General features: G+C 41.6%; 292 protein-coding genes, 6 tRNA genes, 1 pseudogene and 1 riboswitch. Of the genes and pseudogenes, 166 read left to right on the forward strand and 133 right to left on the reverse strand.

All coding sequences use genetic code 11. The features are described from left to right. Positions 1–94: 94 nt before the first annotated feature. Positions 95–889 carry a class I SAM-dependent methyltransferase gene (locus LN995_RS01730; protein WP_229957793.1) on the reverse strand — a complete coding sequence of 265 codons (795 nt, stop codon included), beginning with the start codon at positions 887–889 and terminating at the stop codon, positions 95–97. Positions 890–1,062: 173 nt separating this feature from the next. On the opposite strand from LN995_RS01730, the gene LN995_RS01735 reads away from it, so the two are divergent. The 6 genes from LN995_RS01735 to LN995_RS01760 all read left to right on the forward strand — a co-directional run bounded on the left by LN995_RS01735 (position 1,063) and on the right by LN995_RS01760 (position 7,990). Continuing rightward, positions 1,063–1,974, forward strand: coding sequence for a nucleotide-diphospho-sugar transferase (locus tag LN995_RS01735; protein WP_229957794.1), 912 nt, complete (start codon positions 1,063–1,065; stop codon positions 1,972–1,974). 135 nt (positions 1,975–2,109) lie between these two features. After that, positions 2,110–3,249 carry a glycosyltransferase family 4 protein gene (locus LN995_RS01740; protein ID WP_229957796.1) on the forward strand — a complete coding sequence of 380 codons (1,140 nt, stop codon included), beginning with the start codon at positions 2,110–2,112 and terminating at the stop codon, positions 3,247–3,249. 42 nt (positions 3,250–3,291) lie between these two features. Continuing rightward, entirely contained in the window at positions 3,292–4,368 is a 1,077-nt protein-coding gene (locus tag LN995_RS01745) for a glycosyltransferase family 4 protein (RefSeq protein WP_229957798.1), read from the forward strand. A 413-nt stretch (positions 4,369–4,781) separates the two neighbouring features. Then, positions 4,782–5,630: an O-antigen ligase family protein gene (locus LN995_RS01750; protein ID WP_229958307.1), complete on the forward strand. Its 849-nt coding sequence runs from the start codon at positions 4,782–4,784 to the stop codon at positions 5,628–5,630. Positions 5,631–5,642: 12 nt separating this feature from the next. Further along, complete coding sequence (locus tag LN995_RS01755; RefSeq protein ID WP_229957800.1) at positions 5,643–6,908, forward strand: O-antigen ligase family protein; 1,266 nt, start codon at positions 5,643–5,645, stop codon at positions 6,906–6,908. Between the two features lie 161 nt (positions 6,909–7,069). Then, positions 7,070–7,990, forward strand: coding sequence for a Wzz/FepE/Etk N-terminal domain-containing protein (locus LN995_RS01760; RefSeq protein WP_229957802.1), 921 nt, complete (start codon positions 7,070–7,072; stop codon positions 7,988–7,990). Positions 7,991–8,084: 94 nt separating this feature from the next. On the opposite strand, the gene LN995_RS01765 is transcribed toward LN995_RS01760, so the two are convergent. The 10 genes from LN995_RS01765 to LN995_RS21985 all read right to left on the reverse strand — a co-directional run bounded on the left by LN995_RS01765 (position 8,085) and on the right by LN995_RS21985 (position 21,921). Further along, positions 8,085–9,632 (reverse strand): bifunctional GNAT family N-acetyltransferase/carbon-nitrogen hydrolase family protein, encoded by a 1,548-nt coding sequence (locus tag LN995_RS01765; protein ID WP_229957804.1) that lies wholly within the window; start codon positions 9,630–9,632, stop codon positions 8,085–8,087. A gap of 161 nt (positions 9,633–9,793) precedes the next feature. Then, a complete protein-coding gene (locus LN995_RS01770; RefSeq protein ID WP_229957807.1) occupies positions 9,794–10,453 on the reverse strand; it encodes a 3-oxoacid CoA-transferase subunit B in 660 nt (219 codons plus the stop codon). A gap of 209 nt (positions 10,454–10,662) precedes the next feature. Then, positions 10,663–11,355, reverse strand: coding sequence for a CoA transferase subunit A (locus LN995_RS01775; RefSeq protein WP_229957809.1), 693 nt, complete (start codon positions 11,353–11,355; stop codon positions 10,663–10,665). 107 nt (positions 11,356–11,462) lie between these two features. After that, positions 11,463–13,349, reverse strand: a complete 1,887-nt coding sequence (locus LN995_RS01780) for a DUF389 domain-containing protein (protein ID WP_229957811.1) — start codon at positions 13,347–13,349, stop codon at positions 11,463–11,465. Between the two features lie 323 nt (positions 13,350–13,672). Beyond that, positions 13,673–14,602, reverse strand: a complete 930-nt coding sequence (locus LN995_RS01785) for a bifunctional riboflavin kinase/FAD synthetase (RefSeq protein WP_229957813.1) — start codon at positions 14,600–14,602, stop codon at positions 13,673–13,675. Further along, positions 14,586–15,281, reverse strand: a complete 696-nt coding sequence (truB, locus tag LN995_RS01790) for a tRNA pseudouridine(55) synthase TruB (protein ID WP_229957814.1) — start codon at positions 15,279–15,281, stop codon at positions 14,586–14,588. Before truB ends, LN995_RS01785 begins: the two co-directional genes overlap by 17 nt. Positions 15,282–15,284: 3 nt before the next feature. Then, positions 15,285–16,118, reverse strand: coding sequence for an undecaprenyl-diphosphate phosphatase (locus LN995_RS01795; protein ID WP_229957815.1), 834 nt, complete (start codon positions 16,116–16,118; stop codon positions 15,285–15,287). Further along, positions 16,118–16,336: a DUF3098 domain-containing protein gene (locus LN995_RS01800; protein WP_229957817.1), complete on the reverse strand. Its 219-nt coding sequence runs from the start codon at positions 16,334–16,336 to the stop codon at positions 16,118–16,120. The genes LN995_RS01795 and LN995_RS01800 overlap by 1 nt, the downstream gene beginning before the upstream one ends. 2 nt (positions 16,337–16,338) lie before the next feature. Continuing rightward, positions 16,339–17,238: a cell division protein FtsX gene (locus LN995_RS01805; protein WP_229957820.1), complete on the reverse strand. Its 900-nt coding sequence runs from the start codon at positions 17,236–17,238 to the stop codon at positions 16,339–16,341. Positions 17,239–17,352: 114 nt separating this feature from the next. After that, on the reverse strand, positions 17,353–21,921 hold the full coding sequence (locus LN995_RS21985) for a translocation/assembly module TamB domain-containing protein (RefSeq protein ID WP_449581077.1): 4,569 nt from the start codon (positions 21,919–21,921) through the stop codon (positions 17,353–17,355). Between the two features lie 3 nt (positions 21,922–21,924). Here LN995_RS21985 and tsaD point away from each other — a divergent pair, with 3 nt between their 5' ends. From tsaD to cphA, 9 genes are all read left to right on the forward strand, one after another. After that, entirely contained in the window at positions 21,925–22,944 is a 1,020-nt protein-coding gene (gene tsaD / locus LN995_RS01815) for a tRNA (adenosine(37)-N6)-threonylcarbamoyltransferase complex transferase subunit TsaD (RefSeq protein WP_229957824.1), read from the forward strand. 341 nt (positions 22,945–23,285) lie between these two features. Further along, on the forward strand, positions 23,286–23,753 hold the full coding sequence (smpB, locus tag LN995_RS01820; protein WP_229957826.1) for an SsrA-binding protein SmpB: 468 nt from the start codon (positions 23,286–23,288) through the stop codon (positions 23,751–23,753). 148 nt (positions 23,754–23,901) lie between these two features. After that, complete coding sequence (locus tag LN995_RS01825; RefSeq protein WP_229957828.1) at positions 23,902–24,675, forward strand: C40 family peptidase; 774 nt, start codon at positions 23,902–23,904, stop codon at positions 24,673–24,675. Positions 24,676–24,758: 83 nt separating this feature from the next. After that, a complete protein-coding gene (locus LN995_RS01830) occupies positions 24,759–25,262 on the forward strand; it encodes an HNH endonuclease (RefSeq protein WP_229957830.1) in 504 nt (167 codons plus the stop codon). Between the two features lie 426 nt (positions 25,263–25,688). Further along, positions 25,689–27,578, forward strand: coding sequence for a 30S ribosomal protein S1 (gene rpsA, locus LN995_RS01835; RefSeq protein ID WP_229957832.1), 1,890 nt, complete (start codon positions 25,689–25,691; stop codon positions 27,576–27,578). Positions 27,579–27,765: 187 nt separating this feature from the next. Further along, complete coding sequence (locus LN995_RS01840) at positions 27,766–28,740, forward strand: 2-hydroxyacid dehydrogenase (protein WP_229957834.1); 975 nt, start codon at positions 27,766–27,768, stop codon at positions 28,738–28,740. A 274-nt stretch (positions 28,741–29,014) separates the two neighbouring features. Next, on the forward strand, positions 29,015–29,815 hold the full coding sequence (locus tag LN995_RS01845; RefSeq protein WP_229957837.1) for a S1/P1 nuclease: 801 nt from the start codon (positions 29,015–29,017) through the stop codon (positions 29,813–29,815). Positions 29,816–29,970: 155 nt separating this feature from the next. After that, positions 29,971–30,041, forward strand: a tRNA-Cys gene (locus LN995_RS01850). Positions 30,042–30,444: 403 nt separating this feature from the next. Further along, positions 30,445–33,072, forward strand: coding sequence for a cyanophycin synthetase (gene cphA, locus LN995_RS01855; protein WP_229957839.1), 2,628 nt, complete (start codon positions 30,445–30,447; stop codon positions 33,070–33,072). A 232-nt stretch (positions 33,073–33,304) separates the two neighbouring features. Here the strand turns inward: cphA and LN995_RS01860 are convergent, their stop codons facing one another. After that, a complete protein-coding gene (locus LN995_RS01860; RefSeq protein WP_229957841.1) occupies positions 33,305–34,246 on the reverse strand; it encodes a hypothetical protein in 942 nt (313 codons plus the stop codon). Between the two features lie 557 nt (positions 34,247–34,803). Here LN995_RS01860 and kdsA point away from each other — a divergent pair. Together kdsA and LN995_RS21990 are read left to right on the forward strand one after the other, a co-directional pair. Beyond that, on the forward strand, positions 34,804–35,613 hold the full coding sequence (gene kdsA / locus LN995_RS01865) for a 3-deoxy-8-phosphooctulonate synthase (RefSeq protein WP_229957843.1): 810 nt from the start codon (positions 34,804–34,806) through the stop codon (positions 35,611–35,613). A 95-nt stretch (positions 35,614–35,708) separates the two neighbouring features. Continuing rightward, positions 35,709–36,482 carry a DUF695 domain-containing protein gene (locus LN995_RS21990; protein WP_229957845.1) on the forward strand — a complete coding sequence of 258 codons (774 nt, stop codon included), beginning with the start codon at positions 35,709–35,711 and terminating at the stop codon, positions 36,480–36,482. Positions 36,483–36,490: 8 nt separating this feature from the next. Here the strand turns inward: LN995_RS21990 and LN995_RS01875 are convergent, their stop codons facing one another. Both LN995_RS01875 and apaG read right to left on the reverse strand, forming a co-directional pair. Further along, entirely contained in the window at positions 36,491–37,276 is a 786-nt protein-coding gene (locus LN995_RS01875) for an O-methyltransferase (RefSeq protein WP_229957846.1), read from the reverse strand. 161 nt (positions 37,277–37,437) lie between these two features. Then, on the reverse strand, positions 37,438–37,824 hold the full coding sequence (gene apaG, locus LN995_RS01880; protein ID WP_229957848.1) for a Co2+/Mg2+ efflux protein ApaG: 387 nt from the start codon (positions 37,822–37,824) through the stop codon (positions 37,438–37,440). Positions 37,825–37,925: 101 nt separating this feature from the next. On the opposite strand from apaG, the gene ung reads away from it, so the two are divergent. Next, the gene (ung, locus tag LN995_RS01885) at positions 37,926–38,588 is read left to right on the forward strand and encodes a uracil-DNA glycosylase (RefSeq protein ID WP_229957850.1); all 663 of its coding nucleotides are present in this window, start codon (positions 37,926–37,928) and stop codon (positions 38,586–38,588) included. An 87-nt stretch (positions 38,589–38,675) separates the two neighbouring features. Here the strand turns inward: ung and LN995_RS01890 are convergent, their stop codons facing one another. Further along, positions 38,676–39,404 (reverse strand): SDR family NAD(P)-dependent oxidoreductase, encoded by a 729-nt coding sequence (locus LN995_RS01890; RefSeq protein WP_229957852.1) that lies wholly within the window; start codon positions 39,402–39,404, stop codon positions 38,676–38,678. An 84-nt stretch (positions 39,405–39,488) separates the two neighbouring features. After that, positions 39,489–41,033, reverse strand: a complete 1,545-nt coding sequence (locus tag LN995_RS01895) for a hypothetical protein (RefSeq protein WP_229957854.1) — start codon at positions 41,031–41,033, stop codon at positions 39,489–39,491. A 163-nt stretch (positions 41,034–41,196) separates the two neighbouring features. Between LN995_RS01895 and LN995_RS01900 the strand changes: the two genes are divergently transcribed. The 5 genes from LN995_RS01900 to LN995_RS01920 all read left to right on the forward strand — a co-directional run bounded on the left by LN995_RS01900 (position 41,197) and on the right by LN995_RS01920 (position 46,345). Next, positions 41,197–42,363 carry a 2-isopropylmalate synthase gene (locus tag LN995_RS01900; protein ID WP_229957856.1) on the forward strand — a complete coding sequence of 389 codons (1,167 nt, stop codon included), beginning with the start codon at positions 41,197–41,199 and terminating at the stop codon, positions 42,361–42,363. Between the two features lies 1 nt (position 42,364). Then, positions 42,365–43,759: a 3-isopropylmalate dehydratase large subunit gene (leuC, locus tag LN995_RS01905; protein ID WP_229957858.1), complete on the forward strand. Its 1,395-nt coding sequence runs from the start codon at positions 42,365–42,367 to the stop codon at positions 43,757–43,759. Then, positions 43,760–44,356, forward strand: a complete 597-nt coding sequence (leuD, locus tag LN995_RS01910; protein ID WP_229957860.1) for a 3-isopropylmalate dehydratase small subunit — start codon at positions 43,760–43,762, stop codon at positions 44,354–44,356. It abuts the gene before it with no gap. After that, complete coding sequence (leuB, locus tag LN995_RS01915; protein ID WP_229957862.1) at positions 44,344–45,462, forward strand: 3-isopropylmalate dehydrogenase; 1,119 nt, start codon at positions 44,344–44,346, stop codon at positions 45,460–45,462. Before leuD ends, leuB begins: the two co-directional genes overlap by 13 nt. A 202-nt stretch (positions 45,463–45,664) precedes the next feature. Further along, positions 45,665–46,345: a 3-keto-disaccharide hydrolase gene (locus LN995_RS01920; RefSeq protein ID WP_229957864.1), complete on the forward strand. Its 681-nt coding sequence runs from the start codon at positions 45,665–45,667 to the stop codon at positions 46,343–46,345. A gap of 37 nt (positions 46,346–46,382) precedes the next feature. Here the strand turns inward: LN995_RS01920 and LN995_RS01925 are convergent, their stop codons facing one another. The 11 genes from LN995_RS01925 to LN995_RS01975 all read right to left on the reverse strand — a co-directional run bounded on the left by LN995_RS01925 (position 46,383) and on the right by LN995_RS01975 (position 56,169). Next, on the reverse strand, positions 46,383–47,327 hold the full coding sequence (locus LN995_RS01925; RefSeq protein WP_229957866.1) for a gamma-glutamyl-gamma-aminobutyrate hydrolase family protein: 945 nt from the start codon (positions 47,325–47,327) through the stop codon (positions 46,383–46,385). After that, entirely contained in the window at positions 47,315–48,319 is a 1,005-nt protein-coding gene (locus LN995_RS01930; RefSeq protein ID WP_229957868.1) for an amidoligase family protein, read from the reverse strand. The genes LN995_RS01925 and LN995_RS01930 overlap by 13 nt, the downstream gene beginning before the upstream one ends. Positions 48,320–48,569: 250 nt before the next feature. Beyond that, entirely contained in the window at positions 48,570–48,863 is a 294-nt protein-coding gene (locus tag LN995_RS01935; protein ID WP_229957870.1) for a DUF1330 domain-containing protein, read from the reverse strand. Positions 48,864–49,028: 165 nt separating this feature from the next. Then, positions 49,029–50,330 (reverse strand): M20/M25/M40 family metallo-hydrolase, encoded by a 1,302-nt coding sequence (locus tag LN995_RS01940; RefSeq protein ID WP_229957872.1) that lies wholly within the window; start codon positions 50,328–50,330, stop codon positions 49,029–49,031. 154 nt (positions 50,331–50,484) lie between these two features. Next, complete coding sequence (locus LN995_RS01945) at positions 50,485–51,039, reverse strand: GNAT family N-acetyltransferase (protein ID WP_229957874.1); 555 nt, start codon at positions 51,037–51,039, stop codon at positions 50,485–50,487. Positions 51,040–51,285: 246 nt separating this feature from the next. Continuing rightward, the gene (gene lepB / locus LN995_RS01950; RefSeq protein WP_229957876.1) at positions 51,286–52,386 is read right to left on the reverse strand and encodes a signal peptidase I; all 1,101 of its coding nucleotides are present in this window, start codon (positions 52,384–52,386) and stop codon (positions 51,286–51,288) included. A gap of 15 nt (positions 52,387–52,401) precedes the next feature. After that, complete coding sequence (dapB, locus tag LN995_RS01955) at positions 52,402–53,115, reverse strand: 4-hydroxy-tetrahydrodipicolinate reductase (protein WP_229957878.1); 714 nt, start codon at positions 53,113–53,115, stop codon at positions 52,402–52,404. Between the two features lies 1 nt (position 53,116). Beyond that, a complete protein-coding gene (locus LN995_RS01960) occupies positions 53,117–53,761 on the reverse strand; it encodes a DUF5683 domain-containing protein (RefSeq protein WP_229957880.1) in 645 nt (214 codons plus the stop codon). Between the two features lie 6 nt (positions 53,762–53,767). Further along, positions 53,768–54,682: a ParB/RepB/Spo0J family partition protein gene (locus LN995_RS01965; RefSeq protein WP_229957882.1), complete on the reverse strand. Its 915-nt coding sequence runs from the start codon at positions 54,680–54,682 to the stop codon at positions 53,768–53,770. Between the two features lie 18 nt (positions 54,683–54,700). Next, positions 54,701–55,480: a ParA family protein gene (locus tag LN995_RS01970; RefSeq protein ID WP_229957884.1), complete on the reverse strand. Its 780-nt coding sequence runs from the start codon at positions 55,478–55,480 to the stop codon at positions 54,701–54,703. An 8-nt stretch (positions 55,481–55,488) separates the two neighbouring features. Further along, complete coding sequence (locus LN995_RS01975; protein ID WP_229957886.1) at positions 55,489–56,169, reverse strand: metal-dependent hydrolase; 681 nt, start codon at positions 56,167–56,169, stop codon at positions 55,489–55,491. A 488-nt stretch (positions 56,170–56,657) separates the two neighbouring features. Here LN995_RS01975 and LN995_RS01980 point away from each other — a divergent pair, with 488 nt between their 5' ends. From LN995_RS01980 to LN995_RS01990, 3 genes are all read left to right on the forward strand, one after another. Continuing rightward, positions 56,658–59,081: a TonB-dependent receptor domain-containing protein gene (locus tag LN995_RS01980; protein ID WP_229957888.1), complete on the forward strand. Its 2,424-nt coding sequence runs from the start codon at positions 56,658–56,660 to the stop codon at positions 59,079–59,081. A gap of 289 nt (positions 59,082–59,370) precedes the next feature. Further along, a complete protein-coding gene (locus LN995_RS01985) occupies positions 59,371–60,507 on the forward strand; it encodes a sensor histidine kinase (protein ID WP_229957890.1) in 1,137 nt (378 codons plus the stop codon). Then, positions 60,497–61,225: a LytR/AlgR family response regulator transcription factor gene (locus LN995_RS01990; RefSeq protein WP_229957892.1), complete on the forward strand. Its 729-nt coding sequence runs from the start codon at positions 60,497–60,499 to the stop codon at positions 61,223–61,225. Before LN995_RS01985 ends, LN995_RS01990 begins: the two co-directional genes overlap by 11 nt. 143 nt (positions 61,226–61,368) lie before the next feature. On the opposite strand, the gene purU is transcribed toward LN995_RS01990, so the two are convergent. Both purU and LN995_RS02000 read right to left on the reverse strand, forming a co-directional pair. Next, positions 61,369–62,205, reverse strand: coding sequence for a formyltetrahydrofolate deformylase (gene purU, locus LN995_RS01995; protein WP_229957894.1), 837 nt, complete (start codon positions 62,203–62,205; stop codon positions 61,369–61,371). A 498-nt stretch (positions 62,206–62,703) separates the two neighbouring features. Next, positions 62,704–65,652: an FAD-binding and (Fe-S)-binding domain-containing protein gene (locus LN995_RS02000; protein ID WP_229957895.1), complete on the reverse strand. Its 2,949-nt coding sequence runs from the start codon at positions 65,650–65,652 to the stop codon at positions 62,704–62,706. A gap of 532 nt (positions 65,653–66,184) precedes the next feature. Here LN995_RS02000 and LN995_RS02005 point away from each other — a divergent pair. After that, a complete protein-coding gene (locus LN995_RS02005) occupies positions 66,185–66,934 on the forward strand; it encodes a polysaccharide deacetylase family protein (protein WP_229957896.1) in 750 nt (249 codons plus the stop codon). A 617-nt stretch (positions 66,935–67,551) separates the two neighbouring features. Here LN995_RS02005 and LN995_RS02010 read toward each other — a convergent pair. Further along, positions 67,552–67,716 (reverse strand): hypothetical protein, encoded by a 165-nt coding sequence (locus LN995_RS02010; RefSeq protein WP_229957897.1) that lies wholly within the window; start codon positions 67,714–67,716, stop codon positions 67,552–67,554. A 456-nt stretch (positions 67,717–68,172) separates the two neighbouring features. Here LN995_RS02010 and LN995_RS02015 point away from each other — a divergent pair, with 456 nt between their 5' ends. Beyond that, positions 68,173–69,723 carry an FAD-dependent oxidoreductase gene (locus LN995_RS02015; protein ID WP_229957898.1) on the forward strand — a complete coding sequence of 517 codons (1,551 nt, stop codon included), beginning with the start codon at positions 68,173–68,175 and terminating at the stop codon, positions 69,721–69,723. 88 nt (positions 69,724–69,811) lie between these two features. Here the strand turns inward: LN995_RS02015 and LN995_RS02020 are convergent, their stop codons facing one another. From LN995_RS02020 to egtB, 5 genes are all read right to left on the reverse strand, one after another. Continuing rightward, complete coding sequence (locus LN995_RS02020) at positions 69,812–70,393, reverse strand: DUF922 domain-containing protein (protein ID WP_229957899.1); 582 nt, start codon at positions 70,391–70,393, stop codon at positions 69,812–69,814. A 94-nt stretch (positions 70,394–70,487) separates the two neighbouring features. Further along, positions 70,488–71,831, reverse strand: coding sequence for an MATE family efflux transporter (locus LN995_RS02025; RefSeq protein WP_229957900.1), 1,344 nt, complete (start codon positions 71,829–71,831; stop codon positions 70,488–70,490). A 79-nt stretch (positions 71,832–71,910) separates the two neighbouring features. Continuing rightward, entirely contained in the window at positions 71,911–73,020 is a 1,110-nt protein-coding gene (locus tag LN995_RS02030; RefSeq protein ID WP_229957902.1) for an aminotransferase class I/II-fold pyridoxal phosphate-dependent enzyme, read from the reverse strand. A gap of 127 nt (positions 73,021–73,147) precedes the next feature. After that, positions 73,148–74,155 (reverse strand): L-histidine N(alpha)-methyltransferase, encoded by a 1,008-nt coding sequence (gene egtD, locus LN995_RS02035; RefSeq protein WP_229957904.1) that lies wholly within the window; start codon positions 74,153–74,155, stop codon positions 73,148–73,150. 4 nt (positions 74,156–74,159) lie between these two features. Next, complete coding sequence (gene egtB, locus LN995_RS02040) at positions 74,160–75,431, reverse strand: ergothioneine biosynthesis protein EgtB (protein ID WP_229957906.1); 1,272 nt, start codon at positions 75,429–75,431, stop codon at positions 74,160–74,162. A gap of 174 nt (positions 75,432–75,605) precedes the next feature. Here egtB and LN995_RS02045 point away from each other — a divergent pair, with 174 nt between their 5' ends. After that, positions 75,606–76,688 (forward strand): o-succinylbenzoate synthase, encoded by a 1,083-nt coding sequence (locus LN995_RS02045; RefSeq protein WP_229957908.1) that lies wholly within the window; start codon positions 75,606–75,608, stop codon positions 76,686–76,688. Between the two features lie 78 nt (positions 76,689–76,766). Continuing rightward, positions 76,767–77,072: a ferritin family protein gene (locus LN995_RS02050; protein WP_229957909.1), complete on the forward strand. Its 306-nt coding sequence runs from the start codon at positions 76,767–76,769 to the stop codon at positions 77,070–77,072. A gap of 85 nt (positions 77,073–77,157) precedes the next feature. Here LN995_RS02050 and LN995_RS02055 read toward each other — a convergent pair whose 3' ends face one another. The 3 genes from LN995_RS02055 to topA all read right to left on the reverse strand — a co-directional run bounded on the left by LN995_RS02055 (position 77,158) and on the right by topA (position 80,955). Then, the gene (locus LN995_RS02055; protein WP_229957910.1) at positions 77,158–77,619 is read right to left on the reverse strand and encodes a DoxX family protein; all 462 of its coding nucleotides are present in this window, start codon (positions 77,617–77,619) and stop codon (positions 77,158–77,160) included. A 130-nt stretch (positions 77,620–77,749) separates the two neighbouring features. After that, a complete protein-coding gene (locus LN995_RS02060) occupies positions 77,750–78,448 on the reverse strand; it encodes an SIR2 family NAD-dependent protein deacylase (RefSeq protein WP_229957911.1) in 699 nt (232 codons plus the stop codon). Positions 78,449–78,531: 83 nt separating this feature from the next. Further along, complete coding sequence (gene topA, locus LN995_RS02065) at positions 78,532–80,955, reverse strand: type I DNA topoisomerase (protein ID WP_229957912.1); 2,424 nt, start codon at positions 80,953–80,955, stop codon at positions 78,532–78,534. A 169-nt stretch (positions 80,956–81,124) separates the two neighbouring features. On the opposite strand from topA, the gene LN995_RS02070 reads away from it, so the two are divergent. The 11 genes from LN995_RS02070 to LN995_RS02115 all read left to right on the forward strand — a co-directional run bounded on the left by LN995_RS02070 (position 81,125) and on the right by LN995_RS02115 (position 93,925). Continuing rightward, positions 81,125–81,607, forward strand: a complete 483-nt coding sequence (locus LN995_RS02070) for a SixA phosphatase family protein (RefSeq protein WP_229957913.1) — start codon at positions 81,125–81,127, stop codon at positions 81,605–81,607. A gap of 126 nt (positions 81,608–81,733) precedes the next feature. Continuing rightward, positions 81,734–82,480: a ParA family protein gene (locus LN995_RS02075; protein WP_229957914.1), complete on the forward strand. Its 747-nt coding sequence runs from the start codon at positions 81,734–81,736 to the stop codon at positions 82,478–82,480. 662 nt (positions 82,481–83,142) lie between these two features. Further along, a complete protein-coding gene (locus LN995_RS02080) occupies positions 83,143–85,449 on the forward strand; it encodes a HAMP domain-containing protein (protein WP_449581078.1) in 2,307 nt (768 codons plus the stop codon). Continuing rightward, positions 85,434–86,966 carry a methyl-accepting chemotaxis protein gene (locus LN995_RS21995; protein ID WP_317206919.1) on the forward strand — a complete coding sequence of 511 codons (1,533 nt, stop codon included), beginning with the start codon at positions 85,434–85,436 and terminating at the stop codon, positions 86,964–86,966. Before LN995_RS02080 ends, LN995_RS21995 begins: the two co-directional genes overlap by 16 nt. Before the next feature lie 23 nt (positions 86,967–86,989). Next, complete coding sequence (locus LN995_RS02085; protein ID WP_229957915.1) at positions 86,990–87,586, forward strand: chemotaxis protein CheW; 597 nt, start codon at positions 86,990–86,992, stop codon at positions 87,584–87,586. Positions 87,587–87,635: 49 nt separating this feature from the next. Further along, entirely contained in the window at positions 87,636–87,998 is a 363-nt protein-coding gene (locus LN995_RS02090; protein ID WP_229957917.1) for a response regulator, read from the forward strand. Between the two features lie 184 nt (positions 87,999–88,182). Then, positions 88,183–89,820, forward strand: a complete 1,638-nt coding sequence (locus tag LN995_RS02095) for a chemotaxis protein CheA (RefSeq protein ID WP_229957919.1) — start codon at positions 88,183–88,185, stop codon at positions 89,818–89,820. Between the two features lie 9 nt (positions 89,821–89,829). Then, positions 89,830–90,504: a chemotaxis protein CheC gene (locus tag LN995_RS02100; protein ID WP_229957920.1), complete on the forward strand. Its 675-nt coding sequence runs from the start codon at positions 89,830–89,832 to the stop codon at positions 90,502–90,504. 46 nt (positions 90,505–90,550) lie between these two features. Beyond that, a complete protein-coding gene (locus LN995_RS02105) occupies positions 90,551–91,366 on the forward strand; it encodes a putative phage abortive infection protein (protein WP_229957922.1) in 816 nt (271 codons plus the stop codon). Between the two features lie 174 nt (positions 91,367–91,540). Continuing rightward, positions 91,541–92,833 (forward strand): polyamine aminopropyltransferase, encoded by a 1,293-nt coding sequence (gene speE, locus LN995_RS02110; RefSeq protein WP_262910387.1) that lies wholly within the window; start codon positions 91,541–91,543, stop codon positions 92,831–92,833. 21 nt (positions 92,834–92,854) lie between these two features. Beyond that, positions 92,855–93,925, forward strand: coding sequence for an agmatinase family protein (locus LN995_RS02115; RefSeq protein ID WP_229957926.1), 1,071 nt, complete (start codon positions 92,855–92,857; stop codon positions 93,923–93,925). Between the two features lie 132 nt (positions 93,926–94,057). Here LN995_RS02115 and LN995_RS22245 read toward each other — a convergent pair. After that, positions 94,058–94,830: pseudogene (locus LN995_RS22245) on the reverse strand (transposase). On the opposite strand from LN995_RS22245, the gene LN995_RS02130 reads away from it, so the two are divergent. Then, complete coding sequence (locus LN995_RS02130; protein WP_229957933.1) at positions 94,738–94,929, forward strand: hypothetical protein; 192 nt, start codon at positions 94,738–94,740, stop codon at positions 94,927–94,929. The pseudogene LN995_RS22245 and the gene LN995_RS02130 sit on opposite strands and share 93 nt — an antisense overlap. A gap of 237 nt (positions 94,930–95,166) precedes the next feature. Beyond that, positions 95,167–95,505: a phage holin family protein gene (locus LN995_RS02135; protein ID WP_229957935.1), complete on the forward strand. Its 339-nt coding sequence runs from the start codon at positions 95,167–95,169 to the stop codon at positions 95,503–95,505. Positions 95,506–95,591: 86 nt separating this feature from the next. On the opposite strand, the gene LN995_RS02140 is transcribed toward LN995_RS02135, so the two are convergent. Then, the gene (locus tag LN995_RS02140) at positions 95,592–95,924 is read right to left on the reverse strand and encodes a four-helix bundle copper-binding protein (protein ID WP_229957936.1); all 333 of its coding nucleotides are present in this window, start codon (positions 95,922–95,924) and stop codon (positions 95,592–95,594) included. A gap of 174 nt (positions 95,925–96,098) precedes the next feature. Here LN995_RS02140 and recQ point away from each other — a divergent pair, with 174 nt between their 5' ends. The 3 genes from recQ (at position 96,099) to LN995_RS02155 (ending at position 100,172) form a co-directional block, all read left to right on the forward strand. Next, positions 96,099–98,225: a DNA helicase RecQ gene (gene recQ, locus LN995_RS02145; protein WP_229957938.1), complete on the forward strand. Its 2,127-nt coding sequence runs from the start codon at positions 96,099–96,101 to the stop codon at positions 98,223–98,225. Positions 98,226–98,492: 267 nt separating this feature from the next. Further along, a complete protein-coding gene (locus LN995_RS02150; RefSeq protein ID WP_229957940.1) occupies positions 98,493–99,272 on the forward strand; it encodes an XRE family transcriptional regulator in 780 nt (259 codons plus the stop codon). A 180-nt stretch (positions 99,273–99,452) separates the two neighbouring features. After that, a complete protein-coding gene (locus tag LN995_RS02155; protein WP_229957942.1) occupies positions 99,453–100,172 on the forward strand; it encodes a pirin family protein in 720 nt (239 codons plus the stop codon). 129 nt (positions 100,173–100,301) lie between these two features. On the opposite strand, the gene LN995_RS02160 is transcribed toward LN995_RS02155, so the two are convergent. Continuing rightward, positions 100,302–102,131: a M2 family metallopeptidase gene (locus LN995_RS02160; RefSeq protein WP_229957944.1), complete on the reverse strand. Its 1,830-nt coding sequence runs from the start codon at positions 102,129–102,131 to the stop codon at positions 100,302–100,304. 570 nt (positions 102,132–102,701) lie between these two features. Here LN995_RS02160 and LN995_RS02165 point away from each other — a divergent pair. From LN995_RS02165 to LN995_RS02210, 10 genes are all read left to right on the forward strand, one after another. After that, positions 102,702–104,381 (forward strand): GMC oxidoreductase, encoded by a 1,680-nt coding sequence (locus LN995_RS02165; RefSeq protein ID WP_229957946.1) that lies wholly within the window; start codon positions 102,702–102,704, stop codon positions 104,379–104,381. 44 nt (positions 104,382–104,425) lie between these two features. After that, positions 104,426–105,892: a Gfo/Idh/MocA family protein gene (locus LN995_RS02170; RefSeq protein ID WP_229957949.1), complete on the forward strand. Its 1,467-nt coding sequence runs from the start codon at positions 104,426–104,428 to the stop codon at positions 105,890–105,892. 98 nt (positions 105,893–105,990) lie between these two features. Then, positions 105,991–106,557, forward strand: a complete 567-nt coding sequence (locus LN995_RS02175; protein WP_229957951.1) for a gluconate 2-dehydrogenase subunit 3 family protein — start codon at positions 105,991–105,993, stop codon at positions 106,555–106,557. Positions 106,558–106,712: 155 nt separating this feature from the next. Next, positions 106,713–107,870 (forward strand): Gfo/Idh/MocA family protein, encoded by a 1,158-nt coding sequence (locus LN995_RS02180; RefSeq protein WP_229957952.1) that lies wholly within the window; start codon positions 106,713–106,715, stop codon positions 107,868–107,870. Between the two features lie 6 nt (positions 107,871–107,876). After that, positions 107,877–108,932: a sugar phosphate isomerase/epimerase family protein gene (locus LN995_RS02185; protein ID WP_229957954.1), complete on the forward strand. Its 1,056-nt coding sequence runs from the start codon at positions 107,877–107,879 to the stop codon at positions 108,930–108,932. Between the two features lie 28 nt (positions 108,933–108,960). After that, entirely contained in the window at positions 108,961–109,431 is a 471-nt protein-coding gene (locus tag LN995_RS02190; RefSeq protein ID WP_229957956.1) for a c-type cytochrome, read from the forward strand. Positions 109,432–109,435: 4 nt separating this feature from the next. Next, on the forward strand, positions 109,436–110,185 hold the full coding sequence (locus LN995_RS02195; protein ID WP_229957958.1) for a 3-keto-disaccharide hydrolase: 750 nt from the start codon (positions 109,436–109,438) through the stop codon (positions 110,183–110,185). Positions 110,186–110,208: 23 nt separating this feature from the next. Beyond that, positions 110,209–111,495 carry a nucleoside permease gene (locus LN995_RS02200; protein WP_229957960.1) on the forward strand — a complete coding sequence of 429 codons (1,287 nt, stop codon included), beginning with the start codon at positions 110,209–110,211 and terminating at the stop codon, positions 111,493–111,495. A gap of 26 nt (positions 111,496–111,521) precedes the next feature. After that, positions 111,522–112,409 carry a hydroxypyruvate isomerase family protein gene (locus LN995_RS02205; protein ID WP_229957962.1) on the forward strand — a complete coding sequence of 296 codons (888 nt, stop codon included), beginning with the start codon at positions 111,522–111,524 and terminating at the stop codon, positions 112,407–112,409. 48 nt (positions 112,410–112,457) lie between these two features. Continuing rightward, complete coding sequence (locus tag LN995_RS02210; RefSeq protein WP_229957964.1) at positions 112,458–113,423, forward strand: sugar phosphate isomerase/epimerase family protein; 966 nt, start codon at positions 112,458–112,460, stop codon at positions 113,421–113,423. 106 nt (positions 113,424–113,529) lie between these two features. Here the strand turns inward: LN995_RS02210 and LN995_RS02215 are convergent, their stop codons facing one another. From LN995_RS02215 to LN995_RS02255, 9 genes are all read right to left on the reverse strand, one after another. Continuing rightward, positions 113,530–114,147 carry a class I SAM-dependent methyltransferase gene (locus tag LN995_RS02215; RefSeq protein ID WP_229957966.1) on the reverse strand — a complete coding sequence of 206 codons (618 nt, stop codon included), beginning with the start codon at positions 114,145–114,147 and terminating at the stop codon, positions 113,530–113,532. A gap of 105 nt (positions 114,148–114,252) precedes the next feature. Next, positions 114,253–114,660: a T9SS type A sorting domain-containing protein gene (locus tag LN995_RS02220; RefSeq protein WP_229957968.1), complete on the reverse strand. Its 408-nt coding sequence runs from the start codon at positions 114,658–114,660 to the stop codon at positions 114,253–114,255. A 172-nt stretch (positions 114,661–114,832) separates the two neighbouring features. Next, on the reverse strand, positions 114,833–115,741 hold the full coding sequence (locus tag LN995_RS02225; protein ID WP_229957970.1) for an SMP-30/gluconolactonase/LRE family protein: 909 nt from the start codon (positions 115,739–115,741) through the stop codon (positions 114,833–114,835). A gap of 26 nt (positions 115,742–115,767) precedes the next feature. Then, positions 115,768–116,880 carry an AMP-binding protein gene (locus LN995_RS02230; protein ID WP_229957971.1) on the reverse strand — a complete coding sequence of 371 codons (1,113 nt, stop codon included), beginning with the start codon at positions 116,878–116,880 and terminating at the stop codon, positions 115,768–115,770. A 199-nt stretch (positions 116,881–117,079) separates the two neighbouring features. Next, positions 117,080–117,904, reverse strand: coding sequence for a 1,4-dihydroxy-2-naphthoyl-CoA synthase (gene menB, locus LN995_RS02235; RefSeq protein ID WP_229957973.1), 825 nt, complete (start codon positions 117,902–117,904; stop codon positions 117,080–117,082). A 620-nt stretch (positions 117,905–118,524) separates the two neighbouring features. Beyond that, positions 118,525–118,998: a DoxX family protein gene (locus tag LN995_RS02240; RefSeq protein WP_229957975.1), complete on the reverse strand. Its 474-nt coding sequence runs from the start codon at positions 118,996–118,998 to the stop codon at positions 118,525–118,527. Positions 118,999–119,234: 236 nt separating this feature from the next. Then, entirely contained in the window at positions 119,235–120,938 is a 1,704-nt protein-coding gene (gene menD / locus LN995_RS02245; RefSeq protein WP_229957977.1) for a 2-succinyl-5-enolpyruvyl-6-hydroxy-3-cyclohexene-1-carboxylic-acid synthase, read from the reverse strand. A gap of 148 nt (positions 120,939–121,086) precedes the next feature. Beyond that, positions 121,087–122,307 carry a chorismate-binding protein gene (locus LN995_RS02250; protein WP_229957979.1) on the reverse strand — a complete coding sequence of 407 codons (1,221 nt, stop codon included), beginning with the start codon at positions 122,305–122,307 and terminating at the stop codon, positions 121,087–121,089. A gap of 7 nt (positions 122,308–122,314) precedes the next feature. Continuing rightward, positions 122,315–122,731 (reverse strand): hotdog fold thioesterase, encoded by a 417-nt coding sequence (locus tag LN995_RS02255; RefSeq protein WP_229957981.1) that lies wholly within the window; start codon positions 122,729–122,731, stop codon positions 122,315–122,317. 59 nt (positions 122,732–122,790) lie between these two features. Here LN995_RS02255 and LN995_RS02260 point away from each other — a divergent pair, with 59 nt between their 5' ends. Both LN995_RS02260 and LN995_RS02265 read left to right on the forward strand, forming a co-directional pair. Continuing rightward, complete coding sequence (locus LN995_RS02260; protein ID WP_229957982.1) at positions 122,791–123,423, forward strand: histidine phosphatase family protein; 633 nt, start codon at positions 122,791–122,793, stop codon at positions 123,421–123,423. A gap of 103 nt (positions 123,424–123,526) precedes the next feature. Then, positions 123,527–125,224: a pyruvate dehydrogenase complex dihydrolipoamide acetyltransferase gene (locus tag LN995_RS02265; RefSeq protein WP_229957983.1), complete on the forward strand. Its 1,698-nt coding sequence runs from the start codon at positions 123,527–123,529 to the stop codon at positions 125,222–125,224. 124 nt (positions 125,225–125,348) lie between these two features. Here LN995_RS02265 and LN995_RS02270 read toward each other — a convergent pair whose 3' ends face one another. Together LN995_RS02270 and LN995_RS02275 are read right to left on the reverse strand one after the other, a co-directional pair. Beyond that, on the reverse strand, positions 125,349–126,311 hold the full coding sequence (locus LN995_RS02270; protein WP_229957984.1) for a glycoside hydrolase family 5 protein: 963 nt from the start codon (positions 126,309–126,311) through the stop codon (positions 125,349–125,351). Positions 126,312–126,473: 162 nt separating this feature from the next. Beyond that, a complete protein-coding gene (locus LN995_RS02275; RefSeq protein ID WP_229957985.1) occupies positions 126,474–127,079 on the reverse strand; it encodes a hypothetical protein in 606 nt (201 codons plus the stop codon). Between the two features lie 269 nt (positions 127,080–127,348). Here LN995_RS02275 and hslV point away from each other — a divergent pair, with 269 nt between their 5' ends. Together hslV and LN995_RS02285 are read left to right on the forward strand one after the other, a co-directional pair. Beyond that, a complete protein-coding gene (hslV, locus tag LN995_RS02280) occupies positions 127,349–127,891 on the forward strand; it encodes an ATP-dependent protease subunit HslV (protein WP_229957986.1) in 543 nt (180 codons plus the stop codon). A gap of 204 nt (positions 127,892–128,095) precedes the next feature. Beyond that, positions 128,096–129,067 carry a deoxyhypusine synthase family protein gene (locus LN995_RS02285; RefSeq protein WP_229957987.1) on the forward strand — a complete coding sequence of 324 codons (972 nt, stop codon included), beginning with the start codon at positions 128,096–128,098 and terminating at the stop codon, positions 129,065–129,067. 96 nt (positions 129,068–129,163) lie between these two features. Here LN995_RS02285 and LN995_RS02290 read toward each other — a convergent pair whose 3' ends face one another. The 3 genes from LN995_RS02290 to LN995_RS02300 form a co-directional block, all read right to left on the reverse strand. Then, positions 129,164–131,758 (reverse strand): M1 family metallopeptidase, encoded by a 2,595-nt coding sequence (locus LN995_RS02290; protein WP_229957989.1) that lies wholly within the window; start codon positions 131,756–131,758, stop codon positions 129,164–129,166. Between the two features lie 178 nt (positions 131,759–131,936). Beyond that, the gene (locus LN995_RS02295; RefSeq protein ID WP_229957991.1) at positions 131,937–134,144 is read right to left on the reverse strand and encodes a catalase; all 2,208 of its coding nucleotides are present in this window, start codon (positions 134,142–134,144) and stop codon (positions 131,937–131,939) included. Between the two features lie 484 nt (positions 134,145–134,628). Further along, entirely contained in the window at positions 134,629–135,180 is a 552-nt protein-coding gene (locus tag LN995_RS02300; protein WP_229957993.1) for a 2'-5' RNA ligase family protein, read from the reverse strand. A 327-nt stretch (positions 135,181–135,507) separates the two neighbouring features. Here LN995_RS02300 and abc-f point away from each other — a divergent pair, with 327 nt between their 5' ends. Beyond that, positions 135,508–137,439 carry a ribosomal protection-like ABC-F family protein gene (abc-f, locus tag LN995_RS02305; protein ID WP_229957994.1) on the forward strand — a complete coding sequence of 644 codons (1,932 nt, stop codon included), beginning with the start codon at positions 135,508–135,510 and terminating at the stop codon, positions 137,437–137,439. An 808-nt stretch (positions 137,440–138,247) separates the two neighbouring features. Further along, positions 138,248–139,189, forward strand: a complete 942-nt coding sequence (locus LN995_RS02310; protein ID WP_229957996.1) for a mechanosensitive ion channel family protein — start codon at positions 138,248–138,250, stop codon at positions 139,187–139,189. 58 nt (positions 139,190–139,247) lie between these two features. Here the strand turns inward: LN995_RS02310 and LN995_RS02315 are convergent, their stop codons facing one another. The 5 genes from LN995_RS02315 to gltB all read right to left on the reverse strand — a co-directional run bounded on the left by LN995_RS02315 (position 139,248) and on the right by gltB (position 148,782). Beyond that, positions 139,248–139,727 (reverse strand): DUF4126 family protein, encoded by a 480-nt coding sequence (locus tag LN995_RS02315; RefSeq protein ID WP_229957998.1) that lies wholly within the window; start codon positions 139,725–139,727, stop codon positions 139,248–139,250. A gap of 117 nt (positions 139,728–139,844) precedes the next feature. Next, positions 139,845–141,281, reverse strand: coding sequence for a sugar MFS transporter (locus LN995_RS02320; protein WP_229958000.1), 1,437 nt, complete (start codon positions 141,279–141,281; stop codon positions 139,845–139,847). Positions 141,282–141,590: 309 nt separating this feature from the next. Further along, positions 141,591–142,634: a ferredoxin--NADP reductase gene (locus tag LN995_RS02325; protein ID WP_229958002.1), complete on the reverse strand. Its 1,044-nt coding sequence runs from the start codon at positions 142,632–142,634 to the stop codon at positions 141,591–141,593. A gap of 182 nt (positions 142,635–142,816) precedes the next feature. Then, positions 142,817–144,277 (reverse strand): glutamate synthase subunit beta, encoded by a 1,461-nt coding sequence (locus tag LN995_RS02330; protein WP_229958004.1) that lies wholly within the window; start codon positions 144,275–144,277, stop codon positions 142,817–142,819. Next, a complete protein-coding gene (gene gltB, locus LN995_RS02335) occupies positions 144,277–148,782 on the reverse strand; it encodes a glutamate synthase large subunit (RefSeq protein ID WP_229958006.1) in 4,506 nt (1,501 codons plus the stop codon). Before gltB ends, LN995_RS02330 begins: the two co-directional genes overlap by 1 nt. Before the next feature lie 551 nt (positions 148,783–149,333). Between gltB and LN995_RS02340 the strand changes: the two genes are divergently transcribed. Then, positions 149,334–150,674 carry a phenylacetate--CoA ligase family protein gene (locus tag LN995_RS02340; RefSeq protein WP_229958009.1) on the forward strand — a complete coding sequence of 447 codons (1,341 nt, stop codon included), beginning with the start codon at positions 149,334–149,336 and terminating at the stop codon, positions 150,672–150,674. A gap of 45 nt (positions 150,675–150,719) precedes the next feature. On the opposite strand, the gene LN995_RS02345 is transcribed toward LN995_RS02340, so the two are convergent. Further along, positions 150,720–151,802 (reverse strand): FUSC family protein, encoded by a 1,083-nt coding sequence (locus tag LN995_RS02345; RefSeq protein ID WP_229958011.1) that lies wholly within the window; start codon positions 151,800–151,802, stop codon positions 150,720–150,722. A 618-nt stretch (positions 151,803–152,420) separates the two neighbouring features. Beyond that, complete coding sequence (locus LN995_RS02350) at positions 152,421–153,230, reverse strand: SDR family oxidoreductase (protein WP_229958014.1); 810 nt, start codon at positions 153,228–153,230, stop codon at positions 152,421–152,423. 379 nt (positions 153,231–153,609) lie between these two features. Between LN995_RS02350 and LN995_RS02355 the strand changes: the two genes are divergently transcribed. From LN995_RS02355 to ureG, 7 genes are all read left to right on the forward strand, one after another. After that, the gene (locus LN995_RS02355) at positions 153,610–154,596 is read left to right on the forward strand and encodes a M4 family metallopeptidase (protein WP_229958016.1); all 987 of its coding nucleotides are present in this window, start codon (positions 153,610–153,612) and stop codon (positions 154,594–154,596) included. Between the two features lie 32 nt (positions 154,597–154,628). Then, positions 154,629–154,949, forward strand: a complete 321-nt coding sequence (locus LN995_RS02360) for a protealysin inhibitor emfourin (protein WP_229958018.1) — start codon at positions 154,629–154,631, stop codon at positions 154,947–154,949. Positions 154,950–155,137: 188 nt separating this feature from the next. Then, positions 155,138–155,743 carry an urease accessory protein gene (locus LN995_RS02365; RefSeq protein WP_229958019.1) on the forward strand — a complete coding sequence of 202 codons (606 nt, stop codon included), beginning with the start codon at positions 155,138–155,140 and terminating at the stop codon, positions 155,741–155,743. Positions 155,744–155,922: 179 nt separating this feature from the next. Beyond that, on the forward strand, positions 155,923–156,678 hold the full coding sequence (locus tag LN995_RS02370) for an urease subunit beta (RefSeq protein WP_229958022.1): 756 nt from the start codon (positions 155,923–155,925) through the stop codon (positions 156,676–156,678). Positions 156,679–156,728: 50 nt separating this feature from the next. Beyond that, on the forward strand, positions 156,729–158,450 hold the full coding sequence (gene ureC / locus LN995_RS02375) for an urease subunit alpha (protein ID WP_229958024.1): 1,722 nt from the start codon (positions 156,729–156,731) through the stop codon (positions 158,448–158,450). A gap of 166 nt (positions 158,451–158,616) precedes the next feature. Next, positions 158,617–159,297, forward strand: coding sequence for an urease accessory protein UreF (locus tag LN995_RS02380; RefSeq protein ID WP_229958026.1), 681 nt, complete (start codon positions 158,617–158,619; stop codon positions 159,295–159,297). 90 nt (positions 159,298–159,387) lie between these two features. Then, a complete protein-coding gene (ureG, locus tag LN995_RS02385) occupies positions 159,388–160,140 on the forward strand; it encodes an urease accessory protein UreG (RefSeq protein WP_229958028.1) in 753 nt (250 codons plus the stop codon). 142 nt (positions 160,141–160,282) lie between these two features. Here the strand turns inward: ureG and LN995_RS02390 are convergent, their stop codons facing one another. From LN995_RS02390 to LN995_RS02400, 3 genes are all read right to left on the reverse strand, one after another. Beyond that, entirely contained in the window at positions 160,283–160,483 is a 201-nt protein-coding gene (locus tag LN995_RS02390) for a hypothetical protein (RefSeq protein WP_229958029.1), read from the reverse strand. 230 nt (positions 160,484–160,713) lie between these two features. Then, complete coding sequence (locus LN995_RS02395) at positions 160,714–162,069, reverse strand: DUF4932 domain-containing protein (RefSeq protein ID WP_229958031.1); 1,356 nt, start codon at positions 162,067–162,069, stop codon at positions 160,714–160,716. A 493-nt stretch (positions 162,070–162,562) separates the two neighbouring features. Then, positions 162,563–162,636 (reverse strand) — tRNA-Met (locus LN995_RS02400). Between the two features lie 155 nt (positions 162,637–162,791). Between LN995_RS02400 and LN995_RS02405 the strand changes: the two genes are divergently transcribed. The 8 genes from LN995_RS02405 (at position 162,792) to bshB1 (ending at position 171,452) form a co-directional block, all read left to right on the forward strand. Then, the gene (locus tag LN995_RS02405; RefSeq protein ID WP_229958033.1) at positions 162,792–163,196 is read left to right on the forward strand and encodes an START-like domain-containing protein; all 405 of its coding nucleotides are present in this window, start codon (positions 162,792–162,794) and stop codon (positions 163,194–163,196) included. 102 nt (positions 163,197–163,298) lie between these two features. Further along, positions 163,299–164,711, forward strand: coding sequence for an LptF/LptG family permease (locus LN995_RS02410; protein WP_229958035.1), 1,413 nt, complete (start codon positions 163,299–163,301; stop codon positions 164,709–164,711). A gap of 116 nt (positions 164,712–164,827) precedes the next feature. Continuing rightward, positions 164,828–165,103, forward strand: a complete 276-nt coding sequence (gene rpsO / locus LN995_RS02415; protein WP_229958037.1) for a 30S ribosomal protein S15 — start codon at positions 164,828–164,830, stop codon at positions 165,101–165,103. 134 nt (positions 165,104–165,237) lie between these two features. Next, entirely contained in the window at positions 165,238–167,379 is a 2,142-nt protein-coding gene (gene pnp, locus LN995_RS02420; protein ID WP_229958039.1) for a polyribonucleotide nucleotidyltransferase, read from the forward strand. A 181-nt stretch (positions 167,380–167,560) separates the two neighbouring features. Next, positions 167,561–168,424, forward strand: a complete 864-nt coding sequence (locus tag LN995_RS02425; RefSeq protein WP_068839777.1) for a sigma-70 family RNA polymerase sigma factor — start codon at positions 167,561–167,563, stop codon at positions 168,422–168,424. Positions 168,425–168,580: 156 nt separating this feature from the next. Further along, complete coding sequence (trxB, locus tag LN995_RS02430) at positions 168,581–169,519, forward strand: thioredoxin-disulfide reductase (RefSeq protein ID WP_229958041.1); 939 nt, start codon at positions 168,581–168,583, stop codon at positions 169,517–169,519. A gap of 141 nt (positions 169,520–169,660) precedes the next feature. Then, complete coding sequence (locus tag LN995_RS02435; protein ID WP_229958043.1) at positions 169,661–170,716, forward strand: M23 family metallopeptidase; 1,056 nt, start codon at positions 169,661–169,663, stop codon at positions 170,714–170,716. Positions 170,717–170,732: 16 nt separating this feature from the next. Then, on the forward strand, positions 170,733–171,452 hold the full coding sequence (gene bshB1, locus LN995_RS02440) for a bacillithiol biosynthesis deacetylase BshB1 (protein WP_229958046.1): 720 nt from the start codon (positions 170,733–170,735) through the stop codon (positions 171,450–171,452). A 67-nt stretch (positions 171,453–171,519) separates the two neighbouring features. Here bshB1 and accC read toward each other — a convergent pair whose 3' ends face one another. After that, the gene (gene accC / locus LN995_RS02445; protein ID WP_229958048.1) at positions 171,520–173,016 is read right to left on the reverse strand and encodes an acetyl-CoA carboxylase biotin carboxylase subunit; all 1,497 of its coding nucleotides are present in this window, start codon (positions 173,014–173,016) and stop codon (positions 171,520–171,522) included. 210 nt (positions 173,017–173,226) lie between these two features. On the opposite strand from accC, the gene LN995_RS02450 reads away from it, so the two are divergent. Then, on the forward strand, positions 173,227–174,465 hold the full coding sequence (locus tag LN995_RS02450; RefSeq protein WP_229958050.1) for an aminotransferase class I/II-fold pyridoxal phosphate-dependent enzyme: 1,239 nt from the start codon (positions 173,227–173,229) through the stop codon (positions 174,463–174,465). A 106-nt stretch (positions 174,466–174,571) separates the two neighbouring features. After that, positions 174,572–174,763, forward strand: coding sequence for a histone H1 (locus LN995_RS02455; RefSeq protein ID WP_229958052.1), 192 nt, complete (start codon positions 174,572–174,574; stop codon positions 174,761–174,763). A 73-nt stretch (positions 174,764–174,836) separates the two neighbouring features. Here the strand turns inward: LN995_RS02455 and tyrS are convergent, their stop codons facing one another. Beyond that, complete coding sequence (gene tyrS, locus LN995_RS02460; protein WP_229958054.1) at positions 174,837–176,144, reverse strand: tyrosine--tRNA ligase; 1,308 nt, start codon at positions 176,142–176,144, stop codon at positions 174,837–174,839. 366 nt (positions 176,145–176,510) lie between these two features. Here tyrS and LN995_RS02465 point away from each other — a divergent pair, with 366 nt between their 5' ends. From LN995_RS02465 to trmB, 11 genes are all read left to right on the forward strand, one after another. Then, positions 176,511–176,873 (forward strand): cupin domain-containing protein, encoded by a 363-nt coding sequence (locus LN995_RS02465; RefSeq protein WP_229958056.1) that lies wholly within the window; start codon positions 176,511–176,513, stop codon positions 176,871–176,873. A gap of 159 nt (positions 176,874–177,032) precedes the next feature. Then, positions 177,033–178,727: a GAF domain-containing sensor histidine kinase gene (locus tag LN995_RS02470; RefSeq protein WP_229958057.1), complete on the forward strand. Its 1,695-nt coding sequence runs from the start codon at positions 177,033–177,035 to the stop codon at positions 178,725–178,727. 312 nt (positions 178,728–179,039) lie between these two features. After that, positions 179,040–180,092, forward strand: coding sequence for a DNA polymerase III subunit delta (gene holA, locus LN995_RS02475; RefSeq protein ID WP_229958058.1), 1,053 nt, complete (start codon positions 179,040–179,042; stop codon positions 180,090–180,092). A 233-nt stretch (positions 180,093–180,325) separates the two neighbouring features. Continuing rightward, positions 180,326–183,490: a tetratricopeptide repeat protein gene (locus LN995_RS02480; RefSeq protein WP_229958059.1), complete on the forward strand. Its 3,165-nt coding sequence runs from the start codon at positions 180,326–180,328 to the stop codon at positions 183,488–183,490. A 46-nt stretch (positions 183,491–183,536) separates the two neighbouring features. After that, positions 183,537–185,225: a TonB-dependent receptor gene (locus LN995_RS02485; protein ID WP_229958060.1), complete on the forward strand. Its 1,689-nt coding sequence runs from the start codon at positions 183,537–183,539 to the stop codon at positions 185,223–185,225. A 5-nt stretch (positions 185,226–185,230) separates the two neighbouring features. Next, complete coding sequence (locus LN995_RS02490) at positions 185,231–186,382, forward strand: HU domain-containing protein (protein WP_229958061.1); 1,152 nt, start codon at positions 185,231–185,233, stop codon at positions 186,380–186,382. 1 nt (position 186,383) lies between these two features. Then, positions 186,384–187,094 carry a MotA/TolQ/ExbB proton channel family protein gene (locus tag LN995_RS02495; protein ID WP_229958062.1) on the forward strand — a complete coding sequence of 237 codons (711 nt, stop codon included), beginning with the start codon at positions 186,384–186,386 and terminating at the stop codon, positions 187,092–187,094. Positions 187,095–187,096: 2 nt separating this feature from the next. Then, positions 187,097–187,492 carry an ExbD/TolR family protein gene (locus tag LN995_RS02500; RefSeq protein ID WP_229958063.1) on the forward strand — a complete coding sequence of 132 codons (396 nt, stop codon included), beginning with the start codon at positions 187,097–187,099 and terminating at the stop codon, positions 187,490–187,492. A gap of 9 nt (positions 187,493–187,501) precedes the next feature. Then, positions 187,502–188,425: a hypothetical protein gene (locus LN995_RS02505; RefSeq protein WP_229958065.1), complete on the forward strand. Its 924-nt coding sequence runs from the start codon at positions 187,502–187,504 to the stop codon at positions 188,423–188,425. An 18-nt stretch (positions 188,426–188,443) separates the two neighbouring features. Next, positions 188,444–189,736: a bifunctional folylpolyglutamate synthase/dihydrofolate synthase gene (locus LN995_RS02510; protein WP_229958067.1), complete on the forward strand. Its 1,293-nt coding sequence runs from the start codon at positions 188,444–188,446 to the stop codon at positions 189,734–189,736. Positions 189,737–189,739: 3 nt separating this feature from the next. Next, positions 189,740–190,393 (forward strand): tRNA (guanosine(46)-N7)-methyltransferase TrmB, encoded by a 654-nt coding sequence (gene trmB, locus LN995_RS02515; protein WP_229958069.1) that lies wholly within the window; start codon positions 189,740–189,742, stop codon positions 190,391–190,393. 85 nt (positions 190,394–190,478) lie between these two features. On the opposite strand, the gene LN995_RS02520 is transcribed toward trmB, so the two are convergent. Then, a complete protein-coding gene (locus LN995_RS02520) occupies positions 190,479–191,351 on the reverse strand; it encodes an alpha/beta hydrolase (protein ID WP_229958071.1) in 873 nt (290 codons plus the stop codon). Between the two features lie 239 nt (positions 191,352–191,590). Continuing rightward, positions 191,591–192,211 carry a phosphoribosylanthranilate isomerase gene (gene trpF, locus LN995_RS02525; RefSeq protein ID WP_229958073.1) on the reverse strand — a complete coding sequence of 207 codons (621 nt, stop codon included), beginning with the start codon at positions 192,209–192,211 and terminating at the stop codon, positions 191,591–191,593. A gap of 236 nt (positions 192,212–192,447) precedes the next feature. Between trpF and mnmA the strand changes: the two genes are divergently transcribed. The 5 genes from mnmA to LN995_RS02550 all read left to right on the forward strand — a co-directional run bounded on the left by mnmA (position 192,448) and on the right by LN995_RS02550 (position 199,185). Continuing rightward, positions 192,448–193,575, forward strand: coding sequence for a tRNA 2-thiouridine(34) synthase MnmA (mnmA, locus tag LN995_RS02530; protein WP_229958075.1), 1,128 nt, complete (start codon positions 192,448–192,450; stop codon positions 193,573–193,575). Continuing rightward, on the forward strand, positions 193,576–194,292 hold the full coding sequence (locus LN995_RS02535; RefSeq protein ID WP_229958077.1) for a hypothetical protein: 717 nt from the start codon (positions 193,576–193,578) through the stop codon (positions 194,290–194,292). 4 nt (positions 194,293–194,296) lie between these two features. Then, positions 194,297–195,967 (forward strand): S8 family serine peptidase, encoded by a 1,671-nt coding sequence (locus LN995_RS02540; protein ID WP_229958079.1) that lies wholly within the window; start codon positions 194,297–194,299, stop codon positions 195,965–195,967. A gap of 104 nt (positions 195,968–196,071) precedes the next feature. Next, entirely contained in the window at positions 196,072–196,731 is a 660-nt protein-coding gene (rpe, locus tag LN995_RS02545; protein WP_229958081.1) for a ribulose-phosphate 3-epimerase, read from the forward strand. A gap of 18 nt (positions 196,732–196,749) precedes the next feature. Continuing rightward, positions 196,750–199,185 (forward strand): TonB-dependent receptor, encoded by a 2,436-nt coding sequence (locus LN995_RS02550; protein ID WP_229958083.1) that lies wholly within the window; start codon positions 196,750–196,752, stop codon positions 199,183–199,185. 61 nt (positions 199,186–199,246) lie between these two features. On the opposite strand, the gene LN995_RS02555 is transcribed toward LN995_RS02550, so the two are convergent. After that, on the reverse strand, positions 199,247–200,113 hold the full coding sequence (locus LN995_RS02555) for a DUF2911 domain-containing protein (RefSeq protein ID WP_229958085.1): 867 nt from the start codon (positions 200,111–200,113) through the stop codon (positions 199,247–199,249). 481 nt (positions 200,114–200,594) lie between these two features. On the opposite strand from LN995_RS02555, the gene hisG reads away from it, so the two are divergent. The 4 genes from hisG to hisB all read left to right on the forward strand — a co-directional run bounded on the left by hisG (position 200,595) and on the right by hisB (position 204,948). Beyond that, complete coding sequence (gene hisG / locus LN995_RS02560) at positions 200,595–201,446, forward strand: ATP phosphoribosyltransferase (protein WP_229958087.1); 852 nt, start codon at positions 200,595–200,597, stop codon at positions 201,444–201,446. Between the two features lie 2 nt (positions 201,447–201,448). Continuing rightward, on the forward strand, positions 201,449–202,738 hold the full coding sequence (gene hisD / locus LN995_RS02565) for a histidinol dehydrogenase (RefSeq protein WP_229958090.1): 1,290 nt from the start codon (positions 201,449–201,451) through the stop codon (positions 202,736–202,738). Then, complete coding sequence (gene hisC / locus LN995_RS02570; RefSeq protein ID WP_229958092.1) at positions 202,731–203,789, forward strand: histidinol-phosphate transaminase; 1,059 nt, start codon at positions 202,731–202,733, stop codon at positions 203,787–203,789. The genes hisD and hisC overlap by 8 nt, the downstream gene beginning before the upstream one ends. A gap of 61 nt (positions 203,790–203,850) precedes the next feature. Further along, entirely contained in the window at positions 203,851–204,948 is a 1,098-nt protein-coding gene (gene hisB, locus LN995_RS02575; RefSeq protein WP_229958094.1) for a bifunctional histidinol-phosphatase/imidazoleglycerol-phosphate dehydratase HisB, read from the forward strand. Positions 204,949–205,016: 68 nt separating this feature from the next. On the opposite strand, the gene LN995_RS02580 is transcribed toward hisB, so the two are convergent. Continuing rightward, positions 205,017–205,421 carry a hypothetical protein gene (locus LN995_RS02580; protein ID WP_229958095.1) on the reverse strand — a complete coding sequence of 135 codons (405 nt, stop codon included), beginning with the start codon at positions 205,419–205,421 and terminating at the stop codon, positions 205,017–205,019. Positions 205,422–206,042: 621 nt separating this feature from the next. Here LN995_RS02580 and LN995_RS02585 point away from each other — a divergent pair. The 15 genes from LN995_RS02585 (at position 206,043) to galU (ending at position 220,678) form a co-directional block, all read left to right on the forward strand. Further along, entirely contained in the window at positions 206,043–207,455 is a 1,413-nt protein-coding gene (locus tag LN995_RS02585; RefSeq protein ID WP_229958097.1) for an anthranilate synthase component I family protein, read from the forward strand. A 1-nt stretch (position 207,456) separates the two neighbouring features. Then, a complete protein-coding gene (locus LN995_RS02590; RefSeq protein WP_229958099.1) occupies positions 207,457–208,020 on the forward strand; it encodes an anthranilate synthase component II in 564 nt (187 codons plus the stop codon). Between the two features lie 103 nt (positions 208,021–208,123). After that, entirely contained in the window at positions 208,124–209,131 is a 1,008-nt protein-coding gene (trpD, locus tag LN995_RS02595) for an anthranilate phosphoribosyltransferase (protein ID WP_229958101.1), read from the forward strand. Positions 209,132–209,174: 43 nt separating this feature from the next. Further along, entirely contained in the window at positions 209,175–209,993 is an 819-nt protein-coding gene (trpC, locus tag LN995_RS02600; RefSeq protein ID WP_229958103.1) for an indole-3-glycerol phosphate synthase TrpC, read from the forward strand. Next, positions 209,990–210,619 carry a phosphoribosylanthranilate isomerase gene (locus tag LN995_RS02605; RefSeq protein WP_229958105.1) on the forward strand — a complete coding sequence of 210 codons (630 nt, stop codon included), beginning with the start codon at positions 209,990–209,992 and terminating at the stop codon, positions 210,617–210,619. Before trpC ends, LN995_RS02605 begins: the two co-directional genes overlap by 4 nt. After that, on the forward strand, positions 210,616–211,806 hold the full coding sequence (gene trpB / locus LN995_RS02610) for a tryptophan synthase subunit beta (RefSeq protein ID WP_229958108.1): 1,191 nt from the start codon (positions 210,616–210,618) through the stop codon (positions 211,804–211,806). Before LN995_RS02605 ends, trpB begins: the two co-directional genes overlap by 4 nt. Beyond that, positions 211,796–212,575: a tryptophan synthase subunit alpha gene (gene trpA / locus LN995_RS02615; RefSeq protein WP_229958110.1), complete on the forward strand. Its 780-nt coding sequence runs from the start codon at positions 211,796–211,798 to the stop codon at positions 212,573–212,575. The genes trpB and trpA overlap by 11 nt, the downstream gene beginning before the upstream one ends. Positions 212,576–212,578: 3 nt before the next feature. Continuing rightward, positions 212,579–213,589 (forward strand): 3-deoxy-7-phosphoheptulonate synthase, encoded by a 1,011-nt coding sequence (gene aroF, locus LN995_RS02620; RefSeq protein ID WP_229958112.1) that lies wholly within the window; start codon positions 212,579–212,581, stop codon positions 213,587–213,589. Between the two features lie 249 nt (positions 213,590–213,838). Next, positions 213,839–215,182, forward strand: a complete 1,344-nt coding sequence (gene mgtE, locus LN995_RS02625; RefSeq protein ID WP_229958114.1) for a magnesium transporter — start codon at positions 213,839–213,841, stop codon at positions 215,180–215,182. Between the two features lie 495 nt (positions 215,183–215,677). Continuing rightward, the gene (gene hisH / locus LN995_RS02630) at positions 215,678–216,259 is read left to right on the forward strand and encodes an imidazole glycerol phosphate synthase subunit HisH (protein ID WP_229958115.1); all 582 of its coding nucleotides are present in this window, start codon (positions 215,678–215,680) and stop codon (positions 216,257–216,259) included. Continuing rightward, a complete protein-coding gene (gene hisA / locus LN995_RS02635; RefSeq protein ID WP_229958117.1) occupies positions 216,256–216,978 on the forward strand; it encodes a 1-(5-phosphoribosyl)-5-[(5-phosphoribosylamino)methylideneamino]imidazole-4-carboxamide isomerase in 723 nt (240 codons plus the stop codon). Before hisH ends, hisA begins: the two co-directional genes overlap by 4 nt. Continuing rightward, positions 216,972–217,730 (forward strand): imidazole glycerol phosphate synthase subunit HisF, encoded by a 759-nt coding sequence (gene hisF / locus LN995_RS02640; RefSeq protein WP_229958119.1) that lies wholly within the window; start codon positions 216,972–216,974, stop codon positions 217,728–217,730. Before hisA ends, hisF begins: the two co-directional genes overlap by 7 nt. Before the next feature lie 47 nt (positions 217,731–217,777). Continuing rightward, positions 217,778–218,386 (forward strand): bifunctional phosphoribosyl-AMP cyclohydrolase/phosphoribosyl-ATP diphosphatase HisIE, encoded by a 609-nt coding sequence (hisIE, locus tag LN995_RS02645; protein ID WP_229958121.1) that lies wholly within the window; start codon positions 217,778–217,780, stop codon positions 218,384–218,386. 335 nt (positions 218,387–218,721) lie between these two features. Continuing rightward, entirely contained in the window at positions 218,722–219,717 is a 996-nt protein-coding gene (locus LN995_RS02650) for a mevalonate kinase family protein (protein WP_229958123.1), read from the forward strand. 82 nt (positions 219,718–219,799) lie between these two features. After that, positions 219,800–220,678 (forward strand): UTP--glucose-1-phosphate uridylyltransferase GalU, encoded by an 879-nt coding sequence (gene galU, locus LN995_RS02655; RefSeq protein ID WP_229958125.1) that lies wholly within the window; start codon positions 219,800–219,802, stop codon positions 220,676–220,678. A 93-nt stretch (positions 220,679–220,771) separates the two neighbouring features. On the opposite strand, the gene LN995_RS02660 is transcribed toward galU, so the two are convergent. Next, complete coding sequence (locus LN995_RS02660) at positions 220,772–221,635, reverse strand: alpha/beta fold hydrolase (protein WP_229958127.1); 864 nt, start codon at positions 221,633–221,635, stop codon at positions 220,772–220,774. Positions 221,636–221,817: 182 nt separating this feature from the next. Here LN995_RS02660 and LN995_RS02665 point away from each other — a divergent pair, with 182 nt between their 5' ends. After that, the gene (locus tag LN995_RS02665) at positions 221,818–223,488 is read left to right on the forward strand and encodes an AsmA family protein (RefSeq protein ID WP_229958129.1); all 1,671 of its coding nucleotides are present in this window, start codon (positions 221,818–221,820) and stop codon (positions 223,486–223,488) included. An 84-nt stretch (positions 223,489–223,572) separates the two neighbouring features. On the opposite strand, the gene LN995_RS02670 is transcribed toward LN995_RS02665, so the two are convergent. Continuing rightward, on the reverse strand, positions 223,573–225,351 hold the full coding sequence (locus LN995_RS02670) for a chloride channel protein (protein ID WP_229958130.1): 1,779 nt from the start codon (positions 225,349–225,351) through the stop codon (positions 223,573–223,575). A 203-nt stretch (positions 225,352–225,554) separates the two neighbouring features. On the opposite strand from LN995_RS02670, the gene LN995_RS02675 reads away from it, so the two are divergent. Beyond that, positions 225,555–226,379 carry a metallophosphoesterase gene (locus LN995_RS02675; RefSeq protein ID WP_229958131.1) on the forward strand — a complete coding sequence of 275 codons (825 nt, stop codon included), beginning with the start codon at positions 225,555–225,557 and terminating at the stop codon, positions 226,377–226,379. On the opposite strand, the gene mnhG is transcribed toward LN995_RS02675, so the two are convergent. The 7 genes from mnhG to mbhE all read right to left on the reverse strand — a co-directional run bounded on the left by mnhG (position 226,342) and on the right by mbhE (position 232,360). Next, the gene (gene mnhG / locus LN995_RS02680) at positions 226,342–226,779 is read right to left on the reverse strand and encodes a monovalent cation/H(+) antiporter subunit G (RefSeq protein WP_229958132.1); all 438 of its coding nucleotides are present in this window, start codon (positions 226,777–226,779) and stop codon (positions 226,342–226,344) included. The genes LN995_RS02675 and mnhG overlap by 38 nt on opposite strands. A gap of 3 nt (positions 226,780–226,782) precedes the next feature. After that, a complete protein-coding gene (locus tag LN995_RS02685) occupies positions 226,783–227,052 on the reverse strand; it encodes a monovalent cation/H+ antiporter complex subunit F (RefSeq protein WP_229958133.1) in 270 nt (89 codons plus the stop codon). Beyond that, positions 227,049–227,546, reverse strand: a complete 498-nt coding sequence (locus tag LN995_RS02690) for a Na+/H+ antiporter subunit E (RefSeq protein WP_229958134.1) — start codon at positions 227,544–227,546, stop codon at positions 227,049–227,051. The genes LN995_RS02685 and LN995_RS02690 overlap by 4 nt, the downstream gene beginning before the upstream one ends. Before the next feature lie 5 nt (positions 227,547–227,551). Then, a complete protein-coding gene (locus LN995_RS02695; protein WP_229958135.1) occupies positions 227,552–229,066 on the reverse strand; it encodes a proton-conducting transporter transmembrane domain-containing protein in 1,515 nt (504 codons plus the stop codon). A 79-nt stretch (positions 229,067–229,145) separates the two neighbouring features. After that, a complete protein-coding gene (locus tag LN995_RS02700) occupies positions 229,146–229,502 on the reverse strand; it encodes an NADH-quinone oxidoreductase subunit K (RefSeq protein ID WP_229958136.1) in 357 nt (118 codons plus the stop codon). A 3-nt stretch (positions 229,503–229,505) separates the two neighbouring features. Further along, positions 229,506–230,048, reverse strand: a complete 543-nt coding sequence (locus LN995_RS02705; RefSeq protein WP_229958138.1) for an MnhB domain-containing protein — start codon at positions 230,046–230,048, stop codon at positions 229,506–229,508. Next, complete coding sequence (mbhE, locus tag LN995_RS02710; protein ID WP_229958140.1) at positions 230,045–232,360, reverse strand: hydrogen gas-evolving membrane-bound hydrogenase subunit E; 2,316 nt, start codon at positions 232,358–232,360, stop codon at positions 230,045–230,047. Before mbhE ends, LN995_RS02705 begins: the two co-directional genes overlap by 4 nt. Before the next feature lie 152 nt (positions 232,361–232,512). Here mbhE and LN995_RS02715 point away from each other — a divergent pair, with 152 nt between their 5' ends. Then, entirely contained in the window at positions 232,513–233,433 is a 921-nt protein-coding gene (locus tag LN995_RS02715) for a universal stress protein (RefSeq protein WP_229958143.1), read from the forward strand. Between the two features lie 124 nt (positions 233,434–233,557). Here LN995_RS02715 and LN995_RS02720 read toward each other — a convergent pair whose 3' ends face one another. The 3 genes from LN995_RS02720 to LN995_RS02730 are packed head-to-tail and all read right to left on the reverse strand — an operon-like array spanning position 233,558 to position 236,773. Then, the gene (locus tag LN995_RS02720) at positions 233,558–234,634 is read right to left on the reverse strand and encodes an alanine racemase (RefSeq protein ID WP_229958145.1); all 1,077 of its coding nucleotides are present in this window, start codon (positions 234,632–234,634) and stop codon (positions 233,558–233,560) included. A 3-nt stretch (positions 234,635–234,637) separates the two neighbouring features. Then, a complete protein-coding gene (locus tag LN995_RS02725) occupies positions 234,638–235,090 on the reverse strand; it encodes a GNAT family N-acetyltransferase (RefSeq protein ID WP_229958147.1) in 453 nt (150 codons plus the stop codon). Positions 235,091–235,096: 6 nt separating this feature from the next. After that, positions 235,097–236,773: a sodium:solute symporter family protein gene (locus LN995_RS02730; RefSeq protein WP_229958149.1), complete on the reverse strand. Its 1,677-nt coding sequence runs from the start codon at positions 236,771–236,773 to the stop codon at positions 235,097–235,099. A 488-nt stretch (positions 236,774–237,261) separates the two neighbouring features. Further along, positions 237,262–237,336, forward strand: a riboswitch (Fluoride riboswitch). 48 nt (positions 237,337–237,384) lie between these two features. Between LN995_RS02730 and LN995_RS02735 the strand changes: the two genes are divergently transcribed. Together LN995_RS02735 and LN995_RS02740 are read left to right on the forward strand one after the other, a co-directional pair. Continuing rightward, the gene (locus tag LN995_RS02735; protein ID WP_229958151.1) at positions 237,385–238,725 is read left to right on the forward strand and encodes a voltage-gated chloride channel family protein; all 1,341 of its coding nucleotides are present in this window, start codon (positions 237,385–237,387) and stop codon (positions 238,723–238,725) included. 154 nt (positions 238,726–238,879) lie between these two features. Further along, entirely contained in the window at positions 238,880–240,127 is a 1,248-nt protein-coding gene (locus LN995_RS02740; RefSeq protein ID WP_229958153.1) for an aspartyl protease family protein, read from the forward strand. A 2-nt stretch (positions 240,128–240,129) separates the two neighbouring features. Here LN995_RS02740 and LN995_RS02745 read toward each other — a convergent pair whose 3' ends face one another. Then, complete coding sequence (locus LN995_RS02745; protein WP_229958155.1) at positions 240,130–240,423, reverse strand: hypothetical protein; 294 nt, start codon at positions 240,421–240,423, stop codon at positions 240,130–240,132. 562 nt (positions 240,424–240,985) lie between these two features. Here LN995_RS02745 and LN995_RS02750 point away from each other — a divergent pair. The 10 genes from LN995_RS02750 to LN995_RS22000 all read left to right on the forward strand — a co-directional run bounded on the left by LN995_RS02750 (position 240,986) and on the right by LN995_RS22000 (position 251,861). Further along, positions 240,986–241,648 carry a GNAT family N-acetyltransferase gene (locus LN995_RS02750; protein WP_229958157.1) on the forward strand — a complete coding sequence of 221 codons (663 nt, stop codon included), beginning with the start codon at positions 240,986–240,988 and terminating at the stop codon, positions 241,646–241,648. A gap of 14 nt (positions 241,649–241,662) precedes the next feature. Next, entirely contained in the window at positions 241,663–242,859 is a 1,197-nt protein-coding gene (argG, locus tag LN995_RS02755) for an argininosuccinate synthase (protein WP_229958159.1), read from the forward strand. After that, positions 242,859–243,857, forward strand: coding sequence for an N-acetyl-gamma-glutamyl-phosphate reductase (argC, locus tag LN995_RS02760; RefSeq protein ID WP_229958160.1), 999 nt, complete (start codon positions 242,859–242,861; stop codon positions 243,855–243,857). The genes argG and argC overlap by 1 nt, the downstream gene beginning before the upstream one ends. A gap of 110 nt (positions 243,858–243,967) precedes the next feature. Continuing rightward, a complete protein-coding gene (locus LN995_RS02765) occupies positions 243,968–245,113 on the forward strand; it encodes an aspartate aminotransferase family protein (protein ID WP_229958162.1) in 1,146 nt (381 codons plus the stop codon). A gap of 141 nt (positions 245,114–245,254) precedes the next feature. Continuing rightward, positions 245,255–246,205 carry a Rossmann-fold NAD(P)-binding domain-containing protein gene (locus LN995_RS02770; RefSeq protein ID WP_229958164.1) on the forward strand — a complete coding sequence of 317 codons (951 nt, stop codon included), beginning with the start codon at positions 245,255–245,257 and terminating at the stop codon, positions 246,203–246,205. Positions 246,206–246,328: 123 nt separating this feature from the next. Further along, positions 246,329–247,126 (forward strand): acetylglutamate kinase, encoded by a 798-nt coding sequence (gene argB / locus LN995_RS02775; RefSeq protein WP_229958166.1) that lies wholly within the window; start codon positions 246,329–246,331, stop codon positions 247,124–247,126. Between the two features lie 25 nt (positions 247,127–247,151). Further along, the gene (gene proC, locus LN995_RS02780; protein ID WP_229958168.1) at positions 247,152–247,973 is read left to right on the forward strand and encodes a pyrroline-5-carboxylate reductase; all 822 of its coding nucleotides are present in this window, start codon (positions 247,152–247,154) and stop codon (positions 247,971–247,973) included. A 58-nt stretch (positions 247,974–248,031) separates the two neighbouring features. Next, on the forward strand, positions 248,032–249,132 hold the full coding sequence (locus tag LN995_RS02785; protein WP_229958170.1) for a M20 family metallo-hydrolase: 1,101 nt from the start codon (positions 248,032–248,034) through the stop codon (positions 249,130–249,132). Between the two features lie 132 nt (positions 249,133–249,264). After that, positions 249,265–250,599, forward strand: coding sequence for an argininosuccinate lyase (gene argH, locus LN995_RS02790; protein ID WP_229958172.1), 1,335 nt, complete (start codon positions 249,265–249,267; stop codon positions 250,597–250,599). A 665-nt stretch (positions 250,600–251,264) separates the two neighbouring features. Further along, a complete protein-coding gene (locus tag LN995_RS22000) occupies positions 251,265–251,861 on the forward strand; it encodes a YqaE/Pmp3 family membrane protein (protein ID WP_317206920.1) in 597 nt (198 codons plus the stop codon). Between the two features lie 610 nt (positions 251,862–252,471). On the opposite strand, the gene LN995_RS02800 is transcribed toward LN995_RS22000, so the two are convergent. Next, positions 252,472–253,455, reverse strand: a complete 984-nt coding sequence (locus LN995_RS02800; protein ID WP_229958174.1) for an ABC transporter ATP-binding protein — start codon at positions 253,453–253,455, stop codon at positions 252,472–252,474. 966 nt (positions 253,456–254,421) lie between these two features. Between LN995_RS02800 and LN995_RS02805 the strand changes: the two genes are divergently transcribed. Further along, the gene (locus LN995_RS02805) at positions 254,422–255,357 is read left to right on the forward strand and encodes a DnaJ C-terminal domain-containing protein (RefSeq protein WP_229958175.1); all 936 of its coding nucleotides are present in this window, start codon (positions 254,422–254,424) and stop codon (positions 255,355–255,357) included. A 28-nt stretch (positions 255,358–255,385) separates the two neighbouring features. Further along, positions 255,386–255,748, forward strand: a complete 363-nt coding sequence (locus LN995_RS02810) for a hypothetical protein (RefSeq protein ID WP_229958177.1) — start codon at positions 255,386–255,388, stop codon at positions 255,746–255,748. 38 nt (positions 255,749–255,786) lie between these two features. Here LN995_RS02810 and LN995_RS02815 read toward each other — a convergent pair whose 3' ends face one another. From LN995_RS02815 to LN995_RS02825, 3 genes are all read right to left on the reverse strand, one after another. Next, positions 255,787–256,860 (reverse strand): aminotransferase class I/II-fold pyridoxal phosphate-dependent enzyme, encoded by a 1,074-nt coding sequence (locus tag LN995_RS02815; protein WP_229958179.1) that lies wholly within the window; start codon positions 256,858–256,860, stop codon positions 255,787–255,789. Beyond that, positions 256,854–257,876, reverse strand: a complete 1,023-nt coding sequence (locus tag LN995_RS02820; RefSeq protein WP_229958181.1) for a dipeptide epimerase — start codon at positions 257,874–257,876, stop codon at positions 256,854–256,856. Before LN995_RS02820 ends, LN995_RS02815 begins: the two co-directional genes overlap by 7 nt. A 120-nt stretch (positions 257,877–257,996) precedes the next feature. After that, the gene (locus LN995_RS02825) at positions 257,997–258,740 is read right to left on the reverse strand and encodes a pseudouridine synthase (protein WP_229958183.1); all 744 of its coding nucleotides are present in this window, start codon (positions 258,738–258,740) and stop codon (positions 257,997–257,999) included. Between the two features lie 266 nt (positions 258,741–259,006). Here LN995_RS02825 and LN995_RS02830 point away from each other — a divergent pair, with 266 nt between their 5' ends. The 6 genes from LN995_RS02830 to LN995_RS02855 all read left to right on the forward strand — a co-directional run bounded on the left by LN995_RS02830 (position 259,007) and on the right by LN995_RS02855 (position 264,426). Beyond that, positions 259,007–260,719, forward strand: coding sequence for a T9SS type A sorting domain-containing protein (locus LN995_RS02830; RefSeq protein WP_229958186.1), 1,713 nt, complete (start codon positions 259,007–259,009; stop codon positions 260,717–260,719). A gap of 116 nt (positions 260,720–260,835) precedes the next feature. Continuing rightward, positions 260,836–261,036, forward strand: coding sequence for a hypothetical protein (locus LN995_RS02835; RefSeq protein WP_229958187.1), 201 nt, complete (start codon positions 260,836–260,838; stop codon positions 261,034–261,036). A gap of 500 nt (positions 261,037–261,536) precedes the next feature. Continuing rightward, positions 261,537–261,836 (forward strand): GIY-YIG nuclease family protein, encoded by a 300-nt coding sequence (locus LN995_RS02840; protein WP_229958188.1) that lies wholly within the window; start codon positions 261,537–261,539, stop codon positions 261,834–261,836. 306 nt (positions 261,837–262,142) lie between these two features. After that, entirely contained in the window at positions 262,143–263,144 is a 1,002-nt protein-coding gene (locus LN995_RS02845; RefSeq protein WP_229958189.1) for a cation diffusion facilitator family transporter, read from the forward strand. Between the two features lie 110 nt (positions 263,145–263,254). Continuing rightward, entirely contained in the window at positions 263,255–263,941 is a 687-nt protein-coding gene (gene msrA / locus LN995_RS02850) for a peptide-methionine (S)-S-oxide reductase MsrA (RefSeq protein ID WP_229958190.1), read from the forward strand. An 83-nt stretch (positions 263,942–264,024) separates the two neighbouring features. After that, the gene (locus LN995_RS02855) at positions 264,025–264,426 is read left to right on the forward strand and encodes a phage holin family protein (RefSeq protein ID WP_229958191.1); all 402 of its coding nucleotides are present in this window, start codon (positions 264,025–264,027) and stop codon (positions 264,424–264,426) included. Positions 264,427–265,309: 883 nt separating this feature from the next. On the opposite strand, the gene LN995_RS02860 is transcribed toward LN995_RS02855, so the two are convergent. The 12 genes from LN995_RS02860 to LN995_RS02915 all read right to left on the reverse strand — a co-directional run bounded on the left by LN995_RS02860 (position 265,310) and on the right by LN995_RS02915 (position 284,461). Further along, positions 265,310–266,335, reverse strand: coding sequence for a UDP-glucose--hexose-1-phosphate uridylyltransferase (locus tag LN995_RS02860; RefSeq protein ID WP_229958192.1), 1,026 nt, complete (start codon positions 266,333–266,335; stop codon positions 265,310–265,312). Positions 266,336–266,401: 66 nt separating this feature from the next. Beyond that, positions 266,402–267,577: a galactokinase gene (locus tag LN995_RS02865; RefSeq protein ID WP_229958194.1), complete on the reverse strand. Its 1,176-nt coding sequence runs from the start codon at positions 267,575–267,577 to the stop codon at positions 266,402–266,404. 85 nt (positions 267,578–267,662) lie between these two features. After that, a complete protein-coding gene (locus tag LN995_RS02870; protein ID WP_229958196.1) occupies positions 267,663–269,282 on the reverse strand; it encodes a family 43 glycosylhydrolase in 1,620 nt (539 codons plus the stop codon). 206 nt (positions 269,283–269,488) lie between these two features. Further along, a complete protein-coding gene (locus LN995_RS02875; RefSeq protein ID WP_229958198.1) occupies positions 269,489–270,550 on the reverse strand; it encodes an aldose epimerase family protein in 1,062 nt (353 codons plus the stop codon). A gap of 180 nt (positions 270,551–270,730) precedes the next feature. Further along, positions 270,731–271,792 (reverse strand): glycoside hydrolase family 43 protein, encoded by a 1,062-nt coding sequence (locus LN995_RS02880; RefSeq protein ID WP_229958200.1) that lies wholly within the window; start codon positions 271,790–271,792, stop codon positions 270,731–270,733. A gap of 138 nt (positions 271,793–271,930) precedes the next feature. After that, complete coding sequence (locus LN995_RS02885; RefSeq protein ID WP_229958202.1) at positions 271,931–273,976, reverse strand: hypothetical protein; 2,046 nt, start codon at positions 273,974–273,976, stop codon at positions 271,931–271,933. Positions 273,977–274,228: 252 nt separating this feature from the next. Beyond that, entirely contained in the window at positions 274,229–275,761 is a 1,533-nt protein-coding gene (locus tag LN995_RS02890; protein ID WP_229958204.1) for a RagB/SusD family nutrient uptake outer membrane protein, read from the reverse strand. 35 nt (positions 275,762–275,796) lie between these two features. Then, on the reverse strand, positions 275,797–279,000 hold the full coding sequence (locus LN995_RS02895; protein WP_229958206.1) for a SusC/RagA family TonB-linked outer membrane protein: 3,204 nt from the start codon (positions 278,998–279,000) through the stop codon (positions 275,797–275,799). A gap of 443 nt (positions 279,001–279,443) precedes the next feature. Next, on the reverse strand, positions 279,444–280,577 hold the full coding sequence (locus LN995_RS02900; RefSeq protein WP_229958208.1) for a tetratricopeptide repeat protein: 1,134 nt from the start codon (positions 280,575–280,577) through the stop codon (positions 279,444–279,446). 88 nt (positions 280,578–280,665) lie between these two features. Further along, complete coding sequence (gene gyrA / locus LN995_RS02905) at positions 280,666–283,227, reverse strand: DNA gyrase subunit A (protein ID WP_229958210.1); 2,562 nt, start codon at positions 283,225–283,227, stop codon at positions 280,666–280,668. Between the two features lie 82 nt (positions 283,228–283,309). After that, on the reverse strand, positions 283,310–283,552 hold the full coding sequence (locus LN995_RS02910; protein WP_229958212.1) for a hypothetical protein: 243 nt from the start codon (positions 283,550–283,552) through the stop codon (positions 283,310–283,312). A 141-nt stretch (positions 283,553–283,693) separates the two neighbouring features. Further along, entirely contained in the window at positions 283,694–284,461 is a 768-nt protein-coding gene (locus LN995_RS02915) for an SDR family oxidoreductase (protein WP_229958213.1), read from the reverse strand. 319 nt (positions 284,462–284,780) lie between these two features. On the opposite strand from LN995_RS02915, the gene LN995_RS02920 reads away from it, so the two are divergent. After that, positions 284,781–285,287 (forward strand): hypothetical protein, encoded by a 507-nt coding sequence (locus LN995_RS02920; RefSeq protein ID WP_229958215.1) that lies wholly within the window; start codon positions 284,781–284,783, stop codon positions 285,285–285,287. 90 nt (positions 285,288–285,377) lie between these two features. Here the strand turns inward: LN995_RS02920 and LN995_RS02925 are convergent, their stop codons facing one another. Continuing rightward, positions 285,378–286,406, reverse strand: a complete 1,029-nt coding sequence (locus LN995_RS02925; RefSeq protein ID WP_229958217.1) for a metal-dependent hydrolase — start codon at positions 286,404–286,406, stop codon at positions 285,378–285,380. 143 nt (positions 286,407–286,549) lie between these two features. Between LN995_RS02925 and LN995_RS02930 the strand changes: the two genes are divergently transcribed. Beyond that, positions 286,550–287,587 (forward strand): hypothetical protein, encoded by a 1,038-nt coding sequence (locus LN995_RS02930; RefSeq protein ID WP_229958219.1) that lies wholly within the window; start codon positions 286,550–286,552, stop codon positions 287,585–287,587. Here LN995_RS02930 and LN995_RS02935 read toward each other — a convergent pair. The 7 genes from LN995_RS02935 to LN995_RS02965 all read right to left on the reverse strand — a co-directional run bounded on the left by LN995_RS02935 (position 287,577) and on the right by LN995_RS02965 (position 292,289). Continuing rightward, positions 287,577–288,743: a hypothetical protein gene (locus LN995_RS02935; protein ID WP_229958221.1), complete on the reverse strand. Its 1,167-nt coding sequence runs from the start codon at positions 288,741–288,743 to the stop codon at positions 287,577–287,579. The two genes, LN995_RS02930 and LN995_RS02935, sit on opposite strands and share 11 nt — an antisense overlap. A 159-nt stretch (positions 288,744–288,902) precedes the next feature. Continuing rightward, a tRNA-Thr gene (locus tag LN995_RS02940) sits at positions 288,903–288,975 on the reverse strand. A gap of 61 nt (positions 288,976–289,036) precedes the next feature. Continuing rightward, positions 289,037–289,109: transfer RNA gene (locus LN995_RS02945), tRNA-Thr, on the reverse strand. Positions 289,110–289,170: 61 nt separating this feature from the next. After that, positions 289,171–289,243: transfer RNA gene (locus tag LN995_RS02950), tRNA-Thr, on the reverse strand. A 61-nt stretch (positions 289,244–289,304) separates the two neighbouring features. Continuing rightward, positions 289,305–289,377, reverse strand: a tRNA-Thr gene (locus tag LN995_RS02955). Positions 289,378–289,508: 131 nt separating this feature from the next. Further along, entirely contained in the window at positions 289,509–291,686 is a 2,178-nt protein-coding gene (locus LN995_RS02960; protein ID WP_229958223.1) for a DUF349 domain-containing protein, read from the reverse strand. Positions 291,687–291,719: 33 nt separating this feature from the next. Beyond that, a complete protein-coding gene (locus LN995_RS02965; RefSeq protein WP_229958225.1) occupies positions 291,720–292,289 on the reverse strand; it encodes a YqgE/AlgH family protein in 570 nt (189 codons plus the stop codon). A 271-nt stretch (positions 292,290–292,560) separates the two neighbouring features. On the opposite strand from LN995_RS02965, the gene pdxH reads away from it, so the two are divergent. The 4 genes from pdxH to LN995_RS02985 all read left to right on the forward strand — a co-directional run bounded on the left by pdxH (position 292,561) and on the right by LN995_RS02985 (position 296,407). After that, complete coding sequence (gene pdxH, locus LN995_RS02970) at positions 292,561–293,214, forward strand: pyridoxamine 5'-phosphate oxidase (RefSeq protein ID WP_229958227.1); 654 nt, start codon at positions 292,561–292,563, stop codon at positions 293,212–293,214. Positions 293,215–293,253: 39 nt separating this feature from the next. Further along, complete coding sequence (locus tag LN995_RS02975) at positions 293,254–294,552, forward strand: DUF1015 domain-containing protein (protein ID WP_229958229.1); 1,299 nt, start codon at positions 293,254–293,256, stop codon at positions 294,550–294,552. After that, positions 294,518–295,099, forward strand: a complete 582-nt coding sequence (locus LN995_RS02980) for a Maf-like protein (RefSeq protein ID WP_229958231.1) — start codon at positions 294,518–294,520, stop codon at positions 295,097–295,099. Before LN995_RS02975 ends, LN995_RS02980 begins: the two co-directional genes overlap by 35 nt. 123 nt (positions 295,100–295,222) lie before the next feature. After that, the gene (locus LN995_RS02985) at positions 295,223–296,407 is read left to right on the forward strand and encodes a class I SAM-dependent rRNA methyltransferase (protein ID WP_229958233.1); all 1,185 of its coding nucleotides are present in this window, start codon (positions 295,223–295,225) and stop codon (positions 296,405–296,407) included. 86 nt (positions 296,408–296,493) lie between these two features. Here LN995_RS02985 and LN995_RS02990 read toward each other — a convergent pair whose 3' ends face one another. The 3 genes from LN995_RS02990 to LN995_RS03000 are packed head-to-tail and all read right to left on the reverse strand — an operon-like array spanning position 296,494 to position 299,406. Next, the gene (locus LN995_RS02990) at positions 296,494–297,891 is read right to left on the reverse strand and encodes a methyltransferase RsmF C-terminal domain-like protein (protein ID WP_229958235.1); all 1,398 of its coding nucleotides are present in this window, start codon (positions 297,889–297,891) and stop codon (positions 296,494–296,496) included. A 52-nt stretch (positions 297,892–297,943) separates the two neighbouring features. Continuing rightward, complete coding sequence (locus LN995_RS02995; protein ID WP_229958237.1) at positions 297,944–298,357, reverse strand: (deoxy)nucleoside triphosphate pyrophosphohydrolase; 414 nt, start codon at positions 298,355–298,357, stop codon at positions 297,944–297,946. Positions 298,358–298,398: 41 nt separating this feature from the next. Then, positions 298,399–299,406 (reverse strand): acyltransferase family protein, encoded by a 1,008-nt coding sequence (locus tag LN995_RS03000; protein WP_229958239.1) that lies wholly within the window; start codon positions 299,404–299,406, stop codon positions 298,399–298,401. Positions 299,407–299,544: 138 nt separating this feature from the next. Here LN995_RS03000 and LN995_RS03005 point away from each other — a divergent pair, with 138 nt between their 5' ends. Continuing rightward, entirely contained in the window at positions 299,545–300,048 is a 504-nt protein-coding gene (locus LN995_RS03005; protein WP_229958241.1) for a hypothetical protein, read from the forward strand. Between the two features lie 56 nt (positions 300,049–300,104). Here the strand turns inward: LN995_RS03005 and LN995_RS03010 are convergent, their stop codons facing one another. From LN995_RS03010 to sdaAB, 4 genes are read right to left on the reverse strand one after another with little or no spacing between them, the layout of a single operon-like run. After that, positions 300,105–301,094, reverse strand: coding sequence for an NAD(P)H-dependent glycerol-3-phosphate dehydrogenase (locus LN995_RS03010; RefSeq protein ID WP_229958242.1), 990 nt, complete (start codon positions 301,092–301,094; stop codon positions 300,105–300,107). Positions 301,095–301,126: 32 nt separating this feature from the next. Next, positions 301,127–302,506: an efflux RND transporter periplasmic adaptor subunit gene (locus tag LN995_RS03015; RefSeq protein ID WP_229958244.1), complete on the reverse strand. Its 1,380-nt coding sequence runs from the start codon at positions 302,504–302,506 to the stop codon at positions 301,127–301,129. A gap of 9 nt (positions 302,507–302,515) precedes the next feature. Beyond that, positions 302,516–303,988: a TolC family protein gene (locus tag LN995_RS03020; protein ID WP_229958246.1), complete on the reverse strand. Its 1,473-nt coding sequence runs from the start codon at positions 303,986–303,988 to the stop codon at positions 302,516–302,518. A 13-nt stretch (positions 303,989–304,001) separates the two neighbouring features. After that, a complete protein-coding gene (gene sdaAB, locus LN995_RS03025) occupies positions 304,002–304,679 on the reverse strand; it encodes an L-serine ammonia-lyase, iron-sulfur-dependent subunit beta (protein ID WP_229958248.1) in 678 nt (225 codons plus the stop codon). A gap of 315 nt (positions 304,680–304,994) precedes the next feature. Between sdaAB and LN995_RS03030 the strand changes: the two genes are divergently transcribed. From LN995_RS03030 to LN995_RS03040, 3 genes are all read left to right on the forward strand, one after another. Beyond that, complete coding sequence (locus LN995_RS03030; RefSeq protein ID WP_229958250.1) at positions 304,995–305,963, forward strand: tryptophan 2,3-dioxygenase family protein; 969 nt, start codon at positions 304,995–304,997, stop codon at positions 305,961–305,963. Between the two features lie 157 nt (positions 305,964–306,120). Continuing rightward, positions 306,121–307,704: an NAD(P)/FAD-dependent oxidoreductase gene (locus tag LN995_RS03035; protein ID WP_229958251.1), complete on the forward strand. Its 1,584-nt coding sequence runs from the start codon at positions 306,121–306,123 to the stop codon at positions 307,702–307,704. 113 nt (positions 307,705–307,817) lie between these two features. Then, positions 307,818–308,180, forward strand: a complete 363-nt coding sequence (locus LN995_RS03040; protein ID WP_229958252.1) for a CoA-binding protein — start codon at positions 307,818–307,820, stop codon at positions 308,178–308,180. A 151-nt stretch (positions 308,181–308,331) separates the two neighbouring features. On the opposite strand, the gene LN995_RS03045 is transcribed toward LN995_RS03040, so the two are convergent. The 4 genes from LN995_RS03045 to LN995_RS03060 form a co-directional block, all read right to left on the reverse strand. Beyond that, positions 308,332–309,156 (reverse strand): SDR family NAD(P)-dependent oxidoreductase, encoded by an 825-nt coding sequence (locus LN995_RS03045; protein ID WP_229958253.1) that lies wholly within the window; start codon positions 309,154–309,156, stop codon positions 308,332–308,334. Positions 309,157–309,218: 62 nt separating this feature from the next. Then, on the reverse strand, positions 309,219–310,022 hold the full coding sequence (locus LN995_RS03050; protein ID WP_229958254.1) for an SDR family NAD(P)-dependent oxidoreductase: 804 nt from the start codon (positions 310,020–310,022) through the stop codon (positions 309,219–309,221). Positions 310,023–310,259: 237 nt separating this feature from the next. Then, positions 310,260–312,836: an ABC transporter permease gene (locus LN995_RS03055; protein ID WP_317206921.1), complete on the reverse strand. Its 2,577-nt coding sequence runs from the start codon at positions 312,834–312,836 to the stop codon at positions 310,260–310,262. A gap of 49 nt (positions 312,837–312,885) precedes the next feature. Then, positions 312,886–313,578 carry an ABC transporter ATP-binding protein gene (locus tag LN995_RS03060; RefSeq protein ID WP_229958255.1) on the reverse strand — a complete coding sequence of 231 codons (693 nt, stop codon included), beginning with the start codon at positions 313,576–313,578 and terminating at the stop codon, positions 312,886–312,888. A 144-nt stretch (positions 313,579–313,722) separates the two neighbouring features. Here LN995_RS03060 and LN995_RS03065 point away from each other — a divergent pair, with 144 nt between their 5' ends. Beyond that, entirely contained in the window at positions 313,723–314,439 is a 717-nt protein-coding gene (locus LN995_RS03065) for an arylesterase (RefSeq protein WP_229958256.1), read from the forward strand. A 164-nt stretch (positions 314,440–314,603) separates the two neighbouring features. Here LN995_RS03065 and LN995_RS03070 read toward each other — a convergent pair whose 3' ends face one another. The 7 genes from LN995_RS03070 to LN995_RS03100 all read right to left on the reverse strand — a co-directional run bounded on the left by LN995_RS03070 (position 314,604) and on the right by LN995_RS03100 (position 328,629). Then, the gene (locus tag LN995_RS03070) at positions 314,604–315,782 is read right to left on the reverse strand and encodes an MFS transporter (RefSeq protein WP_229958257.1); all 1,179 of its coding nucleotides are present in this window, start codon (positions 315,780–315,782) and stop codon (positions 314,604–314,606) included. 464 nt (positions 315,783–316,246) lie between these two features. Beyond that, positions 316,247–317,635 (reverse strand): efflux transporter outer membrane subunit, encoded by a 1,389-nt coding sequence (locus LN995_RS03075; protein WP_229958258.1) that lies wholly within the window; start codon positions 317,633–317,635, stop codon positions 316,247–316,249. Positions 317,636–317,648: 13 nt separating this feature from the next. After that, a complete protein-coding gene (locus LN995_RS03080) occupies positions 317,649–318,740 on the reverse strand; it encodes an efflux RND transporter periplasmic adaptor subunit (protein WP_229958260.1) in 1,092 nt (363 codons plus the stop codon). Between the two features lie 41 nt (positions 318,741–318,781). Beyond that, a complete protein-coding gene (locus tag LN995_RS03085) occupies positions 318,782–321,946 on the reverse strand; it encodes an efflux RND transporter permease subunit (protein WP_229958262.1) in 3,165 nt (1,054 codons plus the stop codon). Between the two features lie 496 nt (positions 321,947–322,442). Continuing rightward, positions 322,443–323,591, reverse strand: a complete 1,149-nt coding sequence (locus tag LN995_RS03090) for an efflux RND transporter periplasmic adaptor subunit (RefSeq protein WP_229958263.1) — start codon at positions 323,589–323,591, stop codon at positions 322,443–322,445. A gap of 44 nt (positions 323,592–323,635) precedes the next feature. Next, positions 323,636–328,018, reverse strand: coding sequence for a CusA/CzcA family heavy metal efflux RND transporter (locus tag LN995_RS03095; protein ID WP_229958265.1), 4,383 nt, complete (start codon positions 328,016–328,018; stop codon positions 323,636–323,638). 284 nt (positions 328,019–328,302) lie between these two features. Next, the gene (locus LN995_RS03100; protein WP_229958267.1) at positions 328,303–328,629 is read right to left on the reverse strand and encodes a hypothetical protein; all 327 of its coding nucleotides are present in this window, start codon (positions 328,627–328,629) and stop codon (positions 328,303–328,305) included. A gap of 260 nt (positions 328,630–328,889) precedes the next feature. Here LN995_RS03100 and LN995_RS03105 point away from each other — a divergent pair, with 260 nt between their 5' ends. From LN995_RS03105 to LN995_RS03120, 4 genes are all read left to right on the forward strand, one after another. Further along, positions 328,890–329,423, forward strand: a complete 534-nt coding sequence (locus LN995_RS03105; RefSeq protein ID WP_229958269.1) for an RNA polymerase sigma factor — start codon at positions 328,890–328,892, stop codon at positions 329,421–329,423. A 21-nt stretch (positions 329,424–329,444) separates the two neighbouring features. Further along, the gene (locus LN995_RS03110; protein WP_229958271.1) at positions 329,445–330,323 is read left to right on the forward strand and encodes a hypothetical protein; all 879 of its coding nucleotides are present in this window, start codon (positions 329,445–329,447) and stop codon (positions 330,321–330,323) included. Between the two features lie 13 nt (positions 330,324–330,336). Beyond that, complete coding sequence (locus LN995_RS03115) at positions 330,337–331,479, forward strand: outer membrane beta-barrel protein (protein ID WP_229958272.1); 1,143 nt, start codon at positions 330,337–330,339, stop codon at positions 331,477–331,479. A gap of 339 nt (positions 331,480–331,818) precedes the next feature. Continuing rightward, positions 331,819–332,730: an outer membrane beta-barrel protein gene (locus tag LN995_RS03120; protein ID WP_229958273.1), complete on the forward strand. Its 912-nt coding sequence runs from the start codon at positions 331,819–331,821 to the stop codon at positions 332,728–332,730. A 57-nt stretch (positions 332,731–332,787) separates the two neighbouring features. Here LN995_RS03120 and LN995_RS03125 read toward each other — a convergent pair whose 3' ends face one another. Then, positions 332,788–333,531, reverse strand: a complete 744-nt coding sequence (locus tag LN995_RS03125) for a TrmH family RNA methyltransferase (RefSeq protein WP_229958274.1) — start codon at positions 333,529–333,531, stop codon at positions 332,788–332,790. 13 nt (positions 333,532–333,544) lie between these two features. On the opposite strand from LN995_RS03125, the gene tamL reads away from it, so the two are divergent. Continuing rightward, positions 333,545–335,980 carry a translocation and assembly module lipoprotein TamL gene (gene tamL, locus LN995_RS03130; RefSeq protein WP_229958275.1) on the forward strand — a complete coding sequence of 812 codons (2,436 nt, stop codon included), beginning with the start codon at positions 333,545–333,547 and terminating at the stop codon, positions 335,978–335,980. Positions 335,981–336,118: 138 nt separating this feature from the next. Here the strand turns inward: tamL and LN995_RS03135 are convergent, their stop codons facing one another. After that, positions 336,119–338,194 carry an alpha-ketoacid dehydrogenase subunit alpha/beta gene (locus LN995_RS03135; protein ID WP_229958276.1) on the reverse strand — a complete coding sequence of 692 codons (2,076 nt, stop codon included), beginning with the start codon at positions 338,192–338,194 and terminating at the stop codon, positions 336,119–336,121. Positions 338,195–338,322: 128 nt separating this feature from the next. Between LN995_RS03135 and hemF the strand changes: the two genes are divergently transcribed. The 6 genes from hemF to LN995_RS03165 all read left to right on the forward strand — a co-directional run bounded on the left by hemF (position 338,323) and on the right by LN995_RS03165 (position 346,345). Beyond that, positions 338,323–339,222 (forward strand): oxygen-dependent coproporphyrinogen oxidase, encoded by a 900-nt coding sequence (gene hemF, locus LN995_RS03140; RefSeq protein WP_229958277.1) that lies wholly within the window; start codon positions 338,323–338,325, stop codon positions 339,220–339,222. 3 nt (positions 339,223–339,225) lie between these two features. Beyond that, entirely contained in the window at positions 339,226–339,801 is a 576-nt protein-coding gene (locus LN995_RS03145; RefSeq protein ID WP_229958279.1) for a phosphatase PAP2 family protein, read from the forward strand. 395 nt (positions 339,802–340,196) lie between these two features. Beyond that, positions 340,197–340,844 (forward strand): (2Fe-2S)-binding protein, encoded by a 648-nt coding sequence (locus LN995_RS03150; protein ID WP_377469856.1) that lies wholly within the window; start codon positions 340,197–340,199, stop codon positions 340,842–340,844. Then, entirely contained in the window at positions 340,841–341,824 is a 984-nt protein-coding gene (locus LN995_RS03155) for an FAD binding domain-containing protein (protein ID WP_229958281.1), read from the forward strand. The genes LN995_RS03150 and LN995_RS03155 overlap by 4 nt, the downstream gene beginning before the upstream one ends. A 9-nt stretch (positions 341,825–341,833) precedes the next feature. Then, complete coding sequence (locus tag LN995_RS03160; protein WP_229958283.1) at positions 341,834–344,044, forward strand: xanthine dehydrogenase family protein molybdopterin-binding subunit; 2,211 nt, start codon at positions 341,834–341,836, stop codon at positions 344,042–344,044. 45 nt (positions 344,045–344,089) lie between these two features. Continuing rightward, positions 344,090–346,345: a xanthine dehydrogenase family protein molybdopterin-binding subunit gene (locus tag LN995_RS03165; RefSeq protein WP_229958285.1), complete on the forward strand. Its 2,256-nt coding sequence runs from the start codon at positions 344,090–344,092 to the stop codon at positions 346,343–346,345. 65 nt (positions 346,346–346,410) lie between these two features. Here the strand turns inward: LN995_RS03165 and LN995_RS03170 are convergent, their stop codons facing one another. Beyond that, the gene (locus LN995_RS03170; RefSeq protein ID WP_229958287.1) at positions 346,411–347,001 is read right to left on the reverse strand and encodes a riboflavin synthase; all 591 of its coding nucleotides are present in this window, start codon (positions 346,999–347,001) and stop codon (positions 346,411–346,413) included. A gap of 269 nt (positions 347,002–347,270) precedes the next feature. On the opposite strand from LN995_RS03170, the gene LN995_RS03175 reads away from it, so the two are divergent. The 3 genes from LN995_RS03175 (at position 347,271) to LN995_RS03185 (ending at position 349,282) form a co-directional block, all read left to right on the forward strand. Beyond that, positions 347,271–347,930 (forward strand): protein-L-isoaspartate(D-aspartate) O-methyltransferase, encoded by a 660-nt coding sequence (locus LN995_RS03175; RefSeq protein ID WP_229958289.1) that lies wholly within the window; start codon positions 347,271–347,273, stop codon positions 347,928–347,930. A 186-nt stretch (positions 347,931–348,116) separates the two neighbouring features. After that, positions 348,117–348,647: an acyl-CoA thioesterase gene (locus LN995_RS03180; protein WP_229958315.1), complete on the forward strand. Its 531-nt coding sequence runs from the start codon at positions 348,117–348,119 to the stop codon at positions 348,645–348,647. A 17-nt stretch (positions 348,648–348,664) separates the two neighbouring features. Next, the gene (locus LN995_RS03185) at positions 348,665–349,282 is read left to right on the forward strand and encodes a hypothetical protein (RefSeq protein ID WP_229958291.1); all 618 of its coding nucleotides are present in this window, start codon (positions 348,665–348,667) and stop codon (positions 349,280–349,282) included. An 82-nt stretch (positions 349,283–349,364) separates the two neighbouring features. Here the strand turns inward: LN995_RS03185 and LN995_RS03190 are convergent, their stop codons facing one another. The 3 genes from LN995_RS03190 to alaS all read right to left on the reverse strand — a co-directional run bounded on the left by LN995_RS03190 (position 349,365) and on the right by alaS (position 354,738). Continuing rightward, positions 349,365–350,477, reverse strand: a complete 1,113-nt coding sequence (locus tag LN995_RS03190) for a TlpA disulfide reductase family protein (RefSeq protein WP_229958293.1) — start codon at positions 350,475–350,477, stop codon at positions 349,365–349,367. Positions 350,478–350,628: 151 nt separating this feature from the next. Beyond that, on the reverse strand, positions 350,629–352,086 hold the full coding sequence (gatB, locus tag LN995_RS03195) for an Asp-tRNA(Asn)/Glu-tRNA(Gln) amidotransferase subunit GatB (RefSeq protein WP_229958295.1): 1,458 nt from the start codon (positions 352,084–352,086) through the stop codon (positions 350,629–350,631). Positions 352,087–352,101: 15 nt separating this feature from the next. Further along, entirely contained in the window at positions 352,102–354,738 is a 2,637-nt protein-coding gene (alaS, locus tag LN995_RS03200; RefSeq protein WP_229958297.1) for an alanine--tRNA ligase, read from the reverse strand. Between the two features lie 202 nt (positions 354,739–354,940). Between alaS and LN995_RS03205 the strand changes: the two genes are divergently transcribed. Genes LN995_RS03205 through LN995_RS03215 form a run of 3 tightly spaced genes read left to right on the forward strand, consistent with a single transcriptional unit; the run spans position 354,941 to position 357,293 of the window. Continuing rightward, complete coding sequence (locus tag LN995_RS03205) at positions 354,941–355,288, forward strand: MerR family transcriptional regulator (RefSeq protein WP_229958299.1); 348 nt, start codon at positions 354,941–354,943, stop codon at positions 355,286–355,288. 20 nt (positions 355,289–355,308) lie between these two features. Continuing rightward, complete coding sequence (gene dprA / locus LN995_RS03210) at positions 355,309–356,430, forward strand: DNA-processing protein DprA (RefSeq protein ID WP_229958301.1); 1,122 nt, start codon at positions 355,309–355,311, stop codon at positions 356,428–356,430. A gap of 47 nt (positions 356,431–356,477) precedes the next feature. Next, on the forward strand, positions 356,478–357,293 hold the full coding sequence (locus LN995_RS03215; RefSeq protein WP_229958303.1) for an aminotransferase class IV: 816 nt from the start codon (positions 356,478–356,480) through the stop codon (positions 357,291–357,293). Positions 357,294–357,496: 203 nt separating this feature from the next. Here LN995_RS03215 and LN995_RS03220 read toward each other — a convergent pair whose 3' ends face one another. Then, positions 357,497–357,757: a transposase gene (locus LN995_RS03220; protein ID WP_317206922.1), complete on the reverse strand. Its 261-nt coding sequence runs from the start codon at positions 357,755–357,757 to the stop codon at positions 357,497–357,499. Positions 357,758–357,782 lie beyond the last annotated feature (25 nt).

Genomic DNA, 357,782 nt, shown 5'->3' on the forward strand with positions numbered 1-357,782 from the left:
TTCTATTTACAGGGGAGCTGACATAGGTTTTTCGGGGGGAGAGGTTACTTGTATTAAGTTTTAAGTTTAACATGTTCCTATTTTAAAACATTAATCAAGTTATGGAAGCCTCATACTTACCTTCATACTTATGAAAGAATTTATTAATGAAATTTAATGCTTCTTGTGGTTGCATTTGTAGAAGTACATCTACATCCTTATTATAAGGAAATTTTTGTTGTCTGTCTGGTTTATTGACATAGCCTTTTAAGTAAGCCTCTTCAGGTCCTAAGCTAGGAAAAAATGTATTTTTTTCTTTAGGAATTAGAAAAGCATTGTTATAATAAAGCTCCACCAAATCGTAATTGTATTTTTTACATAGGGTATATAATTGGCTTATTGACTGCCCAAAAAAATGATTCACATCCCAAAGGTAATTCCTGTCATACTTAACAGTAAACTTAATTGGATAAGGGATTTTTTCATTTATTTCAGCACAAATAAGAGTGGGCCTGTACTTTTTTAGTAGTTCATGTAATACAAAATAGTCATAACCATCAATGTCAAAACTAAGGAACCCAAAATCATATTGTATTTCATAACCCTCTAGTAAGCTCACTACGTTTTCAGGATAAACATAAGCTTTACTTAGCATTACTTTATCAAAGTTTTTATAGGAGTTCGCTAAAGAGGCAAACTTTTTATTATCGCATTCCACAGCTAAACCGCTGTATCCAGCCTTGTAGAAATTAAATGTATTAGACATAAAGACTCCATCATGTGCTGCTATATCTACAGCGACTTCTTTATGTTCAATTTTTGAAAGATAATTTTTTATGAATTTTTCCTCCCCTAGGTTCGAAAATCCATTCTTATTACTCAAAAGTCTTTTAATTTTATCTCTGATCATAGGATTCAAGTCTTACTAAGTATAGTAAATTACCGTTGACAGACTGTCTTATTTTTTTCAATTAAATTTACTTTAAGAATTTTACAATATAATCAATTAAGGTTTATATAAGCAAATTGTCTTTTTTTATTTAGATTTGTGAATTGATTAAAGCAGGTATTCATAGTAGAACAATGGATCAAGATTTTCATACACCTATCCTGTTTCTGATTTTCAACAGGCCAGATACTACACAGCAGGTATTCAATGCGATTAGAAATATTAAACCTAAAGATCTTTATGTAGCTGCTGATGGGCCAAGAAGCAACAAACCAGGTGAAACAGAAGATTGCATAGCTACACGTTCTATTGTTGAGCAAGTTGATTGGGACTGCAAAGTTCATACTCTATTCCGTAATGAGAATTTGGGTTGTAGGGTTGCAGTTAGTTCTGCCATTGATTGGTTTTTCGAAAATGTGGAGGAGGGAATTATTCTAGAAGATGATTGTCTGCCTAACCAAAGCTTTTTCTGGTTTTGTCAAGAACTATTAGAAAAATACCGGAATGATGATAGGGTAATGCATATTAGTGGAAGTAACTATCAGTTTGGTAAAAAATGGGGAGAAGGTTCATATTATTTTTCAAGATTAGCTCATATATGGGGATGGGCAAGTTGGAGAAGAGCTTGGAAACATTATGATGTTCAAATGAAAAGTCTTCCCCAATTTATAAAGGAGAACAAGATAGCTTCTATATTTAGCAATAAAACTGTACAGAAAAATTGGATAAAGAACCTGGAAAAAATCTATAATGGTGCTAATACTTGGGATTACCAGTGGGCTTATACAAATTTAAATAACAATAGTTACTGTATTATTCCTAATGTTAATTTAATTTCAAATATTGGTTTTGGGAAAAAGTCCACACATACTTTTGATGAAGAAGATGTGCTTTCGAAGATGCCAACTGAGGAAATAAATGAAATCGTACATCCAAAATATTTAGAGTATAACGTTGAGGCAGATTATTTTACAAATACAAAAGTATTTCCACCGCTTTCCCTGTTGAAAAGAATAAGGATAAAGCTAAAGAAAGTTCTATTTTAGTTTTTTTCTGGAGTTGGCATTATTAATGTTTTTGATTTATAAATTGCTAATAGTCAAAGTATTTGCTGTTATTACAATAATGCTTAGAAGTTAAAATCTTATTCATTCATTTGCCCTTAAATATTAATGCTTTAAATGAAAGTTGCCATTGACTGCAGGAGTTTAAGAAAAACACCCTCTGGAATACCAAATTTTCTTGTTACAGCCATTAATGGGTTAGTTAAACAAAATCCGGAATGGATTTTTTACTTAATAACTAACGAATCATTTAATAAGGAACATGAAAGGAAATTATCAATAAGTAAAAATGTTAATATCATAATTAGACCTTTGCCTATATTGAAAAGTATATCGTTTTTGTGGTATATATTTAAATTGCCCTTTCTATTAAAAAAAATCCAACCTAATATTTTTTGGGCTCCAGCTTTTTTACTTCCACCATTTATACAAAACAAGATAACAACATTAGTAACAGTGCATGACATGGTTTTTAAAAAGCATAAGGAGACTATGTCATTCATAAATAGGTTGTTTTTTGAATTATTGCATGACAAATCTGTGAGACAAGCAGATTTGTTGTGGGTTAATTCTTCTTATACAAAAGAAGAGGTTGAGGAATTTTTTCCTGAGAGAAGCTGTAAAAATATATTCGTAGGTTTCTTCATAAATACAGACATTTATAAAAAAATAAAAGTTAGTGAACAGGAAAAAGAAAGTGTGCTGCATAAGTATTGTTTGTCTTCTAAATTCATACTTTTTGTCGGTACACTGGAACCAAGAAAAAATTTAGAGTTCCTTCTTTCTTTAATGCCTGACTTGGTAAACTTTGGTTATAGCTTATTAGTGATAGGGGCCAAAGGATGGGGAAATACCAATATAAAAGATATTATTGAACAGCAAAACTTTCCCACTGCTAGTATAAGATTTGCTGGGTTCGTTTCTACAGAAGAGCTGATTACAATATATAACATAGCTTCAGTTTATGTATCAACCTCTTATAATGAAGGATTTGGTATGCCTCAGTTAGAGGCCATGGCTTGCGGATGTCCTGTTGTTTCACCTCATAATTCCGCTATGATTGAAGTTGTGGAGGATGCGGGTGAAACTGTTAAAACCTGGGAAAATGATGATTGGATAAAAACAATCATCATGGTTGATGCAAATCGTGATGATTACATCAGGAAAGGATTTAAGAGGGTAGAAAGTTTTAACCGGGATTATGTTATTCAAAGCCTATCAAAGTATATTTTAAACTACCTTAGTTATAGTTCTTAAACACTTCTCTTTTCCTGTAAATTATTATCATTAAGTATCAAAATGCTTCATAGGGTAGAACTACCTGTAATAGTAAATGCAAGGTTCTTAACACAACCTGTTACAGGAGTACAACGATTTGCAATAGAAATAAGCCTCCATTTAAAGAGGCTCCTTCCGAACGTAGTTTTTGTCTCGCCACAAGAAGTACTAAATAAAGATATTGCAAAGATACTTGAGGTGGTTAAAATAGGAAAGGTAACAGGCCATGCCTGGGAACAAGCTGAACTGCCTCTTTATTTAAGAAAGCAAGGCAGTCCCTTATTAATCAATTTATGTAATACAGCTCCCTTACTTTATAAAAATAAAGTTGTATGTATCCATGATTTGGCTTTTCTTGTCAATCCACAGTGGTTCTCCAGAATGTTTTCTCAACTCTACAAAGTTCTGATTCCAAGAGTGGTAAAGAGTTCAAGAAAAATTCTTACAGTAAGTGAGTTTTCTAAAGGATCTATAAAGTCTATACTTCATGTCCCAGATTCAGATATTGAGGTAATCTATAATGCTGTTTCTGAAAATATATTCAATAGTTTAGAAAAGAAAATTAATAATTACGGAGACTATATTTTAGCTGTTGGGTCCTTGGACCCAAGGAAAAATTTAAAAAGGCTTATACTTGCTTTTAACTCCTGTAAATTGAAAGAAACAAAGCTAGTTATAGTTGGTGCAGCTTCAAAAGTATTTAAGGATGAAGAATTACAGCAGTTGGTGCAAGAAAACCGTTCAATTATATTAACTGGGTATCTGACAGATGAAGAACTTAAAAATGCATATCAACATGCAAAAATTTTTATTTATCCTTCGCTCTTTGAAGGGTTTGGCCTTCCGCCTTTAGAAGCTATGCATTGTGGGTGTGCTACAGTAGTATCGAACACTACCAGTTTACCAGAGGTTTGTGCAGATGCTAGCCTTTATGTTAATCCTAATAGTGTAGAGGAGCTAGCTAACAGGATGAGCTTATTAATTGAAAATGAAAGTCTAAGAAGTTCCTTAATCATGAAAGGCTTTGAAAGAAGTAAGCATTTCAGTTGGGAAAAGTCTTCTAAGAGGTTGGTGCAGGTTATAGAAAGTTTAAGGTAACAATGCTCAAAAAAATACTTATTACGGCTACTATTATTGGTTTATTTGGCACAATGACCAATTTTGTTTTCTTAAGCCCATTGCCTACTTTATTTGCTGCTTTACTTTTACCACTTGTTTACATAAATAAGAAGCACTTTCCTGCCATAACTTTCTGGCTTTTATTGTTTACCATGTTTACTATAGTAAGTACACTTCTTTATTACCCCAAATCGTTTCTTTCTTATGGGTTTTACAGGTACGATGGTAACTTTTTTGTTTCTTATCTGCCACTGTTAGTATTGCCTTTCTTTAGCTTAAAATTTAACATAGGAAAGCTTTTGAAATCATTTCTGGTATTTACTACTTGCGTTAATATTTTAGTTTATGGGTATAATGTTCTTCAACATAAGTTGGAGTTCTCAGGTTTATTTATGTCTACTAATGGAGCCGGAGGGTTTTATAGTATTGTAACTTCTCTGGCTTTTTTATTTTTCTTGAATAAAAAAACATATACAAATTTATTTTTAGTCATTTTCAATTCCTTCTTCCTTTACGCTACATATTCCAGAGGGTCTATTCTAGGGCTAGTATTGGGGCTTATGGCACTGTTGTTTATCAAAACAAGAAGAAGATACTTGCTTTATTGTATGTTTATTGGCTTGTCAGCCATACAGATCTACATACTTGCCTATACTTTCCCTGCTTATAAGAAGTATATCATGAACAGCCCTAAGGCCAACATTTACCAAAACTATAATGACTTTGCCATTAAAGAGTTTGGAGCACGTTCTACTAAACTAAATAATGTTTATATTAGAATGTATGAGACCTGGCCCAGAGGTTTAGATAGTTTCTTAGAATCTCCTTTAGTAGGAACGGGTTTTGGATCCGTAAATGATGTTCCTTTTCACTTCAAACAAGTTATCCCTGGCATTATTACTACAAACGAACAAAAGAATAAAGTTTTTAATGACTCACATGCACATCATTCATTTCTGCATTTACTAGGTGAGCAAGGACTGTTGGGTGTGGGGTTATTCCTGATTTTCTGGTTTTCTGTCTATAATTTTCTTCTCAAGAATAACCAACATGCTGTTACAAGAGACTTTCTTCTGGTATCTTTCTTTAACTTAACAATAATGAGCTTTACGGAACATCGGCTTACTACACCTTCCAATGCATTGCCGTTCGTTATTATACTTGGGCTTTATCATGTGTATGTTAACTACCTGAAGAAGCAAGATATGGCTGATAAAGTCTATACAAGAGGTATGGTATAGTAGTAAACATTTATGACAGAAATCAAAGAACTTATTAGTAGTAAAAACTACACGATCTGGTATAAGTTAAAACTACTTTGTTTAATGCTGGTTGCAGCAACTCTACCTTTTTCTATAGCCTTAAACAATATAGCATTAGGCGCCCTTATTCTGACATGGATTTTATCAGGAAATCATAAATACAAGTTTAGGCTTGCAATACAGAATAAGTTGCTGCTCCTCTTTTTAAGTGTGTTTGTTTTGCAGGTGGTGGGCTTGTTTTACACAAGTGAAATGGGTGAGGGACTAGGAAAGATAGAAAGGAAGGCGGCTCTTTTCGTGCTTCCGTTAGTTCTTGCTAGTTCAGAAAGGATCAAAAGAAAGCATATTTTATATGTGCTGACTGCCTTTATTTTAGCTTGTACAGTGCTTTGCTTTTATGCTTTATTTTCCATTCTTAATGTTTATGGCTCTTTAAATAACGTTGCTGCTTTAACAGAAACCATAGATGAAATAATTAATTTACATCATGCTTATAGTGGAATGTATGTAGTTTTTGCAGCAGCCCTTTCTCTATATATTGTTCTTTTTAAAGAGTTTGATATTAAAATAAGTTTTAAAATTGTTTATTTTTTTCTATCTGCCTTCTTATTTATCTTTTTGATCATTTTGGCAGCGCGAACATCTGTTATTATCTCTTTTATATTAATTGTTATTTTACTTCTTAGCAATCTAAAGTTAGCAACTCAAAAGAGATTTATAGTGTCAACTGTACTTGTGTTTTTGGCTGCAGCTATTGTTGTAATAACTTTTCCAAATACTAAGACTAAAATAGTACAGTTCTACGAGTTAAGAGGCATTCATAGCCCTTTAACACCTAGACTCATTCAATGGAAATGCTGTTTTAATATTTTACAAGAACAAGATGCTTGGATTTTTGGAGTTGGAACAGGTGATGTTCAAAAACATCTACAACAATGTTATATGAATGAAAAGTTTTGGGGAGAAAGATATGAGTACAATGCTCATAGCGAATTTTTAGAAGAAATGGTTAGGCATGGTCTGTTTGGTGTTAGTCTTCTTCTTGTCTCTGTTCTTTGTCCTTTAGCTCTAAGTATCAAGAGAAAAAAGCATTTATATATAATTTTTTTGATTGTTTTTATTATGTGTAGCATTACAGAATCAACTTTAAGTAGGCAAAAGGGTGTAGTCTTCTTTGCCCTATTCAATTCAATGTTAGCCTTTAGCTATCTTAATAAATCAAAAAGGCATGTTCAAACGACGGTGTCAGTACTGTAGTTGTTTTATGCTTTCATTATTTCTAAATAATACTAAAAATTTCAAAGTGCCATTTCAAGTATAGGTTATGTGCTACCTGAAACTTAACTTTAAGTTTTGTTTCTGCATGATGCAGATATAATAAGGTGTATGATTGAAATATTTTGTTAATCCTTTTAAAAATGAATACCAAAAAAGAAGAAAGATCAGATGTTGATTCGTATCGAGGAGCCTCTAATGATGAAATAGATGTATCTGCAGTTTTTAATTCAATAGGAAGAGGTTTTGAAGCGTTAGGTAAAAGATTAGCGTATCTTTTTGATTTACTAATCAGAAGGATTCTTCTTATTTCAATTTTTATCCTTATTGGTTTAGCTTTGGCTTTGGGAGTTTACTTCGTAACAGATCCTTATTATACTAGTTCAATGACTCTTGTTCTAGCTGATATTAGAAACGATTTTGTAGAGGATCAGCTAAATAACTTAAGTATAGTTGTAAGAGAAGATAACTTTGAAGCAGTATCAAATACATTAGATATTAGTATTGATGCTGCAAAGAAGATCAAAGAAATGAAGTTTTCTAATCTTGATGCGGAACGAGTAGATGAAGATAGTGTTTTAATAGGATCTCCATTTAAAATAGAGTTATCTTTATATGATAACAGGTTGTTTGATACTATGGAGCCTGCTTTAGCGAACTTTCTGGAGAACAACAGGTATTTCTCAAAGCAAAAGCGTATCAGACAAAGAGAGGTTGAAAGCTTGATTTCTAAATTAAAAAATGAAATAGGTTCTATTGATAGTTTGAAAGCAACTGTATCTTCTCCAAGAGGACCTGTCAATGGTTTTGTGTATGGTCAACCTGTTGATCCAACTAATTTGTACCGGGAAAGCACTAGAATGTATGAACAGCAGGTAGACTTAGAGTCAGAGCTAGATCAGCTTGATAATATTCAGATAGTTAATGGCTTTGCACCTCGCTTGCATCCTACCGGGCCTAATCTTTTAAAATTTCTTGCTATCGGAGGATTCATTGCTTTTATCATAGGGCTTATTGTGGCTTTAAATCTGGAAAAAAAGAAAAGGAGAAAGTTAGATTTATAAGTATTTTGTATAGCCATTGTTTGTTATAAAAGGAACAGCCGCTGCCAATTACTGGCAGCGGCTGTTCCTTTTATGGTATATAGGAAATAGATACCTATTCTTCCTTCCTCAACACCCAACTCAGATTATACAAATCCTTACGGCGGTCTTTCAGGTTACGAACACTACCAGCCGTATTCAGGTCTTTCAATAGGTCTAGGTCTAAGTCAGCAATCAATGTCATCTCCGTGTTTGGAGTGGCTTCGGCTACCACGGCATCGTGTGGGAAAGCGAAGTCAGAAGGGGAGAAGACGGCAGATTGAGAGTACTGAATATCCATGTTCTCTACTTTAGGCAGGTTACCTACACTACCTGTAATAGCCACATAACACTCGTTTTCGATAGCACGGGCCTGAGAACAGAGCCGGACACGCAGGTAAGCATTCTTCGTGTCTGTCCAGAAAGGTACAAATAGTATCTTCATGTCCATGTCAGAAAGCATACGTGCCAGTTCAGGGAACTCTACGTCATAGCAGATCAGGATACCAATTTTACCAATGTCTGTGTCAAATATCTTTAGTTTATGACCACCGCGCATACCCCAGTAGTGCGACTCATCTGGTGTTACATGTAGCTTATACTGCTTATCATAGGTACCATCGCGGCGACAGAGGTAAGACACGTTGTAAAGCTTATTATCATAATACTCAGGCATGCTGCCCGATATAATATTTATGTTGTAAGACAGAGCCAGGTGAATCATTCGTTCCCGAATCTCATCTGTATATTCGGCCATGTTTCGTATAGCCTCTGATGGAGTATCTTCGGTGCTTAAAGCCATGAGTGGCGCATTAAAGAACTCAGGGAACATCACAATATCAGATTTATATGAACTAACAGTATCAACAAAGAACTCTACTTGTTGCATAAAGTCGTCTAAGTCTTTAACTGCCCGCATTTGCCACTGCACAATACCAATGCGAACAACTGACTTACTGCCACCTATCAGCTTGTCTTTCTCCTCATAGTAAACGTTAATCCACTCCAGCAGAGTAGCATAAGCTTTTGACTCCTTGTCGTCGGGCATATAGCCTTTCAGTATCTTGCGAACGTGGAAGTCATTACTTAACTGGAACGATAGCACAGGGTCAGCCAGCTCCTTGTTCCTGACCATTTCGATGTATTTGGCCGGAGTCAGTTTATCGGCATAATCCTGGTAACCAGGTATTCGACCACCTGCAATAATGGCACGTAGGTTCAGTTTTTCGCATATCTCTTTACGAGCATCATACAAACGACGACCAAGACGAAGGTTACGGTACTCAGGATGTACGAATACATCAACACCATAAAGAGTGTCGCCTTCCGGGTCATGCGTCTTGAAAGTGCCTTTGGCAATAATCTGCTCATAGGTATGTTTATCGCCATATTCAGCATAATTAATAATTATACTCATGGCTACAGCTACAACCTTTCCATTATCTTCTATACAGATCTGGCCTTCGGGAAACTTCTTCAGCAGGTTAGAAAATTCTTTACGTGTCCAGGCGCCCATGTTGGAGTACACGACATCCATGATCTCCTTTACTTCTTTATAGTCTTTCAGCTCCAGCTGGCGCAGTACTAGTCTATGTTCAAAATTTGATTCGTTTTTCTCACTCATATATAAAGTTGGGGTATTGCTTTTAAATACCCTATACGTGTTTTAAATAAGTTTTTGATACAATTAAATTAATGATGGCTTGGCTTCTAATGCCATAACAAATTTACACAAAAAAGCATAGATGTTCCAGTGCGTTAATTCTACAGGTGAAACCATTTATATTAATCAGTTTGTACTTCAGGTATATTCCCCTCAGCATAAAGAGCTCCAGCTGTAGCTGCTTTTATATCTTCAACGCTAACACCCGGTGCTCGTTCTAGTAACTTAAAGCCTTTAGTGGTTACCTCCAGCACAGCCAGGTCAGTAACTATCTTTTTAACACATTGAAGACCTGTTACCGGGAGCGTGCATTCCTTCAGAAGTTTAGAAGAACCATCGCGGGACGTGTGCTGCATCGCTACAATAATGTTTTGTGCAGAAGCCACTAAATCCATCGCGCCGCCCATTCCTTTCACCATTTTTCCGGGTATTTTCCAGTTCGCAATGTCTCCTTGCTCAGAAACTTCCATGGCTCCTAGTATGGTCAGATCAATATGTTCTCCGCGAATCATGGCAAAACTTTCTGCTGAATCAAATAACGCAGAGCCAGGCAAAGTTGTGATTGTTTGTTTTCCAGCATTAATAAAGTCGGCATCAACCATCTCTTCAGCAGGAAAAGGGCCCATACCTAATAAGCCATTCTCTGACTGCAGTACCACCTCTAGGCCATCAGGAATATAATTGGCAACCAGCGTTGGTATTCCGATGCCTAAGTTTACATACATGCCATTTTTAACTTCTCTGGCTATGCGTTTTGCAATTCCTTGTTTATCAAGAGCCATGTTATTTACAAGTTAGTTAATGTATTAACTCTTTTTGATATGGTTTTGATCCTGGATAGAAGCTTCTAAAGTTTCAACAGCCTGGCAGCCATCTAGAAGTTATAAACGTAAATTTACTTCAATGCTGATGGATGTACCGCCCTAAAGCTATTATTTAGATCAATATAATAAACTATGCTTTGCGTGTTTTCAAATTAAGCAGGCTGTCTCTACCTCACAGTTCTTTTCTCGATCCGCTTTTCATAGTTGGTGCCCTGAAAAATCCTTTGCACATATATACCGGGCGTATGAATCATATTAGGGTCAAGTTCTCCGGCTGGTAATAACTCATCTACTTCTGCAATCGTTATTTTACCTGCAGTGGCCATGAGGGGATTAAAGTTGCGGGCTGTGCCTTTATAAATGAGATTTCCGGCATTATCGCCCTTCCAGGCTTTTACCAGTGCAAAGTCAGCTTTAAGCCAGTTTTCCATCAGGTACATTTTGCCGTCGAACTCCCGACTTTCTTTACCCTTACTTACTTCAGTGCCAAACCCGGCAGGAGTGAAGAAAGCAGGTACTCCTGCGCCACCTGCTCGTATCCGCTCTGCCAGTGTACCCTGCGGTATCAATTCAACTTCCAGTTCACCAGCGAGTAACTGGCGTTCAAATTCTGCGTTTTCTCCTACATAACTGGATATCATTTTCCTTACCTGGCGCCTCTTAAGCAGTAGTCCGATGCCAAAGTCATCTACTCCTGCATTATTAGAGATACAAGTCAGGTCTTTTATACCCAGGCGGAGTAACTCTTGTATAGTGTTTTCTGGAATGCCACATAAACCAAAGCCTCCTAACATTAATGTAGCACCATCTTTTATGTCGTGTAGTGCTTCTGTGGCATCCTTAACCGATTTATTTATCATTATTGATCAAGGGTTACAGCGTGGATTTGATATAAAAAGAGCCGTACTTGAGTATACGGCTCTTTTTATATCAGGTAGAAGATGTTAAGGCAGAACTATATGTACTTTTATCTCCGTAACCTCACCATCACCTCCAGCTGTACATCCTGACCTATTCGCGAAGCTATTGCTTTCTTTATTTTCTCAATATCATTATAATCTACGGGTTTATCAGAAACCAGCGTCACACTAAGGGTCATAGGGTTTCTCTCCCGAACAACTGCTACATGTTTTATGGTGATGTTGTCTATTTTAAGGTTATTTACTGATCTGGTAACATTATAATTTCTTACCATGGCCATAGAGCCATAGCCTAGCGGCAGACTCACAATAATTACAATAGCCAGAGAAACAAGCAGCCCTTTTTTTGCCAATATAAAAGGGCTAAAGCCTAATAACATGAATGTAACAGTGCCCGCCAATACAATACCTGCCAAGTTTGTCATAAAAAGCAACAAGGCTCCTGTAAATACTTCCCAGTCTGCCCAGCCAAGGCCAATGCCTGAAACAGCAAGTGGCGGAACAAGTGCTACAGCAATGGCTACTCCGGCAAGGGTTTTTGCTACTTCTTCGCGTGCATGGGCGTAAGCTCCGGCTATACCCGATACAATAGCTATCCCAAGGTCAAGCAGGTTAGGCCTGATACGGGCTGTAATCTCTTCGTTGATATCATGCAGGGGCATAAGAAGGGTAACAAATACAGCTGCCAAATAACTTACCAGTAATCCATAACCGATTGTTTTGGCACTTGTAAAAGCGAGGCTCTTTTCCTGCCGCAAAACACCCATAGATAATGAAATAATAGGAGCCATAAGAGGTGCCAATATCATAGCTCCGATAATAACGGGAGATGAGTTAGAAAACAGCCCTAAGGTTGCCAGTAATGTAGACAGCACCATTAGGGTCAGAAAAGAACCGGATACCTTGGCGTTCACTCTAAGTATGGAGAATAAACCTTTAAACTCTTCAGTTGAGGCATGGTAAATCAGAGACAGTGGCTGGGCGGTTAACTCCTGCAAATAAGCTTCTCCTTTGGGCAGTTTGTCAATTTTAAACTTGTCCTGTGGCTCTCCTGCCTGGTTATCTACTGCCAGGTAGCGCCCAGGAATTATGAGCAGTTTGTTTTCGCTGATACCCAGTTCAATTTCCTTAGCACTCATCAGGTTGTTATCCTGAGAAAAGTCCATGGGGGCCGGGCTACTTATTATGACAGACCTTGTTTTAATATGCCCGATAAAGGAGGGGAGCTTAAGGCTGTTATGATTCTTAAACAACGATACAAATGAAAAACGTATCAATTGCATCACACTTTTAGGTGCCAGGACAAGGGCATGTAAACGATTATCATTTATAAAGGAGCCTTTCAGCAATGTTCGGGAAAAGAGCGAACTTTTGCCATGCAAAACAGCGACAATACCCAGTGCAGCTGTTTTAACCGGAGGTTTGTTTTCCGCTGTAATGGTGAAAGCACGTGGCACAAGCGATTTAGACTGTGTCAGAGCGCTTCCTGACTTTTCCAGTTTTGAAAGCAGCGTATTTTTAGAAACACTCCCAGACATCATGCTCAGGCTATTCCCAATTACAACTTTATTAAACACTGGCCGCCCATTACAAAGCAGCAGGTCTGCTTTGGTGCCCTTATCAGTTAAAAGAACATCTTCAACAGCTTCAGCTAAGGTGCCAGAGACGCCATAACCTTCTCCTGCCTCTTTCATGTCAGGGTGAGGTAGAAAACCTAGTGTCCATTTCTTCTCAGAGGCAGTAGTAATTATTTCTGCTAACTGAGCATCGCTCAGGTATGTAACAACTAAACTTTCTGGCTCTATGTCGTCACAGTTGGGGTTGTGCTGTCGGAAAGGAACTGGTCTAACAATGGATTTATCAAACGCAGGTATAACCTTCTCCTTAACATTCGTCTCCTCTAACTGGTCGTAAATCAATGTTATTTGCTTCATTTATGTTTATATGAGCTAGTAAATTCTTGAGTTTTTTTGCAGGCCCCTCAAAGGAACGTTTGATGTCCTGCTTTGTGATAAAAGCCTATAACTTACTCTTCATTTGCGTTTACTGTTTCCTATGTTAGCAAGTATTTTTTCAAACTGATGATTTGAGTTTTTTCAAGAGCTACAGCAACTATGCACGTGCTATAAGTTTAAATAAGCTAGGGGAGAGGTAGTAAAAAAATTATAGGCTTGAACACCAAGAGATATACAGCAAAAACAGCAACCATAATAATTAGCTGCTGTTTGTAAATAATGTGTCGAAGAAATGGATTAGACTAACCTTTTAATAAACGACTTGTTTCATCTTTATCTAGTGCAAGCTGTGCTTTCAATGCATCTAAGCCATCAAATTTTTGCTCTTCGCGTAGGCGTTGTACGAATTCAATGGTTATGGTTTGTCCGTATATATCACGGTTAAAGTTAAGGATATTTACTTCTAAGGTTACTTGTTTTCCGCTTACAGTTGGGCGTGTTCCTATATTCATCATACCCTGGAACCGCTCGCTTTCTACCTGTACCCACACAGCATACACGCCATTGGCTGGAACAAGCTTATGTGCTTCAGGGTGTGCTAAGTTGGCTGTAGGAAACCCAATGGTGCGGCCTAATTTATTTCCTTCTACTACTGTGGATGTAATAGTATAGTGCCTGCCCAGGTATTTGCTAGCTGTACGGACCTTACCTGACTCCAGTGCTTTCCTTATTTTCGTAGAGCTGACACCAATATCATCTATATCTTGCCTGGGAATCTCTTCCACCTCAAAGCCGTACTGTTGCGAACGTAATTTAAGATGCTCAAAGCTGCCTTCGCGGTTTTTGCCGAAACGATGGTCGTAGCCAATGATCAGTACTTTTGTGTTTATGGCTCTAACCAAAACATCCGTAACAAAACTACGGGATGTCATGCGGGAAAATTCTTTTGTAAATGGAATAATGAGCAGGTAATCTACGCCGAATTTACGTAACTGCTCTATTCTCTCCTCAATAGTAGAAAGTAACTTCAGGTTATTATCTTCAGGGAATAGCACCAGGCGGGGGTGAGGCCAGAATGTTATAACTACGCTCTGACCATTGGACTGACGGGCACGCTCAAGCACGCGCTTCAGAATTTTCTGGTGCCCTACATGAACACCATCAAAAGTGCCGCTGGTAACAACGGGATAGCTAAGGTTTGGGAATTGGCTTATATCACGAATTACTTCCATCCGCTTCTATTTGTGCTCTTCTTATCTCCTGAATATCTTGAATGGTAAGGGCGTCTTCTAATTTGTATTCTCCAATACGCGTACGTATTAAAGAGGATAAGTGGGCACCGTAACCTAACTTTTGTCCGAGATCATGGGCAAGGCTGCGAATGTAAGTTCCTTTGGTGCAAACTACTTTAAATGCTACCTCTGCTCCATCTATAGAAACAATATCGAAAGATTTAACGGTGATGGAGCGGGGCTTTAGCTCAGCTGATTTACCCTTGCGGGCCAGGTCATAGGCTCTTTTACCATCTACCATTACGGCAGAATAAAGAGGCGGTACCTGTTCTATGGTGCCTACAAAGCTATGGGCTGCTTCGTAAATAGCTTTTGGTGTAATGGCGCTGATGTCGCAGGTTTCACTTACAGGAGTCTCTCTGTCGTAAGAGGGGGTTGTCTGGCCAATAGTTATTGTGCCTGTATACTCTTTCTCCTGATTCTGTATTTCTTCAATACGCTTCGTAAACTTGCCTGTGCAAAGTATGAGTAAGCCCGATGCCAGAGGGTCTAAAGTGCCGGCATGCCCGATTTTCTTTACACGCAGTGTATTGCGCACTTTTTTTACCACATCAAAAGATGTCCAGTCAAGTGGCTTGTCAATTAAAAGAATCTCGCCTGCGGCAAAATCATATGTCATAGTTTATACTCTTAAATCCACTCCCATCGCCATAAGCGCCAGAATGGTAATACCTACAGCTATTCTATAATAGCCAAAAAGCTTGAACCCGTACTTTGTTAAAAAGTTAATGAAGAAACGAATAGCAAACAAGGCTACTATAAAACCTACCACGTTTCCAATCAGCAACAGTTTTAAGTCTTCGGGTTTAATTATTTCAAAGCCATGTTGAATTTTAGGCCAGTCAAATTTTACAATGTCCGATACCTCCAGCTGCAGCAGATCTGTGATAAGTTTATAGACTCCGGCAGCCAGCATAGTTGGCACAGCCAGGAAGAAAGAAAACTCCGCGGCCGCTTTTCTGTTGATGCCCTGCGATAAGCCGCCTATAATAGAGGCTGCTGAGCGTGACACACCCGGTATCATGGCTATACATTGGAAAAACCCAATCACCAGCGCGTTTTTATAGCTTATAAAACTTTCATTGGCGTTGGAGAACCACTTATCTACATATATAAGAACGAACCCACCTATTATAAGCATGGTAGCCGTGATTGTAATGCTCTCAAGCATAGCATCTATGATGTCGTTCAAAGCAAAGCCTATAACAGCTGCTGGTACAAAGGCAAGAATCAGCTTTTTATAGAACTCAAAGCTCTGCACAAAACGCTTCCAGTACAGCACTACAACAGACAGTATGGTACCAAACTGGATGTTTACTTCGAAGATTTTGGTTATTGGCAACTCGTTTATCCCCATCAGGCTGGAGGCGATAATCATATGGCCTGTAGAGGAAACCGGTAAGAATTCTGTAAGTCCTTCAATAATGGCTAAGATAACAGCCTGCAAATAGCTCATTAATCCTCCTGCGTTTTATCTTTTACCATTATTGCAAAGAACTCGATGATGAAGCCGACCACCACCAGAATCGGGCCTAAGGTTATTCCTAAAAAGCCAAGACCATATTGTTCCTTGTCCAGGGTCATGATAAAGAACCCGATGGCCAGCACCGCTATGCCCATCAACATCAGGATATAATTTCTCTTGCCGAAAGCAAGCTTATTTTTGTTCTCCATTATTAATAAAGTTCGTCTAATGAAATACTAAGGTATTTTCTTATTGCACGGTACGAGCTTAAAAAACCGATAATACAACCTAAAATAATCAGCGCGCCCATTAGCATATAAGTCTGGTCCAGGTCCTGAAGCAGCTGTAGCTCCGTTATTTCATGATAAGCGTATTGCATTAGGGCAAAAAGTGCTACCGAAGCCAGTATCCCACTCATAATACCTTGCCACACAGCCCGGTTCAGAAAAGGGCGCTGAATAAAGAATGAAGTTGCGCCGACTAACTGCATGCTCCTGATCAGGAAACGTTGGGAAAAAAGCGCAAGCTTTATAGTGTTGTTTATTAATATGATAACTGATAGTACCAGGATAGTTGCAAAGCCAAGCAAAACAAAGCTGATTTTTTTGATATTGCTGTTAATAGATTCTATCAGGCTCTCTACGTATTGCACTTCATAAACACCGTCAACATCCTCCAGGTCCAATTTTATACTCTTCAACTCTGGCGAAGTGGAATGGTCTGCGTCTATGCGAAGCACATAAGCATCCCGGAGTGGGTTATCACCTAAGAACTCCATAAAATCTTCGCCTGTTTCGTCTAAAAATGCTTTGGCACCTTCTTCTTTAGATATAAAACGCACTTGGGCTGTGTCGCCTTTGTAAGCAACATACTCTTTGGCTGTAAATGTTTTCTGTAGACGGTCTAACTGTACTTCTGTCAGGCCTTTATCTAGGTAGACCTGCATTTCTATACTCTCCTTCACTATATTGGATAACCTGCCTGCATGTATTAGCAACAACCCGAACAGCCCGATAACAAAAAGGGCCAGCGAGATGCTGAACACAACCATTAAGTGTGGATAGCTCCCGAGCTTTTTCTTCTTTACAAGTTTTCTGTTAACCTTTGCCATACCTCATGCTTCCTCACAAAAATAGAAATATTATTTGTATATAGAATGTATTATTTAAAGTAGAGTAGCGGTAATATTACAAAAGCCTGCCATTTTACAGGCAGGCTTTCCGTTTTATTGCAGGTTACGGCGAGGGTCCGAATCCAGAATAATGCGTTCCCGCTCTTCTTCCTGCCTTCTGTACCTCCGAGAGTTTCTATTAGCCCCAAACAGCTCCCTCAGGGTATCAAACCGTTTAGTGTGCAGCAAACTGATACTTTGGCTACTGGTTACCCTGGTTCTGCTGGAGAACCCTTGTGGTATAGTATTGTATTCCAGACGTCCTCTGAGTTCACCGCTTCTAGTTATATAATATTCTAAAGACCAATCTCCCTGGTACCTGTTTCTGCCGGAATTTGTGCCGTCACTTGTAGTGCTACCAAAACCTGTCTCACTTGTTACCCGAAGCCTGCCCTGAAAGAACGTATAGCTTAACCTTACCTGTAAGGCTGACAAAGCATCCTGGTCAATGGCATCAAGGCCGATGTCTATTTCGAGGTTACTGTCTATGGTATTCAGGAAGCTGCTCAACTGCCCCGACAAAAGACTGCCTAAACTGCCTCCCACAGCACCTGCGGCTCCTTCGTTAAAGGCCACTGTTCCGACTGGGGATAGTCTACGCAGCACCAGCAAGCTAAATACCTGGCGGTTCAGCTCATTCTCATCGTTCTGGATAGCACTTTTTATAATGTCAACAACCTGTGGTTGCTGTTGTGCCTCATCAAAGCTAAGACCTAATTTAATTTGAGGTGTCAAAATTGGACCGGCGAGGTCTACGACTGCCGTAACAGGAATGCGGGCCGAAAAATCGCTGGACTGGTCGTCTAAGCCTAAGCCTCCGATAGATGCCATTTGCGTATAAGTGGCGGTTAAGTCCATAATGCCGGCTAAAGGGTCGCCGTTCCAGGTGATGGTACCACCAGGTTTTACTTTGAACTCCCGCGTCACCAGCCCTTCCAGCAGGTTAAGGTTGTAAGCTCCTTGTGTAATTTCGAAGTTGCCATACATGTGAAAATCTCCCCGGGTATCGATGGTCATCCTGATGTCGCCATTGCCTGAGCCTCTGATCATGTCACCTGTTGTCCGATCTATCAGTATTTCGAAATAGGCATCATCAGTTACAGCCAGTTCAAAATTCAGGTTTATGCCGGAGAGATCTACCTGCTGATTTACTTCTTCTGTGCCTGCCACGCCTGTTGTGTCATTTAAATTATGATTTACAAAGCGGATAAAATCTTTACGAGCTACGTTGGTTTGGTTGTCCAGCGGTAATACAATACGAGTGTTGGCATTACTACGGGCATCCACGTTTATCTGCAGGTTATCTGTAGGCCCCAATACGCTGGCTGTGCCAGAGGCAAAAGCAGTACCATAGAACAGCTCATTCTGGTTGGCTGTTGTGTTCAGCACCATAAAGTTTCTGTAGCGGGCACTTATATCTAACACCATATTGCTAAAACCATCATGGGCAATACCTCCTGTAACAGTGGCGGTATTGCCGTATATATCCTGCAGGCGGGCATTTCTGAAGCTTATGCTGTTGGCATCAAAATATATCCTGTCTGAGAAGCGGTAAGTGGTGTTCAGGTAATCGAAGGTAAACTGGCCGCTGTTTACCTGAACAGAGCCTTTTAGTACAGGATAGTCTAAGTTACCCAGCACTCTTATTCTGCCGTTCATGGTTCCTTCTAAGTTTGAGAAAATCGGGCGAAGGAAAGGCTCAGCCAATTTTAATTGTGAGTCATCCATTATTGCGAGCAGGTCTAGTTGGTCTTCCGGAGCCTGTGGGTTGTAATTTCCCGTAACAGAAAGAACTTTCTTATTATTCCTGTTAATACCTGCATCCACAGCCATTTGCTGGCGTTCATTGTTCCAGTCTGAGCGACCATTAATATTACCTATAAAGATATTATCCATCTGGAATGAATCCACCTGCATGGTAGAATTGATAACTGCTCTGTTGTAAAAGTCCTGCGCTACTACTTCAGCACTCAAAGAACCATTGAGCTTCATAGAAAGGAGAGGGTTCAGGTTACGCAGGTCGAAGTTGTTTATATTTAATCTTAAGGTACTATTAGGGTCTTCAGATAAAGCCCCCGAAATTTGAATTTCCTGATCCTGATTGGCAATAGAAAAGTTTTCGAAGACAATATGCTTGCCTCCCTGGCTTATGTACACGGTGTTGCCTGGGTTAAACACCCAGGGGGTTTCCAATAAAGTAACGTTTGATTTATCGAATACCAGTTGAACGTAGTTCTGCAGGAAATTAATGTCACCGGTAATAGTGGCACGGCTGTTCTGCTGAGGCTCCCTTAAACTGGTAGCAAAGTCGATGGTGCGTTCGTTCCAGATACCTTCTAAGTAAAAATCTTTTGTATGTGTGTCATTTGACAAAACCTGTTCTCTGGATGTAATAATCAGTGAAGCTAATACGTCTGAACTTTGTTGTAGCTTTGATGTATTTAACTCGATATTACTATTATAAAGGGTAAAGTTATTGTATTGTATAGTATCTAAATTACTATACATATCCAGAATAACCGTATTGCTATGCCTGAAGCTGCCTTCTACCTTGGTGTAATCAGAAATTGACAACTCAGGCAGGTAAAGATGAAGCAGTGGGTTTGCTTGTTTCAGATTGATTTCATAGGCTAAGTTATACTCATCTGTGCGTTGTGGCTTATTATTATAATAAGCCACAGTGGCTGCATCATTACTGTCAAAATTAAGCTTATACTCCTGTACCAGGTTCGATAAATCATCAATCAGGGTACTATAATTGAAATTTCCGCTAACCTGAAGGGTAAGCAGTTCCGAGTTAAGATTAAGGCTGCGTTGCCCTTCAGCTATAACAGACTCTATGGTTACGGAGTCAATGGCAAGATTTTCTCCATTGTACGCTATCTGGGCACTGTCCAGAATGGCCGTTCCTTCAAAAGTATCTAAGCTGAGCCCCTGAAAATTTAAGTTAGCGTTAGTACTAACCATCAAAGGGCTATCTGACAGCTTTAGGGCATGCAGATTTACATGCTCCAAATTAGCATGCATGTTAAATGCCTTGTTACCGGACGCAAGATTAATATCTCCATCAGCTGTAAAAATCAGGTTAGGGTCGTTAACTCCAACATGGCCGGAAAAAGTCTGACGGTTAAGGGTGCCATTTACCTTTATGTTTCGGTAATTGTAATCTATAAGTTGTAGTTGGTTAACAGTGGCATTAAGGTTTAAGTTGGCAGTTTCGAGCGTAAATCCGGAACCTTTTACTCGCCCCTCCATTGACACTGTTTTAATAAGATCAGTATTGTTAACCAACCTGCCCAGTTTAAAGTTGTTTGTTTTAAGATAACCTTCATATGAAGAAGAACGGGTGTCATCGTCAATCTTAAGGTTTATGTCTGATACCACTCTACCCAAGGCGGTGGCAAAGGTCGCATTGGCCACAAAGTCATTGTAGAAACCAAGAAAGCGCCCCTCCAGGTTTACTGTTCCTAAGCGGGCTGCAACGTCGTAGGTGTCTTTAGATAAGAACTGCTTAATATCCCCTGCATTAATAGAGGACGGTTGAAGCCGCACGTTAGCAAAAACCTCTTTAAAGTTAGGAAAACCATCGGCGCTTAAGCTGCCTACAATATGTGTGTGCTGCCCGTAAGCTACATCTATATTTTTGGCAGAAAAGTTATTTGCCTTCCCTGTAATCTCTATTGTATTTACCTGAATGTTTTCATCATATTCTCTTAAAGAAGAGACGAATATGGCTATGTCTTTAGAATATACTTTAGAGTTTTGCAGGTTGGCAGTAACAGTCACGCTATCTATAAACTGGGTAAAGTTTCCAAACCTGTTGTAGTCAAAACGAACAAAGTTCTGCAGATTGCTTTGGTTGATCTGCAGATTAAGATCTGCCCATTCCCAAAAAGTCGGGGCAAAGGTCATGTGGCAATCTAAGTTTTGCAGTTTTGTATCAGAGCGTGTTTCGAATGCGCTAAGGTCGGAGATGTTTACCTTTATGGTGTCACCTAAGTTAATGTCATCAAACTTGCCTGAAATTCTGTCCACTGTCATGTGAACATAATCAATTCCGAATGCATCTTCCGGCTTGTTGAAGTCATCGTAGGTGAAGCGACCATTCTGTACGACTAACTCGTCTAAAGAAAAATTAAATGGCTCTGAAGTTTTTTGCGTGGTGTCCTTGGTAAAAAGATTCCCCAGCGCATTAAAAAAACTGCTAAGGTTTAAAGTGTCTGAACCTTCATAAAAAATAAGGTTGGCTCTTGGCTCCTGAAGCTCCAGCGAAGCAATGGTTAAGGTGTTTGGGTGGAAAATGGAAAAAGTACTGATATTAGCTTCTGTACGGCCAACATAGAACATTTCTTGGTTACGGTAATCAAGTACCTTTACCTGCTCTAGTATTACGTTGCTAAATAATTCTATGTCTACCCGGCCAATGGTAACCTGATGCTTGATTTTATCGGAAAGGTAAGCAGCAGCCTCTTGTGCAACTTTAGTTTGCACAGCTGGTATGCGAATTGCTATAAAAACAACTGCAAATAAGAGCAAAAGGAACAGGATTAGCCCTAAAACTATTTTTAGAACAGCTTTTCCTATAACTTTGAAGTAATTTATTGACTGTTGTTCTTTTTCCAAAAGATGAGCGTACCTACAATTTTAGCTATTGAATCTTCCTGCGACGAAACCTCTGCTTCCGTTATCAGCGGTGGCAAGGTATTGTCGAATATAGTTGCCACCCAGGCCGTACATGAACAGTATGGCGGTGTGGTGCCTGAGCTAGCCTCCCGAGCACACCAGCAGAATTTGATTCCGGTGGTCTCGCAGGCCTTGCTTACGGCAAATGTAACAAAAAGTGAGCTAAAAGCCGTTGCTTTTACCCGAGGGCCTGGTCTGTTAGGCGCTTTGCTAGTAGGCTGTTCTTTTGCCAAGTCTTTTGCTTTGGGCATGAACATTCCTCTAATTGAAGTAAACCATATGCAGGCCCATATCCTAGCGCATTTTATAGACGATCCTAAACCTAGTTTCCCCTTTCTGTGCCTTACCGTTAGTGGCGGACACACACAAATTGTGCTGGTAAAAGATTATCTGGATATGGAGGTTATTGGCCTTACAACAGATGATGCCGTGGGGGAGGCATTTGATAAAACTGCCAAAATGCTTGGCTTGCCTTATCCCGGTGGGCCTATGCTGGATAAGACTGCAGCACTTGGTAACCCTGATGCCTTTGCCTTTCCGGTTGGCAATATGCCCGGTTATAATTATTCATTTAGTGGCATTAAAACTTCTGTTCTTTATTTTCTAAAAGACAAAACGAAAGACAACCCTGATTTCGTACCGGAGAACCTGCCGGATATTTGCGCCAGCGTGCAGAAGACACTTATAAAGACTTTGCTCAAGAAACTGGTTCAGGCATCTAAAGACCTAAATATAAATGAAATTGCTATAGCTGGTGGTGTTTCGGCTAATACAGGTTTACGGCAGACTTTGCAGGACTTTGCAAAAAAGTATAAGTGGAATGTGTATGTCCCGGCTTTTGAGTATTGCACCGATAATGCAGCTATGATTGCCATGGCAGCTCATTTTCAATACCTTAAAGATGATTTTGCTACGCAGTATGTAAGCCCGGAGCCGAAGCTGAAGATTCATTCAGCTTTGTAGCCGTAGAATGCCTTGTATAGCAGTGGCAATGAGATGAGCTGTCATATCATCTTAGGTTGTAGATAAATAAAAATGTGTGTTGGGAAAGAAAGAATTAACCTTGGATTTGTTGCTCTTTGTTACTGAATAATGTTGTCATTTTATGTTTAAACTGCTGCTCTTGTATTGAATAAAAAGTTTAATAATTGCGGGTATTTTATTGATTTTTAATGCTTTATGATTTTAAATATAGTTGTTCATGTAGTGTGCTTCATTTAAAAAGCAGAGCTGCTACTTGTAGTTTAACAAAGATTCTAATTGATTATAAATCAGCCGAGATTTTGGCTTCTAATATTATTTGAATGGCGAAAGAGAAAGAGAGGATAAAGAAGCACGTGAATATCGTTAACCGACGTGCCTCCTTTGAATATCAGTTCCTGGATAAATATACTGCAGGCATCATGCTGAAAGGTACCGAGATTAAGTCGATAAGAGAAGGGAAGGTAAACATGCAGGAGGGGTATTGTGTTTTCCTAAACGGGGAACTGTGGTTGCACAACATGCATATTTCAACCTACACAGAAGGAACCTACAATAACCACGAGCCAACACGTGCCCGCAAGCTTTTGCTTAGTAAAAAGGAACTTCGCAAGCTGGAAGTTAATGCACAGGAGCAGGGGGTAACTATTATTCCTGTCCGGGTATTTATTAGTGATAGAGGCTTTGCAAAGGTTGAAATTGCCTTGGCCCGTGGTAAAAAACTGTACGATAAACGTCAGGACATTAAAGAAAAGGATGTCAAACGGGAAATGGATAGAAGCGGTTATTAACGTTTTGGATTCAAAGTTATAAATGAAATTTAAGAAATGTTACTCGTTTATAACAGTATTAAAATATAGTTCTTTTTATAACTTGCCAACTTAGAGGGGACTATTGGAATTGCGCCCTTTCATAATTCTAATTCAAAATTAAAAAAGAGTGGACTACGGAATTTGTATGCTTAGCTTGGTGCCTATGCGTGCCGAAACCTCAGACAAAGCTGAAATTGTATCTCAAATGCTTTTCGGCGAGTGTTATGAAGTCATTTGCAAGCAGGATAACTGGTATAAGATTCAGTTGGCAACAGATGGGTACAGTGGATGGATTGACTTTAAGCAGCACACGCCGGTTTCAGTTCAGTATTATCAGGAGTGGATGACTGCAAAGCATCCGAGGGTAATGGACCTTGTTCAATTTGTGAATGGTAAAGACTATAGAATTCCAGTTGGTATTGGCTGTTACCTTCCCTTTTATAATGGAACTGAAATCAGGGTGAATGATAAGTTCTATAGTTATAGCGGAAAGTGTTCAACTATAGAATTGTATAATGATATAGATGAGCTTTTAAAGGTAGCAGCTAATTTCCTGAAGGCTCCTTATCTATGGGGGGGGAAATCAATATTCGGGATTGATTGCTCTGGTTTTGTACAACAGGTTTACGGCATTTGTGGCTACCAATTACCTCGTGATGCAAGTCAGCAGATAGCTCATGGTAAAGAGGTTTATTTCGTTAACCAGACTCAACCTGGAGATTTGGCTTATTTCTCTAATAGTGATGGACGCATTATTCATGTCGGGCTTTTGCTCGAAGATCAGAAGATTATGCATGCCAGCGGAGAGGTTCGCATTGATACTTTAGACCATAATGGTATTTACCGGACAGATTTCAAACGCTACTCTCATAACTTACGCAGCATTAAGCGTATCCTTTAGTCTTTTTTCTTATTTCTCAGGGTTTTACTATATACTATAGCTTATATTTTCGTAAAAGCTAAGCATACCTTTAGTGTTTAGCCATGAGAGATAAAGCCCTAATCCTCAACCAAGACTATAGTGCTATTGCTGTCTGTACTATTCAAAAAGCGTTTCTGCTTGTTTATCTTCAGAAGGCAGAGCTTGTTTCTAAAGCAGAAGGTGCTTTTTTGCACTCCATTAGCCATTCTTTTCCTGTTCCGTCTGTTATCCGTTTGCAGCGATATGTAAAGGTGCCGTACTATGGCATTTCCCTAAGCAGGCACAATATCATGCGGCGCGACAGTTATGTTTGCCAGTATTGTGGTTCTATGAAGAACCTTACGCTTGATCACCTGCTGCCACGCTCACGGGGAGGGGCGACTAACTGGTTAAATTTAGTAACTGCCTGTTCTCGCTGTAATACGCGAAAAGGCGATCGTACTCCGGAAGAGGCAGGTCTTAAACTACAGCAGAAGCCTGTCAAACCATCTCTTCAGTCTTTTCTGCAACTTCACCTGGATAACCATAACCACGACTGGCGCATTTATCTAGGAATAGAAAATTAATACTTACTGCTGTTGATTATTATAATTTAAAATTGTTAAATATATGATATAAAGATTGTTGATGTATACTTGTGTAAGTATTAGTTTAAGGGCTACTTTTTGAATTAGGATTTCAGAAATGCAGGATTTAAGTAATTAAAGTGTTAAAACATTGCTGTATCTGTTAATTAACTATTCAAAAACTACTAACACTTTTGAAAATCTTTGATAGAGCCTCAATTGGTGTCGGTTTTGTTTAGCTATACTTCTCAAAATCAGTTTACTAAATTTTATATGTCAACTAGTGTCACAGTTGGCTATTGTTACAAATTTTGTTACTTTTGCATTTCATTCGGGTGAATGATCCTGGTTTATCGGGAAATGTAAAATTAAACCAAACCGGTCTATTGCTCTAAACCGGTGGCTACATCAGAGCAAATTATTTATATGAGTAATTCTCCAGATAATTTTGATTGGGACAAGTTTGAGTCTCAAGGTTTCGGCGCTGGTTACAGCAAATCTGAGAAAGCCGAAATGGAACAAATGTACGACGACACCCTGACTACTGTACAGGAGCAGGAGGTTGTTACTGGAACTGTTGTTGGTATCACTGATCGTGACGTGATTCTTAACATCGGTTTCAAATCTGATGGCTTGGTGCCAGTTTCAGAATTCAGAGACCTTCCTGATCTGAAACCAGGTGATCAGGTTGAAGTATTTATTGAAGACCAGGAAGATCCAAACGGTCAGCTTATCTTGTCTCGCAAGAAAGCTAAAATCGTTTCTGCCTGGGCTAAAATTTACGATGCGCTTGAGAACGACAACGTTCTGGAGGGTGTTGTTAAGAGAAGAACTAAAGGTGGTCTTATCATGGACCTGTATGGCGTTGAAGCCTTCTTGCCTGGCTCTCAAATTGACGTGAAGCCAATTCGTGACTTCGACGTATTTGTTGGTAAGAAAATGGAAGTGAAAGTTGTGAAAATCAATGCCGCTTTCGACAACGTAGTTGTTTCTCACAAAGTACTGATCGAGAAAGATCTGGAGCAGCAGCGTGCCGCTATCCTGAACAACCTGGAAAAAGGTCAGGTATTGGAAGGCGTTATCAAGAACATGACAAACTTTGGTGTGTTCATCGACCTTGGTGGCGTAGATGGTCTGCTTCACATTACAGATATCTCTTGGGGACGTATTAACCACCCAGAAGAAGTATTGAACCTTGACCAGAAACTGAATGTGGTAGTTCTTGACTTCGACGAAGACAAGAAACGTATCTCTCTTGGTATGAAGCAGCTTACGCCGCACCCTTGGGATGCACTTCCTGCTGAGGTTGAGGTTGGTTCAAGAGTACAAGGTAAAATCGTTAACGTGGCTGATTACGGCGCATTCCTGGAATTAATGCCAGGAGTTGAAGGTCTGATCCACGTTTCTGAAATGTCATGGTCTCAGCACCTGCGTAACCCACAAGACTTCATCAAACAAGGCGATGAGGTTGAGGCAGTTGTGTTGACTCTTGATAGAGAAGAGCGTAAAATGTCTCTTGGTATTAAGCAGCTTACTGAAGATCCTTGGACTAAAGAAGATGTGTTAACGAAGTATGCAGTAGGCACGAAGCACACTGGCGTAGTTCGAAACCTGACTAACTTCGGTCTGTTCTTAGAATTGGAAGAAGGCGTAGACGGCCTTGTACACGTATCTGACTTGAGCTGGACTAAGAAAATTAAGCACCCATCTGAGTTCGTTAAAGTTGGTGATAACCTGGATGTGATTGTTCTTGAGCTGGATGTTCCTAACAGAAGACTTGCTTTAGGTCATAAACAACTGGAAGAGAACCCTTGGGATACTTTTGAAACTGTGTTCAACATTGGTTCTGTACACAAAGCTACTGTTCTTGAGAAATCTGACAGAGGTGCTGTACTGGAACTTCCTTATGGTATCGAAGGTTTTGCTTTCCCTAAAGGTTTAACTAAAGAAGACGGTTCTCAGGTTGAAGTTGGCGAAAGCATTGACTTCAAAGTAGCTGAATTCTCTAAAGAAGACCGCAAAATTATTCTTTCTCATACTGCTACTCACACTGAGAGCGCAGATGCTGCAAGAGTAGCAAAAGCTACTAAGAAAGCGACACCTGCTGCTGGTGAGACAAAAGCTCCTAAAGCTCCTAAAGTTCAAAAAGAGGCTGACCGTTCAACTCTTGGTGACCTGGATGCTCTATCTGCGTTGAAAGAGCAAATGATGGAGAATGAAAAAGAAGCTGGTGTTAAAAAGTTAGAGGCTGCTGCTGCTAAAAAAGCAAAAGACTCTAACGACGACGATGCTTCTGAAGAAGAAAACAATGCTTAGTTAGCTTAAGCTTGTTATATAATAGAAGAGGCCCTGGAGAAATCCAGGGCTTTTTTTGTACTTGCCAGCGTCGTGTTAGCTGTTACTTTACCTGTTTTATAATTTAAGTTATTACAAGCTTAAGCCTTCATAGTTTTTACATGTTTTATTAGAAACCATTAGAGCGGATCCGTAAATAACAAACATCATGAAAGTTTTTGTTACTAAACCAATACCTGATATAGGAATACATTTGATGCAGGATCAGGGAATTGATGTTACAATATGGGACCAGGATAGGCCACTAATGCAGCAGGAATTAATCGAGATCACAAAGCAACATAGTGCCTTGCTCAGCGTCGGGCCGAATAGACTTGATGCAAATTTTCTGAAAGAATGCAGACACCTAAAGGTAATCGCTCTTTATTCTGTTGGATACGATCATATAGATGTGGAAGCTGCTGTACAAAGCACTATTCCGGTTGCAAACACACCCAATGTACTAAGCGATGCTACTACTGATATTGCTTTTATATTGATGCTTGCCGTTTCCAGAAAAGCCTTTTACATGCACAAGCAGATTATAAACGGTGCGTGGAACTCTAACAGGTCTACAAAAGCTAATTTAGGCATTGAGCTTAAGAATAAAACGTTAGGAATTCTAGGGTTAGGTCGGATTGGCCAGGAGATGGCAAAGCGTTGTAAAGGGGCCTATAATATGAACATCCTTTATTGTAATCGTGCTGCTAACATGGTAGCTGAGGAAGAGCTGCAGGCAACAAAAGTAAGTTTTGCAGAACTTCTTCAGCGAAGTGACGTGCTTTCGGTGCATTGTTCATTAACTGCCGAGACAAAAGGTGTTTTCGATTTAGCTGCTTTTAAAAAGATGAAACCCTCCGCAATATTTATAAATACTGCACGAGGTCAAATTCATCAGGAACAGGATTTGATAAAGGCATTGCAAGACGGAATTATTTGGGGAGCAGGCTTAGATGTGACCAACCCTGAACCAATGAAACCTGATAACCCATTGCTCTTTATGCCTAATGTAGCAGTTTTGCCGCATATAGGTTCGGCAACGGTAGAAGCCAGAAATGCAATGGCCAGGCTGGCTGCTGAAAATATTATCTGTGGCTTGAAAGGCGAAAGATTACCTAATATCGTTAATCCAGAAGTTTATTAAACGGATCGCTTAAATAGCGAATAAGTTAACGTGGCATGCTTAAAGCAACTCTTGAATATAAAAGTTTAATACTTTGAATACTGTCCTTAGCTATTTAAGATTGACTTAAGGCGGCTTCTGTTATTAATATAAATCCACTCTTTGCAAATTCTGATTATTGTTAATTCAATTAGTTTCCATGTAAAGCAAACTGCAAATTTTTTGTTACTTACCTTCTTTCCATAAAAATTTCAGAACTTTGCTTCTGAATAGTTTATCATCATACATAATCAGAATGGCAGCTAAAGGTTTAACAAAGATACTTCTTGTTTGTTTGTGTTTGTCTCTTTCTTTCCAGTCGATGGCCTGGGGTTTATTGGGGCATCGTATAGTAGGAGAAATTGCAGAAAGGAACTTAACTCCTAGGGCAAGAAAGCAAATCAGGCAAATATTAGGTACAGAGTCGATTGCAATAGCCAGTAATTGGGCTGACTTTATAAAGTCAGATCCGTCTTATGATTACCTGAACTCATGGCACTACATTAATTTTTCTGAGGGACTTTCTCAAGAGAACTTTCAAACATATTTACAGCAGGATACAGTTACTGATGCCTACACCAAACTTAACTTTCTGATAAAAGAGTTAAAGAAAAAGGATCTGCCCCAGGATAAAAAACAACAGTATCTGCGGCTTGTAATACATATGGTTGGAGATATGCACCAACCAATGCATGCTAGTAGGGCCGAAGATTTAGGAGGTAACAGAATCAGCGTAATGTGGTTTAATGAACGCTCTAACTTACATAGAGTTTGGGACGAGCAATTGATAGAGCATCAACAGCTAAGTTACACAGAGTATGCAGATGCCCTTAATCATGTTGCTATATCGCAAAATAAAGCGTGGCAGAAGCAGCCGGTGAGTCAGTGGTTATTTGAGTCTTACCAGATAAGTGAAAAATTGTATAATGAGATAGATGAGTCAGGAGAGAAATTAAGCTATCGTTATAACTTCGATCATCTGGAGACGTTAAATGAGCAACTGCAGAAAGGTGGTGTTCGCCTGGCAGGGGTGCTGAATGAAATATTTGGGAGCTAATTTTTCTGAGGAGGGAAGGTGTAACAGGCTGTTAGTGTGAGTCGTGCCTTTCCGATTAGATATCTTCCAACGCAGAAGGCAGATGTTTCTTTCAAAAAAAGGTGAGTATAGTTTGACTAATATCTTTTCCTGTGTATATTTGCACTCCCAATCACGGTAACGTGGCCGAGTGGCTAGGCTCAGCTCTGCAAAAGCTGCTACAGCGGTTCGAATCCGCTCGTTACCTCTGGCTTAAAAAGCTCATTAGAATTTATTTCTGATGAGCTTTTTTGTTTTTAGCTTACAAGGGTTGCAGTACCTCTTTTATGCTGTTTTAGCGCCGATTTCAGTATGCTTTCGTACGCAATAAACCTTACCTTATTTTGTTAACATCCCTAATCTTTTACAGCAGATTTCCGTAATCTAGGTAACCTGAAAAGCACAACTTAACCTATCTTTTTAGCACAGCTAGTTTTAAATAATCAATTACAGAAAAAGCAAAGAATAACATCTTCATACTAAAAGGAATAACAGCAAAGATTAGTAGGAAAACAATGGAGCTATGCTCAGTGTTTGGTAAATACAGACCCTTAGATGAAAGCTCTTGTAAGATGAAGAAAACAAACAAAGCTTACGCAGTATAGTAACCCATGAAGATCATAGATTTGCGTGTTATGCGCGGGCCTAATTATTGGTCAGTGCAACACCCCAAGCTTATAGTAATTAAGCTGGCGCTGGAAGATTTAAAAGATACCCTTACAAGTGAAATACTACAATTCTTTAACAGACTGCAAAAGAGTCTGCCTGGTCTGAAGAGCCATCGGTTTGGAGAAGGTGAGGAGGGAAGCTTTCTAAAAGAAGTGAAAGCAGGTACTTGTTTCGGTAATGTTGTGCAACATGTGGCACTGGAGCTACAGACAATAGCCGGTATGGGCTGCAACTATGGGCATAGCTACCCAGCCTACGAAGAGGGCAATGTTGTTGTGGTTTTTAGTTATCAGGAGGAGCGTGCAGGTGAATATGCCGCTTATGCTGCCTTGAAAGTAGTAGAGGCTCTGGTAAAAGGTATGAAGTATAAGCTACAGGATGATATAAACCGGCTGCACCAGATCAGAGAAGATGAGTTTTTTGGACCAAGCACCTATTCTATAGTATCAGAGGCGGTGAGTCGTGGTATTCCTTATATCCGTCTGAACAGTCACTCACTTATACAGCTTGGATATGGCGTAAACCAGAAGCGCATTCAAGCTACCATGACCAGCAGCACCGCTTGCTTTTCCGTTGAGATTGCTGGTGATAAAAATGCGACTAAAAATCTGCTTAATGAAGCTGGCGTGCCTGTGCCTAAAGGCACGACTGTCTATACACACGATGAACTAAAGAAAGCGGTTAACTGGCTGGGTTTTCCTTTGGTGATTAAACCACTGGATGGAAACCATGGGAAAGGAGCCACTATCAACATCAAGAATCTGAAAGAAGCACAAAGAGGCTTTGCTGAGGCAAAGCGATTTTCTGCAGGAGTAATTGTAGAACAATTTATAGAAGGCTCTGATTTCAGGCTGCTTGTCATAAATGGTAAGTTTGTAGCGGCTGCCAAACGCACCCCAGCGATGGTAGTAGGTGATGGGATATCAACGATAAAAAAACTTATTGATATTCAGAATAGAGACCCCAGGCGAGGGATAGGACATGAGAAAGTGCTCACCAGGATTAACATTGATAAGCAAACACGTAGTATTCTGAAAGGGAAAGGTCTTACTTCCCATTCTGTACTTCCGAAAGGGGAGGTGCTTTACCTGAAAAGCACTGCGAACATAAGTACAGGAGGAACGGCAACAGACGTTACCGATCTTGTGGACCCGTATAATATATTAATGGCTGAACGCATAGGAGGGCTTATCGGCTTGGATATTTGCGGCATTGACATTATGACAACAGATATTGCCATACCTCTTAATGAGACAAGAGGGGCCGTATTGGAAGTTAATGCAGCACCAGGTTTCAGAATGCATATTGCACCAACCTACGGGTTACCCCGTAATGTGGCAGAACCTGTTATAGACATGCTTTTCCCGCACGGTAAACCTGCCCGTATTCCGATTATAGCAGTAACTGGTACCAATGGTAAAACCACAACGACACGCCTGATAGCACACATGGTAAAGGCAAAAGGATTTCAGGTTGGTTATACGACAACAGATGGTATTTACGTGCAGGACAAAATGCTGGAGAAAGGCGATACAACAGGTTCATATAGTACAGAATTTGTCTTAAAAGACCCAACTGTGAACTTTGCTGTGCTGGAATGTGCCCGTGGAGGTATTCTACGCTCTGGCCTTGGTTTCCAGACATGCGACATAGGCATAGTTACCAATGTAAGCTCTGATCACTTGGGCTTGCGTGATATCCATACGCTGGAGGATTTGGCGAAAGTAAAAGCAGTTATTCCTAAAAGTGTTTGCAAAGAAGGGTATGCAGTGCTTAATGCCGATGATGAACTTGTGTTTGCAATGGCAGAAGAGGTAGACTGTAAGGTGGCTTTCTTTAGTATGGATGAGAACAACCCCCGGATACTCAGCCATATTGCTAAAGGTGGTTTGGCAGCTGTATATGAAAATGGATACATTTCCATTTTTAAGAATAGTTATAAAATAAGAGTGGACAGAGTGGCAGACGTGCCTCTTGCTTTTGGAGGCAAAGCCAAGTTTAACATCGAAAACATACTGGCTGCTACTTTGGCGGGTTATATTGCACGCTTTGATATTGGAGATATCAAAACGGCCCTTAGAACTTTTGTGCCATCTACTACTAAAACGCCTGGCCGTATGAATCTGTTTAAGTTTCCTAACTTTGATGTGCTTATAGACTATGCACACAATGTAGGAGGCTTGAAAGCTGTTGGTGGATTTATGGAAGGGCTGGAGGTATCCAGGAAAATAGGTATAATAGCAGGAGTAGGAGACAGAAGGCCGGAAGACTTCTATGAGTTAGGAAAAGTTGCCGGTGAAATTTTTGATGAAGTTATCATACGTTTGGATACTGACTTAAGAGGTAAAACGGCTGAAGAAATAACAACTCCTCTTATACAAGGTATTGAAGATATGGCACCGGATAAGGCCATAAAAGTTATACCAGAAGAAATGAGAGCGATTGCTTATGCCCTTGAGCACGCAGATACAGGTTGTTTTGTAGCTATTTTCACGGAGGATATTTCAGAGTCTGTAAAAATGGTAGAAAACTTTAAAGTTATTCAGGACAGGAGAGTACTTGTTGATTAAAGTTAAACGTTCTGTTAAAGCTATTACATGTGAATGATGAACTAAAGCCCCTCCATTGGCAGGGGCTTTTTTATGTTCTATGGTTGGTTTGTTAATACTTCCCTGAAATATCTTGATCGCTGGCATACGTTAGGCTCGCCAGGCGTAGGTGGAGCAGCAATAAGCATAAAGTATGAAGCATAAAAAAGCCCCTGCAGTAACTGCAGAGGCTAGACTTTGGCTAAAAGTCTTATTATTTAAGAACAAAACTTGTTTTACCGATCATAAATCCATCAGCATATAGTTCTACAGTATGCTCTCCTTTTTTGTATTCAGCATTTTTATCGTAAGAAAAGCTTAACTGTTGTTGTGTGTTATCAAAAACGAAGTCACGCTTAGCAGTATAGAAAATATCTTCACCATCGACCTGGAAAGCACCAGAACCAGTAGATAAATTATAGAGAGCAGCTCCATCTGGCTCTATTAAGCGCATGTAAACTGTTTTAGGCTCTTTCGTCGCCACATCGTTCTTAGCTAATTTAAAAGCCACGCGAATCTTATCTACACGTTTAGCCTTAAACTCATTGTCTTTGTCGTCTTTCTCCTTACCACGTTGGTTAACAATATTTACGCTTAGGTTCTGAGCTTCTAACCTGGATGCTACACGTACTTTATCCGAAAGGCTTCTGTTTGCGGTTTTAAAAGTCGTAAGGCTGTCGCTAAGTTGTGTCTGCGTATTTTTAAGGGTAGTGTTTTCTGTGTACAACACTTCATTGTCTTCCTTCAGACGGGCAATCTCAGCATCCTTTTCTTTCAGTTGTTTCTCGAAAGCAGAAGCTCTGTCACGAAAACGGCGCTGGTCTGCTAAGCTATAGCTTCTCTTACGGAAGCCTCTTAACTCATTCAGGTCAGAAGTGATAGCAGCAATCTGTGATTCCAGTGAATCGTTTTCCAGGCCCATAGACTGTAGCTCCTGGCTCTGGCGCTCAAAATCAGCTTTTAGTGCCTCATAGACTTTAATCTGGTTTTCTAGCTCACTATTCTTTACTCGAATAATTTCGGCTTGCTCCTCTGTTTTCTCTTTCTTCTGATAATTCATGTAGATCAGAATGCCGTTGATGCTTAACAGGACTACTAAAAGGCCTATTATGAATAGCTTACGGTTACTTCTCTTCTCAGGAGTGTTAGTTGGCATAGATTAAGTGTTTAGTTGTTGTTTGTGTTACTATTGTGTTTATACTATATTAAATATATAAGCAAACACCCATTACGTAAGTTTCAAATATAAGATTTTGATTTTTAATATTAGTTAATGAATAATTTTTTTAGTGAAGCCTGCTGGCAAGCATGTTACCAGACAAACCAGACAAGTTTAAATGTTGGTGCTATAACGACCATTCATCAAAGTTTATTTTGATCAGTTGCAGAACAAAAAGAAACACTTACTAATTCCTGATTGTGAAAAAGCTTGTAAAGCGTTTTTTTGATTTGTAATGGTTTTAGGAGATATTCTAGCTAATACATTCAGGAGCGAATGCAGTTCATATATTCTCTAAAAGAAATAAGCGCAACAGGTGTGGAATATGTACCTTTGCGCAAGATCTATTATTTGTTTATTTGTTGCTCCTTTGTTTAGATGATAACTTATTTCATTTTAAAGTAGAGAAAGTTCTCTAATAGAAATGTAGCTTAGTAAGTTTCATTGCTTTTACTGGAGCCTATGTTATTTTGTACTTAAAAGTCAAACGAATTATGTTTGAAATACCTAAACTTAAGCATACAGATTCCGGGAATTTCTTCCTGATGGCTGGCCCCTGTGCCATAGAGGGGGAGGAGATGGCGCTTCAGATTGCAGAGCGACTGAAAGATATAACGGATCGGCTCCAGATTCCATGGATTTTTAAAGGGTCATACCGCAAAGCCAATCGTTCACGCCGCGATTCTTTTACCGGCATTGGAGATGAAAAAGCATTGCGAATTCTGCGAAAAGTAAGCGAAACGTTTGATGTGCCTACTGTAACTGATATTCATGAGACTACTGAAGCAGCTATGGCAGCAGAGTATGTCGATGTGCTTCAGATTCCAGCTTTCCTTTGCCGTCAGACTGACCTTCTGATAGCTGCTGCCAACACGGGTAAGGTTGTAAACATTAAAAAGGGACAGTTTTTGTCTGGTGAAGCCATGCGCTTTGCTGTAGACAAAGTACGGGAGTCTGGTAACGACAAGGTGATTCTGACAGATAGAGGTAACAGCTTTGGCTATTCAGACTTGGTCGTTGACTTCAGAAATTTACCTGAAATGCAATCAAATAAAGTACCTGTGGTGATGGACGTAACGCACTCGCTGCAACAACCTAACCAAAGTTCTGGCGTTACCGGAGGCAGGCCTGCTTTAATTGAAACAATAGCCAAAGCCGCCATAGCCGTTGGAGCAGATGGTTTGTTTATTGAAACGCACCCACAGCCTAATATTGCAAAATCTGACGGAGCTAACATGCTGCCACTCGATCAGTTGGAGGGGCTTATGCAAAAGCTTATCCGAATTCGAAAGGCAATTAGCTAAAAAAAATGCAGAAGGTGTGCAGTTATAAGTATTTCAAAAAGCAAAGTAAGCACACCTTCTCTGCTTACTCTTTCTTCAAACTTTAAGTTATAAACGTGAGCAACAACAGCTATACTTCTGACTGGGATGTTTATTTCTGCTATATAGAGGACATGCCTGCTTTTATGAGCGTGGATTTAGGAATAGCTCCTGTAGCCCCCTTAGCAGATAAACCAACACTGCTGGAAATAGTGGTTGGTTTGCAGACTATTGCCGAAAATGGATTTCCTGGGAACGAAGAATGGGAAATGCTGGAAGAGATCGAAGATGCTGTTGTTAGTACATTGGAGGCAAAAATAGAGGCTGTTTTTGTAGGAAAGACGCTGAGCAATGGTATGCGTAGCTTTTATTTCTATACTGGTGAAACTTTGCTTTTTGAGCAAACCATGGAAGCCGTTATTGCAGAATTCCCTCAGTACAGGATTGCTTATCAGATGCAGCCGGACGAGGAGTGGAACATTTACCAGGACCTGTTGTACCCGGACGAGGAAAGCCTTCAGAAGATATATAACAACCGTATACTGAAAAATTTAGAAGAGCAGGGGGATCAGCCTTTTATTCCAAGAACAATTACACACTGGATATACTTCAGTACAAAAGAAGATAGGGAAGCTTTTTCTGCTATTGCAAAGGGAGAAGGCTATAGCGTGAGGCTAGAGGAAGAAATAGAAGATCAGCCTGGTAAACCTTATAAGTTTGTCCTTCATAAAGAAGATAAAGCGGATGAAGTTACTATAAACGAAATTACTTTAAAGTTAAAAGAAATGGCAGAACAGTATAACGGTGAGTATGATGGTTGGGAAACAGAGGCGATTACGGAATACAGTTAGCTCTGAAGTTAAAATTTTAAAATGAAATGTTCTTTTGGCTGTTGGTGGCGGAAGAAAACTAAGCCAACAAAAAAAAGATCAACTGTCTGAAGCACCTCCGGGTGCTTTTTTATTTCCTGCCACGCCTGCTTCATTTCTTTCGACCAATAAATATCATCAACTACAAAGACGCTAAGTTCATGCTTTTTCTGAAGGCAAGCATTAAAATAGCACATGGTCGGTTCGTGACGGTGGTTGCCATCAAAAAAAACAAAGTCCAGTCTTTCTATTTTCTGTAACTGCTGCATCAGGGTTGTATCTAAATTCCCTTCTATAAGCCTGATGTTTTTTAGCTTCAGTTGCTTAAAATTATCTTTGGCTACTCTTGAAATATTGGCGCAGCCCTCAAAGGAATAAATGCTGGCTTTTTTACAAGCCTTAGCTAAATAAGAAGTGGTAAGGCCAAGGGAAGTACCTAAATCAAAAACTACCTGGGGCTGGAAGTGGTTAGCTAATCTGAAAAGTAACTGAGCATATTTTGGTGGCTTTGCGGAGTTTTGTGCCAGTTCTTTTACTTTCCGATTAACACTATTACCTGTTACGGACCCTGCTCCTAAATCTGTAATCTGTAAAGCGCTGTTGTCCTGCAGTAACTTTTCCCTTAAAGTCTCTATCTGAGAATAAGCATAATAGTCTCCATCATGCAAGATAACATTACGATAGAGGTTAAAGATGAAAGGAGAGTGAACACCGTGAAGTTTAAAAGACTTTAACCTGTATGACAGGTAATCTACTGCAAAATGTAGTGGAAGCACTTAATTTAAATTGGTGGTACGCATAAGACAAAAGATTTAAGGCACGGGAGCTGAAGTATAGCGAAAACTATATATGGCATAGTTTCAGCCATCTTTATACAAATATTCAGGAGCTGCTTATATGCCTGAAGAATCTATTTCTTCCTACGCTATACCTTAAACTAGTTTAATTTATAAGGTACAATCAGCACAAACTCAGGAATGGTAACATAAAACTGCTTTCCGTCTACCATACGCTCCATTAGATAGGTGCCGCGCATTTTACCAATGCCAGTTTTTAAGTTACAACCCGAAACATACTCATGCGACTCGCCAGGCTCCAGCACAGGTTGCTGACCTACCACACCTTCTCCTTCTACTTCCCGTACAACTCCGGTAGTATCGTGTATGTACCAGTGGCGACGCAGGAGTTTAACTGTAAACTCACTTTTATTTTCTATACTAATCTTATAGGCAAATACATAGTGCTGCTGTACCGGACTAGAATAATCTGGAAGGTAATTTGTGGTTACCGTAATTTTAACACCTTCTGTTGTTTTTGTATCCATGTTACAGAGTTTTTTGTATACTTAGGAATCATTCAAGAGTAAAACAGTTGCTTCGGTAAGAATGGTTTACTGTTTTTCTTAATTCACCACCTTATAAACTCATGACTGTAAAGATAGAAGAAAGCTGGCAAAAAGTGCTACAAGATGAATTTGAAAAGCCATATTTCAAAAATCTTGTATCTTTTGTTAAAGACGAATACACTACACAAAAAGTTTACCCGTCGGGTACGCAGATTTTTAATGCATTCGAAATGTGCCCGTTCGATCAGGTTAAAGTAGTTATTCTGGGGCAGGACCCATACCATGGGCCCAAGCAGGCAAACGGGCTGGCTTTTTCTGTTAATGATGAAGTCCGTATACCGCCCTCTCTTTTAAATATATTCAAAGAGATAAAGAATGATTTGGGTAAAGACCTGCCACCTACGGGTAACCTGGAGCGTTGGGCTAAACAGGGAGTACTGTTGTTAAATGCTACCCTGACTGTACGTGCAGGTAATGCAGGATCGCACCAGAAGAAAGGATGGGAAGAGTTTACAGATGCTGTGGTAAAGAAGGTGAACGACCTGAAGGAGCATGTTGTTTTTATACTATGGGGAGCTTACGCGCAAAAGAAAGGAGCTTTTATAGATGTAAGCAAACACTTGGTCCTGAAAGCTGCCCATCCGTCACCTTTTGCTGCAGATCGTGGTTTCTTCGGTAGCCGACACTTTAGCAAGACCAATGATTACCTGAAATCGCAAGGTAAAAAGCCCATTGACTGGTAGCTTTTTTAGCAGCTGAAGCTTATATGGTAGCCACTGATACAGAAGTAAACTTCTGTATCAGTGGCTACCATGTAAGCTGTCTTGTGTTTAACTAAAGTATAAGCCACCATTAACTCCGACTGTTTGCCCAGTCATGTAAGCATTTTTTACCAACATAATCACGGCATCGGCAACTTCATTTGGCTGGCCAAACCTGCCCATTGGTATTTTGTCCGGGGAGGCTTTTAACTCCTTTACCATGTCAGTTTCTATAAGGGCAGGGGTAATGGCGTTTGCAGTAATTCCATCATTTATCAAAAATAAAGCATAGGAATGGGTAAGGCCAATCATACCAGCCTTTGATGCCGCATAAAGAGGACCAGTTACACCACCTGTCTGAGCAGCTACTGAGGATATATTTATAATCCTGCCCCATTGCTGTTGCTTCATTGTACCTATACAGGCCTGTGTTACTAAAAATGCAGATTTCAAGTTGGTGTCTATTACTCTGTCCCAGTCTGCTTCCGTAATATTTTCCAGTTCGTCCTTATGAGCTATGCCAGCATTATTAACGAGAATTTCAACAGGACCAAGATTTTCCTCCACCTCTTGAACCATAACCGAAACGGATGCTGCATCAGATACATCAGCTTTTATTGGAATAGCTTTAGCTCCTAAGCCTTCAATTTGCTTACATAGGTTTTCAGCACTGCCTGCATCAGAATGGTAGTTTACACCAATATGCACACCCTCTTTTGCCAGGGCTAAAGCAATTGCTTTCCCGATGCCTTTACTTGCACCCGTTACCAAAGCTGTTTTACCTTTTATCTCTGTCATCACTTATTTTATTGTTCATAATGACCTACGGAAAAGGCTAATAATAGTGGGTTGAAGGGTAGGAATAACTTTAAAAGGAATACTTTATTTCTTATCCTTAAACTTTCGCGCCATTACTTCCTGTACCGGAAGGCTTTCTATTTTACTTTCCAGCCAAGATATAATATCAAGATACAGGAAAGGCCTTCTTTCGAGCGGGTTTTGAGATATTTCATTCAGTTTCTCCTTAAGCTTAATAAAGGCATCCCGCAGCTGATGTGGAGCAATGTTGCCTAAGTTTCGCAGGAATCTGAATATCTCGATCTGCATCTGCTGTTGATTATTCATTTTGCCCAGGTAATGGTAAACTGACCTGATCTGGTAATCTAAGGCTTCATCTTCCCCGGCTTCGTAATGGGCAATCAGGTTCAGTATACGGGCAAAGCATTGTATATCCTCTCTGAGACTTTGGTTCTTATAATGAATTATTTTGTTCAGGTATTCAATGGCTTTATAGTTGTCGCCGCTGCCAAAGTACAAGCTGGCAATTTTGAAATAGAAAACCAATACCCTGTGTGGGTCCAGGTGGTTCTGAAACTCCTGCAGTTTATCAAGTATTTCAGGAATAATCTTTTTGCCCTCGCCGAACTGTCCTTCCATAAACAAGGCATTCAGCTTGTTAGTATATATGTACTGAAACAGCAGCATTTCAGTATTTGGGCTGCTGCGTCTGTCTTTTGAGGCCGCAAAACCTTCTAATTGCTGTAGTACAACTTTAAATTTGCTGTAATACAAAAGGTTATACAAAGTTGCCAGCAGGTTATGTAAGCCCTTTATGTAAAGCATAGGCTGCTTATTTTTCATGTCAGGGTTCAGCTCAAAAAGATCCACCCATTTTTGAGCATATCTGTAACAGGCCTTAAAATCTTGTATGATGGTATAATACCACACATGCGACTGGTAATAGTACAGCTTCTCAAAAAAGCCTGCTTTTTGCAGGTTTACAGCAGGTAAGCTTTTCTGAAAAAAGTCTGTGATAGAATCATATTCCTCCTGGTTTCTGGCGAGTCCTACCTTTAAATATAAGCCATACAAGCGTAGAGCCACATTAGAAAGTTGATGTATGAGAGTAACACGTGTGGCAATGTCTATTGCTTCTTCAGAAAGGTTTTCCGCCCTTCCTCTCAGGCTCCTGGTAATGTACTGCGACTCAATTTTCTTTTCAAAATTAATGGCCTCTAACGCAATATGCGGCATCTCCGACTGCATGGCCAGTACCTTTACTTTTTCCAACATCTTCAGGCTTTGCTGATAAAAGCCTCTGTTGTACAACACACGGGCATAGTCCAGCTGCTCGTGTAGCTGGATGTCCATGTTTTGGTTTGTATGGTACAAGCGAAGGCTGGCAAGTAAGTGCTTGTAAAGATTTGCTTTTAAGTTGGCTAACTGGGCTTTCTTGATGGCAGGTACTTGTTGCAGAATCTTTTCCTCATTAAAAACATCCTGGTGGTCAATCTCATCAAAAAGCTGCAAAAACTTTAATCCCTCGCTGGACCCCTGTCTGTTGGCAAACAAGCGGAAGTGTCTTTTTTCGGAGCGTGTTAAAGATTTAACTAATTGAAAAACAGGATCAATACTTTCGTTAGCCATTGTAGTTTATGAACAGCTATTTGTATGAATATCAATTAAATAGCTAATTTAAAATGTTTTTAGAAATAGTAGGTAAGTGCAAAAAATGTTTTTGTAGCAAGATCAAACAGACGAAATTGTAATCACATTTCAAAATTGTTTCTGCTTAATAGACCAAATTACTATGTCGGCTCAGAAAATACAAATATTCGACACAACACTGCGAGATGGCGAGCAAGTGCCTGGATGCAAGTTAAACATGGATGAAAAACTTGTTATAGCAAAGCAGCTCGAACTACTCGGCGTTGATGTGATAGAAGCCGGATTTCCTGTATCAAGCCCGGGAGATTTCGAAGCGGTTAGAGCAATTGCATTACAAACGAAAGATGCTACAGTTTGCGGACTTACCCGTGCTGTTGAAAATGACATTCGTGTAGCAGCTGATGCTCTGAGAGGTGCAAAAATTCCAAGAATACATACAGGTATAGGCACGTCTGAACTTCATGTGAAGTACAAACTCCGCACTACGCAGGAGAATGTAATAGAGCGAGCGATTGCAGCTGTAAAACTTGCAAAGTCTTTTGTAGAGGATGTAGAGTTTTATGCAGAAGATGCCGGCCGAACGGATAATGAGTTCTTGGCGAGAGTTTGTGAGGCTGCTATAAAAGCAGGTGCGACAGTGCTGAACATTCCAGACACCACAGGCTATTGTTTACCTGATGAGTATGGTGCTAAAATAAAATATTTAGCTACGCATGTAAAGGGCATAGAAAACGTTACCCTTTCAACACACTGCCATAACGATTTAGGGATGGCTACTGCTAATTCTATTGCCGGTGCTATAAATGGTGCCCGCCAGATAGAGTGTACAATAAACGGAGTTGGAGAGAGAGCTGGTAACACTGCCTTGGAAGAGGTGGCAATGGTTCTGCGCCAGCACCCATATTTGAACCTTCAAACAAACATAAATACTAAACTGCTGACGGAAACCTCGGCCATTGTTTCGCACATGATGCGCATGCCGGTGCAGCCAAACAAAGCCATTGTAGGAGCTAATGCATTCTCTCATTCGAGTGGCATTCATCAGGACGGCGTAATCAAACACAGAGAAACATATGAAATCATTGACCCTAAAGATGTAGGGGTAAATGATTCCTCTATTGTGCTGACTGCCCGTTCAGGACGAGCAGCCCTGGCTTTCCGTCTGCAAAAAATCGGCTACCAGTTCGACAAAACAACTCTGGACAAAGCCTATGCTTCTTTCCTTCAGGTGGCAGATACCAAGAAAGAAGTGGTAGACGAGGATCTGCATGTATTAGTGGAACAAGAAAACCTGGTTGCTGCAAGTTAATATGGCAAAGTCATTATTTGATAAAATCTGGGATGCACACGTTGTAAAGACAATCCCGGGAGGATTAGATGTGTTTTATATTGATAAACATTTGATCCATGAGGTAACAAGTCCGCAGGCCTTTGATGAGCTGCAAGCGCGAGAACTGCCTCTTTTTAGAAAAGAACAAATGGTTGCTACGGCAGACCATAATGTACCTACAAAAGATCAGCACCTGCCTATTTCGGAACCGCTTTCCCGTATGCAGGTGGATAAACTTACAGAAAACTGTGCCAAATTTGGCGTAGAGCTTTTCGGTCTCGGGCACAAGAACCAAGGCATTGTGCATGTGATAGGACCTGAGTTAGGTATTACACAACCAGGTATGACCATTGTGTGTGGCGATAGCCATACTTCAACCCACGGTGCCTTTGGAGCTATTGCTTTTGGTATAGGAACAAGCCAAGTGGCACAGGTAATGGCCTCGCAGTGTCTGCTGCTGAGCCGCCCGAAGCGTATGCGCATTGTGGTGGACGGAGAGCTTAAAGCAGGTGTTACTGCCAAAGATCTTATCCTTTATGTAATTTCTAAACTTGGTACAGGTGGTGCTACAGGGTACTTTGTAGAGTACGCAGGTAGTGCTGTGCGCTCTTTGAGCATGGAAGGCCGCATGACTGTTTGCAATATGAGCATTGAGATGGGTGCCCGTGGCGGTATGATTGCTCCAGACGATACTACCTTCAATTACCTGAAAGGCCGCCAGAATGCTCCGCATGGTGAGAAGTGGGATCAGGCTGTTGCTTACTGGAAAACACTTTATTCAGAAGATGGAGCTCCTTTTGAGGCAGAATACTTCTTTGATGCCAGTGACATAGCCCCAATGATTACATATGGTACTAACCCGGGAATGGGTATCGCTATTAACTCTGCCATTCCTGTAAATGTACAAAGCAGCGAAGCAGTAAGCTTTGACAAATCCTTGAAATATATGGGCTTTGCCCCAGGTGAAACTCTGCTTGGCAAAGAAATTAACTACGTATTTATCGGTAGCTGTACCAATTCACGTATTGAAGATTTACGTATTGTAGCGGAGTATGTAAGAGGTAAACAAAAAGCACAGCATGTGGAGGCTATTATTGTACCTGGCTCTAAACATGTAGAACTTCAGGCCAGAGAGGAAGGTATTGATATAGTGTTGGCAGAGGCAGGATTTGAACTACGGGAACCAGGTTGCAGTGCCTGCTTAGCCATGAACGAAGACAAGATTCCGGCAGGAGCTTACTGTGTTTCTACCTCTAATAGAAACTTTGAAGGCCGCCAGGGCCCTGGTTCCAGAACTTTGCTGGCTAGCCCTTTGGTTGCAGCTATTACCGCAGTAGAAGGAAAGATTGTGGATATAACGCAATATCTTAGCTAAATGGAAAAATTTGAGGTTTTAAGAACGGCTGCAGTTCCGTTGCCGATTGAAAATATAGATACAGACCAGATTATACCTGCCCGCTTTCTGAAAGCCACATCCAGAGAAGGCTTTGGGGAGAATCTGTTCAGAGACTGGCGTTACGATAGCAATGGAAACCCAATAGAGGATTTTGCCCTAAACGATACACGTTATAATGGAAAGATATTGGTAGCTGGCAAAAATTTTGGCTGTGGTTCAAGTCGTGAGCATGCTGCCTGGGCTATATATGATGCAGGTTTTAAAGTAGTAATATCTAGCTTCTTTGCTGATATTTTTCGTGGTAATGCGCTGAACAACGGTTTGCTTCCGCTACAGGTGTCGGATGAAATGCTGCAAAGGCTTTTCGTGCAAATTGAACAAGACCCGCAGACAGAACTTGTGGTAGATTTACCGAAGCAGGAGTTTTATGTTCCTTCCTGGGATGAAAGCGTGTCTTTTGAGATAGACCCTTACAAGAAAGAGTGCCTGATAAACGGGTATGATGATATTGATTTTTTAGTAAGCCAGAAAGAGGCTATTGAAGCATACGAAACAAATAGAGCATGGGCATTTTAAAGAAAAGAATAGCCGTTTTACCTGGTGATGGTATTGGTCCGGAAGTTTGTAAAGAGGCCATAAAAGTATTGGAGGCTGTATCAGAAAGGTTTGGACACCAGTTTGAGTTTGATACTCAACTAATGGGTGCATGTGCCATTGATGCGACAGGAGATCCTCTTCCTGAAAAAACTTTAGATGCCTGTCTAAATGCAGACGCCATACTTTTAGGTGCTATCGGTGATCCTAAGTATGACAACAATCCAGCTGCTAAAGTACGTCCGGAACAAGGCTTGTTGCGCCTAAGAAAATCATTGGGACTATATGCAAATATTCGTCCAGTAACTGCATACGATGTGCTTCTGGAGCATTCTCCATTAAAAAATAATCGTATAAAGGGTGCGGATATGCTTATATTCCGGGAGCTGACAGGCGGTATTTACTTTGGCGACAAAGGCCGTACTGAGAATGGTGCCTATGACCATTGTACTTATAGTAAAGAAGAAATTGTACGCGTTACGCACCTAGCTTTTCAGGCAGCGCAAACGAGACGCAAGAAACTTACTTTGGTTGATAAGGCCAATGTGCTGGAGACTTCCCGTTTATGGCGTGAAGTTGTACAGGAAATATCTCCTGAATACAGCGATGTAGCTGTTGATTACCTTTTCGTGGACAATGCTGCTATGCAGGTTATCCTAAACCCCAAGCAATTTGATGTTATCCTGACTGAAAATATGTTTGGAGACATTATTTCTGACGAAGCATCTGTTATTGCTGGTTCCTTAGGCCTGTTGCCTTCTGCTTCTGTAGGAGACAAACTGGCTTTATTTGAACCTATACATGGTTCGTTCCCGCAGGCGAAAGGTAAAAATATTGCAAATCCTATTGCTACCATCTTGTCTGCCGCTATGCTGTTGGAGCATTTTGAACTGCAAAAAGAAGCTGACTTAGTAAAAGAGGCTGTCCAAAATGCACTGGATAAGAAAGTGCTTACTCCCGAACTGAATTCAACTTCAGCTTATACTACAGAGCAGGTAGGTAGTTTTATTGCTTATTATGTAGTGGAAGGTTCTGAATCTCTTCCGCATAAGAGCAACATTGAACTTGGCTTGAGTACTATTATATAAATGTACACATGCATTAGTAGTTTTATTTCCAGATACAAAAATATGCATCCTGATAGGATGCATATTTTTTTGCTTATGCTGTGCAGCACATGGTTAATGTGGGATGCGGAAAAGTCGGAAATACTTCTAGTATAATGTTATCAGGATATCAAATAATGATTTTAGCCGTACATTTCTTAATTATTAAATAACCGATGTACTTATGGCAGAACAAGGAGACCCTAAAGACACAGAAGTGTGGGAGCCGCAACCGAAGGTAGTAACACCCGGTAATGGTACGGCACCTCCGTCTGATGCAGTTGTTTTGTTTGATGGTCAAGACCTGTTTATGTGGGAGAGTGCAGAAGGTGGTCCTGCACAATGGAAAGTAGAGGATGGTTCTTTTACGGTAATAAAAGGAGCAGGAAATATTAAAACAAAAGAAAAGTTTGGGGATATTCAGCTACATATAGAATGGCGTGCTCCGGAGAAAATAGAAGGAAAGGGGCAGGGAAGAGGTAACAGCGGCATTCTGTTTCAGGAAAGATACGAACTGCAGATACTGGACTCTTACCAGAACAAAACGTATGCTAATGGCCATGCCGGAAGTATATATAAGCAAGCCATACCTTTAGTTAATGCCATGAAAAAACCGGGAGAATGGAATTTATTTGATGTCTTTTATATGGCTCCACGTTTCTCAGAAGAAGGTAAACTGGAAAAGCCTGCTACCATGACAGTGTTACTTAATGGTGTGTTGGTCCAAAACCACACCGAAATAAAAGGAACGACTGAATATATTGTTCCGCCAAATGTTCACCCTCACGGAAAAGCTGCTATTGCATTACAGGACCATGAAAACCCTGTTAGCTTTAGAAATATTTGGGTAAGGAGGTTGGCCTAGAAGTTTAACCTCCTCACTCAAATATTTCAGTCTTAGCTTAAGCACTGTTTCTTAGTTCCTCCAGAAGTGCTTTTTCCCTTTCCTGCATTTCTTTCAGTACGGCTGCTCTAGGCATAGACAATGCTTCATCTAAGTCATCGTCCTCTATCTGAAGTTGAACTTCTCGTGCATGCTGCACCAAAGCCTGAAAAAGTCTGCGTTGTTCTTTGTGCTGAGGCAGGTATTCTGGGTGCCATTGTACACCAATAATATACTCCTGTTTTAGATTCTCTACAGCCTGTACAACATTATTTTCTTCCTGAGCTACAATAGCCATGTCATGACCTGGCTCTTTAACAGCTTGGTGGTGTAGTGCATTTACTTTAAGCCGCTGCACACCGAGTACATGAGCCAGTTTACTGCCTGGCTTTATGTACACCCGCTTCACCGGGAAGATACTGGATGGATTTGGTTCTTCGAGATAAAAGGTGTTGATATCCTGGTAAAGTGTACCCCGGAAGTAAACGTTTATAAGCTGAGAGCCCCGGCATATCCCCATCAAAGGTAAACCTTTCTGAACGGCCTGATCAATCAATTGAAATTCCAGGTGATCTCTCTCGTGATCTAACTTCCAGCCCTTTTTTCGGCTGAAAACTTTCCTGACGAAGAACAAAGCGGGGTAGTAAAGCCATTTTGTAAAGCGGCCAATCCTCCTGAAAATGTTCTTCCTGGGTTGCCGGATTGTTTTGGCGAGGTATTCATCTATAACACTTTCCTGCTGGTAAGTACTAGGGTCTACATCTGCTCCGCCTCCAATAATCAGCGCTTGCAGTCCGTCGGCAGTGCGAGGGCTGGAAGGCGTAATACGTACTGGTTTGCCGCCTGCCATCCAGACAGCCAGTGATGTAAAAAACCATGCTACTCCACCCCCTCTATTAGGTCCGGTGATGCCTATGGTTGGTCTGTCACGATTTATTTTATATTTTTTTGTTAAGAGAGCCATCTTTCAGTATGTTCTATCCATTTATTATCAAAACCGATAAACGTGTTATCTTTTAATGTGAGGTATTCTAGGCACATTTGCTCTAAGCGTTCGGGGTCATTTGCCAGTTCTTCAATAACTACCCATAAGTTCCATTCCTGTGCCAGAGACCAATTCGGATCAGCAACTGAGCTGTTCGGTAGCCGGTAATGGAAGGTTGTTCTGGCCTTTACTTTCCCAAGGTTCGTGTACTGGCTGATTTTTTCCTCTCGTAAAGCAGCAAACAATGGATACAGGTCTAGCGGACGATTCCGGTCCGGGTTATAGAGGTGGTAATCCTCAATAAGCTTATCCAGATCAGGTTTATAGGTGGGGTTTAATACAAGAGCTGTATAATCTGCCTTATAAGGGTTTATAAAGGATGTCATTCTTCTTGCAAAATCTGTTTCTCCTGCCTTTAACAACCAGGGGTACAACAACAGAAATGCTCTTAAGTAGTTTAAGATGGTGGCTATATCTGTATCCGGCAACTCTGGGTTAATGTGGGTGCCATAGGCATTCGTTAAAAAAGCCTTTGTACCTTCCGCACGATGCTCATAAAGAGCTTTCCGGAGTAGCTCGAGTTGCTCCAACTCTGTACAAGCAACAGGTGGAGTGCCTATTTCATAAGGTAGTACTGTTCGTGCCAAATTCTCCAGAGCAGTTTCTACTTCAAATTCCAAGGTGCTTTCTCCCAGTTTAATATCCTGCAAGTTAATATTCAGTTTATCGAGAGGTGCTTTATAAGTCTTCTCATTTAATAGTTTTAAATCAATTTCTATGCTGAAATCCCCAAGCCGAGTATCTACCACCTTCTGTGAAAATCGGTGTTTCTTCTGTACCTGCCCTCCATACAATTCCTGTACTATTTGCACAGACTCTTCTATCCCAACGTTTGCAAATTCCAGCTCAAAGCCGACCTTTCGCAAATCACCCTTTGCATTGCACAAGACTGGCAGTTGTTTGAATTGCATAATTTATGTTAAGTTAAATTTCTACACAGGGCACACCTGCTTATAATAGTACCCTGTCTTTCAAACGACAGGCAGATTAAGGCGTTACATGAATAATGGATTTTTCTAAGCAAAAGCATTCTCACCAAAGAGTATTTTATTAATTAGCCACTGTTTCTGTAAGTACCATAAGAGCGTGAAAGGAATATTAAACACAAAAGCCATAGCAGGAGAACTTTCTGCTATGGCTTTTGTAGCGGTAAAAGAAATTTTAGCTTTGGTATCCTTCTACAACAATCATTTTAGTGTTTGCTGCTTTTTGGCGGATAGCTTTGGCAGGAGTGTATTCGGGTGAGTTCCACCATTCTTTGGCTCTATCTACGGAAGGAAACTCGAGTAAAACAATGCGGTTTGGTTTCCAGTCTCCCTCTAAGCTTTCGTATTGCCCGCCTCGCACTACAAACTTACCATTGTATTTTTCAAGTGTAGCAGGAGTTAATTTTGTGTATCCCTGATACGTCTCCAAGTCTGTAATTTCAATTTCTACAATAACGTATGCAGCCATATTTTTTTATTTTGATTCAAAAGTAATTTAACTAATTATTGGTTGTTGTTTCCTGTTTTTTGCTGTGCAGTAACTAAAGGGGAAGTAATACTTATAGTGAAACAGGTTAGCATTAGGATAGATAACTCTATAGTAAAGATTTATAAGGTAGTAAGGATCTTTTTATTATTTGCTACTTGTAAGGCGATACAACAACAGAGCTGTTCTTTTGGTAATATCTTCTAAAGAGTTAAGATCAACATATTCTCCTGGAGCATGGGAACTACCACCAATCACACCTAAACCATCAAGGCCATCCAGATACTGAGCTACAAAGGAAATGTCTCCAGCACCTCTTTTGCCTGGGTCGTATGGCTTTACTTCTCCCTGACCCAAGTCTAAACTTACCTGGTTAAGCACATTAAGTACGGCCATGTTTCCTTCTGTTGGTGGCATAGCAGGATAGCTGTCTGTGAAAGATATTTCTGCTTTAGTTTGAGGTAAGCTTTCAGCTAGGATGGCTTTCATTTTCTCACGTGCCTGCTCTTTTTGCTCCTCTGTTAAAAAACGCAAATCTCCTTTAACAATAGTGGTATTGGCAACTAAATTAGTTTTACCTGATGCAGTGCCCTGAGTGCCCGAAGAATCTATTGTTACCTTTGTGCCACCTAAAATTACCCCCGGGTTGAAAGTCAAATATTCCTCCTGTAGTTCTTCATAAAACCTGTTCAGAATGCGGGCTGTTTCGTATATGGCACCAGCACCAGTATTTTTTGAGAACACACCTGAAGAGTGAGACTGCTTTCCTGAAACTTTCAGTGTCCAGCTACTGCTACCTCTGCGCGCAATGGTCGCATCATTAAAACCTGTTCCTGTCTCAAATCCCAAAGCAATTTCACTACGCTTAGCGGCATCAATAATGTCTCTTCGGCTAAGTTCAAGTGGGCGGCCAGCATTCTCTTCGTCACCATGCAGCACGACAATCACTTGCCTGTCTTTTAACTGACCAGCATCTTTGAGTGCCTTTAAAGCATACAACATCACCATGTTTCCTCCTTTCATATCTGATGAGCCGGGGCCAATAGCAATGGAATCCTTTTCTTCCCAGCTTTGAAAAGGGCTTTCAGGTTCAAAAACAGTATCTATATGCCCAATCAAGAGCAGCCTTTTTCCTTTATTACCTTTTATCTCTCCAATTAAATGCCCTGCTCTGTTCATACTTTCAGGCATATCTATCCATGTAGTAGTAAAGCCCATGTCTTCGAGCATCTTTTTATAGATTGTTCCAGCCTGCTTTACACCTTCTAAATTAAAGGTGCCGCTGTTAACATTAACAGTTTCCTGTAAGAAGTTAATTGCTTCATCGTGACTCTGTTCAACATTACGCAGTATCTTTTTTTCATCTTTAGAAATCTTCTGTCCGAATGAAGTGAGACTTGTAAGGCACAGAATAACAACTAGGCTTCTAGTGTAGTTTTTGAAATTCATATAGTATATATAAATATTTTATTGTTAAAATAATAAAAATATGCCTTTAATCATAGTAAATTGTTTGTTATAGCAATGCTTTCGATTGTTTGGTTAAAAATATTTGCTGATTTAATGTTGATGAAAGTCAGATCCAGGAATAGGAAGGTAAGTTTCACTTACTATCATTAAAGGCGTGCAACGTTAGTAAATAGGAGGGATGGTAAAGTTCAGTTGGTGGATATAGTTCCTTGTGAGTGTACTGAAAGCCCAGGCGCTGGAGGAGGTGTTTGGAATTTGTGTTTTCAGGGTGGTGCCCGGCAAACAAAGCGTTGGCAGACAAAACTGAAAAAGGATAAGAGATTACTTTCAGTGCTGCCTCTTTTGCATAGCCATTTCCCCAGTAATGTTCACAGATATGAAACCCAATTTCTAAAATACCTCTCTCGCTATCATATGGTCTTAAACCGCAACAGCCAACAAACGCACCGTCTGATTTGAGGAAAACAGGCCAATACTGTATTGCATGTTTTTCCCCATTACTTATTTCCAGTTGTAGTCTATCCTTTATGTTATCTTTAGATAAAATACTTGTAGCTGAAATATACCTGGTGACGTTAGGGTTTCCCCATAGTTTTAGAGCCATTGCGAAATCTGTCTCTAGCCATTCAGAGAAGAAGAGCCTGTTTGTTTCCATAAAGCGGTGTAGGTACTTATGCTGATGCTGCATTACGGATGTGCCTTTTATAGTATAATCATAGGAGCTACTTTAACTAATGAACTTTCGCATACCCTTAGTGACAATTAGATTGCCTCATTTCCATAACTGTTAAAAGTATTGCCGTTGGTAAACTCGTCACTAACTAAGCAATTCTGTTTAGCTTGCTTAAGTTTACGTAATTTAGTGCATGGATTGAAAACAAAAAAGCCCAACCTATGGAAGGATGGGCTTTGAAAAACGTATTAAAAAGCAAATTTATTCAATGGTGTTAAATATACGGTTCCATCTGATTTTGCTCAGAAAGCTACCATTAGGGTCTGTTGACATCCATATCATTACTGCTTTACCTACTATATGGTCTGCAGGTACAAAGCCCCAGTAGCGGGAGTCCAAGGAGTTATGGCGGTTATCACCCATCATGAAATAGTAGTTTTGTTTAAAGGTGTACTGGTTTACCTGCTGACCATTTATAAACAAGTTTCCATCCCTAACTTCAGCATTTTCGTTATGTTCATATTCCAGAATTGCTTTTTCGTAAAGAGGAAGAGTTTCTGGTGTAATGGCTACCGTAGCACCCTCTTTAGGAATGTATAGAGGACCATAGTTATCTTTGTTCCACTCATATTTGCTTGGCACGTGCGGGAACACCTCCGGATCAGCTTTGCCTGCCTGATCTTTCAATAGAATAGTTTCTTTTATGATGTCTAAGGAAGCCAGTGCCTCAGCTCTTTCAGGGGTAGTATCTATTATATAACCACCTTGCCACTGAATAACATCGGTTATATCACGCTCAAGAAAGAATTTCTCATTAAGATAATTGTCCGTAGAGACAAAGTATTTGTACTGCATATGCTCTGGGTTCTCAGCAGGTTGCCCGTTAATGTACACCTGCAAATCTCGAACTTCTACTGAGTCTCCTGCAATACCTATACAGCGTTTAATGTAATTGGTCTTTAAATCAGCAGGGTGCTGTTCTTCTGGTGGGTAGTTAAATACGACTACATCGTTGCGCTTAACTTCTGAAAAGCCTGGTAAACGGTGCGGCTCAAGTTGAATAGCATCAGAGTAGGAGGGAATATTTGTTCCCCATATAGTTTGGTGTGTTAGCGGAACCTGCAAAGGTGTGATAGGTGTACGCGGCCCATAGTGCAGTTTACTCACAAACAAAAAGTCGCCAACCAGCAACGACTTTTCCATAGAGGGAGTTGGTATGGTGTAGGCTTCAAAAGTTGCCCAGCGTATTAAACTGGCAGCTACTACGGCAAATAAAATAGCATCACCCCACTCGCGTGCAAAGCTTTTCTTCTTTTTAGGCTCTTTGGTAGCTGGCTTTCTTTCCCAGAATTTAACGTTCATCTGTACAAGGATATGTTAAAGGTTTAGCATGTCCTTCATGCCATAAACACCTTTTTTGTTTAGTAACCATTCTGCTGCCATCAAGGCTCCACCGGCGAAACCGGCACGGCTATGGGCTACATGCCCTAATTCAATTTTATCTATCTCAGAGGCGTAGGTTACAATATGTGTACCTACCACGTCTGGCTCCCGCTCCGAGTAAATACTTATCTTGCTATCAGCCTCATCGTCTGCCACCCAGTCATTTAAATCAGTATAATGTTTCACAATACCTTCAGCTGTGGTAATGCCAGTACCACTTGGTTTATCAACTTTCTGTAGGTGATGTATTTCTTTCACAGAGACATTATATTCAGTGTAAGCCTGCATTTTACTGGCAATATATTCGTTAAAATGAAAAAACAGATTAACTCCTACACTAAAATTTGAGGCATAGAAGAAAGCACCGCCATTGTGCTGGCACAAATCTGTTGCTTCTTTAAACTTATTTAACCAGCCAGTAGAGCCTGAAACAACAGGAATGTCATGAGTAAGGCAATAAGAGATGTTGTTAAATGCTGCTTCTGGATGCGTAAATTCAATGGCTACATCTGTATTATCAGCAGTATAATTACTTAAGGTTTCAGTATTTGAATGATCTATCGTACCGGCAATCTGATGTCCTTTTGCCAGAGCCATTTGCTCAATGGTTTTACCCATTTTGCCATATCCGATCAACAAAATTCTCATTTTATTTTTTATAGAGTGTTAGAGTAATGACTGGTGAAATGCCACCAGGAGTGTTAGGGTCTTTAATAAAATTAGGCTGCATACGCAGGCTCAGGTCTTCGCCGATATCGAATTCCTTCATATGGGCATGTACATAAGCTTCTGCAACATTTAGCCCCCAACCTACCAAAGATAGGAGTATGGTCATATCGCGCCAGCGGCGATAGGTATCACGACGATATTTTAGATTTTGATCACCATACTGATAATCTGCTGCTAAAGAAGGAAACCGTTCATTGTTATAGTATTTGTCTTCTTCACCACTATTACGAAGTAGCAGAGCTTCTCTATAATCCTGATAGTTTCTGTTATTCTCTACCAGAAAATAGCCAAGAACAGCTCCGGTACCCCAAATAATAGGAACTTTCCAGTAGCTGTTATTATAGGCCTGGCCTAAGCCTGGTACTATTGTAGAGAAAAGTGCTGCTTTGGCTGGTTTGTCCCAGGTCTTAAGAAAAAATCCTTTGGTGGTGTCTGCCGCTGCATTATTAACAGGAACACGTACAGAGTCTGGGCCAGCAGTAATTATTTGGGCTTTAACAGGAACTGTTGCTAAACAAAACAGAACACCTAGCAATAGAAAAACAGCACTTCGTCTCAGTCTCATGCAGACTTAGTAATTAAGAATTTCAAGTATGCGGTTCAGTTCATCTACTGTAACAAAAGGAATCTTTATCTCGCCCTTGCCTTCATTGTTTGCCTTTACCTGAATTTTTGTCCCAAACTGAGACGACAGGCGTGACTCAACAGCTTTTAGCTCACCTTCATATTTGTTGAAAACCAGCTTTTGCTGTGGGTCTGGCTTCTTATTGGCATTTTGTAGGTTACGAACTAGCTCTTCTACTTTTCGAACTGATAATTCTTTTGCTACTACTTCTTTAAAAACATCCAGTTGCTTCTCAACAGTATCAATATTAATAAGAGCACGGGCATGCCCCATAGAAATAATATTGTCGCGCAGGGCAATCTGTATATCGGGAGGCAGCTTTAAAAGGCGCAGGTAGTTTGTTACGGTGGTCCGCTTTTTACCAACACGGTCACCTAGTTCCTCCTGTTTCAGGCTGCACTCAGTTAGCAGGCGCTGATAGGAGAGGGCAATTTCAATGGCATTAAGGTTTTCACGCTGAATGTTCTCAATCAGGGCCATCTCCAGCATCTGCTGGTCGTCGGCTTTACGGATGTAAGCCGGAATAACTGTAAGGCCAGCAATTTTAGCAGCCTGGTAGCGTCGCTCTCCTGAAATCAGCTGATAGCTGTTCTGGTCTAACTGGCGAACGGTGATAGGCTGAATAATGCCTTGTATTTTAATAGACTCAGCCAGTTCTTCCAGTGCTCCCTGGTCAAAGTGGGTGCGTGGCTGGAAAGGGTTCGTCTGGATCTGATCAATAGCTATGTCTGCGATGGTATTGACAGTATTTAGGGTTTCAGAATCGATTTTACCGGTGTACTTATTTCCCTCTAATAAAGAGGTAAGGCCCCTGCCGAGGCCACCTTTACGTTTAGCTGTAGAATTCTTGTTGTCAGACATGTAAGGATGATGATAATATTAAGCCAGCTCTACGGTGTTCTTCTCTGCAATTTCGCGGGCCAGGTTTAAGTAGCTTAGTGCTCCTTTACTTTCTGCATCATGCAGAATAGCAGGTATACCAAAGCTAGGTGATTCGCTAAGCTTCACGTTTCTGGGAATAATGGTATCAAACACCATTTGCTGAAAATGTGTCTTGACTTCATCCACTACCTGGTTAGACAGGCGCAGGCGCACATCGTACATAGTTAGCAGAATTCCTTCTATAGCCAGATCCGTGTTCAGGCGCGACTGAATAATTTTGATGGTATTCAGTAACTTGCCCAAACCTTCGAGTGCAAAATATTCACACTGTACCGGAATAACAACAGAGTCAGCCGCAGTAAGTGAGTTAACAGTAATCAACCCCAAAGAAGGAGAGCAGTCAATGATTATATAATCGTAAGTAGCACGCAGAGGACGCAGGGACTCCCGCATTTTTTCTTCCCGATTGTCCAGGTTGATCATCTCTACTTCAGCACCCACCAAGTCTATATGTGATGGTATAAGGTCAAGGAAGTCAATTGATGGGGATTTAAGTATGATGTCCTCTACCTTTACATCCTCTACCATGCACTCATAAATACTGCTAGTAATGCTGGCTGGGTCAAAACCAAGGCCCGAAGTAGCATTTGCCTGCGGGTCAGCATCCACTAGCAGTGTTTTATACTCCAGGGCTGCCAAGCTGGCGGCCAGATTGATGGCCGTGGTGGTTTTACCTACGCCACCTTTTTGGTTAGCAACCGCAATAATTTTTCCCATTCTATAACTTATAGGTTTATTGATTGACCTATCTCCATTAAAATTAGTTCCTTACTTGCCATCTGCGCCACTTCTTTTACCTCTTCATGGTCAATTTCAATGTATGGGAAAGTATCATAATGCATGCCTATGAATTTATCCACTTGTATAAAATCAGCCGCAACAAGTGCATCATGAATATCCATGGTGAAGTTATCACCTATTGGTAGCAGGGCGAAATCCAGATCAAACTGCTCCGGAATCAACTTCATGTCATAAGTAAGGGCCGTATCACCGGCAAAGTAAAAGGTTTTATTTTCTGTTTCTACAACAAAGCCTGCTGCTACACCTCCATTTGAGCCGTCAGGTAATGAACTGGAGTGAACTGCAGTTACCATTTTTACTGTTCCAAAAGGCAATGTTACCTTTCCGCCAATATTCATCGGGTGTGTTTTTTCTACACCTTTATTCCCGAACCAGGTAGCAATTTCATGTATGGCTACTATCGTGCTGTTATTGCTCTTCGCAATCTGCTCTGCATCATGCACGTGGTCCTGGTGACCATGTGATATCAGGATATAGTCTGGTTTGATGCTGTCAATATCAATGTCTTTTGCCAGTTCATTAGGTGTAATGAAAGGGTCAAACAAAACGCGATGTTCACCAATCTCAAATAAAAAGCTGGATTGTCCGAAATATGTTATTTTCATAGTACTACAAGTTTGGTATTAAATTATCTACTATAGATATTTTAAACTTCCACAAAGATACATTTTTTAGCCGTAAAGATTAACTGAATTTAGAACACCTGCCGTATTTTTATCCACCTTAGCTATACTCATTACTACTACGCAGAAGCTTCGTAATTAAGAAACGGAGAAATAAGTATTTAGGTATGAAGGGGAGCAGGTGTCTTATGTTTAGACACTGCTTTCACAGAGCCACAAACTCAATTTTACCCCGTTTGTCCTCTTAGATTATACTATATTTTAATTCAGATGACATAGATAAGTAAGTGCTAATCAGAAATAACAAGGCATGTTTCACTAGCCTGTTCAATGTTCATTGCGTAGGCTTTGCTTAACGGCTAATATCTCTGTAACTCAGGATTTGTACCTGGCAAAGGCAGTTTGGTGTATGAATTTTTCTGAGTGGCTTGTGTTGACTTATGTTTGGACACCATTAAATAATGAACCAAATGAAAACAACACTAGCCAAGATAACAGGAATTATTCTGTTATGTCTTAACACTTTTATTTCGTTCGCACAATTTAACAGCGGATTGATTACTGGTACTGTAAAAGACAGCCTGAACCATCAGGTGATACCCTACGCAACCATTATATTAAAGAAGTACACCAACGCATCATTTCTAAAGGCTGCTGTTACAGATGAAAAAGGTTCCTTTCGTTTTGAAGACTTAGAGAAGGATGTGTATTTCCTTAAAGCTGATTTTATTGGATACAAAACAGTCACTGTGGATTCTTTGCAGATAAAAGCTACGGGAGCAACAACAATGCAGCTTTGGTTAGCCACTGATGTAAAGCTGCTTAATTCTGTGACGGTGGTGGGCTATAGGCCATTTATTGAACATCAAGCTGATAAGCTGGTGTTGAATGTAACAGAGAGCCCAATTGCTGCAGGTGGAACTATGGGTGAAGTACTTTCCAGAACGCCAGGTGTGATCGAACAGAATGGTACTTATCAGGTGCGGGGCAAAAACGTCATGGTTTTGCTTGACGGTAAAAATACTAACTTGAGCGGTTCTGATCTGCAAGATTTGTTGGGGGGGTTGCCCAGTAGTAATGTTGCCAAGGTTGAAGTGATAGCAAATCCATCGGCTAAGTATGATGCGGCAGGTGGCGCTGTCATCAATATTATAACTAATCAGAGCAGGAGTTATGGCACCAATGGCGTGTTTACGTTGGGTGCAGGTATGGGCATGCAAGCGCGCTACAATGGGTCTATTAGCCTGAACCATCGCACCCGGAAAATGAACATATACGGCAGTTATGATTATCAGTATAGCCAGCCATTCACAATAATTAAGTCTTTCAGAATGTTAAGCAGAGAAGAGCAGGTAAGGGAATATAGTAAAGAGCTCCGGATATTAAACAATAACTCGCTTAAGGTCGGTATGGATTATAACCTGAATGCAACATCTTCGATAGGAATCTTGATCAAAAACATAGTGAACCACCGCAACCGTGAGAGCGACAATACTTCAATAATTTATGAGGAAAAAAATGCGCCTTTATCATCCTCTGCCGTGACAACCGTTGGAAATTCACTAATAGTTAGCCCATCTGTAAGCATCTTCTATAAAGCGAAGCTGGACACTGCTGGTATGGAACTTAGAATAGGAGCAGATTACTTCAGCTACAACAAAGAGTGGCACAACCTACTTACCACCCGCTATTTCAATATTGAAGGCCAGGAACATCTACCCGCTTCTATGTTAAGGGATAATTCGCCTGCAGATAACACCATTAAAACATTTACAATTGATCTGGTACGTCCTATGAAAAACAGTTTATTGGAAGCAGGACTTAAAACCACCTTTACAAAAACTGATAATGATATTTTGTGGGAAGGTCGTACGGCAGAAACAGATTGGAATGTTGATTCGGGTAAAACTAACCACTTTATCTATCGTGAAAATATTATTGCTTCGTTCGTCTCTTATAGCACTTCCTGGCAGAAACTAGCGGTGCAGGTTGGTTTACGTGCCGAGCAAACCTTCGCTACAGGTACTTCTATTATGTTAGAACAAAAACATAGCAAAAGTTACTTGCACCTATTCCCCAATTTATCTGCACAATATTACTTGTCTGATAAACAGTTGTATGGGTTGTCATACAGCAAGAAGATTGATCGTTTTAAATTTGATATTGTAAATCCATTTGTCACCTACATCAGCCAGTATGCTTATGCACAGGGCAACCCAAACGTAAAGCCATCCATTTCACATAATTTTGAAGCATCACATACTTTTAATAATGAGCTTTTTACAGCCCTGAGCTATGCCTATCATCAGGATGTGCTTACAGAGGTAGTGTTGCCAAAGGAGGAGAGTAATGCAGTGTTTTATTCTTTTAAAAACTTTCACAGTGCCGATGAGTGGAGTGGTACAACTACTTATGCAAAAGCTTTTTTCTCCGGCAAGTGGAACACTACAAATACCGTAGGCTTTATGTACGCTGTGGTACATGCTAATGCAGAAGCACAATTAACTGACCCTGGTGCAGCTGTTTTTTTCTCCAGCAATAACACCTTACAGTTAGGACATGGTCTAAAGGGAGAGCTTTCCGGTTCTTATATGTCGCCTATGAGTTTCGGAGCTTTCAGGTTCAAAGCGCAGTATGGAGGCAGCTTTGGTTTATCCAAAAGTATACTTAAAAGTGCGGGCACGCTCACTCTGAACGTGACAGATGTATTTAATACATGTACTAACAGTTATAAAGTAGAATCTTTTGGAGTAAATTCTAACACTGAGAATAAAGCTGAGAGTCGCTTTGTGCGCCTTAATTTCTCTTACAAGTTTGGTAACAAGAACGTGAAAAGCAGTAAGAGCCACAAAATTGGTAACGAGGAGGAGAAGTTCAGGATGGAAAGCAATTAGGCATCAGAAATCAGCTCCAAGTTTTTTTAATACCAGCCTAAAATTGAGGCCTCAAACTTTAACGTTAGATTCTTGATTTATATTAATAAGAGGCATTTTGTAGCAATGAAATCACCTGTTGATCAAAATCTAATTCCTCTTCGGGCTAAAGCTGATCGTAGATTCAGGAGAAGCAAATATATTTATCACTGTTTTAGTTTATTTGCATTTTACGGTAATTTTAAGGAAGAGCAAATGGGGCCTGCCCCTGCTGTTCTTCTGTTTTAAGCAACAACTGGCAATGGCTCTTTTGAAGTTTATTAAAAAGTATAGCATCGTTCTATCGCACCTGGGAGTATGGCTTGGTTTTCTCACTTTGTGGGCTCTTACAGTATTTGAAAATCCTGATTCAGAAGATATTCTTACAACTTTTATTACATTTCTGCCTGCCGCCTATGCCTTTTATGGAAGTAATTTTATTTTCTTTCATTTCCTTCCCAGACGTAAAACGGTACCTTTTGTAGTTGCAGAAGCCTTGTTCTTCATCTCCTGTTTTATATTCTTTTCCCTAACCATTCATTTGTTACGGCCTTTGGCGTACGGTACGGAAATTATATTGCCCAATACAATGGCTGCATGGTTGCGTTTTCTGGCTAATGAAACGCTTTGGATGTACCTGATCCTCTCAACGCTTTCTTTAGGATATTACCATTTAAGGCAGTCGGGTAAGAGAGCTCAAGAATTAAAAGTTACCCAGCAGCAAAAGCTGGAAGCGGAGAAAGGTAAACTGGAAGCTGAATATGCTTTTCTGCGGGCACAGATCAATCCACATTTTCTGCATAACACGCTTAATTTCTTCTACGCCAAATCTCTAGGTCATTCAGCAGAACTATCGGAAGGAATTCTTACACTATGTGAAATTATGCGCTATTCCTTAGAAAGTGAAGAGGACGAGAACGGTACAGTGTTGTTAAGCAAAGAAGTTGAACACTTGCACAATGTTATTAAGATAAATCAGCTGCGGTTCAGCAATCGTCTGCAGATCGATTTTCATATCTGCGGAGTACTGAATGGTATCAGAATTATTCCGCTTGTCCTGATTACTTTGGTTGAAAATGCTTTCAAGCATGGGGAGCTATGCAATGCAGAACATCCACTGCGGTTTGTGCTGGAGGTAAACGAGCAGCAGCAAGTCAGCTTTACCGTCCAGAATAAGAAACGTAAAGGGCCAAAGGAAATCTCCCAAGGCATCGGGTTAGACAATACTCGCAGACGTTTGGAAGCAGCTTATCCTGGGTGGCATGAACTGATTATAGACGAGATAGAGGAATGTTATTCTGTTTCGCTTACCATCCAGTTTCACAAAAGCGAAATAAATTATACTGCACCTACGGTGAGGGTACGCTCAACTTCTCATACACCTATAAGCTTTAAGAATGACCATTAATTGTATAATTGTAGACGATGAGGAACATGCACTTGAGGTGATTAAGCATCATATGAAGCAAGTGCCATATTTAAACCTAATAGCTGCAACAACCAATCCACTACAGGCGCTGCAACTGATTAATACGCACCAAATCGACTTGATTTTTTTGGATATTCAAATGCCTGAACTTTCAGGCTTGGATGTCGTGCGGGCTGTCAATGGTAAAAGTAAAGTTATTCTTACTACTGCCTACAGCGAGTTTGCCGCCGAGGGGTTTGACCTGGAAGTGGTAGATTATTTGTTAAAGCCTGTTTCGTTGCCTCGTTTTATGAGGTCCGTGCAAAGAGCAATGAAGGTGCTACAGCCAAGCACAGTGTCGGTTCAGTTGGAAGAGCCACTGGATTATGATTACATTTTTGTTAAGACTGAGCAGAAGGGCAAGATGCTTAGGATAAATATATCAGATATAGAATATGTGGAGGGTATGAAAAACTATGTCGCCATTCATCATGCAGGCCAACGCACCTTGGCGCTGCTTAATATGAAAGACCTTGAAGAACGTCTGCCAAAAAAGCTGTTTATGCGGGTACACAAGTCATTTATCATCGCCTTAAATAAGATAATCGCCATTGAAGGGAACCGGATTCTGCTCAGGAATATTAAAGCTGACATTGTACTTGGGGAAACTTATCGGAATGCATTTCATGAAATGATGAGAAAAAAACTCATGCAATGATCAGCGGGAGCTTTAGATGAATATAACCTTATCATCTAACTAATTAATGCCGGGAGAGAGCAAGAGAAGAGTTTAAAGAGTTAAGGAAAAAGGAGGAAAAATAAGGTTGATTCAAAATAGCTTTATGTGAGAATACGTCTCTGTTACTCAAGTATAATAGTTCGGTTACCGGATACGAAAACCTGTTCATTTAAGACCAATTTCAGCGATTTGGCCAACACATTTTTTTCTACATCTCTTCCCGCCTGTGTCATTTCTTTTGCATTGTGTGTATGGTCTACAGGAATAATACTTTGGGCAATAATAGGGCCTTGGTCCAGTTGGTCGTTAACAAAATGTGCTGTAGCGCCTATAATTTTTACACCTCTAGCATAAGCTTGTGCATAGGGGTTCGCGCCTACAAAAGCTGGCAGAAAAGAGTGGTGGATATTAACAATCCGATTAGGAAAGGCGGTTACAAAGCCACTTGACAGTACCCGCATGTACTTTGCCAGTACCAGAAACTCAGGATTGTACTGTTTTATTATTTTCAATACCGCTGCTTCATGTGCTTCACGGGTCAAACCTTCGTGACTGACACAATGGAACGGAATATTGAACTTCTGAGTAAGCTCCTCCAGAACATTATAATTGCTGATAACACAAAGAACATTAGCATTAAGCTCATTAAAAGCATGTCGGATAAGAAGATCGCTTAAACAATGATGTTCTTTAGTGGCAAGCAGTACAATATCTTTCTTTCTTTGGTCGGTGAGTTTAATTTCTACTCCATCCGGTAAAATTTCATATAAACCCTGAAGTAGCAGCTCTTCGTCAACCTCCCCAAAGAACTCGGTACGCATAAAAAAATGGTTGAAATTTTTATCTACAAACTCACCATTTCGGACTATGTTAAGTGCATGTTTGTACAGCACACTCGTGATTTTGTAAACTAAACCACTCTGGTCAGGGCAGTTGATCAGGAGAATATGTGATGCCATTATCTTGTTACTTCAACATGTAAAAGGAAAGCCCTTAGCTTAGTTTTTTAAGTAAGCAAATTTACTGCCCGGGCAGTTTAAGGTCTTGACAAACCTTTTCAGAAATTTTCAGTCTTGCCTGGGTAAAAAAGGATTCTATAAAACTGGTGATTACACACAATGAGAGAAATAATACATTTTGCCTTTCATTTCGATATAGGTTAAATACCAGCCAATTTGTTCGTCCCCTAAAACAGACCATTATTTTAACAATAAAGGGAACATCTTCCAAGTCTGCTTTTCTAAATTTAATTCAGTTTTAACGATTAGCCATTGAATAACCTTAAAGCCTTTGTCACTAATTTTAAACCTGAAGCTTAAATTTATTGATAACCGCTTTTTTATCTAATATAAGGCTAAAACATGGAGTATCTATAAAGGTTTGCTTTAGCTTGCTTATAACTTATAGTATTTCATAAAATGCCCAGTTAAGGTGGGCATTTTATGAAATACTATAAGTTATCGGAGTGCTTCGTAAAGCACTTCTATTGGGTGTTGGGCCTTCCGGCCTGTACCGTCGTGTATTTGGTGACGGCAACTTGTACCGGGAGCTGCTATAATTACTTCCTCTGGCTGTTGCCTTACTGTTGGGAATAGTACTAGTTCGCCCACTTTCATAGATACTTCATAATGTTCGGCCTCGTACCCAAAGGAACCTGCCATACCGCAGCAGCCAGATGGAATTACCTCGACTTTATAATTTTTAGGCAAGGTAAGCATCTGCTGCGTGTAAAGAACTGAAGAAAGTGCTTTCTGATGACAGTGGCCATGTAGCTTTATCAGTCGCTCTTCATCCTTAAATATCTCTTTATCGATGTTCTGGTTCAAAATTTCCCTGGCAATAAACTCATCGAACTGCAGGCAGTTAATGGAAAGCTTCTTCGCGTCCTCTTCCTGGTCCTTACCAACCAGGTCTAGGTACTCATCTCTAAAAGAGAGAATACAGGATGGTTCGATACCAATTAAAGGGGTTTCGTTAGTGATGACGTCTTTCAACATTGCTACGTTTTTCTGTGCCAGTTTTTTAGCTTCCCGTAGCAATCCTTTTGACATATAAGTTCTTCCGCTTTCCTCATGCTTGGGAATCTCTACTTCGTAACCCAGTCGTTCCAGCAGAAGTACCGCAGTTTTACCAATATGCGTATCATTATAGTTTGTGAACTCATCACAGAAGAGATATACTTTCTTCGTCGGCTTATGCTGACTGTTAGTATCTTTCTTTTTCTGCTGATGCTTTCTAAACCACTGATGAAGGGTTGTCTTATGCAGAAGAGGTATAGACCGCTCTGGAGCAAAGCCCATCATTTTTTTGGCTATGGCAGCTGTTTTATTGTTCTTAAATAAGAAGTTGTAAACTCCTGGTGCCATAGCGGCCAACTGGTTAGCTTTGGTGAAGTTGCCTACCATGCGCGTGCGGAAAGGTACTCCGTTGGCATCATAATAGTGCTGCAGAAATTCAGCCTTCAGCTTCGCTACATCAACATTTGAAGGGCATTCAGATTTGCACCCTTTACAGGACAGGCACAACTCCATGGCATCCATAATTTCCTCATGGTCGAAGCGGTTTTCTTTAGTGGAGCGTGTAAGGAACTCACGCATCATGTTTGCCCTGCCCCTGGTAGTGTCTTTCTCGTTGCGGGTAACCATATAGCTAGGGCACATGGTTCCACCGGTAAGGTGCGTCTTGCGGCAGTCGCCGGAGCCATTGCACAATTCTGCAGCCCGTAGCACTCCACCTGCCTGGCTAAACCGGAATACGGTGTTAAATTCTGGTGTTTCCTGTCCTGGTTCATAACGCAGGAAAGTATTCATGGATGGCGTGTTTACAATTTTACCAGGGTTAAAGATGTTGGCAGGATCCCAAACCTTTTTTACTTCTTCCACGAGTTTGTAATTATCCTCTCCAATCATAAAAGGAATAAACTCGCCCCGTAAGCGCCCGTCGCCATGCTCACCACTCAGGGAGCCTCGGTACTTCTTCACCAGGCTGGCAATTTCAGTGGCAATGTCTCTGAAAAGCTTGTTCCCTTCTTCTGTTTTTAAATTGATGATAGGGCGCAGGTGCAGTTCTCCTGTGCCTGCGTGAGCGTAGTGAACACAATATAGGTTATACTGCTCCAACGTCAGGTTAAACTCCCGGATAAATTCAGGCAAGTCATTTACGTCAACGGCTGTATCTTCTATCACCGCTACTGGCTTTGCGTCACCAGGAATATTGGAAAGTAGTCCCAGACCTGCTTTACGAAGATTCCAGACCTTTTTAGTGTCAGGGCCAAAAATAAGAGGATAATGATAGCCGAGCCCATTAGCCTCTAAATCCTGCACGAGTGCTTTAGCACGTTGTTCAATTTCCTCTCGCGTATCACTGCCTAATTCTACCACCAGTATTGCCCCCGGATCTCCCTGTACAAAGAAGCGGTTCTGGCTATGTTCAATGTTTGTCTTGGTGCATTCCAGCACATAATGGTCCATCAACTCACTGGCACTTGGCTTATACTGCAATGCAACTAAGTTAGCTCTTAAAGACTCATCCACTGTGTGGCAATGGATACAGAGTAAGCCGATCTCTTTTGGCGGGAGAGAGTTTACATGTAGTTTTATTTCTGTAAGGAAAGCCAGTGTGCCTTCCGACCCTGCTATCAGTTTACAAAAATTAAAGGGAACTGAGCCAGCTGTAAATGGTTCTGATTCCAGCAGCATGTCAATGGCATAGCCTGTATTCCGGCGCTGGATACTTGGTTTAGGGAATTCTCTACGGATGTTTTCCTGCGTTGGCGTGTGCGATAGCATCGCTTTTGTTGCCTGATAAAGCCGGGTCTCCAGTGGGCTGGAAGTGTTTTCTCCGCGGCACTTTGCATCAAACTCAGCCTGGTTAAGCGGACCAAACTCTGTTTCTGTACCGTCGCTTAAAATGGCCTTAACTGAAATCAAATGTTCACGGGTACTGCCATAGACAATGGAGTTGGAACCGCAGGAGTTGTTTCCCACCATTCCCCCGATCATGGCTCGGTTAGCTGTAGATGTTTCCGGTCCAAAGTAAAGCCCGTACTGTTTCAGAAAAAGATTCAGTTCATCACGAATGACGCCCGGCTGTACCCGTACCCAACTTTCTTGGGGATTTACCTCCAGTATCTGATTAAACGTGCGCGATACATCTAGGACAATGCCATTCCCAACCACCTGCCCGGCCAGCGAGGTGCCAGCCGTACGCGGAATAAGTGATGTGCCTTCCTGACGGGCAAAAGCAATCAATTTTTTTATGTCAGCGATATTCTTAGGAAAAGCCACAGCCTGGGGCACTTCCCGGTAAGCCGAGGCATCTGTTGCGTACAGTGTACGCATGGTGTTGTCGAAGTAAAACTCGCCTTCCAGTTGCCCGGAAATCTGTTCCAGTTTTTCTGAATTCATATCAATTAGCAAGCTTCCACTGCGGCCAGAGTTATTTACTGATGTCAGGCAGGAGCAGGGAAGGCTGGTTAAAGCTTTATGTTGTAAAACTAAATATGCGGCAACTTTGCTAAACCTGTAAAAGCTTAAACTTCTCTACATCCAAAAAGCTGGCAATTTAACTTTTACAGTAAGTTTAAAGTTTCCTTTCCCGAAGGTAAGTAGTGGATGGGTAAAGTCAAAGAGGGAAACAGGAAGAAGCAAGTTGTATCAACAACATAATCGGACAATGTTAGTTCAGGTAGTTTACTATTGTAAAAAGCTGGCGCAAAGAGGATGAGCTTTTATTTAGAAGGACTTCGTAAAGTTTTGCCTTTTCAGGCCAATTTGCATGATGAAGAGTATCAATGTCGAATAGTATTTATATATTACTAAACCTTGTATCTAAGTTGAAATGTCATTCCAATACCTGGAGCTTGCGGGTTAGTTAGGAAATAATATTATGCTGTTAAAAAGAATTATCATTTTTTTGCTGTGCTTGTACAGCTTATCTGTGAGTGCGCAGAACTGGAATAAAAAACAAGCTGCGGTAGTACTTACGTATGATGATGCCCTGAATGTGCATCTGGATAATGTTGTTCCTGCCTTAGACTCTTTACATTTGAAAGGCACCTTTTTTTTGATAGCTTCTTCGCCAGCTTTCACAAATCGTTTAGATGAATGGCGTAAGGTAGCTACTGATAAGCATGAACTAGCTAATCACACACTTTTCCATCCCTGTAATGGCAGTTTACCCGGCAGAAGCTTTGTCACTCCTGATTACGATCTTGCTACTTATTCTGTTCGCCGGTTAAAAGATGAAATAAAAATGACTAATGCTGTATTGCAGGCAGTTGATGGTAAAAAAGAGCGTACGTTTGCTTATCCATGCGGAGATACAATGATTAATGGAGTATCGTACATAGATGCCATAAAGGGAGAGTTTGTAGCTGCACGTGGTGTGCATGAAGAAATGGTGCAAAAGAATAGCGCAAATTTGTATAGCGTTGGCTGTTATGCTGTAAACGGGCAAACAGGCGACGAATTAATAGACCTTGTAAAGCAGGCGATGAAATCAAATAGTATGATTGTTTTTCTTTTTCATGGCGTGGGTGGAGAACATTCTTTAAATGTATCTCTGGAAGCTCACAGCAAGTTATTACATTTTATAAAGGATCATAAAAAGGAAATCTGGAATCCTACCTTTATAGAAGCTACAAAGTACACTAAGCAAGCAAATGCAAGTGAAAAAGTACGTTATTAGTTTGGTCTCAAACAATATAGATTCAAGGCTACTCATGAAGAAAGTTGGGTAGAGGAGGTATAGCTTTGATATTAAGCCGCATACTGCATTTTACTTATTCTTAACGTTGTACCTATACCTACACCTATCCCTGTTACAAATAGCTCTGTTGAAGTCAAGAGCAACTTCTACCTTTTATCCAATTATAGCTACAGAGAGTCAGCATAGGCAAGAAGAGCAGCAAAAGAACAAGAATTACATAAGTAAAGAAGTCTCTCCGCGCTTCCAGTTAAAGTGTTCAATAATCAGTCTAAAGTCATGCACAAAGATGCCAACTGTCCTACCTAAAACACAGGTTTCAATTGTAGTTTAAAACGTGATTTTATCGGTATCTGTAGAATTATAACAGGTGATCCTATTTATGATTGATTTGCAAGCCAACAGGAGGAGCATCAAACTATATATCGATTCAGAAATATTAATATCCGAAAGATAACTACAAGACATAATATTACAGACGTGCCAATGAAGGAAGGCAAGCGAGGGAGGAAACGTAGTTTTACTTTGTACTAAAGGCAATGTAGTACCACTACAGGTTTCAGTTAGTTTAAGCTTTCCTGAAAGTACTTACTTAAGACTTAAATAGTAGGGGCAACAATAACAACCTCCGGGAGCATGTTGGGGTGGTGTTTATAACCATTTGTCTCATGCCTGGCGTTGATTTTCTTTAATTCATCTACTGAATTTTTAACGGTGGCCCCAAAGCCAAATGTGATAGCGAGTAAAAGAATTATAAGCTTCATGTTTTCTGTTGTTTAGTAGTTGGCTCATTTTTTATATAATGTCTGGAAGATTAACACAAGTAAGTTGTGCTTCACTTCTTGTTCAGCTATACAATTTCTATATTTAATAGGCTTATTCTGTTGTACGTTTATGGAAGGTAAAGGGCTGATTTATATAAAGATAATACTGCCCTGTAATTTAAATAGTAAGCTATTATTTGAAATAATGGAGAGGGTATGACAAAGTTGCAGAAGCCTTCTCCAGATAAAGAACCGCAGGTGTGTCAGAAAGTTTGAATAAGCTGCGGTAAACTTGGGTTTGCTATACATTATCGCTCCCAATTCTTAAGTAAATCCAAATTATCCCGTTTCCCTTTGCTAGTGTTACAGCAACATAAGCCTTTGCACACCGTAATCTTAAGCAAATGATCTTCATTGATTAGTATAATAAACCATTAGCGCCTAACAATAAAATTTATGAAAAGAGAATCCGGAGCAAGCTTACCTGTTTGGGTTGAAGGTGTTTCTATGCCATCTACCAATGTCCTTCGTGATAATATAACTTGTGATGTATGTGTGGTAGGAGCAGGCATTGCCGGCTTAACTACCGCTTATCTTTTAGCAAAGGAAGGTAAGCATGTCGTCGTACTGGAGGCTAAGAAAATAGGAGGAGGCGAGACAAGTCGTACAACAGCTCACTTGGCCAACGCACTTGATGATGGGTTTCCGGAGCTGATTAATTTATTTGGAGTAGAAGGCACAAGGCTGGCTGTACAAAGCCATGGTGCAGCGATAGATAAAATAGAAGAGATTGCCAATAAAGAAGGTATAGACTGTGATTTTACCCGTGTGGATGGCTACATGTTCGCTAATAACAGAGACGAGGAAGAAGCGCTAACAAAGGAGCTGGAAGCTTTGCAGCAGATAGGCTGGTATGATGTAGTTCTTCAGAAAGAAAGCCCCTTAACTTCACTTACAGCACTACCATGCCTGCACTTCCCGAACCAGGGCCACTTTCACGTGCTAAAATACCTTGCTGGTTTAAGCACTGCTATACAAAACAGCAACGGGCAGATTTATACAGAAACCAAAGTAGAACGGTTTGAGACACAGGGCCCAGTAGTGTCTGTTGTTACTACAGAAGGTTTTTCTGTATCGGCAAACCAGTTAGTAGTAGCTACTAATACACCAATCAATGACAAAACGACCATGCATACCAAGCAGGAACCTTACAGAACGTATGTGGTTGCCGCTGCAGTACCAACAGGAGAGGTTCCTGATGCATTGTACTGGGACATGCAGGACCCTTACCACTATGTAAGGCTGCTGAAAGGAAAAGCAGAAGACAGTACAGTAACAAACGAAAACTATGACATATTAATAGTAGGGGGCGCTGACCATAAAACAGGGCAGGAGGATGATTATGTGAAGCACTTCAGAGACCTCGAAAGTTGGATGCGTCTCAGGTTCCCTATGGCAGGAGAAGTGTTGTACGAGTGGTCTGGGCAGGTGATGGAACCGGTAGATAGCCTTGGTTTTATTGGTAAATACCCGGGAGATGAAAATGTTTATATTATTACCGGTGACTCAGGACATGGTATGACTCACGGTACTATAGGCGGTATGCTTATAACCGATCTGATTATGGGGCGTCCGAACGAATGGTCTGCTATATATGATCCAGGTCGTACAAGCCTTCTTAATTCAACAGGTGAGTTTTTAAAAGTGAATTTAAACGTAGCCGCTCAGTTCAAAGATTATGTAACTCCCGGCGAAGTGGACGACCCGATGCAGGTGATGCCGGGCACAGGAAAGATTATGCGGAAAGGTACTTCAAAAGTAGCTGTATATTGTGACCATAATGGTGTGAGACATCAGCATTCAGCCGTTTGTACACATATGGGATGCGTAGTGAGCTGGAACAGTGTAGAAGACTCTTGGGATTGCCCATGCCATGGTTCGCGATTTGATCCTTTTGGAAAGGTTATTACCGGGCCAGCCATCAAAGATCTTGGCCCAGCAGAATAATCGAATTATAATATTAATAAGGTTAAAAAAGAGGACGTCCTGCCAATTATGTTGGCAGGACGTCCTCTTTTTGTGTATCTGAAAAAAATTACTGATAAGGTTCCAGTTCTTTCAGGCGGGTATTAATGCTGTATGCCCATTCATTTTGAGAAGTAGAATCTAAGCCATGTTTAGACAGCTTATCGAAAAGCTCCTGCTCTGCTTTCCATTCTTTAAAAGCCCCGTCTACAGTACGGTTAAGATCAGACTTTAAATTTTTAGCATTTATACTTAAAGATTTAAGCTGTTTTCGTAGCTGGCGGGCATGAACTTCTGTAAGGTCAAAATGTAATTGCTCATGTGCCAGAAGCTTATAAGAGCTTTTGTTCTTAGACCAGGACTCAGTTGGCAGAAACACGCACTTTACCTCATATATAAACTGGTTGTTTTTCCAACTGGCATCAACAGCCATGTTAGCTGCAGTTAGAGCATGGTGTGGATTCTTTTCATCTGGCTGGCCTTTGAAATCCTCCCAGTTAAGTCTCCGTTCAGGCGACCAGACAAGTTTTTCACTGTTGGCAGCATAATCAGTTTTAACTGTAATTACTAAAGGAGTGGTAGCCACAGAAGGTGCTACTGCGGGAGAAAGTATTCCTGTCAGGAATAATAAAAGTAAAGTAAAGAAAACCATCGGCTAAAAGGTAATAAAGGCACTTCTAAAGTAAAGAAGGAATTTTAGAAATGCAACATTAACCTAAAAATTGATGCCTATTTTTTTGTACTTTTTATCTTTTACTTAAATGGGAGCTTAATGTTCTGAAACGTAAAAACAGAAGCAATGCTGCTGAAGAGAGCCCTGCTAATAAACCCATCCAAATACCGCTTACTCCATAGCCGGCCTTAAAGCTTAAAAAATAACCTACTGGCAGGCCTATAACCCAATAAGCAATTAACGTTATAACACTTGGAATCCGAACATCCTCTAATCCTCTTAATGCTCCTAACCCAACAACTTGTATTCCATCTGATATCTGGAACAAGGCTGCTATAATCAAAAGGGTGGAAGCAATTTGTATTACTACGGGATCGTCTATATACAGCATCGGGATCAGCTGATGGAATAGTATCATCAGCAGGCCACTTGAAACCATAAACATAACAGCCATAGCAAAACTGCTATAGCCTGCTATACGCATAGCCCTGTAATCTTTCAAGCCTTTTTGATTACCTACACGTATTGTTGCGGCAGCTGCAATGCCACTCGCCATCATATAGGTAACAGAGGCTATGTTGATGGCAATTTGGTGTGCGGCTAACTCCTTTGCGCCCATCCAGCCAATCATAATAGCAGAGAAACTAAAAGCGCCCATTTCGAAAACCATCTGGCTGGATATAGGAATGCCCAACTTAAATATACGGTACATGTGCACCAAGGAAAGATGGCGCAGACGCAGATAGTGGCGGTATATCACGAAGCGCTTATTGAACAGTATATATGCTGCCATCATGAAAGCCATTATTATTCGGGAGATAAGCGTAGCCCAGCCTGCACCTACCAGGCCCATGGCAGGCAAGCCTAACTTACCCCAGATAAAGATATAATTCAGAACAATGTTTAGGCTGTTGGCTACAATGGAAATATACATAGCCTGTTTTGTAAGCGAAAGCCCTTCTGCAAACTGCCGGAAAGCCTGAAATACCATAAACGGTACCATTGACAGAAACAGGATGTTTATGTAGGGAACCGCCATGTGTACTACTTGCTCCGGTTGATTAAGATATATAATGTAAGGTGACAGAAAATATCCGGCTATAAAGGTAAGTATCCCTAAAAGAACATTAGAGACTAATCCATTCAGGAGCAGGAGGGAGATGCGCGTGTAATTATTGCGCCCGTCGGCAGCGGCAATAAGCGGGGTAATACTAAGAGACACGCCCAGGCCAAAAAGCATCGTTATTGTAAAGATACTGTTTCCAAGAGAGGCAGCAGCCAGCGGTACTGTTCCAATTTGCCCTACCATCAGGCTATCGAAAACACTCACCAGTATATGCCCGAGTTGGCTTAGTACCACCGGGTAAGCAAGGAAAAAATTTTTGGAGAAGTGCTTTTTGTATTCTGCAATATTCATAGCGGGACCTGTCTGAAAGGCCGCAAAAATAGTGTTTTTATCCTTACCAGACTGCCTGTGCCAAATATTTAACCTAGAATTACCTTTGCAGCTGACTTAGTGCTTCTTGCAGGCGCTGCATGGCTTCTTCCAGTTTAGGCTTTTCTACTGCAAAAGACATGCGTACATGATCAGGAGCACCAAAGTAATCTCCAGGCACAACAGCTAAGCAATAAGTTTCCTGCAGGTATTTACAAAGGTCTAATGTGCTTGTTATTGCCATTCCTTCAGGTGTTTTTGTATTAAGATAATACTTAAAACTGGGGAAGAAATAGTAAGCGCCATCAGGAAAAAAATAAGCCACGTGTGGAATAGCATCTAAAGCCTGCCGCATAAATTGGCGGTTTGCCTCTAGTATCGGAAGCATGGTGGCTAAAGCATTTTCCTGATGCTCCAGCGTGGCAACGGCAGCATCCTGTATAAACACACTAACACCTGAAAAGGTACTGCCTTGGAAGTCGGTGCATTTTTTTATAAGGTCTGCTGACCCTGCCATATAACCAATGCGCCAGCCCGACATTGCAAAAGACTTAGAAAAGCCGTTTACGATGATGGTTCGTTCTTTTTTTGCCCTTTCGCAGGAAAGGATAGGAGTAAAAGGCTTGCCGTAAGTAACAAAGTCATATATTTCATCTGCTATAATGTAAAGGTCCGGAAATTCTGCTGTTACTTCTAATAACGATTCCAGCTCAGTTTTGGTGTAAATTTTTCCGGTTGGGTTGCCAGGGTTTGATAGCAGCAAAATACGGCTATGTTCAGTAAGTGATGCCCGTAAAGTTTCAGGTGTTAATGCATAATCTTCGGTAAGCTTGGTATCTACGGTAACAATTCTACCTTTACTGTACTTCATTAACTCATGAAAGCCAAACCAGGCTGGCGTTGGTATCACCACTTCATCCTTATCATGCAGTAAAACAGAAAAAAGGTTGAATAGAGCCTGTTTACTGCCAGGTGTGATAAGTATTTGCCCTGGAGTTAATTCAATATCTTGCTTATTATATCGTTTTGAAATGGCAAAGCGCAATGCCTCTGTTCCCTCTGTGGGGCCGTAATATGTTTTGCCAATCTGAAGTGCTGCCATAGCAGCAGCAGTTGCAGCGCCCGGGCTGCGGAAGTAGCTAGAGCCAGAGGCTAGGGTTATTTGCTCCATTAATATTTTATGCTTTGTGAAAGTAAAGATAAGCTGTAAACTCGATGATGATAGGTAGTGGGTTAATATTTTGCTTGCCTTAGGTTTGATGTTGTTTTATAAAAGGTCAGTGCAAAATATTTGTTTATCACTTTACTGTAAATAAGACATCTGCAAAATATTGCCGTTTATCCTGAAAAACTTGTTCTATCGCAAACCCACTCTGCTTACCCATTTCTTCTACCTGCTGCAGAGAGTATTTATGAGAGTATTCTGTATGAATAGCTTCCCAGGCATCAAAATGAAAAGTTTTATCTATATCCTTAATGTAAACATCCTGATGAGCTTTACTAACCAAATAGCTTTTCATTACACCTTCCTGCGGGTTGTACACTGCGTAGTGCCGAAAACGATTGATATTAAAGTCACCTCCTAATTCCCGGTTAATACGCCGAAGCAGGTTTATATTAAATTCCGCTGTTACTCCTGTGGCATCATTGTAAGCAGCTAAAATTGTATCCGGGTCTTTACGAAGGTCTACCCCCAGCAGTAGCTTGTCTCCGGGGTTCAGAAAGCTTCTGATGCTTTGCAGAAAAGCCAGGCTTTCATCTAACTTAAAGTTGCCAATATTAGAACCCAGGAACAAAACTACTTTTTGCTCCGCCTTGTTAGCTTGTAGCCATTCCAGCGCCTGGAAATATTCCCCTACTACCGCCTGTACGTTTACTGCCGGCATCTCCTCCTGCAGACTTTGGCATAGTTGTGCCATGGCATCACCAGAAATATCTACAGGTACATATTCGAACTTACGCTGCTCTTTTTGTAACTGACTCAGTAGTATCTTAGTCTTCAGGGCATCGCCAGCTCCTAAATCTATCAGGTGGAAAAAGCCTTCTGCAGCAAAATAATTTACAATTTCCTGCTTGTGCGCTATTAGTACCTCAAACTCGCAGCTTGTAAGGTAATATTCGGGCAGGGCCATAATCTGCTGGAAAAGTTCACTGCCTTTGCCATCGTAAAAGTAACGGGAGGAGAGTGACTTGGGTGTCTGGTTTAAGCCTATGGCCACATCCTGTGCGAAGGAATCTGTCATAGAGGTGCCATCTGGTTTAGATTGTAAGATTACTATAGGTTGAGAAGTAATGTTGGTTCGCATATAATTATTTGTTAGCCAGCCTGATTCCATTATATTGCCAGCGTTTGTCAGCATGAAAGAAGTTACGATAAGTTGTACGGATATGGCTTTCAGGTGTGGCGCAGGAGCCCCCTCTTAATACCATCTGGTTAAGCATAAACTTCCCATTGTATTCTCCTATGGCACCAGGTGCTTTGGTAAACCCAGGGTACGGATGATAAGCGCTGTAGGTCCATTCCCATACATTTCCGTACAGTTGCTGTAAACCTTTTATGTTGGGGTCCGCTGCAGTTGGCTCCAGTAAGTCAGACTCTACAAAGTTTCCTGATGCAGGCGGATAAGCCTGTGAGGCTGCTTCCCACTCAAACTCAGTCAATAAACGTTTTCCTGCCCAGTTTGCATAAGCATCTGCTTCATAAAAACTAATATGACAAACAGGTGCGTTCAGGTCTAATTTTTCTAGGCCATGTAAGGTAAAATGATGCCAGTCGCCATCCTGTTCAATCCAATATAAAGGAGCTTTTATGCCTGATGCTTGCACAAAAGACAAACCTTCATCCAGCCAGTGCCTGAAGTCTGTATAACCCCCATCCTGCATAAACTGCAGGTATTCACCATTGGTCACAGTGCGGTTCATGACTTGGAAATCTTCCAATAGTACTTCATGTACCCCCAGCTCATTGTCAAAACAAAAACTATCTCCTTTAAACCCGATCTTGTAAACTCCACCGGTTATGTTTAAAAGTTCCGGCGCAACATAACATGATTTGCTTGTGTTCTCTTTAAGAGTTTTATATATAGGTAGTAACGGATTAGTACTTAAAATATATTTGATGTCTGTAATGAGTAGTTCCTGATGCTGTTGTTCATGTTGAAGCCCTAATTCCAGTATAGGCATTACCTCAGCAAGTTTCTCTTCCTCTAAAATTTGCAGCAGTTCAACTATATGCTCATTTACATGCTGCCGGTAAGCATAAACATCACGAAGGGGTGGCCTGGTGAGGGTGCTTCGCTGGTTCCGCTGTACACGATTCCCTACACTATTGTAGTAAGAGTTAAACAAGTAGCCATAACTTGAGTGAAACAGTTTGTAATTGGGCAGAAAAGGCTGTAATACAAACGTCTCAAAGAACCAGGTGGAATGAGCCATGTGCCATTTCGGTGGGCTCACGTCGACCATCGGTTGTACAACGGTATCTTCAGGCTCCAGTGGCTCACAAATATATTCTGTTTGCGAACGTATCAGGTTATAGCGTTTTAGTATTGTGCTGGTGTTGGGTGCAATAAGTATACTCATAAGATGTTCGTTGGCTAAAGATGTGGCAGCAACATGTTGTTAAACAAGAGTGGCTTTTATAAGCTTTGCTTTAATATTCAAAGGTGGTCTTCTTTTTCAATCTTATTAACTTGAAATGTATTTACGTCTTTTTGTTATGAATGATTTAATTTGCACCTGAACCATCTTACAAATATGAATTACAGGCTCCGTTATACCCCTCACACTTTAAATTTCAAGTTTGATGCCCGCACCTCCCGTGGTGCTATATCTCAGCACCAGGTGTATTATCTGGAATTGTGGAAGGAACAGAGTCCTGAAATAACTGGTGTAGGAGAATGTGCTCCTTTGGCAGGGTTAAGCATTGACTATCGTTCAGATATAGAAGATAAGCTACAGGAGGTTTGTGATCTAATTAATAACTCTAAAGTACTACTTGATTTAGCAAACACGTTGCCTGAAGAGCTTGCTTTACTCGAATGGCCTGCTATACGCTTTGCCTTAGAAACAGCTCTCTTAGATCTTGCCAATGGAGGCAGACATCTGCTGTACGATACTACTTTTACCACAGGAGAGCAGGGAATACCGATCAATGGCCTTATCTGGATGGGAGACAAAAGTTTTATGCAGGAACAGATTAAAAAGAAGTTGAAAGATGGTTACAACTGCCTGAAGCTAAAAATCGGTGGACTGAGTTTTGAAACTGAGCTGGAAATTCTGCAGCGTATAAGAGAGACAGCAGGCGCTGCAGATTTAACAATAAGGGTTGATGCCAATGGTGCTTTTAAACCGGACGAAGCCTTTACAAATCTGGAGCGGCTGGCTAAGTACGAGATACATTCTATTGAACAACCCATCAGGCAGGGGCAACTGGAACATATGCAACAGCTTTGTGCCTATACACCGGTTCCAATTGCGTTAGATGAGGAACTGATAGGGGTGCAGAAATCAGAGGAAAAGCTAACACTACTCCAACACATCAAACCGCAGTACATTATTCTGAAGCCGACATTGGTAGGCGGCTTGCAGGCAAGCAGAGAATGGATACAGTTGGCAGAGAAGCAAAGCATTGGCTGGTGGGTGACATCAGCTTTAGAATCTAACATAGGCTTAAATGCCATCAGCCAGTTTACTGCTACTTATAATGTTGCTATGTCTCAGGGCTTAGGTACGGGGCAGCTTTATTACAATAATATTGCATCGCCTTTACAAATTGAACAGGGAAGGTTGTGGTACCAGTTACAACAACAGTGGGGGCTTTTACGTGATCTGGGTTAAAATCAAATTTAAAAATAGATAACTCTGACTGTCAAATCGGCGTTAGTTCAGAAAAATTGTTAAATCATAAATTGAACTATGGCATCAGATCAGTATCACGAACCACCAGAAGAACTTTCTGCAGAAACAAGAACCTTTGTACGTATGATAACATCTCTTAAAGAAGAGGTGGAAGCTATTAACTGGTATGAGCAACGAATTTCTATTGAGTCGGACGCGGAAGCAAAAGCAATTATGAAGAATGCGCAGAATGAAGAGTTCAAGCATTTTGGTATGGACCTTGAATTCTTGCTGCGTCGTAAACCGGACTGGCGTGAAATGATGAAGATCATTCTGTTTACAGATAAAGATATTGTTGAGAAAGGGGAGGAAGCAGAAGATTAGTTCTTGGTCAATATCTTTATTATTAAGCAAAAAAGCTATCCCTAACGCGCCTGGTTTGAGATAGCTTTTTTGTCCTAGGATAAGCCTAGAAAGTCCTTTCTGAGTCAGCCATTGCTTTATCTATACTTAACTTACCTGCTCCGGCAATAGCTAAGGCCCAGGCCATACCAATTACAAGCAGGTGATATTCATACCCTTCTCCTTCCTGGTTACCTTGCCAGTTCATGAAAAAGCCGACATCAATATGTGCTGTCAGAACAATGCCTATAAAGAGGCCGATAACTCCTAAAGCCCAGACACGGGTAAACAGCCCGACAATAAGACAGATGGAGCCAAAGAACTCAATGATAATGACAAGCCAACCAAAAAACGAAGGCAGGCCTGACATTTGCCCAAAGCCTTCTAAGAAGCCTGCTGGTCCATGTCCGCCAAACCACCCAAGAAGCTTCTGTGCCCCATGAGGGAATAGCACGATGCCAAGAAACAGGCGCAAAATTAGGAGGCTCCAGGTGTCAGGTGTTACTAAAATTCTGTTTTTGAAATCCATATCCTTATCAGGTTTTACTTCTCCTGATATCATACGAACAGGATTATATATGGATATGAATTAACTTAATTGTGATAAGACTGTTTCTATAAACAACTCAGCATAAATTTAATAATAAGCCATTTAAGGACTAGCTGTGTTTTTTTCGTAGTTCTGCTACCACTTTCACCATGCCTGTACTTGCTTTTTCTTCATACAGATGCAGGTTCTGGCGAGGGCGCATGTAAGGCAGGTTAGGGTCTACTACATAAATAGGTACATCATCTGATACATAATCAACGAGCCCAGCTGCCGGGTAAACGACCAATGAAGTGCCTACTACCAGAAATATGTCAGCTTGTAAAGTTTCTTCAATGGCTTTTTCCATCATTGGCACAGCTTCTCCAAACCAGACAATATTGGGTCGTAATTGAGAGCCGCGTTCACATTTGTCGCCTAATTTCAATTCCCAGCCTTTTATAGGGTAAACTAATGTTTCATCTATAGTGCTTCGGCTTTCAAACAGCTTGCCGTGCAGGTGAATTATATTGCTGGAGCCAGCACGTTCGTGTAAATCATCTACGTTCTGTGTAACTATTCGCACATCAAAGTCTTTCTCTAAGTCAGCAAGTGCCAGATGGCCAGCATTAGGTTTAACTTCATGGGCATTTTTCCGGCGCTGGTTATAGAATTCTAATACTGTTTCTTTGTTCTTTTGCCAACCCTGCGGCGATGCCACCTCCATTACATCATGCCCTTCCCAAAGCCCGTTTGCATCCCGGAAAGTAGCAATACCACTTTCTGCGCTAATGCCTGCGCCAGTTAATACAACTAATTTTTTCTTTTCCATGGTACTTCGATTAAAGTGTAGCTTATGGTATTAAACAACAAAGCCACCTTGGCGGGTGGCTTTGTTCCATATAAGTATACGTACTACTTCTTCTTTGCAGTTGTCGCTTTCTTGGCAGCAGGTTTCTTTTCCTTTGTAGCGGCAGCTTTCTTCGTTGCTGTCTTTTTCTCTGCCGCTGGCTCAGTCTTTTTCTTAAAACCACCTCTGCCTTTTTTCTCAGGTGTTGCTTCTGCCAATTCCACGCATTCCTGTAGTGTCAGTTCTCCAGGTTCTTTACCCTTCGGAATTTTTACGTTCTTTTTACCTGCTGATATGTAGGGTCCAAATCGGCCGTTTAATACCTGAATGTCGGGATTCTCCGGAAAAGACTTGATCAGCTTCTCTGCATCGGCCTTACGTTTGGCCTGTATCAACTCAATCGCTTCTTCCGGTGTTACGCTAAGCGGGTCCAGGGTTTTAGGCAATGAATAAAACTTGCTGTCATGACGAATATAGGGGCCAAACCTACCAATAGCAGCGATCATGTCTTTATCCTCGAAATTACCCACTATACGCGGAAGCTTAAACAGTTCCAGGGCATCTTCCAGGGTAAGGTTTTCAATGAACTGACCTTTACGCAAGCTGGCGTATACAGGCTTTTCTTCTGTTTCAGGGTTTTCCTCTCCAAGCTGTACATAAGGGCCGAATTTACCGAGTTTTGCGAGAATTTTCTTACCAGTGTTCGGATCTGTGCCTAATTCACGGGCACCGGATACATCTGCTCTGGATATGTTTTCGCTGGATTCGATACGGCTGTGGAACTTCTGGTAGAAATTGTCGAGCATGTTCTCCCACACTTTCTGCCCGTGCGCAATCTCATCGAATTCAGCCTCTACGCGTGCTGTAAAAGAATAATCAATTACATTAGGAAAATGCTCAACCAGAAAGTCGTTCACGACCATGGCCGTATCCGTAGGGAAAAGCTTTGCTTTTTCGGCTCCTGTTATTTCAGTTTTAGTTTGCGCTGTAACGCTGTTATCTTTCAGTGTCAGCACCTGAAACGGACGCTCTTTACCCTCTCGCGTATCTTTCTCTACATAACCCCGCTTCTGAATAGTAGAGATAGTAGGGGCGTAAGTCGAGGGACGGCCAATGCCCATTTCTTCGAGCTTCTTCACTAAACTCGCTTCTGTATAACGGGCGGCGGGTCTGCTATACCGTTGAGTAGCCAGCATCTGGCGCAGTGCAATAATTTGCCCAATACTTAGTGGAGGCAACATGCCCTTAACATCGTCATCCTGATTTTCGTCATCGTCCTTAGACTCAATATAGACTTTCAGGAAGCCTTCAAATTTTATCACCTCGCCAGTAGCTACCAATTTCTCAGGCTGAGTAGAAATACCGATTGTAGCAGTTGTTTTCTCTATTTCAGCATCTGCCATTTGAGAGGCAATGGCTCTTTTCCATATTAGTTCGTACAGGCGTTGCTCATTTCGGTCCCCGCTTGCCACCATCTGAGAGAAATCAGTTGGTCGTATGGCTTCGTGTGCCTCCTGTGCTGATTGTGATTTTGTTTTGAAATGACGTGTTTTGGCAAAATGCTCTCCGTAAGAATTTCGAATAGCACTAGCTGCACCCTGTTTGGCTTCATCCGATAAGTTAACAGAGTCAGTTCGCATATAAGAAATTTTACCGGCTTCATATAAACGCTGTGCAACGGTCATTGTCTGCGCCACAGAAAAGTATAGCTTACGGCTGGCTTCCTGCTGTAGGGTTGAGGTCGTAAATGGAGGAGCAGGGCTGCGTTTTAACGGTTTCTGCTCCAGGTTCTCTATTGTATAAGTCGCACCAATACATTTTTGTAAAAAAGCCTGTGCTTCTTCTTCTGATTTAAACCTGGCAGGTAATTCTGCTTCCAGTGTTTTGCCTTCTACATTAAATGCAGCTGTAACTTTAAAAGAAGATTCGGCTTTAAAGCGCTCAATCTCACGTTCGCGTTCAACTACCAGGCGCACGGCCACCGATTGTACACGCCCGGCAGAAAGGCCTGTTTTAATTTTTTTCCATAGCACAGGAGACAGCTCAAAACCAACCAAACGGTCGAGTATACGGCGTGCCTGCTGTGCATTTACTAAATCCATGTCTATGCCACGCGGAGAACTGATGGCATTAAGGATTGCGTTCTTAGTGATCTCTCTGAAAACAATACGACGCGTCTGGGCATTGTTCAGGTTTAAAGCCTCTGTTAAATGCCATGATATAGCTTCTCCCTCACGGTCATCATCGGATGCTAACCATACAGTTTCTGCTTCCTTTGCCAGCTTACGCAGTTGCGATACCACTTCACGCTTATCGTTGGAGACAACATAGGTAGGCTTAAAGCCATTCTGAATGTCAATGGCATTATTATCTTTGGGCAAATCGCGCACGTGACCGAAGCTTGACTTTACCACAAAGTCTTTTCCTAAGTATCCCTCTATTGTTTTAGCCTTTGCAGGCGACTCTACTATAACTAAGTTTTTTATCATCCTTTATATTTACAGGCGTACTGGGCACTAAAATTTGCCCAAAGATCAAATAATTTTTCAAACTAACACAACCTCATCCGTATATCCTTGGTTAAACGAGAAGCTCAGAGAACTAAATTAACTTAAGAAAAGCGTTTGTTTTAACTATACGGACACATCTGCAATTAATATGCAAAGACTCTTACTCATCTGTCGTCATGCTGAAACTCAAGACCCTTATCCACTACAGCCAGACTTTGAACGTGAGTTAACACAAAATGGCCTGTTACAGGCAAAACGTACGGGGCAATGGCTTCGGGAACATTTCAAAACTACAGACGCAATTCTGGCTAGCCCTGCCAGGCGTGCTAATGTTACAGCACAGCAAATTGCAGGCCGTTTATATTACGATCAGGAAAAAATAGCTTTTCTTCCTGATCTTTATAATGCTCGTGAGACACAATTAATTCAAATTTTAAGCGAACTCCCAGGCGAAATTAAAACAGTGGTGCTGGTAGGCCATAACCCGGGTGTTACACGCCTGGTACGAGATCTGACCTCTAAACTGATAGGTTACCTTGACCCTGCTGAGGCTGTAGCTGTTTCCATTGATCTAGAGAAGTGGGAAGACGTACATTATACTACAGGTCAGCTGATAAAACAAAATTATTAACTGTTCCCGCCTCTATTGCCTGCATATTGTTGGTTCGGTATATTCTGATTTAAATATAAAATTGTTAATTTTAACACTCATAATGGCATTATAATGCCTCTAATGTCTCATTTCCTTAATTCTTTTATGAAGACAACCATCGTGGCCGTAATAAACCAGAAAGGCGGCACTGGTAAAACAACTACTACTATTAATCTGGGGAGCGCCCTGAGTAAGCTAGGGAAAAGAGTGTTGCTGCTGGACCTCGATCCTCAGAGCAACTTATCATATTCTCTGGCTGTTGCAAAACCTGACGTTACCCTGGCGGATGTTTTTTTAGGGAACAAAAAGATAAAAGACATTCTGGTTGAAAAAGATGGTTTATGGGTAGCTCCCGGATCAAATGACCTGGTTGACATAGAAATTTCTCTGGTGCAGCAACCTGAACGGGAGCAGTTCTTGAAAAATCTTTTGTCTGAAATAAAAGGCTTTGATTATGTGCTGATTGATTGCCCTCCCTCTTTATCGGTGCTAACACTTAACGCACTTACTGCAGCACAGGAGATACTTATACCGCTCCAGATGGAAGTACTTACCCTGCAGGGCCTCGACCAGATTATGAATACGGTAAATAAAGTTAAAAAAGCTTTTAACCCAAACCTTAAAATTAAAGGTGTCGTAGTGGTGATGTTTGATGTGAGACGAAAGCTGAGCCAGGAAGTGCTGGAATACCTACAGGAAAACGTGCGAGAAAAAATATTTGATACCCATATCCGTCTGAATGTGAAGCTGGCAGAAGCTCCTTCTTTCGGCAAAAGTATAATAGATTATGATGCCTCTTCTAACGGCGCTAAAGATTACAGGGCATTGGCCGAAGAGTTTGTAAGGGCGTAAGCTTGCCCTGTGTTTATAAGCCATTTTACTGCATTTGATAAATTTTATTTAACTTGCTTTTACTTTGTTGTTCCACTGTTTTAATGCTGCTGTTAGTTAACTGAAAAGCTAGTAGCAGGAGCAACATCAATTCAACCTGACAAAATATGGCCTTAGGTAAAAATCTGAAGTTGAGCAAAGACAAGCTCATTAGTGACGTAGAAGCCAATAACGAGAAAACACCCGCCCCTAAAGCGAAAGGGGAAACTAAAGCAGGTGACGCTACTACAACGGTAGCTACACCGGCGCCTGCCAAGACTGCAGATAGCCCTGCTGAGACAGGAGTTGAGAAGGGCCCTGTACCAGCAAAACTACCAAAAAGAAATGGTGATAGGCCTGAGGGAGAAAAGAACAAGCCACTTCCCACAAGCCCAGACTATATTAATGAGCAGCTGAACAAAGTGCTTTATGCGCTTGATGCATTTAAGAAAGGTGATATTTCAGTAAGGCTCACAAAGCAGAACAATGATATTTTCGCCGATATAGCAGAAGCATACAACTCCATGGTGGAAATGATTGGTGGTGTTGGAGGCGAAGTGTCCAGAATATCAAAAGTAGCCGGAGTGGAAGGAAACCTGAAGGCCAGGGCTTCTGCCGAGAGCGCCTCCGGTTTCTGGAAGGACATGATCAATAACATTAACGGCCTGGTTGACTCTATCGCTGTTCCTGTGCTGGAAGTGGGTAAGGTGTTGAAAAATATCTCCAGAGGTAACCTGGATGAAACCTTCCAGATTCCGGTTTCCGGCGACTTCAAAGTTATGGCCGAAACCATTAACCGCACCATTGATAACCTGAACCTTTTTGCCGGGGAAGTAACGCGTGTGGCCTTAGAGGTAGGTACCGAAGGTAAGCTGGGAGGTCAGGCATCGGTGCCAAACGTAGCGGGTATATGGAAAGATCTGACAGATAATGTAAACACCATGGCCTCTAACCTGACAGCGCAGGTGCGTGATATTGCCAACGTGGCGACAGCCGTAACCAAAGGTAATCTGACGCAGAAGGTATCGGTGGATGTGCGTGGTGAGTTAGCTCAGCTGAAAGATAACCTAAACCAGATGGTGGACTCGCTGAACATTTTTGCTGATGAGGTAACAAGGGTGGCCCGTGAAGTAGGGACCGACGGTCGTTTGGGTGGCCAGGCCAATGTGCCCAATGTAGGTGGTGTCTGGAAAGATTTGACAGATAACGTTAATACGATGGCCTCTAACCTAACGTCACAAATGCGTGATATTGCAAATGTATCTACGGCTGTGGCAAAAGGTGACCTGACGCAGAAGATTACAGTGAACGTAAAAGGGGAGCTTGCTGAGCTGAAAGATATCACCAACCAGATGGTGGACTCGCTGAATGTATTTGCCGGTGAAGTAACAAGAGTTGCCCGTGAGGTAGGTACGGAAGGAAAGCTGGGCGGCCAGGCCAATGTGCCTAAAGTAGAAGGTACCTGGAAAGACCTAACAGATAATGTTAACCTGATGGCCAGCAACCTGACTAGCCAGGTGCGTGATATTGCGAATGTAGCAACGGCTGTGGCGAAAGGGGACCTGACACAGAAGGTTTCTGTGGATGTAAAGGGTGAACTGGGCGACCTGAAGGATATAATGAACAACTTGGTGGACCGACTGAATGTGTTTGGTGCCGAGGTAACCCGTGTGGCTCGTGAAGTAGGAACAGAAGGTATATTAGGTGGTCAGGCCAACGTGCCAAACGTAGGTGGTATCTGGAAAGAACTAACAGATAATGTTAACCTGATGGCCTCTAACCTGACTAGCCAGGTGCGTGATATTGCGAATGTATCTACGGCTGTGGCAAAAGGAGACTTAAGCCAGAAAATAACCGTTAATGTTAAAGGTGAGTTACTTGGGTTAAAAGAGAACCTGAACCAGATGGTGGACTCACTGAACATCTTTGCTGATGAGGTAACAAGGGTGGCCCGTGAAGTGGGTACGGAAGGAAAGCTGGGTGGCCAGGCCAACGTGCCAAACGTGGCCGGTGTGTGGAAGGACCTGACAGATAACGTAAACACCATGGCCAGTAATCTGACTGGCCAGGTACGCGATATTGCTAAAGTATCTACAGCTGTTTCCAGAGGCGATCTGACACAGAAAGTATCTGTGGATGTGAAGGGAGAGTTGGGAGAGCTAAAAGAAAATCTTAATCAGCTAGTAGATTATCTGAATGTGTTTGCCGGTGAGGTAACACGCGTGGCCCTGGAAGTAGGAACAGAAGGTAGGCTGGGTGGCCAGGCCAACGTGCCAAACGTAGCCGGTGTGTGGAAAGACCTGACAGATAACGTAAACACCATGGCCACAAACCTGACAACGCAGGTGCGTGATATTGCTAAAGTATCTACGGCTGTTTCTAGAGGCGATTTGGCTCAGAAAATAACAGTAGAAGCACGAGGTGAAATTCTGGACCTGAAAGAGAACCTGAACCAGATGGTGGATTCGCTGAACATCTTTGCTGATGAGGTAACCCGTGTGGCCCGTGAAGTGGGTACGGAAGGAAAGCTGGGCGGCCAGGCCAACGTGCCAAAAGTTAGGGGTACTTGGAAAGAGTTGACAGATAACGTAAATACCATGGCTTCTAACCTGACGTCGCAGGTGCGTGATATTGCTAAAGTATCTACAGCTGTGGCGAAAGGAGACCTGACGCAAAAGGTATCAGTGGATGTAAAAGGAGAGATGGCCGAACTCAAAGAGAACATCAACCGCATGGTGGACTCTCTGAACGTGTTTGCCGGTGAGGTAACACGCGTGGCACTGGAAGTAGGAACAGAAGGTAGGCTGGGTGGCCAGGCCAACGTGCCAAATGTAGCCGGTGTGTGGAAAGACCTGACAGATAACGTAAACACCATGGCCACAAACCTGACAACGCAGGTGCGGGGTATTGTAAAAGTAGTAACGGCTGTATCNGTGTGTGGAAAGACCTGACAGATAACGTAAACACCATGGCCACAAACCTGACAACGCAGGTGCGGGGTATTGTAAAAGTAGTAACGGCTGTATCGAAAGGAGACCTGACACAAAAACTTACTCTTGATGCAAAAGGAGAAGTGGCTGAACTGGCCGAAACGATAAATACCATGGTAATCGACCTGAACAGACTTGCCGGTGAGGTTAGCCGTGTGGCCAGAGTAGCTGGTGTGGAAGGTAAGCTGACAGAACGAGCCACTTTACAAGGTGTTGGCGGTAGCTGGAAAGAATTGGTTGACACTCTTAACGACTTGCTGGAATCTATTGTAACGCCGGTGCTGGAAGTTTCTCGTGTGGTTCGCTCTATTTCAGAGGGTGATCTGACGCAGAAAGTAGAAATACAGACAGCAGGTGACATTCTTGATATGTCTAACGCACTGAATTTAGCGGTAGATAACCTGAACACACTCTTAGGTGAAATCAACGATTCTTCACTGGTTGTTGGAAGTTCATCTGAAGAAATGGCTGCCAAAGGGTTGGAGATGAATAAGGTGACACTGGATGTGGCCCTTGCTATGCAACAGATGGCAGAAGGTGCCCAAAACCAGGCACTCAAAACAGATCAGGCTTTCAAGTTGATTGAAGAGATCATGAAAGCTACCAAAGAAACGGCAAACCGTGCTGAGGTGGTAAACAAATCTGCAAAAGTTGGAGAGGAAACATCGCAGCATGGTCTGAAAACAGTGGCGGAAGTGGTGAAGAACATGGAAGAAATTTCCAGTTCAGCGGCGCTTACAGCTAAAACAATCGAAGTATTAAGTACACGCTCACAAGAGATTTCAAAGTCTCTTGGTGTGATAACGGATATTGCTTCACAAACAAACCTGCTTGCCCTGAACGCTGCTATTGAGGCAGCTCGTGCCGGGGAGGCCGGTCGTGGTTTCGCGGTGGTTGCCGAAGAGATCAGGAAGCTTGCGGAAGGTTCACGAAAATCAGCCAGTGAAATTGCTACGCTGGTAGATGACGTGAAAAAAGATACCGCCTCTGCTGCTACAGCCATTTCAACCATGGAAGGCCGTGTATTAAAAGGTAAGAATGCTACTTTTGAGGCTTCCGGAGCCTTTAAAAACATTGCGGCTTCCAGTGGCGAAACACTTCGTACGGCGCAGGATATCCTAACCGCAACGGAAGTGCAGAAATCCTCTATCGGTGACGTGGTGAAATATGTGGAAGAAGTGGTTGCTATTGCAGAACAGACTGCCTCTGGAACACAGCAGGTAGCGAGTACAGCGAAGCAGCTTTCAGGTTCCATGCAGGAACTTACATCTTCGTCTCAGAACCTGAACGACATTGCAGCTGATCTGCAGATAAGTATTTCTGCCTTCAAATTGATAGACGGTAACTTAGTGTTTAGCAATAATGGCAAAAATCGCAGGTTAGCATCTTTCCCTACAAATAATATCAAACCTCCTGTAGGAAACAGAAGGCCAGCCACGGGTAACTCATCCTCTGATAAAGCTAGAAGAGGTGAGTGATAATCTAACGGAAAGGAAACTTCATGAAAAAGAAGAGTGACAAAAGTAACGGGGGAGTAAGTGAAGAGGTCGTAGAGCAGAGGGAAGCCGAGCAGCAAGCCAATGGAAAAGACAGTGATGCTGCAAAACCGTATCAACCTGAGGCAATGGTGCACCTGATCGTTTTTAAATTAGGTGAAGAAAGTTATGGAATCAGGATTGAGCAGGTAAAGGAGGTTACTGTTACCCCGTCTGTTACACGTATGCCGCGCACGCCGAAGTTTATTAAAGGTGTAGCTAACATCAGGGGAGATATTATTGCTGTAATGGACCTGGAGCAGCGCTTTGGGATTCGGCCTGCAGCAATGGTTACAACACCACCTGGTACTTTAACAAAGGATATTTCATATACGCTGGTAATTGAGGCGAAAGATTATAGTATAGGTGTAGTAGTAAAGGAGGTGCCGCAGTCATTGAACCTTTCTGTGTCTAAAATAGATAAAGCACCGTCTTTCCTGCAGGACACCACCATTAGTGAAAATTATATAGAGGGTATAGCCAAAGTAGACTCTCGCTTAATCATTGTGCTGGACATGTTCAAGATACTGTCTGCAGAAGAGATAAAGGCACTACCAAAGTAGTAAATCAACAAGGCTGAAGTTTAGAACATTATACGAAGCAGTACATAGAATGAAAAGAATATTGATTGTAGATGATTCTTTCTACATGCGCACCATGTTAAAAAACATGTTGACCGATGCCGGTTATGAAGTTGTCGGTGAGGCTCCGAACGGGCAAACAGCCCTGGAACTTGCAAAAGAAACCAATCCTGATCTTATAACACTTGATGTGATTCTTCCGGATAACACTGGCCTGGATGTACTGAAAGGCATTAAGGCTGATCAGCCTGATATGAAGGTGATAATTGTGAGTGCTGTAGGGCAGGAAGTTATTGTAAACGAAGCCCTGGAGTTTGGTGCGCTCTCATATATAGTAAAGCCTTTTTCAGAAGAAAAGGTGTTAGAGGTTGTTAGTCAGGCTCTGGCAGAATAGGTTCGTTTTAGCTGTAAGCTCTGTTGTTTTACAAGACCAGGTAAAGCACTGAGCCAGGCAAAACGTGTTTGGTCGCTTGCAAAGCAGTATATAGAAGGCAGTACTTATAGGGGAAGCCTAGTTAGACTTCATAGGATGAGGTATGTAAACAGCGGCTTGAGGTCAGTATAACTGGCGACGTGGCATGAAATCGAGAGAACAGGAATATAAAGAAATATTTATTGCAGAGGCGCTGGAGTATTTTGATGCGCTGAACAGGCATATTAGCGCACTGGAGAAACAGCCGCAGAATGATCAGCCTTTAGCTGAGATTTTTCGCTTATTGCATAACCTGAAAGCTAATGCTAAAGCGATTGGCTACCTCCAGATATCGGATGTGTCGCATAAGCTGGAGACGGCTTTTAGCTTAATCCGTAGTAAAGAATTAAGTTTTAGTGAGGAGGTTGTAACTGTTCTGTTCGATGGCATTGACCTATTGGGGGAATTGATCAGGAACATAGATAATCCTGAATACGGAGAGCCTGACCCGGTACTGCTTCGCAACCTGGACATTATCGTAGACAATCTCTCCGACAGTGCCATTGAGTTAACAAAGGTGCAGAAGTATAATACTTCTAAAAACCTCACCCTGTCAGATCTGATTTATATCCAGATCAAAAAGCTGGACCACATGCTTAACCTGGTAGGAGAGCTGATTATTGACAGGGATAGAATAAACTCAATAAGTCGGGAGCTGAACCATGATGAGCTAAAAAGTGTAAGCTCGCACCTGTACCGCATCACAGAAGATTTGCAGTACAGTGTAATGGATGCGCGGCTGGTAAGCGTGGGTACTCTTTTTAATAAGTTTCCGCGTATAGCAAGAGACGTAGCCTCAGCTGAAAAGAAAGAAATTAACCTGGAACTGGTTGGGCAGGATATTCAGATTGACCGTAATATTCTGCAGATCATAACAGATTCACTCGTGCACCTGGTGCGGAATTCTGTTTCTCATGGTATTGAGAAGCCGGATGAACGGGAGAAGAAAGGGAAGTCTCGTATTGGCAGTATTGTGCTGGCAGCCAGGAGTGACCGCGACAATGTCATTATCACCTTATCTGATGATGGGAAAGGCATTGATATGAAACAAGTTAAGCGTGCGGCTGTAAGCAGGCAGTTAATTACAGAGGATGCTGCAAAAACATTACAGGATTCAGATGTACTTTCTTTTCTTTTCGAGCCAGGTTTTTCACTGGCCAAAGAAGTAACAGAATACTCTGGAAGAGGCGTAGGCCTGGATGTGGTAAAAAATGCCATAGACTCTATTGGTGGAAGAATTAGTATAGACTCTGCAAAAAACAAGGGCACGGTTTTTACCTTACAGTTGCCAACATCCATAGCAGTGAAAGGAGCGCTGCTGTTTGAGGTGGATGAAATCTTTTATGCTATACCATTGATGCATACAGACCAGGTGGTGGCAATGGATAAAGACGAGCTGCATGAGGTAGGGGATATACTGGTAACAGACATAAAAGGAGAGACCATAACCGTAGTGTACCTGCACGAACTGCTAAATGCTGATGAAGCTGAAATGCGATTAGGCGATAAAACAAAGCTAAAAGGGCAGGTACAGAATATTATTGTAGTAACTTACAACAACAGAAAGCTCGGGCTTATAGTAGATAAACTATATAGGCAGCAGGATATTGTCGTGAAGCCGTTAAGTAAACCATTAGACAATTTAGATCTTTATGGTGGCGTAACCCTTTTGGGGACTGGTAAAGTTTGCCTTGTGCTGGATGTATCAGCCATTACCCGATATTTTATTAACAACAGAAGATAGGCAGTGGGCATGGCAGAAGAACTAAATAACTTTAATATCATGATGGACCCTCATGTAACTGAGTTAGAAAGAGACGTAATAAAAGAAATACTGAATATTGGGCTTGCTCGTGCCGCGGATTCTTTTGCTGCCATTGCAAAAGACAGGGTATTGTTGAAAGTGCCCGATATACAGCTGATTGATGTCAAAGATCTTCTGCTTCTGGTTACCAAATATGAGCAGACTCATGTTATTATTCAATCAGATATCAAAGGAGATTTTAATGGTGCCACGCTAATGCTTTTCTCTGAAGACCAAGTAGGGCATTTATCTGAGGTTTGCCTGAACATGATAGAAGTGCAGCGAGGGGAGCTTACAGCCATGCAAGAATCGCTGCTGCTTGAGATCAGCAATATTATTACAGGTGCCATGGTAACACAACTGGCTAACATTCTGAAGGCCAATATTTATGGCTCGCCGCCTAGAGCACCTAAAAACTACATAGCTGATTCTCTGAAAGATATTCTGGTGCAGCATCCGCTTTTTCAGCCTTTAGTGTTTACGGTTATTACACAGTTTACTCACAATTCTAAAATTGTCGAATTGCCTCTGCTGTTGTTTTTCGATACATCCACGTTGCTTAAAGTGGTAGAGATTATCCGCAGCTTTAATTTAGGTGACAGTAATTTTCTGGTAACCGAGTAAGGGTAAAGGCAGTATGTGTAGCTGAATTATAGCTATACTTTCTTACATGTCTCAAAAAAGACAGAAATTAAGCGGATACGAATTAATAGGCTACTTCTTGATTTTAGCCGGAACCGTAGTGTTAATTTGGGGAACCGTCAAATTTAACCTGATACGGGAATTGTACCTGAACCCATCAGACAGGGAAGGTGGCGTTTTCGGGGAATATGGTGAGTTTATTGGCGGTATAGTCGGTTCATTATGGGCCTTGGCTGGCGTTTTTCTCTTCTTTGCAACACTCACCTACCAAAAGCGCGAATTTGAGCTACAGCGCATTGAGCTGGATAAGACGCAGCGAATCTTTCAGCAACAGAACTTCTCCACGCTCTTTATCAGCTTTATAGATAAGCACAACGAGATAATTAATTCCCTTACTGCGCACGATATACAGAACAGTACCTGGTCAGGCACAAGCTTTTTTGTTTTCTTTCAGGAAAAAGTTCTTTCCTCTTTTGTACAGAAAGTGCGTTCTCTTAAACAGGAGGAAAAAACGCGGGCTAACCTAGCCTATTATTTTCAGGAGTATTTTACCTATCATTTCAGTTTCTACCAGAGCAGCCTTAGTCCTTATCTGAAGAACCTAAGCGTGCTTTTCAAGCTCATACAGAAGTACCGGGTAGACACCCACGATGAACACGAATACTACAGCTTTATTACCAAAGCCAGTTTTACCCAACCTGAATTATTCCTTATATATCATGTCTCAAAATTTAACCTATTGAAAGAGTTTACTACTATAGATAACGCATTTGATATTTTTGAGGAGCTGGTGGAAGAGTATAAAGCAGAACATATTGTAGAGAAGGAACTAGAGGGGGAATAGGTGCAGTGATTTACTTTTTGCTCTAAGGCTGAACAGCTATTACTTAAATAATAATATAATTAACATATTGCGTACCAGAGGAGTATATAGAGGAGGTGCTGTGTTAATTTGATTATAGCGCTATATTTTGTTTTTTTGCTGTCTTATTAGTTTTAAACCTTCTATTCCCCGTTGATGAACGCCTTAGGAAGACACATTTTAGTTGAATTTTACGATTGCTCTCCTGAGCTTATGAACGACGTCGTTCATATTGAAAACAGTATGGTAGCCGCTGCCGAAACTGCAGGAGCAACTGTTATAAACAGTACTTTTCACCACTTCTCACCCTATGGTGTTTCCGGAGTTGTTGTGATTCAGGAAAGCCACCTTGCTATACATACCTGGCCGGAATATGGTTATGCAGCTGTAGACCTGTTTACTTGCGGCGATTCAGTTGACCCGTGGGTGTCTTACAAGTTTTTAAAAGAGGCGTTTAAAGCAGGACATGGTTCATCTATGGAGTGCCGTCGCGGACAGCTTGACCTGTTGAAACGTAATGATTTCAATATTGAAAACATGCGCGATGTATCGCCTAAGCCACCGGAAGTAGAAGGTGCTATTACGCGTGATGTGTGGTTTACGGAGCGTGATGAAAATATAGCTCTGTCTCTTAAACACTCGGGAAATCAGCTATATAAAAAAGACTCTCCTTTCCAGCGGGTAGAAATTTACGAAACACTGGCTTACGGTAATATGCTGACGCTGGATGGCATGGTTATGTGTACACAAAAAGATGAGTATGTGTACCATGAAATGATTACGCATGTGCCTATGTTCAGCCATCCTCAGGCAAAACGAGCTTTGGTAATTGGAGGTGGAGATGGCGGTACAGTTCGAGAACTGCTGCGCCATGAGCAGTTAGAAGAAGTAACTTTAGTGGAAATTGACGAGCTTGTAATTGAAGCCTGTAAGCAGTACCTCCCGGAAACAGCAGTTGCTTTTGACAACCCTCGCTTAAATCTTTTGGTGGCAGATGGCATTAAGTACATCAACGAATGTGCTGACGGGCAGTATGATTTAATCATCATAGACTCTGCCGATCCGGTTGGTCCCGGAGAGGGTTTATTTACAGCAGAGTTTTATCAGCAGGTGTACCGTTGCCTTACGCCAGACGGCGTAATGATTACGCAAAGTGAATCTCCACGCTTTAATAGCGGTGTGTTTGTTGAGATTTATGATACTTATAAGCAGATATTCGGACAGGATAAAGTACACTGCTACCTTGCTGCCATTCCTACCTATCCTACAGGCACCTGGAGTTTTTCTTATTCTTCTAAAGGAGAATCTCATCCGCTGAAATTTAACCGTGAGGCAGCAGCAGAATTCTCGGTAGCTAAAGGGCTTAAATACTACAATGAAGAAATTCATACGGCCGCTTTTGCATTGCCAAACTTTGTAAAAGGACTACTTAAAACGAATCAAAAATAATTAGTCTCCGCTACTTTATACATGAATAATAAAGAACAAAAAATTGCCGGCTTTGATCCTAATGGAGTAGGTGATGTGAGTGGAGGCCTTTTTGGCCTGCCCTTTAATGTAGATGAAGCAGAAGTTGTCATTGTACCGGTTCCGTGGGAAGTAACGGTGTCTTATAGCGCTGGTACGGCACAGGGACCAAGAGCAGTTAAAGATGCTTCGCCGCAACTCGACCTTTTTGACCCCAACATTAAAGATGCCTGGAAGCTGGGCCTTGCTATGGAGGAAATTCCTTATGTGTGGGAGAATGCAAGCGAGGAGCTGCGAAAAAAAGCAGAGGAATATATTACATGGCTGGAAGCAGGAAGCCCGGAGCATGATAAAGCAAAGTTTGAGTCCCTGGCTACAGAAGTTACTACAAAAGGAGAGGAGTTGCTACAATGGCTGAAGCAAAAAGCTCTAACCTTAATGGAAAAAGGGAAACTGGTTGGTGTGTTGGGCGGAGATCATAGTACACCGCTTGGACTGATGCATGCGCTAGCTGAGAAGCACGAGGAGTATGGTATACTTCAGGTAGATGCGCATGCAGATTTACGCAATGCCTATGAGGGCTTCGAGTATTCACATGCTTCGATCATGTATAATGCCCTAAAGCTACCTCAGGTAAAGAAGCTGGTACAAGTAGGCATCAGAGATTTAGCTGAGTCAGAAGCAGAAATGGCTGATCAGTCTAACGGCAGAATAACAGTGTTTTATGATGCTGTGCTTAAAGAAAACATGTATGAAGGCGACAGCTGGAAAAAACAGTGCAAAAAGATTATTGCTCAGTTGCCGCAGAAGGTTTACATCAGCTTCGACATAGATGGGCTTGATCCAAAATTATGTCCCGCAACTGGTACACCAGTACCTGGAGGGTTAGAATTTGAGCAAGCAGTTTACCTGATCAAGCAACTGGTAAAATCTGGCCGTGAGATTGTAGGCTTTGACCTATGTGAAGTTGCTCCTGGCGACAGCGAGTGGAACGGAAATGTGGGAGCCCGTATGCTTTATAAGCTTTGTAACTGGATGGCAGTATCACAGAAGCGCTTAGAAGCTCAGTTTTAAGAAGTTCAATAGCTTTAGTTAAGATATTGAAAACCCTACAGATGATTTCTGTAGGGCTTTCTTTTTTATAAAAAGTGGTTCATTGCCTGTTAATTTGTTAAGGTTCTTCTTAAATCAACGTGAGCTCGGGATTTAGACATTTATTCTGGCGGGCTTAAAGCTGCATGTCTGGTCCAGAAAGGTGTAGGCGGTCAGCCCTGAGAAGATCTGCGCCAAGGCGTTGAGCGGATTTCGGTCGCGTATGTGGTCGATGTCGCAAACCGTCATCAAAATATCATTGACCGCCTCAATGCTGCCGCGTCTGAGCATGTTCTTCATGTTGCGCCGCACTTTGGTGACCAGGTGCAGGCCTTTTTCCAGCAGCTCCTTCATCAGGGAAGTGAGGTAGCCCTTGTCGCCGTAGCACTTGCCCTTCAGGCCCTTGAGCAGGAAGGAGAGCACCTTCGGGTTGTTGTCAGCCACATGGGCCGGTGTGACCAGGAAGCGCACCAGCTGGCCACGTCCCCAAAGACGCTGTGGGAGTGGATGCGGCGGTTGTTACAGACGGGCAGCTTCTTGGAGTCGATGTAGTAACGGCCGCCTCTCTGGGAGCGGCCCGCCCGGTAGTGGGCCAGCAGGAAAGCATGCAGCAGCGTCTGCTTGGCCAGCTCCAGGAAGTGCGTGTACGAGACGGCACGGGGGAAGTAGCTTCTCATCTCCCCCAGAACCAGGCGCTCATAGTAGTACTGAAAGCACTTGAAGCCCGACAGATGGTAAAGGGTAAGGATAGTCAAGACCTCGCTGTCACTTAAGCCAGGCTTGCGGCCAGCCAGGTGGCGCGGCTCGAGCCCCTCTGGCAACGGATGGGTAGTAAAGTGCTCTTTCAACTGAAGGCAGAAATCATCGATTTCGCAGAACACTTCCACGACTTTGGCAGTATTTATGATAAAGTACATAAGGCTAAGGAGTTAGGTGAAACATTGGATATTATTTCTACCCGCTCCTTAGCCTTATTGTTTGTGTAAAATTATGATTTGAAATAGGTTAATTCCCGAGTCCACGTTAAATCAGAAGGTCTGTAGGTTATGTATTAATAGTTTTGTTACAAGCTAATTAACCTGTATTGGTTATAGTTAAACTTTAGTTCCTTTATCTGTTGTTTTAAATCTAAGCTTACTAGGGCGCAACTTATCTTTCTAGCTATGTTCCCGTATGTATGTTTCATAATATGGAAAAACTATATTTGATAAACATTTTAAACTATGGGAATAATTATCAGACTTTTAGTTGTCGTAGCAGCAGCTTTAATTTCATCATACATACTGCCAGGCGTTCAGATCAGTGGCTTTACCTCAGCACTTATGCTGGCAATAGTTCTTGCTATTCTCAATGCTATTGTTCGGCCTATACTAGTGCTTTTGACTATACCTATTACCATACTTACTCTTGGTCTGTTTTTGCTGGTGATAAATGCGTTGATTATTCTACTGGCTGATTCACTGGTACCGGGGTTCAATGTAGACGGCTTCTTTTGGGCTTTGATTTTTAGCTTTGTTTTAGCTATTGTAACGTCTATACTCGATGCTATTTTTGATAGATAGTAATAGTTCTGGTAAAAAAATAAAAGCAGCCTGCTAACTAAATGGCAGGCCGCTTTTATTTTATCTCCTAGTGCTTTTACAAGCTCTTACCCATTAATCCAGTTCTGGCAGGCATCAGCACACTCCTTGCAAATATCAGCGCAATGCTGGCAATGCTCAGTGTCATGTTTACGGCACTCTTCTTCGCACAGGCGGCAAATTTCGATACACTCCTTCATGATGTGCTTTGCATGTTCTGAACTACGGGCTACAAACCGGGAGGTTAGGGCACAAATATCTGCACAGTCACGGTCCAGCATAATACAACGGGCCATCATTTTTACATTATCCTCCTGCAGGCATTCTGTAGCACATACTTCACATGCTGTTATACATTTTACCAGTACATGTTGTAAGTCGTTTGTTTTATCTGATTTCATAGTTTTGTTGTTAAAAGTTTAATGAAACAAAATACGGCTGCATTGTAGCTGTGGTTATTTTAATAGATGTAGAGGTAAGATAAACTCCAGCTTAAGCAGAAAAATGCTTTATCTTTGAATAATAAAGTGAAGAGGAAAATTCAGGCTAAGCCTGAGGTTGAGATTGATTAAAACATGAATATCAGAGAGGCTCGCGAAGCTTTAAAATTATACTTTGGCTACGAAAGGTTCCGCCCTATGCAGGAGCAGATCATTACCAATATTCTGAATAAGAAAGATGTGGTGGTGCTAATGCCTACAGGTGGTGGTAAATCTATCTGTTACCAGGTGCCAGCTGTGGTAATGCCGGGCTTATGCGTGGTAATATCACCGCTAATTGCTCTAATGAAAGACCAGGTGGAGGCTTTATTAACCAATGGTATACAGGCGGCATACATAAACAGTTCACAAAGTGCAGAACAACAATATACTATCGAAAACCAGTGTCTGAACGGAGAGCTTAAGCTGCTATATGTTTCTCCGGAAAAGCTCTTGTCTGCCGGTTTCCTGTCTTTTCTGAAGCGTATTAATATTTCTCTTTTTGCCGTGGATGAAGCACACTGTATATCTGCCTGGGGCCACGACTTCAGACCGGAGTATACACAGCTGAGAGCACTGAAGCAACAGTTCCAGACTACGCCAGTCGTTGCGTTAACCGCTACAGCCGACAGGCTCACACAAAAAGATATACAGGAGCAGCTTTGGCTGCAGAACCCCGATGTTTTTGTTGCTTCTTTTGACAGACCCAATATTAACCTGATGGTAAAGCCTGGCAAAGACAGGTTTAATAAAATTACGGAGTTCCTGGAACGACATTATAAACAGCCGGGAATTATATACTGCCTTAGTCGTAAGGCAACAGAGTCTTTGGCTAATAAGCTAAAGACACAGGGCTACAATGCCACATACTATCATGCTGGCATGTCGGCACAGCAACGCTCCAAGGCACAGGAGGCTTTTTTGCGCGATGATGTGCAGGTAGTTTGTGCGACAGTTGCTTTTGGTATGGGCATAGATAAATCTAATGTGCGTTGGGTAATACATTATAATCTTCCAAAAAACATCGAGGGGTACTACCAGGAGATAGGTCGTGCCGGAAGGGATGGAGCACAGTCTGATGCACTGCTGTTCTATAGTTTCGCAGACGTGATGAACATGCGCAACATGCTTTCGGAGGGAGATAAAGCACAGACAGAACTGCAACTTGTCAAGCTAGAGCGCATGCAACAGTTTGCTGAGGCAGCTTCTTGTCGCCGGCGCATATTGCTACAGTACTTCGGAGAAACCATGGACAAAGACTGTGGTAACTGCGACATTTGCCGGAATCCGCCCACAACTTTTGACGGTACTCTTATAGCTCAAAAGGCACTTTCTGCGGTAGCACGCACCCAGGAGAAAGCAAATATTGGTTTGCTCATAGACGTCCTCCGTGGGTCGAGGAGTAGCCAGGTTCTCTCAGCAGGCTATGATAAAATAAAAACCTATGGAGCAGGCCGTGATGTGAGTACGATGGACTGGAACCGCTATCTGCACCAGATGCTGAATGCCGGTTTGTTAGAGCTTGCTTATGATCAGAATTATGCCTTAAAGCTTACAGACCAAAGTAGACAAGTGCTTTTTGAGGGGAAAAAAGTACAGATGGTTAAGTTTGAGGAAGCTAAGCAGCAGGAAGAGACCGTAAAACCGCGTCCTAAACGGGAGGTAATTAAAGATGCCTTATTTGATAAGCTTCGCTCGTTACGCAAGCAAATTGCCGATGAACAGAATGTTCCGCCTTATGTAGTGTTTAACGATAGCACTTTGCAGGAAATGGCTGCAGAAAAGCCTACGAACCGTATCACAATGTTAGCAATATCCGGAGTAGGAGCACAGAAATATGAGCGGTATGGAGATGCATTTATTAATGCAATAATAAGTTTTGTAACAGAGGAACAAGCGAAAGGAAACAAAGTAAAAGGTGCCACTCATCTGCTTACTTTTGAAGCCTATCAACAAGGGTTAAGTCCTGAGCAGATTTCCATACAGCGGAATCTGAATCCTGTTACCATATATTCTCATCTGGCTACCTTATATGAACAAGGTTATGCCGTTAATCTGTCTGATTTTATTTCCAAAGCAGAATATAATGTCATAAAAAAGGCCATAGAAAAACTTGGAGCAGATTCTAAGCTAAAAGATCTTTTTGAGATGCTGGGCGAGCAGTACGAATATCATAAAATAAGATTGGCACTGGCAATTTATAAGAAACAAAATAGCATTTAAAATGTCTCTAAGAAGAGGTGGTATCAGGTAAAGGCAAGTTCTTCTTTTTAGTTAATAAAGTTAATCAATAAAAAAGCCTTTTCAGAAGTACCTTTTGATTTTATACATATTCTTGTAAGTGTCTTTATAGTGCAAAAAATAACTTAATTATAAAAAAATAATGCTAATTGAATTAGTATATTAGTTAACTTGTTAGTACATTTACACATATGTATAGTTGCAGAAGTGGCTATTTAAGAAAATGAACTAAAACTATTGGCAATATAAGTGCAAATGGTAACATCTAATATTAGGTACTTAAGAAAGAAAATTGGCTTTACTCAGGCACAGTTAGCTGAGAAGCTTGATATAAAACGCTCATTAATAGGGGCTTACGAAGAGGGGAGAGCTGAACCAAAATTAAGTACCTTGGTTAACATAGCACGCCTTTTCGATATATCTCTGGATGATCTGATTACACTTGACCTCTCAGAAGAGAAGTATGCTGGAAGTAAAGGTATGAAGCCAAGTAGAGGAAACAGTCTTCGTGTTCTGGCTATTACGGTAGATGATGAGCAGAAAGAAAATATAGAACTTGTTCCCTATAAAGCTAGTGCTGGTTACCTGAATGGCTATGCTGATCCTGAGTTTATTGAGGAGTTGCCACGCTTCCGTTTACCTATGTTGGGTAATACAGGCACCTTCAGGGCTTTTGAAATCAGTGGTGACTCTATGTTGCCCATTGCCTCAGGCACTGTTATAGTAGGTCGCTTTATAGAAGAATGGAGTTCTATCAAAGATGGTACTCCTTGCATTATCGTCAGCCAGAAAGAAGGAGTTGTATTCAAGAGAATCTATAATAAAATTCAGGAAGCTGCTGTTTTAAGGCTTCATTCTGACAATCCTGTTTATTCTCCTTATGAACTGAACGTAGAGGATGTACTGGAGATATGGGAAGCTAAATCTTATATCAGCTCTACATTTCCTATTGCAGATCTTTCTTTAGACAAGCTTTCTTCTATTGTGCTTGACCTGCAAAAAGAGGTGCTTAAACTTAAAAAAGCCTAAAAAATTAATCTTTTGATAATACTTCAAATCCTGCTCGAAAGACGCAGGATTTTTTGTTTTAGCTGGTTATAAGGCTTCTGTTAAGCTTAAATCTAACAAGAAAGCATTTTATGCGTATTGCATAACCGATGTACTTGTTCATTTTTTAAGATATCATATTAATATTAACTATTCCATCCAATGATAAAACTAATTACAGCACCTGAGCGTCGCGAAGCAAGAGTAGGAGACTCCTTATCATCTCATTATCTTTTTTCTTTTGCTGATTATTATGACCCTGATAATGTTCAGTTCGGATCTTTGCGGGTGTTTAACGATGTTGTGATAGGACCAGGAGGTAGTATTCCGGCACATCCGCAAGCAGATATGGAAGTGTTAACCATAGTGCTGGATGGTGAAATAGTGCATCTGGACAATATAGGAAACGAGGTTACCTTAGCTGCAGGGCAGGTACAGCGTATAACAGCGGGAACAGGCATAACTCATTCTGCCAGAAACATGACCGATAAAGATGCGCATGTGTACCAGTTGTGGTTGTTGCCTAATAAGCGTGATCTGGCTCCTTCATATGAACAAATGGATTTAGGGTTTCTGGACAAGACTGGTGAACTTTTTCCCTTGGCAACAGGACAAAAAGTGCTGGAAGATCTGGTTTTCCTGAATTCTAATTCCACTGTTTATTATTGTAACTTAGGTTCTGGTGATGAAGTAGATTTTAGAACCTTTAAGATCCGGAAGACCCTGATCTATGTAACAGGTGGCAGCTTGTTAATTGATAATATGGAGGTAAACATACATGACCAGGTGCGTCTTGAAGAGCAGGAGGTAATTCGAATACATGCTACCTCTAAGGCTTCTTTTATTTTGGTAGATGTGCCAGCTCTGGAGGTAAACTTTTAATCTAGCTGCCCCTGTTGTACTTTATTGTTAATGATAAAGTTGTTAGCTAAGGCAGATTATAAAGCTATAAAGTAAAAAAGCAGCATGAACCCATGCTGCTTTTTTACTTTATAGCCGACGAAAGAAAATTTATAAAGTGTATTTCCTGCCTTTGTTCTGTTCTTTCAGATACTCCATCAGCGGCTGGAAATAATCTACCATAGCACGGGCGCTTAGTTCTTCTCCAGTCTTATTTTTCAGCATTTTACGCCAGTCGGCGGAAGCCCCGGGATACATAATTTCACGAAGGAAGTTCCCGACTTTTTTGCTACCGTAGTAGTTTGTTGCATGCGGATCTTGCTTTAGTATGTTCTTTGCAATGTGATCATGCAGCTGAAACAGAATTACGTAAGACAGTGCATAATCATAGTATTGTGCCGCATCGTCGTTGATATGCGTTTTAGTAGTGGCATCTGTATATTCCTCTCCACGCGGCGAGGGAGGCACAATACCTTGGTATTTTTTCGCCAGTTCCCACCAACGCTTGTTTAACTGGTTAGCAGGTAAATTCTGAGCATAAAAGTCATGTTCCCATTCACTCATTACACCAGCTGCAAAAGGAATGAACGTTACATAACTTAGTGCTTCTTTAAGCAGTGTTTGCACTCCATCTGTCTCTGCGTTTTTATCAATCAGGTTTAGCTCGATCAGGAAAGGCTTTTGCATGGCTGCGAGCCCCATTAAACTACCCATTGCTTCGTGGTAAGCACGGTTTGCTCCGCCACGTAATAGTACAGGTACATCAGGGTTTGTGTAAGTCATGTAGTAATAAATATGCCCTAGCTCATGGTGCGTGGTTTCGTACCATTCCGAGTTTGGTTCCACACTCATCAGGCTCCGAACATCTTTGTCCAGGTCCATGTGCCAGGCAGAGGCATGGTTATTTTTTTTATAATTTGCGTTAGCAGGCAAAGGGTACAGGCTGGATTTTTCATAAAAAGACTGCGGCAACTTGTCGAAGCCTAGGCTTACATAAAAGCGCTCCGCCTGATTTACAAGCCATTCCTCACCTTTAGGTTTTAAGGCACCATCCAAGTCAATTCCTTTGACCTCTACCATTGAGCTCCAGTCCTGCCCCCAACGGTTAGGCAACCAGTGAGCAGGCAGGTAATCAGGTACTTCTTTCACACCATATTTCTTGGCCAGTTCATATCGGGCATACGTGTGCAACTCGCGGTACAGCGGGCGTAGTTCCTCGTTTATCTGCTGCACCAGATTCATCATCTGCTGACGTGTCATACCGTAATCAGAAGCCTGGTAAGAGAAGTAGTCATCATATCCGAGGCTCTGAACAGTTTTATTGCGCAGGTCACGAAGGTTAAGTATTCCCTCACGCAGGTTCTTGCCAACTTCTTTACTTGCCTGCCATGCATCAAGACGTTTCTTCAGGCTTGTCTCATTTTTTAAGATGTTATCTATGTCGTTGGTGCTGACAGACTTCTCATAAATGCGATAGTCGAAGCCATACAGCTTTTCTGTTTGCTCTGTTTCTGCTTTAATGCGAGCCTTCACAACATCGGGTATAATCTGTGGGTTATTGGCTCCTGTGTAAAGAACAGCTTCTAACTGCTTTACCTGCAGGTCTGTGAGTTGCTCTTTTTGCTCCAGTAAAGCCTTTGCCTTTTCTATGTTTTCTGCACTTCCAGTAAAAGCGGCAAATGCTTCGTTAGCCTTTCGGGTTGCTACAGCATTGGTAGAGTCACCTTCAACAATCGTTGTATTAGAAGCCCATTCTGCTTCTGTAGATGCAGTGTATAGTTGCTGATAATCTTTCGAATATCTATCTAAAAATGCCTGGGCCTCTTGCTGTACAGCCGTGTTTTCGGAAGTTATGGCTGTAGAAGCGGACTCTGTCTTTTGACTAGAGCAGGAGGTAAGCAGAACAGCGGCGGTTAAGCCGGTAAGGATGATTTTTTGCATATATTGATTCTGATAAGAGGAATAAATTAAGCTCTAGTAAACCAAAAGTAAAGCTTGAGCGATTACCTAACTCCAAATATAAGGATAAATCAGAAGAAGAACGGATCGGTTTATGAACGCAGTGGCTCTGCTACACTTCATGAAGCAGGGGTATCTTAAAGTTCGGAAAAGGTTAAAGTTATATCTGGAATGCTAAAGCTGTTTATGGTTGTTTTTACTCCTTGTGCCGTGAGGTTGGTGAGACCAATAGGCCATCACTCCCTTAAGAAGTTAAAATAAATCCAGCTTTCATTGAATAATCAATAAAAAGCTATAATTAATATATCTTTTTATGTTAATATACCGTTTAAGCAGTTTTATCAGAAACAGACACAATCTGATCTTACAGCTAAACGTATTTCTGTAGAACAGGTCGTAGTTGCTGACTGTCGTGTCACGTTACTTTATTACAATCAGCAAGCCTTTTATGATTACATAATTTTAGTAATAATTATTCTAAATAAGCTAACTAACATTAGGTTTTTAAAATGATCTGCTTATATTTATCTGTTGAAAAAAATAATCTAGACTATGGCCGAAAATGTTTATGATGCAATTGTAGTTGGTTCAGGTATTTCAGGAGGATGGGCTGCCAAAGAACTTACTGAAAAAGGGTTAAAGACCATTATGCTGGAACGTGGTCGAAACATTGAACACGTTAAAGATTACACCCATACTAATAAAAACCCCTGGGAGTTTCCGCATAGAGGTGGCCGTACACAACAAATGATAGCAGATTACCCGGTGCTGAAGCGAGATTATGCTTTAAATGAAACAAACCTTGAGTTCTGGGTAAACGAAAAAGAAAGCCCTTATACAGAAACTAAACGCTTCGACTGGTACAGGGGTTACCATGTTGGTGGCAGGTCGTTAATGTGGGGGCGCCAGAGCTACCGCTTAAGCGACCTTGATTTTGAAGCAAATGCTAAAGACGGTATTGCTACTGACTGGCCTATCCGTTATAAAGATCTGGCTAACTGGTACAGTTACGTAGAAAAGTTTGCAGGTATTAGTGGCTCAAAAGATGGCCTTCCCCAGTTACCTGACGGCGAATTTCTTCCTCCAATGGATATGAACTGTGTGGAGAAGGATGTTGCAACTCGCATAAAAGAACATTACAAGGGCAACCGTCACATGATTATTGGTCGTGTAGCTAATCTTACTGCTCCTCTTCAAAATAGGGTTAACTGCCAGTACCGTAATAAATGCTGGAATGGCTGTCCATTCGGTGGTTACTTCAGCACACAATCTTCTACACTTCCTGCCGCTATGGCAACTGGTAACCTTACACTGCGTCCTTTTTCTATCGTAACTAAAATCCTTTATGATAAAGATACAAAAAAAGCAAAAGGAGTGGAGGTGCTGGATGCGCAGACAAACCAAACCTATGAATATTATGCTAAGGTTGTGTTTCTGAATGCTTCTACACTGAACTCTACCTGGGTGCTCATGAACTCTGCTACAGATGTTTGGGAAGGTGGTTTAGGAAGTAGCAGTGGTGAGCTAGGCCACAATTTAATGGATCATCACTTCAGAGCAGGGGCTTCTGGTGTGGCAGAAGGTTACGAAGACAAATACTACTATGGCCGCCGTCCGAATGGTATTTATATTCCTCGGTTCAGGAATCTGAACGGTGAAAAGCGAGACTACATTCGTGGTTTTGGCTACCAGGGCAGAGCCGGACGCGACGGATGGAGCCGAGAAATAGCCGAGATGAGCATCGGCGCTGATTTTAAAGATGCTTTATGTGAGCCAGGCCAGTGGACAATGGGTATTACAGGCTTTGGAGAAACATTGCCTTATCATGAAAACAAAGTGTCGCTCGATAAAAATAAGAAAGATAAATGGGGCCTTCCGGTATTAGCCATTGATTGCGAGATAAAAGAGAACGAGAAGAAAATGCGCAAGGACATGATGGAGGATGCAAAGGAAATGCTGGAAATTGCCGGAATTAAAGATGTAAGAACTTATGATTCTGGTTATGCTATGGGTATGGGTATACACGAGATGGGAACAGCCCGCATGGGTAGAGACCCTAAATCTTCTGTGCTGAACGAGCATAACCAGGTGTGGGATGCGAAGAATGTATACGTGACAGATGGCTCTTGTATGACCTCTGCCGGCTGTCAGAATCCTTCGCTTACTTATATGGCCCTTACAGCAAGAGCAGTAGATCATGCTGTAGGCGAAATGAAAAAGCTTAATATATAATATTCTGGTGTAGCAAATCCAAAACACATTATCCTGGTATAGCTATGGCAAAAAAGAAAAAAACTGGTTCATCGCAAGGCAAATCAAGAAGAGGCTTTCTGAAAGCAGGAGCGCTGGCAGCGGCTGGCTTTATGATTGTTCCACGGCATGTGCTTGGAGGCAAAGGGTTTCTTGCGCCGAGCGACAGGCTTGTTATAGCTGGTGTGGGAGTTGGGGGAAAAGGAGAAAGCGACATTAAGAAATTCTATGATAGTGGCAAAGCAGACATAGCCTTTCTTTGTGATGTAGATGACCGAAGAGCAGCTAACTCACGACAGCTCTTTCCAAAGGCAAAGTATTATAAAGACTGGCGGGAAATGTTCGATAAGGAGGCTAAAAATTTTGATGCAGTATCTGTCTCTACACCAGATCATAATCATGCTATAACAACCTTGGCTGCCATGCAGTTAGGAAAGCATGTTTATGTTCAGAAGCCTTTGACACATGACATCTATGAGGCCCGCATGCTTACAGAGGCTGCCAAACGCTATAAAGTAGTTACCCAAATGGGAAACCAGGGAGCATCTGGTGATGGGGTGCGTCAGCTGCGGGAGTGGTACGACGCAGGTGTAATCGGCGATGTGCATACAGTTTATTGTTGGACTGACAGGCCCGTGTGGCCCCAAGGAATTCCCTGGTCAGCCTCTAAAGCTGAGATTCCGAAGGAACTTGACTGGAACCTTTGGCTGGGCACTGCTCCTGAAAAAGATTACATCGATAAACTGGTGCCTTTTAACTGGCGTGGCTGGTGGGACTATGGTACTGGTGCGCTGGGCGATATGGGTTGCCATTTAATAGAAGCACCCTTTAGTGTGCTTAACCTTAAATATGCCAATGATGTGCAAGCCAGTGTAGGAAGTATTTATGTAGATGAATTTAAGCGTGGTTACTTCCCTGAAAGTTGTCCTCCTTCAAGCCACGTGACACTAACCTTTCCAAAGACAAACAAAACTAAAGGCAGGGTAACACTTCATTGGATGGATGGGGGCATACAGCCGGAGCGTCCGGATGAGTTAGGGCCGAATGAGATGTTTGGCGACGGAGGCAACGGTATTTTGTTTATCGGCACAAAAGGTAAAATGATGGCAAGTACTTATTCAGAAAATCCACGTTTACTACCGACCTCCCGTACATCAGAAATCAATGTAAAGCCTAAATTGGCCAGGGTGTCTGGTAGTGCCGATGGGCATTATGCACAGTGGGTGGAAGGATGTATAGCGGGTTATGGTAAAAAAGAGTTAAGCGCTCCTTTCGAGATATCAGGACCACTGACGGAAGCTTTACTCATGGCTAATCTTGCAATTCGGGGGTTTGATATTCGTAAACCCAAGGCTTCAGGCAACGGTTTTGACTATCCGGGAAGATACATAAAACTGTTGTGGGACAATGAGCAGATGCGGATCATGAACTTCGACGATGTTAATCAATTTGTAAAACGGGACTACCGTAGCGGCTGGGCACTTGGAGCATAATTTTAAAAGGGCTATATTTAATTATCATTCGTGAGTTAAAAGGCCTGCTTCGTCTATTTGAAATTATTATAAGTTATTAGTCTCTTACTAAAAACATTATGAACAGAAGAGAAGCTTTATCAGCAATAGGCTGGCTAATGGGAGGTGCAGTAATAGGTGCTGACCTCTTGGTTTCCTGTACGTCAAGACCATTACAGGTTAACGATTTATTTAATCAGGACCAGATTACTTTCCTGAACGAGGTGTCAGATACCATTTTGCCTGCTACCAGTTCTCCTGGTGCTAAGGACGCTAAAGTTGGAGCATTTATGGCCGTAATGGTGCAGGATTGCTATACTCCTGAAGACCAGAAAGTGTTTATGGAAGGAATTTCTCAGTTGGATGAGCAGTGCGAAAAGAAAAACGGTAAAAAGTTTTTAGAGTGTGATACGAAGCAGCGCACAGCTTTTTTAACAGCTCTGGATGAAGAACAGAAGCAGTATATGATAACTAAAAAGGAAGGTGATCCTAATCATTATTTCCGAATGATGAAAGAGCTAACCCTTTTAGGATTTTTTACTTCAGAAGAGGGGTCGACTAAAGCAATGCGTTATGTTGCTGTACCTGGCAGGTATGATGCCTGTGTACCTTATAAAAAAGGAGATAAAGCCTGGGCTACTTCATGACTAATTATAGGTTGCCTGTAGCAGATTTTCTGGAATGAAATCATCAATTTTAGTTATAGCTTATACGTTTAATGACTTCAAAATTAATTTAAAGCAGAATTTAAGCTAAAGCTAAGAATGAGATTGTCAATATGAAAAACACCTGAAAAATAAACATGTATAAAAAACTAAAACTTGGTATGATTGGCGGTGGACAGGGAGCATTTATTGGTGCTGTTCATCGTATTGCTGCCCGTATAGACGGTGAATATGAACTGGTATGCGGCGCCTTCAGCAGTAACCCTGAAAAGTCTAAGGCCAGCGGCGAACTGCTGGGGCTGTCGCCGGACAGAGTCTATAATTCATACCAGGAACTCTATGAAAAAGAAAAGCAATTGCCTGAAGAGGAACGTGTACAGGTCATAAGCATTGTGACACCAAATCACGTGCACTTCGAACCTACTAAACTTGCTTTGGAAAGCGGCTTTCATGTCATCCTGGATAAACCGATGACTTTCTCTCTTGCTGAGGCATTGGAACTTCGCAAAGTAGTTGAGCAAACTGATAGGTTGTTTTGCCTCACGCACACCTACACAGGTTATCCAATGGTGAAAGAAGCCAGGCAGTTGGTCACTTCTGGTAAGCTTGGTAAAATCAGAAAAGTATATGTGGAATATCCGCAGGGGTGGTTAAGCACCTTTGAAGAAGGAGGAGAGAATAAGCAGGCATCCTGGAGAACTGACCCAAAGCAAAGTGGTATAGCCGGGGCTATGGGCGATATCGGTACGCATGCTTTCAACTTGGCAGAATATGTTTCAGGGTTAGAGGTAGTGCAGCTTTGTGCCGATATTAATATTGTTGTAGAGGGAAGGCAGCTTGATGACGACGGTGCTTCTTTTCTGAAGTTTGATAATGGAGCGAGCGGAGTGCTTTTTGCTACCCAGGTTGCCGCAGGAGAAGAGAACAATATTAAAATTAGAGTTTATGGTGAGAAAGGTGGCCTGGAGTGGCAGCAGGATATAGCCAATACCTTGCTTGTGAAATGGCTTGATCGCCCGTCAGAAATTTACCGTACGGGCGGAGCTGGCGTAGGCTCTTTTGCTCAGCATAACACCCGCACGCCAGGAGGACACCCGGAAGGCTATCTGGAAGCTTTCGCTAACCTTTACCGTAATTTTGCTCTTTGTGTGAATGCCCGGCTGGAGGGTAAAACTCCGGAACTTGAGTGGCAGGATTATCCGGGTATAGAAGAAGGTGTACGAGGAATGGCTTTTATAGAAAATGTGATTGCCTCTGGTAAATCTGATAAAAAATGGACTGACTTCACTATTTAACAAACTATGACTACAATACAGGGACCAGCAATTTTCTTGGCACAATTTTTAGGTGACCAGCCGCCCTTCGACAACCTGGAATCTATCTGCAGATGGGCCAAAAGCATCGGCTTCGAAGGTGTACAGATACCAACATGGGCTACTAATTACTTTGATTTACAGAAAGCGGCAGAAAGCAAAACATATGCAGATGAGATAAAAGGAATGGTTGAAAGCCAGGGGCTACGAATTACGGAGCTTTCGACACACTTACAGGGGCAACTGGTGGCAGTTAATCCTGCGTACGATAAACTTTTTGATGGTTTTGCTCCTGAAGCGTATCATAACAACCCTAAAGCCAGAACCGAATGGGCTGTGCAACAATTAAAGTATGCGGCAAAAGCATCTCAGAACCTAGGCTTAACGGCTCATGCTACCTTCAGCGGATCCTTACTATGGCACACAGTTTATCCCTGGCCTCAAAGACCTGCAGGCTTAGTCGATGCTGGTTTTAAAGAATTAGCCGATAGATGGTTGCCTATCTTGAATGCATTTGACGAAGCTGGTGTAGATGTATGCTATGAAATTCACCCGGGTGAAGATCTGCACGATGGAATAACATATGAAATGTTCCTGGAGAAGGTTAACAATCATGCCAGAGCCTGTCTGTTGTATGATCCGTCTCACTTCGTGCTTCAATGCCTGGACTACCTTGCTTATATTGATCATTATCATGAGCGCATCCGCATGTTCCATGTTAAAGATGCGGAGTTTAACCCAAGCGGGAAGCAAGGCGTGTATGGAGGATACCAAAATTGGGTAAACCGTGCCGGCCGTTTCCGTTCTTTAGGCGATGGACAGGTAGATTTTAAATCTGTCTTTAGCAAGCTTACAACCTACGACTTTAAGGGCTGGGCTGTAATGGAATGGGAATGCGCTTTAAAACATCCGGAAGATGGGGCACGCGAAGGTGCTGCATTTATCAAAGATCATATTATCCGTGTTACCGAAAAAGCATTCGATGATTTTGCTGCTTCAGGTATAGATGAATCTCTTAACAAAGAAATATTAGGCCTAAAATAACCTTTCACTTAAGCACGTACTAATTTTAATGAAAAAGATCTTTTTCGCTGCTAGCTGCTTAGCTTTTATGGCAGCATGCAGCAGTAATACTAACTCTGAATATGACGGTTACTATGATGGTAACAATGCGACAGACAGTGCCTCAGGAGCAAATATCAGTGCCGCCGCAAGGCAATCTGATGTAGATACCAGCGTAAATAACATTGGTACAGATCGTACACCTGATGCCGCTGCTGACAATTATAAAAAAGGTGAAAACCTTATTGCCATGTCAGACTGCATGTCCTGCCATAAAGTAGATCAGAAACTTGTAGGTCCTGCTTATAATGATGTGGCTGATAAGTATGAGTTTAACGATAAAAACGTTGATTACCTTTCTCAGAAAATAATAAAAGGAGGCAGTGGTGTTTGGGACCAGATTCCTATGACGCCTCACCCTGACCTAAGTGAAGAGGATGCCAAAGAAATGGCTAAATATGTTTTATCTCTAAATAAATAACACCATGGTACGTTACATCTCCTCCGCATTTCTTATAGTTACAGCCCTTTCTTTTTCGTCTTGCCAGGATGGAACGGCAAAGCAAGATGGAGGAGATGCAACAGTGCCTGTGGTGGCAGAGCAGGATGACTGGACTCCTTTGTTTGATGGCTCTTCAACAAAAGGCTGGCATACCTATGGACAGCATACTGTAGGAAAAGCCTGGAAAGTTGATAATGGAACATTGCATCTCGATGCATCAAACAAAAAAGACTGGCAGACCAATGATGGTGGAGATATTGTAACGGATGAGGATTACGGCAATTTTCACCTGAAGCTGGACTGGAAAATAGCACCAAATGGAAATAGCGGCGTGGTCTTTTTTGTGAAAGAGGATACAGCCGCTTATCCTTTTACCTGGAGTACTGGTCTGGAAATGCAGGTACTGGACAATGAAGGACACCCGGATGCTAAAATTCATAAACACCGGGCTGGTGATTTGTACGACCTAATTGCTAGTGGTAAAGAAACAGTGAAACCCGCTGGGGAGTGGAACCACTCAGAGATTATCAGCAATAATGGAAACGTTGAACTCTACCTGAATGGAACAAACGTTGTAACCACTACGCTGTGGGATAACAATTGGAAAAAAATGATTGCCGAAAGTAAATTTAGCTCCATGCCCGCCTTTGGTACTTTTAAAACAGGAAAGATTGCTTTACAGGACCACGGCAATGATGTGTGGTACAGGAACATCATGATCAAAAAACTTTAATTAACTCAAGAAAGCTCAATAACATGACTTCAATAACCCGAATCAAACTATCAACCATGATGTTCCTAGAGTTCTTTGTCTGGGGCGCGTGGTTTGTTACGTTAGGAACTTTTTTAGGCAGTAACCTGAAAGCAACTGAGCTTGAAACAGCAAGTGTGTTCTCAACGCAGTCTTTCGGGGCTATTATTGCGCCCTTCATTATCGGGCTTATTGCCGATAAATATTTCAATGCAGAGAGAATTCTGGGAGTTTTACACCTGATCGGCGCCTTCTTAATGTACCAGATGTATCATTCTGATAATGTAGGCGCTTTCTACCCTTACGTGCTGACCTATATGATCGCCTTTATGCCAACGCTAGCCCTGGTCAATTCTGTTTCATTCAGACAAATGACTAATCCTGAGAAAGAATTCTCTGTGATCCGGGTTTGGGGTACGATTGGCTGGATTGTGGCAGGTTTGTCTATCAGCTACATATTCCATTGGGATTCAGCTCAAAGTATTGGAGAGGGTTTGCTGCGTAATACATTTATGATGGCAGGTGTTGCTTCTTTGATACTTGGTATATATAGCTTCCTGCTGCCGAAAACGCCTCCTGTAAAACAGCAGGATAAAAGCAGTTCTGTTTCTGACATTTTAGGGTTGGATGCCATCAAACTTTTAAAGAACAAAGACTTCCTAATATTCTTTATATCGTCTATTTTAATCTGTATACCATTGGCATTTTATTATCAGAATGCGAATCCGTTCTTGACAAGCGTCGGCCTTGATAACCCAACAGGGAAAATGACGATTGGGCAAATCTCAGAAGTAATGTTTTTGTTGCTGTTACCTGTGTTCTTCTCTAGGTTTGGCTTTAAAAAAACAATATTAGTAGGTATGCTGGCATGGGCAGTTCGTTACCTGTTGTTTGCTTATGGCAACGCCAATGAGTTATCTTTTATGCTAATTATAGGTATTGCCTTACATGGCATTTGCTATGACTTCTTCTTTGTGTCAGGCCAGATTTATACAGATGCAAGAGCAGGAGAAAAATATAAAAGTTCTGCTCAGGGGCTTGTTACATTGGCAACTTACGGTGTAGGTATGTTGATAGGTTTCTGGGTAGCTGGCTTTGTAAGCGAGTACTACAGAGGTGCTGGTACTGAGAGTTTCTGGCAAAGTGTATGGCTGGTGCCTGCAGGTATAGCGGGTGTGGTAGCATTGCTTTTTGTTTTGTTCTTCAAAGACAGGCCAGTACCAGTTGATGCTGCTACGGACAAACCTTATGGTATTGAGTCTGAAAGGCAGGAGTTGACAAGTTTACCATAGAACAAGTATTTTATCTGTTAATTGCCATGTCAAAAAATCAGAATCGCAGAGCTGTTTTAAAAGGCCTTTTTGCTGGAACAGCAGCTGTAACCACATCTGGTATGTTAAGCTCCTTTAGTACCACAGATAATGAAGCAAAGCCTTTCAGGTTAAAGGGCAATGTTAACCATGCTGTCTGCCGCTGGTGCTTTAATGATATGCCGCTGGAGGAATTATGTATAGAAGCCAAGAAAATGGGCATCAAAGCCATTGACCTGGTGGGGCCGCAGGACTGGCCGGTACTCAAAAAGCATGGGCTGGACTCTTCTATGTGCAATGGAGCGGAGATAAACCTGGTAGACGGCTGGAATAATCCCGAGCATCATGCCACACTAATTAAGAACTACTCCGAGATGATTCCGAAAGTAGCTAAAGCCGGTTATAAAAATCTTATCTGTTTCAGCGGTAACCGCAATGGTATGGATGACGAAACAGGGCTGAAGAATTGTGTGGATGGCTTAAAGAAAGTGTTGCCTCTGGCAGAAAAAAATAACGTTGTGCTGGTAATGGAACTGCTAAACAGTAAGGTTAACCATAAAGATTACCATTGCGACAGAACCTCCTGGGGTGCGGAGTTGGCAAAAAGATTAGGTTCTGAAAACTTTAAGCTGCTTTATGACATCTATCACATGCAGATTGATGAGGGTGATGTCATTAGAAACATACAAGACTATCATCCTTACATAGCACATTATCACACAGCAGGTGTGCCGGGCCGGAACGAAATTGACGAGACACAGGAGCTTTATTATCCAGCCATCATAAAAGCCATTTTGAATACTGGATTCAGAGGATATGTTGCCCAGGAGTTTATTCCAAAGCAGGAAGATAAGTTAGCATCTTTGAGAAAAGCTGTTCAGATTTGCGACGTCTGAGCCTATTATGATTTTAATTCCATATAACTAACTCTACAATAAGAACTAATGAATAAAAGAAGATCTTTCCTTCAACAACTAGGTATGCTTTCTGCTGGTTTTGTTGTGGCACCCTCTTTAATTTCTTGTGATTCAGGAAACACAACTACTGCTGAAACGGCAGCTACAAGCCAGGAGCCTACTAATGGTGGAGCTGGCGGTAAGAGTGCAGCTAACGACGTTATTAAAACTGTTGGCTTACAGCTGTACACCTTACGTGAGGTGTTGCCAAATGACGTAAAGGGTGGGATAGCTAAAGTGGCACAGGCTGGTTATCAAGATGTAGAAACCTATGGGTACTCCAAGCAAGGTGGCTATTGGGGCTTGCAACCACAAGCTTTCAAAGAGCTTTTGGATGACAATGGGTTAATCTCCTCCAGTGGACATTATGACTTTGGCCAGTACATGACTGATGGCAACACAGATGCTGTTAAGGCTTACATAGAAGCTGGTAACACAGTTGGACATACATATATAACTGTACCATATTTAGGAGAGCCGGTGCGGAGCAATGCTGAAGACTATAAAGCCATTGCTGATAAGCTGAACAAAGCAGGGGAGATGTGTAAGGAGGCAGGCCTGAAGCTGGCTTACCATAACCATAACTTTGAGTTCGACAAGTTTGGCGATACAACAGGCTATGAGATTCTTCTAAGCGAAACCGACCAGTCGCTTGTAAGCTTCGAAGCAGATCTTTACTGGTTTGTAAGAGCGGGCAAAGAACCTACCGCTATGTTTAAGCAATATCCTAACCGCTTTGTAATGTGGCATGTGAAAGATATGGACAAAAACTCTCCTGAGTTAAATACTGAGGTAGGCAATGGGAGCATTAACTACAACGAGATTTTTGATCAGGCTAAGGTATCTGGTGTTGATCGGGTATTTGTAGAGCAGGAGAACTTTGCCGCTAACATGGACCCTTATCAGAGCATTGGTCAAAGCTATCGGTTTGTAAAAAATACGTTAATGGCTTAATGGTCTTAACTTTACTTTTTGTTGTTTGATCAAAGCAAGCCAACATACAAAAGAAGTGCTTCCCCATGAGAAAAGTGCTTCTTTTGTATGTTAAATCAAAGCTCTGTTATTTACGTAGCACCCATGTAGTCATTGTCCTTTCCTCCTCTACTAAAACTGTTTTTAAAGGCTCCAGCCTTTCCGCCTTTAACTGGTGCTCAACTTCCTGCAATATTTTTTTATCTGCCAGAAACCAGGTTTTGCCGTGAGGCATTTGATAAAACCTATCCTGCAAATGATGAAGTTTCCCTTCTAAACCAATAGTGGTACTGAAGCGGCAAAATAGCATTCCATCAGGCTTCAACACCCTCCATAACTCTGTTACCATTTCCCGGAAATGATTCTCACTCTTTGCGAAATGAAGTACTGCACTACAAAGTACTACATCAAAACAAGCATCAGGATATGGGAGAGACCTTAAATCAGATACAGTAAAGTTTTCCTGAGGTAAATGAGGGGCAATACGTGCGGCTAATTCCTGCAATTCCTGAATTGCAACTTCTGACACATCTGCCCCGAAAACATCTAAACCAGCCTGTATAAGGTATTTAATGTTGCGTCCGTTACCGCAGCCGGCATCAAGTAAGCGCATGCCAGCATTAATGCGGCCTTTAAGTAACTGGTCAAACAGGTAAATATCAATATTAGCAAAGAGAGAAGACAGTTCAGAAAGGGAAGGAATCATGTTTTGTAGAATTTTATTTTATGAAAAGTAAGCTGCTGTAAGGCTTAATGGAAATATGTATAGGCAAAGGCTACATTAAAAATTGAAACTACAGCTTCATTCAACTTAATTACTGACTCTAAAGCGGCTCCAATAGGTTGTATCAGAAGTTCTGACTGTTACCAGATAGGTGTCAGGCTTTATTTTGCCAATGTCATAGTGCCAGCTTTTTCTTTTATTCCTGACTTTAAGAGGTTTCTGATAAACCACACGTCCTTTGGTGTTTGAGATTTCAAGTACTGCATCTTCGTTCAGATTCTGTTCAAAGTGTAGGTTATAATTTCCCTCCTTAGTAGGGTAAAGGTTAATTCCGGATAATGCCCCTGCATTTTCTTCTGGATCAGCAGGAATAATGTTTACTGTTAGTTCGTCGGCTTGATCTGGCCCTGTTGCCTGAGCTTTTGCGGATAAAGAAAAGATTGTAAACCCTAACCCAAATAAAAGCCGCAGCATGTTTTTTTGCTTCTTTTTCATCTTCTCATCATTTAATAAAATCTAAGAACGCATTTTTGATGCCACAATTTTAACGCATGTTACTATAGAACATAATTAGCTTTTATATTTAACTGATACTCATATTTTATAGAATTTAAAAAGCAAAGGCAGCCATAAGTTGGCTGCCTTTGCTTTACTAAATGTTTATATGCTAGTAAACTGTGTCATAGGCAACAATTCTATTATTATTAAAAGTAGGTACATATAGTGTACCGCGGTCTTCTGAGAAACTGATATCAGCAGCATTTATATTTCTACCCTTTGTATCAAGCACACGCCATTTTCGGCCTACTTCATTCACAAAATATACTTCACCATTCCAGTTAGAGACAAAGTAACCACCGTTACCTGCTCTGGCAATACCATCCGCAGAAGGTATTTCATCAGTCCAATTGGTGAAGTTCTTGGTTTCCGTATCTAAGAGTTTAACCGTAGAGCTACCAGAGAAGGCAACAATCATACGGTCTCCCTCCAGAAAAAGCCCATTGGGTCTCTTTTCTTTCATTTTATCCAACCAGATAGTTACACGACCGTTGCGCATAATATAAATGCGCTGTTGCTCTGTATCCGTCACAAAAACATTTCCGGCGTTGTCTACTACCACATCGTTGAGCATTTGGGCTTTTTCTGCCTGATAACGACCAAGCACAGCTCCTGTTTGTGTAGAAATAGCTACAATTTCATCTATGTCTGCTACATAAAGTACATTATTATGTAATGCCATCCCGTGTGGGTCGTTAAGCCCTGATACCCAGTAAAGCTCTTCTATTTCACCATTAGGAGCCAACCTGGATATAAAGCCGTCACCATCTTTGCTTGTACGGGTGTCTTTATTGATATTGGAAACGTAAAGTACATTGCGTTGTTGGTCTAACAGCACTGACTCAGGGGTTCGTAATGTATTATCAGAGGCCCATACTTCATTTAACTCTACAGGTGGTTTGCTTCTGAACAGGCCGCCGGAGCAGCTACTAAATCCAGCCATTAGGCACGCGGAGAGGAAAGTGTAAAACGTAACACGCATATTCATTTTAGTTGGTTTTGCATTATTTACGGTCATAGAAACACGCTGTTATGTTGTCATTTTTAAGTAGTTGCCAGACCTAACTTTTGCATGGTGCGCTGACGTAAGATTTTACCCGAGGCTGTTTCAGAAAAACTGCTGCTATAAAGTATTTGCTTAGGTACTTCAAACTTCTTCAGCATGGCGCGAAGGTGAGTTATTAGTTCCTGTTCAGTTTCTGGTGTCAATGGTTCGCCTTCAACGACAAGAATTATTTTTTCGCCTAGTAGCTCATCCGGTTGAGTGGCCACAAAAAATCGGGAAGCATTTTCTAAGATAGCCAGAGATTCTGCCACTGCTTTCTCAACTTTTTCCAGCTGCACTTTTATACCTCCTGTATTAATGGTATTATCTGCCCGGCCAATCCAGCGGAAGCGAGTAGGAGTAAGGAGTTCAACAAGGTCGTTTGTAATAAGCAGTTCATTATTAGTTACGTCGCCTTTAACTGTTAAACAGCCACGTTTATCTAAGCCAATTTTCAAACCATTCAGTACCTCATAATACTCAATAGGTTTGTTTCCATTCAGTAGGCGCAACGCTATGTGAGATGCTGTTTCCGTCATGCCATAGGTATGGTAAACGGGTGTTTTAATCTGCTGTATTTGACGAAGCAGAGAAGTGTTAACAGGAGCACCACCAACCAGAATTCCTTTCATGTTGCTGAGTTGTGATATACGATCCGGCGTGTCAAGCATTATTGTCTGAAGCTGCAGGGGAACAAAAGAACCAAAATCGATCTTCTTATCAGCAGGCAGAATAGCTAGAGGGTTGCTAACAGGATCAACAATATTCATTTCCATCTCTGCCATAAACCCACGAACCAACATCATCATACCTGCTATGTACTCTGTATTTAGGCATATAAGGGTACTGTCACCACTCTCCAGGTTTAATATTTTGATGGTGCGGCGGGCACTAAGCTCCAGTTGCTGTCGTGTTAATGTTATAGGTTTAGGTGTACCAGTAGATCCTGATGTTTGTATTGGGAACTCCTGAACACCATTTAACCAGTTACGGCAAAATTCTAACGTTTTTGCTTCATAACCATTTAAAGGAATGCTGTTACGGAAGGAATAATTTACTATTTCGTCGAAATGGAATTTCTTTCCGTTCAGTAGAAGAGTTTTTTCAGCCATAGGTTAGGTGATTATCATTTTTCAGCTAAAAGATGAAAATGATGTAAAATTTCTAATAAAGCAAGATTTTTACGACTTATAATACAAGCTTTGGTACATCTTACACACAAAGCAAGTAGCGCAGGTGAAATCCATTCTTCACCTGCGCTACTTGCTTTGTAAAACCTTTCAAAAGGCTTCTGCTTAGAATTTTAGTTCTTTACGGAAACTTAGGATACTGAGTGAAGTCTGGTTTGCGTTTTTCAAGGAACGCATTTTTCCCTTCTTTAGCCTCATCTGAAAGGTAGTAAAGTAACGTTGCATCACCAGCCAACTGCTGTATACCAGCCTGGCCATCCAATTCTGCATTGAAAGAAGCTTTTAGCATACGTAGTGCTAATGGGCTTCGTTCCAGCATTTTTTCACACCAGGCAACAGTTGCTTCCTCCAGTTGCTCCAATGGAACAACTTTATTTACAAGCCCCATCTGTAGTGCCTCCTGTGCATCGTACTGGTCACACAGGAACCAGATTTCACGTGCTTTTTTCTGACCTACTATTCGGGCAAGATAAGAAGCACCAAACCCACCATCGAAAGAGCCTACTTTAGGACCTGTCTGGCCGAAGCGAGCGTTTTCTGCTGCAACAGTAAGGTCGCAAACCACATGCAGCACATGTCCACCACCAATTGCCCAACCTGCTACCATTGCAATAACAGGTTTTGGTATGCGGCGGATCTGCATTTGCAGGTCAAGTACATTCAGACGGGGTACGGTATCTTCGCCTACATAGCCACCATGGCCTCGTACGCTTTGGTCGCCACCGCTACAGAATGCTTTTCCACCTTCTCCTGTTAAAATAACTGCACCTACATCAGGGTTCTGGCGAGCCAGCTCCATGGCTTCGCTCATTTCCATGACAGTGCGTGGAGTGAAGGCATTGTGTACCTGCGGACGGTTAATGCTGATTTTGGCAATACCGTTATAAAACTGAAACAGAATCTCTTTGTATTCTTTCAGGGTAGTCCAGTTATACTTACTTTCCATGTAAAACAATAGTCTGTTAAAAATAGGCGATGCAAATGTGCTGCCTTTCATTTGTAAAAGTACAAATTGCTGCTATTGTTTAAAAACCGCTACGTCTTTTTAAGCTTCTAATGGAGAATAGTTACCTTTAACTATAAGCCAAAGCAGAGGTAGATTTATACATGGCTTTGATTTCTATAAATACTGAGGACATGGTTTAAAAATTAGCATCTTCTTTGCGTTCTTCAATGGCATGATCTACAGAGAATCTTCCAGAGCCGAAAACAGAAATATCAGCAGGGAAGCCAGCACTAACATGGACAGTCATAATTCAGCATTTTCATAAAAAAAGCCCCGCTGAGTGTTTACAAACATGACTGCTCCTAAAATGATAGGGAGTTGGAAAAGAACAGCAATTCGTGGAATCAACCACCCAATAAGTATCCCGCCAACCAGATGTGCAAAGGCTACATAATGTGCTAAGCCAAACGACACCCATGTTCTGTATAAATATGATGCCTTTGACAAAAATAAAAAAGCTGGTTACTACACGTATAAGGTCTGCCTAAACAGGATGATGATAAAACAACAGGCTGCCTAAAAAGGCAGCCTGTTGTTTTATGACTGTTCTTAAAGATGTGTTACATGCTAACTTCGTCGTCGTCATTATAATGTGACTGCTTGCGTAGCACTTTATTATCGACTGAGTATCGCCCGGGGCCTACAATCATAAAGAACACGAGTAGACCTAGTATGACTATGGACAGCCAAAGTTCTGTATTACTAATACCGAAACCTTGTTGTGGGTTTACCAGTAGGGCTGCGCTTAATACAATAGGTATCTGCAGTAAAAGAGAAAGACGAGTAAGGAAACCAAAAGCAATCATTAAACCTCCAACAATATGCACAATGCTGGTGAAGGTAGATGCTTTACCAGCTTCTATAAGCTCCTGTCTATTACTAAAAATGTAAAACATATCACTAGTATGCTGTAAAAACATAACTCCTTTAAAAAACAGAAAAACTCCAAGAGCAATACGTAAGGCATCCATCCAAACAGGATTATTTGCACTGTTTATTCGCTCGGATTGGTGTAAATTATGTGATAAGTCCATGGCTATTAGAGTTTAGGTTAAACATGGCTATGTATATATATTAACGATCGTTAGTGCTGAATAGGTTCTATTTTTTAGCTTTTTTGGAAATAAGATAAAAAATCCTTCCTCTATTTTTGAAGAGTAGCACAGTTAGCTTTTTAATTCTGGTTAAGAGGAGGGGGAACAAAAAGCCTCTCCACACTAAAGATGGGATGGAGAGGCTTTTCATGTTGATGCTGGACTGGCCCTTTACTTTAGAAGGCTTTCTGTAGCGCTTGCTTGTACTCAGTAAAAGCTGTTGCATTGGCTTTAGAATCCGTAAATACTTCCAGAATACTGGCTCCTGCATCAGCAGAGAAAAAGGCTGGTAGTACCTGTATTAAAGCCTCCAATGAGTTGCATGAGCTATAGTGGAGACCAAAGTCTTTTGCCGTATTTTTGGCATTCAGCGCCTGGTGCGTTTCAAAAAACGGCTCGAGTTCCTGCTGTTGTTTAGGTCCTTCAATTAACCTGAAAATGCCACCGGCGTGGTTATTTAACAGCACAATGCGTAAGTTTGAGGGTATGTAGTTGTGCCATAAAGCATTACGGTCATAGAAAAATGCCAAGTCTCCGGTAATAATAGTTGTAATACCTGAACTGGTAAGGGCGCAGCCAACAGCTGTGCTCGTACTACCGTCAATGCCGCTGGTGCCACGGTTAGCAAATACCTGGATTTTTCTTCCTGCCGCAAGACCTATGATATTAGCATAACGTACGGTCATGCTATTAGCGAGGTGCAGGCTGCTTTCCTGAGGCAACTGTTGTAGTACTCGTGCCACTACAGTAAGTTCGCTATAAGCTGCTTGGGAAGTATAGTCAGTTAAGAAGCCAGCTGCTTTATTTTCTAAAGAAGCCCATGCCTGTTTAAAAGCAATATCAGTCCGGACTGTTGCAACTTCAACCATTTTCTGAAAGAAGCTTACTGGTTCACAACGAACAATTTTAGTTAAAGCCTGGAAGGTATCAGCTACCTGACCGGCAGGCTGCAGGTGCCAGTGCGCCTTTGGCTTACATTGGCGCAAGTAAAGTTTTAAGCTTTTAGAGATAATAGACTTCCCAAACGTCAGAAGCAGATCCGGCTGTAGTGCTTGTTTTTGTTGCTCATCAGTACTAGCCATAAAGACATCCTGATGTCGGATTACTTCCTGGCCTTGATGTAAATTACTGATGATGTCGCCGACTACAACACTGCCTGTTGCTTTTGTAAAAGAACCTAAGCTTTGTAAAAGTTGCTCCTTAGGGATATCATGACCTGCAACTACAAGTATTCGTTTATAACTTGAAAGCTCTTCCTGTAGCTTTGTTATCTTATTTCTGCCAAGCTCAAAGAGATTAGGTTCTTCTTCAATAACCTTAACTTTTGCATCAAATTTAATTGTTTCATCAGCGGTTGGATAAAAAGGCTCCCGAAGTGGTATGTTAATATGTACAGGGCCTGCAGGAAATGCTCCTGCTTCGTTCAAAGCCTCCGAAACCATTCGTTCACTGTGCCACACAGCATCTTTGTGAGAAAGATCTACCGGAAAACTATAGCTGTTTTTAATATGTCGGCCATATACCTCTTGCTGCCGAATTGTTTGCCCGTCCAGTTGATCAATCCATTCTGGTGGCCGGTCAGCAGTAAGCACAAGTAAAGGAACCTGCTGAAAAAAAGCCTCGGCAACAGCAGGGGCATAGTTTAGGGCGGCCGTGCCAGAGGTACATACTATAACTGTTGGCTTGCCTGTCGTCAGTGCCATGCCTAAGGCAATAAAGGCTGCAGCGCGTTCGTCACTTACTGTTCGTACTTTCAGTTTTGGATGACGTGCAAAGGCTATGGTCAAAGGGGCGCAGCGGGAACCAGGTGAAAGTACCACATTTTCAACTCCCTTACGGGCACATATCTCAGCTATATTTACAACAGGTTGAAGTATCATAAGGTTATATAATTTTGAAAGATCTATTAATGACTAATACTGAACAACAGAAGGTTGTTATAAGTAATCAATGTTAAGCTTCTATATGCTTAACCAGCCATAATAATGTTGTAAATATATGTAGTCACCCAAAATGCATTTTTCACCATTAAAATTGTTGTAGAATATGAGCAATCGTCTGCATTTTATGCTGTGTTTCCTGAAGTTCATTCTGAGGGTCAGACTCAGCCGTAATGCCTGCACCTGCATACAGTATGGCCGTATCAGTAAGTAACTGCATACAGCGTAAATTTACGTATATATGAGTGCCATCAGCACTGTTAACAGGACCTAGAAAGCCACTGTAATAGCTGCGGTCATAGCCTTCATTGCACAGGATAAATTGCAGGGCAGGAGCTTTTGGCAAGCCGCAGACAGCTGAGGTTGGGTGCAGCAACTGTAGCATATCAGAACCTAAGGTCGGGAAGTCTACTTCTTTTAAATCAACTTTAAAATCTGTTCGAAGGTGAAGTAAATTGCCTGCCACTATTGTTCTGGGGCCTACCTCACTGTAATCGCGTAGTCGCAGTTTTTTAAAGCAACTCAGGATGTAACGCTCAACCATAGCCTGCTCTTCAATCTCTTTCTGGCGCCAGATAGCATTGGCAGTTGAAGCCCCCTCAGCAGCAGGCTGAGTTCCGGCCAAGGCAACAGTTTTAAACAGCTGGTTTTGGTCAATACTTACCAATATCTCTGGCGAGGCTCCCATCCAGGTGCCGACTTCGGGCACTGACACCAGCGATACAAAAGCACAACTGTACGCTTCCTGTAGCGCCTGAAAGGCTGACACCAGTTCGAAGGCTTCCGGTAGTTCCTGCGTATGGTTGCGCGACAGCACAACTTTTTCCATCTTCTCTGCCCGTATAGCTTCTACAGCTCTGGCAACCGCTTCTGTAAACAGTTCAGGCGAGGAAAGCTGATGTTCGAGATCTTCTAGTGTATGCCACTGCGTTGCTGGCTTTGACTTTTGCTTGGCAAGTGCATTGTAATATTGCTCTAAGGCATAAACGGGAGCATCTTCCGCTACTTGCAGCCGTCCTTTGGCAGTACTATAATACAGATCAGCTTTAATAAAAAGGTTAGCTTCCCTTTCAGATTCATGGAAAGGGCAGAAAAGGAAGCCAAAAGGGCTTTCTTCAAGATGAGGCTGCCCTGTTCTATAATCAGACGAGAATGAAATACATATATTGATGTCGGAGGAGTTTGGTAACCTCCAGGCAGCCACTGCCAGTCTTTGCGCTATGGCTGCGCCAATAATCTGCTGTAATGTAAAGTTCTGAAACTCTGCACCAGTAGCTCTGCCCTTCAGGGCAGCAGATGCCTGTGTCATATGTTGTTTATTTCTTGTCAATCACTGCTACTGTCATACGGCTAATACTAATCAATTCGCCTGACTCATTTGTGATTTTTGTTTCCCAAACCTGCGTGGTGCGGCCAACATGTATGGCATTAGCTTTACCAAAAACCCAACCTTCACGTATACCACGCACATGGTTGGCATTTATTTCTAAACCAACGCAGGCTTTTTTTGTTAAATCTACCTGAAGTGCGGCTCCCATGCTGGCAAGAGTCTCCGCCAGTACAACGGAAGCTCCACCATGTAAAAGCCCCATAGGCTGATGTGTACGATGGTCAACAGGCATTTTTCCGCAAAGGTAGTCATCGCCAAAGTCCGTCAGCTCAATAGCAAGGTGCTCCATCATGGTGTTTTTACACCATTCGTTCAGTGTTTCTAACGTAATATTTTTTTGCATAGCCTGCAATGTATATATTAGCAGTTATATTAAAATAAAGAGGCAAAAGTAGAAGAAAATTGAGTATTAAGAAAATTTACCTGATCCGCCACGGCCAGACCGACTATAACTTTCAGGGCATTGTGCAAGGCAGTGGTGTTGACAGCCAGTTAAATGCTACAGGACAGCAGCAAGCTGCTCTTTTTTTTGAGAAATATAAATCAGTTCCTTTCAATAAAGTGTATACTTCTGTTTTACAGCGGAGTATACAGTCTGTACAGGGATTTATTGATTTGGGTATACCGCATGAGAAACATGCCGGACTGAATGAGATAAGCTGGGGCACCCGGGAAGGTGTGCCTATGACGGCAGAAGAAGATGCTTACTATCATGATATTTTGCAGAAGTGGAATGAAGGTGAGGTCAACCTGCCGATAGAAGGAGGAGAGAGCCCGGAGCAGGTGGCAGCACGGCAAAGGCCTGTTGTAGAGCTTATTTTAAGCAGACCGGAAGAAGAAACAATTCTGGTGTGCATGCATGGGCGGGCAATGCGTATTTTACTGTGTGTGCTGCTAAACTACCCGCTGCAGTACATGGACCAGTTTGAGCACCATAATCTGTGCCTGTACCAACTGGAATATACAGGTAGTATGTTTACTATAAAGAAGCACTGCGACATTGAACATCTGCATGAGATGAATTTAAATGGGTAGCACAGCAACAATTTAAATCATATAGTTTGAATAAAATATTTTTCGGTCTAATTTTGGCAGAACAAAAAATCTTTTTGGGCGATAACAACAACACGATATTTATATGGCTGAAGTGATACGAATGCCCAAGATGAGCGACACGATGACTGAGGGGGTGATTGCATCTTGGCTTAAGAAAGAAGGCGATAAGGTGAGCTCTGGCGACATCTTGGCCGAAGTCGAAACCGATAAGGCTACCATGGAGCTGGAGTCTTATGATGATGGTACTCTCCTCTATATTGGTCCGAAAGAGGGCGAAGCTGTACCAGTTGATGCTCTAATAGCTGTTATAGGCAAAGAAGGAGAAGATATCTCTGGTTTGCTGAATGGCGGTGGCAAAGCTGAGGCAAAACCTGCTGAAGAGAAAAAAGAAGAACAAAAGCCTGCTGCTAAACAAGAAGCTGCAGCCCCTTCGACTTCTGCAGACTTAAGTAGCATTAAGGCTTCTGTTATACGCATGCCGAAAATGAGCGACACGATGACTGAAGGTGTACTTGTTTCGTGGCAGAAAAAAGAAGGAGATAAAGTAAGCGCAGGCGACATTTTAGCTGAGGTTGAAACCGACAAAGCTACTATGGAACTAGAGGCCTACGAAGACGGTACGCTGCTTTATATCGGTGTAAGCGAAGGCGATTCTGTACCAGTTGATGCAGTTATTGCTGTTATTGGTGAGAAAGGCGCAGATTATAAAGCTTTACTGGAAGGCGGCTCTACAGGAGGTGTGCCTGCTGATGTGGAGCAACGGTCAAGTGAAGAGAACGCCAAATCTGATCAGAATATACAATCTCGTGCAGAAGATGGCATGCCGAAAGCAATAACAGAGACAACAGTTCCTGGTGCTGACTCTGCGCAAGGAGGTGGAGCTACAGAAGATGGTGGTCGTATCAAAGCGTCTCCACTGGCTAAGAAAGTAGCGCAGGAAAAAGGCTATAAACTGTCTCAGATTAAAGGTACTGGTGAAGGTGGTCGTATTGTACTACGCGATGTAGAGAGCTTTACTCCATCTGCAGCACCTCAAGCTGCACCGGCTAAAACGGCAGCACCAGCAACTGCTCCGACTACCATGCCTGGAGTACCTACTGAAGAGTACGAAGAAGTTAATGTTTCTCAGATGCGTAAGGTAATTGCCCGTCGCCTGTCTGAAAGCTTGTTTACTGCTCCGCACTTCTTCCTGACTATGTCTATTGATATGGACAAAGCAATGGAAGCCCGTGCCAGCATGAACGAAGTGTCGCCGGTTAAACTCTCCTTCAATGACTTAGTATTAAAAGCTGCTGCTGTAGCCCTGCGTCAGCATCCGGCAGTTAACTCTTCGTGGTTAGGTGATAAGATCCGTTATAACAAGCACATTAACATTGGAGTTGCTGTTGCGGTAGAAGAAGGGCTGTTAGTACCAGTAATACGTAACGCAGATTTCAAATCACTTTCTGCTATTTCTGCTGAAGTAAAAGACCTGGGCGGTAAAGCAAAGAGCAAGAAACTACAGCCAGCTCAAATGGAAGGCAGTACTTTCTCTATATCTAACCTTGGTATGTTCGGCATCGAAGAGTTTACAGCTATCATTAACCCGCCAAATGCTTGCATTCTGGCTGTGGGTGGTATTTCTCAGGTGCCGGTTGTTAAAAACGGTGAAATCAAAATTGGCAATGTAATGAAAGTTACCTTGTCCTGCGACCACCGTGTAGTAGACGGCGCTGTAGGATCAGCATTCCTGCAAACATTTAAGAATCTGTTAGAGAACCCAGTGAGAATTCTGGTGTAATAGAACCATATAATTAAATCAGAAAAAGCCTCTTCGGAAACGGAGAGGCTTTTTTCTATTTACCATATTTTGATCGGATTACCAGAAAAAAACACAATAAAATAGGCCTTCTGGTAATTGTCATTTACTTTTTAGAAGAATACTTTTTTATTAAAGCACGGCTTTTAACACCAGATTTCTTTAAGTCTTTGCTTTGCCAGTTACCTGTAGCGCTGGCACTTGGTAGTAATACAGAGCAGGTTTCATCTTTATCAGACACAGACCAGGTTACCCAGCTTATTTTATTCTTCTCTGCCCAGTCCAGCCACTTCTTCCATTCTTTTTCATTTAATGGACCGTCTCCAGTTGCCTCCATGCCTGCTGACTCTGAAATAAAGATAGGCAAGCCTTTGCTTAATGCATAGTCACTACGGTCACGGAGCGACTGCTTATGTGTAGCGGCATAAAAGTGAAGGGTATACATAATGTTATCGAAACCCTCAATAGGTGAATCGGCAGCGAGATGGATATCCTGATCCCAGTGCGGTGTGCCAACCAGTATAATGTTATCGGGGTCAATAGCTCTGATCGTAGAAATTACTTCCGTAGCATAAGCTTTTACTTCGTCCCAAGATTCTTCATCAGGTTCGTTAAAGATTTCATAAATCACATGTGGATTATCTCCGTAAGTCTTGGCCATTTCGGTAAAGAATTCTTTAGCCTCCTCCAGGTTTATATTATGGCTGTGCCAGTCAATGATCACATAGATATTTTCTTTGATGGCACCATCTACTACAGCTTTGATTTTCTCTTTAGACCATTCTGGTTTTTCGAGGTATCCGCTTGCAGGCTCTACACCCATAGCTGCTCTCACAACAGAAACGCTCCAGTCGCTGCTAAGCCATTTAACCGATTCCTGATTATAAAACCTGGGCCAGAAATTATGCCAGCCGTAGCTCATCCCCCGCAAAACAACGGGTTTACCTTTTTCATCTGTTAACTGTGTTCCTTCTACAGATAACTTGCCATGAGCTTTTACTGACTGTGCACTGGATGTTAAAGTGCCCCCCATTAAAAGTAAGGCGGCTAGTATTGCTTTCGCTTTCATTAAGTTTAATTAAAATTAATAAAGCTTAAATATACAAGCTCTGGCACCTGTTGTTATAATACTAAAAAGTAAAAGCATAGCACATAAGTGACGTGTTAGCTAAAATGCTCACAGGTCTAAAAGACACTGTGAGCGCTAAGAAAGAAAGAAAAACAACAACAACTACAGAGGATCTCTTATAACTATAGGAGGTTTATTCTTTAAAATGTAAATGTATTTGTCATCGTGAATTCTAAAGTAGTCTATCCGGAAGTGCTTGTCTTTGAAAGCTACGTTGCCCTCCATATCATAGAATGTCATATCCCGTGGTTTCTCCAAAAAAGCATCTACTCTTTTTCGGAGTTTCTTTTTACTCTTTTTAGAGAAGTTAAATTTGGTAACATTTTCTAACACAGGAACATATACAAGTACTAACCTGCCTCCTACATAGGAATAAAATGGAGGGTATACATAATCTGCAGCTTCTTTTTTTATGCTCACTAATGAGGGGGCAATATAATACCTAGTTAATGTGTCACCTTCGAGATTACCTCCAGCGTATAGTCTTACATAACCTAGTCCTTTTGCAAAGAAGTTCTCGGTAAACACCTTATCAGTCGTAGTCGTGTCTGGTTCTCTGTTAACTTCGTCCTGAATTAGTTTTTCCATCTCCTTAACAAGAAATGTGTCTTTTATAGTTATGTACTGAATCTCCATTAATTCTCTTTTCTGGCCAAAGGCTGAGAACACTAAGAGGGAAAAGATAAAGAAAGAAGCTAAGTATTTCATATAATTTCTCTTATTGAAGGAAATAGCTTTATCAGCTCAGTATTTAGGAAATCTTCTTTTTAGGAAACCATTTTGTTTAAAGCAACTTAGGTAACCGCTACAAATTAAAAATACATAATTATTTTTAATAACTATTACTTTATTTACGCCAATTTGGCACACTCACCACCTCTGGCTTTTTCTTTGATTAAGTATAGCTTTAAAGACAAGGAGCAACTCGTTGAAACCAACAAATACTCCTTTTTATACAGGAAACAAAACTCAGACACATGACCAAAATAAGATCAACGACAGTGTGTGGTATTTACCACAACGGAGAAGTAGCACTGGGAGCCGACGGACAGGCCACCATGGACAAGCACATTGCTAAAAGCAACGTAAAAAAAATACGAAAGCTGCTGGATGGTAAAATAGTTACAGGTTTTGCTGGTTCTACGGCAGATGCTTTTACGCTGCTGGAGCGCTTCGAAGAGAAACTGAATTCCTATAACAGCAATATGAAACGTGCTGCCATTGAACTAGCAAAGGACTGGCGCAAAGACCAGTACCTACGCAAGCTGGAGGCAATGATGGTGGTTGCTAACAAAGAGGAACTGCTTATTATTTCAGGTACTGGTGATGTACTGGAGCCGGATAATCAGATTGCTGCCATTGGCTCAGGCAGTATGTATGCTCATGCTGCTGCGCTGGCGCTTAAAAAGCATGCGCCACACCTGACTGCTGAAGAAATGGTACGTGAAGCGCTTAATATTGCGGCTGATATCTGCATCTATACTAACCATAACCTTATTATCGAGAAGCCTGCACAATAGCCTAAAATTATGACGGGCTATTGGAATTTTTTAGCACAATAGTTGTTCTAACTCTGAAATAAGGATGATATTCTGACAAAGGAATTCGCCAGCACAACTGGTTTGAACTGCTGCAGTTTATGCTCCGTAAAGTAATAAATCATATTAATTCATAACTTGCGGACTCAAGCTGTCCTGATAGGGGCAGGCTTTAAACCAACAAACATGAACGTAACTAATTTTTTAAAAAAGCATTACAAGCATTTCAATGCGGCCTCTGTGATAGACGCTGCAGAAGCATATAAAGTACACCTGAATGATGGTGGAAAAATGCTCATAACCTTAGCCGGCGCCATGTCTACAGCTGAGCTGGGTATTATATTAGCAGAAATGATCCGCCAGGATAAAGTACATGCCATCTCTTGTACTGGAGCAAACCTGGAGGAAGATATCTTTAACCTGGTAGCACACGATTACTATGAGCGTGTTCCGCATTATCGTGAGCTGTCTGCCCAGGATGAGGAGGACTTGCTAAGCCGCCACATGAACCGTGTAACGGATACGTGTATTCCTGAAGAAGAAGCAATGCGCCGTATTGAACACACCGTACTTAAGTTCTGGCAAAAAGCTGATCAGGCTGGCGAGTCATATTTCCCGCATGAGTTCTTCTATCAGATACTTTTATCCGGTGAGTTAGAACAGTATTACCAGATTGACCCTAAAAACAGCTGGATGTTGGAGGCTGCAAAGAAAAACCTTCCAATTATTGTTCCAGGGTGGGAAGACTCTACCTTAGGTAATATTTATGCTGGTCACGTAATTAGCGGTGATATCAAGAACATACATACCGTAAAAACTGGCATACAGTACATGATGTACCTAGCTGATTTCTATACAAATACTGCTACTGAAGAATCTAAAATTGGTTTCTTCCAAATAGGTGGTGGTATTGCTGGTGACTTCCCAATTTGTGTGGTTCCTATGCTGCACCAGGATTTACAGCGTACGAGTGTGCCACTTTGGGGATACTTTGCGCAAATTTCAGATTCTACTACCAGTTATGGTTCTTACTCTGGCGCTGTGCCAAATGAGAAAATTACCTGGGGTAAACTTGGGAAAGACACACCTAAGTTTGTAATTGAGTCTGATGCAACTATTGTAGCACCCCTTATTTTTGCGATAGTTCTAGATATGTAATCATTTTCAGGGGAAACCTGATAAATTATAAACAGCAAGGGCCGGGAATTTTTCCGGCCCTTGCTGCTTTGGTGTTAATTATGGCACCCCATAAAATTATTTTACATCATTGGTTAATCTTTCTGCCCTGAATACACCATCAGCAGCCTGCAAAATTTTAGCCTTCAGCTTTGGGTTATAGTTAGGGCGAGCTTCTAAAAAGTTGCGTACCACTGCTGATGCCTCAGGGCTTTGATAAGAACCAAAAGTGGCCATTAGCCAATTAGTAGGAAAGAAAATGTCACCCGTCAGCTGAATATCCTCTAAAAGCTCCAGACTTTCCTGCAGGTATTTCTCTGATGTTTCTGCACGTAAAGGATGGTGCAGATAGCTTAGAGCTGATGCAACCCAGGCCTCTTTCTCCCGGTTTTCTTCTTCCTTAAGAGAGGCAAAAAAAGCATCACGTTGTGTTACATCGGCAGATAAAGCAGGCATCAGGAACTGAAGTCTTTTCTGACGGTCAGGGTTCTGTATCCTTGTCAGCTGCTCCTGCAATATTTCGCCATCAGCATAGTCTCTTATGGCCAGTGATAAAGCAAGGGAAGTATAATCATCTTCTGTCAGTTTAACTCCTGCAGGAGCTTTTCTTGATTTCCATACCATGTAGAGCACATCCTGCGCCTCTTGTGTTAAAGCAATGCTTTGGTACGTCTTAAACAATACCTTTTTAGAGTTAGGAGCTTCTGTTTGTTGCATAGCGTTGAAAAGCTCCTTTTCGAGAGAGGCTGCGAGTTGTTTTCTCTCTTCAGGTTTTAAAAAGCTCCAGTAAATGTTGCTTATCTGCCCGGTAAGTTGCTTTAAATTCAGTTCTTCTTTCTCTTTAGAGAAGCTGGCCCTGTATAGGTCCAGAAGTTGCATTGGTTTTACAAAGCGGCCACTCAACATGTTCTCATACAGGTTTATATAAACTGCAGCCCTTGTTACAGGATCTTGTAAAGTATAAACCACCGAAAGCATTTTTTCATCTATAGGAAATAAACCATAGCCCTGACCTGTAGAGTTGAATAACATAAAAGAAGGAGCTGGCTTACCTACGGCTTCTTCTATGCTTATTTGCTTCCCGTTCATATTTACCGTTAGTTCTTCCACATGGTCGGGGTAAACTAGTGCTACTTCAAATAACTGTGGCCATATTTTGTCAGAGCCGTCTTCTCCTTTTTGAGAAAAGCGGAGTTGGGTAATTCTGTTATCATCGGTTTCAAGTTGATAGTTTATAACAGGCCTTCCTGGCTCATTAACCCAAACCTGATTCCATGATTCCAAATCGGCAGGTGTGTGGGCATCCATGATTGCTATGAGGTCAGGCCAGGTAGCGTTTCCGTAAGCGTACTCCTTAAGGTATTCCCGTAGACCTTGTCTAAACTCATCTTCTCCCATCAATCGCTCTAACTGTCGCATTACAATAGGAGCTTTATGATATATAATGCTGCCATACATTGTGCCAGCGTCCTGCAGGTTATCTAGTTGCTGACGGATAGGGTTAGCACCTGCTGTGCGATCTACACCATAGGCAGCAGGGAAATGATCTAGTACAAACTTCAGGTCATAGTTTGACTCGGCTAAAGATACCTGAGTAATTTTATCAGCCATAAAATTAGCAAAGACCTCCTTCATCCAAACATCATTAAACCATTGCATGGTAACCAGGTCACCAAACCACATATGTGCTGTTTCATGCGAGATAAGGCTGGAACGGGATACTTTCTGATCTTTGGTGGCGCCTTCGTCTAAGAAAAGACTGGACGCTTTATATTGTATAGCACCCACATGCTCCATGCCGCCATACTGAAAATCAGGAATAGCTACAAAATCAAACTTCTTGAAAGGGTATGGAATCTGTGTATAGTCCTGCATGAAAGCAAGCGCATCCTGATGGATCTTGAAGATGGGGAGTATACTTTCCTTTATTTTGCTGGAGTCAGTTTCTCTGTGGTAAAAGTTCATAGTTCTACCGCCTGCCTCCTTTGTTACACGATCAAATTTCCCGGCTGCAAAAGCAAACAGGTAAGTGCTGATGGTATCTGAAGTTTGATACTGATATGTCTTGTTATTACCTGCTAAAGAAGAGTCCTGTAAAGGGGCGTTGGCTAGCGCTGACCATTCTTTCGGAATAGTTAAGGACAGTTTAAAAGTTGCTTTTAAGTTAGGCTGATCAAAAGCAGGAAAAACAGTACGTGCTCTGTCAGGAACAAGTAATGTGTAAAGATAATCTTCATTACGGTTAAGGGAAAGATCTCCTGCAATAAATGTTATCGCTATCTGATTCTTACCCTCTTTCAGGTGTTCTGGTGAGATTAAGATATGCTCATTTTCAAATACAACAGGTATCTCTTTTCGGTTTATAGACATTTGTTGTATATGCTCTCTCTTCTCTTTAAAATCGATCTGTAGGGGCTGATTATTTTCCAGAAGATTAAACGTAATAGTTTCTGCAGCAAGGATCGGTTCTTGTTTCTGTGCCGGGACATTCAGGTTTATATCATAAGCTACCTGGCGAAGCACAGCCTTACGGTATTCGGCTAACGTTTTAGAAACTCCGGTTTCTACTGGAAGCGACTCAGATTCTGTAAGTTTAGTGCTACAAGACAAGGTAGAAGAAAGCAAAAGAGCTGTAATGCCTGCTTTTAAGGGTGAAATTTTTGTTCTTTTCATTTATTAGCTAATAATTCAATAGCAGCAAATAAATATAGACATCAGATGTTAGATTTTAAAATTATGAACTTAATAGGGGAGAGCTTCATAATAAAAGGCCAGCCAATAAGGGCTGGCCTTTTATTATTATTTTGGGTATAAAACATTAAGAACGAATGTCATCACTAATAAAAATTTACTAGGAAGGTACCATAGATTTTTCTTCTCGGTTCCAGTGGCGATGTTTTTTTATAGCTTCAATAAACTGGCTGGCAAACTCATCAGCATCCGCCTCTTTTCCAGCTGTAACAACTCCTTTGTCTGAGATTACTTTTTCAGAGGATTTATCCGCAAAGTCTATTCCTATAACTTCTGCTTTCTGTAACAGAGCGATTCCGTTTCCTGATGTGGCTATGGCCTTACAATGTTTAAATGCTTCATTTACAAAATGTACGGCATCTCCTTCTTTTAATAGTGCCTCTATACTCTTTTCTCCTTCAGGAATATAAATAGCATCATACATAATAGAGCCTGTGGTAATGTGGCTCTTATCAGTCTCTATTTCTTCTCCTGTACTGGATTTACGCATGCCATGGAATTTAGAAACTATTTTAGCATGTGCACCAGCCTCTTTTAACGCCTGCTTTACCTGTACTACTTCACAATAGTCATAGCCATCTTCTAACAGTATTGCTACCTTTCTTGATTTTGCAGTCTCTATTTTGTTTTTCTCCATACTTACAAAGCTTGTCTCTTTCACAGACTTACCATCCTTTATTTTCCTTGAGGCATCGTTATCTTCATAATGTCCCGTAGATTTCTGATCAAAGTCTTTTGGTACTTCAACACCGATTCCTTCAGCAACCCTTTGAGCAAAATCCATTGAAACTTTTGAAAAATGCCCTACCATTCGCTGCCTGATTTCTTTTGACATTACCTTACCTAATTCAAAGTGGGCTGCCTTTACAATATGTTTCTTTTCCGGCTCTGTCATTGAATTCCAGAACAAAGTAGCTTGGCTATAATGATCGTTAAAGCTTTCGCTGCGGGCACGAACCTTTTGTCCTTCTACTTTCTCCATATAGTGTACATAAGCACCTTTGTTTTCAGGAGCCATCATGGGGCAGCCATTACCTAAGGAGTTAGGCCAGTAATTCACTTTCCCTTTATTAATGGTCTGACGCATAAAACCTGCTCCTTGGTGATTATGAACCAGACTTACAGGACGATTAATAGGAACCTCTCCAAAGTTTGCACTGTTAAAACGGTTTATCTGTGTATCAATGTAGGAGAAAAGGCGACCCTGAAGTAGTGGATCATTTGTTACATCGATACCTGGTATCAGGTTACCCGGGTGAAAAGCTACCTGTTCTGTTTCTGCAAAGAAATTGTCCGGGTTACGGTTTAAGATCATTTTGCCTATTGGGCGTAGCGGCACTAATTCTTCAGGAATAATCTTTGTCGCGTCCAGCAGGTCGAAGTTAAACTTAAATTCATCCTCTTCTTCCACAATCTGAACGTTTAGCTCAAATTCAGGATAATCGCCCATTTCAATAGCTTCCCACAGGTCGCGACGAAGCCAGTCAGGGTCTTTACCGGCTAGCTTCTGTGCCTCGTCCCACACTAATGAATGAGAGCCAAGCTTGGAGCGCCAATGGAACTTCACAAACCGCCCTTTGCCTGCTTCGTTCACAAAGCGGAAGGTATGTACTCCAAAGCCATCCATCATCCTAAAGCTGCGTGGTATGCCGCGGTCAGAAAGTAACCACAAAATCATGTGATTGATTTCAGGCATTAGGGAAGCGAAGTCCCAGAATGTATCATGTGCAGCTGATGCCTGTGGCATTTCATTATCAGGGTCAGGCTTAATAGAATGCACCAGGTCGGCAAACTTATTGGCATCCTGAATGAAGAATACTGGAATGTTGTTTCCCACCAGATCATAGTTGCCTTGCTCAGTGTAAAATTTGGTGGCAAAGCCTCTCACATCTCTTACGGTGTCTGCAGACCCTCTGGAACCTACTACTGTGGAAAAACGCACAAAAACCGGAGTCTTTGTATTTGGGTCCGTCAGGAATTTTGCCTTTGTAAAGTCTGCCATAGAATTATCATAAGGCTGAAAATATCCATGTGCTCCTGATCCTCGCGCATGTACCACGCGTTCAGGAATTGACTCATGGTCAAAATGAGTCATTTTTTCACGAAAGTGAAAGTCTTCCATTAATAAAGGACCACGGGAACCTGCTTTCAGAGAGTCGTCTGTATGGCTGATTCGAACTCCTTGATCAGTAGTCATGTACTGATCCTGTGGATTTTCTCTGAAGTCTTCCAGTTGGCGATTCTTGCTACTCTCGTCCACACTTGAGGAATTACTAGAACGTTGGTTAGGACTGTCGTTGTTTTCCATGCTTTTCATATCAATGTTTTTCTAACTGTAGATACTAAATGATCTGTTTTATATCAGGTTCTTCTTTGGTGAAGCTGTTGTATAACTTTTAAAAGTTATGTTGTAATTATACTGCAGAGTGGCTTTGTTTAGTACGCTTACTTGTATAGTTTGTTAGAAAATGAACTTGTAAATTAGATTAAAATAAGATTAAGTTAAATTTGATCTTTAGCTTTATACTTAATTATGCTTTAGTAAGAATGATGAGGAACAACCTTATGAAGTATTATAGATGCATTAATAAGCCTTGTTATATAGAAGGATTATTGGCTCTTCTTAAGAAGGAGTTTACAGGACTTAACAGTTTTTAGTAAGTCAGTGAATTGCACTAATTTTTTGTAAATAATTTAAACATCTGCTGTTGTAATAACAGCAGAACTAGTAATACATTATGCTAATCAGAATGGGGTAGAATTTTACTTGTTGTTAACACTTAGAGTGATTATTAACTGATTAGTTCAGGTCTGCCAAATCTGAATTCTTCTTCTTTTAAAAAATAGTCGCCACACTTTTGCAGAATGGTAAGGTTATCTAAAGTAATGTCCCAGTTAAAGTTGTACTGGCAAAGAAAGGCAAGCACTGGTCCAAGAATTTCCGGAGTTGTATCGCCCAAAGCAAGCGAAATGTGTGGTAGCCACAAGTTAGGGTTATAGTAGACACCCATCTCCAGGCTCATTTCTGAAACGTCGCGGTGGAGGGTTGCGTGCAGTTGGTTAAGCGCCTGTGTTCGTAAAACTGGAATATAAATCACAGGGTTAGGTCCTGGAAATACACCCAAACCAGTTGTTCTAATGTTAAAGTTTCTGGTTTCCAGACACGTATTCTCCAAGTACTGTTTTAACTCTTCCTCATCAGGGACTTCAGCAGTAAAAAGGGTCAAATGCGGGTACGGCGTAATCTTTACACCGTTAAGCCCGAATCGCTTGTCAAGCTGTTCAGTAAGTTCCGATACACGTTCTGTATGAATTTTATCAAGAAGCGAAGTAACCGCAATCATAATATATAGCTGTTAATACCAATACTTGTTAATTGTCTGCACTGGTTTTACATGCACAAATGTAAAAAAACGTGTTAAAACACATTTAGTTTTCACTGTCCTCAGTTGAAACTAATAGGCTCGAATAGCTTGGCTCTACAACTTTCTTTCATAAAGCTGATATTTTATCAGCTTTATGAAAGAATAATTTAATTAAATTAAAAGATAGCTAGCACTTTGTCAATTGTTTTGGGGTTTATATTATAGGCATTGGAGGCAAAACTTTCAAAAGATGCCATTCATTTAAAATTATAGTAACTTTGTTGTTTACTGTAGTAAACGTATTGCATGATATCCATTAATAATCTTGATTTTCATTTTGGCAGCCGCCCCATGTATGAGGATGCCAATCTGCATATAAAGCCTAAAGATAAGATAGCCCTTATCGGTTTAAACGGTACAGGTAAATCTACCTTGCTGCGTATTATTGTAGGGGAGTATAAACCTGATGGTGGCAGCATTCAGATGAGTAAGGAAACCACTATTGGCTTTTTGAACCAGGACTTGCTAAGCTATGAAACCCATGAGAGTATCCTCTCTGTGGCCATGCAGGCTTTTGAAGAAGCGGTAAATTTGCAAAAGGAAATTGACCAGGTGCTGGTGGAGTTTGAGAATAACTATCGTGATGAGTTGGTGGACAAACTGGCGCATCTGCAGGAGCGGTTTGAGGTGTTGGGCGGTTACACCATGCAGGCTGATGCTGAGGCTATACTGGAAGGCTTAGGTTTTAGTACAGAGGAATTGCAGCAACCATTAGCTTCTTTCTCTGGAGGATGGCGTATGCGAGTAATGCTTGCTAAGATTCTTTTGCAAAAGCCTTCGCTACTTTTGCTGGATGAGCCAACGAACCACCTGGACTTGCCATCCATTAAGTGGCTGGAGTCTTACCTGGAGCGTTTCGAAGGAGCAGTGGTTATTGTGTCGCACGATAGAGAGTTCCTGGACAGGACGACCAACATTACCGTAGAAGTATCGAATAGCAAACTGAATTTGTATGCTGGTAATTATAGCTTTTATGTAGAAGAGAAGGAATTGCGGAACGAGATACAGAAAGGAGCTTATGAAAATCAGCAGGCACAGATACGACAGGCAGAGCGATTTATTGAGCGTTTTAAAGCTAAAGCCACAAAAGCAAAGCAGGCGCAAAGCCGCCAGAAAATGCTGGACCGCATGGATCGCATAGACGATGTGGCTCCGGATGCGGCTAAAGTGAATTTTAGTTTTAAATTTAATACACAGCCAGGCCGCTACATTCTTCGCCTCGAGCATATGAGTAAGAGCTACGGAGATAAAGTTATTTTCAAAAATACCAATGTGCACATAGAACGTGGTGACAAGATCGCCCTAGTCGGTGCTAATGGTAAAGGTAAATCTACTTTGCTGCGTATTATTGCCGGAACGGAGCCTATCAAAGGAAATCGTGAACTGGGTCACAATGTCATTCTGTCTTTCTACGCGCAGCACCAACTGGAGTCGCTTAATGTAGAAAATGAAATGCTACAGGAACTGCAGCAGGCAGGTTCTAATAAGACAGAAGTAGAACTTCGTACTTTATTAGGCTCTTTCCTTTTTACTGGTGATACAGTATTTAAGAAGATTAAGGTGCTTTCTGGAGGGGAGAAGAGTAGGGTGGCCTTGGCTAAAACGCTTATTTCAGAAGCAAACTTTCTGATGCTGGATGAGCCAACCAACCACCTTGATATGCAGTCGGTTAATATTCTTATTCAGGCACTGGAACAATATGAAGGTACTTTTGTAGTTATTTCCCACGACCGTTATTTTGTAGAGAATGTGGCTACAAAAATCTGGTATATAGAGGATTATCAGTTAAAAGAGTATCCTGGCACATATGCCGAGTATGAGCTGTTTATGGATAAACGGGAGAAAGAGGAAAAGAAAGCAGCTGCTAATACGCCGGTTCCTAAGCAGGATGAGCCAAAACAACAACGTGAGAAAAGTGAACTTTCGCAACTTTCCAATCAGTTAAAGCAGGTTAACAGGCAGATAAAAGATGCAGAGAATGAAGTACAAAAGCTGGAACAGAAATTAGCCAATCTGGAAACTGAAATCGCTGACCCTAAAATATATGGTGATGTAACACTCCTGCAAGAAAAAACAGAGGCTTTTGACGCTGTTAAGAAAGAACTGGATGTTGTAACAAAAAAATGGGAGAGCCTGATGCTGGAAGTTGAGGAATTGGAAGAAAAGATGGCTGATTAATCTGAGCTATAATATTCCTTCTTTATTTCATCTTTAAAAAGCACGAATAGCTAAAGCTATTCGTGCTTTTTTTTGACCGGGTTAAAAGTTGTTGTAGGATTTAAGCTCAAATAAGTATCACCTCTCATACTGTTCGACCCGTATTAGTAACTGTTTAGCGTTTCATATTGTGTTGTAAATCAGTGTATTTTATATGCAATAAAGTTTATATAATTTTTAATATATTTTATTTAAAATATATTAAAGCTTTTCCTTTTTAATGGGAATAAAATAACATAATATTGTATAAACATTTTGAACAGGAGAAGTAATGTCTGTTGTAAAATTTAATTTTACATTTAGCAGGGGTACTAAATGTTATTTTATTTAGGTAAATTTATGCCTACCTGCTTTTAATCTAATAGTTGTAAACTAAAATTACATGTTTATGAAAAAGCTTTTATCTCAGTTACTGGTTTTTGTCTTTTTAATGGCTCTTTTTGCTTCTTGTCAGAGAGAAACTTGCCCTGCTTACAGCAAGAATTACAAGCCTGCCAAAAAGCTTACTTTCTTAAGTACCAGAACTCGTTAATAAAGAAATTAACGGGCCAGGTATCTTCTCCTGCTTCTTTTATAGCAAGTAGTTGCATGACCAAACGTTGCCTGCTTGCTTGAAAGTAAGAACCTATTATTAGTAGTAAATATTTAAGCTTCTTAAGTTATTCTAAATGTTCTTATTTACTAAAGTTCTCTCTTCTGCTTTAGTAAGTTAGAATAATCCTTCTGTTCTTGTCAGGTACTGCTTTATCCAAACAAGAATTATGCTCGTATGCAGAACATAAAAAATGTTTACATGCGTAAGATCGAGCATTGGGTTGAGGAGGTACTAGGGCTGCAAACTGAAACACAGGAGAACATCTTCTTATCTGTTGTTGTACTATTAGGGCTGTGGTTACTTAGCAGGCTTTTATTAAAAATAGCATCTCGTAGAGAAACAGATTCCCGTAAGCTTTACCGATGGCGGAAAACGACAAACTACATCGTTACTGGCCTTGGTATCGTGCTTTTAGTTAATATCTGGTTTAACGGTTTCCAGTCAATAGCTACGTTCTTAGGTTTACTTTCTGCAGGACTTGTTTTAGCTCTTAAGGAACCCATCATGAACATGGCAGGCTGGGCATTCCTGATTTGGAAGCGGCCTTTAAGAATAGGTGACAGGATAGAGATTGACGGTTATAAAGGTGATGTTATAGATATAAGACTGTTCCAGTTTACGCTCAACGAAATTCATAACTGGGTAAATGCAGATCAGGCAACAGGACGTGTTGTCCATATTCCCAACGGACAAATTTTTACAAGACCTCAGGCAAATTATAGCTATGGCTTTCCTTTTATATGGAATGAGCTACATGTGCGTATAACTTTTGAAAGTGACTGGCAGGAAGCAAAGGCTATATTGATTGAGATAGCCAATAAATATTCTGAAGAGTTGAGTGAGGACGCTCAGTTAAGAATAAAGAGAGAAACACAGCGGCATCTTATATTCTATAAAGATTTCAAACCTAAGTTATATACAGAAGTACGTGAATTCGGTATTGAAATTACTGTACGTTATCTCTGCAACTTAAGTCGCCGCCGGGAAAGCGAGAACCTGATATGGGAAGACATTCTAACTAATTTCATCGCTTCTCCTGATATACAATTTGCCTATCCGACTACACGCTTTTATCAGGCTCCCGGAGATCAAACACAATCTACAGCAGACAAGTAGAGTATATTTTAATATAATTCTTTAACTGTCTGGTGTAGTCATGTTATGCTTATTTTTTTTAGATATCGCTTAAACTTGCACCTGCTTTTACTACTAGGGCATCTTCTATAGCTCCGAAAACAGGGTCAGCGACACCGGTTTTTTGGGTAAGATACTTTCTAATATAAAAGGCTGCATAAGATGCTGCTACAGCACCTGTTGCCCCTACTAAGGCTCCTTTCCAAAAGGCATCGTTCTTAGCTTTGAAAACAACCGCGCCAACAAAAGCTCCCGATAACCCACGTATGCTCAATGCAGATGGCATAATGCGATCGGGAGCAGAAGGCACTTTATCTCCTGCCATTTCAGCTGCAGAAATTACCTTAAGTATGGATGCCACATTACTGTATTGCATGTATTTTAATGGTGAGCCTTCCAGAGCAGAGGAAGAACTCTGGACAAGTGCATTACTGAGCATTGCCGGTGCTGCAAGTGAACGCATTCCTGCTACGGCTCCTATGGATAAAGCTTTCAAATAGTGATCTGGTATTTTTTTCATAGTCTTATGCTGTATAATTGCTGGCTTCTTATACGGTATACAACTATTTTCTGTCTATAAAAAAGTCCTTAAGTAACTTCTTAAGGACCTTTGCTCTTATGAACAGCCAGCTGTTGGTTATGCTGTTTGCGATGAGGCTTTTGGTTTATAGCCTATAAAACCATAGTAAAGAATATAAGCATAACATGCCATTGGAATCAGGAAAGATAGTTGTAGGCTACCCGTAATATCAGCAAAAAGCCCCTGCAATGGCGGAATAATGGCACCACCAACTATAGCCATTACAAGAAGCGATGACCCTTGACTGGTGTGAACTCCAAGCCCTTTAATGGCAAGGTCAAAAATAGTTGGGAACATAATAGAATTAAACAAGCCAATAGCTATAATAGACCACATAGCGAGGCGCCCTTGTGCAAATGTTCCGATCAGGAGCAGGATGATAACACTGGTGGCATATAAACCTACGGTTCTGTTAGGTATAAATCTACCTAAAAGCAACACAATAAAATTAACGGCTACCAGACCAATAATAATAATTGCCTGATCAATTCCATAAATACCGTAAACAGTTAAGAAAGTAACAAGGCCTATTACAGCCATAATAATATATTTTAAGCTGTTGTTTTTGAACTGAGCCAAAGCCACTGCACCAAAGAAACGGCCAATCATTGCACCTCCCCAGTAAAAAGCAAGAAAGTGTTTGGCTTCCGCCTCATCCAAGCCAGCTATATGTGGGAGCTTCAGGTAGTTGATTATAGAACTGCCCACTGTTACCTCACCACCAACATACATAAAAATACAAATGATACCGAGTACTAAATGGCGGTACTGCAAAGCGCCTGCTCCAGATGAAGGATTGTTTTCTTCGCCTGTAAGGCCAGGAAGTTTAGCTACTTTAATAAGTACGGCTATAAGCAGGAGTGCTGCGGCAAGCCCTATATAAGGAAGCTTTACTGAGTCGGCACTTACAGTAGTACTAACCTGTTCAAAAATAAGGTAACCACCAATAATAGGGGCAATCGTTGTACCAAAAGAGTTTACCGCTTGGGTTAGGTTCATCCGGCTCGAGGAAGTTTCAGGAGGACCAAGAATAGCTACATAAGGGTTAGCTGTAATTTGTAATACCGTTATACCAGAAGCCAGAATAAAAAGAGCCAATAAGAATAGGCCGTAACTGTGGTAGTCTGCAGCAGGATAAAAAAGCGTACAACCTATAGCGGCTACAACTAACCCTATTATAATACCATTCTTGTAGCCGATTTTCATAATCGGGTCACCTTTGGTGACAGAGAAAATAAAGTAAAGGAATGAAATAATAAAATACGCCCCAAAGAAAGCAGTCTGAATAAGCATAGCCTGCCAGTTCTGTAATGTAAATACTTCCTGCAGTTTAGGAATCAGGATATCATTCATACAGGTGATAAAACCCCACATGAAGAAAAGCATGGTAACTATAACTAAAGGTCCTGTATAACTGGCTCCGCTGCTGGTCATATTTTTATCAGCAGAAGAGCTTCTTGGGCTTGTTTTAGGACTAGGTGAAATTCCGGCCATTAGAACGTAATTATTAGATGATTTGAAGCTTTATTTATTGATAATGAAATGAAAACGTATTTTTCTAAAGTTAAAGGTAGTTTAAGCTAATCTTTTAAGTACTAACACTAGTAAGGGTTTAAACATCAAATTTAAGTTATTAATATTAAACGGAGCGCAATTTTTTATTTGAATGATAGTGTTAGAGCATAATAGAGTAGGGGCTTTTAAAAGGAGCCAGGGCAACAACTGTTATTCCTAAATGGTGACTGCTTAATACTTGAGCAAGTAAAAGCAACCAAAGATGTTATTTATGAGGAGTACAATAGTTTAATAAATGTCCAGTACTACATCTCCATCAACAGGATGGCCAACACAGGTAAGAATCAACCCTTGGGCTAAATCCTTTTCTGTGAGTACTTCATTATATGACATCCAGACTTTACCTTCTACACATCTGGCCACACAGTTGCCACATCTTCCTGCTTCACAGCTATAGGGTAAGCTAATGCCTTCGTTTCTGGCTGCTCTTAGAATAGTATGAGGGTATTTAGCACTAAAATTGTACGTGTTCCCTCTGAACCTGGCTTCAACCTGGTGTGCGGCTGTATCTGGTGGGGCAACTTTGGGTACGTTTCTCTCAATGGCAAAACTTTCCCTTCGGATATTTTCCAAAGGAACATCTATCTGGCGAAGGCTATAAAAACACATGCGCATATAATTTAAAGGACCACAGATGTAGAAGAGCGCGTTTTCGTAAGGGGCAACCGCATAACTACGTACCAAAGTCTGCAAGAGGTCCTTATAAAGCCTTGCTCTGGTTAAGTCTGCTGCATTGCTGTACAAGTACTCAATCTGGAACCTGTCAGGGAATTCAGCGGCTAGTTTTGATAGTGTGTCCAGGTAAATAGCTTTTTCTATGGAACTGTTGCTGTAAAGTAAAACTACTGCTACATCAGGATGGCTGTAAAGCAATGTTTTTAACAGAGATATAATAGGGGTGATGCCACTACCTGCCGCGAATAAATAAACCTGTTTATAGGAGTTGTTATCTTCCGGTAGTGTAAAAAAACCGCCGGCACCAGAGGTTAATACCTGGTCACCTACTTTTGCCTTATCAATTAAAAATCTGGAAAAGGCACCATTCTCGATTCGTTTTACACCAATAGAAAGAGGTTCATGTAAGGCTGGCGAGGAGGTAATAGAGTAAGACCTTCTGATTTCGCTACCAAGACTATGATGGAGCAGCGTTAAGTACTGCCCAGGCTTATACTTTATTCTGTCTGCATCATTTTCCTTGAAAAAAAAAGTTTTAAAATCTTTAGCTTCTTCTTTTATATCACTTATTGTTAAGGTCTTTAAATCAGAGGTCATTCCAGTTAATATTGTTGTTTCTATATATTACGGAAGATAAAGCAATTTAGCTTTGCTATCTGCTAGATTTTGATTTTAGTTATTTGAGAAGAGGGGTTTCAGCTTTAAAAGTGAAAACATTTAGAATCTGAATTAAAGAGGAGTACAAAAAAAGGCCACTCATTTGAGTGGCCTTTCTGAAATTATTCAGCAGCTAACTTGAACTTGGAAAGTTCCTTGGAAGGTAAATCTGAATTACCCATCAGGTACATATCCACTGCACGTGCAGCTTCTCGTCCGTCAGAGATAGCCCAGACTACCAGCGACTGCCCTCGGCAGGCATCTCCGGCAGAGAAAATACCCGGAATGCTTGTCTGCCACTCATTCAGCTTAAAGTTACCTCTGCTGTCTAACTCAAAGTCGAAGTTAGGCTGGAATGCATCATGCTCCGGACGCTCGTAACCTATGGCTATAAGTGCCAGGTCACACGGAAGTATTCTTTCGCTATCAGGCTTCTCTGTATACTCTTTTGCGTTTTTCCAATCAAGTTCAACTACTTTAAGGCCTTTCACAAAGCCATTTTCATCGGCAATAAATTCTTTAGTTAACCAGCCATAACTTCGCTCACAACCTTCTTCATGAGAACTTGAGCTAGTATAGATCATGGGCCATTCAGGCCATGGGTTGTGTGGCAAACGGTCTTTTGATGGCATAAATCGGTATTGTAGCTGACTTACCGACTCTGCGAACTGGCGATTAGCTGTACCCACACAGTCAGAACCTGTGTCTCCTCCTCCGATTACCAACACATGCTTATCCCGCGCATTAAGATCAACTTCCTCTGGTATAGTTTTGCCTGCTACCTTCCTGTTCTGCAACTTAAGGTACTCCATGGCGAAGTGAATTCCTTTTAAATGACCACCAGGAATTGGCAGTGGTCGTGGCTTGGTTGAACCAATGCACATAAGTACAGCATCGTACTTTTTGTACAGTTTCTTTAAGCTAACATCTTTGCCAATCTCCACACCCAGGCGGAAGCGAACCCCCTCTTCTTCCATAATGGCTATCCTGCGGTCTATTACCCATTTCTCCAGCTTAAAGTCTGGTATACCATAGCGAAGTAAACCTCCGGCTTTGTCGTCTTTATCGTAAACATCTACCTGGTGGCCTGCTTTGTTAAGCTGGGCTGCGGCTGCCAAACCTGCCGGACCGGAACCAACTACGGCTACTCTTCTGCCTGTTCTTTCTTTTGGAGGTTCAGCTTTAACTAATCCTAGCTCAAAAGATTTTTCAGCAATAGATTTTTCAATATGCTCAATGGTAATTGCCGGCTTATTGATAGATAACACACAGCTGGCTTCGCAGGGAGCAGGGCAAATTCTGCCTGTAAATTCAGGAAAGTTGTTTGTGCTGTACAAAATTTGCGCAGCGCGTTCCCATTCACCTTCGTAAACGGCATCATTAAAATCCGGTATAAGGTTTCCTAACGGACAGCCATTGTGGCAAAAAGGAACGCCGCAGTCCATACAACGGGCTGCCTGCTGTTGTGTTTTTTCTTCCGGAAATGGTTGATATATCTCTTTTGAATCGTGTACTCTTTCTTTTGGATCGCGTGGTGCTGGCAATTCGCGGTCATACAGCAAAAATCCATCTACTTTTCCCATTACGCAACTACTTTTAATATTTCACTTTCTTTTACTTGCATGACTTTCTTAAGATCATGCGGCATTACTTTCTGGAAGAACTTCTGGCTCATGTCCCAGTTTTGCAGCAACTCTTTAGCAAGTATGCTACCAGTATAGTTGTAATGCTCTTTCAGCTTCTGCTCAATCCAGGCAAGGTCTGCATTCTCAGGCTGCTCTATGTCGACCATATCCAGGTTGCATTGTTCCGGAAAATCATTTGTCGGGTCATATACAAAGGCCATACCTCCACTCATACCAGCGGCAAAGTTTTTACCAACCGCTCCTAAAACAAGCACTTTACCGCCTGTCATGTATTCGCAGCCATGATCTCCAACTCCCTCTACTACAGCCTCTGCACCTGAATTCCGAACACAGAAACGCTCACCAGCCATTCCATTAATATAGGCGTTACCTGAAGTAGCCCCATATAGTGCCACGTTACCTGTGATAATATGTTCATGAGGCATGTAACTGCTTTCTGTAAATGGCTGTAGGATAAGCTTACCGCCAGAAAGCCCTTTGCCTAAGTAGTCGTTTGCTTCGCCCACCAGGCGGAATGTAAGACCTGGAGCAAGGAAAGCCCCAAAAGTTTGTCCGGCAGAACCATGAAACTCAGCATTGAAAGTGTCTTCTGCTAATCCCTTTTTACCATGCTTCTTCGACACTTCATAAGAAAGCATAGCGCCAACAGATCTGTCAACATTTATGATGCGGTATTTATGAACTTCAGAGCTTCCTAAGTTATAGTCCTGGATTAACTGTTTGTCCAGAACTTTATCTATTTCATGATCTTGCGAAATCTGGCAATAAGTTCCAACATTGGCTGGTACCGCTTCATGATACAAGATAGGAGACAGGTCCAGGTTCTTCAGTTTCCAGTGGTTCAGGTCGTTTCTTACTTTGAGTACATGAGATTGGCCAACCATTTCATTTACTGTCCGGAATCCTAAAGATGCCATTACCAATCTTAATTCTTCGGCCATAAAGGTGAAGAAATTAACCAGGTGATCAGGATTCCCTGAGAACAACTGACGTAACTCAGGGTTTTGTGTGGCAATACCAACCGGGCAGGTATTAGAGTGGCACTTACGCATCATAATACATCCTTCGACAATTAATGCTGCTGTTGCTACACCGTATTCTTCTGCACCTAATAAGGTTGCCACTGCCAGGTCATAGCCATTCATCAGCTTCCCATCTGTTTGCAGCACCACACGGCTACGCAGGTCGTTTTTAACAAGTGTCTGGTGCGCTTCTGCCAAGCCAAGCTCCCAAGGCAGACCCGCGTGCCGGATAGAGCTAAGTGGGCTTGCACCTGTACCACCGTCAGCACCTGATATCATAATCGCATCAGCTTTTGCTTTCGCCACACCAGCTGCTATGGTACCAACACCTGCTTCAGCCACCAGCTTCACATTGATTCGTGCATTGGGGTTCGCATTTTTAAGGTCAAATATTAATTGCTTTAAGTCCTCAATAGAATAAATATCGTGGTGAGGAGGAGGGGAAATCAGGCCAACACCTGGTGTAGAGTGGCGCACTCTTGCAATCCATTGGTCTACTTTATGGCCTGGCAGCTGCCCGCCTTCTCCAGGCTTGGCCCCCTGAGCAATTTTAATTTGTATTTCATCTGCATTAGCAAGATAATGGCTTGTTACCCCGAAGCGTCCGGAAGCTACCTGCTTTACCGCAGAACGTTCAAGGTCGCCATTCTCTTTCATAATATAGCGGGCCTCATCCTCACCACCTTCACCACTATTGCTTTTACCACCAATTCTGTTCATGGCAATAGCCAATGTGCTATGTGCTTCATGAGAGATAGAACCAAAAGACATGGCCCCGGTAGCAAAACGCTTTAAGATATTCTCTACAGGCTCTACCTCTTCCAGTGCAACTGGCTGGCGTTTACGGAACTCAAACAGGTTACGCAAAGTGATAGCAGACTCCTGATGCTTGCGCACTCTTTCTGAGTATTTATTATATAACTGCTGATCGTTTAGGCGGGTAGATTTCTGCAGCAGGTGGATTACATCCGGATGCAGTAAATGTTCTTCTCCGGTGCGTTTCCACTGGTAAAAACCTCCCATTTCCAGAATACCGTTTGTAGCTCCGAAAGCTGTTTGATGTTTAGCAAGACACTCTCTCTCCAGGTCTTCAAAGTTCAAGCCTTCTAAACGACTTACAGTACCTTTAAAGCATTTCTGTATTACTTCCTGGCCAAAGCCTAAGCATTCAAAAATCTGAGCGCCCTGGTAAGACTGCAGCGTACTGATACCCATTTTAGAAAGAATTTTCAGCAAGCCGTTTCCTACAGCGTATATAAAGTTTTCGCTGTAATGAGAGAAAGGTAAAGTAGCATCTAACTTACCTTGTTCCAATAAACCCTGAATAGTGTCATACACCATGTACGGGTAAACACAGCTGGCTCCATATCCAATAATGGTAGCAAAATGATGCGTTTCCCAAACATCTCCGGCTTTAACTACAAGGCCTGTTTTAGTTCGTATCCGTTTTTCGATCAGGTGATGGTGAACAGCACCGACAGCCAGAAGAGATGGTACAGCAGCTTTTTCAGCACTTATAGCTCTGTTAGAGATAACAAGAAACTTTTTGCCATTTTTAACTGCTTCTTCTGCTTCATCGCAGATTCTGTCTAACGCTTTTTGCAGAGAGCCAGCTTCGTGAGTAGAGAAGGTTGAATCTAAAAACTGATAATCGTATCCCTGCTGTTTCAGGTTAAGAAGTTTATGAAATTCTTCATGGCTCAGCACAGGCTGTGAAATATGCACCTGTCGCGTATGCTCCGGCGTTTCATCCAAAACATTCAGAGACTCACCTAAACGGGTAAACAGAGACATTACCAGCCTTTCCCGGATAGAGTCTATCGGTGGATTACTAACCTGTGCGAACTGCTGCTTAAAATAGTTGGAAATATGCTGTGCCTGGCGCGATAGAACAGCCAGAGGCGCATCAGATCCCATGCTTCCCAAAGGCTCTTTACCTCCTACAACCATTGGCTGAATAATCATCTTAAGATCTTCAGCAGTATAACCGAATGCTTTTTGTTGTCTTCTTAGTTCTTCTGCCTGCACAGGAGCCAGTGAAAGTTCCGGGTCGGCATTATCATGAAGCTTTATTCTGTTTTGTATAATCCAATCATAATATGGTTTGTCATCGCAAACCATTTTTTTGATTTCCTCATCAAAATAAATTTTATTCTCCTCTACATTAGCTAGTATCATTTTGCCAGCCTGCAGTCTGCCCCTTTTAACAACTTCTTTCGGGTCTACAGGTAGTGCACCTGTTTCTGAAGCCATTACCAAACGGCCAGTACTGGTGATGCAGTAGCGGATAGGGCGCAGACCATTACGGTCCAGTGTGGCACCGATTTGTGTGCCGTCTGTAAAGAACAAGGCAGCAGGGCCATCCCATGGCTCCATCAGTGAAGCATGGTATTTATAGAATGCCTTACGCATCGGGTCCATCTGCTTGTTGTTCTGCCAGGCCTCCGGCACCAACATCATCATAACATGAGGGAGTGGCCTGCCAGCAAGGGTAAGCAACTCTACCATGGCATCCAAGTTAGACGAGTCTGAGTTTTCAGGGTCAGTAATAGGAAGCATCCATTGCATTTCCTCTTCAGTGAAAAGAGCAGAAGACATTAAAGCTTCTTTAGACTTCATCTTGTTCACATTCCCTTTAATGGTATTGATCTCGCCATTATGTGCAATAAAGCGGAAAGGTTGTGCCAGTTTCCAATTAGGGAAAGTATTCGTAGAGAAACGGGAGTGAACAACAGCCAGGGCAGATTTAAAATCAGGATGGCGCAGGTCATGGTAATATTTCTCTACCTGATCTGTTTTCAGCTGTCCTTTATAAATAACGGTGCGTGAAGAAAGGCTAACCATATAGAAGGTGCCATTCTCACCTGCAACAGTTTTCTTTATTTCACTTTTGATAAAGTTGCGCAGCACAAAAAGCTTACGCTCCAACTCTTCGCCTCTGATAGATTTATCAACGGGCTGAATAAAAACCTGCTCAATATAAGGTTCTACTGCTTTAGACTCATGGCCAGGCACCTGGCTGTTTACCGGAACAAGACGATAGCCTAAGAGCTCAAAGCCAAGTTTGCGGGCACATATATTTAAGGTTTTCCGGCAGTTTTCCCTCACCTCATATAAAGAAGGAAAGAAAATCATGCCAACACCATAGCTGCCTGCCTCTGGTAAGCGAATGGCAAATTCTTCTAATTGTCTGCTGAAGAATTCGTGTGGTAACTGTACTAATATCCCAGCTCCGTCTCCTGTTTCAGGATCGCTACCTGTGGCCCCCCGATGCTCCATGTTGGTAAGCATAGTAAGTGCATCTTTCACTATAGAGTGAGATTTACGGCCGTTCAGGTTAACTACGCATCCTACTCCACAGGAATCATGCTCAAATACTGGTGAGTAAAGTCCTTTTTGTGGCAAAATATCTTTATTCATCTATTAGATAAATTCTGGTTAATTAAAATTGTTAGTCTGTTTTTGAAGAGTGGGAACCACTAAGTTAATCATAAATTTTCAAAAATACTACTAAGGAAGGCGCTGGTGTAGTATTTTATACAATAGCCTGTTGTTAAAAACTAAAAAAAAAGACTGTTTTCATAATAAATGGATAATAGCTTATGATGGCACAACACTTCACTGACTTATTGTGTTATTTTGATCGCAGATTTTACCGCGTCTGAAACCGAACCGTGGAGGTGAAAGTTGAGTTTCTGATAAATAAACCTAAACACAGCTAGATAAATGCTAAAGGAGGTTAATAGGTTCCTGCTGTATGCTAATAATATCTTAAGCCTATTGAGTATTTTGCAATTAGGTTTTGTTGGATAAGAGAGCGTATCTTTGGTATCATCTAATGTTGTGATAGCTTTTTAGTTGTTTTGATGAGTGAATAGTAAAGCGATTGTTAGCTTTGTTGCTTCTTAACATTGTTTCTTTCCTGCAAAGGCTGTTATGCATTTTATACTTTTACTTACTTAAAAACTCCAATGCTTTTTAACCCCGAGATCGAGCGCCTTCCTATTGAAAAGCTTAGAAAACTACAGAATGCTCTTTTAAAAGAGCAGATACAATATTTATACAGCCGAGTGCCCTTTTACAGACAAAAGTTTGATGAGGCAGGTATTGCTCCGGGAACGTTTAAAGGTTTAGAGGAACTGCATAAGCTTCCTTTTACCAGAAAAAGTGACTTTCGTGACAACTATCCTTTTGGACTGTTCGCAGTTCCGCAAAATGAAGTTGCGCGGCTGCATTGCTCCAGCGGAACAACAGGAAAGCCTACTGTAGTGGGATATACTGCTGCTGATATTAATATTTTTTCTGAGGTTGTAGCCAGGTCACTGGCTGCTGCAGGCTGCAAGCCTGGTATGATGCTTCATAATGCTTATGGCTATGGTTTATTTACAGGGGGCTTAGGGCTTCATTATGGAGCAGAAAAGTTGGGTATGACGGTGGTGCCAGTTTCTGGAGGGATGACAGAGCGGCAGCTCCGTTTACTGCAGGATTTCAGGCCGGAGGTTATTTGCTGTACACCTTCTTATGCGCAAACGCTGGCTGAGGAAATGAAAGAAAGAGGAATCCCCAAAGACGCTGTTAACCTTAAGTATGCCATTCTGGGGGCCGAACCCTGGACAGAAACTATCAGGGAACAAGTGGAGAAAGGGCTGCAGGTGCAGGCTACCAATATCTATGGTCTTAGTGAGATTATAGGACCGGGCGTGTCGCAGGAGGATGTAGAGGAGCGGGGATCCGGGAGTTATATATGGGAAGATCACTTTTACCCGGAGATAGTGGACAGAAATACAGGAGAACCTGTAGCTGAGGGCGAATACGGAGTACTTGTGCTGACAACACTCACTAAAAAAGCGAACCCAATCATCCGCTACTGGACAAACGATATCACTAATATTTATTATGATAAATCTGCTAAGCGTACGCATATTAAAATGGGACCTATTATTGGACGTTCCGATGATATGCTGATTATTAGGGGAGTTAACTTCTTTCATACACAGGTAGAAGACGTAATACGTGATATTGAGCACGCAAGTCCCAACTATCAGGTAATTGTAACCAGAAAAGGAACACTGGATGAGGTGGAGGTAAATGTAGAGGTAGAGGAAAACCTGTTGAGGGAACTGGGGCTAGAAATGATAAACAGGGAGATTGTTTTGCAAAATGAAAGCCTGCAACAGCTAGAGGGGAACTTCACAAGAAAGATAAAAGAAAATATTGGTCTTAATATTAAAGTGAACCTCATGGGCTACGGCCAGCTACCTAGAAGCGAGGGAGGAAAGCTAAGCCGAATTATGGATTTAAGAAATATTTGATGGGTAATTGATTTATAAACAGGTATTTAAGCTTATATTCTATAGTTAGGCTTTAGGTTCTTCCTTTATTGGGTTCTGCCTTTCTGTTTCCGCAACTATGCGGCTAAGGTCGGTCAGGACGCCGCCTACATCACGTAAGGTTTCCAAAGACGAGATACCTTTAAGGTCCGTCAGGCAGTGAGCCTGCTCTGCACGAGCTTCCTGAATAGCTTTTTTTAGTCTCGATAAGTTTATTTCAGAAGAATCCACAATAGTTTGACCAAAAGTAGCGATGCAATTTGCTGTAGCTTCCATAGCTACTTTAAACTGCGCAATGTTGGAATATTCTTGTTTAAAGACCGGGTTTAGTTGTAAATCAGCTAAGCCTCTGCGAATGCCCCTGATCTGAACCGTAATGTGTTCCAACTTAGTGACACTTACAGATAAGCGCTTAATTCGGGTTCGTTCGCGGGTTAAAAGAGGATTGTATTTCAGGCTTTGTTCTGCCAATTGTAATGTCTGGTGGCAGTTGTCGGTTTCTTTTACGAGGGCATCTACTTCAGATCGCCCTGTTTTTCTTTTACTGCCATGATCATCTAACAGGGTATTCAGACTTTTTAGTGTAGTAGCAGAAAGGCTACTAAAGGTCGTAATGCTGCTTTTAACATCTGGTATGGCATTCTTAGGTACAATCAAAGCGTTTAAGATTACGGCTATAGTTGATCCTATGATCGTTTCAATAATTCTGGCAAAAGCATATCCCTCCTGTGTCTGACCAAAGGCAAGAACTAAAAAGGAACTGATGGCCACCTGCGATATTATCTGCGGGTTCATGCGCAGTGCCTTCGAAATGCCCATTCCGATTAATATCACCAAGAAAATAGATATTGCTCCAATCTTAAACCAATGCCCCATCAGCATACTGATCATCACTCCGCCAACTATACCGATAATGCGTTGCGTGGCTTTTTCTACAGAATCAGCTACTGTAACCTGTACTGTTAGTATGGCTGCTAAGGCAGCAAAGTAAGGATACTCCGCATGTAGTAAGCTAGTAGCCACAAACCACGATATGGCAGCAGCCAGAGCTGTTTTCAAAATTTGAAGCGTAAGCCCAAATCGGGCTAGTGTTTCTGCAGTCCTGTTCAAGTAGATGTTTTAATCTAATTAAAGCTTTCTTTTAGTTTATATCAATCTAAAACAACAAAGCTACTACAATAACATAAAACTGACAGAGCATTATTCTGTTCATTTTTAGTCAACTCATTTATTATTCTTTTTGCTGAAATGTTAAAGATATAGTACTCGGTCTGTAGTATAACTTGTTGTATCGTTTTTTTTATCGGCTTGTCTTGCTGAGATTAAATTTTATTTGCTGATACAGAAGGGCTTGCTCTTCAGTTAAAGGAACAGAAAGTTTAGTAGCGTATAAAGTTACAGATACTATTTAATTTATAAGGTGATAAACCAGAATGGGCTGAATTGCCGTTGTTATAGATAAACCAGAAGATGCAAACTTAACAGCTTTTCTGCACCAGTTTATAAATAGTGCAAGCTTAAGTTATGTCTCAGCTTTTCGCGCATTAGTTGCTTCCAGAGATGGGGTAAATCCTGAATTAACGGCAGCAGATATTGGTGCTTTACTGAATAATTAACCGCAACGATGGTGAGATAAAAGTAAATGCCAGGTACATAATTTTGTACCTGGCATTTACTTTTATCTTATCGAATAATACCTAGACTAGTGAAAGTAAAGAGTTATAGAACTTAGTCCATAAAGGATGGGTATAGCACCATTCCACCATCCACATAAATGGTAGCGCCAGTTACATAATCAGCCTCGTCAGTTGCGAGCCATACAGCAACTTTTGCAATGTCTTCAGGTTCTCCGATGCGACCATATGGTATTTGAGACAGCATCTTTTGTTTACCTTCTTCTGAACCCCAATCTTGTTTGTTGATGTCTGTTTTTATGGCACCGGGCGAGATGCTGTTAACCCTGATTTTGTAGCTGGCAAGTTCCTGAGCCAATGTTTTCATCATCATCATAACGCCTCCTTTCGCAGCAGTATAATTTACTCTGCCTTCCCACGGTATTATATCATGTACTGAGCTGATAAATATGATTTTACCTGCTGCTTTTGAAATATCTTCTTTAATGCCAGTATCTACAAACTCCTTTGCTGCGGCTTTGGCGCAAAGAAAAGGTCCTGTTAAGTTAGTGCTGATAACTTTCTGCCATTGGTCGAGTGTCATGTCCAGCAGGGGAGCATCGTCCTGAATGCCTGCATTGTTGACCAGTATGTCTATAGTGCCGAAAGCCTCTTTGGCCGTGGAAAAAATCTTCTGCACATCCTCTTCTTTAGATACATTCGCTTTTAATGTGACAGCTTTACCACCCGCTTCTTCTATTTGCTTTTTGGTATCGTTGGCTCCTTCCTCATCGGAATGATAGTTTATCAGAACTTTGGCTCCTTCCTTGCCCATAGCTATGGCAATACCCTGGCCGATTCCGGAACTGGCACCTGTTACAATGGCTACTTGTCCGTCCAGGCGTTTTGTGTTGCTTGTTTTCATGGTTTGTTTTAACTTAAGTATCTGAATTTGTTACCCTGTGTACCTTCGAAAGGTTCTTAAATAGCAAAAAAGATTTGGTCTCTTTCTGTTATTTCATATATAGCAAAATCTGTTTTACTTATAACAGGAAAAGTGCTAAAGTATTATTATAGATAACAGGCTTACTTGCTTTGCATTAGCCGGGCAACCTATTGCTAAAAAACAGGTATGAAGTCTGATAAGCAGCTTTACCTTTTTTCGGACCTATATCAGCATCATTAAACAAACTAAACTTTTTATGTGTCAGCAAAACAAACCCCACCGCCATTCCATTTTTTGTATTTTGCCACCCTATATTCTGCGATCTATTGCTGAAAATGGCAGTAAAGAGCAGCGTTCTATGGCACTGCACGTTTTAAGTGGCGACACCACATTCCGTAGCCTGAGAGCAGTACCTCGCTTTGCTGCCGAATTGATAAAGAAAAGGCCCTTGGCTTTTATGCTGGCTGGTGATAAACAACGCACTATCTTCAGTGCTAATAATGCTCAGGCATTACCCGGTGTAATAGTAAGGGCCGAAGGCAGCCCTGCAACTGGCGACCCAGCTATAGATGAAGCCTATGATGGCCTCGGGCTTACCTACGACTTCTTCTGGAATGTCTTTAACAGGAATTCAATTGATGATGAAGGAATGCCGCTTAATGGTACGGTGCATTTCGGTGCTAACTATTCAAATGCCTTTTGGGATGGTCAGCGCATGGTGTTTGGTGATGGGGATGGAGAGCTTTTTAACAGGTTCACCATTTCACTTGATGTAATAGCGCATGAATTGGCGCATGGAGTAACTGAAGATGAAACCCAACTTATTTACTCCAGTCAGTCAGGAGCTCTTAATGAGTCTGTTTCTGATGTTTTTGGTAGTTTGGTAAAGCAATATGCACTGAACCAAACGGCAGAAGGGGCTGACTGGCTGATTGGAGCGGGCTTATTTACAGATAGAGTTCAGGGCGTGGGAGGTAACCCTGCTGTGTTGAGGTCTATGAAGGAACCTGGCACTGGTTACGATGACCCTGTATTGGGACGGGATCCACAGCCAGGGCATATGGATGATTTTGTAAATACCTTTGAAGACAATGGCGGGGTTCACATCAATTCCGGCATACCTAATAAAGCCTTTTATCTGGCAGCAACCAATATTGGGGGCTACGCGTGGGAAAAAGCTGGTCGTGTGTGGTACGAGACCCTGCTTGATTCACGCTTAAGGTCTAATGATAAATTTCAGCGCTTCGCACAGTTAACTGTAGAAAACGCAAAGCGATATAAAGTAGAAGCTGAGGTGTGTGATGCCTGGACAAAAGTTGGTATATCAGTTCCTATGATAATATAATTTAGAAAGAGTACTGCTTATATCCCTACGTTATGAAAATATATTTTAAACCTGAAGGAGGGTTTGGTTTCTTCCCTGGCTTAAACAAGGCTTTGGAAATTAACTGTGAGAGCTTGCCGGCAGATGAAGCGTCTCATGTAGAGAATTTAGTATGTGAGGCAAACTTCTTTGACCTGCCGGAGCCAGCTCCAGTGCCAGTACGTGGAGCTGATATGAAGGAATATATTATCAAAGTAGAAGATAAAGGCCGTCAACACATGGTTAAGCTTACTGATCTGGAGACAAATCAATATTTAAGGGACTTGCTTACTTATCTGACTAATAAGCAGAAAGAAACAAGATCAGGTTCTTAAGCTTTAAGGCCTAAGTTGAGCGTGTTTATGTCAGCACAGCGTGTTAACAGAAGTTTATTATCTGATTAAATGACATAAGTGCTATTTCTTTAGAGTTAAGCTAAAAATTAGAGGATTATCAGCTGAAAGTAATCTTTTGATAAAGTTTCTATATATTGTAATTTCATTGTTTCAAACATTACACTTGTATGGAAGCTCTCTTACCCATTTTGTTTGCAGCTCTTGTCGGAATGGGACATGCCTTTGAGGCCGATCACTTAATTGCTGTAAGTAATATTGTTTCAAAGCGTGATAGTGTGGTGCTGGCTGTTAAGGATGGCTTTTACTGGGGGCTAGGGCATACGACTACTTTGTTTATAGTCGGGACATTTATCCTTCTAAGCAGGCTTACAATATTCAGTTCTGGCTATTTTGAAGCCTTTGTGGGCTTAGTGCTGGTTATAATGGGGTTTAGCCGGCTCCTGAACAAAGGCAATTATACTAAAGTCAGAAGCCCGCGCTACCAGCATGGGTTGGCATACACTGTCGGTCTGATTCATGGTTTGGCCGGAAGTGGTGCCTTAGTGATTATTGTCATGAGTGAAATCAATGACCCTGTGCTTGGAGTTATTTACATTCTTGTCTTTGGCGTAGGGTCCATTATTGGTATGTTCATTGCCGCTGGCATGTTCAGTATTCCCTTCACACAACGCATGAAAATCAACAGAGCATTTAAAAGTGGCGTTATAGTGCTGTCTTCCCTGATATGTATTCTGTATGGCAGTTGGATGATCTATGAGAACGTCAAGATATAGCTGCTGCTAAAGTAATCTGGTGTTTCTTAAGAAAAAGCTCTTTAATTAGAATTTGTACACTACTCTGGCTAAATATTTACTATATTTCTGTTCAATAATCAATTGTATGCTGTTTTGTGATGATGGGTGAAGAAGATAAGCATGCTAATCAGAACATTAACTCTTAATACCGCATCATCATGCATCTTTCCCCTAAAGACATTGATAAACTAGTCCTTCATAATGCTGGCTTCGTAGCTCAGAAAAGATTTGCTCGAGGCCTGAGGCTAAACTATCCGGAGGCGGTTGCTTTAATTGCGACACAGCTACTGGAATTTATCCGGGATGGTGAAAGTGTGGCGACCTTGATGAACAAAGGCAAGCAAATCTTAGGCTTGAACAACGTAATGGAGGGAGTGGCAGAAATGATAGCCGAAGTACAGGTAGAGGGTACCTTCCCCGACGGAACAAAACTGGTAACCGTACATCACCCGGTTTGTCGTCAGCAGGGTTCCCCTGAACTGGCTTTATATGCATCCGGGCTTTCTTACAATTCTAAAACTGCAACACCTGACAATCTTATCAATCCTAACCCAGGTGAGTATCTGCTTGCTGATGCGGAGGTTAATTTAAATGAAGGTTGTGAAGTAGTGGAGGTGGAGGTAACAAACATGGGCGACCGCCCGGTGCAGGTTGGCTCACATTATCCTTTCTTTGAAACAAATGCCTCTTTGCAGTTTGACCGCGAGCAAGCTTTTGGTTTCCGCTTAAACATACCTGCTGGCACTGCTGTACGCTTTGAACCAGGCGAACGAAAGCGGGTGCAGTTGGTGGCATTGGCTGGAGAAAGAATAGTGTACGGCGGAAACAGCCTTATTAGTGGGCAGTTAGATGGACCGCATAAGGCTGATGCTATGGTTAAAGTGAAAAATAATAACTTCCTGCACAATAGCTAGATATGCTATGTGTAATAACACTCATCCTCTCTATAAAAAATTAGAAACTTATGAGCTATAAGATAGACCGCCGTGCTTATGCTGATATGTATGGCCCCACTGTAGGAGACAAGGTGCGTTTAGGCGACACAGACCTGGTTGTGGAGGTAGAGAAAGACTACTGCACTTATGGTGAAGAATGTAAATTTGGTGGAGGAAAAGTGTTGCGGGATGGAATGGGACAGGCTGCTGGCATAGCACAAGCCGATGCCCTGGATATGATTATTACGAATGCGCTTGTAATAGATTATACAGGTATCTACAAAGCCGATATCGGTATAAAGAATGGCCGCATATCAGGCATAGGCAAAGGTGGTAATCCCCACATTATGCCCGGTATTGATCCTGATATGGTGGTAGGTGTCACAACCGAAGTGGTCGCAGGAGAGGGACTGATTTTAACAGCAGGAGGCATAGACTGTCATATTCATTTTATCTGTCCTCAGCAGATAAATGAAGCATTGGCATCTGGTGTAACTACTATGGTAGGTGGAGGCACAGGGCCTGCTGCCGGAACCAATGCTACTACCTGTACACCCGGAGCATTCTTTATCGAAATGATGTTGAAAGCTACGGAGGCTTATCCTTTAAACTTTGGTTTCTTAGGAAAGGGTAATTCCTCTAAGCCTGAAGGGCTTATCGAGCAGGTGGAGGCGGGGGCTTTAGGTTTTAAGCTTCATGAAGACTGGGGTACAACGCCAGCAGCTATTGATAACTGTTTAAGTATTGCCGATCAATATGATGTGCAGGTTTGTATCCATACAGATACTTTAAACGAAAGTGGATTTGTAGAGACCTCTACCAATGCTTTCAAAGGTAGAACTATACATGCTTATCATACTGAAGGCGCAGGAGGAGGACATGCACCGGATATTATTAAGATTTGTGGAGAGCCAAACGTAATCCCTTCTTCAACTAACCCAACACGTCCTTTTACTGTGAATACTATTGATGAGCACCTGGACATGCTCATGGTGTGCCACCACCTCGATAAAAACATACCCGAAGACGTGGCCTTTGCCGAAAGCCGCATTCGTGGAGAGACGATTGCTGCTGAAGACATCCTGCACGATATGGGCGCTCTTTCAATCATAGCTTCAGATTCTCAGGCTATGGGCCGTGTGGGTGAAGTAGTTACCCGTACCTGGCAAACAGCCCATAAAATGAAGGTGCAGCGGAACCTGCTTCCGGAAGATGCCGACTCCGAAAGTAAAACAGATAATTTCCGTGTGAAACGCTATGTTGCCAAATACACTATTAATCCTGCCAAAGCACATGGTTTTTCTGAAGAAATAGGTTCTGTTGAACTAGGAAAGTTGGCGGACCTGGTGCTTTGGAAACCTGCTTTCTTTGGCTCCAGACCAGAAATGGTGATCAAGGGAGGCATTATAGTGCAATCACAGATGGGGGATGCTAATGCTTCTATACCTACGCCTCAGCCTTACTTCTCAAGGCCAATGTTCGGGTCTTTCGGTTCGGCAATTGGTAAAACTTCTATGGTGTTTGTGTCGCAGGCCTCTGTGGAGCATGTTAAAAACACCTATGGCTTAAGTAAACAAGTGGTAGCTGTTAAGAACTGCCGCAGTGTCAAAAAGAAAGACATGGCTTTGAATGACTACCTGCCTGACATAGAAGTTGACCCTGAGACTTACAAAGTAACTGTAGATGGAGTGCACTTGACCTGTGAGCCGGCAACCAAGCTGCCGTTGGCACAGCTTTATAATCTGTTTTAGCTTTTAGGTGCTGGAGATTTGATGTTAAACTTTAGCAGTCTTTGATCATTAATAGTCGCCTTTGTTTGTATGCTATGTTCAATAAGCAGAATTACAGAACCAATAAATTAATACTCTTTCATTGCTAGTAAAGTCTCAGGGCTTACGTCTAGCATCTGATATATCTATGTCTAAATTTGCCCGCCTGCTGCATCTAGTTGATTCTTCCATTCCTACTGGGTCTTTTGCTTATTCCTATGGGCTGGAAAGCAGCTTAACTTTTGGTTTGGTAAAGAACCTGTTTGGGCTTCGGAACTATCTGTACTCTTTTCTGCAGCAAGTGGTAAGTCTGGAGTTCCCGTTTATGAACTCCTGCTATAAAATTGAATTGCCTGATTTAGGTGAATGTCTTAAAGTAATAGCAGAAGAGTATGATGCTATGATGTTAGTACCCACTATCCATAAAGCTAGCACAGTGCAGGGAAAAAACTGGTTAAAGTTACTTGAATCCTTTTACCCTGACGCTGGTATGGGAGAAATAAAGATTTGGTTCGAAAAACAGAAACTCCCTCTTCATTTTGTGCTGGTGTTTACCTTATGTCTGAAGCGTGTTGGCTTTACTTTACAGGATATTCAGGCTATGTACCTGCATATGACGCTCCGGGACCAGGTTAGTGCGGCCATTCGTTTAGGTTTTATAGGACCTATGGAAGGGCACAGGCTTCAGCATGATTTTTATACGATTTTCGATAATCTGATAGAAGTCTATCAGGAGAAAGAATATTACGAAGCAACAAGGTCCGCTTTTTTACTGGACACTTCACAAGTGTTTCATGAAGATATTTACTCGAAACTATTTCAAAATTAAGAGGCATAACTAGCAGATAATACTTTAATATATAATTTAAGTGATAAAGCTTAAGATGCTAATTATGTAACTAATAACAATATAAAACACATGCCGTTTGTAGATAAATTAGCCCTTTTACTTCATGGCCATTCACATGAATTTTATGAATCGCCGGGAGATTATAATGAGAGAGAAACAAGAAAACTTCCCTCGTACCGCAACTTTCGGAAAAGAGCTTTCACAGTTGGTATCGGTGGCCCTGTGGGTACAGGTAAAACAGCCTTACTAAAGGCATTTTGCGAAAAGCTTCGGGATGGTTATGAACTGGGCGTAGTAACCAATGATATCTTCACCAGAGAAGATGCAGAGTTTTTGATCAGGAACAGTGCCCTTAGTGAAGACAGGATAGTAGGTGTCGAGACAGGAGGGTGCCCGCATGCTGCCATACGTGAAGACATTTCACTGAACATGGATGCGTTGGAAGGGCTTATGTCCCGTTTTAACTATAACATAGATTTTCTTTTTGTAGAAAGCGGAGGAGACAACCTGGCGGCGCATTTTAGCCGTGAACTGGTTGACTTTTCTATTTATGTCATTGATGTGTCTGGTGGTGATAAGGTGCCGAGAAAAGGAGGGCCTGGCATTACACAATCTGATTTGTTGGTCATTAATAAAATTGATATTGCGGCCTTAGTGAGAGCCGATTTAGATGTAATGGAAAGAGACGCTAAGAAAATGAGAGGTGATGGCCCTTTTGTTTTTGCCAGAGCCCTTGATGGGTATAACCTTGACACCATTATTGATCATATTAAAGCAGCAAAAGAAAAAGCTTTAATGTCTGTGCGGGAAGATAGGAGGTGAGGTATTTAAAAGTCTTCTGTTGAATATTGCGAGTTTACAAGAATTCTTATAAGCCAGGTTATGTTAGATAGAACGGTTTTGTGTAGACGAAGCCCGAAGCATAGCGAGGGTTAAGGCTGAATTTTGGTGTAGGAAGATTTTCTTATTTTTCTTTATAAATAAATTTATGATCTTCTCTATCAATCAATTTTCCTTTCCTTATTCTAAACTCTTTATTCTCAATGCTAAAGTAATTTCCAGAACTTAAAGCAACTGTTATACTATCCATCTGAGTGAGAGACTTCGAATTAAGGATAAGCTTTTCATCTGCAATTTTCCAATTCCCAAAGGTATAGTCTCCCATCTCCCTTTTTTGAATATGAATGTGCTATATGCACTTATTAGTAATTCATGATTTCCATTTTTGACTTTAACTCTATACCAACCAGTTTCAAATCCATTTTGGCTGGATTGAAAAATAAAAAACGAAACGATGAGTATTACAAGATTCATTTTATGCTTACAACTTACCTACAATGGGCTAGTATATGCTGCGTGTGAGGCCGTTGGCCGAAACATGAAGTATATACGTGGTTAACTACTGTAATTCTCATTTTTCACCCACTCCAGCAGTTCTGGGTATAGCTCAGGCACTTTCTTTTTACCACCATACTTCTGAAACAACCCCAACAGGTGATTGTTGAAAGCACTGAATTTTACAAAGCCCCTGTTGTTCTGCATAAACTCTATTGGCTGAAGCATTACTTTCTTATAGGCGCTCTCTCCAAATCTATCATAAACATAAAGACCGAAAACAGCCCACGTCATATACTCATTGAAGGTCTCATACGGGCTGTTGTAACTTCCTTTTGTGTTCCACTTCCTTAAATCTGCCATCGCTCCATTTATAAAATCATTGTACTTGTCGGAGATGGGGTTAACATAGTTGTGGTCCATCTCTGTAAACGCCCTTCTTAACGCTAAAGCGTCCCCTGTGCTTTGGGTTACAGAATCTTTGCTTACTAGGGAAGGGGCAGACATGAATATGATGTTCTCTTTGAAGTTGCTGTTTTCGAACAGGCGTATGCTGTGGGAGCCACCTGCCAGAGGACTCATGATGATTCGGTAGGAATCCACCTTGTCAGGGAATTGCTCCTGTAGCCACTCCCAGGCTTCTTGCACTTGGACCCTTTCATGCTCAAGCGACTCCAGCTTTTCATAAAAAAGTTTCTCGCTCTGGTAAAATGATTGGAAATTACTTGCCGTGGCAAAGTCCTGGATTAACGGCAACAGCTTTTTGAACTTGTCCCTTGCCCTGAAGCCAGCATAGGTACTGGACTGGACTATCCTTTGCCCGTCTAACACATAAGCGGCGCTGTTTTCCCTGATGTTTAGATAAGAGCCTGAAGATAGTTCAGTATTCAGTTTCCCAAAGACGGGGTGGTTCTTGTAGGGCTCAAAGTACTCCAGAACACGTTTATAATACTTTGTGTCCTTGTTGACCCAATTGGGCTGCGCATTACCTGTAAGCGACACCAGAATATTAACTAGCTCATAAACCTGAGGTATCTCTATATTTACTTTACCCCCGTTTGTAGCCTTATATTCATCGTCATATGAGCCAGGATTGAACTGCTTGTAGATATCCAGCACTACAGTATCACCTTCGCTGGTCCAGTATATGAATTCTTGCTCTATTCCGTTGTCTGTGATGTGAATGGTATCACTTTCAGAGTAAAACTTAGAGTTTTTCCAGCCGCCCCAATAAGTAAAATCAAACTCGAGAGTGTCTTCTTTTATATTCTTCCTCTCCAGGGTCCGCTCCAAGGCTCCCTGATAATTAACCCCTAAAGTTTTGGTTTCTATAAATCTGTAGGTGTGTGCTTGGTTGTAAATCTTTGAGCTGCATGAAGTTGATAATACAGCGAGTATGAGTATAACCTTTCTCATATTTTTAACTTTTATTGTAGCTAACGGTGCTGGTACATCATAACCCATCTTATGTTTAACAGGAGTTATTTATTATTCATGTAAAATAGAAGGTAGAAAGTTATCTTTAAAGCCTTGAGCTATAATATTAATTTCCCCTTTTGATGTTGCTTTTCCTTAAGGTACAATGCCTGTTGTTTTGAAACATCAATTATTACATTCACGGTTATTGGCTTCATAGCTGTACGACCGATCATCAAATAATCTTAGAGCCTGCTATTATTACTTACTTTTAAATGCTGTCATAAGTTAAGGTGTATCTGTTTCCATTATGCTTTCAAAGAATTTGACATTATCTCAGATTCTAACTAATGACTAAAGCTTTGTTATCATTCATTACCCATTAGTATTGGGGGCATTAGTAACTTTTGGGTAAAGGTGTAGATGGGTTTGAATTGTGTCAGGCACAGCAGAATATAAAAAGTCCCTCAGAGTTAACTGAGAGACTTCTAAGTAGCGGGGAGCAGAATCGAACTGCCGACCTCAGGGTTATGAATCCTGCGCTCTAACCATCTGAGCTACCCCGCCGAATTGTGGTGCAAATATAGCATGTTAATTTTAAAATATGCAAGAGCCACTTTAAAAAAAAATATTTTATTTTTATGATATATAAACAATGAGAATTAAATACTATACTTACTCAGACACTTACATGTTTATATATTTATTCATTAATAACGAGTATGACGAAAGCTACTAAGACAAAGTTTGTAAAAGAGTACCCGATTAATGCTTCAGCTAAACTGGTTTATCCTTATTTAAGCTCTCCCAGTGGCCTGGCCCAATGGTTCTGCGACGATGTAGCAGTGAACGAAGATAAGCTTTATAACTTTGTTTGGGATGGTCGTAGTCACTATGCTGAAATTACAGGGCTGCGTACTAACCGCTCTGTAAGGTTTATTTTCAGGGAAGATGACAAGAGCCACTCTGAAGATCCGTCCTATATTGACTTTACAATAGAGAGTAGTGAGCTTACCCAGGAGCAGTTTGTGAAGGTAGTAGACTATTCAGATGAAGAGGATCATGAGGAGTTGGATGAACTGTGGGAGCATTTAATGCAAAAACTTCGTGAAACAGTAGGAGGGTAGTTCGATTTCTTCAACATCTGTCTATATTTGCACGATTTTTGGATACAGTGTGTTAAGTAATGCTAAATACATCCAGATCGTATTAATGCCGCACTGGCTCACATGAAGAAATTAGATAAACTTATTTTAAAGTCGTTTATCGGCCCGTTTATACTTACGTTTGCCGTAGTCGAATTTATCCTGTTAACACAGTATATGCTCAAGTACCTCGACGAGCTTGTCGGAAAAGACTTGGGTATAAATGTATTTGCTGAACTACTGTTCTATTTTAGCCTGAACATGGCACCGCTAGCCATGCCGCTGGCTGTGTTACTGTCTGCCCTAATGACATTTGGTAACCTTGGCGAGCATTATGAGTTAACCGCAATCAAAACTTCAGGCATTGCTCTGCCGCGCATACTTCGTCCGCTTTTCTTCTTTGTAGTGGTGTTGTCGGTTGGAGCCTTCTTTTTCAACAATATAGTTGTTCCGAAGGCAAACCTGAAAGCCTATAGCCTGCTTTGGGATATCCGGCAGAAAAAACCCGCCATGAATATAAAGGAAGGAACTTTCTATAATGGCTTGCCGGGCTACAGTATTAAAGTAAACAAGAAAATGAACGAAGGGAGATCTTTGGTTGATGTCATGATATATGACCATTCCAGGGGTGCATCCAATTCACGGGTTATCCTGGCCGATTCAGGCGAAATGTATACGCAGTACAACGACACTTACCTTGTTCTTGATCTTTATGATGGCGTATCGTATGTAGACCAGGGTGATGGCTCTTTCCGCAGTACAAATGAGCAGTTTGTAAGGCAGCGGTTTGATGAAAGCAAGATTGTATTCAGCCTTTCTTCCTTTGACCTTAGCCGTACACGAGAAGAGTATTTCTCTGAAAATAAAATGATGAAGAACATTAACCAGTTGGTTGTTGTGACAGATTCGTTGCGGAGGCAGGGCAGCAAGGAGCAAGAGCGTTTCGCACCAAGTGTAGATCCGTTTTACTCCTACTTTAAAGCCGATACCAGTTCTATGAAAAACGGACTGCGCCTGAACGACAAAGAGGTAGACAAAGAACTTGCCGTTGTAGATGAGGGCATTGCCAGCCTGGCTACGAATAAAGCCCGTAATATTAAAAGCTTTACGGGCAGCTATGTGGAGCGTATTCGAGCCACCCTGCGCGATGCGAATAATTATGAGATAGAGATATGGCGTAAATACACGCAGTCTGCTGCTATCCTTATCATGTTCCTGATTGGTGCTCCCTTAGGTGCTATTATCAAGAAAGGTGGTCTGGGGGTTCCGGTGCTTATCTCTATCACATTCTTTATTGCCATGTATGTAATGACCATACTAGGCGAGAAATGGGCACGGGAAGGCTTAATACCAGTGGGAGTAGGTATGTGTATTGCAAATGCAGTATTACTTCCTATCGGCTTGTTTTTTCTGAACCAGGCGCGGCACGACTCTAATTTGTTGGAGGTTGACTTCTGGAGCAGATTGTCTAAGCGCTTCCGCAAGGATACTATATAAAGTAAGAGAAAAGAAGTGCTGCAAAATAATTTTAAAATAAATAAAATTGTTTTATCTTTGCGGCTTATACAGCAATCTTATCCAAGATAACACAGATTGATATTTTTTTATACGCAATGAAATTAACTACAGAAGCGAAACAAGAAATTTTCGAAAAGCACGGCCGTAACAAGTCTACAACTGATACAGGTTCTGCTGAGTCACAGATTGCGCTGTTCACTACGCGCATCGCTGACCTGACTGAGCACCTGAAAATCCATAAGAAAGATTATGGTACTCGCCTTGGTCTTCTTAAGCTGGTTGGTAAGAGAAGAAGATTGCTCAACTACCTCCAGAAAAATGATATCGAGAGATACAGAGCTATCATTGGTGAGCTAGGTATCAGAAAATAATTTATTATATTGTGTTAGGGAATTCAACTTAGGATTCCCTAAACTTTTTAGCAGCACCCCTTCCTTTTTCCTTTGCCAGTATTTGACAGTGGCCGCAATTGGTAGCCCTGTTTTTGATGTTAAAATATTAGAAGATGTCTTATAACGCGATAAACAAAACTATTCCTCTTCCGGATGGCCGGGAGATTATTATTGAAACTGGTAAACTAGCTAAACAGGCAGATGGATCTGTAGTTGTAAAATTGGGTAACACCATGTTGCTCGCAGCTGTAGTTTCAAACAAAGAAGCCCGTGAAGGAGTGGATTTTTTGCCTCTTTCTGTTGACTATCAAGAAAAGTTTGCTTCTTCAGGTAAAATACCTGGAGGTTTCCTTAGAAGAGAAGCAAGGCTTTCTGATTACGAAATATTAGTGTCTCGTTTGGTAGACCGAGTACTGCGCCCGCTGTTCCCGGAAGACTACCATGCTGAAACACAAGTAACCATAAATCTTATTTCTGCTGATACAGAAATAATGCCGGATGCACTTGCGGCACTTGCTGCTTCTGCTGCATTGGCGGTGTCTGATATTCCATTCAATGGCCCTATCTCTGAAGTGCGTGTAGCCCGCATTGATGGCAAGTTAGTGATCAATCCTAACGTAACCGAGTTACAACGTGCTGATATCGACCTGATGGTTGGTGCTTCATACGATAGTGTAGCCATGGTAGAGGGGGAGATGAACGAAGTGTCTGAGGCTGAAATGCTGGAAGCAATTCAGTTTGCACATGACGCTATTAAAGTGCAGTGCCAGGCGCAGAAAGAGCTTACTGAGTTAGTAGGTAAAACAGTTAAGCGTGAGTATTCGCACGAAACCCACGACGAAGAACTTCGCAAGATAGTTTATGATGCAACCTATCAGAAAGCTTATGAAGTAGCTAAAAGAGGTAGTGCCGTAAAAGCAGAGCGTAAAGAAGGTTTTGCTTCTGTTCTAAATGAGTTTATTTCTTCTTTGCCTGAAGACCATACGTATGATGAAGGGCTTATTAAAACATACTTCCACGATGTAGAGAAGGAGGCTGTTCGTAACATGATATTGAATGATCGTGTTCGTCTGGATGGCCGTAAACTTGATGAGATCAGACCTATCTGGTCGGAGGTAAATTACCTGCCTGCTACACATGGTTCTGCTATCTTTACGCGTGGCGAAACACAGTCTTTGACAACAGTAACGCTGGGTACTAAGCTGGATGAGCAGATGATCGACAGCGCCATGGTATCTGGTACAAATAAATTCTTATTGCACTATAACTTCCCAGCTTACTCTACCGGTGAGGTTAAGCCAAACAGAGGCCCGGGCCGACGTGAGGTAGGACACGGTAACCTGGCGTTGCGTGCCCTTAAAAAAGTGCTTCCTCCTGAAAATCAGAATCCATATACAATCCGTATTGTTTCCGATATCCTGGAGTCAAACGGTTCTTCTTCTATGGCTACGGTTTGTGCGGGTAGCTTAGCATTGATGGATGCCGGTGTTCCCGTAAAAGGTGGCGTGTCCGGTATTGCAATGGGTTTGATCACAGATGAGAAAACCGGAAATTTTGCTGTCTTGTCTGATATTTTAGGTGATGAAGACCACTTAGGAGATATGGACTTTAAAGTGGCTGGTACGAAAGATGGTATCACTGCTTGCCAGATGGACATTAAAGTACAAGGCTTATCTTACGAAGTGCTGAGCCAGGCTCTTGCCCAGGCAAATGCAGGTCGTAGTCATATCTTAAACGAGATGTCTAAAACCATTTCGGCACCTAATGCAGATTATAAGCCACATACACCTCGTTCGTTCAACATTGTTATCGATAAAGAGTTTATTGGTGCTGTTATCGGGCCAGGCGGTAAAGTAATCCAGCAGATCCAAAAAGATACTGGTGCTACTATCATCATCGAAGAGAAAAATGAGAAAGGGCATGTAAATATCTTTGCCAGCAACCAGGAGTCTATGAACGATGCTGTTAGCAAGATCAAAGGTATTGTAGCACAGCCTGAAATTGGTGAAGTATACATTGGTAAAGTAAAGTCTATTCAGCCTTACGGAGCCTTTGTAGAGTTCATGCCAGGAAAAGATGGCTTGCTGCACATTTCTGAAATCAAGTTTGAGCGCCTGGAAAGTATGGAAGGAGTGCTTGAAATTGGTGAGGAAGTAAAAGTGAAGCTTATTGATGTAGACAAAAAGACTGGAAAGTTCAAGTTGTCTCGCAAAGCCGCTTTGCCAAAGCCTGATGCATCGGAACCTAGTAAATAGATAATTGATATAACTCCTGGGCCTGTTTCTATAGCGGAACCAGGGTCAGGAGTTATATGCATAAGCGCAGTTCTGGTACTTGATTTTATTTCTAGGATATAAGAACTTTGCGCCGTTTTCTGTTGTTACCACACCGAGCCTAATTAATTTAACACATTTTTTGCAATAACAATATACTCTGATGAGACAACTCAAGATAAGCAAACAGATTACTAACCGCGAGAGCCAGTCGCTGGATAAGTATTTACAGGAGATTGGTAAAGTTGATTTGCTTACACCGGATGAAGAGGTTTCGTTAGCACAGAGAATTAGGGAAGGCGATCAGTTTGCACTTGAGAAATTAACAAAAGCCAACTTGCGCTTTGTGGTGTCAGTTGCCAAGCAATACCAGAACCAGGGACTTTCTTTAGGAGACCTTATTAATGAGGGGAACCTTGGTTTGATTAAAGCTGCCAAACGTTTCGACGAGACAAGAGGTTTTAAGTTTATTTCATATGCAGTTTGGTGGATCCGTCAGTCGATTCTGCAGGCTTTGGCCGAGCAGTCGCGTATTGTGCGTTTGCCGCTTAACCGTGTAGGTTCGCTGAACAAAATTTCCAAATCATTCTCAGAGCTTGAGCAGAAGTTTGAGCGTGAGCCATCCCCGGAAGAGATTGCTGAAGTACTGGAGCTTACAACTGCCGAAGTAGTAGACACACTTAAAATTTCTGGTCGCCACGTATCTGTGGATGCGCCGTTTGTACAAGGCGAAGAAAACCGCTTACTGGATGTATTAGAAAATGATGACGAAGAGTCTCCTGATACAGGCCTGATGAACGATTCACTCCGCAAAGAAGTACAGCGTGCCCTCTCTACGCTAACAAAACGTGAGGCAGATGTAATTACACTTTACTTTGGTTTAAATGGAGAGCACTCTCTTACACTGGAGGAAATAGGTGAGAAGTTTAACCTTACCCGCGAACGTGTACGCCAGATCAAAGAAAAAGCAATCCGCAGATTGCGTCACACATCCAGAAGTAAAGCGCTTAAACCTTATTTAGGTTAGTAGATAAACCTTTACAGAAACAGCCCCGGCGTATTAACCGGGGCTGTTTTTTTGTTTTGATGCCTGAACCAATACTTCAATAATGCAGCACTGAATGCAGGCAGAGGGCAAGATTTTTTGTATACTTGCAGCCTAATTTCAGTTGTACTTGAAAATATGGATATAGAAAGAGTAAAATGCTTAATTATTGGCTCTGGACCTGCCGGTTACACAGCTGCTATATATGCTTCCAGAGCTGGCCTTCAACCTGTTTTATACCAGGGCCTGCAACCAGGTGGTCAATTAACAATAACCAATGATGTAGAGAATTATCCTGGTTACCCCGATGGAATAATGGGGCCTGAAATGATGGAAGATTTCAGAAAGCAGGCGGAACGGTTTGGTACTGATATCCGCTACGGCATAGCCACTGCTGTCGATTTTTCTTCCCAGCCGCACAAAGTCACCATTGATGACCATAAAGTAATTGAGGCACATGCTGTCATCATTTCTACAGGAGCTTCAGCAAAATGGCTTGGGCTTGAGTCAGAAGCTAAACTTAATGGTAGCGGTGTTTCTGCTTGCGCCGTTTGTGATGGTTTCTTCTATCGAGGACAGGATGTTGCTGTTGTTGGTGCCGGTGATACAGCCGCTGAAGAGGCTACTTACCTGGCGAATCTTTGCAATAAAGTGTATATGATTGTTCGCCGTGATGAAATGCGTGCCTCTACTATTATGCAGGAACGTGTAAAGCGTACCAAGAACATTGAGGTGCTCTGGAACTCTGTAACGGATGAAATTATGGGGCAGCATGCTGTAGATGGAGTGCGTGTAAAAAATGTACTTACAAATGAGCTGAAGGAGATTTCTGTTCAGGGCTTTTTTGTGGCTATTGGGCACAAGCCTAACTCTGACATCTTTGCAGATTTCTTGAACATGGATGAAAACGGTTATATCAGGACGATTCCTGGCACATCCAAAACCAATATTGATGGTGTGTTTGCTTGTGGAGATGTGCAGGACTTTACTTACCGCCAGGCAGTTACTGCTGCCGGATCAGGGTGTATGGCCGCACTGGATGCAGAACGCTATCTGGCAGCCAGAGAATTGCATTAGATTTTTGATGCTGAGACTCTTCGTGTTGCACTATAATATAGGGTGCAGTGTTGGAAGATTTACAATAAAATGGCTGTTCTGTAGTTTAAAAATTCGATAAGCACTTTTAAAACGAATGCAGCATAGCCGAAATTGATGCTAATGTCAAGAATAAAAACACCCTTATTCTTTGTACTTTTTTTGCTTTTTGCTTTAGTAAGCTCTTCCAGCTCTTTTGCACAAAGTAAGGGTAAAGTAAAAGATTTTTTTAAGGTAAAGTCACCGAAGATAGATTATGTCAGGCCTGACACAACTATCCTGATTAAGTATGAGGAGTTCCCTGATGATGATTCGGAAGCTAATAAATCTATTTACTTCAACCCAAAGAAAGAACTTTCTATCGTAAGCGAAGATACCACAGAACTGGACCTGGGGGAGCAGCACATTGTAGAAATGTCTGAAGAAGTACTGGTAGATTCTACCTGGATCAAAATTGCTGGTTATTATGCCATTTGGGATACACATAGTATCAACCCTTACCGTATTGATGGCCGGCAGCTAAAAGATACAGTAGATGTTGTGCTGTATGATCCCAAATTAAACCGGGATTATAAAATGCCTTTGGTTAAAACTCCAATTACTAGTCATTTTGGAGGCCGGTGGGGAAAATGGCATTTTGGTACCGATATTGATTTGGAAACCGGAGATTCTGTTCGCGCGGCCTTCGATGGTGTTGTAAGGATTAATAAATGGGATGGTGGTGGCTTCGGTAATTACATTGTAGTACGCCATTATAATGGTTTGGAAACAGTGTATGGGCATATGAGCAAAGCTATTGCCCAGCCAGGCCAGTTTGTAAAGGCTGGAGAACTTATTGGTTTGGGAGGCAGCACTGGGAGAAGCACTGGATCTCATCTTCATTACGAGGTGCGATACCAGGGTAACCCTATTGACCCGGAAAACATGTATGATTTCCCTGATTATCTCCTGAAAGGTCAAAGTTTTCAGATTACGTCAGCCCTGTTTAATTATTATAACAGTGCCGGGAAAGGGAGTCCCAGTTCAGGTCGGAGAGTTGCTTATCATACGATCCGTAGTGGTGATACACTTTCAGGTATTGCTAAAAAGTATGGTGTATCTGTAAGCCAGATTACAAAATTAAATGGTATCAGCACCCGAACTACCTTAAGGTTGGGAAGGAAGCTTCGTATCAGGTAAAACATCAACAGAAATTATGAAATTGGATATACTTGCCTTTGCAGCCCATGCCGATGATGTAGAGTTAGGTTGCTCAGGTACTTTAGTTGCACATATTGCCACTGGTAAAAAGGTAGGCATTGTAGATTTAACAAGGGGAGAACTTGGTACCAGAGGTACTCCGGAAGTTCGTGCTGCTGAGGCAGAAGATTCTGCAAGGATTCTTGGTGCTGAAGTGCGTGATAATCTTGAATTTGCTGATGGTTTTTTTGTCAATGACAGGGCTCATCAGCTAAAAGTGGTAGAGAAGATCCGCCAGTACCAACCGGAGATTGTTATCATGAATGCTGTTCATGATCGCCACCCGGACCATGGCAGAGGCTCTGTGGTAGTATCAGAGGCATGCTTTCTTGCTGGTCTTAAAATGATTGAGACAGTAGGAGATGATGGAGTTCAGCAGCAGGCATGGCGGCCTAAGGCTGTTTATCACTTCATACAGGACAGATACATTAAGCCTGACCTGGTGGTTGATGTAACGCCTTTCTGGGATAAGAAAATGGAGAGTATAAGGGCATTCAAGTCACAGTTCTTCAACCCAGACGACAACTCACCAAATACCTATATTTCATCTCCGGAGTTTCTGGAGTTTGTAGAAGCCAGAGCCAAAGAATATGGACATTCCATTGGTGTAAAATATGGTGAAGGGTTTACAACAGAACGGCACATAGGGGTGAACAATCTGTTCGATTTGATCTAGCGTAACATCAGAAATAAGTATCATAGTTGAAGGGGCTGCCAGAATACAATCTGGAGCCTCTTCTGCTTTACAACCTGTTTCTTCGCCAATTTGAAGCTACAGCTGTGCCTTCAGTTAAAGCTACGGCTGTTTTAGGTTTATGCTTGTCAAGTAAAATTGCTGCTAAAACAGCTGCTATTTCTTCTATATCAGTATCAGTTTGTTGTTTTAAAACATCAGGAGAAAAATAGCGCTCAACAAACTTTGTATCAAACTTGCCACTAACAAAAGCCTCGTGCTGCAGCACAAATCTTCCAAAAGGAAGGGTTGTTTCTATTCCGGTTATTTGATATTCATCAATGGCGCGTAGCATTTTATCGATTGCTTCTTTGCGGTTTTTGCCGAAGGTAATGAGTTTCGCGATCATAGGATCATAAAAGATTGGAACTTCCATACTTTGTTCAAAGCCATCATCTACCCGAACACCTAAACCCTGAGGACGGATATATGTGTTTAAACGGCCAATGTCTGGCAGGAAATTGTTAGCGGGGTCTTCAGCATAAACACGCAGCTCCAGTGCATGACCATTTATTTGAAGTTGTTCCTGCTGAAAGCTTATTGCTTCGCCCTGTGCAATCTTAATCTGTTCTTTTACTAAGTCCAGTCCTGTTATTTGCTCTGTTACAGGGTGTTCTACCTGTAAACGTGTATTCATTTCCAGAAAATAAAAGTTCAGGTGCTCGTCCATTAAAAATTCAACGGTTCCTGCTCCAACATAATCACAGGCTTTGGCTACATTAACGGCACAAAGTCCCATTTCTTGGCGCAGGTCTGGTGTAAGTATGGCGGAAGGAGCCTCCTCAATCACTTTCTGGTGCCGCCGCTGTATGGAGCACTCGCGCTCAAACAAATGAAGAATATTGCCATGAATATCTCCTAATACCTGTATTTCTATATGACGAGGTGAGTTAACATATTTTTCAATAAACACCGAACCATCACCAAAAGCAGATTGTGCTTCACTTATTGCTAATTGCATTTGTTCTTCAAATTGCTCCAGCTGTTCTACTACTCGCATTCCTTTTCCTCCACCACCGGCACTGGCTTTTATCAGTAAAGGAAAGCCTATGTTCCGGGCTATTTCTTTAGCCTTTTCAACATCCGTTATAGCTTCATCTGTACCGGGAACCATCGGAATATTATATTTTGCAACAGCTGCTTTGGCAGCTAGCTTATTACCCATCAGTTTAATTGCTGCAGGAGAGGGGCCTATAAAAATAAGACCTGCTTCCTGAATTTTTTGAGCAAAGGCCGCATTCTCTGAAAGAAAGCCGTAGCCAGGGTGAATAGCGTCAACATGCAGGGTTTTGCAAGTGTCAATAATTTTATCGCCACATAAATAAGACTCGCTGGACTTGGAACCTCCAACACACATAGCCTCATCTGCATACCGAACATGCAAGGCATTACGATCGGCTTCGCTGAATATGGCTACAGTTGAGATGCCCATTTCTTTGGCAGAGCGCATAATACGTAAAGCTATTTCACCTCTGTTAGCTACCAGAATCTTATTTATCTTTCTCATGCTGAAGCCGAGTTTGTTTGTTATCAAATAAATTATTTTAAGGGAAAAGTCAAAGTTTTAGCCCTAAAATCAGTCTCACAAAGCGCCTTATAAATTGTATATGAAGCTTTAAAAACATAAATTTGCATTGCACTATGCATATTCAGTTTGATTATACTGTTAAGCGAATATTTAATCTGAAATTATCCCGATAACTTAATTATTACACAAGTGGATTTATTTGAAAAGTTGTTGACCAATAGAGGTCCGTTAGGCAGCCACTCACATTACGCTCATGGCTATTTCACGTTTCCAAAATTAGAAGGCGAGATTGCTCCGCGTATGAAGTTCCGAGGTAAGGATGTGTTGACGTGGAGCCTGAACAACTACCTTGGTTTGGCCAACCATCCTGAGGTGCGTAAAGCTGATGCTGAGGCGGCTGCAGAGTGGGGAATGGCGACTCCAATGGGAGCACGTATTATGTCAGGAAATACGAACCTGCATGAGAAATTAGAGGCTGAATTAGCAGAATTTGTTCAGAAGCCTGATGCACTTCTACTTAATTTTGGTTATCAGGGTGTAATTTCTATCATTGATGCCTTAGTTGACCGCCACGACGTAATTGTTTATGATGCAGAGTCTCATGCATGTATTATTGATGGCGTTCGATTGCACCAAGGGAAACGTTTTGTGTATGCACATAACGATATGGGTAACCTGGAAAAACAACTGGAACGTGCAACACGTTGGGCAGAAAACACAGGTGGCGCTATTTTGGTGATTACGGAAGGTGTATTCGGTATGTCTGGTAACTTAGGTAACTTAGCCGACATCGTCGCACTAAAGCAGAAGTTTAACTTCAGGCTGTTTGTAGACGATGCACATGGTTTCGGTACTATGGGTAAAACTGGTGCTGGTACAGGCGAGCATTTAGGTGCACAAGATGGTATAGACGTTTATTTCTCTACGTTTGCTAAATCTATGGCCAGCATTGGTGCATTTGTTGCCTCTAACGAACAGGTAGTAGAATACCTCCGCTACAACATGCGCTCTCAGATTTTTGCTAAGTCGTTGCCTATGCCATTAGTGGTAGGTGCACTTAAGCGCCTGGAGCTGCTTCGCTCTAAGCCAGAATTAAAAGATAAGCTTTGGGAGGTTGTAAGTGCTCTGCAAAGCGGCTTGCGTGAAAAAGGTTTTAATATTGGCACCACACAATCTCCTGTAACTCCTGTATTTCTGAATGGACAGATTCCTGATGCTACACAGCTGACACTGGACCTTCGCGAAAACCACAGTATTTTCTGCTCTATTGTAGTGTATCCTGTCGTGCCTAAAGATGTGATTATGCTACGCCTTATTCCAACGGCTGCTCATACGCTGGAGGATGTAAAGGAAACGATTGTTGCTTTTGAGAAAATAGCACAAAAGTTAGATAAAGGCTTGTACTCCACTTCTGCGGTAACGGCCTAATTTCTCACTGAAGGCATATATCTTAAATCCTTAATTTTTGCTTGTTTGTATTAAATGTGTATATTAGAGCGTTAAAAACATATTTTTCACTATAATAATAGCCCTAATGGACAACAACTTTAGCAAACTCAAAGATCTTGTATTGTCTCTAGAATCAGACTTCGAGAAATTCTACGAGAAGAACAATGCAGCTGCTGGTACTCGTGTACGTAAAGGTATGCAAGACCTTAAAAACATGGCTCAGGATATCCGTAAGGAAGTTCAAGACATTAAGAATAGCACTGCTGATAACGCATAAGGCTATTCTGGTAATAAACAGAAAAGGCGATCTGTATAGATCGCCTTTTCTGTTTTAAGAGCCTGTTAATTAACTATTTAACTGATAGCAGGTAATAATTCTTTTTTCCTTTCTGCACTACCAGGTACTTCTCCTGAAGCAGTTCGTAGTTAACTTCCTCGTCTGCACTTTGTATTTTTTGTCGGTTAATGCTAACGCCTCCGTTTTTGATCATTCGCTTGGCCTCACCCTTAGATTCGAATATCTGCCCACCAGACAGTTCCGAAAGCAAATCGCTCACGCTTGGCGCCGTTGCGTAGCTGTCTTTGCTAACCTCAACTTGCGGAACCCCCTCAAACACCGAAAGCAGCACATCTTCCCGTAATTTCTTTAATGTTTCCAGGTTTCCTTTCCCAAATAAAACTTCTGAAGCATCTACAGCAGAATTATATTCTTCCTCAGAATGCACTCTTATAGTAACATCTTTGGCAAGTGCTTTTTGTAAAATACGAAGGTGAGGAGCCTGTTTATGCTCTTCTGTAATGCTATCAATTTCCTCTTTAGTAAGCAGTGTATACACCTTTATCAGCTTCTCAGCCTCTTCGTCAGATAGGTTTAGCCAAAACTGGTAGAACTTGTACGGCGAAGTAAGATTAGGATTGAGCCAAACGTTTCCGCCTTCTGACTTTCCGAACTTAGTACCATCAGACTTTGTAACAAGTTTGCCAACCAGGGCAAAAGCTTTCCCGCCGTCCATCCTGCGGATTAGCTCTGTACCAGTAGTAATGTTGCCCCATTGGTCGGAGGCTCCCATCTGCAGGCGCACATTTTTATTTTTATATAAATGATAGAAATCGTAACCCTGTATAAGCTGGTATGCAAACTCAGTGTAAGATAGTCCTTCTGCGCGGCCTTCGCCTTCTTCGTCGGCATTGAGACGCTTCTTTACTGAGTCTTTGCTCATCATGTAGTTTACGGTGATGTGCTTGCCTACTTCACGTAGGAAACCCAGGAAGCTGAATTCTTTAAACCATTCGTAATTATTTACAATTTCGGCTGAGTTGGCACCACAATCAAAATCAAGAAAATTTTCTAACTGCTTCTTAATACCCTCCTGGTTCTCACGCAGCACATCTTCTGACAGCAGGTTACGTTCTGCGGACTTACCCGATGGGTCGCCGATCATACCTGTTGCTCCACCTACAAGAGCCAACGGTCTATGACCTGCCCGCTGAAGATGTACTAACAGCATAATAGTGGCCAGGTTACCTATGTGTAGCGAATTTGCTGTTGGGTCAAAACCAATGTAACCAGATGTCATTCCTGAAGCAAGTTGCTCTTCAGTGCCTGGCATGAAATCATGGAGCATGCCTCTCCACCGTAATTCTTCTATTAAGTTCATGTAAACCAAATCGTCTTTTCAAGACAAATATAAAAAAGAGTTAGCAGTTAGCCCTAAGAGGATGAAAGTATTGGTTGGATCAATGCAGTTTGGCTGAGTTTAGGTGGGTATCATAACTGCTGAAAAAGTCGGCTGCTTAATATAATATTTACTATATTAGACAAACAAAGCACGATAGAAATGTAAAGGCTGTAATTTTAGAGGCCATTCTATAAGCTAAAACAATGTATTGGACTTGTTTCCTTTAGATAGAGAATATTCGTAACTATTAATACAAAGAAAAGGTAGACGGCAGAGGTGGAGTATCCTGTTTTAATGTTCTCTACTGAAATGTTTATTGATTTTTATTTCGAGAAGAATAACTACATGATTAAAGCTTACAAACTATACACCGATTCAGATGGTCAATCGTGCTTTACAACCGGCTTAGTTTCAGAGAAAGTCGTGACGGAGGCGGTATCTATTCGTTTTCAGGAAACAGCACCATATTCATCATACGACTGGCATCCGGCACCTATTACCCAATATGTTATTACACTAGCAGGTACGTTGGAATTTACTACTAGTAAAGGAGAAACATTTATTCTACATCCAGGGGAAGTGTTGATTGCAATGGATACGACAGGGGCCGGGCATAAATGGCGAATTATAGATGATCAGCCCTGGAAACGTGCTTATGTAGTATTTGAAGAAGGTGCAGATATAAACTTTGTTCCCGAAAGCCACTAAGTTAGGCCCTTCATAATTTCTGTTATCAACTTTTAAGAAACTATAGGGCATAGGCTACACCCTTAAAGTTAGCACATATCTTTACAGGTGTAATTATAAGAAGCAGCTGGAATTGTTTTACATTTATTGAAGTTTAGGAGAAGCTTAATAAAAAATCACATGAACTCTGAAGAGGTAATAGATAACCAGCAGGAATTACTCCTAAAGCTAAAAGAAACACAGCGTCAGCTTGAAGAAAAGAATAAGCAACTGGAACTGATTAACCAGATTGGGAGTATGCTTACTTCTGAACTGGAGCTTGAAAAGGTTGTTCAGAATGTGACTGATATTGCCACAAAATTAAGCAAAGCGCAGTTTGGTGCCTTGTTTTACAACAAGGAGAATGAAAAAGGGGAAGAATATCTTCTTTATGCTCTCTCTGGTGCCAGCAAAGATGACTTTGCACATCTTCCCGTGCTTCGTGTTACACCTATGCTGGCGCCTACTTTTAGTGGAGAAGGTGTAATACGTTCTGATGATATTACCAAAGACCCCAGATACGGAAGAAACAAACCTCACAGGGGGATGCCAAAAGGGCATTTACCGGTTAAAAGTTATATGGCCCTGCCTGTTGTTTCAAAAAAAGGGAAAGTGTTGGGAGGCTTGTTCTTCGGGCATTCTAAATCAGGTGTTTTTACTCAGAATGAAGAAAACCTGGTGCTAAGTATTGCCGCACAGGCAGCCGTTGCCATAGACAATGCGCACCTTTATGAAGCAAAGCTTCAGGCAGAACAGCGGGTTAAACGGGTCCTGGAGTCAATCCCGCAAATGGCCTGGACGTCTTTACCAGACGGTTTCATAGATTACTTTAATGAAAGGTGGTACGCCTACACAGGTCAATCTTTTGATCAGGCAAAAGGCAATGGATGGGAAAATATTGTACACCCAGATGATATTGCACATGTAAATGATGTGTGGCAAAAAGCGCTGAAGAATGGGGAAACGTTCGAGTTAGGGAGCAGATTAAGAGGAGTTGCAGATAATAGCTACCGCTGGCATCTAACAAGAGCAGTTCCTGTTAAAGATGAAAAGGGAAAAATTCAGCTCTGGGTTGGTACAAGCACAGATGTAGATGATTATAAAACAACTCAGGAAACCCTGTTGCAGAAAAATAAGGAACTTGAAAAGATCAACAAGGACCTGGACAGCTTTGTTTACACAGCCTCTCATGACTTGAAAGCTCCTGTAATAAATATAATGCAGATATTAGAGGAGTTAAAGGTCAGTGGCATTTACACAACAGACGATACTAAAATATTTGTTAATCTTCTCGACAAATCATTAAATCAACTGCATAGCACTATTGATGATCTGTCTGCGCTGGTGAAAGTTCAGAAAAATATCAATGCTACCGTTGAATATTTATCACTTAAAGATATTGTTGAAGAGGTAAAACTAAGTTTAAATGAAGAATTCTATCGTTCTGGTGCTAAAGTTTTACTTGAACTAGATGAAGTGCCCACTGTTCCATTTTCTAAAGCAAATTTAAGAAGTGTGTTGTTTAACCTCATCAGCAATAGCGTTAAGTATTGCTCACCTGACCGTACTCCAGAAATCGTAATAAAAAGCGCTGCAATTCCGGGGTACTACCAAATATCTGTTTCTGATAATGGCCTTGGGCTTGACCTGGAGACGCAAAAAGGAAAGTTATTTCAGATGTTCCGGCGCTTTCATGACCATGTAGCTGGTTCAGGAATAGGCTTGTATATCGTTAACCGAATCATAGAAAACCAAGGTGGCTACATAGAAGTTACCAGTGCAGTAAATAAGGGCACTACTTTCAATTTATTTATCAAAAAAGAAGAAAAGAAATAGGTGCTGCAGGGCTTTATAACACTAGATAAATGTTATAAAGCCCTGCTTTACATGCTTGATTTTAGACTAAGGTTTATAATAAGTTAGCTACTGGAATCTCATTAACTAGTTTAGCTAACATCTTAATTTTCTTTGCTGTTACTGATGCATTTACATAGTTTCAAGCTTCAATTTCTGCTTCTATAATTCCTGCCTTACTCTTTCATTTTGTCTCTAATACCTTAAATTTGTAGCCTTAAGTCAGGCATACACGGAACAGCTGTTTCCCAATAGTGCTTAACTGACTTTACCTGATTATATGACCAAAAAAACATGGCGCACACACCCGAAGGCATACTGGAGCAGCTAAAGAACAGGCAGTTTGCCCCTGTGTATTTTCTGCAGGGAGAAGAGCCTTTTTATATTGACCTTATTGCTGATTATATAGAGGAACATGCATTGCAAGAGCATGAGAAAGGTTTTAATCAGGTGGTGGTGTATGGTAAAGATGTGGACGTAGCTACTATATTGTTGCAGGCCAAGCGCTTTCCTATGATGGCTGAAAAGCAGGTAGTAATCGTAAAAGAGGCGCAGTCTGTACAAGACCTGGAAAAGGAGGAAGGGATGAGGCAACTGGAAACTTATTTACAGAACCCATTACCTTCTACTATTCTTGTTTTCTGCCATAAGTATAAAACGCTCGATGGTCGGAAGAGCCTTGCAAAAGCTGTAACCAAACATGCCATACTGCTTACTACAAAAAAGCTTTACGAGAACCAGGTGCCCGCATGGGTAAACAGTTACATAAAGTCAAAAGGGCGGCAGGCTTCACAGCAGGCTGTGCTAATGCTGAGTGAGTACATTGGGGCTGATTTGTCAAGGTTAGCCAACGAAATAGACAAACTGCTGATTAACCTGAAGCTGGGCCAAAGTATAGATGAGCGGGTTGTGCAGGATAATGTTGGCATCAGCAAAGAATACAATATCTTTGAGCTGCAGTCTGCTCTCATAGCCCGGGATGCTTTAAAGGCAAACCGTATTATTAACTATTTTGAGGCGAACCCAAAAAATAATCCACTTATACCGAACCTATCCCTGCTCTTTAATTTCTTCACGAAGCTCCTGAGTTTGCATACATCTGCAGATAAGTCAGAGGCTGGTATCCGGAAGAGTTTAGGGAATCGGGCCTTTCTTGTGAAAGAGTACATGCAGGCGTTGCGGGTGTTCCCTTTGCAGCGTTCTGTTGATATTATTCATTTTATCAGGGTGGCTGATTTACAGGTAAAAGGTATAGAAGGAGGAGACATGACTGATGCGGATATTCTTAGAGAGTTGGTTTTTAAAATATTACATCCGGTTCCCCGTGCCATGGCTTCTTTAACTTAGATATAATTTTAGTTGCGGTACAATATTTAAGAGGCTATCGCCATTATATAGTTATAATGCCATGTTTAGAGAGGCTATCGGGAGAAAAGATGTAAGGTAGATGGCAGGTCTTCTTTTTTTATTAACTTTGAATGAGGTAAACTGACAAATAAAACCTTATCTCAAATCTCTGAAGAATTACATCTTAATTAAGATACGATTAATTTTGGCCTGACAAGGCGGAAAAGAAAAATATGAAGATAGCATACAAAGTAGCGCTTGCTTCTGTGCTGGCCGGAGGCTCCCATGTAGTGGTGGCGCAGCATACGCAGGTTTTTACCTCAGATGAGAAGTACTTTCACGAAGGTGTAGAATTGTTTGACCGTGCAAAATATGGTTCGGCCCAGGAGGCGTTCAGAAAGTACATTAACCTGATCGGTGACGATGCAAGAACTGCTGATGCACAGTATTACTATGCCTTAAGTGGTTTGTACCTGTTGCACCCCGATGCAGAGCAGCTTATCCTTAACTTCACGCACAAGTTTCCTGCTCACCCTAAAACGGCTCTGGCAAACTATGAACTTGGCCTGTACTACTTCGAAAAGAAAGAGTATGAAAAAGCAGTAGAGTTTCTGAAGCAGGCTCCAGAGCATTTGCTAAGCATTAAGCAGAATAATGAACTGGAGTTTAAGCTGGGCTATTCCTATTTTGCTACCAAAGATTTCGATAACGCTAAAATCTACTTTGATAAGAACAAAACAACTGGGTTTAGAGAAGATGAACATCGCTTCGCTTACGCCTCTAATTACTATGCCGGTTATATTGCCTATCGCAATGGCGACTATGCTGCTGCAAAAACAGACCTTAAGATAGCTGAGAAAAATGAAGCGTATGCGAACATTGTTCCTTATATGATCACAGAGATACTTTATAAGGAAAATGATATCTACGAGTTGATCAGGTATGGAGAGGCTGCCTTAGCCAGAACGCCTTCGGTACAACAGGCAGATGAAATTGCCTTGCTAGTTGGTGACGCTTACTACCAACGAGCTGATTATAAAACCGCTGAAAAGTATTTTTCACAGTACGCACAGGGCAAACGATCTTTAGACCCAGTTGTACAGTATAAAATTGGCCTTACAGATTACAAGAACAATAATTACAAAAATGCTATTGCAAACCTTAAAGTAGTAGCCCTTAAGAAAGATGCCATGGGCCAGAGTGCATCCTACTACCTTGGTCTTAGCTATCTTAAAGAAAATACCAAGCCGTTTGCCATGACGGCTTTTGACCAGGCTCGCAAGAACGACAAAGACAAAGACATTACAGAATCAGCAACGCTGAAGTATGCTCAGGTAAATTATGAGTTGGGTAACTTAAGAGAAGTTATTAATTCGCTGGCAGATTTCAATGAGAAGTATCCTGATTCAGAGCAAAGTGCTGAAGCAGACGATTTGCTGAGTGAGGCTTATTTTAACTCTAATAATTATGCAGAAGCTATTCGCCACATTGAAAGTCTGCCTAAGAAAAGCTGGCGCATCCTGCAAACATACCAGCGTGTAACTTACTACCACGGTGTTAACCTGTTTAACGATGCAAAGTTCCCACAGGCTGTGCAGATGCTGGATAAATCACTTCAGTACCCATATGATAAAGGCGTTACTGCTGCGAGCCATTTCGTTAAAGGAGAGGCATACTCTATTGGCCAGCGTTATAATGATGCCATTAACAGTTACGGAGCTGTTTTTCGTACAAGCCCAGGCACTAAGGAAGACTATTATATTAAGTCCCGCTATGGTATAGGGTATGCCTACTTCAATACCAAAGAGTATGAAAAGGCTATGACGCATTTTAAAGCTTATTTAGACGCGATTCAGCCAAGTAACCCGAACTATAACGATGCTACACTACGCCTTGCTGATACCTATTATGTATCGAAGAATTATAATGAAGCGCTGAAATTGTATGAGCGTGTTGTTGCTTCCAGTTCTCCGGACCGGGATTATTCACTCTTTCAGAAAGGTGTGCTACTGAGTATCAATAATAACAACGAGAAAGCAAAACAAAACCTCCAGGAGCTGATTTCAAAGTTCCCAAATTCCCGCTATCGTGATGATGCGCAGTATCAGTATGCTTTAATAGATTTTGAGGCAGGTAACTATCCTGCTGCTATTACTGGGTTCACCACGCTTATCCAGAATATGCAGGACAGCAAGCTGGTACCAAACGCTTTGCAGAAAAGAGGTATTGCTTATGCCAACCAAGGGCGTGCCAGTGAGGCTATCGCAGACCAGCAGCGAGTTATAAACGAATTTCCTTCATCTAGTGTAGCAAGCGGTTCTTTATATAGCTTACAGGAAGTGCTGGGTGCTGAGAACAGAAGCAGTGAGTTTGATGATTACCTGACTAAGTTTAAAACAGCTAACCCAGAAAGCAATGCCTTGGAAACAGTTGAGTATGAAGCTGCTAAGACTTTGTATTTCAATGAAAACTATAAACAGGCTATTGCTAAGCTTGAAAGTTACCTGAAGTCTTATCCTAAGAGTTCCTACCAGGCAGATGCACGTTATTACTTAGCCGATTCTTACCTGCGCGAAAATGATGTGCAGACAGGTTTGCAGCGTATGAAGCAGGTAATTACGGAGAACCGTTCAGAATTCGTAAACAGGGCTATACAACGTGTGGCTGATCTGGAATTTGAGGCTAAGAATTATAAAGAGGCGATAAAATATTATACGCGTCTGCGTGACCTCGCCAGTAACCGTAAAGAGCAGGCAAATGCGTTGGTTGGCCTGATGCAGAGCTACTATAAAACCAATGACTATACTGCTTCCAAGCGTGTAGCAAATGAATTGATCAGTCAGGGAAACGCTTCGCTTAATGCCCTGAACTCTGCTATGTTATATCGTGCTAAGTCAACCTATGCTCAAGGTGATTTAAACCAGGCGCTTTCAGAGTTGCGTGAAACGGCTAAAGCAGCCACCGATGTAAATGGAGCTGAGGCACAATACCTGGTGGCTGAAGTATTATATAAGCAGAAAAAATACAAAGAGTCGCTCGATGCTGCTTACGAATACAATAGTAAGTTCTCAAATTATGATTACTGGTTGGGTAAATCATTCCTGGTTATTGCTGATAATTATCTTGCCCAGGACGAACAGTTCCAAGCGCGTGCTACACTTAACTCTATTATAGAGGGGTCTCCTGTTAAAGAAATTGTAGAGGAGGCTAGAGTTAAACTCGCTAGGCTGAATGAGGATGGAGGCAAAAAGACGAGTACACCGGCAGGTGTACAGAATCTGAATTTAGTGCCTGACTCTAATTCTACACAGGATGCTTTGCCAGACTCTACCATTGAAATACTACCGGACACTACTCAGCAGATATTACCGGATTCAACACAAAATGAGCAGGACTAGCTAACACAATTTAGTTATTACAATTAATCAGAATTGAAGTATCATCATGAAAAATAAATTAAAATTAGCCTCTCTTGCCATTGTTCTTAGTGTTGGGTATAGCTTTATGAACGAGGCGCATGCGCAGAACAATAACTGGGGCGAAGCTACTAAACTGGAAGATGCACAGGTAGTAGTGGAGAAGAACAGGGTGATTGAACTCCCCCAGGCAGCGCGAAACTTTGAGAAGTTTCGCGTAGAGCAGCCCGAGCAGGGGGAACGGAATGTGCGGTACCGTTTTATTGATTACCGCTTGCCTTCCCAGGATATTAACCTGCAGATGAAGGTGCTTACCATTAAACAGGATGAGCTTACAAAATTGTACGGTAACTATCTGAAAGGTGGTATCGGCAATTATGCCTCCCTTTACCTGAAAGGCTACTTCCACAACAAAAGAAGCGATGTCGGGGCTTATGGTGCTGAAGTAAGCCATATAGCTTCGGCCAAAGGACCTGTAGACAAAGGTAATTCTGCTGTGGCAAACAGTAGAATTGGCGTACACGGAGAGCGTTATTTAAAATATACGACTGTTGGAGGTAGTTTAAACTATGGTCGGGATAAGTACCATTATTATGGCTATGATCCTGCTTACGGTGCTGAGATAGACAAAGAATCCATTCGTCAGGTATATAATCGTTTTGCTGTTAACGGGTTCCTGCATAACCAGAACTCAGGCGACCCCTTACTTTATAGAGGAGACATTGATATTAACTACCTGAATGATCGCTATGAGATGAGCGAACGAAATGTAGCCTTAAAATTACGCACCGACTACAGTATAGATAAGGAAGCGGGTTTTCATGTTGATGCTGATCTGTCATTTCTGTCACATAAAGACTCTGCTGATGTAAGCAGAACCTTCTTTAAAGTTAGCCCGACGTATGAGAGGCAGTTAAATGCTGTTCGTTTGTCTTTAGGAGCTAAAATAGCTTATACAGGCGACACAGTAAATGATGCCCGTAAATTTAATGTTTATCCAGTAGTGCGGGTTGACCTTACGCCGATTGAAGATAAGCTGTTGATTTATGCAGGTATGGGTGGAGATCTTGAAAGAGTTACTTTATATAAGCTTACGGAGGAGAATCCATATTTGGCACCGAATGTACGTGTCGCTGATTTAAACAAAGGGCTGGAGATTTACGGTGGTTTCTCTGCGAACATTGCAAACTATGTACATCTTACTGGGCGTGTAGCTTACCAGAACTATCGCAACATGTACTTCTACAACAACTCTGCATCAGATTCAACTAAATTTGATCTGGTTTATGATGATGGTGTGACAAATGTTTTAAATATTTATGGAGAGGCCGTATTTAATTATTCAGACGAGATTCGCATTGGATTAAAAGCTGATTATAACAAATATAACATGGCTTCCTTAGAGCAACCCTATCACCGTCCGCAGTTCATGAGTAGCATTTATGGTACCTACAACTTCTATGATAAGATTCTCTTTAACGCAGAACTTTATTATATTGGAAGTTCTTACGGCCGCATCTTCCGCCAGGACGGCACATCAGTTTTGCGTGAGACTGATACAATAGTTGATCTAAATTTGAAGGGAGATTATAGATTCACAAATAATTTCACAATTTTTGTGATGGCAAATAACCTGCTTGGGAAGAAATACGAAAGGTTCTTAAACTACCCAAGCAAAAGCATAAATCTTATTGGAGGAGTAACTTATTCATTTTAAAGCCTATGGTTGAAAAGCATATTAAGTCATTACTATATGACCATGACTGCGTTATCATTCCTGATTTTGGAGGATTGATCACCCGCTATGTATCAGCCAGGATACATCCGGTGAAAAATGCGCTTATGCCGCCGTCCAAAAAGATAGCCTTCAATGAAAAGCTTACTTTGAACGATGGTCTGCTTATTAGCACCATTGCTTATAAAAACAGTCTTTCCAAAGAAGAAGCACAGCAGATAATCTTTGACTTTGTACGCCAGGCAAAACATAAGCTGAATGCAGGCAACCGCTTTGAGCTAAGTGGCATTGGAGTTTTTAAGTACAATGCAGAGCAACGGCTTGAATTTGAATATGTGGAGAGCGATAATTTTCTCGAGGATAGCTTCGGCCTTCCTGAATTAGTGGCACGTCCGCTACGAGTGGAAGACCCTGCAGTACTTCGTACACTTCTGAAAGAGCGTCATCAGCAATTGCCGGTAACTAGCAAGAAAACCTTCAAAGGTCGTTTAAAACGCTTCACAAGAGTGGCAGCAAGCCTTTCTATTGTAGGTTTAACAGCATCTGCTTTGTACTTTCTCTCGCTTCAGACAGATTATAACTTAAGCAGCCTAAACCCAATCTCTTTGTTTGGAGGCAATCATGCGGCAGCTAATAATTTTATTGCCAAACGCTACGCTTCAGATTACGTTCCCTTTACCTTAGATGAGCGCTTGGCAGCTTACGATAAAATTATGCCGGCAAATAATATTTATGACGCTGAAGCTGAACTTGAAGAAGAAAATTCTGCTTACGAATTACCCGTAAATAATGAAACTTTAGGTTTAGAAGAGGTTGCTGAACCTGCAGTAAAAGAGGAAGTTAAGGTGTCTGAGGTGCCTGTTGAGGATGAAAAGACTAAAGAGCCTGTTTTGACAATTAAGGAGAAAACAGGACGTTCATACATCATAACAGGAGGTTATTCTACACTGGAAAATGCTGAACTTAGCCGTAAAGCTATTGCTAAAAAAGGCCATGAAGCTAAAGTTATTCTGCCAATGCATGGTAGCAAGCTTTTCAGGGTAGCTGTAGCAGACTTTGCTGATAATAATGAAGCTAAAGAAGAATTAGGCAACTATAAAAAATCATTCGGAGAAACAATTTGGGTACTTAACTATTAACATGACATCTCTCTTATTACAAATTACCACTTCGGCTCCCGCCGATACTACAGCAGCCTTAGCCGATGGTGCTGAAGCTTCTGCTGAAAATTCTGTTCACCTGATTGATTTGGCTCTGGCCGGTGGCTGGGCAATGATTCCCTTGGTTTTACTGTCGCTGGCAGCTGTTTACATTTTCTTAGAGCGTTATCTTACTCTTAAAAAAGCTGCTAAAAATCCTGAAGGCTTTAATGAGCGCATCAAGAGCATGGTATTGGCTGGCGATATCAACGGAGCTAAAATGCTTTGTGCCCAAACTGATACTCCAGTTTCCAGAATGATTTCTAAAGGTATTTCCCGCATTGGTAACCCTCTAAAAAACATCGAAACATCTATTGAGAATGTCGGTAAAATAGAGATCAGTAAACTTGAGAAAAATCTTTCTGCGCTGGCTACCATAGCGGGTGCGGCTCCAATGCTCGGTTTCCTTGGTACAGTAACTGGTATGATCGGTGCATTTATAGCTATTGCGCAGGCAGAAGGTTCTGTTAGCCCGAAGCTTCTTTCTAGCGGTATTTATGAAGCCATGGTAACTACAGCGACGGGCCTTATTATTGGTCTGCCAGCTTATATCGGCTATAACTATCTGGTGTCTAAAATTGACAGTATTGTTCATTCTATGGAATATTCTTCTATAGAGTTCCTTGATCTTTTACAAGAACCACAACTATAGCGATGAATCTCCGCTCAAGAAACAGGATAAATGCAGAATTTAGCATGTCGTCTATGACCGACATTATCTTTCTGTTGCTTATCTTCTTCATGCTTACTTCAAATTTTGTAACTCCATCTGGCTTACCTGTTAGTTTACCATCAAGTAAAGCTTCTAATATTGTAATGCAGAAAATAAGCATTACCATTACACCTGACTTAGAGTATTACTTGAATGACCAACCTGTTGCGCTTGAATCTATTGAGCCACAGCTGGCAGAGCTTTTGCAGGGAACAGAAGAAGGAGTAGTAGTGTTGCACGTAGATAAAAGTGTACCTGTTGAGCACCTGGTAAAGGTGGCAGGTATCGCTACAAATCTAAATGCTAAAGTAACACTGGCTACTGTGCCAGCAGAATAAGTTTTCATTATGGCTATAGCTCAATCACAACAGGAAGAGAAGAATAAGCGCATCGCGGCAGGCCTAAGCATAGGTTTGCATGTGCTTGTTTTGCTTTTTCTGCTATACATGCTAGCTTGGAAAGCACCTGGTCCACAGGCACCGGAAATGGGCATTGAGCTTAACTTTGGTATGGATGCAGTGGGCAGTGGTGATATACAGACTACAGCTAGTGCAAACGAGTCTAAAAACACACAGGACAGTAAACCTGCTCCAACTGAACCAGAACCTGTTCAGCCTCCTGATCCGCAACCTGTAGCACAGCCTACACCTCCAGCTCAACCTGTAGAAACTCCTAAAGTAGTTACTACTACAGCTGAAGCACCGGTTTCTGTAAAAGAAGAAGTTAAGCCGCAGCCTAAACCGACACCTACCCCCAAAGAGGAAGTGAAGAAGCCGCAACCTAAAGCGCAGCCTAAAGAAGAGGTAGTTAAGAAAGAACTGGAAAAGCCTCGTTCCCTTTACCCAGGCAAACCAACCGAGAGCACCGGGAACGGTAAAGCCGGTTCGTCTGATGATGCTACTGGTAACAATAACGGTGACGATACAGGCAAAGTAGGAGACAAAGGCTCACCTGACGGAAAGCTGGACTCTAAAGCGCTTTACGGAAAATCAGGTGGAGGCAGCGAGGGGCTTAACTTGCCAGGTTGGCGCTATGATATTGAACCAAAAAGAGATCCGTACAATAACGAAACGGGTGTTGTAAAGTTTAACATTAAAATTGATGCAGATGGTAACATTGTATCTGTAACTCAGGTTGAAAGCAATGTGTCGCCTCAGGTTGCGGCATGGTACCGCAATCAGTTACAAAAAACTACTTTTAGCCGGACAGGTTCTGGTTCGACTAATGTAGGAGCCAGTGGTACAGTTACTTTTGTTATCAGATCCCGCTAAAATAACTTTTTATATTCCATGACTTATCAAGAGTGCCTTGATTATCTTTACCAGCAATTGCCGATGTATCAACGCATCGGCAATGCTGCTTTTAAGAAGAGCCTGGACAATATTATAGCCCTATGTGAGGAGCTTGGGCAACCACAGCATCAGTTTAAAACCATACATGTTGCGGGAACAAATGGAAAGGGCAGCAGCTCTCATATGCTGGCTGCAGTACTACAGGAATCAGGTTACAAAACAGGACTTTATACGTCTCCCCATTTAAAATCTTTCACTGAACGGGTACGGATTAACGGGCAGGAACTGCCTAAAAAGTACCTTGTTCAGTTTGTAGAGCAGTACCAGCAATTGTTTGAGCGCGTGAAGCCGTCTTTCTTTGAAATGACAGTAGCGCTTGCTTTTAAATATTTTGCAGATGAGAAAGTGGATATAGCTGTAATAGAAGTAGGGTTGGGAGGTAGGCTGGATTCTACTAATATCATCACTCCTGAAGTTTCTCTTATCACCAATATTGGCTTAGATCATCAGGCTCTTCTCGGCGATGATATTACCACTATTGCTTCTGAAAAAGCAGGAATAATAAAAGCTGGAGTGCCTGTTGTAATTTCGACGAAGCAGGAGGAAATCGAGGCTGTTTTTGAGATCAGAGCTGCTAAAGAGGGAGCACCTTTATATTTTGCTACTGATAACTTAAGAGTAGAGCTGATACATAGCGATATGCAGCAGCAGGTTTTTGATGTTTTTGAAGATGGTTTGATTTATCTCAAAGATCTTGAAATTGACCTTGCCGGCATCTATCAGCGGAACAATTTACCTGGTGTGCTGAAAGTGCTGGAGCTTTTACATCGCAATGGTATCTGTATTACCTGGGAAGCTTTACGTAAAGGTTTGGCTAATACTAAAAGTATAACAGGCTTAAAAGGGCGCTGGCAGGCACTTTCTGAGAAACCGTTAACTATTTGTGATACAGGTCATAATATTGATGGTATGAAACAAATTGTTTTGCAGTTAAAAGAGATGCATGCTAATCAGGTTCACTTTGTTTTTGGCGCTGTAAACGATAAAGATATAACAGGTATACTGGATTTACTGCCCCCTCATTACCGGTATTACTTTTGCCAGGCTAATATTCCTCGTGCTTTGCCAGTAAAGGAGTTACTGGAGAAGGCACAATTGGTTGGGCTTAATGGCGATGCCTACGAATCGGTAGCTATGGCCATTAACGCTGCTAAAGCTAGTGCGGCCCCCGATGAGGTTATTTTTATTGGAGGTAGTACCTTTGTAGTTGCAGAGATTGAAGAACTTTAATAAATGGGAAGATCAAAACTAGCTAAGTTTGCTGCTATAGCTGAAAGAGAAAATGTAGTACAGGAAGGTGACGAGCTTTATGGGAAGCTGTCTGGTAAGTGGCGTGATATATATTTTGAAAACAATAATCCGGTAATCTTAGAAATTGGCTGTGGACGGGGAGAGTATACCATTGGTATGGCCCGGCTGTTTCCTGATAAGAACTTTATTGGTGCCGATATAAAGGGTGCCCGTATCTGGAAAGGGAGTACGATGGCTGTTGAAGAGGAACTGGATAATGTTGCTTTCCTTCGCACTTTTGTTGAAAGAATAGATGAAAATTTTGCTAACGGGGAAGTAGACGAAATTTGGGTTACTTTTCCTGATCCTCGTCCAAGGGACCGTGATATTAAACGTAGGCTTACTTCACCTCGTTTTTTAGATCTTTACAAGCAAATACTAAAGCCAGATGGCATAGTGCACCTAAAGACTGATAACCTGGAGTTGTATAGATATACCTTAGAAGTATTGCAGGAACGCCCGGTAAATAACCTTCTTCATACGGAAGATCTTTATAATTCTAACTTGCAGGAGTACACCATGGGCATTTATACGACCTATGAAAAACGCTATCTGGAAGAAGGAATTCCAATAAAATACCTTCGGTTTCAGGTATAAGCAATAGAGTAATCAGTAAAAACACAAAGCCCAGTCTATTATATGATTCAAACAGACCGGGCTTTGTGTTTTTACTGATTGTTATCTATTTCTGAGAAGTAAATGTTTCTGGTACAAAATCATTACTGCTTAACCAGTTCAGACATCTTTCAAACCAAATATCTTTTGTTGTGTTGTTGATCAGCCCAAAACCATGGCCGCCATTCTGGTACAAATGCATTTCTGCTGGTACGTTGTTACGTAACAGTGCCTGGTAAAAAACAATACTATTTTCTGATTTCACACCATTATCGTCAGAGGCGTGCACCAGAAATGTTGGTGGTGTTTGCAGTGTTACCTGATACTCATTCGAATATTTCTTTATTTTCTCTGGTGAGGCATCTTTACCTAAAAGATTTACAAATGAACCTTGATGCGCTATGTCTGCATTGCCGCTGATAACCGGGTATATGAGCAGCATAAAATCAGGGCGAAGGTTTGTGTTTTTAGTATTTTCAATGTATGACTGCTGGAAATGCGTACCTGCTGTAGAAGCTACGTGCCCACCAGCTGAAAAACCCATGATGCCCACTTTAGCAGGATCAATATTCCATTCATTAGCCCTTTCCCGAACCAGTAGTAGTGCCTGCTGTGCATCCTGTAGCGGAGCAATTTCAGGCTTGGTTGAGGTTTTGACATTAGGCAGGCGGTATTTAAGCACAAAAGCTGCTATCCCTTGTTCATTAAATTTTTTAGCAACATCGTAGCCTTCATGTGAAGCCGCTACAATAGCATAGCCGCCGCCAGGGCAAATGATAACTGCAGTACCATTTGCTTTATCTTTAGGCGGTAAATATACTGTTAAAGTCGGTTTACGAATGTTGCTGATACGTTCTTTTCCACCTTGCACAGTAGTAACTTCTTCGTCAGGGCCTGGAATTTCATTCGGTATATCATTAGTGTACAGAGGAATTTCCATTTTGCTTTTTTGACTATAAGCTTTTGTAAAGCACAAAAGTGATAAAGAACACATAAGGAGGATAATCCTGCTTTTTTTCATAGGATCAAAGTTTAATTTGGAACAAAATCAACCAGCACCAGGCTTTCTTCATCTCATTAATCCTTCTCCATTCCCAGCTTGCCAGAGGTTAATACACTGATATAAAGCTATACAAGTTAATGATTTTATGATATGATAACTTTTTCTAGTGAATTTTTCTATTCCTCGATCTCATCAAAAATATCCTGTAGTTCATCAAAATCTTTAAGCCCCGGCTTTATTTCATGCCCACCTTGTAAACCTATACCTTCTGGTTTTATAGTATTCAGTATTGTATTTACATTATCTTTATTCAACCCAAACCCAATGTATATCGGATACTTCTTGGCAATGTTTTTTAGAAATTTAGTGTTTGTGTTATCAATCGTTTCAAAATCAGAAGAAAATATGATAAAGTAACTTACAACAGAACTATAAAGCTCCATCATTTCCAGTAACTCGCTTTCTACTGTGTCTTTATTTATGAAGACTTTCTGGATAACAGGGCGGTTGATTTCCTCAATTTCATCTATCAGGTACGGGGTGTTCAGCTGAATATAGTCTAAACCAAACTCATCCGCCATTTCATTGATTACTTCCGGCTTTGCACGTTCAAATTCTCCTGCTAATTTAACACCAGAAACCCAACCTATAATTTCTTTAACAGTTTCTGCCTGTACACGTTCTGTATCGTCTAATTTCAAGTTGAAGCCGATAATGTCTACGCCCATGCCAGCACAGTAGCGTGCATCACTTAGGTTGTTAATGCCATTAACTATTACAGAGGTACGAAAGCTCATAAAATATTATTCTTTATAGTTAAATAAGATGTTTTACTTTGTTTTGGGTCAAAATAAGCTTCATTTTGGGTGGAAAGCCACCTTTTTCAGATATTTTTTCTGAACTTTTATAGATGGTTCTAAACTTTGTCGAAAACCAGTAATGCAATATTTGGACTGCTGAATCTTTATTGCTGCCCTGTTGTTGCTATATTTGTAAAAAATTATAACACGAACTTTTATTTCTTTTTACATAGATGAGTAAATTAGGAAGGGTACTGGTAGCCATGAGCGGTGGTATAGACAGCTCAGTAGCTGCTGTTATGCTGCATGAGCAAGGCTATGAAGTTATCGGTATGACCATGAAAACATGGGATTATGCCTCCAGTGGTGCCAGTAAAAAAGAAACTGGCTGCTGTAGCCTTGACTCTATTAACGATGCCCGTGATATTGCTGTTAAACTAGGTTTTCCGCATTATATTATTGATATCCGTAACGAGTTTGGGGATTTTGTCATTAATCATTTTACTGATGAATACCTGGCTGGGCGTACGCCAAACCCATGTGTACTTTGTAATACGCACATTAAGTGGGATGCACTGCTGCGTCGTGCTGACCAGTTAGGTTGTGACTTTATTGCCACAGGGCATTATGCTAATGTGCGGGAAGAGAATGGCCGTTATGTCATATCGAAAGGTTTAGATGAGCATAAAGATCAATCGTATGCTTTGTGGGGCATTTCGCAGGAGAGCCTTAGCCGTACGATATTCCCACTGGGAGGCCTGCGAAAAGCTGAAATTCGCCAGATGGCTCTGGATCGTGGGTTTACTGCTCTTGTTAACAAGCCAGAATCTTATGAGATTTGCTTTATCCCGGATAATGACTACAGAGGCTTCTTAAAGCGCCGTGTAGATGGTCTTGCAGAACAGGTAGCTGGTGGAGAGTTTGTCTTGGAAAACGGCACAGTTGTAGGGAAACATGAAGGATACCCTTTCTATACTGTAGGTCAGCGTAAAGGCTTAGGTGTTGCACTGGGTTTTCCCGCGTATGTTACCCGTATCGAAAAAGACCATAACAGGGTAGTGTTGGGTAACTATGAAGATTTGGCTAAAAATGCCATGACCGTAGGCAAACTGAGCATGGGCAAATATCCGGACCTGGTAGATAAACCTATAGCAACAGTTACAAAAGTCCGCTATAATGACCCAGGTACAGAGGCAATTATAGAACAGGAGGGTGACAAAATGAAAGTCCACTTTCTGCATGGCGTACATGCTATTGCTCCGGGGCAAGCAGCTGTTTTTTATGAAGGGAACGATGTTGTAGGCGGTGGCTGGATTGAAACCAACTATAATTCTGACTATGCTTTAAGTATTCTTCAATAAATGAAAAAGGCACTGTTGCTGCTAGCTTTTGTAGCTGCAGTTTTTGAAGGATGTACGGAAAGTTCCATAGAACCGGACCCGCAGTTTTTTGGCTATGAATATTATCCGATTGCTGTTGGGGACTATAAAATCTATGAGGTAACGGATACGAAGTACCAGAATAATGTTGGTGTTACTGAGCACTTCCAATTGCGGGAGCGTGTGGATACATCTTTCCTGGATCAGACAAACACACTCAGCTATAAAATTATTCGTTCCATCCGGCAGGATGCTAACAGCAACTGGCTTGATGATTCTGTGATGGTGGTGACAAAGTCTGACAACAGCCTTATCCTTATGAAGGATAATCGAAAGCGAATTAAATTAATATTTCCGGTAGAGAACGGCAAGCAGTGGAATGCAGATGCTTTCAACGCCAATGAGGCAGAAAGCAAAGATGAGTTTTATTATTCTGACGTAGCTCAGCCATTCACTGTTAATGATCAGCCCTATGATACAACTGTTACTGTTGTACAGGGTATTCCAGCAAATAATATTGTAAAACTGGACGATAAGAAAGAGGTATACGCAAAAAATATTGGAATGGTGTACCGTCTTTTTAAAAGGCTTTCTTATTGTAACCAAACAGAATCCAGCGAATGTGATTTAGGCTCAGGCTATATTATTGATGGACATGAACGGCAGGAAGTTTTAATTTCATATGGTAATTTAAGGTAAGAATATGCGACTTCTGCTCCTCTATATCTTTTTTTTGTTACCGTTACCTGCCACATTCGGGCAGGGGCAAACAAGTGAGGACGTAGAAGGGCAGAAGCGCCTTATTTACTTTACAGATAAAGTTAACACTCCTTATTCTATAACTGAGCCGGAGCAATTTTTATCTTCCAAAGCCATAGAAAGGCGCAGCAGGCAAAATATTGCTGTTACTGCCCGTGATCTTCCTGTTGATCCTGCTTATGTAGCTGCTATAAAGCAACTGGGCGTGGAGGTTTGGTATACTTCACGTTGGTTTAATGCTGCAGTTATACAGTGTATTGATGAACAGTTGCATCAGGTAGAGGCGTTGCCTTATGTCCGCTCTTCACGAACCTTAAATAGTGTTTTATATCCTCAACAAGCCAGGGAAAGCTCTTTAAGACTTAAGACCGAACAGGAGTTTGCTTCTGCAGCAGCTGCAGAGCTTGATAGTAGTGATTATAGCCAGGCTTTTCACCAGTTAAACATGTTGGGTGCTCTGGACTTGCAGACTGCAGGATATCGTGGTGAGGGCATGACTATTGCTGTTTTAGACACTGGTTTTCCTGCCGTAAATACAATCACAGCTTTTTCTCATTTGTTTGGTAATAACCAGTTAAAGGGTACATTTGATTTTGTGTTAAAACAGCAGGATGTTTTTACCGGCAATTCTCATGGTACCAGTGTCTTGTCTACCATGGCAGCTTATGCACCCGGTGAATTAATAGGCACTGCTTACAAAGCTAATTATCTGTTATTCAAAACGGAGGACGTTACCTCTGAACAACAGATGGAAGAAATAAACTGGCTTCTGGCTGCAGAATTTGCGGATAGTGCTGGTGCAGACGTTTTAAACTCCTCACTGGGTTATACTACTTTTGATTCTCCCTCTGTTAGCTATACATATGACCAGCTTAACGGATATGAGGCTCTTGTAACAAAAGCCGCTGATTTTGCGGCAGCTGTCGGAATGTTAGTGGTGGTAAGTGCTGGCAACGATGGAAATAAGTCCTGGCGTTACGTGTCGGCTCCTGCTGATGCTGATTCTGTTCTTACAGTTGGTGCAGTAGACTCACTTGGTATTCGTGCCTCTTTTAGCTCCTTTGGGCCAACAGCAGACGGGCGCATTAAACCTGATGTTGTCGCCTTAGGAACCAGAGTTGCTGTTTTAAATGCTTTAGGAATTGTTATAAGAAGTAATGGTACTTCTTTTTCAGGACCGGTTATAGCTGGTTTTGCAACCGGAATATGGCAGGCCTATCCTCAGAAAACAAACACAGAGATTATAGAACTATTGAAGCAAAGTGGCTCAAATGCTACTTCACCGGATAATGCCATTGGGTACGGAGTGCCCAGCTACACCCGAATGCAGGCTCCTGCTGGTTTATTTGCAGCTTCTGAAAATGATCATATACTTATCACTAATCCGGTGCATCAGAAGGAAATTGTGCTAACACTAAACCAGTATTGGGTACAGAAACAGGTAGTGGTAACTATTTTTGATACTACGGGTAAACTTATCTTCAAGCAAACTTTCCCTCCAAATATAAGCAGGTATGTACTCGGGCTACAGCCTGCAATTTTAAAGCAGGGTTTGTACTTGTGCCGTGTTAGATCTGGTAGCCGTAGTAGCACCTTAAGGTTTATTAAACTATAATCTGGTTGCTAGCTTTCGCTATTTTGTCTTTTGCTTGATTCTGGTTTCTTGATAATTATCTCTTCAAATTCCTATTAATAGCTAAATAACTTACCTTTGTTGGAATGAAACCAATAATTGCTCCTTCTGTACTAGCTTCTGATTTTGCCAATCTGCAATCAGAGGTAGAGATGCTGAATAAAAGTCAGGCTGACTGGTTGCACATCGACATAATGGATGGCCAGTTTGTCCCTAATATTTCTTTCGGGTTCCCGGTGATGCAGGCTATAAAAAAACATGCTGAAAAGCCAATGGATGTGCACCTGATGATTGTAAAACCGGAATTGTATATTGAACAGTTTAGAGAGGCTGGGGCCGATTCTGTTACAGTACATTTAGAAGCTTGCAACCACCTGCACCGTACCGTACAACAAATAAAAGCCACGGGTGCTAAGGCAGGTGTAGCGCTTAATCCGCATACTTCTGTCCAACTGTTGGAAGATATAATTGCTGATGTAGATATGGTGTTGCTGATGTCAGTAAACCCAGGATTCGGCGGACAAAAATTCATCGAGAACACCTACCGTAAGATTGAAGCTACTAAAAACCTGATCCTTCGACGAAACTCTCAGGCTATTATTGAGATTGATGGTGGAGTAAACCAACAAAATGCGTCATTACTGTTACAAAAAGGGGCAGATGTGCTGGTGGCCGGAAGCTTTGTATTTAATGCTTCGGATCCAATTCAGGCTATAGCTGATCTGAAATCTGTTACTTTTAACTAATTACGCTGTTTATTACTGATGCTGAAATATCTGTCGGTGTGGTTGCTGTTGCTCTTGCCTATAGGTGTTTCAGCACAGATAGCGACTATAGTGGGTAATGTGCTGGATGAGGACCATAAACCCTTAGAAATGGCTACGGTAGGTATCAAGGGTAAGTCGAGAGGTACGCAAACCAATAACAATGGTGAGTTTTCTTTAAAGGTTCCAGCAAATGAAGAACTGGTGCTGCTGGTACGTTATCTGGGTTATAAAGAGCAGGAGCGAACACTTACACTACAAGCTGGTCAAAGAATCAATCTTAATTTTATTCTTCAGCCTGACCCTCGCCAGTTAAGCACTGTTAATGTACGGTCTAAAGATGAGAACGATACGCGTGAACAGGTCAGTATCACTAAGCTTGACCCGCGGGATATAAAGCAATTACCCTCTGCCTTCGGTGATTTTAATAAGATTCTGGTTACGCTTCCGGGGGTAACAAGTAACAACGAGCTTTCCAGTACCTACTCAGTCAGAGGAGGCAATTTCGATGAAAACCTGGTTTATGTAAATGGCATAGAAATTTACCGCCCTTTTCTTATTTCAGCCGGGCAACAGGAGGGATTAAGTTTTGTAAATCCTGATTTGGTAGACAATATTGAGTTTTCTTCGGGGGGGTGGCAGCCTAAGTACGGTGACAAGTTATCTTCTGTGTTAGCTATCAAATACAAAGAGCCTGAAGCTTTTGCAGCCTCTGTTACTGGTAGTTTAACTGGCGGGTCTTTACATTTGGAGTCTGCTTCAAAGAACAAAAAAGTGTCTTACCTGGTAGGGCTGCGCCATAAAAACAGCCAGTATATATTAAATAGCCTGCAAGTGAATGGAGAGTATAGACCGACTTTTTCTGATGCTCAGGCTTATCTACACATTGATCTCTCTAAAGATACTATAAACCGAAATAAGACGACATTGGGGGTGTTAGCCAGCTATGCTCAGAACGACTATCTGGTGGTGCCGGAATCTAGGGTTACTACATTTGGAACTTTACAGACGCCGCTCAGGCTATATGTTGGTTTCGATGGTCGGGAGCAAATGCAGTATAATACATATCAGCTAGGGCTTAACCTGGCTCATCATTTCAATGAAAGCTTTCTGTCAGAACTTATATTTTCTGGTGTCCACTCCAGGGAAAGAGAGTTTAGAGACATTGAGGCAGGATACCGTTTAAGTGATGTAAGTACAGATGCCAATAACCTGGGAGAATCGGAACGTACCCGAGGTGTCGGAAGTCAGTTTGATCATTCACGAAACACGTTATTAGCAAGAATAGCTTCTATGGAGAGCCGGAACAGCTGGCAACTAAGTTCCAGGAGTCAGCTATTATTTGGTGCTAAAGCAGGCGTTGAAAGCTTAGAAGATCATTTGGCTGAGTACGGGTTTACAGATTCTGCGGACTATGTTACTCCAGCTTATTATTTAGCTTCTGACCTTAACCTGAACAGTGTACGCTATAATGGCTATGTGCAACACACTTATGACATTAATTCTCTGAAAACCCTTACCTATGGTGTGCGGGCCAGTTACTGGAGCTATAACAGAGAGCTAACCATTACTCCGCGTGTGCAGTATTCCTTTATTACAAAACACAATCCTGATCTTTCATTTAAAGCTGCAGTTGGTTTATATTACCAGCCGCCATTTTACAGGGAGCTACGCAACTATGCAGGTGAGCTTAACCCTGATCTGAAAGCTCAGCGGTCTTTGCACACTATTATCGGAAGTGACTATTTGTTTCAAGCCTGGGGAAGAGAATTTAAGCTTACAACAGAGGCCTATTATAAATACATGACTAATGTGATACCGTACGATATAGATAATGTTCGGCTACGGTATTATGCCCGGAATAATGCCAAAGCCTATGCTGCCGGTTTTGATGTGCGTGTGAATGGTGAGTTTATAGAAGGAGCAGAGTCATGGCTCAGTCTTGGGATTTTAACAACAAAGGAGAACCTGGAAGGAGACTCTTTAACTATTTTTAATTCTGATGGAAGTCCTGCAGAGCGTAAAGAAATAGGATATATCAGAAGACCTACAGATCAACTCTTGAATATCGGAGTTTTTTTTCAGGACCATTTGCCTGACAACCCGACTATCCGAATGAACCTGAACCTGGTGTACAGCAGTGGGCTTCCTTTTGGCCCGCCAAGGCAACCAGAGTACAGAAACGCTTTTAATGGCAGTGCCTACAAACGCGTTGACATAGGTTTTTCAAAGCTGATTGTGCTGGAGAGTGATCTTGTAAATCGTAAGAATGTATCGCTGCAAAGCCTGTGGATTGGCCTTGAGGTGCTTAACCTGATTAATGCTAATAACCGCATCTCCTACACTTATCTGCAGGACGTAAATGGGTTGACTTATGCTGTTCCAAACTTCTTATCTGGCCGGCGCTTAAACCTGCGTTTTATAGCGAAGTTCTAGCGGTAAACTTACTCGTGCTGGTGGCTTGACATACTGCTATGATGTTTTAGCAGAAAAGCAATTAGTAACGTATTTTTTTCCAGTTATTGTAAGCTGTCTCTATTTCTTTAGAATAGCTTTTATAAGCTTCCGGGTCTGTATTGCCTAACTTTATAGCTTTTGCTGTTAAACTGGCAGCAACCTCGTATTCATCATTCAATGCATAAAGCTTGGCCTTAATCCAGTTATTAAAAAAGTTATCTTTTATTTCGATGGACTTATTTATCCATTGCAGTGCCTCTTCGTGGTACTGTTTACGTGGAAGCATATATTCTGCACATTGTGCCCATATATACCAGTCGTCCGGTGCAGCCTTAGATAAGGCTTGCTTTATATTCTGATAAGCTTTCTTTTCTACTTCTGTTTCAATGTGCAGCGAAACTTTCGTGTTTTCCCACGTCAGGTTCAGATAACCCGTGTTAGTGCCAATGTCAGAGAAAGAGAACTGCATAGTTTCCTGAAACTCATTAGGCTGTGGCGATACCTGAAGGTAAGCTACATCATTCAGTTCATCATAGCCCTCCAAACCCCATAGGGTAGTGTCTTTGTTTAACACAATGTTCCAGTTCTTTTCATCTTCCGGAAGAAGAAAAAAAGAATAAGTACCGGCAGGTACACGCTCGTGGTTTAAGAACAAATCATCAGAAAAGGTAATTAAAGTGGCCTCATTGGCACCAGCACGCCATATCTGACCATAAGGAACCAGTGAACCAAAAATTGTACGTCCTTTTACACCAGGCGCATGATAACGTATGGTAATCTCTGTTAACCCTATTGTCTGTTTCAGTAATGATTCCGGACTTGCCTGAGGAAGCTGTACCTGAGCATGAGCAGGCAAAACAACCACTAAGAATAGCAGAACAATGAAGCAAGGCAATAACTTTTTCATCAACTTGAAGTATAACACTATTAAATAACCAGGAGGCAGAGTTTTACAGCTCTTATTGAAAAAACTATGCCATACTATAACAGTTACAAATATGTTTTTTTGTAAAATTATATTCAAAACTCTATTAAAGCTAATCTCTGAATAAGCTATACCATCAGGTAAACTACAACAGGTGCTAGCAATGGCTATTGTTTAGTGATCGGCTAATGCGAAAAAACTTTTTTTGTTTCGTATATTCGTAAAAAGGTTTTTTATTTGCATCAATATACATGAACGCAGGAAATCAATATATATCCCTCTATACTCTGACAACTTCTGTTGCATCAGCTGCGCATGTATTCACTCATCATTTCCATCATTCCTCGTAAGAGGAATAACTGCATCATATCGTCCCCCGAGGGATTTAATCCCTTTTTAAGACTCTGCATAAAATTAGAGTCTGTATATTTACATATATATTTGATCATACTGAAATTATAACATGCTTCGATTAGCAATCCAGAAGTCCGGCAGACTTAGTGAAGATTCACTTAAACTGATCCGAGAATGTGGTATATCCTTTATTACGAGCTCTCTAAAACTAAAAACAGAATCAACTAATTTTCCGCTCGAGATCCTGTACCTCCGTGATGATGATATTCCGGGTTATGTAGCAGATGGCGTAGCTGACATTGGTATAGTAGGAGAAAACGTTTTGGTTGAAGAAGGAAAGCAGGAACTGGCCATTGAGCCTTTAGGCTTTTCAAAATGCCGCCTGTCCTTAGCAGTACCTAAAAGTGCAGAGTACAATTCTGTAGATGACCTGGAAGGTAAAAATATAGCAACTTCTTATCCTAACCTGTTACAGTCTTACCTGGATGAGCGAGGTGTTAAGGCTAATATACATACTATTAGCGGCTCTGTAGAAATAGCTCCCAGCATTGGCCTGGCCGATGCCATCTGCGATATTGTCAGTTCAGGCAGCACCTTGATCAGCAATGGTCTTAGAGAGGTAGAGCGGGTTTTTAAATCGCAGGCCGTGCTTATAGCTCACAAAGGCTTATCTGAAGAGAAACGAGCCATACTTGATAAATTACTTTTCAGAATTCATGCTGTACAGCGTGCACAGCGTACTAAGTATATCCTGTTGAATGCTCCAAATGACAAAGTAGACGAAATTGTGTCGTTGCTACCAGGTATGAAATCTCCTACGGTATTGCCCTTGGCCGAAAAAGGCTGGAGTTCTGTGCACTCAGTTGTAAATGAAGATGATTTCTGGGAGATTATTGAAAGACTAAGAGATGCAGGCGCTCAAGGAATCCTGGTTATACCAATTGAAAAAATGATTTCCTAGTCATGCAAAGAATTGAATATCCTGCCCAGGAAACATGGGCAGAGTTAGTAAAGCGTCCGACCAAAAACTATGAGGACCTGGAAGCCGGTATTCAAAGTACTTTTAAACTAGTACAGCAAAAAGGGGATACTGCGCTTCTGGAACTGGCTGAAAAATTTGATAAGGTAAACTTAACTGATCTGCTTGCTTCTGAAGATGAGATTAATTCATCTGATACTAAACTTCCAGATGAACTTAAGGAGGCTATCCGCCAAGCATACAGTAATATAAAAAAACTTCATGAGCAACAGGCTGAGCCGATAAAGCAGGTAGAAACAATGACTGGGGTTACCTGCTGGCGCAAGAGTGTAGCTATTGATAAAGTAGGTTTGTATATTCCTGGTGGTACAGCACCTTTGTTCTCTACCTTACTTATGCTTGGTGTTCCTGCGCGTATTGCCGGATGTCGTGAAATAGTGCTTTGCACGCCTCCCAATAAAGAAGGGTCTGTTCATCCTGCTATTCTTTATACAGCCTCCTTATTAGGTATTACTAAAATTGTTAAAGCAGGAGGCGCACAGGCAGTGGCTGCCTTGGCTTATGGTACAGAAAGCGTTCCAGCTGTTTCCAAAATATTTGGTCCGGGTAACCAATATGTGACTGTAGCTAAGCAAATGGTTAGTAAAGCAGGCGTAGCAATTGATTTACCTGCAGGACCGTCTGAGGTATTAGTGATGGCTGACGATACGGCTCATCCGGCTTTTGTAGCAGCAGACCTGTTGTCTCAGGCAGAACATGGGGCAGATTCTCAAGTGGTGTTGCTGACAAATTCAGCAAAATTACTTGAGGCAGTAACTCAGGAGCTGCAAGCACAGCTTGAGGTACTGCCACGTAAAGAGTTTGCAGCAAAAGCTTTAGATAACAGTGTAGGATTGCTGCTAAAAGATGTTGAGGAGATGCTTCAGTTCTCAAACCTGTATGCGCCAGAGCACCTGATTCTTTCTGTAGCTGATTTTGAAAGCCTGCTGGATGGAATAACAAATGCTGGTTCTGTTTTCTTAGGCAATTACAGCCCTGAGTCTGCGGGAGATTATGCTTCTGGAACTAACCATACATTGCCTACAAATGGCTTTGCCCGTGCCTACAGTGGCGTTTCTCTGGACAGCTTTGTTAAGAAGATCACTTTTCAGCACATAACACCGGCCGGCTTGCAAAACATAGGAAAAACCATTGAGATAATGGCTGCTGCAGAAGGGCTTGACGCTCACAAAAATGCTGTTTCTATCAGATTAAAAGAGGTGCAAAATGTTTAATTTAGAAAGTATAGTTCGCCCGAATGTGCTCAAGATGAAGCCTTATTCTTCTGCGCGTGATGAATTTAAAGGAACTGCCACTGTTTTTATAGATGCGAATGAAAATAACCTGGGAAGTTTAGCAGGTAAAAACTATAACCGTTATCCAGACCCGCACCAGCGTAAACTGAAAGAGCGCATTGCTGAAATCAAAAGTGTACTGCCAAATCAGATTTTCCTGGGTAATGGCAGCGATGAAGCAATTGATTTGTTGTTAAGGCTCTTTTGCCGCCCGGGCCAGGATGCGTTGCTGAGCTTTCCGCCTACATACGGTATGTATGAGGTGTCAGCTAACCTGAATGAGGTGCGTATCGATGAGGTGCAGTTAACAGCTGACGACTTCCAGATTCCAGTTGAGAAGGTACTGCAAAATATAAAACCAGAAACAAAGATCATTTTCATCTGCTCTCCCAACAATCCTACAGGCAACAGTATCAATGCCAAAAGCATAGAAGCTGTACTACGTGGTTTTGAGGGTGTGGTCGTAATAGATGAAGCTTACATCGACTTTGCCGAGAGCCCAAGTTGGACTAACCGTCTTAAGGAGTTTCCAAATCTTGTTGTGTTGCAGACTTTTTCTAAAGCTTGGGGAATGGCTGGCTTACGCTTAGGTTTGGCCTTTGCTTCTGTAGAAATTATTTCCCTGCTGGATAAAATTAAGCCTCCTTATAATATCAATGAGTCGACGCAGGAACTTGCCTTGGCAGCTTTGGAAAAATCAGAAGAGCTTAAGTTTATGATAGAGGAGATTCTTCAGGAAAGAGAGTTATTGACTAAAGCTTTGCCTACACTTTATGCTGTAATAGAAGTTTATCCGTCTGATGCCAATTTTATATTAGTTAAAGTAAAAGATGCACAGGAGATGTATAACTATTTATTAGAGAAAGGCATTGTTGTTAGGAACCGCTCCAGCGTTCCTGGCTGTCAGAACTGTTTGCGTATCTCTGTTGGTACCCTGGAAGAGAACCAGCAGCTAATTCAGGCAATGACAAATTTCCCTATACAAGATTAAGACATTAGAGACACAAGCCTTCAGAATTATGTGCTAGCTTGTGCCTTAGATCCACTTAGAAATGAAAAAAGCATTATTCATTGACCGTGATGGCACCATATTAGTGGAGCCGAAAACAGATTTCCAGGTTGATTCATTTGAGAAGTTTGAGTTTGTTCCTAAAGTAATCAGGAATCTTTTCAGGATTTATTCTGAGCTGGATTATGAGTTTGTGATGGTAACCAACCAGGATGGACTTGGAACTGATTCTTATCCGGAAGACACTTTCTGGCCTTACCAGAATAAGATGCTCGCCATCCTTAAAAGTGAAGGAATTGAGTTTGCTGATATTCTCATAGATCGTAGCTTTGAGCATGAAAAGTTGGACACACGTAAACCAGCTGTCGGCATGATGAAGAATTACCTTGCTGGCGAATATGATTTGGCTAACTCTTATGTAATTGGTGATCGCCTGTCAGATGTACAGCTCGCCACTAATTTAGGAGCGAAAGCTATTCTTATTGCCGATGCACCCAATAAGGATGTGGCCCTATGTACAAATAACTGGGATAGTATCTACTCTTTTCTCAAGTTGTCACAACGCAGCGCCACAGTTCGTCGCAAAACGAATGAGACAGATGTTCTGGTAGAGTTGAATCTGGATGGTACCGGCAAAATGGATATACATACGGGCCTCGGCTTTTTTGACCATATGCTGGAGCAGGTAGCAAAGCATGGGAAGCTAGACCTGACAGTAAAGGTGAAGGGAGATTTGCACATTGATGAACACCATACTATTGAAGATACTGGTCTGGCTTTAGGAGAAGCTTTCCTACAGGCTTTAGGAGATAAAAGAGGCATAACCCGCTATGGCTTTTTCTTGTTGCCTATGGATGAAGCATTGGCACAGGCTGCGATAGACTTTAGTGGAAGGCCGTGGCTAGTTTGGGATGCGGAGTTTAAACGTGAAAAAGTAGGAGACATGCCAACCGAAATGTTCTTCCACTTTTTTAAATCGTTTAGCGATACAGCAAAGGCTAACCTGAACATTAAGGTAGAAGGGCTGAATGAACATCATAAAATAGAAGCCGTGTTCAAGGCTTTTGCCCGTTCTATTCAGGTAGCTGTTCATAAGGACCCTAATGATACCAGTATTCCGAGCACAAAAGGTACTTTATAAGCGAAGAATAATAAAAGAAAAAGGAGCTGTTTTTGCAGCTCCTTTTTCTTTTATAGCGGATAAGAACTTTAACAGGTGCGTAACCAATCCATTGCATGTTCCACATCACCGAAGGTCCTTATATATTCAATATGAATTTCAGGCGTATTTTTTAATGCTTTATCCATAGAGAGGCGGCTAAAAGTACTGGGAGAGTAAACCCAAGCAAAACATTCCATACCAGCGGAACGCATTCTGGGTATCCAATCGGAGCCTACAAATTTAGATGCCGCTGACCAAGGCCCCTCTACATTAGAATTATCATTTAAGATTTTATAACATTGTGAGGCTTGCATGCATTCCAGAACCTTTTCGCAACCGGAGGTTACAGTATCATAATTTACGTAACCTCTCCAGTTAACATAAATCCAACCCTCTGCATGATTAAGCTCTATAAGTATGTATGAATCTCTAAATAATATTTCGTTTCTCATCAACTTCATAATCTGTGCTCAATGCGACGCTTGCAAAACTACAAAGCGTTGTAGGTAATAAACAAGAATAACTTGTTTATTCTGCCACTTGTTGCGTTTTGTTCCTATCTTTTAGAAAGATCAATGTCTAAATCCCCCTCTAAAAACGTTTTTCAGGTACTTTAAATTACTTAAAAAAAGCCATCTAATGGTACATTTTCGTGGAATACAACGACAATTGGAGAAAGAGGTTCTGGTATTTCTGAAGCGCTAATATTTTCGGCATCATCTGTTCCTTTCTATTTAAATGCATGTGAGTTATTAGGTGCAGAAACTACCGAAGCCAAATTTTCATTTTAAGAACGAAGTACGGCTTATTAATAAAAGATGGAAATAATTTTGGAGTTTTCATTTAAGCCTTTACATTTGCAATAGAAAGGCGAATAATAGAAAGCTTTCAATACAATAGATAAGATGAATCAGAATCTTCATATGGCATGGTGGTGGCACGTTATGAGAAATATCGTGGACAGCACTGCTATATAACCTGAGAAAGAATGTAGCAATTTAAATAGAAAATATTTAAAAGCCCGCTGTTCACATGAACAGCGGGCTTTTGTTTTAACTCTCTTCCACCCTAAGATGAAAAAGTATACAATACGTACCAAGTACAAGCGCCTACTGGCCGATATACTTACTCCTGTAAGTGCATACCTGAAGTTGCGTGACCACTACCCAAACAGTATCCTGCTGGAAAGCTCTGACTATCATGGTGCAGAAAACAGCTTCTCTTACATCTGTTGTGGACCTATGGCTAGCATCAAAGCGGAAAATGAGGAGCTGACAGAAACTTTCCCTGATGGCACAGTCCATACCACACCAATAACTAAAGAAACAGATGTGCCAAGCAAGCTAGCTGCTTTTTCACAAAGCTTTGAGGTAGAAGAACAACAGGCTTTCAGCTTAATACATAATGGCTTGTTTGGCTACATGAGTTACGATGCCGTTCGTTACTATGAAGACCTGGATCTGGATATGCGGCCTGATCGCCTGCAGATTCCTGATTTGTACTATGCTGTTTACCGCTACATTATCGCTATTAACCACTTTACTAACGAAGCCTATATATTCTCCCATAGCTACAGCCAGGAAGATGAAGGTGGCATAGCTCAGATGGAAGCATTGCTGAACAGCCGGAATATTCCAAGTTATACGTTTAAAACAACCGGTGAGGAAGAGTACAATATCAGCAGCGAAGGATTTCTTAAAAACATTGAGAAGGCAATGCAGCATTGCTTTCGAGGTGATGTATTCCAATTGGTTTTATCAAGAAGATTTTCACAGGCTTTCAAGGGAGATGATTTTAACCTGTACCGTGCCCTTCGGTCAATTAACCCGTCGCCTTACTTATTCTATTTTGATTATGGCAGCTTTAAGATATTCGGATCTTCGCCAGAAGCTCAGTTAGTTATAAAAGATCAGAAAGCCAGTATTTTCCCCATAGCGGGTACTTTCAGAAGAACAGGAGACGATGCCGCTGATGCAGCGCTAGCCGAGAAGCTGCTGGCTGACCCTAAAGAGAATGCCGAGCATGTAATGCTGGTAGACCTTGCCCGCAATGATTTAAGCCGTAATGGTTCTGAAGTGAAAGTAGAGACTTTCCGCGAAATTCAATATTACTCTCACGTCATTCACCTGGTTTCTAAAGTATCAGGTAAACTGCATAGCCAAGACAATTCTTTACAAATGGTGGCCAGTACGTTTCCTGCTGGCACACTGTCTGGTGCTCCTAAACATATGGCAATGCAACTCATTGATCGTTATGAGACTACCAACAGGGCTTTTTATGGTGGTTGTATTGGCTTCCTCGACTTCAACGGAAACTTCAACAGTGCTATCATGATTCGCTCTTTCCTTAGTAAAGACTATAAGCTTTACTACCAGGCCGGAGCCGGTATTGTGGCAGCATCTAAACCGGAAAGTGAACTTCAGGAGGTAGATAATAAACTTATGGCCCTAAGAAAAGCGTTACAACTAGCCCAAGAAATAAATTAATATGGAAGTTCTGGTAATCGATAATTACGACTCTTTCACCTATAACCTGGTACACCTGATGCAGGAGCTGGGGGCGAAAGTTACAGTACGCCGCAACGATAAGACTACGCTGGATGAAGTAGGCGGCTATCAAAAAATCATGCTTTCTCCAGGTCCTGGCATTCCGGATGAGGCTGGCTTATTGAAGGAAATTATCCGCACTTTTGGCCCAAGCAAAAGCCTCTTTGGTGTATGTTTAGGGCATCAAGCTATAGGAGAGGTATATGGTGGTAAATTGTTTAACAGCAATGAAGTATGGCATGGCGTTGCTACTCCTGTTAAAGTAGTTTGTGACCAAGAACCATTATTTAAAAACCTTCCGCAGCAATTCGGCACAGGCCGTTACCACTCCTGGTTAGTGGAAGCTGATATGCCGTACTGCCTAGTACCAACAGCTGTGGACGATACTGGTCATATTATGGCGTTGCGTCACCGGGAGCATGATGTACGGGGCGTGCAGTTTCATCCGGAGTCTGTCCTGACAGAAAATGGGAAGATAATCATCCAAAACTGGTTAGAAAAATAGAGGCGTTCTTTAGAAGCTAGATTTAAGGTATGAAAGGTGAGTAGTCTTTCATGCGCATATTAAATCCTGTCTCTAATGTCTAACTACTGATATCCTAAAACTAATGAAAGAGATACTCAATCATTTATTCGAGCATAAAACACTGACGAAAGAGCAGGCTTATGAGGTGCTGGTAAATGTTACCAACGGTAAATATAACCAGAACCAGATTTCCAGTTTTTTGACAGTGTTCATGATGCGCAGTATAACAGTGGAAGAGCTGGAAGGTTTCCGTGATGCGCTGCTAGACCTGTGCCGTCGGGTGGACCTTGATGCTTATAACCCCATTGACCTGTGTGGTACAGGCGGTGATGGTAAGGACACCTTTAATATTTCAACTTTATCATCTTTTGTGGTAGCCGCCAATGGCATTTCTGTAGCCAAGCATGGTAACTACGGCGTATCCTCTTCCTGTGGATCATCTAATGTGCTGGAGGCATTAGGAGTAAAGTTTACCACTGACACTGATAAACTGGAGCACAGCATAGAGAAATATAACATTTGTTTTCTACATGCCCCGCTGTTTCATCCTGCTATGAAAAGTGTTGGAGGCATACGTAAAGATTTAGGTGTGAAAACCTTCTTTAACATGCTGGGGCCAATGGTAAATCCTGCATTTCCTAAAAAACAAATGGTAGGCGTGTACAGTCTTGAGCTTGCCCGAATGTATGGTTACCTTTATCAGCAGACAGATACTCATTATAGTATTATTCACTCCTTAGATGGCTATGATGAAGTTTCTCTGACCAGCCCCTTTAAACTTATTTCAGATAAAAGCGAATCGTTACTTAATGCAGAGGATTTAGGCTTACCACACCTGCAGTATGAACAAATTAAAGGAGGAAATAGTGTAGCTGATTCAGCCGATATTTTTGTAAAAGTGATACAAGGCCAAGGCTCTGGAGCACAAAATGCTGTCGTAGCTGCTAATGCGGGTATGGCGATTAATTGTGCCAGACCAGAAGTGAATATTCCTGATGCTGTACAATTGGCTAAAGAAACACTTGAATCTGGTGAAGCTTATAAGTTATTTAACAGGTTAGTACAAGATAATAAACTTGTAGAAGCATAAGCGTTTATGACTTCTTCGTTATAAAATTTTACATTCAGAACCAATGAATATTCTTGACGAAATTATTGCCCATAAACATAAGGAGGTGGCCTCTCAGATAGAACTGTATCCAGTTAAGCTGCTTGAAAAAAGCCAGTATTTTGAAACGCCTTGTTTATCGCTGGAACGTTACCTGCTGCGCCCTGATAAAAGCGGCATCATCGCTGAGATCAAACGCAAATCTCCTTCAAAAGGCGATATTAACCCCTATGTATCTATAGAGAGAACTTCTATAGGTTATATGCAGGCTGGTGCTTCTGCTATTTCTGTGTTGACAGATAAAAATTACTTTGGCGGCAAAACTGAAGATTTGATGACAGCCAGAAAATATAATTACTGCCCAATTTTACGGAAAGACTTTACAGTGGATGAATACCAGGTTATAGAAGCGAAGTCTATCGGTGCAGATGCCATTTTGCTTATTGCAGCAGCGCTGGAGCCTGCCCGTCTGAAAGAGTTGGCTGCTTTTGCCCGTACTTTTGGCTTAGAGGTATTGCTGGAAGTGCGTGATAAAGAAGAACTGGATACAAGCTTGAATGAGCATGTAACAGTGGTTGGAGTAAATAACCGTAACCTGAAAGATTTTGTAACTGACGTGAACCAGTCTTATGAAATGGCAAAGCACATACCTGTCGGTATGACTAAGATTTCTGAAAGTGGTATCAGTAATCCGCAAACGCTGCTGGAACTGAAAGAGGCGGGATATAATGGTTTTCTGATAGGAGAAACTTTTATGACGAGTAGCCGTCCTGAACGTGCTGCTATGGAGTTTATCCGTGAGTTCAAGCATCTGCTGGAGCACAAACAGGAGGTGGCCTTATGAAGGTAAAGGTTTGTGGCATGCGTGAACCTGGAAATATTCAGGAAATAGCTGCCATGCAGCCTGACTACTTTGGCTTTATTTTCTTTCAGGGTTCCAAACGTTATGCAGCGGAACATATAGACCAACACTTTATCTCAGGCTTGCCAGGTTCTATTAAAAAAGTGGGTGTGTTTGTAAATGAGGGGGTTGAGGAGATAAAACGTTTAACACATACTTACGGTTTTGACCTGGTGCAGCTACACGGAAGAGAGACACCTTTACAGTGTAAAGAACTTAAGGATTCTGGTCTGCAAGTAGTTAAGGCCTTTTCGGTGGATGAAAGCTTTGACTTTCATAACATTCTTCCATACGAAAGTAGCTGTAACTTCTTTCTTTTTGACACGAGAGGAAAAAATTATGGAGGCAATGGTGTTACCTTTGATTGGAAGTTGTTGCAAAATTATACTTCAGACATACCTTACTTCTTAAGTGGAGGCCTAAACCTTGAAAATATCAGAGGCATAAATAATTTGAAACTAAAGCCTTTTGCAATTGATGTTAACAGTGGCTTCGAACTGGAACCAGGTTTGAAAGACGTACAGGCTATTAAAGAATTACTTGAATTAAGAAATCAGAATCAGCTATGAATTATATTGTTGACGATAATGGCTTTTACGGTAAGTTTGGTGGGGCTTATGTACCGGAAATGCTCTACCCAAACGTGGAGGAGCTGCGCCAGAATTACCTTAAAATTATATATAAGCCTGAATTCCAGAAGGAGTTACAAGCCCTGCTGAAGGATTACGTAGGCAGACCAACACCCTTATACTTTGCAAAGCGCCTTTCAGAGAGATACAATACCAAAATCTACCTTAAGCGGGAGGACCTGAACCACACCGGAGCACACAAGATCAACAATACAATGGGACAAATCCTGTTGGCAAAGCGATTAGGCAAAAAACGTATTATTGCCGAGACAGGTGCCGGTCAGCATGGTGTGGCTACAGCTACTGTTTGTGCTTTAATGGGCCTTGAATGTATTGTGTATATGGGAGAGGTAGATATAGAGCGTCAGGCGCCGAATGTAGCCAGAATGAAAATGCTGGGTGCTAGTGTTGTACCTGCTACCAGTGGAAGTAAAACTTTAAAAGATGCTACTAACGAAGCAATTCGCGATTGGATTAATAATCCTGAAGATACTTATTATATTATAGGCTCTGTCGTTGGTCCGCACCCTTACCCGGACATGGTGGCTCGCTTCCAGGCGGTTATCTCAGAAGAAATGATGGCGCAATTGCAGGAGCAAACAGGTCGGGACTATCCTGATTATGTAGTAGCCTGTGTAGGCGGCGGTAGCAATGCGGCCGGTGCGTTCTATCATTATTTGGACAGGCCGGAGGTAAAATTGGTTGCTGTAGAAGCTGCCGGCTTAGGTATTGAGTCAGGTGAATCTGCTGCAACATCAGTATTGGGTAAAGAAGGTATTATTCATGGTAGCCGCACCCTTTTGATGCAGACGGAAGATGGGCAGGTGGTAGAACCTTATTCTATTTCTGCAGGCTTGGACTACCCTGGAGTCGGCCCGCTGCACGCGCACCTGCACCAGTCAGGCCGTGCCGTTTTTGAAAGTATTACAGATGATGAAGCACTAAAGGCAGTACTGGAACTAACGAGGCTGGAAGGAATTATACCTGCGCTGGAAAGTGCTCATGCACTGGCCGCTTTAGACCGTATAGGGGCTAAACCGGAGGATGTAGTAGTCGTGAATTTATCTGGTCGTGGCGATAAAGATTTGGCAACTTATTTAAAAAGATTTCACTTCGATGAAGAATAGATTACAGGAGCTTTTCGCCGAGAAGCAGCAGGAGGGGCTTCTTTCCGTTTATTTTACCGCTGGCTATCCTAACCTGAACGATACTGAGTCTATCATCCTGGAACTGGAAAAGAATGGCGTTGATCTGATTGAAGTAGGTATGCCTTTTTCTGATCCACTGGCTGACGGACCTACCATCCAGCAAAGTAGCGAAGTGGCTATCCGGAATGGGATGACCATACCGCTTCTCTTTGAGCAGTTACGGAACATCCGTGAGAAAACACAGATTCCCTTAGTGCTCATGGGATACCTTAACCCGGTAATGCAGTACGGTGTGGAACGCTTTTGTCAGAAATGTAAGGAAGTAGGTATTGATGGCATCATCCTTCCGGACCTTCCGTTGGCGGATTATGTACGGGAGTTTAAATCTATTTTTGAAGAAAATAACCTGAGCAAGGTGTTTCTGATTACGCCTCAGACGCCGGAGCAGCGCATCCGGGAGATTGACAGCCATACGAATGGCTTTGTGTATATGGTATCCTCGGCTTCTACCACAGGTAGTACAAATGGCAAAGCTGTAGCTAATACAGATTATTTTCAGCGCGTGGCGCAAATGGGAATTCAGAATCCTGCTATGATCGGTTTTGGAATTCATAACCGCGACACATTTGTGCAAGCTTGTAACCATGCCCGTGGAGCCATTATTGGTAGTGCCTTCATAAAAGCGCTTGGTCAGGAGAGAAGTCTGCAGCAAAATATTCAATCATTCATCCATAGCTTAAGAAATTAGATTATGATCATACAGTTACAGCAAGGTGTACCTGCTGATGTTAAAGAAAATATATTTGAAGCTGTTAAAGGCATAGGTTATAAGGCCAATGAGGTTAAAACGCAGGCAGGACATTACCTGGTAGCAATAGGTAAAAAAGACTTCGACATCCGGTCTATCGGTCAGTTACCTGGTGTCGCAGATATTTACCGTGTTTCTGATGAATACAAGCTTATTTCCCGTAAATGGAGAGTAGAGCCGACGCTTATAGATTTAGGAGATGGGGTGGTGATAGGTGAAGGAAACTTCAGCATTATGGCTGGCCCGTGCTCCATTGAGAACGAACGCCAGATTGAACTGGTGGTAGAGCACCTGAAGGTGAATAATGTAAAAATTATGCGTGGAGGTGTATTTAAGCCACGTAGTTCTCCTTATGCATTCCGGGGTTTAGGAATAGATGGTTTAAAGATGTTTCATCAGATATGTAGTGCCAACGGTATTAAAATTATTACTGAGGTAATGCAGGTGTCGCAGATCGAGGAGATGATTGATTATGTAGATGTATTTCAGGTGGGAGCACGTAACAGTCAGAACTTTAATTTGCTGGACTCTCTTGGTGAGGCACAGAAACCGGTGCTTTTAAAACGGGGTATTTCTGGCACGATAGAAGAGTTGCTGCAAGCGGCAGAGTACATTTTCTCTAACGGTAACGAGAAAATTATGCTGTGTGAGCGCGGTATCAGGGGCTATGAAAAAGCTTACCGCAATATTCTTGACCTGAATGCAGTGCCCGTGCTAAAAGAGAAAACACATTTACCTGTTATTGTAGATCCATCGCATGGTATTGGCTTGCGCGATTATGTAGAGCCAATGTCATTGGCAGCCGTAATGGCAGGTGCTGACGGTGTAATTTACGAGACACACCAGAAACCGGAAGAAGCTTTTTCTGACGGACAGCAAACTGTTAACTTTCAGGAATCGGAGCGGTTAATCAAGCGCATGCGTAAAGCTTTTGAGCTTCGTGAAAATTTTTAGTCTGCTACTGTATATTATAGAACTTATATCTTTGCGACTATAAATGGCGTAATGGAACATAGTTCTTATCCAACTCCGGGTAGTACTGGTTCTGGAACCGTTGGCTTATGGTTGTGCCAGTGAAAAGGTATTCTAAACCTAAGCCTGACTCTGACTAACATCTGAGCCAGGCTTTTTTATTACTGCACCCAGTATGAAAGGTTAAATCAAGTACTACGCTTGGGAGTTTCCAATTTTGAATGAACATCTATGAGTTATATATCTAATGATATTGACCTGAAAGACCTGCGGCATAAGCATCCCAACGATATTTCGGAGGTAATTTGTGAGTTGAATCCAAAGGAGCGGATTCTGGCGTTCCTTCTGCTTCCCGGTGACTTAAAAGCAGAAGTCTTCACGTATTTCAATCACAATGTGCAGGAGGAGATTCTGAAAGAACTTGGTTCAACAGAAACAGCCAACATACTGGAAAATATGGCACCTGATGACCGGACGGAGATCTTTGAGAACTTTCCTGACCTGCTCATCAAAGAATCCATCAACCTGCTTTCTCCGGAGGAGAAAAGTATTGCCCTGAACCTGCTTGGTTACCCTGAGAAGAGTATTGCCCGTATCATGACACCTTATTATATACAGGTGAAAAAAGGTTGGACGGTGACACAGGCTCTGGAAAATATCAGGCGTTATGGCAAAAAAGCAGAGACTCTCAACCATGTGTATGTGGTTGATAAAGAAAATAAGCTGATAGATGATATCCGTATCGGGAAGTTACTGATGGCTGATGAGGAACAGACGATTGAATCTCTCATGGATTATCATTTTGTGAGCCTTACCACCACCATGAACCGAGATGAAGCTATTGAGCAGTTTAACAAGTATGACCGTGCCGTAATGCCGGTGGTGTCGGAGAAAGGAGTGCTGGTAGGAATTGTTACCTTCGACGATATCTTTGATGAGATTGAACGCCGCGATACCGAAGATATACAGAAGTTTGGTGGTTTGGAAGCGTTGGAGCTTTCTTATACTGAAACCCCGCTGTTAACATTGGTGCGAAAAAGGGCTAGCGTACTGCTCATCCTTTTCCTAGGCGAAATGCTTACAGCCTCAGCCATGGGCTTTTTTGAAGAAGAGATTTCCCAGGCTGTAGTGCTCGCTTTATTTATACCTCTGATTATTTCCAGCGGCGGTAATTCCGGCTCCCAGGCGGCCACGCTTATTGTGCGTGCTATGGCAATTAAAGAGTTGGGTATCAAAGACTGGTGGTACGTAATGCGTAAAGAAGTTTTGTCTGGGCTGATGCTGGGGCTTATACTTGGTACTGTCGGCTTCCTTCGCATTGTTATCTGGCAAAAAGCAGGTTTTTATAATTATGGCGAATATGCTTCCCTAATCGGTCTTACAGTCGGACTATCTTTGATTGGTATCGTGCTTTGGGGAACGCTTTCTGGTTCCATGATTCCATTTTTGCTTCAAAAATTAGGGTTAGACCCCGCCACTTCTTCAGCGCCTTTTGTCGCTACTTTAGTGGATGTAACAGGTTTAATTATTTATTTTACTATTGCAGCCAGTATTTTAAGTGGTACTTTGTTGTAAATAAAAGTATTATTTAATCAATAAGCTAAATACTTCTTTTTGCTGATTTGCCACACTGTCAGAATATTATTTAATAAGGATACTGGTGTTGTCTCGCATCAACTAAATTCTTAAGAATGACTGAAAGTAGGAGAACACTTGCATGTGTAACCTGTATTTGCCATTACCTCTAACGGAATTTTTTAACTTTAATAGTATATATTATTCTCTAGATAGCGTATATTTACAACAATGAAAGGCACGATAGCTCATTTGCATCACCATCATGCACGAAACAACAGTTTCGGAGCTATAAGCCTATGGATTTGCTAATAATGTAGACCTATATCCAAAAGCCTGACTCCGAAAGAGCCAGGCTTTTTTGTTGGTTTAACAAGGGTTTGTCATAATAATTATAACCATAGCTCAGAATCATTACGGTAAATCTCAAAGACAAAAACAAACTGAAGTCATACTTCATAAATGCATATTTTCTAATTCATCACTAATAAAGAAATGAATCTAGTTATAGTTGATTACAAGGCAGGCAATGTGCAGTCGGTAATGTTTGCGCTGGAGCGTTTAGGCATTCAGGCGACATTAAGTTCTGACGCAGAAACTATAAAAGCCGCTGATAAAGTAATCTTTCCGGGTGTGGGAGAAGCCTCTTCGGCAATGGCTCAGCTAAAGTCCCGAAACCTGGATAAGCTGTTGCCTACGCTGGAGCAACCCTTCTTTGGAGTTTGCCTGGGCATGCAGCTATTATGCCAGCATTCCGAAGAAAGTGATACTGAATTATTAGGTATTATCCCTTCTAAAGTTCTTCGTTTCCAGACAGACCTAAAGGTGCCTCACATGGGTTGGAACAGATTGGAAAAGCTGCAAACACCCCTGTTTGGCGGGTTACAGGAGCAGGATTATGTATATTATGTGCACAGCTTTTATGTGCCCGTAAATGAAAATACCATTGCTCAATCGTCTTACCCGGAACCGTTTTCGGCTGCTTTACAATATAAAAACTTTTATGCCGCACAGTTCCACCCTGAGAAAAGCGGACCTGCCGGTAGCCAGATAATAAAGAATTTTTTAGCCTTATGATGGAGATTATCCCAGCCATTGATTTAATTGGTGGCCAGTGTGTACGCCTTACCGAAGGCGATTTTGACCAGCAAACTACCTACGACAGTAACCCCCTTGAGGTGGCAAAACGATTTGAAGCACATGGAATTAAGCGACTGCACTTAGTAGACCTCGATGGTGCCCGTGCCAGAAAACCAGTTAACCTGCCAGTGCTGGAAACAATAGCTTCTAATACAGGGTTAACCATAGACTTTGGCGGAGGTTTGCAGTCGGAGGAAGCCATTAAACAGGCTTTTGATGCCGGTGCTGCACAGGTTACGGCTGGAAGTATTGCTGTGCGCGAGCCGGAAACGGTGAAAAGTTGGCTACAACTATACGGGGCTGATAAGATTATAATAGGCGCTGATTTCAAAGGAAAGAACATTGCTATTAGTGCCTGGACAGAAGAAAGCAGTTATGCTCTGCAGGATTTTATTTCTGATTATGTACAAACTGGTGCCAAGCTGTTTATATGCACGGATGTCAGTAAAGATGGTAAATTGCAGGGACCTGCTACAGAAACCTACCAACTGCTAAGACAGCTTTTACCTGAAGCAGGTGTTATTGCCAGTGGAGGAGTAACCACCATAGCAGATCTGGAGGCTCTGCAGGATATTGGAGTAAAAGGTGCTATTATTGGCAAAGCCATTTATGAAGGCACTATTGAGTTAAAAGATTTAGAACGATTTGTATGTTAACTAAACGCATTATTCCTTGCCTTGACATTAAGAACGGGCGTACGGTAAAAGGTGTCCGTTTTGAGAATATACGTGATGCCGGAGACCCCGTAGAGCTTGCTTCCTGGTATGCTGAGCAAGGTGCTGATGAACTGGTTTTTCTGGACATTACAGCTACAAACGAAGAACGAAAAACTTTTGCGGAACTAGTGAAAGACATTGCCCGGCACATTGATATTCCGTTTACTGTTGGTGGTGGCATTGGAGCTGTAGCAGACGTAGAAGTTCTATTGCAAAACGGAGCCGATAAAGTGTCTGTAAACTCAGCTGCTATCAGGAACCCTAAGTTAGTAGAAGAGCTGGCAAAACATTTCGGTAGCCAGTGCGTGACCGTAGCAGTAGATACAAAATACACCAATGATACAGGCTGGAAAGTTTACGCCCGTGCAGGCACTGTCGAAACAGAACATGCTACTGTAGATTGGGCGCGTCAGATAACAGATTTAGGAGCTGGTGAAATATTGTTAACTAGCATGAATAACGACGGAACCAAAGCAGGTTTTGCCTTGGATATTACAGGAGATGTGGCCAAAGCTGTAAGTGTGCCAGTGGTAGCATCCGGTGGTGCAGGCAGCATGCAGCATTTTGCCGATGTATTTGAGCAAGCTCATGCCGATGCTGCTTTAGCTGCAAGTCTCTTTCACTTCAGGGAATTGGAAGTACCCGTGCTGAAACATTTTCTGAAAGAACAAGGCATTGATGTACGTATATAATTTTGAATGAGTAAAGACTAATATCTTTAAACTATTAACTATAACAAGTGGAACTTGATTTTAATAAAGCTGGCGGCTTAGTGCCAGCCGTTATACAGGACGAATTGACAGGGCAGGTGCTCATGTTAGGGTACATGAACCAGGAGGCGCTGGACAAATCACGCCAAGAGGGGCTTGTTACTTTTTTCTCCCGTTCTAAAAACAGACTCTGGACAAAAGGAGAAACATCCGGCAATACGTTGGAAGTAATCAGCATTACCAGAGACTGCGACAATGACTCTTTGTTAATCAAAGTAAAGCCCAATGGCCCTACCTGTCACACAGGTACTACCAGTTGTTTCGGAGAGGAAGAAACTTCAAGTCGAGCAGCAGCCATCCGGTTTATAGCGCATCTGGAAGAGGTAATTCAGGAGCGTAAAACAAACCCAATAGAAGGATCTTATACCAATCATCTGTTCAGTCGAGGCGTTAACAAAATTGCACAAAAAGTAGGAGAGGAAGCCGTTGAAACAGTAATAGACGCTGTAGCTGGTAAGCTGGACACTATGAAAGGTGAAGCAGCTGATTTAGTCTATCACTTGCTGGTATTGCTGACTGCGACAGGGTTAGAGTTAAAAGATATTGTAGCTGTACTAGAGGAGAGGCATAAGAAGTAGATAAAGTAATAAATGCACCTGGAAGCCCGGGGCAGTACCTACTATAGGAGGAGGTACTGCCCCGGGCTTTTGCTTTAAAAAAACATACAAGTTTCCTTTTTCTTTTCAACTCAGCCACTCTTAATATACCTCGTCATACCTTGTGCAACAGCTAATAACAAACAGCATTCACACTGCTGATTTCTATAGACTGGTAAAATAGATTATTGCCTTTTTACAAAGATATTTTTAATATTTTGTTGAACCCAAACTTAAAAAGGTCGTTTATGTATATTTTTAATTGATATTATTATATTTAAATATATGTTATCTTTAACTCTAGAAAAAGCACATCAATGATAATCGAGACGCGAGCCTATGCCAGAGCGGCTATTCTTGGCAACCCTTCGGATGGATATTTTGGGAAAACTGTTTCTCTAATTGTCAAGAATTTTGGAGCATATATTCAGCTTTACCAAACTCCGGAATTAGTTATTGAGCAACAAACCGAGGATTCAAACCAGTTTAAAAATATATACAAGCTCCGTGATCAAATTAATTTAACAGGTTATCATGGTGGTGTACCTTTGGTTAAAGCGGCAATTAAAAAGTTCTGCGAGTTTTGTGATAAACAAGGAATAACCTTACCTAATAAAAACTTTACAGTTCGTTACAGTTCTTCTATTCCAAGACAAGTAGGTCTGTCAGGTTCAAGTGCTATCATTATTGCTACTTTACGTGCCTTGTCTGAGTTCTATAAGGTAGAAATTCCAAAGGTAACTTTTCCTAGCCTGGCGCTGGCTGTAGAAACAGAAGAACTTGGTATAACAGCAGGTTTGCAGGACCGCGTTATACAAGTATATGAAGGTTTGGTTTATATGGATTTCGATAAAGATTACCTGCAGCAGCAGGGGCATGGAATTTATGAACCTCTTGATCCTGCACTTTTACCAAGCTTATTTATTGCTTATAAAACTGAACTTGGAAAAGTTTCTGGCAAAGTTCTCAATAACATCCGTTCCCGTTACGAAAAAGGAGATGAGTTTGTCATTAATACCTTAGCTGACATTGCTGATCTTGCAGAGCAGGGAAAACAAGCACTGTTGAATGGAGACCATAAGCTGCTTCATGAGCTGATGAATGAAAACTTTGATCAGCGTTGTAAAATAATGAATATCAGTGACAGCAATAAGGAGCTGGTAAATGTTGCCAGAGCCTGTGGAGCGTCAGCAAAGTTTACGGGTTCCGGGGGCTCTATTATCGGTGTTTACTATGGCGATGAAATGCTGAACTGTCTGGTAAGAGATTTTAAAAAGATTAAAGCCAGAGTAATCAGGCCTACAGTAGAGTAGTTTCGTTTTGATTAAAATGTTATATTGAAGTCCTGTTGAACTTGAATTAATAAAAATACCGCAATACCTATTTCTGTAGAAAATGATTAAAAAAGCTGTTATACCCGCCGCTGGTTTAGGAACACGATTTTTACCTGCAACCAAAGCACAACCCAAAGAGATGCTGCCAATTATTGATACCCCCACTATTCAGTATGTGGTGCAGGAGGCAGTAAATTCTGGAATAGAAGACATACTTATAATTTCAGGTAAAGGCAAACGGGCTATTGAAGATCATTTTGACCATAACTATGAACTGGAAGAGCGCTTGCAGCAAAAAGATGAGGCACTCTATCAGGAAATCAGCAGGTTATCTGATATGGCAAACATTTATTTTATCCGCCAGAAAGAAATTGTAGGCTTAGGAGATGCTATACGTTATGCCTGTCAGCATACAGGTAATGAACCTTTTGCTGTACTATTAGGAGATACAATTATTGACTCCGTTATTCCGGTTACACAACAGTTGATGGATATGTACGAGCAGTACCATGCTTCCATAATTGCTGTTGAAACGGTTCCTGCAGACAAAGTAAACCGCTATGGTATTGTAGGTGGTAAAAAGATAAGCGATTCCATTTTGCAGCTAGATCAGTTTGTAGAGAAACCCTCTGTTGACCAGGCTCCGTCTAACCTGGCTATTGCCGGCCGCTATATTCTGACTCCTGAAATATTTAAAGCGCTGGATGAAACTCCAAAAGGAAAAAATAATGAGTTACAGTTAACGGATGCTTTACTTAGCCTGCTGAAGCGGGAAAAAATTTATTCCCACACCTTTGAGGGTAAGCGCTACGACATTGGTAATAAGCTGGACTTCTTAAAAACAAATGTGGAGTTTGCACTGAAGCGGCAGGAGTTTGCCGATCCTTTTTTTAAATTCTTACAGGAAATAGTCGCCTCCCATAAGCCACCAAAAGACTAAGCCTGTTTAAATAGTAAGAAATTTATGTTAAATAGCGGAAAGCGATTTCCGCTATTTGTATTATTTGTTAAGGGAAATCAAAGAGAAGGTCTTTTAGCTTTGCAGTACTTCGCGTATTGCTTCTGTCACTTCACTTCCTTTTTCCTCCTGCAGAAAATGACCAGTCTTTAGCTTTATTATTCTCGTATCAGGAAATGCCTTTTGCCATTTATCAAGGAAGTGTAGGGGTAAAAGCCTATCATTCTCACCCCAGATGATAAGCATATTAATTTTTTGTAGTTCATTCCGCTGCTGCCAGAGTTGTGCAAAGTAAGGAGACGATTCTTTTAAAGCCGCGGCAAATCTCCAGCTGCCAAACCTTGCAACAGAGGAGTCGTGTGGCTTCTGGTAGTGCCTTTGAATATCTTTCGTAAGGTTCTTGCGCTGATAGTAACCCTGCGGCAACAATACTTTTGTAGAAAAAGCCATACGCTGGTACAGAAATTTTCCAATGCTGTTACTCATAAAACCGCTTACTTTGGCTATGCGCTTTTCATCAGCTAAGCTCCACATCCAGGTGTTTAGAATAACCAGTTGCTGAACGTTTTCAGGGTGTCGTAGCGCGTAATGAAAACCTATTGGTCCGCCAAAGTCATGGACTACTAAGGTGATGTTTTTCAGCTGTAAGCTATTAATTAACTGTTCCAGGTTATCAGCATGTGCCTCTGGCGTATAGTTGAAGTGTTCTGGTTTATCGGATAAGCCAAAGCCTAAATGATCGGGTGCAATGCAACGATGAGTTCTGCAAAGCGATTTGATCTGCTGTCTCCATACAAAAGACCAGGTTGGAGTACCGTGAACAAACACAATGGGCGATCCTTCTCCTTCATCTACATAATGCATTTGTCCGGCAGGTAACTGCAGTGTATGATGAGCAAAAGGATAAAGGATACGGTCGAGCCACTTTGGAGAGTTCATTTTTGTCGGATTCTGATTTTATCGATACAACCAAAGCTATAAGAACCTTTCTGGAAACACAACAGTCGGCTTTACTTTCTGTTTAGTCCCTTTTTCTGATAATAAAGCAATTTCCTCTATAAAGTAGCGATCAGGTATAGAAAATACGTAAGCAGTAATAAAGTTAAAAATACTATATAGGAATGATAAGAAATAATGCCAAAGCCAAAGCTTGGCTAAAAGCAGTTTGTTGGACAGTGGGCATTGCCCTGCTGCTATTTACTGGCTTGTTTTTTTTTACCAATTGGCTCGAAAATAAAATAGAGACAATGGTATATCAGGAGTCAGATGGAGTAAATAAACTGCAGTTATATGGTTTGCATGTTTCCCCTTTTTTAGGTTCAGTTTCTGTAGATAGCCTTTCGCTAACACCTGATTATGAAAGATGGCAGCAATTACAGAATACCGATACTAAAACCTCCCGAATGTTGATTGATATTCATACTAAAAAGACAAAGCTACGCGGCCTGAACACCATTGGTTTAGTGATGGGTAAAAGTGTAAAGCTTGACAAATTGGTATTACAGCAGCCTGAAATATTATTTACAGTAATGCGCCAGGATATAACGGAGCAACATAAACCATTGCATGAGACTGTAAAAGGAGTTGTTGAAGGTGTCCAGATTAATGAAATTGATATTGATAATGCCACCTTACGTTTTCGTAATAAAGCAGACGCAGCGGAAAGCACTTTTGCCATTAAGCAATTTAACCTGACTGTAGATGATTTTAAACTGGATAAACGATCTTTTAGAGCCAAGGATAGAGCCTATTATGCTAATAATATCCAAATGGAGGCTGCACAGGTAAGTTACCTTCTCCCAAGTGGCGGATACCGTATTACAACTGATTCCATTAAATTAAACACCAGCAAAAGAACTTTACTAGCTAATAATTTAAAGCTGGTGCCTCAGGGGGCACCAAATGAATTAGCCAGAGAAAAAGGAAAGTCTATAACTTATAATAAGGCACAGATTCAGCGCGTAGCATTTACTGACTTAGACTATCCGGCACATTCCCGAAACAACAATTTCATAGCAAAACATTTACTTATAGTAAATCCTAACCTGAGTGCCTTTAAAGACAAAAAGAACTTTCCGGATGAAAATGAACAAAAGCCCTTACCACATGAAATGGTACAAAGCGTCAGCACAAAGTTTTTAATTGACACCATTGACGTAAAAGGTGGTTTTATTAGGTATGCTGAGTTAGTGCCAAAGGCTGAAAAGCCAGGTTACATAACGTTTCAGGAGCTGAATGTTACTATTACAAACCTCTCTAATATACCTGCCCAAATTTCATTAGAACATCCTGCAGTTATACAAGCAAACACAATGGTAATGGGGAAATCATCTCTGCAAATTGAAGTTCGGTTACCTTTACTAAATAAGAACTACTATCACACGTTGTCTGGTAGATTAGGTGAGACAAACCCTGAGATACTGAACAAGATTTTAGAACCTACTTCATTTATTAGTATCAAGAGTGGCCATATAAGCGAAGCTACCTTCGAGGCAGAGTTAACAAAACAACATGCAAGAGGCAGTATGAAGGTTATTTATAGTAATTTTAAAATAGATTTACTTTCTAAAGAAGGAGATACAGAGCAAAGTCTGGGGAAAGAAATTCTCTCAAAAGTAGCTAACTTGGTGGCCATAAAATCTAGTAACCCGGATGACAAAGGAGAAGCTCCCAGAACTGGTGAGATTACAGTTGACCGAAACAGCACCAAGTCGGTTTTCAACTATTGGAAAGATTGCCTTGCCAGTGGTTTTTTATCCAGTGCCGGATTGGACAACAAGGCTGAAAAATAGCTTAGATTTTAAAGAACCGTTAACTAAAGTTTAGTAAGCTCCTGAGGCCTCTGATAAATCTGCCTTATCAGAGGTCATTTTTTCTTAAACAGTAGTGGTTTTAATCAGCAACTTTCTATACTTAGTAAAAATGCTGGACTTTGATACAAAACCAAGGTATTGCTCATCTCGCAACACAGGCAGGTTCCACGCACCGGATTCATCAAACTTTTTCATTACATCGGCCATGCTATCGTTGTATTGCACAACTGCTGGTGGTTTTACCATTAGTTCCTTTGCTTTTACAGTACTGTACTTTTCTGTTTTGAACATTATTTCCCGCACATTTTCTAGAAGTATAATACCAGCAAGTTTTCCGTCTGCACTTACAACAGGGAAAAGGTTACGACGGGAATGCGCTATAATTTCCACTAATTCACCAAGAGTAGCCTCCGGTGATACAGGTTGAAACTCAGTTTCAATCAGGTGCCTGATTTCCATAATGCGCAAAATAGTCCTGTCTTTATTGTGCGTAAGCAGTTGCCCTTTCTGTGCCAGCTTTTTTGTATCCAGCGAATAAGGTTCAAAGTATTTCACCACTGCATATGAGGTAGCTGAGACAATCATCAAAGGTATCATCAGCGTATATCCTCCTGTAATTTCAGCAATAAGAAAGACCGCTGTAAGCGGGGAGTGCATCACGCCGCTTAATATACCGGCCATGCCTACCATTGAAAAGCTGCTGACAGGCAGCCTGCTAATCTCCAGTAGGTTTACCAGTTTAGAGAAGAAGTAGCCTAAGCTGGCACCAACGAACATAGAAGGTGCAAAGTTACCGCCATTACCTCCAGCAGATATGGTGATGGTGGTGGCAAAAACTTTTACTAAGGCCAATGCACCTACAAAACATAACACAAGCCACTCATTAGTACCAAAAAAAGCAAGCCAGCTATCCTGTAGCAGTTGTTGTGCGTTGTTGCTTTCCAGCAGTCTTACACTTCCATAGCCCTCCCCGAATAGAGGCGGGAAAAGCATAATAAGCAAACCAAGTAATAAACCTCCGGCTAAAGCTCTGTAATAAACTTTATCCTGGTATGGCTCAAAAAGGTCCTCCACCCGATGTACCATACGGGTATAATATACTGATAAAAAACCTGCCATTATACCTAAAAGTACATAAAAAGGAACGTTGCCTGCTTCAAAGAACTCATACTTTTCAACAAAGAATAGTATTTCCTCATTCAGAATTATTTTTGAGCAAAGCGTAGCTACAACGGCAGCAATAATAAGCGGAATAAAAGCAGAGATACTTATATCTGTAAGCAAGACCTCTACGGCAAATAAAACTCCTGCAATAGGTGCATTAAACACAGCTGCTATGCCCGCAGCAGCTCCACAGGCCAATAGCAAAGTTCTGTCTCGGTAGTTTAAGTGGTAGGAGCGCCCATAATTAGAACCAATAGCAGAACCGGTTACTACAATAGGAGACTCTAGGCCTGCTGACCCACCAAAACCTGCTGTTATGCCACTGGTAATGATGTGCGAGTACATTTTATCCCGCTCCACCATACTTGACTTTTGCGAGATACTGTAGAGTATATTAGCTGTTCCTCTCCCAATTCTTCCGTTAAAGAATACCTGAACTACAAATACGGTAAGTAAAATGCCTATGATAGGAAAAACTACCAGCCACACAGGCTGATCGAGTAACCTGTTGCCATAAGCCAGCAGCATATGCAGGTAATGTACAAATACTTTGAGCACAACGGCAGACAAACCAGCCAATGACCCGACAATAGCACTTGAGATAAGCATGAAGTCACGGCTGGAGGTATGACGTCGAAGCCAGATAAGAGGAATTTTATATTTTTTATAATAGGGCATGCCTGAAATTTACCTGAAGCTTTCATAAATCAGGATATGCAAAACTACAAATAAACGAACCCATGCTCAACACTTTTTTAAAGAGATATTATGGTCATCGAAATAATAATTGTACAAAAATGTAAACCTGCATTTATTAACCCGTTACGTTACAGGTAATAGTTGTAAAAGAATCCTAAAGGAGTTCAAAACGTATTTAAGATATGGCAACTGAAGTAGAGACACAGCATGATAATATTATACTTTTGAACGAACATGGCCCTTTTCATATTTTAGGTGACATACATGGATGTTTTAAAGAATTAGTAGCCTTGCTTTGCAGGTTAGGTTATAGCATAAAATTTAATGATGAGTTACAAAAATATGAAGTGGGTGCGCCAAAAGGTTATAAAGCTATTTTTGTAGGTGACCTGGTAGACAGGGGACCAAATTCGCCTGAGGTACTGCGACTGGTAATGGACATGGTGGAGCAGCAAATTGCCCTATGTGTTATAGGTAACCACGATGATAAGCTTAGCCGGATGATGAAGGGACACAAAGTGCAGGTTCGCTATGGGCTTGAGTTAACCATTGAGCAGATGGAAAAATATGACCGGGCATTTCACATTCGGGTAAAAAAGTTTTTAAGCAAATTGCCTTACTACATAATATTGGATAACGGCAAGTTACTAATAGCGCATGCTGGTTTACAAGAGAGGTTACATGGTAAGAACGGTAAAGGTGTTCGTGGTTTATGCTTATATGGCCCCACTACTAGTAAGACTGATGATAATGGCTTGCCTGTTAGACTGGATTGGGCAGCGGAATATTGTGGTAAAGCAATTGTTATATACGGGCACTCACCTGTAAAGCAGCCTGTGTGGCGAAACAATACCATCAATATCGATACAGGTTGTGTTTTTGGGGGGCGCCTTACGGCAATTTCATATCCTGATAATGAAATAACTTCCATAGAGGCTTTTAAAACCTATGCTGAACCCATGCGTCCTTTTATTGATTACCAGGAGCATTCTTTTTCTTCTTCTTAAGATCTTCTATATATTTATCTCGATTTACATGCTCTCCTAAGTTCTCTTGCTCCAGGTATTCATTTAGCTCTTTTGTTTTAGTTCTGTCCCAGAACGGAATTTTATTCTGCACTGCAGTTCGACCTACTACATGTGCTGCCACTGGTGCAGTGATAAATGAAAAAACAATAATGGCTAATACTTTAAGTAATATGTCTGGTTGGTTAAAGTATATTCCCATACCAGATAAAATGAGCCCGAGCCCTAAGGTTGTACCTTTCGTAATGGCAGACATCCGGATGTAAAAGTCCGGCAAGCGCAGAAGCCCCAAGGTTGAGATCAACATGAATAGAACTCCTGTCAGAATCAGAACACAACTAATAATTTCCCTGATCAACAGCCAATCAATATTCTCCAGCATAAATTATTTTGTTATTCTCATGATATAATAAGCAAACGAGATAGACCCAAGAAAGCCAAAAAGGGAAAGAATCATGGCTACATCTATGAAATCCTCGTTACCGGTAAACTCCGTGTAAATGGCAATCATGCCAATTACGTTAGCCACAAAAAGATCAAAAGCTGTGATGCGGTCTGGCAGCGTAGGACCTATGGCAAAGCGTACGGCTGTGAGCACTAAGCAAAGGCTAAGTGCGACCATGGCAATAGTTAATGTTACCTGAAATAAGTTCATGCTGTCAGCTCCAGTATTCTACGCTCAAATCCGTGCTTAATATAATTTTTGAGTTGTTCAATATCATCGTCTTTGACATATAAGGCATGCAGGAACAGTATTTTTTTATCTTTCCGAACATCAATGCTTAGCGTTCCGGGTGTAAGGGTAATAATGTTAGCCAGTAAGGTAATCTCTAAATCAGATTTTACCGTTAGCGGCAATGCAATAATAGTAGGACGCATATAGTAATGTGGCGTAACAATATCAAAGGCAACTTTAATATTTGCCAGGAATAGTTCTTTCAGAAAATAAAGCAGTAGATTAATAGCTTTAGGTAGTTTCCGGAAGTAAGATTTATTGTAAAACAACGCTGACAGCCACAACAAAGTCAAAATTCCTAGAAACATAGCTGTAGTAGTTTCTGCATTGTAAGGTATTGGCAAATCCGCCTGGCTAAAAAAAAGGTAGGTTGCTGTAAAGGCTACTATAAAATGAAAGACAAATGTTTTCATACTTGTTATCTGTTTAGTACAGCGTTAATGTATAAATCGGTATTTTTAAGTTGCTCGGCAGCTCTAATGGAAAGTGAAATAACTGGTTCAGCATATAAGCCAATGAAAAGTATAATCCCAGCGAGTAGCACAACAGGTACGAGCAAATAGCGACTCGCCTGTTTCTCTTCTGATGTAACTACCTCTTTTTCTGAACCATTATTATCAGGTTTCGGTTTTAAAAAAGCCTCATTCCATATTTTTGTCATAGAGAAGATCGTAATCAAACTAACAGCAAGTGAAGTGGCTACTATACTATAGTTCTCATTTAACAGGCCTGCTTTGGCTAACATAAATTTACCCCAAAACCCAGAGAATGGCGGAATACCAGCCAACGAAAGAGCCGAAAGCAGAAAGAGTATGGCCAGAAACGGGTTCTTCAGGTATTCTCCACCGAGCTTCTTTAATGCAAAAGTTTTATGCCGCTGCGCCACTACGCCACTTATCAGAAACAGGTTCGTTTTTACTAAAATATTGTGGAGAATAAAGAAGACACTACCTGCTATAGCCAGTGGTGTGTTAATAGCCAGGCCCATTAACATATAGCCGATTTGGCTGACAATATGAAAGGAAAGAATTTTCCTGAAATCTGTTTGAGAGGCTGCACCCAGTACTCCCACTACCATTGTTAATCCTGAAAGAACAAGCAGCAGTGGTAGTATAAAGTTCCTATCCATTATAAACACTAAAGTGAAAAGACGGATTAAGGTATAGATTCCCACTTTAGTAAGCAGCCCGGCAATAAATGCGGAAATGGCAATAGGTGGTGTATGGTAAGAAGCAGGTAACCAGAAGAATAGTGGAAAAATGGCAGACTTGATGCCGAAACCTATCAGGAAAAAAATACTGGCAATATTTACTAAAGATAAGTCTGAACCAGGTTGCCGTACTAAACGACCAAGTTCTGCCAGGTTTAAAGATCCTGTTAAGCTATAGACCATGCCTATACCGGTAAGAAGCAGGCCTGAAGCCAGCATATTAATGGTTACATACTTAATTGTTCCTTCTAACTGTGCTTTTGTACCACCCAGAGCCAACAGTGTAAAGCAGCTGATCAGTAAGACCTCAAACCAGACATAGAGGTTAAAAATATCGCCGGTAAGGCACACGCCGCTGATGCCCATTTGAAGCAGAAGCAACATGGGATAGTACCCGTAGGTCTTACGGGATTCGTTAAGGCCACGTAAGGAGAAGAGATAAACTGCAAAACCGACTATGGTTGATGCGCCTATCATTAGCGCACTGAAAATATCGGCTACCATTGTAATGCCATAAGGTGCTGGCCAGTTCCCGATTTGTGTCTTGACAATACCTGTAGTGGTAACTTCATAAATAAGCATAGCAGCAGAGGCCATCCAGCAGACTTGAGTGCAGCCTGCAACCCACTGCTGCGGCAAAGAGCGCTTCCAGAAAGGCAGGCACAGAATGGCTCCGTAAAGGGGCAGGAGTAATGGCAACAAAACAAGTAAGTGTTGCGACATGTTGTCTGTAAAATTATGTTGTGTTTAAGGCTTCAGTATAATTATCCTTGAAAAATAGTGCCTTTTATAGCTATTCTCGTTAGTGTTCTATGTTGTCATTATTTGCCAAATCATCCAGATTATTAGATTTGTAAACCTGATAGACTCTTTTAATAATCACGATAGCAAAAGCCTGTAAACCAAAGCCAATCACAATAGCTGTTAAGAGAAGGGCTTGCGGAACAGGGTCAGCATAAGGCTCTATAGCAACTTCCTGATCTTGTTTAAGAATAGCTGAGTTCCCACGTGTTAAGCCTCCGGCTACAAACATAAAAAGGTTGGTGGCAAGGCCAAATAATATCAGGCCAAGTATCAGCTTAAACAAATGGCGGTGCAGTATAAAGTACATGCTCACCATGAACAGCATTCCGGTAACAATTGATAAAAGCGCTTCCATGGCTTACTCTTTAGCAAGTGTAAAAACTATTTTCAAAATGATGCCCATTACCAACAGGTAGACGCCCAGGTCGAACAAAAGAGGTGTACCAGGGGACCCTAAAACGGGTATATGAAATTCCGGCCACTGAGATGTCATGAAGGGCTGCTGAAGCAGTAAACTTATGGTTCCACTTATAGTGGCTATAAACAGCCCTAGCGCCATCAGGTAAACGGGTCTTAACTGTATACAATATTGCTGCTGTACATCCAGTTGCCCCGCTTCCTTTTTCCTTTGGATGTTCATGCGAATAAACTGCAGGTAATGCTGCAGATAACTTATCCCGGACTTACGAGGTTGCTGGTATACTTTTAGTGTGAAAAAAGTTTTTTCAGTACTTTCGTGCCCATTAGCAAGTGTATCAAACACAAAAGCGATGGCACCAATCAAACCGCCTATAAACCCTCCGCCAGGGTGATTGTGCCCCCGTAGCAGGATGTAAATAGAAAATACCTGAAACAAAGGCGTCAGCAGACGAATGGCTGTCGATAAGATGATTGTTTTCATCGTTTGCCTCCTTTCTCAGGATTAAGGCGAAGCAGGCCCACAATGCCTAAGGCCGCTATTGCCAGAACCGTAATCTCACCCAATGTATCTAATCCTCTAAAATCGACCAGAATTACATTTACGATATTACGACCGTGTGCCTCCAGGTAACTTGCCTGGCCATAGTAATCTTTTAGAGGAGAGCCTACTGCATGTTGTTGCGTAAAAAGCAAAACATACGTCATAGTAGCTCCGAATATAACTGAAACAAAAATGTACTTATACTTATGCCCCACATGGGAGAGATAGGTAAAAGCGGGCAGCTTGTGTAAGAGTAGCACGAAAATAACAACAGTAAGTGTCTCTATCAGAAGTTGCGTAGCAGCCACATCAGGTGCTCCAAACAAAATATAGAAGAGTGCCGCTGAATAACCAACTAAACCCATCACTACAATAGAGGTTAGCCTTGATCGGGTATTCATCAGGAAGATTAATCCAGCCACCATAAGTATCATGATAATTATTTCATACAGTTCTGTATTTTTCAAAAGACTTGCATATTCCGCTAAAGCAAGTTCTGGTTTATTTCTGAAGGTGGTATATAAAACTAATCCTGAAAAGGTTAAAACAATAGTAGCAACATAACTGCGAAGGTACCCATTCTGCAGCCAGCCTATAAATTTGCGTGAGCTATTAAGGAAGCCAGCTATGCCTTTATGATATAGGTTATTAGGCCCATAGGTATAGATAGCTTCTAACGCAGGAGCAAACTGGTGCAGGCGCGGGAGGAAGCGATATAGCAGTAGTCCCACCAATAAAGTAAGCAGGCTGAGCCCAAGAACTAAAGTAAAGCCATGCCACAGAGTTAATTCCAGCAGTAGTTCAGTATTACCCGTTATACTTTGTGCTGCCCGATGTAATATTGGAGTAGCTAAAAGCTCAGGCCATAAGCCAAAAGCAAGTCCTGCAGTACCTAATAGTAATGGTGGGAGGTATAGCATAGCCCCTGGAGCGTGTTTAACAGGAGAGGAGTTGGTTGATTTGCTCCAGAACAGCCTGTAACCTACTAGGGTGGCGATACAAGCAAAAACAGAGCCTGCTATAAAAGTCACTGCAAATGCAAGAAGTTCTTTGGCTGGGTCTTCCAAAGCCGCTTCATAAAGCAATTCTTTCCCTATAAACCCAAGAAAAGGAAGTAAGCCAGCCATAGACAACCCTGCAAGAGTAGCTGCTATGGCAACAGGTTTCATTTGCCTACCCAATCCATACAATTCCTGTACTTCTCTGGTGCCTGTGCTGTGGTCTACGGCTCCAGCTACCATAAACAAGGTACCTTTGTAGAGCGCATGCGCCAGCAAGAACACCAGCATTCCTTCTAAGGCCAACTCAGAATTCAGCCCGATCATTGTTACCAATAAGCCGAGAGCACTGATGGTGGTATAGGCAAGGATGGCTTTCACGTCTGTTTTCTGCAGAGCCAGCAAAGCACCCATTACGGCCGTAACTCCACCTACAAGCAGTAGTGTGTACTGCCAAACCTCACTGCCTCCCAAGAGCGGAGACAAGCGGGCAAGTAAGTAAATTCCAGCCTTTACCATGGTAGCTGAGTGTAGGTAAGCACTGACAGGTGTCGGAGCCTCCATGGCATTAGGCAGCCAGAAGTGAAAGGGGAATTGTGCCGATTTTGTAAAACATCCTAGTAGTATCAGTATCAGGGCAGGCAAATAAAGGTTATGTGATATAAAACCATTGTTAACCAATATGTCACTTAGGGTATAGCTATTATTACCAATGCCAAGCAGAATTAGCCCACCCATCAAAGCCAGGCCACCGCCGCCTGTTACCAACAGTGCTTGCCAGGCAGAAGTGCGTGAAGTTTCATTTTTGTGTTTAAAGCCTATCAGCAGATAGGAACTGATGCTGGTAAGCTCCCAGAAAACGAAGAGGGAGAAAATGTTGTCTGACATTACAAGGCCTAACATGGCTGTCATGAACAACGTTAGATACAGGTAAAATCTTCCTAATAATGGGTGGTCGTCCAGGTATCCTTTAGCATAAAGCATTACAAGGGTGCCAAAGCCACTAATCAGTAAAGCAAAGAACAGGGCAAGCCCGTCCAGGTAAAACTGCAGGTTAATGTTCAACGAAGAAACCCACACATACTCCTGCTGAACATATTGCCCTGCCAGTACTTCTGGAAGAAAGCTGCAAAGACAAACAAAGATTGCCAGTGGTAGCAGCACCATTGGTACATAAACATACCTGCCCAGCAAACGATATAGTAGTGGTGCCAGAAAGGAAGTAATAAAGCCTGCTAATACAATAAATATCATTTATTAGATAGAGGTTGTAAATTAATTCTGATTTGAACCGTATGTGATAACTGTACTTTACCTGCTTAAATTGATTTAGTTACATTAAAAGATTTTAATGTACAGTTAGGTGGGCATTTTATGTTATAGCAACCAACTCGTAACCACAAACTATGGAGAACCTGCAAAAACTAATGGTAGGGCTAGACCTGACACCGATGGATGATACCCTTATCGGCTATACAGCTTTCCTGTGCCAGAACCCTAAGATTGAAAGAGTTTATTTTATTCATGTGGAGAAAAACCTGGAGATCCCGGATGAACTTCGGAACATTTTTCCTGCAACCGCACCTGCAGATGAGAGAATTCGCGTGGCGTTGGAAGATAAAATTAAACCTTATTTTGAAGGACTGCCCCATGTGCAGGTAACCGTGTTGGTGGAGGAGGGCTCCCCTTTAAAAGAGCTTTTGCATTGGAACAACATTAAGCAAACCGACCTTATTTTGGTTGGTCGTAAGCTAAGACTTAGTGGGAGCGGAGTACTGGCGCAAAAGCTTGTTAGAACAGGGCGCTCTGTTGTATTGTTTGTTCCAGAAACAGCGGAGCCGGTCCTGCAGCATGTTGTAGTAAGCATTGACTTCTCCGACTACAGTTTACTGGCCTTAGACCGGGTGCTGCATTCTTCTATTCTTCCGCCTAATGTACAGGTTACTTGTCTGCATGCGTATGAAGTGCCTACTGGCTACATTACCTTAGGGGAAAGTTTTGAACAGTTTGAAGAACGCATGAAAGGCTTTGCCAGAAATAAATATGAGCAACTGTTAAAGAGGTTCCCGGAGTTGCGTGAGCGGGGTGAGTTTAAAATGGTAAGGTTAGATAATGATGAAAACATTGGAGAGCTGCTTGTGATGGAGGCAAAGCGAGCCTGGGCGGATATGTTGGTGGTGGGTGCAAAAGGTAAATCAGCTGCCGCCTTGTTTGTGTTAGGTAGCGTAACGGAGAAAGTCTTGCGGTACGACAGTGACATTCCGTTAACCATCTTCAGAAAACCTAAAGAAGAAATTGGCTTCCTGGAAGCTTTGTTAAATACATGACCTGTATTAATTATAACTAATAAACAAAGAGCACCCGCTTTTAAACGGGTGCTCTTTGTTTATTCCCAAAGTTTAATGATAGAGAAAAGTTGTTCCTTATTTTTGAAATCTTAAGCAACTATTATTAAAATGACACCACTTCCTTGACTATATATTTGGAGTTCATCACACTCAGAGCGCCCATGTATCGAAGGTTGAACTTTAATACATCACCAACTTTACAATGCTGCTTATTTTCTCCAAGTTCAACAACTAGCATATCAGAGCTTGCCCCAACTACACTTAAACTTTCGTCTTTAGGAAGCAGGAACTTCGGGTTAATGTCCAGCAAGCCTACATCCAGAATAGCACGATGTGATTTTTTCCCATAAAGGCTTTCATCAATTTCAAAGCTGTGCCCACTAGGATTTTCGGCCAGCATGCCATTCGGCAACATAGGCTTTTCTGTTAGCTCTATAATCTCAGTCTCAAGTTCAAACACATCATCGTGCATTCCCTCAAAAGTTTCTCCTGTAAACAAGTTTAGTCCAAAGAAGAGAGCTTCCCCAATACGGAAATGGTTAACACCTTTTGGCAGCTCATGATGAAACAATAAAGGAATAGTTACAGACGTTCCTCCAGATATCCAGGGGATATTCTTATTGAACTTTGCATCAATTATCTGTTTATACAGGCATAACTGAATTAGCTTATCTTGGGTGGGCATAACACCATACAAGCAGTTGAAATTAGCGCCTAAGCCTATGACAGAAATGCCAGGTAACTCGAACACTTTCTCATAAAAATTAAGCAGCTCATCACCCATTACGCCCTCACGCAAGTCGCCCATCTCAATCATGATAATGATTTTATGAAGCTTACGCTGCCGCACAGCCTCTTCCGACAACAGCCTGATTATATCCAGTTCTGTCTGAAAACTTACATCAGCATACTGAATAATGTCTGATATACTTTTTTTAGGGGCAGGTTTAATGTAAACTGTCTGTACATCAGGAGCCATTTCTTTAATCGTTTTGAGGTTGCTGACACGTGAATCATGTACCTCCACAACGCCAAGGTCAAGCACTTCTTTCAAAAAAAGCTCATTCCCACACAGAAGCTTTGTTACTACACCCCAATCAATTCCCTCATCCTGAAAGACCTGATTGATATGGTTGTAATTTTGCTTCAGTTTATCTCGATACAGCCTAAGAACAGCCATCGTTTATCTTAAAAGTCTATATTCTAAATATTTATTAGTGAAGCCCATTTTCTCATAAAGATGACGGGCAGGGTTCTGTGGCTCCACATGCAAGGCTATGCTTCCGGTAGTGTTGTCAGCAGCTAACTGCACAAGTTGCTTGCCGACTCCTTTTCCGCGCTGGCTGCTATGCACAGCTACATAAACCAGTATGTTCTCAGGAATAAAGCCACTCATGCCTGTGTTGTTCAGAATAAGTGCGCCAACTACTTTCCCATCCTCGCGTGCTACAATAACAGAACCTCCTTTACCTTCAGCTTGAGACAGAGCATAATCCATGCACTTTGAGATGTCTGTACGGGCATCGCCATACTCATCCAAGTGCTTAAACAAAAAGTCTATCACTTCGTCTCTGGTTAAGTCTTGTTCTTTGCCGGGCGTATAAATGTTGTACTGGACGCTGTTATTTTCTACCATACTTGCTTATTTCTTTTTATCAGGATATAGAATAGTTAACGTAATATAAATGATTAAGGAAGCTGTAAGCCCAAATAAGTTCGGGTCCAGGTTAAACGGAAGCCGGAACGTCAGGTTTAGCCATAAAATATGAACTATGCTGTTATCTGAAACTGCCTGACTCAGTATTTCTTTGATTTCTAAACCACTCAAGCTTCCGAGGCTAGAGCTAATTTCTGCTGGAATGTAGGGTTGTAGTACATGGGCAAGCCCTGTCGCGTCCGCCTGTATGTCTGAGGGCGAAAGCATAAATACTTGTAGAATCACCGTCGTTATTCCTCCAACCAGCATTGCCCAAAATGCGGCTTTACTGCTTCTTCGTTCCCAGAAAAGAGCACCCAATACAGGCACAAATAATCCTGAAACCATAAATGCATAAGAGTATAGCATCATATCCAACACATTCGTCATCATAGTGGCCAGCCACAGCGCCAGCGCACCAACCAGTAAGGTTATTAGCTGTGAGAGTCGAAGAGTAGCGGGAGCATCAGGGTCAATCTTTTTGAAATGCCCTATGATATCTGTAACAATATTGCCGGAAGATGCCATCAGGCAACTATCTGCTGTGGAGAGGATGGCAGAGAAGTAGGAGGAAAGCATCAGGCCCATTAAACCCACAGGAAGTACTGTTCGCAACAGCATTGGCAGCCCCGTTTCAGGGTCCACCACTTCGCCTGCGCCTAAGTCGGCAAACATGCCCTGTTCTGCTGCAACACGTGCCAGCATACCTAGCGCCACACCCATAAAAGCCATTATGGGCCACTCAAATAAGCCGGCTATATACCAGGCTCGTTTCGCTGTCTTAACATCGCGGCAGGCATAAATGCGTTGGTAAAGCGTCATGCCGACAAACCAGATGGGTATGATAGTAATGGCCCAATTCACTAACTGTTGCCACGTAATATTTGACAGGCTTAAAAATTCTTCAGGCAAGGTAGTTTTTATTGCTTCTATACTTCTACCAGACTGGGCTGTTAACCAACCTAAGTCAAACAGGTTGGAAAAGCTTATTTTCTCTATGCCTCCGCCAACGGCTAAGAACGACACAGGCACTCCAATAAAAATCAGGCCGCCCATTAGCACTGCCCACTGCACTGTATCGGTGTATATAACGGCTTTTAAGCCCCCCATTACAGTATAGACAACGGCAATAATACCCATAATAAGTAAGGCCGTATTTAGATCGAGGTCTATAAAAGTACCACTTGCTAATTTTGCGCCTGCTAAAATCTGGGAACTGGTAAAGCCTGTATAGCCTATGGCTGATATGACACCTGCCAGTAAAGCTACACGAGTATCAAAGTAATGTCCGAATATCTGAGGGAAAGTAAGAAAGCGTTCAAAAGCAGGGTTGTTTTTTACTTTGGGTATAAGAAAAACTGCAGCCAGCCAGGCACCTAGAAGTCCGGTAAAAAGCATCCAGGAACCAGATAAACCCATCGCAAATCCCAAACCGCCCAGACCAATGGAAAAGCCTCCGCCCACATCTGTCGCTACGACAGACAAACCAATATGGCCACTGCCCATGGTACGACCGCCAACATAATAGTCGTCAGCTCCCTGGTTTTTTTTCAGGAAATAAAAGCCTACCCCTAACATGGCGAGCATATATAATACAAAAATTATTAAGTCAATGTAGTGCATTAGCGGAAAAGTATAATTCTGATAGCGGGCTTAGCGGTTGGTTATCTTCAAATATAGGTAAATATTTGCTTAAACAGGAAGTTTCGAGGCACTAAGGCTGGTTTTGGTAAGTAGGTGCAACTTACACTAGTGGTAATTTGTGCAATAATACATGGCTTGAGGAGCTAGTGCCACAGAAACTGGATTAGGGTGCTTCTTTTAATATATTAAGGAATAAGTCCAATTCATTTGATGAAAAATTAGAATATTTTAGCATCAGTAGCTTTTAAAAACAGAGGTGAGGGTATCATAAAATATTGAGAAGTCTAATTATAATACAAGACTTCTTATTGAATATGAGTAAATAAATAAGTATTTGCACCAGCAGTAAGTAGTTGTACTTAAACTCTATTATGTATTACTACAAAACATTGGAAGACAGGAGTGTATAAGATTGAATTTGTTTACCCTGAATAATATTCCTTTTTTATAGCCAAAGGTTTTTTATCTTTACAGTAGGTGATGGGGTACCACCTGAAACCGCCTGTACATCCTGTATATCGGCTGATGACTCCTGCGAAGTTTGCAAGTATATCTTGCGCTTGTAGTATATTTGTCATTAGCTGAAACCAATGAATACAAAAGCATCTCAACAATCTTCCTTTAAAAAGCTTTTAAGCAGGCTCCTTGTTACAGGAGAGCAAGTAAATGCCTTGCTGTATACTTTTAAGTGGCTACTTGTTTGTGTGGTGGTAGGTGTGCTGGTAGGTAGTGCTTCAGCCTTTTTTCTGGTATCACTAAATTGGGTAACAGATTATCGGGAGGCACATCCCTGGATTATCTGGTTTTTGCCTTTAGGTGGTTTAATTGTAGGCTTGTTGTATTACTATTATGGTCAGCGGGCAGCAAAAGGAAATAATCTGCTGCTAGAGGAGATACACCATCCAACGCAAATCATTCCTTTCCGCATGGCTCCATTGGTGCTGTTCGGCACTTTGGTGACACACCTGTTCGGTGGATCTGCTGGCAGGGAGGGTACCGCTGTTCAAATAGGAGGTACTGTTGCTGACCAATTTACGAAAGTGTTTCGTCTGCGCCCGCGCGACCGTAAAATTTTGATTATAGCAGGTATCAGTGCCGGCTTTTCATCTTTATTTGGCACTCCACTGGCTGGGGCTATTTTTGGGCTGGAAGTTTTTATTATAGGCCGTATCCGCTATGATGCCCTTATGCCTAGTTTTCTGGCTGCTGTTATAGCCGATTATGCCTGCCTGGCTTGGGGTGTTCACCATACACAGTACAGGATCTCTTTTGTGCCGGAACTGACTATAGCTGGCATTGGATACACTCTTATAGCTGGTGCCATATTTGGATTGACGGGAATGGCATTTGCCAAAGCAACCCATTTTTGGGGAGAGCAGTTTAAACAGCGAATTGATTATGCTCCCTTTCGCCCTTTGGTGGGTGGTGCTGTTATTGCTGTAGTGGTTTGGATGATAGGTACGACTAAGTATGTTGGTTTAGGTATACCTACAATTTTAGATTCATTTACTGGTTTACTGCCTGTTTATGATGCGGCAGTTAAAGTTTTGCTTACATCTTTTACCTTAGGTGCAGGGTTTAAAGGAGGAGAGGTTACACCTCTGTTCTTTACAGGTGCAACACTAGGCAATGCTTTGTCTCAGGCAATACCTTTGCCGATGGCGCTTTTGGCAGGAATGGGTTTCGTTGCTGTGTTTTCCGGAGCAACGAATACGCCCTTAACCTGTACTATTATGGCCATAGAACTTTTCGGTGCTGAAAGCAGTGTGTTTATGGCGCTTGCTTGTGTAACAGCGTATCTTTTTTCCGGGCATTCGGGCGTTTATGGAGCCCAGATAATTGGCTCCCCTAAAAGCTTGTTCTACGGACGGGAGAAAGGAATAAATTTATCATCAGTGACAGCAGCAAGGAAGAAAAGAAAAAAAAATTAACATTCATTTTTACCTTTACCTACTAAGTGTAAGGTTTAAACCTTCTGATAAAGTTAAATGTTACAACATGTTATATATCATGTTGTAAACAGTGGCTAGTATTGTTTGTTTTACGTATACTTTATGTGTAATAACATAAGCTATCACGAAGGTTATGACAAGATTAGCTTTACTATTGATGCTTTGTCTGCTTTACTCATGCGGGACCAAAGCACAGGAAGTTTTAAGCCAAAAAAGAGATACAGCATACTTTGCCGGAAAGAGAAAGCATGTCACGATTCCTTTTAAGCTAGTCCATAACCTGATTATAATTCCCGTAAAAATCAACAACTCTACAGAGTTGAACTTCATTCTTGACTCTGGGGTAAAGAATACGCTAATTACCCGTTTATACTATTCAGATTCTCTAAACCTGAATCACACCAACAAATTGTATCTTAATGGCTTAGGAACTGGTTACGATATCGAGGCAATTCATTCAACTGGGAACACTATGTCCTTACCCGGAATCAGAGGTGATAACCATGAGGTATATGTACTGTTGGAGGATATCTTTAACCTATCAACGCGTATGGGAATGCCTATGCATGGTATAATAGGGTACGATATCTTTAAAAACTTTGTGGTGAAGATAAACTACAGTAGTAAAAGGTTAACTTTATACAGGCCAGATATCTATGTAAAAACAAAGAAGCGGGCCGAGGAGTATCCCTTGCACTTAGATAAAAGTAAAGCATATATTTTTGCCAATATTAATCAGCATAATGGCGACAGTTTAAAAGTAAAGCTTGTAATTGATACTGGAGCCAGTCACTCCTTGTCGTTGTATCTGCCTAGTGACAATAGAATAAGCCTGCCGCCCAAAGTAATGGAAGCTTACCTTGGCAGGGGCCTGAATGGTGATATTAACGGGAAAATTGGGCGGTTAAACAGCTTTAAAATAGGTAAATATGAACTCCTGAACTTGCCCGCATCTTATCCGGATAAAGAAGCGATTCAATTAGCTATAAATTTGTCTAACCGGAATGGGAACCTTGGTTCTGAAGTGCTTAAACGCTTTGATGTGCTGTTTGATTATCCTCACAAAAGGCTGGTGCTAATACCAAATAAGAAATTTAAAGAACCTTTCCACTATAATCTGGCTGGGTTCGAGGTAAGCACACCACTACCAGGAACAAACTTATACATTGTTTCAAATGTGGTTGATAACTCACCAGCCAAACAAGTAGGATTGCAGCCAGGGGACCAGCTACTGTTAATCAATGGAAAAAGTTGCTCTGATCTTCAGTTAACAGAAGTGCTGGAAATGCTAGAAAGCAAACCCGGAAGAAAATTAAAAATGAAGCTCCGCCGGGAGTCTCAGGAAATTGATGTTAATCTGGTATTACAAAGTCGTATCTAGCACTAATTAATTTTAGCATCTGTGCTATTTAAATCAAGGTAAACCTGAAGGCCTAACAATGCAACGGCCAGTACAATAAGAAAAACAGACACTGCTAATCTTATTTTGGGTACAGGTTTTACATAAACGTTACCATGCTCGTCTTTTGCTGTAAAACGTAGTCCTGAAAGAATAAGCCCGTTGCCGAAGCTCAGCCAAATGGCTGCTGTAAGTATCTCCCGTGAAAGTAAAAGGCTCACAGTGCCAATAGCAGAAAATAGTATCCCTACAAAAGTTGTTATAGAAAGTTTCTTCATAAACAGCATAAATCCTGCACAACTGCAAGACGGTTGTAAGGCCGCAAGTTAAAACTTTTTAAAATGAATTTGCTTGGCAAAAGAGCCCTGAAAACTCTTTTGCCAAGCCTACAGCCTAAACTATAGCATTGATGGAACGAAAAATTAATTTTTTTTATTCATTTTATTGGATATTTAAAAAATAATCCGAAACCTTTGCTAAGAAAAAATGGGTATAAAAATCAAATTCCCATTTTAATAGTTTAGAAAATGCAAAAAAAGGCGCTTTTATCATCTTTCGTGGTAAAACACTCTTACAACAAGAGTGCGACTTTTTCTGTCCTTGCCAAAAGGATAGTTTCCAGGCCTTATACAACTCCAGTCCGCTACAGGCCCTAGGCCGACGAGCATCTAGATTACTTACGTAGTAATCATTATTCCAATACACTTTTTACTTATTTCATTGAATTGCTAATAAACATTGGCTGGTGTCAACTACACAGCCTGTTTTAGTCGTATTCACTATTCTTTAAGGAGTTTTTAATTGCTGTCTAAGTACAGCATTGCTATATATTTTAACATTATGGCGGATCAATCAGAATTTATCGTCAAAGTTGCTGATGGGCAACATGTTATTTATGCGTTACAGATATGTGACGAAATGGAATCTTCGGCAAAGGCCAGAGGTACCGGTATAGCCAAGCGCTCTCCAGATTATATTGCTCAAAAGATGATGGAGGGCAAAGCTGTAATTGCGCTGCAAAAAGATGGTACCTGGGCAGGCTTTTGCTATATCGAAACCTGGGGTCACGGCAAATATGTTGCTAACTCAGGACTGATTGTGTCGCCACATCTACGTAAAAGTGGCCTTGCAAAGCAAATTAAGCAAAAAGCGTTTGAGTTATCCCGCCAGAAATATCCTGATGCGAAACTATTTGGTTTGACAACAGCGCTGGCCGTAATGAAGATTAATTCTGACCTGGGCTATCAGCCGGTAACCTATTCTGAGTTAACCGACGACGAAGCATTCTGGGCAGGTTGCAAAAGCTGTGTAAACTACGAGATCCTGACACTTAAAGGACGTACGAACTGTCTTTGCACAGCTATGCTGTTTGATCCGTCAAAGGAAAAGAAAATTAAAGCTGTTCAGGAGCAGGAGACAACAAAAGAGCTTGTTATTATTCCTGCACTAGCTGAACCTGTATCAGAAAACGACGAAACAAAAACCTATCAACTCAAAGCATAACGTAAAACTAAAAGATGAAGAAAAAAGTAGTCTTAGCCTTTAGTGGCGGCCTCGATACTTCCTACTGTGTTAAATATCTGAAGGAAGAGAAAGACCTGGAAATATACTCTGCCCTGGTAAACACCGGTGGATTTACAGAACAGGAACTAAAAGAGGTAGAGCAGAGGGCTTACGACCTGGGTGTGAAGCAGCATACTACACTAGATGAAGTTGAAAGCTATTACCAAAGCTGCATAAAGTATCTTGTTTTTGGTAATGTGCTAAAGAACAATACCTATCCTTTATCTGTAAGTGCGGAACGCGTGACGCAGGCGATGGCTATTGCACGTTATGCCAAAGAAGTTGGTGCTGAGTATGTAGCGCATGGTAGCACCGGTGCCGGTAACGACCAGGTGCGCTTCGATATGATTTTCCATATCATGATTCCCGATGTTCAGATTCTGACACCTATCCGGGACAATAAACTTTCACGGGAGGAGGAAATTGAGTTTTTGAAGCAGCATGGCGTGGAGGTAGATTTTAAGAAGGCGCAATACTCTATTAATAAAGGTATCTGGGGAACCTCAGTAGGTGGTAAAGAAACGCTTACTTCTAACACGCCTTTGCCTGAAGAAGCTTATCCGACGCAGGTTACCAAGCAGCAACCAGAGCGCATAACGCTACACTTTGTAAAAGGAGAGTTGGTTGGTTTGAACGATGAAACCTACAGCAGCCCGGTTCAGGCTATTCAGGCGCTACAGGAGATAGCAGCTCCTTTTGGTGTTGGTCGTGACATACATGTGGGCGATACAATTATTGGCATTAAAGGACGTGTGGGTTTTGAGGCTGCTGCCCCCATGGTCATCATTAAGGCACATCATACGCTGGAGAAGCATGTACTAACCAAGTGGCAGCTTAACTGGAAAGACCAGTTGGCTATGTTTTATGGTAACTGGCTACACGAAGGACAGTTCGTAGATCCGGTAATGCGTGATATTGAAGCTTTCCTGACAAGTACGCAGGATAAGGTTACAGGTAAAGTATATGTATTACTGGCGCCATACCGATTCCAGGTGGAAGGCATAGATAGTGAGCATGACCTGATGTCGTCTAAGTTTGGCAGCTACGGCGAAATGAACAAAGCCTGGTCTGGAGAAGATGTGAAAGGCTTTGCTAAAATCTTCGGCAACCAAGCCATGATGTACCACAAAATAAATGAGACAAGTTTCTGATGAGGGAAATAAAAGCAGGTATAGTAGGGGCTGCGGGTTATGCCGGAGGAGAGCTGTTGCGCCTTTTACTGCAGCACCCAAATGTATCGCTTCAGTTTGCACAAAGTCAGAGCCAGGCAGGTAAACCAGTATCAGACATACATAATGACCTGTTGGGCGAATTAACCATTTCTTTTACTGCTGATGCCAGTGCCGAAGTAGATGTGATATTTTTATGTGCCGGACACGGGAAGGCCAGAGAGTTTTTGGCTGCTAATCCCGTTCCTTCCTCTACTAAGATCATAGACTTGAGTCAGGACTTCCGTTGGAATGAAAGTACAACTGGTGAGGTAGTAGAAACAGCTGATAAAGCTTTTGTGTATGGCTTGCCGGAGCTACAGCGTGAGCAAATAAAAGAGGCACAAAATATTGCAAACCCAGGTTGTTTTGCCACGGCCATGCAGCTGGCTCTTTTACCTTTAGCAAAAGAGGGTAAATTGCTACAGGAGGTACACATCAGTGGCATAACAGGGAGTACTGGGGCTGGACAAGCTCTCAGCCCAACCTCGCACTTTAGCTGGAGAACAGAGAATGTTTCGACCTATAAGGTAATGGAGCATCAGCACCTGCGTGAAGTAGGTCGAACACTGAAAAGCCTGCAAACTGATGAGGTGCCTGCCATTCACTTTGTTCCTTATCGTGGACCATTTGCCAGGGGAATTTTCATTACAGCTTACATGGCTACTGAACTTTCGCTGGATGAAGCAAAGCAACTTTATAGCACTTACTATAGTGGTCATCCGTTTACGGTTATCAGTGAGAAAAATCCAGATTTGAAGCAGGTGGTAAATACGAATAAGTGTGTACTTCACCTGCAGAAGCATGGAAAAATGCTTGTCGTGTCCAGCCTGATTGATAACTTATTAAAAGGAGCCGCTGGGCAAGCTGTTCAGAACATGAACCTGATATTTGGTCTGCAAGAAACAAATGGTTTAAAATTAAAGGCAAGTGCCTTTTAACTTATTAAGGAATAATGTGTAAGGGGAATAAAGTGTTGATATCTATATAGTTGCCCCCCCCTAATATATTTATTTAATATTTAATATCTTAGCACCTAAAATATAACAAGATGAACCTGTTCGATGTGTACCCGCTCTTTGACATAGAGCCCGTAAAGGCCGCTGGCCTTGTTGTTTGGGATAGTCAAGGTAAAAAATATCTTGATTTATATGGCGGACACGCCGTTATCTCTATCGGTCACAGCCATCCTCATTACTTAAAGCGCCTGGCAAGGCAGATGTATGATATTGGATTTTACTCTAATGCCGTTAAAATGCCTTTACAGGAACAGCTGGCAGAGAAGTTGGGGGAGATGAGCGGGTACACAGGTTACAGTCTCTTTTTATGTAACTCGGGTGCCGAAGCTAACGAAAATGCCTTAAAGCTGGCCTCTTTCCAGACAGGACGCAAAAAGGTGATTGCTTTTAAAGGAGCTTTTCATGGCCGTACCTCTGCTGCCGTAGCCGCTACAGATGATCCTTCTATTATTGCACCTATAAATGAATCAGATAACATTATCTTCTTACCTCTAAACGATTTAAGTGCTTTCGAACAAGCCTTACTGGAGGTTGGTGATAAGTTAGCGGCAGTTATAGTTGAGGGTATGCAGGGAGTGGCTGGCGTAAACATTCCGGATACTGCTTTTCTCAAAACTGTGGCAGCTGGCTGTGAGCGTGTAGGGGCTAAGTTAATTCTGGATGAGGTACAGTCAGGTTATGGACGTTCCGGTAAATTCTTTGCTCATCAGTACACCGATGTAAAGCCGGATATTATAACTATAGCAAAGGGAATGGGTAATGGTTTCCCAGTAGCTGGCGTACTAATCAGTCCAGGTATCGAAGCGAAGCATGGTATGCTCGGCACTACCTTTGGAGGCAATTATCTGGCTTGTGCTGCTGGCCTTGCGGTGCTGGAAGTAATGGAGCAGGAAAACCTCATCGAGAATACAAATAAAATAGGCAATTACCTGATGGATGAGCTACGCCAGGTTAGCTCAGTAGTGGAAGTGAGGGGCCAGGGTCTGATGATTGGTGTGGAGTTACCTGAACCATGTGCTGCCGTACGCAAGTCTCTGCTATATGAACATCAAATATTTACGGGTGCCTCTAAAGATAAAAATACTCTGCGATTGCTGCCGGCTCTTTGTATAACAAAGGCGCAGGCAGATCAGTTTTTAGAAGCTTTTCAGGCTGTTTTAGCTGAAACAGTTTCTTAAATAATTTGGATTAATCTTGTTTTAAATTAAGTAGTTATAGCATCAAAGTTCTCTCCTGGTTATAAGAGGGGACAGGAGTGGTTTAATTGTGAAGTAGAAGCAGAGAGAAGAGGAAAAGCCATTTCCCAAAACAACCTCCACATGAAAAATTACACCTCTGTACACGATGTAGCCGATGTTGCGGCTCTTGTTAACGAAGCTTTAGAAATTAAAAAAGCACCTTTTGCCCATAAAGAACTGGGAGCTGGTAAAACATTAGGTTTGATTTTCCTGAACCCAAGTCTCCGTACTCGCCTGAGTACTCAGAAAGCCGCCTTAAATTTGGGCATGAACGTAATGGTAATGAACCTTGATAAAGAAGGTTGGGCGCTGGAGATACAGGAAGGTGTCGTGATGGATGGAACAACTGTGGAGCACATCAAAGAAGCAGCAGCCGTTATGGGGCAATACTGTGATATTCTGGGGCTTCGCTCTTTCCCGAAATTACAAGATAAGGAAGAAGACTATAGTGAAGATATCCTGAATAAGTTTATCAAGTACGCTGGTATTCCTATCTTGAGTTTAGAGTCTGCTACCCGTCATCCTTTGCAAAGCCTGGCAGACCTTGTTACCATTACAGAAAAAGCACCAGCAGGCAAGCGCCCTAAGGTTGTGTTAACCTGGGCGCCCCACGTAAAGGCTTTGCCGCAAGCTGTTCCAAATTCTTTTGCTGAATGGATGTGTAAAGCAGATGTTGATTTCGTGATCACTCATCCGGAGGGCTACGAATTAGAAGGCAGCTTTACTGATGGCGCTACCATAGAATATGACCAGGATAAAGCTTTGGCAGAAGCAGACTTTGTGTACGTTAAAAACTGGTCAAGCTTTCAGGACTATGGTAAAGTGCTGAGTGATGGTAAAGGATGGATGATGACGCCAGAAAAGCTTAAAGTAACCAATGATGCTAAGGTAATGCACTGCCTGCCAGTGCGTCGTGGCTTAGAATTGAGCAATGAAATACTGGATAGCCCTAGCTCTATAGTTATAGAAGAGGCGGGAAATCGTGTATATGCAGCTCAAGCCGTTCTGAAGCAGATGTTGGAAAGCCTTTGATTTTAAGGTAAGTTACAAAAGCCTCTTTTCTTAAGGCGCTCCGTATATTAAATTAAACTTTATATACGAATCCAAAGCGTTACCCAGTATTTTTACAATCACGAATTCTACTTTAAACCCTTCATGCAAAGCCTACACGTTGTTAAAATCGGCGGGAACATTATAGATGATCCGTTAAAGCTGTACCAGTTTTTAGAAGATTTTTCGGCCTTAGACGGGCTGAAGGTGTTGGTACACGGAGGGGGCAAAATAGCATCTGCAATAGGACAGCAATTAGGTATAGAACCTAAAATGATGAACGGACGCCGCATCACCGATGAAGAAACGCTTCGGATAGTAACGATGGTGTATGGTGGCCTGGTGAATAAAAATGTGGTGGCCCAGCTGCAGGCATTCGGCTGTGATTCGATTGGTTTAACAGGTGCTGATGCCAACATAATACAAGCTACAAAGCGACCTGTTGGAGAAATTAACTATGGTTTTGCAGGAGATATCAAAGGTCCTGAAAGTATAAACACTGCCATTTTAACTGCTTTCCTACAAAATAGTTTAACACCTGTACTAGCACCGCTTACGCACAATGGACAAGGCACCATGTTAAATACGAATGCTGATACCATAGCTTCTTCCATTGCAGTTGCTTTAGCTCAGAATTTTGATGTACATTTAATGTACTGCTTTGAGAAGAAAGGCGTGCTTAGAGATGTGAATGATGATGCTTCTGTGATTTCCAGTGTATCAAAAGAAGAGTATGCGCAACTGAAAGAGGAGGGAATTATAGCAGCAGGCATGATTCCTAAACTGGATAATGCGATGAAAGCCATTCAGGAAGGCGTTCAATCGGTTTACATCTGTCATGCAGATGATGTACTCGAGATTGTAAAGCATAAAGCAGCTTTAGGGACAAAACTATATACTTAACAAGTTTATTAAATACAAAGGGCATATGAATATACATAGCAAACGAATTGCTGTTTTAGGTGGAGGTAACATGGGTGCCTTATTAGCCAAAGGCCTAGTGGCATCAGGTAATTATGCTCCTGAACATATAACTGTTACCCGCCGAAATATTCGTTTGCTGGATGCACTGGCGAAAGATGGTTTTCATGTGACAGATAACAACAAAGTCGCTGTAGCCAGTTCAGAGATTATTGTGATAACTGTTTTGCCGCAGCAGTTAAACAAAATGCTGGACACCATCAAAGATGATGTTGATCCTGAGAAGCATTTGATTGTTTCTATTGTATCTGGTGTTTCAGGCCACGACATTACCTCAAGAATCGGTAAAGAAGTACAGGTAGTACGTGCCATGCCCAATACTGCCATAGCAGTTAGGGAATCAATGACTTGTATAGCAACCGGCAACGCTTCAAAAGCAAATATGGAGCTGGTTAAGCAGTTATTTGACACAGTTGGCGAAACCATTGAAATTCATGAGGAACTGATAACCTCTGCTACGGCTCTTTGTGCCTGCGGTATTGCTTTCTTTCTGCGCTCTATTCGGGCCGCTTCACAGGGTGGTACTGAAATAGGCTTTCATGCGGCTGAAGCTTTGCATATGGCTGCTCAGACAGCCAAAGGTGCTGCTTCTTTGCTGTTGACACAGAAAACTCACCCTGAAAATGAAATTGATAAAGTTACTTCTCCAAAAGGTTGTACGATTGCTGGTTTAAATGAAATGGAGCATTTTGGCTTCAGTTCAGCTCTCATCAAAGGCATTATCATGTCTGCAAACAAAGCAGGAGGGCTTTATACGGAAGATAAATAAACTTGCAGCAATCCATATACAGTTGAACTCTAGCTGCTATTTTTGATATTCTTAATTAATGCAAAATTTCACATCTTCAGCTATTACTAAGCAAAACCTATTTGACAAACTTTATAAGGAAGCTTTAGGCTTACTAAAGCAGCTTATTAGTACCGAATCTCTTAGTCGGCAAGAAGATGGTACTGCTAAAATAATCTTTGATTTCATGCAGCGGCATAGTGTGGATGTTCAGCGTAAGGGGAATAATATTTGGGCTTTCAATAAATACTTTAACTCCAACCTGCCTACTGTATTACTCAACTCGCATCATGATACTGTCCGGCCAAACCCAAGTTGGACAATAAACCCCTTTAAGCCATTGGTGAAGGACGGGAAACTATATGGCTTAGGGAGTAACGATGCCGGAGGCTGCCTTATATCTCTTATTGCGACTTTTCTTTACTTTTACAATCAGCAGAATTTAAAATATAATATAGTTATTGCTGCCACGGCTGAGGAAGAAGTTTCAGGCACAGGTGGTATTGAGAATATACTGCAGGAGTTGGGAAAGATTGATTTTGCTATTGTGGGGGAACCAACACAGATGCATCTGGCTGTGGCAGAGAAAGGACTGCTTGTACTGGATTGCGTGGCACATGGTAAAACAGGACATGCAGCGAGAGAGGAGGGGCTTAATGCCATATACGAAGCCCTGCCTGATATAGCCTGGTTCCGTAACTACCAGTTTGAAAATATATCAGAGACGCTTGGGCCGATTAAAATGACTGTAACAGTAATAGAAGCCGGTAAACAGCATAATGTCGTACCGGATACCTGTAAATTTACTGTTGATGTACGTGTAACAGATGCTTATACACTGGAAGAAGTGCTGGAAACGGTGCGAAAGCATGTGAAAGCGGAAGTGTCGCCTCGTTCGGTTCGCCTGCAGCCCTCCAGTATTTCTTTGAGTCATCCGATTGTGCAGGCAGGTTTAAGTTTAGGCAGAACAAGCTATGGTTCTCCCACAACATCAGACCAGGCTTTATTACCAGTTCCTTCTCTTAAACTTGGTCCTGGCGACTCTGCCCGTTCTCATACAGCTGATGAGTTTATTTATCTCGATGAACTACAGGAGGGAGTTAGTCTGTATGTACAGATGCTTGAAAAAATAGTTCTTTAGAATATTAAAGAACATAGGAATAAAGGCTGTTCTTATGTTTTATATGAAATGTTAGATAAGAATTAAATAATTCACTTTAATCTAATCAGCTTTATTCTTTTAAATTAACAGGTTATTCAATAATACAGTAAGATGAAACTCTGGCAAAAACAGACACAGGTACTGGAGGAAATAGAACGCTTTACAGTTGGAAAAGACCGTGAACTAGACCTCGAACTGGCCCCTTTTGATATACTAGGTTCTCTGGCACACACCCAAATGCTGGCACAGGTAGGCCTTCTGGATAAGGAGGACCTACATACAGTGAAACGGGAGTTAAAGCAACTATATAAAGAAGTAGCTGAAGGTGCTTTCACTATTGAAGATGGCGTGGAAGATGTGCATTCGCAGGTAGAGCTGTTATTGACACGAAGAGTAGGTGATGCAGGAAAAAAGATTCATAGTGGACGCTCACGCAATGATCAGGTTTTAGTGGATCTTAAACTGTTCTTGCGTCACAAATTACGTGAAGTGGTTGTACAGGTAGAAGAGCTGTTTAGTACGCTGCAAATATTAAGCGAAGAACATAAGGATAAGCTATTACCGGGCTATACACATCTGCAGGTAGCGATGCCATCTTCTTTTGGTTTATGGTTTGGTGCTTATGCCGAAAGTTTAGTAGATGACCTGCTATTGGTACAGGCTGCTTACCGCATCAGCAATAAAAACCCATTGGGTTCTGCCGCTGGCTATGGGTCCTCATTCCCTCTAAACCGGCAGCTGACAACAGACCTGTTAGGGTTTGACAGCCTGAACTATAATGTAGTGTATGCGCAAATGGGCCGTGGCAAAACAGAACGGACAGTTGCAACTGCACTTGCTGCTGTGGCCGCCACTGTGGCCCGAATGGCCATGGATTTATGCCTTTACATGAGCCAGAACTTTGCTTTTGTCACTCTACCGGAAGAGCTGACTACTGGCTCCAGCATTATGCCGCATAAAAAGAACCCTGACGTGTTTGAACTGATGCGCGGTAAGTGCAATCGCCTGCAGGCATTACCGAACGAGGTTGCTTTACTAATGACAAACCTGCCTTCCGGTTATCATCGGGAAATGCAAATACTGAAGGAGAACCTATTTCCTGCATTTACGGAGTTGCAAAACTGTCTGCAAATGGCAACTTATATGCTGCCGCGGCTGCAGTTAAGGGCAGACATCATGAAAGATGAGAAGTATAAATATGCTTTTAGTGTAGAAGTGGTGAATAACGAAGTACTACGGGGAGTTCCTTTCCGAGATGCTTACAAAAATATTGGAGAAGCTATAGCGGAGGGCTCTTTTGAAGCACCAGCCTCTGTAAATCATACTCATGAGGGCAGTATAGGCAATTTATGTACCGATCAGGTAAAAGAACAGATGCAGCGTGTGCTGCAGGAGTTTGATTTCCATAAAGTAGATAATGCTGTCATGCAGTTGCTTGAAAACTGATATAATTTTTTTTGCTTTTTACAAAAGCCTCACTTTGACATGTGGGGTTTTTGTTATACTGAGTGTATAGATGATTCTTGTAAGGCACCAACCTTATGGAATACTAACTAAGGTTAATGCGATTTTTATCTTGTAAAATTTACTAGTACAAGAAATACATTTAAGGTATAAAGGGCACGTCTTATATAATAAAAGCTAATAATTCTTTGCCCTGTAATTCCAACATAGATACACACACAGCAGACTACTCCACCTGTGGCCCTATGAACCTGCACGCGGTTTATCAGTATTTTAATTTAAGTATTGCTGATAGGATTCCTGCTTACCTGCGACACAAATCTAATACTGATGAATATACAGGTTTCGAGGTGGAAGTTAACCAAGCATTTGTACTACAGAAACATGATGCATGGCAACAATTAAAAAAAACATCAATGTTTCATTATCCTGTTTGTTGTCTTATTATAATGCAGAAATGGATGATAAAGGTAAAAACCTTTTAAAAAAATAGGTCTAAAAATTTAAACCAAAACACAGTGATTGTAGTATTGTATCAAATATGAATATTAGTTCATATTAATTTTTAAGCATGCTGCAACAGAAGTTTAAGGGGAGGATGGCTTAAATATTTTACAAAATGTTTTATTTAAATCACTTTAAAAACTATGGGAATTAAAAGTTTACTGAAACTGGTAGTGGCACTGGTTGTTGGGCAATTAATGTTTGCTTGTAATTCAGCAAAGTATTATGAGTTTACTCCAAACAAAGCAGGAGCTTATAATACTATAAAGCAAAAGCCTGCTCCTGAACAAGAAGAGCGTGTGGCACCTGAAATAGCTGTTGCTGTGGAGAAAGATGTTTTAGTTGCAGATGTTGAGCCAGTTTTAGAGGCTAGCGTAGCATCAACACCAGCTTACTCAAATGAGTCAACTGCTTCAGTTACCGCTCCTGAGGTAATCACAAAAGAAGAAGCCAACATAACAGAAGCGAAAGCTATAGCAATGGCCAAAGAGCGACTATCTAACATGACCAGAGCAGAAAAGAAGGCCATGAAGAAAGAGATTAAAGATGTTATCAAATACCAATCAGGTAGCTCCAGAACATCTGTAGTGGAAATTATCCTGGCTATTATTTTACCACCGCTTGCTGTATTCCTGCACGATGGCATTGGAACATCTTTCTGGATTAACATTATTCTGACACTATTATTCTTCTTGCCAGGTATTATACATGCCTTGTTAGTAGTAACTGATACCATTTAACATCAGAAATAAAATCCTTTAATAATAAAACCTTCACCTAAAGTGAAGGTTTTATTATTATTTACCATATGTTACCTTATTTAAAGTGACCATACTGTCTTGTTGCAATTTATTTCTGTCTTCAAACTTTATCATATTACCTTTTTCCTCAGTGTCACCATATAATCCGATAAAGCTATTCCTTTTTTTAAGAAAGACACCTCTCGTACCGATTGAACTCCTTCCGACATTAAGCTATAATTTGCCCATAGTGTATCTCCTGTCATTTCACCTTGAAGGGAACCATAATTTTTATCTCTCTCATTCAGGTGATATGTTAGATTACCTGTAACTTCTCGATTTTCATCTATAGTTATATAAAGTAAAATACTGTCTTTCTTCTGTATGTAAGCATAACACTGTGGCGCAACAGTTTCACTGGCTACAATAGAGTTAGTTGGTCTATCTAAAGTTTACTTGGGACTATTATCACAGGAGATTAAAACACTCAAAAGGCCGGGCAGTACATAAAGTTTATGAGGCATAGCTGGTTTAGTTATCTTGTGAATGAATTAAATAAATTCATAAAACTGCACTTGGAGCAATTTCGTAATAGCATAACTAACATCTATTAAACATACCACACATCACCAGGAGACACATTTAGATGGATATTATCTCCCTCAGAAATATTGCATTCTACTGTCTTAACTCTTACAACAGCCTCTGATATAGAGACTGTAAGCTCGTAATAGCTGCCAAAGAAGGTTATTTTTGTAACTGTTCCTGTAATAGCTTCACTGTCTTTTTCTATTATTTTAAAACTCTCCGGGCGAACAAGTATTTTCTTTCCGTTCTCTTTTATTCCTGCTAAGCGGGAATAAATTTCTGTGTTTGCAGCACCTATTAAATTGTAGCTGCCAAACAGAGCAGCGGTATATTCATTAACGGGTTGCCTGTAAATTTGCTCAGGCTTTCCCACTTGAAGAATTTTCCCATCCTTTAGAACAATGATTTCATTTGCCCAGGAAAGAGTGTCTAGCGGATCATGTGAGATAAGGGTACAGGTTATTCCAAGACTTTCTCCTATATCATAAATTACAGATTTCAGAATATCCTTATGACCTGAGTCAAGGTTCGAGTATGGTTCATCGAGCAACAAAAGCCTAGGCCATGTGGTAAGTAGGCGGGCCAGGGCAATACGCTGCCTTTCACCGCCAGACAACTCATCTGTTCTTCTTTTAAGTAAATGCTTAATCCTGCAGACTTCATACAAGGTATCTGCTTCTTCGCCTGATAGTGTGTTGGCATATTTCAGTACTTGCTCCACCCGCAGGAACTGAGGCAACTCAAACTGTTGGGACAAATAGGCTATTTCCGGGTGCCCTGCCACTAACCTTTCTGCCGGACCTTTTACTCTTTCATCATCAAAAAGCACTTCGCCTGTATCCGGTTGCATCAACCCTGCAATTGTTTTTAGCAAGGTGCTTTTGCCTGAGCCTGTTTCTCCTGAAATAGCTATTTTTTGAAACTCTTGTTGGGTAAAGCTGATGTCATTTAAGACAAATCCTCTATCTTCCTGTACACAGATTCCTGATACATATAATAAACTCATATATAACTTTAAGAGGTAATTCCTTTATGTGAAGATTCTAAGTTTACCAACATCTTACTTAAAATAAAGTGACAGACGAAACAAGCTTTGGAAAAAGAAGTCTAAAGTGATTCCGACAAAACATTAATAAGCAAGAGGTATAGCACAAGGTCAAATGTACAGGATAGGTGTTAGGATTCCCACTTTTAATATATAGAAGTTAAAGCGTAGATAACCTGGAGGGTTGTATATGAGCGAATTGATTGTATGCCAGATGGGAGCTTTTGCATTGAAATTGAATCAAATGTATATTTTTAAGTAACACTTTAAAAGCATTGGTTTTCTTTTTAACTTCAAGTAAGCTTCATCATATCTCTGAAAATGGAATATCCACGATATCATATAAATGCCAGTTCTTGTAATCGAAATGCCACCATTCATTAGTTAACACCTTGAATCCTTGCGCTTCCATTTTGGTGCGAAGCAGGTCCGCGTCTGGCGCTGTTCTTCGGTGCCACCAGTATAGGTGCTATAGGAGTGTTCACTCATTTCATTATAAGCACCAGTCATTTGGGCTTCTTTTACCTGTTGTCAATTAATATAAACTTAAACCAACAGCACAGCCACGGGTTGTGCTTGGAGCTCGTCTTGGGATAGGATGATAAGGGAGAGGTGAAATAGTAAAGTTCCGTTTGGCTTCTTTAAAATGCCTACATATTCATGAATCTGTAGCTGCTATTGTATTATGGTTTGTTATTTAAAGTAGTAAACGCTTAAGCATACCCTTGCTTTAAATCCCTTATAAGTAGCTTGTTTAAACCAAATGCCACTTTGGTTTGCATGATTTTTGTAGTATTATCATTAGTGAATGTATAACTTTTAAAGAAAGCTTCTGATGCTTTTGTTTTAGTTAACAACTTAATTTGAAAGGCGTTTACTGATTTTGTGAATATGGTTGAAATTTATTCAGCTCAAAAATAAAGCGATATGGATTACAAGGACTATTATAAAATACTCGGTATAGATAAATCTGCTTCGCAGGCAGATATAAAAAAAGCTTATCGTGCCTTGGCTAAAAAATATCATCCTGACAAAAACAAAGGTAATGCCGATGCAGAAGATAAGTTCAAAGATATAAGCGAAGCCTATGAGGTGTTAGGAGACGAAACTAAGCGGAAACAGTATGACCAGTTGGGTGCAAATTGGCGACAGTTTCAGCAAGGTGGAAATGGGTTTGGCGGCGGACAGTATTACGGGCAGCCAGGAGGAGGCTTTGAGGGGCATTTCCAGGGTGACCCTAACGACATGTTCGGAGGAGGTTTTTCTGATTTCTTTAAGCAGTTCTTTGGCAGTGCTGCTGGTTTTGGCCAGGGAAATGGTGGCGCACGGGCAGCGAGGGGCCAGGACTACGAGACAGAAATGCAGATTACCTTGCTAGAAGCCTATACCGGAACTTCCCGATTGATATCAGTGAACAACCAACAACTGCGCATAACCACTAAGCCAGGTGTTGCCAATGGGCAAACGCTTCGAATAAAAGGAAAAGGTGCTCCTGCAATGGGAGGCGGCGTAAATGGAGACCTTTATATTAAGGTGCTGGTACAGCCTTATCCAAATCTGGAGCGTAAAGGCGATGACTTATATGCCTCCTTGTCCGTTGATATGTTTACGGCTATACTTGGTGGTGATACTCAGGTTAATACCCTTAGTGGACAGTTGAAATTAAAAATACCGGCAGGAACACAAAACGGTAAAACATTACGTTTAAAACGAAAAGGAATGCCTGTGTATGGTAAACCAGATCAGTACGGGGATCTTTATGTAACTATTTCAGTTGTGTTGCCAATTAATTTAACTGATGAGGAAAAAGGGCTATTACATAAGCTGCGGGAAATGCATCAGGTAAAAACAGCTCAAGTGTAGGTTCATTTAAATTTAAAGACTGTTAGCTATGTTACTGACAATTGAAACTACTAAGACTTACCGGCAGCTTGATGAGTTCGTCAATAGTCTTGCAGATCGTAATCTCACTTTTTATGCAAGTGATTTACTCAATCAAAAAGGCTGCAGAACAATGGATGAACTGAGCCAGGCTTTAAAAAGGGCTACGCAGGTTTGCAATAACATGCACCTGCCGCTACGGGAGAATTTTAAAGTAGTATATCGGTCACAGGAAGGGGAGGTAGTGCAGGATTGGCGCTTATCGCCCATGGCGTACCTGCTGATGGTGCTTAACTCCGATTCTAGTAATGATTTTGTCGCTCACATTCAGGTAGAAATGGTAAAGCGGATACTGCAGCAAGAAAAGGCATAAAAAGGAAGCAGCAAGCTTAAGAGCTTGCTGCTTCCTTTTTATGCTTGAAACTTATTAAGCAACTCAGTTAAGCGCTGTAAATCTTCTTTGGTATGCAGGCTGTTTAAGATAACTCTCGTAATGGCATCATCAGTTGGAGTAGGATACCGGAAACTTGAAATCAGCACCTGGTTCTCCAGCAAGTAAGGGCATAAGCTCTCATGTTGTGTGTAGAAAACAGGAAAATTTTCAATGCAGTTGAATAGAGCAGGGCAGGAGAGTTGTTGCCTGAAAAAAGTAATATTAGCTAATAGCTTCTCTCTGGCTTCTTTAAACACCATCTCAGAATGGAGAAAGGCATAAAGATAAGCTGGAATAGCGGGAGAAGCTCCCCCAAAGTTAGAGCTTAACCTTAGCTGTGAAATGAGTTCTTTATCACCCAAGATTATACCAGCCGGTATACCAAAAGCTTTACCGAATGATGTTGCCACTATCAGTCTCACATTGTCTGTTAATTTGTCGCTTAGCTGACTGAAGATGCCGGCTCCGTTAGCACCAGTCACACCAAAACCATGTGAGTCGTCAATAATCAGCGTAATCTGTTTATTTTCTGGCAAAGCATCTATCCAACTAAAATGGTAATTCCTAGCTCTTAGCGGGTCCAGAGAGTTGCATACTATAATAATATGTTCCGCTGGCAATGTTGGCGCTTCAACAATCAGTTGTTTCACCCATTTATCATAGTCTAAGGTTACCGTGGTACTGGTTTCATTTAACCACATAGCAGGGTGAGTACCGGGGGCATAAATAAAGTGGCCGCTTGCCTGCAATACTCGCACTAGTGTTTGTCCGGCCAGAAAACCAGAGGACATTGTTAGTGCTGCCTCGGCACCGGAATAAGCAGCCAGGTAGGCTTCTGCTTCATCAAACACCCGCAAATGCAGATTTGAGTTTCTGGAACTGGAGTAGTTTGTGCCGTAGCGGTGAAAACCTTCAAACAAGTGCTGCTTAAATTGCTCGTTTCGTGCTATACCTAAGTACGAGGTGCCACTGCAAAACAAATACTCCACACCCTCAACTGACAGTGTTCGCCCCGGCAGCTCATCAGTATGAATATTATTGAGTACTAACATGAGGCAATGAGAGTGGCGCCGGTTCCGTTAACTGTAGTACTGTAGTTCACTTTTCCAAAGTCGATGGTTATACCGGTAGCAATATCCTTACTTATCAATAAAGGGCCGTCCATATCCACATAGTCCAGCATAGGTAACAGTTGTGCGATAGCTGATATCCCTACAGTGGATTCCGTCATACAGCCTACCATTACTTTCATGCCTAACTCTTTAGCTTCGGCAATCATTCGTCGGGCTGGCGTCAGGCCTCCGCATTTAACCAGCTTCACGTTAACTCCATGAAAGTGGTGGTGGCATTTAGCCACATCTGCTTCTGTAATACAGCTTTCATCTGCTATAAGTGGAAGTGCGGAATGCTGATAAACCTCCTTCATCCCTTCCATATTGTCAGCTGCCATAGGCTGCTCTATAAATTCCACACCCAAAGGCTTCAGTTGCTTTGAGTTTTCAATTGTTTCGGCTACACCCCAGGCGCAGTTAGCATCTACTCTAAATACTGCGTCTGTATGTTTGCGAAGCTCTTGTACAATAGCCACATCCTCCGGAGTACCTAATTTAATCTTATAGAGAGGCCAAGGGCACTCCTTCAGTTTTTTTACCATGTTTTCAATGGTGTCAATGCCAATAGTATAATCCGTTAGGGGCATCTTATCTGTTTTAAGCCCCCATAGCTGATACAGTGGCTTTCCGTTCATCTTGCCAAACAAATCATTGGCTGCCATATCCAATGCGCATAAAGCAAAAGGGTTATTAGGTAGCAGAGGCTGCATCTTAGACCAGAACTGCTCGGGACTGGTAAGATCTGTCGATTCAATTTGTTCTCTAATGCTTTCCAGGGCATTGGTCATACTCTCTATAGTGAAGCGGTAATAGGGATTGCTGGTTGCTTCACCATAGCCTTTGTAGCCGTTTTGCTCCAACTCTACAATAAGTGTTTCCTGTACGTCACGGGAATCGTAGGAGATGGTAAAAGTATGTTTGAGTGGTAGGTTAAATGAACAGATAGTTAATTTCATGTTTTACGGAGTGGTTTTATATTCAAGACTGAAAATATTACTTTAATCTGAGATCTGCCAAAACATTGATAACTTTATCTCATATTAGTCTTAAAAATTATCTTTATGCTAAAAAGTGTGTTAGCTACGTATCGGTAAAGGCTGTGGTAAGGCATCTTGTTCAGCCAGTTTATTATGCCATCCGAATTGAAAGCACAAACGCAGAAAGTTTCCGGGCAGCTGCGCTTTAATCCTTAATTGGACACCAGTAAAGGGATGTATACAATTCAGTTCTGCTGCATGTAATAAAAGGCTGGGGCTGTTCAGTTCTTCCAGAAACATTTTGTTGTGTCTCCAGTCACCATGCCTCTTATCGCCTATAATGTAGTGCCTGATGTGGGCAAAGTGTTTCCTGATCTGGTGCATACGCCCGGTTTCTGGTTTAACCCTGACAAGGCTGTAGCGCGCGGAATTGTACCTGCCAACCGGAATGGGCAGTTCTACTGTAGCCAACCTGGAGTAGTGTGTAACTGCATCTTGTGGGGCTTTGTGCTGATGATCTTTATCTGGCTTTATCGGGTTATCTATTGTTTCAGCCTCAGCTGTATAACCACGAACAATTGCAAAGTAGGTTTTTGCCACTTCCTTATCCTCAAAAGTCTTTACTAAGGGTGTTGCTGCTTCCGGACTTTTTGCAAAAAGCAGAACACCAGATGTGCCTCTATCCAGTCGATGTACTGTAAACAGGTGATAGCCTAACTGATCACGCAGCATCTGTAAGGCAAACTCTTTCTTCTCTTCCGCAATTCGGGTGCGATGCACCAGTAAACCATTCGGTTTATTGATGGCTACATAGTGCTCATCTTCAAAAATAATATCTAGCACAATAAAAGTTTAGTTGATTAGACAATGATACTGATTCTCCACAGCATTTTGAAATCGGGAGAAACTAGTATATGCTTTTCGTATATTATTACATCTGTAATAAAAATAGTTCAAGTATTTACCTTTCCTAATACTAGAAATGCTTATCCCATATTGGGAATATAAGAGGGTAGGAAATATAAAAAACCGACTTTAAATGCTCCTGAAGGCGTTTTGTGACATTGGCATGTGGTTGGTAAAACCGTCTACCAAATATAACAGTGTTAATGATGAAAGTTTATTACAGCAGTCTGAACAAACATAGCTTTTCAAGAGTCATTACTATAATACTTTCTTTAAAAGGTAAAGCAGATGTTGGTTTTTCGAAAGCTACTGTAGCGTTAGTCTATATATGCCTTCTGGCTTTATTAATGATTTCTGCTTTTGCTGCTAAAGCTGAATGCCCAACTTACCCAAGCAATGCTTTTGTTGTTAACGGAGGCAATGGCTCATACAACATTAATAGTTCTGATGTTTATCTTTTCAAAGGTAATTTTACTGGTAATATAAATAGTTTGCCAAAAGGATCAAAAATTTATATTGATGCCGATGCTACCTTTAAGCCAGGTTCTATTAGTAACCCAGCTGGTGAAATTAATAACTGCGGTACTACTTATATACCTCAGAATTTTAATACTAATTCAGGTTTGGTTATAAACAATTACGGCAAGATGAGCTTTGAGTATTCTTTTAATATGAACGGCCAAACCACTTTTTACAATGGTTTAGGAGCCACCATGACTTTTACACAAAGCCTTAAGTTGCAGAATAGATCTGGAATGGTGAATGACGGTACAGTAGAGTTCTTAGCAGATTTAACCACTGACAGCGGTACAAAACTAGTGAATACTGCTTACATGAATGCCAGTAACAGTAATTACAATATAAACCTGAATGGTGCTATAGAAAACAGTGGAGTTTTTACTGCAGCAGGATTTATAAATATGAACAGCAGCATGAGCCTGACTAATAATTGTACTTTTATTTCTAAAAAAGGCTTTATTAACGGAGGTGCCATCATTAACAATGCTCTAATTTTAATAGAAGAATCAGGGTTGCAAAATAATGGCACGATTAGCATGGGTGGTTCTTCTTTAATTCAGGGTGTTGATTTTACTAATGATGGAACAGTATCCGGAATTGGTAGCTTTTACTTTACAGGAACAACTATAAACCAAGGTACCTTTGCTAAATCTTCCAAGGATTATATAGTGTTTTATGACAAGTCCAGCACCAATAACGCTGTTTTTGATGTGAATAACTCTAAAACAACAAGTAAGGCAACCCGTAGCGAGGTAACTTCATACGTTGATACTAATACTTTTACCGCTACATGTGCAACTTGTAGCGACGTAGTAAGTAGAAACAGTACTTCTACTTTACCTGTGGAACTTGTTTCTTTTACAGTTAAAAAGGATGCTAACAGCCAGGCACAGTTAACCTGGAGTACTGCGAGTGAAGAGAATAACGCTTACTTTGAAATCCAACGTTCTGTAGACGGTAAAACTTGGGAGGTTATTGGTAAAGTAACCGGAGCTGGAAACTCCAGTGTAAAACGTTCTTATACATTTACTGACACAGATTTTGAGAGAATAGCTGTTACTACAGTTTACTACCGTCTAAACCAGATTGATACTGATAATGCAACTGAACTTTCCAAAATAGTAGCCTTGGAGCAGGTTATAAATGTTGGTAAAATTGAAGGGATTTATTTTAATGCCACTACTTCTGTTGTTGAAGTGAATTATAGCAACCTGAAAGCCAATTCAATGGAATTAGTGATAGTTGACCTTGGGGGCAAGGTGCTACTAAACCGTCAGTTTAACCTGAACGATAGCTATGGAACTGTTACAGTTCCAGTTGATGGTGCTACCAAAGGAATTTATGTTGTCAAAGCCGCATCAGGTACTTCTTACCTGTCGAGTAAGTTTATGAAGTAGTTGTAAACAGATCAATAAAACAGCAAAAGCCACCTTAATAAGTGGCTTTTGCTGTTTTATTGAAACAATGTCTTTTGCTCCCGTATATTTGTAACTGAAATAACAGAACGGAGTAGATGGCCATATCTTTTAACAATTTGCGAAAAGGCAAACATTATAGATTGCGGAACTATGGAGAAGAGTTTGATTTCCAGGTAATAGATATGCCAGAAGACGGTCTTTACCGTGTAAAGGATCTAAATACCTTGGACATTTACAACTTAAGCGAACTGGTTAAATACGGTAAAGGAAAAGACTTTGACCTGGAAGAACTGTAGTTCTAATACGCTGCTTTTATCTGCTAGTCTTTCCCTTTAGATCCCAGTGGCTTTTGAGTATTTCATTGCTGTCAGGTTTTCTAACTATACGTCGGGCATATCGTTCTCCTGCTATTTCCCCATCGTCTCGTCTTTTGCCTATGAACAAAGAAACGGGCTCTCCGAACTCATTGGTGATGTACGTGATATCTTTCCCCATATATTTGGAGTCGTATCTTTCTTGTGGAGCGTAAACTTTGCTTAGCAGTTTATCTAATTTAGTACTTAATGGCATGCGTCGTATTGCTTGTGCTATTAACTTTTATGGTTTTAAACTGATAAGGTTACATCTTCTTTTTTAGTTTTTTTATTTCGCTATTGGTGTGCTTTTTACTCTTTTAACAGAAGATAACGTATTACATAGGGGCAATAGGAACAGTTATAAGCCGTTAATTGTTTTAAAGGCATCTATTACTTTAAACGTAGTATATGAAGCGCTTTTGACATAAAAACGTTAAACTATGCAAGCACAACAATCACACTACTTTGTGTACATAATGGGAGGGCAACCTCGTTCAGAGGTTAAAATAGGAATTGCTGATGACTTGCACCAATATGTGCAAGCTATAAGGTCGTCATCCCCGCCGGCTGTTAACTATGCTACTGCAGATAAGAACAATCTTGTTTATTATGAGCATTACGATGAGAAAGAGATTGCCCTGACACGAGAGCAGCAAATAAAAGACGGAGGTGCAGATTCTGCGTTTAGCCTGATCGAATCGATGAACCCTAATTGGCTTGATTTAAGCGATATGCTGTAAAACATATCTAACAGGTTACATAAGCAAAAGTAGTAGCAACCTTTAAGCTTAATTTATTAGTGTATTTATTGATTCAAGGATTTCATAATTGAAACCATCCCAACTTATAGCAGCTAAGCTATGGAACTTAATTGTAAGCCTTACTTTAAATATAAATTCAATAAATAATGCTTAAGCTTCTTCTTCTGTTAGAGGAAAAAAACTAGGCGTTTAATTATCATAACCCTAACTTTGTGCTTTCTTGAGCCGGTGCCGCATCAGTGGCCTGGCTTTTTCCGTTTTAATGAGTTCAGGTAATAATTTTTAATGTTGATCAAATTTATCAAAAAGCAAAGCGAGCATATCAGGCTGCAAATGTTTGTTGTGCTGGTGGGTGTTGTGTTGTTGCTGGTCAAGTTTATTGCTTTTGGTTTGACCAACTCTAATGCGATACTTACTGATGCGCTGGAATCAATTATAAATGTGGCAGCGGGAGCTTTTTCGCTTTATAGCTTAGTTGTTTCCTCACGTCCGCGAGATGAAAACCACCCATATGGGCATGGAAAGATTGAATTTATAGCTGCCACACTAGAGGGTTCTCTCATAATGGTAGCTGGGGGAGCCATTATATTTAAATCTACTTACAACCTATTTGATCCAGTGCCGCTACAGCAACTGGATACAGGTATACTTCTTGTATTAGCCGGGGGAATCGTAAATTATGGTGTAGGTTATCTAATAGAAGCGAAAGGTACGCAAAGCAACAATATGGTACTGAAGGCAGGAGGGAAGCATCTTAAAACTGATGCTTATTCCACTGCTGGTATATTAGTTGGACTGCTGATGATTTACCTGACAGGCCTGGTTTGGCTGGATAGTATGGTGGCCTTGATGTTTGGAGTTATCATTGCTACAACTGGTTACCGTATTATCAGGTCATCGGTAGGCGGTATTATGGACGAAGCTGATTATGACTTACTGAAGCGTATAGTAAAGGTTCTGAATGAGAACCGTCGTGAAAACTGGATTGATATTCATAACCTGCGTGTAATCAAGTATGGCTCTACCTTACATATAGACTGCCACCTGACCGTGCCATGGTACCTGACTGTGTTGCAGGCTCATGATGAGGTAGATGCAGTAGCCGCCTTAGTGCGAGAAAAAATAGACCCAGGTATAGAGCTGTTCATTCATACAGATCCCTGTATAGAGCCATCATGCCAGATCTGTACGAAAGAAAGTTGTGAAAATCGTCAGCATAAGTTCCACCATCGGGTTGAGTGGGAATTTGATAAAGTTATTGCAGACCGGAAGCATGGAGTTTATTAACTAAATACGGAAACTATTCTTTACAGGTATCTAGAGCTTGCTTTATAATTCTAAACTAATGGTATGGCCAAATCATTGCTTTACAGTATAGAAGAAAACATAACATATTTATGATGAATGTAATGCGTAGTTTATCTATATTCCTGCCCCTTTTCCTGCTTGTTGCATCCTGCACACAAGCTGAAGGAGAACGTCAGGCTAATACCGGAGAAAAGAACTTTCTGACTTATGACTCTACTGATACAACAGGTTTAGCGAAAGCAACATTTGCTGGTGGTTGCTTTTGGTGTACAGAAGGTTATTTTGAACGGCTTAAAGGAATAAAACGAGTTGTTTCAGGGTATACAGGAGGTACCAAAGCTAATCCGACCTACTATGAAGTAAGTGCTGGAGAAACCGGACATGCGGAAGCAGTTCAAATCTATTATGATCCAAAGCTGTTGAGTTACCGGGAATTACTTAAAGCTTTTTTCCTGACGCACGACCCGACGACTTTGAACAGGCAGGGACCAGACATAGGAGAACAATATCGCTCAGCTATATTTTACCACAATCAGGAGCAAAAGAAAATGGCTGAGCAATACATTGCCGAGCTGGAGCTTAGTGGTAAATACCAAAACAAAATTGTAACGCAGGTAGAGCCATTTACAAAGTTTTGGGAAGCAGAAGAATACCATCAGGACTTTTACCGTCGTAACCCCAACAACCCTTACATAGAGTCTGTGGCAAAGCCTAAAATGAAGAAGTTTGAAAACGTCTTTCAGGGTAAATTAAAAGGCGATAACAAAGAAGAATAAGTCACTAATAGTATAAAGTCTATCATTTTAGCGAATGTGTGCGTATGGTATTGAAAACTGTATGTAACACTAAAAATAAAACTATGGACTTTATTATTGACTTATTAGTTAGTGCCGGGGTACTTATGCTGATGGCGTATATGCTGCCAACGGTTCATATAAAGAGTTTCTGGACTGCGCTTTGGGTGGCATTTCTGGTTGGTATTTTAAACGCTACCATTGGAGCTATTATTCGCTTTCCACTGAACCTGTTTACCTTTTTCCTGCTTAGTTTTCTGGTTCGCCTGGTGGTTACAGCCATCATTATAAAATTTGTTGACTGGCTGGTAGGTAACTTTAAGATAGATGGCTTTTTGCCTGCTTTGATTATTGCTGTTGCCCTGGCTGTTGCTGGTGCTATTGTAGGCTGGTTAACTACTAAAGATGAAGGTTATATAACCATGGAGCAACAAACAAAGGTGGAGCAGTTGTATACCTTAAGGTAAGGCTTCTTTATTGCATATAGCCTTAAAAAAGCCTGCGTTACATTTCGATGTAATGCAGGCTTTTTTTTATAGTGAAGGAGGTTCAGCCATTTTACTACATGGCGGGCTTTAAAAATCTAAATTATTTTGTTCGAGCTTTTAACAAAGAAACAGGAGTAAAACCCAAAGTTTACCAACAGCAGAAAACCCGCTGATTACTCTTAAGTATTATGTTAAATAGAAACAACAGAGTAGATACAAATTCCGACAGATTTTAAACTGGAACATGAAGTCCATCAGCGTGAGTTTTTATATAATGGTTAAATGAAACAGTGGGAGGGAACAGTACATTAAGCTATTCTCCGAGATCTTTAAAATTTGCTTATCCTGCGCTGCTTTATACCTGGTTAATAAAAATACAAATGTTTATAGTGAAGAGCAGTTATAAATTGTTGTGTTGGACGTGCCTTTCGATGATCTGATCTGGAAAAGTTGATTTAATACCTGATCAAGTCTACATGTGACAGCAGGTTAGTATTTTCAGTAATGTTTCTTTGTTGGTTTAAGAGTGTGCTAGGTCCATTTACAATCAAACAGATTAAACATGCCTTTAGTTAGTAATTAAAACTGCTACTCCTATTTAACATAAAGTATATTATTTGTGACACATATTTATTGCGATTTATTCGTATATTATATGTCTTATAATTTATATTATGTTAAATAGCGTGTTAGGTTACCTGATTTCCTATTTAAAAAGCTAGACCAATACTTAGAATATCTACCCTCCATTCCTTACTTTATCTCTTAGAAAAGTTTAACCAACGATCAACAAAAAGTGCTAGCTGACTATTTAACTATTCAGCTAGCACTTTGTAAAATAAATCTAAAGCTCCTTCATGATCTATATAAGACTTCGTAATTGTTCAGCGGTTGTTTCTGCGGTAATGTCTCGCTGCGGATCACCAAGTAACTCATAGCCCACCATAAACTTCTTAACCGAAGCTGAACGCAGTAACGGCGGTAAAAAATGCATATGGAAATGCCAGCCTGCATGTTCCTTGCCATCCGTTGGGCGCTGGTGAAGTCCAGCTGAATATGGGAAAGAAACATTGAAAACTTTATCGTACGCCATTGTAATTTGCTTGATAGCTTCCGCATAAGCATCTTTTTCATCATCAGTCATCTGTGTGATATCCTGAATGTGACGTTTACTAATGATCATTGTTTCGAATGGCCATACTGCCCAAAATGGCACAAGTACCACGAAATGTTCATTTTCGAATATAATGCGCGTTTTCTCTTCCAGTTCAAGCTGCAGGTAATCAGCTAATAAGCTGCGCTGGTGCTCTTGGTAATACTTTTCCTGCTGTTCTGTTTCTTTAGCTGGTCCCTCCGGTACAGAGCTTTGTGCCCAAATTTGTCCATGCGGGTGAGGATTGCTGCATCCCATCACTTGGCCTTTATTCTCAAAGATCTGAACATGATTAATAAAATCAAGCTTACCGAGTTCTTCGTATTCCTGCTGCCACAGATCTACCACTTTACGGATTTCTTTTATTTCCATATCAGGCAGTGTCAGGTCGTGGCGTGGTGAAAAACAGATTACTTTACATATTCCTCTTTCACTCTCGGCTTTCAGTAAACCACCTTTACTGAATGTACCTTCTGGTGTTGATTCCTGTAAAGCACCAAAATCATTGTCAAACACATAGGTAGACTGGTAGTTAGGGTTTTTCTCGCCATTTGCACGCTCATTTGTCGGACATAAATAGCAGGATGGATCATACTCAGGCCGTTCATGCTTATTTACATCTTCTTCCTGGCCCTGCCACGGTCTTTTAGCCCTGTGTGGTGATACAAGCACCCACTCTCCGTTAAGCGGATTATATCTGCGGTGCGGATGTTCCGCCATATCGAATGTACTCATATTCTATGATGATATGTTATGAGGCCTTTTTCAAAGATATGCCCCTTTTCAATGATTGCTAAATTATTAGTAATTGATGCTGTTGGGCTCCAACTGGGTTGCTAAACTGCTGCCGTCTACTATTTCGGCAATATAAGTTTTAAGCTGCACATCAAATCTCTGTTGGTAAGCCTCCCCTATCTGCTTCTTAAATTCATCCAGCATGTCTAGCCTTACAATATTAATGGTGCAGCCTCCGAAGCCGCCACCCATCATACGTGCGCCAAGAACTGCCTCTGTTTTTTTTGCCTGCTCTACCAGGAAATCAAGTTCTGGGCAGCTTACTTCATAATTGTGTTGTAAACCATTGTGAGAGGCATACATTTTTTCACCAAAGGTTTTCATGTCACCGGCTTCCAGCGCTTTACAGGCTTCCTCTACCCTATTATTTTCACTTACTACATAAGTACAACGTTTGAAAACTACGGGATCAAATTCATTTCGATGTTTTTCGAGCATTTCAAGGGTTGCATCTCGCAGGCTGGTTACTTGCGGGAAGTGCTTGTGCAGAACTGCAACACCTGTCTCACATTCCTGGCGACGGGTATTGTATTCTGACGAAGCCAGTGAATGCTTTACTTGTGTGTCGCAGAGTACGATGCGATAGTCTGCCATGTCCAGGTTATAGTATTCGTATTCTAACGAGCGGCAATCCAGCTTTACAGCATGGTTTTTCTTGCCAAACATACTTGCAAACTGGTCCATTATTCCGCAACGAACTCCTGCGTATTCATGCTCTGCCTTTTGAGCCATTTTTACCAGGTCAAAGCGCTCCACACCAAACTCATAAATATGATTTAAGGCAAAGGCAAGGCCACATTCTACAGCTGCAGAAGAGGATAATCCGGCACCAATGGGAACATTACCACCGAAAACAAGGTCAAACCCGCTAACTGTATGCCCTGCTTTTTGTAATTGGGCCACTACTCCTAACAGGTAGTTTGCCCAGCCTATATCAGATGGTTTTATGTTTGATATATTGAATTCGGCACTTTCTCCCATGTCACATGAAAAGGCACGAAAAGTATCTCTCCCATTAGGCGCTATGGCAAAATATATTTCCTTATTGATAGCTGCTGGCAATACAAACCCATTATTATAATCCGTATGTTCCCCAATCAGATTAACCCTCCCAGGTGAACGGACAATAACAGGCTCCTGACTGTATAACTCTTTAAATTTAGAAACAATGTCGTTTATCATTATTTATATGTTTAAACTTTAAAAGCTTTAGTTAAAAAATTTAAGACTATAGTTTAAGTTTAATTTCTAGTGATACATCCATTATTTATTCGGTATCATTCGTTATCCTAAACCAATCAAAGGTGGCTGTTGCAGCGGAAGGGCCTTTCACTGTTAACCCAACTCGTACGCCTCTGTCCCAGGGTGGCAGGTACGATGCATCAACACTATCTGCATCTTGTAACGTATTCCACTGCTTTCCATCAGTGCTCCAGGCAAACTGCATTTGTTCGCCATTTTCGGAAGAAAGCTTAAGCCGAAGCAGGTTTGTACTAGCAGGAGCTGCTGTTTTGGCTATGGTAGTAGTAATGTTACTCTTTGTTGTCCAAATGATTATGTCACCATTGGTTACAGCTATTCCTACCGCATTTTCGTTGTCACCTATGGCTGCAAGGCCAGCCATGGTGCCATTCTGTAAACTGTTTTTATCAATGGCAGTGGTAGCGGAGTAGTCTGCTGATTTTGTTCGCTGTGCCACTACGCTACCAATATTATCAGGAGAAGCGTGAAGAACTAATTGCCCGTTATTACCACTCTTAATGCTGTACTGTGGCAATTTATTAAGTAGCCATTGCCATTCCTGGCTTAAACCGGATGTGTTAAATTCATCCTCAACATTTAAGGCTGTGGCTTTATTGGCTCTACTACCTGTGGGTGCTTCAGATGTAATATCGGGAGATCTGCCTTCAAAATAAGGCCAGCCGTTTTCTCTCCATTTTACCTCATCCAGCAACCCTTGTCGCCCTGCATAAACCGATGCATCAGTACTGTACGCATGGTATAGAAAATAATCTTTTCCTTCCGGAGTAGTGACTAATGTGCCATGACCCGGACACTTCCACTCCTCGTTCTTCTGCATAATAGGGTTGTTCTCATACTTCTCCCAAGGGCCAGTTAACGTTTTTGCACGAGCCACGCCTATACCATAAGTGCACTCTCGGCCACAGCAGGCATCCCCGGAATAAAATGCGTAGTAATAGTCGCCTCTTCGCACCAGCGCTGCTCCTTCTACCAAGCCGCCTTCCCATGTGCCAGGGTCGTTGCGGAAAAGTTCAAATTTCTCACCTAGTAAAGCAGTTCTTTCCTCATTCATGCGTTGCCCCCATATCGGAGTCGGCAACCCACGGCTATTCCCATCTTCTTTCCATATAAGATAAAGATCACCCTGCTCATCCCGGATCTGGTAACCGTCGATAGAACCAAGTTCCTGGCAAACCAAGGGGCCATGATCTATATAAGGACCAGTTGGCTTATTAGCACTGGCAACACCAACGCAAAGATTTCCTCCTTTCTTTTTCGCTGTATAATAGATATAGTACCTACCATTATCATAGGTAATTTCAGGAGCCCAGAAATGTGCTTCTGCCCATTCAGGAAGCTGTTCTGGGAACACATGTCCTACAGTTTCCCAATCGACAAGGTTTTTTGAGTGTAGCAGCGGAAAGAGCGGAGCCCACTCGGAAGAGGTTGCAGTTGCCCAGTAATCATCTCCTACGCGTATGACAGAAGGATCTGCATAATCTCCAGCTAAAACAGGATTGCTGTAACTGGTTGCTTCTGAACTTAGTGTTACAGCATCTGTTGTTTCTGGGGTAGATGTTACATTACTGCTACAGGAAACGGAGAGTAAGCTAGCAACACCCAGAAAAAAGTTGATTCTTTTCATAGTATTATTTTAGCCAAAAAGAAAAGCTATCTTGTCTTTTCGATACTAATAGAACATGTCTTTATACGCTATGTAAGGATAAACTATTTTTTTTTCTTACAGACAGCATCATGGTTCTGTACAGATAACAGTTCAGGCTATTCTTTTTTTAACGTACATGGTTTAAGTAAGCAACAATATTGTCTTGCATTTGATAATTTATAAAGTTATGATGCCTGATCTTTTACAGAGAACCTGTATACGGTTGAGCTTGTATAAGTATCATCAGGCCTTAATATAGTTGATGGAAAGTCCGGTTGGTTCGGAGAATCTGGAAAGTGCTGCGTCTCCAGGCAAAAGCCATACCGTTTCTTGTAGGTGATATTTCCTTTACCTGTTAAAGTTCCATCAAGAAAGTTTCCCGTATAAAACTGCACACCCGGTTCCGTTGTATAGACTTCAAGTGTACGCCCAGTCGCAGGGTCAAATACAGTTGCCGCTAACTTAAGGGCACTACTTTTGTCTTGCAAAACATAGTTATGATCATAACCGCCGGGTACTTGCTCTATACGTGACCCAATTACTTCAGGGGTTCTGAAATCCATTGGAGTTCCTGTTACATCTCGGTTTTCTCCGGTTGGTATAAAACTTTCATCAACAACAGTATATTTATTGGCATGAAGTGTTAGCACATGGTTTAGCGCATCTTCTAATTTACCTGCAGCAAGATTGAAATAGGTATGGTTAGTAAGGTTAATGGGTGTTGCTTTGGTTGTTGATGCTTTATAATCAATCTTTAGCTCATTAGCACTGCTAAGGGTATATGTAACAGTGGTAGTAAGTGTACCAGGATATCCTTCTTCCCCATCAGCACTAACATACGTAAACCTGATTGCATTCTGCTCCTCTAATGGTTCTGCCTTCCACACAACTTTGTCAAAGCCTTTATTGCCTCCGTGTAAGTGGTTAGGCCCGTTGTTAGTTGCTAAAGTATACTCTTCGCCATCCAAAGTAAATTTACCTCTGGCTATTCTATTTCCAAAACGACCTATAGCGGCTCCAAAGTAAGGATTGCTCTTTAAATAAGCCTCGCTCTGATAGCCACTTACATGATCGAAACCTAAGACAACATCACCAGGTTTACCGTCTTTATCATGTGCCAGTATTGAGGTGATAGTGGCACCATAGTCGGAGACCTTTATCTCCATCCCAGTTTCATTGTTAAGGGTGTAAAGGCTGGTTTCTGTTCCTTCCGTAGTAGTGCCAAATGCATCTTTTTTTATTTTCATTGCTTTATTTATTGCAGTTATGCGCCAATGTATCTTATCCTGTTTTTACTAATTGTTACTAAAGTAAAAGACTCTTCGGGTCATATCAAGCTAAAACATTAAAATTAATTAATGTTTTAAGGCGCCTCATCTGCTCCTGCTTTATCTAGATTTCATGTTAAGCTTGCCAAACTACCATGTTTAAGGTATAAGTTCTTCTCCTGAGGGCACTCTTATAGGAACCCCTGCAGGAATAGGTACTCCAAAATAAGGGGAACCATCTACTTTCCAGATAAACTTTTGGAGCCGTATGTCTCTGTCCCAGCCAGGCGTTGTAGATTTTTTTGCATGATAAATAATCCAATCCTCCGTTCCATCCGGTGATTTAGAAAAGCTGGGATGGCCAACTCCGAAAACTTTATCTGTTCCCTGAAAAACAGGTCCTGATTTAACCCAGTTATCGGGTTCCATCGGACTCAAGGTCGTATCAGCTAAAGCTAATTGCCCCAGGCGGTATTCTTTTAACCACGACTCATGGGTAGAATAAATAATAAAAGCTTTTTTGTTTTTAAGAAACTGCGGTCCTTCATTTAAATCAAGTTCCCCTCCTGTTTCCCAGCTTTTAGTAGGAGATGATATTTTAACCCTATTGCTGCTAATTGTCCATGGGTTGCTCATTTTAGCAATGTATAAATGCTGCTTTGTTTTATCAGTTTCTGCGTTTTCTTCCCAGCCAGACCAGACTGCGTATAGCTGACCGTTTAGCTTTAAGGGAGTAAGATCAATTGCCCATTTAGCTGTAGACGGAGACGGATCCTGTATGCTGTCTCCGGTATAAAGCATTCCTTTATCTATATAGGGTCCGAAGGGATCATCTGAAGCTGATTCAAGAACCCCTGCCCGCTGGAACAAAAAAGGACTGCCAGGTTTTTTTGCGGCTGCATAGTAGATATACCACTTTCCGTTAAAGAAGTGCAGTTCAGGTGCCCAGATACTGCTTTGGTTCCATCCGCTATCCGGTGCTTTCCACACCACAACTTTCTTTCCGGGTTCGGTAAGCTTTTTTGATTTCGAGACATAGATTCCCTCTACACCTCCGCCCGCAGAACCGCAGAAATAATAGTTATCCTCCTTTTTTATGACCCAGGGATCTGCACCATCGCTGACAGGGTTTGTAAAAAACTTTTCTGAAGTGTGGGGGCTGGTTACACAGCTGATTAATAATACCTGTAATAGTAAAGCTGCTGCAAATAGCTTCCTCATTTTTTCTTTATGAATTTAAATTGATGTATCAGAGCTTTAAAGCTGCCTGTTAATTCTTTAGCTATAAGCAACCCCCATTCCATTTGTATCCTCACTTGGGTAGAATTACAGCATTACAAATGACTAGCTAAAGTAAGGTTATCTTTTCCTTGTAAGGTAAGCTTTAGTACGACTGTCTGTTAGCAGTTCCCAAATAGAAGCCACTGTCCAGCCTGGGGCAAAGTGCAGGTTGTAAAATCCTTTCCCAAAATGTCCGTAATCCCACGCTGTATGCTGTACTACTTCGGGGTAATAGCCAACTTTAGCTATGCCTGACATATGTCCCGGGTAAGGTAAAAGCTGCTCGCGCATGGAGGTGCGAATGACATTGGCAAACTCGCTAAACCGCTTCTCCCCTGTTTCCTGTGCCAGCCATTTCAGTACTTCATCAAACTCGAAAATAAAAACATCTATGTGATTGTTCTCTACAGATACGTTGCCCCAACCTCTGCTTTGAAGTCTCAAGTCACCAAGCATCTGCCCTTGTGCAAAAGGAACATCCCAAGTATAGTACCAGGAAAGTGTAAAATAAGCTGCCTGACTAGCAAGGTTAATATACCTCTTCTGCTCTTTTCCTTTTGTTACCATTGCCATATAATAAAGAGCAGTTGCTGCATATAAAGAAGCCTCTTTGTCTTCACAATCTGCATCCAGCGTAGATGAAAAGTAGTCAGACTTGGAGATAATTTCCCGCTCCTGGTAATCAATTACTTTACGGGCCGCGTTCAAATATTTTTTTTCGCCATAGTATTTATAAGCCATCACTAAAGGCAACACGGCTGAGGGAGAGCTGCCCCCAGTTGTGTCAACCAGTTCTAAGTTACCCTTAAACTTACGGGGGAAACTGCCATCTGCCTGTTGCAAGTCAAGTACAGTAGCTAGTAAGCTCTGTAGCTGCTTTTCCCATTGTGCATGCTTTCTACCATTTCTTTGTTCATAATCCAGGTAATGTAAAGCAGCATAAATCCCCTCCGACTGCCTACGGATAGAGTAAACAGAAGCCTTTTTATTATCCTCCAGGTTAACTACCTCTCTGAAGAAACCATCAGCTGTAAAGCCGTGCTGCTCATAGCTGTTAAGTACTTCATAAGCGATTTGCTTTAGCTCCTGGTCCTTATGTTGCTCAGCAAAATCAAGAGCATTGTAAGCATTGAGCAGCACCCGGCCTATAAAACCTACTTCCAGTATTTTGAGCTTCTCACATATATTTGTCTGCAGCTCTACTCCTGAAAACCCTTTAAGATCTCCAACTTCTACAAAAGACTGCTTATAGAAGTTGGTTAGTGTTTGCTTTATTTCGTCATCAGTTAATTTATTGTTAGCGAGAGGCGCAGGTTGGTATAAATCATAAGAGCGTGTCCAGATATGTTTAATATAGTCGGCATAATCTGTGGCTGTAAATTTTACAAGTAAATAGCGGAGTGTAATGCTTTCCCCTTTTTCCAGATGCAGAAAGGTAGTGACAGGAGCACCAAGCGTAAGCTTTCTGTAGTAGCTGTTTGGTGCCTCCCTGTAAGGATAGGCAAATGCAAGGAAAGCTTTGCTGTTTTCTTCTCCAAATCCTACAGCTCCAAGATCAGACAGGCCACTTAATATTACTTCGCCCTGGTTAAGTGGCACTAAGGCATGGTCATCAATTGTATCTAAACGAGCTAAGGAATAGCTTACTTTCTTCTGGCGGTCGTACACGCCAACTAAGGGAGAACTTAGCCTGTCTTCCCGTACAATCCAATTTTTGCTTACACGGGCAGAAGGTGCATTTTCAGGGGAACGTAAATTTTTGCGATACCAAAACCCGGGCAGGTACATGTAAGACGAATCATACACCAGATTCTGTGTATCAAACTGCCCTTGTAGATTAAAGTAAGTGTTTGCCGTAGCTTCTATATGTATTGTTAATTGAGCTGCACTTTCTGCCACTGATTTAACATTTTGGCTAATTTGTATGGGAAGCTCTTTTGTAGCCCTTAAAGCACTTTGCCCAGCAATAGTCTCTAACTCATGAATTTCGGAAAGATTACCAGGACTCTTTATTAAGACTTTATAATGCAGATTTTGAAAGAATTCTGTTTCCAGTTCCTGTGCTGGCATTTGAAAGGAATAGAAAACTAATAGGCACAGGGTAATGTATTTCTTTAACGGCATAATATTAAATGAACGTTTAGTAGACTTTCTAGCACAGGAATGAGAAGGTTTCTTTTGAATAATAGGAGGTTTTTTCTGAACATTGGTTCTGTAACTGCTATACTTTCATCAGCTGTAGTAAATTAAGATGTATTATTTTATGCTGGCTTATTCAAGCAGCCATTTACTATGCTTCTGCTTATTAAATTCATAGAAAAAGTATAGTAGAGAGAAGGCTCCAAAGGCAGCCTTCTCTCTACTATACTTTCTAAATTACCAGTTCTGCTGGAGGTTAGGGTTTATGTCTAATTCACTCTGAGGGATTGGCAGCCATTTATCTCTGTTAATATCATAGTCATTAAACTCAGGATCACGGGCCTGTAATTCCTCTACTTTAGCCGGATCATCCAAGTATCCCCAACGGAGCAAGTCAAGCCAGCGAACACTTTCTCCTGTCAACTCAGTCACTCTTTCGTGCATAAGCTGCTGTAGAAAAGCTTCTTGCGATAAGTTTGGTTTAACTGCAGAGAGGGAGGCTAAGCCTGCACGTTGCCTTACCCGGTCTACGTACTGATAAGCTTCATTTGTCCTGTTCAATGCATTGAGGCATTCAGCATACATCAAGAGCACATCAGCATATCTTATTACCCGAAAGTTGATTGGGCCTTCATAGGTCTCATCGGTTCTAAAGTAATCGTTTAAATACTTACGGTACCATACACGCTGATCATCAGGGCCTACTAATTCTGCAAAGGTTCTGCCATAGAAAGTAGAGAATTCAGGTCCCCGCTCATCTGTATGACTGTAGAGTGCTGTACTGGCCAGCCGAGGATCTCTTTCTCCATTCACAGTAGTTTCCTCCAAAAACTCATCTATCACCCATCTGCGCATTTCCACATCGTTAAAACCTGCTCCATTACCTGGGCCAAAGAAAGGACCACGCTGGTTACCTAAGTTAGAGGTTGGCGCGTCTTCGTCTGTAGTAGACTGCACAGAGAGGAACTGGACTTCAAATACTGATTCCGGGTTGTTTTCTGTGGTATGCAGAAAGTTCTCACGATAATTTGGAGTCAGGTCATAATAGCTACTTCCTTCTCCTTCAACTAACCACGAAAAAGCATCGGCTGCTTGTTGATATTCATGTTGCTGTAGATACGCCTTACCTAATAAAGCATAAGCTGCTCCACGTGTTGCCCTTCCCAAATTTTCTGAATCATAAGAGGTGGGGAGGTTTGGAGCCGCTTCCGTCAGATCCCGCTCTATTTGAGCCCAGGTTTCACTTTCTGGTGCCTGAGAAGGAAGATCTGTAGGGTTGGAAGGGTCCAAAACTAAGGGGACAGAACGGAACAGCGAAACAAGGTTAAAATAATGAAGCGCCCGTAAAAACTTAGCTTCTGCTAAATAACGTTGCTTCAGGGTTTCATCCATTTCGATATCAGGAACATAGGCTAATACCTGATTTGCCCTGAAAATAGCACGGTATTGATGATCCCAGATATTACGGTGACCCTCAAAGTTATAGTCTACCTGATTAAAGTTGATCGCATTTCTGAGTTCTGCCCAACCTGTAGAAGCAAAGCCATCATCTGAACGAGGGTTATAATAAATCTGAAGCCAGCGGGCATAAGTGCCATTCCGGTAAAAAGCACCATAGATGGCATTTACACCAGCCAGCGCATCGCTTTGTGTTTGCCAATAGTTTTGTTCACTTATCTCATTTGGGTTTTCTATGTCGAGTGTTTCCTCACAAGACATGGCCATACCTGAAATGGCAAAGACTAAAATATATCTGAATATCTTTTTCATAAGAAGTAGTATGCTTATTTAGTTATCAGGGCTTCTTAAAATCCGAATTGAGCACCAATAGAATAGATTCTCAAGGAAGGGTACTGACCGTTGTCCAGGCCACGTTCAAAAATGTTTGTCCCTGTTACATCCGGGTCTAGGCCGGTGTATTTTGTAAATGTGAAAAGATTCTGACCACTAAGGCTGACACGTGCAGATCGTAGCCCAACCCGCTCAAGAAGGTTCTCAGGTAGGTTATAGCCGATTTCAAGATTTCTCAGGCGCAGGTAAGAACCGTCTTCCAACCAGCGGTCAGTATCTGGTCTTGCGTTAAACTGTATACCCTGATCATCATTTGCGATGCCTATTCTGGGATCATCTGTATCGGTGTTTTCCGGGGTCCATGGAGAAAGGTCACTCCGGTAGCTCGCATTCTCATCCATTCGATCTGTCCAGTAGCGGGGGCGATTATAAATTTTGTTCCCGGCTACTCCATACCACTGCATGGAGAAACTGAAATTCTTGTAAGAGGCATTCCATATCAGGCCTCCCTGAATCTTTGGCCATGGACTGCCAACATAGGTGCGGTCTTCATCAACATCAAGGACACCGTCTCCATTCACATCAACATACCGAATATCGCCTGGCTGAGCCCAGGGCTGTATTCCATGAGCATCAACTTCAGCTTGTGACTGGAAAATACCATCTGTCTCCAATACATACCATTCACCGATAGCGCGTCCAACTTCTGTTCTTGCATCTCCTGATTGAATATAACTTCTTCCAGCTCCCAGGTTACCTAATTCCAACACCTCATTTTTAATGTGAGTGAGATTTAAATTGAGGTCCCATTTAAAAGGATTCTCTACACTCCGTAAGGTAGCTGAAAGTTCTATACCCGTATTTTGTAAAGAAGCAGCATTTACAGGCGGGGCACTTGTTGTTCCACTAGGTGCAGCATTTCCGGTAGTTAACGGTACCGGCAGGTTGGTGAGCACATCTTCGGTTTTAGAGATGAAATATTCAGCTGTAACAGTAAGCCTGTTATTCAGAAACCCTGCATCTACTCCAAAATTAGTCGTTTTCTTCTCTTCCCAGTGTAAGTCGGGGTTTGCCAGCTGTATGTTAGTTGCACCAGACTGTATTGTCTGGTCTGCACCAAATACAGCTCTTGGGAACGGGCTGATTCGTCCAAAATACTGCCAGGGAGAAAGTACTTCGCTATTACCCAGTGCTCCGTAAGAAGCTCTCAGTTTCAGGTCATTTACCCATGTTGCTCCAAAGAAATCCTCTTCACTAATTCGCCAGGCAACGGATGCGGAAGGGAAATTACCCCAACGGTATTCAGGTCCAAAACGAGAATCTGCATCTCGTCTAAAAGAGGCACTAACCAAATATCTATCCTTGTAATTATAATTAACTCTGCCCAAATAACCTAAAATGGCCCATTTGTTAATATAACTGCCTACTGTCGGATTATCTCCCTGATTCAATACTGTATAGTATTCACCTGTACCGGTGTTAAGAGGTAGGTTTTGTTTTTGCCCATAGAGCTGTTCATAGCGGAATATCTGGTTACTGATACCTGCCACTGCACTAATATTGTGGTCTCCTATCTGTCGTTCAAAGTTTAACGTGTGCTCAAATAATGAGGAGATAAACTGCGCTCTGTTTTCATCAGAAGTAGCTAGAACATTAGGAGTACCTTGCCTAACCACTCCTGGGCGGCGAAAACCTTTAAAATTATCAAAGTTTGTCTCCAGGCCTGCATTGAATTTGTAAGACAGGTTTTCTAGTATTTCAAAAGCTACAAAAGCATTCCCTCTTATTCTGTAACTATACTGATCCCGCTGTGACAGCCTTTGTAAGGCTACAGGGTTGGTCCCAAAAGTATTGGCAAAAGTAGGATCTCCAACAGCCCAGCCTTCTGGATTACTAGGTCCTACATAACGGCTGCTTTGAATAGGCATGGTCGGTAACATCCGCAGCATCTCTACTAAAGGATTTCCTTCTAAATAGTCATCATGGGTGTAAGAAAACAGGAAAAACTCACCAAAAGAAAACCTGCCACGCTCCCCGGTTGTGTTCACGCGGAAACTGGCGCGCTCAAAGCTATTATCTATAATGGTTCCTTTATTTCTGAAGTAATTCCCGGATACCAGATAGTTACCAGTCGCACTACCTCCAGAAAGACTCAGGTTGTAGTCCTGAGTAGAACCTGTACGCATCAAGGCGTCCTGCCAATCGATATCCACATTAGGGTCATACTCAGTTGAGACACTTGTTTGGGGAGTTAAACCAGAATTAATGTAAGCCTGTCGGTTTAAAGCAGCAAACTCAGAACTGTTCATCAAGTCCCAGCGTTTTGGGAACTGCTGTATACCTGTCTTTACACTCCCCGTAATCTGCAAAGGGCCTTCTTTTCCTCTTTTGGTTGTGATGATAATTACTCCATTAGCAGCTCTGGAGCCATAAATTGCAGCTGCAGAAGCATCTTTTAACACCTGAATAGATTCTATATCGTTAGGGTTGAAGTCTGGAGTGGCATTGGAAAGCATACCATCAATCACATACAGAGGCTGGTTAGCTCCAAAGGTGCCGGTTCCCCTGATATCAATGCTGGCAGTTGCACCAGGAGCTCCTGTATTTCGTACGGTAACTCCGGCAGCCAGGCCCTGTAAGGATTCTGCCACTGTGTTAGCGGTAACACGTTGTGCATCATTTGCATCAACCACAGAAACTGCACCTGTTAAATCGGTTTTTCTAACTGTTTGATAACCAATTATAACTACTTCTTCCAAGGCTTTAACATCCTCATCTAACGTAACATTAATAACAGTGCGGTTATTAATCTGAATTGCCTGAGTAACGTATCCAATGAATGAGAAAATAAGTGTTCCATTTTCCTGATCGTCTGGAACTGCCAGAGTATAATTTCCTTCCACATCAGTAAAGGCCCCGACAGTTGTTCCCTGTAAAGCCACTGTAACACCAGGAAGCGCTTCACCATTACTATCCGTCACCCTGCCAGTAACAGTAATAGCAGCTGCCTTTATGGGCTTAAGTTCAGCGACTTCACTGTTAAGTCTACTTCTTCTGGGCACCGCGCGCGACGCAGCTGGGGTTGCATCTTTTAGGTGACTTTTGTTGGTTACAAAATCATTATAGGCCATTAAATTCTGGCCCTGTACTGGTGCCTGAAGCCCAGCGCAAAGTAATACCGGCACTAATAATGGAATTTTGCGAAAAGGTTTATTCATGGTCTTTCCTTAATGTTTATTAATAATAGCCTTCATGCTTATAGGCATTACAGAAAAAAATATAATTGAATTGGAACTAAACAGCCTAGCATATGTAGCTATCAATAACTGTTAATGAGGAATAATAAAACGTGACTTAAGGTGAGTTGTCTTGAGTGGGTTTGAGCGGTAATATTAATCTTGTTAATACTTTCACTGTAGATGTTAAACATATTTCATGTTTATTTAATTATATAAAAAAACGTTTAAATATTACTGTCACTTTCCTTACGAAAGGAAAAGGAAATAGGCTGAAACCTTTTGGTCTTCAAAAAAGCACTAATGGGTAGGGAATATTAAAATTTTTAGTGGGATTTTATTTAAAGCTACAGAACGGATGATTTTATAAAACAAAAAAGGGAGGTCATATGACCTCCCTTTTTTGTTTTAGTAGCTGAGTAAGTTTAGTTACTCATTAATTTGCTTACACGCTCAGCATCTGCTTTACGGTCTAACCTTGTGTACAGGCGCTGCAAGTTCTGCATAGTCGCCTCGTCTTTCGGCTGAATCTCATGTGCTTTTTCGAAATAAGGTAAAGCAGCCTCGAAATGTTTATTGGCCTCTGCCTCAAGTTTTTTACCTTGCTTTTGGTATGTAGCATAGTCCATTTTAGCAGCTTTATTGTTAATTTCGCTAGCTTTGTTGTATTCCAGCACGCCTAAGTTGAAGTAAGCATCAAAGTTATTTGGATCTAACTCTACTGCTTTCTGGTAACTTTTAACGGCTTCATCCAGCTTTTTGCTACGCTCTTGTAAGTTACCCATCACAGCATAAAGGCTGGCGTTATTTGGGTCTGCAGCAATTGCTTTCTCAAGTTTGGCAAGAGCTTCATCTCCACGGTCAGCTTTTAGGTAATAACGAAGTTCTTCCTGCATCAGGTACACACTGTTAGGGTGCTCTTTTAAACCATCCTGAAGTGTAGCAAGTACTTGTTCATCGCTTGCTTCAGTTGCCTGCTGCAGCTGGATTTTTGCCTTGTAAACATCTTCCGTTTTGTGGCCAATGCTTATTAGTTTATCATAATAGCCAATAGCAGCCGGATAATCCTGCTTGGCTGTAGAAGCATAAGCAGCATAAAGCACAGAGGTAGTATCTGTAGGATTAATTTTAGATGCTAAATCATATTTTGTAATAGCATTGTCCCAGTCTTGGCTATTGTGGAATTCAACAGCCTGGTTCAGTACCTGGCCGTAAAGCATATTTAAACGATCTGGAACCTGCTTACCAAATTCTCCATCTTTACCATCCAGCTCAACAGTTTTGTTGAAAGACTCTAAAACAAGAGTTGGTGTACTATCATTCGTCATTTTACTATAGATAGGGTTACCAATCATGTCCTGGTAAATCACTCCACGGTAAAACCATGTTTTAGCTTTATCTTTTGTTTTATCATGAGCGATAGCCTTATCAATATCGGCTTGTGCTTTATCAAGTGTACCATTCTTATGGTTCATGATGGCACTATTTACAGCCGAATTTTGTGCGCTGGCTACAGATATGCTGGCAGCAGCAAAGGCAGTCAAAAGTACTTTCTTCATACTTGTTTAAAGATTGATTTGTGTTTGTTCTTTCTAAAACGATAAATATTATAAATTAATTTCTTTTTTAGTGATTATTCGTTAGAAATTAATCTTCATTATCTTCTTCTTCGTTCTTTTCCGGATCAACCATTGTGTCAGGTTGAAGTGAATCTTCAGGGCTTAGCTCTGATTGCTCCAGAAGAACTTCTTCAGCTTCAGCCTCGTTTTCCATTTCAATTTTTGCCACAGATGATATCTTGTCTGTTTCATTCAGCTTAATCAGGCGTACACCTTGGGTTGCACGCCCAATTACACGAATGTCAGCTACGCGAAGTCTGATGGTAATGCCGGAACGGTTAATAATCATCAGGTCATCACCATCTACCACACCTTTTATAGCGACAAGTTTACCTGTTTTTTCCGTAACGTTCATTGTTTTCACACCCTTACCGCCACGATTCGTGATGCGGTACTCATCCAGCAATGAACGCTTTCCGAATCCTTTTTCAGAAACTACTAAAAGCTCTGTGCTTTCATTCTGAACACAAACCATACCAATTACTTTATCCTCAGGTCCGGCTAAGGTTACGGCACGCACACCTGCTGCGTTACGCCCCATTGGCCTTACCTGCTCTTCGTTAAAGCGAATGGCTCTTCCTGAACCCAGTGCAACGACAATTTCACTGTTACCATTTGTTAATTGTACATCCAGCAGGCGGTCGCCATCGTTTATTGTAATGGCATTTATACCGTTTGTTCTAGGGCGTGAATATGCCTCCAGCACTGTTTTCTTAATAGTACCTTGCTCTGTACAGAATACGAGGTTATGGTTCAGTACATAATCATCATTTTTTAGGTCATGTACATTCAATACAGCACGTACGCTATCCTCTTTCTCTATCTGAATGATGTTCTGGATAGCACGGCCTTTGGTTGTTTTACCACCTTCCGGGATTTCATAAACTTTAAGCCAGAATACTTTACCAAATTCAGTAAAGAAGAGCATATAGTTATGCGTACTGGCTATAAATAAATGTTCGGTAAAATCATTTTCTTTAGAAGCAGCTACACCTCTGGAACCTACACCTCCTCGGCTCTGGCTTCTGTACTCACTTAACGAAGTACGCTTGATATATCCTTCATGAGAAATGGTGATAACCATGTTCTCCTCCGGAATCATATCTTCGTAGTTAATATCGCCACTGCTGGCTTCAATGCTCGTACGACGCTCATCACCATAGCGCTCCCTGATCTCAATCAGTTCGTCTTTGATAATTTCCATACGACGGCTTTCATTTGCCAGGATGTCAGTCAGGTCGTCGATTAAAGCCATAATCTCCTGATACTCCTGTACAATCTTATCACGCTCCAGGCCAGTAAGACGCTGCAGACGCATATCTAATATAGCCCGAGCCTGTATTTCTGATAGATTAAAGCGCTCAATTAAGCCATTGCGGGCAATTTCAGGGTCACGTGAAGAGCGAATCAGGTTGATTACTTCGTCCAGGTTATCCAGGGCGATAAGTAAACCTTCCAGAATGTGTGCACGCTTTTTAGCTTCGTCCAATTCATATTGGGTTCTGCGTATAACTACTTCATGGCGATGCTCCACAAAGTACTGAATCAGCTCTTTCAGGTTCAGCGTCATTGGCCGGCCTTTTACCAGAGCCACGTTGTTTACGCCAAACGAAGACTGTAACTGCGTGTACTTATACAGGTTGTTCAGTACCACGTTCGGAATAGCATCACGCTTCAGGTCGTACACAATGCGTAAACCATCACGGTCAGACTCATCACGCAGGTCAGAAATACCCTCTATTTTCTTATCGTTAATCAGTGCAGCAGTTTTCTCAATCAAAGAAGCCTTATTAACCATATAAGGAATCTCTGTTACGATAATTTGTTCCTTGCCTGTAGAGGAAGTCTCAAATGTGGCACGACCACGCATCAGCACACGGCCTCGGCCAGTTTCAAAAGCAGCCTTTACACCATCGTAACCATAAATAATGCCTCCTGTCGGAAAGTCTGGTGCTGTAATGTACTGCATCAGCTCTGCCACTGTAATCTCCTTATTTTCGATATAGGCTATTGTACCGTTTATGACTTCCTTCAGGTTATGAGGTGCCATATTGGTAGCCATACCTACTGCAATACCGGATGTACCGTTTACAAGCAGGTTCGGGAATTTGGCAGGCATCACGGATGGCTCTTTCAGAGAGTCATCAAAGTTCGGAACAAAATCTACTGTGTTTTTTTCAAGATCAGCCAGTAGCTCATCAGCAATGCGCTTCAGTCGGGCTTCTGTATAACGCATGGCAGCCGGAGAGTCACCATCTATCGAACCATAGTTTCCCTGTCCGTCAACCAAAGGGTAGCGCAGAGACCATTCCTGGGCCATACGTACCATGGTGTCATATACAGAAGAGTCACCATGCGGATGGTACTTACCAAGCACCTCTCCTACAATTCTGGCTGACTTCTTATAAGATTTATTATAGGATACCCCCAGTTCGGACATTCCATAAAGCACACGGCGATGCACAGGCTTTAATCCATCTCGAACATCGGGTAAGGCTCTAGAAATGATAACAGACATTGAGTAGTCGATATACGCGCCGCGCATTTCGTCTTCAATGTTTATCGGTATTATTCGTTCGCCTTCTATCATGTTTAAGGTCTAAATGTAAAAAATAGTGTGTTTTTATAAGATCGGGCAATTTATGCAAAAAAGCCGTTATAGCCTATATAGCTTAATTCTTATTTTTGCTTTTATCGTTACTTCTTGCTGCTTTTTCCGAATTCATTTTAGGAAGCTTCTCTCCCATTCTAGGGTTTTGTTTTTTCCAGAAAGGCTGGCCTCTGAATTCGTGTTCACCATGTGCGTGCAACATACGCACCTGGCATGAAGTAATCGGGCAGCGGGGTGTACAGGATGCTGCCGAAAGAAAAAGAAAAAACATGCTAAAGAGTCTAAGCAGTCGGTTAGTTGCCATAAAATTTGGTTTGATAAAAGCCACAGAATTTGCGCTGTGGCTTTTATAGCCTACCTACAAAAGTACAGTTTTTTGTTTATAATCACTAGCTATTCCTGTACATACTTTATCGTTTAAATGGTGCTAAGAGCGGTTTTAAAACTATTGTGGATGAAAACCATTTATGGTAAAACCTCCGTCTACGGTTAGTGTCTGGCCCGTAATATAGGCAGCGGCTGGCAGGCATAAAAATGCAATGGCTCCGGCTACATCTTCAGGCTTGCCTACCTGTTGCATAGGTGTCCGGCTAATAACTGCATTGTAGAAATCCTGGTCTTGGAGTACGGCTTCGGCCAGAGGAGTACTAATGTACCAGGGAGCAACTGCGTTTACACGAATCTTATCTTTGGCCCACTCTACTGCTAAATTTCTGGTAAGCTGATTGAGTGCTGCTTTTGTCATGCCATAAATAGAACCTGTTCTAACATGTCTTAAACCAGCAACTGAGGTTACATGAATAATATTACCCTGTGCTGATTTGCTTAGCATAGGGTATAACAACTTGTTCAGGTCAAAAGCGGAGCGAAGATTTGTGTTCATGATGAAGTCATATTCTTCGGGAGCATATTCAGCAGTGGGTTTTCGGATGTTGGTGCCCACATTATTTACCAGAATGTCAAGTTCCCCCCAGAGTTCCTGTACAGTAGCCGCCAGTACGCTTCTACTTTCACTTGTACTAAGATCAGCCTGGAGTGTGTGAAGCCTTTCCGGATATTTAGTATGAAGCTTTTTTAAATCCTCTTCTTTTCTGGCCACAGCTAACACCTCAGCACCTAAATCAAGAAACTCTTTAACAGTTGCTTCTCCTATTCCTTTAGACCCGCCCGTAACAACTGCTTTTCGACCAGTAAGTAACCATCTGTTTTGCATAATCAGTTTTTATTAGTTTGATTATGCAAATAACTTAATTTTTTATAAAGAAGTTTTAAAGCATATTATCTGATGTATCTTAACTAAAAATTATATTGCATCTACATAGAGTTCTAATTAGCTGCTTTTTACTTTAATACCTGAAAAGATCACTATTTAAACCATTATCTACGGCTATATGAAAACACTACTATTTATTCTTCCTGTAGCCTTAGCGGCACGCCTATCCATTGCCCAAACAGTTGACAGTTCTACTCAACCTATTGGGCTGGCTGCCCAATAAAACCTAGAAAGCCTAGGAAGTGATGATGCCAGAGGTATGATTTTAACTTATAATAACAGGTATGAAGGAGTGAAAGGAACCCCTTACTTTGTAGATGACTGGCACAAAGGCACGTTGGGCTTCAAAAACACTATTTATGACCAAGTTGAAGTAAAATACAATGTTTATGAAAACAGGGTTTTATACCGTGGTACAGATGGGAAGGAGTTTTTTCTGGAACCTCACCAAATAGATTATTTTACAATAGATAGCTTTACTTTTAAAAAGCCTGAAAACCTTAAGGGGCTTGATGTGAAGCTGATGAACAGCTTTTTTGCTGTTTTACACGAAGGGAAGAAGTGCCAGTTGCTAATGCTACCAGAGAAAACTTTTATAAAAGCGAATTATCAGGGTGGCTACAGTGCTGGAAACACATATGATGAACTTCAGACCGCCAAGAGGTATTACTTTGTAGATCATAATAATGAGGCTCAAAAGATAAAACTAAACAAAAAAAGTTTGTTACAAGTGCTGCATAATAAAAACCCTGAAGTAGAATCTTAAAAAGGAAAATATAGATGCAGCTTCTGAAGCTGGTTGGGCTAAAGTTTTAAGTTATTACAATTCATTTTGAGAAATAGGAAAAGCTCCAGTTCAATTCTCTTGTTGCTTATTACCTGTTATTCGTCTAAAATAGTCCCTTAAGTATGATTTATCTATTTTAGGGCGGTTGTTTATTTCCTCAACAACCAGCTTATCTTTGTCGTTGGGCCATACATGGTACACAAAAACGTATTGCCCTCCATTTTTGCGCCATCCATCAAACTTTCCAAAGCGTAAATCCTTTATGTAAATTCCTTCTTTAGCAGGTTCAACGGCGTAATAGCCTTTGGTTACACTAAGAAGCTGCTCTAGCTTTTTGTTGCCACTATAGGGTTGTAAAAGCTCTTTTTGCTGTGGTTCAAAATCATAATTGATCTCTTTATCGCTATCAAGAAGAGAATAAAAACCTGTATAAAAGCCATTATGTGTCTTTACTGTTACTGCCCAGAAAATAGTATTAAGGGGCGTGGGCTTACTGATGTAGTCACTGTAGGTTATGTTCTGTTCTCGCAGGCTTTCTTCAAAAGCGTTGTTAGCATAATGTTTCGCTATAAAACTAAAAGCTAGGTAGCATGAGCTAATAATGAGGCCAGCGGAATTCAACCTGCTGCGCATTTTACTGTAGCGGCTGTAAAACATAGCCGCAGCAACAAAAGCCATAAAGGGAACAGTGTACAGTGGGTCAACTACAAATATGTTATAGAAAGCCACGCCATAGTTACTGAACGGCCAAAAGAGCTGTGTTCCCCAGGTGGTAAAGCTGTCTAGTATAGCATGTGTGGTAAACCCAAGGAAAAACAGCAGTGTCCAGTCTTTAACAGTTGCTGATTGGTTGGGATACAATTTCTTTAGCAGCCAACCTAGTATCGGCGACACTATAACAGCAAACAACAAAGAGTGTGTAACAGAACGGTGGAAAGTAAGTTCTTGTACCGTGTCCAGCCAAGGGCTCACCAGTACGTCCAGGTCAGGTATTGTTCCGGCAATTGCTCCCCATATTATAGCCTTATTCCCTATTTTTTTGCCAGCTATAGCTTCTCCTACAGAAGCCCCAAGCACTATTTGTGTAAGTGAATCCATTCGTAATAGTATAATTTGATAGAGGCGATAACAAGCAGTTGTGTTATGCCTGTCGGAAACACAACTAAAACCCTTTCTCTACAGCAAAAGTATACAACCTGTATTTATGTTTACCTTTCTTTTAGCACCTTAATAACTTTCTAATGAACCTGATCCTGCTTATACCAGGCATAATTATTCTGGCTTTAGTTGTTTATGATGTCATTTACACTACTCTTGCTCCAAGTGGTGCTGCACCGGTAAGTGGTCATGTAAGCAACGGTATCTGGCACATATTCTATAGCCTTAAGCGTATAACAGGTAACAGGAATGTTTTAAAAGGAGCGGGTGTGGTGATAGTGGTATTTATACTCATGACCTGGGTCATTATGTTATGGCTGGCTAATTTCCTGATCTTTTCTTCGGCAACTGATTCTGTCGTTAACTCAACTACCAATGAGCTTGCAACTCCAAAGCAGGTTCTGTATTATACTGGATATTTGCTTTCTACTATGGGTAACGGGGATTATAAAGCAGGAACAGACAATTGGCGGGTGTACTCAGCAATAATTTCTTTCTCTGGTTTAATTATGATTACGATAGCCATAACTTATGTTGTACCTGTCGTTAATGCTGTTACACAAAGACGGGCGCTTAGCATACGTATTGCCTCTATTGGTCACAGTGTGCAGCTTATGCTACTTAACAACTGGAATGGGAAAAACTTTAAAATGCTGGAGGATCAATTTCAGGAACTGGCACAGCAGGTAACGAAACAAGGGCAGTTACATTTTTCTTATCCTGTTCTTCATTTCTTCCATCATCAAAACAAGATAGCTTCTTTACTGCCAAACTTGGCTATGCTTGATGAAGCCATAACTATTCTGATGCTTTACATACCGGAAGAAAAGCAGCCGGCTAAGCAATTCCTGATTCCTCTTCGCATTGCGCTTACAACTTTCTTACAATCGCTCAGCACAACTTTCATTCAACCGTCTGAAGAACCTCCGTCCCTAGAGACAGAGGCAATCAGAAAGGCTGGTATTAATTTGATGTCACCTGATGCAGAAACTTTAGAACAGGTTAAATACCGAAGGTGTATTCTTAAAACAATGGTATTACACGATGGATGGGAATGGGAAGATTTAAATAAACCCTTGCTAAGTCCAAAATGGGATGCTTTTTCAAAGCTTACCTTATAATAGGCATACGCTTGAACTCCTTATTTCTGTCGAATAAGAAACGATAAGTAGCATGAGTCTTATAGATGCGGCTGCCTATTTGTTCGGCTACTTTCATCATTTTGGGATTAAAGTCACCGATCCAATTCATTTGAAGGTCTGTGTACTTGATAGACGGATCATCTATAACAAGCTTCCCTTCAGCCGTTATCATAGCAGCTTCTACCCCTTTTCCCTGAAACTCAGGAGTAATCCCGAACACAATACCATACATGGTAGTACAGGCCCCACGCCAGCGATTGAAAACAAACTTAAGTTTACCCCATAAGTCCATTTTACCATTGACATACTTAAACAGCTGGTTTAGTTCTGGTATAGCTAAAAAGAAACCAATCGGCTCATCCTGATGGTAGGCAAACCACATAATGCGTTCATCAATTATCGGGTTCAGTGTTTTCATGATTAATTTAGCCTGTGCCTCACTCATACCTTTCACACCTTCATGTTTGGTCCAGGCTTTATTGTAAACAATACGGAAGTCTTCAGTATACTTCTCAATATGCTTCTTATCCATATGCCTGAAGCTAAAGTTAGGGTCCCTTAGTATCCGATCTGCTTTTTCATGATATTCGGCAGACAGAGGTTCTTTTACAGCACGGTAGTAGGTATACTGCTTAAAGAAAATCTGAAAACCATAGTTCTCCAGCAATTGCTGATAATAAGAGTAATTGTAATTCATGCAGTATGTCGGAGGATAATAGCCATCAATCAAAACACCCCACCACCTATCACGATCACCTAAGTTTATAGGACCATCCATTGCTTCCATGCCTCTTTCCTGCAACCAGCTTTTTGAGGCATCAAAAAGTAAATTAGCTGCTTCCTGATCATTTATACAATCAAAAAAACCCATGCCTCCTGTTGGCTGCTCGTAGGTATTGGCTGTAAGTTTATTAATAAAAGCGGCAATGCGCCCAATCAAATTCCCCTTACTGTCACGCAAAATCCATCTTATGGCTTTTCCGTCACGAAGCAGTTTGTTCTTTTTAGGATCAAAAACGTTTTCTACGTCTTTGTCTAAAGGCCTGATAAAGTTAGGATCCTTTTTGTATAGCTTAACTGGCACCATGAGAAAATCATTCGCCAGTTCTGGAGTAGTAACTTCTATTAATTGCATAGTTGTACTTTGGTCGAAAACTCAAATTAAAGGATTATCCCAGTTAAAACATAAAGAACAGCCGAAGAAACCACTTCTAGAGCTTGACTAGCTTTATCTAAGATTTTGCTGCAAACAAAAAAAGCCACTAATGAAATCATCATTAGTGGCTTTAAAATGAGCCCCCTGCCGGGATCGAACCAGCGACCTACTGATTACAAGTCAGTTGCTCTACCAGCTGAGCTAAGGAGGCTTGAAGAGTTGTTATTTAGTAAAAAAGCATATGCTCTTCAATCAAGTGCTTTTTAGAGGTGAGCCCCCTGCCGGGATCGAACCAGCGCCCTACTGATTACAAGTCAGTTGCTCTACCAGCTGAGCTAAGGAGGCTTGAAGAGTTATTATTTAGTAAAAAAGCATATGCTCTCCAATCAAGTGCTTTTTAGAGGTGAGCCCCCTGCCGGGATCGAACCAGCGACCTACTGATTACAAGTCAGTTGCTCTACCAGCTGAGCTAAGGAGGCTTGAAGAGTTGTTATTTAGTAAAAAAGCATATGCTCTTCAATCAAGTGCTTTTTAGAGGTGAGCCCCCTGCCGGGATCGAACCAGCGACCTACTGATTACAAGTCAGTTGCTCTACCAGCTGAGCTAAGGAGGCTTACTCTTTTTTTGTTGTGCTTTATTGTTCTAAAGCGATGCAAAGGTATCGCTTAGATTTTATTATGCAAACACCTTCCTAAACTTTTTTAGCTGGTTAAATATAAGCTTTTGAAATTCAGGGAGAAAAATTTATCCTCTGAGTGCTTCCAGTTGCAGATTTAGCTGATCCATGCGTTTTTGAGCATCTGCAATCCTTCCTTCATATTCTTCACGAAGTTTATCGGCATTCTTAGAGCGCGCAAAAAATCCTATGTTGGTCCGCAGTGTCTGTATATCGTTTTGCAGCTGAGAAATTTCACGTCGGACGGTTTGTTCCCGCTGGTGTAGTTTCTGCCCTGCATCCGGACTTTGCTTCAGACGATCAACCTGTAACCTGATTAACATATTATTGCGCTCATCAAACGTTAATTCAGGTACTATCTCCAGGTAGCGCTCCATTAATACTAAGAACTTCTCTTCGTTTTTGGTGCTGGTACGCCTGTTACTTTTGTCTAATGACCGCCATTGGGCTACAAAATCCTCAAACTCTTCTACTGATCCTGTAACATTAGGCTGCGAAAGCTTATCAGAAACTCTATCGCATATTTCCATTCTTTCTGCTGAGAGCCTCTCCTGTTCTGCCCCTCGCTGTTGTTCCTGAGTTTGCTTACGATCAAAGAACTCATTGCAGGCTGCTCTGAAACGTTGCCAGATTTTATCAGAATATTTATCCGGAACACGGCCAATAGTTTTCCATTTCTTTTGCAGCTGAATCAGCTTTTCCTTGGTTGTGTTCCAGTCAGTACTATCTTTCAGGCTTTCAGCCTCCTCACAAAGCTCCGTTTTAATGCGGAGGTTTTGCATCTTTTGCTCATCCAGCCCTTTAAAGAACTGGTTTTTATGCTGGAAAAAAGCTTTGTAACTGCCCCAGAAGCTTTTGTTTACAGTTTCCGCATACTGCTTAGGCACAAGTCCAGCAGCTTCCCATTCGTCTTTCAGCTTCTGAATCTCGTCAGTCTTATCACGCCACTCATTAATCCTGTCCGTATTAAAGTTCTGGAAGCTTTCTAAGCGTTCCAACAAAATACGTTTCTTTGCCAGGTTCTCCGTTTCTCTCCCCTGACGCTCTTCCTGGTAAGCCCGTCTGCGCTCATGTACTTTCTCTGAAGCCTGTATAAATCGTTCCCAGATAGGGTCGCGCTGATCGTTTGGAACAGGACCAATATTTTTCCATTCCTCATGTAGATGGCGTAGTTCCTGAAGTGCTTTGTTGATACTCTCTTCTCCGGCCAGTGCTTCGGCACGTTCAATTAATTGTAGCTTAGCATCAAGGTTTCGCTTACGGTCCAGCTCTTTCAGTTCAAAGAAAATGCTGCGGTTATTGTAGAAAATATCAAGAAGTGCGTGGTACGAATCCCACAGTTCCTGTGCTTCACCTGCCGGAACAGGTCCTATTGATTTCCAGTCAGACTGTAGTTTTTTTAATTCGTCGCTGCTGTTTTTGGTTTCTGCTGACTCTACTAATTCCCGTAATTTAGTAAGTAGTTCCTGCTTCCGTTGTAGATTACGCTGGCGCTGCTCTTCAGCATTCATCCGCTCCTGCGAACGAGCGTCTCGGTAAGCTGTCAGCAGCTTTTCAAGGCTTTGGTGCTCTGTAGAAGGGTGGTAATCGAAGTCTTCGTCAGTACCTCCCTCTTGCTTAAAACGCTCCAATGCTTCACTTCGTTCTTCCTGAAACCTCAGGTCATACTGCCTGTTTAATTCATTTATAACACGATGTTTCTTGCGGGCATCAGCACTTTTCAGTATGCTGTTAAGCTCCTTACGCAGATCGTTAATTGACAACTGACTGTAATCCACATGGTCATCCTCATCCTCATGCTCTTCTTCGTCAGCATGTGAAGCAGAGGTGGCTGCAGTAATATTAGTATTCTCATTCGGTTCAGAAGTAGCCGTCGGAATGCTGGACCCCTCAGATGTAACAGCGTCCGGAGGAGGGCCTGAAGGGCCTGAAGCGGGTTCTGAGGCAGGTGCAGATACCGGGTCGGAAACATCAGTAGTAGCAGCGGCATAAGCTTCTGTTTTTTCCTCCGTTAGAGATTTCTCTTCCTGCGATGTTAATTCCGGCTGCATTTCTGGTTGAGCTTCTTTGGCAACTTCCGGAGCAGACTGCTGTTCGGAGCTACCTGTTGTGGCACTCCCTACAGGTTGTTCTACATTTTTTTCTACATCTTGTGTGCCACCTACATTCTGGCTTGTATTGTTCTGACTCTCTGGTTTATTTGCCTCAGCACCGGTGGTGTCAATATTTCTGTTATCAGTTGTCATAACTTCTCTTTATTGGTACAAAGTTAAGGAGCGTTAATTTAATCGCGGGTCTACCGGATAGTTTGAAAGCACTTTATACTTGCCGCCCATTTGGCGTAAGACGCTGCGCCAAAGGTTATCTGCATCCAAATTAAACAATTTATTCGCAGCATTGTTATTTACTATCCAAACATTTTTGTCAATTTCCTCCTGTAGCTGCCCCGGTGTCCAGCCTGAGTAGCCCAGGAAAAACCTGATTTCAGATGACTTAGCCAAACCTGAACCTATCATAGCCTTGAGAACTTCAAAGTCACCGCCCCAGTATAAATCATCCATCAGGTGTACAGCTTGAGGTAGTTCTGCCAGTCTATGTACATAATGCAGGGTATTATATTGTACAGGGCCTCCTATTCCTAAATCAGCCTGAAAGCTTTCATCATAGATGTCAATGACATCAGAAAGCTTTAGGTTAGACATGCGGTTCAGTACCAGCCCAAATGAACCTTCATTTTCATGGCTGCAAAGTAATATCACGGTCCTTTCAAAATTAGGGTCTCCCATATATGGTTCAGATATTAACAAGCTACCGCCTTTTGGTTTTATCATCCTTACTTCTTCTTCCATCTGTCATCCGTTTTAAGGTTTTCTATTTAAGAAACTATTTTAGAAAGATGTATCCCTCTGTTTCAGTTGCGTTAATTTCAGCAACTTTATTATTCTTACGCAAAGGATGCAATATTGTATTAATCTTGTTTGCAATACCCTAATTTACATCCTTTCGATATTTTTACATAATCATTCTGAAATTTAACCTAAGCTATCACGCCTGAGCGAACCATAATTTTGTTTATCTAGCTGGGATAATTTCATAATTTTGACCAAACCCAATGCAGAAATGGCACTTAAACATAATATTGCAGATATTCGGATAAACTATTCCAAACAGGCACTTACAGAAGAATCTGTATCCTCTAATGCTCTTGACCAGTTTCAGAGTTGGCTAGAGGAAGCAATACAGGCTCAGGCAGACGAAGCTACCGCTATGGTGCTTTCTACGGTTAATGACGAAGGAAAGCCATCCGCCAGAGTCGTACTGTTGAAAGGCGTGAGCGAGACAGGTTTATTATTTTACACAAACTACAGCAGCCGTAAAGGACAGGAACTGGCCCAGAACCCTTATGCTGCGCTTACTTTTTTCTGGCCTGTGCTGGAGCGTCAGGTTCGCATAGAAGGCGTGGTGGTAAAAGTAGCACCTCAGCTATCTGATGAATATTATCATAGTCGCCCAAAAGGGAGCCAGATTGGCGCCTGGGCTTCGCCTCAGAGCCAGGAGATAGAGAGCCGGGAACTGTTGGAGGAAAGAGACAAGCAGTTTACAGAGCAGTTTGCTGCTTTAGATGAAATTCCGAGGCCAGAACATTGGGGAGGTTATGAACTGCAGCCCGAGCGGGTAGAATTCTGGCAAGGCAGACCAAATCGCCTTCATGACCGTATTGTTTTTGAACTGCTGGATAATAGTAACTGGCAGATAAAACGATTGGCACCCTGAACCGGTGTCTTAAATTGTTAATAGACATTAACCATCTGAATGACAGAAATACTCCCCCTGAAGCCCTGGCGTTACAACGACAAAATTGCTTTAGATATAGATGAACTTACCTCCCCTTTGTTTGATGTAGTATCGGCCAAGCAACGCGAGACCCTGTACCGAAACCCGTACAATAGCATTCATCTGTCAGTACCACGTGGTGAACGACCAGCTGAAGAAGCTGCTGTTTTACTACAGCAATGGAAAGATGAAGGCATTATTCAGCAAGACCCGCTGCCGGGTATCTATGTTTATTATCAGTACTTTCGTTTGCCGGGCAGTAGTAAAGAACACTGCCGCAAAGGATTTATCTGTAACATAAAAGCCTATGACTGGAATGAAGGGGTGCTGCTCCGGCACGAGAACACCATACCTGGTGCTGTAAATGATAGAATTGATCTATTGGAGAAAACGGAGCTAAACGCCAGTCCTACTCATGGTCTGTATGCTGACCCAGATTTTATACTAGAACCTTATATGGATGAAAGTATAAAATCTCCTTTATATGAAACAGAAGATTACCAAGGCGTACGCGATGTGCTATCCGTAATACAGGACCACCATGTGATAAAGCTTTTTGTGCAGACCCTACAGAATAAGCAGGTTATTTTAGCTGATGGGCATCACCGCTACGAGGGCTCTTTGGAGTTTCGTAAAAAGAAGCTGAGGCAGAATCCCCAGCATACAGGTCAGGAGCCATATAATTACCATCTCATGTACCTGACAAATTCCGAACATGATGATCTGCGGGTGTTGCCGACACACCGCGTGCTACGAAGCATGAATCTTTCGGATGATGCATTCTTAAACCGTTTGCAGGAATATTTTTTAATTAAACCGATAGATGATGCTAGTGAATTGAATGAGGTGATTGCAGGTAAGAAGTGGGCTTTTGGCCTTTACCTTAGCGGCAGTGCTTACGCAATACGGTTAAAGCCGGAAATGCACCCTTTCATAAACTGGAACTTTCCCCAGGAAGTGAAAGACCTGGACCTGACTGTAATGCATTATTTCATTTTTGAAAAGATTTTAGGCATTTACAGAGCAGCCCAGCGCAGTTATGGTGGTTTAAGCTATATCCGTAACTTTACTTCCTGCATTCGGCTTGTAGATGCCGGCGAGGCAAGAGTTGCTCTTATTACGAATGAAATAACTATGGATCAGGTAAAGCGGGTGAGTCGGAGTGGTGCCATTATGCCTCAGAAATCAACTTATTTCTATCCTAAAGTTATCTGTGGATTTTTATTTAGCTCAATAAAAGAAGATGAATTTGTCACGGCCACTGCTGCTTGCCTCTAATTCCCCTCGCCGGAAAGAACTGCTTACCAGTTTAGGCTTGCCATTTGAAGTGCGAATAAAGGAAGTAAAGGAAGATTTTCCAGCGTCATTAAAGCGAGAGCAAATAGCTGAATTTCTGGCTTCGCATAAAGCGGATGCTTACCAGCAGGAACTTCAGAATGATGTACTCATTACAGCTGATACTATTGTTTGCTTAGGCGACAAGGTGCTTAATAAACCTGCAAACTATGAGGAGGCTTATAAAATGCTTCGCTCCCTTTCCGGAACCTTTCATGATGTTATTACCGGTGTTTGCATCAGTACTAATGAAATGAAAAGTGTTTTCCATGACACTACCAAAGTTTTCTTTAAAGAGCTTTCGGATGCAGAAATTGATTACTACATCACTAACTACAAACCATTAGACAAAGCCGGAGCCTATGGGATACAGGAGTGGATTGGGATGATAGGTATTGAGCGTATTGAAGGATCCTATTTTAATGTGGTGGGCCTGCCAGTGCAGAAACTTTATACTCAATTAATAGAGTTAGGAATAGTGATCCATTAAAGTCATCTTTTTCAAATTTCGGCAGGAGCCAATTACTGGGCCACAGCTTGAAATAGTTATCTTTGTAGTTTAGCGGTACTGTAATATATTAATTACATCAAACAATTAGCTCATTTAATAAGAATGTCTTTAACTAAATTATATTTGGCTCCGGGTAAGGAGAATTCTTTAAAACGCTTTCATCCGTGGGTTTTTTCCGGTGCCATCCGAAAAGCTGAGGGAGATGCTGCTGAAGGTGATATTGTAGAAGTTTATTCCAGTAAGCAAGAGTTTTTGGGCATGGGGCATTATGCACCAGGCTCCATTGCCGTACGTATTTTTTCTTTTGAGCAGGTTGAACCGGACTTTGATTTCTGGAAAGCAAAAGTTCAAAAAGCTTATGATTACCGCAAACGCTTAGGGCTGGTAGATAATCCGCATACTGATGTTTACCGGTTGATTTATGCGGAAGGTGATGGTGTATCGGGTTTAATTGTAGATGTTTATAAAGATACTGCCGTTGTTCAAACTCACACAGTGGGTATGTATAGAGTTCGGGAGCAAATAGCTAAGGCTTTGCAGGAGATATTCGGAAGCAAACTTAAAGCTATCTATGATAAAAGTGCAGAGTCCTTGCCCGCTAAAGCACCGGTAGAGGCGGTAAATGATTATCTGTTTGGCCAATCTTCCGGAGGAGTTGTTGTGACAGAAAATGAAAATCAGTTCTTCGTAGACTGGGAAAGCGGACAAAAAACAGGTTTTTTTATTGATCAACGCGAGAACCGTGATTTATTGGCCCGCTACGTAAAAGACAAATCTGTTTTAAATACCTTTTGCTATACCGGTGGCTTTTCTGTTTATGCGCTGAATGCCGGAGCTAAAGAAGTTCACTCAGTAGACGTATCTAAAAAGGCGATAGAGCTTACTGTACGTAACGGGGAGTTAAGCCAGGCACCGGAACGACATGAGGCATTTGCCGTTGACACTTTTGAGTTCTTAAAAGGCAAGGAAAATCAGTACGATGTTATTATACTAGACCCTCCTGCTTTTGCTAAGAGCCAGAAGGTGCGCCATAATGCCTTGATGGGCTATAAACGCCTGAATGCTGAGGCCATGAAAAAGATTAAACCAGGCGGAATCCTTTTTACTTTCTCCTGCTCACAGGTAGTTGATAAGTACTTGTTCAGCAACACAGTTATGGCAGCTGCTATTGAGGCAGGACGTAACATTAAGATTATGCATAACCTCTCTCAACCTGCCGATCACCCTGTTTCTATTTTTCATCCCGAAGGAGAGTATTTGAAAGGCCTGGTGTTGATGGTGGAATAGGTTGTAGTGTATTTAGACTGATAAACAATATAGGCTGCACTTACAATGTGTAGCCTATATTGTATAGTTATCATAAACTTACTTTTCTAAGCAATCACGCCCTGTGGCAACTCCTGTGGAAGGTCCATTCGTATCCGCCACTCTTTAGGAAAGTAGTTGTTTATCCGGTTCCCAACCTGTTTTGCCCAACCTAATGGGATATTCTGATACTGCAGTAGAAGCCACTCATTACCGCTGCTGCCGAGGTTAATGTCTTCTTTGCGTAAATATCGTAATGCTTGTTCCATGTCTAGGTCTACAACGGCAAAGGCTTTTTTGTTCAGATGCTGCGATAAAGCGAGTGGGTGTAAAGGCTTTAATTTTTTACCCTTTACTTCTGCAATTTCGGTCCCGGCATAAATCACATAAAGCTTCTGGTAAACCTCATCCGCAGCCTCAAACAAATTAGCCGGAATAGCTGACAATATTTCGCCATACTGCAGCCACTCATACTCCTCTGGTTTCTGAAACCAGTTTTGTACCAACTCCCGCTCTTTTTTACCTGCAGTTGTTAGCTTGTATTTTTTCTTCCTGCTGCTTTTAGGACTGCTTTCTGTTCCGCCAGCTTTACGCATTACAGCCATAAAAAAGCCTTCGCCATTCACTTTGTGCGGATAAAAGCGATAACCTGTTATTCCATTTAGCTGCGCTGGCACTATTCCCCACTCCGGCTGAAGCTCCAGCTGAACACTTTCAATTTGCTCCTGTGCTGCAAGCCATGCCATATTCTCTTCATTCTCCTGTTCATTCCAGGTACAGGTGCTATAAACTAACATGCCTCCTGGCTTTAGAGCATCCCATACATCCATCAGAATGCGCTGCTGGCGCAGTGCGCATAAATTAACGTTTTCCTCAGACCACTCTTCTATCGCCTGCGGATCTTTACGGAACATACCTTCACCACTGCATGGGGCATCTATCACCATCACATCAAAGAAAGAGGGCAGTTTTCCAAAATCACGGGGATCATTGCTGGTAACAAGTACATTGCCACTGCCCCACTTGGTAATGTTTTCAGCCAATATATTAGCCCTGCTCCTGATGACTTCATTAGAAACAAGTAAGCTGCCAGCAGACAGTAAGCTGGCAATATGGGTCGATTTACCACCCGGAGCGCCACATAAATCCAGTACCTGCAATGGCTGGGAAAGATCACATGTTTGTTTAAAGGCCTGCTCCAGAAACATGGAACTTGCCTCCTGTACATAATATGCGCCCGCATGAATAAGCGGGTCTAAGGTAAAAAGCGGGCGTTCTGGTAAATAAAAGCCACTTGTTGTCCAGGGCACCAGCGGTAAATTTACTGAAAGCCCAGGCACTTTGGCTCTGTTAATTCTGATGCTGACAGGTGCCGGCTGCGCAAGAGCTTCTTCAAAAGCTCTGTAATCCTGAGCCAGCAGGCGTTGCATGCGTTCTGTAAAAGTATTCGGAAGTTGCATATTCATGTAAAGGTACTGTAAAAGCAGGCAGGTTGAAAGTCTCAAAAGCCTTAACTATCTACTTCTTCCGTCTGATGTATTCTTCTACAATGGGAAGATCAGCAGGGCACCAGTTGTATCTGTTAAGATCTTTAGCTGATACCCAATTGTAAGCAACATGTTCGCGTAATGCTATTGTTCCGCTTTTGTATTGACAGACATAAGGAATCAGGTTAACCATAAAGTTACCATAATTATGTTCGACAGGAGTTAAACGTAAACCAAGCTCTACTTGTAAGTTCAACTCTTCTTCAATTTCCCTAATCAGGCAATCTGTTTCCGTTTCACTGGGCTCTATTTTGCCCCCGGGAAACTCCCACAGCAAGGCCTGCGATTTATGCGGGCCACGTTGAGTAATTAACACTTGCTGATTTTTTTCGATAATAGCACAGGTTACTTTTAACATAATGTCTTCTTCATTTATTAATATCAATATGTACTCTTTAGCTAAGCTAATTGCTAAGAAGCCTTGCCTTATTTTATTTTTTTAACAGAAAAAAGTGAAGTTATACCTGGTTCATACTTATAAAAAAGAAAACCAATGGAAAGACAAACCAAAAGGTTTAGCCACACCTTACTGGCAGCACCATTTATCAGTCCGAAATAAACTACCTGCACTAAAAAAATATGGTAAGAAGCTTTGCCAGTGGTACTGAAAAACAATAAAATTTTATTGGAAGATTGATTTGGCAAGCTTTTAAAACTTAAATAAACTAAAAACGCAGCGTAGCCAAAAGATAAAATTGTCTGTATCTGCCACTCAGGCCGTATTTGTTTAATGTTTTGCTCCCCATACTGTAACTGATAAAGATAAACACAAGCGGCAGCAGCAACAGTAACAAGAAGCGTCATCACTTTAAGATTAACTTTATTTGTAACAATTCTTGACAGAGCCATTCCAAAAGCAATAGCCGAGAAATATCTCGGGAATGCCGCATCATAGAGGTAGCTTGCATGCTCAGTCATGGATATCCATTTAATGAACAAGAGAAAAAGTACTTCCAGCAGGACTAATAAAACAATTGTTAAGGATGCTCTGGCAGAAAACCCATAGCCAATAATGGGAAGAAACAGTACTGACTGCAGCAGAAGAGTAATAAAATAGTTTCCTGGTCCTGAAATGGGTAATAGTCCAATAATACTGAACTCATTGAACATTAAAATACTGTTTCCTGAAACACATAGCCAGATAAGGCCCATAATTGCTGATACTATAAAAACTATAATACAAGGGATTACTAAGCGACTGGCTCTTTTTTGAAAATATTGCTTCGAGTACAGATCTGTTAATTCCGGTTTCTTAGCAGAAGATGATAAACCAAGATTTAAACCCATTACTACCATGAACAGCGGTACAGCCTGCCAGATGTGATAAACAGCGTAATAATCTACTAGAGTAGCTTTGTTCAGGGAGTGCAACAGCAGTACAGCTAATATGGCAAAGCCCTTTATAATGTCAATTTGCTGATAATACTGCTTCACTAGTTAATGATAAAATATAAATCAAAGGCTATGTATTGGTTTGCTAGCTTTTGGTCTGTTATTTTAATAGTTAAATACTTATCTTTCTGAAGCTAAATTGGCTGCCACTAAACAAGATAAAAGACAGGTACTATAACTATGGGATTAAGCTCAAACTACAAATTCTTACTGTATTTAGGATGTTTGTTTGCCTTTATTACCTGTTTTGTAAGCGGGTTGGTCACATTCCTGTTTTGGGGTGATGTTGCTCTCGTTCCTCTTTCGGGAACTAACAGTTCCCTTGTACACCATTTGCTTTCAAGTTTTATCTATGGTTTTGTACTCAGCTTACTTACAACTAGTATTACAAGAAGAGCCTTACTAACAAAGAAAGTTCTACCGTTACACTGGCACCTGAAAAGCCAGACTTTAATTGACCGCCTTCCGTCCAATATTTTACACCGTTCGTTTATGTTAGGTTTAGCTGGTACTACAATGGCTGGTGTTTCTATCTTTTTATTTGACTTAGAACAGGTTTATTTAATGCCGCTTAAAGAGTTCATAATCTTCAAATCAATTTTTGCAGCATTGCTAGGTGCTGCTGTTACGGTAATGGCTGTTTATCGGGCAATGGTAGATTCAAAAGTTAGTCCTAAACTGTAGCTTATAATAAAGGGCACACTGAGAATTATGCGCCCTTTATTATTTCATTCTTTGATTTATTTAAGCTTATCTTTCAGTATATCAAACTCAACGGGCGGCGATATACGCTCATACAGAATAAGGTAAACTGCGTTGGTAATGGGCATATCAACCTTAAGCTTTTTGTTGAGATCATATATACTTTGTACAGCATAATACCCTTCAGCAACCATGTCCATTTCAATCTGGGCAGACTTAACCGTATAGCCACGCCCAATCATGTTACCAAATGTACGGTTGCGGCTAAACTGCGAGTAAGCTGTAACAAGTAAGTCACCCAGATAAGCAGAGCCACTTAAATTACGATGTAAAGGCATAATTGCATCCAGAAATCGTTCGATTTCTGGCATCGCATTAGAGACAAGCACAGCCTGGAAATTATCGCCAAAGTTCAGGCCTCTGGCAATACCACAGGCAAGGGCTATTATGTTTTTCATTACGGCACAATACTCAATTCCATCTAGGTCATCCAGCGGGTTTGCTTTAACGTAACGGTTACGCAGTAACTCACAGAAGCGCTCAGCTGTGTCTAAGCTATGGGAACCAATGGATAAATAAGATTGCTTTTCAAGAGCAACTTCTTCTGCATGGCATGGGCCCGCAATTATAAGCTGGTGCGTATTTGGTACATGGTATTTCTTTTCCATGTAATCCGTAATCAACAGGTTTTCTCCAGGAATCATGCCTTTTACTGCTGATACTACTACTTTGCCCTTTAGTGCATCCTCCTGTAAATCGGCAAGTGCCAGCTGCACAAATGCGGCTGGCACTGCCAGTATAACCCAGTCTGCGGCGGCCACTACAGCCTGTATGTCCGAAGAAGGCTTTACGTAATTCAGGTCGAAAGACACCCCGCTTAAGTAACGGGGGTTATGTCTGTAATTTATCAGGTGCTGCACATCGCTATGGCTGCGCATCCACCAGTGTACTCTTGACTTGTTTTCTGAAAGGATCTTAACCAGTGCCGTTGCCCAGCTACCTCCTCCTAATACAGCAATTTTTTCCAAAACAGGATTAAGATAGATGTTAGTTCAAAAGATTACTCTGCAGCTATAGCAGATTTGTCAAGGGAACTGGCATCTTTAACAGCTACTTTTGAACCGTCACTTAAGGTAGCAGAAACAGCCCTGAAAGGACCAGAAACTACTCTTTGTCCTGCACTAAGGCCACTTTGTATCTCAATATTCTCAAAATCGCTGATGCCAGTTTTAACCTTCACAGTTTTAACCGTGTTAGTTGCATTGTCATAAACAAATACTACCTCTTCTACTTGTGCCGGAGCTGCCTCCTGTTGCTCAGGTACCGCACTTGCCTCTTCCTCCTGTTCTTCTTCTGGTGCTGCATTTTGTGGCTGGCCACCGGCAGAACGGGTAGTTACTGCTGATAAAGGTACGGATAATACGCCACTTTTTTTCTCTGTCACAATATCTACTGATGCTGTCATACCTGGTCTGAACGGGCGGCTGGTAACTTCCTGCAGGTGCTCATAAGACTCGTTCAGCAGGCGTATGCGAACCTCAAATTCTGTAACAGCCTCTAGTGTTGCAGCATCTTTGGCAGTGTTTGCTATGGCTGTTACCACTCCTTTAAACTTTTCATCACGACTGGCATAAGAGTCAACTTCCACAATTACAGAGTCTCCCAACGACACGCGGATAATATCATTTTCATTAACATTTACACGTACCTCCATGTTGTTCAGGTTTGCAATGCTCATAATCTCTGTACCTGCCATCTGAGAAGTACCAACTACACGTTCGCCCTGCTCTACATTAAGCTTTGATACAGTACCACTTACCGGAGAGTAAATGGTTGTTTTGTTTAAGTTTTCCCTAGCGTCTTTTAAAGAGGCCTGTGCGCTTTCAACACTATATTCAGCGGCTCTGACACTTTGCCGTAGCGATTCAACTTCCTGTTTGGTTGATTCATAACTAGCTTTAATTTCCTGCCATTCTGATTCAGAAATAACACGCTGGTTAAACAGCGCCTGGTTCCGCTCATAGTTTTGCTCTGTCTGAACAAAACTCGCCTGTGCCTGTGCCAATCTAGCTCTGGCTTGTGCCAGATTAGCACGTGTCTGATTTACACCAGCTTCCTGTGCATCTACCATAGACTGATAGTTGTCGGGTCTGATGCGAAGCAAAAGCTGTCCTTTTACAACAGAGTCTCCTTCTTCTACATTTAATTCTATAATTTCACCAGATACGTCTGGACTTATCTTTACTTCTGTTTCAGGTTGAATTTTACCTGATGCACTTACTTTTTCAACAATTTCAGTTGTTTTTGCCTCAGAAAGGACTACTTCAACACCATTATCTGAGCCAATCCATCCTGCTTTCTTCGCTACTACAACAAAAACTATAATTAAAACAAGTACACCAATTAGAATAGGGATGAGTCTACTTTTGTTCTTCGCCATGTTTATTTTTTAGAATGATAAGTCTTTTCCTTCGTAGAAGTCAAGAATTTTAAGTTTAAAAATATACTCATACTTTGCCTGAAGCAGACTAGACTGTGCTGAACGGAAAGTGTTGGCAATAATATTAAAATCAACCGAATTTATAACACCTGCATTAAGTCGAAGCTGTGCGTTCTGATAGCTCTTTTCTGAGGCAGCAAGTTGTTGTTTGGATGCAACATATCTTAGTTGAGCGGCTCGGGTATCTACGGCCGCCTGCTCTATTGTCTGGCGCAGATTATTGCGTGCAATATCGGCATTCAGTTTGGCATTCTGCTGTGAAATTTTAGCTCGTTCAACATTTATCCTTGTCTGAAGTCCATTAAAAATAGGTACCTGTAACGATAAACTGAATTGGTTCCCTATGTTATCCTTAAACTGATCTTTTAAAGAGTAATCGATCTGTTCGGCGCTGCCTTGAGGCACGTAGAGCGAAAAAGGTTGTGTACGGGCTTCATCCAGAAAACCTACTAATTGTTGTGTATATATGGTTTCTCCATCCTCTAACTCTCTTAAAAGATATGACCTGCTGGAGTAGAAAGTGTTTATACCGGCATTAAGTGATAACCTTGGCAGATACGCCCCTCGAGCAATATCCAAGCCCTTGTTTGCACTTAAAACCCTTACATCGGCTGCCTTAATGGCAGGAAGTGTTTGAATAGCTACATCATATACCTGATTAGGGTCTGATATAGCAGGCTCCAGATCAGGCTCCGGGAGTTCTGGGATCTCAACTTCTATGTTATCCGGATTGTCCAGGTTTAATAACTGTATCAGGTTAAGTTTTGCAATATCAAGCTGGTTCTTTGCAGTGATAATATTCAACTCATCTGTCGCCAGCTGAGACTGAAGGTCTAACACATCATTTTCAGCCACACTTCCAGCTCTGAAGAGTATCTGGGTGCGCTCTAACTGCTGTTGTGTCGTATTTCGCTGCAGCTGATTTGTTTTCATTAGCTCATCAGCGAATAATATGTTCAAGTAAGCAGTTACAATTTGTATGGTTATATCATTTTGAACAGAAAGAATATCCTGCTCACTGGCCTGTAGCTCAAGGGAATTCTGCTTAATTGTATTGACCTGCTGAAACCCTGCAAACAAGGGAAGCGAACCGCTGACAGAGACACTACTGGATCGTGTTTGCTGGGTTCTGATATCATAGGTTGCCGGGTCAATGTTTGTACCATTGTTAATTGAATAAGAACCGCTCCCGTTTATACTTGGCAGGCGGCCAAACTTTGAAAGTTTCAAGTCAGTACTGGCAAGGTCGCGGTTTATTTTGCTTTGCCTGACCTGCAGGTTATTAGCCTTGGCATAATTCAAAGCCTCCTCAAGCGACCATATTTGGTCGTTTCCGGTGCCGTCTTGTTGTGCAAAGGCACCCGATAGTCCAGTCAAAGAGAGGCCTATCGCCAAGAGTACTTTCTTTGATAGTTTTTTCATAGTAGCGTGTTAGTTAGAGGTCGATATTAGGTATGTAAATAACATGTTTCACCCAGCTTAATTGTTTAAGATATTCCAGTGTAACAGGTTTTATGCCTGAGTCCATTTCAATAAACTGACGTGCCAACTCGTTTTTTCCTTTGCGGGAAACACTCATGGTCGCTATGTTACATTCATCATGCGCAATAACAGAAGCAATAAAGGCAATGCTTCCTTTCTGGTCATCTGCATCAATAATAAGCGTGTGCTGGTTAGCTGAAAAGTTAGAGGAAAAGCCATCCACCTCCACTATTTTGATTACGCCACCTCCCCGGCTCTGGCCAATTACCTCAACTTCACGTCCCTGGGCTTTCAGGTTCAGCTTAATGGTGTTAGGGTGCATAGTCGAAGCGTTTCCTACTGATCGGAAGATATATTTTAATCCCCGCTCCTTCGCATATTCAAAAGCTTCTTTTATGCGCTTATCATCGGTCTTGAAATCAAGTAACCCGGCTATTATAGCTCTGTCACTTCCGTGCCCCTCATAGGTGCGGGCAAACGAATTATAGAAAGTCACAACAGCTTCTTCCGGAGCTGTTCCCAGCACCCGAATGGCAGCACGTGCAATACGAACTACACCAGCCGTGTGTGAACTGGACGGTCCAATCATAACAGGTCCTATCATGTCGAAGACGCTACTTTTCTCTGCCATAGAGAATTATATCTATAGGTTATATCGTAAAAATCAAATTTAACAATTAAGTAGCAGTTTAGCCGAAAATGCTTGTTAAAACAATTTTTATTATACAAACTCCTGTTTTTAATCTACCAATCGATTGCTATAGACCATTAAATGCTTACCCGGAGCAACAATAGGAGCTTTAACCTTTATGCAGTAGATGATGGAGTTCACCTTACTGTTTTAGTGAATGCTTGAAGATAATATTTGAAAAATAGAATGACACCTACTGTTATAATTTCCTTATTTTGCGCCGTCTTTACATTTATCTCTTAACAATTGTATGCAATGGAGCAAGCTTTCAAACCTGAAGTGCTAGAGCAACTAAAGCGTCTGGAAGAAAAGTATGTGCCTTTAGGCCAGGATTTAGCAGCTTATCTGGAAGGACTTTATTATACTGAATTTGTTAATTACTGGGATTATATTCACCTCGATACATTATTGAGCCTTCAGAACCCGCGCACAAACATACCCGACGAGAAAATCTTTATTATGTACCACCAGATAACAGAGCTGTACTTTAAGCTTTGCCTGGAAGAGTACAGGCAAATAGCTGATGATAAAGATATGACACTAAAGACATTCATGATGCGCCTGAAACGTATTAATCGATATTTCGACAATCTGATCAGCTCTTTTGACGTGATGGTGGATGGCATGGACCCAAAGCAGTTTCTACAGTTCCGAATGGCTTTAATGCCTGCCAGTGGGTTTCAGTCGGTGCAGTATCGTCTTATTGAGATTGCTTCTACTGACTTGCGTAATCTGGTAGACAAGGCTAAGCGGCAAGCTCTTGGGCTACAAAGTACGCATGAAGAAATGATTGGCTGTATTTACTGGAAAGAAGGTGCTACAGAAGTGGCTTCCGGTGCTAAAACCCTTACGCTTCTTCGTTTTGAAGAGAAGTATACGGACCAATTGATAAAGTTTGCAAAGGAGTACGAGCATAAAAATGTCTGGTCAGTTTATAAGCGGCTCCCAAAAGAAGACCAGGAAAACCCAAAGCTGAAACAGATGTTGCGTGACCTGGACAGCAATGTTAATGTAAACTGGCCACTCATGCATTACAAATCAGCTGTGCGTTACCTTCAGCGCGACCCCGAAGTTTTAGCGGCTACAGGTGGGACTAACTGGCAGAAATATCTCCCCCCGCGTTTCCAGAAACGTGTTTTTTATCCTGAACTTTGGATGATTAAAGAGCTTGAAGAATGGGGAAAAGGATGGGTTGAACGTGTACTGAACGAGGATAAAGTGTAAACAATTATGCTTGAATCAATGTTCAGGATTGGAATTAGTATAGCTTCTAATCTGTTTAAAAGACAACTATACAGTATTTCGCTTTTGCTCTAAAACCAGTACTGTATCTAAATATTTTAAACTAAAAGTTTAAGGTTAACTACCTTACCTGTTGTAAATGAAAAAAAAAGAACTGGAGCTGGTCTTGGCTCCTGAAGTGGCTTATGATGCTCAGCAATTAGAGCGTGAGATTCTGAAACACGCTCAGGTTAATCCAGAGGACGTAAAGTTTATTCATAGAGTAAAACGTTCTATTGATGCCCGTGGTCGGCAAGTACAGCTTCGTGTGCGGGCTGATGTGTATCTTGAAAACCCTCCTACAGATATACTTTCTCCTAAGTTTGATTATGCGGATGTTTCCAATGCCAAGAAAATAATAATTGTTGGTGCAGGTCCTGCCGGCTTATTTGCCGCTATGCGTTGTATTGAATTGGGGCTAAAACCTGTGGTACTGGAACGGGGCAAAGATGTGAGAAGCCGCCGCCGCGATTTGGCTGCCATCAACAAAGAACATACAGTTAATCCTGACTCCAATTATTGCTTTGGTGAAGGTGGGGCAGGAACATACTCAGACGGTAAATTATATACCCGATCAAAGAAACGCGGAGATTTGCAGCGAATTCTGCAACTGCTGGTACAGCATGGAGCAACACCAGACATTCTTTTCGATGCGCATCCGCACATTGGTACGAATAAGCTCCCTAAAATAATTGAGACCATACGGGAAACCATACGTAGTGCCGGAGGTGAAGTGTTTTTTGATAAGCGCGTCACTGATTTTGTTCTAGATAAAGGTGAAATGCGGGGTGTCGTGACAGGAGATAGCCAGGAATACACCGGTGAAGCTGTTATTTTAGCTACAGGTCATAGTGCCCGAGATATATTTGAGTTGCTGCATCAGAAGGGAATTACCATAGAAGCGAAGCCTTTTGCTATGGGCGTGCGTGTAGAGCACCAGCAACAGCTGATAGATTCTATCCAGTACCATTGTGATGATCGTGGTCCTTACCTGCCTGCCTCTTCGTATGCACTGGTACAGCAGACAGTTTACAATAACAGGCAAAGAGGCATTTTCTCTTTCTGTATGTGCCCTGGTGGTTTTATAGTGCCTTCTGCTACAGCTCCTGGAGAGGTGGTGGTAAACGGTATGTCTCCCAGCCGCCGTGATTCCCGCTTTGCTAACTCTGGTATTGTAGTAGCAATTGAGCTGGAAGATATGGAACTGGAAAAATATGGTTCTTTAGCTGGTTTACGCATGCAGCAGACGCTTGAACAAAAAGCATGTGCCATGGCTGGTGGTACGCAAGCTGCTCCGGCACAGTTGTTACAGGACTTTACCCGTCGTAAAACAGGTGGTGAATTGCTGGATACTTCTTATCAGCCGGGTTTAGCGTCTGTAGATATGAACGAGCTTTTCTCCCCGGATATGGCGTACCGTCTGCGCGAAGGCTTTAAAGGATTTGGTCATAAAATGCGGGGTTACCTGTCAAACGAGGCACAGATTGTTGGTGTTGAAAGTCGCACATCCTCACCTGTCCGTATTCCGCGTGACAAAGAAACATTGGAACATGTGCAGATAAAGCGACTCTTCCCCTGTGGTGAAGGTGCAGGTTATGCCGGAGGTATTGTTTCTGCTGCGATGGATGGAGAACGTTGTGCCGAGATGGCTGCTTTAAAGGCTGGTGTGTCTTTTATGCGCTAGGGAATTGTCTGTTCTGCAGCTCATTTTTCTGCACAATTCAGCAATTCTAACTTTTTATCCTTTCTAGATGTAAAAAAGTATATACCTGATGTTGAATTTGATTATATAATAATATGAAAAAGACAGTTGTATTAGGTGCCACGGATAACCCTGCCCGCTACGCTTACAAAGCTGCACATCGTTTAAAGCAGCATGGGCATGAGGTGGTACCTGTCGGAATTAGAAAAGGTGAACTTGTTGGTACTCCTATCATCACAGATAAGGAACAGGAAATTACAGATGTCGATACGGTTACGCTGTATGTTGGGCCGCAGAATCAGCCTTTCTGGTACGATTATATAATAGGCCTGCATCCTAAGCGAATTATTTTTAACCCCGGAACCGAAAACCGTGAGTTGGAAAAACTGGCAGAGGATGCTAACATTGAAACGCTGCACCATTGCACACTGGTAATGCTGGCAACCGACAGTTATTAAATTTTCTGAAGGTTGTTAAACTTGAAGAAGTTAAAGATCGTATAATAAACTATAAATGGACAGATGGCATTGTTGTCTATGTTCATAAAGAAAAAGGGACCTTATTTAGGGTCCCTTTTTTAATTTATTGGGTCTATTTGAAAACCTTAACTTACTTCATCACCCGTTCATTCTTTGTCACTTCTTTCATCAGGTAACGCGAAGTAGCGGCAACAGCAGCATCAGGCATTATGTTCGTACTCAATGCTTCCAATTTGGAAATAGCTCCGACTATTACTTTAAGTTCTCCTTTCATCATTCCTTTATATCCTGCTTTGGCAACCTCCTCGGGCTCATAAAGCATACCATTGGCAGCAAGAGTTTTTTCAGCACCTGCACGTTTAAAGAACAGCGTATTACCAGCGTTAGGACAAAGGGCAGTAACTGTAACATTTGTGTGCTTCAACTCTTCGGCAAGAGCCTCTGAGAAGGATAGTACAAAGGCTTTACTAGCGCCATAGGTAGCCATAAGCGGAGAGGGCATAATAGAGAAGAGAGAACCCAGGTTCAGTATTTTTCCTTCATTGCGTCTTCTCATGTCATATACAAACAGCTTGGTTAGCTGTACCAAAGATATAATGTTTAACTGCATCAGGTCCAGGTCACTTTGCATTGATTTTTCATGAAAGAAACCATAAGAACCTGCACCAGCATTATTTACCAATACATCAACTGTAATACCTGCTTTTTTTACTTCATCATAAATCTCCTGAGGAGACTCTGGCTTTGATAAATCAGAAGTGACGATGCATACTTTTTCAAGTTTATACTTATCCTGTAGCCCATATCCTAAAGCCTTCAGTCTTTCTTCTGTGCGGGCAACTAAAACCAGATTATACCCATCCTTAGCAAACAATTTGGCAAACTCCATTCCGAAACCATTAGAGGCTCCTGTTATCAATACGGTTTTCCCTGCTCCTTTTTTATTTTTTTTCATTATTTTGATAGTCTAAATAATTGATGATGCAACTTTTATGTTTCTTATATTAAATAAAAGCTTTATTCCATTTCTTTATCCATTTTTTGCATTGTTGTAGCCATGGCCGCGTCTGAGGAAACTCTTGTTAAGTCTACCTGTGCTTTATTCATAGCACCTGAGATAACTTTCAGTTCACCTTTCATCATAGCTTTATAGCCGTCTCTCGCCACTTCTTCAGGCTCTGATAATGGCCCATTAGCCACTCTTGTAGTTGCGCCATGTGCTTTATGAAAGAAATCGGTGTTGCTGGCACCAGGGCATAAGGTTGTCACCGTTATGTTAGTATCTTTTAATTCATTAGCCAAAGCTTCAGAAAAAGAAAGAATGTAGGCTTTGGTCGCTCCATAAATAGCTTGTAGCGGTGTAGGCGAGAATGAGGCAACAGAACCCAGGTTAAGAATCTTACCTTCGTTTCGTTGCTTCATGTCTTTCAGAAACAGCTTTGTAAGTTGCATAAGCGAGGTAGCATTCAACTGAATGATATCCAGTTCCCGCTGCAAGGGTGTTTTATAAAAATAGCCGAAATGTCCTGATCCTGCATTATTAACCAGCACATCAACGGTAAGACCAGTTTTCTTTACCTCATTGTAAATCTTCTGAGGAGACTCAATTCTGGAAAGGTCAGAAGTAACCACACAAACTTTTTCCAGTTTGTAGGCATCCTGTAGACTATAAGCTAGTGCTTTCATCCTGTTCGTACTGCGGGCAACTAGAATCAGGTTGTATCCGTCTTTAGCAAAAAGCTTGGCAAACTCCATTCCGAAGCCATTAGAGGCTCCTGTTATTAGAACGGTTTTCCCTTCTCCTTTTCTGTGCTTTTTCATAGCTTTTATCAAATATATAGTTGGCTTTATGGTTATTATATTTTTTAATACAATTCTTATTGTTTACAGTTGTAGCTACACTAATGTTGCATAGCTTGTTTTATAGCATGTTCGGTTACAGAAACAATGATGTGAATAATAACTGTAAGATAAAGAAGTTCTTAGTGTCCATTAATAAATAATAAAGGCCGAACAATGCTTCTTGTTCAGCCTTTTTATGACAGCTTAAGTTATACTTTAAGCTTCCCGTCGCAGTACTTCTAAGGGAGGCCGGTCAAGTATGCCTCTGCTATTGAGCAAGCCAACAGCAAGTGTAAGCATAGTGACAAGTAAGAAAATAATAAACAATGGCCAAATTACAGGAACAAACTCAACCTCAAAGCTAAATACTGCCAAGGCCCAGGATGCTCCGAATGCAATAAGGCAACCTGTGGCTGCTGCTAATAACCCTAAAAGAGTATATTCCAAAGCTGTAATAGCCAGAATCTGATTACGATTTGCGCCAAGCGTGCGAAGCAATACACTCTCCTTTATCCGCTGAAATTTACTTACATTAACAGAGCCTACGAGTACTAACAAGCCTGTAAAGATGCTGAAAAGTGCCATAAACTGAATCACAAAAGAAATTTGCCCAACCACTTCATCCAGGGTCTCTAAAATGAGATCCAAACCAATGGTAGAAACATTTGGAAACCGCTCTACAATACTTCGCTGAAATTGTGCTGCCTGTTGTTCATTTTTGCTTCGTGTCATCAGTACAAAAAACTGAGGTGCCTCTTCCAAAACCCCTTCCGGAAAAACTATCTGGAAATTGCTTTGCACCCTGTTCCAATCTACTTCCCGTATATGTGTTACTTTAGTAGAAATCATTGCCCCCTGCACGTTAAACACTAATGTGTCTCCAAGGTCAGCTTTAAGCCTTTCTGCATAACGTTCTTCCAGTGAGACAGGTATAATATCTTGGTTGATATTATTATTCTCGTCCCAGGTACCTTTCTCTGTCTTTTCTGCGTCTGTAAGGTTGTTTCTGTAAGTGATGCGGTACTCGCGGGTAAAAAGCCATGGACGAATATCCAATGTGGAGTCATTGCGTGCAACCGCGCCTGTAATCTGGTTTTTTCTTTCCAGTCGCACTGTTACCATAGGGTCTAAAAACAGGACGGGAAGCCCTTGTTGTTTGGTCATGGATACGACTTCATCTTTCTGAGCATTCTGAATATCAAATAGGACCAGGTTCGGCTGATCTTCATTTCGACTAATAGACACCTCACTTAATAAGGTAAGCTGGACCATGTAAAGTGTTCCTATCAGGGCGGTGCCTAAGCCAATTGAAACGGTCAATAACAAAGTTTGATTGTTGGGCCTGTACAGGTTTGCCAGCCCCTGCCGCCACACATATCCCCAGTTTGCAGGAAAGAAGCGGCGAATAGCCCAGGAGAGCAGTTTTGCCAGTATTGCCAGCACCAGAAATGCTCCTATAACGCCACCCGTAAAGGACAATGCTTGCCACCAGGTACCCATCTGCCACCACGAAAAGATTAATACAAACAGAATAATCAGCCCATATACAGCCCACTGAAGCGGATCTCTTTGGCTGGTCAGGTGTTCAATAGATGCTCTTAACGTAATTAGTGGTGAAATTCGCCTGATCGATAGCAATGGCAGTAATGCAAATAATACAGATACTATAGTACCAAGCAGCACTCCCTGCAGGGCAGCACCCCATGAAAAGTACGGCTCCACCTCCACCGGAAGAAAAGCTCCGAACAAGCCCGGTAATACCAGTTGAATTATACTTCCCAGTATTGCGCCCGCTAAGCCACCTGTTAGTCCCATGCCTATCACCTGGAACAGGTAAACAAGAAATGCTTGCTTGCTACTCATGCCAAGGCAACGTAGTACTCCTATTGTAGATAATTTGTCCCGCATGTACACATGTATGGCGCTCGCTACCCCCACACAACCTAGCAGCAGGGCCACAAACCCTACTAATGCCAGGAAACCAGCCAGTTCATTATAAGCGGCTCCCATGCCTTCCTTGCGTGTTTGTACAGTATCATAGAACAAGCCATACTCTTCCATGCGAGGTTCCAGCCTCCTGGCTAAAGTGTCAGGCTGTACGGACGAAGGTAAGTCAATGTAATAATAATAGGATATGCGACTGCCCCGTTGCATTAATCCTGTTGCAGGCAGATACTGCCGTGGTATATAAACAACCGGGGCAATAGCCGTGGTTAGCGCTGTTTGCCCTGGTATGTGATGCAGAGCCCCTGCAATTCTGAATTTAAGGCTCCCTACTCTTATGGAATCTCCAGGCTGGGCTTCGTACTGAAGCATCAGGTTGTAATCTACCAGGGCATTTTGCCCCTCTCTAAAGGTACGGCTGGACTCTTCGGGATCAGCTTCAATTTCTCCAAAATAAGGAAATTCACCTTCCAAAGCACGAACCTGGACAAGCCTGGTAGCATCACTTTTGATAAAATAAACCATAGAGGCCAGTCGGTTTTCGTCAGACCTTCTGCCAAGGTTTGAAACAGAGTCTACTAATGCTACAGCTGTAGAGTCAGGTTCTTTGTTCATACCCATCACTAAGTCGGCTCCAATCAACGTCTTTGCTTTTTCGTCTATGGCGACATTTAAGCTGTAGCGAAAAGAGTTAATAGCGACTAGTGCGGCTATTCCAAGTACAATAGACGACAGAAAAAGAATAAGCCTCCCCCTGCTACGGCGGGTATCGCGCCAGGCCATTTTAAGAAGCCATTTAAGCCGCAGTTTCTGTTTTGGAATATCTTGTGGTTGTTGTTCTTCTTTCACGTATTAGTTTAATACTGCAGTAGTAGATTTCTATAAATCAGGCAATACGCTATCTTTCAGCCGGAACGCCAGTATCCGAAACAACTGTACCTCCTTTGATCCGGATGATGCGCTTGGTTTTCTCTGCCAGTTCCAGGTCATGCGTTACAAGTACTAAGGTAGTGCCAGTCTCTCTGTTAAGGTCAAATAAAAGTTGCTCCACCTTTTCTCCTGTTTCTTCATCCAGGTTCCCTGTAGGCTCATCAGCGAAAAGAATGGCAGGTTTATTAGAAAAAGCCCTGGCCAGAGATATACGCTGCTGCTCCCCTCCCGATAATTGCGTAGGATAATGATCGTGGCGCTGTGCCAGCCCTACCCGCTCCAGCAGCTCCAATGCCTGGCGCTGAACGTTACGTTCTCCACGAAGTTCCAGTGGCACCATCACGTTTTCAAGTGCTGTTAAAGTAGGTATCAACTGGAAGTTCTGAAAGATAAAACCGACATACAGGTTTCGGACCTGTGCACGTTTGTCTTCTGAAAGGTTGTCTAACCTGATATTATTCAGGATAACTGAACCAGAACTGGCACGATCAAGGCCGGCACAAAGGCCCAACAAAGTAGTTTTACCGGAACCTGATGGTCCCACAATGGAACAGGTATCACCGGTGTATAATGTGAAATTAATATCCTGTAGTACCGTCAGTTCCCGGCTACCGCTGTTGTATATTTTTTTCAGGTTTTGAATATCTAATATCGCCGACACGTTTTATCTTTATTTTAAAGATGGAATAGGTATTAATGTTGCATCTTGTTATCAACAACAAGTAAAACTTCAAAATCCAATAACTGTTACTATGCGTTATAGGTTTTTGTGCTTGTGTTTAAATTTAGGAAACATTGCTTACATATGAAGATAAAGAACAATATTTTAACCATCTGCCTGCTGTGGCTGTTGTGCCTTGGAGGGTGCGATGCTAACGTAGAAACAAAAGAGCAGACAGCAACAAAGCAGCAAACTAATGAAGAAGGAAAAGCTGATATAGTCCAGACAAATGAGCATACGCAGACAATAGTATTCTTTGGGAACAGCTTAACTGCAGGTTATGGTCTGGAACCTGATCAGGCCTTTCCGGCTCTTATACAGAACAGGATAGATTCTCTTAACCTCTCCTATAAAGTGGTAAATGCAGGAGTAAGTGGTGAGACTTCAGCTGGAGGCAAGAGTAGGATTGACTGGCTTTTGCGTCAGCCGATAGATATTTTTGTGCTGGAATTAGGTGCGAATGATGGTTTACGTGGTATTGATCCATCCAGTACTTATCAGAATTTGCAAACGATAATTCAGAAAGTGCGCGAAAAGAACCCAAACGTAAGAATTGTGTTGGCGGGTATGCAGATGCCTCCGAGCATGGGGCAAAATTTTACACAGGAATTCAGAGAGGTTTACACCCGCTTAGCAGAGGACGAGAATGTTGAACTTATTCCTTTTTTGCTGGAAGGCGTTGCCGGCATTTCTGACCTGAATCAATCGGATGGTGTACACCCTACCGTAGAAGGACAAAAGATTTTGGCTGAGAATGTGTGGGAGGTATTGGCACCAATATTAAAAGAAAATGCCTCCTGAAATTTATTATATATAAATTTTACATGCATAATTAAATCAATTACGCATTGTCAATAAACAGCAATGGCTCCTGTAAAGTAGGAGCCATTGCTGTTTATTATACTTATTTTAAGAGTACAAGAGTAATTCAGAATACGTTACTTATCCAACCTCTGCTTCTTTTCTCAGGACATAACAGCAGGTGCGGGTTTTGTCGCTTTGCCTCTGTTAGTACCTACAATAGCCAAAGAAAACAGAAAAGCCCCTATAACCAGTGCTGCGCCTACCCATTCAGGCGAAGTAAAGCCTAAGCCTGCTGCAATAGGCACGCCACCTAGGTAAGCACCAATCGCATTTCCTAAATTAAATCCGCATTGGCTCACAGAAGCAGCCAGCATTTCAGACCCTTTTGCTGCATGTATCATTAACATCTGCACTGGGGATGCCATAGAGAAAGCAATGGCGCCTGTTATAAAAGTCATAAGAAGGGTGGCACCTTTATACTCCGCCGTGAAAATGATACTAATAAGTGCTGCAGCCATCATAAGTAATAGCCAACAGGTTGCCTTTAAAGGAGAAAATTTATCTGCCAGACGACCTCCTATAAGGTTACCGACAGCCATACCCACGCCAGCTATCACCATAAGCCAGGTAACAGCGTTGCTGCTGAAGCCTGCAACCTCTGTAAATAAAGGTGCTATATAGCTAAACCAGGCAAAAAAGCCTCCGTTTCCTAAAATGGAAATAACAAAAATAAGCCACGGCTCGGCACGGGTGAATACTTTTACCTCTCTCTTTAAGCTGGATTCTTTTGAAGCAGGAATTTCGGGTAACCAATGTTTCAGGCTTAGCACAGCCAGTATACCTACTACAACTATAATGGCAAAAGTAATACGCCAGCTGAAATTGTGACCGATGTATGTTCCCAATGGCACCCCAATAATATTGGCTATTGTTAAGCCAGCAAACATAATGGAAACAGCCTGTGCCTCTTTGCCAGGATCAGCTAAGCGGGCAGCTACTACTGCTCCGACTCCAAAAAAAGCGCCGTGCGGCAATCCGGAAATAAATCTTGTGAGCAGCATTAGTTCATAACCAGGTGCAAACACAGACAAAGCATTGCCTATAACAAACAGCACCATCAGCCCGACAAGGGTACGCTTTGGGGGAATTTTACTAGCCAGGGCAACCAATAAAGGTGCCCCAAACACTACTCCTAAGGCGTATGCAGATATAAGGTGCCCTGCTGAAGGAATTGTGACATGTAATGTGTTTGCAACATCTGGTAAAATTCCCATGATAACAAATTCTGTCATTCCAAGGCCAAAGCCGCCCATGGTCAGTGGTAATAATTTAGATTTCATAAGTGGATAGTCAATCAAAAGCTATTAAGGGATTGACTGGTTCAGGTTTAAAAAAGATAATTATGTTGATGTTTACACTCCAGTAGGCAAACCCCATCTATAGCAAAATCATAATAGAAGGTGGGAAACACTCTTTAGAGTTTTAGAAAGTGCAAAAGTAGCTTATGAAGCGGGATATTGTGCTTGTTTATTTTAATTTGTTCGTGAAGGTGATAGTTTCTTTCTCTTAACTGTTCCCAAAAAAGCTTTTACATCGGATGAACATTTAAAAAAAACTTACTTTATCTGGTACCGTATAAACAAACGGCTAAAAGTTGAAAAGTTTTTTTAATAAACTACGGAAAAGGCTCCTCATAATTTATGCAGGAGCCTTTTTTGTTTTAAACATTTGCCAGATATCAATCCAGAATGTTTCTAAGTTATAAGATAAGTAATTCAGGTGCTTTAACTTGGTTTATAGATACTTACCAGCTTCCTCCTAATGCTTTAATATAAGCTACTGTATAAAGCAGTTGCTGCCCTTTCAGGTTAACCGACTGTCGTTCAAGTTCAAGAGCAGTTCGTTCAGCATCTACTGCCTCCAGGAAGGACGTTAACCCTTTAACATAAAGTTCTCTGGCATATTGCCGGGTTTTTTGAGCTGACTCCAGTGCCTGTTGCTGTATAACGGCTTGTTGAGACAATTGCTGTAGGTTAGCTAGTGCAGTTTCGGCTTCCTGAACAGCAGTCAATATTCTTTTCTGGTAAGTTGCATTAAGCGTTTGCACCTGCTGCTGCGCTATTACGATATTGTTTTTATTTCGAAATCCTTCAAAAACAGGCACAGAAATAGTACCTCCCAATAAATAAGTGCCACTGTTTTGATTTAATAAAGGGCTTAGCTCTCTTGAGGTTAACCCGACAGAACCTATTAAATTAAACCGAGGCAGTACAGCTGTCTTGGCAACTTCCACTTGGCTATTTGCAGCTGCAACCATTCGTTCAGTTTGCATCAGGTCAGGGCGCCGGTATATTAAATCTGTTGGGGCTGTGGCTGGTACATGAGGTAAAAAAACAGGTAAGGAACCTTGTCTTATTTTAAAATCAGTAGGAGAAACGCCTAACAGTACAGCCAGCGACATGCTGACTTCCATACGACTCCTGTTCAATGCTTCTAACTGGAACTTTGTATTGGCTACTTCTGTATCTGCACGCTGTACATCCATTTGGCTCACCAGCCCTGCCGTGTAACGAGCGCGGACGATCTGTAGAGTTGAATCACGCAGGCCTATACTTTGCTGTAGCACTTGCCTTTCTGTATCAACCGACTGTAGTAAAAGATAAATTCGGGCTATTTCCGTTGTAATCGTTAGCTGCGCCGCCTTATATTCAGCTTCAGTAGCTTCAGCAAGCTGCTGACTTGTTAGTACCTGGTTTTTTACCTTATGCCATATGTCTACTTCGTAGCTTACATCTAAAGGAACCTGATAGGTATTTAACATATAGCGGTTCAGCACTTGTCCTTCCTGCAGTTGGATAGTGGTAGGGCGGTTTGGTGCCAGGCTTTGCTTAGCAATGTAGGGGGTTAAGCGCACAGAAGGGTACCAGTAAGATTCAGCTACTTTTACACGTGTCCGAGCTTCCTCTACTCTGCTCACTACCTCCTGTAAATCCAGGTTATTCGCTAAACCTGTTTTCTCCAGAGAGTCTAGTAAGGGATCTTTGAAGACAGTCCACCATTCGTCAACAGGTCTGTCTGAATATGATTCGGAAACAGAAGAATTAGAAGTATCTGGATTAGTTTGTTGCGCATAAGATAACGAAGTACTGCCTACTGTTAAAGCTCCAAATATATACTTTAAAAGTCCTTTCATTTGTTAAGCCCTCCTATTTAGCTGACGTTTCTACTGCTCTCACCTGTACCAGCTGTCCTTCCTGCAGATTGTCAGTAGGGTTAAGAACTAGTTGCTCATTCCCGTTTAGCCCACTGACAATTTCTACGGAGGTGCCAAAATCTCTTCCTATTTCTACAGCCTGTAAATGCAGTGTTTTATCGTGACTAACTAGCATTACTTTAGGGCCTTCTGACTGAACAAGTAATGTATTAGCCGGAATGACTACGGGCGGAGTCTCCTGCTGAACATGAAATTTTACCTGCCCATATAAGCCTGACACAAGTTCTGCCTTTGTATTAGGGATAATTACTTCTGTCAGTAAAGTGCGGGATTGTGTGCGAAGAGCCCCTGAAGTGCGTATGACTTTACCTGTAAACACTTTGCTGGGCATTTCCGGTATTTTAACTGCAACATTCTGCCCTAATTTTATGGAACGATAATATGCCTGTGGCACGTCTACAAATACACGAAGAGTATCTTGCTGTGAAATAGTAAACAGCGGCATAGTGCCACCTGCATTTACAAGCGCACCTAACTCAATATTCCGTGAGGTGATAACACCTTTAAAAGGAGCACGAATTTCCTGTAATGTTTTAAGGGCTTCTAAACGACGAACAGTAGCCATGTTGATGTCATAGGCCGCCTCGCGGCTGTCCAATTCCTGCTTGGCTACAGCACCAGGCAATGTTACACTTCTGGAGCGCTCTAAATTGCTGTTCGCCAGTTTCAGATCAGCACGTGCTCTTGATAATTCCTGGTCTAATTCGGGGGCCTCTATGGTAGCTAATAACTGTCCTGCTTTAACCTCGCTTCCAATGTCCACTAGGCGCTTTTTTAGAAAGCCTTGTGTACGGGCATATAACACTGTTTCTCTGTAAGGCTCTATTTGTCCTGGTAACGCTAAACTGGTGGAATCTTTAGATCTGGTTGTTGTAATTACATTGACAATTGCCACTCTTGTCTTTTCCTTATTAACAGCTGCCTTTAGTTCCTGCTGGTTCAGAATACGGGGCATAACACCAAAAAAAACAAACATAAAGAGCAAGACAGCAGGTACTAGCCAGATGAGGAATTTTTGTCGCATTAGTATAGTAATTTAAGCTTTAAGCAATATCTGGTAAATCATTAGGAAACAACAAGTTCAAGCTCCCTTTTTTCTTTCTTCTTTGCAAGATAACTGAACACAACAGGTACAAAAAGTAATGTCGTAACAGTTGCCAGCAGCAAACCGCCAATTACAGCACGTCCTAGCGGTGCGTTTTGCTCCCCTCCTTCACCTAAGCCTAACGACATAGGTAACATACCTATAATCATGGCTAAGGCTGTCATCAGAATTGGGCGCAAGCGCGTACGACCAGCTTCCAAAGCAGCTTCGAAAGGAGAAAGGTTGGTTTCCTGTAAGGTGTCTGAAGCAAAATTCACCATCAGGATACTGTTTGCAGTCGCAACACCCACGCTCATGATAGTTCCCATTAAAGATGGGATACTGAATGGTGTTTGGGTCAGAAACAGCATCCAGATCATGCCGCACATAGCTCCTGGCAGGGCTGTAATAATAATAAAAGGCAGCCGGAAAGACTGAAAGTTTACTACCATCAGCAGGTACACCAGTAAAGCGGCAAACACAAGACCGATGCCCAGGCGGGTAAATGCACTCTTCATGCTCTCTACCTGGCCATTTACAACTATTTTATTACCTGGCTTAAGCTGCTCATTATACTTTGCGACAATATTATCTATTTCGCCTGATACAGACCCCAGATCGGTTTTCTCAACGGAAGCATAAACATCATAGACCAATTCTGTATTATATCGATTAATGATAACTGGAGCAGCTTTTCGTTTAATGCTGGTTACGTTTGAGAGCAATTGCGGAGTAATTTCACCTTTATTTAAAACCAAAGGTGTTTGCAGCACCTGATCCAGGGAAGCCAATTTATTAGGAGGTGTTTGCACCGCAATCAAGTAAGGATATCCGGTCTTAGGGTCGGACCAGTAATTGGGCTGCACCTGTGCTGAGCCACTTAATGAAATCATCAGGTTGTTAGCTATCTGGCGTTCGCTCATGCCAAACTGGATGGCACGCTCCCTATCTACTTCTAAGAAAAGCTCCGGCGCATCTAGTACCTGATGCAGCCGTGCATCTACAATGCCAGGTACTAAGGACAAGTCTTTCTGAATTGCCCTGGCTACTTTTACGTTGTTCTCTCTGTCATTACCGATAACCTGCACATCAATGCTAGCTGTAAGTCCAAAATTGAGAATTTGAGTTACAATGTCAGAAGCCTGATAGAAGAACGTAACTTCGGGTAATCTTTCATGAAGAATGTCGCGCAGCTTGCGGGTATATTCTAAGGTTGGTTTAGACCTTACTTCGGATAAAGCAACCAGTAACTCAGCATCTGAAGAACCTAAGGTAGCATTATCTATAAAAGTAAAGTTATATGCTTCTGCCGTAAGCCCGATGTTACTGATAATAGACTCCACTTCCTCTTCAGGAATTGTTTCCCGAATGATTCCTTCTACCTGCGCAGCTATTTTTTCTGTTTCTTCCAGTCGTAATCCAGCCGGAGCTCTCATGTGCAGCCGAAACTGGCCAGCATCAACCGTCGGAAAAAAGTCTCTTCCTGTAAAAGGTACAAGGCAAGCTGTAAAAGCAACTACTACCACAAAAATAACCAGTACTTTTTTTCTGTGAGTTAGTGTCCAGCGAAGCGTTGACATATAACCCGTCTGTAGCCTTTCAAAAGCTTTGTTAAAAGAGGTATGTAACTTATAAAACCTACCTTGGGAGGAGTATGCATGGTCTTCAGAGGCAAGTAGCAGATCAGCTAGTGTGGGCACCAGCGTTCTGGAAAGTAAATAAGAAGCCAGCATGGCGAAAACAATTGCCATAGCCATTGGTCCGAAAAGATAATATGCCGGCCCCTCTAAAAACAGAACGGAGATAAAAACAATACATATGGTAAGTGTCGCTACCAGCGTCGGTGTGGCAATTTGCTGGGCTCCTTCAACAATCGCTTTCCGTAAGGGCAGGCCCAACTCCTGGTTACGGTGGATGTTTTCAATAGTCACTGTAGCATCATCCACTAATATGCCTATTGCCAGAGCCAGTCCACTTAATGTCATAATGTTCAGCGTTTCGCCCAACAGGTACATTATAATAAGAGAAGCAAGAATGGATAGCGGAATAGAAATGGCGACTATTAAGGTGCTTCGCCAGCTTCCCAGGAAAAGCAGAATCATAGCGGCAGTTAACATGGCAGCTATAATTCCTTCTACCACTACACCATGTATGGAGGCTTTAACAAATACTGACTGGTCTGACAGCTCTACAATCTTAAGGCTCTTAGGAGCAGCTGCCCGTACTTCAGGTAAAATTTTATTCCTGATTTCGTCTACAACAGCCGTGGTAGAGGCATTACCAGACTTTGTAATGCTTATTAAAGTACCTTTTACTCCCCCCTCCTTTATAATATTCGCCTGAATGTCAGACCCATCATGTACGTAGGCCACATCACGCATATGAATGGTAACTCCATTTACCTGTTTGATAGGAATATCGTTAAGTGCAGAAAGAATTTCCGGCCTGGAATTCAGTCTGACAGAGTACTCTCTTTCACCAAGCCTTGCTGACCCACCAGGCAATGTTAAATTCTGAACAGATACAGCGTTTACTATTTCCTCCGGAGTTACTCCCCGGGCCATCATTAAGTCTGGGGCTAAGTCTACCTGTATTTGGCGGCTTTTCCCTCCGAAAGGAACCGACATACGAGTACCGCGCACTGTTTTAAGCTTGGGTCGAATGCGCGTGCGAACATAATCATAAACCTGTGCTTCTGATAAGCTATCGGAAGAAAAACCTAGCTGTAGAATAGGAACATCGGTGGCATTGTAGCGGAGAATGAGTGGCGGCTGCGTTCCGTTCGGCATCCTTCGGATAATTGATTGTGCACTGGCTGCAGCCTGGGTAACTGCTTCTTCTATTTTAACATCAGGTTGGAAAAATATTTTGACTACGGCAACGCCACTATGTGTCTGCGATTCTATTTTACTGACATTACTCACGTTGCTGGAGATCGTGCTTTCGCTCCAGTTCGTAATCATCTTATCCATTTCATCAGTAGAGAGTCCTTTATAAGACCAGATTACATTAACAACAGGAATATTAATGTTCGGGAAGATGTCTGTAGGTGTCCGGAGAATGGAGAGCACACCCATTATCAGGATCAGTAAAGCCATAACGGCTATGGTATACGGCCGGGTTAAGGCAAGGCGTACAATCCACATAAGCTTGTTGTAAAAGTATATTAATAGGCAATGGTTCTAATTACTAACAGCTTTAATCGTCTTAAGAATATAGGCAATCAGATTCAAAAGCTGATTCTACAGGAGATCCAGCGTACTAATGTTAAAACACTGTTTTAAACAATGCCAACTCCTGTCAAAGAAACACAAGCACAACTTAGCGAATAAATACGATAAACAAAATACAAACTTTGTTAAGTTGATAATATCTCAATATATAGCTGTTTTTTTTGGCATGAGAGTAAAGGTGATTATAATTGTACCTGATGTCATTTTAACTAAAAGGCGATATTTAGCTCCTGATTCTGTCTCAGAAAAAATATTTTCAAAATTTCATCAACTAAAACAACAACCCATCCGTATAAACAAATGGCTAAAAGTTGTAAAGTTTTGAAATAAACTTGCAAAGAGAGAGGCTCCTATCTGATAGGAGCCTCTTTTTTTATTTTAGTTTTTTTATTAGACTGGATCAGGGCAGTTAATCCTCTGAAACTTCTGCTTTCATTTTTTCTGCAAGAATAAAATAAGCACCTCGTTGTACTACTGTAGAATTAGCAGGTAAGCTCTCTATGAGAGATACTTCTGTATAACCATTTTCTGTAACCCCTGTTTCGACAGGTAACATTCTGAAAGTTGTGCTACCTGCTTTTAAGAAGATATGGGGTTTGCTCTGGTACAGTACCACGGCCTCTTCCGGCAGCGATGGTACTGCATGTTTACCAGTAAGAATGTTAGCATTGATGAACATACCTGGCAGGAGCCCTTTATGTGTGTTGTTTTTAATTTCGGCATGAACCGGAACTACCCTTGACTCGCCTTCAAAAGATTTACCAACAGCAAACACTTCAGCTTCTATTTCATCAGAGGCAACATTTGGGAGTGTAAATATAACTTTCTGCCCTTTTTCTAATTTATGGAAATCTTTCTCGAATACATTCAAGTCCAAGTGTAGGTGATGATCATCAACTAATTGCAGTATAGGCTTATTTGGTTCTGCAAAGGTACCGATATTAGCTTCTATTTCCTGCACATAACCGCTTATAGGCGCTATGAGATTGATGGTAGACGTTATGTTTCCAGCCTCTACTCGTTTAGGTGATATACCAAATGTTTGAAGCTGGGTAGCCAGTGCTTTAAGTTTAGCCTGTTGTACCTGAAGGTCTGTATGTGCCTGCTCAAACTTTTTTCTTGCCCCAACCTGTTCATCTGACAACGTTTTCTGCCGCTCAAAATCCTGTTCTGCAAAAGCCAATTGGTTACGGGTGGTCAGGTAGTCCTGCTGCAGCTTTATCAATTCTGGATTTTCGATAGTCGCCAGCACCTTTCCTTTCTGTACGAAATCACCTTCAACAATTGTAATGGAACGTACCATGCCTCCAATCAGCGGACTTACACTAGCCCTGCCTTGCGGCGGTAAAGAGAGCTGGCCATTTGCCTGTATTCTTGTTGATAGTTCCCGTTCCTGTAGTGGCCCTACCTCTATCTCGCTTACTTCCTGCTGCTCCTGAGAAAACTGAACAAGTTGCGCGTCAAGAGGGGCGTTGGAGGAAGCTGTGTTTCCATTTTCAGTAGTAACATCTGCTTGAGTGCTACTATCAGTTTTGGTGCAGGCTGTTACAGCAAGCATACCTGCTATAGTTATAGATAATATATAGTTGTGCTTTAACATGACTATTCGGCTCCGGATAAAAATTGTAAGTTGATAATACTCTGGTTGTAGTTTAAAAGAGAATTCAGATGTTCAGAACGTAACTGGTAAGCCTGCTCCATCGCCTGTACATAGGCTATATAATCCACCTCTCCTAACCTGAAGCTAAGATCGGCTGCCTTCTCTAGTTGTGCTGCTTGCTGGAGAGCTCCCTGCTCATAATACTGCAACATATCTGCTTCTTTCTGAAACTGCTGCACGGCATTCTGTAATTCAGTCTGAAGTGCCTGTTGCTGCGCCTCTGCCTGACTTCTTGCTGCTTCATTATTAAGCTCTGCTGCCTTAATCCGTGACTTTTGTGCTCCAAACCATAATGGTATTGCAATACCTGCCTCCACTCCTGTAAAACGGTCTGAATAGCCGTAAAGCCTACCAGGCTCACCTACAGGGCTTTCTCCTATAAATGTCTGGTTAAAATATCCAACAGATAAATCAGGCATTAATCTGGCATGTTCCAGTTTTGCTTGATGCGCTGCAATATGTACATCTGTATAGAGCAGATCCTTAATAAGTTGTGAAGCCACAGTTGAATCTGTGGTTAAAGTAAAACTATAGTGAACAGGATCTTCTACGGCAAAAGCAACAGCACCTTCTGGAGCGTGTATGAGCTGTTTAAGCTTATTTTCTGCAATTCTGGTGTCTGCTTTTACTCTGGCTAATTCTGCACGTAATGATAATCTCTTTGTTTCGGCTGTGGCACGCTCCAGAGCACCTGTTTCTCCTGTTTCCTGCCGAAGTACAGCCGCACGCTCAAATCTGCTATATAATGAGTCATGTGCCAGCAACAGCTTTTGCAGAGCATGCAAGTGCTGTAGGGTTTCAAATGCCAGCTTTACATCTCTTGTTAACTGCCTTTGTACTACCTGTTGCCTTAGCTCAGCCCGGTTTGCCTGCGCACCTGCCAGCTTCGCTTGCTGTGCATATACCGTCGGGAAAGCAAATTGCTGAGAAACAGCAATGTATTCATCAGTTTCAACAGTGTTGATTTGCCCCCGGGAGTAACTCAGGTTCGTTTTAGGCAAATCGATAGCAGCGTGTTTTAGCGTTCTCTGTCGTTCTGCCTCAAGTGAGGCAGCTTTTAGACTTTGGTTATGTTCTTGGGCATATTTCAGTGCCTCCTGCAAATTTAACACCTGAGGTTCACCCTGTGCCTGGGCTTTACCTGCAAAACTTATAGTTGTGCTTAAAACCAGCAGTATGAAAGTTTTCACATAAACAGGCTTAAGTTTTTTCTCTTCTCTGGATGTAAAAATAAAATACAGCACAGGCAGCACGACTAGTGTAAGCATAGTAGATGTGACCAAGCCTCCAATGACCACTGTTGCCAGTGGTTTTTGTACTTCGGCCCCGGCGGAAGATGAAAGCGCCATGGGTAGGAAACCTAGCGCAGCGACTGAGGCTGTCATTAACACAGGTCGCAGGCGTATAGTAGTCCCTTTTATGACACGCTCGTATACATCTTCCACGCCCTCGCGCTTTAGCTGATTAAAATAACCAATCAGTACGATCCCGTTTAATACGGCTACACCAAATAAGGCTATAAATCCTACTCCTGCTGAAATACTGAAAGGCATATCCCGTAACCAGAGGGCAAACACTCCTCCTATGGCTGCCAGAGGTATAGCACTGAAAATAAGAAGACTTTGCTTTACAGACTTAAAGGTGAAATATAAAAGCATCAGGATAAGTAGTAGGGCTATTGGTACTGCCACCTGAAGCCTTTCTTTAGCGTTTACCAGGTTCTCAAACTGCCCTCCATATGTGGTATAGTAACCAGCAGGCATGTTCAGTTTATCTGCCAACAGCACTTTAACTTCTGATACAACAGACTCAATATCCCGATCGCGAACGTTGAAACCTACTGTGATTCTGCGACGGCCCTCTTCACGTGAAATTTGCATCGGGCCATCTTCAAAACGGATATCAGCTACCTGTTGTAATGGTATCTGTCCTCCGTTGGGCAGAGACAAGTATAGGTTTTCTAAGTCACTTAAACTAGCACGCCTCTCCTGTTGCAGGCGCACAACCAGGTCGAACTTGCGATCGCCTTCATACACTGCTCCGGCTGCCTGTCCGGCAAAGGCGGTTCTAAGTAAAGTGTTTATGTCAGAAACCTGCAGGCCGTACTGCGCCAAGCGTGAGCGATTATAATCCACTACAATCTGAGGCAGGCCAGTTACTTCTTCTACGAAAATATCCTGCACTCCAGCAACAGGCTTTATAATTTTCTCCGCCTGGTTGGCTAAGTCTGTCAGCTTATCCAGGTCTTCTCCGAATATTTTAATAGCCACATCTTGTCGGGCACCGGTAATCAACTCATTAAAGCGAAGCTGCATCGGCTGTTGAAAGCCATAGTTCACCCCTGGAATAACCCGCAAAGCCGCATCCATTCTAGAAGCTAGTTCTTCTTTCGTGCTGGCGCTGGTCCACTCGTCCTTGTCTTTTAGCAGAATCATGACGTCAGCAGCCTCAATAGGCATAGGGTCAGTCGGAATTTCGGCAGTACCAATTTTACCGATAACCTCATCTACCTCAGGGAAATCGCGCTGAAGAATTTCGCTTACCTTTGTGGTGGTCTTAATTGTTTGCTCCAGCGATGCCCCTGGCACCAAGCGCAGGTCCATGGCAAAATCCCCCTCATCCAGAGATGGAATAAACTCACCGCCCAGGCTACTGAAAACAAACAGGCTGGTTGCCAGCAAGGCCATAGCGATGCCTAATACTACCGCTTTGCTATGGAGGGCAAAGCGTATAACAGGCTGGTACCAATGCATCAGGCGATCCATAATCTTATCTGAAATATTGCGTTTGTGCTTTGTTTTCTTGCTAAGAAGCAGCGTAGATACCATCGGCACGTAAGTCAGAGAAAGTATAAAAGCTCCTAAAATGGCAAAGCTTACAGTCTGTGCCATTGGTTTGAACATTTTCCCTTCTATACCCACCAAAGCTAAGATAGGCAGATACACAATTAGGATAATGATCATACCAAAAGCTGCTGAGTTCATGATTTTGGAGGCAGCACTTTCTACTTCCAGATCCATCTCCCGCTGTGTAAGTTTGCGAAGCGGCGAGTCCATGTTCTTTATCACAATGAAATGAAGCACACTTTCTACAATGATGACGGCACCATCTACAATTAAACCAAAATCTATGGCCCCTAGGCTCATTAGGTTACCAGAGACTCCAAAGAGATTCATTAAGCTGATAGCAAACAACATCGCAAGTGGAATAACTGAAGCTACCACCAGTCCTGCACGAAGATTACCAAGCAGCAGCACAAGTACAAAGATTACAATTAGGCCTCCTTCTATCAGATTTTTAGCCACTGTGTTTACAGCACGTCCTACCAGTTCACTTCTGTCCAGGTAAGCGTCAATAATCAAGCCTTCGGGTAAAGTCTCCTGCACTTCTGCCACACGAGCTTTTACATTATCAATTACTTCTGAAGAGTTTGCCCCTTTGTACATCAGTACAATGCCACCTACTACCTCCCCTTCTGTGTTTCGTGTTAGCGCTCCATACCGTACTGGATGGCCGTATTGTACGGATGCTACGTCACTAACCAGCACTGGTAAGCCCTGGCTATTCTTAACCACAACTTTCTCAATATCCTCCAGACTGTTTACCATGCCCAAGCCACGGATAAAGAAAGCGCTTTGGTTCTTCTCAATATAAGCAGCACCTGTATTTTCGCTGTTCACACTGATGGCATCCAGTATGTCAGGCACTGTAAGGTTCAGGCTGCGGAGCCTGTCCGGGTTAAGCGCAACTTCATATTCTTTCAAATAGCCTCCAAAGCTACTTACATCGGCTACGCCCTTAATGCCCAGCAATTGCCGCCGCACAATCCAGTCCTGAATGGTACGCAATTCCATTGCATCGTACTTCTTAGGGCTATTCGAATCTGCATGTAAGGTGTACTGATAAATCTCGCCCAGACCTGTTGTTACCGGTGCCATTTCGGGTGTGCCAACTCCTGCCGGTATATCTTCAGCAGCTTCGTCAATACGTTCTTTAATCATTTGACGGGCCAGGTAAATATCTACATCGTCTTCAAAAACAACAGTAATTACAGATAGTCCAAACCTGGACACAGATCGTAACTCGACCATGTCGGGCACATTGGCCAGGGCAATTTCGATGGGTGTGGTGATAAAGCGTTCTACCTCCTGCGCCGCCAGCGTAGGAGAAGATGTTACCACCTGTACCTGGTTATTGGTGATATCTGGATTAGCATCAATCGGCAGCTTTGTCAGGTTGTAAATACCTACTGCAACTAACACCACCACCATCAGCCCAATAACCAGTTTATTATGGATAGAAAAACTGATAATCTTCTGAAACATGAATAATAACTTAAAAAGGAATAAATAAACCAGCTTCTCTCTTGGCAAAACCTTATAAAAGGCAATTACCAAGGGAGAAAAGTATTGCTATTGCCTTGAATTCTGTTACCTGTGCTTTATTGCAGAGTAATGGTCTGTAATTTATAAGAATGAACTGCCAGCTTGATCTCGGAGAACAAAGCTTATTAAAAAAACCTTTTACAATGATGGAAACTATTGTTATAACATGGCAAAATATCCTGTATTAATGAGATACAGGTAGAGAATTGAAGGCAATTGTAAACTTAAGCTACTTGTCGGGGAGGGTTCCAGATAGAAGAGGTGAAGTGCTTTTCGTTAGGAACAATAAAGAAAAGCGGATAGGTTTCGGGCTGTTCTATAGGTTTACGAAAGACAATGAGCTCAGGCTCTACGGCAATAGTAAAAATAGCGCAGCAGCCACAACCGCAAAATATTGGGCATGTGTTTTCATGAAAAGGGCTTTGGCCAGTAGACTGTGCCGCATCATATACATTAGGATGATGCTCATGCTTGTCCAATATCTGGTCAGTACAAGGCAAGCAAGACATCCATAGCAAATAAAGGGCAAAATATGTCGCCAGGCTTTTCATTATAGCAAAGATAAAACACCTTTAACTATATCTGGCAAAAGGAATGTAATTCAGAATAATTCTAAAATTAAGCTAATATCCATCTTGATAATCAATATCATACATACTTAATAAAGATTTATCCGAAAAATTAAACATATTTATAGCTTCTCAGGCAACCTCCTCTCTAGCGTTTGCATCTAGAGATTAAAGAGCTGTAGTAAGCTCCTGAACAATTGATGAATAAAGCTGATACATAATTTGATAAACAATTACCTTACGTGACTGAAGCGGAATTGATAGCAGGATGCCAGAATGGCGAAAGTAAAGCGCAGAAGTATCTGTATGAACGCTTTGCCTCTCCTATGTATGGTGTTTGCTTGCGCTACCTCAAAAACCAGATGGATGCGGAGGAAGCGCTGCTAAATGGATTTATGAAGATTTACCAAAACATTAATCGTTTCGAGGCCAAAGGTAGCTTTGAAGGTTGGGTTCGCCGCATCATGGTAAACGAGGCCCTGGCTTTTCTTAGAAAGAAAGAACCTTTGCACATGGCTATAGAAGATAATACTGTGCAGGTAGCCTCTGTGGGGGGAGCCGATCATGACATTGCAGAAGGCGAACTTCTGGAACTGCTCCGGATACTGCCAGCCGGATACAGGGCTGTTTTTAATCTTTATGCCATTGAAGGATATTCTCATAAAGAAATTGCTGACATGCTCAGCATCACAGAAGGGACATCAAAATCGCAGCTAAGCAAAGCTCGCACAATGTTGCAGCGCCGGCTTACAGGGCAAAAGGCGATAATTGTTTAAATAAAAGGATTAAAAAAAGAAATGAAACCAGAAGACATAGATAAACTTTTTAAGGACCGCTTAGATAATACGACTCCTACTCCACCCGCAGATCTTTGGAGCCGCCTGCAGGAACGCATAGAAGCAGAAATGCCTCAGCAGGACCAGCCTGTAATGCTGGTGGAGCCTAAAGATGAGAAACGCAGCTTTATGTGGCTTTATTCTTCTATAGCTGCTGCTATATCATTGGTTTTAACAGTTGGGGTCGTGTTCTACAATGTAAAAACAACACCAGAGGTAGGCAGTACATTAGCTAAGAAAGAGCAGAAACAGGATCTTACAGAAACTCCTGTTGTAAAGCAGCCTGCGCCCAAAGCTATTGCTCAGGTTAATGTTGAAAGAAAATCTGAAAAAAAAGCTGATACCCAGGCAACCGATAATGCCAACGCTGCATCTAAGGTTACAGATGAGGTGCTTAACACCAAGGCAATTGCCGAGACCATTACCAGGAAGCCTGTAATTAAAACAACACCTGTAACTACAACAACAGATAGTCCAATGGTAAGCGAAACAGCTTTAGCTGCAAGCCTGCCAACTGAAGTTCCTGAAGTTGTAACACCAGATGTAAAACCTGTAATGCCTGCCTCTCCTGCCTTTGCGGCTACTACTTCCGACATGAACGCGGAGCCTGTTGAGATCATCATTAAGCGCGCTGTAGCATCTCAAACAACTCAGCCAGCAGTAGAAGAAGAGCCAAGTGGCACTGATAAGAAGACAGGGGTGGCTAAAAACATCTTTAAACAAGTAAAAAACCTTGCCAGCGGTGAACCTGTGGAATTATCAGAGATAGTTCGTGCAGATAAAATTTCACTGCAAACCCAAATTGGGAAACAGAAAATTTCTAAAGTAATCAATCTCTAATTTACTTAAAACCATGAAACGTATATTACTACTCCTTTCAGCCATTATCATGGCTGCCGTTACAGGTGTGTCTGCCAAAGGCGGACCTACCTTAGGCCAACGCTTCGGAGACAACAAAGACACCATTGTTGTTAAAATGGCTAACGGCGCTAAAATGACGCTCTACCTTCAGAACAAAGAACAGTTAAAGGCTTTCCAGAACTATAGCCTGGATTCGCTTATGAGGGTACTAAACAAATATGTTCAGCAGGTAGATAACATGGAAGATACTACAGTAACTTCAGATTCTAAAGAAATGACCGTTATATTCAGTCCTTCTGGAGAATCAGGTAATGACACCTCCGAAAAAGTAACTGTTACAGTTCAGGGAACTAACAATCAGGAGGGCGATGTAAGAACCGAGCACCATGAAATCCGGCTGAACAAGACTTTTAAGATAGATGTGGAAGTTGAGGAAAATGGCAATGATACTAAAGTCAACGTTAATGTGCCTACAAGGGCTGAAAGAGACAGTATTCGCATAGCTAACAAGGAAAAGAATTATAAAGCTACGCACACTGGTTTTGACATGGATCTGGGCCTGAATACTTTTGTTAATACGGATGATAACCTGGTGCCAGATCTTAAGCCTTTAGGTTCTCGCTATGTAAGTCTTAACTGGCGCTTAAACTCACAGGTTGGTGGCCGTAAAAGCCCTTTTCACGTTGTGTCTGGTTTAGAGTTCTCTTTCAATAACTATATGTTTGAGCGTAACTATATCGTGGAAGAAATAGATGGAGTTTCTCAGTTTACAAGAGTAGAAGACGTTGACTTTGAGAAATCAAAACTCACTCACTCTGCTGTAAATATTCCACTGATGGCTGTGCTCCAGTTTAAAAGAGAGAATGGAAAAGATGGCTTTCAAATTGGTGGTGGTGGTTTTGCAGGCTATCGCTTAGGCACCCATACGAAACAAAAGTACAGACAAGACGGAAAAACCGAGAAAGACAAAACCCGTGACAGCTTTAACCTGAATGACTTCCAGTATGGTTTGGAAGGTGTGGTAGGCTATGGAAGCCTGACACTTTTTGCAAAATATAATATGAATGATCTTTTTAAAGATGGCCGTGGCCCAGAGGCTAATGTTGCTAGTTTTGGTTTTCGTTTGTTCTGGTAATATCCAATATAATTTAAGGACACCTGCAATCACATAAGACATTATACAGAGGCTGTCTCAATACCTGAGACAGCCTCTGTTCTTTTTTAAAACATTGTTAAAGTGAAAAAAAGAGAGTTGAAATCACTGTTCGCCTGCAACTGCCGCTTGGAAATTAATTTTCAAAAGCAAGCTCTTCTGAAAGATGGTTCTTTGATGGGCAAAAGATATGTAAAGAAGAAGCAACTTGGCATAAGTTAAGAACCTAAGCAGCGGAAACGAGGTAAAGCTGTCAAAAGGCTGTAGCTGACGATACGTTACCTTTGAAACTAAATCTGAAAAGAACACATATACTTCATCATGAAACAAAAAGTATTACTCATTGCAGCTGCTCTTATGGCTACCACTACTGGTGTGTTTGCGCAAAATAATCTTATAGGTAGCAAGGCCTCAAATCAGGAGTGGATAAAAGTAGAAAGTAGCAGTTTAAACTTAGCAGGCACCGAAACTGTAGTTGCTCTGAATCCATCTGAAGCACGAGGAAGTAGAGCCGCCAATAAAGAGGGTAAAGCTGAAATGGTTGTCAGGCAGCCATTAACTAAGGCAGCTTCATTAAAAAGTTTCAGACACCACGAAGAAGGGTTTTACAGTGGTACTTCACTGTTTAGATTTGGTATTGATATAGGTTTAAACCGTTTCTTAAATACGGATGATGCTGGGTCTGCCCCTGATTTAAAAACATTCGGCTCACGCTATGTCAGTTTAAACTGGTCTCCTAATTTTCAAATAGGTGGTATCACAAGCCCATTCTACCTGATATCCGGTCTGGAGTTTTCCTTCAACAACTATATGTTTGATGACAATGTCGTTGTTCAGGATGTAAACAATGTTACGGAATTCACACAAGTAGAAAGTGTTAACCTGGATAAATCAAAACTCAGCCAGTCAGCAATAAACATACCGTTGATAGCTATGCTGAACTTTAAGCGTGCAGATGGCAGCAATGGGTTTAAGGTTGGTGCCGGTGGTTTTGCCGGTTATCGTTTAGGTAGCCATTCCAAGCTAAAGTATGACGAAAATAGCAGCACCGTAAAGCTTAAAATCAGAGATAACTACAACCTTACGGACTTTCAGTATGGGCTTAAGGGAGTAATTGGCTATGGAGCTATAAACTTTTTTGTGAAATATAATATGAATGAGCTTTTCAGGGATGAAGACCGAGGGCCGGAGGCAAATGTGATCAGCTTTGGCCTTAACTTCTTATCATATTAGATTTATAATCCATCAAAGGAGAGGCTATCTTGTTTTAGGCAGTCTCTCCTTTGTACTCTACCCTCTGCGAAAGTTGTCCATAATTATAGCCGTTGCCGTAGCCACATTTAAGGACTCTGCTTGCCCAAAGGCCGGGATCTTAATCAATGTATTTACTTGTTCCGCTACTTCTTTTCTTATACCATTTGCTTCATTCCCTAATACCACAATACCTTCAGGCTTAAGCTGCATAGCATGAATGTTATTCCCATTAAGGGCCGCTCCATAGACTTTATGGGTAGCTGTTTGCTGTTGCAACCATGGTGGCAGGTCTAGGTAATGTACATTTACCCGCGTAAAAGAACCCATGGTAGCTGAAATTACTTTAGGATTATAAAAATCTGCACAAGTTTCTGAGCAAACCACCGTTGTAATGCCATACCAGTCTGCAATACGAATGATGGTGCCAAGGTTACCCGGGTCCCTGATATCATCCAGAGCAATAATAAGGTCAGTAGGTACAACATGTAGAGGAGGAAGGTGACTCATGCTTGCTACTGCCAGTGCAGCATTATTACTGGCAAATGTACCTGCTTTAACTAGTTCCTGCTCTGTAACCACTTCATAAGAAGAACCTTTACGTAAAGCTGCGGTGTTATCCTTCTGGAACGTCTCTGTTATGAATAAATGCTGTATCTCAAAATTTGAGTGAAGCAATTCAAGTACACTTTTTGCGCCCTCAACAACAAAGGCTTGGTGTTGGTTGCGGTATTTTTTTACTTGCAACGAGTTTATATATTTCTGAACTGCTTTTGATAACATAGCCGATTAACGTTTGAAATCACGATTATACATATCTGCTCTCTTAATTACAATTTTAGCTTTCTCTGCTTGTGTACCAACAAAGTTCCTGGCTGATGATGAAAGGCTGCTGGTAGATATAACGCCGCAGGGGCTGGAAAGAATCGAACCCACTGCTATTGAGGTGCTTTACCAGCAGGAACCTAACCGAAGGATATTTGGCTCAACACCTTACCTGGCTCTCTACAACTTCGGGCAAAAATTTTACAGCCCACAGCAAGTAGAGCGCCGCATTGAGCGGCAACGTACAAAACTTCAGCGAAGAATTAATGATGCCGACGACGATTCTACAGAAATAAGGGAATTGCGCATTAAGTTTGATGAACGTATAAACAGACTGCAGCAAAGGAGGAAAGAAGGAAATTTCCTGATGCGTATCGGGGAGCCTCCTGCTATTTATGATTCTACCCTAATGGAGAGAACGATGGAGCAGATCAGCATTTACTTAAACTCCAATGGCTTCTTTAACCATAACGCCGATTATACAAAGGAAGAAAAGGGTAAACTGGTATACATTACCATAAATATTGATGAAAACATCCCCTATCGTTACTCCAATTTAACATATGGTATTCCTGACTCTGCCATTTTACGTATTGTACAGGCTACCTCAGCCCGCTCCCTTATTAAACCAGGAAAGATTTATAATGAGGATGAACTCACGCAGGAACGTGACAGGCTGTACGAAGTGCTACGCAACAGGGGCTATTATGACTTTGCCCGAGCCTACATCGAGTTTGAAGTAGATACAAGCTATAGTGGAAATACCGCGCAGATAAAAACTATTATCAGAAACCCTGAACAGGACTCGTTGCATAAAGTGTACACTATAAATAAAGTTTACTTTAAGAGCGATAGAGACCGGTTTGGTATTAAGCGCGACACTATTGAATACAATGGCATAAACTACATTGCCTATAACCACATAATATCTAAAAACATACTTGATAAAAAGATTGACATTTATCCCGGGCAACGCTACAGCCAGCTTCGTACCTCTACCACACAGCGTAAACTGGCAGACCTGGACATTTTTCAGTTTAATAATGTTTCCTTCAACAAAGTCGTAGATCCTGCAGATTCGGTTTACCGGCTGGATGCTTTTATCAGTTCGCAGCCGGCTAAGAGGTTCCAGGAAACTGCTGAGCTTGGTTTGAATTACACAGAACGAACTCCTGGTCCTTTTTCGAGTGTTAGATTGCGTGTTCGGAATGTTTTTGGTGGAGCAGAAAACCTTGACATCGGTTTACGTGGTGGGTTTGAGGGGCAGATTGGTTTAACAGATGCAAGCCAGACAGTAATGATGAAAGAGTTTGGAGGGGATGTCTCTCTTTCATTTCCCGTTATTCTTCTGCCTTTCACAAACAGGAGCTTGTTGGCCGAATATAACCCTAAAACACGTTTAATTGCCAGCTATACAAATGTAGACCGGGAAGAGTACAAGCGATCGAATTATGAATTAGGACTTGATTACATCTGGCAGAGGTACCGCCATCCGCTTCAGCCTCCAGTTATGCAGTTCATCTTCTCCCCTGTAAATTTAAACATTGTGCAGACTGATGAAATCTCTGATGAGTTTTTAGAAGAACTGAGATACTACAGCCAGGGTAGCCGTTCGTTGGAAGAGAGCTTTAGAAGCGGTATAATTTCAAATATGGCTTTTAACTTTATCTACAACACAAATGATTATCTTCAATCCAGAAACGCTTATTACTTAAGAACATTAATGGAAGTGGGCGGCTTGACGAATGAGTTAGGGCTTGACTTAAGTTTTGGTAGTTTAAGAACATTTCAATATGCCAAAATTAACCCCGACTTCAGAAGGTACATACCTTTAGGCAGAGGAAGGCTGTTTGCTTTTCGGGTAAATATGGGTGTAGGCACTCCTTTGTTTGGCTCATCAATTCTCCCTTATGACAAGTATTTTTTTGCGGGAGGAGCATCCAGTGTGCGGGCTTGGCAATCCAGGCGACTTGGCCCTGGTTCATATGCTACAGAAACATTAGAGTTTGATGGAGATCAGCTTGTACGCAACAGAGACTTTTCCTTAGAGCAACCAGGTGAAGTTCTATTAGAGGGCAGTGCAGAATATCGCTTTAATATGTTCAGCTTTATAGATGGTGCTTTCTTTGTTGATGCAGGTAATGTGTGGGTGCTACGGGAAGAAAAGGCAAGACCTGGAGCAAACTTTGAATTTAACACATTCTATAAGGAAATTGCTGTAGGTACTGGCTTTGGTATTCGTTTAAACTTATCAGTAGTTGTTCTGCGCTTTGATTTCGCCACTAAAGTATATGACCCGGGAGGAATAAACGGTGATAAGCTTGTTCTGAACCAATTTAACTTCGGTGACTTTTTCTCACGCAACAATCAGAGCAATCTGAACATTGGTATTGGCTATCCTTTTTAAAATTATTAGCGAAAGATACATATTCTGTGTTTTAAGTCATTTTTTACATCATAGTATTTTCTTTCAACAGATCAAATAAAAAGAGCTGCTGACTTATTGTTGAGTCAGCAGCTCTTTTTATTTATGCCTTTGTAATTACTAGTATTTTAATAATTCGTCCATTGCTGCTGCAACTTTGTCTGGGTTTGGCAGCATCATTTTTTCCAGCTTTATATTTAATGGAATTGCTGGCAGGTTTTCAGCCCCAACAGTAAATACCGGAGCATCTAAATGTTGGAAACAAACTTTTGATATACGGCCTGCCAGAGATTCAGCGAAGGAGTTTGCCAGCGGTTCTTCTGTTAACACCAACACTTTCCCGTGTCTGCCTACAGATGAAACTACTGCATCAAAGTCAAGCGGGTTTAGCGTCCGCAAGTCCAGTATTTCAACACTACCTTTAACTTTCTTAGCTGCTTTTTTTGCCCAATAGACCCCCATGCCATAAGTAACAACAGTCATACTGTTGCCTGAACGCACCTGCTTATCGTCTGCCTGCTGTACCACATTTGCTTTACCCAAAGGCAAAACATAATGTTCATCGGGCTCAACAGTCTTGGCATCTTCGGTACCAGGTAGCCTGGACCAGTACAAACCTTTATGTTCCAGCATAATTACGGGGTTAGGGTCCAGAAAAGCGGCTTTCATTAATCCTTTCATATCTGCTGCATTACTAGGATATACCACCTTTATACCTCTTATTGAAAGCAACACAGACTCAATGCTGCCGGAGTGATAAGGGCCACCGCCACCATAAGCACCAATCGGAATGCGTATCAACGACTGAACAGGAAACTTCCCCAGCGTCAGGTAACAGCTTTTTGATAGTTCTTCTACCAGTTGATTAATGCCTGGCCAGATATAATCGGCAAACTGTATTTCCACAATAGCCTTAGCACCCACAGCAGACATACCAGCCGTAGAGCCAATAAGGTAAGCTTCCTGAATAGGAGTATTAAATACGCGATGATCACCATACTTTTTGGCAAGCATGGCCGCCTCACGGAAAACACCTCCCAACTCCCCTCCTACATCCTGTCCATAAAATAAGGCCTCCGGGTATGTGCGCAGAATATCATCTACAGCATGTAAGGCGGCATCCACCATATTGGTTTTCTCAGCACCTTCCGGGGTGCGTTCTCCTTCTTCGTCAGTTACAGGTGTTGGTGCAAACGTATACTGCTTATAAGTGGCTGGGTCCGGGTCAGGGGCAGCCAGAGCTTGTCTGAAATCTTCTGCTACTAATTTAGCAGCCCCGGCCACTATCCTGTTTAGTTCTTCTTCATCAATATCCGCATTTAATAGTTGTTGGCGCAGTATAGGTAAAGGGTCTTTCTCCGTGTGTTTCTTTAAATCCTCTCCACGGTACCACTCACTTCTTACTCCTGATGTATGGTGGTTAAGCAGTGGGCATTTGGCATGAACAAGTATGGGTTTTCTTACTTTGCGGGCATATTCAAAGGCAACTTTCATTCCTTCATATGACTCTACAAAGTCAGCTCCATCAAGGCGCAAACGCTCCATTCCTTTAAAACCGGCAGCATACTCATAGGCATCCATGGCACGCATTTCTTTGCCTGTTGCTGATATGCCCCAGTCATTATCCTGCACCAGGTACACAATTGGCAACTCTTTCAGTACTGCCATCTGGAATGCTTCCGAGACCTCTCCCTCTGTAACAGCGCCATCTCCCATAGAGCATATTACCACGGGCTTGTCAGCACTTTTTAACAGCCCCTGACTTTCCAGGTATGCAATACCATGCGCCATACCTGTGGCAGGGATAGACTGCATACCTGTAGCGGAGCTTTGATGTGGTATTATGGGAAAACCTTCTCTCTTAAGGGATGGATGCCCATAATAAGAACGGCCACCTGAGAAAGGATCGTCTGCCTTAGCTAAGAGCTGGAGCATCAGTTCATAAGGTTGTAAGCCAATGCCTAGCAAAAAAGACTCATCCCGGTAATATGGTGAGGCATAATCGAAAGGTTTAAGCTGGAAAGCTGCTGCTAGCTGGACCGCTTCGTGCCCCCGGGAGGTGCTGTGGACATATTTGCTGCAGATGGTCTTATTCTCTTCATAGGTTTCAGCCATGGCCTTGGCTGTATTCATCAGGCGATAAGCTCTTTTGAGAATTGCCACATCCAGGTTTAATTTTTCCAAAGCGTCGTTCACTTAACGTGAGATAGTTTTATTCAAAATTACTAAATTCTGACCGATAGCTAAAATGTAAGTCTAAGTGCGTTTCTATGGGCTTAATTAGGTAATTTTACTGCAGTCTTACTAACATAATATAAAATACGATGTTCAGAGAAGAAGTTGAATTGTTTTTTAAGCAGTTTCAGGACGATCTTTGCCAGGCACTGGAGACTTGTGATGGTGGAGCTACATTTCAGGAAGATATATGGCAGCATGAGGGAGGTGGCGGTGGTCGCTCACGTGTTATAGAGGCAGGCGATGTGCTGGAGAAAGGCGGTGTTAATTTTTCTGCCGTAAATGGCCAGTTATCGCCACAGTTTCTAAAAATGCTGGAGATGCCTGCCCCTGATTATTTTGCCACTGGTGTTTCTGTTGTATTGCACCCGCACAGCCCCATGGTGCCTATCACGCACATGAACGTGCGCTATTTTGAGGCAGGTAACGGCAAAGCTTGGTTTGGTGGTGGCATTGACCTGACACCCATTTACCTTGACATGAAACAGGCAAAAGAATTTCATGAGCAAATGAAAGCTGCCTGCGATAAGCATCATCCCTCTTATTATCCCGAGTTTAAAAAATGGGCAGATGACTACTTCTTTAACGAACATCGTAACGAGACACGTGGTGTAGGCGGTATCTTCTTCGACAGGTTAATGGCTACTGAAGAAATTTCTATTGAGGCTCGCTTCGAATTTGTAAAAGACGTTGCCAGGGCTTTTGCTCCATTCTACACTTCTATAATGAATCAAAATCGTGATCTATCTTATGGCGAGCGGGAAAAGCAATGGCAAATGATCCGTAGGGGCCGCTATGTTGAATTTAACCTGGTTTATGACAGGGGAACTAAGTTCGGCCTTTTGACCAAAGGACGTATAGAGTCTATTCTGATGAGCCTGCCTACACATGCTTCCTGGGTCTATAACTTCACTCCGGAGCCGGAAAGCCCGGAAGAAAAAACACAGGCTTATCTGAAAAAGGATATTGATTGGTTAAATGTGCAATAATCTATGCTGGAGTCGCTAGAAAGGCTGGATCAGGAATTATTTGTATACCTGAACAGCCAGCACAGCCCTTTTTGGGATACCATTATGATTTACGCTTCAGATAAATATATCTGGATTCCATTTTACCTTTTGCTGATAGCCTATATTGTTTACCGCTACCGTAAGCAAAGCATACCTATGCTTTTGTTGGCTATAGCAGCTGTAGGCTTAGCAGATTTTATTGCTTCTGGTGTATTTAAACCTTTTTTTGCGCGGCTTCGCCCCTGCCACAACCCTGACTTATCTGCTATGGTTAATATTGTGCAAGGCTGTGGCGGGCAATTTGGTTTTATGTCTTCACATGCTTCTACTGGTTTCGCGCTGGCTGTTTTCTTTAACCTGATTCTTTCAGACCGCTACCTGTATTTTAAGATAGTGTTGGTAACCTGGGCGGTAATAGTCTCTTACAGCAGAATTTACCTGGGGGTACACTATCCAGGAGACACCATAGCCGGGGCACTGTTAGGAGCATTTCTGGCTTATTTGTGTTCCTTGGCTTATAAAATAGTTTTAAAAAAGAATTCCTCTTTTATTCAATGAGATTGTAGGTCCGTTCTTCTTTGAAATACTATTAAGTTCAGAAAATTAAAATTAAAACAGAGAGGCAGCTATTGTCATAGCTGCCTCTCTGTTTTAAAAGTTGTTGTAGAAACTTTCTAAGTTTCTACAACAACATCATTAACTGAAAACAAGTATAAAGTAAACTAAAAAATTGAGTCTAGTTTAACCATACAATAATTTTGCTTTTAGCGGACTCTTCCATATAAATAGATTCGAATTTATTATATTTCATAAATAATACTAAATGTAAAGTTCTCGCTTCAGCAGAGAAGCATCTTTACTACATTCACCCCAAGAGGCGGGGAACCAACCTAAATAAATCTAAAGCTTGCCTGCAAAGGTTAATAATCATATGACACTCATATAATTCTTTTATGGCTGAAAAGAAAAATTGTGATGCTAATTCTCCGAAAGGAAATAACTGTACGCATCACAGCGAAGAAAGACGTACATTTCTGAAGCAGTCATCCGCTATGATGGCTCTTGCTTTAACACCTCCCACCGTACTTAAAGCGGCTGACCTAGATGAGAAAGTGGCTGAAAAGTTTGAGAAAGTACCTGTTACACTTGAGATAAACGGAGTTAAGCAAAAGCTGTCGGTAGAACCAAGGGTAACAGTTCTGGACTTACTACGTGAGCAGTTAAACTTAACCGGCACAAAAAAAGGCTGTGATTATGGTCAATGTGGGGCCTGTACAGTACATATAGATGGCACTCGTGTAAACTCATGTTTAACTTTTGCTGTGATGCAGGATGGCAAAAAAATTACAACTATAGAGGGCCTTGCTGCTGGTGAAGAATTACACCCTATGCAGGAGGCATTTATCAAGCACGATGGTTTCCAGTGTGGCTATTGCACCCCAGGTCAGATTATGTCGGCTGTGGCTTGTATACGTGAAGGACATGCTAACTCTGAAGCAGAAATAAGAGAGTACATGAGTGGAAACATTTGCCGTTGCGGTGCATACCCTAACATTGTAAATGCAATCCTGGAAGTTAAAAACGGAGGACAAAAAGTATGAACCAGTTCCAGTATGCACGGCCAGCAAAACAAAAAGCGGCGATAGACCTGTTGGTAAAAGACCAGAATGCCATGTTTATTGCTGGTGGAACCAACCTGATTGATTTAATGAAGCGGGGTGTGATGACACCGGAAAAGCTGGTAGATATAAACAGGCTCCCCCTTAAAGGTATTGAGAAAGTTCAAGGCGGTGTTCGCGTTGGTGCCCTGGCATTGAACAGCGCTGTAGCTGAAGACAAAGTTATATTAGAGAAATTCCCTTTGCTTTCGCTGGCATTAAAGTCAGGAGCTTCTGCACAATTGCGCAATATGGCCACAGTGGGTGGTAACATGATGCAACGTACGCGCTGTTATTATTTCTATGACACGGCTTTGCCCTGCAATAAAAGAGAGCCAGGTACAGGCTGTGGTGCATTGGAGGGGTTTAACCGTATGCACGCAATTTTTGGCTTCAGCGATAAGTGTATTGCCGTGCATCCCAGTGATATGAGCGTGGCTCTGGTAACTTTAGATGCTACAGTATTAGTTACAGGACCTAAAGGAGAACGGCAGATTCCATTTATTGATTTTCATCGTTTGCCTGGCGATCATCCGGAAGTGGATACAAATCTGGCCCGAAATGAATTAATCCTTGCTGTGGATATTCCTGAATCGCCTTTTACCAAAAACGTGGAATACCTGAAAGTGCGGGAGCGTGCATCTTATGCCTTTGCGTTGGTATCTGTAGCGGCCGCTTTAGATATTGATCACAACACTATCAGAGATGCCCGTCTGGCTATGGGAGGCGTGGCTCATAAGCCCTGGCGCCTGTCCGAAGCTGAAAAAGCATTAGTGGGTAAACCTGTATCTGAGACAACTTTTGAACAAGCCGCTGAAATAGCTATGCGTGGAGCAAAAGCTTTTGAACATAATGCTTATAAGCTGAAGCTAGCTCCGAATTCCATTGTGCAGGCGCTGAAAACAGCGGCAGGGATAGCATAAATATTACGTATGAAAAAAGCAGTAAAGACGAAGGTTGAGATGGGTGATCCGCTAAACCGGGTCGAAGGTCTGCTGAAAGTTACAGGCGGAGCGAAATATGCCGCTGAGTACAACTTGCCAGATGAAACTCATGGTGTGTTAGTGACTAGTACAATAACAAAAGGGCGTATTAAAAGTATCAACACAAAGGCTGCTGAAAATGCCCCAGGTGTGTTGGCAGTTATAACACATGAAAATGCGCCCGATGTACCCGGTTATAATGCCTCTGTCGATAACGAGGGTTCAAGAGTTTATGGGCAGCAATTCAGGTTGTTTTTTGATGATAAAATTTATCATAATTATCAACCTGTAGCGTTGGCTATAGCCGATACCTTTGCCCGGGCTGATTATGCAGCCTCATTGGTAGAAGTGGAATATGAAGAAGAGTCGCATGTGACAGATATCAGAGATGATTTGAGCAAAGCTATTAAGCCAGAACATCATAACGATTATTCCCGTGGTCAGGCTGGAGCTTATAAAGCTGCTCCGGTTATTATAGAACAGGAGTATCAAACGCCAATACAGGTGCACAACCCTATGGAGCCACACGTCACAACTGCTGTTTGGGAGAGTGAAGATAAAGTAACGGTATATAATAAAACTCAGGCCACAAAAATATCACACAAAGAAATTGCTAAGTCCTTTGATTTAAAAGAAGAAAATGTACGGGCACATTCACCTTTTGTAGGTGGAGCCTTTGGGAGTTCATCAAGAGTCTGGCCGCAGGAAATGGCTGCTATTATGGGTGCTAAAGTTACCGGCAGGCCAGTGCAGGTGATGTTAAAGCGTGACCAGGTGTTCAATATGGTAGGATACAGACCTCGGTCTGTTCAGAAATTTTGCATTGGCTCAACAGCCGATGGCACCTTAACAGGTATAACACACAATGCCTATGGTACCACTTCGCAGTATGAGCAGTTTACAGAGCGCTTACTGGATCCTACTAAATCTATGTACAGCTGCCCTAACTTAGATACAACATACAGGCTTGTGCAACTCGACATGAGTACACCCTGCTGGACACGCGGCCCCGGCGAGACAAGTGGCTCTTTCCCTTTAGAATCTGCAGTGGATGAATTAGCTTACGCCCTGGGTATGGACCCACTGGCGCTAAGGCTGAAAAATTATGCAGAAAAAGATCCAGAGAATAACAAGCCCTGGTCAAGCAAATACCTGAATGAGTGCTATGAGCGGGGTGCAGAGCGTTTTGGGTGGAACAAACGGAACCCAGAACCTCGCTCAATGCGCGATGGCGACTGGCTGGTAGGTATGGGCATGGCATCTGGGATTTATAAAGCTGTCCGCGACAGAGCTATGGCCAGAGCAAAGTTGTTTCCTGATGGTTCACTTCTGGTACAAAGTGCCGTTGCTGATACAGGGCCGGGCTCTGCTACCATTTTCACTCAGATCGCAGCTGACGTAATGGGTACTGACATGGAAAAGACCCGCTTTGAATGGGGAGATTCGACCTTGCCCTATGCACCCGGTCAGTTTGGCTCCCATACGACTGCCTCTGTAGGTTCTGCCGTATATGATGTTTGTACCGCATTAAAGCAGCGGCTACAGCAGTTAGCTTCGGCAGCTGTACAACAGGCTGGCCCCGAAGATTTAGTGTTTGGAAATGGTCATATCCGGCTAAAACAGAGTTCCGTCAGCCTCAGGTATACTGATATTCTAAAGCAGCATAATCTGCCGGAGCTGGAGGTTATAAAAGAGTCTGACAGTAACCCTTCAATGAACAATTACTCAGGCAAGTCTTTCTGTGCCAACTTTGTGGAAGTGCGGGTACATTCATCAACTGGAGAAGTGCGGGTAAACAGAGTCATTTCTGTAGTGGATGCCGGCAAGATTATGAATCATAAAACAGCGCAAAGCCAAGTGTATGGTTCTGTTGTTTGGGGAATTGGTATTGCATTAATGGAAGAGGGAATCATTGACCACCGTTTTGGCCGACATATCAATAATGATCTGGCAAAGTATCATGTACCTGTTAGTGCGGATGTGCCGGCTATAGAGGTTATTCTTATTGATAAAGAAGATCCAGTTTTAGATCCTATGGGAGCTAAAGGAATGGGCGAAATACCTTTAATTGGATTTACTGCAGCTGTGGCTAATGCCGTGTATCATGCTACAGGAAAACGTATCAGGGAGCTTCCGATTACACCGGATAAACTAATTTAAGTTCTTTTAAATCATTCAAAATATTACATAAGCAGCTGGCATTGCATGAGCATTAATTATATTATGAAAGAGCAACTATTAAAAGATGGCGTTATCGGTGACCCGATGAACCGGGTGGATGGCCGGATGAAAGTAACAGGTAGAGCCAGGTATTCTGCTGAATTTGAGCTTCCAAACCTGGCTCATGCTGTGCTGGTAACAAGCACCATCGCTAAAGGGCGCATTAAAAGTTTGGAAACGAAAGTCGCAGAAAGGGCACCTGGTGTATTAGCTGTTATATCACATCTTAACTCCCCCAAGGTCCCTGGTTTTGCTCAGCATGACCATCCAGCAGAACCTCCTACAGGCGGGCAACCTCTTCGTGTTTTTTATAATGACAAAGTTTACTCCAACGGACAGCCTATTGCCCTGGTGGTGGCGGATACTTTTGAGCGTGCTCTTTATGCGTCGTCCCTGGTAAAGGCGCAGTATGAGCAGGAGAAGCACACAACAGATTTTGAGGCTAATAAAGAAAAAGCCTTCATTCCCTCACAGGCAAAAAATAACAAGAACTCTCACCTTGCTGATTATGTGCGGGGTGAAGAGGATGCTTATAAAACGGCAGATATCAAGATAGAAGCCGAGTACACACAACCCACAGAAGTACATAACCCAATGGAATTACAGGCTATTGTTGCCCATTGGGAAGCGGAAGATAAATTAACAGTTTATGACAAAACACAGGCTGTTAAAGGAACACAAAATGCATTTGCGAAAGACTGGAATATTCCTGTAGAGAACGTAAAGGTAATTGCCACTTTTGTGGGCGGTGCTTTCGGAAACGGGCTACACACCTGGCCTCATGAAACCGCTGCCATTATAGCGGCTAAAAAGGTAAACCGCCCGGTAAAACTGATGCTGACACGTGAGCAGATGTTCTTTATGGTTGGTTACCGGCCGCACACCTGGCAGAAGATTGGTATGAGTGCCACGGCTGACGGTAAACTAACGGCTATTACGCATGAGTCAATAGGTCAGACTTCTTCTTATGAGGAGTTTACGGAGTCTACTTTGCAGCAGAGCAAAATGATGTATGCCTGCCCTAATGTAACTACCCGCTATCGGATACTGGCACTGGATGTAAGCACACCCATATGGATGCGGGGACCTGGTGAAGCTACTGGTGCTTTTGCTCTGGAATCTGCTATGGATGAAATGGCTTATGCTCTGAACATAGACCCTATTGAGTTCAGGATGCTTAACCACACAGAAAGAGATCCGGAAAAGAATCTGCCTTGGTCTACAAAATATTTAAAAGAATGCATACAATTGGGCGCAGAGCGCATTGGCTGGGAGAAGCGTCAGCTAAAGCCGCGTTCTTTGAAATTTGGTGAGTGGCTGGTTGGCTATGGAATGGGCGTAGGAACTTTCGGGGCCAACTTTAGAATGGCAAGAGCAAGAGCACGTATGCTGGCAGATGGTTCCGTTATTATTCAGAGTGCCACTACCGATATTGGCCCTGGAACCGGCACTGCTATGGTGCAGATTGCTGCTGACGCTCTTGGTGTGCCTCCTGATAAGATTACATTTCAGTTAGGAAATTCTGCTTTCCCCCATTCTCCTTCCCAGGGTGGTTCTTCTACTGTTTCCAGTGTGGGTTCCGCTGTACATGCTGTGTGCATAGCCTTAAAAGAAAAGATTCAGCAGTTAGGTGGAACGGCTTTTAGCGCAGTCACTCCAGAGGACATCACGATTATTGGGGGGATGATTACTGTACCCAATGATGCTTCGGCTAAAGTGGCTTATGTGGATTTACTAAAGCAAAACAACCTACAGGAAATTGATGTTACAGCAGAAGCCAAACCAGATGATGAGCGGAAAAATTATTCTATGTATTCTTTTTCGGTTCATTTTGCAGAGGTACACGTTCACCCAGTAACAGGCGTAGTAAGAGTAAACAAAGTAGTGTCTTGTGCCGATGCAGGTACTATCGTAAATGAGAAGACAGCCGGAAACCAGATGATTGGCGGAGCAGTTGGCGGAATTGGTATGGCTTTAATGGAAGCGGCAGTTATTGATGACCGCTTCGGCCGTTATGTTACCAAAGATCTGGCAGAATATCATGTACCTGTGCATGCAGACATACCAAAGGTTGATGTCATTTTTGTAAATAAACCTGACCTACATGTAAACCCTATAGGCACCAAGGGTATCGGAGAAATAGCACTTATTGGTATGGCTCCGGCAATTGCCAATGCAGTTTTTAATGCTACTGGCAAACGAATTAGAGAACTCCCAATAACACCTGATAAGCTTATTTAATAGAATCAGCTTCAACCCCTCTCTGTTTCTTAAAAAACAAATAAACAGAGAGGGGCCTTTCTGTGCTACCTTTTACCTAGCAGGCGTGCCACATATTTGCCTACTATATCAAACTCTAAGTTAACAGTATCACCTGGCTTTACATGCTGTAGGTTCGTATGCTCGTAAGTATATGGTATTATGGCTACAGAAAACTTGTCTTCTTTAGAATTCACTACAGTTAGGCTGATGCCGTTTATGCAAATAGAGCCTTTCTCAACAGTAACATTGCCCAGGCTGGCATTATAGCTGAAGGTAAAAATCCAACTGCCATTTTCGTCCAGCACTTCTTCACATTTACCTGTCTGATCCACATGTCCCTGTACAATATGCCCATCGAAGCGGCCGTTTGCCTGCATACAACGCTCCATGTTAACAATGTCACCTACATTGAGGCTGTTCAGATTCGTTTTCTTCAGAGTCTCGTCAATTGCTGTAACGGTAAAGGTATCATCAGCATTTAAAGCTACCACCGTAAGGCACACACCATTATGGGCGATACTCTGGTCTATTTGTAAATCCTGCGTGAATGGACAAGCTATGGTAAAATGTTTATTGGTGCCTTCTTCTTTGATATTGGTAACATGACCTAAGGTTTCAATAATACCTGTAAACATAATTTTCTTTATTTGGTGTAGTAGGTTTACTGCATGTTAGCTATAACAGTTTTTGAACAGTTAGTTAGCTACGGACATACCTGTTTTACTCAAAATTAATATGTTTTTGCGATTTACTCTTCATGCAAAACGACTCTTCATAAAGCTAATTTAAAAAAGACTTACGCAGATTAAGCTGTAGTTTATTATTTTCGCATACTCCAACATCTAAGGCTCTGCTATTTTCCGTATTTTAACAGTAGAGATTCAATATTTAAATCATCAAATTAATGCAAACCGATTCGTACAGACACAAAGGCATGCGCCGGACATTGGTAAATCAATTAAGGGAAAAAGGAATCCGCGATGCGCGCGTTCTGGCTGCTATAGAAGCTGTACCAAGGCATTTCTTTTTCGAAAAAGCCTTTCTGGAGCAGGCTTACCAGGATAAGGCTTTCCCTATCGGTGAGGGTCAGACTATTTCGCAGCCTTATACCGTTGCTTTTCAGACAGAGCTACTCAACCTGAAGCCAACTGATAAAGTGCTGGAAATTGGTACTGGCTCCGGTTACCAGTGTACTGTACTGCTCCAACTGACTCCTTACGTATATACCATAGAGTATAAGCGGGCTCTCTATGAGAAAGCCACCATGTTCTTTAAAAAATATGGCCTTAAACCCTTTACTTTTCATGGAGATGGTTCACAAGGCTTACCGCAGCATGCACCTTATGATAAAATTATAGTTACCGCCGGGGCACCTGGTGTTCCCAAGAGCCTGGTGAGACAATTATCAGTTGGAGGGGCATTGGTGATACCAGTAGGTGATGAAAAAACTCAAAAAATGATGCGTATTACTCGTGTTGAAGAAAATGAGTTTACAAAAGAAGAATTTTCTGCTTTCAAGTTTGTGCCTCTTTTAGGTAAGTCTGGCTGGGAATCTGAGATGTAACTTTTGTGTTGGTTTTATCATCTTTTAGATAGGCTATTAAGCTACATCTTGTTTTTTAGCATAATTTTAAAGGTAAGAAAAAATATTGCTGAATTTTTACTAACAATTAATAGTTAAAATTCTTGTAAATTTTTTGGTTTAAGCGTTTAAGCTTATCTTTGTAACTGGTATAATTGCATGATACGAATGCGTAAACAGAAAAAAGTAAAAGACTCCTACGTTATAATGACCGAGTTGGTATTGCCTAACGATACCAATACCTTACATAATCTAATGGGTGGCCGCTTGCTCCACTGGATGGATATTGTTTCGGCGATTGCTGCCCAAAAGCACTCAAACAGAATAGTAGTAACAGCCTCTGTAGATAATGTTTCTTTTTCGGAAAGCATTAAACTAGGTAATGTGGTAACGCTGGAAGCAAATGTTACACGTGCTTTTAACTCTTCTATGGAGGTGCATATTGTAGTAAATGCAGAGGATATTCCAAGTGGCAAGAGGTTTAAATCTAATGAGGCTTATTTTACTTTTGTTGCTGTTGATCAGTTAGGTAACCCCATTGATGTACCTGAATCAATACCAGAAACCGAGGAGGAAATACACCATTATGAACGTGCTTTGCAAAGGCGGCAGCTTCGCCTAGTTTTAGCTGGCAGAATGAAGCTTAGCGATGCACCGGAACTGATGACAATATTTGATATCAAAGAAAGTAAAGAATAGCTTTTGTATTAATGGTGATGGCGGCTTTGAAGGCAGATAACATTAACAGCGAGTTTCTAAAAACTTTCCTTCCGGAAACAGTTTACTTACTGCCTGAAGATAACTTTACTTCAGAAGAGACTGCTGCTGTGCCCGAACATTTCCATGGAGGCATTTCTGACCAGCAAACTGGTTCACCTGAGCAATTAGCTGCATCAGTTTCAGAAAAGCCTTCTGAGTTACCCAAAAAGAATGCTACTGAGACAAAACGTTTTAATGTAATTGGTGAGAATCTTAAAGGTGTCGTGGTCCTCGTTACTTTGCCTGAGCATGAGTTTCAGAACCTTCCTAAACTAGAGTTTTTACAGAAGATTTTACATGCTATAGGGCTTCAAAGACAGGATGTAGCTTATGTTAACAATCTGACAGGTAAAACTGCTCAGTTTGAAGAGTTAAAGCAACTACTACCAATAAACTACATCATCAGCTTTGCCAGTCGTGTTGATACTGATTTGCCGCATGATAAGTTTACACTTTATAACCCTGTAGCAATAGCACAGGTTCCGGTGGTATTTTCCCAGTCTCTTGCTATTTTAGAACATGATACAGAGCACAAGAAAATGCTTTGGGGGGCACTGAAAAAAGTGTTTTTATAAGAGAGGGTATTCTATAATGTAAAAGCAAAAGCCTTTCCATTATAGAAAGGCTTTTGCTTTTAAGCTGATGAGCACTACTTCTTTAATCAAGTAAGGAGGCTAGCTTTGCTTCTAAGTCCTCTCCTCTTAAACCTTTGGCAATAATCTTTCCTTCTTTGTCTAATAAAACAGTTTGAGGTATAGCAGTCACATTATATTTTAATGCGGCACTATTTTCCCAGCCTTTCAGGTCAGAAACATGTACCCATTTCAGGTTATCGTCAGCAATGGCTTTTACCCATCTGTCTTTAGACTGGTCTAATGAAACACCGTAAATTTCAAATCCTTTATCTTTATACTTATCGTACATTTTTACAACATTCGGATTTTCCTTGCGACAAGGTCCACACCAGGAAGCCCAGAAGTCTACCAGTACATACTTTCCACGTAAAGAAGAAAGATTCTTGGTTTCGCCCTCCGGAGTTGTCAAGGAAATATCAGGTGCCTGCTGACCGATGGCGGTATTCCGATAATCTTTCAACCGATCGTTCACCATAGCCGTGTATTTTGAGTTTGGCAGCTTATCGTTATAAAGCGTTGCCATGCTATCTGCAAAAGCAAAATCATTAACAGGGTCAACTAAGGTAGCTGTACCAAAAGCTGAAACAACAGAACCCGGGTGCTGTGCCAGAAAATTCTTTACCTGCTTTTGCACTACCTGGTACTGATCTTTCAATGCCTCAGCAGAATCAGTTTTGCCAGCATCAATATATTGCGTATACTGTTGTGCTAACTCCTGCTGCTTTAGCTGTGTTTCATTTACCAGTTTATTAAGCTGCTGAAAAAGCTCTGAATCTTCGGATCCCTGAATTTTGGCAGTTCCATTAATGTCTTTGGCATCCGCTTCAATATTAACCTGTCCTTTATTTAATACCAGCATTAGTCCGTTTTGCTGGTCAACAGTAATGCGATACAAAGTCGGCTCAGACACTTCTCCGGAAAACTTAAAAGAACCGTCTTCCCCTACTTCAGCTGTATCGCGTGCTATAAACTGTTGGTCACCAAGCTCAAATAAATAAACCTGGCCAGATGAAGCATTATTCAACTTTCCTTCCAGCACATAACTGTCAGCACCCTCGGATGCCGATTTGTTGCTCTGGCAACCGCCTACTAGTAAGACAGCTAATACCAAAGGAACATATTTCTTTAAACTCATAAGTAACTTTTAAGCGTTAAGGCTATCACGAAGCAATTTAATACCAAAGGAACATATTTCTTTAAACTCATAAGTAACTTTTAAGCGTTAAGGCTATCACGAAGCAATTTAATACCAAAGGAACATATTTCTTTAAACTCATAAGTAACTTTTAAGCGTTAAGGCTATCACGAAGCAATTTGTTAGCCACCTTAGGATCGGCCTTCCCTTTGGTTTTCTTCATGATTTCACCCATAAACATACCTATCAGTGACTGCTTTCCAGCTTTGTATTCAGCCACTTTAGCAGGATTTTCCTCTACTACTGACTGCACAATCTGTGCCAGTTCATCAGAATTAGACTCTTGCAGAAGATTTTGTTCTTCTGCAACCTGAAGTGCAGTTTTTTCAGGATGTTCTAAAAAGAATGGGAACAATTGCTTTGTAGCTACAGAATGGTTTACTTTATTCTCATCTATCAAAGCAATAATTTGTGCGATCTGCTCCGGTGCAAGCGGGAAGTCTCTCACGTGTAGCTGAAGTTCGTTCAGGTGAGACTTTACAGACCCCATCATCCAGTTGGAGGCAGCTTTATAGTTTTTGGTATGCTTACAAAGTTCTTCAAAGTAAAGTGCTATCTCTTTGGCATCAGTCAAAACAGCTGCATCGTATTCTGGCAAGCTATACTCGTTAACAAAGCGGTTATACAACTCTTGCGGAAGGCTAGGCATACTAACTTTAATTTCATCCAACCAATCCTGCTCAATAACCAAGGGCGGAAGATCAGGCTCAGGAAAGTAACGGTAGTCATTCATATTTTCTTTTGAACGCTGGCCATTTGTAGTGCCGGTATTTGCATCAAATCCACGGGTTTCGCCGTCAACGGTGCCGCCATTCTCCAGTATCATAATCTGGCGTTCAATTTCATGCTCAATGGCACGCTGAACATTACGGAAGGAGTTCATGTTTTTAACCTCTACCTTCGTGCCGAATTCTTTAGCATCTTTCAGCATAACTGAAATATTTGCATCGCAGCGTAAAGAACCTTCTTCCATATTGCCATCGCAGATTTCCAGGTAACGAACTAAACGGCGAATCTCTACCAGGTAATTATAGGCTTCAGTAGAGTCTCGAATATCTGGCTCAGAAACAATTTCTATGAGCGGAACGCCTGCACGGTTAAAATCTACCAAAGTCTCAATTTCACCAGGCAAGTGCATTGATTTACCAGCGTCTTCCTCCATATGAATTCGCGTAATACCGATACGACTGTCTGTATCTTGCGCATTTTTTACAACTAAGTGCCCACCTACACAAACCGGGGTTTTATCCTGAGTCAGCTGGTACCCTTTCGGAAGGTCAGGATAGAAGTAGTTTTTTCGGGCATATACGTTATAACGTGTAATGTCGCAATTGGTAGCCAGACCCATTTTCACGGCCATCTCCACCACTCTCTTGTTTATTTTAGGCAGTGTACCAGGGTGAGCCAGCGTTATAGTACTCAGGTTTGTATTAGGCAACATGCCATACTCTGTTGAATCAGAAGAATATGCTTTGCTGGATGTTAACAGCTGGCAGTGAACTTCTAAACCTATAACTGGCTGGTATTTATCTCTTATTGCTTGATCCATCTGTTTAAGTACAGATTATTGATTTAATGATTTCTTTACTAACTCTAAAGCTTTTGCTGAAACTGAAGCAAGGCCTGCTGTGTCTTTACCTCCTGCTGTAGCATAAAATGGCTGTCCACCGCCGCCACCTTTAATTTCTTTGGCAAGTTCACGCACCAGCTGGCTGGCATTCAGGTTCTTATCTGATACTATACTGTCAGAAAGCATAACGGCAATCTGTGGCTTACCATCAATTTCGGATGCTAACACTAAAACAAGGTTATCTACGGCCTGTCGTAAGTCGAAAGCAAGCTTTTTAAGGTAGTCAGAAGAACTTACTTCAACTTTTTCAGCTACAAAATTTACATCATTCAAGGACTGTGCTTTTTGCGCCAGGCTTTCTTTTAGACTACTTAGTTGCTTCAGTTCAAACTGCTCTAATTGCTTCTGCAGGGCTTTATTATCTTCCTGCAGTTTATGAACAGCTCCGGATATATTGTTTTGTGTTGCCAGTATCTCCCGTACAGCATTTAATTCATTCAGTTGCTGCTGCACAAAATCTTCTGCAGCGGTTGCTGTAACAGCCTCAATGCGACGTACACCAGCCGCTACAGAACTTTCAGAAACAATTTTAAAATAACCAATCTGCCCTGTATTGTAGACGTGGGTACCACCGCAAAGCTCTACAGAATGTTCCCTGCCAAAAGTAATTACACGAACAAACTCTCCGTATTTTTCACCGAATAAAGCCATTGCACCCATGCCTTTTGCTTCATCAACAGGCACATTACGCTGCTCATCTAAAGGAATACTTTCACGTATTCGCTCATTTACTATTCGTTCTATTTCACGCAACTGAGCATCTTCTACCTTGGCAAAGTGAGAAAAGTCAAAGCGGAGCACTCTTTCGTTCACCAATGACCCGCGCTGTTGCACGTGGTCACCTAAAACTTTTCTTAATGCGGCATGTAATAAGTGGGTAGCTGAATGATTCTTACGAATAAGATTACGACGTGCCGCATCAATTTCACTTCTAAATGAAGCCTCTGTATTTTGAGGCAGCTTAGCTGTGATGTGCAGAATAAGGTCATTTTCTTTTCTGGTGTCCAGCACCTCCACCTGCTCCGAATCTGAGATCAGGTATCCTTGATCTCCTACCTGGCCACCACTTTCAGCATAAAAAGGTGTTTTGTCTAAAACAATATGATACTCGCTCTTATTTTTTGTTTTTACCTGGCGATAACGCACAATGTGTGAATCAGACGTATCACAATCATACCCAATAAACTCAGTGGTTACATCAGACTGCAGCACTACCCAATCACTTTGCTCGGTGGTAGAGGCATTGCGGGAGCGGTTTTTCTGCTGTTCCATTTCTACATCAAAGCCAGCTTCATCAACTGTCAGGCCTTTTTCACGGGCAATCAAAGCAGTTAAGTCCAGCGGAAAGCCAAAGGTGTCGTATAGTTCAAAGGCTGTCTTGCCGTCTATTGTACTATTGTTTTCTTTGAACTTGTCTTCTAAAGCATCCAAGCGCTTCAGGCCATTATCCAGCGTACGTAGGAAAGCATTTTCCTCTTCCTCTATAACGCGTTGTACAAAGCTTAACTGTTGCTTCAGCTCTGGGAAAACATGTGCCATCTGGTTGGCCAATACTTCTGATAAGCGGTACAGGAACGGCTTTTTAAAGTTAAGGAATGTAAAGCCATAACGCACTGCGCGGCGCAAAATGCGGCGAATCACATAACCCGCTTTATTGTTAGAAGGCAACTGTCCATCCGCAATAGCAAAAGCAATGGCCCTTATATGATCAGACATAACACGAATGGCAATGTCTGTTTTTTCATCATCGCCATACTTTACACCAGCCTCCTGTGCCACAAACTGGATAAGCGGCTGGAAAGCATCGGTATCGTAGTTAGACTGCTTGCCTTGTATCGCCATGCACAAACGCTCAAAGCCCATACCTGTATCTACATGCTGTGCAGGCAGTTTTACAAGTGAGCCATCGGCCAGGCGGTTGAACTCCATGAACACGTTATTCCATATCTCCACCACCTGAGGATGGTCGTTATTGACAAGATCTTTGCCATCTACTTTGGCACGCTCTTCCTCAGGACGCAAGTCAATATGGATCTCTGAACATGGGCCGCATGGGCCAGTGTCGCCCATTTCCCAAAAGTTGTCTTTTTTGGACCCGAATAAAATCCGTTCCTCTGAAATCATGGTTTTCCAGATATCAAAAGCATCCTGGTCTTTTACCAGGTTGTCCTTTTCATCGCCTTCAAAAACAGACACGTATAACCTGTCTTTTGGCAGCTGGTATACTTCAGTAAGTAGCTCCCAGGCCCACTCCAGTGCTTCCTTTTTAAAATAATCTCCGAACGACCAATTTCCCAGCATTTCGAACATGGTATGGTGGTAGGTATCATAACCTACTTCCTCCAGGTCGTTATGCTTGCCAGATACGCGAAGACATTTCTGAGTATCCACGGCACGCTTGTAAGGTGCTGGTTTGTTACCCAGGAAATAATCTTTAAACTGATTCATGCCTGCGTTGGTAAACATCAACGTAGGGTCGTCTTTCACCACAATAGGGGCCGATGGCACTACCTGGTGCTGTTTGGAAGCAAAGAAGTCTAGAAACTTCTGTCTAATCTCAGCTGAGTTCATGTATGAGTATTAAGCCTTTAGCTACTAAATGCTATACTTGTTGTTTAAGAACAAAAAATATCTAATTTTTGCCTCACAGAAACCTGCTTTTCGGCAGCCTTTACTTTGAAGCATTCATGGCAAAAGTAGCATATTTTGGCCTGAATGTGTAGTAAATGAACGAAAATAACTCCTGTTTCTGCCACTTATTAAGAATTTTATTATGCCATATAAAGAGAAAGAAATAGAAAAACAGTACTATACTATTGGTGAAGTAGCGGCTATGTTTGATGTCGCTCCGTCTCTTATCCGATTTTGGGAGACGGAATTTGAACACCTTAAACCTAAAAAGAGCAAGAAAGGTAACCGCCAGTTTACTCCAAAAGATATCGAGAATCTCCGTACGGTGTATCACCTGGTAAAAGAGCGTGGCTATACCATACAAGGTGCTAAAGAGGTTTTAAAAAATAAACCTATCCAGACAAAAGATAAGGTAGAGATTATTCAGTCTCTTGAAAAGATAAAGTCTTTCCTGATAGGTATTAAAGACCAACTAAACACCAAAAGCTAAGGTGCGTACTGTTGTAAAACATGGTAGACCAACAGAATCTGTACAAAGTAGCGCTCACGCTTTTACCCAATACAGGAGCTATAACTATTAGGCATTTAATAAGTTATTGCGGATCAGCTAAAGATGTTTTAGAGGCTCCAAAAGGTAAATTAATGAAGATACCAGGCATTGGTGAGAAAACAGCCGCTGGTATATTGGGAGCTTCATCCGAAGCATTACGTCAGGCTGAGCATCTATTAAAGTTAGCTGAAGAGCAACATGTACGCATGCTTTTCTTTACTGATGCAGATTATCCAAGCAGGCTTAAAACCATAGCTGATGCTCCTGTATTACTCTATCTGCAAGGCAATGCGAACCTGAATGCGCGGCGCAGCATCAGCATTGTTGGCACTCGTAATGCAACAGACTATGGAAGGCTTGTAACGGAGCGAATTGTAGACGAACTGAAGCCTTATGGAGCAACTGTAGTGAGCGGTTTAGCCTATGGTATTGATATTTTTGCTCATCGGGCTGCCCTACAGGCAGGTTTGCAAACCGTAGGTGTAATGGCAAGTGGGCCAGATATTATATATCCGGCTGCTCACCGGAAATATGCAGAGCGGATGCTGACGCAGGGAGGTTTGCTAACAGAAAACCGCTTCGGTACTAAACCAGATGCTCCCCGTTTTCCGGCTCGAAACCGCATAATTGCCGGTCTGGCTGACTGCACTATTGTTGTAGAGGGTGCTATAAAAGGTGGGGCACTCATCACGGCTGATATTGCTCATGGATATGATCGTGAGGTGATGGCAGTGCCTGGTAATATCACTTCTGCGGTTTCTGAAGGGACAAACTACCTGATTAAGTCTCTCAAAGCAGTACCTTACACTTCAGTTCAGGATTTGGTAGAACTGTTGAACTGGGATCTGCAGGATAAAGCAGCTGCTGTTCCATCTGCCTCTCCCATATTTGATTCTTCAGAATTTAATGCTGAAGAGCTAAAAATACTGCAGTTACTTCAACAATCTCAGGAAGAACTAATGGATAATCTGAGCTGGAAAACTCAAATTCCGATAAGCCAGCTTTCATCTGTTCTGCTGGGCTTGGAGTTCAAAGGCATGGTAAGGCAAATGCCGGGCAAAAGGTTTATGTTGGTCCGCTAGCTTCTGTTTCTTCTTTACGTTTCATTCATAATTACTTGCAAAAGAATTTGATCCTGCTTTACAACGGCCAGCTGGTACATGAGGAAGAGTTACTTTTCCCTTTAAGTAATAGAGCCTTTCAGTACAATGATGGGTTCTTTGAAACAGTAATCATTCAAAATGGAATACTGCGTTTCTGGCAAGACCATAAAGAGCGCATACAGGAAGCAGCAAAGGCACTTAAGCTCCAACTACCACAGCAAATATTAGCTCCTGCCTTTGAAGATGAGCTTTTAAAACTGGCTGGCCTAAACGCAGCCACAGCATATGGGCGGCTTAAACTAAAGGTTTGGCGAAGCGGCGCAGGCCTCTATACTCCAGTATCTAATGCAGTAGAATGGTTGGTTACAGTACAGCCTGCTACACCTCCTGATATAAAATCGATAGCTGTTAGTGTATGCCAAAACGTACGCACTATCCATTCTCCTCTCTCTCATTTCAAAGGACCTAATGCTTTACTGTATGTCTTAGCAGGCCTGGAGAAAAAAGAACAGCAACAAGACGACATGCTATTGCTTAGCCGCCAGCTTTACGTTTCTGAACTTGTTTCGTCTAATATCTTCTGGGTTAAGAATGACAGATTTTATACTCCTGCCCTTGATACAGGCTGTGTAAATGGAATTATGCGGCGGAATATATTACGCTTTTGTGCATCAGAAAAGATAAAGATAGATCAGGTCAATTATCAGGTAGAGCAGCTGTATGAAGCAGACGCTGTATTTTCCGCTAATGTAACAGGCATCAAGACTATAAGCCACCTTCAAAGCAAAGAGATATATAATAAAAACAAGCTTTTAGATCATCTTACATCTGTTTTATCCTGATCCACATTAGCATTAGCAACTAGTGCTGCAGCAGTGGAATTTTAAAAAGCTTTAAGGCTTTTATATTCATATACTTTTAACTTACATTAGTATGTGGTGCTGAAGATAGTTCTTTCATACGATGTAAATTCAGCTATTACAACAATTCGTTTTGTTGTTACAGCATAGCTGTCTGAAAGGATTTAACTAGGCTGTGTTGACAATTAGAGCAGCAGTGTCATAGCTGCAGCCAGATGCAGGAAGGCTAGAAAGCTAGAGGCAGTCTTGTCGTATCGTGTGGCGATGCGGCGGTAGTGCTTGATACGGTTGAAGAAGCGCTCTATCTTATTTTGGTCCTTGTAGAGGTTCTCGTCAATGAGGCGGGGCTGCTTTGCGTTAGAACGTGAAGGAACCACTACCTCAGCGCCCAACTCAGCGATGACTCGGGCAAAAGAGCTGCTGTCATAGCCCTTGTCAGCCACCACTGGAATTGCAATGTTTTACTGGAGA

The organism is Pontibacter silvestris (genome assembly GCF_020907275.1).
In the GTDB taxonomy this organism is placed as follows: Bacteria; Bacteroidota; Bacteroidia; order Cytophagales; family Hymenobacteraceae; genus Pontibacter; species Pontibacter silvestris.

What these genes read in the sequence shown, in the direction of transcription:
- LN995_RS02165 (WP_229957946.1), top strand. Translation starts at nt 102,702, where the DNA reads ATGGCCGAAAATGTTTATGATGCAATTGTAGTTGGTTCAGGTATTTCA.
- LN995_RS02020 (WP_229957899.1), bottom strand. Translation starts at nt 70,393, where the DNA reads ATGGTTTTCTTTACTTTACTTTTATTATTCCTGACAGGAATACTTTCT.
- LN995_RS01970 (WP_229957884.1), bottom strand. Translation starts at nt 55,480, where the DNA reads ATGGGAAAAATTATTGCGGTTGCTAACCAAAAAGGTGGCGTAGGTAAA.
- LN995_RS02055 (WP_229957910.1), bottom strand. Translation starts at nt 77,619, where the DNA reads ATGGATTTCAAAAACAGAATTTTAGTAACACCTGACACCTGGAGCCTC.
- LN995_RS02555 (WP_229958085.1), bottom strand. Translation starts at nt 200,113, where the DNA reads ATGAAAAAGTTATTGCCTTGCTTCATTGTTCTGCTATTCTTAGTGGTT.
- LN995_RS03095 (WP_229958265.1), bottom strand. Translation starts at nt 328,018, where the DNA reads ATGTTTCAGAAGATTATCAGTTTTTCTATCCATAATAAACTGGTTATT.
- LN995_RS02230 (WP_229957971.1), bottom strand. Translation starts at nt 116,880, where the DNA reads ATGGCTGAAAAAACTCTTCTACTGAACGGAAAGAAATTCCATTTCGAC.
- egtD (WP_229957904.1), bottom strand. Translation starts at nt 74,155, where the DNA reads ATGCGAACCAACATTACTTCTCAACCTATAGTAATCTTACAATCTAAA.
- LN995_RS02880 (WP_229958200.1), bottom strand. Translation starts at nt 271,792, where the DNA reads ATGAGGAAGCTATTTGCAGCAGCTTTACTATTACAGGTATTATTAATC.
- LN995_RS02090 (WP_229957917.1), top strand. Translation starts at nt 87,636, where the DNA reads ATGAAAAGAATATTGATTGTAGATGATTCTTTCTACATGCGCACCATG.
- leuB (WP_229957862.1), top strand. Translation starts at nt 44,344, where the DNA reads ATGGGCATTTTAAAGAAAAGAATAGCCGTTTTACCTGGTGATGGTATT.
- gltB (WP_229958006.1), bottom strand. Translation starts at nt 148,782, where the DNA reads ATGAATAAAGATATTTTGCCACAAAAAGGACTTTACTCACCAGTATTT.
- LN995_RS01780 (WP_229957811.1), bottom strand. Translation starts at nt 13,349, where the DNA reads ATGAAGCAAATAACATTGATTTACGACCAGTTAGAGGAGACGAATGTT.
- LN995_RS02205 (WP_229957962.1), top strand. Translation starts at nt 111,522, where the DNA reads ATGTCAAAAAATCAGAATCGCAGAGCTGTTTTAAAAGGCCTTTTTGCT.
- ureC (WP_229958024.1), top strand. Translation starts at nt 156,729, where the DNA reads ATGAGCTATAAGATAGACCGCCGTGCTTATGCTGATATGTATGGCCCC.
- mnhG (WP_229958132.1), bottom strand. Translation starts at nt 226,779, where the DNA reads ATGCTGGAGAATATTGATTGGCTGTTGATCAGGGAAATTATTAGTTGT.
- LN995_RS02895 (WP_229958206.1), bottom strand. Translation starts at nt 279,000, where the DNA reads ATGAATAAACCTTTTCGCAAAATTCCATTATTAGTGCCGGTATTACTT.
- LN995_RS01760 (WP_229957802.1), top strand. Translation starts at nt 7,070, where the DNA reads ATGAATACCAAAAAAGAAGAAAGATCAGATGTTGATTCGTATCGAGGA.
- LN995_RS02960 (WP_229958223.1), bottom strand. Translation starts at nt 291,686, where the DNA reads ATGACAACTGATAACAGAAATATTGACACCACCGGTGCTGAGGCAAAT.
- aroF (WP_229958112.1), top strand. Translation starts at nt 212,579, where the DNA reads ATGATCATACAGTTACAGCAAGGTGTACCTGCTGATGTTAAAGAAAAT.
- LN995_RS02100 (WP_229957920.1), top strand. Translation starts at nt 89,830, where the DNA reads ATGGCAGAAGAACTAAATAACTTTAATATCATGATGGACCCTCATGTA.
- LN995_RS02890 (WP_229958204.1), bottom strand. Translation starts at nt 275,761, where the DNA reads ATGAAAAAGATATTCAGATATATTTTAGTCTTTGCCATTTCAGGTATG.
- LN995_RS01840 (WP_229957834.1), top strand. Translation starts at nt 27,766, where the DNA reads ATGAAAGTTTTTGTTACTAAACCAATACCTGATATAGGAATACATTTG.
- LN995_RS02155 (WP_229957942.1), top strand. Translation starts at nt 99,453, where the DNA reads ATGATAAAACTAATTACAGCACCTGAGCGTCGCGAAGCAAGAGTAGGA.
- LN995_RS02295 (WP_229957991.1), bottom strand. Translation starts at nt 134,144, where the DNA reads ATGGAAAACAACGACAGTCCTAACCAACGTTCTAGTAATTCCTCAAGT.
- LN995_RS02715 (WP_229958143.1), top strand. Translation starts at nt 232,513, where the DNA reads ATGGAGAACCTGCAAAAACTAATGGTAGGGCTAGACCTGACACCGATG.
- cphA (WP_229957839.1), top strand. Translation starts at nt 30,445, where the DNA reads ATGAAGATCATAGATTTGCGTGTTATGCGCGGGCCTAATTATTGGTCA.
- gyrA (WP_229958210.1), bottom strand. Translation starts at nt 283,227, where the DNA reads ATGATAGAAGGCGAACGAATAATACCGATAAACATTGAAGACGAAATG.
- LN995_RS02505 (WP_229958065.1), top strand. Translation starts at nt 187,502, where the DNA reads ATGGCTATAGCTCAATCACAACAGGAAGAGAAGAATAAGCGCATCGCG.
- trxB (WP_229958041.1), top strand. Translation starts at nt 168,581, where the DNA reads ATGGATATAGAAAGAGTAAAATGCTTAATTATTGGCTCTGGACCTGCC.
- holA (WP_229958058.1), top strand. Translation starts at nt 179,040, where the DNA reads ATGGCGCACACACCCGAAGGCATACTGGAGCAGCTAAAGAACAGGCAG.
- speE (WP_262910387.1), top strand. Translation starts at nt 91,541, where the DNA reads ATGAACGCCTTAGGAAGACACATTTTAGTTGAATTTTACGATTGCTCT.
- rpsO (WP_229958037.1), top strand. Translation starts at nt 164,828, where the DNA reads ATGAAATTAACTACAGAAGCGAAACAAGAAATTTTCGAAAAGCACGGC.
- LN995_RS02340 (WP_229958009.1), top strand. Translation starts at nt 149,334, where the DNA reads ATGCTTTTTAACCCCGAGATCGAGCGCCTTCCTATTGAAAAGCTTAGA.
- lepB (WP_229957876.1), bottom strand. Translation starts at nt 52,386, where the DNA reads ATGAACGTTAAATTCTGGGAAAGAAAGCCAGCTACCAAAGAGCCTAAA.
- mnmA (WP_229958075.1), top strand. Translation starts at nt 192,448, where the DNA reads ATGAGTAAATTAGGAAGGGTACTGGTAGCCATGAGCGGTGGTATAGAC.
- LN995_RS03040 (WP_229958252.1), top strand. Translation starts at nt 307,818, where the DNA reads ATGAAAAAGACAGTTGTATTAGGTGCCACGGATAACCCTGCCCGCTAC.
- ung (WP_229957850.1), top strand. Translation starts at nt 37,926, where the DNA reads ATGACTGTAAAGATAGAAGAAAGCTGGCAAAAAGTGCTACAAGATGAA.
- kdsA (WP_229957843.1), top strand. Translation starts at nt 34,804, where the DNA reads ATGTTTGAAATACCTAAACTTAAGCATACAGATTCCGGGAATTTCTTC.
- LN995_RS02860 (WP_229958192.1), bottom strand. Translation starts at nt 266,335, where the DNA reads ATGAGTACATTCGATATGGCGGAACATCCGCACCGCAGATATAATCCG.
- LN995_RS02095 (WP_229957919.1), top strand. Translation starts at nt 88,183, where the DNA reads ATGAAATCGAGAGAACAGGAATATAAAGAAATATTTATTGCAGAGGCG.
- LN995_RS01940 (WP_229957872.1), bottom strand. Translation starts at nt 50,330, where the DNA reads ATGAATTTCAAAAACTACACTAGAAGCCTAGTTGTTATTCTGTGCCTT.
- LN995_RS02730 (WP_229958149.1), bottom strand. Translation starts at nt 236,773, where the DNA reads ATGCACTACATTGACTTAATAATTTTTGTATTATATATGCTCGCCATG.
- LN995_RS01975 (WP_229957886.1), bottom strand. Translation starts at nt 56,169, where the DNA reads ATGAAAATAACATATTTCGGACAATCCAGCTTTTTATTTGAGATTGGT.
- LN995_RS01755 (WP_229957800.1), top strand. Translation starts at nt 5,643, where the DNA reads ATGACAGAAATCAAAGAACTTATTAGTAGTAAAAACTACACGATCTGG.
- LN995_RS02220 (WP_229957968.1), bottom strand. Translation starts at nt 114,660, where the DNA reads ATGAAAAAGAAGCAAAAAAACATGCTGCGGCTTTTATTTGGGTTAGGG.
- LN995_RS02300 (WP_229957993.1), bottom strand. Translation starts at nt 135,180, where the DNA reads ATGATTGCGGTTACTTCGCTTCTTGATAAAATTCATACAGAACGTGTA.
- LN995_RS02270 (WP_229957984.1), bottom strand. Translation starts at nt 126,311, where the DNA reads ATGAAAGCGAAAGCAATACTAGCCGCCTTACTTTTAATGGGGGGCACT.
- LN995_RS02255 (WP_229957981.1), bottom strand. Translation starts at nt 122,731, where the DNA reads ATGCAAAAAAATATTACGTTAGAAACACTGAACGAATGGTGTAAAAAC.
- LN995_RS02365 (WP_229958019.1), top strand. Translation starts at nt 155,138, where the DNA reads ATGGAAGCTCTCTTACCCATTTTGTTTGCAGCTCTTGTCGGAATGGGA.
- LN995_RS02265 (WP_229957983.1), top strand. Translation starts at nt 123,527, where the DNA reads ATGGCTGAAGTGATACGAATGCCCAAGATGAGCGACACGATGACTGAG.
- hisD (WP_229958090.1), top strand. Translation starts at nt 201,449, where the DNA reads ATGCAAAGAATTGAATATCCTGCCCAGGAAACATGGGCAGAGTTAGTA.
- ureG (WP_229958028.1), top strand. Translation starts at nt 159,388, where the DNA reads ATGCCGTTTGTAGATAAATTAGCCCTTTTACTTCATGGCCATTCACAT.
- LN995_RS01900 (WP_229957856.1), top strand. Translation starts at nt 41,197, where the DNA reads ATGTCGGCTCAGAAAATACAAATATTCGACACAACACTGCGAGATGGC.
- hisA (WP_229958117.1), top strand. Translation starts at nt 216,256, where the DNA reads ATGATGGAGATTATCCCAGCCATTGATTTAATTGGTGGCCAGTGTGTA.
- LN995_RS02725 (WP_229958147.1), bottom strand. Translation starts at nt 235,090, where the DNA reads ATGGTAGAAAATAACAGCGTCCAGTACAACATTTATACGCCCGGCAAA.
- LN995_RS02195 (WP_229957958.1), top strand. Translation starts at nt 109,436, where the DNA reads ATGGTACGTTACATCTCCTCCGCATTTCTTATAGTTACAGCCCTTTCT.
- LN995_RS02380 (WP_229958026.1), top strand. Translation starts at nt 158,617, where the DNA reads ATGTCTAAATTTGCCCGCCTGCTGCATCTAGTTGATTCTTCCATTCCT.
- LN995_RS01775 (WP_229957809.1), bottom strand. Translation starts at nt 11,355, where the DNA reads ATGATAAATAAATCGGTTAAGGATGCCACAGAAGCACTACACGACATA.
- LN995_RS02135 (WP_229957935.1), top strand. Translation starts at nt 95,167, where the DNA reads ATGGGAATAATTATCAGACTTTTAGTTGTCGTAGCAGCAGCTTTAATT.
- LN995_RS02815 (WP_229958179.1), bottom strand. Translation starts at nt 256,860, where the DNA reads ATGTTAGTACTCAATAATATTCATACTGATGAGCTGCCGGGGCGAACA.
- LN995_RS02700 (WP_229958136.1), bottom strand. Translation starts at nt 229,502, where the DNA reads ATGGAAGCGCTTTTATCAATTGTTACCGGAATGCTGTTCATGGTGAGC.
- LN995_RS03005 (WP_229958241.1), top strand. Translation starts at nt 299,545, where the DNA reads ATGGGATTAAGCTCAAACTACAAATTCTTACTGTATTTAGGATGTTTG.
- LN995_RS03090 (WP_229958263.1), bottom strand. Translation starts at nt 323,591, where the DNA reads ATGCTTGCTGTAACAGCCTGCACCAAAACTGATAGTAGCACTCAAGCA.
- LN995_RS02360 (WP_229958018.1), top strand. Translation starts at nt 154,629, where the DNA reads ATGAAAATATATTTTAAACCTGAAGGAGGGTTTGGTTTCTTCCCTGGC.
- LN995_RS02590 (WP_229958099.1), top strand. Translation starts at nt 207,457, where the DNA reads ATGGAAGTTCTGGTAATCGATAATTACGACTCTTTCACCTATAACCTG.
- argC (WP_229958160.1), top strand. Translation starts at nt 242,859, where the DNA reads ATGAGGGAAATAAAAGCAGGTATAGTAGGGGCTGCGGGTTATGCCGGA.
- LN995_RS01930 (WP_229957868.1), bottom strand. Translation starts at nt 48,319, where the DNA reads ATGCAATTCAAACAACTGCCAGTCTTGTGCAATGCAAAGGGTGATTTG.
- LN995_RS02800 (WP_229958174.1), bottom strand. Translation starts at nt 253,455, where the DNA reads ATGAGTTTATTATATGTATCAGGAATCTGTGTACAGGAAGATAGAGGA.
- LN995_RS02810 (WP_229958177.1), top strand. Translation starts at nt 255,386, where the DNA reads ATGTTACTGACAATTGAAACTACTAAGACTTACCGGCAGCTTGATGAG.
- LN995_RS03085 (WP_229958262.1), bottom strand. Translation starts at nt 321,946, where the DNA reads ATGTGGATTGTACGCCTTGCCTTAACCCGGCCGTATACCATAGCCGTT.
- LN995_RS01935 (WP_229957870.1), bottom strand. Translation starts at nt 48,863, where the DNA reads ATGGCTGCATACGTTATTGTAGAAATTGAAATTACAGACTTGGAGACG.
- mgtE (WP_229958114.1), top strand. Translation starts at nt 213,839, where the DNA reads ATGAGTTATATATCTAATGATATTGACCTGAAAGACCTGCGGCATAAG.
- hisH (WP_229958115.1), top strand. Translation starts at nt 215,678, where the DNA reads ATGAATCTAGTTATAGTTGATTACAAGGCAGGCAATGTGCAGTCGGTA.
- recQ (WP_229957938.1), top strand. Translation starts at nt 96,099, where the DNA reads ATGAATATCAGAGAGGCTCGCGAAGCTTTAAAATTATACTTTGGCTAC.
- LN995_RS01895 (WP_229957854.1), bottom strand. Translation starts at nt 41,033, where the DNA reads ATGGCTAACGAAAGTATTGATCCTGTTTTTCAATTAGTTAAATCTTTA.
- argB (WP_229958166.1), top strand. Translation starts at nt 246,329, where the DNA reads ATGCAAAGCCTACACGTTGTTAAAATCGGCGGGAACATTATAGATGAT.
- LN995_RS01800 (WP_229957817.1), bottom strand. Translation starts at nt 16,336, where the DNA reads ATGGAGAACAAAAATAAGCTTGCTTTCGGCAAGAGAAATTATATCCTG.
- LN995_RS03120 (WP_229958273.1), top strand. Translation starts at nt 331,819, where the DNA reads ATGAAACAAAAAGTATTACTCATTGCAGCTGCTCTTATGGCTACCACT.
- LN995_RS02370 (WP_229958022.1), top strand. Translation starts at nt 155,923, where the DNA reads ATGCATCTTTCCCCTAAAGACATTGATAAACTAGTCCTTCATAATGCT.
- LN995_RS03145 (WP_229958279.1), top strand. Translation starts at nt 339,226, where the DNA reads ATGCTGGAGTCGCTAGAAAGGCTGGATCAGGAATTATTTGTATACCTG.
- LN995_RS02510 (WP_229958067.1), top strand. Translation starts at nt 188,444, where the DNA reads ATGACTTATCAAGAGTGCCTTGATTATCTTTACCAGCAATTGCCGATG.
- rpe (WP_229958081.1), top strand. Translation starts at nt 196,072, where the DNA reads ATGAAACCAATAATTGCTCCTTCTGTACTAGCTTCTGATTTTGCCAAT.
- LN995_RS03150 (WP_377469856.1), top strand. Translation starts at nt 340,197, where the DNA reads ATGGCTGAAAAGAAAAATTGTGATGCTAATTCTCCGAAAGGAAATAAC.
- LN995_RS02785 (WP_229958170.1), top strand. Translation starts at nt 248,032, where the DNA reads ATGCAAAATTTCACATCTTCAGCTATTACTAAGCAAAACCTATTTGAC.
- trmB (WP_229958069.1), top strand. Translation starts at nt 189,740, where the DNA reads ATGGGAAGATCAAAACTAGCTAAGTTTGCTGCTATAGCTGAAAGAGAA.
- LN995_RS02075 (WP_229957914.1), top strand. Translation starts at nt 81,734, where the DNA reads ATGAAGACAACCATCGTGGCCGTAATAAACCAGAAAGGCGGCACTGGT.
- LN995_RS01945 (WP_229957874.1), bottom strand. Translation starts at nt 51,039, where the DNA reads ATGCAGCATCAGCATAAGTACCTACACCGCTTTATGGAAACAAACAGG.
- LN995_RS01785 (WP_229957813.1), bottom strand. Translation starts at nt 14,602, where the DNA reads ATGGAAGTAATTCGTGATATAAGCCAATTCCCAAACCTTAGCTATCCC.
- LN995_RS02990 (WP_229958235.1), bottom strand. Translation starts at nt 297,891, where the DNA reads ATGAATATGCAACTTCCGAATACTTTTACAGAACGCATGCAACGCCTG.
- trpF (WP_229958073.1), bottom strand. Translation starts at nt 192,211, where the DNA reads ATGAGCTTTCGTACCTCTGTAATAGTTAATGGCATTAACAACCTAAGT.
- LN995_RS03180 (WP_229958315.1), top strand. Translation starts at nt 348,117, where the DNA reads ATGCGTAAACAGAAAAAAGTAAAAGACTCCTACGTTATAATGACCGAG.
- LN995_RS02830 (WP_229958186.1), top strand. Translation starts at nt 259,007, where the DNA reads ATGATGAAAGTTTATTACAGCAGTCTGAACAAACATAGCTTTTCAAGA.
- LN995_RS02500 (WP_229958063.1), top strand. Translation starts at nt 187,097, where the DNA reads ATGAATCTCCGCTCAAGAAACAGGATAAATGCAGAATTTAGCATGTCG.
- LN995_RS02690 (WP_229958134.1), bottom strand. Translation starts at nt 227,546, where the DNA reads ATGAAAACATTTGTCTTTCATTTTATAGTAGCCTTTACAGCAACCTAC.
- LN995_RS03185 (WP_229958291.1), top strand. Translation starts at nt 348,665, where the DNA reads ATGGCGGCTTTGAAGGCAGATAACATTAACAGCGAGTTTCTAAAAACT.
- LN995_RS02585 (WP_229958097.1), top strand. Translation starts at nt 206,043, where the DNA reads ATGAAAAAGTATACAATACGTACCAAGTACAAGCGCCTACTGGCCGAT.
- LN995_RS02705 (WP_229958138.1), bottom strand. Translation starts at nt 230,048, where the DNA reads ATGAAAACAATCATCTTATCGACAGCCATTCGTCTGCTGACGCCTTTG.
- LN995_RS02015 (WP_229957898.1), top strand. Translation starts at nt 68,173, where the DNA reads ATGAAAAGAGAATCCGGAGCAAGCTTACCTGTTTGGGTTGAAGGTGTT.
- LN995_RS02765 (WP_229958162.1), top strand. Translation starts at nt 243,968, where the DNA reads ATGAACCTGTTCGATGTGTACCCGCTCTTTGACATAGAGCCCGTAAAG.
- LN995_RS01750 (WP_229958307.1), top strand. Translation starts at nt 4,782, where the DNA reads ATGTCTACTAATGGAGCCGGAGGGTTTTATAGTATTGTAACTTCTCTG.
- LN995_RS03155 (WP_229958281.1), top strand. Translation starts at nt 340,841, where the DNA reads ATGAACCAGTTCCAGTATGCACGGCCAGCAAAACAAAAAGCGGCGATA.
- LN995_RS02350 (WP_229958014.1), bottom strand. Translation starts at nt 153,230, where the DNA reads ATGAAAACAAGCAACACAAAACGCCTGGACGGACAAGTAGCCATTGTA.
- LN995_RS02465 (WP_229958056.1), top strand. Translation starts at nt 176,511, where the DNA reads ATGATTAAAGCTTACAAACTATACACCGATTCAGATGGTCAATCGTGC.
- LN995_RS02485 (WP_229958060.1), top strand. Translation starts at nt 183,537, where the DNA reads ATGAAAAATAAATTAAAATTAGCCTCTCTTGCCATTGTTCTTAGTGTT.
- LN995_RS02140 (WP_229957936.1), bottom strand. Translation starts at nt 95,924, where the DNA reads ATGAAATCAGATAAAACAAACGACTTACAACATGTACTGGTAAAATGT.
- hemF (WP_229958277.1), top strand. Translation starts at nt 338,323, where the DNA reads ATGTTCAGAGAAGAAGTTGAATTGTTTTTTAAGCAGTTTCAGGACGAT.
- LN995_RS02310 (WP_229957996.1), top strand. Translation starts at nt 138,248, where the DNA reads ATGCAGAACATAAAAAATGTTTACATGCGTAAGATCGAGCATTGGGTT.
- LN995_RS01990 (WP_229957892.1), top strand. Translation starts at nt 60,497, where the DNA reads ATGACCATTAATTGTATAATTGTAGACGATGAGGAACATGCACTTGAG.
- LN995_RS02885 (WP_229958202.1), bottom strand. Translation starts at nt 273,976, where the DNA reads ATGCCGTTAAAGAAATACATTACCCTGTGCCTATTAGTTTTCTATTCC.
- LN995_RS02435 (WP_229958043.1), top strand. Translation starts at nt 169,661, where the DNA reads ATGTCAAGAATAAAAACACCCTTATTCTTTGTACTTTTTTTGCTTTTT.
- topA (WP_229957912.1), bottom strand. Translation starts at nt 80,955, where the DNA reads ATGATAAAAAACTTAGTTATAGTAGAGTCGCCTGCAAAGGCTAAAACA.
- LN995_RS02720 (WP_229958145.1), bottom strand. Translation starts at nt 234,634, where the DNA reads ATGGCTGTTCTTAGGCTGTATCGAGATAAACTGAAGCAAAATTACAAC.
- LN995_RS02650 (WP_229958123.1), top strand. Translation starts at nt 218,722, where the DNA reads ATGATAATCGAGACGCGAGCCTATGCCAGAGCGGCTATTCTTGGCAAC.
- LN995_RS02215 (WP_229957966.1), bottom strand. Translation starts at nt 114,147, where the DNA reads ATGATTCCTTCCCTTTCTGAACTGTCTTCTCTCTTTGCTAATATTGAT.
- LN995_RS01795 (WP_229957815.1), bottom strand. Translation starts at nt 16,118, where the DNA reads ATGAGCTATTTGCAGGCTGTTATCTTAGCCATTATTGAAGGACTTACA.
- dprA (WP_229958301.1), top strand. Translation starts at nt 355,309, where the DNA reads ATGGTAGACCAACAGAATCTGTACAAAGTAGCGCTCACGCTTTTACCC.
- pnp (WP_229958039.1), top strand. Translation starts at nt 165,238, where the DNA reads ATGTCTTATAACGCGATAAACAAAACTATTCCTCTTCCGGATGGCCGG.
- argG (WP_229958159.1), top strand. Translation starts at nt 241,663, where the DNA reads ATGAAGAAAAAAGTAGTCTTAGCCTTTAGTGGCGGCCTCGATACTTCC.
- LN995_RS02520 (WP_229958071.1), bottom strand. Translation starts at nt 191,351, where the DNA reads ATGGAAATTCCTCTGTACACTAATGATATACCGAATGAAATTCCAGGC.
- LN995_RS03015 (WP_229958244.1), bottom strand. Translation starts at nt 302,506, where the DNA reads ATGGCGAAGAACAAAAGTAGACTCATCCCTATTCTAATTGGTGTACTT.
- LN995_RS03125 (WP_229958274.1), bottom strand. Translation starts at nt 333,531, where the DNA reads ATGTTATCAAAAGCAGTTCAGAAATATATAAACTCGTTGCAAGTAAAA.
- trpB (WP_229958108.1), top strand. Translation starts at nt 210,616, where the DNA reads ATGAATTATATTGTTGACGATAATGGCTTTTACGGTAAGTTTGGTGGG.
- LN995_RS02965 (WP_229958225.1), bottom strand. Translation starts at nt 292,289, where the DNA reads ATGGAAGAAGAAGTAAGGATGATAAAACCAAAAGGCGGTAGCTTGTTA.
- LN995_RS02410 (WP_229958035.1), top strand. Translation starts at nt 163,299, where the DNA reads ATGAAGAAATTAGATAAACTTATTTTAAAGTCGTTTATCGGCCCGTTT.
- trpA (WP_229958110.1), top strand. Translation starts at nt 211,796, where the DNA reads ATGAAGAATAGATTACAGGAGCTTTTCGCCGAGAAGCAGCAGGAGGGG.
- LN995_RS02930 (WP_229958219.1), top strand. Translation starts at nt 286,550, where the DNA reads ATGAACCTGATCCTGCTTATACCAGGCATAATTATTCTGGCTTTAGTT.
- galU (WP_229958125.1), top strand. Translation starts at nt 219,800, where the DNA reads ATGATTAAAAAAGCTGTTATACCCGCCGCTGGTTTAGGAACACGATTT.
- LN995_RS03160 (WP_229958283.1), top strand. Translation starts at nt 341,834, where the DNA reads ATGAAAAAAGCAGTAAAGACGAAGGTTGAGATGGGTGATCCGCTAAAC.
- LN995_RS02855 (WP_229958191.1), top strand. Translation starts at nt 264,025, where the DNA reads ATGGACTTTATTATTGACTTATTAGTTAGTGCCGGGGTACTTATGCTG.
- LN995_RS02750 (WP_229958157.1), top strand. Translation starts at nt 240,986, where the DNA reads ATGGCGGATCAATCAGAATTTATCGTCAAAGTTGCTGATGGGCAACAT.
- menB (WP_229957973.1), bottom strand. Translation starts at nt 117,904, where the DNA reads ATGGAAAGTAAGTATAACTGGACTACCCTGAAAGAATACAAAGAGATT.
- LN995_RS02870 (WP_229958196.1), bottom strand. Translation starts at nt 269,282, where the DNA reads ATGAAAAGAATCAACTTTTTTCTGGGTGTTGCTAGCTTACTCTCCGTT.
- LN995_RS02250 (WP_229957979.1), bottom strand. Translation starts at nt 122,307, where the DNA reads ATGACACAGGCATCTGCTGCCCTGAAGGGCAGAGCTACTGGTGCAGAG.
- LN995_RS03110 (WP_229958271.1), top strand. Translation starts at nt 329,445, where the DNA reads ATGAAACCAGAAGACATAGATAAACTTTTTAAGGACCGCTTAGATAAT.
- leuD (WP_229957860.1), top strand. Translation starts at nt 43,760, where the DNA reads ATGGAAAAATTTGAGGTTTTAAGAACGGCTGCAGTTCCGTTGCCGATT.
- tyrS (WP_229958054.1), bottom strand. Translation starts at nt 176,144, where the DNA reads ATGAACTTAATAGAAGAATTACGGTGGAGAGGCATGCTCCATGATTTC.
- LN995_RS02010 (WP_229957897.1), bottom strand. Translation starts at nt 67,716, where the DNA reads ATGAAGCTTATAATTCTTTTACTCGCTATCACATTTGGCTTTGGGGCC.
- LN995_RS02495 (WP_229958062.1), top strand. Translation starts at nt 186,384, where the DNA reads ATGACATCTCTCTTATTACAAATTACCACTTCGGCTCCCGCCGATACT.
- dapB (WP_229957878.1), bottom strand. Translation starts at nt 53,115, where the DNA reads ATGAGAATTTTGTTGATCGGATATGGCAAAATGGGTAAAACCATTGAG.
- LN995_RS02845 (WP_229958189.1), top strand. Translation starts at nt 262,143, where the DNA reads ATGTTGATCAAATTTATCAAAAAGCAAAGCGAGCATATCAGGCTGCAA.
- LN995_RS02980 (WP_229958231.1), top strand. Translation starts at nt 294,518, where the DNA reads ATGAATTTGTCACGGCCACTGCTGCTTGCCTCTAATTCCCCTCGCCGG.
- LN995_RS03020 (WP_229958246.1), bottom strand. Translation starts at nt 303,988, where the DNA reads ATGAAAAAACTATCAAAGAAAGTACTCTTGGCGATAGGCCTCTCTTTG.
- LN995_RS02180 (WP_229957952.1), top strand. Translation starts at nt 106,713, where the DNA reads ATGTATAAAAAACTAAAACTTGGTATGATTGGCGGTGGACAGGGAGCA.
- menD (WP_229957977.1), bottom strand. Translation starts at nt 120,938, where the DNA reads ATGATACTTCAACCTGTTGTAAATATAGCTGAGATATGTGCCCGTAAG.
- hslV (WP_229957986.1), top strand. Translation starts at nt 127,349, where the DNA reads ATGACCAAAATAAGATCAACGACAGTGTGTGGTATTTACCACAACGGA.
- LN995_RS02285 (WP_229957987.1), top strand. Translation starts at nt 128,096, where the DNA reads ATGAACGTAACTAATTTTTTAAAAAAGCATTACAAGCATTTCAATGCG.
- LN995_RS02045 (WP_229957908.1), top strand. Translation starts at nt 75,606, where the DNA reads ATGAATTACAGGCTCCGTTATACCCCTCACACTTTAAATTTCAAGTTT.
- LN995_RS02910 (WP_229958212.1), bottom strand. Translation starts at nt 283,552, where the DNA reads ATGGCAACTAACCGACTGCTTAGACTCTTTAGCATGTTTTTTCTTTTT.
- truB (WP_229957814.1), bottom strand. Translation starts at nt 15,281, where the DNA reads ATGACATATGATTTTGCCGCAGGCGAGATTCTTTTAATTGACAAGCCA.
- LN995_RS02025 (WP_229957900.1), bottom strand. Translation starts at nt 71,831, where the DNA reads ATGAATATTGCAGAATACAAAAAGCACTTCTCCAAAAATTTTTTCCTT.
- LN995_RS03175 (WP_229958289.1), top strand. Translation starts at nt 347,271, where the DNA reads ATGCAAACCGATTCGTACAGACACAAAGGCATGCGCCGGACATTGGTA.
- LN995_RS02085 (WP_229957915.1), top strand. Translation starts at nt 86,990, where the DNA reads ATGAAAAAGAAGAGTGACAAAAGTAACGGGGGAGTAAGTGAAGAGGTC.
- egtB (WP_229957906.1), bottom strand. Translation starts at nt 75,431, where the DNA reads ATGAGTATACTTATTGCACCCAACACCAGCACAATACTAAAACGCTAT.
- proC (WP_229958168.1), top strand. Translation starts at nt 247,152, where the DNA reads ATGAATATACATAGCAAACGAATTGCTGTTTTAGGTGGAGGTAACATG.
- LN995_RS22000 (WP_317206920.1), top strand. Translation starts at nt 251,265, where the DNA reads ATGGGAATTAAAAGTTTACTGAAACTGGTAGTGGCACTGGTTGTTGGG.
- accC (WP_229958048.1), bottom strand. Translation starts at nt 173,016, where the DNA reads ATGAGAAAGATAAATAAGATTCTGGTAGCTAACAGAGGTGAAATAGCT.
- LN995_RS02190 (WP_229957956.1), top strand. Translation starts at nt 108,961, where the DNA reads ATGAAAAAGATCTTTTTCGCTGCTAGCTGCTTAGCTTTTATGGCAGCA.
- LN995_RS02050 (WP_229957909.1), top strand. Translation starts at nt 76,767, where the DNA reads ATGGCATCAGATCAGTATCACGAACCACCAGAAGAACTTTCTGCAGAA.
- apaG (WP_229957848.1), bottom strand. Translation starts at nt 37,824, where the DNA reads ATGGATACAAAAACAACAGAAGGTGTTAAAATTACGGTAACCACAAAT.
- LN995_RS01890 (WP_229957852.1), bottom strand. Translation starts at nt 39,404, where the DNA reads ATGACAGAGATAAAAGGTAAAACAGCTTTGGTAACGGGTGCAAGTAAA.
- LN995_RS03030 (WP_229958250.1), top strand. Translation starts at nt 304,995, where the DNA reads ATGGAGCAAGCTTTCAAACCTGAAGTGCTAGAGCAACTAAAGCGTCTG.
- LN995_RS02805 (WP_229958175.1), top strand. Translation starts at nt 254,422, where the DNA reads ATGGATTACAAGGACTATTATAAAATACTCGGTATAGATAAATCTGCT.
- LN995_RS02480 (WP_229958059.1), top strand. Translation starts at nt 180,326, where the DNA reads ATGAAGATAGCATACAAAGTAGCGCTTGCTTCTGTGCTGGCCGGAGGC.
- LN995_RS03080 (WP_229958260.1), bottom strand. Translation starts at nt 318,740, where the DNA reads ATGCGACAAAAATTCCTCATCTGGCTAGTACCTGCTGTCTTGCTCTTT.
- LN995_RS02820 (WP_229958181.1), bottom strand. Translation starts at nt 257,876, where the DNA reads ATGAAATTAACTATCTGTTCATTTAACCTACCACTCAAACATACTTTT.
- LN995_RS02835 (WP_229958187.1), top strand. Translation starts at nt 260,836, where the DNA reads ATGGCCATATCTTTTAACAATTTGCGAAAAGGCAAACATTATAGATTG.
- LN995_RS03115 (WP_229958272.1), top strand. Translation starts at nt 330,337, where the DNA reads ATGAAACGTATATTACTACTCCTTTCAGCCATTATCATGGCTGCCGTT.
- LN995_RS02320 (WP_229958000.1), bottom strand. Translation starts at nt 141,281, where the DNA reads ATGGCCGGAATTTCACCTAGTCCTAAAACAAGCCCAAGAAGCTCTTCT.
- LN995_RS03165 (WP_229958285.1), top strand. Translation starts at nt 344,090, where the DNA reads ATGAGCATTAATTATATTATGAAAGAGCAACTATTAAAAGATGGCGTT.
- LN995_RS01765 (WP_229957804.1), bottom strand. Translation starts at nt 9,632, where the DNA reads ATGAGTGAGAAAAACGAATCAAATTTTGAACATAGACTAGTACTGCGC.
- LN995_RS02030 (WP_229957902.1), bottom strand. Translation starts at nt 73,020, where the DNA reads ATGGAGCAAATAACCCTAGCCTCTGGCTCTAGCTACTTCCGCAGCCCG.
- LN995_RS01845 (WP_229957837.1), top strand. Translation starts at nt 29,015, where the DNA reads ATGGCAGCTAAAGGTTTAACAAAGATACTTCTTGTTTGTTTGTGTTTG.
- LN995_RS02490 (WP_229958061.1), top strand. Translation starts at nt 185,231, where the DNA reads ATGGTTGAAAAGCATATTAAGTCATTACTATATGACCATGACTGCGTT.
- LN995_RS02060 (WP_229957911.1), bottom strand. Translation starts at nt 78,448, where the DNA reads ATGGAAAAGAAAAAATTAGTTGTATTAACTGGCGCAGGCATTAGCGCA.
- LN995_RS01980 (WP_229957888.1), top strand. Translation starts at nt 56,658, where the DNA reads ATGAAAACAACACTAGCCAAGATAACAGGAATTATTCTGTTATGTCTT.
- LN995_RS03170 (WP_229958287.1), bottom strand. Translation starts at nt 347,001, where the DNA reads ATGTTTACAGGTATTATTGAAACCTTAGGTCATGTTACCAATATCAAA.
- msrA (WP_229958190.1), top strand. Translation starts at nt 263,255, where the DNA reads ATGATGAATGTAATGCGTAGTTTATCTATATTCCTGCCCCTTTTCCTG.
- LN995_RS02840 (WP_229958188.1), top strand. Translation starts at nt 261,537, where the DNA reads ATGCAAGCACAACAATCACACTACTTTGTGTACATAATGGGAGGGCAA.
- LN995_RS03045 (WP_229958253.1), bottom strand. Translation starts at nt 309,156, where the DNA reads ATGAAAAAAAATAAAAAAGGAGCAGGGAAAACCGTATTGATAACAGGA.
- LN995_RS02900 (WP_229958208.1), bottom strand. Translation starts at nt 280,577, where the DNA reads ATGAAGAAAGTACTTTTGACTGCCTTTGCTGCTGCCAGCATATCTGTA.
- bshB1 (WP_229958046.1), top strand. Translation starts at nt 170,733, where the DNA reads ATGAAATTGGATATACTTGCCTTTGCAGCCCATGCCGATGATGTAGAG.
- LN995_RS02925 (WP_229958217.1), bottom strand. Translation starts at nt 286,406, where the DNA reads ATGGATTCACTTACACAAATAGTGCTTGGGGCTTCTGTAGGAGAAGCT.
- LN995_RS02395 (WP_229958031.1), bottom strand. Translation starts at nt 162,069, where the DNA reads ATGAGAAAGGTTATACTCATACTCGCTGTATTATCAACTTCATGCAGC.
- LN995_RS02390 (WP_229958029.1), bottom strand. Translation starts at nt 160,483, where the DNA reads ATGGGAGACTATACCTTTGGGAATTGGAAAATTGCAGATGAAAAGCTT.
- LN995_RS02170 (WP_229957949.1), top strand. Translation starts at nt 104,426, where the DNA reads ATGGCAAAAAAGAAAAAAACTGGTTCATCGCAAGGCAAATCAAGAAGA.
- LN995_RS02695 (WP_229958135.1), bottom strand. Translation starts at nt 229,066, where the DNA reads ATGTCGCAACACTTACTTGTTTTGTTGCCATTACTCCTGCCCCTTTAC.
- hisF (WP_229958119.1), top strand. Translation starts at nt 216,972, where the DNA reads ATGTTAACTAAACGCATTATTCCTTGCCTTGACATTAAGAACGGGCGT.
- LN995_RS02160 (WP_229957944.1), bottom strand. Translation starts at nt 102,131, where the DNA reads ATGCAAAAAATCATCCTTACCGGCTTAACCGCCGCTGTTCTGCTTACC.
- LN995_RS03205 (WP_229958299.1), top strand. Translation starts at nt 354,941, where the DNA reads ATGCCATATAAAGAGAAAGAAATAGAAAAACAGTACTATACTATTGGT.
- LN995_RS02000 (WP_229957895.1), bottom strand. Translation starts at nt 65,652, where the DNA reads ATGAATTCAGAAAAACTGGAACAGATTTCCGGGCAACTGGAAGGCGAG.
- LN995_RS02685 (WP_229958133.1), bottom strand. Translation starts at nt 227,052, where the DNA reads ATGAACTTATTTCAGGTAACATTAACTATTGCCATGGTCGCACTTAGC.
- LN995_RS01830 (WP_229957830.1), top strand. Translation starts at nt 24,759, where the DNA reads ATGAGAGATAAAGCCCTAATCCTCAACCAAGACTATAGTGCTATTGCT.
- LN995_RS02660 (WP_229958127.1), bottom strand. Translation starts at nt 221,635, where the DNA reads ATGAACTCTCCAAAGTGGCTCGACCGTATCCTTTATCCTTTTGCTCAT.
- LN995_RS01745 (WP_229957798.1), top strand. Translation starts at nt 3,292, where the DNA reads ATGCTTCATAGGGTAGAACTACCTGTAATAGTAAATGCAAGGTTCTTA.
- LN995_RS02920 (WP_229958215.1), top strand. Translation starts at nt 284,781, where the DNA reads ATGATTTTAACTTATAATAACAGGTATGAAGGAGTGAAAGGAACCCCT.
- LN995_RS02670 (WP_229958130.1), bottom strand. Translation starts at nt 225,351, where the DNA reads ATGCCCTATTATAAAAAATATAAAATTCCTCTTATCTGGCTTCGACGT.
- LN995_RS02770 (WP_229958164.1), top strand. Translation starts at nt 245,255, where the DNA reads ATGAAAAATTACACCTCTGTACACGATGTAGCCGATGTTGCGGCTCTT.
- LN995_RS02115 (WP_229957926.1), top strand. Translation starts at nt 92,855, where the DNA reads ATGAATAATAAAGAACAAAAAATTGCCGGCTTTGATCCTAATGGAGTA.
- LN995_RS02425 (WP_068839777.1), top strand. Translation starts at nt 167,561, where the DNA reads ATGAGACAACTCAAGATAAGCAAACAGATTACTAACCGCGAGAGCCAG.
- LN995_RS02470 (WP_229958057.1), top strand. Translation starts at nt 177,033, where the DNA reads ATGAACTCTGAAGAGGTAATAGATAACCAGCAGGAATTACTCCTAAAG.
- LN995_RS02200 (WP_229957960.1), top strand. Translation starts at nt 110,209, where the DNA reads ATGACTTCAATAACCCGAATCAAACTATCAACCATGATGTTCCTAGAG.
- LN995_RS02275 (WP_229957985.1), bottom strand. Translation starts at nt 127,079, where the DNA reads ATGAAATACTTAGCTTCTTTCTTTATCTTTTCCCTCTTAGTGTTCTCA.
- gatB (WP_229958295.1), bottom strand. Translation starts at nt 352,086, where the DNA reads ATGGATCAAGCAATAAGAGATAAATACCAGCCAGTTATAGGTTTAGAA.
- LN995_RS02985 (WP_229958233.1), top strand. Translation starts at nt 295,223, where the DNA reads ATGTCTTTAACTAAATTATATTTGGCTCCGGGTAAGGAGAATTCTTTA.
- mbhE (WP_229958140.1), bottom strand. Translation starts at nt 232,360, where the DNA reads ATGATATTTATTGTATTAGCAGGCTTTATTACTTCCTTTCTGGCACCA.
- abc-f (WP_229957994.1), top strand. Translation starts at nt 135,508, where the DNA reads ATGATATCCATTAATAATCTTGATTTTCATTTTGGCAGCCGCCCCATG.
- LN995_RS01730 (WP_229957793.1), bottom strand. Translation starts at nt 889, where the DNA reads ATGATCAGAGATAAAATTAAAAGACTTTTGAGTAATAAGAATGGATTT.
- LN995_RS02605 (WP_229958105.1), top strand. Translation starts at nt 209,990, where the DNA reads ATGAAGGTAAAGGTTTGTGGCATGCGTGAACCTGGAAATATTCAGGAA.
- hisG (WP_229958087.1), top strand. Translation starts at nt 200,595, where the DNA reads ATGCTTCGATTAGCAATCCAGAAGTCCGGCAGACTTAGTGAAGATTCA.
- pdxH (WP_229958227.1), top strand. Translation starts at nt 292,561, where the DNA reads ATGGCACTTAAACATAATATTGCAGATATTCGGATAAACTATTCCAAA.
- LN995_RS02935 (WP_229958221.1), bottom strand. Translation starts at nt 288,743, where the DNA reads ATGCAATTAATAGAAGTTACTACTCCAGAACTGGCGAATGATTTTCTC.
- LN995_RS03100 (WP_229958267.1), bottom strand. Translation starts at nt 328,629, where the DNA reads ATGAAAAGCCTGGCGACATATTTTGCCCTTTATTTGCTATGGATGTCT.
- LN995_RS02550 (WP_229958083.1), top strand. Translation starts at nt 196,750, where the DNA reads ATGCTGAAATATCTGTCGGTGTGGTTGCTGTTGCTCTTGCCTATAGGT.
- LN995_RS02580 (WP_229958095.1), bottom strand. Translation starts at nt 205,421, where the DNA reads ATGAGAAACGAAATATTATTTAGAGATTCATACATACTTATAGAGCTT.
- LN995_RS02405 (WP_229958033.1), top strand. Translation starts at nt 162,792, where the DNA reads ATGACGAAAGCTACTAAGACAAAGTTTGTAAAAGAGTACCCGATTAAT.
- LN995_RS02315 (WP_229957998.1), bottom strand. Translation starts at nt 139,727, where the DNA reads ATGAAAAAAATACCAGATCACTATTTGAAAGCTTTATCCATAGGAGCC.
- LN995_RS02745 (WP_229958155.1), bottom strand. Translation starts at nt 240,423, where the DNA reads ATGAAGAAACTTTCTATAACAACTTTTGTAGGGATACTATTTTCTGCT.
- LN995_RS01920 (WP_229957864.1), top strand. Translation starts at nt 45,665, where the DNA reads ATGGCAGAACAAGGAGACCCTAAAGACACAGAAGTGTGGGAGCCGCAA.
- LN995_RS02175 (WP_229957951.1), top strand. Translation starts at nt 105,991, where the DNA reads ATGAACAGAAGAGAAGCTTTATCAGCAATAGGCTGGCTAATGGGAGGT.
- LN995_RS02355 (WP_229958016.1), top strand. Translation starts at nt 153,610, where the DNA reads ATGGCACTGCACGTTTTAAGTGGCGACACCACATTCCGTAGCCTGAGA.
- LN995_RS01735 (WP_229957794.1), top strand. Translation starts at nt 1,063, where the DNA reads ATGGATCAAGATTTTCATACACCTATCCTGTTTCTGATTTTCAACAGG.
- LN995_RS02455 (WP_229958052.1), top strand. Translation starts at nt 174,572, where the DNA reads ATGGACAACAACTTTAGCAAACTCAAAGATCTTGTATTGTCTCTAGAA.
- LN995_RS02185 (WP_229957954.1), top strand. Translation starts at nt 107,877, where the DNA reads ATGACTACAATACAGGGACCAGCAATTTTCTTGGCACAATTTTTAGGT.
- LN995_RS02325 (WP_229958002.1), bottom strand. Translation starts at nt 142,634, where the DNA reads ATGACCTCTGATTTAAAGACCTTAACAATAAGTGATATAAAAGAAGAA.
- alaS (WP_229958297.1), bottom strand. Translation starts at nt 354,738, where the DNA reads ATGAACTCAGCTGAGATTAGACAGAAGTTTCTAGACTTCTTTGCTTCC.
- LN995_RS02290 (WP_229957989.1), bottom strand. Translation starts at nt 131,758, where the DNA reads ATGAAAAGAACAAAAATTTCACCCTTAAAAGCAGGCATTACAGCTCTT.
- LN995_RS01740 (WP_229957796.1), top strand. Translation starts at nt 2,110, where the DNA reads ATGAAAGTTGCCATTGACTGCAGGAGTTTAAGAAAAACACCCTCTGGA.
- LN995_RS02665 (WP_229958129.1), top strand. Translation starts at nt 221,818, where the DNA reads ATGATAAGAAATAATGCCAAAGCCAAAGCTTGGCTAAAAGCAGTTTGT.
- leuC (WP_229957858.1), top strand. Translation starts at nt 42,365, where the DNA reads ATGGCAAAGTCATTATTTGATAAAATCTGGGATGCACACGTTGTAAAG.
- LN995_RS01805 (WP_229957820.1), bottom strand. Translation starts at nt 17,238, where the DNA reads ATGGCAAAGGTTAACAGAAAACTTGTAAAGAAGAAAAAGCTCGGGAGC.
- hisC (WP_229958092.1), top strand. Translation starts at nt 202,731, where the DNA reads ATGTTTAATTTAGAAAGTATAGTTCGCCCGAATGTGCTCAAGATGAAG.
- LN995_RS03075 (WP_229958258.1), bottom strand. Translation starts at nt 317,635, where the DNA reads ATGAAAGGACTTTTAAAGTATATATTTGGAGCTTTAACAGTAGGCAGT.
- LN995_RS02915 (WP_229958213.1), bottom strand. Translation starts at nt 284,461, where the DNA reads ATGCAAAACAGATGGTTACTTACTGGTCGAAAAGCAGTTGTTACGGGC.
- purU (WP_229957894.1), bottom strand. Translation starts at nt 62,205, where the DNA reads ATGGCATCACATATTCTCCTGATCAACTGCCCTGACCAGAGTGGTTTA.
- smpB (WP_229957826.1), top strand. Translation starts at nt 23,286, where the DNA reads ATGGCGAAAGAGAAAGAGAGGATAAAGAAGCACGTGAATATCGTTAAC.
- LN995_RS02225 (WP_229957970.1), bottom strand. Translation starts at nt 115,741, where the DNA reads ATGACCGTAAATAATGCAAAACCAACTAAAATGAATATGCGTGTTACG.
- LN995_RS03035 (WP_229958251.1), top strand. Translation starts at nt 306,121, where the DNA reads ATGAAAAAAAAAGAACTGGAGCTGGTCTTGGCTCCTGAAGTGGCTTAT.
- LN995_RS03070 (WP_229958257.1), bottom strand. Translation starts at nt 315,782, where the DNA reads ATGAAATCTAAATTATTACCACTGACCATGGGCGGCTTTGGCCTTGGA.
- tsaD (WP_229957824.1), top strand. Translation starts at nt 21,925, where the DNA reads ATGAGCGTACCTACAATTTTAGCTATTGAATCTTCCTGCGACGAAACC.
- LN995_RS02740 (WP_229958153.1), top strand. Translation starts at nt 238,880, where the DNA reads ATGACAAGATTAGCTTTACTATTGATGCTTTGTCTGCTTTACTCATGC.
- LN995_RS03050 (WP_229958254.1), bottom strand. Translation starts at nt 310,022, where the DNA reads ATGAAAAAGCACAGAAAAGGAGAAGGGAAAACCGTTCTAATAACAGGA.
- trpC (WP_229958103.1), top strand. Translation starts at nt 209,175, where the DNA reads ATGAATATTCTTGACGAAATTATTGCCCATAAACATAAGGAGGTGGCC.
- LN995_RS01860 (WP_229957841.1), bottom strand. Translation starts at nt 34,246, where the DNA reads ATGCCAACTAACACTCCTGAGAAGAGAAGTAACCGTAAGCTATTCATA.
- LN995_RS02240 (WP_229957975.1), bottom strand. Translation starts at nt 118,998, where the DNA reads ATGGACTTATCACATAATTTACACCAATCCGAGCGAATAAACAGTGCA.
- hisB (WP_229958094.1), top strand. Translation starts at nt 203,851, where the DNA reads ATGAAAAAAGCATTATTCATTGACCGTGATGGCACCATATTAGTGGAG.
- LN995_RS02540 (WP_229958079.1), top strand. Translation starts at nt 194,297, where the DNA reads ATGCGACTTCTGCTCCTCTATATCTTTTTTTTGTTACCGTTACCTGCC.
- LN995_RS02330 (WP_229958004.1), bottom strand. Translation starts at nt 144,277, where the DNA reads ATGGGAAAAGTAGATGGATTTTTGCTGTATGACCGCGAATTGCCAGCA.
- LN995_RS01960 (WP_229957880.1), bottom strand. Translation starts at nt 53,761, where the DNA reads ATGAGACTGAGACGAAGTGCTGTTTTTCTATTGCTAGGTGTTCTGTTT.
- LN995_RS01965 (WP_229957882.1), bottom strand. Translation starts at nt 54,682, where the DNA reads ATGTCTGACAACAAGAATTCTACAGCTAAACGTAAAGGTGGCCTCGGC.
- LN995_RS02865 (WP_229958194.1), bottom strand. Translation starts at nt 267,577, where the DNA reads ATGATAAACGACATTGTTTCTAAATTTAAAGAGTTATACAGTCAGGAG.
- sdaAB (WP_229958248.1), bottom strand. Translation starts at nt 304,679, where the DNA reads ATGGCAGAGAAAAGTAGCGTCTTCGACATGATAGGACCTGTTATGATT.
- rpsA (WP_229957832.1), top strand. Translation starts at nt 25,689, where the DNA reads ATGAGTAATTCTCCAGATAATTTTGATTGGGACAAGTTTGAGTCTCAA.
- LN995_RS03190 (WP_229958293.1), bottom strand. Translation starts at nt 350,477, where the DNA reads ATGAGTTTAAAGAAATATGTTCCTTTGGTATTAGCTGTCTTACTAGTA.
- LN995_RS02105 (WP_229957922.1), top strand. Translation starts at nt 90,551, where the DNA reads ATGTCTCAAAAAAGACAGAAATTAAGCGGATACGAATTAATAGGCTAC.
- LN995_RS01925 (WP_229957866.1), bottom strand. Translation starts at nt 47,327, where the DNA reads ATGGCTCTCTTAACAAAAAAATATAAAATAAATCGTGACAGACCAACC.
- LN995_RS02735 (WP_229958151.1), top strand. Translation starts at nt 237,385, where the DNA reads ATGAATACAAAAGCATCTCAACAATCTTCCTTTAAAAAGCTTTTAAGC.
- LN995_RS02070 (WP_229957913.1), top strand. Translation starts at nt 81,125, where the DNA reads ATGCAAAGACTCTTACTCATCTGTCGTCATGCTGAAACTCAAGACCCT.
- LN995_RS02675 (WP_229958131.1), top strand. Translation starts at nt 225,555, where the DNA reads ATGGCAACTGAAGTAGAGACACAGCATGATAATATTATACTTTTGAAC.
- LN995_RS02875 (WP_229958198.1), bottom strand. Translation starts at nt 270,550, where the DNA reads ATGAAAATAAAAAAAGATGCATTTGGCACTACTACGGAAGGAACAGAA.
- LN995_RS01770 (WP_229957807.1), bottom strand. Translation starts at nt 10,453, where the DNA reads ATGGCTCTTGATAAACAAGGAATTGCAAAACGCATAGCCAGAGAAGTT.
- trpD (WP_229958101.1), top strand. Translation starts at nt 208,124, where the DNA reads ATGAAAGAGATACTCAATCATTTATTCGAGCATAAAACACTGACGAAA.
- LN995_RS02535 (WP_229958077.1), top strand. Translation starts at nt 193,576, where the DNA reads ATGAAAAAGGCACTGTTGCTGCTAGCTTTTGTAGCTGCAGTTTTTGAA.
- LN995_RS02210 (WP_229957964.1), top strand. Translation starts at nt 112,458, where the DNA reads ATGAATAAAAGAAGATCTTTCCTTCAACAACTAGGTATGCTTTCTGCT.
- LN995_RS02975 (WP_229958229.1), top strand. Translation starts at nt 293,254, where the DNA reads ATGACAGAAATACTCCCCCTGAAGCCCTGGCGTTACAACGACAAAATT.
- argH (WP_229958172.1), top strand. Translation starts at nt 249,265, where the DNA reads ATGAAACTCTGGCAAAAACAGACACAGGTACTGGAGGAAATAGAACGC.
- LN995_RS03065 (WP_229958256.1), top strand. Translation starts at nt 313,723, where the DNA reads ATGAAGATAAAGAACAATATTTTAACCATCTGCCTGCTGTGGCTGTTG.